The following is a 461,373-nucleotide window of genomic DNA, read 5'->3' as shown; positions in this document are numbered from 1 at the left end:
CCTAACAAACCAATTCTTTTAATCTTTTGATCTGATTTTTTCTTTTTGATTTTAAAGGTCTTCATTAAAATAATAGCGCCCAAAAAGAAGGTGTAAATGGCAACAATTGGCTTTACGTAAGCGCTATAATGTTCTAAAGATGATAAAATATAAGCACCTAAAACAGCACCAATAATTGCAGGTAGAATTAATAGTTTAAAAAGTTTCCAATTAACATTACCCATTTTTAAGTGCATCCATCCGGCAATACCATTGCTCAAAACTTCAGAGATATGTATGGCCATACTCGCGGAAGCTGGTGGTAAACCCATTGCTAACGAAAAGGATGCTGTGGTTACGCCGTACGACATTCCTATTGCACCATCAATTAGCGCAAAAAGAAATCCGGCACCTAAAAACCAATAAAATAATGGATCGATGTGGATTAAAAACGTTTGGAACTCGGGTTCAGTTTGCCACAATGTTGTACCTATAACACCTAAAAGCAAAATGGAAGTTAACCAAATTAACCACCTGATGTTCCGTTCGGCAAAACTTTTTTTAGGACTTATTAAATTTTGAGTAACCTTATTTAATCTTTTAACTTTTGCAGAAAAATCTCCTTTCAGCGTTAATCGCAATGCACTCATATTTTGCAAAGTTTCATCCAGCTCGGCTGGAATTCCTTCATTTAAAATTTCTTTTAAACGCTTTGCAATCGTGGGCGATTTTCCATTTGTAGAAATGGCGATTTTTAAATCGCCTTTTTGAACAATTGAGCCCAAATAGAAATCGCAAAGTTCAGGTTTATCGGCTACGTTTATTAGCAAACCATTTGCTTGCGTAAGCTTTCGAATTTCTTCATTTAAAATGGTGTTATTTGTTGCTGCAAAAACGATATCAACATCGTTTAAATCAGAAACATCAAAACTTTTTTGCTTAACCTTTATTTGAGGAAAATTCGCTATTAGCGCATAAACATCATCGGTAATGGTTTCAGCAACAATTGTAATTTTAGCTTTTTGACTGTTGTTTACAATTGCTGTTAGTTTTTCTAAGCCGATATTTCCTGCACCAACCAATAATGTACGCAACTTATTCAGTTTTACAAAAACCGGAAAAAGTTGATTACCCTTCTCCTCTTCAGAAAAAGCGATTTCATTATTAGATAGATTAGGCAATACTTGCATATTGTTTTACTAATTTTTTAAATGATGGATGTAAAGAAACCACTTCGCCAAAAATTAAAAGCGCAGGTGCTTTTATAAGTTCCAACTGCACCAAACTTTCAATCGTTTCTACAGTGCCTACAACTAATTTCTCATCTGCTGATGAACCATTTTGAACCACTGCAACAGGCAGATTAAGCTTACCTGCTTCTTTAAAAATTTCTACAATTTTAGCTAATTTTTTTAATCCCATCAAAATCAAAACAGTTGCGCTAGATTGTGCTGCTTGATAAATATCTTTTGATACTTCACCAGAAGTTGTTGTTCCCGTAATTACCCAAAAGCTTTCGCTCAATCCACGGTGTGTAACGGGAATTTGTTGTAAACCAGGAACGCCGATTGAACTCGAAATACCGGGAATAACATCGACAGGAATATTGTAAGAAGTTGCATAATCCAACTCTTCATATCCCCTACCAAAAACAAATGGATCGCCACCTTTTAGCCTAACCACATGCCCGTAATTTAAGGCATAATCAATCATCAGTTTATTAATGGTATCTTGTGGATAAGAATGTTCGCCAGAACGTTTGCCCACATAAACTTTTATGGCTTCTGCAGGCGCATATTCTAACAATGCTTCGTTTGTTAGCGCATCATACAAAACCACATCAGCGTTTTGTAAGGCTTTAACACCTTTTAAAGTTAATAATTCTGGATCGCCCGGACCTGCACCTAAGAGTGTAATTTTAGCGGTAATATTTTTATGCTGTGTCATTTTTTTAATCAACTAATTTTACACTTTTAAATGCTTTAACCTTATTTAGAAAATCTTTTGCTTCTGCCACGTAAGCTTCGGCAAATTGTTGTGAAGGCTCGTTTTTGTTAATTTGCAATACAATTTCGCTAAAATTAGTTGCACCCAACTTGCTTGCATATTCCTCGTTAAAAGTATCTATAATACCAATTTGCGTGCTTTTGCTTATGCCATTATCTAGCAAAATGGCTTTTGCAGCGCTAATCATAGTATTGTAGCCATGGTATATTGCATCGGCCCACATGCCTTGGTCATAAGCTTCTACCGCCCAACCATATTTCTCTTCAGTTTCGAAAATTAAAGTTGCTACCAAATCAATTACCACACCTGCGCATTCTCCAACGCCAATTGCCCTGATAAAATCATCATTCTGTCCCCAATCCACAAAATCATTTGCGGTTAAGGTTTCTTGGTCGGCAATAGGCTTTAGCATTTGATAGAAATAATCTTTACCCATTGCATCATAATAATCTAAAAAGCTATTGTAAAATTCTTCCTTAATACTATAATCGTTCAAAATGGTGCGTAACACTTCTGGTGCTCTTTTGGATGGCACTTTAATTACCTTTTCCGCAGCTCTTCCTTCGCCATTTCCAACCGCTCCACCACCTAACAGAACCTGTACAGTAGGCATTATTTTACCTTTAACGTTCATAGAACTGCCATGAAAACCAATGTGTGCAATACCATGCTGACCACAACTGTTCATACAGCCACTAATTTTAATCTTAATTTCTTTGTTGTAAACAAAATCTGCGTATTCAGCGTAAATAACAGACTCGAGCACTCTTGATAATTCCATAGAATTGGAAATTCCTAAATTGCAGGTATCCGTTCCAGGACAAGTGGTTACATCAGCAACACTATTATGGCCGGGAACCGAAAGTCCCAATTCATCTAACGCTAAAAACAATGCGGGTAAAGCTTCGCTTGTTACATATTTGAGCATTAAACCTTGGTTAATCGTTACGCGAATATCATCAGCAACTAGCGGTTTAATTGCGGTTATAAATTTACGAGCAATTGCGGTTGACATATCGCCGGTTCTTACCTTTACATATACTCCGTTGTAACCTTCTTGTTTCTGTTTAAAAACATTCGTGCCCAACCAAACTTCGTAAGCCAATTGCTTATCCGTAGGAATTTCTAATGTAGTAGAAACTGGAACCGGAATACTTGGTTCATCTACAACTGTTCTATCTATTTTATAAGTTTTAACTTTAGTAGCAATTTGCTCTTCTGCTACCATTTTCACAAATTCATCGAAACCAACTTTGTTCAGTAAAAATTTTAATCTGGCTTTATTTCTATTTGTACGCTCTCCAAACCGATCAAACACACGTAAAACAGCTTCCGAAAAAGGGATAATTAAATCCTCGTGCATAAAATCTGTCACTGGCTGACCGATATAAGGCTGTGCGCCTAAACTTCCACCCAAAACAACTTTGAAACCTCTAATTTCTTCGCCGTTTTCTATTTTTACTTTCGGGATGAAACCGATGTCGTTAATAAATGAATAAGCAGTATCTTCTTCGCTTGATGAAAACCCGAATTTGAATTTCCGGCCAAGTTCCATACTTACAGGATTGCCTAAAAAGTATTTAAAAAAGCCATGCGCATAAGAAGATACATCAAAAGGCTCAGCAGCATCGATACCAGCAGCGCAAGATGCCGTTACATTTCTTACTGTATTGCTACATGCTTCGCGAATGGTAATGTCATCTTCAGAAAGTTTAGCCCACAATTCTGGGGTTTTATCTAAACTTACGTAATGGATTTGAATATCCTGACGAGTTGTGAAATGCAGGTTAGACGAAGCATATTCATCAGAAATATCGGCTATTTTTAACATTTGCTTAAAAGTAACTTTACCAAATGGAATTTTGATACGAACCATTTGCACACCAGGCTGGCGTTGGCCGTAAATACCTCTGGCTAACCTTAAACTTCTAAATTTTTCATCGTGTATTTTACCTTCGCGAAAAGCTCGGATTTTTCTTTCAAGATCAATAATCTCTGGAGCTACAACTGGATTTTCAAGTTCTGTTCTGAAACTTTGCATATATAACGTTAAATTTTCAAAAATCCTTTTCTGTAATTAGAACGGGATTAGCCTATTTTATAATTATCAAAAACGCGGTGTAATTAAGCTGGAGACCAGTAATACAACAACATTTCGACACATGGAATTTGTAATTCTGCAAATTCGACTGCCAAATATATAAAGTATATAGGAATAGTAGTTATTTTTTTATAACTTTCTTTCGTCGTAGATGAATTTCGATGATCCGGCGGAAAAGAAAAATGAAAAGAAAGAAAGTTTAAGTCCGTTTTGAGGTTAATATAATTGTCAATGAGCATTAACTAGAAAAGCGAAAATTTACAGTGTTTAAAAGACTAAATAATCTCCAAATTGAAATTTTTTATGCATCACTCAACAAGAAATACCTTTTAAGTATCTACAAACTTTCGAGTTTGAATTTAAGATCACCTTCTCTAGCAATAACATCGGCAATGCTTGTTTCTGCTAAAACTTTTAACGTGGCATCTCTAACATCAATAAAAGCGCTCCGAATACCACAAGTTTTCTCGTCTTCGCATTCATCACATTTGTGATAAAAATTTAAGCTTGCACATGGAAGCATGGCAATCGGGCCATCGGTAACACGCATTACGTGAACCAAAAAAATCTCATCTGCTTTTTTATTCAAGCTATAACCGCCTCCTGCACCCTTTTTACTATAAAGAAAGCCTGCGTTGCGTAGATCTAAAAGAATTTGCTCTAAAAATTTTTTGGGAATATGCTCTTCCTCTGCAATTTTAGAAATTTGCATCGGTGGGTTATCCGCATTTTTACCAAGGGCAACTAAGGCTTTTATGGCATATTTGGTTTTTTTAGATAGCATATATAATTACAAAGCTAATAAAACATAGCAACATTTAAAACATCATTAATTAAGCAATATTATTTTTTACTTTAAAAATTGAACATTAAACTTTTTTAAACAAAAAATATTATCTTACCATTCGAAATAGCCAAACCCTATGTTCCTAAACACCGGCATTTTTAATATTTCTCAGAAAAAAATAAGCAGAGAGTCCAAACTTTTTGCGGTGTTTTGTCTATGCTTAATTTTCATATCCATCTTAAATATCATAGCAGATATATTTTTGGGCATAACATGGATACTAAATGCGTATGTCTTATTTGGAATTATCGTGCACGGTACCTTTTATTACTACGCTTTAAAGGATAAGGTAACTGAGGAAGGAAGTTTATGGTATTTTATAGGCAACATTCTAAGTTTAATTCCCGCATGGTTTTTAAATGGTGGCTCTTTGGGTTCTACCCCATTCTTTTTCATTTGTTACTTAGCCATTGCCATGCTGGCTTTGTCAAAAAAGAACGATTTCTATTTCATTTATACATTTTTTCTTTCTATTGGCTTGTGTGTCATTTTGGAAAATCTGTACCCCAACTTAGTCGTTGCTCATCCTTCTCAAAAAGTTAGACACCTTGATTTGGTGATTTCTTTTATGGATATTTCGGTTATCATCATCGTTATGCTTCACAAGTTTAAAAGGGTGATTAGTTATGATAGGTTGATTTTGGTAAATAGCAAAAAACGACTAGAAAAATCGGAGCAAGATTTAATTGAGGCTAAAGAAATTGCTGAAAGTGCTACGCTTGCCAAATCTAAATTCTTAACAAACATGAGTCATGAGTTGCGGACACCTTTAAATGGGATAATTGGCGCATCACAGCTTTTAAAATTAACAAAGTTAGATGATGAACAATCCGATTTACTGAACATGCTTGAGGCCAGTAACGGCATACTCATAGAGATTATTAATGATCTGTTAGATATTTCTAAAATTGAGGCAAATAAAATGGAAGTTTACAATGTTCCATTCAATTTTAGAAGTTTTATTAAAGACACCAAAAACATTGTTAAACCACTTTTTAACAACACAAACATCAAATTAATTTTTGAAATTAGTGTTGATGCGCCAGAATTTATAATTAGCGATGAAATAAAGATTAAACAGATTTTAGTTAATTTATTAAGCAACGCCGTTAAATTTACAGATGCAGGTTATGTAAAATTAACCGTAAGTTACGTAATCAACGATATGCTTGTTATAGAGGTTATCGATACTGGAATTGGTATCGATGAGACGAATCTACAAAGTCTTTTCGAACCATTTTTTCAAGTTAAGCCTCAATACAACAAATTTGGAGGTGCTGGTTTAGGCTTAGTAATATGTAAAAAATTAACAGAAACGCTTGGAGGCCAAATAACGATAGCCAGCAAAATAAATTCGGGTACGACAATTAAAGTGGTTATCCCAGTAAAAAAGTACGAGCAAGTTGTGCCTCAGTCAAACCATCTTCTCGGCAAAGAACCTCATCAGGAATATCATCAAACACGCATTTTGATTGCTGAGGATAACGATTTCAACCTCATAATCATTTCAAAAATGCTCGAAAAAATTGGCTACAGCTTTGATATTGCGAAAGATGGATTAGAAGCCTTAGCTAAAGCGAAAGCCCAGCATTATGACATCATTTTAATGGATATGCAAATGCCTGAAATGGATGGATTAACAGCTACAATCGAAATTTTAAAAAAGTACACCAGCGAAAATCGACAAGCGCCAATCATTATTGGTTGTACCGCAAATGCCATGCAACAAGATAGAAATAGTTGTTTGGTTGCTGGCATGAAAGACGTGTTACCAAAGCCATTTACGCTTAACGAACTTAAATTAATAATGGCAAAATGGAGCACTCCTCATTCGGCTTAATCAATAAAGCGTAAAATTAAATATCATTAAGGTCAATCGGCAAAATATTTACGTTTTAAACTTAATTTCACGTCAAATTTTAAACACGATTTAAATGGCCAAAAAGCTCAGTTTATTACCTTTACTTTTAGCAACCTTTATTTTTTTGGCGTTAAGCACCTATACCATTTCGGGCTTAAGTTTTATATTTCACCTCCAATATTTTAGCCTCATTATTTGGCTATTCATCCTCGCACTCTCCGCCACACTCCTATTTTCCATTCAGCAATTCCGCGCAAAGGGGATGAATAAAACATTTCAAATTGCAAGTCATGCTTTTTTAATTGTGTTTGTGGCCGAAGTTGTATTTTCCATACTCTTGTTGCTGGGCGATATTTATCGGCTGATTTTGAGCCTCGCATCTATTTTTCAATCCAACGGTTTCGTTTGGTCGCCAAGAAATCCTTATTGGGTATATTTTGCATTTTTTATGCTTATCGTTTCTGTGGCCTTGTTTGCTTATGGCATAATTAAAGGGAAATATGCGTATAGGGTAGTTAAACACATTTTGTATTTTGATGATTTACCATTAAACTTTGATGGTTTTACAATTACCCAAATTTCTGATGTGCATGCTGGGAGTTTTACCGATGCTAAAGCTGTACAAAAAGGTATTGATATGATAAAGGCACAGAAAAGTGATTTATTTGTGTTTACCGGAGATTTAGTAAATAATAAAGCATCAGAAATTGTGCCCTACCTTAATCATTTCTCACAAATAAAATCTCCGTTCGGACAGTTTTCGATACTCGGAAATCACGATTATGGAGACTATACAACATGGCCGTCGGAAAAAGCAAAAGCCGATAATTTGCAACAACTTAAAAACTACCACAAAGATTTAGGTTTTAGGTTATTGTTAGATGAACACATCGAAATAATTAAGGGTACAGATAAGATGATTCTCGCAGGGATTGAAAATTGGGGAATTGGTTTTGGGGAACGTGGCGACTTAAATAAAGCACTTTTGGGTACTTCCACCAATGATTTTAAAATCTTGCTTTCTCACGATCCATCTCACTGGGAGGCACAGGTAAAAAATAATACTAATAAAATTCAGCTTTCATTGGCTGGCCACACACATGGTATGCAGTTTGGTATTGAGGCTTTTGGTATAAAGTGGAGCCCAGTAAAACTTCGTTATAAACATTGGGCGGGAATTAAAACCGAGAACGGACGATATTTAAACATTAATCGTGGTTTTGGGTTTTTAGGTTTTTCTGGCAGGATTGGAATTTGGCCCGAAATTACAGTAATCGAGCTTAGGAAACAGCAAGCATAAAGGAGTAAAAACTGGAGAGCAAAATTTAAATGACAAATTATTTTCTGTTTTAAAACTACTGCTAAATTAATGACGATTTGTGTTTTGATTTAATTGCAAAAATCTATTCTTAAATTTTGATGGGTATGAGATTTTGATTTTATATCTTTGCAGCATTGTTCCCGTAGTTCAATGGATAGAATTATGGTTTCCGGTACCATCGATATGAGTTCGAATCTCGTCGGGAACACACAAAAGCTTTAAAAATTATAAAAGGGCAATTCTCGTTTTGAAAATTGCCCTTTTTATTTAGTTGCTAATTTGCAACCACATTTATTTACGCCGTTCTATCGCGCTGTGGCTTTTTAGGGATATACTTTTTTGCTACCGGCTTATCTTCTGATAACTTAACCGTTAGCGTATTACCTTTAAATAATTCGCCATTTAATTGTTCTACAATATTTTTTGCGTCAGCCTCTTTCGGAATTTCCAAAAAAGCATAGCCTTTGCACTTTGCAGTAACTTTATCTCTAACAATTTTTATCGAATCTACGTGGCCATGGATACTGCACAGAATCGCTAAATCCATTTCATCAATTTTTTCTGATAAACCACCTACAAAAAGTTTTGCCATACATGCCTATATTTAGAATACCACTTATTTACACAATCATCCTCCCGCAACTTACGGATACGTAAAACTAATATAAATTAAGATAAAAATCAATATCCGAAACCGCAAGAAATGTTAAAATAGCTAAAAATAGTTACTTTAACTTATTTAAAACGAAGGGAAATCAAATCACCAAAAAAAAAAATAAAAAAAACCACTTTACTATTTATTTATTCTTACATTAGATTTATGGGCGATACAATGAATTTAATACTTGGGGTTACTTCTATTTTTGCAGGCATAGTTGTTTTTTACTCGATTTTTAGAACGGTATAAAAACCTTTTTTCTAACCAATTTTTGTTTTGATCAATAAATTGAAATCTATGGTTTCAACCTACATGTTTATTGATTAAATTTTAATTCGATTTGATAAATCGATATTCATATTATTGAGCCCTTTCGTCAAGGAGCTTTCTGCTCAGCGTGCTTCACTTTGTGTAAAAACATTAGTATTTATAAAAGTCCAATTTATTTTAATGAAAAAGTATTTTTTACTCGCCATTCTAACTACATATAGTTTAATTCTTCAGGCACAAACAACAATAATTCGCGATGCGGAGATTGATAAAATGGTAAAAGCTGTGCAACCCGATTCGCTGAAATCTTACATCACAAAAATGGTGTCATTCGGTACCCGAAATACGCTAAGCGATCAAAAAAGTAAAACGAAAGGAATCGGTGCTGCCAGAAATTGGGTAGTTGGTAAATTTAGCCAATTTGCGAAGCAAAGCGATGGACGATTAACTGCGTTTTTAGATACGGTAACCATTCCTGCCGACGGAAAACGGGTAGATAAAAACATCATTTTAGGCAATGCAGTTGCAATTTTAAAAGGAACGGATGTAAACGACCACAGGGTTTTTGTAGTAAGTGGCCATTTAGATAGCCGGGTTACAGATGTTATGAACCGCGAAAGTGACGCACCGGGCGCAAATGATGATGGTAGTGGTGTTGCCGGCGTAATTGAAGCTGCACGGATTATGAGCCAATATAAGTTTTCAGCAACCATTATTTTCGTTGCCGTAAGTGGTGAAGAGCAATCTTTATTGGGATCAGGCTTTATGGCCAAAAAAGCTAAAAAAGAAAATTGGAATGTCGAAGCCATGCTTAACAACGATATGATTGGAAACAACAACAGTAGTGGCACTAATATAATAGACAATACCCGCCTTCGTGTTTTTAGCGAAGTTTTGCCCAGTTTTGAATTAGAAAAAAACGCAAAAAATATTAGGCAATTTGGTTTAGAAAATGATGGTAAAAGCAGATTACTCGCTCGGTATGTTAAAGAAATTGCAGAGCGTTATGTAGATCAGTTAGAGGTGAAACTAATTTATAGAAACGATCGCTTTTTGCGTGGCGGCGACCACTCCCCTTTTGTAGAAAACGGATTTACTGCCGTTAGAATTACCGAAATGAATGAGAATTTCGATCACCAACATCAAGATTTACGCATCGAAAACGGCATTAAATATGGCGATTTAATGGAGTTTATGGACTTTGAGTATCTACGGAAAAATACTTGCGCCAACATTGCGGTTTTGGCCAATTTAGCAAAAGCACCATCCATGCCAACTGAAGTGAAGATAGAAGTTAAAACACTTAGCAACTTTAGCTATTTATATTGGAAAGCCCCGCTGAACGGAGAAGTAAAAGGATATTTTGTTTTAATGCGCGAAACCAGTAGCCCAGTTTGGGAAAAGAAATTTTTCACTACCGACACGGAAATAAGGCTACCTTACAGCAAAGACAATTATTTATTTGCCGTGCAAAGCGTTGGCTTAGCAGGAAATGAAAGCTTAACTGTTGTGCCGGAAATTGGAAGGTAGCGTTTACAAATGGTTAAATAATATTATAAAGCGAACCACCTGGCTCACCTAATTTATTTACTTTTTCTTCAATTTTCTCATCTTTAATTAATTCTGGTGCATGATGTGGTTTTTTACGGGCATCAATAACCATAGCGCCATTACAGCCCCAATGCTTATTTTTAGTAAAATCATCAATGCCATAAATATCGGCAGCCGGGTTGCTTCTCGTAAAGGTTACCCAAACAAAATTATTGATGGTTTTCGCTGTAAAACTAGCATCATCACATAATACTATTAAAGGCAAACCCGTTAAATCTTCATTTTTGAGCGTACTATTTAAGGCTTGTATTTCTAAAGCGGTCTGCTTCTCATCCTGATAAGGAGTTATTTTTATAGCCACAACACCGGGCATAACCATTTGCGGATTGGAAAACCCTTCGGGCAGTTTTAATTTAGTTGGAATAACTGACGATAAGTTTCTTTTTTTATCTCCTGCTGCAGCAATAACCACTTTCGAGCCTGAATTTAAACCACTTCCGCTATAATCTAAAGTATCAATAGTGGTATTGGTATAGAAATGAATATCGGTAGTTAAATCAATCCGCTCTAAAATATGCGTTAAAAATGGTTCAACATCGTGCGTACTTAAGTTTACATCATCCTCTTGTGCCGCAATAAAAAGATATTTTGCTAAACTTAACTGATTTTTACCAAGAATGTGATTAGCAATTGTTAAAATTTCTTGAGGTTTTCGACCACTCAAAAATGGCGTGTATCTTTCGCTCCCGATGGCAAATAATAAGGGATGTACGCCAGCTGCATCTACGGCGTTTACTTCTTTTAGTCCGTTTATTTCCTTCGGGATGGCAGAACCTGTAATTTCGTGAATAAGTGCCCCGAAACTAGTATCTTCTTGTGGTGGCCTACCAACAACTGTGAAACTCCAAATTGCATCTTTTTTATGATAAACGTTATGAACTTTCATCAACGGAAACGGATGTGCCAAACTATAATACCCCAAATGATCGCCAAAAGGCCCTTCTGATTTATTTTCGTTTGGATAAACGGTACCGGTTATAATAAAATCGGCATCGGCAGAAATACAGAAACCCTCATCATCATAAAAATAACGAAAACGCCTATTTCCCAAAGCACCGGCAAAAGTCAATTCTGATAATCCTTCGGGCAATGGCATTACTGCAGCCAAGGGATGCGAAGGCGGACCACCCACGAAAATACTTACTTTTAAAGGCAAACCTAAGGCATTTGCTTTTGACTGATGAACACCAATACCGCGATGAATTTGATAGTGAAGACCAATTTCTTTATCCTGAATATAATCATTACCGCCAAGTTGAATGCGGTACATACCAAGATTAGAAGCCATTACACCCGGCTTATCTACATCTTCTGTATATACTTGTGGCATGGTTACAAACGGACCACCATCCATTGGCCAATTTACAATTTGCGGTAAAAGATGAATACTCGTTTTTAAAAAATTCTTTTTTGCTGATGGCGTTTTCATTGGCAAAGCTGAAAGTGCAGACATTGCCGAACCCAAAGACTTAATTGGATTTTTGATCGCTTTTATCGGATCATTGCGAAGCTCTACCAGTTGTTGAACTTTTGGCAACGTATCTCTAAATATGAATTTTGATCTTTCTAGGCTACCAAAGAGATTTGAAACCGCTGGAAACGGACTGCCCTTGATATTTTCGAAAAGCAGCGCAGGACCATTGTTTTCAAAAACGCGGAGATGGATAGCGGCCATCTCTAAATATGGATCTACTTCTTCTTTAATTCGAATAAGGTGACCATTTTTTTCCAAATCTACAATGCACGCCACTAAACTTTTGTATGCCATGGTGCAAATATATAGAAACGAGGTTAAGGTTGAGGGTAAGACCAGGCTGATTCAACCTCAATCTTAACCTCGGCCTCAGTTTTAGTCTATTTTTTACCTGCAAATGATCTTAGCATCCAAGTATTTTTCTCTTTAAACTGCATAAAACGGTTTACCATATCATTGGAACCATCATCGCCTGCTTTATCTGTCGCCTCTAAAAGCTCACGTTCCATTTCAATTAATTTAGCCATATCATCCAATAGGGCGTCAACCATGTCCATATCATGCAAACCAATGGTATTAATTTCTTTTATTGATGATTCTTTAATGTAATCGGCAAAACGGCTATGAGGTGGTTTACCCAAGGTTAAAACCCTTTCAGCAATCTCATCTATAGTAAGTTGTGCGTTTGTGTACAATTCTTCAAATTTAATGTGAAGGGTAAAAAAGTTTTGTCCTTTAACATTCCAATGGCAACCTCTTAACTTTTGATAATGTATATGATAGCTTGCTAAGTAATCATTTAATAAATCTACAACAGGTTTAACTTGTTTTTCGTTTAAGCTTATTTCTTTAGCATCCATAATTTTATTTTTTTTATATGCTTGTTTAACAAACCAGAACATGGAAAGTTTCAAGAAAAAAACATTTAAAGCAATACCATAAATATCTGTTCGTTTATAATTTATAATATTCGAAAGTTGAAGTATGTAAAACTTTAGAAAATAGAAAAATAGTATTTTCATTTATCGATTATCATACTTCAAGCGGTTGCTAAAACCGTCGTTTTATAATATTATTCGTATAATTGCTTCCTTTGATTAAAAAAATTAATAAAAAATAATGCACAAAATATTCGCAACTACAGCACTATTATTTGCCCTAAGTACAATAACAGCAACTGTAAAAGCCAATGCCCTAATAGATTCTATCGGTGTAGAAAACCACAATGGAAAGAAAACAATCCTCCACCAAGCAACAGCCAAAGAAACCTACTACTCAATAGGTAGGCGCTATAATGTTTCGCCAAAGGATATTATGGCTTTTAACGACAACAAGTTTTTACAAATTGGGGTTATTATAAAAGTACCTACCAATTTGCCTTTTAAAACCGAGGTTGCTAAAGCCATAGTTAATCCCGAAACTGAAGATTATGTTGTTAAACCAAAAGACAACTTAAATGCTATTGCTGAGAAATTCGGTGTAACACTTGCAGACCTTAAAACGTTAAACAATTTAACAGGCAGTAATTTGCGAATTGGCCAGGTATTAAAAATTCCGGCGAAGGGCACGCCAGTTATTGTTGTACCAATTCCTGTTGAGAAAGGTGTTGCTTCAGTAAAAAATAACGAGGTTGCCAACGTAACGTTTGTAGATTATACAGTAAAGCCACGAGAATATTTAAATAAGATTGCTGAGAACTTTGGTACAACTGCCGAAGAAATTAAAAAAGCAAATAATCTTTCCTCTAATAGTTTACATATTGGACAAGTGTTAAAAATCCCCGCTGTTAAAAATATCGAAGATGCGGGATTAAGCCAAAAAACGCCAGATAAAGTTGCAGTCGAAGAAAAAAGCAAAGACGTTAATGGGAAACATATCGTTAAAGCTGGCGAAAATATTTTCTCCATCGCCCAAAAGTACGGGCTCACCGCTTATCAAATTAGAAAAGCAAACAATTTAGAGGATAATGTAATTACGGCAGGGCAAACTTTAAAAATTCCATCAAATATTACTATTGAGGTTCCTGCAACAAAAGAAAAAGTAGTTGAAGAAAAGAAAGTAGTTGAAGAAAAGCCTGTTCATAAACCTGTTAAGGAAGATGTTCCAGGTCCGAAAACAGATAGTTCTATCCACACAGTTGTAAAGGGTGAAAATATTTTCGTAATCGCCCAAAAGTATAATTTAACGGCTTACCAAATTAGGGTGGCGAATAACCTAACGGATAATACGATTACTGTTGGGCAAAAATTAGCTATCCCGAAACCTCCTGAGCCAAAATCGGTTGCTGAGGTTTCTAAAATTGAGCAAGATGGAGAAGTTGATAGCACATCTGTTAAAGACCCCAAACTTCGCCGAGATCCGAGTGTTTATGGTTTAAGTCAGATTGAAGAAAAAGGAACTGCAGTATGGATTTCTGATGCAGATTTAGATTCATCGAAAATGTTGGTTTTACACCGTACTGCACCAATAGGCAGGGTAATAAAAATTACTAACCCAATGACAAACCGTACAACATTTGCAAAAGTTGTGGGAAAATTTACTGAAAATGAATCAACAAAAGATGTTATAATTGTAATGACTAAGGCAGTTGCCGATTCTTTAGGCGCTTTAGATAAAAGATTTTTCTGTAATTTAATTTATAGTGCACAATAATGAGTTCGAATAAAAAACCTTTTATAATTGGTATTGCCGGCGGTAGCGGATCGGGCAAAACGTTCTTTTTAAACTGTTTTCTTCACCATTTTGTTCAAGATGAGGTGACGTTGGTTTCGCAGGATGACTATTACATTCCGGCAGGAGAATTAACGCAGGAAGAAAATAAATTGTACAATTTCGATCTTCCATCTACCATTGATAGTCAGCAATTTTTAAAAGATATTAAGCAACTTTTAAATGGCGAGGCAGTTTATAAAAAGGAATATAACTTCAATAATCCGTTGGCAGTGGTAAAAATTTTAGAAATAAAATCGGCACCTATTATAATTGTTGAGGGCTTATTTATTCTACACTTTAAAGAAATATCATCGTTGTTAGATCATACTATTTTTGTTGATGCAGAGGAAAAGGTGGCTTTGGACAGACGAATTAGACGCGACGGTTTAGAGCGTGGCTATTCCGAAGAAGATGTTTTATACAAATGGAACAACCATGTAGTGCCTGCTTATAATGAATATTTGCTGCCTTACAAAAATGAGTGTAACTTAATTGTACTTAACAATAGTAACGAGCCGGAAGATATTATTGGCATTACCGATCAAATATCCGTAGAGCTTCGAAATACGGTATTGGCTGGGATTTAATAGCTTTAGTATTTAACCACGGATAAACACAGATTGTAAGGATAATAATTTTTATCTCTAAACACCGCTAAACAACTTTTTTATTTAAGCTGAATGTTTCATCAAAAGAAATCGAATTAAAATCCGTTTAACATCCTTTTTATCTCAATTTTAGGTTTACCGAAATTCAAGAGCAAACCACAACGCTTACCACATGCAATTAAATAATTCATCAGTTGAGCCTGATGAACTTCGTTAAGATCTTTTACTGCTTTTAACTCGACAATGATCTCGTTTTCAACAAGTAAATCAGCAAAATAATCACCTACAACTTGTTTTTCGTAATACACTTGTAACGGATATTGTTTTATAACCGAAAGACCTGTCTTTTTTATTTCTATATATAAAGCATTTTCATACACTTTCTCCAAAAACCCACAACCTAACGTATTGGATACTTTAAAGGATGCGCCAATTATTTTTTCAGTTATTTCGTTTATGTCCATTATAGCTTAAGCAATTTCAAATACAATATCACGAATCTCAATTTGATAATAATAAAACCTTCTTTGCAAGCTTAATTTTGCATTTAATAAAACACCGATAACGTGTTTGAAAATAAACTGAATAACCAAAACCCTTATCTGTGTTCATCCATTTTATCTGTGGTTAATATAAAAACTTGTGGCAAACCTAAACCAACCCAACCTCCGTTAAAATACCTTCCATTTCCTGTTGCAACTTCAAAGCCTCTTCTCTTGCCCTTTCCGCAAAATCTTCGCCATTACTTGCATAAATAATACCTCTCGATGAGTTGATTAATAACCCACATTTAGCATTTAAGCCATATTTACAAACCTCTTTTAAATCTCCACCTTGTGCGCCAACGCCTGGTACAAGCAAAAAATTATTCGGCGCGAGTTTGCGTACATCGGCGAATGATGCACCCCTAGTTGCACCTACCACATACATCATTTGCTCATCACTTGCCCAAGCAGATGAAGTTTTAATTACTTTCTCAAAAAGCCTTTCGCCACCAATTTCTTGTAATTGAAAATCTGCATGACCTTCATTTGAAGTTAAGGCCAATAAAATAACCCATTTATTTTTAAAAGTTAAAAATGGTTTTACAGAATCTATTCCCATGTATGGCGCAACAGTAACCGAATCGAAACTCATGCCAGACGATGATTCATCAAAAAAAGTTTGGGCATACATAGCCGAAGTATTTCCTATATCGCCACGTTTGGCATCAGCAATGCTAAAAATATCTTTAGGTATATAATTCCATGTATCAATTAAAGTTTCCCACCCTTTTTTGCCATAACATTCGTAAAATGCAGTATTGGGTTTGTAAGCAACACACAAATCTTTGGTGGCATCAATAATTTGCTTATTAAATTCTAAAATTGGATTTTCGTACTTTAATAGGTGTTTTGGTATTTTATCGAGAGAAGAATCGAGACCAACACAAAGAAAAGAACGTTTTTTTTGTATCTGCTCAAAAAGCTGTTGCTTAGTCATAAAAGTGGCTTAGTTTATGCAAATATGAAGATTTTTAACTTTCTTTAAGAAAATAACAACGCTATTTTTAATATTTTTTTTAAACATTCGAAACTTTCTCTTGCAGATTACGTTTCAAATACATACAATTGCATCATAATTTCTCAACCGTTTATCTGAGTATCCAGAAAAATCCATCAAAACTTGTTTAGTTACTTCAATTTTTAATCGCATTTTTTTGGTCGTATTCAGTCAATAAACATTAATGAAACCATTTAAAATTTCTTGAAACATATATATTTCGAATGTTTAGTAAAACAGAATTAAATGAAAAGCTCACAGCAGAATTACGTGAGCTTGCTAAAAGTTATGGCATTGAAAGTGCCGACTCCTTAAGAAAAATTGACCTTGTTGAAGTACTTTTACATCAGCAGGAAATAGTAAAAGCAGCTAGCTCGAATGTTGGTCCTGACCCATACGCTGAGGTAGAACCCGTTGCAACACAAGCTGAACCTGTTACAGTGGCGAAGGTAAAAGTTACTAAAGCAGTGAAAGAGCCAAAGGTTGCGCCAACAAATGATGTTGCTTTAAGCGCAGAAAAACCTGCAAAAAAGAGAGCACGTTTGCACAAAGACGAACCATCGGCGCCAATTGAAAAACGCAGAGAATCTGTAACTTTATTTGATGAGCCGCAACATCAAAACCATCAACAACAGGAAGCAAAACAGCCTGAAAAAGTTGAGGAGAATAAAGAAGCTACAAAATCAATTTCTGCTTTAATTCAAGAAAGTGCAGAGCCTGTTGCGCCAGTACAAAAAGTTCGTTTAGAGCAAAAAGAAAAGCCACAGCGCGAAGACAATCGTCCGCAGAAGCAACCCGGAGGCGGAAATCACCATAAAACAGAAAACAGTTATTCTAATTTAGATTTTGAAAATGTAATTACCAATGAGGGTGTTTTAGAAATAATGCCCGATGGTTATGGTTTTTTACGTTCTGCAGATTACAATTACCTAACTTCTCCTGATGATATTTATGTATCGCAAAGTCAGATTAAGCTTTTTGGTTTAAAAACTGGCGATACCGTTAAAGGCAGTATCCGTCCACCAAAAGAAGGCGAAAAATATTTCCCTTTGGTAAGGGTAGAAACTATAAATGCACGTACACCAGCAGATGTTCGCGATCGCGTTCCGTTTGATTATTTAACCCCACTTTTCCCGACAGAAAAATTAAATTTATTTACGGATAATAGCAACTATTCTACCCGTATTATGGATTTGTTTACGCCAATTGGAAAAGGGCAGCGTGGTTTAATTGTTGCGCAACCAAAAACTGGTAAAACTAATTTATTAAAAGAGGTTGCCAATGCTATTGCCAAAAACCATCCAGAGGTTTATTTAATTATTTTATTAATTGACGAACGCCCAGAAGAGGTTACGGATATGGCTAGAAGCGTGCGAGCTGAAGTTATTGCTTCTACTTTTGATGAGCCTGCCGAACGCCACGTTAAAATTGCCAATATTGTTTTAGAAAAATCTAAACGTTTGGTAGAAAGTGGCCACGATGTGGTTATTCTATTAGATTCGATTACACGCTTAGCCCGGGCATATAATACTACTGCACCCGCATCGGGTAAAATTCTTTCTGGTGGTGTAGATGCAAATGCTTTGCACAAGCCAAAACGTTTCTTTGGTGCAGCACGTAACATCGAAAATGGTGGTTCGTTAACTATCTTAGCAACTGCTTTAACCGATACAGGCTCTAAAATGGACGAGGTAATTTTCGAAGAATTTAAGGGTACTGGTAATATGGAATTACAGTTAGATCGTAAATTATCTAACAAACGTATATTCCCTGCTATTGATATTACTGCATCGAGTACACGTAGAGATGATTTATTATTGGATAGAGATACGCTACAACGGGTTTGGATTTTGCGTAACCACTTAGCAGATATGAATAGCCAAGAAGCTATGGAATTTGTACAAGCGCAAATTAAAGGCACAAAGAGCAATGAAGAATTTTTAATTTCGATGAACAGCTAGCAGAGTAGTAAGTTATACGTTGTAAGTTTTAAGTTGCTTGTCAATTACTTATAACGTATAACTTAACACTTAAAACTTTTAAAATGAAAAAGCACATACCTAATGCAATTACTTGCGCAAACTTATTTTCGGGTTGTATAGGCGTTGTTTTCGCCTTTAAAGGAGAATTGCAGATTGCAGCTTATTTTGTTTTACTTTCGGGTTTATTCGATTTTTTTGATGGTATGGTTGCTCGATTGCTGAACGTAAAATCAGAAATTGGCAAACAATTAGATTCTTTGGCAGACATGGTAAGCTTCGGTTTTTTACCGGGGGTGGTAATGTTTCAACTCTTAAAAACCAGCGATTATCCATCTGAATACTTGCCTTACTTAGGCTTTATTATAACGGTCTTTTCTGCGCTACGTTTGGCAAAATTTAATATTGATGAAAGACAAACAGAAGATTTTATAGGGTTAAACACACCGATGAATACGTTATTCATTGTTTCATTACCGTTTATAGCTGTCGATTATCCTTCGATTATTGGGTCAACTTTAATTTTAATCGCCACAATTTTAATAACCAGTTATTTATTGGTTAGCGAGATTAAAATATTTTCGATGAAATTTAGCGATTTAAGTTGGGGCAAAAATAAAATGAAATTTATTTTCCTAATGCTATCTGTCGTTATGATTGCATTCTTAAAATTCGCAGCAATACCTTTTGTTTTAGTGGCCTACATCGCCTTATCAATTATCCATTTTCGAGGTATTAAAATGAATAGCGACTCTTAACTTTTGGCTAACAAAAGCAACTTGGTTTCTTCCAATTGCACATAAATTCGTTCGAGCGCATGCTTAAATAATTCTACTAAAGATTTGATTTCTTCGATCGAATCTCCATTTCTCGCACCGAATTCTATTTTTTCGACAATTTCTTTCACATCAGCCCTACCCACGTAAATTAGCGTTGGTTTTATTTTATGTGCACAGTTGCCAACCTTTTCCAAATCTTCGCGCAACAATGCAGATTCCAAATCGGCCATATAAAATGGTGTTTGGTCAATAAAAGTATTAAAAACCTCAATCATAAATGTAGGATCATGTCCAACCATTTCTGAAAGATATGATAAATCTAAGGGCTGATTATCATAGTTATTCTGCATAGAAAAGCGAATTAATGTTACTAGTGAATTTTTATAACGTTTAAGTCATCCAATATATTACAATTTAGTTCAAAAATTGTCTTTTTTAATATCGGATGAATTACGTTTGGTGCAATTTCTGCTAAAGGCTTCATTACAAATTTACGGTCTTGCATATAAGGATGTGGAATATTCAATTTACTTTCAATATTTATAATTTCCTCTCCAAACAATATTAAATCAATATCAATAAGGCGCTCGCCCCATTTTTCTAGTCTAATCCTGCCTAATTTTTCTTCAATATTTAAAGCTTTCTCCAACAGTTCGAGTGCGGTAAGTTGCGTTTCAATAGCAACGGCTTGGTTTAAAAATGCAGGCTGATCTGTTTTGCCCCAAGCAGCAGTTTCATAAACAGCCGACTGCGCAATAATTTCGCCCGCATCCTGCGCTAAAAATGCAATCGCATCTTTTAAATTTTGTACTCTATTCCCTAAGTTACCACCTAGTAACAAATAAGCTGTTGTGTTATCTAAACTCATATATTATGCGTCATCAATTTTTATATCTTTACAAAATAAAATTAAAACATTTAAATGAGAGAATTTTTTAAATATGTATTTGCAACAGTTGTAGGTTTTGTGTTATCTATTGTAATTATTGGGGTTTTGTGCTTTGTAATTGTGGTAGCCGCTGTTTCATCCATGAGTTCAGAAAAAAGTGTTGCAGTAAGCAGCAACAGTGTGTTATATTTAGATTTAAACCAACCCATTACCGAGCGTACGCCAAAAAATACTTTCGGCAATTTACCTATAATTGGTAATGGTGGCAAGGAAGGTATTGGATTAAACGATTTACTAAAATCCATCAGTAGGGCAAAAAACGACGATAATATAAAGTGTATTTATATTAATGTAACGAGTCCGAATACCGGTTTAGCCACCATGCGCGAAGTTAGAAACGCCTTAATCGACTTCAAAAAATCGCACAAACAAATCATTGCTTATAGCGAAGTTTATACGCAGGGTGCTTATTATCTTGCTTCCGCAGCAGATAAGGTTTACCTCAATCCACAAGGCTCATTAGAGTTTAAAGGCTTTAAATCTGAATTAACTTTTTTTAAAGGTACTTTAGAAAAAGCTGGTGTAGAAATGCAAGTTATCCGTGTTGGCAATTATAAAAGTGCCGTAGAGCCCTACATTTTAGATAAAATGAGCGATTATAACCGTACTCAGGTTACCGCTTATGTTAACGGCTTATACAATACTTTTCTTACCGATATTGCGCAATCAAGAAATGTGCAAAAAGACAGTTTATATGCAATAGCCGATGATTATAAAATTCAAAAAGCACAAGATGCGGTAGATTTTAAGTTGGTTGATGGACTGATGTACAAAGATCAGATTTTAGATGAACTTAGAAAATTATCAGGCCGTTCTAAAAAAGAAACCATCCGCTCGGTAACTATAAACGATTATGCAACAAGCAACTCTGATAAAGAAACGGGAGAAGATAAGGTTGCAATTATTTATGCCAGTGGCGAAATTTCTGGTGGCGAAGGCAACGACAATCAAATTGGATCTGAACGCATATCAAGAGCGATTAGAAAAGCCAGATTGGATGACGATATTAAAGCAATTGTGTTGCGTGTAAATTCTCCTGGTGGCGATGCTTTAGCTTCTGATGTAATTTGGAGAGAAGTGGTTTTGGCCAAAAAGGAAAAGCCAGTTATTGCCTCTTTTGGAGATGTTGCCGCATCTGGCGGATATTACATCGCATGTGCAGCAGATAGTATTTTTGTACAGCCAAATTCTATTACAGGTTCTATTGGCATATTCGGCCTCATACCAAACTTTCAAAATTTGTTAACGAATAAACTTGGCGTTACTTTCGATGGTGTAAAAACCGGCAAGTATGCCGATATAATGTCAACTAATAGACCAATGACAGCAGGAGAAAAATTTATCATTCAAGGTGAATTAAATAGGTTTTATGATGGTTTTATCACTCGCGTAGCGGATGGCAGAAAAAAAACCAAAACTTATATCGATAGTGTTGGCGGTGGCCACGTTTGGGTAGGAACAGATGCCGTACAAATTGGTTTAGCAGATAGAGTAGGCAGTTTTAACGATGCCATTAAATCTGCAGCAAAAAAAGCGAAACTAAAAAATTATAAGGTTGTAGAATACCCAGAAGTTGTTGACCCAATTAAGTCGTTACTTACCGATGGTACCGATAAAGTAAAAACTTATTATGCTAAGCAAGAACTAGGTGATAATTATTTACTATATCAACAAATTAAAAAGGTAATGGGAAGCTCGGGTATGCAAGCAAGGATGCCTTTTGAAGCGGTGATAAAATAAATTTATTTATTTCCAAATAGCTATCAATCAAATATGTATAGTGCAATATTTACGTTGATTTAAATTTCAAAGAAGTCAAGTTTTTTAAACTTGACTTCTTTTGTTTTACACTGAACTAAAACTTAGCTAAATTTCATTTTATAAAATTCGGCTTTTATTTTATTTCCCGTTTTCCAATTTGAAAAACCACAATGGTTTCCTAATTTTACCGCTTATGGAAAACAAGGCCATCGCCCGCACATTACGTCTATTATCGCAATTGATGGAATTACATGAAGAGAATCCCTTCAAAATAAAATCGATTGCCAATGCATATTTTAAAATTGATAAGTTGCCTTTTGCCATAAAAGATAAACCCATTGATGAGATTGACAAAATTGATGGAATTGGCAAGAGCCTTGCATCTAAAATTGTTGAGCTTTTACAAACTGGCGAACTTGAAGAGCTCAAAACCATTATTGCTAAAACTCCTGAAGGTGTAGTTGAGATGCTAGATATTAAAGGTATCGGGCCAAAAAAAATAGCCATTATTTGGCGCGTGCTTGGTATAGAAAGTATTGGCGAACTTTATTATGCCTGTAATGAAAATAGATTAATTGAAGCGAAAGGCTTTGGCTTAAAAACACAAGAGGAAATTAAAAATGCCATTGAGTTTAAGTTGGCGGCCAACGGTAGGTTTTTATATGCAAAGGTAGAAGCTTATGCAAGTACGCTTTTTACTCAAATTTCTGAGTGGTTGGTAAAAGTAGATCATAATTCATCATTAGGTTTTGCTGGTCAATATCGTCGTTATTGCGAAATAATTGATGAATTAGACTTTGTTATTGGTGCTGAAAACCCTGAAACAGTTGAGCAGGAATTATTAAATTTTACACATATATCCATTATCGCAGGCGAAAATGCTTTCTTAGCAACCAACGCATCAGGATTGAAAATTAGAATTTCAGTTATACCCAAAGAGAACTTTTACCTAGAATGGTTTAAGCAAACTGGAAATGCAGAACATGTAGAAAAGGTTTTGAAATTGGCAGGCAATGGGTCTTTCTCAACCGAAAAAGATATTTACAGCAGAGCTGGATTGGCTTTTATCGAACCAGAACTTAGAGAAGATTTCGACGAAATTGAACTTGCGATAGCAAATAAACTACCTAATTTAATTACCTACGAAGATTTAAAAGGAAGTTTGCACAATCACTCTACTTATAGTGATGGAGTGCATACTTTGGAGGAAATGGCTATTTATTGCAAGGAAACATTAAATATGCAGTATTTTGGCATCTGCGACCATTCTAAAACCGCTTTTTACGCCAAAGGATTAAATGAGGAACGCGTATTTGCACAGCACAAAGAAATTGATGCGCTTAATGAAAAATTGGCTCCTTTTAAAATATTTAAAGGCATAGAAAGTGATATTTTAAACGACGGGTCGTTAGATTATTCGGACGAAGTTTTAAAAAGCTTCGATTTTGTTGTGGCATCTGTTCACAGCAATTTACGAATGGATGAAGAAAAGGCAACTACGCGACTACTAAAAGCCATAGAAAACCCGTACACAACCATTCTCGGTCATCCAACGGGAAGATTATTGCTAACTCGTGCAGGCTACCCGATTGATTATAAAAAAATTATTGATGCCTGTGCGGCTAATAAAGTTGTGATCGAAATTAATGCAAATCCGTTACGTTTAGATTTAGATTGGCGTTGGCATCGTTATGCGTTAGAAAAAGGTGTGCTACTTTCTATAAATTCCGATGCACATAGAACAGAAGGTTTTCATGATATGCGTTATGGCATTATGGTTGGTCGCAAGGGCGGATTAAGTGCCGAAAAATGTTTAAATGCATTTTCGTTGGTGGAAATTACGGCGTATTTTGAAGGGAAAAGGGTTTAGGGTTTAGGGTTTAGGGTTTAGGGTTTAGGGTTTAGGGTTTAGGGTTTAGGGTTTAGGGTTTAGGGTTTAGGGGAAATTCGTTCTCCAACTGATTGTTTTAATTATTATAAAATTTAATTTCTTAAATTGGAAAACCAAAAATTATATCAAAGGCATCCCATCGGGCGAAATCTAAGGTTCCAAACTCGCAACCAGTAACTTATAACTAGTAACTCAAAACTGATAACTACAAACTGATAACAATCTTTTAATATCTTTGCTACATGATAAGTGAAATTGCCAACCGCGTATTTAATCAAGTAATAACCGACTATCACAAGTTTGATAACATCGATCAAGCCATACAAAATCCTTATAATCAGGATAGTTTGGAGCATCTTTTTTATGTTAAAAATTGGATAGACACTGCACAATGGCACATGGAAGATGTTGTTCGCAACCCAAATATTGATCCTGTTGAAGGTTTGAGCTGGAAGAGACGCATTGATGCACAAAATCAAATTCGTACGGATATGGTTGAGTTTATTGATGGCTATTTTTTAAATTTATACAACAAAGTATCTGCTTTGCAAGATGCAAAAATTAATAGCGAAAGTCCGGCGTGGGCGTTAGATAGATTATCTATTTTAGCATTAAAAATCTACCACATGCGTGAGGAAGCGGAGCGTTCTACAGCTTCTACGGCACACCGTGAGCAATGCCAAATAAAATTAAATGTATTATTATCGCAACGCGATGATTTATCTACAAGCATTGATGAATTACTGGCCGATATAGAAGCTGGAAAAAAATACATGAAAGTGTATAAGCAAATGAAAATGTACAACGATCCTAGTTTGAATCCAGTTTTGTACAGAAAAAGCTAAAAGACTAAAGCTACTTGCGTAATAAAAGCCCCTTTGGGGTTTGGGGATAAAAGATTAAATAACAAAAGTTTAAAAAATCGTCATTGCGAGGTACGAAGCAATCTTACAACAATCGCTATTTTAACTCATAGAATTAGGATTGCTTCGTGCCTAGCAATGACGACACGTCAACACCTATGCACTTAAAAGAAAAAATCATCGTTTTACGTTTCTCGGCTATGGGCGATGTTGCGATGGTGGCTTCAGTTTTAAAAGAGTTTTCTAGTCAAAATCCCTCAGTAGAACTCATAATGGTTAGTAGAAATACGTTTAAACCATTTTTTATTGATATTCCGAATTTAACATTCCACGCCATCCAGCCTAACAACTTGCATAAAGGTGTTTTAGGGCTATATAAACTATTTCAAGCCCTTCGCAAATACAAACCTACTGCCGTTGCAGATTTACACGATAACATTCGCAGTAGAACCATTTCGACATTTTTCCGCTTTGCGGGAACGAAAATTAGGCGAATTGACAAAGGTAGAGCAGAAAAAAAAGCTTTAACCAGACTTAACAATAAAATCTTCAAACCATTACGAAAAACTGTAGAACGCTACGCTGATGTTTTTCGGCAATTGAATTTCAAAATTGAGCTCAGTCATAAATTGATTAAAAATCAAAAACCACTTCCTGCTGAAGCAAAAGGATTATTTAAAGATCATTCAATTAAAAAAATCGGAATAGCACCTTTCGCACAACACATTTATAAAGTTTATCCGCTAAATAAAATGGAGGAAGTGCTTGCCGACTTAACAAAATTAGGTTATGAAGTTTTTATTTTTGGCGGTGGAAAGTCGGAGCAAGAGGTCGCAGAAAAATGGTGCACAAAATTCCAAAATACCCATAATTTAATCGGGAATTTCACACTTACCGAAGAGTTAAACATTATATCTAATTTAGATTTAATGCTAAGTATGGATTCTTCGGGCATGCACATGGCATCATTAATGGCAATTCCTGTTGTTTCAGTTTGGGGACCAACACACCCTTATGCTGGCTTTTTGGGCTACGGACAGTTAGAGAATGATTGCATTCAAATCGATCATCCCTCAAGACCTAACTCTATTTACGGAAACAAACCCTGTATTTGTGGTGTTGAAAGTTGCATGGATTTGATCAATCCACAAACAATTGTAAATAAAATTAAAGAAAAACTAAATGGCTAAGCAATTATTATTAGTCCGTCACTCTAAATCGGATTGGGGAAATGCAGGATTAGCAGATTTCGATAGACCTTTAAATAATCGTGGTAAAGAAAATGCCCCAGAAATGGCCGAACGCTTGATAAACAAAGGCTTTAAGTTTAATTTAATGGTAAGCAGTCCGGCAAATAGAGCTTTACAAAGCGCAAAATATTTTGCCGAAATATATGGGGTAACGCAAATTACAACCATTAAAGGTATTTACGAAGCCAACACTTCTACCCTATTGCAAATTGTAAATGAGTTTAATAGTGAAGCGGATACAGTAGTTTTGTTCGGGCACAATCCTGGCTTAACTGATTTTGCAAACGAACTTTGCAATGCAAACATCTACAATATACCAACTTCGGGCATGGTTTTAATTTCGTTCGCGTTTGATAGTTGGGAAATGGTAAGCCGAGGTATTGGAGAGTTAGTTTTCTTCGATTACCCGAAAAATAGTGATGAGATGTAAGGATTAATTTAAATAAACCTTTGAAATTACGTCATCACATACTGAACATAAAAAAGATATCAACTCCCGAAATAAACAACTCGAAATATGGGTAATAGCATTTCACCTTTAATTCAAGCAGACGAATTATTAGCATTATACAAAAGTAAAAATGTAATTATTGTAGATGTAAGTAACGGTATATCTTCAAAAGCCAACTATCAACGAAAACATTTGGATACCGCAATATTTGTGGATTTAAATTCACAATTGGCAGATGTAAAGGATGACTTATCAAATGGTGGAAGACATCCGCTACCAAAAATTGAAGACTTTGCCGAAACTTTGAAAAATATTGGCATAACGGCACAAGGGCACGTTGTTATTTACGATGATAAAGATGGAGCAAATGCCGCAGCAAGATTTTGGTGGATGTTAAAATCGATTGGGCACGAAGATGTACAAGTTTTAAATGGTGGATTTCAACAAGCAGAAAAGATAGGTTTTCCTGTAAACGATAAAGTGGAAATACCGAAGATTAGTGGGACCTATAAACATCGCGGTTGGATTTTACCAATTGTTGAGATGAAAGAAGTTGAACAAAATGCCCTGAAAGAAAATTATACTGTAATTGATGTGAGGGAAAATAACCGCTATTGTGGACGCAACGAACCTTTAGATTTAATAGCTGGACATATTCCTGGATCTATAAATATTCCTTTTTCGACCAACTTAGATGAAGATGGATTATTTCTAACGCCAGAAAAATTGCACATGAAATACGAAGCGATAATTAATAAAAATAGCTTCGAAAACGTAATTATACATTGTGGATCGGGTGTAACAGCTTGTCATACACTTTTAGCAATTGATTATGCAGGCTTAGAAATTCCAAAACTATATGTTGGCTCTTGGAGCGAATGGTCTAGAAATAACAAAAATTTTGCAACTGAAATATAGAAATATCCGTAATCAGACTTGCCATTTTAACCAAAAAAAGCACTGATCTTACAACCAGTGCTTAAAACATTATATACTTTTTATTTCCTAAAGAAGCCCTCTTTTCTTTAACATTGGATTAATATCAGGATTATGACCGCGGAAATTGTAAAACATCTTCCCTAAATCTTCGGTATTTCCTTTTGATAATATCATATCACGGAAACGTTGGCCGTTGGCTCGTGATAAACCTCCATGCTCTTGAAACCAAGAAAAAGCATCGTTCTCTAACATCGATGTCCAGGTATAGGCATAATAACCTGCAGCATAGCCGTTGGCCCAAATGTGTAAAAAATAGCTCGATCTATAGCGAGGAGGTACTTCAGACAAATTTAAATTTGTTCTTTTCAAAGCGTCGGCTTCAAATTTATCAACATCTTGTAGCGGCGCACTTGCACCTAAAGTATGCCATTGCAAATCCAATTCTGATGCAGCTAAAGCTTCGGTAAATGCATAACCCTCGTTAAATGTACTTGCTTTTTTAATTTTATCTACCAAAGCTTGCGGCATTGGCGCACCAGTTTGATAGTGAACAGCATAATTTTTAAACACTAATGGATCAGAAGCCCAATGCTCATTAAACTGCGAAGGAAATTCAACATAATCTCTCGCTACATTTGTACCTGATAGGCTCTCATATTTCTGATTGGCAAAAAAGCCGTGCAAAGCATGCCCAAATTCATGAAACATCGTTGTCACATCGTCAAAACTAATTAAAGCTGGTTTGCCCTTTTCTGGCCTAGCAAAATTGCATACATTATAAATTACTGGCTTGGTACCAAAAAGCGTAGATTGATCTACCATATTACTCATCCAAGCGCCACCATCTTTATTATCGCGTTTAAAATAATCACAATAAAAAAGACCAATTTGACTTCCGTCTTTATCCATCACATCAAAAACACGCACATCTTCTTGGTAAACTGGTAAATCTTTACGCTCCTTAAAAGTAATCCCATAAAGTTGTGTAGCAGCATAAAATACGCCGTTTGTAAGCACTTTATTTAACTCAAAATAAGGCTTAATTTCATTTTCATCTAAGTCAAATTTTGCTTTTCTAACTTTCTCCGCATAAAAATCCCAATCCCACGGTTGTAATTTAAAACCACCTTTTTCTGCATCGATTACTTTTTGAATATCAGCAGCTTCGCCCTTTGCTTTAGCGGTTGCCGCCGGTACTAATTTGCTAAAGAAAGATGCTACAGCTTCGGGTGTTTTAGCCATTTGATCTTGAAGTTTCCATGCAGCATAATTTTTATAACCTAAAAGTTGCGCCTGCAAAGCGCGAATTTGCGCGATGCGAGAAATACCTTTTCTTGTATCATTGGCATCATTCATCTCTGCACGATTCCACGATTTGTTGAATAACTTTTCTCGGTCTGCACGATTTGCCATAGAAGCAAGCTCAGGTTGCTGGGTAGTATTTTTTAGTCCTTTGCCCGCAGCTTGAAGTTGCTCGGTAAACTTTGCGCTCAAACTCGCTTCCTCTTTATTAAGTTTTTTCAATTTTTCTTTATCGGCATCAGAAAGTTTTGCACCCGCTAACTCAAATCGCTGGTAATAAATTTCGACAAGTGTTTTTGATTCTGCATCCAACTTTAATTGATCGCGTTGATTATAAACAGCTTCCACTCGTTTAAACAACTTACTATTTAGAAGAACTGCATCATTATTTGCTGTTAATTTGGGTGCTTCTTCTGCTTTAACCTTTTGTAAATCCGGATTGTTGTTGGCGCCAGTTAGCAAGTAAAACACTCTACTTACACGGCCAAGTAACTGACCACTTTTTTCGAGTGCTAAAATGGTATTATCAAACGTTGGGGCATCGGTAGCATTGGCAATTTTTTCTACTTCTTCCAACTTTTGCTTCATACCTTCTTCAAGTGCGGGCTTAAAATCTCCGTTTTTTATTTTATCAAAAGCTGGCGCCTGAAAAGGCAACGTACTTTCTTTTAAAAACGGATTTGATGACGATAAAGCCTGCTGTTCTTCTTTCGGTTTTTTATTATTACAAGCAACTGCAAATAATGCTACCAAAGGCAAATAAGTTAGTTTATTCATTTTTTAGAAAATTTTTTATGATAATGATAAATGTATAAAATATTATTCGTCAACTAAGAAAATTCTGAAATTATAATGTAGATTTTAAACAAAACAAAAACATGTCAAAAAACAGCATTTACTTAACAATCAATAATATACATCAATTTTTTTATCCTTCCTTTTGCTTTTGATCGTTAATACTTTTAATCAGTTTTTCATACGCAATATCAAATTTCTCTATCCCTTCATCTTCCAAAGTCTGCGTAATTTTGTCTATGTCGATAGCTGCATTTTTCAACTCATTCATTACGTTTTCCGCATGCTCAATATTTTTAATTAACGTTTCAGAGGCGTTCCCATGATCTCGAAAGGCATCAATCGTTTCCATCGGTAGTGTATTTATGGTGTCTTTTCCAATTAAATTTTCTACATATTTTACGTCACTAAACGATGGATCTTTTGAACTTGTACTCGCCCAAAGTACACGTTGTTTCTGGGCGCCGTTTGCTTCAAGTTTTTTAAACCTTTCGCTGTTGATCATTTCCAAATACATTTGATAGGCCTTTTTTGCAGATGCAATTGCAACTTCGCCAACTAGCTTATCCTTACCTTTTTCTTTCAGCATAGGATCAACCAACACATCAATTCGGCTTAAAAAAAAGCTCGCAACCGAGGCGACTCCTTTTATAGAATTACCTTCATTCAAGCGATCTTCCAATCCGCCCAAAAATGCTTCTGTTATTTCATGGTAGCGGGGCAAACCAAAAAGTAACGTTACATTAATGTTTATTCCTTCCCTTAAACACTCCCTTATGGCAATTAATCCTTGTTTCGTACCCGGAATTTTAATCATTACATTTTTTCGGTCAACTCGCTCCCAAAGGTCGCGTGCCTGCTGTATCGTACCATCGGTATCGCGTGCCAAATACGGCGAAACTTCTAAACTTACAAACCCGTCCAAGCCATTAGTTTTATCAAATACAGGTTTAAAAATATCGGCTGCTCGCTGAATATCGGCAATGGCTAAATCGAAAAAAATATTAGCATTATCGGTTTCAGTTTCCGATAGCTTTTTTATATCTTCATCATAATCAGCACTTCCGCTAATTGCTTTTTCAAAAATTGAAGGATTTGAAGTAAGTCCTCGCAAATCATCGTTATCAATTAATTGTTGCAGTTTGCCCGAGTTCATAATTTCACGATCAAGCAAATCGAGCCAGATACTTTGATCTAATGCTCTTACATTATTTAGTGGATTCATTTTATTTATTCTTTAATTTATATCGTTTAAAAAGACAGCAATTTTAGTGGCCTAGTTATTATTATTTTCCAATTGCTGAATTTTTTTCAATCTTCTAACATGACGTTCGGCGCCAATAAAATTCGCTTTTAGAAAAGCTAAAACCAATTCTTCTGCACTTGCAAATCCCGTAACACGGCCACCAAGGCAAATTAAGTTCATATCATCATCTTCAACACCTTGGTGGGCAGAAAAATAATCTACAATTAGTGCTGCTCTTACGCCAGAAACTTTGTTGGCTGCAATACATGCGCCTACGCCGCTTCCGCAAATGGCAATACCTCGAAAAACTTCGCCATTGGCTACAGCTTTAGCTAAGGGAATTACATAATCTGGAAAGTCATCAGCACTATCCAACTGTTTTGCGCCGAAATCTATCACTTCGTAATTGTTTTTAATTAAATAGGGAATTATGGTTTCTTTGAGCTCAAAACCACCATGATCTGCGCAAATTCCAATTTTTATAGCCGATGCTGTTGACATATTTTTATACTTAACAAGGTTATTTTACTAATTCTGTTCTTTATCCGAAAGCAATTTTTTCGCCCTTTTCACAACGTTTTCAACGGTAAAACCGTATTCTTTCATTACCTCTTCTCCAGGTGCCGATTCTCCAAACTTATCGATACTAATTACATCGCCATCATCTGTTACGTATTTTAGCCAACCAATTGACGAGCCTGCTTCAACAGCTAAACGCTTGCGGATTTTCTTCGGAAAAACTTTTTCTTTATACGCAGCACTTTGATTATCGAAAAGATTCCAACTCGGCATACTTACTACTCGAGCGCTGATATTATTTTTCTTCAATATGGCTTGCGCCTCCAAAATGAGGTGAACTTCTGAACCTGTGGCAATTAAAATAATAGCTGGCTCTCCATCCGCATCAGAGAGAATGTACGCGCCATGCTCAAGATTTTTTGCTTCGGCATATTTCTTTTGATCGATAATTGGTACGCCTTGACGGGTTAGTACGATTGCTACCGGTCCCGTTGTATGTTGTATGGCCACACGCCAAGCTTGTGCCGTTTCGTTTGCATCCGCAGGGCGGATAACCGTCATGTTAGGCACCGTCCGCAAACCAATTAATTGCTCTACAGGTTGGTGAGTTGTACCGTCTTCGCCCAAAGCAATGCTATCGTGTGTAAAAACCATAATTGGTCGAATTTTCATAATCGATGCCAAACGAAGTGGCGGGCGCATATAATCTGAAAAAATTAGAAACGTTGCACCATAAGGAATTAAATATTTACTCAAAACCATTCCATTTAAAATTGCGCCCATAGCATGCTCGCGAATACCAAAATGGAAATTCCTACCATCTCTATGCTTTGCAGAAAATGAGGAATAAGCGTCAAGATTAGTATCTGTAGATGGCGCTAAATCTGCTGATCCTCCAATTAACTGAGGCAAAAACTCGGCAATTGCATTTAGTGTTTTCCCAGAAGCTTTTCTAGTTGCTAACTCAGTTCCTGCTTCGAAAACAGGCAACTTTTTCTCCCAACCTTCGGGAAGTTTGCCTGCAGTAATATCTTCATATTCTTTTGCCAAATCGGGATGACGTACTTTGTAATTCTGATATAATTCATTCCAATCGCTTTCATTTTTAGCCGATTTTTCTCCTGCTATTTTGTAAAAATCTAGCACTTCTGGTGCAACATCAAAACTTTTATCGGGATCGAATCCAAAATTTTCTTTAACTAATTTAACTTCTTCTACACCTAAAGCAGAGCCGTGTGCGGCTGAAGTATCGTGTTTATTCGGGCTACCATACCCAATATGGCTACGTACTTTAATTAAAGATGGGCGGTCGGTTTCGTTCTGCGCATTTTTTATCGCCTCAGCAAGTGCTTCCAAATCATTAATATCTGGCAGGTTTTGCACATGCCATCCGTAAGCTTCAAATCGTTTAGATACATCTTCCTCAAAAGTAATATCGGTATCGCCCTCAATCGTAATGTGGTTGTTATCGTAGAAATAAATCATATTCCCCAAACCAAGGTGACCTGCAATAGAAGCTGCTTCGGCCGAAATTCCTTCCATTAAATCGCCATCGCTACAAATTGCATATATTCTATAATCGAAAATATTAAAATCGGGCTTGTTATAACGTGCAGCCATGTACTGTTGCGTAATCGCCATACCCACGCCATTGGCAAATCCTTGTCCGAGTGGCCCAGTAGTTACCTCAATGCCAGGCGTAAGCCCATATTCTGGGTGACCAGCAGTTATGCTGTGAAGTTGGCGGAAATTTTCAATGTCTTTAAGTGTAATTTTATAGCCCGTTAAATGCAGATAACTGTACTGCAACATACATGCATGCCCGCAGGAAAGTACAAACCGATCGCGATTTGCCCATTCGGGATTATTTGGGTTGTAATGCATAACCTGCGACCATAATATATGACCTAATGGCGCGAGCGCCATGGGCGTTCCAGGATGGCCGGAGTTTGCTTTTTGTACCGCATCGGCAGATAAAACCCGAACGGTGTCAATACATTTCTGAATTAAATTTTCTGTCTTCATTTTTTCATCTTCTTAATACTTCGACGCTGTTTGTTCATACTGGCGAGGGTTGAAAACTTTGGAAGTTGTTCCAATCAAAACAAGAGCAATAAACAGTTTTTAAATAAAAATTTTGCGAATTCTAAACCACCCAACAACATAACTATAAATGATACCTAGTTTATATCTTTTTGATTTTCGAATTCTAAAAACTGTTTTGTGGCAGGTGGCTTTTTGATATCCAATTGATTAGGATAAGATCGGGTCTTTCATGTCATCCAACATTTTATCAACATACGAGATGGGATGATTGTTTAATAAATTGAACTTTATTTTTAGAGAATTAAATCTGTCAATAGCATATTTTATACGATTCTAATTTTAATGCATGGCCTCATTACCAATGTTTCCTCCATCTATTAGTGCACCAGTATTTATATTGATTGAAAAGTCAAGCCAATTTGGAATTTCAGGATCGAAACAACCACGACCAATTAAACTTTCGCCGATGATTTCGGTAAATAAAATCATATCGTCAGCAATTGAGGCAGTGCTTTCCCAAAGTATATTTCCATTCCCATCAATTTTGATCACACTGTCTATCCCAGCCACATAAAAGTAGTTATCATGGTAAAGAATATCTGAAAAGAAACCTGGCACTTCGATTATAGCTACTATCCTAAAATTAATGTAGTCATACAGGTATAGATGAAAGAAGTGGCCAATTGCAATTAAGCTATCTGTAACCTCAATTTTCTTAAATGGACAGCCACTGTAAGGATATTTTATTGCAAACAGCAAATCTCTACTTCTATCACCAAAATGAACCCATAAATATTAAAAACTAAGTGGTGCTGTTGCTAGTAAAAATGCCCGAGATTTGAATTTTTAAATTTTTAACCATCCGGTAATACTCATCCGCGGTTTTAGGGTAATTAAAACTTCGTGAGCAAGTTCTGTACTTTTAAAAAAAACAGATCTGCCGTTAATCGGTGGAATATTTTGGATTCCCTTTCGGTGATAAATACACAATTCACCACCATCCGAAATTTGCCAATCAGTATTCAAATACATAATCATTGAATAGGCTCTACTCCCATTTTCTTGAAACTGATCGATATGTTTTTTATAAAAACTACCTTCCTCATACAGCGTGTAATGAAATTCATAGCCTTTAATACCTGCAAAACACGTACGATTTAGATAAATGACAAACTCATCCATCAAATCAAAGAATTCATTTTCGTACGCATTATTATGGCTTCGATCTAACCAATAAATTACATCGCCCCGCACCAACTTGTTGTGTACAATTTCAGTTTTATTGCCCGTACCGGCATTTTGCATTAACTTACTTGAATATAAGGCGATTAGATTTTCCTTTAAATGCTTCGCCAGCGATGCACTTAAAAAATTGCTCGCTATGCCAACCTCGTTATCAATAAAACTATCAATTAACGTACTAAATATTTCTTCCACTTAAAGGGCGTAATTCGGCAGATCTACCGAACACGAAAGGTAGTTTATTTTGCAGAAAAACAATTTATTAAATACGATGATATTGAAAATATTTTATTGACTATTTGTAGTATGAAATAGCTCCAATATCTTAACATAAAATTTAATATTGCGCGCTACAAGTTAAACTTAAATAGATTTTAATTTAGCACCAGTTCATAAATAGCACCGCCATCTCCAGCCAATAAAATCCGCCTTGCCGATTTAGACTTTTGCACGACATTAAAACTCTTTTTGGATATGGATTTCCAATTTTTTCCTCCATCGCTAGATAAATCTGTGCCCGAAGTTCCGGTAGCAATAAGCGTGTCTTTATTAACGTAGATTACGCAAGACCGAAAACCAAGAACCGGCGAAATTGGCTGCTGCCACGATTTCCCACCATCTTTGGTTAGGAGAATATTATTGCGATTATCTTGGTCAGCTTTGTAATTCCCGCCGACAACAACCCCATTTTTTGCATCTAAAAAATCGATAGAAAAAGCACCAGTAGTTTCTTCTCCTTGCCAAATTGGGCATTTAAAAATTTTCCAGTTCAAACCAAAATCAGCCGAATAATAAATATTTGATGCTTTACCACCACTCGCAATCCACACTTTACCATCAGGAAGTGTTTTTATGCCTGTACCACTTGCAGCGAAACCCGCCTCTCCTTCTATTGTTTTTTCTTTTAAGTTTTCTGATATGTTCACCCAATGTTCACCGCCATCAACTGTTTTTAATAATTGCAGTTTATTATTAATTGGATCGCCAAAAGCAAGTCCATTTTTTTTATCCCAAAAACTTATACCATCATAAAAAATAGCAGAATCTAAATTTTTATACGTTTGTTTCCAGGTTTTTCCGCCATCAAAAGTATTTAAAACATAAGCAGGCGAGCCAGCATTAACCACAATTGCATGAATTCCGTCAAAAGCTTTTATCGATCTAAAATCGAGTTTCTCATAACCACTTGGTTTAAACCATTCCCACGATAAACCTCCATTTTCGGATTTGCCAATGGTTCCCGAATTACCACTTACCCAAATAATTTGATCATTTACAATGCTTAAACCACGAACGCTCGTTGAAGTTTTATCATGCAACATTTTAAGCTCAAAATTTTGAGCAACACAAAAAAAAGGTGCCAGAATTAGGCACCATAGTATTTTAATCATAAGAATTTACTTAACTCGTTTAAACGTCTCCGACCGGCCAAAAAGTGAAATACCAACGTAACCACGGATATTCAGAACATCATTCCCTTTCAAACTCATGTTACAACTGTAGGTCTTACCACTTTTTGGGTCGTAAATTGTTCCGTCAGTCCATTTTCCATCCTCAAAAATAAAGTTTTTCAGAATTTCTAAATTCAACAATTGTCTATTGCGTAAACTTGTTTCAGGGTTATTCGCATCCATTTTTGGTTTTCCATTCAAATTCGGCTCTTTTATCCAACAAAGCTTTCCGAAATAATGATCACCTTTTTTATAAACTTCAATCTGACCTTCGCCAGTTGGATTAAGCCATTTCCCAACAATAGCATCTTTGTTTTGCGCCATTAAAGTAAACGAGGCCGTAACAAACAGTAGGCACAATAAGGTGAACTTTCTCATATCTTTTATATTTAGTATTTTTAAATATAGCGATTGCTATCTAAAAGCAAAACTACAAAAAGTAAATATTGTTGTTAATTAACTCATAATTTACAAAATTTTACAATCAACAGCATTCAGGTTTAAAAAGAAAGTGTTGTTATACTATTTCATAATTTAATCAGGATAATCATAGTTCACCATCCAGTGGAGCCCGAATTGATCGGTAACCATACCAAAAAAAGCGCCCCAAAAAGTTTTTTCTAAAGGCATGGTAATTTTACCACCAACGGCTAAACCATCAAATATTAACTTAGCTTCTTCTTCGCTTTCTGCACCGATGGATAACGAAATGTTAGTGCCAAACAAAACCTTTGGCATACTCGCAGGCATATCCGTACCCATTAAAACGGTGTTTGCTATTGGCAATGAAACATGCATAATCTTGTTTTTTTCTTCTTCCGACATGCCTTCAGCTCCTTCCACCTCGCCATAACGTTGAAGGACTAAAAATTCTCCACCAAAAACAGCTTTGTAAAAATCGAATGCTTGTTCGGTATTTCCATTAAAATTTAGATAGGTGTTTAGTGTTGCCATTTTTCGATGTGGTTAGGTTTAATTTATTAAGCGGTCGATAAAATTAATCATTTTACCACAGATAATCCGTGGAAACATTTAAGATTTTTTAACAACCATATTGGTATATTTTTTACCGAAAATTGATAATTACAGGTTATAGATATTGATCAATAAATGCTTTTCTACTAATAATTTTAAGGTATGGATAATTACCAGAAATTTGCTTACGCTGGCGAAGCTCATACAGAAAATGGCCACCTAAATCGACAATTATGGGCGCTTTTGCTTCATACCAAACAGTGTGAGGTTGTTTCCAACAGAAAGAATAATAATAAGATGTTAATGGGATAGCCTTAATTTCAGGATGATAAAAGTTTAAAATTTTTGGTTTTAAAACTCCCTTTATTATATCGCTTTTTCGCACCATTGATAAGTGATCAGAATGGCAAAATTCGTAATCAGCCAATTTAGGGTCGTCAACATCTGGCAAGTGTTTTAATACTCGAAAGCCTTTAAACTTTTTACCATTCAGTACCCAAATGAGGTTTTTATAATACGCTTCCCTACTTTTAAGTTCTGTTAAAGTGATTGGCGAGTTTTGAAACTCAATAATAGTTTTGCACGGCGTACAAACATCAGCTCGATGAATTTCATTTAAAGTTTCATCTAAAAAACTGATTTCTCTGTAATGTTTTGGAAATGCAAGTTTCCAGTCCCTATGCCAGGGCGTTTCTCGCCGGTAGTATTCGGGCACACTAGGTAGCGACTGTGTTACTATGATTTCAGAAATTGGTTCATTATCGTTCTTCATCAATTTATTTCATTCTTCTCATTAACATTCAAATTTTTACCCTCGGAACACACGGAAAAAAACTTAACGCTATTCAAAATTCCGTGGAAATCTGTGTTTCCGTGGCAAAAAAACTATGGCACTACATCAGCCACGGAAACTCGGAACACACGGAAAAAAAAATTAACGCTATTCAAATTCCGTGAAAATCTGTGTTTCCGTGGCAAAAAAACTATCGCACTAAATTAGCCACGGAAGCTCGGAACACACGGAAAAAAAAATTAACCCAATTTAAATCCCGTGGAAATCTATGTTTCCGTGGCAAAAAACTATGGCACTAAATTAGCCACGGAAACTCGGAACACACGGAAAAAAAACTTAACGCTATTCATATTCCGTGGAAATCTGTGTTTCCGTGGCAAAAAAACCATGGCACTTAAATTAGCCACGGAAACTCGGAACACACGTAAAAAAAACTTAACGTTATTCAAAATTCCATGGAAATCTGTGTTTCCGTGGCAAAAAAAACTATGGCACTAAATTAGCCACGGAAACTCGGAACACACGGAAAAAAAACTTAACGCTATTCAAAATTCCTTGGAAATCTGTGTTTCCGTGGCAAAAAAATTGTTGCACTAAATTAGCCACGGAAACTCGGAACACACGGAAAAAAAAACTTAATCAATCATATTCCGTGGAAATCTGTGTTTCCGTGGCAAAAAAACTATAACACTAAATTAGCCACGGAAGCTCGGAACACACGGAAAAAAACTTAACGCTATTCAAATTCCGTGGAAATCTGCGTTTCCGCGGCAAAAAAACTATGGCACTAAATTAGCCACGGAAGCTCTGAACACACGGAAAAAAAAACTTAACGCTATTCAAATTCCGTAAAAATCTGTGTTTCCGTGGCAAAAAAATTGTTGCACTAAATCAGCCACGGAAACTCGGAACACATGGAAAAAAAACTTAACGCTATTCAAAATTCCTTGGAAATCTGTGTTTCCGTGGCAAAATAACTGTTGCACTACATCAGCCACGGAAACTCCGAACACACGAAAAAAAACTTAATCAATCATATTCCGTGAAAATCTGTGTTTCCGTGGCAAAAAAACTATGGTACTAAATCAGCCACGGAAGCTCGGAACACACGGAAAAAAAACTTAACCAATCATATTCCGTGGAAATCTGTGTTTCCGTGGCAAAAAAACTATGGCACTAAATTAGCCACGGAAGCTCGGAACACACGTCAAAAAAAACTTAACGCTATTCAAAATTCCGTGGAAATCTGTGTTCATCCTTTTTATCTGTGGTTATAAACATTTATAACTACTCGCAAATTTATACCAATATTTTTAGTAAAAAAATAAAAAATGGTTGTATTTTTAGCAAAATTTAAACTTTATCTAATTTGTCTACTGATAACCAGCTAATTCTCGATTTTTTATCACTTACCAATCAGCCTATATTTTTAACAGGCAAGGCAGGAACTGGTAAAACAACTTTACTTAGACAAATAAGAGATACCACAAAAAAGAATTTTGCAGTAGTAGCGCCAACGGCCGTAGCGGCAATAAATGCAGGCGGTGTAACTTTACATTCATTCTTTCAAATTCCATTCGGGCCTTTAATTCCGCCAACAACTGAGTTAGAAAGTAACGAAAAAATTATCAAATTCTCCGAGGAAAAAAGCAAATTACTGAGGTGTTTAGAATTACTCATTATTGATGAAGTGAGTATGGTGAGGGCTGATTTAATCGACTTTATCGATTTCACATTGCGAAAAGTAAGAGGCATAAAAACTGCATTTGGTGGCGTACAAGTGCTTATGATTGGCGACTTATACCAACTCTCTCCAGTAGCTAATGATGCATGGCACGTATTGAAGAAATATTATGCAAGCCCGTACTTCTTCGACAGCCAAGTATTAAAAAAAACCACTTTAACTACATTTTTATTAGAGAAAGTTTATCGCCAATCGGACCCACTTTTTCTTGAGATATTGAATGGAATTAGAGAGAACAACATCTCAACATTGCTTTTAGATAAATTAAATGAGCGACATGACGACGTTTTGGATGAAGTTTGGAAAGATGAATATATCACTTTAACCACGCACAATCAACTCGTAACTCAGATTAACAGCGATTGCTTAAATAATTTAACTGATGAAGTAAAAATTTTCCAGGCTGTTATTGTTGGCGATTTCCCTAAAGATGCGTACCCAACAGATGAGTTACTGCAAATAAAACTGGGCGCTCAAGTAATGTTCATTAAAAATGATTCATCGGGAAAGAAACAATATTATAATGGTAAAGCTGGCAAAATTACAGCCATACAGGAGGATACAATAAGTGTTTCTTTTATTGATGGTTCTGGAGAAATAGCGGTAAGTAGAGAAGAGTGGCAAAATATAAAATACAACCTAAATCAAGACGATAATAAAATCCGCGAGACAAATACAGGTTCTTTCTTTCAATTTCCTTTTAAGTTGGCTTGGGCAATTACCGTTCATAAAAGTCAAGGTTTAACTTTTGATAAGGCCATTGTTGATGTAAGCGCATCGTTTACGCATGGGCAAGCATACGTTGCTTTGAGCAGGTGCCGAAGTTTGGAAGGCTTGGTGCTTAAATCGCCAGTAAAACAAGAAAACATTATTACCGACCCAAGGATAATTCAATTCACAAACAATGCAATTGCAAATACACCCACTTTACAAAGTTTAAACACCTATAAAATAGCTTACGAATGGTCGTTAATTGAAGCGCTTTTTGATTTTACATCCATAGAAAAGCTGTTTAAATTTTTGGAGGAAAATAATTTCAATAACCAACGAGAGAATATTAGTTTTAAAGAATTAGTAGATAAAATTAACGTGCCCTTAAAGCAAGAAATTTTTAAAATCGCAATACTATTCAATACGAAAGAGTTATCCAATCAACCAAAAACCGAAAAATTTACTAACGCAAAAACATTCATTATCCGTTTAGAAAAAGCGGTTTCCTATTTTATACCGAAGGTTGATTTTGTCATCTCGGAAATGGAAAAAATGGCCGGCGTCAACATTTACATGGATGAAAAAGCAGAAAAAATGCTGACTGTGATTAATAATTTCTTGAGCGAATTAGAAATCAAAATAAACTTATTAAAGCTTAATTGGGCTCAATTTTCACCATCAAATTACGCTAATACAAACTATACTGCGAGCAACAAATTCGTGATTTTACAGAATAGAAAGGCGATTAAACCAAAAGAAGAACCTAAAGAGATAGAAAATATTCAGCTTTACAATACCCTGTTAAATTGGCGAGAAAGCTATGCCAAAGCGCAAAACGTACCTCCACACAGCATCATCTCTGAGCAAACCATTGTTCAAATTGCCAGTAAATTACCTAAAACAATAGATCAATTGGCCGCACTTAAAGGGATTGGCGTTGGCAATGCACGAGAAATTGGCGATAAATTATTACGACACGTGAACAGTTATTTGGGTACTTCGCAGTTGTTTTAAAAAATTTTTCTGAAAGCTTTAATTTAATCTGCCACAGGAATTAAAAAACTAAATTTACTGCCCTCTCCGATAGAACTTTCTACGTAAATACTCCCTTTTTCGGCCTCAATAAAATCTTTCGATATAGCCAAACCCAAACCTGTGCCCGATTTATTTTGTCCGTCGGTTGGCACTTGATAATACCTTTCGAAAAGTCTTTTTAAATACTGCTCTTCAATGCCCTTTCCAAAATCGCGGACTGAAAATTCTACAAATCCATTTTTTTCGGATAAACCGACAATTACAACAGATTTAGCACTACTGTAACGCATGGCGTTCGATAGCAGATTAACTAAAACCCAAGTCGTTTTTTGCACATCAGCATTTATCATCGCTACAGTACCCTCTATGTTGACATTTAGTTTAATTTCTTTTTGTTGTGCCTGAAAATTAACGGCATCAATCGCGAAATCTATGATCGTTTCTGGTTTGGTTCTAACTAAATTCAAATGGAGATTTCCTGTTTCTACCTGAGCCAAATCAAGAAGTTCACTCGTTATTTTTAGTAAGCGATCGCTATCTTCTTTAATATGAGTAACCAATTGTTTCTGTTCATCGTTCATATCGCCTATGCGCTGATCGTCGAGCAGTTTTAAACTCATTTTGATAGATGAAAGAGGCGTTTTCAATTCATGCGAAACGGTTGCTATAAAATTAGTTTTAGCTTCATCCAGCTCTTTAAATTTTGTAATATTTTTTAATACATACACCGTACCAACTGTTTTTGTACTTGTTTTAAGCACTGCTTCTAATTGGTCATCATTATTTGGGATGATAATTTCTCGATGTTCGAGCACAAAATACGATTCCTTTTCGTTGGTGTAAATTTTTAGCGCTTCTTCGGTTTGGTTGGTATTCAGTATTTTCTTTAATAACTCGTTTTTCTCGCCAAGCGAAACCGCATTACTACCGACAACTTTAAGCGGATCTAAATTCAATAAATCGGCAGCAACTTTATTAAAAAATAAAATTTCTTGCTTTTCGTTTAATCCAATAATCGCATCTTGCATCTGTTCTATAATAGTTTCGATGCGTTGCTTCTCTGACTTAATTTCTGCAACGTTGGAATTATCCCAACGGTTAAGCTCATTTGCCATTTTGTTAAATGCAGAAGCCAACTCGTTAAACTCATCGTTTCCTTCGAAATGCAGGTGCTTTTTATAGTTTTTTCTGCTAATTTCTCTAATACCAACCAATAATTCACTTAGCGGATTGGCAATAAAACTCGGGAAATTAACAATGAAAGTGAATAAAATTAAAAAGCATACAAATGCGGTAGCGCCTAAAAAAAGGGTTGCTCTTTGTGTTGCGTGTTGAGCATCATCATTTTTCCTAACGATGGCTTTCATATTTACCTCATCGATATTTCGCAACTGTAACCGCACTTCCGATTGAAGTAAATCGTTTTCGTTTTTTGATAGATTAACAACCTTTAATCTTTCAAAAGAGTTTTGAAGATTCGAAACAGCTTCTTTTTCGCCCTTTTCGGTAATGTTTTTAGATTCTGCTGCAATTATTAAACCGAAAGCTGTTCTATTTTTTTCGTTTAGTAAACCATTTTGAGCATCTAATTCTGCTCTCATTTGATTTACATATTGCAACGATTTATAATTATCCTTCAGAATAACTTTAGACCGTTTTTCGATCTGATTGATATGGTAAAGCGAAATGCTTCCGAAAGCAATCACAATAAAAAATAGAAAGCCGAAGCCTAGGCGGAGTTTAGTTTTAATTTTCATTTCAGAAATTAAATTTAAGATAAAATAACAAGGTCTGTATCTTTTTTAGCCATGGCCTTGAGGAGTTGATTAAATACGCTAGTACTCAAAATAAGCTGAAAGAGACTAAAATGTGGTTTTCCAATACAAATGGTGGTCACTTCTTTCTCTTCTGCAATTCTGATAATTGTTTTTGTTACTTCATCACTTTTAACACGAATAACTTCGGCACCTAAAGTTGTGGCTAATTTGAAATTGTTTAGCAAAAATCTTTGCTTATCAAGCTTAATTTTTTCGGCATTTTCTGAGCTGTTTTGAACGTATAAAACAATCCATGATGAATGATAATAAGAAGCCAACCGTGCTGTTTTTCTAATCACAACTTTTGCAGTCTCTTCATTTGATGAAATGCAAGCTAAAAACTTTTCCGACCGCAGCTTTATCTGCTTAGGCACTTCGCTATTAACCTTTCTTTCCACCTGATGCGCAACTTCTTTTAAAGCAAGCTCGCGAAGTTGTAAAATTGTTTCGGGTTTAAAAAAATTGTTCAGTGCCTGCTCAATTTTATGGTTTTTATAAATTTTACCTTCTTTTAAACGACTTAATAGTTCATCAGCCGTTAAATCTATGTTTACAATTTCGTCAGCAATTTCGAGTATTTTATCGGGAATACGCTCTGTTACAACCACACCTGTAATTTGCTCAATTTCTTCATTAATACTTTCAAGGTGCTGGATATTTACTGCAGAAATAACACTTATACCGGCTTCTAAAATATCATAAACATCTTGCCAGCGTTTTGCGTTTTTGCTGCCTTCCATATTGCTATGGGCAAGTTCATCAACAATAACAATTTCTGGGTGAGCATTTAAAATGGCCTGCAAATCCATTTCCGCTAATTCTTTCCCCTTATAAAAAATTTTCCGCCTCGGAATAATCGGTAAACCATCCAATAAAGCATGCGTTTCTTCGCGTAAATGGGTCTCTATGTAACCAATTCGAACATTAATGCCGTTGCGCAACAAAGAATGTGCCTCTTGCAACATGCGATAGGTTTTACCCACGCCAGCACTCATACCGATGTAAATTTTCAATTTACCTCTTCGATTTGTTTTAACTAAATCAAGAAACCCGCTAATGTCTGCCATGTTTATTTATCGTTTAATGCTTTGTTAGGGAATAGAATAAGTGTCTAGTTTGAGAATTGTGAATGGGAAATAGGGAATTGATCAGATGGCTGCCTGCATTTCGTTACTTTGCTCTTCTTTTTTTAGAAATTTACTGTTGCGATTGTTTACTGCCTCTCTATCCATTTCCTATTTCCCTCCTTCATTTTCCTATTACTTATTTCCTATTCCCCTCTCAAAATTAAAAACTAACTGCAAAGCTCGCAGTGAGCGCGGCATTATTATTTACGTTGGAAATTCCTCTCTCAAAAATTTTATCTTTACTGTCGTACACTTTTCCTTCTAATCGAATTACCGCGTTAGCTATAGGTGCATAATCTAAATTTAACGAATAACCTTTGGTTTTGAATCCGTCTGGAGTTCCTGTAGAAATAAATATTCCGTTGGTATCTTCGTAATACTCAACTCGACCAGCTAAAGACCATTTTGGATCAAATTTATATTGAAGAATTGCAACTGGAGAAAGTACTTCATTTTTACTTTTATCTGTCTTCGATTTTTGTTGTGTACCGTAATCGAAACCTACCGTTAAGCCCAATTTATCGGTTAATTGAAATATACCGTAAACATCGTTATAAAAACGAGTTACCCGAACCGAATCGGCACCTTCTGTACCTAAATAATTACTATAGTTTACCGTTATTTTATCGGTAGGCTTCCATGTTAATTGTAAACCACCGGCAGGCTTGTTGTTGCCCAATTGTCGGGTTATGCGTTGCCAGCCATTAAGATATAAAAGTGTTGCCAAAAATTTATTGTCTTCCGTAGCATAAGAAAGCTTTACGCCTGATTCATAGAAAGGCGTATTTTCCGAAGAAATATTGCGGGTTAGCACTGCACAATCTTTAGAAATTGCACTTTCGAAACCAATATGGGATGAAAAAATTCCTGCATCCAACCATAAATTGGCAGTTTTAGAAAGTTTTATACCAGCATTTGCTTCATATATATTTTTTAGCACGCCTGGCTCTGAAGCTAGATTAGCATTTGCGTAAGTACCCATCATTACCGCGAAATTTGCCCTTATCAAACCATCATCATAAGCTCCTTTTATAAAACCTAAGTTTAAATTTACCTCATTTGTTCTGTTATGAGAATAGATAAATCCTGGTCTGTTGTTATCAGCGGGTTTATTAAAATCATAACCGTAATAAGTTTCTAAATAACCCGAAAACTTTATTTTTGATTGTTCTTGAGCGTGTATGTTTGATGCTGTAAAAAAAGCAACAGCAGCTATTACTAGTTTTTTCATTTTCTATTATTATTAATTTTAAATGGAAGTTGATTGAATGGTATGGAATTGACAATACAAATAGGGAATTGACCAGATGGCTACCTGCATTTCGTTACTTTGCTTTTAAAATCGACAATTTATTTGCGCCGATTCTTATCGCATATGTGCCTATTTCCTTCTTTCTATTCCTTATTTCCTACACATTTATCTCAACACCTATTTCCCAAGTTCATCTAAAGCCACATTTAGCTTTAACACATTAATTTTTGATGGCCCAAATAAGCCTAAAAATGGCTTTTCGGTATTTTTTGCAATAAGATCTTTCAACTTAGATTCATCCAATTTTCTGATCGTTGCAATTCTCGATATTTGAATCTTTGCAGCTTGCTCAGAAATATTCGGATCCAAACCACTACCAGAAGCCGTAACTAAATCTGCAGGAATATCAGCTCTTTTAACCGTTGGGTTATATTTCAGTACGGTATCAATCCGGTCAGCTACCTGTTTTAAATACTCGGGATTGGATGGGCCTTTATTAGAACCACCAGAACCATCGGCTTTGTAATCAACTGCCGATGGCCGGCTCCAGAAATATTCTGGCTTGGTAAATGATTGACCAATGGCAGCATAACCAACTACTTTGCCGTCTTTCATTATTTTTTCTCCACCACCTTCACCTTTAGTAAACCGGCCGATTAGCATAATGAATAATGGATAGATTACGCACAACAAAACAAGTAAAACTGCTGTAAGGCGTACAGATTGTATGATGTATTTTTTCATTTTATTAAGTTTTATCATCCTGAAATTGTCTAAGGACCATTGAGGAGAATTTATTTATATTTATATTTTCGCTCCGAAAGAGCACTAAATCAATTGATATTGTTAACCTTAAACTAATGCTTACTAATTTTCGAAGGAAATAAAAAACGTTTCTACAGGATTAGAGGGAAATTGAATTACACCAAAAGTCCGACAACCAAATCAATTATTTTAATGCCTATGAAAGGTGCAATAACGCCACCCAAACCATAAATAAGCAAATTTCTACGTAACAACGCACTTGCGCCAATCGGTTTATATTCTACACCTTTCAGTGCAAGCGGTATCAATATTGGTATTATGATTGCATTAAAAATCACAGCTGAAAGAATTGCACTTTCAGGACTATGCAAACCCATAATATTTAGGCGTTGCAAAGCTGGGATTGAGGCAATAAATAGTGCAGGTACAATGGCAAAATATTTTGCTACATCATTTGCGATAGAGAAAGTAGTTAACGTACCACGTGTAATTAGTAACTGCTTTCCAATTTCCACAATCTCAATTAATTTAGTTGGGTCATTATCTAAATCAACCATGTTGCCGGCTTCTTTTGCCGCTTGTGTTCCACTATTCATGGCCACGCCAACATCTGCCTGAGCCAATGCAGGTGCATCATTTGTTCCGTCGCCCATCATTGCAACCAACTTACCTAAAGCTTGTTCATCTTTAATATAGTTCATCTTATCCTCAGGTTTTGCTTCCGCGATAAAATCATCTACACCCGCTTTTTCGGCTATATATTTTGCAGTTAAAGGATTATCACCAGTAACCATTACGGTTTTAACACCCATTTTGCGCAAACGCTCAAAACGCTCGCTGATGCCTGGTTTAATAATGTCCTGCAATTCAATTACGCCCATTGCTTTTTCATTTTCTGAAACTACCAATGGCGTTCCTCCGTTTGAAGCAACCTTTTTTACACTTTCTTGAATATCTAAAGGAAAAATATTTCCTGCTTTTTCCACTATGTTTTTGATTGAATCAGAAGCTCCTTTTCTAATTCTTCGTCCATCCAAAGTATCCAAACCACTTGAACGGGTTTCGGCAGTAAACTTGATGAACGTTGAACCTGAAGGTATGCCAGAATTTTTAAATCCTTGCTCGCTCGCTAATTCAATGATGGATTTTCCCTCTGGGGTTTCATCCGCTAATGAACTCATCACACAAGCATCAGTAAAAGCATCTACACTTACGCCTGCTGTTGGGTAAAAATTGGTTGCTTTACGGTTGCCAATGGTAATTGTTCCAGTTTTATCCAAAAGCAATACATCAATATCGCCTGCAGTTTCTACAGCTTTACCCGATTTCGTAATTACATTCGCTCTTAACGCACGGTCCATTCCAGCAATACCGATCGCCGATAATAAACCACCGATTGTAGTTGGAATTAAACAAACGAAAAGAGAAATTAATGCAGCAACTGTAATTGGCGTATTTGCGTAATCTGCAAATGGTTTTAATGTGATGCAAACAATGATAAATACCAGCGTAAAACTTGCTAATAATATGGTTAGTGCAATTTCATTAGGCGTTTTCTGGCGCGAGGCACCTTCCACCAAAGCAATCATCTTATCCAAAAAGCTTTCGCCAGGTTGGGTATTAACCATTACTTTAATCTGATCTGACAATACTTTTGTACCACCCGTTACTGAAGATTTATCACCTCCTGACTCGCGAATTACTGGTGCAGATTCTCCAGTAATTGCTGATTCATCTATGGTAGCAATACCTTCAATAATTTCTCCATCGGTTGGAATGGTATCTCCTGTTTCGCACATAAATACGTCACCTTTTCTCAGCAAAGCTGATGATCTGGTCTCGATTGTTCCATCTGGCAAAAGCACTTTTGCTGGAGTTTCTTCACGAGTTTTTCTTAAAGAATCTGCTTGCGCCTTTCCCCTCGCTTCTGCAATGGCTTCAGCAAAATTTGCAAAAAGCACAGTAAGTAGCAAAATAATAAAGATGGAGAAATTGTAAATTGGTGATCCTTGATCAGCGTGATTAATGGAGTAAACGGTAACATAAGCCATAACGGCAGTACCAACCTCTACAGTAAACATCACCGGGTTTTTAATCATCACCCGAGGATCTAACTTGATGAATGACTGTTTTAGTGCAGTTTGCACTAGCGCAGGTTCAAATAATCTATTTTGAGATTTCATTTTATTTTTTATTTAATTAGCGTAAAGTATTCTGCTATTGGCCCTAACGTTAATGCAGGGAAGTAAGAAAGTGCATTTAACACCATTATTACAGCAAAAGTCATCAAACTAAATGTTAACGTATCTGCTTTCAAAGTACCAGTTGATTCAGGAACGTATTTTTTTGCACCTAATAATCCGGCAATGGCAATAGGTCCTATGATCGGAAGAAAGCGACCTAAGAACATGATGACACCGGCAGTAACGTTCCAAAATACATTGTTATCTCCTAAGCCTTCAAAACCAGAACCGTTGTTGGCATTTGAAGATGTATATTGATATAGCATTTCTGAGAAACCATGAAAACTCGGGTTGTTTAGCCATGTTTTTGGTTGCACTGCCCACTCGGCGCTTGGATGGTTTACTAATATATAACTGGATAATGCTGTTCCAACTAGAATTAAAAATGGACTTAGCAAAGTAATTAACGCAGCTATTTTTACTTCCCTAGCTTCTACTTTATGACCAAGGAATTCGGGTGTTCTACCAACCATTAGTCCAGAAATGAAAACTGCAATAATTAAATAGATAAAATAATTCAGTATCCCTACACCACAACCACCGTAAAAGGAGTTTATCATCATACCCAACATTTGCCAAGTACCGCTCATCGGCATTGTACTATCGTGCATACTGTTAACCGATCCAGTAGAAATTATAGTAGTAACGGTGCTCCAATACGCAGAAATAGCTGGGCCAAATCTCACCTCTTTTCCTTCCATGGAACCAGTTAATTGCGAAATCCCCATTTTAGCTATTGCAGGATTTCCACCGATTTCCGACTGAACCATTGGAATCAGTAACATAAGCATACCGATTGTCATTACACCAAATATCATCCATCCTAACCGCCTGCGTCTAATAAATATGCCAAACGCAATAACCATAGCGATAGGAATAATTAATTGAGCTACAAGTTCAACGGTATTTGTGATATAGTTTGGATTCTCTAAGGGGTGCGCAGAATTCACGCCAAACCAGCCACCGCCGTTAGTTCCCAAATGTTTAATCGCTATCATTCCAGCTGCGGGTCCTCTAGATACATTTACAGTATCGCCTTGAACTGAAATAAATTTATCTTTACCTTGATAACTAGTAGGCGTTCCGTTGAATGCTAAAATTATTGCCATAACGATAGATAATGGAAGTAGCAAACGCGTAATCGATTTTACAAAGAAATTCCAAAAGTTACCTAATTTCTCTGTTGATTTATCGCGAAATGCTTTGAACAATACTACCGCTGCTGCTATACCAGTAGCTGCACTTACAAATTGTAAGAACATAATTACAAAGTGTTGTGTTAAATAAGTAAGTCCTGTTTCTCCAGAATAATCCTGTAAGTTGCAGTTTACCACAAAACTGATAATCGTGTTAAATGAAAGATCAGGACTCATACCTGGATTACCATCTGGATTCAGCGGTAACTTATTTTGGTAGATAAGCACAAAAAAGCCGTAAACCAACCACAATAAGTTTATGGTCATTAGTGCTTTTAAATGCTGTTTCCAATTCATTTCTTCCTTAACGTTAATGCCAGAAAGTTTAAAAATGCCAGTCTCAAGTGGCTTTAGGAAATCTGTCCAGACTTTTTCTCCAGCAAATACCTTTGCCAAATATATGCCTAGCGGAATTGCGATTACCAATGTGAGCAGGTAAGTCGCAATTATTCCAAGTAATTCAGTGTTCATAATGTTTAGTTAAAATTTTTCGGGTTTAATCAAGACGTAAATCATATATAGAAATACGGCGATTGAAATAATGAATAGTGCTACCATGTTTTTAAATTTTTTCGAACCAGTCAATTGATTTGTAAGCAACCCAACAAAGTAGAAGGAGTGCTAAAAGGAGGAGGATTGTAAGCATAATTTTATGTTTTTGTAATGCGTATTTACAAGTGCTGTGCCATTGGCATGGTTTTGTTAACAACTGCATGACAGTTAAATACTTACATAATATATTATAGATTATAAATTTTTGATCAAAAAAAAACCCTTCCATTATGGAAGGGTTTTTATCAAAACGGTAAGGATGTGCAAATACTTTTTTTAGCTCATTTCAATTTTATATTCTTCAATTTTCCGATATAAAGTGGTTAATCCTATGTTTAAAAGTTTAGCAGTTTCTGTTTTATTTCCTTTGGTATAAAACAGCACTTTTTGAATGTGTTTTTTTTCAATGCTCTGCAAATCCAATGCATTGCTATTTTCTTGGTTGATGAAAAATTCTATCGGCAATAAATCTGTGTCCAAAACATCTCCGTTTGATAAAATAACTAAACGTTCGAGTACATTTTTAAGTTCCCGAACATTTCCTTTCCAATATTGGAGCGTTAATGCATCAATCAACTTATCGCTCATTGATAGTTTTGCACGATTGGTTTTGTTCGCAAATTCTTTTAGGTAAAAATTTGCCAACGGAACAATATCTTCTTTTCTGTTGCGCAAAGCTGGTAATTCTACAGCGAAAACTGATAAACGGTAATACAGATCCAAACGGAAACGACCGGCATCTGCTTCTGCTTTAAGGTTGCGGTTAGTTGCTGCCAATATGCGAACATTAACATTACTTGTTACCGTTGAACCTACTTTAATAAACGATTGGCTCTCTAAAACTCGAAGTAATTTTGCCTGAAGATCTAAATTCATCTCTCCTATTTCATCTAAAAATAGTGTTCCACCGTCTGCTTCTTCTACAAGTCCTTTTTTATCTTTTAAGGCGCCTGTAAATGCGCCAGCTTTATAACCAAAAAGTTCGCTTTCTAATAGCTCGGGACTAAAACCGCTACAGTTTAAAGCAACAAAAGACTTATTTCTTCTCGTACTTTCAAAGTGAATGGCTTGTGCAAAAACTTCCTTTCCTGTTCCGGTTTCGCCGAGCAAAAGCACAGTTGTATCGGTAACAGCAACTTTTTGAGCTAAATTAATGGCCTCTTTAATGGCTTTAGATTGACCCAAAATTGATTGGAAACTATACTGATTAGAAATTTTACGCTCGAGCTTGTAGAGCCGTTCTTGAAGTTTTGCTTTTTCTTCTGCTTTGTAAACCAATGGGATAATCTTGTCGTTATCATCACCTTTGGTTAAATAATCAAACGCACCATTTTTAATCGCCAAAACGCCATCGGATATGGTTCCATAAGCAGTAAGATTAATTACTTCTACGTACGGCTTGATTAATTTAATTTGCTTAACCAGTTCAACACCATTTGCATCGGGCAATTTTACATCGCTAACCACAACCATTACATCGTAAATGGAAAGTGTTCTTAATCCTTCTTTTGCATCCTTTGCCTGAAGAACTTCAAAGCCTTCCAATTCTATAATCCTCGCCAATAAGCTGCGGATTTTAATTTCATCATCAATGATCAAAACGGTAGAAGCCATAAGAATTATTTATTCGACAATATTAGTAAAAACATTTATAGAATTTACCGCAACGATTTTTCTTTGAGCAGGAATCGGCGATTTGCAACCTTTGTTTATAAACCCGACCGAAAGCGGTATGCCGTCCCGATTTTTTATCGGGCTTTTCGGCATTTAGCAAAGGGCGGGACTGAAGTCTGCCACAGAGAACAGAACCGTTCGTTTTCAAAAAACTTAAGACACAAGCTATAATAAGATACTTATTTTCTCATTTACCATTGCGCTCAAAGTGTTTAAATTGGAATATGCATTACCCATTGTGTTGTTAAAATATAAAAATACTTGCTTGTTTTGCCCCAACCAATCTGCAATATAACCTGCATATTCACTCAACACATCGTCTTCATAACTTCCGCGGTAATTTCCACCCGGACCATGAAAACGCAGATAAACAAAATCTGTTTCAACCTGCATCACTGGCGTACTCGCAATCCCTTTATCGTGCATAACCAAGCCCAAATTAAAACTTTTGAGCAACTCGTAAACTTCATTTACGTAGAGTGATGGATGTCTAAATTCAAAGGCGATTTTCCATTGCGGTTCTTCGTTGTGATTTGTGAGCGAAAACATAAGATTTTCTAACTGCTTAAAATTGCCGATGCGAATACTTGGTGGCAATTGAACCAATAAACAACCTTTTTGATTGTTAACCTGATTGATTGCTGTAAAGAAAAGATTGGTTAAATTTTGATCAAAAATAAGGTTTTTACTGTGTGTAATTTCTTTGAACAATTTAAACGTAAACTTGAAATCGGGATGAACCTCCGTTAACCACTTTTTTACAGTTGAAGGTTGAGGAATTTTATAAAAGGAACTGTTAATTTCGATGCTATTCATTAACGAACTGTAGTAGCAAAGCCGGCTTTTATCTTTAAACTCGATTGGATAAAATTCTTTATTTGGAACCGGTAAAATTAAACCGCTGGTGCCAGAATAATAAGCGTTGGCTAGTTTATTTTCCATCATAATTGATTAATTAATTGATTTAGAACAGCTTTAGGCATGTTTTGTTCTATCAAATTATAAATAAATAAAAATCTAAAAAAGCTTGGTTCGGAGTACAATTATTTTTGACACTTGATTAAAAATTCAAAATATTTAAAACCAAATAAAAATTTCTACTGTTCTATTTATGAACCTATTTAAAATAAAAGTTATGGCAAATACAAAATCAACAGGCGCAAAAGCCTCAAGTTCTAAGACAGGAAAAATGGAAAATTCAGAATTTCATGAGTTTTTTGTAGATGAATTAAAAGATATTTATTGGGCAGAAAATCATTTGGTAAAAGCCCTACCAAAAATGGAGAAAGCAGCTACAAGTAAGGAGTTAGCCAACGCATTTAAAAAGCATACTAAAGAAACCGAGACTCATATTGCAACTTTGGAAAAAGTTTTTGAACTTTTAGGAGAAAAAGCTGTAGCGAAAAAATGTGATGCGATGGCAGGTTTACTTGCTGAAGCAACGAGTATTATAGAAGATACTGAAAAAGGAACGATGGTGCGCGATGCTGGACTTATTTTGGCAGCACAAAAAGTTGAGCATTACGAAATTGCAACTTATGGAACCTTGCGCACTTTCGCAGATAATATGGGTCATACCGATGTGTCGGATTTGTTAACGCAAACCTTAGAAAATGAGAAAGCAACAGATGTGGCTTTAACTGAAATTGCAGTTGGCCATATTAACGACGAGGCGGCGGCGGAATAACGTACAATTGCGTAAATAAAAACCCCCTAACTTTAAAAAGGCTAGGGGGTTTTTATTTTAAAACTTATACGATAAGGTTGTTAAAAATTGTCTCGGTGCAATTGGATTAACACTATAATTTTCGTGAACAAAGTAATTTAACTCATTTGAGATGTTTGAGACTTTTGCTAGAATTGAGAATTTTTTCCAAGCGTAACCTGCAGAGAAATCGAAAGTTGTAAAAGCTGTTAGCGGAATTATTCTGCCCGGCTTATTCTTTGGATCATTCCATCCCGCATTTCTTGCGCCAGTATAAAATGCCGATGTACCCAATTTTAAGCCTTTAACTGCACCGCTTTGAAAGGTATAAAACAAGGTAGCGTTGGCTGTATTTTTCGTAGTTCCTACTAAACGCACATCTTCCACCATTCCTGTAACATCGGCAGTATTGGTATATCTTATATAATTATAAGCATAGCCCATTAAGAAATCTAAACCCTTAACCAAATTCCCGGTTACATCAACTTCTAAACCATCGCTTGTAGATTCTCCATTTAACTGCTTGTAAATTAAACTACTAGTACCATCAGCCAAAATTGCAGCTTGCGCAATATTGCTGTTGATTATTTTATAGTAAGTTAAATTAGCTGTTAACTTTCCTTTAAAAAATTCATTCTTTAAACCCGCTTCATATTGATCGATAAATGAAGGGGATAATGCATTGTTATTAACATCCAAGCCAGAATTAGGCACGAAATTGTTGGCATAACTAATATATAATGAAGTTGATTTTGTTGGCTGATAAATCAAGCCCAATTTTGGAGAAAAAGCATCGTCGAATTTGTTGCTATTGATATTAAGAGAATCGTTTTTTAATGTTAATACTCTTGATCCAGCTATTTTTTGGACGGTATATCTTAATCCAGCCAATACTTTAAATTTTTCTGTTACTTCTATTAAATCTTGCACAAATGTTCCATATCTATAAACTGGTGCAAATGTTCTGCTAACAATGTACGAATCTGGTACAGCTCCATTTCCATAATAGGTTGATGGATTAAATAAATCTACATTTCCGTAATTTATCGTAGTGAGTGTTTTTCCATTTGAATCTAAACCATAACCGAAAGCATTGCTGGTTATTCTAGATTGATCTGCATCTAAACCCACCAAAAGTGTATGCTTAAAACCTCCCGCACTAAAATTTCCACTTAAATTAACCTGCTGATTATAAGTGTATTCTTGCGTAATTTGACGAGACAGATTTCGCTCTGCAATACCAGAGGCATTTGCACGTATCCTTTCGGCACCATAATAATTACGGTTATAAGACTGAAAAGCCCCTAAAACATTAACCTGCCATTGTTCGTTAAATTTATGATTTAGGTTTGCTTGCGCAGTTGCAGTATTCGTTTTATTGTAGGCCCATGGTGTATTAATAAACTTATCGCGACCGTAATCTACTATTTTACTATCTACCGAACCTACACCGAAATCTGGTGTGTAATCGCTTTTTAAGTAATCGCCTTGTACTAAAATTTCGGTTTTATCATTTACATTATACAACAATGAGGGATTAACATAAAAGCGATTCGATTGAACGAAATCTCTAAAGCTTCCTGAGTTTTCATAAGTAGAGATGGCTCTAAAAGCAACTTTTTTTGAAATTGGTCCGTAAATATCTACCATCGGCTTGTATTGGTCATAACTTCCAGTCCTCATCGAAACCTCGCCACCATCTTCAAACTTTGGTTTTTTGGTCACCATATTTACCACAGCACCACCTGTAACGCCACCATAAAGTAAGGCAGCACTTCCTTTTAAAACTTCAACCGATTCTAAAGTGCTAGCTTCTGGACTACCACCTATTGATGTTCGAGCACCATTTTTTAAAATATTATCTGACCCTAAACTGTATCCCCTAGCATAAAATCTTTCGCCAACACTTCCCCTATTTGCGCCTAAAGCTACGCCATTTACATTCTTCATCACATCCCCAAGGCTATTTACTTGTTGATCAGCAATTATCTCTTTACCAATAATTTGTACAGATTGAGGAAGATCTCGTGGCGCAATAGCCATTTTACTAAGCTTTACAGGTTTATTATTTGGAGAGCGATAGCCGTTAATTGCTACTTCATTTAACTGTGAAGCAGTTTCTGAAATTGAAAAAGAAACATCAGTCGTCTTTCCAGCTTCAACATTTATTGTTTTTTCTTGATTTGAACTGCCCACCATAGATACAACTAAAATATATTGTCCAGGTTTTACCCCCATTAATTGGTAATTGCCCTCTGTGTCTGTTGCGGTAATTTTCTTTGTATTTTTTAAACCGATGCTCACATATTCTGCGGGTTTTCCATCACTGGTTTTAATTGTGCCCTTAACCGAAACTCTATTCTGAGCATTTGCTCCACTTATAAATAAATTCGCCAAAATCAGCGTAAATATTAAACTCCTAATCATAGTTATATTTTCTTATTTAGAATTATTCTTATCAAGCGCAAAGAAAAGACTTAAATGTTAATTCACCAAAATTATTTTTAATTATTCTAAATAAAGATAATAATGTACCTTTACAGGGTGTTCAAACACTATTTATCTATCGCTAAAAAATAAATTGACTATAAATGAGAATTAAATTAATTGTTTTTATGATTTTCATCACTTCTGTCGCTCACGCACAAGTACTAAGAAAAAGAACGACGCTGCTTATGGGCGGTCGCTTTGAGATCACTATTGTGGCGAAATCTGCTACTTTGGCTGAGGAAAATATTGATACGGTAATTAAAGAAATTAGTCGCATTGAATACTTAATCTCTGACTGGAAACCGAGTTCTCAAATTTCGCAAGTAAATATAAATGCAGGTATTAAACCGATAAAAGTAGATCGAGAAGTTTTTGATTTAACAAAACGAGCGATTCATTTATCAGAAATTACAAACGGCGCTTTTGATATCAGCTTTGCTGCGATGGATAAAATCTGGAAATTTGATGGATCGATGACCGAAATGCCATCTGCGGAAGCGATAAGAAAATCAGTAGAAAAAGTAGGCTACAAAAACATTATACTGGATAGCGTAAACTCCACAATTTTTTTAAAAATTAAAGGAATGAAAATAGGTTTTGGTGCATTGGGAGAAGGTTACGCTGCGGATGTTTGCCGAGATATGATGCTGAAAAAAGGTATTAAAGCCGGAATTGTGAATGCTACTGGCGATATGAGTACTTGGGGCAGAAACCAGAATGGAGGCAAATGGAAAATAGGAATAACCAACCCATTACATAAAGATAGCTTGTTTGCAGCTGCACCAGTTTTTAACAGCGCCGTTGTTACTTCGGGCAGTTACGAAAAATTCGTGGTGTTTAATGGGAAACGTTATGCACATATAATCAACCCAAAAACCGGGTATCCTGCAACTGGTTTAACTAGCGTTACTATTTTTGGGCCAAGTGCCGAGGTTGCCAATGGTTTTAGTACTTCGATAATGGTATTGGGAAAAGAAGCCGGATTGCAGTTTATTAACAAACACCCTGAATATAAATGTTTAATGTTTGCTGATGATGGCGAAGTCTTTTTATCAGATAATTTAAGCAAAAAAACCGTTGCAAAATGGAAAAAAGGATTTTAAGTGGAAGCATTATTAATTCAATTAAGGTTTATCAACGGTAAAATGGGTAATCGCAACTAATTAAAAAAATAGCAAGAACACCACTTTTATTCATCGATTTAAAATTCAGTCAGCCAATAATTTCTCCATAATATATTAAACTTTTTTAATGGCAATTTTAAATTTTAAACCTTAAATTTGCGCCCATGATTCACTTCTTCTCAAGCCAATCCAAGGCTGTTTTTGTTGTACAAACGAAGCAATCCTTAGCAAAAACTGATGTCACAAAATTAGAATGGTTATTCGGCGGTGCCAAATTACAAACTGAAACTGCCTTGAGCGGTTTTTTTGTTGGTCCGCGTGCAGCCATGATTACCCCTTGGAGCACAAATGCTGTAGAGATTACCCAAAATATGGATGTACAGGGCTTGATCAGAATCGAAGAATTTGAAAAAGTTACGGATGATTTTTCAGGCTACGACCCCATGCTTTCGCAGAAATATGAAAATATTGGTCAAGATGTTTTTACCATTAACATTAAGCCAGAACCTATTTTAGAAATTGCCGATATTGCAGTTTATAATAAGCAAGAGGGTTTATCTTTAAGTGATGAGGAAGTTGAATATTTAAATTCGTTATCAAAAAAAATAGGAAGATTGTTAACCGATTCTGAAGTTTTTGGTTTCTCTCAGGTAAATTCAGAACATTGCAGACATAAAATATTTAATGGGAAATTCGTAATCGATGGTGTAGAACAACCTACTTCTCTTTTCAAATTAATCCGCAAAACATCAGAAGAACACCCTAACGATATTGTTTCGGCATATAAAGATAATGTGGCTTTTATTAAAGGCCCAACGGTACAACAATTTGCGCCAAAACGTGCAGATATACCTGATTACTACGCTTTAAGTGATTTCGATTCTGTCATTTCGATCAAAGCAGAAACCCATAATTTCCCAACAACGGTTGAGCCTTTTAATGGCGCAGCAACTGGTGCTGGTGGCGAAATAAGAGACCGCTTGGCGGGCGGACAGGGTTCTTTGCCCTTGGCAGGAACTGCAGTTTACATGACAGCATTATCTCGCTTAGAAGAAAATAGACCTTGGGAAGCTGGTGTTGAAGAAAGAAAATGGCTTTACCAAACACCAATGGACATTTTAATTAAAGCCAGTAATGGTGCTACTGATTTTGGAAACAAATTCGGTCAGCCGTTAATTACGGGCTCTGTATTAACATTTGAACATGAAGAGCACGACCGCAAATTAGGTTTCGATAAAGTAATTATGCTGGCTGGTGGTGTTGGCTATGGCAAAGCAAGTCAGGCACAAAAGAAAAAACCACAAGAAGGCGATAATATTGTAATTCTTGGTGGCGAAAATTATAGAATAGGAATGGGTGGCGCTGCAGTTTCATCTGCAGACACTGGCGAACATGGAAACAGCATCGAACTAAATGCCATTCAACGTTCGAACCCAGAAATGCAAAAACGTGCGGCCAATGCAGTACGTGGCATGGTAGAAAGTGAAGAAAATTTTATCGTTTCTATTCACGATCATGGTGCAGGTGGGCATTTAAATTGTTTATCGGAATTGGTAGAAGAAACCGGTGGCTTAATTAATTTAGATAAATTGCCTGTTGGCGATCCTACCCTATCGGCAAAAGAAATTATTGGCAACGAATCTCAAGAACGTATGGGATTGGTTATCGGCAACGAACATATTGAAACTTTACAAAAAATTGCCGATAGAGAACGCTCACCGATGTACACTGTTGGTAAAGTAACTGGCGATCATCGTTTTACTTTCAAATCGGAAAATACAGGCTTAAAACCAATGGATTTTGCCTTGGAAGATATGTTTGGTAGCTCGCCAAAAGTGGTGATGGATGATAAAACGATTGACAGAAAATATCAGCCTGTAATTTATGATGCTACACAATTAAATCAATACCTAGAGCAGGTTTTGCAATTAGAAGCGGTTGCTTGTAAAGATTGGTTAACCAATAAGGTAGATCGTTGTGTAGGTGGTAAAGTAGCCAAACAGCAATGCGCAGGTCCATTACAATTGCCTTTGAATAACTGCGGTGTAATGGCTTTAGATTATCAAGGCAAGGAAGGAATTGCAACTTCAATTGGTCATGCGCCAATTTCGGCGTTGATTGATCCGGCTGCCGGAAGTAGGAATGCAATTGCAGAGTCGCTTTCGAATTTGGTTTGGGCGCCTCTAAAAGATGGTTTAAAATCGGTTTCGCTTTCTGCAAACTGGATGTGGGCCTGTAAAAATGAAGGAGAAGATGCTCGTTTGTACGAAGCTGTGAAAGCCTGTTCTGCTTTTGCGATTGATTTAGGAATCAACATCCCGACCGGAAAAGATTCGCTATCGATGAAACAGAAATACAAAGATGGCGACGTTATTGCGCCTGGAACTGTAATTATTTCTGCTGGTGGTAATTGTAATGACATTACTAAAGTCGTTGAACCCGTTTTACAAAAAGATGGTGGCTCGATATATTACATCAACCTTTCTAATGATACTTATAAGTTAGGCGGATCTTCTTTCGCACAAATTTTAAATAGAATTGGCAACGAAACACCTGATGTTAAAGATGCTTTACAACTTAAAAATACATTTAACACACTTCAAACTTTAATAAAAGCGGATAAAATACAAGCCGGACACGATATTGGCAGTGGCGGTTTAATAACTACGCTATTGGAAATGTGTTTTGCCGATCGCAATTTAGGTGCAAATTTAGATTTAACATCACTTGGCGAAACGGATAGTATTAAACTATTATTCGCTGAAAATATTGGTATCGTTTTCCAAGCAGATGCGAGTGTAGAGCGTGTTTTCGAAGAAAATAATATTACTTACCACAAAATCGGTTCAGTAAGTGCTTCAGCTACGCTGGAAATTAAAAATGCAAAAGAGGATTTAAGCTTTGATATTGATCATTTGCGTGATGTTTGGTTTAAAACATCGTATTTATTAGACAGTAAACAAACTGGCAATGGTTTAGCCAAAGAGCGTTTTGCGAATTACAAAAACCACGTTTTAAGTTATAACTTTCCATCTCAATTTGATGGTAAAAAACCTGTAATTGACAACAGCAAACCAAGGCCAAAGGCTGCAATTATCCGCGAAAAAGGAAGTAACTCTGAACGCGAACTGGCCAATGCAATGTATTTGGCAGGTTTTGATGTAAAAGATGTACACATGACCGATTTAATTTCGGGCAGAGAGACATTAGAAGACATTCAATTTATTGGTGCTGTTGGTGGTTTTTCCAACTCAGATGTTTTAGGATCGGCTAAAGGTTGGGCTGGCGCATTTATGTACAACGAAAAAGCTAGAGTGGCATTGGCTAATTTCTTCGCCCGCCCAGATACACTTTCCGTTGGTGTTTGTAATGGTTGTCAACTTTTTGTTGAGTTGGGTTTAATTAATCCTAACCACCAAGAAAAACCTAAAATGTTGCACAACAAAAGTGGTAAGCACGAAAGTATATTTACCTCGTTAACCATTGCAGAGAATAATTCAATCATGCTTTCTACCCTTGCGGGAAGTACTTTAGGCGTTTGGGTTTCGCATGGCGAAGGTAGATTTAGCTTGCCTTATACTGAAGACAAATACAAGATTGTAGCAAAGTATGCTTACCAAACTTACCCTGCGTCGCCAAATGGCTCTGATTTTAACACTGCAATGTTATGCGATGATTCTGGAAGACATTTAGTGATGATGCCTCACATCGAACGTTCACTTTTCCAATGGCATTGGGCAAATTATCCAAAAGGCAGAAAAGATGAAGTTTCGCCTTGGATGGAAGCTTTCGTAAATGCGCGGAAATGGATCGAGAAAAAATAAATTTTAGATAAATAGGAAATGGGTATTGTGAATACTTGCTTATTAATTAAATAGAGAATTGGAAATAAGAAATAGACTTGGCTTACACGCGGTCATTTCTTATTTCTCACATCTCATCACTCATATCTCATATCTCATATCTCATATCTAAAAACTCATATCTAAAACTAAAAGCTCATTTGAAAATTAATCGGCAAAGTATATCTAACCCTCACTGGCTGACCATTATTTTTTCCTGGTTTCCAAAAAGGCGATTTTTTAAGTACCCTTATGGCTTCTTCATCACAGCCAGAGCCGATTCCTCTAACTAAAGTTACATTTGATACCGAACCATCCCTTTCAATTACAAAACTTATAAATACTTTTCCCATAGTGCGTGCTTCTTGAGCCATCTCTGGATAACTTAAGTTTCGTTGAATGTATTTTGCGAAAGCTTTTTCGCCCCCAATAAAAGATGGGAATTCATCAACACCAGAAGCATCAATAATCGCTTCAGGATCGCCATTTATCGATCCATCATCTGCACCTTTTATTCCGCCACCCTCACCTTTACCTAAAATACTGCTCACATTTGCGTTCGGATCCACCACCCCATCTTGAGTTATATTCGCTACCACCGCAAGTTTAGTTTGATCAATAGTTGGTGGCACCATTTTAGTATCTTCCACTACCAAAATATTCGAGGGACTGCTAATTGTTTTTAATTTTGAAGCCGCTGGAAGCGCTTTTGCCAATTTCACTTTCTTTACCTCTTCTTTTTTCTTTATTTCATGTATGGGCTCAACTTCAAATACTGTAGTTTTAGTAGTTTCTATTGCCACCTTCTGAAATAATTTTTGATAAACCATTGGCGAAGCAAATACCACCATAAATAAAGCGCTAGAAATTATGAGCGAACGCGTTAAAGTTTTAGACGATTCTGCCCTTAATACATAAGCACCGTAACTTTGGTTTCTGTTTTTGAATACAAGATCGAGCCACTCGGTTTTGTACACATTTGTTGAGGAGTTGAACATAGTTTTTGTTTTTAGTTATGATGCAACTCAATTAAAATTTCCATAACGAGCGTTAAAAAGAAAATTATTTATCAAAAACGTAAATTTGCCAGTAAAAAACAATTTCATATTATATATTCATTAAAAATTCATTTTTTTATGGCAATTTTATAAAAAAAGCAAGAAAATAAACTACTTTTGAAAAAAAAACGAACGAATTAATGACAAGTCTAAGATTTATTGCACTAAAAGAGGCTCAAAACAGAATTTCACCAGAGGTTAAAAGCCCTGGCGCAAAAATTTCTGACTATTATGGGTCAAATGTTTTTGATTTAAGAAAAATGAAAGATTTCTTATCTAAAGACATTTATCAAAAACTTATATCCACTATTGATTTGGCTGAATTGCTTAATCAAGATGATGCTAACCACATTGCAAATGCAATGAAAGCGTGGGCAATGGCAAAAGGTGCTACGCATTACACGCATTGGTTCCAACCTTTAACAGGCACAACTGCCGAAAAGCACGATGCTTTTTTTGAACCTAGTAGCGATGGTCCAATTGAGCGTTTTGCCGGAAGTGCATTAGTTCAGCAAGAACCAGATGCTTCGAGTTTCCCGAATGGAGGAATTCGTAATACTTTTGAAGCACGTGGTTATACTGCATGGGATCCATCTTCTCCAGCTTTCATTATGGAAAGCAAAGCAGGTAAAACACTTTGCATCCCAACCGTATTTGTTTCTTACACAGGAGAGGCTTTAGATTATAAAGCACCTTTACTAAAAGCTTTGGCTGCATTAGATAAAGCTGCGGTAGATGTTTGCCAATACTTTGATAAAGGCATTACTAAAGTAACAGCATCATTAGGTATTGAGCAAGAATATTTTTTAATTGACGAGTCTTTATTTAACGCCCGTCCGGATATTGCCTTAACAGGACGTGCATTATTTGGCCACATGTCTGCAAAAGGACAACAATTAGAGGATCATTATTTTGGTTCTATTCCTGAGCGTGCTTTTGCCTATATGGTCGATTTTGAAAACGAAGCCCTTAAATTAGGAATTCCTTTAAAAACACGTCATAACGAAGTTGCACCATCTCAATTTGAATGTGCGCCAGTTTACGAAGAGATAAATTTAGCCATCGATCATAACCAATTGTTGATGGATTTAATGGATAAAGTTGCTCGCCGTCATCACTTCCGTGTTCTATTGCACGAAAAACCTTATGCAGGCATTAACGGTTCTGGTAAGCACAACAACTGGAGTTTAATTACCGATACTGGTAAAAATTTATTGGCACCAGGAAAAACGCCGAAAAATAATTTAATGTTCTTAGCTTTCTTTGTTAACACAATTAAAGCAGTGAGCGAACATGCAGATTTATTACGTGCAAGTATTACTTCGGTAACCAACGATCATCGTTTAGGTGCCAACGAAGCACCACCAGCAATTATTTCAATCTTTTTAGGATCGCAGTTAAATGATGTTTTGGATGAAATTGAACATTCACGCATCAGCAAAAAAATAAAAGAAGACAATTCGCTTTGGTTAGGTATTCCTAAAATTCCACAAATTTTAATGGATAATACCGATCGTAACCGTACCTCTCCTTTTGCCTTTACCGGAAATAAATTTGAGTTACGAGCAGTTGGTTCATCAGCAAATTCATCAGCACCTATGACGGTTTTAAACACCATTATGGCTGATCAATTGATTAAATTTAAAACTGAGGTTGATAAATTAATCAAGAAAGGTGATAAAAAAGACATCGCTTTACTTACTGTAATTAAGAGATATATTAAAGAATCTAAATCCATTCGATTTGAAGGTAATGGTTACAGTCAAGAATGGGCAGACGAAGCAGCAACTCGTGGTTTAGCCAACATCAAAACTACGCCAAAGGCTTTAGATGCATACATGTCTGACAAAACTGTTGAATTATTTGCAAGCAACAACATTTTTAACAAACGCGAATTACATGCTCGCCATGAAATTATGCTCGAAAGTTTTTACAAAAAACTTCAAATCGAAGCACGTGTTATGGGCGAAATGGCGAATACCTCAATTATTCCAGCTGCAATTGCGTATCAAAATACTTTAATAGAAAATGTTAAAGGTTTAAAAGAAATCGGTCTTGAGCCAAAAACTTCTTTAGATATTATTAAAAAACTAACAGAGCATTTGGATATTGTTAAAACCAATATCGACGCCATGTTAGAAGAACGTAAAATCACCAATAAAATTGAAGATTCTCGTGAAAAAGCAATCGCTTACGATGAGAATGTGAAATCATATTTTGATACCATTCGTTATCACGCAGATAAATTGGAACAAATTGTTGATGACAGCGTTTGGCCTATACCAAAATTCAGAGAGTTGTTATTCATGAAATAGATTTTAAGCCGTAAGGTTTAAGTTTAGGGGCGTAAGGTAAAACTTTACGCCCTTTTTTTGATCAGGATTTTTAGGATTTAAAAATTTTGAAGATCAATTATGACAATTTTCAAGTCGCAAGAATCAAGTATTAAGATTTATCCAAAATACAGTCTCATTCTCTGTTCGGATAATTAACATCGAGTTTCTAATTAATTTCAGTTTTAATCGTTGCTCCTTGTTCTTTGCTCTTTAGTCCTTTACCTTTCAACTTTGGTCTTTTAGTTTTAGTCTTTTAGCTTTGCGCTTAAAAAGCTATCTTTGCGCAACATGAGTGATAACAGGTACAATCAGCGTGGCGTTTCAGCCTCAAAAGAAGATGTGCACAATGCCATCAAAAACATTGATAAGGGTATTTTCCCAAAGGCATTCTGCAAAATTATTCCCGATATTTTAGGTGGAGATGAGGCATATTGTAACATCATGCATGCAGATGGAGCCGGTACAAAATCATCGCTAGCTTATGTATATTGGAAACAAACTGGCGACTTATCAGTTTGGAAAGGTATCGCTCAAGATGCCATTATCATGAATTTAGACGATTTAATTTGTGTAGGTGCTACGGATAACATTTTACTTTCATCTACCATAGGAAGAAATAAAAACTTAATTCCAGGCGAAGTATTAGCCGAAATTATTAACGGTACTGAAGAGATACTGGCCGATTTGCGCAAGCAAGGCATTTCAATTTATTCAACTGGCGGAGAAACTGCCGACGTAGGCGATTTAGTGAGAACAATTATTGTAGATTCTACCGTAACCTGTCGCGTTAAGCGCGATGAAATTATCAGCAACGATAATATTAAGCCGGGAAATGTAATTGTTGCGTTGGCATCTTACGGACAGGCGACTTACGAAACTGAATATAACGGTGGCATGGGATCAAATGGACTAACATCTGCCCGCCATGATGTATTTAGTAAATGCGTAGCTACAAGCTTTCCCGAAAGTTTTGACCCTGCTGTTCCATTTGATTTAATTTTTTCTGGCACGAAAAACCTGACTGACGAAATTGACATTGAAGGTTTCGAAAAAATAACTGCTGGTAAATTGGTATTATCGCCAACGCGAACTTATGCGCCCGTAATTAAAAAGATTTTAGACCAACACCGTAAAGATATTTGTGGCATTGTACACTGCAGCGGTGGCGCACAAACTAAAGTGCTTCATTTCGTTAATGATGATATCCACGTAATCAAAGATAATTTATTTCCAGTTCCTCCTCTATTTAAACTAATTCAAGAAGAATCCAAAACGGATTGGAAGGAAATGTACAAGGTATTTAATATGGGGCATAGAATGGAATTATATGTTCCTCAAGAAATTGCAAATAGTATTATCGAAATTTCTAAAAGTTTTAACATTGATGCGCAAATTGTGGGGCGTGTAGAAAAAAGCGAACAAAAGCAGGTAACCATTGTAAGCGAAAAAGGGACATTTGTTTATAATTAGCTTCCATTTTTTTAGTCACGATAACGAAGATTATCCAGGTTTCCCAAAAATCTATTTTAAAACAAAAAGGCCATTTTGCATTATGCAGAATGGCCTTTTTCATTATCAAATAATACTATCTTTTTGCCGTGGCTTTCTTAACAGGTGCATCCTTACGGATGTCCAATTCCTTGATGATATTTTTAGCACCACCCAATACATCTATACACCATAAAACATAGCGTACATCAACACAAATCGTGCGTTTATATTTTTTATCGAAGGCAATATCGCCACTCATTGCTTCCCAATTACCATCGAAAGCTAAACCAATTAACTCTCCATTGCCGTTAATTACTGGCGAACCAGAATTACCACCGGTAATATCATTATTGGTTATAAAACCAACAGTTAATGTTCCATCGTTTCCATACTGCCCAAAATTTTTCTTATTGTAGTTTTCTATCAATGAAGCTGGCACATCAAATTCGCTGTCTCCGGGAATATATTTCTGCATAATCCCATCAATAGTTGTGGTAATTTTATATTCGATACCATCCTTTGGAGAATAATCTTGAACATTTCCATACGATAAACGCATTGTAGAATTTGCATCTGGATACATAATTTTACCAGCATTTTTCTCTAATACTGCCTTTAAATACAAATTATCGAGCGTTGCCTTTTTAGTTTCAAAATCTGCAACCAATGAGCCGAAGTTATTTTTGATGTACTCGCTAGGAATTAAATTAATGGAATACTTGTAAGCTGGATCATTCTTAATATCATCGGCTGATGGATTTGAAGCAATAAATGCAGTCAATTTATCAGGATTGATCATGTTGCTGTTCTCCCACATATAATCTGCAAATTTCTGAAAGGTAGTTTCAGGATTTCCCGTCCAAAACTTTTCTGCAATTTCTGCATAAAACTTAGGTTGAGATTTTACAGGTACATCGTTATAAAACGAAGCTAAAATCTCAGCAAATATTTTCTTATCTGCCGGCTCGTTATAAGTTTCTTTGTAAGAATTTAAAAGATCTTGCAAATTTCCGTTAACTTTTTGTACAAATGCAGCATCATCTTTTTTCGCTAATCTCGACATAAGCATTCTACCAGCGTTAATAGAATTCATTACAAAACCAGAAGCTAAAAAACCTTCATTAATGTAGGTACGTTGCACAGAAATTGGCGCAATGCTTTGATAAATAGCATCATATTCATCCATTAAACCAGCAAATTCAGTTTTTTGAGCTGCCCATTCCGTAAACGATTTTTCGTCTACACGCTTAGCATCGGCAATTTTCAATTTCTTCAACTGCTCTGTTTGTCCGATGTAATATTTCCAATAATTTGCAATATTTGCGTATTTTGAAGAAAGCTTTAAACGGGTATCAACACTTTTATCCATTTGCTCTTTCCAAGCCTTCAAACGGATATCGCGAAGTTTTACGATCGTTGGATTAACTTTATTTGTGGCTAAATCGACACCGTAAGAAGTTAAATAACGATCCGTACGACCTGGATAACCATAAACCATAGAAAAATCGCCATTTTTAACGCCCTTGATAGAAACTGGCAAAAACTTTTTAGGCTTGTAAGGTACATTTGCCTGAGAGTATTCTGTAGGCTTATTATCTTTATTAGCATAAACCCTAAAAACAGAAAAATCACCCGTTTGACGAGGCCATTCCCAGTTATCAGTATCACCACCAAATTTACCGATGGATTGTGGTGGCGCGCCCACTAAACGCACATCATCAAAACGTTCGTAAACAAAAAGGATAAATTGGTTCGATTTGTAAAAGTCTTTTACGTTTGCTTCGATAGTTGGTCCTGTTACGGCTGTTTTGGCAATTGCGGTAAAAGCCTCTTGCATTTTGGCTGCCTTTTCAGCACCAGATAACCCTTTTGTAGCTTCGTTAATTTTACCTGTAACATCTTCCATTCTGAGTAAGAAACGCACAAATAAGCCTGCAATTGGTTTTTCTTCGCCGTAATTTTTAGCGTAAAATCCGTTATCTAAAATATTGTTCTCAGTAGTAGAATTTGATGCAATGGCATCGTAACCACAATGGTGGTTGGTAAAAATTAACCCTTTATCAGATACAATTTCGCCAGTACAAAAACCACCAAAATGTACAATTGCATCTTTTAAACTCGATTTATTAGCACTGTACAAATCTTCTGCAGTAAGCTTAAAGCCCTGCTTTTTCATTTGTGCATAATTCTTACCGATCAACATCGGTATCCACATTCCTTCATCCGCCTTGGCCGTATTGCCTATGGTAAATACCATTACAAACAGCACCAGATATGCTAGTTTTTTCATAAATTTTATAGAATTAATAAGTTGATGTAAATGTAGCGATTACATTAGAGGTAAACAAAAAACCATAAAAAAAAGCCTTCTGAATTTTAAATCAGAAGGCTTAATATAATTTTTACTTAGGTATTAGTTAAAGTTGTAACGAACACCGAATTGCATGTAATAAGTAGAGCTAATAGTCTGAGAAGTACCGAAAGTTTCTTTTACAGCATCACCAGAAGCAGTAGCTATTTTATAAGTTGGCTTTGTAGTTGCGTTGATAGAAGCAACATTCTGAGGAACAAGAATTGCTCCATTATTAACAAAGTTTACATTACCCCAGTTGCGGTTTAACAAGTTACCTACGTTAAAAATATCAACAGTAAATTGGAAAGAGTTTTTAGTTTTTCCATAGTCTTTAAAAACCTCTTGTGTCAATCTAAAATCAAACTGGTTTCTCCAAGGTGAAGTAGCACCATTACGTTCAGCGAATTGGCCTCTATTTTTGCTCAAATATTTATCTTGTGCAATGTAAGCCTCAAACAAGTCACTTTGCTCTTGTGCAGTGTAACCTGCTGCTCTATAATTGTTCGTGTTAGGCGCAATAGCAACAAAAGAAGCTGCAGTTAACTCACCAGCCTTAGGAATGTATATCAAATCATTTCCAGATACACCATCGCGGTTGAAATCGCCACTATAAGTATATGAGAACCTTCCTTGCTGCGCACCTTCATAGAATACTGAGAATGATGTAGCTAGGTTTTTAATATATTCTTTTCTATATGAAACAGAAGCAATTACCCTATCAGGATTTAAATTACTTGAGTAACTTAAGCTTGGGATATTTGGATTACCAGATGTTTGAGGTAACGACCACAGGTTTCCTAATTGATCACCACTTTGATCTCCATAATTGCGTTGATCTGAACGCGTGTAAGCGATCATAGCTGAAACTCCGTTCGAGAATTGCTTGGTTAGTTGTGCAGTTGCCATCCAGTTGTAACCACCTTTAACATTACTCATTTGAATAGCATTAAATCCAGTAACGGTTCCATTAGCGCCACCACTAGGCGTTCCTTGCGGAACAGGTAAGCCAGCTGCATTGATTGGATTGTAGTATTTATCCGAATTACTTGTTGGATAAAATAATCTAGTATCTGAATAACCAGTAATTTGAACTATTGGATTAACCAAATTTAAGTTTTTGGCATAGGCAACATTAAGATCACGTCCATAAATACCTTCTAACGTTCCAACGATACCACCTGGTAATTTAAAATCGAACGCTAAACTTGATTTCCAAGTTTGAGGAAATTTCAAGTCTGGAGCCATTACACTGATACCTGAAGATGGGATTGAACTTCCAGGTGCAGGAGCTGCTGTTGATAATTGAGGCGCGATTGATGGATTGAAGAAAGGAGCTGCATTACCTACATAACTTTGCGTGTATTGAATCAAACCAGCATCACCAGATTGAGAAACGATCCAAACAAATGGGATACGGCCTGTAAAAATACCTGTACCGCCTCTTACTTGGAATGAACGATCGCCCATAACATCCCAATTAAAGCCTAAACGAGGAGAAAATGATATTTTATTTTCTGGTAAAAGACCAGTATTAATTTTCTGTCCGCCAAAATTCAAACCTGCAACTAAAGGATGTGTTTTCACTTCCGTCACATCAGGATAAGAAGCCTGTTCTATACGTAAACCTGCAGTTAACTTAAAACGATCATTCAAGGTAAACTCATCTTGTAAGTACGCAGAATATTGTGCAAATTTAAAACTAGGATATGCTTGTGAGCCGTCTGCAGTTAATGGATAAGTTACTGTGTACTGCGCTGGTCTTTGATTAGTTACAAAATCATTCCATGTTTTGAAGGTGTAAAAACCTGTGCCAAAACGTTGGAAACCATTTTTAGTTGTACTATATTCAGCCTGAACACCTAATGTGATGTTGTGTTTACCTAACGCTAAACTCAAGTCATCGCTGTAAGTATAACCTTTAACATCTCTTAAATTACCGTAAGAAAATGGCTCATAACCAAACGTAGTTAAAACACTACCTAAATTAGAAGGGCTTGTAGGCGTACCATCTAAAATATCCACTAAAGGAAATGGCGAACCACTTGTTGTACGCGGATCATTTTGATGAGAATATGTTACTCTTAAAACGTTTGTAAGTTTACTACCAAAGTTGGAGTTTAATTCTGCTACGCCTGAATAAAGATTTGCTGCTTGAAAATAGTTTGTATTTTGAAAAGGTAAACCTGCATTTCTTGCATTTCCCGATCTACCATTTACATAAGCATAACCCGTTAATTGCCCAATTGGCGAACCACCTGTAGAAGTACTCGCAGAAGCTGGAGACTTGCTCTCTACTTGGTTATAACGTACACTAAAACGGTTACTTTTGTTGATATTCCAATCCAAACGTGCAAACATCTTTTCGTTATCACTTATATTAGAATAACCTTGATATACGCCTGTTGTATAATTGTATTTACTTAACAAGTAAGAACTTACAGTATTTAAAAATACATCAGTTGCTTGTACAGTATTCGGATTAGCAACAGCATAAGGAAGTGCTGATGTTGCTGCTATCCGTTGTGTACCTGGCTGAACGGTGTGTTTTTTCTCATAATTAACAAAGAAAAATAATTTATCTTTCACAATTGGACCACCTAAACTAACACCATAGTTCTTTTCATCTAAAGATTGTAAAACTGGAATTCTATAAGTTTCACCTATTCTTTTACCTTGATTTTCTTCGCCACGCATTGAGTAAAAAGCATTACCTTGAAACCTGTTCGTGCCTGAGCGAGTTACAGCTGTAACTGAACCACCTGTAAAACCTGTTTGACGAGCATCATAAGGTGTAACATTAATTGAAATTTGCTCTAATGCATCGATAGAGATTGGAGAACCATTTGCTGGAATATTAGTTCCAATACCAAATTGATTGTTAAAATTCGCACCATCAACCGTAAAGTTGTTAGAACGATAGTTACCTCCACCAATTGAAGTTCCATTAGCTTGTGGCGTTAAACGAGTTAAATCATTTACGCTACGTGTAATAGTTGGTAAACTTTGAATTTGCGCTTTACTAATAACAGTAGATGTACCATTTTTATTAGAATTTAAAATGCTGTTCTTACCTTGACCAACAACTTTCACCTCAGAAAGTGTAGAGCTGTTATCGGATAATGTAACATTCAATAAAAAGGCTTCTCCTAATTTCAAATTAATGTCAGTCAATTTTTGGTTTTTGAAACCTACGAAACTCACTTCTACTGTGTAAGGTCCGCCTACTCTAGCGTTACCTATAGTAAAACGACCATCACTATTTGTCGAAACAGTATAAACAGTTCCCGTTGGAGTGTGTGTTGCTTTAACACTTGCCCCAGGCAAAGGCCCTTTGGCATCTTTGATTGTTCCTGTGATAGACGATGTGGTTACCTGTGCACCTGCACTAAATGTTAAACCTACAAAAGTCAAAACAACAAACATTAATCTTAAAAGTAAAGATCTTTTCATACTTTGTTTTTTTAGTTTTTTATGAATAAATATCTAATGATTTATTGGTGCAAAGGTAATTATTAATTTTTAACACTTTTTAACTTTTCATGTTAATTAATTGTTAACCTTTGAAAGACTTATCAACAATTTGAAAGGTTTCGGAACTCTATAAGATACAGTTTGTCAACATATTGCCATTTAGCACTTTCACTTTGTTACAAAACATGCAAAAAATTGCAACATTTAAAATTATTATAACCTTTTTGCAATGAATTTTTCATTTATCGTTTATTAACAAACATTTTTTTAGTTTTGGGGATTATTGGTGCTGATGCTTTGTTAACGGTGTACTGCTGATTTACAGATGCGAGGATAATCTTTTAATAAGAGCCTTCTTCCCGACAGGAAGTTTACACCTAAGAAACAGTTGAAAATAGAATTTCTTTAAAAGACACGGTAGTTGTTGATTGAACTTAAAGTTTAATTTATGCACACTCCATCTAACAGATAAAAAATAAAAAACAAATAGATGAATTACGATATTATTGTTTTAGGCAGTGGACCAGGTGGTTACGTAGCTGCAATCAGAGCCTCTCAATTAGGATTAAAAGTTGCAATTGTAGAACGCGAATCTTTAGGTGGCATTTGTTTAAACTGGGGCTGTATCCCAACCAAAGCGTTGCTTAAAAGTGCACAAGTTTTCGAATACATTAACCATGCAGCAGATTACGGAATAACTACATCTGGCGCTACAGCAGATTTTGCTGCCGTTGTAAAAAGAAGTCGTGGCGTTGCCGATGGCATGAGCAAGGGCGTACAGTTTTTACTGAAAAAAAATAAAATTGACGTGATAATGGGTACCGGAAAGTTAAAACCGGGAAACAAATTAGATGTTAAAGGCGCTGATGGTTCGCAACAAGAGCTTACTGCAAAAAATATTATTATTGCAACAGGTGCGCGTTCAAGAGAATTACCGAACCTTAAGCAAGATGGCAAAAAAATTATCGGCTACCGCCAAGCAATGGTTTTACCTGAGCAACCTAAAAGTATGGTTGTTGTAGGCTCGGGCGCTATTGGTGTAGAGTTTGCATATTTCTACGCTACAATGGGCACCAAGGTTACTATTGTAGAATTTATGGATAATGTTGTACCTGTAGAAGACGAAGATGTATCTAAGCAATTGTTGCGCAGTTTGAAAAAAGTTGGCATCGACGTGATGACTTCTGCGAGTGTAGAATCTGTAGATACAAGCGGTACAGGTTGCAAAGTATCGGTAAAAACAGCTTCCGGCATGCAAACCATCGAAGCAGATGTAGTACTTTCTGCGGCAGGCATTGTAGCCAACATAGAAAACATCGGGTTAGAAGAAACAGGTATAAAAACTGAAAAAGGCAAAATCGTTACCGACGAATTTTACAACACTTCGGTAAAGGGCTATTACGCCATTGGCGATGTTGTTAGCGGACAGGCTTTAGCGCACGTTGCATCAGCAGAAGGCATTATTTGTGTAGAAAAAATTGCGGGTTTGCATGTTGAACCTTTAGATTACAACAACATTCCGGGTTGCACTTATTGCACGCCAGAAATTGCATCGGTTGGTTATACAGAGAAGGCCGCAAAGGCTGCAGGTTACGAATTAAAAATTGGTAAGTTTCCTTTCTCTGCATCGGGTAAAGCAAGTGCTGCAGGTGCGAAAGATGGTTTTGTAAAATTAATTTTCGATGCAAAATACGGCGAACTTTTAGGTGCCCACATGATTGGTGCAAACGTTACGGAAATGATTGCTGAAATTGTTGTTGCTCGTAAACTTGAGACTACTGGCCATGAAATGATTAAATCTGTTCATCCACACCCAACAATGAGCGAAGCCATAATGGAAGCCGCTGCTGATGCTTATGGCGAAGTGATTCATTTGTAAAACACGATTACAGTTATAGCATATAAAAAGGCGTCCTTAAATTAATTTTTTAAGGACGTCTTTTTTTATCCATAAAAACCAATTACACCATGAAATTTAAACCTCTAGCATTAATTGTTAATCTTTTAATAACCTTAAGCATTGGCGCTTTGGCGGGTTGGGGCACGGCTAAGTCGGTTCGAACTTGGTATCCTCATTTAAACAAACCAACATTTAATCCACCTAATTGGCTATTTGGCCCAGTTTGGACGTTACTTTATATTTTCATCGGTATTTCTGCCTACCTGGTTTGGCAACAAAGAGATAAAATAGAACATTTTCCACGGACTGTAGCGATATACCTAATTCAGCTGATTTTAAATTTAGCGTGGTCGTTTATATTTTTTTACTTGCATGAAATTGGTATTGCCTTGGCCGAAATTATTCTACTGCTTATTTTTGCAATCGTTAACGAACATATATTTCGTAAGATTGATAAATGGGCGGGATTACTTTTTATTCCATATATCTTTTGGGTTGCGTTTGCCACATTTTTAAATTATAACATTTTTATTTTGAACTAATTTTAAAAGAAAACCTTAATTTAGAGAACATGCGTTTTAAAAGCTTTTTGTCCGTTTTCTTTATTTTAATTTGCTTTACCACTCAAGCCCAAAAAGTTGGCCTTGTTTTTAGCGGTGGTGGCGCAAAAGGCTTGGCCCATATTGGCACCTTAAAGGCTTTAGAAGAAAACGATATTCCGATAAATTACATTACCGGCACATCAATGGGTGGCATAGTTGGCGCCATGTATGCTGCGGGATATAGTCCTACTCAAATTGAAAAAATCGCGCTCAGTTCGGATTTTCAAAATTGGGTAAACGGGAAATACACCAGCGATTACACCTACTTTTTCGAGAAAAGTCCGCCTACGGCATCCATGCTTACCGCAAAAGTTACCTTAGATACCGGTTTCCATTTCAGCTTTAGATCTAATTTAATAAATGATATTCCGTTAAACTTTGCATTTTTAGAACTCTTTTCGCAGGCTTCGGCAGTATCAAAAGATAATTTCGACAATTTGTTTGTTCCTTTTAGATGCATGGTGGCCGATGTGTTTTCTCAAAAAAGTATAACGGTTGGGCAAGGTAGTTTGGCAGAAGCAGTAAGGGCAACCATGACGGTGCCAATCATCTATCGCCCGATAAAACTAAACGGAAAATACGTTTTTGATGGCGGTTTGTACAACAACTTTCCCGCAGATGTAATGCGAAATATTTTTCATCCTGATTACATTATTGGCGCAAATGTATCGTCGAAAACCTTCAACGAGTATCCGAAAAATCTAGATCAAAAGTTGATGAACCGATTCTATATTTTTATGTTTTTATCAAAATCAGATTCTACATCGCTTGGCAGGAATAGTGTGTATATCCAACCGGATGTGAAAGATTTTAGCGTAAGTAATTTTTCGCCCGTTAAGGATTTGATTAAACAGGGTTACGATGCTACGATGCAAGAGATGACTAAAATTAAGCTCATGACATCCCGAAGGGTAACCAAAGAAGAATTGGAGATAAAAAGAGCAAAATTTAATGCAGAAAAGCCCGATCTCGTTTTCAATAAAATTATCGTAACTGGCGTAAACAATCAACAAAAACGATACATAGAAAGGTTGTTTAAAAGTAATAAATCTACATTTAACCTAGCCGATATCAAGAGAGGTTATTACAAGTTGGTGGCCGATGAAACCTTTGAAACCATCTATCCAAAAATTTCTTACCAACCCACAACCGATAGCTATGATTTCGAAATAATTGCGCAACCAAAAAAAAGTTTTAAAGTAGATTTAGGTGGTAACATATCAACCAGACCAATAAGCAATGTTTTTTTGGGCCTGCAGTATAATTTTTTAAATAGAAAAGCCTATACATTTGGTTCGAGCTTTTATTCGGGTCGTTTTTATGAAGCTGTACAACTTAACGGACGCGTAGATTATCCTACAAAACTCCCGCTGTTTTTGGCAGCAGAGCTGACATATAACCATTGGAATTTTTACAATACTAGCCAGATTTTTATCGAAAACCCACGGCCTATTTATATAGAACAGGCCGACCGAAAAATAGATTTAATGATGGGTGTGCCCCTCAACCATAATACAAAAATAGTTCTACATACTTCTTTTATTAACAATGTTGATGAATACAGCCCCAACAATACTTTCCAAATTGGCGATGCTTTAGATCAAACCACATTTAACGGTTTTAAAACAACTTTAGGTATCGAAAAAAATTCGTTAAACAGGAAACAATATGCAACCCGAGGACAAAGTTTTAGCTTAAACTTTAATTTTAACACCGGTAGAGAGAATTACAATCCTGGCAATATTTTCCGGAACGACCCCAATCGAAGTCAAGTTACTCCCTCTTCGAACTTACGCCAATGGTTGAGCATAAAATTATCGCAAGAAAACTATTTTCTACACACAAAAAAATATACACTCGGTTATATTGTTGAAGGCGTAATCTCGAATCAACCTTTGTTTTCTACCTATTATGCTACGTTGTTGTCATCTCCCGCCTTTTATCCGCTACAGGATAGCCGTTCTTTGTTTTTAGATAAATTTAGAGCTTCTACCTACGCAGCAGGTGGTATAAAAAATATATTCAATATTAAAAAGAATTTAGATTTACGGCTAGAAGGCTATCTATTTCTCCCTCATAAGGAATTTGAGCTTGCCAACTTACAAGATGCGAGCTATGCAAAAGCAATAACGAAAATAAGATATGCTGGCACCGCAGGTTTGGTTTATCAAACGCCTGTTGGCCCTGTAAGTTTTAGTTATAATTTATATAATGATGCTATTAAAAGAAATGGTGTATTATTGCACATCGGTTATTTAATTTACAACAAACGTTCTATAGAATGAAAAAGGCAATATTGTGTATCGGTTTTTGTTTACTTGGTTTTTTGGGTTTTGCACAAAATGCAAATATCAATAACTTTTTAATTAAAGAAAATCTACTCAAAAACAAAAAACTGGCCATTATTGCTGCAGATTCTTTAAACATGCCGAACGAAAATATTAATGGAAATTATACTTTTAGTGTAAGTGGTTTTACGCAAAACCTAAAATTTAACGATGGAATTGCGGTGTTGCAACTGCCGATAGAAAAATCGACGTTTATTTACATCAAGCATCAAAATGATACCGGCACACACAGTAAATTGGTATATGTTTATAAAAAAGATAATGATCTTAACCCAATTGCCATAAACAGTTTATGGCTTTTTCTTATCCCGGTAATATTGGTTATTGTTGCTTTTGCTTTTAGGAAGATGATTATAGTTGCCGTAATTGTATTTTTAGTTTTTGTTTACTTTAACCACAGCAGTGGACTAAATCTCTCTACTTTTTTTGAAAGTATTTTTGATGGATTAAAAAATTTAGTATAGCTTAAAAAGGCATTCCTATACCAAAATTATATTGTAAAAAACGATAACTGTCTGGTCCGTGGGTACTGTTATAAGTGTTTTTGAAATCTCTACTACCAGAAAATAATTTTTTGATAACCCATTGGTCGCCACCTTCAAATTGCGGATCTTTTACTTTAACGCCAACATCAAATCTAAAAACGAAATATTGCACATCGTACCTAAAACCTAAACCCGTACCAATAGCAATCTGTTGCGCCAATTTACTAAGCTTAAACATTTTAACCTCGGCATTTGCATCATCAACGTTGTTGCCAATGTTCCAAACGTTACCCATATCTACAAAAGCAGCGCCTTTTAAAGTAGCACCAAAAAACTTACTTAAAAGCTTATAGCGGTATTCAAAATTACTTTCAATGCGCATATCACCCAATTGATCTAAACCAAATAAATTTTTACGTTGCTTATCGTTACTAAGGGTTTCCCTATTGTAATTTCCAGGTCCTAGGGTTCTAGCCTGCCACGCCCTGATACCACTAGATCCACCGCTAAAAAATAATTTTTCGAACGGAATTACCGTTGAGTTACCATAAGCAAAACCAACACCCGTATTTAATCGCGCAATAAACTGCCTATCGCCACCTAAATATTTATACCACCGCACATCTACCTCCGGCCTAACATATTGGTTAAATGGCAAGCCGAAAATCAAATTATCTTTACCACTACCCGCGCCACCAATTTTGGTAATTGCCTGCAATAAATTGCCAGCAATATCTATGTTGCCCCTTAAATAAACAAAGCTTCGTAATTGATTTAATTTTTCGGCATTTAACGAGTAGGTATATTTCATCCCAAGCGTTAAATCTTTTCTTCCTAAAAGCCGTACGTAATACTGATTATTTTGAATTACACTATCCGCGATGTTGCTGTAATCTAAATTACCAAATCGGTATTCAAAATTTAACGGCGTAAACGAGTGCAATTTCGATTTTGTTTCTACCCAATCGTAAGTAATCGAATTAATAATTATTCTCCTAACCGAAATGTCTTTTTGTAAGGCGTAGATATAACTAGACGAAAACGTAGTATGAGGCATTCCGTTTGCGCCTAACCTAGGTTTGTAAAACGGTATAATTAACCGTGGCACGGTGATACTTGCACTTATAGAAAAATCTCGTTGATAAATATCTTGAAAGGGAGATGTTCCGTTAGTTGTTCTCGATTGTAACCCACCTTTTACCTGCAACTCGAAGCGCTCTGCACCTCTAAACAGGTTATTGTTGGTGTAAGTATTACTCAAATTAAAGCCTACCGTACCACCGTTAAATGGCACTTCCCCTTCTATCCTATTGCTCATCACTTTCTGTGGCGTTAAAAGAATAATAGGGTTAATTTTATTCGACGTGCTGTCGCTGTTGAAAAAGTCTATTTTTACATTTTTGAAGATATTTAATTCGTAAAGTCGATCATAAGTTAAATTTTCATTTCTAATATCATAAAGCTCACCCTGTTTTAAAAAGTCATAACGAAGTATTGGGTTCCTTCTGTAACGTTTAGATAAATCGGTATAAGAAATGCCTTTTGTAGTATCTTTATTTACGTAGTTTTTTAACGAGTCTGGGAATCCATCCGGACTAGGCGCAATAATCAAATAAGTAGTGCCAATATTGTACTGTCTATGACCTAACTTACTAATAGGATCGGTGATATTTAAATTTAAATTGGCTTTACTGGCGCGCAAATTAGTATCCACATCGAAATTAACATAGGGTCTTAAAAAATAGAAATATCCATTTTGTTTCATAATACGGTAAATCTGCTCACGCTCGTATGATAGTGAATCTTCATCATATTGTACGCCTTTGTGCAAATGCGTTATCCCGGGTTTATTAGCGTAATAAATGCTTTTTATATTTTGATTACGGATAGAATCGGTTATGTTGTTAAGCATAAAACCAGGACCTGGTATGGCCTTAAAGTTAATTTTGGCTTTCTTATTTTCTACTTGTATATCTGCTAAAACTTCTGCTTTAAAATAGCCTTTGCTTTTTAAAAACTTCTGAATTTGAATTCTCGATATTTCTACCAAAGTACTATCTAAAATTGCTGGTGGCGTACCGAATGGCTTTATATTATTTGTTTTATAACGGCCATCTTTAGTGTTAAATAAATTGTACAACGGCACATATATACTAAAAGCCGAAGGCGGTCTAAGGTCTTTTTGCACATAATTATAAGCCTGTTCTTCAAACCTTTTATCAACGCTATCAATTGTAACCTTCTTTACGATGGCCTGATAATCGGCGATATACTTTGTTGATGAACAAGCCTGAATTAAAACAATAATAAATAGTAATATTGCAGGGGTTTTCAGTTTAATATTTTTTAGTGATAGGTATGCTTTCAAAATCTCAAATTAGTTTCATTAAATCGTTGCATCAAAAAAAATACCGGAAAGAAAATCGGCTTTTTATTGTTGAAGGTATAAAGTCGATACAAGAATTTACACAGTCAAATTTTAAGTTTCACTCCATTTATTATGTAGGACAGCAAAATTTGTTACCCAAATTGCCTGCAAATATAAACTTATTTGAAATAAACAACGCTGAATTAAGTAAGATTAGTACCTTACAAAACCCACAAGATTTTTTGGCTGTAGTTTATTTGCCCGAAACCAAAAAAATTGACCCTAAAGATTTGGCAAATGATTTTACGTTAGTTTTAGATGGCGTGCAGGATCCGGGTAATTTAGGTACCATTATTCGCACGGCAGATTGGTTTGGGTTTAAGCGAATAATCTGCGCTAACGATACCGCTGAAGCATATAACCCAAAAACAGTACAGGCAACAATGGGCTCTTTAGCAAGAGTAGAGCTATTTTACGAAGATTTACCTTCGCTCCTCAAAAATATAACAATTCCTATTTTTGGGGCGCTATTACACGGAAAATCAATATACAAAACGGCTTGGCAAAAAGAGGGACTAATTGTGCTGGGTAATGAGGGCAAAGGAATATCTGCACAAGTAATTAAACTTATCAATCAAGCGGTTACCATACCTCAGGTTGGAAAGGCAGAATCCCTAAACGTAGCCATCAGCGCCGCTATTTTTTGTTCGGAGATTGCTCGATCGAAAAATTAAATATATTATTATTGATTTATATTTGCTAAACAGGGATAAATTGCTATTTTTGCACCCTTGAATTAAAAAGGTCGAGTGGCCGAGTGGCTAGGCAGAGGTCTGCAAAACCTTCTACAGCGGTTCGAATCCGCTCTCGACCTCCATTTGTACAAATAAATTTATAAAAGGTTATTACCATGGCAGTTACCAGATTAAAAAGAAAAGACAGAAGAAATAAAAATACCGCTCATCAAGAAGTGGATTTCTTAAAAAGAGCCACTAACATTGAGTTAGGAAGTCGCTCTGCACAACCTAAAAATGACCAATTAGCTAAAAACAACGCTGTTTTAGCTACTTTGGCAAAATAGTTTAGGTTAATTCTTAAAAATTTAAAGCATCCTTCTGATCAAAGGATGCTTTTTTTATATCCAAAATTTCGCAAAAACGGTAGCAAGAGGTTACCTCGTTTTGCAGATGCAATTTTTTTTTATTTTACCCAAACTTTATTATACCGCTTCGGTTATACCTTTTAAAATCATTTTTAAAAACTTAGCCGAATAATAAAATTTGAAAAATCATAAAAACATAGCCCTAATAGGTGGTGGACCAAGCGCACTATTTATGTTTAAAAGACTGGTTGATGCACAAAGAAGCGATCTATCGGTTGATATATTTGAGAAAAATAAAATACTTGGCGCAGGTATGCCATATAGTGAAGATGGTTCTAATGATGAGCACATCACAAATGTATCAGGTAATGAAATACCAGAATTAGTTACTTCAGTTGCCGATTGGATTAACACGCTACCCCAACAATTATTAGATCGATTTAAAATAAACGTAGAAAAATTTAGCGAATATAGGGTATTGCCAAGGTTGTTGTTTGGCATGTATTTAGCGCATCAATTCGAACTTCTATTAGTCAAAGGTGAAGAAATTGGAATGTTAATATCTGTTCATACCGAGAGTAAAGTTACAGACATCATCGACCATCCAAAAAAACAAAAAATCGAAATAGAAATTAATGGCGCTAAGTTACTTGAATATGATTACGCTATAATTTGCACAGGTCATAATTGGCCGAAAAAGTACGAAGGAACAACACCACATTACTTTGATTCGCCTTATCCGCCTTCAAAATTAAAACTCAAATTAAATCATACGGTTGCGATTAAAGGTTCATCATTAACGGCAATTGACGCCATAAGGACTTTAGCAAGAAGCAATGGCGATTTTTATTTAGATAATCATGGTAAAAAAGCATACAAACTTGCCGAAGATAGCAATGATTTCAAAATGGTTATGCATTCGCGAAGCGGATTATTGCCTGCTATAAGATTTCATCTCGAAGATTCGCATTTGCTTAAAGATTCTGTATTATCTGTGCAGCAAATTGCACAAAACCGTGCTGAAAATAATGGATTTCTATCATTAGATTATGTTTTCGAGCAGAATTTTAAGTGCATGATTAAGGAGAAGGAACCAGAATTTTATTTGCAAATTAAAGATTTAAAAATAGAGGAATTTGTGGCGCTGATGATGGATTTGAGAGAAAAAGTAGCACCATTTAATTTATTTGAAGCAGAATATACAGAAGCTGAAAAATCGATCAAGCGAAAAGAATCCGTTTATTGGAAAGAGATGTTGGCTGTACTCAGCTTTGCGATGAATTATCCTGCCAAATATCTTTCGGCAGAAGATATGATTAGATTGCAGAAAGTTTTAATGCCTTTAATTTCGATCGTGATTGCTTTTGTGCCGCAAGATTCGGTAGAGGAACTGCTGGTCCTCCATAAATTAGGCGTTTTAGAAATTGTACCCGTTGGCGAAGATAGTTTTACCACACCTCACGATCATATTGGTGCCATTTATCATTATGTGGATGAAAATCAAGATCAACAGCACAAGCACTATAAAACTTTTGTAGATTGCGTGGGTCAGCCTCATTTATTGTACAACGATTTCCCGTTCAAAAGCTTGGTGGAAAGTAAAAGTATCAGCGCAGCAAAATTACAATTTAAAAGTGCATTAAAAGGACAGGCGGAAATGGAACAGGGTAATAAAACTGTAGAAATAGACAATGATGGAAACTATTTTATGAATGTGCCGGGCATCACGATTAACGATCATTTTCAGGCGGTTGATGCTTATGGCGCACTTAACGAACGAATTTACATTATGGCAGTCCCATATATCGGCGGTTACAATCCCGATTATTCTGGCTTAGATTTCTGCGAGGCCGCATCTGCAAGTATTGCAGAAAGTTTAATAAAGCACTAATTAATATGATAAATAAAGAAATAATTGCCAAAAAACCGAAATTGTATATGCTTCTATTGGGATCTAAAGCGCCAAATAGAAACGTAGAACAACACGATTACTTTTTTGGAATTGCCAATTCGTTAAAAGAACTGATTCCTGAAATTAAAGCGTTTTGGCCAGAAGCAGGAAAAAGCATCCATGTTGATGGTTGGCGAGAAGTTAAAAAAGTAGATGGATTTGAGGTAACTGTTGTTGACAAGACCGAAGATTTACCGCAAACGGATAACAAACTTTACTTTATAAATTTAGGCGGCTACCAAGCTGATAAACTTGAAGAACAGCATTATATTGTTTTAACAGTGAAAGCAGAACGTGCTTTGGCTATTCATCATGCTAAAAAAACAATCTTTTTTAAAAAGAATTTTATAGCCGGAGCCAATTCTCATATTGATGAAAAGTATGGTGTTGACGTTGATGATATTTATAAAATTGATGATATTTTAAGCCAAGAGACTAAAGAAAAATATCAAATTAAAATTACTCCAAACGCTAATTTAAGAGAGGATGAGATTCATTTAGGGTATTTTAAATTAGATAAACTTTGATAAACGTTTATTATGTCCTTTTTACCACTTTAACATGAATGACCATTTCAACTTAGACCGTTTTGTTATTGCGCAACAAACAAATTATCAAACTGCTTTAACAGAAGTTAAAAATGGCAAAAAGGAGAGCCATTGGATGTGGTATATTTTTCCGCAGATCTCCGGATTGGGTCGAAGTAACCATGCCGTTTTGTACGCAATCCGGAATTTAGATGAAGCAATTGCATACCTTAATCATCCAATTTTAGGTAAAAGATTGCTTGAAATTACAAACGCGCTACTGGCACTAAACGAAATACATCCCTCTGAGATTTTTGGAAGTCTGGATAACGAAAAGCTTAAATCTAGCATGACTTTATTTGCAAAAACACCTTATGCAGATGCTGTTTTTACCAAGGTTTTAGCAAAATTTTATAAAGGCGAAATGGATAAGAAAACCGTTGAAATTTTAAATAGAAGGAATTAAAAATCCAGTAAAAAAAGAAACGGGAATAAGGCCGAAACCAGATCCCCGTTATCTAAATTAACGCTCTCACAACAAAGATAGGTTTTACCCTTGCAATGGCAACAAGTTAACATATCTTTTACAATAGCATTAGAAATTAATGACATTAACCATTGCTTACTCCTCCAATTCTATCCAAACCGGAACATGGTCGCTTGTTTTTTCCCAACCTCTAACATGTCTATCTGTACCGGCCGCTAAAAGTTTGCTTTTTAAATCGGGGCTTAGCAAGAAGTGGTCTATTCTTAAACCTGCATCTCTGCCATACGCATTTCTAAAATAATCGTAGAAAGTATAAATCTTTTCGGTTGGATATAATTGTCTAATGGCATCAATCCATCCTAAAGAAATTAGTTTACCAAAAGCTTCTCTGGTTTCTGGTCTAAATAAAGCATCATTTACCCAGCGTTCTGGTTTGTAAACATCCAACTCTGTTGGCATCACATTAAAATCGCCAATTAAAATTGTGGGTAAGTTGTAAGATAGTAATTGACTAGAATGAACAGCCAAACGCTCAAACCAACTCAATTTATAATCGAATTTTGGCCCTGGGCAAGGATTGCCGTTTGGTAAATACAAGCAACCAATAATTACCCCATTAATTTGTGCTTCAATATATCTACTCTGAACATCCTCATCATCACCGGGAAGCCCGCGCCTTGTTTCTTTAATTTCTAAATTTCGGGCAAGAATGGCTACACCGTTCCAACTTTTCTGCCCAAGCCAAATTGCGTTATAGCCAACATCAATCAAAGCTTGCTCCGGAAATTTCTCCTGCGGTGCTTTCAATTCTTGCAAACACACTACATCTGGCTTAGTTTCTGCTAACCACTTAATTAAAACTGGCAAACGCCCGTTAACGCCATTTACGTTATAAGTTGCAATTTTCATAAAATTATGCTTTGGCGTAAAGTTAATCATAACAAAAAATTTGAGCAAAAAAAAATCCCGAAAATGTTCGGGATTTCTTATTCTCAGCATATAATGCTTATTTCATACTGTCGTGAATTGCAGTAATCGCTTTTAAATGACCATCTACAACTGGTACAGTTTTACCAGCAAACACTTTAAGTTCTGGATCCATTCCGTCTTTAGCTTCATCCTGCATTAATTTTAAAGCAGATTTGTGCCCATCAACCATAGTTTCAACGTATTCTTTATCAAAGTCCATTCCTGATTTTTTAGCCAATTCATCCATCTTTTTTTGGTGATCAGCATCTACCATTGTTGGTAAAGTGATATTTTTTGTTTTGGCAATTACCATCAGCTCTTCATTTGCTTTTCCATGGTCGGTAACCATCATTGTAGCAAACGCCTTAATTTTTGCATTGGTAGATTTTTCTAATGCCAATTTCGCCATTGCAACTTCTGCCATACCACCAACCGCAGCTGATGTTGCAAATTTTGCATCGCCCTCTGGTACCGCGATACCACCAGTTGCTTTAACATTTGTTGTTGTATCTTTAGCCAGGTTCATACTATCAGCCATACCTTTTGCATCTTTATTCTGACTGTTACATCCTTGAAAAGCAAAAGCGGCCGCTGTAATGGCCATTCCATAAATTAACTTTTTCATAATATTATTTTTTGTTGTTTGTTTAAGAACACACGATATTAATTTATGTTTTCTTTTTTAAATTGTGGTACAATTACATAAAAGTCAATTACTTAATCTTCGGCCTTTTTGTTTTATTTAGTAAATGTTTCGTCATGTTACCACTTTCGGGGTTAGCAATATACCCAAATCTAGGTCATTAATAATTTCATCACTTCGGGATTTCAATTTTATTATACCTTTTAATAGTAATTTTTCGCCCCATTTTTAAAACGGATAGAATTATTATAAATTCTGACTCAGTCTATACCTTTCTCAAGCCCGTAGGGCTAACATTATATATAAAAAACAATGCGCTCAATAATTTAATCCTGAAGGGGTGGTATTGTTCAAATTAAACGAGATCAGCTTTCGCCGTAGTATTCAATCTCAATTTTCTCTCAAAAAAGCTAAATATCAATTCTTGAGTACTGAACTTATTGATTAAAAAATAATTCACCGTTGAGAATTTGAATTTTATCATACATTTTACAATAATCAACCATTATTTTTCTAACTTCCTCGCATTAACACAAAAAACATGGAAGAAATTAGATGGGGGATTATTGGTTGTGGCGATGTAACCGAAATGAAAAGCGGCCCTGCTTTTAATAAAGTGCCACATTCTAAACTGATTGCGGTAATGCGACGAGATGGAGTAAAAGCTGAGAACTATGCTAAACGACATGGTGTGCCCAAATGGTATGACGATGCGATCGCACTAATTAATGACGCAGAAGTTAATGCAATTTATATTGCCACACCTCCTTTACAACATGAAGAATACACCAAAATGGCATTAGAAGCGGGCAAACCTGTTTATGTAGAAAAACCAATGACTTTGGATGCAAACGCGGCTAAACGGATGATTGAAGTTGCAACTCGAACGAACGTAAAATTGAGTATTGCGCATTATCGCAGAGCACAACCTGTGTTTATAAAAGTAAAAGAATTATTAGCAGAAAATATTATTGGAGATGTTCGCTTTATCGACATGAAAATGCGACAAAGCATAAACCCTGCGCTCATTGCAAAACCTGAAGACAATTGGAGGATAAATCCAGCAATTTCTGGCGGAGGATTATTTCATGACCTTGCCCCTCATCAACTAGATTTAATGGGTTATTTTTTCGGTGCGATTAAAAAGGCGAACGGTATGGCAACTAAACAGCAAAAAAATACTTTAGCTGATGATCTCGTTGTAGGCAATATTTTATTTGAAAATGGAATTGTTTTTAATGGAACTTGGTGCTTTTCTAGCTCTGAAAAAGATGAAATTGATAATTGCACTATTTATGGATCAAAAGGAAATATCAGTTTTCCAATTTTTGGTAGTAAAATTCAAACTACAATTGATGGAATCGAAAAAGAATACGTTTTTGAGTCTTTAAAACACGTACAACAACCTATGATTGAACAAGTAGTAAATTTCTTTCTAGGACATGGAGAAAATCCTTGTAGTGGAGAAGAAGCTTTAATTACCATGGAGCTGTTGGATAGGTTTACTGGGAAATAGAAGTGTTCAGAATTGCATTTGAACGATCAATTTTATGAGCTGATCGAAAATTAAATGTTGCTTCGAAAATCTGAAATCCGTTTTGGGTTTTCGTTACCGTAAAATAATTTTATTAGACGGTTTGTTTAAGTTAGAAAAATTTTTGAAATCGATCGGATAGCTTTAGAATTAGCACAACAACCAGCACAAAAACATTAACAATCAAAATTTATTGATAATTATTTGCGCCTTAAGTTGTTAGGCTATGAAGTTGAATGAAAGAGCACTGATGCTTTACAATTTAGGCTAAATCAATTTCAGCACAAATTATTAACACTCAAACCTTATCAACCAAAAAAAATTAATTACTCGAAAACTCAACAATACCTGATTGCAACTTCATACGAGTTGCCAATATATGTTCGCATGGTCCTTTTTTCATTTTATTAGCCTGAAAAAAAGCACAATCACAAAATCCATCAATTAGTCGCTGATCTTTATCAATGAGTGCTAGCGTGGTAAAAGTTTCACTTTTCCCTTTCACTTTACCCTTTATTTCTAAAACATCATTTTTTATGAGCGTAGTAATTTTTACCCGATCTTCTTGCAAATAAGCTGTGGCGATTTTTTCCTGTTCGCTACTAAAACGTAGTGTAGCAAAATCCAAAGGCTCCTGGCTTAGTTCCCTTAAACGATACACACCTTTTTTCAAATCGTATATTACTCTTCCAGCCTGTGTGTACGAAGTTAACGAAGACCCGATAACTGAGGTGCTCAGTCCTAATTTCTTTGCAAGATCGTCTGCAGATGCAAACCAAGTTTCTTTTAAACTATTAAATATTTTCTGTTTAGTTAACAAATCCACATTTCCACGAGGAGCCATTAAATCAAAATTTCCTGCCCTACTCCAGTCGTTAGTTGTCCAACCTGATAAACCAAGCGTGAAGGTCATATCTCCAAGATCTGCCATAAAAAACGATGGCAAACCAGATCCTAGAAGTGAAACTTTAAAGCTTTTAGCGATTGGGATCAATCGTTCGAGTATCATCAACCTTCGCCTGCCCCATATCCTGATGGTCTTATCTTCGTTGCCCATGTAAATGGAACGACTAAATGTTAACGTATCATACCAGGGCTCTATAACCAAACGAATCGGTTTTCCCGGCTCCAAAATGAAGCGCAAAGCACGAGGGCCGTTACTTTCTTTAAAACGCCGCAAATATTGGCAAAGGCTAAAAACATCCATTGGATGAAGTTCAAAAGTTGTAGCCGGCAATGTCATGGCGGTACTTACTTGTAAAAAACCCCTCACCCAAGAATCAGGTAGATCAATTTTTACTTCTTTATAAACCTCTTCGTTTGTTGTTTTTGTTTCAAATCCCGATGGATCTATCTTAAATACGGTGTCTTTGTAGCCTCTTATCTTTTGAAATTCTCCATACAATTCTGCAGAATAGTCGATGTTGGTTGTGCCACATTTAAAATCATCAATTTCTGTAAAAACATTGTAATTGCAACTCAATTTGCCGTACGAGGATTCATCTTGACTAAAACATTCAAAAAACAGTTCGTCGGGATGAACAGTAATTACTGGATCAAGCACAAACCATGCATCTTTGTCATTTTTATATAAATAATCAAAATATGTTAGTTTTGCTTTGTTAAAAGGACCAAGAACGCGGTCTTTTTCTTTATGAATTTGCTTTATTTCTGCACGCAGTTCTTCAATCCTTAGCCTAACTTCTTCAATTTGAAAACCGGCCATATATTCTCCTAGCCAAAGCATTTCTTGCTCGGCAGCCCATGCCTTATATTCAATCCTATCCTTCGGCTTATAACGAAGATCAGAAACAACTACATCATGTAGTGCAGATATGGCCTCTCGGAAAGCTATTTTCTTGTTAAGCTTGCCAACAAAAAATGTTGGGTCGCGAAATGTATCTGGCGCAAAATTCATTGCCGTTCCATTCAAATCATTACTGATGGAGGTATTTCCCCTGTATTTATAATTGAATAACATAGCTTTAATTTTTAATCATGAGGTGCATATCCACATTAGGATAAAGTTTTTTGATTCTCGTTAAAATATCTATGCAACTTGCCTTATCCTGTACCGTAGTTTGCGCAGATACATCATCCAAAATAGTTACTACCCAAATTGCAGTCTCCAAATTTTTCAATGATTCATTATATAAAAAACTAAATACTCTATCCTTCGCAACCCTGCCTCTATTTACACGGGTAAGTACTGAGCGAAAGTAAAATGTTAATTCCTGCAGTAAATCTGGATTTTCCTTAACATAAATTGAAAGATAATTACTTACAAATGCCTGCACATTTATACTTGGATGTTGGCTTAATTTTGTAAGATAATCTAAAGCATAATTTGAATCAAAGTATTTGGTAATCATCTCTTTTCCAAAACTTTCTACATCAGGCCTAATTGAGTCAACAATCCCAATGAGTATATCTGGATCCCAATCATCCTCCTTAAATTCGGTTCTGAAGAAGTTGAAAGCGAAAGCCCTGGTATCTTCCCATTTAGCATCTAAAAGATAAAGTGACTGATCCTTTTCGTCGTGAATACGTTCTAGATTTCCCTTAAAATAATTCCAACACCATTGTCGAATTGCCAAAATTTCATGACTACCAAAAGAAATAATCTGCCGTAATGAAAAACTTCCGGGATTATTAAATCCTTTTAAGATTTCGTAACCTGCTAAATGAGTGATCCTATATTGCGCATGTAGTAACTTGGTAATGTCTTTTGGAAACAAACCACTGTTCCAATACGGTTTTAAATCATTAAGTAAAAATTGACTAATTCGCACGTGAGCACCCTCAAACTTTTCCTTTCTCATTAAAGCATAAGCAAAGTAAGGAATAAGTTTATTGCCAATTTCTGTATTATGAATAAGTAACTTCTTAATCACTGCAAATACCTTTTCAGCTACATCATCATAATATACGTCTATCAAGTTGCATATAAAATCCAAATTCTTAGCAAGAAAACCATCTGGATATTGGTTTAATAATTCAATTCCGTTTTGCCTAACTTCTGCCAAATCATTATTTAAGAAAATCTCGGTTAAAGAAACTGGAATATCTGTAGGATCTACATTTTTAGCTTTAATCAATAAAATTTTACCCGCCAAAATTTTATTGGCATCTAATGCTGATGAAATTAATTGTTGAACAATTGTCCAGCTAATTTTTTCCATTTGACTTTCGGCAATACTATTTAGGCGAACAATGGCAGTTTTAGCTTTTAAATTATTTTCTATTGTGTTTTCAAAATGTAACATCTCGGTTATTGCTTTACCCAAAACCGCCTGTATCTTTTCTTCTGAGAAAGTATGTTTTTCTAAAGATTCATTGATCCAAAGATTGCTTTCACTTCGGGTATTGAAAATAAAGGATAAAACAAAATCAATATCATTAAAATAAAATACCGGATTATCATTTACCAAACATTGAGCCCAGTCTCTCGCCGATGCGCTATTGCTTCCATTTACTTCAGCAACAAATTGGCTAATTTGTACAAATTCGGTTTCTCTCTTTTTCAAAACCTCAAAACCGAATTGGTTTGGCAACTCGAAAATGCTATTCAAAAGCTGTAAAATTCCATGTTGATCAAATTGCTGGGCAATTTCTTCGTACTTTGGGTGCTCTTTAATCCTATTATAGGCAAAAAGATGTATGATATTCATCTGCGCCTGCATCAGCAATTGCACGTAAGCCTCAGGTCTAGCATCCCAAAGTTCAGGATATAACTCAAATCTGGTGAGCTCTACTTTTTTATGTTGTACTATTGGTTCAGGCTGGTATTCATTTTGGGGAACAAGATCTGCATCCAGATTCTTCTTGCCAAATAAGCTTTTAAAAATACTTTTAGCCGTATCAATCATGGATGAATTAGCCGTAACACTATCTGGTTGAACGGCAACGATAGGTACTTCTTCAGCCTGATTTGGCCTGTAATAATAATTATTACTGGTTACAGATCTACTACTTGTTATAAACTTTAAGTTTGGTTGCAACTTTCTATTGGGATCATTTCCAAATAATATTGTAGATAATAACAAGGATTCAGCGCATTCAGGATACTTGATCAGCAAGAAAGAATAACGTTTACTATCGTAGTCGTATCTTCCGTAATCGCTCAAAGGCTTTTCTTCGGCAATTGAGTAATCACTTTCGGTGTACTGGAGCAAAGTGTTTACCGCTAACCTCAAATATGAGCCATCATTATTAAATGCACCGGCATTTTTAAAGTGTTCTACAGCATTCTTTTGAAAGTAGTTTTTCGTAAAAGTTGAAAATGCCAACTTACTATCTTTTCTTTTAAGCTCAGAACCTACGCTAATGCTCTCATCTATAACTGTTAAATATCGCTTTGACGTAGAATCTAATGAAACTGTGCGCTTAAACATCGCTTTTTGCTTTTCAAAGCGATAAGATAGTATGGCTAATGTTTTCTCATCATTTCTTGATTGAGCAAGTTTATATATCGCCCGGATGTTTCGGAAGTACGGCGGTCTAAATTCCCAACTTTTAAGTGTATTATTTAAAATTGGTAAAAGTTGCGTATAAACCTTTGCTAAAACGTAGAGATTGGTAAAGTACTCAACATCCTTATCTATAGTGCTTTGCGAAAAATAATTACCGAGTAAGTTTAAGTCGTTCGTTTCGATGGCAAACCTAACCTCGGCTGGTAACTTTTCGAGCAAAATTTCTACTTTTTTAAGCTTTTCTTCTTCACTGCAAACACTTAAAAGACCTTCCCAAGCTAAATTTGTAATATGACTTTTTTGTTTGATGTTGTTGGCTATCGAATTAAACAGCGGTTCTGCAAGATCTGCTTTAAGTTTTATTAAAGCCCATAACGAACAATAAGTTTGCATTTCATCACCTCGCGTTGCTAGCTTAATAATAAATGGAATAGCCTCTTTAACATCTAAAACTCCAGCTTTCCATATTACACGACTGGTTTTCCATTCAGTTTTAAAACTATTTTTACCTACAACAGCATCCTGCAGGCGTTGCAAAATTGCGCCATTTACCGTACTAGGATCTACAGCCTCCAGCGAGGGAAGCTCCATAAACACCTCGGTTTCGGTTTGGTAGCCCTTTTTACGTTTTTCATTTTCCAAATCTGCAAAAAGCAAATCGGCTTTTTCTTTTGACAGCGCAACTGGAGTTTTTGTGCCCTCTTTTAATACCGCTCCTCTCCTTCCATACCTAAAATTAACTAGGAATTCATTTGGTGAAAGCTCGCAAATGTCAATTTCGTATACCTTGTCGGATTTCCCTTCCTTAAAAAATAATTTACTTTGTTGAATAAGTTTCATACTGAAAAAGGATTAAAGGATGTTCCACCAATCAAACTGTTTTGATGCAGTTTCTGGAGTTTCTAATTTCGATTTGGGAGGCTCGACTATTTCTTGCTTAGCCGTTTCAATTTTTACCTCTGCAGTTTCTTGCTCTACAATGGGGTAGCCAAATTTTGCCACAATATCTTTAAGTTGTAGCTTAAATTTAGCACCTTTCTCTGCATTTACCATGCTTATAAAATTGATGTATCCCTCAATTGCATTGATTAAATTTTTCGCTTTACCCCATTTTTGATTTTTCCATCCGTTGGTCTCAATGTTGTGCAATAAAGCTCGGAATTTTTGTAATTGAGATCGCTGAATATTCAGTTTTTCATTTACCACAATCCCTGTTACCTTTTGTAAAGCACCCTTTCTCATTATATGGGTTTTCTCGGGATGCAAGGTAAAACCCTCAGCTTCAATTAATTTTTTAACAAAAAAGAGCAGGCTAGCTATGTTTTTTTCATTTTCGTTAGAAGTTGAGAAACTTAAATCATCCGCATAGCGTGTATAAGTAAAGTTAAATTTTGATGCCAATCCTTGGATTTTTTTATCTAACCTATATGCAATGAGGTTACTAATAGCAGGACTTGCCGGCGAACCTTGAGGCAAAAATCGGTTGCCTTTTTGTACGTAATAAGATACGCCATCCATTTCTACAACCTCTGTTTCTGCATAGGTACAAATAAGTGCAAAAAGTGTGGCTAACTGTTCTGAATAGCCAAATTTATGGAATAGACCTTTTACACGTTTATAGTTTATAGTTGGAAAAAAATCTTTTAAATCCACATTAATTACGATATCAGTTGCAAGATGTGGCGTAGCATTAGTTACAATAGACCGATTTTTTATAAATCCATGCGCAACATCGTTAATTGAAATGTTATTTAAAACATGCTCTAAAACCCAAAGCTGAAGGGCTTTTAGGCGAGATTTTGGTGCGGATATTACTCGTTTTCCGCCAGATTTTTTAGGTATTTCGAAAGTATGATAATGATTTATCTTAGAAACTTTTCGTTGATAAAGCAGATAACGGAGTTCAGCTAGGCTTAAACCAATAGCAGAAGCCAAATCGGTAACCTGATCAAAAGCTGGCAAGTTTAATTTTTGAAGATTGAGCTTATCTGATTCTGTATGATTTAGTCCTGCAGATACGCCCTCACCTAAATAGATAATTTGTCTTTCTTGCGTTTCCTTCCACTTTTGGGCCTTATCTATACTTTTCTCTTTATTCCTATTTTTAGTTTCCGATCGTTTTTCCTTAGCCAATTTCATACGGGCTTTCCGCATTTCCTTAACCATCGCTTCCCGATCATTGTACTTTTTATCCTGCTCTAAAAGTTTTGTTAGTTCCTGCGTTGCAGTTGTTTCTTGTTTTATCAGCAACTCAGAAAGACTTGGTGTTTCTGAAGATTCCCAAAAACCAAGGCGCTGCATTTCTTCAAGAATATAACTTTCTTTAGACGTACTTCGAATCCGATCGTAGATTTGTTGTCGGCTAAGTTTTTCTTCCATTTGGCGCTTAATTAAGATTAAAAAGCCCTGTTTTATTACAAACAGGGCTTTAATTTAGAACCTTCGTATTTTCATAGGACTATATCAATCAACTCCAGAGAACACGTACTATACGTACGGTTAAACTCTTGGAGTACGGTACCGAAACCGTACGTATAGTACGTGTTCTCCCCATAAAGATTGCAGGTAGTGCCGTGTGTCAAATATTATTCATCGATGACGAAACATCATCATTTTCTTATTCAGAAAAGCAAGGTATTTACTAAATTAATTGCCAATATATAAATTAATTAATAAAATTAGGCAATTATTTAATGTGAAAATTTATTAAACCGTGTCTCGAATTATTTTAATAATCTCTCCTACATTTATCAATGGAAATTGAAACTAAATGGATGATTTTATTTTGCTGAAATTGATCATCAATTATAATGACTTTAGAAAAATCAATAAAAAATAAAATATAGATAGATTATTATTATTTTCCTCAACAATAATCAAAAACTGAGCATAAATTACGATGGAGCGTATAAAAAATGTGCTAATTTTTATTTAAAACAAAAAATACCGCTCTCAAATTAAATGAAAGCGGTATTTCGTACCCAAGAGGAGATTCGAACTCCCACACCCATACAGGCGCCAGCCCCTCAAGCTGGTGCGTCTACCAATTCCGCCACCTGGGTTTGTAAGCGCAAATATAATTTAATTTTGGATTTTTGATCAGATAATTACAACTCAATTTTTAAACCATCATAAGCAAGCCGAATGTTGGGTGGTAAAGTTTTTTCTACGTCTTTGTGCAAACCTAAAACATGACTAATGTGGGTTAAGTAAGTCATCTCCGCACCAACTTTTTCAGAAAATGCAATTGCTTCTTTTAATGTAAAATGAGAAATATGTGGCTCTATTTGTAAAGCATTAAGTACCAGCGTTTTTGTTCCTTTTATTTTTTCAAAAGAAGATTCTGGTACCGTTTTAGCATCGGTTATGTAAGTAAAATCACCAATTCTGTATCCAGTTATTGGCAACAAATGGTGCATAATTTCCAATGGGATAATTTCAGTTTCTCCGATATTAAATGGAGAACCATCAATGGTATGTATTTTAATTTGTGGTAAACCGTGATATTTTGTTTCCGAAAAAATATAACTAAATTCTCTCTTTAATGCACTTTGAACTCTTTCTGTAGCATAAATATCAATTACCTTATGCAATAAATAGTTAAATGGACGAATATCATCGAGGCCAGCAATATGATCTTTGTGTTCGTGCGTGTACATAACAGCATCCAAATCTTTTACCTTTTCTCGTAAAAGTTGGTAACGAAAATCAGGCCCGCTGTCAATCACAATTGTTTTATCTCCAGTTTCTATCAATACAGAAGTTCTCAATCTATTATCTTGAGGATTAGCAGATTGGCACACCTCGCACTGACAAGTAATAACTGGTACGCCCTGAGAGGTTCCGGTACCCAAAAAAGTAACCTTCATCTCCCAACCCCTCCGTTTTTAAATTTACAATAGGTTCCTTTCATTAGAAAAGTTGAATTTGCTGTAAAGAATGATAAAATTGTCGTTGTTTTTCATCCAATAGATTCTCATCTAAATTGGTTTGTTTAACAAGCATACCCAACGCGTTAATTTTTCCTTCAAGGTTCGAAAACTTATTTACAACAATAATTTTATTATGTTCAAGCAGGCAAGAACCAGTTTTGAAAGTTCCTTTTTCATAACGAACCTTAAACCCAACTGCAAAAAGCAAGGCCTCTAATTTTTCTAAAGTATGGTTTGTTAAAGGTAAAGACATTACAACAAACTTATAAAAATCTACGGAGCATTCATGTATTCAAACCGTAAAAAGTTTAAACTTAGTACCGCCAATAATAACTCAAATTATTGCAAAACTTTAGTCAGTGGATTATAAAACTACTTTTTCCTTACCTCGTTAACATAATTTGCTATTAAAGCAAAAAAAGTTCAGCTGTTTCCAACTAAACTTTTTAATATTTCATCCCGCACTGCGGAAAAATTAATTATCTTAAATCTACCACTTCAACTCCAGGATATTTCTTCGCATCAAAAGCAAATGTAGACTCTGGAATTTTAGCATTTGGCGTAAATGCTTTAACGTTATACGTGTATTTGTTTCCATTTTTATCAAACAAAACGACTTTTGCAATTTGTTTAGCCACTTTATCGATGCTTAAGCGAACCTTGAAAATAGATTTTTTGATATCCGTTGGCGTCAAATCAATCATTTGATAAACTTTACCACCTACTTTTTCTTCGCCTGTGTACATGTACTTAAAACCTTTTTCGTAAACGGTAAAAATTTTAGCTGGGTTTATGGCATCGCCTGTATTATCTACATTATTCACCGTTACTTCTTTATCTTTTTTTAGATACGTCCATGTACTTTTACCATCACTAATTAAATCTTGGTTGGTCATGGCTACCTTGTACTTATTTGAATTGGCTTTTACATATAACGTACCTTGTTGCGTTTCCTTAACCTTCGCTTTCGGATTTTCCAAGGTAAAACTAAAATCAGTTTTAATCATATTATACGATTTATACTTCTTACTCACATCTGCCAAAATTGCTTTCGCTTTCGCATCTGTTTGCGCATAAACTGAAGTTGCAAATCCAATTGTAACCAATAATATTGAGATTATTTTTTTCATCTTGTTTTTTAAATTTCTTTTAAATGTTTAGATTAATTTTTCATCCAATGGTTTAATCTATTAATCTTTTTTGTTCATGTTATTCAAGAACTGTTCCAAAGAGTATTCATCAGGATATAAAACTTCTCTTGCTTTACTGCCTTCAAACGGCCCAACAATTCCTGCAGCTTCCAATTGATCGATGATTCTACCGGCCCTGTTATAACCCAATTTTAGCTTGCGCTGAATAAGCGAAGTTGAGCCCTGTTGGTGTAAAACGATTAATCTGGCCGCATCTTCAAAAAACTTATCGCGTTCGTTAGGGTCGAAATCTGCTTTACTTCCCTCACCAGCTTCATCTACATATTCTGGTAGTTGATAGGCATCAGAATAACCACGTTGATTGCCAATATATTCTGAAATCCGATCTACCTCAGGTGTATCAACAAAAGCACACTGTAGCCTGATTAAGTCGCTACCGGTTGATAAAAGCATATCGCCTCTACCAATTAATTGATCTGCGCCACCGCTATCTAAAATTGTTCTCGAATCGATTTTCGAAAGTACTCTAAACGCTAACCTTGCTGGGAAATTGGCTTTAATAGTACCCGTAATAATATTTACTGATGGACGCTGCGTAGCCAAAACCAAGTGAATACCAATTGCCCGCGCCAATTGTGCTAAACGTGCAATAGGTGCTTCTACTTCTTTACCAGCGGTCATCATTAAATCGGCAAATTCATCTACCACTAAAACAATAAAAGGTAAAAAGCGATGGCCATTATTTGGGTTAAGCTTGCGCTTGATAAATTTATCGTTGTACTCTTTTAAGTTTCTTACTTGTGCATCTTTCAACAAATCGTACCGTTGATCCATTTCGATACATAACGAATTAAGCGTGTTTACTACTTTTTTGGTATCGGTAATAATCGCATCAGCTTCACCAGGAAGTTTTGCTAAAAAGTGGCGCTCAATTCTATTAAAAAGCGTGAGTTCTACTTTTTTAGGATCGACCAATACAAATTTCAGCTGTGCTGGATGCTTTTTAAACAATAGCGAAACTAGAATTGCATTAATACCCACCGATTTACCCTGCCCAGTTGCACCAGCAACCAATAAGTGAGGCATTTTGGCTAAATCTGCAATATATACCTCGTTACTGATGGTTTTACCTAAAGCTATTGGTAAATCCATGGTATTTTGGGTCCATTTTTCAGTATTCAAAATACTCCGCATGGGCACCATTTCTGGGTGTTGATTTGGAACCTCAATCCCAATTGTACCCTTACCCGGCATTGGTGCGATAATACGAATACCTAATGCGGCCAAAGAAAGTGCAATATCATCCTCTAAGTTTTTAATTTTCGAGATTCGAACACCTGGCGCAGGGATAATTTCGTATAATGTAACCGTTGGGCCAATAGTAGCCTTAATCTTATCAATCTCTATATTATAATGGTTAAGCGTTTCTACAATTTTATTTTTATTTGCTTCCAACTCTTCGGCATTTACCGAAATTTTATTGGTTCCGTAGTTTTCTAATAAATCAATAGTTGGATATTTATAACCCGCCAAATCCAATTTCTCATCATAGTTACCAAACTGTTCTACCAAATCATCGGATTTCTTTTCTTCTTCGGTTTTTTCAATTGTAAAGGCAGGTTCTTTTTCGGGTTCTTCAATAGGTGGTTCTACAGTTAAAGGCAAAGAACTCGCAACCGTAACAACTGGTGCAATTGGTAAATTAGCTGCCAAAGGCGATAAAACTACTGCAGCAGGGATTTGCGTTTCTTCTTCTTCGCGCTCGAAACGGTTAGGTGTTAACACAACATTTTGCGCTAGGCGCTGATTATTTGTCGGTTTTGTTAGCGTATCTGCTGAAGAAGTGTCGCTATCAGCTACTTTTTGTCTATTTGCCTGTTCTCTAATATCATTTACATAATCGGGCGTTTCGGCGTCGATGTAAACTTCTTTTTTCCTTTCGGGAATTTTGAAATCGATGTTGTAGGCGATAATTAAAATACTTAAACCGGCGAACGCGATGATGCCAGCAACACCAGCCGCACCAACTTGTGCCGTCAGTAATTTATTAGTCCAATAACCAAACTCTCCCTCTAAATAATGTGGCGATTCGCCCATAAAACCATGTGCGAAACCTAAGGTTATAGAGATAAATAACAAAAAGAAAAAACTGTAAGCCAATGTTTTCGAAATGGATAAAATTTTAACTTTGAAAAGCAAACGGTATCCTATTATGAAAAAAGCAAGTACAAATAAGAACGATGCTATTCCAAACCATTCGTATATAAATTGATGGGACAGTAAAGCCCCAAATTTACCCAACCAATTTTGTACAATTGGCGAGCTTACACCCGATTCACGCAACTCATCAGCAGTTTTAAAAAAATTGTGCCATCCACCATTTGCATCAATTACATAGCTTTGATCATCTTGCCAAGTAAATAAATATGATGTAAAAGCAATTAAAAAATACAGTGAAGTAACGATAAAAAACAAACCAACTATTTTAATTGCTCGTCCGTTTTGTAAATCAAAATTAGGCAAATATTCACTTTTCTCCTTCGGTTTACGAGTAGAAGTAGATTTTCCCGCTACATTTTCCTCACCTCTTTCTTTGAATGTATTTGATTTAAACTGGTTACCCTTTGCCGACATCTTCTGTTGTAAGTTTATTAGTAAGCAAATATAAAACATATACTCATATCTATAACCAGTTTTATGCAACACCACCAAATTAAATAGCAAAAAGCTATTACAGTAACCCAAATACCGGTATTGAACAATCTTTAAAATATTTTTTCTTAATTAAACCAAAGTTTCAAATGTAAGTCTGACTATTAAACTACATTGTAGTTGCGTTTAGAAGTTAAATAAGAGTTTTTTAAGTTTTATCCCGTTTTGTCCAGCCGACAAAACGGGATTTTTTTATTATAAATAAATTGCTAATTTGAAACGATTTTAAAAACTAGATTTTTAGCATGAACATTACGCAGCTCGAAGAACAGATTGAAGCCGGAAATATACAGGCTGTTAAAGATATCCTATTACAAAACCCATCGCTGGCCCAACAAGTTACGTCGCAAAAAATATCGCCGTTATTACTTGCCTGTTATTATCAGAAGCAAGAAATTGCGAATATAGTTGTAGAATTTATCGATCATTTAACCTTGTTTGAAGCTTGTGCAGTTGGAAAATTTGATGACGCTACGTTATTAATTTTCCAACATCCTAATCAAATTAATTCTTTTTCTGACGATGGGTTTACACCTTTAGGTTTAGCGTGTTATTTCGCTCACGAAGATTTAGCTCGTTTTTTGGTACTGAAGGGTGCTGATGTAAACGTTTCATCTAAAAACGGGTTTAATGTTTTCCCAATCCATTCGGCTGTTGCCGCCAATAACATAAATATCACTAAAATGCTTTTAGATGCTGGCGCATATCCTAATGTATGTCAAAAAGCAGGTTTAACGCCTCTGCACACTGCGGCGCAAATGGGTAATATCGAAATAATTATTTTGTTGCTAGAACATGGGGCCGATGTTAGTTTGCGCATGGAAGGCGGAAAATTGCCTGCTGATTTAGCTTCAGAAAAGGGCTTTAACGAAATAGCAGAGATTTTACAGGTGGATTAAAGCCCCTAGCCCCCTAAAGGGGGAACTAAAAGCAAGATGGAAATAGCGAGTGTTTTATGCACTTCGGATGAAAATTCACTAAGCTTATTCAGTTATTAACGCTATACAGCTCCCCTTTAGGAGTTGAGGTTAAATGGAAGATGGAAATAGCGAGTGTTTTATGCACTTCGGATGAAAATTCACTAAACTTACTCAATTATTAACGCTACACAGCTCCCCTTTAGGGGTTGGGGGTTAAAGCTCAAAAACCCTTGATCTCATTTTCTTCATATACGACCTGATATCTAGTACGATAGCAGCTAAAAAATAGAAAAGTATAGGAAACCCTACCGCCAAGAATGACGAATAAATAAAAAATAGCCGTACTTTGGATGTGCTCATATTTAGCTTGTTCGCCAAATAAGTTGAAACACCAAAACTCTGTTGCTCGAAGTAGGTTATAATCCGTTGAAACATCTTGAATAATTTTTACAATAACCTTTAAGACAAATATTTATAAGAAAAAATTTACTGGAAATAATGTTTCTAAATTTAAAAATAATATTCGACAAATTTTTGAAAGATATTTATAAACCTTCTATTTTACTGCAAAATAAATTTTTCAAAATCCTGTTTGCCTTCATGCCTTAAAAACAGCGTTATCTTTTCTTCTAAATTAAAAAACTTTTGTTTAAGGGTCTTTTTGAATTTTTCAACGTCAACTTCATTATTCAAAATTAAAGTTAATGCATCAGCATTACCCCTAACTTCAACAATTTGGTTTGGAAAAAGATCTTTTAATTCGTGCGGAAACTCCATAATTATTTAAACTATTTTTTTGCCATAAAGTTTCGCAATTCACCATAATTTAGCTGTTATTGCTTTATAATTTTAATGCCAATGCCACAAGATAAACATTTTTTATGATTACAATATTGCTTTTTTAACTGTAAAATGCCTTGTGAAGTAAAAGCATTTTCTAACACTACACCAGCTTGAACAAATTTGTTCGTAATTGCGTTTTCTTCTGCCGGTAAGCTCTCTAACAATTGAATCGCTCTATTAATAAAATCTTGCGTGCCATTGTACTTACCATAAGCAAATAGGAATAACGCGAATGTATTGAGCAAAACATTATCGATAGATGTTTTCCCGATTTGTAAACTCACATCAGCAACCACCTTTTTAAAGTGATAATGGGTTTTCCAAAATGGATTTACAGGTAAGTTTTCGAACAGATTTCTTAGCACTTTTACATCCTTTATTTCAATTATTTTAGAGAGCAAATGATTGGAATTAACGATAAGCGCAGCAAATTGCGCCAACCGTAATGTTGGAAAGTTTTGTGGCCTCATGCGCATAAACTTCCAAACGGAAACTTCTACGGGTTTTATATCATATTTCTGTTGTAAAAACTGAAACTCTTTCTTCAATTGATTTGGATAATCTTCTTTAAAATCATCTTTTAAAAAACCCGAAGCGCCAAAAACGAGGGCTTCTATTTGCAACAGGTTATTTTTATGCTTGGCGTAAATGTTTTGAGGAATTGCTTTCGCAAAAAGCTCGAAGGGCAGGGCATTTACTTTAAAGCCAAAGTTTCTTGCCAGAAACCGATAAAATGTTTCGTCCCAATTACCATTAAGCTCTTCCAAAGTTTCTAAAACCGCGAGCGTTTTTTCTTCGAAACGTTCAATTAAAGTTCTAGAGAGAAATGATTTGATTATAAATGGATCAACAGATGCGATTTGAGCGCTACAAGGAAAATCATTAAGTGTCAAAAAAAGTGTTTCATATTTTTCGACGAGATCATTAGAAATCCTATTTTTCAACTCTAAAACAGGCAATAGCGTGCCATCAATTCTGTGTACATCTACATCATTTTCGTAAACAACGTGGAGAATTACATTTTCATAAGCTTTATCGTTTTGATGATTATGCTTGATCCAATCAGACGATTTTAAATGAATTTCGATGTTTCCTGCCCAAATCGTTTCGCCAATTTTAACTTTACCGTTGTTAAAATCCGGACCCGAATTTTTATTCCATAATCCCGAATGTACAATACCTAATTCAGCGCCATCAGAAGTTCTTAAATCATTAAAGTTAAACGATTTAAATTGCCAAACGTAATGTAGAAAGTCTTCCGGAAAATTCATTATTGAAGGTAATGAAATATTTCCTTAAGTTATAAATTTAAATATTGTGCTTCTTTTTTAAAGGTAAGATTTAAAAGAGTATGATAATTTTGTGAAAGTCAAAAAAAGCACGGCTATTTCTTACAATACTATCCAGTGTAACTAGGATTTAAAGCGAAAAACACCTAACTGTTGCTTGTAGGATTCCCGCCTACGCGGGAAGGACGCGAGAGTAAAGGAATATGCGGTTTAGAGCGCTCGTCATTCCCGTGAAAACGGAAATCCTAAGGCAAACGACAAACCTGTTAATTGCTTTAAAAGTTGCTTTATATGCGCTACCAAAGGAAGAAAATCCATATTCGAAAAATGATTACACGTAACTAGAGTTAAGCAACTTAAATAACCTGTCGCTTTTTATAATTCGTAATAAAAACCCCTACAATAATTAAAACAGTAGCAATAATTAAATCAATACTTACTTCTTCGTTAAGTATTAACCAACCCAAAAATATGGCGATAACGGTATTAAAATAAGTTAAAATGGAAACATCAGAAGCTGAAGCTCTTTTCAACGCGTAGTGATAACAGAAAAAACCCAATACCGAACCAAACACAGCTAAATATACCATCGCTAACATACTATGAGCACTCCAAGATGCAACAAGTGGCACACCAGAAAAAATATAGGCGATGATAAATTGTACAACCGCTGCAAATGCAAATTGGTAAAATAGATTTAGAAAAATATACTGAGGTTTTGCGCTGTGCTTTTTAGAATAAATTGTACCAAGCGTCCACCCGGTTACGGCTATACAAAGGGATATAATGCCATTTCGGTAACCAACATCAAACAAATCACTAATCCCATTTCTAAAAATAAATACAACACCCAAGAAACCAATTACGACACCAATAATGCCTTTTAAAGTCGCTTTTTGCAAACCAACTATCACGCAACCGATAAAAATTAGCAAGGGTGTTAAAGAATTTATTAATGAGGTTAATCCGCTCGGAATGGTCTTCTCGGCCACAGTTGTCATCCCATTTGCAATTACAACCATTAGTAAAGAAAGTATCAGCTGTCTTTTTAAATTCGACCATCCAATCCATTTAAATTCATTTTGTTTAATTAAAATTACTAGAATAACTAAACAAGCAATGGTTTGCCTTATTGCGGTAACATACCACGCAGGAATAGTTTGAACGGCGATTCGAATACCCAAATAGGTTGTGCCCCAAATTAATGCAACGCCTAAAAAAGCTAAAATTAGCTTAACATCTATTTTCGATTTCATTCTTTTATGTATCGAAAATTAATCTAATTTCATCTCTGGAATTTCACCTTCAACAATTAATTTACCTAAAGTAGATTGCTGTATAAATTCTACAGTTACACCGGGTGCTCTTTCTAAAAGTTTAAATCCACCTTCGGGTAAAATATCTAAAACAGCCAACTCGGTTACAATTTTTTTAATACACTTAATTCCCGTTAAAGGTAAAGTACAGTTCGGCAAAAGCTTGCTTTCTCCATGTTTGTTGATATGTTGCATGGCCACAATAATATTTTTTGCCGATGCTACCAAATCCATTGCGCCACCCATTCCTTTAACCATTTTACCGGGGATTTTCCAGTTTGCAATATCGCCATTTTCAGAAACTTCCATTGCGCCCAAAATTGTTAAATCTACTTTTTGAGACCTAATCATTCCAAAACTCATTGCAGAATCAAATATCGAAGACCCAGGCAACGTAGTAATGGTTTGTTTGCCTGCATTAATTAAATCGGCATCTTCTTCGCCTTCAAAAGGAAAAGGCCCCATGCCAAGTAAACCATTTTCAGATTGCAAAACAACATTTATACCTTCTGGAATATAATTTGCCACCAAAGTTGGAATGCCAATACCTAAGTTTACATAGTAACCATCTTTAATTTCTTTAGCGATTCGTTTCGCGATTCCTTCTTTATCCAACATTTCTATTCTTATTAACCACAAAGGCACAAAAGACACAAAGTAGTGCTTGAATTTTTTTTACCTATTTATTGTTCTTTAATGTTATTAATCCTTTAAACTAAAAACACAAGATGTGATTTTGAACCCCATCTTTATTCTTTGGTCTTTGCTCCTTAATCCCTTTTCCTCACTGTTACCTGCTCTATTCTTTTCTCGTAATTCTCACCCTGAAAAATTCGATGAACATAAATACCTGGTGTATGAATATGATCGGGATTTAATGCTCCCGCTTCTACCAATTCTTCTACTTCGGCGATGGTTATTTTACCTGCCATAGCCATAACCGGATTAAAATTTCTGCTTGTCGAGCGGAAAATTAAATTACCCGCGGTATCGCCTTTCCAAGCTTTAACCAATGCAAAATCGGCATTAAAAGCATATTCCAACAAATAATCTTTACCATCAAAATTTCTAATTTCCTTACCTTCGGCAACCTCGGTACCAACTCCGGCAGGTGTAAAAATTGCAGGCATACCATAACCTGCGGCCATACATCGAGTGGCCAATGTACCCTGCGGAATAAGTTCTACCTCCAGCTCGCCACTTAACAACTGTCGTTCAAATTCGGCATTTTCACCAACGTAAGAGGAAATCATTTTCTTAACCTGGTGCTGTTTTAATAATAAGCCAATACCAAAATCATCTACACCAGCATTATTCGATATACAGGTTATATTTTTTATCTTCTTCTTGACTAAGGCATTAATGCAATTTTCTGGAATGCCACATAAACCAAAACCACCAAGCATTATGGTAACACCATCCACAATATCGCGAATAGCTTCTTCGGCGTTAGAAACAACTTTATTGATCATAGCATGGATAATTTAGTTAGTGCTCAAAAATACACAAAACTATAGGCTTAGTAAAACTTAAGTTTCAAAATTCTATTTGGAATAAGTCTAAATAACTATTATCTTTGTATTGCGATGTTTGATGAAAAAGAAAATAACAGTTCGAAAATAATCCCTACCGATCCGGAATTTCAGAAAGGTATTGGATTTATTTTTAGTTGCATGGCAGATCATAAGAAATGCTGTGAAAAATACAAAAAGGGCAAGCGTTGTAAAAAATGTCCGAATAGTAAGAAATAAATTGTGTCTTTTATTTACTTTAGTTGTTTTTTGTAGCTTTAATTAGTTTCATTTTAATACTTTTTTGGGCGTTCGGGCGGGCTATCCGCTGTATCCCCGAAGAAAAATCGGGGGATGCCGCTCCTATCTCTAACGCAAGGAAAAACCATCAGTTTAAAACTCCAATCAAAATTTAAATTCGCTTAATTCAGATACACATACGTTATTCCATCTCCGCCCCTATCTGCATGCTCATCTTCCATCCTATTTACCTGACTATATTTTCGTAAATATTCCCTGATCATTTTCCGTAAAATTCCGTCACCTTTACCGTGGATAAGCTTAATAGATGGAAAACCAAGCATAACGGCTTTATCTAAATATTTCTCCACTTCAAAAAGTGCATCTTCAGTACGTTTTCCCCTTAAATCCAGTTCAGGCTTAAAGTTAGAAACAGCATCATTCATCCGCCCCGCGAAAGAACTACCTTGCACTACTTTCTTCGCTTGCTTATTGCTAATCTTTTGAACCCTATTTTTCTTTACGACCGAGCGTAAATCGCCCATGGCTAAAATTAAATCATTCCTGTTAATTTCCAATACCAAACCCGTGGTTTCGCTGTCGTTAAATTTTACATAGTCGCCAACTTCTATTTCGCCACCCAACACAACAGGCTGTGGTTTAGGCTTTTCGATTGGAGTATGGTTTTTAACCAGTTCCTTTTGTAAATTCTGCCTCAACTCTTTTGTCGCCACCTTGTCGGCTTGTTTTTCTTTAATTTCGGCAATGGTATTTTCTACTAACTTATTGGCATTTTTTATAATGGCTTGCGCTTCTTGCTTGGCTTCCTTTATTAAAATCTTTCTATTTTCATCTAAAAAGAGTTTAAGCTTCTCATTTTCGGCAACCAGATTTTTAGCTTTATTTTGTTGGTTTGCCAAACTCACTTTTGTATCGTAAACGTTTTTCTTTTCGCGTTCTAAATCAACCAACATGGTATCTACACGGTTTTGATTGGAACCAGTTTTTTGCCGAGCCAATTCAATAACCTCTTTTGGCAAACCAATATTTTGGGCAATTTCAAAGGCGTAAGAACTTCCGGGTTTACCCATTTCTAAAATATAAAGAGGCTTCATTTTGGAATTATCAAAAAGCATAGATGCATTTTCTAAACCAGGCGTATTACCCGCAAAAAGTTTAAGATTGGAATAGTGGGTGGTAATTACGCCCCTAACTTTCTTATTATTTAACACCTCTAAAACCGCTTCGGCCATTGGCCCACCAAACTGCGGGTCGGTTCCTGTGCCAAATTCATCAATAAGTACCAATGTTTTTGGCGATGCATGCTCTACAAAATACCGCATTTTAGTTAAGTGAGCGCTATACGTACTTAAATCACTTTCGATCGATTGGTCATCGCCAATATCAGCAAAAATGTTTTCAAAAATTCCAACTTCGCTCCTTTCATCAACAGGAATTAACAAACCTGTTTGCAACATAATTTGCAATAAACCAACCGTTTTCATGCACACAGATTTTCCACCTGCATTCGGCCCTGACACCAATACAATACGAGTTTCGGTATCGATATAAATATTTAAAGGCGTTACACTCTTCTTCTCTACCAACAAAGAAAGCGACAAAAGTGGATGCCTCGCATTAACCAACCTCGTTTTTGGTTCTTTAAGCAAAATCGGCATTTCGGCTTCAATATCTATCGCAAATAAAGCTTTTGCACGCACAAAGTCTAGCTTTGTTAAAAAACCGTGATAAGATAATAATAAAGGAGAAAAAGGGCGAAGATCTGAAGTTAAGGCAATTAAAATTTTTATGGTTTCTCTCCTTTTGTCAAATTCTAAATCGCGCAGCTTATTGTTTAGCGTAAATACTTCTTCAGGCTCAATATAAACGGTTTGTCCGGTTGATGATTCGTCGTGAATAAATCCTTTCAGTTTACGCTTATTTTCTGCCAAAACAGGGATACACATTCTACCATCTCTAATGGTTAAACTTCCATCGGCAACCCAATTATTTGCAACCGCTTGTTTATAAATAGAATCCATCCGCTTGCGCACATCTTGCTCGGTTTTAGCAATGGCACTGGTAATTTCTTGAAGTTCTTTTGATGCATTGGGTTTCATTTTGCCCTTCGCATCGATAACGGTTTCTATTTTACGAAGAATGTTTTTCTCTATCGGTAAATGTTCAAATAAAGCTTCTAAAGTGGGGTAGGTTTCTGCGCGTTCTTCGAAAAAACGAAGGACAGAAAATACGGTTTGCAAAGAGGTATAAACCTGAAACCATTCATCCTCTAGCAAATAAGTACCTTCTACCCTAATTTTTTCCACCAGAGATTTTATATCGAAAAACGAGTTTATTTGCAGCGGTTCTTGGTTCTCGATAATGCTTTTAAACTCGTTGGTTTGGCGCAGAAATTTATCAATCTGATCAAACCGATTAATTACTTGCATTTTTTGAACCATAGTTTGCCCCATTGTACTTAAACAATGCTTACTGATCAATTGCTTAATCTCTACAAATCCTAAACGCTCTAAACAATTTTCAGGGTATAACATAACTATTTTATCTTCAAAGGCTTGGCCTGGATAGGTAACGGTAATTTTCTTGATTTAAATTTACCTTTATTCATCAATAAATGATCTGGAACGCCCAAACTATCGACAACAGGTTTAGGTTCTGGCTCTACTTTACTTACTTTTGGTTTATTTTTTTGAATGTTAAGCACGTTAAAAATTATTGCCGTTTTAGCATATATATCATTGTATCTCTCTAAGAACAACATCCTTTCTGCCCGATTAATGGTGTAGGTTTCGTTTATAGAGACCGAATCAATTGCCCGATCTTTAATTGCAAGTTGTACCTTAATTGCCTTAGCATTGATTAACGAATCGGTTTTTTGAATTGCCGACATTTCATTTTTAAGTTTTGCAGAAATAGACTTGTACATCACAGCCATTAATTCGGGATGATCATAGTAGTAATCCATGCTCCTAGCATAAACAGCAGAATCTATTTCAAATTTTTTGTAAATTCCATTGTAATACGTCGAGCCAACTTTTTTTGCAGAATCAACATTCGGAACCGTAGATATAAACCCATCCGCAATGTGAATATCATATAAAACTTTTTCCATTTTATCAGGACGGATAATAGCCGAAGGAACACCAGGTTTGCAACCAAACCATAGTCCTGCAAGTATCAAAATCCATATTATTCTCTTCATTCGTAATTAAAATATTATTTTTTGCCCCATATTACAACAAGGTTATTAATTTTACCAAAAATAGTTATAAATGAGCATAGCTGATAATCTAAAAAAATATAAAACTGAAGTTGAGCCTTTGGGGCTAAAGTTAATTACGGTTTCGAAAACTCAACCGATAGAATCTTTAATGGAAGCCTACAATGCCGGCCAGCGTATTTTTGGCGAAAACCAAGTACAGGAAATGGTAGATAAGCACGAAAAACTACCTAAGGATATTGAATGGCATTTAATTGGACACTTACAAACCAACAAGGTAAAATACATTGCGCCGTTTGTAAAGCTTATTCACAGTGTTGATAGTTTAAAACTTTTGCAAGAAATTAATAAACAAGCTTTAAAAAATGAACGGGTTATAGATTGTTTGTTACAGGTTTATATTGCAGATGAAGATACTAAGTTTGGTTTGGGTTTTGATGAAATAATCGAGCTTCTCCGTTCAGAAGAGTTTGAATTATTAAAAAACATTAAAATTGTAGGTTTAATGGGTATTGCAACGAATACGCAAAACGAAAAACAAATAAAAGTCGAATTTAATGAGCTTAAAATCTTTTTTGAGGGAATTAAACTTAGCTTTTTTAGAAAAGATGAAGCTTTTAAAGAAATATCATCGGGCATGAGTGCCGATTATAAAATTGCAATAGAAGAAGGAAGTACCATGGTTCGGATTGGAAGTAGTATTTTTGGCAAAAGAACGAAGAGCAAAGAGTAGGAACGTCAAAGAGAGATTAAGGCGCAAGGATAGTCGTCTTTCGTCCATCGTTTTTCGACAAATGAGCAACGACCAACCAAAAAACTAATAATCATTAACAAATGAATTTAAATATAAGAGTAGCTACCGCGGATGATTGCCCTAGATTATTAGTGTTAATACACGAATTGGCTGAATACGAACGTGCACCACAAGAAGTAACGGTAACTCTCGACGAATTTATTGATGCTGGTTTCGGTATTAACCCCATTTGGAAAGCCTTTGTTGCCGAATTGGACGAGAAAATTGTCGGTTTTGCGCTGTTTTATACCCGATATTCTACATGGAAAGGCAACCGACTTTATTTAGAAGATTTTATAGTAACAGAAGAATGCCGAGGAACAGGCATTGGTAAAATCCTTTTTGAAAAGGTGATAGACGAATCAAGATCAGGAAACTATAATGGCATGGTTTGGCAGGTTTTAGACTGGAACGAGCCTGCGATAAATTTTTACAACAAATATAATGCACATTTAGAAAGTGGCTGGTTAAACGCTGGTTTTTCTAAAGAACAGGTTAATCAATTTTAATAATGGATATTTTTAAGTTTGGAGGTGCATCTGTAAAAGATGCTGATGGCGTTAAAAACTTGGCCAACATCGTTCGCGATTATAAAAAAGACGAACTCTTAATCGTTATTTCTGCAATGGGCAAAATTACAAATAAGCTCGAAGAACTTACAGAAGCATATTTATCGCACAAAGAAAATACACATGAAATTTTCGACGAGATTAAAAACTTTCACTTTAATATTATAGAAAACCTTTTTGGCGAAAAAAGCCAAAAAATTTACGATGATGTTGCCAATACTTTTGTAGAGATTGATTGGTTAATTGAAGAAGTACCAGATCAAAATCCCGACTATATCTACGATCAAATTGTATCAATCGGCGAAGTTGTGTCAACAAAAATTGTTGCAGCCTGGCTTAATGAAGTTGGTAACAAAACCTTGTGGGCAGACGCTAGAAACTATATTCAAACGGATAATACTTATCGCGAGGGAAAAGTAGATTGGGAAAAAACGCAACAAATAATCGCAAGAGATTTATTGCCATTAATGCGTGAAAATATAATTGTTACACAGGGTTTTATTGGTAACACCAGCGAAAATTACACCACTACTTTAGGCAGAGAAGGATCAGATTATTCGGCTGCTATATTTGCTTCGTGCTTAAATGCAAACGCTTTAACCATTTGGAAAGATGTACCCGGGGTTTTAAATGCCGATCCGAAATGGTTTGATGAAACCGAGAAAATCGAACAATTATCTTACCATGATGCAATTGAGTTAACATACTATGGTGCAACTGTAATTCATCCAAAAACAATTAAACCACTTCAAAATAAGAATATACCTTTATATGTGCGTTCATTCTTGCAACCCGAGGGTAGCGGAACAGCAATAACAAAAGATAGTAATCCAATACCTATCCCATCGTTTATTTTTAAAGTTAACCAAGCGCTAATTTCTATTCTACCGAAAGATTATTCGTTTATTATTGAGGAAAATTTGAGTTTTATTTTCGAACTATTCCATAAACATAAAATCAAAATAAACACCATGCTAAATTCTGCAATTAGCTTTTCGGTAAGTGTTGATGATGACCCAATAAAGCTCGAAAAATTAATTGCCGATTTGGACGATGAATTTAACATTAAATACAATAAAAACTTAGAACTGGTAACCATTAGATATTATAATCAAAAAACTATAGATCGGGTAACGGTTAATAAGGATATTTTACTAGAGGTTAAAAGTCGCCATACTTGCCAAATTGTAATGAAGAATAAACCGCTAAACACCTAATCTACAGCGCACAAAATTTTGGCATGAATAAAAACATTTTAGATAAAGCGATACAAAAATACATCAACGAAAACTTAAATACTGATGTAAGCCACATTGCTTTATCTAAAAGTCCGTTCGGGGATATTACTCCAGCCGAACTGGCAAACCAAATTGGCGCAAAAAAAAAATCTGAAAAAAAGTTGCCGACTTGGTTTAATACGCCAAATATTTATTATCCTTCTACCCTATCAATTGAGCAAACTTCTTCTGAAATTACAGCAAATTACAAGTCTAAATTAGCCATAGGAAACAGTTTAATTGATATTACCGGCGGATTCGGCATTGATGCGTATTATTTTGCTAAACAAATAAACGAAGTAACACACTGCGAAATAAACACCGAATTAGCTGCAATAACCGCACATAATGCAAACATTTTAGGAAGTCAAAATATCGCTTTTTTTGCTGGAGATGGATTAGCATTTATAAAAAATAGTTCCGTTTTTTACGATACCATTTACGTAGATCCAGCCAGGAGAGCAGAAAAAGGAAAAGTTTTTATGCTTAAAGACTGTACGCCAGATGTGGTAAGCAATTTGGATTTTTTACTTACAAAATGTAAAAGAATTATTATTAAAACGGCTCCATTGCTCGATATTACGGCTGGATTATTAGCACTTGAAAATGTAAGTGAAATTCATATTGTAAGTATAAAAAATGAGTGTAAAGAATTACTTTGGATCATTGACAAAGATTATGTTGGAGAACTGAAAATAACGGCATCAACTTTAAATAACGAAGATAAAAGCTTTAGTTTTACAAAACGCGAAAGCCAAGTAAACACACAATTTGCGACTGAAATTAAGGTTAATGATTATTTGTATGAACCTGATGTAGCACTTTTAAAATCGGGCGCTTTTGATTTAATCGGCCAGCGCTATAATTTATTAAAACTTCATCCACAAACCCAGCTTTATAGCTCATCTGATTTTAACGCCTACTTTCCCGGTAGGATTTATAAAATCGAAGAAATTTTAAGCGCCCGAGATTTAAAGCGTGCAGAAAATTTAATCGGAAATGTTGTTGTCAGAAATTATCCAGCGAAAGCTGAAGACTTAGTAAAAAAGTATAAAATAAAGCCAGATAAGGAAGCATTTTTAATTTTTACTAAGGTGGCAAATGATGAAAACATTGTGATAAAAGGAAGAATTTGCCAATATTATTAGGGATGATTTCTAACTAAGATAATTTTGTTTGGAGTTTAAATTCAAAGAAGTCAAGTTTTAAAAACTTGACTTCTTTAGTAACTTTGCTGAACTTAGTGAGCTAACAAAAAATATTTGTTCATCCAATATCGTAGATTATTAATAGTCAACATCCAAAGAAGTCAAGTTTTAAAAACTTGACTTCTTTAGTTACTTTGCTAATATCTCTTCCCTGCCAATCCTTACTTCGCAAAAAAGCCCTTCAAAATTAATTTGAAAGGCCTATTAGGTGGGAAAACCTAAAAAAAATTACTTATTTGGTTGAGGGGTCATACGAAGATATGGTTTGATAATTTTATGCCCTTTAGGGAATTTTTCTGGAATATCTTCCGTTTTAATATTACCGCCAACCACTACATCTTCTCCATCTTGCCAATCTGCAGGCGTTGCCACGCTATAATCTGCTGTCAATTGCAATGAATCAATTACGCGTAAAACTTCATTAAAATTACGACCTGTAGAAGCAGGATAAGTAATAATCAGTTTCACTTTTTTATCGGGACTAATAACAAACAATGAGCGTACAGTTAACGTTGCAGAAGCATTTGGATGAATCATATCATACAAACCAGAAACAACGCGATCTGGATCAGCAATAATTGGAAACTCAACTGTTGTATTTTGTGTTTCATTAATATCATTAATCCAACCCAAATGTGATTCTGCAGAATCTACACTTAAAGCCAAAACTTTAACATTTCTTTTATCAAATTCGCCTTTTAAAGCAGCTGTTCTACCTAATTCGGTTGTGCAAACAGGGGTATAATCTGCTGGATGCGAAAAAAGAACTCCCCAACTATCGCCTAAATAATCATAAAAATCAATTTTACCGATAGAAGTATCTGCTTGAAAGTTTGGGGCATCATCGCCTAATCTTAAACTCATAATATTATGTTTTTAAATTTATGTTGTAAACAAATTTAAGCAATAGTATATAAAACACATAGATTTAATGTAAAATTAAAATCATATAATAAACAAAAAACCTCGCAGTATTTAGTTGCGAGGTTTTATTATTTTATCTGCTTTGCTAAAGTTTAATCGTGATAAACTTTTATCATAAATACATAGTTCTGCAATTTTTGAATTTGTTGCGTACGCTTTAAGCCAGCCAACATACTTTTTTTATTCGCTGTTATTTTTTTACCAAGAGAATCTTGAGGAATTGCGCGCATCGCATCTAAAATGTATTTAGATTTTATTGCGAATGCAGCACCTTCAACTTTCGTTTCTTTACCACTTATAATCCCAACCAGATTACCATTATTATCCAATAAAGGGCCCCCACTATTGCCTGGATTTACCGGTATAGATATTTGATACTGCGTTGTATCTCCGCTAAAACCATTTTTAGAACTGATATAACCATCTCCTAAAACCGCATCATCTTTTGGATAACCCAAGGTATAAACATTTTCTCCAATATCAGTTGTACTACTTTTTATCGTATATGGTAAAGAAGCTAACGATGTGAAATTTGGATCGCTTATTTTAAGTATTGCAATATCGTTCTGAGAATCGGTATAAACGGTTTTAACTTTAAACGAATCTCCTTTACTATTTTGAATATAAATAGAATCGGCTTTGTTTATAACATGCAGGTTTGTTAAAATATAACCATTCGCAGATATCGCAAATCCAGTACCGCCAAAATTAGTTGGAGAAACCTTTGTAGGTACTTTTACATTATTCGATTTAATATTTCTGATTAGATTACTTTGCGATTTTTCGATATTATCTACTTTTTTACCCAACTGCAAATAGCGATCTACTTGCTGACTAGTATGTTGAATGGAATAAATTGAAACTAGAGAAAGTACGATAAATGAAGCAGCGACTGCAATAAGCGATTTGTTTTTGCGCCATATTTGCACAATTTTAGATGAATGTGGCCTTAATGATGACGCCAAGGTTTCTACATCTATCTCGTTATGAATGTGGTTAAGCTTTTCTTTTAAATTTGATTGTGCAGCATAAGACTCAATAAATTGCATGAAAAATTTATGTGAAACCACTTTATGGTCTATCGCAGCATCATTAAGACGAAGCTTTTCAAATGCTTCGATTTCTTGTGCACTAAGTTTACCTAAAAGATAATCTTCAATAATTGCATCTAACTCTAAATCGTTCCTCATTTCAATTATTATGGTTGAAAAAATATTTTCTTTAATCTTTGCAGGCACTTATACTTTTGAGTTTTGGCGTTATCGGTATTGGTGTAGCCAAACTTTTCACAAATATCCTGCATTGATAAACTGTGAATATAAAAATCTTGAATAATCGTTTTACAAGGCTCGCCTAAGTGATCGAGTGCAGTTTGCATCTTTACAAATTGCAAATCTTTTTCTTGATGCTCTTCTACATCCTCCTCCACAACAAAAACATCCTCATAATCGGTTATATTGCCTGCTTTTTTACTGTTATGGGCTAATTTTTTAAGCCAAATACGCCTGCAAACCGAATATATATACGTCTTAAGCTTACTACTTAATTCAAAATCTCCGGCTTTAATTTTATTATATAATATAATGATACCTTCTTGATACACATCTTTTGCATCATCCTCATTACCATTATTATTGAGTATAAACTGCAACACCATTGCAAAATATGCCTTATATAATTTATTAAGTACGTCTTCTGAGTTATTTAGAATACCTAAAACAACTTCTCTATCTGTTGGAAATGAACTGTTTAAACGCTTACTCACCAATTAATACTTTTTTTTGTAAATAGTAACCCAATATTAGACAAAAAATCTTTTTTTATATAATCAATTGGTTAATACATTTAACATGTAAAGGGTAACCCATTTAATGGAAATAAATATTTTTGATTTTTTTTAAAAAGGTTGGGTTACCTTTTGCAATTGTAGGTATTAAGTGTGTAAATTAATTAATTACTTTAAAAAAATTCAAACATGAAAAATGCATTTAAATTAGGTTTCTTAGCCTTAGCTTTATCTTTAACTTTCGCAGCTTGTAATTCAGAAAAAAAAGGTACTGGTAAAGATACTATCGGAACTGATACTACTGTAAAAGCTGATACTACTATCAAAGCTGATACTACAATGAAAGATACAGTTGTTAAAACTGATACTACTGTTGTTAAAAAATAATCTGTTTTAAACAGCGTTATAAAAAGCTTCGGAATTTTTTTCGAGGCTTTTTTTTTATTTAGTGGGTTACCTTTTTAACTCTTTGGTATTAATGGTGTAAATTAATTAATTAAAAAAAATTCAAACATGAAAAATGCATTCAAATTAGGTTTCTTAGCCTTAGCTTTATCTTTAACTTTCGCAGCTTGTAATTCAGAAAAAAAAGGTACTGGTAAAGATACTATCGGAACTGACACTACTGTAAAAGCTGATACTACTATCAAAGCTGATACTACAATGAAAGATACAGTTGTTAAAACTGATACAGTTGTTAAAACAAAATAATCTGTTTTTAAACAGCATTAAAAAAGGCCTTGAATTAATTTTCAAGGCCTTTTTTTATATTGATAATTTATTCTAATATTCCTTTTTTATTGCAAAGCACCTGTTAAAGCTTTAAAAAACAGCCTCAAGATAATATCAAAACAAAACTTTGAACTTATAAACTGTTAAATCCATCAATTATAGTAAATTTGCGAGCAAATATAATTTGCAAAATGAATTTAACATCGTTACAAGCCATTTCTCCTGTTGATGGCCGTTATAGAAAAACTACTGAGCCCTTATCGAACTATTTTTCAGAGCAAGCATTAATAAAATACCGTGTTTTTGTTGAAATTGAATATTTTATCGCGCTTTGCGAGATTAATTTACCTGGCTTAGAAAATTTTGACAAAAAATTATACAGCGAGCTTCGTAAAATACACGAAAACTTTACTGAGGCAGATGCTCTTGAGATAAAAGAAACTGAGAAGATTACCAATCATGATGTTAAAGCAGTTGAATATTTTATCAAAAATAAATTCGACAGCTTAGCATTACATCATTATAAAGAATTTATTCACTTCGGATTAACTTCTCAAGACATAAATAATACGGCTATACCTTATTCCATCAAACTAGCACTTAACGAAAGTTACTATCCAGCCATATCATCTTTAATAGAAAAAATAAATACGCTTGCTACCGATTGGAAAGACATTCCGATGCTGGCGTTTACGCACGGTCAACCTGCATCTCCTACAAAACTAGGTAAAGAGTTTTTAGTTTTTGCTGAGCGATTAAGCATTCAGTTAAATGCATTGAAGCAAATACCGAACAGCGCTAAATTTGGTGGTGCCACCGGAAATTTTAATGCGCACCATATTGCGTATCCAGAAGTTAATTGGATAGATTTTTCAAACCAATTTGTGAACAGCACTTTGGGTTTAACGCGGGCTCAACATACTACGCAGATAGAACATTACGATCAATTTGCAGCACAATGTGATGCTTTGAAAAGAATCAATAATATCATTATAGATTTAGATAGAGATATTTGGACTTACATTTCTAAAAACTATTTTAAGCAGAAAATTAAAGCAGGCGAAATTGGCTCATCGGCTATGCCACATAAAGTAAACCCAATTGATTTTGAAAATGCTGAAGGAAACGCGGGCATTGCAAACGCTTTGTTCGAGTTTTTTGCTGCAAAACTTCCTATTTCTCGGTTACAACGAGATTTAACAGACTCTACGGTTTTAAGAAATGTTGGCGTGCCGTTGGCGCATACTTTAATTGCAATTAATTCTACTTTACGCGGCCTTAATAAAATTATTTTAAATGAAGATGCGTTACATGCAGATTTAGACGATAATTGGGCGGTAGTAGCTGAAGCCATTCAAACCATTTTACGCCGAGAAAATTATCCTAATCCTTATGAAGCTTTAAAGGAATTGACGAGAACTAATTCTAAAATTAACGAAGCCAGCATTGCGCAGTTTATTACAGGCTTAGCTGTTTCTGATGATATTAAGCGTCAACTTCGAAATATTTCGCCGTTTAATTATACAGGGGTTTTCTAAGATAGAGCAAAGTAGAAGGAACAAAAAGCAAAGAGTAAGTAGTAAATAACAATGATAATAATATATTACTGAATTAGTCTTTGTTCTTTAATCCTTGCCTGTCCGGCAGGCAGGCTTGCTCCTTCTTTCTAATCATCGTTCCTATAAATGACCTAAAATAGACACCGACTTATCTTATTTAGAATTAGAATTAATTATTTTTGTAGTATAATATTAAAAGACGATGACCATTAACGTATATACAGAACAAACGCCAAATCCAGCAACCATGAAATTTATGGTAAATAAGCTGCTTATAAACGGCAGTGAGGATTACGCAACTAAAGAAAGTGCAGAAACTTCTCCATTTGCAAAGGAATTGTACAAGTTTAATTTCGTAAACGGTGTGTTTTTTGCGAGCAATTTTGTTACGATTACTAAAACCGAAGATGCAGATTGGGCTGATATTGAGGCTATTTTAAAAGAGTTTGTAAAAGGTGCGGTAGAATCTGAATTAAAAATTAAAGAAGAAACGAGTGATGAAGCGCCAAGTTTTGAAGGCACAGAACTCGAGATAAAAATTCAGCAGATTTTGCACGATTACGTTCGCCCCGCGGTTGAGCAAGACGGTGGTGCAATTACCTATAAATCTTTTGATGAAGGTGTGGTTACGGTTGAACTTAGAGGTTCTTGCAGTGGTTGCCCTTCTTCTACAATTACCTTAAAATCAGGTATCCAAAATTTATTACAAAGAATGGTTCCTGAGGTTAAAGAAGTTGTTTCAGAATCTTTGTAACTTATTTTTCTTAATTGATAAAAACAAAAAAGGCTTGCTAATTTAGCAGGCCTTTTTTGTTAGTAACGTTTAACTTGGGTGTTTTTAAAAAATGAAACATCAATATTATTTTACCGAAAATGGATCGTTTTCCTTTTAGTATGATTAATTTTTGAAATGCTTGTTAATTGATTCGAACAACGCTTGTGTGAGCAAACCATTGGTTGCAACGATTTCCTTTTTAGCTAAATAATCCTTTTGACCATTAAAATCGAAAACTTCACCTCCTGCCTGTTCAACAATAAAGCAACCGGCCGCAATATCCCAAGGTTGGATGGTGTATTCGAAATAAGCATCAAACCGTCCACAAGCTAAATATGCTAAATCTACCGCAGCCGCACCAATTCTTCTTATTCCATGGCATTTTTTCATTAAATCGCTTAACAAATTCAAATATTCTGGTTGTTTGTCAAATTCATAAAATGGAAAACCGGTGGCTAATAAACTAGATTTGTAGTCGGGGTTTACCGATACATGAATTTCTTTTCTATTTAAAAATGCAGGTCCGCCTTTGTACGAATAAAACATTTCGCCCCTATTAATTTCGTAAACTACACCAATTACAGGCTTGCCCTCTTCATAAAGTGCAACGCTAATTGCGAAAGTTGGAATACCGTGAATAAAATTTGTTGTACCATCTAACGGATCAATAATCCAAGTATAAGTTTTCCCTTTTTTAGTAGATGTTTTCTCTTCTGTTAAAAACCCTGCATCTGGCAATAACTTTTCTAAGTTTAAAACCAGCTTTTCCTCGGCAGTTTTATCAACATAAGACACCATATCATTAAGTCCCTTGTATTCAATTTTATCCAAATCGAACTGCAAAGCTTCTTTTCTGATAAAATTTGCGGTGAGTCTAACAATTGATATTACTTTATTGCATAAAAGTTCGTAATCCATATTCACCTCATTTAGTAAACCAATTAGTAAAAGGTTTAGGCTAATTTATTTTTGTTTCTTAAAGCATAAGCCGAGAGTGCTATACCTCCAATAACTAAAAAGGTAGAAATCATTTCTGCTTGAGTGAAAGATAACCCGAATACATGGTATTTTGAGTTTACGCGAATCAATTCTATACAAAAGCGTTCAATACCGTTCAAAATCATGTAAATGCCAAACATTAAACCCGGAGCTTTTATTTTATCTCTTATTTTCCAAAGAAAAGCAAATAAAATTAAGCAAATAATTACTTCGTATAACGGTGTTGGATAAACGGAAGGAATGAGTTCATGGCAGAATTTACCCACACAACCAGGAATAGGCTGACCTTCATTAACCACATTATTTGGATAGCTGTAAGACCATAGCCAATCTGGCAACCAAGTAAAAGGTTTAGGGTGTAAATTTGGAATTCCCCAATCGCCATCTCCCGCCATGTGGCAACCAATACGGCCAACTGCATAAGCCAACATCATTCCTGGGCCACCAACATCAAGCATGTGGAGGATTTTTATACCATTCTTTCTGGCTATGTAAAGCACTGCTGCGCCACCACAAATCAAACCTCCGTAAAAGGTTAATCCACTAAAAGAAAGTAAACGTTCTATCGGATGTTGAACAAAATCATCCCAATATTCTAAATTGTCGAAAAATTTTGCGCCTAAAAAACCCCAAATTGCTGCCCAAACAATTAAATTACTCATTAATTGGTAAGGATGAACAGTAACTTCAATATCTTTAGGCTTAGCTAATTTGTGTTTGTCTTTCTCTTTATAATCCCAATAGGCAAATAAAGCAGCCAATATTATACCGCCAAATATATTCCCTTTAGTGGACATTAAAACCTGTTGTGCATCACTTACAAAAAGGGAGTAGTTTAGTAAAGCATATAAAATTTTATAGCCAATTATGAAACCAAATAATCCGTTTAAAATTAATTCGGTTGTAGTTGCAGGGTTGCCTATTGTTACCTTTTTCTTTATTGCATGGAGAATACCTAAAGCCTCTTTCCGCTTAAGTTCTTCAGAAAAAGCCCAATAACCCGCCACAAAAGCTAAAGCTACAAACACTCCGAATGTATTAAAAGGCAAAGGCAAATCGATGCCTAAAAGATATTTTAAAAAATGCGATACGGTAGGAAACATAAAATCTATTTGATGCGAATATAGGAAAGAAAGCGGAAAGCTCAAAGCTCAAAGCTGAAAGCGAAAAGACCAAAGCTGAAAGCTCAAAGCCGAAAGCGAAAAGCTGAAAGCTCAAAGCCAAAAGCCAAAAGCCAAAAGCTCAAAGCTGAAAGCCAAAAGACCAAAGACCAAAGCGAAAAGCCAAAAGACCAAAGCGAAAATACCAAAGCCAAAAGACCAAAGCTAAATGCTAAAAGCTGAAAGATCAAAGCGAAAAGCCAAAAGACCAAAGCGAAAATACCAAAGCCAAAAGACCAAAGCTAAATGCTAAAAGCTGAAAGATCAAAGCTGAAAGCTGAAAGCGAAAAAGACTAAAACAATCCGTATATTACAGTATAAAAAGCCCCTTCGGGGTTTGGGGATAACACACCTCACCGGCAACTCATCACTCATATCTGATATCTCATCACTCATAAAACCCTACCGCCAATCTCCGTACAAAATAAACGCGCCCCAGTAAAATGGATGAACATATTTGGGATTATGGCTCAATATTTCTTGTGCTTTTCTTAATGCTTCGGCTTTATGCATAGTTTTTAAATTCTCGTAAAACGAACTCATTAACAAACTAGTAGCTTCGTCATCAACCGACCATAAGGAGGCTACAACCGTTTTAACACCTGATACCAATAGCGAATTGGCAGGTGAAACAAACCAACCCTTGCTTACATCTTGAGCAACTGCTGTTTCGCAGGCAGAAAGCGTAACTAGATCACAATTTTCGATATCCAATCCTTTAATATCTTGAATGGTTAATCGACCATCGTTGCCAGGTGATGTAGCAAACTTTAAGAAAGTTTTAGAAAAATCGTTGTAATCCAAAATACCGTGCGTAGCAAAATGAACAATTCTACTGCTGATTAAACTTTGTTTGGCCTTATCTTCGGTAGCTACATCACCAATATAAACAGTTGCGTCAGTTATAATTTTATTTATTTCTTTAACCTCTTTTTCTGCGCTCGGCAAAGTTTTATCAGGATTACCATAGGCAGCAAAACTTAATCCCTTTATTAATGTTGGTTCTGCGTTTGAGAAAATATCAAGTCGATTGGTGTAAAAAATTGAATAATCTTCAACTAAATATCTAAATACACCTTTATCATCTCTATTACCGATAGTTTGAAAAGGAATACTACTTAATTCGCCATTGTTAATAATACAGAGTTTTGTTTTACCTAAAATTTCATCCTTAATGGGTTCTATTAAAATTTTGTAGAGTTTCGAACCTGTTTCTGATAAAGTATGGGCAGATTCCACGTAATTATTAAGCTCTACTCCTCTCAATTTTAATGGTTTAGCATTTCCATCTTTAAAAGGATATTTTAAAATTGTGCTAAAATCTTTAACATCAGCAGACAGCTCAGCCCCTGAAATATTAATAAGTTTTGCTTTTGTAGTTTCAGCGGTTAGGGTAAAAATGATCAGTTGATTCTCTCTTACTACGTAAAGTAAAACTGCTACATCGGGTGGTATTTTGCTCTTGTATCTTTTAAGCTCCTCTGGATTTACATTTTTAACAAAATTATCTTTCAAATCTGGATAAGCAGTAACCATGCTATCAACAAAATTTAGCAACTGTGCTTGAGCAAATTTTTGCACTTTTTGTAGGGTGATGATTTTTTCCGTACGCTGCTCACTTATCGGCTTAGCCTTTTCTTTATTCAGATTTTCTTGTACAGAATTAACATTTTGTGCGAGTTGCTTTTGCTGGTCTAAAGCTGTCGATTTCTGAACATTCAAGGTTCTAGTACCTACTTGCCCCATTTTTTCTTTTATGGCTTCGATGTTGCTCTTACTCGTAAACTCTAATGCTTCATCAGTTTTACCAAGCTTTATTAATGTTGAAATAAGTGTGCTATACAAGCTTACTTTTTTCTCATCGCCAGCAAAGAGCTTTTTAGCAGCTTCGCCACCATAAATATTTGTGGCACTTTTCTCTACACTAACTATTGCCTTTTTAAAATACCGCTCAGCAGAATCTAATTGATTTTTATTATAAAAAATTAAGCCACGTTGATACAATGCATCCCAAGCATATTTCACATCGCTAACCCTATCAGAATATAAAATAGCTTCATCAAAATAAGCATTAGCCTCTACTTCTTTCTTTTGAGCAATTTGCAGTTTACCTAAGTACAATGAAGACTCGATTAATTGCGTAATTTCTTGACTGGTTTTTGCGTAGTTATATGAATACAATAAATTAGTGGATGATTTTATAAAATCGCCCTTGTCGTAATAAAGTTTACCGAGGATTAAGGATGCTACGGCTTTTGAACGTACAACTTTCAAATCCTCACAATATTTCATTGATTGTAAAAGAAATTTTTCTGCCTCTAAGTAATTTTTCTTATGATAATAAACCTCCCCAATATTAGAAAGTACTAAAATTTTCTGTTCTGTAACTATTTTTTGATTTTCAATTATTTTTAAAGCTTGATTAAAATACACCAAAGCTTGAGTATAATCATTCTGGAAAAAATAAATAGTACCAATATTATTTAGGGTGGTAAAGCGTGCACTATTTTCTTTCTCAACAATTAATAAACTATCTGCTATTTTATAATTGGCAATGGCTTTAATATTTTCGGATAAATGATTATAATAGTTACCGAGGTTAATGTGCGTATTTGCGATTTGATATGAATTTCCGAGCTCAGTATAAATTTTAAAACAGCTGTCTATCACTTGTTTGGCTAAAACATATTCACCTTTTAACCTATAAAGATCTGATAGAACTAAATAAGAATCTGCTTTGCCTTTCTTGTTTCCTGCATCTACTGCAATTTTTAATGATTCTTTAATGTGTTTTTCCGAATCGTTAAGCTTACCATTCTCCACATCTACCATTGATAGCGAAAGGTTTACGTTTGAGAGTTCTGCTTTATCGTCTATCTCTTTGTAAAACTTCAAAGCCAAATCATAGTTCACTAACGCATCAGCCAAATTGAGCTTTGCGTAAGCCGCATCACCCAATCGTTTGTATGTAGTAGCAAGTTCTACCTTTCCATTAATCTCTTTACTTATACTAAGCGCTTGGTTAAAATAAATTTCAGCCTGGGCGATATTCTTATTTACAGTTTCTAAGTTTCCTAAATTTAGCAAACAGTAAAGCATTTTATCTTTAACCCCGGCTGCTTGGTATAAAGTTAAAGCCTGCAGATAATATTTTAATGATTCTTCGGGTTGAATTGTAAATGTAGCGCTACCCAAGTTGTATAATTGCTCTGCCATTTCCTGCTTTAATCCTAACCCTTTAAATGCATCGTAAGCACTTAAAAAGTAGGTTATCGCTTTTGCGTTATTCTTGTCTTCTAAGTATAAGTTCCCGATTGATCCATCGATACTAGCAAGTTTATCAATAGCTTTTGCTTTTCTGTAATAAAATTTTGCACTATCTAACGCCGATAAGCCTTTCAGTTTTTCTCCTGCCTCTGCATATAAGCTGCCAAGTTTATCGAACGAGTAACCAATTCCATTATTGTTATTTACTTTTTTTCTGTATTCGATCGATTGTTTATGAAACTTAATCGCTTCATCCAGCTTGCCCAAGTTCCACAAACATTGGCCAATTAGAGATAAGCTATAACCTGCATCATCCAAATCAGAATTTGAGACTTGAATTTTAAGAGCATCTTCAGAGGTTTTTATGCTTTTATCATATTCACCCATTTTATAATAAGCAAAACCTTTATTATTCAAAACATTCGCTGTCTTTCTTGGCTGATTAAGACTGTTGTACACAGTGGTAAGAGAATCGTAAACCACGATGGCCTCCAAATAATTATTCTGTATTGTTTCTATATCTGCAATAACCTCTTGAGATCGTGCAACTTCAATTCCGCCAGAAAAATTTTTAATAGCTGAATAATCTTGAACTGATTTTTTTAATTCTATTTTCGCCTCATTATAACTTCCATTCTTTTTTAGCGCGATACCAAATTCTTGCAAAAATCTACCTCGATAATCCAAATATTCGTCGGGTTTTATTTTTGATTTATACAGCACAAAATCGTTGGTTAGCTCGTCAGCTGTTTTTTTCACCCCAACAAAATCGAGCGTAACTCGCTCCAAATAAAGTTTCTTTATTTTAGTTGAGAAATAATAACTATAATTATTAGCCTGTTTAAATAAGGTTATTGCTTTTTCACAATAGGATATACTTTTAGCATACTGCCCTTTATCTAAAGCAATTTGCGCCATAAAATAATTGTAGAATGCGAGCCCCGAAGTATCTGCTAAACTTAAAGCTGTTTTTTGAATCAAATGCAATGTTTCGTCCGCAGCAGCATCATTTCCTAAGTCGCTAAATTCATAAGCTTTATAGCACCAACCTGTTAAATACCCATTTACCGTAATTAATTTTCTATTTTTAGTTAGAAACAATTTTAGTTTTAAAGGATTTTTATCATAAAAACGCACAGAATCTAAAACTTCTTCCTTGTTTAGCGCAACGTTTTCAGCCAAATAAACAGCGAAATATTGTGTTAGCGTTCTATCTTGAGCAATATAACTTGCAGGATAAGCCCTAACATAAGAAAGAAATCCCATCAAATCATTTTTATTAACTTTTTCAAAAATATCTACTAAGTTGCGACCAACATACCGTCCTTCGGTTAAAGTTTGTCTAAAAACTTTATGTACCGTATCTTTTTTCACTATTTCAGATGCCACTTTTAAATCCTTTAATCCTTCATTAATCAATGAATCTTCTAAGGCTTTTGAATCATTTTCGAAAAACTGATTTAAGGAATAGAAGGGTTTAGAACCTAAGTCCAAAAAACTTATATTGTAGCATGCCAGATCATAGAAGATACTATGAAAAGTAGTAACAGGTACATCTAAATTAATGTATGCGTAATCACCAACTTTTATCGAATCGGCTTTCGTGGCCGATGGATACATTTTGGCATCAGCTGCAAACGCATCTCCAACAACCTTTGTAACAGTAAAAAATCCCAGTTCCTTTTGCGATCGCTGTGCGTCTTCTTCGTTATAAACGGCATAAATTTTACCTTGATCTCCTAATTTTATACCAGATTTACCGCCATTCGAAAACATTAGTTTAATGGTATCTGCTTTCGGTTCTACCACTTGAATTTTAAAATAAAAGTCCTTATCGATGGTTTTGCTGTTTACACTTTGAACTTGTGCACAAGCAAGGGTTGCTCCAAAAATCGAAACAATTAACAAGAGTTTCTCTTTAATTTTAAAAAGAAATAAAGTTTTAAGTAAAGTTTTTGCCATAATGGAAAAGATCTTTTTTTAAATTTATAATATTAAAGCAAAGGCATAAAAGTTTTGTGATAAAAGAGCCAGGAACAAAGAGCAACGATAAAACACCTAACAGGCAACTCATCGCTCATATCTCATAACTCATCACTAATTAAGGAGCAACGATAAAACACCTAAAAGGCAACTCATATCTCATCACTAATTAAGGAGCAATTATAAAACACCTAACAGGCAACTCATCACTCATATCTCACATCTCATCACTAATTAAGGAGCAACGATAAAACACCTAACAGGCAACTCATCACTCATATCTCATAACTCAACACTAAAAACCCTACCGCCACTCTCCATACAAAATAAATGCGCCCCAATAAAATGGATGAGTATATTTAGGATTTTGGCTCAATGTTTCTTGCGCTTTCCTTAATGCTTCGGCTTTGTGCATGGTTTTTAAGTTTCCATAAAAGGAGCTCATTAGTAAACTTGTGGCTTCATCATCAACCGACCATAGCGAAGCCACAACCGTTTTAACGCCATTTACCAAAAGTGAATTTGCCGGCGAAACGAACCATCCTTTGGTTACATCTTGAGATACAGCTGTTTCACAGGCCGACAGGGTAACCAAATCACAATTTTCAATATCCAAGCCTTTAATATCTTGGATGGTTAACTTTCCATCACTTCCGGGCGAAGCTGCAAACTTTAAAAACGTTTTAGAGAAATCGCTATAATCTAAAATGCCATGTGTTGCAAAGTGAACAATTTTACTATCAACTAAACTTTTCTTCGCCTTATCTTCGGTTGCCACATCGCCTACATAAACCTTTGCCGTAGGGATGATTTTCTGAATCTCGTTTACCTCACGCTCTGCACTTGGAAGTGTTTTATCAGGATTACCATAAGCTACAAAACTTAAACCTTTAATTAAGCCCGGATCTACATTATTAAATACATCTAATCGGTTGGTATAAAAAATAGAATAATCCTCTACCAAATATCTAAAAACCCCATTATTATCTTTAGTTCCGATGGTTTGAAAAGGGATGCTACTCAATTCGCCATTATTGATGATGCAAAGCTTTGTTTTATCTGCGATTTCATCTTTAATGGGCGCTATTAAAATTTTATATAAGTCTGTGCCTGTTTCGGCTAACGAATTAGCAGACTCTACATAGTTGTTAAGATCTACACCACGCAATTTTAATGGCTTAGCATTTTTATCCTTAAAAGGATATTTTAAAACTGCCGTAAAATCTTTAACATGTGCAGATAGCTCTGCACCAGATATGTTGATTAGCTTTGCTTTGGTGGTTTCTTTAGTTAGTGTGAAAATAATCAATTGATTTTCTCTAACAACGTAAAGCAGAACCGCCACATCTGGTGGTATTTTACTTTTGTAATTTTTAAGATCCTCTGGATTTACATTCTTCACAAAATTATCCTTCAAATCTGGATAAACATTTACCATACTATCCAAAAAGTTTAACAGTTGTGCTTGCGCAAATTTTTGCACCTTTTGTAAAGTGATAATTTTTTCTTTGCTCTGTTCATTTATCGGCTTTGCCTGTTCTTTATTTAAATTATCTTCAACAGAATTTACTTTTTGCGCCAGCTGTTTCTGCTGATCGAGAACGCTTGCCTTTTTGGCATTACTTGTGCTTGTACCCACCTGTTGCAACTTCTCCTTAATTGCTTCAGTATTACTTCTGCTTGTAAATTCTAAAGCCTCATCAGTTTTGCCTAACTTTATTAATGTAGCAATTAACGTACTGTACAAATTAACTTTTTTCTCATCACTGCTAAATATTTTTTTAGCTGCCTCGCCACCGTAAATATTTAGGGCGCTTTTTTCTACCCTTTTTATGGCAAATTTAAAATACTTTTCTGCAGAGTCTAACTGTTCTTTATTGTAAAATATTAATCCGCGTTGATATAGTGCTTCCCAAGCATATTTAACATCTCCAACTCGGTCAGAATTAGTAATCGTTTCATTGAAATATTTGGTAGCATCAACCTCATTTTTTTGTGCCAAAGCCAGTTTGCCCAAGTATAGAGATGATTCTGATAACTGTGTATTTTCTTTGCTAGATTTAGCATAATTATAGGCATAAAGTAGGTTTGTTGATGATTTTGGATAATCGCCCTTATCATAATAAAGTTTACCTACAATTAGTGACGTCATAGCTATAGAACGTACAGCATTCAGTTTTTCGGCATACTCCAACGATTGCAAAAGATATTTTTCTGCTTCTGCATAGTTTTTTTGATGATAATATACCTCACCAATGTTTGATAAAATAAGCAATTTTTCTTCAGTGATTACACTCTGCTTTTCAAGTATTTTCGAAGCTTGATTAAAATATATCAGCGCTTGATTGTAATCTCCTTGATAAAAATATATTGTCCCAATATTGTTCAAGGTAGTAAAACGTGTATTAATTTCTTTTTCTGCCACAAAAATACTATCTGCAATTTTATAATTTTCGATGGCTTTTATATTATCTGATAAATGGTTATAGTAATTGCCAGCCACAATATGAGTATTTGCCACTTGATAAATATTACCCAATTTCCGGTAGATTTTGAAACAACTATCTATTGCCTTTTTTGATAAATCAAACTCACCTTTTAACTGATGAAGATCTGAAAGAGATAAAAATGCATCAGCTTTTGCTTTGGCATTATTGGTTGAAGTTGCAATATCTAAGGCGCTGTTAAATGTTTTTTCAGCATCATCAAATTTGCCTTGTGATATGTAAACGTAACCCATAGCGAGATGAACGGTCGCTTGCTCTGCTTTCTCCTCTAATTCTTTATAAATAGTTAGAGCTTGATCATATTTAACTAACGCATCTGGCAAATTCAGCTTAATAGAAGCAGCATCGGCTAATTTATTATAGACCACTGCTTGCTCTCTTTTTCCATTAATTTCTTTACTAATTACAAATGCTTGCTGGAAAAAATCTTCGGCCTTTTCAAAATTTTTACTCCGAGTTTCGATATTCCCTAGATTCAGCAAACAATAGAGCATTTGATCTTTTATACCTATTTCCTTATATAAATCGAACGCTTGCTTGTAGTATTGTGCTGATAATATTGGCTGATCTTTATAAGATGCATCTGCAACATTGTAGAGCTGAGCGGCCATTTCTTGTTTTAAGCCAAGTGATTTTAATGCTTCGTAAGCGCCTAAAAAATAGGTTATGGCTTTTGTGGGATTATTATCTGATAAGTAAATTTTACCTAATGAACCTTGAATCTGCGCAATTTCATCTTTTGCAGAAATTTTAGTGTAGAAAACCATGGCGCTATCGTAAGCAGCAATGGCTTTCAGCTTATCGCCGGTTTCTGTATATAAATCGCCCAATTTTGTGTACGAGTAACCAGCACCAGCTGGGTTATCACCATCTTTTCTATAGGTTATAGAAAGTTTATGAGATTTTATTGCTTCTTCAAATTTACCAAGAGACCAAAGATTTTGGCCTATAATAGATAAACTATAACCTGCATTGTTCCAATCTTCGTTTTTAACTTGAATTTTAAGTGCTTCTTTTGAAACTTCGATACTTTTATCGAAGCTGCCCATTTTATTTAATGCAAAAGCTTTATTGTTTAGCATATTTGCTTTTTTAACATATTGGGTAAGTTTTCCATAAGCAACGGCTAAGGAGTCATAAACAGGGAGTGCAGCGGCGTAGTTATTCTGTATCGTTTCAATATCTGCAATATTTTCTTGCGTTGCAGCAGTTTCTTCTGCCCCATTAAGATCTTTTAAAACTGCAAATTCTTGAGAGGCTTGCTGATAGGCTACTTTGGCTTCATTTAAATCGCCTTTCTTTTTTAGCGCATGGCCGTAGTAAGAAAGGTAACGACCTTTTAAAAGTTGATATAAATCTTTATCTAAATTAGATTTATAGCGTTCGAAATCACTTTTAAGCTCATTTCTGGTTTTTTCAATCGCTACAAAATTGAGCGCCATTCTTTCCAAATAAAAGCGTTTAAGCTTTGTTTCAAAATAGAATTCATAATTATTGGTCGACTGAAATAAGTTTATCGCCTTATCTGCATACGGAATTGCTTGCGTATATTGTTCTTTATCTTGGATAATTTGAGCACGTATATAATTATAAAATGCCAATCCCGAAGTATCGTTCAAAATTGTACCGGCTTTTTCCGTAAGGGCTAAAATTTGGTTGGCGAGCACATCGTTACCAACATTATTGGCTTGGTAACCTTTTTGAACCCAGTTACGCAAAAACTCATCTTTTATAATCAGTTTTCTATTTTGTTCTAAAAAGGCCTTTTGTTTTAATGGAAATTTTTCATTCAATACGAGATAATCCAACGCCTCTTCTGCATTTAAAGGCGCATCATTAATTACCCAAGTTGCAAAAACCTCAGCCATTTTCCAATCGTTACCTATATACTTACCAGGATACGAGCGCACAAATTTCAAAAACGACATAATATCGTCTTTGTTTACTTTCTCCATTACATCCAACGGACTTCTACCAGCATATCGGCCATTTACAAGTTTAACTCGCAAACTTTTGTAGCTGGTATCCTCTTTAACCATTTCATAAATATCCTTAATACCTATAATGCTCGCATTAAGTAAGGAGTCTGTCAACGTTTTAGAATCTTTCTGCAAAAGGTAATTAACATCATACATCGGCTTTTTAAATCCGTCGAGGAAATTAATTTGCAACAGCGCCAAATCATAAAATAGGCTGTAGTAGTTTTTATCCGGAACGGTGATGGATAGGGTTGCATAATCCCCAACTCTAACCATATCTGCACTAGTAGCCTGCGGATATATTTTTGCCAAAACACCAACAGTATCGCCAATAACATTAATTACGGTGCAATAACCAAGTTCTTTCTGCGATCGATTCGGTTCATTGGTGCTATGAGTTCCAAATATTTTACCTTGGTCGCCTTTTTTTACGCCCCATTTACCGCCGTTATAAAACAGCAATATAACGGTATCGGCATTGGCCTGATAAACATAATTAACCTTGAAATTAAAATCTTTCTTTACTGTTTTAACTGGCGATTTAGCGGTTTGTGCAGTGAGCGAAAAACTAAATAAAAATAAAATAAAAAAGAGAAGTTGCGTCTTAAGATTAAGCAAAAACGAAAGAAATTTGAGATCAGTTTTCATAATTTAGCTAATTAACAACCAATAATACAACTATTTAATTGTAATGGAAATACCCACAAATGGGTATTTATTCGCCAAAAAAAAAGAACTTTAACAAATAAAAGCTCCTTGAAATTAATCAAGAAGCCTTTAATATTTTTGCTAAAAAAATTTAATTATGCAGTAACAGGATGCTCTTTTGCTGCCAAATATCTTTCTGCATCAAGCGCAGCCATGCAACCAGAACCTGCTGCCGTAACCGCTTGTCTGTAATACATATCTTGTACATCTCCACAGGCAAAAACACCTTCAATGTTGGTTAATGTAGAACCTGGTTTGGTAAGCAAATACCCGGTTTCATCCATATTTAACTGACCATTAAAAATATCGGTATTTGGTTTATGTCCGATGGCCACGAAGAAACCTTCAACTGCTATATCAGTTTCTACATTAGTTACATTATTTAAAACTTTAACAGCAGTTACATTTTTTCCATTACCTAAAATTTCTTTCGTCTCGGTATTGTAATGCACGATAATATTTGGTGTAGATAAAACTCGAGCAACCATAGTTTTTGATGCTCTAAACTCATCTCTACGAACCAATAAATGAACTGTTTTACATAATTTAGCTAAGTAAGTTGCTTCTTCCGCAGCGGTATCACCGGCACCAACAATGGCAACATCTTGACCTTTAAAAAAGAAACCATCGCAAACTGCACATGCAGAAACTCCGAAACCATTATATTGTTGCTCGCTCGGTAAACCCAACCATTTCGCTGTTGCACCGGTAGCAATAATAACCGTGTCGGCGGTAATGGTTTTAACTTCATCCACTACAATTTTGTGTGGTGTGGCCGAAAAATCTACCGAACTTACATAGCCAAAACGGATATCTGTTCCGAAACGCTCCGCTTGTTTACGAAAATCTTCCATCATTTCTGGCCCCATTATTCCTTGCGGATAGCCTGGAAAATTTTCAACGTCGGTAGTGTTGGTAAGTTGACCGCCGGCTTGCATACCAGTGTACATAAGTGGCTTTAAATCAGCTCTAGCAGCGTAAATAGCAGCAGTATATCCCGCAGGGCCCGAACCTATTATAAAACACTGAACGTGTTCATTTTCTTGTGACATTATATTTGCGTGTTTGTTAATTACAATTTAAAAATTCAAATTTAATGCTTTATATAATTATTGACAAGTAAGCATTGTCAACATAGTTTACTTATTAACAAAAAAGCCCATCACAAAAAATTGCAATGGGCTTAAAAAAGATTTTTTTCCTATTTTTTCGTGATCTCGTTGTCAGATCCTGTTGTACTTACAATTGCCAATCCATTTTTATTAGAACTAGTTTTGTAAACCACATTATTATCACTTCCTAGAACTACTAAAGACATCACTTTTTCAAGTTTAATAACATTATCGTTTCCGGTAACTTTAAAACTTTTTACATAGCCGATAACTGTAATGTTATTATCGTTACCCATAATAACTACATTTTCTCCATTGCAAGTAATGGTTTGCTTAAGATCATTACCAACAATTTTTTTAATAGATGATTGAGTGGTAGTTTTGGATGTTACAGATGTTTTTGTGGTTGCCTTCGTAGTTACATTAACATTACCACTCTTTGTTTTTACAACGGTTCCGTTGGTTTTAACCTTAACATTACCACCTTCTATTTTTACTTCTTGAGCGAAGCCCAAAAATGGTAAAATTACGAGCGCAGCAAGAATTGTTGTTTTCTTTAGATTTTTATTTTTCATTAGATTAATTTTTGCACATAGTAGCAAACCACATGCCATTAATAATTAGTTACTATTGAAACTGGATCTGTTTTCACGATTAAAAACTTTCTTTATTCAAACCTACATTCAATAGCCAATCGCCCTGCGAACGCCCAGAACCATTTATAATAGATTTTGACGCAATTTTTTCTTGCGCATTTTTAATAGATTTGCTGATCATATCATGTTGGATAATTTCATCTTCTCTCATCCCCATTTTCTGCATCATTTCTGCAATTCTATCGCCACCAAACAACTTAAAAAGAGGTTCAGAAATTGAAGAAAAAACAGTGATTTCGCTCACTCCAAATTCTGTAGCTTTTCGCTCCTCTTCAGCTCTTAGCGGATGATGTTCTACAAAAATCAATTCACTATCTTGTTGTGGAATACTCAAGCGATCGGCTAAATAAATCTGATCTTCAATTCCGTTCTCTAAAAAGAAATCGTGAAGCTTGTTTTTTGTTTCTTCAAACCAGGCCACAAAAATCACTTTAGCATTATTTTTCTTATGCGCTACGCAGGCTGCAAATTTTGCTTGTTCTGTTATCCAAACATTATCAATAACCTTTAAGCTTTTTTCTTTTTTACCAAATAAACCGAACATAATAAAAGTTTCTAAATTTTTGCAATTATTTAGGTTTGTATAATTCCTACATTAAATTTCTTTGTAATGGGCGATTGGTTTGCTGCCGCTATGCCCATCGAAATTACCTTCCGCGTTTCCAGAGGATCAATTATACCATCAACCCAAAGCCGGGATGCTGCATAATACGGTGTGGTTTGACTATTGTATTTATCTGTTATTTCTTTAAGCATTTCTGCTTCTTTTTCGGGGGTAATCTCTTCGCCACTATTTTTTAAAGAAGACTGTTTTATTTGCAACAAGGTTTTAGCCGCCTGTGCACCACCCATTACTGCTATTTTTGCTGTAGGCCAAGCATAAATTAACCTTGGATCGTAAGCTTTGCCACACATGGCATAATTGCCCGCGCCGTAAGAATTGCCAATAATAATCGTAAATTTTGGAACAACAGAATTGGCTACTGCATTAACCATTTTTGCGCCATCTTTAATAATACCACCTTGCTCTGATCTGCTGCCCACCATAAAACCAGTTACATCTTGTAGAAATACTAGCGGGATTTTTTTCTGGTTGCAGTTCATAATAAATCGTGCTGCCTTATCTGCACTATCCGAATAGATAACACCTCCAAACTGCATTTCGCCTTTTTTCGATTTAACAACCTTACGCTGATTGGCAACGATACCTACTGCCCAACCATCTATCCTACCTAAACCACAAACTATACTTTGTCCATAACCTTGCTTATACTCTTCAAATTCCGATCCATCAACCAAACGATTAATAATATCCATCATTTCATAAGGCTTTTCTCTACTATCGGGCAAAATACCATATAAATCTAATTCATTTTCTTTTGGCTTAAGTGATTTTACCCGATCGAAACCAGCATTTTGTGGCGCACCGAGCATGCTCATAATATTTTTAATACTAGCTAAGCAAGCTTCATCATTTGGGTGTTTGTAATCGGTAACGCCCGATATTTCGCAATGCGTAGTTGCACCACCTAAAGTTTCGTTATCTACTTCTTCGCCAATGGCCGATTTTACTAAGTAAGATCCGGCTAAAAATACAGAACCAGTACCTTCAACAATCATGGCTTCATCGCTCATAATTGGCAAATAAGCACCACCTGCTACACAAGCACCCATTATTGCCGAAATTTGCACAATCCCTTCTGAAGACATGATTGCGTTATTGCGAAACATTCTACCAAAATGTTCCTTATCAGGGAAAATTTCGTCTTGCATGGGTAAATAAACGCCAGCACTATCAACCAAATAAATTACTGGCAAACGGTTTTCCATTGCAATTTCTTGTGCACGTAAATTTTTCTTGGCCGTCATCGGGAACCAAGCGCCAGCTTTAACTGTTGCATCGTTGGCCACAATCATACATTGTCTCTTGCTTACGTAACCGATACCACAAACTACACCTGCTGCGGGGCATCCTCCTTCTTCTGCATACATTCCATCGGCGGCAAAGGCACCAATTTCTAAAAAATTCGACCCTTCATCAATTAAATAATTTATCCGCTCCCGAGCCAATAATTTACCTTTAGCTTTTTGTTTTGCTGCGTTTTTTTCTCCCCCACCCAAATATATTTTCTTGAGTTTGTGATTAAGCTCATAAACCATTTGCTTGTTTACATCCTCATTTTTATTGAATTCGATATTCATGCTGGCAATTTAAATTTTATTTTAGAATAAATAGATTGACCAAATTGGTTTTGGGTACACCGCGCAGAGATATTTACTTACTTAGTTTTATTTTAACCAAAAGGATCAAAATAAAATACAACTTTTTGGAGGAGAAAAATGCAAATGAATAAAAAAATGGATGTTGTGATTTCTCATCCCAACATCCATTTTTTAACTTTATGTTTTAAATTTTTACAACTACGAAATAAAATGATACAAGAAAACTACTTCGCCAACAAATGCTGATTTTTTTTGATCTTCAATTTCCATCTCTATGCTCATGTTCACTTTTGTTACACCACGTAAATTTATTATCGAAGCAAGTTTAGCTTTTAACCTTACACGGCTATTTACGGTTACTGCTTGTGCAAAACGTAAATTTTCGATACCGTAGTTAATCTCCATTTTTAAATTTCGAATATCCACAATCTCTTTCCATAAAAATGGGATTAAAGAAAGTGTTAAATATCCGTGGGCTATTGTTGCTTTAAATGGACCGTCATTTTGGGCTCTTTCTTCATCAACATGAATCCATTGATGATCTAACGTAGCATCAGCAAATTTATTAATCTGTTCTTGTGTTATGGTAAGCCATGATGAAACGCCTAACTCTTTGCCAAGGTGTTGCTCAAATTCTGCGTGACTGGTAATAATTTGCATTTCGATCTTTTTTTATAGGTCTATTTACTATTTCGTTTGAGCGTTAACTATATTTTTTCTTAAACTAAATTTCTATCTCTAAACCAAACATCATCAGGTTTAGCCGAGAAGTTGTCCATTTTTTCAATTAAAACTGATGCATCTGACTCGTTAAAAACCAAATCTTTATTGGCTTGTTTTAAAAATCTATTTTGTACCATTAAATCCATTTGGGCGAATAATGGATCGTAAAAACCATCTACATTTAGTACGCCGATTGGTTTGCTATGCAAACCCAATTGTAACCAAGTTAATACTTCAAAAAATTCTTCTAAAGTACCAAAACCACCAGGTAAAATGATAAAACCGTCAGATAAATCGGCCATTTTCTGTTTCCGTTGATGCATGTTTTCCGTCACAATCATTTCGGTTATTCCAGCATGCCCAACTTCTTTATCCATTAAAAACTGAGGAATAACTCCTGTAACTTTTCCTTCAAGATTTAATATATCATTGGCTATAACGCCCATTACACCCACGCTACCACCACCGTAAACCATAGTAATGTTTTTTGTTACCAAAGTTTGCGCAAGTTGTTTTATGGCATTTCGTAGGTTTTCATCGCCGTTAAAATTAGAACCACAGTAAACGCAAACTGATTTTAGTCTATTCATTTCCAAAAAAATTTATCGAAGTTAAGATTTTATCCGTGCTATATAAAGTTTAAATGGCGAAAGCAATGTAAAATAATAGGTTGTCTCTTTTTTTTGGAAGCCGATCAAATCATAAAAACTTAATACTTATACCTAAATCAATGCAAATTTAAATTGCTAAGAAATCATTTCATTTGGCGCACCAAAGATTTCTACTCTTGAAGAGCCAATAGGAAAATAAGACATCGGCAGAAAATTCATACAATTACTTACTGTTCAAAAGCGATGCAGACCAAATATATAGCAACAAAAAAAGGAATAGCATCACGCTACTCCTTTAAATCGAAAATGCTGCAGAAAATTTAAAAGTTATAGCGAAAAGTTACGCCAAACGTTCTAGGATCGCCGAGTACGCCTGCATATAAACCCGAGTTACCTGCAGCGGCTTGCAATTGCTCAAAATATTTTGCGTTCCCTAAATTTCTGCTCCAAATAAACAGCGAAAATTTGTCTGATTTAAATCCAAACCTTGCATTTAAAAGCGAATAACCGTTAATTTTTAGCACATTAGAAGGCGTAGGGTTAGAAGAATATGTAGAGCGGTAACTCACATCGCTTGCTAAAAAATATCTACCTTCTTTTGTACTTAATTTTCCTTTAATGCTATATTCTGCGCCACCCGAAAAATTCCACTTAGAAATGCCCGGCAAAGCACCACCTGATGCATCTTTAAAAGCAATTTGAGTGGAAACGCCGTTAATAATTTCTGTGTGCCCAGTTTCTTCTAAGGGTAGCGGTGCATTGGTAAATTTCTCATATTTGCCATCAAGATAAGCAACGGCAGCATTTAGAGTAAACGATCGTTCGTATTGGTATGTACCATCAACTTCAAAACCTTTAACATTTACCTTTTCTGCATTGGCTAAATAACCTCGATTAACGCCCAATTGTGGCGATTGTACATTGGTTTGGTAATCGGTAATATCCGTATTAAAAATAGATAGATTAAAAATTGCGCCTTTTACGGGTTTGGTTTTTATGCCCACTTCATAGTGTTTCACATATTCTGGTTTTACCACGGCCAAACTTAAATCAGCTTCGCCGGTTGAGGTTGTTGGTAAGCCACCAACGTTAACGCCAACTGGCTTATATGCCGTAGAAAAAGTTCCGTAGGCATTAACTTTATCTGTTGGTTTATAAGCTACAGTTATATTGCCTGATAAATTATTGTTATTTACATTGGTATTAAATTGCTGATTGCTATATACTGCTTTTTTTAGCGCAATCAAATTAGCATCTGCAGTTTGTAAACCACCATAAGTTGTGCGGCTGTAATCAACATTTTTTTGATCATAAGTAAACCTAATACCCGGTAAAACATGAAAATGATCTAAAAACTCCCAATCTACCTGCGCAAAAACCGCTGCACTTAGTGATTTGATTGCAGAATTTGTCTTAATTCCATAACCATCTAACAAGCCCGGGGTTGAATACAAAGCCTGAGTACCCGTACTGCTGGTCTGAACAAATCGCCATTGATCTTTACCAACTTCTTCAGTCTGATCTAATCCTTTTAAATTTTGCGCCAAGGCAAACAGTCCAATTACGCCACTTAATTTATCATTAATATTTCCAGCGTACCTAACCTCCTGCGAATATTGGTCGTGGCGAGAATTTCCTTGAGATTTTGTGAGTGCAGAAAGTTCTGAAAAATCTCTGTCGTTTGTTGGGTCCCAATTCCAAAACCGCCATGCAGTAGTGGATGTTAATGTTCCGTTGCCGATTTTATAATCCACGTTTAACGAAAGTCCACCGATTGATTGATTGTGTTTCCAAGGTGTATTGGTGTTGATTTCTCTAGAAAAAGGATCAACTTTTGGTTGGCTGTAACCTAAATCAGTAAGAATTTGTGCGTATTGTCTATATGCACTTCTTTCTGTTGTGGCTACTCCTGCAATTACCAGTGGGTAGCCCGACGGATGTTGAACACTCACATCACTACTCAGCAATAGCGATATTTTATCTGATGGCGTATAATAAAGTTGCCCTTTAAAGCCTAAATTATTTTGACCGCTGTAATTGCGCTCTTCTTTTGTGTTGTAAATTGTACCATCGCGTTGCGTACCAGAAATGGATAACCTTGCTGCTAAATTCTTCGCTAGGCCACCCGTTATAGAAGTTTTTGCTTGAATAAAATTGTAATTACCAAAACCAAGTTCAACTTTACCACTAGGCACTAGACTAGGTTTTTTTGTAGTGATATTAAAAGCGCCAGCAGTGGTGTTTTTACCAAATAAAGTACCTTGCGGACCTCTAATAACTTCAATTTGATCAATATCGATGAAATCCGTTGAGGTTGCGGCGGGTCTTGCTTGATACACACCATCGACATAAAAACCGACACCAGGATCAATACCATCATTTGTTAAACCAAAAGTTGAACCCAGACCTCTGATGTTCAAAGTAGTATTTCGAGCATTTGACGCATATAATTGTACGGATGGAACCAATTCTTTTAGTCGGTTAACGTTAAAAGCACCTGCATTTTCTGCTGCCTGACCACCAATTACGGTAATTGGAATTGGTACATCTTGCAAAACCTCAGACCGTCTTCTGGAAGTTACCACAATTTGGTCCAGTTGATCATTTTCAATCAAACCAAAATCTAGAGGTGCTTCTTGAAATTTTAAAATCTGAAAATCTTGCGGTTTAAAACCAACTGAACTTATTTGGAGATAAAACGGAGGTTCTTGATTCACATTTATACTAAATTGTCCATTGTCATCGGCGCTTACAGACTTAAGCGTGCCTCTAATTTTAATCGTAGCACGCGCAACCGGTGTGCCGTCGCTACGCTTTATCGTTCCTTTTACTAAATTTTGGGTTTGTGCAAACGTAAATTTTGCAGAGATGATGATTGTTAAGATGATAAGTAATTTTTTTTTCATTTTTTTTAATTTTCTTTCTGCTTAATTGTAAACTAGTCTTGATTTTCTGTAATTTATTTTTACGATTTCAAATAGATTTTAATAATTTTTAACGCTTTATGAATGCTTTAAAACTGATTTACAAACACTTATTAAATCATTCTATAGCCTACTTTTTATTAAGTATATAATATCTATCGATTTAGTAGGCAAATATATTAAAAAAAAGTATTTACGGAATTTTATTTCGTTATTTTAAGTTAAATTGTGAAGTTGGGACGGAATAAAAAATAAAATAGAAGGGAGATTTAAGGAAAAAATATAGACTGAATTTTTTGATGTTTCTCCTCACTGAAAATTCATTCGCCGGCATAGTGTAGTTAGGAAAAAACAATTTTAGCTTGCGTTGCCGTCATAGCGAATGTCCCAAAGGGATGCGCCTAAGTTGCCGTCATATCGAGTGAGCGTAGCGACGAGATATCTCTAAGTTTTTGTGCACAGCTTTAGTTTAGCTACTGCAAATATATTAACAGACTTCTCTTCATGAATAATTCGTTCGCCTGCCTGCCGTAGTTGGGAAGTGACGACACAGTGAGAAACTTGTAGTATTTATTCATCCGATAACTTTCGAACAAAAAGGGCTATCGATGTCGACAGCCCTTAAATATATTATTGCTTAAATAGATTTCTCCTCGTGAAGACCTCGTTCGAAAGGACGACACAGTGAAAAAATTTCTCCTTATGGGAAATTCATTCGCCTGCATGGTGCAGTTTGAAAAGACCGTTTTAGCTTAGTTTGCCGTCATATCGAGTGAGCGTAGCGACGAGATATCTCTAAGTTTTTGTGCACAGCTTTAGTTTAGCTACTGCAAATAAACTAACAGACTTCTTCTCATGAATAATTCGTTCGCCTGCCTGCCGTAGTTGGGAAGTGACGACACAGTGAGAAACTTGTAGTATTTATTCATCCGATAACTTTCGAAAAAAAGGGCTATCGATGTCGACAGCCCTTAAATATATTATTGCTTAAATAGATTTCTCCTCGTGAAGAACTCGTTCGAAAGGACGACACGGTGAGAAAATTGCAGCATTTATTCATCCGATAACTTTCGAAAAAAAGGGCTATCGATATCGACAGGCCTTAAATATTTTATTGCTTCAATAGATTTCTCCTCGTGAAGAACTCGCTCGAAAGGACGACACAGTGGAAAACCCTCAGTCTCAACCTCAACCTCATCCTCAACCCCTATCTCGTATAATTCGGTGCTTCTTTAGTTATTGTAATATCATGTGGATGACTTTCGCGCATACCTGCGGTAGTAATTTGAACGAACTGTGCATTTTGTAAAGCCTCAATATTCGCTGCGCCACAATAGCCCATGCTTGCACGCAAACCACCGATATATTGATACATCACTTCTGCCAATGTACCTTTATAAGGCACACGCCCTACAATTCCTTCTGGCACTAATTTTTTAATATCATCCTCAACATCTTGGAAATAACGATCTTTAGATCCTTGCTCCATTGCTTCGATTGAACCCATTCCTCGGTAAGACTTAAATTTTCTTCCTTCGTAGATAATGGTTTCACCTGGAGATTCTTCAACACCCGCAAATAATGAACCTGCCATTACTGTGCTTGCTCCAGATGCGATTGCCTTCGCAATATCGCCAGTGTGTTTAATACCACCATCGGCAATTACCGGAACACCTGTACCTTGTAAAGCCTTTGCGCATTCGTAAACCGCATATAATTGAGGAACACCTACACCGGCAATAATTCTTGTGGTACAAATAGAACCCGGACCGATACCAACTTTAACAGCATCGGCACCAGCATCAGCTAAAAATTTCGCCGCTGCACCTGTTGCTATATTCCCTACAATAACTTGTAAATCAGGATATTTTGCTTTTACTTCCTTTAATTTATCGACAACATTTTTTGTGTGACCATGTGCCGTATCAATTGTAATTACATCAACACCTGCGTGAACCAAAGCATCCACCCGTTGCAAAGTATCGGCAGTTACGCCAACCGCAGCGCCAACACGTAAACGACCACGTTCATCTTTACAAGCTTTAGGATAGGTTTTTACATTTGAAATATCTCTAAACGTAATTAAACCACTCAAATAACCATCTTTATTTACGACTGGAAGTTTTTCTATTTTATGATTTTGAAGAATTTCTTCTGCTTGAACAAGTGTCGTGCCTTCTGGCGCCGTGATTAAATTATCTTTAGTCATGATGTCGGCAATCGGTGTAGCCATATTCTTTTGAAAGCGCAAATCGCGATTGGTGATGATACCAACTAGTTTATTATCATTGCTAACTACCGGAATACCGCCAATTTTATGCTCCTTCATAATCTTGAAAGCATCGGCAACAACGGCGGTTTCTAATAAAGTTACCGGATCTTGGATCATTCCACTTTCAGAACGTTTAACCTTTCTAACTTCTTCCGCTTGTCTGGCAATCGTCATGTTTTTATGCAACATACCAATACCACCGTTTTGGGCAATTGCAATGGCTAGTTCCGCCTCAGTAACGGTATCCATCGCTGCAGAAATTAATGGAACGTTAAGCTTTATTTTTTTCGTTAAAAAGGTAGTTGTATTTACATCACGCGGTAAAACCTCAGAATATGCGGGTACTAAAAGTACATCATCATACGTTAAACCAGTTGCGATAAATTTTTGGGGGTCGAGTTGCATACAAATAAATTATGGGGGCTTATTTGCGAGGCAAAGATAATAAATATCGTGATATAATAAAGAAATATTTGAAATTGTACTGATTAATATGCTAAACTTAATTTATTTCTATCATTTTATAACGCTATAGTTGTTGTGCGCTTTTATTATATTTTGCGCTTAAAAATTCACCATTATTAGATGTGATTATTTATCATTGTAAAACAATAAACTAAAACTAAAAATGATAACTGAAAATCAATATTTCGACGGAAACGTAAAATCTTTAGGATACGAAACAGCAGAAGGCAAATCGACCGTTGGCGTAATAAATCCAGGCGAATATGAGTTTGGAACTGCAAATAAAGAAATTATGCACGTTGTAGAAGGCGAATTAATTGCACTGTTACCAAACCAAACCGAGTGGAAATCTTTTAAATCAGGCACTTCGTTTGAAGTTGAGGCAAATTCATCTTTCAAAGTAAGAGCAGAAGTGCAGACAGCTTATTTATGTCAATATAGATAGATATATTTCGGTTTTACCACAGCGCACACAGAGAAAGATTAACCACTAGATTACCAAAGAAAAACGTAAAATATTTTCTGACACGTACGTCTAAAATCATGTTAGCCAAATCCAGTCGGGAAGTTGTCATTCCCTACTCGATAGGGAATCTTAAAGCAACAGGTTTTTCTTTCGCATTAGGATTCCCGCTTTTGCTTGCCTGCCGGACAGGCAAGCGGGAAAGACGATAAGTGATAAAAACAAAAAGAGGGCTTAAATTTTAAAAAATTTGAGCCCTCTCCTTTTCCAATGCAATCCTTTTACCTCTTCCCTACTACAACCTCTACAAAGTTTTCGGTACCCAAATATTTGTTCGCTAAATCCTTAATTGCGCCAGATGAAATATTTTTAACTGTCTTGATGTAAGTTTCATAATAATCATAACCCAAACCTGAAAAATGGATGTTTTTAAATTTATCAGCATGAGAAAATATGTTTTCTAAACTCCCTAACATAGAACCTAACATATAGTTGCGCACTAAATTAAGTTCATCTTCGCCAACTAAGTCAGTTTTTAATATATCAATTTCCTTATAAATTTCGGTCAATGCATCACCGCAAACTTCTGCGCCAACTTCAGTAGCAATAAAGAAATAACCTGCATTTTTTAAGGAAGCTATACCCGAGCCAATTCCATAAGTATAACCTTTTTCCTCACGGATATTAGCCATTAATCTCGATCCAAAATAACCACCAAAAACCGTATTCAAAACTTGAAAACCCGGAAAATCTACATGATTTCGATTGATGGATAGTTTACCTATCCTTATTGCAGATTGTAAAGCATCAGCTCTTTCAGCATAAATTTTCTCGTTAAAATGAGCCTGCAAAGCAAATTTATTCTCAACCGAATTTTGTTTTTCCCAGCCTTTACCAAACGTTTCGTTCAATAATTCAAAAGCTTCACTATCAAATTTACCTGCAATTACAAGCGTACAATTTGATGGATTATAAGCTTTCGCAAAATAATCTGCCAAATCAAGTCGGTTAACAGCGTCATAATCAGTTAAACTTGTATTAACGCCATAAATTGTATCTCCAAAAAGTGTGTGGCTAAACGTTTTACGCGCCACAAAATCGTTTTTCTTTAAATTAACCTGAAATTTTTGTTTTTGATTTTGCAAAAATATATCAAGTTCCTGCTGTGGAAATTGACTATCCGTAAGTACATTTTTTACAATAGGCAACACAAATGGCAAATGTTTATTTAAACTGTACAGCGTAACCGAAGATTGATCTTGAGCATAATCTGTTTGAAAAAACGCGCCATAAAAATCTATACGCTCGGCAATTTCTTTGGCAGTAAACTTTTTTGTGCCGTTGTTAATCATCGTGTTCGTAATAAGTGCCTGTAACGGCTTACTTTTATCCCAATTAACATTATCGAATATAAACTCGATTCGCACAATATCTTGATTATCAGAAAAAAGCGTATAAACAGGAATGCCGTTGTCTAAATTATTTTTTGTTGGATGAATAAAATCTATTTGACTTACCTGCTTAAAATCAGGTGCTTGGGTTCGATTAAGCATTTTGTTTTGTTAAGTAATATAAAGTAGATGAGCTTTCTTTAGTAAACATTTTTTCCGAAACTCTCTTGAGGTCATCGGCTGTTACCGCTAAATATTTTTGAGTTTCTTCGTTCATCAGCATGGCATCGCCCAACAATTCGTAATAAGCCAAATTCATAGCCTTATCCAATAAATTCATTTCAGAAAACACCATTACCGATTCTGCTTTATTTTGAATTTTAGCCAATTCGGATTCGTTAACGGCATCTTGCTTCAATTTTTCCAACTCAGCCCAAATCCCTTTTTCTGCGGTTTGTATGGTTACACCTTCTACTAATTTACCTTCGATGATGAATAAACCCGCATCTAAACTACTCGTAATGTAGGCATTAATTTCGCTAAACAACTTTTGCTCTTTTAATAAGCTATTGTGCAATCGCGAAGATTTTCCGCTTGATAAAACATCAGACAAAAGATCATAAACATGATAATCTACGCTTAATCTTTCTGGCATTTTAAAAGCAATATAAATTGCATTTAAAGGCACATCAGCGGTAATAGTTTCAAAACGGGCTTCGGTTTGGTGCTCTTCTTGAATTAAATTTCTATTGTATTTATTTCCTGCCGGGATAGGTTCAAACCATTTCTCAGCAAGTTTTTTTACGTCTTCTGTTTTTACATTTCCACCAACAACTAAAATTGCATTTTGTGGATTGTAGTGCTTTTTGAAAAAAGCTTTAACATCATCCATAGTTGCGTTTTCTATATGCGATAATTCCTTACCAATTGTTGCCCATTGGTACGAATGCTTTTTATAGGCCAACGGGCGAAGTTTTAACCATACATCGCCATAAGGCTGATTAAGATACCGTTGTTTAAATTCTTCGCTTACTACATTTCGCTGTGTATCTAAACTCTTTTCAGAGAAAGCCAAGTTTAACATTCGATCACTTTCTAACCAAAAAGCAGTTTCCAAATTTTCGGCTGGCAAAGTGATGTAATAATTGGTAATATCGTTACTGGTAAAAGCGTTGTTTTCCCCTCCAACTCTTTGCAAAGGCTCATCATAACTTGGAATATTTACCGATCCACCGAACATTAAGTGCTCAAATAAATGTGCAAAACCAGTTTTATCGGCCTCCTCATCTCTTGCACCAACATCATATAAAATATTTAAAACTGCCATTGGCGTTGTTGGATCTTCGTGAACCAAAACTTTTAATCCATTGACAAGCGTAAAGCGATTGAAATTTACCATTATTAATTTTTAGAAAGTGGCAAAGATATTATTTTCGTTGGTTTGTTTTTTGGTTTGTTAGTTGTTTAGCGTTGCAAATTGCCAAAAAGGCCATATTTTACATCCAACAAACCAAAACACCAAACAACCAACAAACCATTTCCATATCTTTGTAATATGAATACAGCGGATCTATTACAGCGAGCTTTAAATTTCGAATTTTTAAGTCAAGAAGAAGGTGTTTACCTATACCATAATGCCGATACGCCATCGCTTATGTTTGTGGCAAATGAGCTTCGAAAAATTCAAGTTCCGAGTGGTAAAGTAACTTGGCAAATAGACCGTAATGTAAACACTACAAACGTTTGTATTGCCAACTGTAAATTCTGTAATTTCTTTCGTCGCCCTGGCCACGAGGATAGTTATATCACTGATATTGAAACCTATAAAGTTAAAATTGAAGAAACTTTTCGTTTAGGTGGCGATCAATTATTGCTTCAAGGGGGGCATCATCCAGATTTAGGTTTATCATTTTATGCTGATTTATTTAGAAAACTTAAAGAACTATATCCCGATTTAAAACTACATGCTTTAGGTCCGCCAGAAATTGCACACGTTGCAAAACTAGAAGGCATAAGCCACACCGAAGTTTTAAGCGCTTTAAAAGACGCTGGAATGGATAGTTTACCCGGTGCTGGTGCCGAAATTTTGAATGATCGGGTTAGGCGTTTAATTAGCAAAGGCAAATGTGGCGGACAGGAATGGCTTGATGTAATGCGTGCTTGCCACCAATTGGACATTACCACTTCTGCAACGATGATGTTTGGCCACGTAGAAACCATTGAAGAGCGTTTTGAGCATTTAGTTTGGATTAGACAGGTACAGAGTGAAAAACCTGCTGATGCAAATGGATTTTTAGCATTTATTCCTTGGCCTTTTCAGGATGATGGAACTTTGTTAAAACGCTTACGTGGCATTAGCAATAATGTAACATCAGACGAATATATAAGAATGATTGCTTTGAGCCGTATCATGCTGCCTAATGTTAAAAACATACAAGCAAGTTGGTTAACGGTTGGTAAAGCGACCGCACAAATCTGTTTACATGCTGGAGCAAACGATTTTGGGTCAATTATGATTGAAGAAAATGTAGTGTCGGCTGCTGGTGCGCCACATCGTTTTACGGCAAATGGCATACAACAATCTATTAAAGATGCAGGTTTTGTACCTCAACTTCGTGGACAAAAATATAACTACCGAGATTTACCCGAGCATTTAGAAGAACAAGTGATTACTTACTAATTAGTTAGTGGGTGAATTAGTGACTTAGTGAATTTTTTCACTCATTCTTACCGAAAGTGAATAAAGTAAAAAACTTGCAATTTTCGATTACTAAAATTAGCTTAATTAAATAAATTTTACCAGCAACAGGTTCAAGTTTGATGTATTTACCTAACCTAATTAAACCCGGTTGTAGCGGTATCCCTGCCCGTACGCATTTTAGTTTTTTCTACTAAAAAAATTAAGCATAAAACGGGACTGCCAATAATTGAAAAGCTTAACCCTGGTTTTCAAAATTTGATGGACATTACACAAAAGTTACTAACGCTAAGTACTACATGCCTATCTGAGTTAGGAACTTTATAACAATAATAAAAATGATGAAAATTAGGCAAAAGTTACTAACGCTGAGTACTATTTGCCTATCAGCGTTAGGAACTTTGAAACAAAAATTATATTTGATGGAAATTAGCAAAAGTTACTAACGCTAATTAACACCTAGCTATCAGCGTTAGTAACTTTACAACCACAACTACCAGGCTGGAAATAGTCAAAAGTCACTAACTCTTAACTGCAACAAACCTACTAGTGTTAGTAATTTTTTATGAAAACGCTGATATTCAAAATACTGAAAATCTTGATCAAAAAAAGGGAGCAAAACCTAAGTTTTGCCCCCTACCTTAAACTAAACATTTACATGCTTAAATTTTTATTACGTTACTGGGAATTTTTTATTTGCTGTTTTGATGAACAAGTTTGCAATTTTCTTAACATCTGATCCCATCAAAGTTTCGTCGAAAGATTCAGCTGCAATTGTTTGGGTAACACCTGCAAAACCGTTTATACCAATAATTTCGATACCTGCTTGCTTAGTATTTTCCTCACCTTTATAAGAATCATTTACACCAGCGACACCAGTATCATTACCGTTAGGTGTGTAAGCAATCCAAGGTTTCAATCCACTTGCACCTACAACATTTGCCGATACCATTTGACGGATATGTGATGCGTGACGTGCCTCTACCGAGTGAACCTGTAAAGCAGTTGTCAAAACAGGCATACCTTTTAAAATTGTAGCTTGGCCTTTAAATGCTCTAACACCAGTATCTTCGAAAGCTAATGCTACCTTTAAGAAAGTGCTATAATTTGTATCAACATCACCGAATGCACCACCTGCAGTAAAATCGTAATCTGCATAAGTATAAGCTGGAGCGTCAGTTGTAGCTATTTTCAAAGCGCCTCTAAACAATGCAACGTGTGCTTTCTCATGATCGCGGATTGTTGTGATTGCATTTCTTGGTGCTCCTGTAGGAATATAAGTTGAGTTTGCAACTGATAATGCACGATCGTAAAAATTAAATTCCAAATACTCTAATGCTAAGGCAAAGTTTAATACATCAGTTACACTTGATGGATTTGTTTGTCCGTATGCTTTTTGAAACATTGAACCCATTGCTAAAGGTAAAGCAGCTAATGAGATTTTTTTGCCCATGTTAAAGAAATCTTTCATGGCATTGCGTCGTGGGCTCAGTCTTTCGTAGATTTCACCGTCAACTTTTTCTATTTCTTCTAATATATTTAAGATATTCATGATTTTTCGAGTTTTAAAGATTAAAGATTGATTACGTTGATTTTAGTTTTGATGTATTTACCAGCAATAGCTAAAACCTTATCAGGAGTTAATGCGCCATCAAGTGCATTTGCATTATCAGACCCTAAAGCACTTAGCGTACCTAAATCTGCAAATGATCCGTTAGATATTTGATCTCTAATATAAGCAGCGTGGCGAGCTTCTACAGATACAATTTTACCTGCAAGGGTTAAATAAGCATCAGTTTTAATTCTCACACCAGCACCATTGTAAGCAGCTACACCTAAATCTTCGAAGGCCATTGAAGCAGCTAAAACACTACTAGCACTTGTAAAATCGATTGAAGAAAAATCTACTTCTAAGCTTCCAATTGCAGCTGTTCCTAAAGCGTTTTTGAAAAACTCTCTGTGAGCAAGCTCATGAAATTGGATATCTTGAAAATATGCTTTTTGTTGAGTTGTAAATGCCGATGGCAATGCAGAAGCAACTTTAATATAAAATGCAGCTTCTAATTGCTCTAAAGCGTAAGCGTAGTTTAATACACCGAAATCATCTTTAAAATCTAAAGTAGCACCTCCCATAGTAGGCATACTTAGGTCTCCTCTATCTTTACTACAACCAGCAGCAAGTAAGGCTACACCTGCAGCGCTTGCTCCAGCAAATTGAAGAAATGACCTTCTTCCAAGAGTTTTATTAGCAAAGCTTGTTTCTTTCGGCTCGTCTAAATTTTGTAATTCATTGTTTTTCATTTTCTTAATGTTTAGAGGTTTTTTACTAAGTTTTGCTGATATATACGTGACAAATTTCAACTTGGTTTTTGAATATTTCATTTTTTTTAATAATGAGGATTTAATACTTTCAAAAACCTATATTTAAACCATGTTAAAAGCTATAATTGTTGATGATGAGGAATTTGCCCGTTCATCACTTTTTTTTCTGTTGCAACAAAACTGTCCTAACGTAGAAATTACTGGTATAGCACGCTCTGTTGCCGAAGCGAAGGAAATTCTCGATCACCATACCATTAATTTAATATTTTTAGATATCGCCATGCCAGGCGAAAATGGTTTCGAATTAATTGCACACGCACAATTAAATAAAGCAATGGTTATTTTTACCACCGCTTATGATCAGTATGCCCTAAAAGCCATTAAAGCAAATGCACTAGATTATTTATTAAAACCAATTGATATTGAAGAATTAGTTATTGCAGTTGATAAAGTGACTGCGTATTTTAATTTAAGAGAGACTAATGTTGAACATGACGACCGCATAAACAATTTAGCCACTACGTTGAACAGTCGTTTAGAAATTAAAAAAATAACGCTTCCTTTTGGCCAAGGGTTTAAAATTGTGGATATTGACGACATTATTCACATTGAAGCAGATAGCAATTACTCTATATTTCATTTAAATAACCACGATAAAATTGCAGTTTCGAAAGTACTGCGAGAATTTGAAGAAATTTTACCAACGGATCAGTTTTTTAGAATTCATAAATCGAGCATTATTAACTTAAATTATTTGAAAGAGTACAATTCGAAAAATGGATTATTAGCTTTACTTAAAAATGGCGAAAGCATAAATGTATCGAGAAGACGAGCAAGTGATTTTTTCGAAAAAATTAAAAGTTACACAAAAGCACATAGTGATAAATAAATTAACACCATCAGGTTTAAAATACAAAAACACATTATCTAGGGTATATCAGTGTGCGCTTTTACTTATGCTGATTTTTACAACCGTAAGCAGCTTTGCCCAGCGAACATATTTACAACATTTTACCACCAAAAATGGGTTACCAAGTAACAACTGCTATTATATACTACAAGATAAAAGAGGTTTCATCTGGATTGCAACAGACGGTGGCTTAAGTCGTTTTGATGGTGCAAATTTCCAAAATTTTTCTATAGAAGATGGTTTACCCGATACACAGATTTTACAGCTTAAAGAAGATAGGCAAGGGAAACTTTGGTTTTTAACCTTAAATGGACAATTGGGCTACTTAGATAATGGGAAATTCTACAATCAAAATAACGATACATTATTAAAGCAACTAAACTTTAACACCATCATCGTTTCCTTTTTACAAGATAATAAAGGAAATATTTGGTTGGGCACCAATACCAATTTAATTGTTAAGTGGGATGGTAAATCAATTAAAAAATATACTTCAAAATACCCAAACGAGAAATTTGCAAATGCCTTTTTACATGAAGACGGCGAAGGAAACATTTTTTCGTTCAGTAATAAAAGTACCCAGAAATTTGATGGTAAAAACTTTACGATTGTGCCCGAAAAAGTGGATCTTCTATCCTATCGAAGTGCAATTAACACACCTGCACATGCACTTTTTTATTTAGATGAAACAGGTTTAAAATATTTTAAAAAGAAAGTAGTAACCGAGGTTTTAAAGATTAATCAAAAGTTAATTAAAAATATTTCTGGTTATTTTTATTACGATGAAAGTGCGAAGCAGGTGTGGCTATCTAACAACAACGGTGCATTTGTTATCGATAAAAACAATAAAACAACATCGTATTTGGATAATATATCCGTTAACCAAACCATTAAAGATAACACCAACAATATGTGGTTTGCCACTAGCGATGGTGTTTATATGTTGCCAAATGTTAATGCCCGCTTATTTGTAATGGATAAAGAAAGTGGCCTAACCGCAAACGTGATAAAAAGTATTGCAAAAGATGAAAACAATAAGTTGTGGCTGGGTACAAACAATGCGAGCATCAACATTTTAAATCTAAATAACTTTACCATTAATGATATTCAAATTCCAGATGAAGAAAAATTTAAGAGCATAAGCCAATTAACTTACGATAAGAAAAATAAATCGATGTTTTTCTCGTCAGAATTTGGTTTAGGTGCCATAAGTGATACCAACTTAAAAAATCCATCATTAAAATATTTAAAGGAAGAAAATGGATTAATGTTCGTAATAAAGCATTTTAGCCTCAATCAAAAAGACAATAAATTTGCCCTAGCGTTATCTACAGGCGTAATTTATGCCAACGATCGTATTAATAATTTCAACATCAACTTGCTAAATTACAGTACCGAAAATGATTTTTTGAGGGAGCGATCGTACCACGTTTTTTACGATCGCGACGGTAGTTTATGGTTTTCTAACTTAAAAGGATTATGGCAATATGGTAACGGATCGCTAATTAGGCATTATGAAAGAAATATTTTGCTTACCAAAAGAATAAACGACATTATGCAACTGCCCGATGGCACGTTGGTTTTAGCAACTGATGGATACGGCGTTATTTTTTATAAAGACAATATAATTACAAAACAGCTCTCCAAATCGAATGGCTTATCGAGCAACATTTGCAAAAAACTTTTTGTTAAAAACAACGAAATTTGGATTTTGACAAACACTGGCGTAAACAAAATTTCCGACTACACTAAAAATCCCAAAATAATCAACTTTGATTATGGTAAAGATTTGTTAACTGATGATGTAAACAATTTATATATTGATGATTCAACAGCATATTTTGCCACCAATAAGGGTTTAGTTTATTTTAATTACAGCGATAAACAAACCTTAACTTCTACGCCTAAAATCTACATCACCTCAATAATAAAAGGTAAACAGCGTTTGCCTTTAAACAGCAGCCTTTTAAAATTTGATTATAACAACAATACCATTCTATTTACTTTTAGTGCCGTAGATTTTACCACGAGCGATATTACCTACCGCTACCGTTTAAATGATGATGCAGAATGGGTAGAAACTAAAACCCGCAGACTTGACTTTTCATCATTACAACCCGGCGATTATGCTTTTGAAGTAAGTGCAAAAAACCAAAATGGAAATTGGAGTCAAACGGCAAAAATCCCATTTACAATAGAAAAGCCTTTTTGGCAAAGTATATGGTTTTTAGGGTTATTGGTATTGCTTATTGGCTATTTATTTTATAAAACAGCGGTTTACATTACGCGCAAACAAAAAGACAAGGAACAGGAGCAGTTGCTGGTTAAAAACAAAATATTAATGTTGGAGCAACAGGCATTGCAGGCCATGATGAACCCACATTTTGTGTTTAATGTGATGAATTCTATCCAACATTATATCAATACTCAAAATACCGCCTCGGCAAATAAAGTGCTTACAGGCTTTGCTCGTTTGATAAGGAAAAACTTAGAAATTTGTACCAAAAGCTATATTTCTTTAGATGAAGAATTGGAATATTTAAACCTCTACTTAAAGTTAGAGGAAAACAGATTTGGTAACAAGCTTCAATATAATATTTACGTAGATCCGGCGATAGATAAAGACGAAACCTTAATTCCTTCCATGTTACTACAACCTTATGTAGAAAATGCAATATGGCATGGCATTATGCCCAAAGAAGCTGGCGGAAAAATCCAAATTAACATCAAAATTGCACAACCCGATCATTTGAATATCGAAATTATTGATGATGGCATTGGCATAGATAACTCGAGAAGCACAAAAAAGACCGATCATGTAAGTAAAGGCATGCAATTAACAAAAGAAAGATTAATGCTTTTAAGCCAAATTGAAGCAAAACCTATACAGTTAAATGTATTTCAGACCAGTAATTTTGGTACAACTGTGTTTATTTCTATACCATTAAAGTAACATATTACCGTTTACTCAATTATTAATACCACTCACTAAATATAAACACATACTAATGCAGTTTAGCCTTAAACTTGTTATAGAAATAAACGATAGTGTGTTTATCAAAAAACGTTCTTATAGGGTTGATATAGATATTTTAATAACCTAACTTAAAGCTATATCTTAATTCAGGTTTCATTTGTGTGTTAAAAGGCGGTCTTGTTTGTTAAAAACGAGACCGTTTTTTTATGCTTAAAAATGATAGTTTTGTAAATGCCTCAATCCGAACTAACCAAACACATCGAAGCTTTAATATTTTCATCAGTACAAAGCATAAGCGTACAAGAAATAATTTTGGCATTAACCGCGGCGCTTAGCAAAGAAGTAATCGAAAACCAAGTATTTGAAGGCATTGATTATTTACAAAAAAAATATGCCGATGATGATTTTGCCATCGAACTGGTAAATTTGAATAATGGCTATCAGTTTTTAACAAAAAAAGATTACCATGAAACGGTTAACCAGCTTCAGTTGCACCGCTCGAAGAAAAAACTAAGCCAGGCCGCGATGGAAACTTTAGCCATAATTGCCTACCGCCAACCGATTACTAAATTAGAAATAGAGCAAATTCGGGGTGTAAATTCCGATTACTCCGTTCAACGTTTGTTGGAAAAAGAACTGATCAGTATTAACGGAAAAGCAGAAACCCCAGGCAGGCCAATTCTTTACTGTACGAGCAGTTTATTTATGGATTATTTTGGATTAAACAACATTACGCAGTTGCCACAGTTGAAAGATTTGGCAAAAGATGAAAATACAGTGGGAATGCCCGAAGAATAATATTTTTATTTTTTTTGTAAATCAGTTCTTTAATAGAAAAAGATTTTTTGTATTTTTAAAGTATAAAAGCATTTTTTAATTTTGTGTATGAAAACCCCAAAGAAAGTCCCAACAAAAGCACCTATTAAAAAACAGGTAAGTGACGAAGATGAATTTGATGAAGATTCAGAAAATTCTAGTCCGGCTAAAAAACCAGTTGTAGAAGAGGATGATGATTTTGATCTACCATTGGATGATTTAGATAATTTCGAAAATTTCGATGATGACGACGATGACGATTATTAATTTTTAAATAATTATATACCTTTGAAAAAGCATCCGCCCGATGGGTAGGATGCTTTTTAATTTAAAAACGTACCGATGCAAATTATCCAAGTTACTAATTCATCATTAAAAAATGATTTTTTAAACGTCCCAAAAACGCTGTATAAAAATGATCCAAATTGGATTTGCCCGTTAGATAGCGAAATAGAAAACGTTTTTGATCCCAAAAAAAACAGCTTTTTTAGTCATGGTAAATGCATACGATGGGTTTTAAAAAGCATTGATGGTAAACTTATAGGTAGAGTTGCAGCGTTTATAAACGACAAAAAAGCCCAAGGTTATGAACAACCAACTGGCGGGATGGGCTTTTTTGAATGTATAGAGAATCAAGAGGCAGCCCACCTCCTATTTTCTACCGCACAAAAATGGCTGGCCGAGCATGGTATGAAAGCCATGGATGGGCCAATTAACTTCGGCGAGAATGATAGCTTTTGGGGTTTATTGGTAGAAGGTTTTACGCCTCCATCTTTCGGTATGAATTACAATTTCCCTTATTATCAGAAATTTTTCGATACCTACGGCTTTGTAACCGAATACGAACAAATTACCAATCACATTAACTTAACAATTCCTTTCCCTGAGCGATTTACCAAAATTGCCAATTGGGTTAGAAAAAAGCCAGGTTACACATTCGAATATTTCGATAAGAACAATGCCGATAAATATATTTCCGATCTCATGGAAATTTATAACGATGGCTGGCAAGATTTCGAAAATTTTGTACCTATAAAAAAGGAAACTCTACAACAAAGCTTTAAAAGCATGGAGCCCATAATGGACGAGCATTTGATTCAGTTTGCATATTTTAACGGCGAGCCTGCATCTTTTGTGGTGCTTATTCCCGATGCCAACCAAATGATTAAAGGTTTTAATGGCAAATTAGGATTAATACAAAAACTGCAATTTGCTTACAGGCGTTGGAAAGGCGTAAATAGAATGCGTGCTATCGTAATGGGCACAAAACCAAAATTTCAAAAGCATGGTTTAGAATCGGTACTGTTTATTCAACTGGGTGAATATGTATTGCCAAAAAATCAATATAAAGAACTGGAATTAAGCTGGGTGGGCGATTTTAACGATAAAATGTTAGCGATTCATCAAGCGACAGGTGCAACTTTTGGCAAAAAGCATTTAACGTTGAGGAAGATTTTTTAGGAAGTTTAAGAGGTAAATGTCTTTTCCGCAAAGGCAAGAATTTTAACAGGGCTTTTAAAAAAACCACCCCCGCCACTCCACAAGCCAACACACCCCCTCCTTGAAAATAAGGCGGGGAGTTGAAAAAGCCAAAAAATATGCGTCTTTCCCGCACAGGCGAGAATTTTAATAGGTCTTTTAAAAAAACCAACCCCCGCCACTCCACAATCCAGCACTCCCCCTCCTTGAAAATAAGGCGGGGAGTTTATGCGTAAAATATCTGTGTTTATCTATTCTTTATCTGTGGTTAAAAATTACCGCTTTAGCATAGCTGCTAAAGCTGGTAAATCAAACCCTGCATAGTTGCCCGAACTCATCATCAACAAGTTGGCATTTTTGTAATTTAAACTTAACAAGTATTCTTTTAGTTTAGCGGCATCATTAAAAAATTTCAGGTTTGGGTTTGCAAATGCGTGTTGCACGTCATCCTCAGAAAAAGGCGTCATCCTTTTCTGCTCGAACGATTTGATGTCTATGAAAACGATGGCGTCGTCTGCTTGATCCATCGCCCCTGCGTACTCCGTTAAAAAATCCTTATTTAAACTGCTAAACGTGTGTAACTCAATGCAGGCAATTAGCTTACGGTTTGCAAATTGTGCCTTTACCGCATTAATAGTCGCTGTTAATTTCGATGGAGAATGTGCAAAATCTTTGTAAACATTGGTTAAATCATCCGCAGCAATTACCTCAAGACGTTTCGATGCACCTGTAAAAGACGCAATTGCCAGATCGAAATCATCAGCATGAATTGAAAGTTGACTACAAACTAATTTCGCAGCATTCAAATTCATTAAATTATGATCTCCAAAAATTTGCAGTGGCGTATTGGCTGGTAATAAATAAGTAATTCCACTTTCAATACGGTGGGCTGGAATGCCGTAAGCTATTTTATGAACAGTAGCTTTTGAGGCGTCAACAATTTCCTTTAAATCTGCATCGGCTTCACAATAAATGAGCGTACCACCACTTTCAATGGTATTAATAAATTTATCAAACTGATGCGTGTAATCAGCGTAAGTAGGAAAAACATTGATGTGATCCCAAGCGATGCCACTAATTACAGCAATATTAGCTTTATAAAGATGAAATTTTGGTCGTCTATCAATCGGTGAGGCCAAATATTCGTCTCCTTCAATAATCATTATCGGCGCTTCGTCTGTTACCTTTACCATCGTTTCAAACCCTGCTAACTGGGCGCCCACCAAGTAATCAAAATCGCGTTTACAATAATTTAATACATGCAAAATCATGCTGGTAATGGTAGTTTTACCATGGCTACCACCAATTACAACACGCAATTTATCTTTGCTCTGTTCGTAAATATATTCGGGGTAGGAGTAAATTTTCACACCGAGTTCTTGTGCTTTCAATAATTCTGGATTATCAATTCTTGCATGCATCCCCAAAATAACAGCATCAAGTACAGTCGAAATTCGGCTTTCATCCCAGCCCATTGTTGCTGGCAATAACCCGTATTTATCCAATCGAGATTTCGCTGGTTCAAAAACCACATCATCCGAACCAGAAACTTCAAACCCTTTTTTATACAAAGCGATGGCTAAATTGTGCATCGCACTACCGCCAATTGCTATAAAATGTATTCTCATTATAATTAGCAAATTTATTAATTAGCTAATTAGCTAATTTGTTTAACAAACTGTGCGGCAACCCAATCGCCATTTTGTTTATGATCGAAATATTCTATTCCGTATTTAACACATTCTTCTTTAATCATACCCAAATCAGGGTTTAAATAAAAGCCACTAAAAAATATTTTTCCGCCTTTTTTTAGTACTTCCGCATAGCGATGAATTTGATCGAGCAATATATTTCGGTTAATGTTCGCAAAAATCACATCAAATTCTTCATTCGGTATCACTTCTTTACTTCCGCAAAGCGCAGTTAGATTATTTACATTATTTAATGCAGCGTTTTCTAAAGTGCTTTCATAGCAAATATCATCATAATCAATTGCCACCAAACTTTTAGCACCAAGTTTTGCTGCTAAAATGGCTAAAATACCGGTTCCGCAACCCATATCCAGAATGGCTTTGTCTTTAACATCAGCCACTAAAATATACTGCATAACCATGGTGGTGGTTTGATGATGACCCGTACCGAAAGCCATTTTCGGATCAATAATAATTTCGTAAGGATATGATGGTTGAGGCTGGTGAAAGGTAGCCCGCACATAACAAACGTCATCCACAATAAGCGGACTAAAATTCTTCTCCCACGCTGCATTCCAGTTTTCATCGGCAACGTTTTCTAACGTATATGTTGTAGAAAAATCTTCAGTGTAACCAGAAAGTAAATCTTTTAAGCCCTCTTCGTTAAAATTTGTTGCGACAACGAAGGCAGTAAAACCTTGCTCACTATCTTCAAAAGTATCAAAGCCCAAATCTGCCAAATCGCTAATAAGCAAATCCTGTTGATAGTCTTCGATACTTTTAAATGTAAATATTGCTTTTATGTACTGCATTTAGCTATTTAATGCTTTAATAATGTCTGTAAAATCGCGAGACTTTAACGATGCACCACCAATTAAACCGCCATCAATATCTTTCTGAGCGAACAACGTTGCTGCATTTGATGGATTGCAACTTCCTCCGTATAAAATTGTAGTATCATCAGCCACATTAAAGCCATAATTTGCTTCAATTTCACTGCGGATAAAAGCATGAATATCTTGCGCTTGCTCTGGCGAAGCCGTTAAACCTGTACCAATAGCCCAAACTGGCTCATAAGCAATTACTAACTTTCTAAAATCTGTTTCAGTTAAACTGAAAATACCGTGTACCAATTGTTTTTTCAACACTTCATAGTAACTTCCGTTATTGCGTTCATCTAAAGTTTCGCCGATGCAAAAAATTGGTGTTAAACCATGAGCCAACGCAATTTTAGTTTTCGAGGCTAAAAGTTCATCACTTTCTGCCTGGTATTGTCTGCGTTCTGAGTGACCTAAAATAACATATTCTGCACCAACAGATTTTACCATTTTAGCAGAAATTTCACCTGTATAGGCACCGTTTTCTTTATCATGAATATTCTGAGCACCAATTTTTACGTCGTTTCCACCCAATTTTGCTAAACTGTTTAAATGAATAAATGGAGAACAAATGATGGCAATTTGATCGCCTTTGCGCTCATCTTTAACCATGTTTACAATTTCGCTAAATAACGAAACGCCTTCGTTATAATCTAAATTCATTTTCCAGTTACCTGCTACAATTTTCTTTCTCATTATATTTTTTTATTGTTATTTCTTATTGTTATCAATGTTTGAATGTTGTAAAGTTTAAATGTTTACAAGCGCAAAAATTCCGAACTTTACCTTTCAACTTTCCGACCTTCAACCTTCCAACCCTTCAACCTTTCAACTTTCTAAAAAGGTCTATATTCACTCGTTAATTCAAAAACTTTTGTTAAAATTTCTTTTTCAATTTCGTCAAAACTCGAGTCTTTACGGGCATATACTTTTTCGGCAGTTTCGAACATTTTCTTTAGCGTGTACACTTCAAAACCATGCGCGCCGCCCCAAGCAAAATCAGGAATAAAATTTCGTGGAAAGCCAGCACCAAAAACATTTGCGCTTACACCCGCTACAGTTCCAGTGTTAAACATGGTGTTAATGCCACATTTAGCATGATCGGCCATAATTAATCCACAAAATTGCAGTCCCGTTTTACGGAAACCTTTTTTATCGTAATCCCACAACTTAACCTCAGCATAATTATTTTTAAGGTTAGAGTTATTGGTATCTGCGCCGATGTTGCACCATTGCCCTAAAACCGAGTTGCCTAAATAACCTTCGTGCCCTTTGGATGAATAACCCCAAATAACCGAATTATTTACTTCGCCACCTACACGGCTATGCGGACCAATAGTTGTGCCCGAATAAATTTTCGCCCCCATTTTTAATGAGGAGTTTTCGCAAAGCGCAAATGAACCGCGCACGATGCTTCCCTCCCACACTTCGCTGTTTTTACCCAAGTAAATTGGACCAAGCTTACTGTTAAAAATAGCACATTCTGCTTCGGCACCTTCCTCAACAAAAATATTATCTCCTAGAAAAGTATTAGTGGAGCTCAAAGATGCTGATGTTCTGCCCTTGGTAATCAATTTAAAATCTTCTCTAATTTCGTTCGGATTCCATTTAAAAATATCTTCTGCAAATTCGATCCTTACAAAATCAGCATCAAAAATCACTTTATCAAATTTTTCTATATTGGGTTGGCTCGTAAAATCTCCTTCGGTTTTAAAAGCCAAACAAAGTTGGTTGGCGTAAATCGCCTGCCCATGTTTTAGATTTTGTACAGCATCTAGCAAAGTTTCATTCGGACAAACAGAACCATTTATAAAAATGGATGCTGATTTGGGTGCATATTTTATCGAAAGATAATCTTGAGTAATGTAGCCAAAATCTGCATTTAGATGTTTGCCCCATTTCTCTGCGATTGTTAAAATGCCTATTCTTAAATCGGCTACTGGCCTGGTGAAGGTAAGTGGTCTAAGCGAGTGCCAAGACGAATCATCAAATAAATTGATTTTCATTGGTATAAAGTCGGTTTCAATGGTAATGAAGCTATCATAATTTATTTATTTTTTTAAATGCGCAAAATTATGATGGTGTCATAAGCTACAAAAATAAAAAAAGTCCCGATGCTTTTGGCAAAGGGACTTTAAAAAATGTTTTTTTATTGCTAAATTATTTCTTAGCGTAACGGTTTTTGAATTTATCGATACGTCCTGCAGTATCAACCAATTTCATTTTACCAGTATAAAAAGGGTGCGACATGTGAGAAATCTCTAATTTATATAGAGGATACTCATTACCATCTTCCCATTTAACAGTTTCCTTAGTCTCTACACAAGATTTTGTTAAGAAAGCATATTCGTTAGACATATCCTTGAAAACAACTGGTCTGTAAGTTGTTGGGTGCAAATCTTTTTTCATTGTAATATTATTTTAAGTTATTTGGGTGAAAAATCAAAAAACATTTTTGCAATTTGCTGGCAACAACGGTAATGATATTTTCTATTTATCTTTTCTATCTCTGTTTTAGAGGATGCAAATATCTTAAATTTATTTCTGATTTGCAAACTGAAAATTAAATATTTTAGAACGCTAAAATTGACGCTGAAACTTATATCATTAGTCGCATTTTAGTTAAAGCTGGAAAACCTCCAGGTTTTTTGTAAAAAAGTTAGACTGGCGAAAAATTTAAGGCAAAAAAGAAGGCGAGGATATGATCCCCACCTTAAATGTTTTCACAACGGAATAATCCTTATTGTGATTGTATTTCAAAATGTGAAAGCAAATCATCCCGAAACTTCGGGATTGCTAAATATCAGTATTTCAAAGAATGAAAGCAAATCATCCCGAAACCTCGGTATTGTAAAACACCACCAAATAAAAAAATGAAAGCAAACCTATAACAAGTCGTCGTACAAACCCTTCCCAAACTCACTTAACTACCTTAGTTTGAGCAAACATTTCGCAGAAACCAAAAACCTATTTTTTAAAAATCTTAAATTTTGTTGTATCTTGCTTGCGGAGTATTATACCCCTTATGCAATCTAACTTAATATCTTTAGCGTTCAATAAAATTGGTGGGATTTTTAATCACTTCCTAATTAAAGAACCTAACCCCATCAATCGCGCAAGAATCAGAATGCTATCTTACATTTTGGTATGCTATCTTCTGTTTACGGGCGTACTGACGATATCTTACTTCATTGCGGGCGAAAAATTGCATTTAATAAGAGTAAGTATAGTTTTTGTAATTACGATTTCACTTATCGCGATAACGTATTTTACTCATGCTTGGAAAATCGCATCACACGTAATACTTATTGTTTGCACATTAGGTGTTTACACTAATATTTCTATATATGTTCAAAATGTAAATTTAGAAACCATACAATTTGTTTGGCTAGGTATTTTGCTCAGTTTTTACATGCATGGCTTAAAATGGGGTTGGTTTTACTCCATCATAAATATCCTGCCGGTGATGATTTACACCGCTATAGACAATAAAAATTACTTCTACATTGGCACAGGTCCACATGAGGTTAGTCAGCTTACCTACATTTTTGCAACCTATTATAATTTCGTGTTTATTACATTTCTTCAATATTATTTCTTTAAAACTTTTAACAAAAACTTCGTTAGTTTAACAAACACCAAAAATGCACTGAACGAAATTAACGAGAAACTTAAAACCAGCTTGCACGATGTTGAAAATCTATCTAACGCGAGGATGGAGTTTCTATCCACAATGTCGCATGAGTTACGCACGCCATTAAACGGCGTAATTGGCATATCGAACGCACTATTACTTCAAAACCCGCGCGAAGACCAAGAGGAAAATCTCGCTGTATTAAAGTTTTCTGCAGAGAACCTTTTATTATTGGTAAACAATATTCTAGATTTCAATAAATTTTCATCAGATAAAGCAAGGTTAGAAAATTTTGCTTTTGATATTTCTGCGCTGATACAGAGTAATTTTTCGAGTATTAAATTAAAAGCCGAGGAAAAATTGCTCCATTTATCGCTGCATATAGATGAAATTCTAAAAAATAAATATGTGATAAGCGACCCAACTCGCTTAACGCAGGTTTTATCAAACTTGCTAAACAATGCCGTTAAATTTACAGGTAAAGGAAGCATCAGTTTAACCGTTAAAGTACAGCAAATTGATGCCAACATGATGGACGTAATGTTCATTGTTGAGGATACTGGAATAGGTGTAGAAACAGAAAGACAAGAAAATATATTTGAGGCTTACGTGCAAGCCACGCCCAGTATTAATAGAAATTACGGCGGCACCGGACTTGGCTTAACTATTGTAAAAAAAGTGTTAAATATGTTTGGTAGCAAAATTAGCTTATTGAGCAAGCCAAACGTAGGCACTAGAATTTCTTTTAATATAAATTTTAATTATCAGCAGGTTAGCACCCAAAACTTTAAAGAAACCGATAACGGGAAAACAGAACTTTCGCACCTTAAAATTTTGGTAGCCGAAGATAATCTGGTAAATATTTTGGTTATTAAAAAGACATTAGAACGCTGGAATGTTGTGCCGGATGTTGCTGAGAACGGTAGAATTGCCTTAACAAAGGTTGAGGAAAACAATTACGATGTTATATTAATGGATCTCTACATGCCGGAAATGGATGGCTATGAGGCGACGGTTTGCATACGTAATTTAGATGATAAAGTTAAAGCAAGTACACCAATTATCGCCATTACGGCGGATGTTAACGATGCTGTAATAGAGAAAAACCTGTTGGCAGGCATTAATGATGTTTTACCAAAACCATTTGATCCCGAGCAATTATTCGCTAAAATAAAACAACTTACTGGTGTTAGCGCAGTAGTAGAAAGTGAAATAAAATGCTAATTAAAAACCTGAGGATGAGCGTTCAAAATAGCAAAAAATCGAATTTAAATATTACCTTTTAACAACATTCTTTGTTATGAGCTGTATTTTTTCAAGTTTCTACTTTAGCTTTTTGTCTGAAGATTTAGGCATTAACAATTAGTAAACTATCTTTATAACAATAACCTAATCTCATTTTATGAACAGAAGAAACTTTCTAAAAAATACTGCAACCGTAAGTGCACTGTCAACTATTAGCTTTTCGGCAATAGCAATGCCGTTATCATTAATAAAAAACGATGAGGTAGATTTTATTGCTGATTTCGAATTAAATGAAATTACAGTAGATGAGCTTCAAGCAAAAATGCAAAACGGAAAAATTTCTTCAAAAACATTAACAGAAATGTATTTAAGGCGTATAGCCCAAATAGATAAAAATGGACCAAAATTAAACGCAATTATCGAACTTAATCCAGATGCATTGGCCATAGCAGTAAAAATGGATGAGGAACGTAAACGAGGTAACAATAGGGGGCCATTACATGGAATTCCTATTTTGATAAAAGACAACATTAACACCGGAGATAAAATGCAAACTACTGCGGGTTCTTTGGCTTTAGAAGGTAATGTTGCATCGGCTGATGCTTTTATTGTAACAAAACTTAGAGAAGCTGGCGCGGTACTTTTAGGAAAAACCAACTTAAGCGAGTGGGCGAATTTCCGTTCCAACCGGTCATGTAGTGGCTGGAGTAGCCGAGGTGGACAAACAAAAAATCCTTATATTTTAGATCGAAGTCCGAGTGGTTCGAGTTCGGGTTCGGGCGCAGCGGTTTCTGCAAATTTATGTGCAATTGCCATTGGTACCGAAACTAATGGTTCTATTATTGCTCCCGCTTCGTACTGCGGCGTTGTAGGCTTTAAGCCCACCGTTGGTTTATGGAGCCGCAGCGGGATTATTCCAATTTCTACCACACAAGATACTGCTGGCACAATGTGTCGCACTGTAACCGATACAGCAATTTTATTGGGCGCATTAACTGGCGTTGATCGTGATGACGCCATTACCAAAACTAGTGAAGGCAAAACTTATAGTGATTATACGCAGTTTTTGAAGACTGATGCTTTAAAGGGGAAAAGATTGGGCATAGAGAAATCTTTTTTAAACGGACACGAAGGCGTAGTAGCATTGTATAAATCAGCCATTGAAAAATTAAAAGAATTAGGAGCAGAGATTATTGAAATAGAGTTACTAAAAGATATGGAAGCAATTGGCAGAGCCAGTGTTTTACAACCAGAATTTAAAGCTGGTGTAAATGCTTACTTGGCCAAGGCAAACGCGAAAGTAAAAACTTTAACCGATGTTATTGCGTTTAATAAAGAGAACGAAGCTATTGCGATGCCCTATTTTAAACAAGAAATATTAGAGGCTAGCAATAAGGAAACCGATTTAAGTAGCCCAACTTATAAAGCAAATTTAGCCAAAATTAATTCTGCTAAAAACATAATTAGCAATTTGATGGAGAAAAATAAATTAGATGCAGTTGTAGGCACTAGTTACGGTATCCCTTCGCTAATTGATCTTTTTAACGGCGATTATGGTGATGATTTTTATTTTGCTTCACCAGCAGCTATGGCAGGTTACCCACACATTACGGTACCCATGGGTAGATTATTCGAACTTCCGGTGGGTTTATCAATTTTCGCAGGGGCTTACCAAGAACCAGTTGTTTTGGCATTTGGCTACGCTTTTGAGCAAGCCACTAAACACCGAAAAGCACCTAAATTTTTAAAGAACAGCAACTTTTCTTCGGGGGTTTAATAGCAATATATTAACAAGTTGTAAAAGCAGTTTTAAGCAAAAACTTTACTTTATCTATAATTTATTTTTTTAATCATGATTGTTTAATACCATTGCTTATTTAGGTACTGTATTTGTTCCATGTTTCTACTTTTGCCTTCTGTCGGGAGATGTAAGCATCAGCAATTACTTCTGCAGTACTTTTTCCTTCAACATTTTCTAGCAATTCTTTCAATTTGTATTGATCCACATCTGCCCGGTACAAAATTTGAATTAATTTCGGAAAATCCTGATCGACCAAATACCCAAATGCATCAACCATTTTTTGCCGAAGTTGCTCCTCAGAAAGTTGCTCGGGAATATCAAAATCTTTGGTAATGATTTTAATTAAAGAAGTAGTTTCTTTCATGGATTAATTAATAAATTTTTAAAATATTTTCATTTTGCTATTTTGACAAACTCAATTCATAAACCCGATTGACGGGGAAAGCCTTTGCTTTTCGCAAAGCTTGTACCAAAAAGCGGGACCGAACCAAACCTAAGAATTACTGAACACTCATTTACAAATCATATATATATAACCCCAAAGGGGCTTTTACGCTCGAAATAGAAATTCGCTAAACTAAGCGTTTTGTCTTTGTGCCTTGCTCCCTGCCTGTCCGGCAGGCAGGCTTGTTCCTTAATCTTTACCCCAAACTTCGGTCTTCCGACCTCGGACTTTCCCGACTTTCCGACCTCGGACTTTTCCGTTTTTCCGCTTTTCCTACTAAACACCTAAATCCACTTAATCTCCTGACAAATCTCTATCAACACGCCATTAGTACTTTTTGGATGAACAAAACACACCATTTTGTTATCTGCACCTTTTTTCGGTACATCATTCAAAAGCACAAAACCATTTGCTTTTAAACGTTCCATTTCTTCTAAAATATCATCTACTGCAAACGCAATGTGATGAATGCCCTCCCCTTTCTTTTCTAAAAACTTAGCAATGGCACTATCTTCTGAGGCAGCTTCTAAAAGTTCTACTTTATTATCTCCAGCTTTTAAAAATGCAGTATTTACTTGCTCGGAAACAACAGTTTCAGTTTTATAGCATGAGGTATTTAGCAATTGTTCATATATTGAAACGGCTTTGCTGAGGCTTTTTACCGCAATACCGATATGCTCTATCTTATTCATCGTTTTAAAAGGTTGGTTAAATGTAAAAATGCAGGTTTTATCTATAACCTCATAGCTATAAATGATAATTGTTAGGAAAGATTTTTTGTATCTTTGTGCTACAAATAAAAGAACTGAAATGAAACAGCCGATATATTTAGATAATAACGCTACTACTCCTCTTGATCCAAGAGTTTTAGAGGCAATGCTACCTTACTTTACTGAAAAATTTGGAAATGCTGCAAGTCGTAACCACGCTTTTGGCTGGGTTGCAGAAGAAGGTGTTGATTATGCTCGTGAGCAAGTAGCCAAACTGATCGGCTGTACTGAAAAAGAAATTATTTTTACTTCGGGCGCAACTGAAGCCGATAACTTGGGCATAAAAGGCGTTTTTGAAATGTACAAAGAAAAAGGCAATCACATTATTACAGCGATTACCGAGCACAAAGCAGTTTTAGATACTTGTAAACACCTAGAAAAAAATGGTGCCAGAGTAACTTATCTTGGTGTTAAAGAAGATGGTTTAATTGATTTAGGCGAGTTAGAAGCTGCAATGACACCAGAAACAATTTTAGTGTCGATTATGTATGGCAATAACGAAATTGGTGTAATACAACCCGTTAAAGAAATTGCTGCGATTGCGCACAAACATGGTGCTTTATTTATGACTGATGCAACGCAAGCAGTTGGTAAAATACCTGTTGATGTTATTGCTGATGGTATTGATTTAATGGCTTTTACAGCTCATAAAATGTACGGACCGAAAGGAGTTGGTGCACTTTATGTACGTAGAAAAAACCCAAGGGTTAAGGTTACTTCACAAATGGATGGTGGTGGCCACGAACGCGGTATGCGTTCTGGAACATTAAACGTACCAGGTATTGTTGGCTTAGGTAAAGCTTGCGAACTTTGTCGTTTAGAGATGGAAAGCGAATCGAAACGTTTATCCGCTTTGCGCGATCGTTTAGAAACGACTTTAAACAAAATGGAAGAGAGTTATGTTAATGGTAGTACACAACACCGTTTACCACACGTAGCAAATATCTCTTTTAAATATGTAGAGGGTGAAGGTTTAATGATGGCCATGAGCGATTTAGCAGTATCTTCAGGATCTGCTTGTACTTCGGCTTCGTTGGAACCATCGTATGTATTAAAAAGTTTAGGCTTATCGGATGAATTGGCACACTCTTCAATTCGCTACGGTTTAGGTCGTTTTACAACTGATGAAGACATAGACCAAGCGATTGCAATTACAGAGAAAGCAGTATTGCACCTTAGAGAACTTTCTCCACTTTGGGAAATGTTTAAAGAAGGAATTGACTTAAGTAAAATTGAGTGGGCGGAGCATTAATTTGCGAAGCAAATTAATGCGTTGTAAGTTAAAAGTTATGGGGCGGGATGCTTTAGGCACAACGTTGAAAATACCCGATTAGAACTTGACAATTGAAAACCTATAACACGTAACCGACAACCCGCAACTGGCAACCCGCAACCCGCAACTGATAATTAATAAATAGAATCACCTTCGCAGAAGGCTAAATAACATAAACAAATGGCATATTCAGAAAAAGTAATCGATCATTATAATAACCCACGTAACGTAGGTACATTAGATAAAGCAGATAAAAATGTTGGTACCGGTTTAGTTGGCGCACCAGAATGTGGTGATGTTATGCGTTTGCAAATTGAAGTTGGCGCAGATAATGTGATCACTGATGCTAAATTTAAAACATTTGGTTGTGGTTCTGCTATCGCTTCTTCATCATTAGCAACAGAATGGCTAAAAGGAAAAACAATTGATGAAGCTTTAACAATTGGCAACATGGATATTGTTGAAGAATTGGCTTTACCTCCAGTAAAAATCCACTGTTCTGTTTTGGCAGAAGATGCAATTAAATCGGCCATTAACGATTATCGCGTTAAAAATGGTTTAGAGGCAATTGCAATGGAGAAATCGCACCACTAAATTAGATATGAGTTATTAGATATGAGATATGAGTTTTACTCATCAAGTCTCAAATCTCAAATCTCAAATCTCAAATCTTATTAAAATGATCACTATAACAGATAAAGCAAAAACAAAAATAGATCACTTAATGCAGGACTCGGAAATGGGTTCTGACTACTTCTTACGCGTTTCGGTAAAAGGTGGTGGCTGTTCGGGCTTGTCTTATAATTTAGATTTTGATAACGAAGAACAAAAAGGCGATCAGTTTTTCGAAGATAGAGGTATTAAGATTGCTTTAGATATGAAATCATTTCTTTACCTAGCTGGTACGGAATTAGATTTTAGCGACGGATTAAATGGAAAAGGATTCAACTTTATTAACCCAAATGCCAGTCGCAGTTGTGGTTGTGGCGAAAGTTTTTCGGTCTAAGTTTAATAACTTATTTTAATTGAAGGCATCTCAATGGGATGCCTTTTTTTTGTTACCCATTTTTTTTAAAAATCCATTACTGTCAAATAAAATACTTAACCACGGAAAACCGTAATTAGGTTATTTAGTAATATCCTATCTTGCAAAATTATTTTTATATAATGCTTTTGTTATGATTTTTTTCAGCTTTCCATCTCCATTAACACCGTTAAAATTTTGAAACAAGCTAACGCGACATTTGGCAAAAGACTGGCTAATTTTATCAAATTAAATAAAATAAAGTCGGGTTTTATTGTAATTTCTATACTTTTATTCGCTTTCTTTTCGAATGCCATTAGTTTAATTTTTTATGGCTTAATTAACGTTGCTCCTCCTATTTCGAAAGTAGAAACCGTTAGAAATTTTCTATTAAAACAGCCAAATTTTGTAAAACTGTTACATCAACATCAGCAAAATACAGTTAATAATCGCAAAAAATCTGCTTTGCAAATGTACCTGCACAAAACCTCTATTTCTGTAATGATATCGCCCGTGGCGGAAGTACTTGATTTTCCGAAAACGTATGATACTTGGCAAGTTTGGGTTAAAACTGATGTAATTGACGGCAAACCTTACACATCTTTTTTAGTTAGAATTGGCACCATAAAAGATGAGAAATCTGTTAATCTTTTTTCAAATGCTCAAAAAAACACCTTTGCAAAAAGATTTGTCGGCGCATTTATTAATGGCTACAATAAACTGTATGATTGGGAAATACTTCACCCGATTAGGTATAATATCACAGAAATGAATGCAACATCAAATACCGACTTTAAAATCCTACAGAGAGAGGATTGGGAAAAATTATCTTATCAACAGCATTTAAAAGGTGTGGGAGAATCGTACTAAATTATATTTCCTAATCGGTCAATATCAATTCTGAAAGTTAAATAACGGATAAAAATTAAGCTTTGAGTACGTAAACCAACTTTTTACCAAAAAACACAATTACAAAAACCAACAATCCTGCAATAAGACTCATTACCAATTCTTTAACTATTGTATTTAAGCGTGGAAAAAGATGATGTATGAAATCTATATTATGCACAAAAATACCGCCTGCAACCAATAGTAAGGCAACCGTCCCTACCACTGCCAAAATATTAATAACAATTGGTAGTGCGTTTACCAAAAAATTACCTAAGGTTATTAAAAAGCCTTTTTCTGATTTCGATTTTTTAATAAGTTTAAAACCTACATCGTCCATTCTCACAATCACAGCTACAATTCCATAAACCCCGATAGTTGCTATGATAGAAACAATGGAAACCGTAACTATTTCTACAAAAAGGGGATTGAATTGAGATTTTAGCGTTTTGAAACCCTCTTTTGCAGAAGCAAGAGCAATAATTACAATCTCGAGAGATAAAATAAAATCGGTAGTAATTGCAGATTTTACTTTCGCTTTTTCCGTTTCTTTTTTTTCTTCGATAATTTGATCAGCTTCACCAATTACTTTTTCATCTTTTTTAACTCGATGAAACAAAAATTCTATTATTTTTTCTACGCCTTCGTATGCCAAATACAAACCACCCAAAATCAAAATAATTGTAATTGCAGGCGGATATAACCATTGAAGTACAAATATTGCAGGAACAATAATTAATTTATTAAAGAAAGAGCCTTTCATAATTTTCATTAAAACAGGTATTTCTCTGCTTGATAAAAATCCAGTTGCCTTTTCGGCATTTACTGCAAGGTCATCGCCCAAAATTCCTGCGGTTTGTTTGGTTGCTAGTTTCGCCGTCACTGCAACATCATCCATTAAAGCACCTATATCATCTAAAATCGCGAAAAACCCTGAAGCCATATATCTAATAATTGAGGGTGCAAATTAAACATTCCTTTCCATCGCCCAAAAAACTATTTACTTTATTCTAATTAATCGCCTTTACCAATGGATAGATAAGATTTAATAGCCTGCGTAAGTTGGTTGTACTTTTAAACTGTATGTTTAAACGTGGTTAGTAACTTCTATTGTATTGAGATTTTGGCGTTTTCCAACTATTTTTGTTACAACAGATTATCTATCTTTTAGTACTTTATACAGTATAATTGTGATGAAAGAATTAAATCATACTATTTCCAATCAAAAATGTATTTCTTAACTCGAAAACTACTTCTATAAAATTTAAACAAAAAGCATTATAATTGTTAATCAGTAACCAATCAGATATAAGTATGTCATTAATTAACGAATTTTCTACTGTCCCGAGCCTATTGAGGAACGTTGTAAAAAACATCCACAAACCCGAAGAAACATTCATAATCCACAAACAAGGTGCAGAATGGGTAGAGATTTCTTATCAGGATACTTTAAAAAGAGCAGATGCGGTTTCTGCTTATTTTTTAGAAAAAGGCATAAAAAAGGGAGAGCGTTTGGGTTTAATGATCGAAAACTGTCCTGAATATGTTTATTACGACCAAGGAATTCAGCAAATTGGCGCCATAAATGTTTCCATTTACCCAACGCTATCAGAACAAGAAGTTGCCTATATTATTAACGATTCGGGCATTAAAGCCATTATGATTGGCAATAATTTTCTTTATCGCAAGGTGCTAAAGGTTGCAGCCAATTGTAGAGAACTTAAATATATTATACCCACCTTTAAAGATTTTGAAAAAGTGGTAATCCCGGAGGATGTTCATATTGAAGTGATTGCTTTTTCTGATATTTTAGCTTTAAAACACCAAGTAACAGCAGCAGAAAAAGCAGCTATTGAGCAATGCCGAAATTTAATAGAACCTCATGATGTTTCTTCGTTAATTTACACTTCGGGCACTACAGGAACCCCAAAAGGCGTAATGCTTACGCACCACAACTTTGTTAAAAATGTAGAGGTTTGCTTAGAGCAAATTCCCGTAATTGATAAAACGGAGACTTTTTTATCGTTCTTACCACTCTCTCATGTTTTTGAACGTACTGCAACCTATCATGTTTGTTGTGCCCAAGGCTGTAAAATTGCTTTTGCGCAAAGTTTAGAATTATTGGCGAAAAACATGGGCGAGGTTAGGCCGACCGTAATGAGTTGTGTACCACGATTACTGGAACGAATTCATGATAAGGCAATAAAATCTGGAACCGCCGCAGGTGGAACAAAAGCAAAAATATTTTTATGGGCTTTAGATACAGGAAATAAATATCGCCTTGCCAACGAAGCTGGCGACAAACCAGGTTTAATTTTATCAGCTAAAAAAGCAATTGCCGAAAAATTAGTTTTCAGCAAAATAAAAGAAAAAACTGGCGGTAGGCTAAAATTCATGATTTCGGGCGGTGCCGCCTTGCCTAAAAATGTTGGCGAATTTTTTGGTGACTTAGGAATTAAGATTTTAGAAGGTTTTGGTTTAACAGAGACTTCTCCAGTAATGTCGGTTACAGAATACCACCGCCAAGTTTATGGCACCGTGGGGAGAATAATTCCGGGTATTGAAGTTGGCATACAAGATGTAGAGACGAAAGAGATTACTAACATTCAAACTCACCAAACTTTTAACGAAGAATTTGAATGTGAAGAAGGTGAAGTGATTGTGCGCGGCCATTGTGTAATGAAAGGATATTTTAATAAACCCGCAGAAACTGCCGAAGCCATCGATCGAGACATGTGGTTTCATACTGGCGATATTGGTCGCTTTTACAAAGGTAACCTGCAAATTACCGACCGTTTAAAAAACATGATTGTTAATGCTTATGGCAAGAATATTTACCCTACACCTGTAGAAAATATTTATTTAAAAAGCCCTAAAATTGATCAGCTTTTCTTAATCGGCGATAAACGTGAGTTTATTACGGCGATTATCATTCCAAATAGAGAAACTTTAGAAGAAACATTCAAGTTAAAATCTGCGTTTTTTGATGAACCTAACCCTTTTATTGAAGATCAAGAAATAATAGATTGGATAGAAAAGGATATTAAAAAAATATCTAACGAATTGGCGAAGTTTGAACGTATTAAAAACTTTAAGATTAAGCGTAACCCTTTTAATATTGATGAAGGAGAAATTACGCCAACGATGAAAGTTAAGCGACGTATTGTAGAAAAGAAATATATAGATGTTATTGATAGCATGTATGAAGAAGGTGTGGAGGTGGAAAGCTAGAACCAATCATATCTAGACTTCTTTGAAATATTACAAAGTAAATTAGCCAAGCAAACCCTTTATTTTTACAAATTTTTACTAACTTAAAACCCCACGTAGCATATTGATGTTTACGTATTAATAAATTTTTAAATAAACAACTCAAAATTACATGGTTATAATTAATAGTTTCGAAGAGTACAAATCATATTTAGGCAAAGAAATAGGCGCTTCTCAATGGCATACTATAGATCAAGATCAAATAAACAAATTTGCCGCAGCCACATTAGACTTTCAATGGATACATACCGAGCCTGAAAAAGCAAAAGAAAGTCCTTTTGGTTCCACCATTGCGCATGGGTATTTAACCTTATCGCTTATCCCCTATTTATGGAAGCAAATAGCCGACATCCAAAATGTGAAAATGGAAGTGAATTATGGCATCGAAGCCTTTAAATTTAAACAACCTGTTTTAGTAAATGATGAAGTACAGTTAAGAGCAAAATTAATTGCCATTTCCGATTTGAGAGGTATAACGAAAGTAGTTATTGAAGCAAATTTGGATATTAAAGGGCAAACTAAAACTGCATATACTGGTAACGTAATATTTCTTTATCATTTTAAATAATTTTTTTTGATTAGCTATTTAAGCGCATATCATAGTGTGTAAAGTTGGTTTGGAGATTGCCGAATTATAATAGGTTTTGGCTAAAGCCATTTAGAGTTTGCAAAATAACCGTCGGTTGAACCGACGGCAATGATTTGAAAAGCTACACGCCAAATTTAAGATAGGCAAAAGTAAAAGTCGATAGTATTGAGGATAAATTATTTCATAGCCCTTTGATTTAGCCATAAGATTTTATTGCATATAAACGGGGCTTTAGCCAAAAAATCAAGTTATTTTATTTAAAAAAGATCATGTTTTGGCACCCATTGCTCAATAACAACATCATACAATTATTAAACGTCTTGCAAAATCGTTACTTTTGCAGAAAATACCTAAGATGAGTATAGGATTATCAGAACAACAAATATTACGACGCGAATCGTTAAAGCAATTACGCCAGTTAGGCATCGAACCTTATCCGGCAGAATCTTATGAAATAAATGTTAGTGCAGCAGATATTTTAGCGAACTACGAAAAAGATAAAACGGCTTATAAAACCGTAAGCTTAGCAGGCCGAATTATGGGTAGAAACATTATGGGTGCTGCTTCTTTTGCCGAATTACAAGATTCAACTGGCCGTATTCAAGTTTATTTGAAAAGAGATGAACTTTGTCCGGATGAAGATAAAACCTTATATAATACCGTATTTAAAAAACTTTTAGATATTGGCGATTTTATAGGCGTTAAAGGCTATGTTTTTACTACCCAAACAGGAGAAATATCCATACACGTTACCGAATTTAAAGTCTTAGCAAAATCTTTGCGTCCGCTTCCTATCGTAAAACGCGATGATGAAGGGAACGTTTATGATGGCTTTACGAACCCCGAGTTACGTTACAGAATGCGTTATGTAGATTTAACGGTAAACCCTGATTATAAACAAATTTTCATCAAACGCAGTAAGGTAATTAACACCATGCGCAATTATTTTGATGATCAAGGATGGATGGAAGTAGAAACGCCAATTCTTCAACCTATACACGGCGGTGCAGCTGCCCGCCCTTTTGCCACACACCACAACACTTTAGACATGCCACTTTATTTGCGTATTGCGAATGAATTGTATTTAAAACGCCTAATAGTTGCTGGTTTTGATGGCGTGTACGAATTCGGCAAAATGTTCCGTAATGAGGGAATGGACCGAACCCACAATCCAGAGTTTACCTCAATGGAAATCTACGTGGCCTACAAAGATTATATATGGATGATGGCTATGGTAGAGGAATGTTTGGAAAAAGTAGCCGTTGCCACAAATGGATCTAGTTTGGTTAAAGTTGGTGAGCATGAAATCAATTTTGAAGGACCTTACGAGAAATTAACGATGTACGAGTCTATTCAGAAATATACTTCAATCGATGTATCTGCCATGACTGAAGATCAGCTTGCCAAAACCTGTGGAGATTTGGGCATTGAAATTGATTCTACAATGGGTCGTGGCAAATTAATTGATGAAATTTTTGGCGCAAAAGTAGAGGCAAACTTAATTCAACCAACTTATATTACCGATTACCCAATCGAAATGACCCCATTGGCCAAAAAGCACCGTACAGCCGAGGGTTTGGTAGAACGTTTTGAGCTGTTTGTAAACGGTAAGGAAATTGCAAACGCATATTCAGAATTAAATGATCCTATCGATCAAAAAGAACGTTTGGTAGATCAATTAAAGTTAGCCGAACGTGGTGATGATGAAGCAATGGCAATGGATGATGACTTTATACGTGCCTTAGAATATGGTATGCCTCCAACCTCCGGGCTTGGTATTGGCATTGATAGATTAGTGATGTTAATGACTAACCAAAGCACCATACAAGAAGTGTTATTTTTCCCGCAGATGCGTGCAGAAAAAAAGAAAGTTGAGTTAACAGCAGAAGAGGCAGAACTTTACACCTTAGTAAAAGAAGATGAACAAGTGCTTTTAACTGACATTAAAGCTAACTTATCCGATTGGAGCAATAAAAAATGGGATACCACTTTAAAAGCTTTAACAGGCAAAGGAATATTAAAAGTAACCAAAACAGACGATGGTTTGTTTTTATCGCATAAATAATCATTTGTAAAAACTGATGTGAAATGTGTTAACATTATCATAACAAAAACTTAAAAGGCTTGCGCATTAATTTTGCGCAAGCCTTTTTATATTTACATCAATTAGTTTTAAATATGATACGTTTTATATGAATACTTCCATTTTAGAAATTACCGAAAATGAATATTGCATTAAGCTGAACAAAAGTGTGTTCGAATTATCTCTTGTTCAACAACTTATAAAAAGAATTCAGGCTGAAAGCTACTTTTTTAAAAGTCCTTTTCAGGAAGAAGATGATATTATTAGCAGGAGAAATCAAAAAGAAGAATCGCGAGGATTTGACTGCCTTGATGATAAATAAGCTTTATTTTATCCAACAAAAAAAGTTACGGCGAAAGTAGCCGTAACCCATAAACTTTATTTAATGCACTTATGTTAGGTTGATTTAATCAATATCCAAAGTGCCTTCTACCGAATCATCCATGGTTTTACCAGATATTACCGAAGCGGCCATCTTTAAAAACGCTACAGCGTTACCATGTTTGTTGTCCCAATAATAGCCTTCAGAAGGGATAACTTTTATTAAAGTAATATTTGGATCGTCTTTACCGCCTTGAAACCATGTTTTAGCTATCGGTTTCCATAACTCATCAATTTTTGCCTGATCTCTACTAATTTCTGAAATACCGTAAATATTTACAAAGCCAGAATGGGCAGTAGCTTGAAATAATAAATGTGTAAAAGGATCAGACGAAATCTCGCCGTTCTTATGACTATCTTTCATACTCATAAACCAGATATTTCCTTCATCATCAACTTGTTGAATCGCCATTGGCCTAACCGAAAGCGGTACGCCAGTTTTTATATTGGTGCAAAAAAAACAGCTTTCGGCTTTTTCAGCAAGTTCCCTAAGTTTTTCAATAGCTTTTCCGCCAGTTAAATCTTTAATATTTTCTTCTTGTGTATTGTTTGTGCTTCCGTTTTGTGAGGTTTCCATAAGTTCCAATTTTTATATACTACAATTAAAAATTAGATATGGTTTTGAAATTTTTAAAATTGCAGATAAATCGACTCTACGATTTCCTAAATAGCTTTGCTTCACTAAGAAGTAATTTATTTTATCAAAACAATAAAAATTTGGTAGTGTTATACCAAAAAAACGATCATGGAAAACGACATCGATTATGGCTGGTTTAACAAAAAAAGGGTAAATATTTCTAAAAACTTCGAGGTTGATTTTTGGGCGATTAAATTTGGTGTTAAACCCGATCACATTAGAGATGCAGTATCAGCAACGGGTAGAAACTCAATTAAAAAAATTAAGGTTTACCTCGGTATTCAATAATCTAATCGGTAAAAATAACGATGCTGAATTCTAAAATTAAAAAATTTATAAAATTAGAATAGTCGCTCTGAGGAAGTCAACATAGAAAACGGACTTCAAAAATTTACCAAGACAAAACAGACAGCAACACACAAAAAATAAAATCGAAATTATTTTTGATAAATGCTCATTTTCTCTGCAAGATCGATAATACTTTTTATCTTCAGTTTCTGAAAAAGACGTACTTTATAAGTACTTACAGTACCCATTCGCAAATTAAGCTGATTTGAAATTTGCAAAACGCCTATTCCTTTCGTCAACAATTCTGCAACCTCCAATTCTCTTTTAGACAGTTTAGTAAAGGGATTATCTGTATCACTTCCTAAAATACTATTAAACATGTTTTTTTTGATGTTTATGCTCGAATATCTACTCCCAGCCAATATCGTTGTAATGGCAGTAATAATTTCAGCTTCTTCGGCATTTTTACTCAAATAGCCCGATGCTCCTGCCTTTAAATACGGAACCGCATATAAATTTTCATTTTGCGAAGAAAACACCAAAATTTTAGCACTTGGCAGAATCAGTTTGATTTGATCAATTACCTTTAGATTGTTTCCTCCGGGAATGTTGACATCAATGATAATTAAGTTGGGCGTTTTTTCAACTTCAATAAATGCTTCTTCAATAGTAGATGCGGTAATGATATTTACATCCTTCCAATAATCAGATATTAAACTTTTTAACCCTCTAATAACAATTTCTTGATCATCTGCAATAAGTACAGTTTGTGTATGAACCGTATTTTTAACTTTCATTCTCTAACGCTATAATGTATTCTATTAACAAAATACAACTTCTGTAAAAGTGTAGTTTATTAGTTATAAATTAAAGTGAATTTAAAACATTTTAGTAATATTAACACTACAATTTTGTGATGAGCTAATCCATTTCTATCGTTTCTGATTCAAATTTGCAAAAATGTTTAAAAAACCTTCTCCACGCCTAAACCAAATAACGCAAAATCGTATTTTACGGGGTCAGTAGCATCAAATTTCTTTAAATTGGTTGTTAATTCTACCGCTGTTAACCAATCTGTTTGTTTGCGCGTAATTAATCCGAGCGCCCTTCCCACCCGATCTACATGTACATCGCAAGGGCAAATTAAATCTTTTTGATGAAGCGTATTCCAAATACCGAAATCTACGCCATTATTATCTTTTCTTACCATCCAACGCAAAAACATATTTAACCGTTTACAAGTAGATTTTTGCATCGGCGAAGAAACATGCTTTTTTGTGCGATTAGGAAAGTCTTCTAACGAAAAAAAATAAGCTCTGAAATGATTTAGTGATTCTTCAATACTGAAGTTAAAACTATTTTGATAACACACCGGCGAAGAAAGGTTTATCGTTTCGTTAAAAGTTTCTACTTGCAAATAATCAGGGTTAATAATATCTTGAAAAGGAATAAATGCTTTTTCTAAACTATTAAAATTTTGATAGTGGTGTTTAAAAAAAGCGATAAAGTATAAAAGATCGGTATCGTTAAATGTTCGGTGCTTAAAGTTTAATAACTTTTTCAAATCCTCATCATTATGATGGAGCACAAAATCGTATGGCGCATTGTCCATTCGAATAAATAACTCTTTACATTTATTAATGATGGTTTTTCTTTGTCCCCAGGCTAAAACTGCTGCAATAAAGCCAGAGATTTCTATATCCTGCTTTAAAGTGAATAAATGTGGTATGCAAACCGGATCAGGTGCAACAAAACTAGGTTGATTGTATTGTTGCACCTTTTGATCAAGAAAATTCTTTAACCCCTTAAATCCACCTAAAGGGAGACTTTGACCATTCTTCAGCATACAGAAGCCCTTTAGAGGTTTGGGTTTAAAGCGTTTTCTAAATCCTCCAATAAATCATCAATATCTTCAACGCCTACACTTAACCGAAGTAAATTATCGGTAACGCCAACCTTTTCACGTTCTTCTTTTGGGATAGATCCGTGTGTCATCGTAGCCGGATGGTTAATTAACGACTCTACTCCACCAAGAGATTCTGCTAGCGTAAAAACTTTAAAGTTTGATGAGATTCTAAAAGTTTCTTGTAAATCTGCGTCTTTAAGCGTGATGGAAATCATGCCGCCAAACCCACGCATTTGCTTCTTTGCAACATCATGATTTGGATGATCCTCAAAGCCGGGCCAATAAATTTTATCAACTTTTGGATGTGTTTTTAAATAATGCGCAACTCGTTCTCCATTTTCGCAATGTGCTTTCATTCTTAAATGCAAGGTTTTTATACCCCTTAAAGCTAGAAATGAATCTTGTGGCCCTGGCGTAGCGCCACAAGCGTTGTAAATGAACCAAAGGTCTTTGTACAATTGCTCATCGCTTGTAATTAAAGCGCCCATTACAACATCAGAGTGACCAGCAATATACTTGGTAACCGAGTGCATCACAATATCGGCGCCCAAATCTATCGGGTTTTGCAGATAAGGAGAAGCAAATGTATTATCAACCGTAAGAATTAGGTTTTTTTCTTTGGTAATTTTAGCAACACCTTCAATATCAATAATTTGCATGGTTGGGTTAGTTGGTGTTTCTATCCAAACCAATTTAGTATTATCATTAATGTAGGGCAACATATTTTCGGGCTTAGCAAGATCTAAAAAGTGAAATTTGATGCCATATTTTGAGAAAATTTTGGTGAAAATTCTATACGATCCCCCGTACAAATCGTTTCCTGTAATCACCTCATCACCCGGTTGCAGCAACTTCAAAACAGCATCTGTCGCGCCCATTCCGCTAGAAAAAGCCAAACCGTATTTTCCATTTTCTAACGCTGCTAAACAATCTTCTAAAGCCTTACGCGTTGGGTTAGTACCTCTAGAGTATTCATATCCTTTATTATCGCCCGGCGATTTTTGCCAGTAAGTAGATGTTTGGTAAATTGGTGTCATCACCGCACCTGTAGTTGGATCTGGCGCTTGACCAGCATGTATTGCTTTTGTTGCGAATTTCATTTTAACGTAGTATCAAGTAGTGATTATCAAGTATCAAGACGGCAAAATCCCCTAAATACTATCTCATTTATATATTTTTTAATTACAACTAATTGTTTTCAGCTAATTTGCTTTTAACCTTAACCTCGGTCTCAACCTCTCAACCTCAGCTTCAACCCCTCAGCCTCGGTCTCAACCTCAGTCTCAACCTCAACCTCAGCCTCAACCTCAACCTCTCAACCTCAACCTCAGTCTCAGCCTCAACCCTAATAAGCCCTTGCAAATAACACCCTTTGTATCGATGGTTTTCCTGAGTAAATGCAAACACCATCTTCCAATTTATTATCTAACGGGATACAGCGAATAGTTGCTTTAGTTTCTTCTTTAATTTTTTGTTCGGTTTCTGGCGTACCATCCCAATGCGCAGCGATGAAGCCTGTTTTTTCATCTAAAAGTTGCTTAAATTCATCGTAACTATTGGCCTCGGTAATGTGGCTATCTCTAAAAGCCAAAGCCTTGTTAAACATACTTTTTTGAATATCTTCCAAAAGTTCGTTGATGTAAATATCCAAACCTTCTTGCACAACTGTTTGCTTCAACTTAGTATCTCTTCTAGCAACTTCAACAGTACCGTTTTCCATATCTCTGCCACCAATTGCCAAACGCACCGGAATTCCTTTTAGTTCATAATCGGCAAATTTGAAGCCTGGTCTCTGCGTATCGCGATCATCGTATTTAACAGAAATGCCTAAAGCTTTTAGTTTGATGATCAATTCATCAACATAACTGGTAATTTTTTGTAAATCTTCCTCGCCCCTATAAATTGGAATAATTACAACTTGTATAGGCGCCAATTTAGGCGGAATAATTAACCCAGAATCATCACTATGTGCCATAATTAATGCACCCATTAAACGGGTTGAAACACCCCAAGAAGTAGCCCAAACATAATCTAACTTACCATCTCTGCCTGTAAATTTAACATCGAAAGCTTTAGCAAAATTCTGACCTAAAAAGTGAGATGTTCCTGCTTGTAAAGCTTTACCATCTTGCATCAGCGCTTCAATACAGTAGGTTTCTAATGCACCTGCAAAACGTTCATTTGGCGATTTAATGCCACGAATTACCGGTAGCGCTAACCAATTTTCGGCAAAATCTGCATACACATGTAGCATACGTTCAGTTTCTTCGATGGCTTCTTGTGCAGTAGCATGTGCAGTATGGCCTTCTTGCCACAAAAACTCGGCAGTTCTCAAAAATAAACGGGTACGCATTTCCCATCGCACTACATTTGCCCATTGGTTTATCAATAAAGGCAAATCTCTATACGATTGGATCCAACCCCGGTAGGTATTCCAAATAATGGTTTCAGAAGTCGGACGAACAATTAATTCTTCCTCTAGCTTAGCTGTTTCATCTACAACGATATTTCCGTTACCATCATTTTTTAAACGATAATGTGTCACTACGGCACACTCAGTTGCAAAACCCTCAACGTGAGAGGCTTCCTTAGAAAAAAATGACTTAGGAATGAACAACGGAAAATAGGCATTACTATGGCCTGTATCTTTAAACATTTTGTCTAATACAGCCTGCATCTTTTCCCAAATAGCATACCCGTGTGGCTTAATAACCATACAACCCCTTACAGCTGAATGTTCCGCCAAATCGGCCTTTATAACAATATCATTGTACCATTGCGAATAATCTGCATCTCTGCTTGTAATTTCTTTGCTCATAAATTGTATTTGGAACGTAATTTGTGTTATAAAATGTGATATTAAGCAACAAATTTATTAAATTTATACCTACAAAACTATTTTGATTGGAATGCTTTGAGTAAATGCTTTAAATATTGCAAAGTTTTAACCAATTAAAATTGTTGATTATATATTTTTTGACACACACAACTAAATATAAACACAGATGAAACCAATTAAATTTTTACAGATTATGCTTCTAGCAACCGCCGGATTGGTTGCAGCATGTTCGGCACCAAAATTGGCTCAAAACACAGCCACCGACGATGTGTACAACACAACGGCTAAAGCAGTAGAGGTTGAAGTAATTACACCTCGCCCACAGCAAGAGCAGCCGCAACAAAGTTATGATGATTATTATGGAACTAGTAATCCTTATTTTGATATGGACTACTCTTCGCGTATAAATCGTTTTTATAATGGAAACGGTTTTAATAATTATTATGATCCATACTTTAACAATTACGGTAATGGCTATTACGGAAATGGTTATTATGGAAATAACATTTACAACAACAACTATTTAGGCTACGGTTTAAACTGGAATAACGGTTATGGCTTAGGTTATGGCAATTATTACGGAAGTATATGGAACAATCCTTTTTATTATGGCAATTACGGTTATAATAACGGATGGGGTGCGTATTCTATCTACGATCGGTACGGTTATGGTGGTTACTACGGTGGCGGTTATGGCGGTGGTTACTATGGCGGTGGCTACGGAAATAATTATTACGGTGGAGGAATTGTAAGCAATCCTGGCAGACCAAGACCCGGAAGTAATAATAATACAGGTGTACAAACAGGTAATAATGTAACCCCAAATTACGGCCGACCAAGCAGAAGCGGTGTTGATAACCGAAATAACGGAAACATTAGCAACAACGGCAGACCAGGTAACCAAAGTGTTGCGCCAGGAAATGCAGGAAACAATAACACACGACCTCAACGTCAACAACAACAGCCTCAACAACAACAACAGCAACCTCAACAACAGCGTGAGGCACCAAGTAGGCCAACACGTACTGAAACGCCTACTTATAGCCCACCACCATCAAACAACAATGGTGGATCAAATAACGGTGGCGGTAATTCTGGCGGTGGCGGTGGTGGCCGACCAAGCAGAGCAGGTAGAGGTTAATTTTAAAATTTAAATTAAAAATGAAAAAAATATATTTAGCACTTTTAGTAGCTACAGTAGCTACTACAGGAACAACCTATGCCCAAAGTTACGCGCCCGATGCCTATCGTTTCTCTCAAATGAACTACGGAAGTACATCTAGGTTTAAAGCAATGGGTAACGCACAGATTGGAGTTGGTGGCGATATTGGCTCTTTAGGTGCTAATCCAGCTGGATTGGGTTTATTTACAAAATCAGAATTTAGCTTAACCCCCGAGTTTAATAACGTACAAAACACAAGCGATTTCTTAAATCAAAATACGAATGGAACAAAGGGTCAACTTAACTTGAATAATATTGGTGCGGTTTTTTATAGTCCAAATTACAAAACAAAGGGCACCGATGTAAATACTGGCTTAGTGAGCGCAGTTTTCGGCTTAGGATACAATCGCAATAATGACTTTTTAAATAATATCGATTATCAAGGAACGAATAACTTGAATAGTATTAGAGATGCTTTTGTAGATCAAGCCAATGATAATGGCACAAGCAATAGTGTTGCTGGCGATGCTTTCAACTCTCATTTGATTAATAATAATACAACCCAGTATCCTAATCAATATTCTGCCGAACCTTACACAGGAGTAAATCCTTTTAACCAAAACTACACCGAATCAAGACTTGGTTCAACATCAGAATTTAATGTTGCGGGTGCTTTAAATTTTGGAAACAAGTTATATGTTGGTGCAACCGTTAGTTTTGTGAACGTTAGATATGTAAGTGAGGCATCTTTTCAAGAATCAGGTAAATTACAAGATCTTCAACCAGGCGAAGATGGAACTGCAACGACATTACCCGGCGGAAGCATTCTTGTGCATCCGATAGAAAATTACTCATTAAACTATACGAGAAATCAAGATACAAAAGGATCGGGTGTGAACATTAAATTAGGAATGATTTATAGACCAGTAAGTGAGTTTAGAGTTGGCGTAACATTTCAATCGCCTACTTGGATGACCGTACAAGACAATGTAGATGAAGGTGTAAATAGTATTATCACTAACGACAAATCCAACAATAATTTGCAGAACTATTATTTTTCCTATAGGTTGCGTACGCCGTTGAAAGCTTCAGCAGGCGCAAGTTATGTAATTGGTGGTAGAGCTTTAATTTCTGCAGATATAGATTATGTGGATTATGCTTCGATGCGTTTTTCGCAAGATAATGGATCGGATATTAGTACCATAAATAGTTCCAATCGTGATGTAAAAGACTTTTATAAAGAAACCATCAACTACCGTTTTGGCGCAGAAGTTAAAGTGAGTAATGAGGTTAGTTTACGAGCAGGTTACGGAATTAATGGTAGTGGTGTTAAAAATGGTAAAGATAAATTCTTCCAAACGCAAGCGATATCTGGCGGTTTAGGTTACAGAATTGATAACTATTATTTCGATTTAACGTATCAAAACTTAACATCTAATTTTTATTCGAGTGCGTATGAGCTAAACGACGGGTCTGAAACTTTGGCAAGTGTTAAAAATCAAAGAAATAATGTTTTCTTAACTTTCGGAGTAAGATTTTAAGAAAAAAAATAATTCGTTAATTGTAGAAATTGGTTAATTGTGAAATAGCAGTTAACCAATTTTTAATTTAAAAGAACATGCAATTCCAACCAATACCATGGGCATACCTTCGGAACCAACTACCCAAACAACCAAAAAACTAATCAACCAACCAATGAAATTACATACCATAGAAACAGGCTTATTTAAATTAGATGGCGGTGCAATGTTTGGCGTTGTACCCAAAATGTTGTGGCAAAAAACAAATCCAGCAGATGCTAATAATCTTTGCACTTGGGCCATGCGCTGCCTTTTAATTGAAGATGGAAATAAGCTAACTTTAATTGATACTGGCATTGGCGATAAACAAGACGAGCGGTTTTTTAGTCACTATTATTTGCATGGCGATGATTCTATGGATAAATCACTCGCAAAATTAGGTTTTAATAAAGCAGATATAACGGATGTATTTTTAACGCATTTACATTTCGATCATGTAGGTGGCGCAATAATTAGAAAGGATGATAAACTCATTCCAGCTTTTAAAAATGCTACCTATTGGAGTAATGAAAAACACTGGCAGTGGGCTGTAGAACCAAATGCAAGAGAAAAGGCATCCTTTTTAAAAGAAAATATCTTGCCGATAAAAGAAAGTGGTCAGCTTAAATTTATTAAGGAAAATGAAAATATTGAATTTCAAAAAAATGTAAATATTAGCTTTGCTTACGGCCATACGGATGCAATGATGTTGCCGAAGATAAATTATAAAGGGAAAACTTTGGTTTACATGGCCGACCTTTTACCCTCAGTTGGTCATTTGCCTTTACCTTATGTTATGGCTTACGATATGTTTCCGTTGCAAACTTTAACCGAAAAGCAAGCTTTCTTAGAAGAAGCCGTAGATAATAATTACGTTTTATATTTAGAACACGACCCAATAAACGAGTGTTGTACTTTGCAAAGAACAGAAAAAGGTATTCGTGTTGCGGAAACTTTTAAATTACGTGAAATTTAAAATATGATACGAAAGGCATTACCTACAGACGCTAAAGCAATTGCTCCACTAATTGTGCAGGCTATGGGGAAATTAGCCAATAAGTTCAGTAATACTGATGATGAATTAAAAACGCTAAATCTTTTCGAACACTTTATTGGCGAAAAAGATAATCAATACAGTTTTGAAAATACTATAATTTTTGAGGAAGACGGTGTTATTTTAGGCGCCTTAAATGCATATAATGGCGCCAATTTGCTATTGTTAAGGGATAATTTTTTAACTTATTTAAAAACGTACAAAAACTTAAAAGATTTTAATCCAGAAAGAGAAACCCAAGAAGGTGAGTTTTATTTTGACACGCTCAGTGTAAATTCAAAAGCTCAAGGACGAGGAATTGGTAAGCAACTTATAACCTCCGGAATAAAATGGGCGAAAAATCTCGGTCATCAAAAAATTGGTTTACTTGTAGCGTTTGAGAACCAAAGAGCATTATCAATTTATGAAAAAATAGGTTTCAAAATTGAGAATGATATCAAATTTGTTGGCGATGACTATCATCACATGGTTTTTAAAATTAATCCGTAATATTTGGTTTTTCAAATCAATGTTAAAAAACGAGTTAGACCTTGACATCCTAGAAAGAACTCAAATTTTTAGAATTTTGCCAAATCTCCACATTTTGTAATTAAATGAATTGTTGTTATTTTTATTTGTATTTAATCTAAATAATAGTCATTTTTGTAGCCAATGGAAAAAGCATGTGTCGATATTAACCAACTGATTAACGTTTTCTCGACCGATAATGGCTCGGTATATCAATCTGATAAATTAAACTGCTTTTATGTAGATTTTGGGGGGAAGTTCGCTCGTTATAATTGTTCATCATTAAAAAAACTAAAGACGATTATAGAGTGTGTTGATATAGAAGCACTGCTTTTAGATACGAACAGAGCAGATTTCGAATTGATTACATTTAACGGTTGCGACCATATTTATTTACTAAATGCATTAGAAATTATTGCTTTTAAAGAATTAATGCAGGGTGCGTTTACAATGTTTAAGTTAAATTTGATAATTAACGATTGTTTACGTCGCTTAGTTTATTAGGGGCATTCTAAATTTTCTATAAATAACTAATGCGTACAGGCTATTCAACCTTCGATGCGAATGTTGGAAATCTCTGTCATAATAAGTCATTTCATTGCCTATCAGTGGTATAAGAGAAAATTGGACACTAACCTTATTTAAACTCATTACAAATACTTGCTTTACAGCAATTTAGACTAATTTCATATTACAGATAAACAACACAAATCATCCCTAAAGGTGTTACATTTGTATCAAGAAAGAAAAGATATGAAAGATTTAATGCGCATAAAAAGTTTAATCTCACAAGAGATTGAAACACTTCTCAACCAGCAAATACAAAAGGAAGCCCATTCGTCTTCACTATATCTATCAATGTCATCGTGGTGCGATCAAAATGGATTTGACTTTTCAGCAGATTATTTTGCAAAACAAGCCGAAGAAGAGCGTATGCACCAATTAAAACTATTTAAATATGTTTTAGACATGGGTGGAAATGCAATTTCTCCTGAAGTTACGGGGATAAAAACAGACTTTACCAGTTTTAGAGAGGTTTTTGAAGATGCGTTAGAAGCAGAAGTTGCAATTACCCAAAGCATAAAAAATTTAACTGGCAGATGCCATAAAGAACAAGACTTCGTAACCGTTGAATTTTTAAACTGGTTTTTAAAAGAGCAACGTGAAGAAGAATATAAAGCCCGCAGAGCTTTGGAATTATTTGATGTGATAGGCGAAGAAGGCACCGGAAGATGGGAAATTGATAAGCATGTTAACAACATTGCGTACTCAGAATAATAATTTAACAATCACGAAATTAAAAGTCGCCTTATTAAAAAAGGCGACTTTTTTTTTATTTCAAACAATTTTAAAGCAAAAAAGCTCCAATAGTTTTACACTATGAAGCTTTTTTAGGCTAGTTTATTTGATTTATGTTGATTATGAATAAGTCTTTTTAATAGTTTTTTAAAAAAGCGCCGTTTCCGGCGCCTTTTTTAAAACCAAATATAAAATAATAATTAACGAGCATCACAAAAGTACAAATAAAATCAGTAAAAGCAATTATTTTCGCAATAAAAGATAAAAATTATAAACATTTCAAATAAAAAACACTAAAAAAAGAAAATACACTTAATATTTAGTTCATAATTATAATAAAAAATCAATATTAAGACAATAAATGTAAAAGAATGAAAAAAATATCACTTATAGCGGTATTTTTTCAAAATAACCTTCTATTCTAAATAAAAAACCACTAAAAAGATAGATATACACACGAAATTTCAGTATTTAACGATAAATAGAGAAATTAAATCAATAAAATAATCAATTTCTCTTTAAATAAATTTTTTATACATAACAAAAAAGAACAGCTAAACTTTTTCTTCGTTGCTATTTTTTACTTTTATAATTGCAACACCCACGCTGCGAAAATTTTTCTTTTTAATGAGGATGCAAACGCTTACTTTATTCGCTCAATTATTCTCAGATGATTGAAAAGGTAACGATGGGTTCAAACTCTGAACTGTGCTAAACGCATCCGTTTTAGGCAAATTGTTGACTGAAAACTGAATTATTTTTTCTTAAATTTGCACCTTTTACAAATATCGATATGATTAAGAGACAACAAATTAAAGATTTATTAAAATCGACTGCGTTTGATACAGAAGTAACGGTTATGGGATGGGTTAGAACTTTCCGAAATAATCAGTTTATTGCTTTAAATGATGGAAGTTGCATGAGCAACATTCAGGTGGTAATCGATTTTAATAATTTACCAGATGAGTTGTTGAAAAGAATTACAACGGGTGCTGCGATTGCTGCAACAGGTAAATTAATCGAATCTTTAGGGAAAGGACAAACTGTAGAGATTAAAGCCACATCTGTAGAGATTTTAGGCGATAGCGATCCTGAGAAATTCCCTTTACAACCTAAAAAACACAGCTTAGAATTTTTAAGAGAAATTGCGCATTTGCGTTTCCGAACCAATACCTTTAATGCGGTTTTTAAGGTTCGTCACGCATTGGCTTTTGCCATTCACCAGTTTTATAACGACCGTGGTTTTGTATATATGCACACGCCGATTATCACCGCAAGTGATGCAGAAGGCGCAGGTGAAATGTTTAAAGTGACTACGTTAAATTTTGACAATACGCCCCGTACAGAAGACGGAAAAGTGGATTTCTCTCAAGACTTTTTTGCACGCGCAACCAATTTAACGGTTTCTGGTCAGTTAGAAGGCGAATTGGCAGCAATGGCTTTCGGCCAAATTTATACTTTCGGACCAACTTTTAGAGCCGAAAACTCGAATACAACCCGTCACCTTGCAGAATTTTGGATGATTGAGCCCGAAGTTGCTTTTGCCGATTTAGAAGATAACATGCAACTTGCAGAAGACATGATGAAGTATGTAATTAAATATGCTTTAGACAACTGCAAAGAAGAATTAGAATTTTTAAACACACGTTTAGCAGAAGAAGATAAACAAAAACCACAAAATGAACGCAGTGATTTTAGTTTATTAGAGAAATTAAATTTCTGCTTGGCTAACGATTTTGAGCGCTTAACATATACAGAAGCAATTAAAATTTTAAAATTATCTAAACCAAACCAAAAGAAACAATTTAAGTATTTGATTGATGAGTGGGGAGCGGATTTACAAAGCGAACACGAACGCTTTTTAGTAGAAAAACATTTCAAAAAGCCAGTAATTTTAACGGATTATCCTGCTGATATTAAGTCGTTTTACATGCGACAAAATGAGCCAGATGCCGAAGGTAGAAAAACGGTTGCTGCGATGGATATTCTATTTCCTGGTATTGGCGAAATGATTGGCGGTTCGCAACGTGAAGAACGTTTGGAGAAATTGACCAATCGTATGGAGGAATTAAACATTCCACAGGATGAATTGTGGTGGTATTTAGACACTAGAAAATTCGGTTCTGCTCCACACGCAGGTTTCGGTTTAGGTTTCGAGCGGTTGGTTCTATTCGTAACCGGTATGACGAATATTCGTGATGTAATTGCTTTTCCAAGGTTTCCTAAAAATGCAGAGTTTTAAAACCCCTAAATCCCTGCCTGACCGGCTGGCAGGCCCTGAAGGGGACTTTTAAAAGCGCTCGTAAATATATAGCGCGCTAAGTAAGTTGGAAAAAGATCGACATCATTGCCTCTTAATTTGCTTAACTCCTTGATGGCTATTCTTTTAAGTATCAAATACCATAATTTCAAAAGTTGGGGCTTGTCCCCGACTTTTTTATTGACCAATTTCTTGGTTAACATCGATGACACTGGCAGAGTTTTTGTATCTTTGCGGGTAAGAACAAGGAATAAGGAGGTAAACACTTTTGACTTTGAACTCAATTGGGGCCGTTTTTGGATTTGACAGGGTGGCGTAGATTACGTTAGCATGCAGTGCGTTGTACGGAGAGCACTTAAAAGAGAACGTTCACAATTTTAGTTGGCGAAAATACTTACGCCTTAGCTGCATAGTTTAGAACTATCTAGCTTTTGTCCCTCTAGTTGCTGCATTGTTAGACTAGAAACCGGGGCATCGAAATAACAAAGCTGGCCGTGTTTAGGTATGACGCACGGTGAGATAAAGTACCTAAGGTTTTAAGTAAGGTCGGTTTTCAGCCCGTTTAATCCCCGAAAATTAATTGAAAAATAAGCATGTAGAAGATTTAATACTTCACACAACTGGACAAGGGTTCGACTCCCTTCGGCTCCACAGAGTAGCTTTATAATCAAGTAGCTACGAAATTAACACTCAATTTTACACCAACAAAAGTGTAGTTGGGTGTTTTTTATTCATTTCACGATTTCCTTAACTTACCATTTGGAAGCAAAAAAATACGAGAATTTTTATACCTTTATCTTGTGACTTTTAGATATAAGGTTTTAATCTCTGCGCTAGGCTCAGTAATTTTATTTACAATTTTACTCTTTTTCACCCCAGTAAATGATCGAACATTTATAAATGTATTGTCTATTATCGGTTTTCTTTTATCTTTATTAGGAATATTAATTGCATATTTTCAAATTCTTTCGATAAAAACAATTTCAGATGAGACCAATAAAAAAATTGGCCAAAGTATCGAATTAAACAATAAAATCTTTACTCTATCTGACTTATCAAGAAAAGCTGCCATGGTCGATGAAATAATGGGTTATTTGCGAGATAATAAGATTGACATGTGTATTCTTAGAATGAAAGATTTAAAAATTATAATAAACAATTTAAGAAATCAAGAGAAATATCATGCACTTGTGTCCAGAAAACAATTCAAGGGTGTTTTTGATAATTTTAACTTAGATTTATATAATTTCCAAACAGCACATTTAGGCAGTTCTATAAATAAAGCAACTGTTATAAAACATTTAGAAGATTTATCTACTCTATTCCTAAGCGTTGAAATAAAATTAAAAACCCACAATTATGATACCTGAGAAACTTGCTGAACTGATAAAATTGTTAACAGAAAAAACAAAAAACAAAAAAGCTATTTGGAATAAAGGAAGTAGTGACTCACAATTTAAAATTTCTGTGTCGGATGGTATCTCGATGACAATTTCTTCCTTCCAAAATAATTGGGACGAGCATTTTGAGGTTGTAGTTTTCAATAATAATGGAACTGCAATTCAAAAATATATAACAGACAATAGCTCTACAATTGAAGACTTTCAGCTGTTAACTGAATTTCATCAAGCAGCAAATAACGAATATTATAAAATTGATGAAACAATGGATGAACTTTTGAAGTCAATTAAAAGTGACGAAGTTATTGGAAATAAGGAGATTGAACTAAATAATGAAGAAGACAACTTGCCATTCTAATTTAACCTCAATTTTTTACATCAGTAATTAATTTGGCCTTTTTACAACAATTTATCTACTTACTAAATAAGATTATTTTACGATCAAATTGATGTGGAAACAATTCCATTCAAAATAATTATGGATTTACAGATTATTAAAACCGAAAAAGAATACAAAAAATTATTTAATTGCATTGATATCCAATTTGATTTGGCAGTTCATCCAGAAAGTAAGAAAGGTGAAAAATTACAAGTTGCACTTTCGCTCATTAAACAATTCGAAGATTTAAATTACGCTATTCTAGTTCCTAATACACTGGAAGTAGTTAAAATTAAAATGGACGAGAATGGATTAAAAAGTAAAAATTTGATAAGCTGGACTGGAAGTGAGCGATATGTGTGTGCCTTGTTAGGTGGTAAAAAGCCACTTACTTTAAAAATTGCTAAAGTGTTGCATCAAAAATTGGGAATTCCTGCAGAAGTGCTTTTGAGGTAATCATAGTTTTACTAACGATCTTATCATACCTCATTCTAAGCAAACTTATCGCATCTGGCAAATCATCTTTTTTTTCAATATAAAAACTAATCCAACCTGAATTATTAAATACGTGATGTGCTTTTGCTTTGCCCGTGGCAATAAGTTCAGCCTTCGTTTTTTTATCGAATAGAATGTCTAAAATGCCATTACTGTGCAAGTGGCCAATCTCATGTTTGCCATAATTGAATTGAGTTCCTCCAAATTTGTGCAAGCTTATGGTTACGCCATTCCAATTCAATATTTCTTCTTCAAGATCATCAAACCAATCCAACTTTTCTGATTTTGAGATAAACAGCCACAGCTTTAAACCACTATCAAAAATGAGCGCCGTTAAAGGGATAGATTTTATAAAACCCAAACGTTTAACCACAAATGAAAATATCATTTTTCGCTCAACTCTTTAATATGATCCATCACCCGTAAATGCACATTTCTAGTAATGCTTTCAGCCCAAACATCGTAATACCAGATCGGGAAAACCTTTAATTTGTACCAGCTATTGCCAGTCAGCGTTGTTGTACCATTTCCATTATCCTTTAATAAAAACTGCCCTCGCTGAATGTCAATATGTCCCATAATTTCAGGGTCTTGAGGTTGAGCAACAATATCAAACGTCAAATCTTTATTCACGTCAAAAGTCACTATTTTTTCATCAAATACGTAGCCATTACTAAAAATACACTTGCGTCCTGCCCCTAGTTTATAATCGGTAACCGTTGTAGCCATCGGACTTGGCATACCTATTTTAAATAACCAATAATTATTTGGTTGCTCTATTTTTTCAAAAGCAACCACATTTTTCCAAATTTTTGCTGGCGATGCATTGATTACAATTTCATCAGCCACCATATTTTCATAATTGTGATCAGAAATAGAATCGCTGATGAACGCAATAAGAAGTAGTGAAACAATACTCACATTTAAGGTTTGGTTTTTCTTTTTAAACATCATTTTACCAATAAATGCCCCTGTAATCACAAATACAAATATAAGTGGCGATACAATGATTAAGCAGATTACACCTTCACGTAAGAAAACATAACTTAATAAAATGGCAATAAAACTGTTAATTAGGGAGTAACCAAGTATTGTCTTCGTTTTAAGAGCTAAATCTCGCCAGAACCAAGCGCTAATAATTCCTAACAGAATAGGTAAAATTACAAATTGTGAATACACTAAAACACCACTACTATCTGAATTTAGTGCTTTATTAACACCGACAATAGCCAATACTACTATATTAGGGATTAAAAACCCTAACAATTTATTAGATTTAAATTCTTCAGAAATCATATTAATTTTGGTTTAATCAAACCTAACGATAAATTATTAAACTTTCAAAAGTTATTGAAAATAAAAATAATTTATTTAACTCACCCTTTTTCCCCTTTAACAACAACTCCAAACCTTCGCTACTAGTATTTCTCCCTTCTTGTCTTATGGACTCACTATCAATAACATTTTACTCAATTTTTTAGGTTAATATTTGCAAAGTAATACTTGCGTTAGTTCTCCCATTAACTTGCGTTGTATTTTAGTCGTTTATTAGGTTATCTATATTCGTACTAACTACCTAAATAGTGAACATAGCTTATCGAAGTAAAACACCTTGATATTTAGCCTAATTTTTTAGAAATATATCGTATTAATTAGTTGAATAATCAGTTTATAGTTAGGTTTAAACCTAACCCTTGTAAAACTTTCAAAAAGCTAGATAGTTGAATATCAGTTTCTCCCTTTTCTACTTTTGCAATGTACGGCCGTTTTACACCAATCCGCTCAGCTAGCTCCTGCTGGGTTAAATGTTGCGATTTGCGTTTTTCTTTAATAAATTCACCGTAATAAAAAGCTAATGCTTTTGCTCTAAACTCTTCACGTTTCGGCATTGTCTCTTTTCCATACTTATCATCCAAATAACTATTAGCGCTATGGCTATCTCGCTCTATCTTTTCTAAATCTATTTTTGGTCTGTCCATTGCTCAAGAATTTTAACTGCCTTTTTTACTTCTTTCTCGTAATCTTTTGTAGATTTTTTAATAAATACACTTAGAAAAATAATGTATCTTGCTTGGGTAATGTTATCGTGATCTATAGTAAAACACAATATTCGGTACTCATTATTTAGCTGTATTCTAATTTCGTATAAATAGGTGTTTACAAGCCTTTTGGCTATTTTAGAATTTATGACAGGTTGGCTAATTAGCAAATCTAAAATATATTCTATTTTAGTTTTAACATTTTCATCTGCATTATCTAAAAATAGCTTAAACTCTGTGGTAAAATCTACTCTTCTCATACCGCTACAAATGTAATCAATTAATTACTTTTTTAAAAATATTCGAGGACCACAATAACGCACGATTACCTAACTCACTCTTTTCCCCTTTAGCAACAACTCCAAAGCTTCATTTAATGTGCCTGCTTTTTGTACTTCGCCATCGTTTACAAAATAAATTTCATCGGCATTTTCAATGGTATTTAAACGGTGTGCAATAATAACCAATGTGGTTTCTTTCGATAATTTATTTAAAATACTGCTCAACAATTGCTCGGTAATCGTATCAATATTAGCTGTTGCTTCATCCAAAATTAGCAATTCTGGGTTACGTAAAACGGCTCTCATAAAAGCAATCAACTGTTTCTGACCTAAACTTATATCATCAGAAGCAGCTGTAATTTTAGTATTTAAGCCTTCATCAAAAATGGCCAATAATGCATTTAGGTTAGCATCTTCAATTATTTTTTCCAGTTCTTCATCGGTAACATTTTGATAATCGCTATTGCCATAAAGTATATTATCTTTCACCGTTCCAGTAAACAGAAACGGTTCTTGCAAAATAAAACCGATTTTCTTTGTGCGCTGCGCTGGCGTATAAGAGCGAATGTCTTTTCCATCGAGTAAAATATTTCCTTTGGTTGCGTCATACAAACGAGAAATTAACGAAGCTGTTGTTGTTTTCCCACCACCAGTCGGCCCAATTAGTGCATAAGTTTTACCTTTTTCGAATTTTAGGTTAATGTTATGGAGAATTTCTTTAGCATCATCGTAAGAAAAATGAACATTTTTAAATTCTAATAAAGCATCAGAATGAATTGTTTTATCATTTTCAACTTGTTGTAAGTCGTTATTTAGCAACAGAATTTGAGAAATCCGATCCCAACTTGCCATTGCTACCTGAAAACTTGTCCAAAGTGCAGCCAATTGTCTTAACGGATTATAAAAATTAGTAGCGTAAGCAATATAACTCACCAATAAACCTAAAGAGAAGCTACCAATTACAATTAAATGAATACCAAAGAGCAGTACAATTAATTGCGCAATGCTCGAAAGCAAGCCATAAACTGGCACGAAAATATTGTTTGCCAAACCCGCACCTATTGCAGTTTTATAATTAATATCATTTACTTCATTAAACCGTTTCCTAAAATAATCTCTCCGATTGAAAGCGATAATTACCTTAAAATTATTTAAACTTTCCTGTATTTCGGCACTCATACCGCCAACACTTTTTAAATTTTTCGCGTTTTTCCTTTTCACCCATGGCGATAAAGCGATTGTAAAAAGCACAATAAAAATGGCTGGAGAAAGTGTTGCAGCCCCGAGTTCAGTATTAATGCTCAACAAGAAAATACCGGCACCAATTATGGTAATAATACTACCAATAAATTGCATTAAAGATTGCGAGAAAAATTGATTCAGTTTATCAGTATCGTTATTTACCCTCGAAATTAAATCGCCAGCTTTGTTTTGGTTAAAGAAAGAAACGGGCAACTCTTGAAGCTTATTAAAAATAGCATTACGTAAAGTAAAAAGCATCCTTTGACCAACCCCACCCATTAAGTTGGTTTGCGTATAGCCTGTAAACATTGCAGTTATATACACCAACAATAAAATGCCCCCAAACATTAAAACGCCATGAAAATCTTTCGTTCTGATGTAGTTATCTATCGTGTAACCAATTAAAAGCGGGCCAACTAAAAGTAAACCCGAGTTTAATATAATAGCAATTAAAGCCAGCCACAAGGTTTTACGTTCAGCAGCGATTAATTTAAGTAATCTTTTAAGCGCTTGGTAAGTAGATTGCTTTTCTTGCTCGTTAGAAAGCGCGTTAAGATTGTAATTCATAATTGCTTGTGCTCTGTTGTGAATTGTAAATTTGAATGTATTCTGGGCTCGTTTTCAGCAATTCTTGATGGGTTCCTTCTGCAATAATTTCGCCTTGCATAAGCAGAATTACCTTATCGTAATGTGCAACCGATGCAATTTTTTGGGTGACAGATAAAAGCGTTAAACCAGGATAATTTTTCTGAATATTTTCTAAAATTCTTTTCTCCGTATTGGTATCAACGCGAGCTGTAAAATCATCCAATATCAAAATTTTAGGATTGATGGCCAATGCCCTAGCCAACATAATCCGCTGTTTTTGCCCGCCCGATAAGCTATTTCCTCGTTCAGAAACTATTGTGTTTAATTGATCGGGCAATGCACTTACAAAATCTTTTAATTCTGCAGTTTGTATGGCTTTTTCTAATGATTCATCGGTAATGATATCGCTAAAAGCAATATTTTCTCGAATACTCATGTTAAACATAATGCTATCTTGAAAAACAAATCCTACTTGCTGATGAAAATTTTCTTGATTGTATTGATCTATTTTTTCACCATCGAAAAGTACTTCACCTTGTGTTGGTTCGCCCAAACCTGTAAGAATGTAAAGCAACTGCGTTTTACCGGCAGCAGTTGGCCCAATGATGGCGGTTTTTGTACCCGCTTTTGCAGTGAAAGAAATATCCTTTAAAATTGGTTTTTGGTCGGCAGTTAATGAAATATGCTGCACTTCAACATCGCCAACTAATTTAGTTAATAAAGTACCTGGGTGTTGTACTCGGGGCTCATTTAAAACACTTTCAATTCTTTGGTATGATGCCGACGCCTGTGCAATCACATTACTCATAAAGCCAATTACTAATATTGGAAATAGAATGAGCGATAGGTAACTGTTAAAAGCCGCAAACTCGCCTAAAGTCATGGTATCGTTAATTACAAAATGGCCACCTAGCACCAAAATTGATAATCCGGAAAGATTGGCAACAAACACAATAATAGGAATTAGCGCAGCGAAAAGACGCAAAATAGATAGGCCCAAATTCCTCGCTTTGGCATTTGCATCTAAAAACTTATTGTACTCCAATTGTTGCGAATTAATTACTCTAATAAGCGCCGAGCCTAAAATACTTTCGCTAATTACTTTGTTTAACCAATCTATAACCGCTCTACTTTCTATAAAAAGCACTTTAACTTTTTTCAAAACGTAGAAAAATGCGCCACCAATAATGGGAACAATTACGATTACGCATAGTGCCAGTTTCCAATTAATGATTAACAATAAAATACTCGCCCCAAAAATTAAAAAGATAGAAGAAGCGATAGAAACTATGGCTTGCGAAACAAACATTTTTATCGAATCGGCATCTGAAGTGAGGTTGGTTAATAACTTTGATGGGTTTGCTTTGGTGATGTAAGCATGACTCTGTCTGGAAATTTGATCAGAAAGTTTTGTCCTTAAATCTCGTGCAACGCGCTCTGAAGCATACGTTTGTACGATACTTTGCAGGTAGGTAAAAATAAAAACCAATATAATTGCCAGTGCAAACTGAAATAAAATGGTGTTTAAATGGAACGTTTTATTGGTATATGAATCAATTCCTTCGGCTATAATTTTAGGAAGCAACAAATTTATTCCATTGCTTAAAAGTGCAAAGAAAATAAGCAGAAAAATTAAGCCTTTGTATGATGCAAGTAAACTAAAAACACTTGGTTTTTTAGCTTCTTTTGGTTTTGACATTTTATCGATGATATTTTGTAAAACTCAAATTTAATCCAATTATTTGGATTGTATGTAATATTGAATTAATTAAAAGAAATGGAATAATAATAAGCGAAAGTAGGTTCATTTAACGCAAACGCTCCAACTAAGAAATAATTGGATGCAGAAGCCGGATATAAATTAAACCAATATACGATTTGCACAGCATTATTAGGTGTTTTGCACTGCCCATTATTTATAAACGGGATGGAAGCGTTATACTTTTTGTTTTTTGAACGTTAACAACTTTAATAGCACGATAGCAAGAAAGTTGTTAACTCAAATTACAAAAAGATTTAGCGAACAGCCCGACTGCCTCTTCCGATGAAAAACTGATGTACTTTTTCGAATGATTAAAAATCTATTTGCTATTAAACAATGCTTACCTTTGTAAAAACCATTGAAGAAAATGGTTAACCCAAAATTATGATTGAAGTAGGAAAATACAACGAATTAAGAGTTTTAAACAAAACTGAAGCAGGTTTAAACTTAACGGATGGCGATAAATTGGTTATATTACCTTTCCAATATGTGCCGAGCGGTTTAGAAATTGGCGACAATGTAAAAGTGTTTGTGTACATCCAAAAAGATGGTCGCTTAACGGGAACCACGCAAAAAGCCTATGCCGAAGTTGGTGATTTTGCTTTTTTGAAAGTTGTTTCTGATGGAGAAGACGGTACATACATGGATTTAGGCATTGATAAAGATGTTTATGTGCCTGTAAGAGAGCAGAAAAGGCCAATGCAGAAGGGCTACAAATATGTAGTTTATGTGCACTTAGATGAAAGTAACGACCGGTTATTGGCATCGTCTAAATTATATGATTTTGTTGAGGAAAATACCTTCGATTTTGAAGAAGGCGATGAGGTTAGTTTATTAATTACAGAAGAGACAGATTTAGGTTTTAATGCCATTATTAACAACACTTATATTGGTTTATTATATAACAACGAGGTTTTTGACAATATCCAACCCGGCGATTTACGTAAAGGATGGATTAAGAAAATTCGTGTAGAGGGCAAAATAGATTTAACTTTACAGCCAAGTGGTTACGGACATATTCTAGATTCTAAAGAGATGATGTTGAGCGCACTTAAGAAAAGTGGTGGTGTGATAGAATTAGGCGATAAAAGTTCGCCGGAAGAGATTTACCATCGTTTTCAGATTAGCAAAAGTGCTTTTAAAAAAACGATTGGTTCGTTATATAAAGAACGCTTGATACAGTTATCTGATGATTCTATTAGGTTGATTACTGATGAGGAAGCAGAATAAGCGCTAGTTTTTAAGTTATTTTTAACCACAGATAAAAAGGATGAGCACGGATAATTAACTTTATTTTCCGTGCTTTTTTTGTGTTTACGTGGCTAAATTTTTATTGGTGAGGTACAATTTTAAAAATAATCTTCCTGTGCTGTTTTTGCAAAAAGTTGAGGTGCAAAATTAACTAAATACAATTCTTTTTTGGCGCGGGTTACCGCGGTATATAGCCACCTTAAAAAATCGAGATCTATCATTTCTTCGGTTAAATACCCTTGATCGGCGAATATTGCATCCCATTGCCCGCCTTGTGCTTTATGGCAAGTAACGGCATAAGAAAATTTAATTTGCAGAGCATTATAAAATGGATCTTGCTTAATGGCAAGCATTCTTTGGCGCTTATTTGCAATGTGCGAATAATCTTCATTTAACCCATCAAAAAGCTTTTTACTTTCTTCGTAAGGTAAGTTTGCGGTTTCCAAAGCCAAGGTATCTAACATCACTTTACAACTAATTTGGCCCGCAGCCGGAAAATCCATAAACTCCAAAGTTGCTTCAGCAAAACGGAATCCATATCGTTCCTCTTCACTCCTAACGCGAATTACTTTTGCCATATCGCCATTCGCGATGAAGGCAGTTTCTTCATTTTCGGGTAACCAAAAATAATTGTTTTTAACCACCATAATTTGGTCGCCACCTGTTAATTCTTCTTCTCTGTATAGCAACCGTGCCCTAATTTGCTCGTTGTAAATATTGGCCGATTTGTTGGAGCGACAAACCACCAGCGTATTTTCCATACCAAACTTTCTATACGCATATTCCAAACCTTCAACCAATCTGGCGCCTGCCATGTTGTAAATATCTTTATAATTTTTAGTGAGGAATTTTGGCAATGGGTTTTCTGGATTTTTTATAATCTGATTCCGCAACATGGTAGCATTCGCTAAAATACCCGATTTTTTTTCCTGCCGAACCACTTCTTTTAGCTCAATGGAAGTAACTTTTAAAGCAAATTTATCCTTTATATGTACATCGTTTAAAGCCGGACTATCCAAACTTCCAACGGGAGGTAATTGTGCTGTATCGCCCACAAAAAGCAGTAAGCAGTTTTTATCATTGTAAACAAATTCTAATAAATCTTTTAAAATTGATGATCCCGTATCGTTGTATTCATCTGAAATCATCGAAGCTTCATCGACAATAAAAACAGTGTTTTCTGATAAATTTGGAGCGAGTTGAAATTGAAGTTCGGGCGAAGTAGAAGAGCGCTTTCTATAAATTCGTTTGTGTATGGTTAAGGCTTTACGATATGAATATTGGCTCATTACCTTTGCTGCGCGTCCCGTGGGCGCTAACAATTCACTTCTAAAATTAAAGTTTGCCAATACTTTTACCAACGCCGCTACCGATGTGGTTTTTCCGGTGCCTGCGTAACCTCTTAAAATAAAGCAACGATGTTCATCTTCTTCTTGCAAAAAAACCGACATCCGCTCGCAAAAAAGTAGTTGCTCTTTAGTGGGCGTATGTTGGTAAGCGTTGGCAATGAGTGAGCTTTTATCGAGGATCATTTAAGGCGAATTACAACATAAAAAATGCTAATATAACGTTCTACTATTAAATAAACATCCTTAAAATAAGTATTTGGGCGTTTTAACACGCTTTCCGCTTTATCTTTTTGGCAGAAAAAGCCAAAAAGCCTGCCTGCCGGACAGGCAGGGATATCGCTCCAATCGTTAACGCTAGCGATTCCTAAAAAACATTGATAGAAAATCAATTTAAGGCTTTTAATTATCGAAATCAACTTTTACAATAACAAAGTTTCTATACGATGCGCCATAACCATATTTTGCCTTTTACTCCAACTAAAAATTGTGAAATGACCATCTTGAGAGGCTACCAATCCCACGGCTTGAGGTTGATCGTTTATAAACTGCGCAACCGAAAAGTGGCGTGTACCGCCGAGTTGCCCGGGATATAAAATCTTGTCTTCGCCACCAATTATGGGTTCGGAGAATGCAATTTTTTCTACAGTAGGCTTACCAATTCCACGTCCAATTTTTGCTCCAAAAGCAATTAAATCAAATCGATCGTTAATAATAGTTGCGCCATCAACGGCCGTTAATCCTGCCAAATGTTCAACCTCTTTTCTTAAAGCACCTTGAGAGAAGATTTCGCTTTGGTTGCCAACTTGCTTCGCTAAATTGGATAAACCACAAAACTCTGGCTCTACCAAATATTGTATAGGATGTATAATTGATTCTGTCCATTTCTGATCATCTTTCGGTACAATTAGCAATGCACCACCCCTACCGTGGCTCCGCATGGATACAGCAAATTGAATTAAAATATTAATGGGGTCGTTCCAACTGGCAAGTACGGTTAAATCGAGCAATGCCTTTAAAATCGGCGGACAATCTCTGTTGTTGCAACTCGTATCATCTACAATTCTAATCTGCTCGCCCTTTAAAACTGCTACGTTGGTATATTTTCCAATGCCATAAATTCTACGGTGTTTAATCACAATTAAACCCGGTGCAGATACATCCACAACAAAGCAAAAATTAGGAATATTTAAAGTTGTACCCCAAATATAAAGTTCTCCATCTATAACCCACACACCAACATGAATACCAGAACGCTCTACACCTGGTGCAATTTTTGTTAAAGTAGTGGCGTTTAAAGGCAAAGGTTTTGCAAATTTTAAAGGCTTAGAAGTTTGCGATGGTGGCAAAAATGCAATTGAAATTTTTGGCGAATGACCTTCTTCTTTTCTTAAACTACTCCAAAAAGCAACATCAATTAATACCTCAATTATTTCTTTATTGGGTTGCGTAGCCAAATCAACTTCACCCTGAGCCACGGCATTTGCATGCAATTTCACAAAATGTGTTTCAATAGTTGCCGCAATGGTATTTGCAGCCTTGTAAGTAGGCTTGTAACTCATGTGTCGAATTTAACATGAAAAACTGATTCTTTTATTAATGCTAAAGTTTGATTTTCGTAAAAAAATTAAACTCGCTCGCTTTTGACGGATCGAAAAACGATAAACGAATGAGGAGCAACGCGATTCAACTTTACACTTTTAACCTATTATCTGTGGTTTAATTATTAAAAAACGCTATTTTTGTTTTAATGAGCAACAATAGCCTTTCGTTAATCGATCCAAACTTTAAAAATGATGCTTCGAGCAATTGCCATTTATTGTTAAAAATAACGAATAATAGTTTTTCTTATGCGGTGGTTGACGAAAAAACGGGCAAAATTAATTTAATATTTGACAAGCAACATTGCGAAAATATTGAAGATGAATTAAAAATGGCTTTTAAAAATGATTTATATTTATCCAAGCCTTACAGCGCAGTAAAGGTATCTGCACATACTTCGAATTTCATTTTTATACCCAACGAATGGTTTAATGCAGATGATTTATCTGTTTATTCGCAATACCTAGCCTCATCAGGAAAAATTTATTCGAAACCAACCAAATTAGGGTTTAATACAATTTTTTGTATTGATGACTTTATTGCCGAACAATTACCTAATGAAGCAAATATTTTTACGCAAGCTTCATCATTAATTGCGGTGATTGATGCATTACCAAACCACGCACTACTAATTGATTTTACTTCATCATCGTTCAATGTTTTATATACGAAAGACGGAAAGTTAAATTTCCAAAATCACTTCTCTGCAGAAACTGGCGAAGAGTTTAATTACTTTTTACTTTTTATAATTAAGGCGCTTGATCTAAACGATTCCATCCCGGTTTATATCCAAGGTATTATTGATGAAGACGATGCCCATTATAATTGCTTGTTAAAATATTTCAACCAATTGTATTTTTTTACTCCTCAAAAAAACAGCGATAACGAATTATTGGCCGATATGCCGAAACATTATTTTAGTGATTTACTTGCAATCGGTTTATGCGAATAATAGGAGGCAAATTAAAAGGGATACGCTTGCAACCGCCAGCAAATTTACCAGTTAGGCCCACAACTGACATGGCAAAAGAAGCGTTATTTAACATTTTAAACAACCGTTACGATTTTGAAGCATGTACAGTTTTAGATTTATTCTGTGGAACGGGAAATTTAACTTTTGAGTTTGCATCCCGCAACGCGGAAACTATTTTAGCCATAGACCAAGATTATGGCTGCGTAAACTGGGTTAAAAGCATAGCCACGAAGCATTCATTTAATCAGATTGACGTGCGCAAAGGCGATGTTTTTAAGTTGCTAAAACAGCTAAGTGGCACGTACGATTTGATTTTTGCAGATCCGCCGTACAACATGGCCAACATTCCACAGCTACCAATTTTGGTTTTCGAACAAAAGCTTTTAAAAGCCGATGGATTGCTCATTGTAGAACATCAAAGTAATATGAAATTGGATAAACTAAATGGCTACACAGAAACTCGAAAATATGGTAATTCGTCTTTTAGCTTTTTCGAAAATGCCGAATAGTTTTGCGATTAACGTTTAATTTGTGCCTGCTGAAATTAAATTCTCTTCGAATTTTATTGCGATAATTTAACCACATTACTAATCATAAAAATAGTTGCTAATTCAAATTGTTATTGGTACTAAACCAATTTCTGCAGTTCATTATAAAGTTTTTCAGTAGGTAAACCCATAACATTGGTGTAAGAACCTTCAATACGTTCTACAACAGCTAAACCCCACCAATCTTGTACGCCATAACTTCCTGCTTTATCATAAGGCTGAAAATTATCGATATAAAAATCTATTTCTTGTTTAGAAACAGTTCTAAAATAAACCTCGGTTTGATCAAAAAATGAAATGATAGTTGTTCCTTTAACTAACGTTACGCCAGTATAAACTTCGTGCCTTTTGCCAGATAATGTGGCCAACATCTCTTGTGCATGCGCTTTATCTTCAGGTTTACCTAAAATTTCGTCGTTCAGAGAAACAATAGTATCGGCGGTAATCACAATTTCATTTGCCGAAGCGTTAAAGGCCTTTGCTTTTTTCTCTGCAATATATACTGCAATTGCCGAAGGACTTAAACCTTCAGGATAACTTTCATCAATATCTTTCAATTGCACACTAAAATTTAAGCCCATTAATTTTAGCAATTCTTGCCTGCGTGGAGACTTTGAAGCGAGTATAATATTCAAATTTTTAAGCATATTTTATTTACATTTCGGGCAAAAATAGCAAAAGCGACCATAAGTCGCTTTCATTATTTTTAAAAAAAAATGAATTACATATTTTCTGCAGGTTTTACGTCGCTTGTGGTTTTTTGTCGATCGCCACCCTTTTTCATTCTTTCTTTCTGCTCATCCTGCATCACTTTATATGTTGCTTTTTGATCGTTAGTTAAAAGTGCATCAATTTTATCGTTGTCATCTCTTCTTAATTTCATCACTTTTTCTCTCATTGCAACTTTATCATCTCCGGCTTCTTCCCTTATTTTTGTCATGGCTTTTGCCTGATCCATATATATTGTTGAAACCTTTTCTTTTTGATCGTCGTTCAACTTTAATTTTTCAACTAAACGATCTGTCATTTTTTGAGCTCTCTCTTCTGGTGTGCCCCAATTTTTTTGTTGTGCGTTTGCGTAAGTCATTACTGAGAATACTAGTGCGCAAATCATCATTAATTTTTTCATATTTTCTACTGTGTTTAAATTGATAAAACCTCTATTAAATTGGTTTAAGATTTTAGTTTTTGATTGAAATTTTGAATGATTTGACTGGTCATTTTTTAAATAGTTTAATTTCGAAGAAGCAACAAAACAGTTACAACCGATAAAAACTTATTTAATGCATTTAAGTCTTCCAACCCAAACATCGCCAATCTTAAAAGTGTAGTATTTACGGCCATCAGCATGAAAGTTCTCGATGAACTTATTCTTAGAGATGGTTGGCAAATTGCCGTAAATATCCAAAAAATCTTCCTCATCAAAATAATTAAAATCATCACACAGCACCCATTCTAATTCTGCTTTAATTTTACCCCCAAATATTTGCTCGGGAAAGGATTTTTGTACAGTTGATGGTGTGAATATATTTCTAGTTTGCCCAAAATGATCGACCTTTGCACAATATATTTCAGACCGAATAAACGTTTTGTTAAACAGCCAAATTTGTAAATCGTAGGGCGGAGCCGAATTAAAAAAGAATTCTTCCCACCGATCAAAAGCGTTTTTAAAATGACCAACCATCAATTTAAAGAACCAAATAGGTGGGTTTCTTTTAACCGGCCTATACCATGGATCGATAAAAAAACGATTATAGGTTTGACCGTATTTATTATACTCTTCGAAGGTGGGCAACAACATTTTTGTCGCGATCTTATTAAGCTTTTTAATTTGCCGGGGCCAACCACGAATTTTTTTCTTATTTTTCAAAATATCATCAGCGTTAATTTCCCACGTAATTATCGGAAAAAAGAATTTAAAAAAACTTTAAATTTAACGCAAAAAAACGACCCAAAGATCGTTTTACAATAACTTAAATATTCCTAAAATAAACTATTTACCCGAATCAGAAGCTATTGCTTGTTCATCACTCCATTTATATTGAACTTTCATCACCTTTTCGATGATATTTCGGGCGGCGGTTTTACCACCAGCATAATGCGAAATAAATTTAGAAACTGCTTTGATTTCTTCCACCGCATCAGCAGGGCAAGTTGGTAGCCCAACCAACTTCATCACTTCTAAATCGGGAATATCATCGCCCATATAAAGCACTTCAGTTGCCTTTATATTTTTAGAAGCTATGTATTTATTAAATATATCAACCTTGTTACCAGCACCTAAAAAAATATCCTTAATACCTAAATTTGCAAATCGTTTGGCCATTGCAACCCCATTACCGCCAGATATTATACAAACGTTATACCCTTTTTTAACAGCTAATTGTAGTGCATAACCATCTTTAATATTATAAGTGCGCAACGCCTCTCCCGATTCTGTTAATTGCACAGAACCATCAGTTAATACACCATCAACATCAAATATTAAAGTTGTAATCTCTTTGAGCTTTTGTAAAACCATAATGAGTTAAAGGTTATCAGTTGTGAGTTTTGTGTTATAGGGCTTTAACCTCGTAACCCAAAACAGGTAACAGGCAACCTGAAAGTTATTGATTATCTCTCCACTCGTAAACCCAAGCAGTTTGAATTTGCTCTAAATGACCTTCGCTACTTTCCTCGCGTGTGCCTTTAAAGTTATCTAAACTTAAAACCCATTCAATTAATTCGGTAAAGCGAATGCGATAAATCTTAGTTTCACTAAAATCATCTCCAAATTTTTCATATAAAGAAAGCGCTATATCTTCATAGTCGTTCCAGTGAATAGGTAAAGCAAAATTATTATTGTTCATTTTGTTGTTTTAATGTTTAAAATTTGAAGATTGTACTATTTGTTACCAGTATAAACTTTCTGTCTTCCGGAATTTTTAGCTTTCCGACTCTTTTAATGCCCCATAAACCCAGATTGATCTGGAATGGTAACTTCAATATCGCCATTTATAACTAAACATTGGCAACCTAAACGGGAAGTAATCCTTGGGCGAACGGCGCGATCGATAAAATCTTCTTCCTTATCAGATATTTCTTCGATGTTATCCATCCCTTTTGTTACGTAAACATGGCAAGTACTGCATCCACATACACCACCGCAGTTATGTTGCAAATCTATTCCATTATCTAAGCAAACATCAAGAACAGATTCTCCTGCTGCGATAGGCAACACAATAGATTCGTGATCTGCCTCTTCAAAATTTATTGTTAATTTAAAAATACTCATAATTACTTGCAAAAGTAATAAGCAAATCGGCAATTTTAGTATTTGTGTACCAATTTAATGCTATTGCTTAAAATTTGATAAATATTGAACAACTCTGGGTTATTCTCCAAAGCGTTTAAATGATTAATTAGTGTTAAATCGTCCTTACGAAAAGCGGGGCCGGTTTGCACATTTTCGGGTAAGTTGTGTTCAATTTTTTGTGCTGTTTCAGCTATCAACGGGCGAATGATGTCAAAATCCAACCCTTCATTTGATAAAATCTGATTTGCCAATGTGTAGAGATGATTGGTAAAGTTACCTGCAAAAACCGCCGCTAAATGCAAAACTTTTCGTTTTTCTCCATTTAATACGTAAACTTTGTTGCTCAGCTTTTTAGCTAACTTTTTTAAAACAGATAATTGGTTTTCATCATCAGCTTCAATACACAAAGGAATATTTTCAAAATTTACATCCTTTGTTTTTGAAAAAGTTTGTAATGGATAAAATATGCCTGAGTTTTTAATATGTTTTGATATCACTGCAATATCTACAGAACCAGCAGTATGTACCACTAAACCTGTAACATCTTTTAGCTGAAGAACAACATTTTCAATCGCATCATCTTTAACCGCTATAATATATAAATCAGCCTCTGCATTTACATTTTGTAAATTACTAATTGGTATTGCGTTTAGCTTTTGAGCAAGTATAATGGCATTTGTAATATCTCGACTAAAAACCTGTGTAATTTCTTCGCCAATGGCATATAGTGCCAATCCCATTTGTGTTGCTACATTTCCAGAACCAATTAGAACGATTTTCATCTACGCTGATTTGATCTCGCTTTTTCTTCTAAAGATTGAGATTAAAAACCCGAAAACCATTATAATAGTACCTATCCAATATAAATTGATGTAAGGAAATTCTATCGCTTTAAAAACAACCCAATCTTTAGCTTGTTGCGGTTTTTCATAAACTAAAAGTTCTACTTTCTTTTCATCGGGTAATACTTTAGAAAAACGAACTTTTAAATCCAGCTGATCGATTTTTCTAGCGAAATCGAAAGTATTATTTCCTTTTATTAAAAAAATTGGTTCAGCGTTGTAAACTTTTCCGCCAGCACTAATTTCTAAAGGTAAACCCGCAGCAAAATCGCCTTTTGTTAACACTAAATCTTTAGCAGTCGGCTTATTGTTTAAGGCCATTACTTTAATTACACCGCTAGAAATATGGATGGTATCGCCCGTTGCCACTTTAACAATACGTGGTGCTTTATAATTTTCATCGTCACTGTGGCCTTCATGGTCGTCGTGGTCTTTTTGCTTTATCGCAGCGCTGGTTATGTGCGTATAAATATCGTAAGTTAAATAATGCTTTGTGTCTGGCGAAGCGATTAAACCCATTTTTTCATTGTCTTGAACATGAGGATTTAATTCAAATTCCTCTTTCAATTTACCAGTTTTCTCATCAAAAACTTTGTAGTTTATGCGATAAAATGTATTAGGAGCAATAGTAGTATCGCTAATGTATGTTACCATAAACTTGCCCATTTTTTTAGGTTCGTTTTTATACAGCATAATATTTTCGCCAGGCTTTTCTACTTTCTCAAAATCTTTAACGGGAATGAAATTATTCGCGTTAACAGATAAAGGCTTGGTAGTTGCAGCAGCCACCACAGCACCAAGTAAAAGGAGCGCAAAACCAATATGTGCAATTGCCGAACCTGCCAATTTCAGTTTACCTCCAAACACCCTGTACAACACACTTGCATTTGATAAAACCGCAAATACACAACTGAAAGTAATTAAGATAAACATACTGTTAGAGTATATTTTGGTGATATACGCTACGCCTGCAGAGATTACGATAGAAAATAAAATAACTGAAATTAAACCACTATAAAACTTCCGTGGATCGGTTCGTTTGTATTTTAAATATTGAGCGAAACCAGAAATCAAAGTAATTAACACTGCAAATGGTGCTTGCCACTGGTTATAATATTTTACAGCATCAATTGGTGGCGCAAAGTTGGTTCCAAATGCTTTATTAAATACAGGCACAGAGGTTGAAAATATTACCTGAATACAAGCAACTGTTAAAACTAAGGCACCAATAAACATCCAAAATTCGCGAGAGTAAGTTTCTTCATCTTTAGTTGTTATTGGCAGTTCTTTCCATCTTGTTACCAAAAAGAAAACAGCAATTGCCAAGAAAACTACGATGTATAAAACTAGGTGTCCGAACATTCCCATATCAGTAAATGAGTGTACCGATGTTGACCCTAAAACTCCACTTCTTGTTAAAAATGAAGCATATAATACCAAAATAAAACTTACAAGTACTAAAGCAATGGCAGTAAAATAAGCGTGCCCAGTATTTTTAAAAGCGATAATTACGTGTACGCCTGCAATTAAGGTTAACCAAGGGATTAAAGATGCATTTTCTACAGGATCCCAAGCCCAAAAACCTCCGAAGTTTAATGCTTCATAAGCCCAAAATGAACCCATAATTATTCCCGTACCCAAAATCATTACGGCAAATAAAACCCAAGGCATTACAGGTTTAATCCATTCTCTATATCGTTTTTGCCATAAACCAGCAATCGCGTAAGCAAAAGGAACAATCATACTTGCAAAACCCAAAAACAGCGTTGGCGGATGAATAACCATCCAGTAGTTTTGCAATAATGGATTTAAACCTCTACCATCGGTAATAAATTTAAGGTAATTTTTGAAATTTTCTGGATTGGCAAATACAACAGGAGCCATTGATTTCAAATCAACCGCATCGCGAAGTAGAATAAATGGTGAGCTACCAATGCGTTCGCCAAAAATTTCTACGCCTAACAACATCGAGGTTAAAAAAACCTGTGAAAATGCAATTACCGTTAATACCGGCGCTTCCCAAGTTTTAGCTTTCCAAATTAAAATAGCACCCAAAAGCGACTGCCAAAACGCCCAAAGCCAAAAACTGCCCTCCTGCCCTTCCCAAAAAGCCGAAACAATATAGTAAACAGGAAGTTCTTTTGATGAATGTGAATACACATAATTGTATTCGTTAAAGTGATTTAAAATTAGATAGAAAAGCGTTGCACCAATACCAATAATACTGGCCCAATTAACTAAAAAACCCAAACGACCGATATTACGCCAGGAATTATCTTCTAAATTTTTATTCTTAGTGGCAAAGAAATAAGCCACGGTTGATAGTATTGAAGCACAAAAGGCCAAAACAATAAAAAACTGACCGATTTTACCCGGCAATAGGTTTTCGCCTACAAATTGAATATCCATTAAATTTATTTATATTTTTCTTCGCCGTATTTACCAACTGCTTCAACCTTACCATCTTTATTAACCTCTACTAGGTTATCATTATACTTCGAAGGGCATTTCATTAAAATTTTCGAAGCATAAAAAGTATCGTCATTCATCTTTCCGATCAATACCAATTTTTCTGAACGTTCAAAATCTTGTGGTTTTGTACCGCTGTAAATTACCTTGCGTATTTCGCCTTTATCATCTTTCATGTTAAAAGAAAAATGATTAGGATCTTTGGCAGCATCATAATAAGTCCCTTTCGATTTCTCCCAGTAGCCCATAACGTGCTCTTCTTTATTAGAAGCTGTTGCCTCTTTAAAATTGGAATAAGAATTTGTATCAGCATTTAAACTGATTAGAAAACCAATACAAATGGCAATGGTAATTAACCCAACTATCGCGCTTTTTTTCATAATATAGAACTTATAAAAACTGATCACAAAGATAGAAAAATACGTTTATCGCAAAGGCTTTTAGATAATGCTAGTAGTTATATTGACACTAAACTGATAGTTAACCGAAGATTGACATAAAAATGAGTTTCAACACACCAAAGTAATCGGAGCACCGCAGTAATAACGCTAAAAAAAATACCCATTTGTGGGTATATACCAATATACAGGGTTGATTTATGTTTGTAATAGATTTTAACATATCACAAAATTAAATGACTGCTCAAACAAAAAATATCGCCTTATCTGCAATCTATTTCGGTTTATCAACCGTAATAACTGGCTGGTTTATTTTCATAGGCAAAGATTTTTACAGCAGTTTTAATAATATGGCGTTATCTGGAGCAATTGCCGGTGGGAAGTGGGGCTTGCAAATTTTTATGGCGCTAATTTTTGTCGGATTTCGAAAATGGGAATTTGTTAAAGAAATTGGATTTGTATGCCTTATTGGCTCCCTATTACTTCTTACTTATTATCCCATCGGATTTTTCGGCATAACCAATGGCTGGCAATTTATATACGCTTTAGCAATTGCTGTGTTAGGAATGATCATACTTTATTATAGGGCAATAATCAATAACGGCTTTCCAATAAAATGGTTCATTCGGTGGGTGTGCTGTTTGGCTATCGCCATTATTTTACAATTAACTGTGGTTTTCCACATTATTTAAATAAACAAAAATAAATTAACATGAAAAAAATCTTAATTACCCTTTTAGTTGCCGCAAGTTCGGTAACTGTTTACGCTCAGCTTGGTGTTACCGCTGGCTTAAACATCGCTAAGTACACGTACAACAATGGTTCAGAAAAAAAATCTCTTACATCATTTAACGGAGGTTTAGTTTACAGAACTACATTATCGAAAGATTTTAAGTGGCAACCAGAACTTGTATTTACTGGTAAAGGTGCGGTATCTACGCCCCCTGCAAATAATATTTTAGGTGTAGAGAAGTATAAAAACAAATTAAACTACATTGAATTTGGAAGTCCGTTTATTTACAACACCAATTTTGGTGGAGACGATAATTTAACATTTGACATGGGACTTGGCCCCTATGCCGCATATTTAATTAGCGCTGTAAATAAGGCTGAGAAATTTGATGGCACGACAACCAAAAGAGATTTCGCAATTGGGAGTGGCACAGCCGACGAATTTAAAGCGATGGATTTTGGCTTAACTTACGTGGTGGGTGTAATTGTTCAGAAAAATATTGGCGTACATTTAAAATACGATCAAGGACTTAGAAATTTAGAACCAAATTATGCTGTAAAACTTCATACAGGTAATTTTGCTGTAAACCTCACTTATTATTTTAATAAATAGTATTTTTAATACCCGGCAGAATTGGAGCAGCTCTCGATTTTTTTTAAAAGGGCCTAAGCGAAACCGAGGAAAGGCTGCGTACTGATTTTCAAAACCAAAAAGCCTTGCAGATTAAATTCTGCAAGGCTTTTCACATTAAATAGATTGCCACATCTCGAAGAAAAATCGAGATTCGTAATGCCGATAATGCCTTAAGGCCAAACGCCTAAATTCATGTAAGAAACAGCAATTTTATCAATCGAATTAACAAACGCTGCAGTTCTTAAAGTTTGCGTTAGCGGTTTGTTCATTAACGTTTCGCGAATTTCGTGGTAAGAATGAATCATGGTATCTTCCAAACCAGAATTAACCAAATCAATTTCCGATGCACCTTTAACAATCATTTGGCGGTGCTCAGGAAGAATAGTTTTTCCGGTTAAATTTTCTAAAGTTGCAATTAAATTTGCATTTGAATTGGCTGCATAACGGTTTTCCATACGTCCAAAAGCTACGTGAGAAAGGTTTTTTAGCCATTCGAAATAAGATACGGTAACACCACCAGCGTTACAATACATATCTGGAATAATCATACCTCCCATTTCGGTAAAAATAGCCTCAGCTTCTGGCGTTGTTGGTCCGTTTGCACCTTCGGCAATAATTCTTGCTTTAATATTGCGGATGTTGTGTTCTGTAAACTGATTTTCTAAAGCCGCTGGCACAAGGATATCGCAATCTTGCTCCAAACCTTCCATTGAGTTTTTAAAATCAGTTGCACCAGGAAAGCCCAAAATTGAACCTGTATTTTTACGGTGAGCGAAAACTTCATCTACATTTAAGCCATTGGCATTGTAAATAGCACCTTCATACTCGCATAAGCCTACAATGGTTGCACCAAATTCGGTAAGGAACTTTGCCGAATGGTAGCCTACATTACCTAAACCTTGAACAATTACTCTTTTATCGCCCAAACCAGCCTTGAAACCAATTTTAGCCATATCTTCGGCAACATCTACACACTCGCGAACGGCATAAGCAACACCACGACCCGTTGCTTCTTTACGCCCACGTATTCCGTGCAACGCAATTGGTTTACCCGTTACGCAACCCAAAGCATCTAACTGACCAGGATTCATAGTCATGTAAGTATCTGCAATCCAGCTCATTTCGCGTTCACCCGAACCATAATCTGGCGCTGGAACATCAATACCGGGACCGATAAAATTTTTCTTAATTAATTCAGTTGTGTAGCGGCGGGTGATGGTTTCTAATTCGGCAACACTATACTGTTTGGTATTGATTTTTATGCCACCTTTTGCACCTCCGAAAGGAACGTTTACGATTGCACATTTGTATGTCATTAATGCTGCAAGCGCCATAACTTCATCCTCATTTACCATTTCGCTGTAACGAATACCACCTTTTGTTGGGCTCATGTGATGCGAATGTTCTACGCGCCACGCATCAATAACTTCGAAACCGTTTCCGCGACGAATAGGGAATTGGAAGCGATAAACACTATTACAAGTTTTAATCTGGTTCAATAAACCTTCTGGATGATTGGTAAATTGTGCCGCACTGTCAAAGTTTTTGCAAACATCTGCAAAAAATTTGTTCTCGTCTGCTAGATTAGCCATTATTTAATATTTTATGAATAAGTATGGTGCAAAATTGGGCAAAATAAATGCATATATCCAAATGTAAAAACACTTAGTGTAACGCAAACACTAGCCAAATTCTCGCTACAAAAGAGGTTTAAATTGTTTAAACATTGTTTTTACACATCATTTCTTTTTTCGATTTTTTTTAATCTTTTATCTAACGAGAATAGATAGACCAATAAACCGACCAAAATAACCACAATGCAAATTACAACAACATAGATTTTACCGTTACTGCGTAATGCATCTGCCATTTCAACACCGTTGTCCTGCGCAAATAATTGCATTGTTGAAATCAATAATATTAGTGAGAAAAGTATTTTTTTCATTTTTTTTATCCCCAAACCCCAAAGGGGCTTTTTTTTATGCTGTAAATAACGATGTTTCTTTATGCTTGTTCTTTATCCCCAAACCCCAAAGGGGCTTTTTTGTTACGCAGTAAATAGCGTGGGTCTTTGTTCCTTGCTCTTTGTTCCTTAATCCTTAATCTCGTATGTGTTGTTCCTTATTTTCGATGGTACGTATTCTAAATCGAATGGTGTAAACCCAATAGCCAATTAATATCCACCCTAAACACGCCGGATAAAATACCATGCGCATTCTGCTATCTAAATCGTAACTGTTAAAACCCGGGTTGCCGCCATTGCCTGGATGCAAAGAATCTTTCAAACGTGGCAATACGAAAAGCAAAACCACCATCATCGGGAAGGCGAAAATATTATATATAGCCGACAATTTTGCTCGCTTTTGTTCCTCGTCTATCGCATTGCGAAGGATTAAGTATGCAAAATATAATAAGATTGAGATGGCCGCAAAATTTTGCTTTGGATCAAAACTCCAAAACTGGCCCCAAGTAAATTTAGCCCATATTGCGCCCGTAATTAAGCCTAAAAACCCGAAAATTATCCCTGTATTTACGCTCTCTACAGCTTTTAAATCATCTATTTCACTTTTTGTACTCAATGATCTCACACTGTAAAATACGGAGATTGAAAACAATACCATCATGGCAAACCACATGGGTACGTGAAAATATAAATTCCGAATGGTTTCATTTAAAATGGCTAAATGAGGCACTCCAAGTAGTAAGCCTGCTATGGTAGCATAAACTACCAAAAATGAAGCTAAAATTTTCCACCAAGTTTTTTTCATATCCTTTTTTAATTTGCTAACTCAAAGTATTCATTTAATAAATGAATGAATATTTGCGCGCTATTTAATCTAAAATTATAAATTCACGAATTATCATTTTCACTAATTTACCTAATCCCTCCATAAGTAAGGGAACAATATTAAAGATGCAGCAACCGTCATTACGTTTACGATAACCAACATACCTATTTCATCATAACTGGTATCCCAAGGTAAACCATCAACAGCATTTTTAGCCAGTCTAATTAATAAAATTAAAACGGGAATAATAATTGGAAAGCTCAAAATCGCCATTAACATACCACCATTACCGGCTTTACTTGCAATGGCCGAAACCATTGTAAAAACTGTTGAAAAGCTAATGCTACCCAAAATTACCGCAAAGTAATACATCACTAAATCGGGAGGTGTAAAAGTATCAAATACCATTACATAAAACCCCAACGCCACGGTAGTTAGGAGAATCATTAATAAGGTATTGTAAAATGTTTTGGAGATTAAAACCGCAGCCGGACTAGCCAAAATATAGCTGTAAAGTTGCTGGCCTTTAGTTTCTTGCAAAAAACTTTTTGAAACCCCATTTATAGATGAAAACAGCATAATCACCCAAAAAAGTGCATTCCAAATGAGTTTATCGCCGAGACTAACGAAAGACAAGTAGCATGTAAATATTGTAGAAACCATGTACAACAACACACCGTTAATAGTGTATTTCGATCGCCACTCTAAAAGTATTTCCTTGTGGATTAGATATTTAACCTCTTTGGCCAATTGCATAATCGCAAAGATACTTTTATTCGTAAATTTTTCGGCTGTAAATTGTTGGATAGTTGTAATATTGCATTCGAATTTTAGATTTTAGAGTTAAGATTTCAGACTTAAATAGCCCAAATAACCACGCTATGGAAAATCATTATGCTTCGGTTGTGCCTTCCCCTATCGGCGATATATTTATCGTGGCCGATGATTTTAATGTTACCGAAATAACTTTTGCTGAAATAAACATTGATGGTTTAAAAGAAAATACCATCACCCAATTAGCAGTTAGGCAACTGCAAGCCTATTTCAAAGGAACGCTACGAGAATTCAGTATTCCTACCAACCAAAGCGGAACAGAATTTCAAAGAGAAGTTTGGGATAATTTACTTAAAATAAATTACGGTGAAACGATTTCATATGCTAAATTTTCTGCACATAAACCGTTGGCTATACGGGCAATTGCTGCAGCGAATGGAAAAAATAAATTAGCCATTGTTCTTCCTTGCCACAGGGTAATTGGCACTAACGGAAAATTAGTTGGCTATGCGTGGGGCTTGTGGCGTAAAAAATGGTTGCTTCAACATGAAATAGAGGTTTCGCAAAAAGGGCAAACGGAATTGAAGTTGTAAAAAACCCATTTTGGTTGTTAATACGAACTGGCTTTTCTTTTATACTTTTTAAGCGCTTCACAAACATCAATTTCTCTGTGTTTATCTTTTTTTATGGTAAAATTATATTTAAACAGTTATATTTTCTCCTTTTTTTGTACTGAAAAGCATAAATATAACACCAACTAAAAGCACAATCCACCCCCATTGAAAGTGAACAACTTTACCAATTAATTTATTCGCAAAGCCATACTTTGTATAATTATTGGCTGTAAAATATACAGCGGCAACTGCTAAAACAAACCAAATAGACATTACAAAGCTCATAAAACGAAAGGCACCCACTTTCCTGATAAACAAGAATAAAACCGCAATTGAAATGATGGTGTAGGTAAGAAAAAACAATCGAGCATCAGATTGATATAAATTCCAATTTCCTTTAATTGGCACTTTTAACATTGGGCAAAAACCCGAAATAAGGCACAATAAAATACCTAACCAAGCCCTAAATTTATTTAGTATTAACATACTGACTTACGATTTTAGAATTACGAATTACAATTGAGAAATTGAGCAAAATAATAGCACTCATAGCAACCAACTTACAACTTACAACTTAATACTTATAACTTACAACCTCTACTGTCCTTCAACAATACCCATTTTATCGGCAAAGTGTGCACAGTAATCGCGTAGATCTTCTACAATTAAAGTTTCGTTAGTGGCTTTTAAAAAGCTATCGCCCATGGTTTGCAAAGTTTCGTAAAAGAAGCGCTTCATTTCATCAACAGGCATATCTTTTGTCCACAAATCAATGCGCATAGAGTTTTTATAATTATGGTCCCAAAGTGCTAAAATCATTGCTTTAACGGGAACTTTATCAGTCGTTTCTGCATCAGTACTTTCCCAAAGAATATTGTCTGGGTTGTTGTTATCATCCAACTCAACGGTAATTTTTATTTCGGCTGTTTTCATTATAAAATAGGATTGCATCGATTAAAATGATTTTAGAGCAAATCATTTTAACTTTAATGCTGGTATATAAATTGTTTTTAAAGTTGCAAATATGCAGATTTTAGTAAAGAAAAATAAAATTACAACGTTTTAATTATGTAATAATAAGAACGAAATCACAGTAAAAGCGATGAAGAAAAGTTCAATTAGCCAAACTCGCTTTAGGTTTTTGAGAATAAATCTGAAAATTAAATCGATAACAACACTCACTAAAATAAGTATTGACAGCATGACTTTGTAGAAAGGCCCCATATTGATGTTTGCCAATCCTCCAGCAGGTCTGTTATGAAAAAAGCTAACGACTAAAAATGCAACACCAAGCGATGTTATAATATTTAAAGGAGTAATTCTGAATTTCATCGCGCAACTTTTTACTTTTTCTTATCGAATTTTTTACCTTTTTTAAAGAATTTCACTTCCTTACCCGCTTTCGCCTTTGCCTTTTCTCGTGCTGTTTTTTCAATCGCAGCTGCATGTTTCTTTTCGTGGAAAGCACCCTTAAAATCAGGATCGTCTTTCCTTTTTTGCATATCGATTTCCTTTGCAATGTACTGGCGCTCTTCGTAAGGTGTTTCGTCAATAAAAACCCCTTCAGGAATTTCTGCAACAGGAATATATTGGCGAATTAACTTTTCAATTTTACGGATGTAATATTTTTCGGCATCTGTGGCTAAAGTAATGGCATCGCCTTTGGCAAAAGCCCTACCTGTACGCCCAATTCTATGTACGTAATCTTCAATAATTATGGGCACATCAAAATTTATAACATGACTTACATCACTCACGTCAATACCTCTACTTGCTACATCGGTTGCTACTAAAACACGCACCTTACCTTCTTTAAAGCTATTTATAGAGTTAATTCGGGTATTTTGACCTTTATTTGCGTGGATAACCCTAACATTTTGAGCACCATATCTTCGTTCGATAAAATTAAAAATATTATCAGCTACGGTTTTGGTTTTACAAAAAATAATCAGGCGCGTAAAAGCTTCATCATCTTTTAACAAATGTTGTAGCAGATTAATTTTAGTTTTAAAATTTGGCACATAATACAAAACTTGCGTAACATTAGCAGCCGGTGTTGCCTGCGTAGAAGCTTCAATTACAAGTGGGTTATTTAAAAAATCACCAGCAATTTTTTGAACTAAATCGCTCATCGTAGCAGAAAAAAGCAAGTTTTGTCGTTTACGGGGCACAATTTCTAAAATCCTGTGGATAGAGCCAATGAAACCCATATCCATCATTTTATCAGCTTCATCCAACACCAAAAATTTTAAACTTTGGGTGTTGATTGTGCCATCTAAATAAAGATCTAAAAACCTGCCCGGTGTTGCGATTAGAATATCTATACCTTTTCCTATTTGCTCCTTTTGTGTTTTCGGCCCTATTCCACCAAAAATTACCAACGATCGCAAATCCGTGTAAGTAGAAAAAAGTTTTACTTGTTCGGCAATTTGCATCGCTAATTCTCGTGTTGGCGATAAAATCAGCGCTCTTGGGTGTTCGCCTTGAGCGTACTTTAATTGCATTAAAATTGGCAGCACAAAAGCTGCAGTTTTACCTGTTCCCGTTTCAGCAATACCAAAAATATCTTGTCCTGATAATACCGGGGCAATTGCTTTTTCCTGTATCGGCGTGGCAACGGTGTAACCTGCATCGGCAACTGCATTTAAAATTTGCCTGTTTAACTTAAATTCTTCGAACGATTTTGCCATAGCGCACAAAGATAGGTTTTTTAAGCGGGAAGCTTAAAGACCAAAGCTGAAAGCGAAAAGCCAATTGTAAATTTAAAGTTCAGTGTAGGAAATTTAGGGGTAAAGCAATTCCAGTAACTCGTCTGTTACGTAAGCCCTGCTCTCCGCTTTACTCACCCGAAAAAATCGGGTTTCGTGCTCGCTACGATCAGGTTTATTTAACCCAAAACAGCAACATTAAACTCAATCCCCTCCTTTCAACCGCTTAAACTCGATACTTGATACTCACATCTTGATACTAATTTACTACCTTTGAAACCATGAAAACTTACCTAATAAAAGGCGCTACAGTTGTAAACGAAGGACAACAAATTGTTACCGACGTACTAATTAAAGATGGGTTTATTACCAAGATTGGTCAAAATTTAGTTGCAAATGGCGCAACTGAAATTATTGCTGAAGGGCAGTATCTTTTGCCAGGCATGATTGACGATCAAGTTCATTTCCGCGAACCTGGCTTAACACATAAAGCCGATATTTTTACAGAGAGCATGGCTGCCGTTGCTGGCGGAATTACATCTTTTATGGAAATGCCAAATACAGTTCCGAATACGTTAACACAAAGTTTACTTCAAGATAAGTACAATATAGCCGCAGAAACATCGCTTGCTAATTACTCTTTTTACATGGGTGCGAGTAATGACAATATTGAAGAAATACTAAAAACCGACCCAAAAAATGTTTGCGGATTGAAAGTTTTTATGGGTTCATCAACAGGTAATATGTTGGTAGATAATGAAAAAACTTTAGAAAATATTTTTAGTAAAGCACCGCTTTTGGTTGCTACACATTGTGAAGATGAAGCAACAATCCGTAAGAACCTTGCAACATTTAAAGCAAAATACGGAGAAGATTTAACGATTGAAATGCACCCATTAATTCGTGATGTGGAAGCCTGCTACAAATCTTCATCATTGGCGGTAGAATTGGCAAAACGTTACCAAACGCGTTTACATGTGCTTCATATTTCTACGGCTAAAGAAATCGAATTGTTTGATAATTCAATTGCCTTAAAAGACAAAAAAATTACTGCCGAGGCCTGCATTCATCACCTTTGGTTTAACGATAAAGATTATGCTGCCAAGGGAAATTTTATTAAATGGAACCCAGCAGTAAAAAGCGAGGACGACCAAAAAGCGATTTTGGCAGGTGTTTTAGCGAATAGAATTGATGTTATTGCGACTGACCATGCACCACATACAATGGAAGAGAAGCAAAAACCATATTCGCAGGCACCCGCTGGCGGACCATTGGTACAGCACGCTATTCCTGCGCTTTTAGAAATGCATTTGAATGGCAAAATAACATTAGAGAAAATTGCAGAGAAAACAGCTCATGCAGTTGCGGTTTGCTTTAATATTGAAAAACGTGGTTTCATTCGCGAAGGTTATTGGGCAGATTTGGTTTTGGTAGATTTAAATGATCCTTGGAAAGTTACAAAACTTAACAATTTTTATAAGTGCGGTTGGAGTCCGTTTGATGGCAATACTTTCCAAGCAAGTGTTACACACACTTTTGTATCAGGCAATTTGGCTTATGTTAAAGGGAAATTTACTACCGATCAGATTGGAAAGCGATTAACTTTTGAGAGATAGTTTTGTTATATTTGTTTTAGGCTAACAATTTAAAGATGACAGATCTACAATTATACTCCGAAATTTCATCTCTTCCTTCAAACTTAAAGCAGGAAGTATCTGAGTTTGTTGCGTTTTTGAAACAAAAATCTAGACAGAAAAACAAAACATCTTTAGCAAATATAGGAGTTGAAGAACCTGAGGTTATATATAAGTCTAAATTATCTGAAATTTTATTAGCAGACCCTGTTTTTACTGAAGAGCAGATTAAGAAAATTGAAGAAACAAGAAAATCAATAAGTGGCGAAATCATGGAAACAATCATAGTTCATCCTAAAAATGAAGAACAACTTATTGCGTTAAAAGCTGTAATGCGAGTTTTGAACATTGATTTTCAAACTGAAAAAAGCCCTTATAATCCTGAATTTGTCAAAGAAATTTTGCAATCAAGGGAAGACTTTAAAAATGGCAAAGGCGTTAAAATTGCTATTGAAGATTTATGGAAGTAATTTTTATGCCAAAAGCACTAGAGCATTTAAATTTCTGGAGAAAGTCTGGCAATAAAATTATTCAGAAAAAAATAGAACAATTAATTTTAGCCATTCAAGAAAACCCATTCGAGGGAATAGGGAAACCTGAACCGCTCAAGTATGAATTATCAGGTTCTTGGTCTCGTCGTATAAATGAAGAACACCGAATTATTTACGAAATTCATGATGATGGAATTGTAATATTAGAAATCCAATCTTTAAAAGGGCATTACAAATAGTGAATAGTCGTTCCACACTAAAAAAAACTGCATTTTTATTTGCATTTTCTTTCCTTATCTTCCTTCTCGGATTTTCCCCTTCAGCTGTTCAAAAATATTATTCCGCGGGTTTATACCCTTATATTTCATCGTCGTTAAGGTTTATTTCTTCTATATTTCCTTTTGCCATTGGCGATTTTATTTATGCGTTGCTAATTGCATTTGTGCTTTATAAAATCATAAAGTTTTTTAAACGCAGAAAATTACTAAATAAACAACATCGAATTACGGTTCCACTACAGGTTTTAAATTTCTTTCTAATCCTATACATTATTTTCAAAATAGTTTGGGGCTTAAATTACAGTCGCCCTAGCGTAAGCAAAACATTAGGCATTGGAAATGAGAAGTATAGCGTTAAAGAATTGGTTTTGTTAGGCGATTATTTTGTTAAAAAAACGAATGATTTGAAGCTTAAACAAAGTAAAATTCCAGCTTATACAATTAATGAATTAGAAACAAAATCGGCTTTGGCATATAATTTAATGGCGCAGAAAAGCCCATTATTCAGGTATTCAAATCCATGTTTAAAATCTGTTTTAAGCCCTTATTTGGTTAGCAAGGCTGGCATTGAAGGTTATTATGCGCCGTTATCTGGCGAAGCCAACATGAATATGAACTTACCCGATTTTGTAAAACCTTATGTTTCTTGCCATGAAATTGCGCATCAATTGGGTATTGCTTACGAGGATGAAGCAAATCTTATTGGCTATTTAACGGCAAACAATAGCAATGATGTGAATTACCAATATTCTGCCAATTATGAAATGCTTAGGTATATTTTGTTCGAGGTTAGCATTAAATCGCCAGATGATTATAGAATTTTACACGATAAGCTCTCGCCACAAATTTTAGCCGATTTTAAAACCGAAAAAGAATTTTGGAAAAAATATAACGGAGAAATGTTTGGCTATTTGGATACTGCCTTTGATAGTTTCTTAAAACTTAACAATCAGCCAAAAGGGATAGATAGCTACCAAGATATTGTAGTTTGGCTATTTAATACGCATAAGATGGAATTATGAGTTACTTAAAAGTGTTATGAGTTGCGGGTTATGTGTTATCTGGCTGGATCCTTTAATTTTAGTGTTATGAGTTACGGGTTTCGGGTTGCAAGGCTGGGTTCTTTAGATGATTACCAAAAAACAATGAAATATGATTATATGGTACCAGACCCACAACTCGCAACCGATAACAGGCAACACCCTACCCATGTATCGCCTCTCTCGTTCCAAAACTTTGGATTAACTCGCCTTCAAATTCTAACCATTCTGCCCAGCGTTTATCCACGTTAACATCTGCACTATATTTACGAGCAAAGTTTAAAAAAGTGGTATAATGTCCTGCTTCAGAAACCATTAATTCATGGTAAAACTTTGCTAATTTCTCATCCTTTATGTTTAGAGAAAGTACGCGAAAACGCTCGCAACTTCTGGCTTCAATCATTGCAGCAAATAAAAGCCTGTCGATAAAAGCTTGGTTTCTGCTTCCGTCTTTTTTACTGAATTTAACCAAACGACCAACATAGTCATCTTTTCGCTCTCTGCTGAGTGTGTAACCGCGTTCTTTAATTATGTCGATAACCATCTGAAAATGTTGCATTTCTTCGATCGCAATTGCCGTTAACTCCTCAACCAAATCTTGGTATTCTGAATTTTGGGTAATTAAAGTAATGGCATTCGATGCAGCCTTTTGTTCACACCAAGCATGATCAGACAAAATTTCTTCCAAATTTGATTCTGCAATGTTTGCCCAACGAGGGTCCGTTAATAATTTTAATCCAAGCATTTTGAAGGTAAGGTTAAGGTTGCGCCTAAGGCTGAGGTTAAGGCTAAGCAACACTACAAAATTAAGATAATTTCCCATTAGATTAAGCGGAGATATCAATATAGCTTCTAAACATTAGGTTCGCGTAAAAACCAGCGTTATTCTGCGAACCTTATCATTTTAAATCTGAGGGAAAAATATTTTCCCTTTAGACCATAAAAAACCTTTATTTTGTAAAAATCATGAGCATAAATAAATTATTAATTATTGGATTTGTTTGGCCTGAACCTACCTCTTCGGCGGCGGGAACGAGGATGATTCAGTTGGTTGATTTATTTTTAAGCAGAAACTATGAAATTACTTTTGCCTGTGCAGCAACGAAAAGCGATTTTAGCTATGATTTTACGGATAAGAATGTCGCAGAACAAGTGATTAAGTTAAATGATGAAAGTTTTAACCACTTCATAAAAAATTTGAACCCAGATGCTGTACTGTTCGATCGTTTTATGGTTGAAGAACAATATGGTTGGCGTGTACAACAGGAATGCCCAAATGCACTCAGAATTTTAGATACGGAAGATTTACATTTTTTGCGTAATGCGCGACAGCAAAGCGAAAAAAAGCAAGAAGTTTTAGATTTATTTTCTGATACCACCAAGCGTGAAATTGCCTCTATTTTACGTTGTGATGTATCTTTAATTATTTCTGAAGTAGAAATGGCCATTTTAAAAGAACAATTTAAAATCGATGCCTCTTTACTTTATTACTTGCCATTTTTAGAAAAAGAAATTACCGCAGAAAACATTGACAATTGGATTTCGTTTGATGAGAGAGCAGATTTCATATTTATCGGGAATTTTTTGCACGAACCTAACTGGAACACTTTACAAGTTCTGAAAACGAAGATTTGGCCTTTGCTTAGAAAGAAATTACCAAATGCTAGCATGAACATTTATGGTGCTTACGCAACGCAAAAAGTTTTGCAATTAGAAAATAAGCATGAAAAATTCGTTATTAAAGGCAGGGCTTTGAATGCCCAAGAAACCATTGCTAAACATAGAATATTGCTTGCTCCTATTCAATTTGGCGCTGGTGTTAAAGGAAAATTTATTGATGCTATGCAAGTTGGTACGCCAACTGTTACCACTTCTATTGGTGCAGAAGCCATGAAAGGTACTTTAGAATGGAATGGTTTTATCGAAGATGATTTAGAAGTTTTTGTTGATAAGGCTGTAGAATTATATGCTAATAAAGCTTTATGGACTAATGCGCAACAAAATGGTAGTAAAATTATTAATGAGCGTTACAGTTGGGGTTTATTTGCAAATGATTTCATGCTTAGAGTTGACGAACTGTTTTCAACGTTAATTAACCATCGCCAAGCTAATTTTTTCGGCCAAATTTTAAATCATCATACCGCTCAAAGTACTAAATATATGTCGCTTTGGATTGAAGAAAAGAATAAGAAATAAGTTGGAAAGTGCAAGGTTTGAAAGTCAGAAATCTAATACGATGAACTTTAAAAAGCCGTTTGAAGATTTAGCTAACATTGACCATAGAAAAGCCAAAGCGTCCGCATATTTCGGGGAGAAAAGTGATAATAATTGCAATCTGGATTTAACCTTTAAGTTTTTAGTTGTCACAAGATTAAAAGAAGTTAGCGTTAGGTTTCGTTTTATAACTCATTAATTTAACATGCTGATAGCGAAATAAAATTACTAAACCCATAAAGGGCATCGTACAAACAATAGCCATCAAAACGATTTTCTCTACCTTATTCAGTAACTTATTCTTCCATAACCTATAGAAGGAGATTATAACAATTCCTATAAAAATTAAGACAGCTATTAATTGCAAAGTGCTCATAGATATGCAAATATATAAAGTAATCGTTTATTTATCTTGGACGAATTCAATTCAATCAACCAAAAGTATAAAAGGTTAAATTTTAGTTTTTTATTTCCTAACATCAACAGTTCCCTTTATTTATAAACCTGATGGTACGAAAAGCCCCGATTTTTTTTCGGGCTTGTAGGGACAGCAGGGCTGCAGAAGTTTAGCATTACCGAACCCTTTATTTCCAAATCTTTAATAATCAAACTTTCTTAAAAAAAATTAAAGAAGGCTTCTAATACGAGATCAAAAGCCTTCTTTTTAAGTAAATAGCTGCAATTATTAAAAATTAAGGGCCAACTTGGTGAAAAGTTTACGTCCGTTAAAACCCATTTGAACGGCATCCCAAGCACCGCCTGTTTCGCCATCATAAGCAGATAGTTTTGCGCCTTGTACGTAACCCAAATCTGGGTGCGTATTAAATACATTATCCACCCCAAAAAATATGGTTACTTTTTTAGAGATTTTATACGAACCGTAAAGATCTGTAACTACTTTTTAATAATGAAATACAAAAAACTTCTCCAATACAACGTATATTAGCTGTTTTTGTGCGATAATTGTGCATATATATGGAAGTTATCAACTTATTTTAGGACCGAATATAACAATGAGAAAACCACTTAAAATTGGACAAAAAGAGTATAAGTTCAAAAAAGACGCAATTACTCATTATCGAAAAATACTTAATTCTTATGAATTTAATCAATCGTTGAATACTACGGACTTCAAAGATTTAATGAGCTTATTAGATTACGACTACGTTTGTTATGTTATTGAAAATGAGGACGAACTTATTGATGAGACGGAAGATGAAGATATAGATGAACTTCGCGAATTTTTATATTCAAACACACCATCAAATGAGTTAATTATCCTAGACATTAAAATTGCGAAAGTTCAATTTAACACCAAATGTTTTGAACTTTTTTACAAAGATGGTTCAAGCGAATACATATCATATTTAATGATAATTAATAATGCAAAGTATACTCCCGAAAAACAGTTCAATGTTGCTTGCAGAAATGCTATTCATAAAGATATTAGAAAAGTCAAACAAAAATTTTTTGACGATAATTCTATAAAAGGACAGGTGAAGTGTCAAGAAACGGGTTTAATGTCCAAATGGATCGAACTAACAGTAGACCACAGACAACCAAATACTTTTTCTATAATTGTTGACCGATTTAAGGAAGTAAATGCAATTGATTTAGTTTTAATTGAATATACATCAAACGATCAAAATCATATTATATTTAAAGATGAAAATTTAACAGAAAAATTCAGAAAATACCATATGGACAAAGCTAGTTTACGAATTGTGCGAACCGAATGTAATTCAAGCAGAACTGGTTTAGCTAGACTGAAAAGGACATCTAAAGACTTAACAATCCAATAAAAAAAAACTCCAGCTAACAACAATTGAATTAATATAAAATATGAAAGATAAAATAGGTTTCAATATTGGTTTTGCTCTTATAGCATTTACATTAGGTTTGGCATTATTGAGAGAATTTGATTTTCAAAATTTTGTGTTTAGAAAGCAAATATTAGGTTTTCTTTACCTAATTGTATTTATTTTCAGCGTAGTCCTAACATTCAAGAAAAAACAGAAGGAAACAGAAAAATAGAAACACCCTCACACAGCAAATTTGTTCAAAAATGGTTGCCTGTGGCTTACATTAATTTATCAGTAATTTTTATTTAATTTATTGCGGTTCGAAAGTAGTTCCACAAGCAATACCATTTCTTTCCAAAACGTTACACACCATCTAAACTAACCAAACAACTATTGAAAAATATATGAAACTGAATAATTCATTAAAAACAATTCTTTTAGTGTGCTTAAGTTTTGCGTTTTACTACCTCCTTTTTTCAAATTTTACACCTATAAAAGTAAGCCTCGATAAAATAACGCAGCAAGGTTTAATTAGTTATGTTTTGACGTATCCAATAATCGGAATTCCGCATTTATAGGCACCGCATTGATCGATAGTAAAACAGTTATTTTTAAAAGTATTGGCCTTTCAGCAAATATTCATTGCAATATTATTAAGTGTATTTTTCACTTTACCAATATTCGTAGACGGTTTATTATTTTTTAAATTCAACCAATAAATTGAAAATTTAATTGCAGGCACAATCGTTGCAGGTTTTATTGAAGAATTGTATTTTAGAGGACTCCTATTTGGACTGCTTAACAAAGGATTGCTTAAATTGTAAAAACAAACAAAATGAAAACTATCATTTCCGTTATTCTACTATATTTTATTTCTTGGTACACTAAGCCCGAAACTAAAATTCTTGAGCGTAATTCAAATCCTCAACAACATAAGCAAATAATAACACAAGAAGATTTGTTTAAACTCGACTTTAACTCAAAAGGGGATTATGTAAAAATTACGCCATCGAAAAAGTCAGGATTTAAATTCCCTGATAAATCAGCAAAAACAGCACCCGTTAAATTTGGCGACTTTAATGCAGACCATAAAAAAGATGTATTGGTAAATTTGGGTGCATGCGGAACTGGAGGTTGTATGTACGGTTTATTTTTAAAGCAATACAATAATTTTTACAAGTTAGTCTTTATGGACTATTTGAAAAATATGGAATTTAAAGTAGAAAAAAACGGTTTATGGACTATTGAATCATCCGAAGAAATCGAGGCTTATAATCCTTCAAAACTTCGAATTACAGTTTTTAAATTCGACAAAAAAAAATATCGCTACAAATTAGACCGCACTTATACGTACATCGACGAAGAATGAAAAAACGATGAACGAGTTAAAAATACCGAACCGCTAAATGGGTTTTCGATATTCCTTTACGTATGCTCAATTTCTCAAGCCTTCACTTCAATCCAACCTTTTTACAACATTAAAACATTTCAACATCAAAATATCCCAACAATCTCTGTAAATTTGGCACATGGCAAAAATATCAATTAACCTTGCTACAGGTTCGTTTCAAAAGGAAGAAATTATAGTCGGTATCGATTTAGGTACAACCAATAGTTTGGTGGCTTTCATCAATCCCGATAAAAATCCACAGGTAATAAACGACATGGGCAAAGGCTTATTGGTACCATCTGTGGTGCATTTCAACAGTCAAAACGAAGCCATTGTTGGTAACGAGGCCAAAGAATTTTTAACAACCGATCCTGCAAATACCATTTTTTCGGTTAAAAGATTATTAGGGCGTTCGTATAACGATGTTGCCGACCATTCTACCATTTTTTCTTACAAAATAATTGATGATGATACCGATGCGTTGGTCAAAATTAAAGCCGGAAATCGCTTTTACACCCCGATTGAATTATCAGCAGAGATTTTAAAAGAACTTAAAACCCGGGCCGAACATGCACTTAAAACGCCAGTAAATAGAGCGGTAATTACCGTTCCGGCATACTTTAACGATAGTCAACGCCAAGCCACACGCGATGCAGGCAAACTTGCCGGTTTAGATGTAATGCGTATTGTAAACGAACCAACCGCAGCAAGTTTAGCGTACGGAATTGGCTTAGATCCATCGCAACAAAAAACCATTGCCGTTTACGATTTAGGTGGTGGTACTTTTGATGTATCTATTCTTCAAATCCAGAACGGAATTTTTGAGGTTTTGGCCACAAATGGAAATACATATTTAGGTGGCGATGATTTTGATAGGGCCATTTTAAACCATTGGATTGAAAAAAATAACTTAGATATTAAGATAATTGCCGAAGATAATATTTTGATGCAAACCTTGCGCTTACAGGCCGAATCGGCAAAGAAAGCATTGTCTTCTCAAAATCTCTACAACGAAAAAGTTGGCGAAATTTGGTGCACCTTAGATAAGCAAACGTTCGAGCAATTGATAGCTGCGCAGGTTGAAGAAACCATTACCGCTTGTAAAAACGCATTAAAAGATGCTAACTTATCTGCAAACGATATCGACGAAGTGATTCTAGTTGGCGGTTCTACACGTACGCCTTTTGTAAAACAACAGGTCGAAAAATTCTTTGGCAAAACCCCTCAAGATAACATCAATCCCGATGAAGTTGTGGCACTTGGTGCGGCCATTCAGGCTGATGTTTTGGCTGGAAACCGATCGGATATTTTGTTGTTGGATGTAACTCCACTATCTTTAGGTATCGAAACAATGGGCGGTTTAATGGATGTAATTATTGCTCGCAACAGTAAAATCCCCACAAAAGCCGGTCGCCAATATACCACTTCTATTGATGGGCAAGTGAATATGAAAATCTCCGTTTACCAAGGCGAACGCGATTTAATTAAAGAAAACCGCAAACTTGCGGAGTTCGATTTAAGAGGCATTCCGGCCATGCCCGCAGGTTTACCGAAAGTAGATATTAACTTTTTGCTAAATGCCGATGGAATTTTAACCGTTCAAGCCATCGAGTTGCGTTCGGGCGTAAAACAAGAAATTGAAATCACGCCAAGCTACGGTTTGAGCGATGACACGGTTGAAAAAATGCTTATCGACAGCATCACCTATGCCAAAAGCGATGTAGAACAACGTATGTTAATCGAAGCCAGAAGCGAAGGCGAGCAGTTGCGTTATACTGCAGAACGTTTCATCGAAAAACATGTAGAACATTTAACCGAAGAGGAGATTACCCAAACTAAAGTTTATATAAATGCTTTGAGCGATGCTTTAGCAACTGCGGATAAAGATACCATTCTTAAGAAAAATGATGAATTGAACGAATTTACGCGTCCGTTTGCCGAGCGTGTGATGGATGCAGCAATTTCTACCGCCATGAAGGGAAAGAAGATAGAATAAATTGGCAAGTTGAAGATGGCGATAATCGGTGAAAACAAGCTTTTTTCATAATATTTAGAAAACCAAGTACAGAAGCATTTTAGTTATAGCAGTCCCGCTTTTTGTTCCAACAAAAGTAGAAAAAGCTTTTGGTTTCCACTGCAATCGGGTTTATTTTACTCTGGCAAATCTTAATAAACTTGGGTTGCATTTAGGTAATTCCATTCAAAAAAATGTTATCTTCAAACAATTTGGCAATTCATATTTTTTAATTCTTTCCAATGCTTAGTAAACTAAAAGTAAAGGATAACAAAAATCTTAGTTTCATCATCGTTCCATTTTGCATATTTCCCTTAATATTTTTCGGCATAGCAGGAGTTTTTAAGGTTAGTTATTTAGTCTCTTCTATAATTATGATTTTTCTATTTGCCATTTATATGGTATTCATTTTAAAGCACATAAAATCTCAAGAAGATGTTTATGCTATAATTGCAGACGAAACTGAAATCACATTCATAAAAAAGGGCACTCATAAATGGGCTGAAATCGAAAGTGTTAAAGCTATCTCCATTTATAGTAGGTACAAGCCTAAACTCTTATTGATTACTTTGAAAAATGGAAATTATTTCAAAATCAATGTAACAAACTTTGATTATACTAATGATGATCTTGAAGTGATCTGTAAAAATTTGGGTAAATTAGAAAATTAAAGAAAAAGTATCAACAATAAGATTAAGCGAATTTAGGAAGGCAATTTCAACAACTTTTCATAATCTAATCAATTAAATTAACTAACCTTAACTGCTTTACAAAATTTCATTCCTATATTTATTACTGGGTACACTTTTTGTGTATATTAGAAAAGGATACAACAAACAACTAAAAATACTGAATGAATAATTCTGAACAATTGAACTTGCTTTTAATTAAGTTAGAGAATTTATTACTTAGGCAACAAGGTTTCGAATCTGAAATTGAAACATTAAGAAATCAAGTCCGCCAATTACAATCTGGCGGTGCGCCCATTCCGGCAGTACAAAAGCCCATAGAACAAAAGCCATTGGTTGTTTTTCCTGAGCGGAATACACCACCTAGCTTTGCAAATCAAAATACGCCTCCGCCAGTTATTGCACCTCCTACTTTCGCTCAACCTGCACAACAGCCAACTTTTACAAATCAGTTTAAGAGAGAAAACTTAGGAAAGTCTAGCTTCGAAAAGTTTATTGGCGAAAACCTAATCAACAAAATTGGTATCTTAATTTTGATTATCGGCGTAGCAATTGGCGCCAATTATGCCATTGAAAACGGAATGGTTAGTCCGCTTACTAGAATTATACTTGGTTACCTAGTTGGTGCTGGCTTAATGGGTTTTGCAATAAAACTTAAAGCAAAATACGAAAGTTTTTCTGCAGTTTTATTGAGCGGTGCAATTGCCATAATGTATTTTATTACCTATGCGGCGTTCGATTTTTACAAGTTAATTCCGCAGGCCATGGCTTTTACGCTCATGGTAATTTTTACATCATTTACAATTGTCGCCGCCATTAAATACAATAAACAGGTTATTGCACACATTGGCTTAGTTGGTGCTTACGCAGTACCCTTTCTATTAAGCAATGGGTCTGGACAGGCCGGCGTACTGTTTACGTACATAGCGATTATTAACATTGGCATTTTAATTTTAAGCTTTAAAAAATATTGGAAACCGTTATTCTATGCTTCTTTTGGTTTGACGTGGATCATTTTTTTAGCGTGGCGATTAGATTTACCATCCGATAACAATTTCTTCAGTCTCTCTTTACTTTTCTCAACACTATTTTTCTTTATTTTCTACATCACAAATTTAGCTTACAAAGTATCTAAAAAAGAGGTTTTTGGCTTAAGTGATGTTGTGTTACTACTCTTAAATTCATTCATTTATTACGGCATTGGCTATTTCATTTTAGCCGATAACAAACATAGCGTTGAACTTTTAGGATTATTTACCCTAGCCAATGCGGTGGTCCATTTTGTAGTGGCTGTAATTATTTATAAGCGCAAACTTGCAGATAGAAACCTATTTTATTTGATTTTGGCAATGGTGATTACTTTTATAACCATGGCAGTACCGGTACAATTAGATGGCGGTTGGGTAACTATTTTCTGGACAGTTGAGGCTGCCGTATTATTCTATTTGGCGCGGGTTAAAAATATCGCCATTTACGAAAAGCTTTCTTTCCCGCTCATCTTTTTAGCTTTCTTCAGTTTAGCACAAGATTGGTTAAGCTATGCCGACTATTACGGCAACGTTCCGATTGTAAAACCCATTTTAAATGTCGGTTTTTTAACCGGCTGTATATTTATTGCATCATTTATTTGGATGTTGAAAATCAGTAGTAAAGAAACAGAAAAACCTGCTGAATGGATTTGGATCAGACAAATTTTAACTTACGCAATTCCATCTATTTTAGTGTTTGTAACCTACATTACCTTTAGTATAGAAATTGCGAAACATTTTAACAACCTTTTCGAACTCACTAAAATTAATACAACGCCAAATGCGAAAGCCGAATTTGCAAACTTTGTCTATAACTACAATTATGAAAAGTTAAAAACTGCTTTGATTTTTATTTACACACTGTTTTTCGTGTCCGCTTTAACCATTTTAAACCTCAAAAAATTAAGAAATAACGAACTTGCTTTAGCAAATGTTGCATTAAACTTATTGGTTATTGTTGCGTTTTTAACATTCGGATTATGGAATTTAAGCGAATTGAGAGACGCATATAAATATGCAGATAGCTCGTTATCCTTAAATCAATCGGGTTATAAAGAAGTTGTATATTTTAAAAATGGTGCAATTAACATTTACATCAGGTATATTTCCATTGCCTTTCTTGGTCTGTTAGTTTGGAGTTTTTACAAGCTTTCCAAATCAGATTTATTAAAAAAATGGCCAAAAACAGCTTTCGATTATATTTTCTATATCACTTTATTATGGATTTTAAGCAGTGAGCTGGTAAACGTAGTTTCGCTGAGCTATTTAGAGGGAAGCTATAAATTAGGACTCAGTGTTTTATGGGGTGCATTTTCTTTATTCCTAATCTGCATTGGATTATGGAAGAACAAGAAACACTTGCGTATTGGTGCAATAATTTTGTTCGCCATAACGCTAATTAAATTATTTATTTACGATGTTTCCTATTTAGATACGATTGCTAAAACTGCGTTATTTATATTTTTAGGCGTATTGCTACTTTTCATTTCTTTCTTATACAACAAATACAAACATTTAATTATCGAAAATGCAGATGCTGAAGATTAGACTCCTCTCCCTATTAATAATCGGATTTGTGGGTGTTCAAGCGCAAACAAAATCTTATAAATTTAAACGAGAAATAACTGGCGTTCAGTCAGTTTGGCATACCATGAAACTGCCCGACGACTTGTATAAACACCAAAGTGCTGATTTTGCAGATTTAAGAATCTTCGGCATAAAAGGAAAGGATACAACCGAAGTACCTTATATTTTAAAGCAGGGAAAAGATAAAATCACCAATAAATCCATTGATTTTAAACAGATTAATCAAAGCGAAAATAGCACTGGTTATTTTTATACCTTTCAATTAAAAGAAGCGAGTATTATTAATCAGATTGATTTAGATTTTAACCAAATTAATTTCGATTGGCGGGTAATGCTAGAAGGTAGTAATGACAATACAAACTGGTTTTCCATTTTGAAAAATTACCGCATTTTAGGCATTAAAAACAACGATACGGATTATAAATTTTCTAAATTATCATTCCCCGATTCTAAATACCAATACTTTAGAATTGCCATTAAAAGCGATTTAAAACCTGAAAATTTAGAGGCTAAAATTTCTAAAATGGATACGGTGAGCGGCAATGCCGAGAAGATTAATTATACTTCTTATAATTTATTTAACGATGTTGCCGCTCAAAGAAGTTCCATTGAGATTGCATTGAAAAACGCATCTCCTATTTCCAGTTTAAAGTTAAATGTAGAAAGTGATTTCGATTTTTACCGAAATATAAAAATTAGATATGCTACTGAAAGTTTCGAATCTGAGAAAGGCACTCAATATAATTTCATGCCACTTTATGAGGGTACTTTAAGTTCTTTAGAGAAAACACAGTTTAACTTCCCGAATACGATTGTAAAGTTTCTAAGAATAGATATTCAGAACAATGACAACAAACCCTTACGCTTTAAAGGTGTTGAACTTTTTGGCAGCAGTTATGAAATAATTGCCCGTTTTGATGATTTAGATTCAAAATACGCCTTGTATTACGATAACCCAAATGCAGATAACCCCAACTATGAAATAACTAATTTCGAAAATAAAATTCCTAGTAATTTAACGCAAATAAATATAGGAAAAGAAGAAAAAAATCCGTCGTATTCTATCGTAATAGAAAAACCACTATTTGAGAATAAAAGTTGGCTTTGGGCTTTAATGGGAATAATAATCTTTGTTTTAGGATGGTTCTCTTTTAAAATGCTGAGGGATTAACAATGGGTATGCTAAATAAATTATTTGAGACAAATGATGAGCCAATCGAAACCAATCAAGATTTCTGGAGTTGGTTCGTTAAGAACGAAAAAACTTTCTTTAAAGTGGTTAAAGAACGTGGCGATTTTGAAAAAAAATTCTTTAGTAAATTATCTCCTAAATTAGCAGAATTAAGGGCTGGATATTTTTTTCTCACCGGCATGGTGAACGATAACACCGCAGAATTAGTGTTTACTGCCGATGGCGCAATAGCTAATTTTGTTTTTGTAGAGGAACTTGTTGCATCAGCGCCAAAATTAGATGGCTGGATATTTACAGCGCTAAAACCTGCGTTAGATATCGAAAACGTTAACATTATAATGGCTGGATATGAATTTAATAAAGAAAACTTAAGCTTTTATTACGCCGAAGATTCAGAATATCCAGACGAAATTAATTTATCCATTGTAAACGATAATTTTAACGAACAAAATAGAGACATAGTCACAAACGGGACTTATATTTTTCTTGATAACTATTTAGGAGAACTCAATTTTGCTTCTACAATTGATAATTTGGAAGTTATTGGTAAAGATAAAGTCCAGAAAGAACTAATACCGATTGAGAAACTAAAAGATTTTTTAATTTGGCGTGAAAAGGAATTTGTCGAAAAATATATCGGCATTAAACACCATACTGAAAATGACAGCCATAATATGTTGGAGGGAACTTTAGAAAATGGAAACCCACTTTTAGCGCTTGTAAATTCCGACTTACTAAAATGGGATTCGAAAGCATCACATCCTTGGATTTTATGCATTGAGGTTAAATATAGTGCCGACGAAAATGGCCTGCCTGATAAAAAGAATTATCAATTGTTAAATGATTTGGAAGATAAAATTTTACTGTCATTAAAAGATTCGGAAGGTTACCTTAACATTGGAAGGGAAACCGCAGAAGGAATTAGAGAAATCTTTTTCGCATGCAAAGATTTCAGAAAACCATCGAAATTAATGAGCGAAATAAAAAAGTCATCAGCTTTAGAAATAGCTTACAAAATCTACAAGGATAAATATTGGCAGTCATTTAATAGATTTATCCAAAACTAACATTTATCAAAATACATAATCATTTTAACCTGTAAAGTTCCTTTCATTAAACTAATTTAATGAAAGAAGATTGCTTCCCTACTTTGAAAACCCAATAGTTTAATTTGTAATTTTATTTTAATTTAAAGTATCCGATAGCTATCTGATTCGAGCACCCTACTATCTGGCTGTTAATAAGTTGAAAATTTTAAAAACCCATTAAATCGGATATTTTCTAAAAATAAATACCAGATTAACCAAAGCTTTCCCTATCTTCAATTATGAAAAGATTAACGATTATAACTGCGTTGATCATCCCTACCATTTTCTGTACGTCTTGGGGCTTTTTTGCGCATCAGCGGATTAATCACTTAGCCGTGTTTACCTTACCCAATGGCATGATTGGTTTCTATAAAAAGAACGTCAAGTACATAACTGAACATGCCGTTGATCCCGATAAACGAAGGTACGCCGACACATTAGAAGCACCACGACATTATTTAGATGTAGAAAATTACGAAAAAAATATAGATTCGATACCCGAAAAATGGGATAATGCTTTAAAAAAATACGGTCAAAAGAAACTAAGCGAAAACGGAATTGTACCTTGGCAAATTCAGCGCAGTTATTTTGCCTTAGTAAAAGCTTTTAAAACGCACGATTCGTTGCGTATATTGAAAATATCTGCAGAGCTTGGCCATTACATTGCAGATGCTCACGTTCCACTGCACACCACGAGTAATCACAATGGTCAACTAACCAATCAGGTTGGCATACATGCTTTCTGGGAAAGTCGTTTACCCGAATTATTCTCCAATAATTACAATTACATTGTTGGCAGAGCAACTTACATAGAAAACCCGCTAAAAGAAGCTTGGAAAATTGTAAAACATACAAACACATTGGTAGATACTGTTTTAAATTTCGAAGCCAACCTTAACGCTTCATTTCCTTCAGATCAAAAATATAGTTTCTCTGAAAGGAACAATGTGGTGCTAAAACAATACTCTTTAGCCTATTCAAAGGCATACCACGATAAAATGGATAGCATGGTAGAAAGGCAAATGCGTTCTTCAATACTCAAAATTGGCTGTTTTTGGTTCTCGGCTTGGGTAGATGCTGGTCAACCTGTTTTAAAAAACTTGGTTAAAACAGACCTTGATCCCGAAGAGCGGAAAGAAAATCTTGAGATTGAAAATAAATTTATAAAAGGAAAAGTTATCGGTAGGGAAATTTAGCGGTTCAGTTTTAGGTTGATTAGCACACTCAACTATATACTCATCCAATAAATAAGTAATGTGCGTAAAATTAATCCTTTTTTGTTTCAGCTTCAATCTGCTTTTCAATCGGTTTTTTAGTAAACATCGATTTTAAAGCTGCATAAACTACTGGAAGAAAAGTCCCTATCGCAATAACCAATACTAATATTTCAAAATTCTTCTCTACAAAAGGGATTTTGCCTAACAAATAGCCAGCAAATAATAAACTGGTAATCCATGCAATACCACCAACTACATTATAATAGGTAAACTTACCGAACGACATTCTGGCAGCGCCTGCTACAAATGGTGCAATCGTTCTCACAATAGGTAAAAAACGACTAAAAACAATCGCTTTAGCACCATGTTTTTCAAAATATTCGTGAGATTGATGGTAATATTTTAATTTCAGAATTTTATTATCCTCTTTAAAAACTTTTATTCCAAAGTACTTTCCTAAATGATAATTAAGCGAATTACCGGTAATTGCCGCTATAATCAGCAAAACCAACATTACCCAAATATTTAACCCAGTGCCTTCGCCTGCAACTAATGCACCAACAGCAAATAACATCGAATCGCCAGGCAAAAAAGGTGTAACCACAAAGCCAGTCTCGGCAAAAATGATAATAAACAAGATTAAGTAAGTCCAGGTTTTATAATCCTGCATAATCTGCTCTAAAGTAGCTTTAGTATTGGTAAGAAGTTGTAATAATAAATCGAAAAATTCCAAAGTGTATGTAGTTTGATTAATAAAAGTATAAATATAATTAGGATTATGGGTGCAAACTTCCCTTCGTGACTTAATTATTAGAAATTAAGCGTTCTTTAAGTTTGCCAATATTGGTGCCATCTATTAAAATGGTGAAAATTTTACCTTTACTAAAATTAGATGCACTAATGGAGTCAACTACACCAACAGAATCGACTAAATTTAAATACAATTTATTTTTGACGGCAAAGTTTAAAAACAGATAATCTGATTTTTCGCCATACCCCAAAGTTTTAGTAAAAGTTTTTAAGCTGTCGCGAACAACAACTCTCGATTTTAAGGTATAACCCAAGTTTACAAACAGTAGTTTGGTTTTAGCCGTATCAATCGTTAAATCCTCCTTTATAACAAATAACGAAGAATCATTTACATTCGTTTTAGTGTAAAATACAGAATAGTTTTTTCCAATTTCTACCGACAAATCGCCCGTAGTGTGTGGGTCGTTTGCGTTTACATCCTTTACAAAAACTTTAAAAGTTTGGTTACCCGGTGCAATTAAATACTGCGTATTTGCACCGTACCGTACGCCAAATTTATCTACATAAGCATTGTTGCCATCGGTAGTTAAACTGCCATTTATAGAAAATATTTGGGGTGAAGAACCAATCACGTTATTAAAAAACCTTATTTTAGCGTCTCCCTCAATTAAGTTTTTATTTTTAAAACACGAGCTAAGCAATAAAATACAGCCAATTATGAACAGTAGTTTTAAATATAGACGATTAGGTTTGCGCATAAAAAATCAAATTTCCTTTTACAAAGGTAATGGTAAAAACCTTTAATTAGGCGTTAATTAAAAAATGGATTAACCTTTAAAAAAGTAAAACACCATTTATATGGGCTCGAAGTTTGCAATCAAACGCTAATCTTTAAAATTGATTGCTATAAATATTCAAAAAAAATGGCTTAGTTAAAACCAAGCCATTTTAAATTTAAGTTATTTTTAAAAGTTATAGGCTATATGAGTAAACTCAAAACCCACAACTCGTAATTTGTAGCACTAATAGCTATTATTCAGCATTACTGGCATAACCAACATTAAAACATCTTCGTTTTCATCGTTTGTTTGAGGGATTAACAAACCCGCTCTATTTGGTGTAGAAAGTTCGAGTGTTACTTCATCGCCACTAATGTTACCAAGCATCTCTATTAAAAAACGGGCGTTAAACCCAATTTCTAAGTCCTCGCCATCATATTGACAGCTTAAACGTTCGTGTGCCTCGTTAGCAAAATCTAAATCTTCTGATGAAATATTTAGCTCGCTGCCATTAATTTTAAGTCTAACTTGGTGTGTGGTTTTATTAGCAAAAATAACCACCCTGCGCAACGTATTTAAAAACAAACTGCGATCAATAACCAATTTATTTGGATTATTTGTAGGAATAACGGCCTCATAATCAGGATAGCGCTCATCTATCAAACGACAAACTAAATTGATGTTTTCGAACTTAAAGAAAGCACTGGTAGCATTATAATCTACTGAAACATTAATATCAGTTGATGGTAAAGCGGCCTTTAAAAGCGTTAAAGCTTTTTTTGGCAAAATGAACGAAGTTGCCTTATCAGCCTTGCTATCCATACGGCGGTAACGAACCAATTTATGTGCATCTGTTGCCACAAAAGTAATGTGCTCTGGCGAAAGCTGACAGAAAACGCCAGTCATTGCTGGGCGCAACTCATCGTTACTTACTGCAAAAATTGTTTTTGTAATTGCCTCTGTTAAAACCGATGCCGGCAAATTAACCGATGAAGCATTTTCTACAACAGGTATTTTTGGAAAATCATCTCCGTTTTCGCCACTCAATTTGTATTTACCATCTCCGGCACTAATCTCAATTGCGAACGTAGTGTCATCAATATTAAAAGCAATAGGTTGATCGGGAAGTGTTTTCAAAGTATCCAATAATATTTTTGATGGTACGGCAACTTTTCCTTCTTCCTTTGATTCTACAGCCAAAGCAGTAGTCATGCTCGTTTGTAAATCCGTAGCAGAAATAGTTAGGTTTCCATCTTTTATTTCGAATAAAAAATTTTCCAATATAGGTAAAACTGTACTGCTGCTCGATGCACCATTTACAGTTAGTAAGTGTTTTAATAGCGTTGATGTGGATACTATAAATCTCATGTTATCAGTTTATCTTCAAAAATATAAAAATTATCTGGCGTACTTGTACTTACGGCGATAATGTTGAAAAATTGCAAACAATATTAACAATAGCAAAGGCGCTACTATATTTACAAATTGCCATTTTGTTTTTTCTAACTTTACTTTGGCCCTATCTAATAGCCTTATTTTAACCTCTTTATTTCGCAGTGCGATTAAATTATCGGCATCCGTAAAATAATCGGCAATATTTAACAAAAAAGCCTTATTTCCAAAAGTTTTTTGTGTGTAACGATCAAATCCCAAGGGCAATGGCGAGCCATCTTTAGCTACTACCTGGTTTTTAAAAATATCGCCATCTCCAATAACCAGCAATTTTGTAGTGTCGCTAATGCTTTTGTTGGTATATGGCTGATCAATTCCTGCTGGCAATGGCCTACCCTCAAATACAGAAACAAAGTTTCCTTCTAACAAAACTGCAGCGTTTTGTGGCTTATTTAAAAATGATTTTGGATCAGGTTGTTCGGCTACCATTTGCAAGCTAAACAATTTTGGCACATTAAATACTTTATTAAAGCTCGAAGTTTTCAAAATATATGTTTTTACAACGTTTTTAGCGCCAATTGTATCTACTGTACTGGCAAACTCGGCTTTAATACCATCTAAATTTTTAACTAATGTGCTTATCGTATCGGCCTGTAAAATAGGGTAGTACAACCAAGGTGCAAGTTGAATTTGTCCGGCTCCGCCACCCGTAGCAACCGGAATTTCGGCACAGTTTGCATCGGCAATAACATTATAATTTATCCGTGCGCCGTACATAAATAGCATATCGTCTAAATTGAGCTTATTGTTAAAAACCATTTGGTCGCTATTGCCACGCAAACTATCTAAATCGGCGCTTACTTGGTCTAAGCTAAAAACTACTCGTCCACCATTTAACACAAAATAATTAATTTTATATTTTTCAGTTTCGGTAAAAGGAATTGTAGGCTTAGCAATAATCATTAATTTCAGTTTATCTAAACCAGCTTTATCGATTGTTTTTAAGTTTATTCTACCAACCTCATAACTATTAGAAAGGGTGTGCATGGCATCATAAAGTTGTAAATCAGAAAGTTCGCCGTTTGATTCTGTAAAACCAATCCGCGGATTACTTCCATTAATTACTTTCTTTATGCTCGATGTAAAAGTATATTCTAAATTTTCGATGGAGCGATTAATGTTTTCTTCATAATTACCGCCTGCTTGTAAATTTTGAAACAGTTTTACTGGTATTTGTTTCCCATCACTCTCTATCATTGCCATAGGAAAAACCAGTTTTTGAGTTAAACCATTATCTGTTTTAACACTTAAATTTGTGGCTTCGATACCATTTTGATAAAGATTATTAACCACGGTATCTTGCTGTGCACCATTTAAATCTGCAAGTGGATCTACAAAAACTACTTTTATTTCGACACTAGAATATGCCTTATAATCTGCAAGCAAATCTTTTACACTGGCTTGCAAACGCTTAAAAGCTGGTGGCAATTCGCCATTCAAAAAAACAGTTATTAAAATTGGCTTTTTATTTTTAAGCAATAAATCTTTAGTTTTCTGCGTCAGCGTAAATCGTTTATCTTTAGTAAAATCGAAACGGTGGTAAAAATACTGACCAACTACATTCAAAACAATTAAACCAATGATCACGGCAATAGCGCCTAGCCACTTTTTACTCTTCAACATTATTTGCGTCCTCCCATGGTTAGCTTGGTTAATAATAAAAAGAATGCAGCAAAGCTGATGAAGTAGATTAAATCTCTGGTATCTAAAACGCCTCTGCTAATGGATAAGTAATGTTCGTTAATACCTAAATTTACAATGGTGCTTTCAAAACTTTGTAGTGAAATAATTTTGCTGATGGAATCAAATCCGCTGAAAGCGAAGAAACTTAAAAACACAGCTACTGCAAATGCAATAACTTGGTTTTTAGTAAGCGATGAAGCAAAAATACCGATTGCAGTAAAAGCACTTCCCAACAAAAATAATCCTAAATAAGAACCAATTACTGCACCAGAATCTATATTCCCGGTAGGATAGCCCAATTGATAAACCGAGTAAAAATACACCAAAGTGGGAATTAATGAGAAAAGTACAATGACTAAACTGGCCAAATATTTGGCGCCGATAATTTGCCAAAGTGTTACGGGTTTAGTAATTAGCAATTCAAAAGTGCCTTCTTTGCGTTCTTCGGCAAATAAACGCATGGTTATTGCAGGTATTAAAAACATAAAAAGATAAGGCGCTAAGTTGAAAAAACCGCTCAATTCGGCGTAACCGTATTCTAAAACGGAAGTATCGGGAAAAAACCACAACAGCAAACTTGAAACCAGTAAAAAAACGCCAATGGTAATGTAGGCTACCATTGAGTTTAAAAAACTAAATAATTCTCTCTTAAAAACTGCGTACATGTGCTATTAAAATATGAATAAGGTATGCGTAAAAGTTAGTTTCCAAAAACATATCCAAACCTCAATCCAATATAACCGAAACTTGAATAACTTTTATTCAGTTGAGTATTTTGCACCGTTGTAGTTTGTGCTTCGTACCTTAAACTAAAATCGAGTTTATTGCCACTCTGTGTTGTTAAAAACGTACCTAAACCAGGCGACCAAGCAAAAGCTGTTTTGGAATCGCCACTTACTGGAAATGAGGTACCAACTTGCCCTTCGAAATAAGAATTTTCGCTCGGATGATACTTTACGCCCAAACGCACGGGCAAATATGTTAAATTTTGCGATCTAATACCCAAAAATTTCTTGCCCAAAAAGTTAGTTAAACTTCCGGTAGCTGTGATGGAAAACTTTTGCGATAAGCCCAGCTCGCCCTTAACATATCCTCCAAAACCAATAATTACGATGTTTGATGCGTTACCTGATGGAATATTAATTTCTGGCCCAACGCTGATATTTTTATGTTGCGAGTAAGCTTTAAAACCAAATACTAAAAATAGGAGAATCAAAAATTTTGCTTTCATGTATTTAATCTAAAGTCAGTTTTTTAAAAATTTCTTCTAATGATAAAGGATAATGCGTTTCTTTTAAATCTTCTAACGAAGTGTTTGCAACCAACTTCCCATTGTTAATGATGATAATATCGTCGCAAATAGCCTCAACTTCTTGCATAATATGGGTAGAAAGCACCACTGTTTTTTCTTTCCCGAGCGATTTTATAAGCGCTCTAATATCAACCAATTGGTTAGGATCTAATCCAGATGTCGGTTCATCCAATATCAAAACCTGCGGATTATGGATAATGGCCTGCGCTAAACCTACTCTTTGCCGATAGCCTTTACTTAGCATGCTGATTTTTTTATGTTGCTGTGGCGTTAAACCAACGCGCTTAACCACATCATTTATGGTATTAACTAAATTTTTTAATCCGTAAGTCTCACCCACAAATTCTAAAAATTCTTTAACATACATATCTGTATATAAAGGGGTGTTTTCTGGCAAATAGCCAATTTTTTGCTTTGTCGTAACGGGATTAGAAAGTATGTTTTCATTACAGATTGAAATTTCCCCGGCAGTAGGTGCTAAAAATCCGGTAAGCATTCGCATTGTTGTAGATTTACCTGCACCATTTGGTCCTAAAAAACCTAAAATCCTGCCCGGCTTCGCCTCAAAACTTATAAGGTCAACCGCCTTCTGCTTATCGAAATGTTTAGACAAATTTTTGACCGAAATACTCATTTTTGTTGTTTGGTTGGGTTTTTAGTTGTTGGGTGGTTAGTTTGTTGGTCAACTTCTCGACTTTCTGTCTTCGGTACCTTTCCAACTTTCGGTCTTTCTGACTTACTGACTCTCAGACTTACTGACTTCCTTCAATACCAAACCCTTATTATACCTAAATTTATTTAATTGATCAGTAGTTTGTTTTAAATTATCACCCGATAAAATATCAGCGCCATCATTTACTAAATTGTAATACACTCTTTTATCAGGGTTGGCTTTTGAGCTTTTATCAATATTACCCATTGTACCTAAAATGGTGGTAATTCCTTTATCATGCAAAAACTTATAAAATTCTTTGTTTGGTGCGCTAACGCCAACAAAAGCTACAATTCTATTATTCGGGATACCCAAATCATTCAATCTTTTTAGTTCTGCTTTCTTTTGTACCGAGGCAGAAATCATTAAATCTGGTGCAAGCCTGTAAACTTCTTGCGCTTGATTGGCAGTATAGGTAATTATAATTGAGCAATTCTCTACATTATATTGCCTTACTTTTTCAATTACTTTACTATACGGAACGCCCTTTTTTAAATCGATTGTTAACAAAACCTTTCCTTTTGCCCAACTTAACACACTATCTAACGTCGGAATTTTAAAATTGGTTTCCTTCCCATCGTTATCTTTCAAATTAAATTTTTGCAACTCTTGATAAGTGTAATTTCCTATCGGACCTTTGCCAGTGGATGTGCGATCTAAATTATCATCGTGCATAATAACCATTACCGAATCCTTGCTAAATGCAATATCAAATTCTATTACAACCGGCTGAAAGGTAGTTGCATTTTGAAAAGTTTCGATACAATTTTCAGGAAAACCTGGCATTGGTCCTCCCCTGTGCGCACTAAATAATGGATAACGCTTTTCTGGCGACCAGTTTAAAAAACTTTGCAGTTGATTAACTGATTCGAAATTTATATAATGATGAACTTTTACATCGCGCTTACACGATGAGAAGAACAGCATAATAGAACAAAATAATATTACCAAAAATTTCATCTTCCAAAAATAGATTAATTTGGTTAATTGTACACGCCAAAACATTAAACTATGTTATAATTTTAAGAATGACTCGGTCGGCTACACTAATTAGCCAAAAAAATAATTTTTAAAGCTTGTTGATTACACTAACCTTTAAATAAAATGGAAAGCTAATTGTCGGTCTCCTCGCCTGCTTTAACCTATATATAAAGCTTATAAAAAATTATGTTAAAAATTGTTAACGGCTTGATGGGACTGAAATGCTTTGCATAGCTTAGCGCCCAATTGTTTTATTATTGATGTTATCGTATTATTAATTATCTTTGCAGCATGTTTAAAGTTAAACACTTAATTATTTTAGTATTTATTGCCACTTTGGGTTTAACCGCTTGTAAAAGTCGGTTCGAAAAACTTAGAGCCAGTAATGATGTTGCTAAAAAATATCAAGAAGCCCTTCGTTTGTACAACAAAAAAGATTATAGCAAGGCATTAGTGCTTTTTGAAGATCTTTCTCAAAAATACCGTGGCCGTGCAGAGGCTGAAGATTTGAACTATTATTACGCATATACCCTTTATCGTTTAGGCGATTATACCACTGCAAGATATCAATTTAAAAGCTTCGCCGATACTTATCCTGCGAGTAGAAATGCAGAGGAAGCTAGATATATGGGCGCTTATTGCTATTATTTAGATTCTCCAATTTTCTCATTAGATCAAGAAAATACCTATAAGGCGATTGATGCCTTGCAACTGTTCATCAACTTATATCCTACTAGCGAGCGCGCAACTTCGGCAAGTAAATACATTGCCGATTTAAGGGGAAAATTGGAAGATAAAGCATTTGAAAATGCAAAACTTTATTTAACCACCGGACCAAGTAATGTTGATAATTACCGATCGGCAGTTATTGCACTTAAAAATGCACAACGTGATTATCCAGATATTAAATATGCCGAGGAAATGGACTATTTAATGATTAAAGCGCAATATTTGTACGCAAAAAATAGTTATATTGTTCGTCAAGAAGATCGTTACAATGAAGCGAGTGCACTTTATGCGGAGTTTACCGAAAATCATCCTGAAAGCAAATTTATGAAAGATGCGAAACAGTTAAAGCAGGATATTGATAATGGCCTAATCATAACTAAAAAAGAGTTAGCAGATTACGCCATGCAAGAAGCTAAATACAAAGAGATGCTAAAAAGCGACTCTAAAACTAAAGATACTACAGTTCAAACACTGAAATAAAACAATTAACACATGAATACTAACAAACCTGCTGTACCTAATACAACGATTACAAGAAACGTACACGATTTAGATAGAACTACTGATAACTTATATGAATCTTTAGTGGTTATTGCAAAACGGGCAAATCAGATTTCGAATAACCTGAAAGAGGAATTGCACGGTAAACTTGCAGAATTTGCTTCGAGTAACGATAATTTAGAAGAGATTTTCGAAAATCGCGAGCAGATTGAAATAAGCAAGCACTATGAGCGCATGCCTAAGCCAGTTTTAGTAGCAATTGATGAATTTTTGAATGACAAAATTTATCACAGAAATCCAGCTAAAGAACAAAAAGCTTAAAATGAACTATTTGGCTTTGGCCAAATTTATTCTCTTGCTCAAAAAACTTTAGTAACTGAGCTATGCTTAAAAATAAAAACATTATCCTTGGCGTTTGCGGCAGTATCGCAGCTTATAAATCGGCCTTTTTGGTTAGACTTTTAGTGAAAGCTGGTGCAAACGTTAAGGTTATACTTACCCCCGATGGTGCAAATTTCATTACACCATTAACCCTTGCGACACTTTCTAAAAACCCTGTTTTTACACAATATTTTGAGGCAGAAACTGGCGTATGGAGTAATCACGTTGAATTAGGCCTATGGGCTGATTTAATTATTATTGCACCAATTAGCGCAAATACATTGGCAAAATTAGCTAGCGGTATTTGCGATAATCTTTTAACCGCAGTTTATCTTTCGGCTAAGTGTCCCGTTTATGTAGCGCCAGCGATGGATTTAGACATGTGGAAACATGAAAGCACACAAACAAACATTACAAAAATTACCAGTTTTGGTAATGCAGTAATTTCGCCGACAAGTGGCGAGCTAGCGAGTGGCCTATTTGGCGAAGGCCGTATGGCTGAACCCGAAGAAATTATTAGCTTTCTTGATGAAACCTTGAAACGGAATGCACCACTTTTTGGCAAAAAAGCATTGGTTACAGCTGGGCCAACCTACGAAGCAATTGATCCTGTACGTTTTATAGGCAACCATTCTTCTGGAAAAATGGGTTTCGCCGTTGCAGATGAGCTAGCAAATTTGGGCGCAGAAGTAACACTTGTTGCAGGTCCATCGTATCAAAAAGCACAATCGCAGTTGCAAAGAATTGATGTAACCAGCGCAGAAGAGATGTTTAATGCATGCAGTAAAGTTTTTACAGTTGCAGACATTACAGTAATGTGTGCTGCTGTTGCCGATTATAAACCCAAAATAGTTGCCACCCAAAAAATAAAAAAACAGGATGCAAACTTCAACATCGAATTAGAAAAAACAATCGATATTTTGGCTACATTGGGGCAACGCAAAAATAAAAGTCAAATTTTGGTAGGCTTTGCGTTAGAAACCAATGATGAAGCGCATTATGCCAAAAGTAAGCTACAAAAGAAGAATCTTGATTTAATAGTGCTAAATTCTTTAAATGACGAAGGTGCTGGTTTTAAATCAGACACCAACAAAATTACTATTTTTAACAAAGCATTTGAAAGCACTACTTTTGAGGTGAAAAATAAAACCGAAGTGGCAAAAGATATTTGTAATGCTATTTTAAAACTCTTAAAATGATAAAAAAAATTGCGTGTTTATTGTTGTTATGCTTTGCTTTTGTGCAGTTAAATGCCCAAGAATTAAATGCAAGGGTTCAAGTTTTGGCGCCACAGGTTTCTAACCTAAATAAATCTTCGATAGAAGCTTTGCAGAAAACGATCCGCGATTTTTTAAATAACAATAAATTCACTACAGAAAGCTATCAACCACAAGAACGTATTGATTGCAATTTCATCATTACCATAAATAATTGGGATGGTGGCTCGGGCTATGTTGCAGATGCACAAATTCAAAGTAGCAGACCCGTATTTAATAGTTCGTACAACAGTACGATGATTAATACGACCGATAAAAACTTCGATTTTAGTTATAATGATGGTTCTACGATCGATTATTCTGAACAAAATTATGTATCCAATATAAGTGCATTGCTTACCTATTATGCTTACACCATTATTGGCTTAGACAAAGATAGCTTTAGCAATTTGGGTGGAACTGCTTATTTTAAAAAAGCAAAAAACATTATAAATTTAGCGCAAACATCTTCCAATGCTGGTTGGAAAGCTGCAGACGGATTGAGAAACCGTTTTTGGTTTAACGAAAATGTTTTAAATCCATCATTTGTTGAGTTGAGAAAATTCATTTATGAATACCATAAAAACGGCTTGGATCAACTTACTGATAACAATAAAGGATTGAGCAAAATTGTAGCCGCTTTGCCCGCATTAGAACAGATGGATAAGCAAAAGTTAGGCTCAATATTTCCAAATGTATATTTCGCCTCTAAGGCAGATGAAGTGACCAATATCCTTTCGAAATTGAATCCTCAAGAAAAAATTAAAGCATACAACATGCTTACCGAAATTGATCCTGCAAATATTGGGAAATATGAAGGCTTAAAGAAAAATTAATCCTTTGTTTTCATTTTCTTTGCTATTTTCTTAAATGCTGACAATGAACAGCATCTTGATGAATTAACTTTTTAGTATTTTAGCGTCTTCTATGCTACAAAAACTTTCTATACGCAATTACGCCCTAATCGATAGTCTTGATATTGAATTTGATAAAGGTTTAAATATCATCACTGGCGAAACTGGTGCTGGAAAATCGATCATTCTGGGTGCATTATCGCTAATTTTAGGGCAACGGGCAGAAAGTAAATATTTCTTTAACCAAGATAAAAAATGTGTAATCGAAGGTTCGTTTTTGTTACTTGATGATCGTTTGAAAACTTTTTTTGAAGAAAATGATGTTGACTTTTTAAACGAAAGTACGCTTCGGCGCGAAATTTCTAGTGATGGAAAAACAAGATCGTTTATTAATGATACCCCTGTAAATTTATCAATACTAAAACAAATTGGGGAAAAATTAATTGATATTCATTCTCAACACGCCACACAGGAGATTAACGATACAGAATTTCAACTGTTAATTGTAGATTCTTTAGCCAATCATACTACACTTCTTTCTACCTACCGCAACGGTTTCAAAAAGCTTAAACAAGAGAGCAGCAAACTGAAGAAATTAATTGAGGATGCAAATGAAGCGAGAAGCAAGCAAGATTATGAACAATTTTTATTTAATGAGTTAGAGCAAGCGCATTTAACAGCGCATGAGCAGGAAGATTTGGAGCAAGAACTCGAGCGGTTAACACACGCAGAAACAATAAAACGGGCATTATTAACGGCATCAGGATTATTGTTAGATAGCGAACCTTCTGCCATACAAATGCTAAAAGAAGCACAACTACAGTTACAGGCAATTGAAAGATTCGACCCCGCAATTAATACACTTTTTGAAAGGCTACGCTCTTCAATCATCGAGATTAATGATGTTGCTGCCGAAGTTTCGACAATAGAAGCCGATACTTTACATAGCGCCGAACGTTTAGAGGCTACTAACCAACGTTTGGATCTGTTATATTCTTTACAACAAAAACATAGAGTTGCAAACAACACAGGTTTAATTGAACTGAAAGAACAATTAGAAAACAATTTAAACAAACTTCTGAGTAGCGATGAAAGTATAGAAAGGTTGCAAAAAGACATCGAAAAACTTAGGGCATCACTTACAAAGCAAGCAAATGAATTAAGCTTAAACCGTAAAAAAGCAATAAAAGTTGTAGAGGAACAAACTGCCGATACTTTAAAAAAAGTAGGGATGCCGAGTGCAAAATTAGTACTTTCTCAAAAGGTAGGGCAAGAATTAGATAAAAATGGCTTAGATGAAATTACCTTGTTGTTTACCGCCAACGCCGGGCAAACACCTGCACCAGTTAATAAGGTAGCATCAGGAGGAGAATTATCAAGATTAATGTTAGCTATTAAAACGCTACTGGCAAAACATACTTCATTACCTACAATAATTTTCGATGAAATAGACACCGGAATATCTGGCGAAACTGCACTTAAAGTTGGCGAGGTAATTGCCAAACTTGGTAAAAATATGCAAGTAATTTCTATTACGCACTTACCGCAAATTGCAGCAAAAGGAGAATCGCATTATTTTGTATATAAAAATGAAGATGGAGGCAAAACAACCACTGGTATTAAAAAACTTAAGCAAGAAGAAAGAATTGGTATTATTGCAGAAATGTTGAGTGGCAAAAACCCAGGACTATCTGCAATAGAAAATGCGAAGGAGTTGTTGGGGTAAATACTAATATAAATCTCTTAGCACCTGAAAAAAATTAAACCACAAAAAGCACCAAGAACACAGAAGTTTTGCGGTTTAAAGAATTGGATAAGCATGGAGATTGTAGCTGTTATGTGTTTTTATTCGCTCTTTTTTGTACCTTTTGTGGTTGAAAAAAGCATTCCAATTTTTGTGATGTACTAAACCAGAATCTACAAAACCCTTAAATGTTAAAAAAGCTTAAAAACACCAAAACTATAATTTAAAAGCTACGCATTTATTACATTAGCACCCATGACTAAAAACTGGCTCATTGTCCTCGTCGTCTTATTTTTAGGTGTTCAGGCGCACGCTCAAAACACTTTCTCTATTAGTGGAATAGTCCGCGATAAAAAAGGCAACTTACCCGGCGCTGCAATTTACCTCAGCGGGTACAAAATTGCAACAGTTGCCGATAATGGCGGTAAATTTATAATCAATAATTTAAGACCAGGTAATTACGATTTGCTCGTTCAAATGGTTGGCTATTTGCCTTTCTCTAAAAATGTAGTCATTTCAGATAAATCGGTCGAGGTTACTTTGGTTTTAAAAGAAAATGTTGTTCGGCTTAATGAAGTGGTAATACGCGCTGATCCAAATAGAGAAAGGTATATTAGAGTATTTAAAGCTTATTTTATTGGTTTAACTGAAAACGCTAAGGACTGTAAAATAATGAACCCTAATATTTTGAGGGTTGATTTTGATAGGGATAGTGGCATTCTTACAGTTAAAACAGATGATGACTTTCTAGTAATTAATAATAAAGCGTTAGGCTATAAAATTAAATACCTAATCAAACTATTTCAATACAATGATATAACGAAAGTGGTTTACTATGAGGGATACCCTTACTACGAAGATATGTCAGGATCAGACAATCAAAAGAGAAGATGGGCTGCAAAAAGATTAAAAGCCTTCAGAGGTTCTCCACAACATTTTTATCGATCACTTTTTAATAATACCTCAAAAGAAGAAGGATTTATTATTAACAAACTGATTTTAAACCAAACAATTGAAGATCAAATTGATAGCTTAGCAGATACTAATTTAGGTCTTTTAACTTCTCCTAAATTAATCTATCCAGGCGCAAAAAAATCCAATTTACTTGGAAATGCAACCCCACCTAACACAATATTTAAAGGTAGTGAAGGTAATGGTGTGTTAGATCTAGCTGAGGTTTTACCTGATACGTTAGTACATGTTTATAGTAATCAAGCCAAGAAAATCGATTTTACCAATATTTTATACATCATTTACACTAAAGAACTAGAAAGCAAACAGTATAAAAAAATGATAGTTAATCCGTTTCTACGGCCTCCCAGCCTTCGTAATGTGCAAATTTCATTGTTAAAGATGTTAGTAGCTCCAATTTATTTTTACGAAAATGGGGGCATATTTAATCCAAGAAGTTCGCGTCATTCGGGTTATTGGGCTTGGGAAAAAATTGCAGATAGTTTACCGCTTGATTATATGCCTTAAAAAATCATTACCTTTTTTTAAAATGTTAAAATTGGTATCAAATGCAGCTAAAAAACTTCTGTATTACACTCGCACCCATGGTTAAAAAGTTGCTCGTTTCCCTCGTTTTTTTATTTTTAGGTGTACAAGCAAATGCTCAAAATACCTTTTCGATAAGTGGAATAGTTCGCGACCAAAAAGACGGCTTACCGGGTGCTGGAGTTTACCTTAGCGGATACAAAATTGCAACAGTGGCCGATAATGATGGAAAATTTAGAATCAATAATCTAAAACCCGGCAATTACGATTTACTCGTTCAAATGGTGGGTTATTTACCTTTCTCTAAAAATGTTATCATTTCAGATAAATCTGTACAGGTTAATTTGGTTTTAAAAGAAAATGCAGTACAGTTAGATGAGGTTGTGATACGAGCAGATCCCAATCGAGCTAAGTATGTTGCTCAATTTATAGAAATGTTTATTGGTAAAACTCCGAATTCGGCACAAACAAAAATCAAAAACCCAAATGTGCTTATTGTTGATTACGACCCCACAAAAAGTTTATTAACCGTTAAAACTAACGAATTTTTAATAATCGAGAATAAGGCGCTGGGCTATCGGATTAGATACATGCTTGATTATTTTGAATTTAACAGTAGAACGAGAACCATTTATTATTCGGGCCACCCCACTTTCGAAGAACTGAAAAATGGCGCCAATAAACGAAAAAAATATATTGCCAATCGTGAAATAGCTTATTATGGTTCGTCTCAGCATTTTTTTAAATCGCTATTTCAAGGTACAACTAAAGAGGAGGGTTTTATTATTGGTAAAATTGTAAAAATACCCAATCCAAATCGATATCCAGATTACCAAATCAATCAAAATTTAACTCAACTTAAAACTTTAAGAGAGAAAACAGGTATAAGAAAAGTAGCTGGAAAAATTGACACAGGATTGGTTGCCTTTTGGACGAAACAGTTAGAGATGCCTAAGTTTATTGATAAATTTAGTCGCGCAGAAGTTATTGCAGATACGTTAGTACATTACCTAAATAAAAATTTGCGGTATTTAAGTTATACAGATGCGCTTTGCGTACAATACACAAAAGAGCATGAATCGTTGGCATACTCGAACAGTGGCTATTGGATTTTTCGACCGCTGGATATTCCAGATTATGAAATCTCCGTAGTGAATTTAATGCAACCAGGTGTTCGTTTCTACGAGAACGGTGGTATTTATGATTCTAAATCGCTTTTATATGAAGGTTTTTGGGCTTATGAAAAAGTGGCTGATATGGTGCCTATGGATTATGTGCCTTTGAAGAAATAAAAATTATGAGCGCGACGAAATAAAGCCTTAAATCCTCTATCAGTGATTCTGAATATCTCTCCTTTTGTAACGCTATTAAATACTAAAACATCATCCATTCGATTTAAAAACTCATGTGCGTACCTGAAAAATAATCATTTTCTCAACAAATGCTTATGTCTGCCTTAAAACACAGAAAAGCATACAAAAAAATCATCGGTTTATTGAAATATTCATAAATACATCCAAAAAAATGAAAATCCATTAAATTTATATTAATAAAAAATGGATTTTGACTACTTTTGACATCGATAAAAGTAACTAAATCTAAAACAACAACCAATGGAAGATAAGATAACGACCTTTATGGAGTACGTTAAGGTGCGCAATGCTAACGAACCAGAATTTTTACAAGCTGTTCGTGAAGTGGCAGAAGTTATTATTCCATTTATTGAAGAAAACCCCAAGTATCAAGGGAAAAAATTACTAGAAAGAATGATTGAGCCTGAACGCACAATCATGTTTAGAGTGCCCTGGTTTGACGACAATGGAGAAATACAAGTAAATAGAGGTTTTAGAGTGGAAATGAATTCCGCCATCGGACCATATAAAGGTGGATTACGTTTTCATCCATCTGTAAATTTGAGCGTTTTAAAGTTTTTGGGCTTCGAACAAGTTTTTAAAAATTCACTTACAACGTTGCCAATGGGTGGCGGTAAAGGTGGCGCAGATTTCGATCCAAAAGGAAAATCTGACAGAGAAGTAATGAGCTTTTGCCAGTCTTTCATGTCAGAATTGTTTCGCCATTTGGGCGAAAATACTGATATCCCTGCTGGTGATATTGGCGTGGGCAGCAGAGAAATTGGTTACATGTACGGTATGTACAAAAAACTCAAAAATGAATTTACTAGTGTCTTAACTGGCAAAGGCATGTCTTATGGCGGTTCATTAATTCGACCAGAAGCTACGGGCTATGGCAATGTATATTTTGCGCAGAACATGCTAAAAACCCGCGATGATAGCTTTAGCGGTAAAACTATTTTGATTTCTGGTTCTGGTAATGTGGCGCAATATGCAGCAGAAAAAGCTAGGCAATTGGGCGCCAAAGTTATTACAATGTCAGACTCTACTGGTTTTATATTAGATGATGAAGGTATTGACGAAGAGAAATTAGCGTACATTATGCAGCTAAAAAACGTAAAGCGTGGTAGAATTAGCGAATACGTAAAGCAATATCCAAATGCGAAGTATTTTGAAGGTATGCGCCCTTGGAATGTAAAGGGCCATATCGCATTGCCCTGCGCAACTGAAAATGAATTGAATGAGAGCGATGCCCAAGCGTTAATTGGAAATGGTTGTATCTGTGTAAGTGAGGGTGCAAATATGCCGTGTACACCTGGAGCAGTTACTGCATTCCAAAATGCAAAGATGTTATTAGGTGTTGGCAAAGCATCCAATGCTGGCGGTGTGGCAGCATCGGGTTTAGAAATGTCGCAAAATGCACAACGCTATAACTGGACAAGAGAAAAAGTAGATGAGCGGTTAAAAGTAATTGTAAATGAAATACATAAATCTTGCATCAAATATGGTACTGGTGAAGATGGCTACATTGATTATGTTAAAGGCGCAAATATTGCTGGATTTGTAAAAGTTGCCGATGCCATGCTAGAACAAGGTGTAGTTTAAAAATAAAGCAAAACTTAAAAGTCTTATCACAAAAAAACTCCCGATTTTCATCGGGAGTTTTTTTTATTTAGCCGACGAATCCTCTTCTTGCTGAGGCTCTTCTTTTTTCTTTTCGCCTTTTACATGATTAACTGAAATTAAATCTGCTTCTTTATCATAATCGATTTCCAAAACATCGCCTTCGGTTAATTCACCTTTTAAAATCTCTTCAGCAATTGGATCTTCCAAATATTTCTGAATAGCTCTTTTTAACGGACGAGCACCAAACGCAGTATCGAAACCTTTATCTGCAATATATTGCTTAGCATTTTCAGTTAAGTTAACCTGATAACCTAAACTATGAACGCGCCCAAATAATGCTTTCAATTCGATATCAATAATTTTGAAAATCTCCTCTTTACCAAGGCTATTAAATACCACAACATCATCCACACGGTTTAAAAACTCAGGTGCGAAAGCACGCTTTAAAGCACTTTCAATTACACCACGACTGTGAGAATCTACTTGCGTGGTTTTAGCTGCAGTAGAGAAGCCAACACCTTGACCGAAATCTTTAAGCTGACGCGCACCGATATTGGAAGTCATGATGATGATTGTATTTCTAAAATCAACTTTACGACCTAAACTATCCGTTAATTGTCCTTCATCTAAAACTTGTAATAATATGTTGAACACATCTGGATGCGCTTTTTCAATTTCATCTAACAAAATTACTGCATAAGGTTTTCTTCTAACTTTTTCAGTTAACTGTCCACCTTCTTCATAACCCACATAGCCCGGAGGCGCTCCTACTAAACGTGAAACTGCAAATTTCTCCATGTACTCACTCATGTCAATCTGAATCAGTGAATCATCACTATCAAACATGAAACGAGCCAACTCTTTCGCTAATTCTGTTTTACCAACACCCGTTGGGCCTAAGAAAATAAATGAACCAATTGGCTTTTTAGGGTCTTTTAAGCCTGCTCTTGTACGTTGGATGGCTTTGGTTAATTTCTTAATCGCTTCATCCTGACCGATAATTTTCTCAGCCACCTTATCGTACATATTCAAAAGCTTAACGCTATCTCCTTGTCCAACACGTTGAACAGGAATTCCAGTCATCATTGCAACTACCTCGGCAACATTATCTTCGGTAACCTCGTATCTTTTGGTCTTAGTTTCTGCTTCCCATTCTGCTTTGGCTTTATCTAATTCTTCAATTAAATTTTTCTCCGTATCGCGAAGTTTTGCTGCTTCTTCATATTTCTGACTGCGAACAACCTTATTTTTCTCTACCTTAATATCTTCAATTTTAGCTTCAATATCGATAATATTTTCTGGCACATGAATGTTGGTTAAATGCACCCTCGAACCCGCCTCGTCTAAAGCATCAATTGCTTTATCAGGCAAGAAACGATCAGAAATGTACCTCGATGTTAAAGTTACACACGCCACAATTGCTTCATCAGTATAAGTTACACCATGGTGTTCTTCATACTTATCTTTAATGCGTGTTAAAATCTCAACAGTTTCATCTGGCGTAGCTGGTTCAACCATCACTTTTTGGAAACGACGATCTAAAGCACCGTCTTTCTCAATATACTGACGGTATTCATCCAACGTAGTTGCACCAATACATTGAATTTCTCCTCTTGCCAAAGCTGGTTTAAACATATTCGAAGCATCAAGCGAACCCGATGCGCCACCTGCACCTACAATGGTATGAATTTCATCAATAAATAAAATTACATCAGTCGATTTCTCAAGCTCGTTCATTACGGCTTTCATTCTTTCTTCAAACTGACCACGGTATTTTGTACCTGCAACCAACGAAGCTAAATCTAAAGTAACTACACGTTTGCCAAAAAGCACACGCGAAACTTTACGTTGCACAATACGCAGGGCTAAACCTTCTGCAATTGCCGATTTACCAACACCTGGCTCACCAATCAAAATCGGATTGTTCTTTTTTCTACGTGATAGAATTTGCGATACACGCTCAATTTCTTTCTCACGACCAACAATTGGATCTAATTTACCTTCTTCTGCAGCCTTTGTTAAATCGCGACCGAAATTATCAAGTACTGGCGTTTTCGATTTTATATCAGAAACCTTTTTAGGCGTACTAAATGCTTCTTCTTCGCGATAATCGTCGTCTCCGGTAGATGCGCTATTCGAAATATCATCTCTAAAACCGTTTTTGTTTACTTCAACTTCTTGCTTAAAAACATCGTAAGCCACGCCATACTGCAATAATATTTGTGATGCAATATTGTCATCATCTCTTAAAACAGAAAGCAATAAATGCTCAGTGCCTATTAAATCGCTCTTAAAAATTTTGGCCTCTAAATAAGTGATTTTTAAAACTTTTTCGGCCTGTTTTGTCAAAGGGATGTTGCCCAAATTAACCGTAACGCTTGAAGTACCACGAACAGCATCTTCAATAGAACGGCGTAATTTGCTCGTATCAACCCCCAACGATCGTAAAATTTTTATCGCCATACCATCGCCTTCGCGGATGAGGCCCAATAATAAATGCTCGGTTCCAATGTAATCGTGCCCTAAACGCAACGCTTCTTCCCTACTAAATGAGATTACATCTTTAACCTGCGGTGAAAATTTTGCTTCCATAAATACCTTTCTTAACAGCTACGCCCCTAAACTATAAAATTAATTATAAAAAGAGACAGTACCAATTTCGTTAATTTATCAACAATTGCGCCATATAGGTGAATAACAGGCAATTTGAACATTCTACACCTCCAATATATTTATAAAAATGTGCAAATGCATGGTTAAATATAAACATAACTATTTACGAATTTACAGGTTTAAAGGTTTTTAATAGCGCATTAGATCTTATAAAAGTTTTAGAAAAGCTGATTGTCCTTTTTTTGTAAGTATTCGCTTACATTTAAAATACTGACATATTGCTATGGAAGTTTTAATTACAAGTAGTATTGACAGGCTTTTTGATAGTGATGAGTTTTGAGATATGAGTGATGAGTTAAAGGTTTGTGTGCAGGAACGATAAAGCTTAAAAATGAGTTTCTTCACAGCAATTTTTTTCGACAGTGGGTTATTTATTTGCCATTATGTTTGGAAGGCACAGAAACTACCATACTTAATATGGTAGGTGGAATAAAAAGAAACGCTGAAATTAAAACAGATATTGAATAACAGATTAAAAAATTTTTGCCTCTAATTGGTAGTATCACCAATCGTTTCTCTAACATTATCATGAATTTAAGGATACGATAATAACAACCAACCCCGCAGTATGTAAAGTTATCACAACTTTCAATCTTAAACTTTTAACTTACAACTTTAAAAGGCATATTTGCAGAAACACAGTTATATATTACATTATGGCAGACGAGAAGATCATTTTTTCAATGGCTGGAGTGAGTAAAATCTATCCACCACAAAAACAGGTTCTAAAAAATATTTACTTATCCTTCTTTTACGGCGCTAAAATCGGCGTTGTGGGTTTAAATGGTTCGGGTAAATCATCATTACTAAAAATTATTGCCGGGTTGGATAAATCTTTCCAAGGCGAAGTGGTTTTCTCTCCAGGTTTTTCTGTAGGCTATTTAGCGCAAGAGCCGATTTTAGACGATACCAAAACCGTTAGAGAAGTAGTAGAAGAAGGTGTTGCAGAAGTGACCGCTATTTTAAAAGAATACGAAGAGGTTAATGAAGCATTCGGGTTGGAAGAAAATTATTCTGATGCCGATAAAATGGATAAATTAATGGCCCGCCAAGGTGAGTTGCAAGATAAAATTGATGCCGTTAATGCTTGGGAATTAGATACCAAATTAGAAAGAGCGATGGATGCTTTACGTTGTCCGGAGCCCGATACTTTAATTGGTGTACTTTCTGGTGGTGAGCGCCGTAGAGTTGCTATGTGTCGTTTATTGCTGCAAGAACCCGATGTTTTATTATTGGATGAGCCTACCAACCACTTGGATGCTGAAAGTATTGACTGGCTAGAGCAATTTTTACAAAACTACAAAGGAACTGTAATTGCTGTTACCCACGATAGGTATTTCTTAGATAATGTTGCAGGCTGGATTTTGGAATTAGATCGTGGTGAAGGTATTCCGTGGAAAGGAAATTATTCTTCTTGGTTGGATCAAAAATCGAAACGTTTAGCACAAGAAGATAAAACAGAAAGTAAACGCCAAAAAGCTTTAGAGCGTGAATTGGAATGGGTGCGAATGGCACCAAAAGCGCGTCATGCAAAATCTAAAACACGTTTAGCCAATTACGATAAATTAGCTTCGGAAGATGGAAAAGAGAGAGAAGACAAGTTAGAATTGTTTATTCCTGCCGGTCCGCGTTTAGGTAATGTAGTGATTGAAGCAACAGATGTAACAAAAAGTTATGGCGATAAAATTTTATTCGAAAACTTAAACTTCTCGCTCCCTCCTGCAGGTATTGTTGGGATTATCGGTCCAAATGGTGCTGGTAAAACAACTTTATTCCGCTTAATTACAGGGCAAGAGCAACCCGACAAAGGTACTTTTAGAGTTGGTGAAACGGTAGAATTGGGTTATGTAGATCAAATGCATAACGATTTAGCACCAGATAAAACCGTTTACGAAAATATTACCGATGGTTTAGAAAACATTCAATTGGGTAATAAAGCGGTAAACGGTCGGGCTTATGTTTCTAAGTTTAACTTTAACGGTGGCGACCAGCAGAAAAAAGTGGGTATTTTATCGGGTGGAGAAAGAAACCGTGTTCACTTAGCCATTACCTTAAAAAAAGGCGCTAATGTTTTATTACTGGATGAGCCTACGAATGATATCGATGTAAATACACTACGTGCGTTAGAAGAAGGTTTAGAAAACTTTGGTGGTTGTGCCGTGGTGATTAGTCACGATAGGTGGTTTTTAGACCGTATTTGCACACACATTTTGGCTTTTGAGGGTAACTCCGAGGTTTATTCTTTTGAAGGAAATTATTCTGATTACGAGGAAAATCGTAAAAAACGCTTGGGTGATGTTGCACCGAAACGAATTAAATATAAAAAGATAGTTTAATTAAAAAAGAGGCTGTCTCAAAACAACAAATCGAGAAAGTGTAACAGAATTAAATTTGGCGTTATCGTCATGCTCAGCTTGACTGGGCATCCTAATGCTTTATTAAGATGCTATTTAGTAGTCTTTCCATAGCATTACGATTCCCGTTTTCACGGGAATGACGGTTTTGCGAAATATTATTCGGTGAATGAGATCCCAAAAATTGATTATGACACAGCCTCTTTTGTTTTTATCTAATATTTTTTTATAAAACCATCAGATCATTTATCGTTTTATCTTCACCACCTGACAGGCAGAAAATCTATAACGAGGAATGTTACAGAATAGATTCTTCGCTACGCTCTGAATGACAAATTCACAAAAAGCAACTACTTTTTCTCTTCTCTCGGTCCGCGTTTATAAATTACCAAACCGTTTAAAAAATTACGAAGAATTTGGTCGCCACATGGCTTAAAATTTTCATGGTCTTCATTCCTAAAAATATCTCCCATTTCTGCCTTAGTAACTTTAAAACCTACTAAATCACAGATAGAAATGATGTCTTCTGTTCGTAATGATAAAGCCACCCGCAGCTTTTTTAATATATCGTTATTGCTCATATTTTTTAATTAGTAAATTTTCAATTAGCGAATGGCAGATAGAATAACTAACTTGACTATCCAATTTTTCATCACTCATCACTCATCACTCATCACTCATCACGCTTAGCTCGCTACTTCCAATTTAAGTTTTTTTCCTTTTATTTTCTCACCCGCCAAAGCTTTAAAAAGCAAATCAACTTTTTCTCTTTTTACGGCGATGTAACTGGCGGTATCTTTCACTTCAATTAAGCCCAAATCATCTTTAGCCAAACCACCTTTTTGCAAAAACAAGCCAACAATATCAATTTTATTGATTTTATCCTTCCTTCCATTTGCCAAATATAAAGTTACCCATTCGCTTGCTTTAGGTTTTTTGTATGAGGCATTTAATTCTTCTTCTTGAATATTTTCTGGCAAATATTTATAATGTTCATCTTCTGTTAAAATAACATAAGCGGTTCCTTTAGCATGCATGCGTGCTGTTCGTCCATTCCGGTGGATGTACGCATCTTCTACGTAAGGCAATTGATAGTGTACAATGTGCTCCACTTCAGGGATATCCAATCCACGAGCAGCCAAATCTGTCGTAATTAATATTTTATGACTACCATTCCTGAATTTCAAAAGTGATTTTTCACGTTCAATTTGTTCCATACCACCATGAAAAACATCATGTTCTAAACCGTTTTCAAAAAGTAAATCACTAATGCGATCAACAGTTTCTCTATGATTACAAAAAACAAGCGTGTTTTTAGATCCAATTTTGTTTAACAATTTGAATAAAGTATCTGATTTATCAGGTGCTGTAGTAGTTACTTTTTTAAGTTTTAAATCAGGTTTTGCAGCTTGATTGCTCGAAAAATCTATCTCTTCAGCATTCTTCAATTTTACAAAATCGGGAATCTCTTCCATTTTTGTGGCCGAAGTTAATATTCGCTGTTTTAAGGATAACAATGATTTGATGATGTACGACATATCCTCTTTAAAACCAAATTCTAGCGACTTATCAAATTCATCTAACACCAAAGTTTCTATAAAAAATTCATCAAAGTTTTGATGTTCTAAATGATAAGCAATTCTGCCCGGCGTACCAATTAAAACTGATGGCGGATGCGCTAAATTATTCTTCTCTATACGCACAGCATGACCGCCGTAGCAGCAATTTACTTTGAAAGTAGTGCCCATTTGCTTAAAAACCTGCTCAATTTGTAGTGCAAGTTCGCGCGACGGAACTAAAACCAACGCTTGAACGCCTTTAATATCAAATTTTAAATTATTTAAAACCGGTAACAAAAAAGCCAAGGTTTTGCCAGAACCTGTTGGCGCTACCAATATTAAATCGTTGTTCTTTTTTGCCGATTTTAATGCCGCCAACTGCATCTCATTTAAAGCTTCGATGTTTAATTTGGCAAGTACTTTCTCTATCATTTAAGGCAAATGTAAACATTTATCACGCTAGGATAGTAATGTGCTAAAGCAAAATAAACCTAACCTATTGACAACAAACTAATTGTTAAAAATAAATTAAAAAAATTAGCCATTTTTTGTAATAAAGAGTTTAAATTTACATAAGCCATTCAGCTGATTAATTATTTGCTATGAGCATCACTTGGAAAAAATTTAATGGAGAAACCATTCAATCCTCCATAATCGACGAAATTGAAAATGCAATATTAAGAGAAACCGAAAAAGGGTATAAACTTAAAGTATGCATTGGTACCGATTCTCAGGTAAAAGGCACACATACTGATTTTGCCACGGTTATTGTATTGGTGCGCGAGCATCATGGCGGATTTATGTACATCCATCAAGATAAATCTATACAACAAGTCAGCATTAAAGAAAGAATGCTAATGGAAGTACAAAAATCAATAGAAACCGCTTATTCCATTTGCGATTTGCTTGATCTTTATGATGTAGCCTTAGAAGTTCACGCAGATATTAACACCAATCCATCTTTTAAATCGAACAAAGCATTAAACGATGCAATGGGGTACATTTTAAGTATGGGTTTTATTTTTAAGGCAAAGCCTGAAGCTTTCGCAAGTTCTACATGCGCCGATAAAATGGTGCATTAGTATTAATTTAGACGAAATTTATTTAAGATTAGCACAAAATGATAGATAGAAGTACGTTTGAATTTTTAAAAGATTTAAAATTAAACAACTCAAAAGATTGGTTGGATGGGCATAGAAAAATATATGAACAGGCTAAAGAAAATATTTTAACTTTCACTGGAGAATTAATTGATGCTTTTTCTAATTTAGAAAGTTCCATTTCAAGCGCTCATCTCGATCCAAAAAAGTGTATTACCAGATTAAATAGAGATTTACGTTTTGCCAAAGATAAAACACCCTATAAAACCGACTATTATATTGTGCTGAACAAAAATGGTAAAAATAGCCCTTCCGCATTTTATTATTTACATATTGAACCCAAAAACTGCTTTGTTGGCGGTGGCGTTTATAATCCTCAACCCGATCACTTAAAAAAAATAAGACAGGAAATTGATTATGCTTTCAGCGAATGGAAAGAGATAATTAATAATGAATCTTTCACGAAAGTCTTTCCAAGTGGCATTAATCATTCTGGCGTTTTAAGTAGACCGCCAAAAGATTTTGATGCTGACAATGAGGCCGTAGAATTTTTAAAAATGAAAGGCTTTTATACTTCCGAAAAATTAAGTGATGAAGAACTAACGTCAAATGATACATTTACAAAAATTATTTCCAGTTTTCAAATAGCAAAACCATTGGTTAATTTTTTAAATAGAGCCATCGAAAATGACTAAAAAATCATCGACATTATTAAACGACGAAGATTTTACAATGATAATCGAATGCGCAAACGACGGTTATTGAAGAAAAGCATTATCAAAGAATCTGCTTTAACCAGTTCAGAAGCTATGGACGTTTTACGGAAATTTGAGAAGATAATTGATAAAAATGAAGGTTAAGTGCTATGATTTTGGTTTGATCGTTATAGACCTTCGAATCGTTTTGGATTTATAAGATTGTCAACAAAATATCTTCCAAATCACTCAAAAATAAAATGACTTTTTAAACACCCTTAATACGTGTTTAACTTCTAAATTAGCCTTTAAATTACTCACTCTGGGAAATTACTTTTATAATCAAGTCTTTAAATTAACGCCAATTGAAAACATACCGTATAGAATTTACTCAAAAAGTGCCGATCGACATGAATACCGCATGGGATTTCTTTTCATCACCAAGCAATTTAACCAAAATAACGCCTGATGATATGACTTTTGAAGTGACTACTCCAAATTTAGAGCATACCAAAATGTATCCCGGAATGATTATTACCTACAAGGTTTCACCTTTATTGGGTATTAAATTAAACTGGATGACGGAAATTACGCACGTAAAAGACAACGAATATTTTATTGACGAACAGCGTTTTGGCCCTTTTGCTTTTTGGCACCACAACCATCATTTCGAAGCCATTGAAGGTGGTGTTTTGATGCACGACATTCTACACTATGGTGTGGGTTGGGGAATTTTCGGATCTATAGCGAATGCACTTGTGGTAAAAAGCAAAATTGACGGCATTTTCGATTTTAGATTTAAAAAAGTAGAAGAACTTTTCGGGAAATTTTAAGCAAGCAAACAACTTACCACTTGTCGTTTACTTTAGTTTTGTTGTTTTCGAGTGGATTAACGATCGGGTTTCTGCTCAAAAATTCTTTAAAGTCGGCACTTAGTTTTTCAACTTTGTTATAGGCTGCAGAAACGTTTGCTTTCCATTCGCCCATATTTAATTTACTCGTCGACTTCTCTAACGGCGTGCCGATTTTTGTGGTTGCCACATAATTTCCGTAACGATTGCGTTGATAGGGAATATACTCAAAATCGGTTAGCCAGAACCTATATTTTCCGTTTCGAGCTTCGAAAGTTAAATTGTAGCTTACTTCGCCACTCGGGTGGCCAGCAATCAAAACTGTTTTATCAATAACAAATTTCCCTTTGGCAAAAATTGATGTATCTGTTAAGACATGATTTTTGACTACTTCTTTATCCAATTTATTGATGAAAACTTTTGCTCTCGCCATCAAAATATCTTTAGAAATGGTTTTAACATCAACAACTTCGTAAAAAACATATTTTCCGTCTTCATTTAACGAGAATTGTTTTTGTTGGGCACAAAGCTTTAAACTAAAAAAGAATAAAAAAAGAACAGCGAAGTATTTCATATTGGCATTGAATTAAAATAAAAAACCGTCAGACTAATTTGACTGACGGTTTAAAATTATATAAATTGAATTTAAAAAGCGTACACAGCTGCAATCGAAAACTGACCAGCGTTTGGAACTGCCGAACTCCCTCTATTTAAAAATGGCTTCGTTCCGCTGTGGTCTAACCTAACCTCCGGAATTAGCGTTAATCCACCTGATTTGATATTGGCTGATAACGTTGCGGCTGTATATTTATCCCCAATAACCCCGCCAACATCTTTGTTTTTAAAATATTCTGCTCTTAAACCTAAAGAAACAACATCGTTTATTGCAACCTGCGGATATAATGCCACACCTGCATATCCTGCGTCTGATCCTTTTACATCATAATTAGCTGCATTTAATCCTAATTTAAATGCCTTTGTAATTTGGTAAGAAGTCGTCAAATCTTCAATCGTACCATAACCATAAGGATCAGCACCAGAAAGTACGTTTAAATAAGCCGTCCAGCCTTCCAAAGGAGCGACCATCAGTTGGGCGCCCACACTCGAAACACCTTTTGTTGCTTTATATAAGTTCCAATCGTTAAACAAACCCGCCATTAAACTTACTTTATCAGAGAACTTGTAAGTCGCTTTAATTCCAGCATTTTGAAAAGGCCCTGCACCAAATAAATATGAGGTAGAATAATTAAAATTAGCCACAGGCGAGATCACTTCGTAACCTACAAATGTGCCCATGTAACCTGCTGTCATTGAAAATTTATCGGAAAAATCATAATTGACATATAAATTCTGAATGTGAAAAGATGATCCTCCAGCAGCTGCATCGGGGATAGATTGCGTTTGTCCACGCGGACCGAAAGACAACTCCCCTACAAAAGATGCTTTACCTGTTTTCTTTTTCAGCAAAACATCAATCATTCCCAGTGAAACGGAATTGTGGTCAGAATCGAAATAGGTTTTAATATTATTTGGCTGATTTGCAAAATCGTATTTGAAATAAGTATCCACAGACCCGGAAATTTCTAATGGAGTAGTTTGCGTGGTGGTTTGAGCAATTACAGCTGAACCGAAAGTTAGAGAAGAAATACTGAGCAATAATTTTAATTTCATAAATAGTTTGGTTGGGAGTAAATAGTTTGTTTGGTTTTAAAGTTTACGTGCACTTTACGATTAATGTGTATTCACTAACTCTTCGCCAGTTGTGGCAAGAATTAAAGTACCTTGACTGTATTTCTCATCATGCTGACTTGCATCTAAACCTTCTTCTTCTTCTTCGGCAGTTACACGAATAGGTTGAACTAAATTGATGAGTTTGAAAATCAAAAATGACATCACAAAGCTGAAAACAATTACGATTAGGGCTCCTTTTAGCTGTGTGAAGAAAAATGCAGGATTACCGTAGAATAAACCATCTGCACCCGCAGCGTTTACTGTCTTTGTTGCAAAAACGCCTGTTAAAAGCATACCCACTATACCGCCAACGCCGTGGCAAGGGAATACATCAAGGGTATCATCAAGACTGGTAGTATGTTTCCAAGAAACAACTAAGTTGGAAATTACTGCTGCAATGGCACCAATAAAAATACTTGATGGAATACTCACGAAACCAGCACCAGGTGTAATGGCTACTAAACCAACTACCGCACCAATGCAAAAACCTAAAACAGAAGGTTTTTTGCCTCTTGCAACATCAAAAAACATCCATGCTAATCCGCCAGCACCAGCTGCTGTATTTGTAGTTAAAAAAGCAGATACAGCCAAAGAACCCGCGCTTAATGCCGAACCCGCATTGAAGCCAAACCAACCAAACCATAACAAACCTGTACCTATTAATACGTAAGGAATATTAGCCGGTGGTACTTCTCTATGTTCTAAATGGGATTTTCTACGTTTCAACACTAAGGCACCTGCAAGCGCAGCCATACCTGCAGAGATGTGTACGACTGTACCTCCCGCGAAATCAAGCACGCCCATTTTTAATAGGAAACCATTTGGATGCCATGTCCAGTGTGCCAAAGGAGAGTAGACAAATATGGCAAACAATACAATAAACAAAATGTAAGAAGTAAATCGAATCCGTTCAGCAACTGCGCCAACAACTAAACCTGGCGTAATAATCGCAAACATCAATTGAAAAGCAGCGAACAGCGAAAGTGGTATTGTTAACGGAGAGCCACCTTGCAATTGAGGTACACCTGAATTAACACCTTTGAAAAACAAGAATGTCATCGGGTTACCAATAATCCCATGAAATGAATCGCCAAAGGCTAAACTAAAACCTACGATTATCCACAACACAGTTACAACGCCGGCAGCTACCACACTTTTAATCATTGTAGAAAGGATGTTTTTACGATGAACCATTCCTCCATAAAAAAAAGCTAAACCTGGTGTCATTAAAAAAACTAAAGCAGAGGATATTAAAATGAATGCAATATCAGCTCCATTGTACTTGCCTTCATCAAAATTTGGAAGTAAGGGAACAAATAAGGCTAAGACGGCGAAAACCATCAAGATAACGAACGGTGCATACTGTTTAAAGAGAACTTTTGCCATGATTTTTTAGTTTAATTATGAATTGACTTAAAATTATCAAATACTTGATGTGTTTTTTTTATAAAAGTAATGTATTGACGGTTTTTAAGTGATAATTATTATATATTTTTTACTAAAAAGATGAATTTTTATTAAAATAATATAAAAATAAAGATGAAATTGCAATTAAAATAAAATTTAGTAGTTAAATTTTGATGTTATTACAAAATATATAAGAAATAATGAAGGTTATACATGTAAAAATATAGCCAAAACAAAATTATAGCTTAAAAACGAAGCTTAAAAAGAGATAAATCGACATAAAAAAGCGCAAAACCCTTGTTAAACAAAAAAAACTCATGAAAAGTCATGAGTTTTTAAATTGAAAAGATTTTTTTAGAGTTTAAACAGCGATATACGCAGAACCTTGAGTAACTTCTCGTCGTTCTATTTCTTTATCGATGTAGGTTTGGATGGCAGATTTATTTAAACCCCAATTCGGAGCAATTAATAAATCCCAGTCTGAAATTCCAAATAATCGCTGTATCACAATATCTGGACGAAGTAGCGGAATTAGTTCGCACAATAAATCAGTGTATTCCTCCAGAGAAAATAATGGAAAAGGGTTTTTCTTATACTTTGCACCCATAATAGATCCTTCAACAATATGAAGGTGATGAAATTTAACAAATTTTATCTGCGGAAAACGATTAATTTCATGAATGTAATTTAGCATCATTTCCTTAGTCTCCCACGGAAAGCCGAAAATAGTATGCACACATAATTCCAATTTGGTATCTTTAAGTAATTCTACAGCAGCCACAAATTCTGCATGACTGCAACCTCTATTAATCTGATTTAAGGTTTCATCATATATTGATTCCATCCCCATTTCTAAATCAACATCGAAACGATCTGCATAGCTTTCGAGCAAAGCAACTTTTTCAGCATCAATACAATCTGGCCGAGTGCCAACAGAAAAACCGACTACATCTTCGGTATTTATAGAAAGTGCTTCATCATACATCATTTTTAAATAATGCACTGGCGCATAGGTATTGGTATTCGGCTGGAAGTAAACGATATATTTATCTGCCTTATAAGAAGTTTTTGCTCTGCGCATCCCTTCTTCCAACTGCGCTTTAATAGTTGGCAACTTACGCGAGGGCTCTGGCGTAAAAGAATCTACGTTGCAATAGGTACAACCACCATAACCTTTACTTCCATCTCTATTAGGGCAGGTAAAGCCTCCATCAACAATTACTTTAAAAACCCGCTGACCTTTATATTTTTCTCGAAGATGTATTCCGTAACTTTTATAACCTTTAATCCCTAAATCTACCTGTGTTCCCATTGGTTGCAAATTTACGCATTAAGTTGTAAGTAGTTATATTTAGTAGTTAGTATTTAGATATTAGTATTTAGATAAGTACTAAATTAACAAAAAACCCCTCTTCAAAAATAATTTGAAGAGGGGTTTACATATGTTAGCCTTTACCTTTAGTCTTTCTACCTCGCTTTTAAAGTCCCCTTTAGGGGATTTAGGGGTTAGACGAGTTAAGCATCAATCTTCGCATACTTAGCATTGCGCTCAATAAATGCCCTACGTGGCGCAACTTCATCGCCCATTAACATTGAGAAAGTATGATCGCACTCTACGGCACTTTCTATAGTAGCCTGCAATAAAGTACGTGTAGCCGGATTTAAAGTTGTATCCCAAAGTTGTTCGGCGTTCATTTCACCCAAACCTTTGTAACGCTGAATGTGCACGCTATCTTCTTTACCTGCGCCCTTTAAACGTTGTACGGCAGCATCGCGCTCTACATCATTCCAGCAATATTCAAACTCTTTGCCTTTTTTAACTTGATAAAGTGGTGGCGAGGCAATATAAACGTAACCTGCTTCTATTAGCGCACGCATATAACGGTAAAAGAAAGTTAAAATAAGGGTTGTAATGTGCGAACCATCGATATCCGCATCCGTCATAATTACAATTTTATGATAACGGAGTTTTGTTAAGTTTAACGCTTTATCATCTTCTGGCGTACCAATGCTTACACCAATTGCGGTAAACATATTTTTTATCTCTTCGTTTTCGTAAATCTTGTGCTCCATTGCTTTTTCAACGTTCAAAATTTTACCTTTTAAAGGCAAAATTGCTTGAATGTTTCTATCGCGACCCTGCTTAGCTGTTCCACCAGCCGAATCTCCCTCTACCAGGTAAATTTCGCATTTAACAGGATCATTGTCAGAGCAATCGGCCAACTTTCCTGGCAAGCCAGAACCACCCATTACACTTTTACGCTGCACCATTTCGCGTGCTTTGCGAGCCGCAGCACGAGCAGTAGCAGCTAAAACTACCTTGTTCACTATCATTCTGGCTTCTTTGGGATGTTCTTCCAAATAAGCACCTAAAGCTTCGCCAACTGCAATATCAACTGCGCCCATCACTTCGGTATTACCCAATTTAGTTTTGGTTTGCCCTTCAAATTGTGGCTCTTGAACTTTAACTGAAACTACAGCGGTTAAACCTTCTCTAAAGTCATCACCGGTGATTTCCATTTTCAAGCCTTTTAACAAGCCCGATTTATCTGCATAACTTTTTAAAGTACGTGTTAAACCTCTACGGAAACCCGCAATATGCGTCCCGCCTTCGTGGGTATTAATGTTGTTTACGTAAGAGTGTACGTTTTCTGAATAGCTATCATTGTACTGGAAAGCCAACTCAACCGGAACACCATTTTTAATACCATCGATGTAAATTGGCTCGGGTAAGAAAGATGCTCTTGTGCCATCCAAAAAGGCCACAAATTCTTTCAAACCGCCTTCAGATTGAAAAACTTCTGAGAAAAATGTTCCATCCTCTAAAGTTTCGCGTTCATCCGTTAGGGTTAATTTAATGCCTTTATTTAAAAAAGCCAATTCTCGCAAGCGAGAAGCTAACGTATCGTACTTATATTCAGTAGTTTGTGTAAAAATGGTTTCATCTGGCGTAAAAGTTACAATTGTACCGCGTTTATCAGTCGTACCAACTTCTTTCACATCGTACAATGGTTTACCAATGTTGTATTCCTGCATCCAAACTTTCCCTTCGCGATGCACTTCGGCTTTTAAATGTGTAGATAGCGCATTTACACAACTTACTCCAACACCATGTAAACCGCCCGAAACTTTGTAGGTATCCTTATCAAATTTACCACCTGCGTGTAAAACCGTCATTACGATTTCTAAAGCCGATTTATTTTCTTTTGTGTTAATGCCTGTTGGAATACCACGACCATTATCTTCAACACGAATAGAGTTTCCTTCTAAAATTCTTACGTCGATGGTATCTGCATGACCCGCTAAAGCTTCATCAATAGAGTTATCTACAACTTCGTAAACTAAATGGTGCAATCCCTTGGTTCCAGTATCACCTATATACATCGAAGGGCGCTTTCGCACCGCTTCCAAACCTTCTAAAACCTGTATATTATCTGCCGAATAATTTGACTTTAAATCCTGTTCTTCGCTCATATTTTAATTAAAAACAATAAGTACCAAAAATAAGGAAATTATGCCAATTATACTAATCTTTGCAGAAGTTTAAGACCAAAGGTAGAAAGCTTAAAGCTTAAAGCAAAAAGCCACTAGTGCATCCCTAAATAAAGGTTTAAAAAACTCCGAAAGGATTGGGTTTATCAAAAAAATCTATTTCAATTGAGAGTTACCTCCCTTTAAATTGCGCCAAAGACATCACTTTTTAACAATTCGCATTTAATTAAAAAATTAAAAGCACTCGAGTTAGTTTAGCACCATACAACCTTAATTTTTTGCAGAGAAAAACTTAGCTAAACGCCTGCGGTTCGGCAGGCGATATAAACGGCATTAAAATTTTTAATTGGAATAAAGCGTTTAGCGAGAGCATACTTTAAAATGAATGAACTACTGTCTTTGCTTTTGAAAACGCTAAATAATAAAGAAATACAATACCACCAATAACCAACCATTAGAATGAAAATTTATATGAAATTGGATATAAAAACTAATTTATATAAGTTTGCCAAAATTTACTAAACAATAATGGAAAAAAGAACACTTAAAACCTTTGGACTTTTTGCAACTGCAGCACTAATTACAGCATTTTCTGCATGCCAAAATAAGGACACAAAAAAAACTGAAACGACAAAGAAAACAGATAGTTCAGCAACAGCAGTAGTTGCAAGCGAAAAGATTGTTTTTGTAAATTCAGATTCTCTTTTAAATAAGTACGGTTATTACAAAGACCTTAAAGTTAAATTTGAGAACAAATCGAAAAATGCTCAATCGGATATGCAGACTAAAGCGCAGGCTTTTCAGCGTGAAGTTGCTCAATACCAGCAAACCGCACAAACTTTAGCAGCTGATGTACGCAAAACAACTGAAGAACGTTTAGCACGAAAACAACAAGAATTGCAAACTTACCAACAAAATGCTGGTAGTGTTTTGCAAACAGAACAAGCTAAAGAAAACGAAAAACTTTATGATAAAGTTGCCGTTTACTTAAAAGGTTATGCTAAAACTAAAGGCTACAAAATGGTTTTAACCTACGCTAAAGGCAATAGTGCTATATTATATGCTGATGATAGTTTAGACGTAACTTCTGAAGTTTTAAAGGGATTGAATGAAGAATATAACAAAGAAAAAAAATAGATTTTAATTAATTGAAAAATATTATAAATGCCTCAAGCAATTGGGGCATTTTTTTGTTATAAACAATATGAGACACGAAGAATTTATGGCGATGGCAATTGAGCTATCGTTAAAAAATGTTGAAGAACACATTAATGGACCGTTTGGAGCGGTAATTGTTAAAAACGGAGAAGTTATTGCAGCATCGGCAAATAAGGTTATGTCTAGCAACGATCCTACTGCGCATGCCGAGGTTTCAGCAATTCGTCTGTCATGCGAAAAAATAAATTCCTTCGATTTAAGTGGTTGCGTTATTTACACCAGTTGCGAACCTTGCCCAATGTGCTTGGGTGCAATTTATTGGGCGCAAATTGATGCAATTTATTACGCTAACGCCAACGAGGATGCTGCCGAAGCTGGCTTTGATGACCAATTTATTTACAAAGAATTAAGTAAACCATTAACAGAAAGAGCTTTACCAATTAAACAGCTAATGAGAGATGAGGCCATGAAGGCATTTAAACTTTGGTAACGATTAAAATTAGTTGATGCATAACTTTAATTGAAACAAACAGCTTGTACCTTAGTCTAAATGCAAATAGCCTTAATATGACTTACGAACAAAAAATTTTGAGTGAGCTGGAGTTTTGGAAATTTAAAATTTTGCAGAAACAATCTTTTTTTGGGAATGTTACCGATAAAGTTCAAAAGAAAATTAACAGTTACATTCCTGATAAAGTACATAATGCGATAACCGTAACCATAAAACAGATGGTTAAAGCTGTGCTTTTTGGATCGAAATATACAACGGCGAAACCCATTTTACATTTAACTTTAATGCATAGAGAAGCATTAATAAAGCAAAAAATACAAAATTATAAAAAAACTGGCGCCGCAGAAGGTGGCATAACTGGAGCTGGTGGATTTTTAATGAGTTTGGCCGACTTTCCAATATTGCTAGGCATCAAAATGAAAATGCTTTTTGATATTGCTGCGGGTTATGGTTACGATGTAAACGACTATCGCGAACGGTTGTTCATTCTACATATTTTTCAATTGGCTTTCTCGAGCAAGCAGGAAAGTAAGAACGTGTTTTTAAAAATGCAAAATTGGGATAAAAGCGCACATTTGTTACCTACCAATATAGATGAATTTGATTGGTTGACTTTTCAACAACAATATCGAGATTATATAGATCTAGCAAAATTAGCGCAGCTGATCCCATTTGTTGGCGCTGCGGTTGGTGCTGTGGCAAATTACAAGTTAATTGAAAAACTTGGCAAAACTGCTATGATGGCTTACAGACTTCGGTTGATACAGTTTGAAACATTGAAAAATTTGCATAGCTAGTCGAATTGTCGTTGTTCTTTTTTCGTTTTCGGACTCTCCCAACTTACTAACTTTTCCGACTTCCCGACTTTCTAACTAATCTTCCTCAAACAATCCACCAATCAACTCATCAGTTTCTCTTCGATCTTTTTTAGTTGGCCTACCTGCTCCACGATCACGTTTTAACGAAGGTGCATGGAATACAGATTTAAACGCATTGGTTTCTTCCAGCGGTGTTAAATCTTTATATTTTGTTAAAGCTGTTGGCGAATCGGTTCTATTGTGAGAAAATGCGACCACTTCAATTATCTTTTTTTCAATTCCTTTAGATACAGAATAAACCTCTCCGATTTTTACAATCGCTGATGGCTTAATATTTTGTCCCTTTAGTTTTATTCGTCCCGCTTTACAAGCTTCTGTTGCCAAACTTCTGGTTTTGAACAACCTAATTGCCCACAAATACTTGTCTATTCTAAGTTTTTCAATTTCACTCATCAAAACAAAAATAAGTTATTATATGGATTATGGCTAATCATAAATGTATCGATTTCTAATATGTAAGCAATGCCTCTATTATTGTCGAATTTCCTTTATCATCATCTGTAATTAGCACAACTTTTGTAATTCCATTTGCAATTTCTTCGTCAATGGTAACTGATTCTACTTTCAAGTTCATTTCTGTATACGGAATTTCGCAATACTTAAAAACTTCGCTGAGCCCGCCATTCGAAATATCAATTACGCCAATAAAACTACCCAAAATTTCTCCATCATCGTAAGCATTGTGGGTATTTTCTACAGAAGCTGTAAAAATGATTTTTGTGTTAGTTTTTAAAGTCGTGGCGCCAGAAAAGCCAGCTTCTACACCGTTAATTTTAGGCAACAAAAATTGTGCGATTTCTGGTTTTGGGAAAGGAATTTCTCCTTTAATGAAAGCGAGTAAATCTTTGTAAAGAATTTTTATAATTAGATTCTTTTTACGGTTAAAGAGATAAATTAAACCACTTTGATAAGCGGTGGCTTCAATGTTCAATTCAGAATCGCCCATTATTGGCAAATTTCTAATGTTATCGTAAAATTCAGAGATATTATATCGTTCAATAATTAGTTCGCCCAATAAAATGCGGACAAAAATATCTCTTTGAGGAGATTTAGAGCCTGAACCAAAAATAACCAATTCATTTTCTCCAATCAGCTCCAAAGTTTCGAAGTCTGGCTTTTCAGATTTAATTATTCTTTCTCCATCAAAATGCGCTGAATCTAAAAGAGGTATTTTAGAAATGAGTTCGAATTCATTATTTAGATGATATAGAAATGGTGCATCATCGCCAATTACATAATAGCTATCGCCAACTTTCGCAATGCCTGATCCGCTAGGAAGGTTTTCTATTGGAATATATTTTCTAACGGTTATTTCCATGAGTTAATTACATCCTTCTTTTAAAACATTAATTTGCATTCGTTCCTTATCATAATTCGATCTCAAAGAAACACACATCAGCATTTTGATAATGCAAAGGAAGCTCCGAAGCATCTTTCAACTTATTTATACCCAAGAAATTAAAACCGCAATTTTCGTAGTGTTTAATTAGCCTGTCATTTTTTCCACAGGTATCCAGTCTAACAAATCTTTTATTTTGCTCTTCGGCAAAAGGTTTAGCCCAATCTACAATTGCTTTTACAAAATTATTGCCTCTAAATTCCGGGTTTGTCGCAATGCGGTGAATATAGATCGCATCATTCTGATCTTTCTCTTCCCAAATTTGCGGATCGCTATAAGTTATTGCCCAAATACAGGCTACTTTTTCCTCAATTAATAATTTAAACTGTCTGTCTTCTAAAACTTCGTTGGTTATTAATTTTCGATCAAATTTTGGCCATTGGTTTCCGGGAAATGTTAGTTTTTGGTATTCCGTAGCTAAATCGTATAGTCGAAAGATTTCGGGGACGTCGGCTACGGTGCTGTTGGTAATGAACATAATAAAGGGGTTTTACTTTCATTTTTTATCTAGTAAATCTAATAGCGTAACTATAGCTACATTACTTGCATTCCTTTGAAAACTTTTTCGTGCATTAATTTTTTTAATCTTTTCTGTTGAGCATAAGTTCAAATCTTTCGAAATTCTCTTTATTACCCCCCAAAATTGAGCTATACCTTATTAAGAAAGGCATGTTACCACAACGCTTAATGACATATCTATCAAAATATAGATTTCCGTCTGGATCGCTAAACATATAACTGTATAAAGCGCCATAAGTTTCGCTTGACTTAACAGTGGAAAGAATTTCAACACCTATGTAATTTCTATTAAGCAATGAATCAATTTTGCTGTAGTCTAAGTCCATAAGGATATGGTCAAAAGGTTCGATAATTATCCTCGAATAATTTATTGAATGAAGAGAATCAGTCTCAATTACTAGTCTTTTATGATGAAAATTTAGAGTATGAATTGGTACTCTACAATCACGCAATAAGATTTCTATTTTTTTATAACAATCTTGAGCATGCAGAGAAGAATTCATCGATAAAAAAACGAGCACAAGCCAAATTTGGAATATTTTTAACATATTATTGGTTGCAACTTTGTTTCTACTTTCTCGATAAAATACTTTGTGAGTCTCTAAATTAGCTTTAAAATGCATAGCTTGCTGTTTTTCAATAATTACAAGAAATTTTATCCCGCTAATATAAAAATTATAAGTGATCCAATAAATTTTGACGGTTCTCAATAATCGTGAATCAAATTCCTTAACAGAATTTTAAATTTTGCATCTTTTAATCCATGGATTACACCTTTAAAACCATTTCATTTAAACAAAAAGCCCTTTAATAGAAAAAAATCATTTATTTTGCGTAAAATTTAACAACATCATGTATTCAGATTTAAAGAAATTAATTGAAGCTGCTTGGGAAGATAGAACCCTTTTACAGTACAGCAACTATTGCGAAGCCATCGAAGCTGTTATTATGCGCTTAGATAAGGGAGAAATTCGCGTTGCCGAACCAGTTTTAAATTCTTGGGGAATTAATGAATGGGTAAAAAAAGCCGTAATTTTATATTTCCCAATTCGCCAAATGAAAGAAATTAAAGTTGGTCCATTTGTTTATCACGATAAAATGGAGCTAAAAACCGACTACCAAGAGACTGGTGTGCGTGTTGTGCCTATGGCAAGTGCACGTTATGGTTCATTTTTGGCAAAAGGCGTAATCATGATGCCATCGTATGTAAATATTGGTGCTTTTGTTGATGAAGGCACAATGATTGATACTTGGGCAACAGTTGGTTCATGCGCACAAATTGGAAAACGCGTGCATTTAAGTGGTGGCGTAGGTATTGGCGGGGTTTTAGAACCTGTACAAGCATCACCGGTAATTATCGAAGATGATGCGTTTTTAGGTTCGAGAGTAATTGTTGTTGAAGGTGTAAAAGTAGAAAGAGAAGCAGTTTTGGGTGCGAATGTAGTTTTAACTGCATCGACAAAAATTATTGATGTTTCTGGCCCTACTCCAATAGAATACAAAGGTGTCGTTCCTGCGCGTTCAGTTGTAATACCCGGTACATATACTAAAAAATTCCCTGCCGGAGATTATCAAGTTCCTTGTGCATTAATCATCGGGAAACGTAAAGAAAGTACAGACAAAAAAACTTCTCTAAATGATGCATTGAGAGAAAATAATGTAGCGGTTTAAGCCAAAAGCATAAAGGTGAAAGCTGAAAGCGAAAAGCAAACTCTTAAAGCCGAAAGTCCTGAACTTGATCAATCAAGCTTTGGTCTTTCGGCTTTAAGCTTTAACCTCAAAATAGGTTTCGATGGCAAGCGTGCTGCAAATAACTTAACCGGACTCGGCAATTACAGTCGGTCGTTAATTGAGCAGTTGGCAACAAAATACCCAAAAAATGATTATTTTGTTTATACGCCTACAGTAAAATCTAGTTTTCAAATTGATACCTTTTTTAATAATGAGCACGTTAAGCTTAAGCTCCCAAAAAATGGCAGTTTTTTATGGCGTTCTTTTAATATTATCAAAGATCTGATTAACGATCGAGTTGAAATTTATCATGGTTTAAGTCACGAAATTCCATTTGCGATTCAGCATACCAAAGTTAAATCAATTGTTACCATTCACGATTTAATCTTCTTGCGATTTCCTCAATATTTTAAATTTATAGATAGAAAACTATACGAATGGAAAAGTAAATCGGCTTGCAAACGCGCAGATAAAATTATCGCCATTAGCGAAAAAACGAAAAGCGACATTGTTGATTTATACGGCGTAAATCCAAATAAAATTGAAGTTATTTATCAAAGTTGCGATGAAATTTTTAAAACTCCGTTAGCTGAAATTGCATTAAATAAAATTCGATTAACATATAATCTACCTAAAAAGTACATTTTAAATGTAGGCACAATTGAGGAGCGTAAAAACCTAAAATTAATTGTTCAAGCACTTAAAAGTGTAGATAACAATTATAAATTAGTCGTAATAGGTAAACAAACCAGTTATTTTAAAACCGTTGAAAAGGAAATAGCCAAACTTGGTTTAGCAGACAGCATCATCTTTCTTAAAAACATACCATTTGCCGATTTACCAGGGATTTATCAAATGGCCACCATCTTCGCTTACCCATCTTTTTACGAGGGTTTTGGTATTCCGATAATAGAAGCGTTGTATTCTGGCATCCCAGTTATTGCCGCAACAGGTTCTTGTTTAGAAGAAGCCGGTGGCCCAGATAGTTTATACGTTTCGCCAACCGATTCAGCCGAACTCGCAAAAGCCATAAACAAAATTCTATCATCTACCGAATTACAAAAAGACATGAAAGTAAAAGGATTGGATTTCGTAAAGAAGTTTGATAGCCAATTGGTTACACAACAACTAATGGAGAGCTATATCGAACTTTTAAAAAATTCAACCCCCTAAAATTACTGCTTTGGTGGATATTGAGCCAATATTTCATTTACACCTTTTTGCATTCTTTCTTCGCGTTTATTAAAATTATCGAGATTAAAACCTTGGCCTAACCCGTGCCAAATTAGTTTTTTCTGCATTGGATCTAAAAAATCAATAATTATAGTCCCTTCTGTAAATTGATTTACTGTTGCCATATTGCCTCCCCAAAACGGATAACGCCAACCCCACATTGCTGCATTATTATAAATTTCATTCACTTCTCGCCCAACAACAACCAAATTAACCAACAAATCTGGTTTACTCGATTTTGAAAACCCTTTAGCCGCCATCTCCGTTTCGATAGCATTTACCATTCGCCGCTTATCTAAATCATTAAGCTTTAATCGGGCCATCCCTTTTTCGTAAAAATCGTAGGTTTTAAAATTAGAAAAATTGGTTTTGCTATCAAAATCTGATGCAGTTCGAAGGCTAGAACATCCGGAAAATACCATTACAACCGTAATAAGCATAATCAATTTATTTGCTGTTTTCATTTTTTTTCGCTGTTAAAAACTTCCAAATACAATAACGTTTAAAAAAGCTAAAATTTTCATCGTTTAGCTATTATTACATTTCTTTAACCATCTTCACTTATTAGATATTAAAATTACCTTTGCAATATGCTTAGAGATGAAATTAACAAAGCTTTAGAAATTTTAAAATCTGGTGGGGTAATACTCTATCCTACCGATACCATTTGGGGTTTGGGCTGTGATGCAACAAATGCCGAAGCAGTTGATAAATTACTTAAAATTAAAAACCGACCAGCTGATAAAAGTTTAATTATTTTACTGGATACAGATAGTAAATTACAGAGTTACTTTAACGAAATACCCGAAATTGCGTATGATTTGATGGAATATGCCGAAAACCCGCTAACAATTATCTTATCGGGCGCAAAAAACTTAGCAACTAATGTAATGAATACCGATGGAAGTGTTGGCGTGAGAATAGTTAAACACGATTTTTGCACGCAACTTTTGCAACGCTTTCGCAAACCCATAGTTTCTACATCGGCAAATTTAAGTGGCCAATCCTCACCAAAGCTTTTTGATGATCTAAGCGAGGAAGTTAAAGAAAATGTTGATTATGTGGTAGATTTTGAGCAAGAGAGCCGCACAGTTAAAACACCATCCACGATTATGAAATTATCTCCTGGCGGACAATTTGAATTCATTAGAAAGTAACGCTAAAATGGTTAACGGTAACTTAATTAAAGAACCTACAATTGTTTTTAGTAATTTCGCAAAACCTTTAAAAATCAATTCGCCACCCTGAATTTATTTTAGGGTCTTTTATTTTAGCAAGGTGCTGATCTCGAAAATTCAGGACAGTATGACGATAATATAAACATGCAACAATACCTACAAAACCCAATATTTAAAACCTTATCGGCAATTGCCGATAAAAACAATACCAAAGCTTATGTAATCGGTGGCTTTGTTCGCGATCTTTTTTTAAAACGCCCGTCAAAAGATATCGATGTAGTGGTAATTGGCGGTGGAATAGAATTTGCCGAAGCTGTAGGTAAAAAGCTTAACGCAAAAGTGGCAGTTTTTAAAAATTTCGGAACAGCAAACGTTAAATACCAAGATTTAGAAATAGAATTTGTTGGCGCAAGAAAAGAATCTTATCGATTAGAATCTCGCAAACCAATTGTTGAAGATGGTACTTTGGAGGATGATCAAATTAGGAGAGATTTTACCATAAATGCTTTAGCCATAAACTTAAACGCACAAGATTACGGCAAATTACTTGATCCTTTTAATGGATTAGATGATTTAGAAAATAAACTTATACGCACACCACAGGATGCGAAATTAACTTTTTCTGACGATCCCTTGCGCATGATGAGGGCAATTCGCTTTGCTTCTCAACTCAATTTTAAAATTGATAATGAAGCCATTGAGGCAATTAAACTTCAAAAAGAGCGAATACAAATCGTTTCAAAAGAAAGGATTACCGATGAGATGAACAAAATCATTTTATCGAAAAAGCCATCAGTTGGTTTTAAATTACTTTTTGATACGGGTTTACTGCATATTATTTTTCCTCAAATGGCAAACTTATTTGGTGTAGAAATTATTAAAGGAAAAGCCCATAAAGATAATTTTTACCACACCTTAGAAGTTTTAGATAATATTTGTTTAACCACGGATGATTTATGGTTGCGCTGGGCCTCAATTTTGCACGATATTGCCAAACCCGCAACCAAACGTTTCGAAGAAGGCCATGGCTGGACTTTTCACGGGCATGAAGACAAAGGCGCCAGGATGGTGCCAAAAATTTTTAACGAACTGAAATTACCTATGAACGAGAAGATGAAATTGGTGCAAAAACTTGTTCAATTACATCTTCGGCCTATTGTTTTAGCGCAAGATACCGTTACTGATTCTGCTGTTAGGCGCTTACTGTTTGATGCTGGCGAAGAAATAGAGAGCTTAATGTTGCTTTGCAATGCAGATGTAACGACCAAAAACGAATATAAAAAAACTAAATACCGCAACAACTTCGAACTCGTAAAACAAAAGTTAAAAGATGTTGAAGAACGTGACCAATTGCGCAATTGGCAACCGCCAATAACTGGCGATAATATTATGCAAACCTTTAACATACTTGCAGGCAAAGAAGTTGGCCTAATAAAAAACGCCATTCGCGAAGCAATTTTAGAAGGTGAGATTTCAAATAATTATGATGAAGCATTTAATTTTATGCTTCATTTTGCAAAACAAATGGGCTTAAATCCCGTTAATAGATAATTTAGTTTTTACCTCAAGCAAGGCGCACTATAATTTTAATACATTTTGCTTGTATTTCTTCTTTGCGTTGATGCAAATTAACTATATTTTTACGTTTCCAAATTTTAATAATGGCTATTTATAAATTTAAAATTTCTTTTGAAGATTTTGATGATGTTGTGAGAGAAATCGACATCAAATCAAATCAAACATTTGAAGATCTACATAGAGCTTTGCATAAATCTATAGGATACAATGCAGAAAAGTCTTCATCGTTTTATGTAAGCACGGATAATTGGCTTAAAGGTGATGAAATAGCCTATTTACCAAGCGATAGAAAAAAAGATCGTGTAGTTTTAATGGAAAACTCAAAATTGAGCAGCTTTATTGAAGACCCGCACCAAAAATTTTATTACATCTATAATTTTGATCGACCTTATGATTTTCATGTCGAGTTAATTAAAATTATTTTAGATGCTGATCCAAGCATTCAATATCCGTTTCTAACCAGAAGTATTGGCGACGCGCCAAAAGTGATGGATTTGAACAGTGCTAAGGCAGAAGTTAGTGCAGGTTCTGAAGCTGTCGGTGAATTTGATTTTTTAAATGAATTAAATTTTGTACCTGAAGATACTGATGAATTGGAAGCTATGGGCGAAATGGGCATTAATACTCAAAACAGAGATACTGAGGACGAAGCGGAAGATGAAGATGGTTTTGGAGATGAATTCTCAGACGATGAAGATTTTGAAGAAACTAATGGAAAAGAAGATTACTAAAGTTTAAATAAACTAAAAAAATTCAAAGGAGCTGTCAGATTTATATTTGGCAGCTTTTATTTTAATAAATTAAAATGGAAAGTGAGGAAGTTTCGGAAATCAAAAGCAAAACGCTCATCGTAATTGTTGGCCCCACGGCGATAGGAAAGACAGAATTAGCTATAAAATTAGCGAAATACTTTAATACAGAAATTGTATCTGCGGATTCTAGACAATTTTTTAAAGAAATGGAAATCGGCACGGCAAAGCCTAGTTTAAATGAACTTGCACTTGCCAAACACCATTTTATTAATTCTCATTCAATTGAAAAATTATTTAGTACCGGCGACTTTGAAGTTGAAGCACTCAAAATAATTGATCATATTTTTGAAACACACAAGATTGCCATTATGGTAGGCGGTTCGGGCTTATATATTAATGCTGTTATAAACGGATTAGACAAATTACCTGATATCGACTTATCAATCCGAGCTGAATTAAATAGAAAATTTGAAGAAGAAGGGATCATACCTATTCAAAAGCAACTTAAGGAGATAGACCCTGAATATTTTGAGAAGGTTGATCAAAATAATCCTCAAAGAATGATTCGTGGCATTGAAGTATTTTTATCGACAGGAAAAAAACTCTCTTCTATGCTGTCTGCATCGAAAAAAGAAAGATCTTTCAATATTATAAAAATTGGTTTAAATACCGACCGAGCAGTGTTGTATAGCCGAATTAACGAACGTGTGGACAGAATGATGGAAATTGGCCTATTAGATGAAGTAAAATCTCTTTCTAATTTTAAGCATTTAAATGCGCTAAACACTGTTGGATATAGTGAACTGTTCGATTATTTAGCTGACAAAATAACGTTACCAGAAGCGGTGAACAGCATTAAGCAAAATACCAGAAGATTTGCAAAAAGACAGTTGACTTGGTTTAGACGTGATGAAGAAACAACTTGGTTTGAACCAGAAGAACTGACCGAAATTGTAACTTTGATTGAGCGTAAAATTTAATAAAAAAAGGGCTTACTAAATTTAGAAAGCCCTTTTTGAGTTTAATGAAAAGTTTTAATTCGGGAATTTAACACCTCTATACTGAGAAACATCAGTAATAGAAATATTTGATCCATATTTACTATTTATCGCATTTATAAATACATTGGCGATGACTGCGTTTCCACGAGGCGTTAAGTGCACACCATCCAATGAGAAAGCACCACCAGTGATGAAACCAGAATTGATATCCACACCGTTAACTTTTACACCTAATTTAACCTGGTTTAAGTAAGCGTATGTATCTGCAATCGCCAAACCTTTGCCATTGGCTAAAGATTTTATCGCTGCATTATAACTCGTAACATAATCTTTAATTTTAATTACCTCGTCTTTATCCAAAACCCAATTATTCGCAATTGGATTTTGTGGACTTAAACCATAATATTGTCCTGATCCATTAGGCACGGCAAATAATCCTGCAGTTTGAAAAGGTAAGCGAATTAAATCAGCAGCAGTTGCTACCCTAACACTACCTGTTCCAGTTTGGATAAAAATTGCTGGAAAAGCCGGATTAATAGCTTGGGCTTTTGCCAATAGCAAGGCTGGCGTTACCGTATTAAAATATGGAATTGCAGTTACATCTGGTATAGTTGCAACCACTCCTTTTTGTCCGCCCGCTGTAAGTACGTTTACTAAATTAGAGTATAAAGTAGAAAACGTTGCTTTATCCGTTAATGAATTGGTCGGATCGGTTGTTACAGCACCATTTGTTGCATAACCAAGAACATCGTTATTGCCAAGCCACAACGAAAAGAAAGTGTGGTTTCTACCCTGAATAAACTGATAGTAACTGGTTACACCTACCTGTGCGCTCGTTAATAATCTCTCCAAAAAAGGATTTGCAGCACTAAATGTTGGGGCAAAAGCCAAATCTAAACGCATACCCGGCACACCCAAATTTTGAACTTCGGTTGTATATTTAGCTAAATGACCTGCTTGATCCACATAAGCCAAGTTATTTGTAACCGGCGTTAACGTTGGCGAACCATTAACTAAAGCAGTAAGCGATAAATAACCGGAGCCATTTGATTGTGCATCTGTAAAAAATGGAGAGGTAAAAGAACCGCCACCAACGGCGAGCATCTTTTCAGCTATTAAATTTGGATAGGCAACTTTTTGACCTTCCAAATATAAACCGCCATCAGCAAATCCTGCAGTTAACGAATTACCAATAGCAATGTATTTACTAAAATTTGCAGCTCCAGTTGTAGAACCTGCAGGTGTTTGTATTTCTGGTTTACAAGAGGCAGCAAATAGCAAGGCGACTGCAACAAAACCATTTAAAATATATTTTTTCATATTTTTATCTCCTAAAATTACCATTTATAAGTTAACGAAAGTCCTGGTGCGTAAACCAAAGTTTTAAATGTACCATCTAAACCACTTTCTATATTTTTTTGCTGACGAGATTGTAAATCTTCGAATAAGAATGATGCATTTACTTCAAATTTAGAACCAAAAGTATAGCCAGCTCCTGCACTTAAAATATAACGGTTCGCATCTGGTGCTTCAGGGGTAACATAACCACTTTGTACTGGAGTTATAGCATAACCTGCGCCAGCTCTTAGCGTAAAATTATCGGTTGCCTTATGTTGAATACCAATTTTAAAACTGGCGCCATCTCTATAATTTCTTGGAGAATGTGTATCACTTAAGGCTGGTGTATTTATCGTATAATCAAAAGCTAATTCTTTATAAATGTGCCATTGCACTAAGCTAGCATCGAACGCTAGCGTTGTTCTTGGAGAAAATGGAATACCAACACCCAATGTAATGGTTGCGGGTAAAGGTAACTCGGCATTAAAATGATTACCGGCAGGGAAACTGCTCGCCAAAGAACTAGGAACCGTAAAATTAGCGTCTCCATTGTCTAATTTAGTAATTACTTTACTGCGGTAAGTTAAACCAAATGAAATTTTGCTTAAAGTTTTTACATAAATACCTGCATTCCATCCGTAGCCTTTACCAGTACCTTTCAACTGCACTTTGCTTGGTGAACCATCAGGAAAATTTACCGGCAGATCTTTTTGCAAGTCAACCTCACCATGGTTGTAAACAAACCCTGCTCCTATTCCAATCGCATCAGTTATTTTAACACTCAACGTAGGCTGGAAATAAATTGCTTTTAAGTTTAAGGATGTTAAAGAATAACGACCAGACCAGTTATCGCCCCAATCTACCAAACCACCAAATGGGGTGTAAACCCCTAAACCTAATTTAAATTTATTGGATTTAGGCCCCCAAACTGCATAAAACTCAAAAGGTGGCGCAATTTTATCCTTCACAAATTCTGTATTACTAGAACCTGTAAGCTTAAAAGCCGATTTGAAAAGAAGTGGATTAACACCTGCTGAAATGGAGTTTTTTTCCAGCATACTCACAGCGCCCGGATTATAAAACACAGAAGCTTCATCTAATGCAAGCGCAGAACCTGCACCCGCCATTCCAATTTGTTTTTGCCCTTGTAAATTTACCTGGAAACCCTGCCCAAAAACCCATATTGGAGCAGATAGCAAAAAACTCAATAAAATTTTTTTCATATTATATTTGGTTATAGTAAATCTTAATATACTATGCAAACATAACAAAAAAACTATTGTTTTAGATTTTATTTAACATTTTATGCTTGGGCAGTCGGGCCACCAAATCCCATAGGGAAAGCTGGTTCATCTTGTGTTTTAATTCTGCCGTTAGCGCCTTCAAATTTTTCAATATTATCAGCTAAAGCTGCCAATAATCTTTTCGCGTGTTCTGGGGTAAGTATAATTCTAGATTTTACTTTAGCTTTTGGTACGCCAGGCATTACGCGGATAAAATCTAACACAAATTCTGTATTTGAGTGGGTGATAATGGCTAAGTTCGAGAAAATTCCTTCAGCTATTTCTTCTGATAATTCAATATTTAATTGATTGTCGTTCTGTTGTTCTTCCATGATATTCAAAAGTAATTAATCTAATAAGATAAGTACGGTTAAAAATGAAAAAATCTATTAAACAAAAAAGTCCTCCACTTTTGGTGGGGGACTAAATTTTAAAATATTTAAATTCTAAGCTTCTACTTCTTCTTGTTTCGAAGCCAATAATTTATCGTATTCTTCTTGAGAACCAACGATGATTCTTTCGTAACCACGAACACCTGTTCCTGAAGGAATTAAGTGACCAACAATTACGTTTTCTTTCAAGCCTAACATGTTATCACGTTTACCTGCAATTGCTGCCTCATTTAATACTTTCGTAGTTTCTTGGAACGAAGCCGCAGAAATAAACGATTTAGTACCTAATGATGCTCTTGTAATACCTTGTAAGATAGAACTAGCTGTTGCTGGTTTCGCATCGCGAACAGTGATTTGTTTTAAATCTTTACGTCTCAATTGAGAATTTTCATCTCTTAATCTACGCAACGAAATAATTTGTCCTGGTTTGATCTCGTTTGAATCACCAGCATCTTCAACAACTTTCTTGTCGTACATTGCATCGTTCTCGTCAGCAAAATCCCAACGATCTACAGCATTGTTTTCTAAGAAAATAGTATCACCTGGATCTTCAATATGAACTTTCTGCATCATTTGGTGAACAATCACCTCAAAATGCTTATCGTTAATTTTTACACCTTGCAAACGGTAAACTTCTTGAATACCGTTTACTAAGTATTCTTGAACCGCTGCTGGGCCTTTAATTGATAAGATATCTGCTGGTGAAATTGAACCATCTGATAAAGGCATACCTGCTTTTGTAAAATCATTATCCTGTACAAGGATGTGTTTAGACAATGGAACCAAGTATTTTTTAACTTCACCATCTTTCGATTCGATTGTGATTTCGCGATTACCACGTTTAACACCACCTAAAGTTACCACACCATCAATCTCAGTTACTACAGCTGGGTTAGATGGATTACGAGCTTCAAACAATTCAGTTACACGAGGCAAACCACCCGTAATATCTCGGGTTTTACCAGTTGAACGAGGAATTTTAGCAATAATTTGACCAGTTTGAATAGCTTCACCTTCATCAACTGAAACGTGAGCACCTACTGGAATGTTATAGCCTTTAATAAATTCACCTTTCTTATCAACAATTTGAACTGAAGGATTTTTAGTTTTATCACGTGTATCGATAATAACTTTTTCACGGTGACCAGTTTGCTCATCAGATTCTTCACGGAAGGTAACACCTTCTATAATTGCATCAAATTGCGCTTTACCGGCAAATTCTGAAAGAATAACCGCGTTATATGGATCCCATGAACAAATTTTATCTCCTTTAGCTAACTTATCTCCTTCTTTTACGAACAAGAAAGCACCATAAGGAATATTATTGGTTACGATAACGCGACCGCTTCCTGGCTCAACAATTTTAAATTCTCCTGAACGACCCAATACAATTTGTACAATACCTTCTTCAGTTTTTGTATCAACCGTACGGATGTTTTCGAATTCGATTACACCATCAAACTTAGCAACGATGTTAGATTCTGCAGCAATGTTTGATGCAGTACCACCCACGTGGAAAGTACGTAATGTTAACTGTGTACCCGGCTCACCGATTGACTGTGCAGCAATTACACCTACAGCCTCACCTTTTTGAACACGTTTACCAGAAGCTAAATTACGACCATAACACAATGAGCAAACACCTCTCTTGTTCTCGCAAGTTAATACCGAACGTATTTCGATACCTTCTAATGGAGATTCTTCGATTAATTTTGCAACATCTTCGTTAATGTCTTCACCAGCACCTACTAACAATGTATTTTCTAAAGGATGGTAAACATCATGTAATGAAGTACGCCCTAAAATTCTGTCGTATAATGGTTCAACAATATCTTCTTGATCTTTCAACGCAGTAGTGTACATACCTCTTAAAGTACCACAGTCTTCTGAATTAACAATCATGTCTTGCGCAACATCATGCAAACGACGAGTTAAGTAACCCGCATCAGCAGTTTTTAACGCCGTATCTGCCAAACCTTTACGTGCACCGTGAGTAGAGATAAAGTACTCTAACACCGATAAACCTTCTTTAAAGTTTGATAAGATCGGGTTTTCGATAATATCGCCACCTGAACCAGATTTTTGAGGTTTCGCCATCAAACCACGCATACCGCAAAGCTGACGAATCTGCTCTTTAGATCCACGTGCACCAGAATCAAGCATCATGTAAACTGAGTTAAAACCTTGATTATCCGAAGATAATTGATTCATAACAAAAGTAGTTAACCTGTTGTTGATACGGGTCCAGATATCGATAATTTGGTTGTAACGTTCGTTGTTCGTAATGAAACCCATGTTATAGTTGTTTCTTACTTCTTCAACTTCTGCTGCGGCTTGCTCTAATAATGTATGTTTTTCTACCGGAATATTTACATCCTGTAAGTTAAACGATAATCCACCTTGGAAAGCCATGCGGAATCCTAATTCTTTGATATCATCTAAGAACTGAGAAGCACGCGCCATACCAGTCATTTTAACTACTTCACCGATAATATCTCTTAACGATTTTTTAGTCAATAATTCGTTGATATAACCAACTTCTACCGGAACCATTTGGTTAAATAACACTCTACCAACAGTAGTTTCTGTTAATTTATTAACGATCGAACCATCAGCCTCTTTAACATTTACCCTTACTTTAATAAATGCGTGAAGATCTAATTCCTTCTCGTTATAAGCTATAATAACTTCTTCTGGAGAATAAAATGATGAATCTTGGCCTTTTACAACTCTTCCTTCATCTGTTCTACGGCCTTTAGTAATATAATAAAGACCCAAAACCATATCCTGAGATGGTACAGTAATTGGCGTACCGTTTGCAGGATTTAAAATGTTATGCGCTGCCAACATCAATACTTGGGCTTCCAAAATTGCAGCATTACCTAGTGGTAAATGCACAGCCATCTGGTCACCATCAAAATCGGCGTTAAATGCAGTACAAACTAATGGGTGTAATTGGATTGCTTTTCCTTCAATCAATTTTGGCTGGAAAGCCTGAATACCTAGTCTGTGTAAGGTTGGCGCACGGTTTAACAATACCGGGTGACCTTTTAATACATTTTCTAAAATATCCCAAACCAATGGATCTTTTCTATCTACGATTTTCTTAGCAGATTTAACTGTTTTTACCACACCACGCTCAATCATCTTGCGAATAATGAACGGTTTGTAAAGCTCAGCAGCCATATCTTTAGGAATACCGCACTCGTGTAATTTAAGGCTAGGCCCAACAACAATTACCGAACGAGCTGAATAATCCACACGTTTACCCAATAAATTCTGACGGAAACGACCTTGCTTACCTTTCAAAATATCTGAAAGTGATTTCAAAGCACGGTTACCTTCAGTTTTAACCGCGTTAACTTTACGTGAGTTATCGAACAACGAATCTACAGCTTCCTGCAACATACGTTTCTCGTTACGTAAAATTACCTCTGGTGCTTTAATCTCGATCAAACGCTTTAAACGGTTGTTACGGATAATTACACGGCGGTATAAATCATTCAAATCTGAAGTTGCGAAACGACCACCTTCTAGTGGCACTAACGGACGCAATTCTGGTGGAATAACTGGAACGATTTTGATAATCATCCATTCCGGGCGATTCTCAATACGAGTATTAGCACCACGGAAAGCTTCAACAACCTGAAGACGTTTTAGCGCCTCATTTTTACGTTGTTGAGAAGTTTCGTTAGCTGCTTGGTGACGTAAATCGTAAGATAACTGATCTAAATCAATACGCTTCAAAAGATCTTCTAATGCTTCAGCACCCATTTTGGCGATGAATTTATTAGGATCTTTATCATCCAAATATTGATTTTCTTTAGGTAATTTATCTAAAATATCTAAGTATTCTTCTTCTGTTAAGAAATCCATATACTTGATACCTTCCTCTTCCATTATACCAGCCTGAATAACTGCATAACGTTCGTAATAGATAATTAAATCTAATTTTTTAGTAGGTAAACCTAATAAATAACCGATTTTGTTTGGCAAAGAACGGAAATACCAGATATGCGCAACAGGAACCACCAAAGCGATGTGCCCCATACGCTCTCTACGTACTTTTTTCTCCGTAACCTCGACACCGCAACGATCACAAACAATACCTTTATAACGGATACGTTTGTATTTACCGCAATGACATTCGTAATCTTTTACCGGACCGAAAATACGTTCGCAAAACAAACCATCACGTTCAGGCTTGTAAGTACGATAGTTAATCGTTTCGGGTTTCAACACCTCACCGCTCGATCTTTCCAAAATAATTTCTGGAGACGATAAGCTAATCGTGATGGACGTGAAATTGCTTTTTAATTTATTATCCTTTTTGTAAGACATATCTCTTTAATAAGGTTAAAGGCTAAGGGCGGAAAGGCAGAAGGATTGGGGGTATAAACCCTCAACCTTCTACCTTCTACCTTCTACCTTAGTTAATCTAACGTAATATCTAAACCTAAACCGCGTAACTCATGCACCAATACGTTGAACGATTCTGGTACACCAGGAGTTGGTAAGTTTTCACCTTTAACAATAGCTTCGTAAGTTTTTGCTCTTCCGATCACATCATCCGATTTAACGGTTAATATCTCTTGAAGAATATTAGCTGCACCAAATGCCTCTAATGCCCAAACCTCCATCTCACCAAAACGCTGACCACCAAATTGAGCTTTACCACCCAACGGCTGTTGTGTAATTAATGAGTATGGCCCGATAGAACGTGCGTGCATCTTATCATCAACCATGTGACCTAATTTAAGCATGTACATAATACCTACTGTAGTCGTTTGATCGAAACGCTCGCCTGTTAAACCGTTGTATAAGTAAGTTTTACCTGAAGCAGGAACACCTGCTTTAGCAATCCACTCTTCTACCTCATCATGAGTAGCACCATCGAAAATAGGCGTAGCAAATTTCACACCTAATTCATCGCCAGCCCAAGCTAAAATAGTTTCATAAATTTGGCCTAAGTTCATACGTGATGGTACACCCAGTGGGTTCAACACAATATCAACCGGGGTTCCATCTTCTAAGAAAGGCATATCTTCATCACGTACAATACGTGCAACAATACCTTTATTACCATGGCGACCCGCCATTTTATCACCTACTTTTAATTTACGTTTTTTAGCAACATAAACTTTTGCCATTTGTACAATACCCGATGGAAGCTCATCACCAACACTAATCGCAAATTTCTCGCGCTTGTATGATCCAAGTTCTTCGTTAACACGGATACTGTAGTTGTGAAGCAATAATTTAATCATCTCATTTTTATCATCATCAGTAGTCCATTTGTTTGGGCTAATGTGTGTAAATTCAAGATCTGCTAAAATTTTCTGCGTAAACTTTGCACCCTTAGCAACTAATAATTCTTTGTAAATGTTAAATACACCTTGAGATGTTTTTCCGTTTACAATCGTGAATAATTTATCAACTAACGTTGCTTTTAATTTTTCAGTAATATTTGTATATCCTTTGTCTAACTTCTCAATTGCTGCTTTTTCTTCAGCTTTTGTAGTTTTCTTAGCACGGCTGAATAATTTAGTATCAATTACCACACCTTTAATTGAAGGCGGTGTTTTTAAAGAAGCATCTTTAACATCACCAGCTTTATCTCCAAAAATTGCACGTAGTAACTTCTCTTCAGGTGAAGGGTCAGACTCGCCTTTTGGTGTAATCTTACCAATTAAAATATCACCTTCTTTTACGTCAGCACCAACACGGATAATACCGTTTTCATCTAAATCTTTAGTTGCTTCTTCAGAAACGTTAGGAATATCTGGAGTTAACTCCTCTTCGCCACGTTTAGTATCACGCACTTCTAATTCAAATTCTTCAATATGCAATGAAGTGAAAACGTCATCACGAACAATACGCTCGTTAATCACAATCGCATCCTCAAAGTTAAAACCTTGCCAAGGCATAAAAGCCACTTTTAAGTTTCTACCTAAGGCCAATTCGCCATTTTGAGTTGCATAACCTTCGCAAAGTACTTGTCCTTTAGTCACTTTTTGTCCCTTTCTTACGATCGGTTTTAAGTTGATACAAGTATTCTGGTTGGTTTTTTTGAATTTTATTAAACGATAAGTTTTGCTATCACCTTCAAAAGAAACTAAACGATCATCTTCGTTACGTTCATATTTAATGGTAATTTCATTTGCATCTACATATTCTACTACACCATTACCTTCAGCATTGATCAACGTTCTTGAGTCACGTGCAACGCGACCTTCTAAACCTGTACCAACAATTGGAGCCTCAGGGCGTAATAATGGTACTGCCTGACGTTGCATGTTCGATCCCATCAACGCTCTATTCGCATCATCATGTTCTAAGAACGGAATTAACGAAGCAGCGATTGATGTAATCTGATTAGGAGCAACATCCATCAAGTCTAATTTCTCAGGCTCAATAATCGGGAAGTCACCCTCATAACGTGCTTTAACACGTGGTGTAGTAAATACGCCTTTGTCATCATACTCTGCATTTGCTTGCGCGATGGTTTTACCATCTTCATCTTCTGCAGATAAATAAATAACATCAGAATCAACAACTACTTTACCATCTTCAACACGTTTGTAAGGTGTTTCGATGAAACCTAAGCTGTTAATTTTTGCATGTACACAAAGTGATGAAATCAAACCAATGTTTGGTCCCTCTGGCGTTTCAATTGTACACAAACGACCGTAGTGCGTATAGTGAACATCACGAACCTCGAAACCTGCTCTCTCACGAGATAGACCACCTGGGCCTAAAGCTGATAAACGACGTTTGTGCGTAATCTCTGCCAATGGATTGGTTTGATCCATAAACTGAGACAATTGGTTTGTACCAAAGAATGAATTAATAACCGACGATAAAGTACGGGCATTAATTAAATCGGTTGGCGTAAACACCTCATTATCACGAATGTTCATACGCTCGCGGATTGTTCTAGCCATACGCGCTAAACCAACACCAAATTGCGCATATAATTGCTCACCAACAGTACGTACACGACGGTTTGATAAGTGATCAATATCATCCACTTCTTCTTTTGAGTTGATCAACTTGATCAAGTATTTAACAATTGCAATAATATCTGCTTTTGTTAAAACTTTAACCTCATCAGGGGTATTCATTTTTAATTTACGGTTGATGCGGTAACGACCAACATCTCCTAAATCATAACGCTTATCCGAAAAGAATAAACGATCAATAATACCTCTTGCAGTTTCCTCATCAGGTGGTTCTGCGTTACGCAAAGCACGATAGATGTTTTCTACAGCCTCTTTTTCGGAGTTTGAGGTATCTTTTTGTAATGTATTATAAATAATGGTATAATCTGCCTGACTAGCGCCATCTTCTTTTGATAAGATAATGCTTTTAACGCCAGATTCGATCACCATATCGATATGATCTTCTTCTAAAACAGTTTCCCTCTCTAGAATTACTTCATTACGTGGAATCGATACTACTTCACCTGTATCCTCATCAACAAAATCCTCGATCCATGTACGCAATACTCTTGCGGCTAATTTACGACCGATATATTTTTTCAGACCTGATTTACTAACCTTTACTTCATCAGCAAGATCAAAAAGTTCTAAAATGTCTTTATCAGAATCGTAACCAATAGCCCGTAATAGTGTAGTAACTGGGAATTTTTTCTTACGATCGATATATGCATACATCACGTTATTAACGTCTGTAGCAAATTCGATCCACGAACCTTTGAAAGGAATTACACGTGCAGAATACAATTTGGTTCCGTTTGTGTGACGGCTTTGGCCGAAGAACACTCCTGGAGAACGGTGTAATTGCGAAACGATAACACGTTCTGCGCCGTTAATAACAAATGTACCTTTTGGCGTCATATACGGGATTGTACCTAAGTACACATCCTGAATAATGGTTTCAAAATCTTCATGTTCTACATCATTACAAGAAAGCTTCAGCTTTGCTTTTAATGGAACATTGTAGGTTAACCCACGCTCAATACACTCATGTATATCATAACGTGGCGGATCAACAAAATAATCAAGAAACTCTAATACAAAGATATTTCTTGAATCTGTTATTGGAAAGTTCTCAGCAAACACTTTAAACAAACCTTCGCTCGAGCGATCGTCTGAAGTGGTATCTATCTGGAAAAACTCTCTGAATGATTGCAATTGCACATCCAGAAAATCCGGATAGTCTATAATGTGCTTACTCGTTGCAAAATTTACTCTTTGTTCGACTGTCTTTGCCAATGGACTAAAAGATTTTAGTTTAAGAATAAACTATTTGTTTGGTTTTGGTTCTAAGCATTCTCATCAACCAAGCAAAATGAGATGTTTATAAACAGGTAAAGACACCAACATTTTCAGTCGGTGTCTATACTTTTTTAGCTAAGCTAAACGTGTTGGTTACTTAATTTCAACAACCGCTCCAGCTTCTTCTAATTGTTTTTTCAAAGCTTCTGCTTCGTCTTTAGTAACACCAGCTTTTAATTCTTTTGGTGCTCCGTCAACTAAGTCTTTAGCTTCTTTCAAGCCTAAGCCAGTTAAATCTTTTACCAATTTAACTACCGCTAATTTAGCGCCACCAGCTTCTTTCAAAATAACATCAAAAGATGTTTTTTCTGCAGCAGCAGCAGGTGCATCACCACCAGCAGCAGGACCAGCAACTACAGCAGCAGCTGCAGGCTCAATACCATACTCGTCTTTCAAGATTTGAGCTAATTCGTTAACTTCTTTAACTGTTAAGTTTACTAATTGCTCAGCAAACGATTTTAAATCTGCCATTTTATTAAGATTTTAAAAATTTACGTAAAAATAATTTTGTTTAATTGCGAACTTAAGGTGTTCGTTAACCTTCTCTTTCTTGTAGCGTTTTAACAATTCCTGCAATTTTCCCTCCGCTTGATTTAAGCGCAGAGATAACGTTTTTAGCTGGTGACTGTAATAATCCAATAATTTCTCCAACAAGCTCTTCTCTCGATTTTAAGCTTACCAAAGTATTTAATTGGTCATCGCCAACATAAACTGATGAATCTATAAATGCACCTTTAAGCAATGGCTTATCAGATGTTCTTCTCAAAGCTTTAATCAACTTAGCCGGAGCATTAGCTGTTTTTGAGAATAATAATGATGATGAACCTTTAAGTGCTTCGTATATCTCTGATGCATCGCCATCTAAACCTTCAATCGCTTTGCGGATTAAAGAGTTTTTAGCAACTTTCATGATGATATCACTCTCGTAACATTTACGGCGGATGTTATTAACCTGCTCAACAGAAAGGCTAGAAGTATCAGCAATATAAAAATTGCCATACTCTTGCATTTGTCCTTGTAGTTGTAAAACTACTTCGTTTTTTTCTTCTCTGTTCATGATTAGATCCCCGCTACTGATTTTGTTTCAATTGCAATTCCAGGACTCATTGTAGAGGACACGTGAATGCTCTTAAAATAAGTTCCTTTTGCAGCAGATGGTTTTAATTTAGCAATTACTTGGATGATCTCCATCGCATTTTCATAAATTTTATCTGCCGGGAATGATACTTTCCCTATTGAAGCGTGTATAATACCCGTTTTGTCAACTTTAAAATCAATCTTACCTGCTTTTACTTCTGTAACAGCTTTACCAACATCGTTGGTTACTGTTCCAGATTTTGGATTTGGCATTAAGTTTCTTGGGCCTAAAACACGGCCTAACTTACCTACCTTAGCCATACAAGCTGGTGTAGTGATAATAATGTCTACATCGGTCCAACCACCTTCAATTTTGGCCACATATTCGTCTAAACCAACGAAGTCTGCACCAGCTGCTCTTGCTTCTTCTTCCTTATCAGGAGTTACCAAAGCTAAAACACGTACAGTTTTACCTGTTCCGTGTGGTAAAGTAGCAATACCACGTACCATTTGATTGGCTTTACGCGGATCTACACCTAAGGAAACATCAATATCAACTGATGCATCGAACTTAGTGGTAGTGATTTCTTTTACCAAAGCAGCAGCATCCTTCAAAGTATAAGCCTTACCGGCTTCTATTTTAGCATGTGCCTTTTTTTGATTTTTAGTTAATTTCGCCACTGTTGTAAACTGTTTTTAAATTAATTTGTCCAGGGTGCGTCACCAGAAACGGTGATTCCCATACTGCGTGCTGTACCGGCAACCATACTCATTGCAGATTCGATTGTAAATGCATTTAAATCAGGCATTTTATCTTCAGCAATAACTTTAATCTGGTCCCAGGTCACCGATCCAACTTTTTTACGGTTAGGCTCAGCAGAACCACTCGTTAATTTAGTAGCATCTTTTAACTGGATAGCTACAGGAGGGGTTTTGATGATGAAATCGAATGACTTATCAGCATAAACAGTAATTACAACTGGCAATACTTTACCTGCTTTATCTTGGGTACGAGCGTTGTATTGTTTGCAAAACTCCATAATGTTAACACCTTTAGCACCCAATGCTGGGCCTACTGGTGGCGATGGATTTGCAGCTCCGCCTTTGATCTGTAATTTGATCATTGCACTGACTTCTTTTGCCATTTTGTGTTTTTTGTTTATTTAAAACTCAATGTTAAATATTGGAAGCATGTAACATTTTGTATCCGATGAGATATGAGAAGTCAGATGTAAGAAATGAGACTAACGCCTCTTTGAACCACATATACCTCCTGCATAAAACTTAAAGGACTGCAAAGATACAAACTATAATGCAGAACTACAATAGTTTGCGAAAGATTTGTTTACAGTTTTAATGTTGGCTAAATCGTTCTTACATCCCCTAATCTAGCGTTAGTGTCTCGCTTGTGACTTAAAAAATCCACTTCATACTTTGACTTTATCAAATTTATTAAAAGACCGCATTAAAATTAGTTTATATCAAAAGCGGCACGCTTGCGCTAAAGAAGCCGAAAACCTGTCCTTGCGCCAGATTGGGGACAGATTGGGGCGATGCTTTTTATACTTACGAGAATAAGCAACGAGAAGAAAAAAAATATTTTCATATTAATTACAAATTTTTACACCAATATCCGCAGTACCGTTTTACAATATTACTGAAAAATAAACGCTGAAGTTCTGCTACATTCTAAAATAATGCGAAAATAGTTCTGCAATTTTTAATATTGTCTGCCTATTATAATTACCCCGGCACATCTCTTTTTGTTCGAAATAATCCGGTGCATAAAAATAAAGTGGTCTAATTTCCTTTTTGGTTATTAAATAAAGGGTAATCCCTCCCCCATCATAAATATATTGTTTATTAGATTTTTCTTTTTTTGTTATAGGGCATCCTTCTCCGTTATCCATTTTGTCATCTAACAATTGCCATGGAGACATTGAGTTGGCTTTGTTCCAAAAATCATGAATGCTATCCGTATGTAGAAATATCGAGTTAAAATAAATATTAACAGTTATAGGTGTTAAAAAAATATTCATCCTATTTTTTGAATATACTGAATCTCTGATGTTTTTTGGCATTGCACCACTTTGGTCAAATTTCCTGTTATCTTCATATCGGTAAACAGAAACCGTATCAGCTTTTTTACTTAAAATCATAATATCAGGTTTTTGTATCCAATTGTTTACATATTCAAATGCTAAAGTGCTATCTGCATTTTGTTGAAGAAATTTAAACAGGGGTACATCATTTCTTGTCTTTTGTCCGTAAACAGGTTTTACAAAAGCCAAAGAGAGAATAATCAGACTTAATAATACTTCCTTTTTCATAAATTCAGTTACAAATCTTGGTGCCTTTCGTATACCCATTATTTTGAGGATCGTTTGTCGATAAATTATACAATCCGGCAATTGTTGCTATTTCCCCGGCAGTTATATGTTCCCCATTACTCATCAAGTATTCTGTATCATTGGGTGTATTGTTATTGTACGCATTAGAATCAGAAAGGCCACTCCAAGCTAAGGCGTAAGCATCTTTTATATCCATACTAAAATAAGTTTTTAAGTAGATCGCCATCGGATTTACATATTTTTCAGAAATTATTTTATGCTGAAAACTATTTAATGTATTGTCACCTGTATAAGCTAAATAAGAGTGTAAAACTTCATGAATTAAATTTGCAATGACGCTTTCCTTCGAAGAGCCAGAAAAATAATCTAAACTAAGGGTTATGTCTGCATTAAATACCCCAATCTGGCGCAAGCGTCCCGCTTGTGACTATACATAATACAATACCACCACCTAACCTAAGCAAAATAAATAAAAAACTTCATAGTCTATATCATAAGCGTAGCGCTAAAAATAAATTAATACCACAAAAATTCATTTTAACTCAAAAAGCTCTCCCTTTTGAGGAAAGCTTTTAAAATATTCTAAAAAAATCTACAATCGTAATTTAGATTACTCCTTTTCTACTTGCATATAATTAAGTTCCAACGGTGTTTTACGACCGAAAATCTTAACCATAACTTTTAATTTTTTCTTTTCTTCGTTTACTTCTTCAATTACGCCGGTAAAGCCATTGAATGGTCCATCCATAACTTTGATGTTTTCGCCCACGAAAAATGAAACACTCATCATTTCGCCCTGCTCGCTCATTTCATCAACCTTACCTAAAATACGGTTAACTTCTGCCTGGCGCATCGGGATTGGGTTGCCAGCTTTATCGCCTAAAAATCCAATTACGCTATTGATTCCTTTTATTATATGCTCTAGTTCTCCGTCTAATTGTGCTTCTACCAAAACATAACCGGGATAAAAATTGCGTTCCTTGGCAATTTTTTTTCCATCTTTCATTTGGTAATACTTTTCCATTGGTATTAACACCTGAGGAACCAAATGAGAAAAACCTAAACGGCTAATTTCTGCATCAACGTACTGCTTAACCTTTTTTTCTTTACCGCTTACAGCTCTTACTACATACCACTTTAAAAGATCGCTCATTTTTAATTAGTTAGACAGTGATTTGTAAAAAGTATCTAAAACAAAAACGGAGCCCTTATCCATTGCAAAAATACATAATGCAATAATCAAAGAAGAAACAAGTACTAGAATTGCAGAGCTTTGCAACTCTCCCCATGTCGGCCATGTAACCTTTTGGGTCATTTCTACATACGATTCTTTTAAAAACTCAACTACTTTAGCCATATTCAAATAAATAATTGAATGAAAGAAGGAAAGAATGAGAGAACAAGAATAGCTAAATATTCTAAATTCAATAACTCAATAATCCAATCATCACTTTTCAAGCACGGGAACAAGGATTCGAACCCTGATCAAAGGTTTTGGAGACCTCTATTCTACCGTTGAACTATTCCCGTAGAATCAATTGGCTAATTAGCAAGATTTGCTAATTAGCCAATGATTTTTATTTTTCCTTAAGTCCCAATAAATTGGGATTTGAGGATCTATTTTGTAATTTCAGTTACCTGACCAGCACCTACTGTTCTACCACCCTCACGGATTGCGAAACGTAGACCTTTTTCCATTGCGATTGGCGAAATCAATTTAACAGAAATTGTAACGTTATCACCTGGCATTACCATTTCAGTTCCTTCAGCTAACGAGATTTCTCCAGTTACATCTGTGGTACGGAAATAGAATTGTGGGCGGTATTTGTTAAAGAATGGCGTGTGACGACCACCTTCAGCTTTCGATAATACATAGATTTCAGCTTTGAAATCAGCGTGAGGTGTTACCGAACCTGGCTTACAAATTACCATACCACGACGGATATCAGTTTTCTCAATACCACGTAACAATAAACCTACGTTATCACCAGCTTCACCATAATCAAGGATTTTGCGGAACATCTCAACACCAGTTACTGTAGATTTTAAGTTCTCAGCACCCATACCTAAGATTTCAACTGGATCACCAGAGTTGATTACACCACGCTCAATACGACCAGTTGCCACAGTACCACGACCAGTGATCGAGAATACATCTTCAACAGGCATTAAGAATGGAAGTTCTGTTAAACGTGGTGGAATTGGAATGTAGTTATCTACAGCTTCCATAAGTTCCATAATTTTTGGAACCCATTTTGGATCACCGTTTAAACCACCCAAAGCCGAACCTTGAATTACAGGAATGTCATCTCCAGGGAAATCGTAGAATGATAATAATTCACGAACTTCCATTTCAACTAATTCTAATAATTCTGGATCATCAACCATATCCACTTTGTTCATGAATACAACCAATGAAGGAACACCAACCTGACGAGCCAATAAGATGTGCTCGCGAGTTTGTGGCATAGGACCATCAGTAGCAGCAACAACGATAATTGCACCATCCATCTGAGCAGCACCTGTTACCATGTTTTTCACATAATCCGCGTGACCTGGACAGTCAACGTGAGCATAGTGACGATTTGCAGTTGAATATTCAACGTGCGCAGTATTAATAGTAATACCTCTTTCTTTTTCCTCAGGAGCTGAGTCAATAGATTCGAATGAACGTGCCTCAGATAAACCTGCATCAGCTAAACATTTTGTAATAGCTGCTGTTAAAGTTGTTTTACCGTGATCGACGTGACCGATTGTACCGATGTTTAAATGCGGTTTACTACGGTCAAATTTTTCTTTTGCCATTTTATTTATAACTAATTAGTAGGTTAACTTTTTATTATTTTATTTATTATTTTGATATAATACAACACAAAAAACCTTGTCCATTCTGTATAAAAACAGATTTAACAAAGCTTTATATCCTGAGCCAACTATGGGAATTGAACCCATGACCTCTTCCTTACCAAGGAAGTGCTCTACCGCTGAGCTAAGTCGGCTTTTATAATCCCCAGTTTCCAATTAAAAGTTTGCAGTTCAAACTGTCAACTGTAAACCGCTCACTTTATTAGAGCGGAAGACGAGGTTCGAACTCGCGACCTATAGCTTGGAAGGCTATCGCTCTACCAACTGAGCTACTTCCGCTTGTAAATTAGCTAATTTGCAAATTGAGCAATTAGCTAATTAATGGTGGGGGGAGAAGGATTCGAACCTTCGAAATCTTGCGATAACAGAGTTACAGTCTGTCCCATTTGGCCGCTCTGGAATCCCCCCCACTGTTTTATTTACAGACATGTAAATAAAAAGAGCCTCCTATCGGAATCGAACCAATGACCTACTGATTACAAGTCAGTTGCTCTACCAGCTGAGCTAAGGAGGCTTTTATTCTCTTTTCAATTTAACCTCTCATGTATTCCTACGAACCAATGACCTTACTGTTTATCCCGAAGTTTCGGGACTTTACCAGCTGAGCTAAGGAGGCTTTTATTTTTTTATACTTTTACAGAACAGTCCACTTGGTTATTGAAACAATGCCCTCTCTCAAATGGAATGCAAATCTACACATTTATATCTCTATTCAAAATATATTTGAAAAAAAATAAGCGTAATTTTTAAAGCTTAATCTTTTTGTAAAATAGTGGGTTAATAATCAGTTATTTAAAATTAACATCAGCTTTAATATTTATTTATATTTTTAATGTACAACACTTATAATTAATTTATCATCGACAAAAATTAGGTAATAAGGCAAAAACAACTTAAAAATTTTAATGTAGAAAAATCTTGATGATGGATGGGACTATCTAGCTATAAAAAACAAAAAAAAATTAATAAGCGTTTGGATGCAATACTTCCATTTAATTTACCAAAAAATTGATTATTAATCTAAGAAAAGAATTTGCTACCGCTACATTCACCCTTATCAATAAATATCGGTGCAACTACTAAGCAAGCTATTAAAATAAAAAGGCAGCACATTTTTTAATGCGCTGCCAATATAGTTTATCAAAATTTCTAATTCTAAAAATCTTCTGTTTCGCTTTCGCTTAATATAGCTTTATGCTCACTCGCCTTAGCTCTCGTTTTATCTTTATGTTTAGTAATTTGTTTTCTTAACGATTCAATGGCTAAATCCGTAGCTTCTTCGAAAGATTTGCACTGCTCTTTGGCGAACAAAACATCACCCGGAACGTTCAGCTTAATCTCGCTAATTTTGTTTGCTTCACTATCTACGTTTTCTAACTTTAAATACACTTCCCCACTAATAATCTGATCAAAAAATTGATCAAGTTTGTCTACCTTCTTCTGTATAAAATCTAACAACTTACTGTCTGCTGTGAAGTGGATTGATTGAACTCTAATTTTCATTTTTCCTCCTTTTTTTATGCCTTTGGATGGGCTTGTTTATAAATTGTTTTTAATCTTTCGATTGAATTGTGTGTGTAAACCTGTGTTGCTGCTAAACTCGCATGGCCTAAAAGTTCTTTAATTGCATTTAGGTCTGCACCGGCATTAAGTAAGCTTGTGGCATAACTATGGCGCAAAACGTGCGGACTCCTTTTATCATGTGTTGATATAAATTTTAAATAATTGGTTACAATTCTATAAATTAACTTCGGATAAGCAACTGATCCTACATTTGTAACGATTAAGGTAGTGAAATTGTTATTAAAGTTTTGCAACTTTTTTAGCTCAATGTAGTCATGTATCTGATTGATAAGCTGTTTATTTACAGGAATAATTCTTTCTTTATTTCTTTTCCCCAAAACCTTTATACTTCCTTCGTACAAATTAATATCAGCATCGTTAAGTTGGATCAATTCTGCAAGGCGCATACCACTACCAAAGAGCAATTCTATTACCAAATGGTCGCGAATAGAAGAAAACTCATCGCCAAAATATTCAGATTGATCTAAAAGTTGATCAATTTTTTGCGACTCGATAAAAACAGGTAATCGTTTTGCAACCTTGGGAGTTTTTATAAGTGAGGCAGGATTAATATTTGTTTTTCCTTCTCGCACTAAAAATTTATAAAAACTTCGTAGGGTAGATATTTTCCTGCCAATGGTACTTTCGTTAATCCCATCGTCCATCAACGCTACAACAAAACTTCGTATGTGAGTATGTTTAATTTCTAAAAAATCCAATTCAAATGCACTTTTGGCATAAGCCTGAAATTGAAGTAAATCTGTTCGATAAGATTTTACAGTTAAAGGAGAGTAACGTTTCTCGTGAGCTAAATAGGTTAGAAAACTGTTTATCAACATTCACAATAATTTAATCAGGAATTAAATTGAAGTTACGAATAGTTTTTGGATAAGGAAATAATAAGTTAATTAGTTTTTCTCAAAGGGATGTTTATAGATTGATTGCCTGGCTAGTGGTTTGTAGAAAAACAAAATGCCCTTAGAAAAAATTTCTAAGGGCATTTAATTTTAATAATGTATATAGTAAACAACCTATACAGTTGTATCTAAGTTCATGTTTTGAATATAAACAGCATGTTTAATTTCAGTACGACGAGCAACAGACTTTTTCTCGTATGCCTGACGGCTACGAAGCTCTCTCAATACACCAGTTTTTTCAAACTTTTTCTTGAAACGTTTTAGGGCTTTATCTAGTGATTCGCCGTCTTTAATGTTAATAATAATCATAACGCTGAAATACCTCCTCTCGTGGTTTTTAAATTTCCCTTTCTATCAGGGGATGCAAATGTAGGTAAAATATTGAAAATGAGAAACTGTTTATCATTTTTTTATTTCATAATTTTAAATACACCCAATAAAAATTAATCATATTGAATTTTCTTTTCCTACATTTAAATTTTAAACGAAAGATATGACAACTGGAAAAAAAATAATTTCAATTATAACGATAATTATCGTGGTAATTTTGGGCGCTCTATTATATTACAGATACTTTTTTGTTTTTGGCGAAGGCGTAAAAGCTGGCGAGTTAAACTATGTAGTTAAGAAGGGTTATGTATTTAAAACCTACGAAGGGAAGTTAATTCAAAGCGGTATAAAATCAAAGCAAACGGGTACTTTGCAAAATAACGAATTCGAATTCTCTATCAATAGCAAACAAATTGCAGAGAAAATGATGAGTAACGGCGGCAAATTTTACGAGTTGCATTATAAAGAGTACAAAAATACGCTTCCATGGCGTGGCTTTAGCGTTTATGTGGTAGATAGTATAATAAGCGTTAAAGAACCGCAGTTGTAAGGTAATTATATAGGTTAAGGTTGAGATTAAGGCTAAACCTGCATTCTCAACCTCAACCTTAACCTCGATCTTATTACCAACCTCGGCCCAGTCCTCAACCTCTCTACCGTAATATCTCCCTCGCAATTACAATTTTCTGAATTTCTGAAGTGCCCTCTCCTATCGTACAAAGCTTACTATCCCGATAAAATTTTTCTACCGGAAAATCTTTCGTGTAGCCATAACCTCCAAATATTTGAACCGCTTCGGTTGCAACTTTAACTGCAACTTCTGAAGCAAAATATTTCGCCATTGCCGATTCCTTAGTCATTGGTAAATGCCTATTTTTCAAATCAGCAGCCTGTCGAATCAATAATTCTGCAGCTTCGATTTCCGTAGCCATATCTGCTAGTTTAAAGCTTATGGCCTGAAAACTAGAAATTGGTTGCCCAAATTGCTGGCGTTGTTTTGAGTAGGCAACCGCAGCATCGAAAGCACCTTTTGCTATCCCTAAAGCTAAAGCAGCGATCGAAATTCTTCCACCATCTAAAACTTTCATAGCCTGCTTAAAACCTTCACCTACATTACCAAGTAAATTTGCTTTTGGTACACGGCAATTATCGAAAATCATTTCTGTGGTTTCTGATGCGCGCATACCTAATTTGTTTTCTTTCTTACCGGCAGAAAAACCAGGTGTACCACGTTCTACAACAATCGCCGAAATACCTTTTGAGCTTCCACTCTCTCCTGTACGGATCATTACCACCGCAATATCTCCACTTTTGCCGTGCGTAATCCAATTTTTCGATCCATTTATGATATAGTCATCTCCATCTTCTACTGCCGTGGTCATCATGCGTAAAGCGTCAGAACCAGTATTTGCTTCTGTTAATCCCCAAGCGCCAATCCATTCGGCTGATGCTAATTTTGGTAACCATTTTTGCTTTTGTTCTTCATTACCGAAGGCTAAAATATGACCTGTACATAGAGAATTATGTGCAGCTAGCGATAAACCAATTGAACCACACACGCTAGATATGCCCACAATTACGTCTACATATTCTTGATAACCTAAACCCGAACCGCCATAATTTTCGGGCACTAAAACGCCCATTAAACCTAAATTGCCCAACTGCTTAAACAATTCTACTGGAAATGTTTGCGCCTCATCCCACTCCATTACTTTTGAGCGAATATGCTTTTCGGCAAAATCTTTTACCATAGCGGTTACGCTTCTTTGCGTTTCTGTCTCTAAGAAATTATATGAATCTGTCATTAATTATTTTTATGAATTTTAGCAAGTATAACCAATTATTTTATAGTTGATTACCATGTAATATTCTGCAAAATATAGAATGAAATGGTATTCGGTTCAATACCTTTGGTTATACAATACTAAGCTGTAAATTTAAATTAAAAGCGATTTTTATTCATGCTACATGTTAAAGTAAAATAAATCTTGGCTTAATGCAGGTTATTAGCTAAAGAAGTTTTCTTTCATGTCACTAGCGGCGTTTTTTTTATCAATATAAAAGATAAGGAGAAATCTTCTCTATCACCTGTGGTGTAAGAATAGCTACTCGTTGTAAATCTGCAACACTGGCAAAATTACCATGTTGCTTTCTATATTGGATGATGGCATTCATTTGTTTGTAACTGAGATACGGAGAAGATTTTAAATCGTTAAAAGTTGCGGTATTGATGTTAATCTTCTTTACGGCATCAGCATTTATAGTTATCTGTGCCTTAATTTCTTCATATTTAACAGAGTCTAATCCGAAAACCTCTTTTAATTGTTCTTTTTTATAAAACCCACCAATTCTTTCTCGGTATTTTAAAATCCGCATTGCGAATGCGCCACCAATACCTTTTATTTCGTCGAGTTGGGCAGAGTCTGCTTGATTAATTTCAACAATAACCAACGCTTTTTTGGTGTATTCTTTTTTCTCGTACTGGAAGTCTTTTTTTGTATAACCATTTGTAACCTTATCATCTATCTGTACATAGGGCAAAAGCTTCTGATACATTTGCGGAGAAATGGTGTACATTTTTTGTAAATCTTCTGCTTTGTAAAATTTTCCGCCCTTGTTTCGATAATTTACGATAGATTGTGCTTGCTTAACAGAAAGCCCTAAACTTTGCCAGCCCGATGCATCAATAGTATTTGGATCGAAAGAAAAAAGTTTAGCGGGTATTTTTGATTCTGAAGCCTCAATCCGATCTCTTGTGTAGTTATCCTTTTCTATTGAAATGAGCGCTATCCTTTGGATTGTAGCCATTGTGGCGGCATCATCTCCATCATTGGTTTCAAAATGACTGTAAATTATTGGCGTTAATCTAAGTCCAATGATCAAAAAAATCAGAACCAAAAGCCCGTTAAACTCGCCTTTGCTAAAACCAAAATGCTTATTAAATCCAGCTTTCATTTTTGAGTGCGTTTATGACGTATTAATTATAAATATAAATCATATTTTTGGGATTGCAAATTGGTGTGATATTCTAAAAATTAGATCATCTTTACTAAATAACCAGATTAAAGTTTGCACTTAAAAAATAAGTGGCGCGAACGTTATATTTTAAAGCCTAGCGGTATTAAAATTCCATCTGGTATGCGCAATAACCATTAAAAGAAAATATATCGATGAAAATCATTACGACCTCAGAATTTGCCAAGGCTACTAAAATTGATAAACTTGGCGTACCTGGCTTAGCTGGCTTGATGATGGAACTTATGAAGCTTAATGAGATTAATGATGTTTTTTCTCAAAATCAACACTTTAATGGATTAGAGTTTGTGGATAAAATTTTAGAAACGGTAGGTGTTTCGATTGATTTTGATGAAGATGACTTAAAAAATATCCCTAAAACCGGTCCATTTATCGCTATTGCAAACCATCCGTATGGAGGCATTGAAGGCTTGGCACTTGTTAAGTTATTATGTACCGTAAGGCCAGATGCGAAAGTGATGGTAAACTTCATTTTAAAAAAGATACCAAATTTAGATGAATTTTTTGTTGCCGTTAACCCTTTTGAAAACGTACAGCACTCTTCCAGTATTAGTGGTTTAAAATTAACTTTCGATTTATTAAGAAGCGGTACACCTATTGGCATTTTCCCGGCGGGTGAAGTTTCTACATTCAAATTAGATGCGCAACAAGTAACCGATAGAATGTGGCATCCGGTTGTTGGGAAATTGATAGCTAAAGCTAAAGTGCCGGTAGTACCTATATATTTTCATGGCAATAATGGTGTGTTATTTAATATTTTAAGTTTTATTCACCCCACGCTTCGTACCGCAAAGCTACCGTCAGAATTTTTAAATAAACACGGCCGTATCATTAAAGTTCGTGTAGGCAAACCCATTGCTATCGATGAAATATCGAATATGAACAAAAGCAATAAGTTAATGGAATTTTTAAGGGCAAGGACTTATGCTTTAGGGATTGGTTTGGATAAAGAAAAGACGATTTTTAACCCATTAAAACTTTTTAAAATTAAAAAAACACCTACTCCAATAATAGAGGAAACACCCCGTAATTTACTTAAAACCGAAATTGAAACTTTAGAGGCGTTTAAAATCTGGACAGAAAAAAATTATGAAGTCTTTATTGCGCCGACTTTACAAATACCCAATATTTTAAGAGAAATTGGTCGGTTGCGCGAAATCACCTTTCGCGAGGTGGGCGAAGGAACCAATAAGAAGATAGATTTAGATAACTATGACATTTATTATAATCATTTATTTATTTGGGATAATGAACTAGAAAATATTGTTGGAGCTTATAGAATTGGCAAAGGCGACGAAATTTTAGAGAAAATGGGTCGGAGAGGATTTTATTTATCTGAGCTTTTCAAAATTAAAGATCAGTTTTATCCCGTTTTGAGGCAGGGAATTGAATTGGGAAGATCGTGGATTAGAAAAGAGTACCAAGGCAAACCCCTTCCTTTATTTCTATTGTGGAAAGGCATTTTAAAATACCTTATCGATAATCCTCAATACCGTTATCTTTTCGGCCCGGTAAGTATTAGTAATAATTTTTCTAAATTCAGTAAAGCTTTAATTGTTGATTATATTACAAAAAATCATTTTGATTATGAAATGGCTACGTACGTAAAGCCTAGAAATAAATTTAAGGCAGATTTACTTCCCATTTCGACAGATACGTTGGTAGATAGCAGTGAATCTTTTAAAGATTTAGATAGTATTATTGGAGACATTGAAAACTCGCACATGAAAGTTCCTGTGCTTTTAAGGCAGTACATGAATCTAAATGCTAAAATCATTTCGTTTAATATCGATCCTAAATTTTCTGATTGTTTAGATGGATTCTTGGTGGTGGATACACACAATATCCCACCAGGGATGATTGAAAAAATTGGCAAGAATTTGTAAATTACTTATTAAAAAACCCAGACATCCATCTGGGTTTTTTATTATCAACTAACTAAACTGTATAAATACTACCAATATCTACACAACAAAAATAATATCACCCTGTTACTTGTACGTTAATATTTTGTTATCTAAAATACATGCATAAAAAAAAGGAGCACAACAAAGTTGTACTCCTCAATCTAAATTAACGCTCTCAATCAATTGATTGATGTAAGGCTCTCACCCCTTACACTACAATGATACCCTTTATTTATTAAGATTTGATGAAGAAAATTTTAATTCTGAAAAAAAATGAGAAAGCCCCATATTTCTATGAGGCTAATATTTATGTTTTACAGGCATCCACCAATAAAACTAAACCAAACAAACTATATACATGACAATAAAAATTTCAAATTGTTTTGAGAAAATAAAATAATTTGAAAATAGTTTGTTAATCTATAACTAAAGGTCAATCAATTGAATTAATCTGTTACCTTTATTAACGCTTTATAAGTTGTAGTTAAGCCAAACAAACTTTCTACTTCTTTTTATCGTATTTATAAATTACACATTCATTAATTTGGGTGAAAATACAGCAATACGCTTTTTTAAACGCCAAATTATGGATCTCATATCTAAAGAAAATTTTTCGAAGGCTACCGGTCTTTCATATATACCAATTCCTGGGCTCGCTTCGGCAATAATGAAATTGATGAAGATTGACAAGTTTAATAACATCATCAACGAATCAAATGGTTTGGAAGGCGCACCTTTTGCAGATCATTTGCTTAAAACATTGGGTATCGAAGTTGAAATACATCCAGACGACCTTAAAAATATACCAAAAAACGGTGCTTTCATTGCCATTGCCAATCACCCGTATGGTGGCATAGAATCTTTGGCAATATTAAGTACACTCGGCGAGGTTAGAGCAGATACCATGTTTATGGGAAATTTCTTATTGAAAAAAATCCCCAATCTTGAGAAATGCATTATTGCCGTAAATCCATTCGAAAAAATACAAGACGCTTCAAGCATCAGCGGTTTAAAAATTACTTTAAAGGCCTTAAGTAGTGGTACACCGGTTACCATATTTCCCGCGGGCGAAGTATCTTCATATCATATTAAGAAAAAACAAATAACCGATAATGAATGGCATCCGGTAGTTGGAAAAATTATATCTAAAGCCAACGTACCCATTTTGCCTGTTTATTTTCATGGTAATAATGGTATGTTTTTTAGCATTTTAAAGATGATTCATCCTTCATTACAAACTGCTAAATTAATTTCGGAGTTATTTAATAAAAAAGGGCATAAGCTTCACATCAGAATAGGAAAACCGATATTATTGAATGAAATTCCGAATAGAGATTGTAATGTATCGCTATTAAGTTTTTTACGGAAGGGTTTATACAATTTGGGAAACAATTAATTTAGCACGAAAAAAAACTCCTCTATCTACCGACAGAGGAGTTTTTTTTTGCATTTTTAAATTATTCGGAAGTTAAAAACTATACCTTAAACCCAATTGCATTTGATAGCGAGAGCCGAAGAAATCTTTTGCATACGACGATGTATTTGCTTGATCGAATGTATAAACTGGATAGGCAGTTGGCGTTGCAGGAGTAGCTACTTTAATACCAACGCTTGCCATAGAATTGTATGTATTTGGAGAGAAATATTGTACACCCCAATTCTTATTAACTAAATTTGTAAGGTTTATAATATCGTAAGTGAAGGTAAGTACGTGTGGATTTTTGCCTTTAGACACTTGAATATCTTGAGAGAATCGAAAATCTGCTTGAGCATTCCACGGCGTGCGTGCACCATTACGTTCGGTAAAATCTCCACGTCTGGTACTTAAATATTTATCGCCATTTATGTAACTACTAAATGCTGCTGATTGTGCTGCGCCAGCCACGGTATTTGGAAAAAACTTGCTTGTTTCAGCCTCAGTTGGAATGTATAATAAACTAACCGTTTGGCCGGTGCCATTAATTCTGGTATTTACTAAACCTAAAGAATATGGTGCGCCAGATTGTGCGCTAAAAAATAACGAGAAATTAGATACATACTTACCATTTTTATTCCAATCTAACTTATAATTTATGGTAGAGATAATTCTATTTCTGATGTCGAAATTAGAATAAGCTAAACCAGGATTATTAGGACTTAGTGATTGATTTAACTGCCAGTTAGATTCCATTGAATTACGGATACCATTAGAAATGTCTTTCGATTTGCCATAAGTATAAGCCACCATTATATCTAAACCAAAAGGAAATGATTTGCTAGTTTGGCCTGTTAAGCTATATTTATACCCTTTGTCTGTATTAGATAATAAAAATGCGTTGGTGTATAATGGGTTAATTTTTGCACCAGAATAAATCGGCTGTTGCTTTTGTGTATCGTACACTTTATAAGTAGGATTATCTACATAATTAATCTGTTGAAATTGAACATCTTTAATTACCTGACTAAAAATACTTTCTAAAGTAAATTTCCATCCATCATTTGTTTTGTAATCAAACGCTAAATTACTTCTCCAAGCTTTAGGCATCTTAAAATTATTATCAACTAAATCTACCTGCGTTGCACCAGAAGCATCTTTCACATTTACACCCTGATTAGCCACAAACCCAGCTTCGCCTTTACCTGATAAAGCATCTTTTATCGGGTCAGAGCCTGGGGCAGGCGTTACCGGTGTTAAACCTGTGTAAGCGTAACTTTTATCAAATGCGCCATAGTTTACGCCATTATTGTAATATGCATAACCAATCCATGCAAATGGAATACGACTAGTAAACAAGCCTGTTCCGCCACGTATAATTAAGCTTTGATCTCCTAACGCATCAAAATTGAAACCCAAACGTGGTGAAATTTGTATTTTATTTAAAAACTTATTATTTATCGCAGATGGTTGTGTGTAAGTATAAGTTGTACCATAATTTGCATCAACTGGAGAATTTGTAGTTTTAGAACTTAAAGTAGGCATATTGGGGAGGTTAGCCATATCGAAACGCAAGCCCGGTGTTAATTTTAAACAGTCGTTAACTCGAATTTCATCTTGCCCGTAAACACTATACATATTCACCTCAAACTGTGCCGTTGGATTATTTATAATGTTATCGCGACTATTATCATCATAATTGTAACTAGCGCGTACCCTGTTTGGCCTGTTATTTAAAAAATCATTTACCGATGCGTAACCCACACGACCATTCCATGCATTTACAAAACCATAATTAATGCTATAAAATTCGTTATGTGTACCAACCGTAAAGGTATTAATGCCTTTACTAAAAGTATAGTTATCAGTAATTTCGAAAGTATTCTGTTTCATATTAAAGATACTCGCTTCACGGTCGCTACCCAAAAACAAAGTTCCTCCACCCGATGAAATTTCTATTTGTGGAACAGCGGGGTTAGAAAGTGGATTTCGAAAATCGTGTACTGTAGAATAACCTAAAATCAAATCGTTAGTGGTTGCATTATTAAAGCGAGATTTTAACTCTGCAACTGTTGATGTTTGATTGTTATTCTGTTTAAAATCTATACCGCCAAATCTAAAATTAGATTGATCGCGCTCTAAATTTGTAGCTTTAGAAATGATGGTGTTGTTACGAACTGTTAACTGGTTGTTTTCATTAATATTCCAATCTAACCGGTTAAAAAACTTGTTTGATTGGGAGTAGATATTGTAATTATCATAGCTCCCAGCATCAATACCGTAAGCAGATTTTGTATAATCACTTATTTGTTTGGCCTCTGCTAAGGTTAATAGCTTCATATCAGCAGAACCAGCACCTAAAATGATTGGGTCTTGGCGGCGTGTAATCTCTTCGTTTGTAAAAAAGAATAATTTATTTTTTATAATTGGAAAACCAACGCGAAAGCCTGTTTGATAATCGTGAAAAGCGGTTGGTTCTTTAGCATTATCTCCAATCTTATTTCTTCCGATAAGGCTAGCATTTCTACCATAACCATACACAGAGCCCACAACATCATTTGTACCACCGCGGGTTACGGCATTTATACTTCCACCTAAAAAGTTCCCAACTTTAACATCATAAGGCGCAAGTAAAACGGTAACGTCTTGTATTGCATCTAACGATACAGGGTTGGTACGTGTACTGCTTCCGGGCATGCCAGAACTTCCACTTTGGCCACCTAACGAAGGGCTAAAACCAATGGCATCATTATTTATCGCACCATCAATTGTTACGTTATTATATCTAAAATTTGTACCTCCAAAAGTGTTGTCTTTACTTCCTTGTGGGGTAACGCGGGTTACATCTTGCAAACTGCGGTTCATTGTAGGTAACGTTTTAATCTGTCCTTCGCCGATATTTGTACCTGCTCCAGATTTAGTTCCACCCTTTTTCCCTTTAATTACAACATCCGTTAACTGGTTACCTTGCTCGATTAAGCTCAAATCAATTTTTTGATCAGCACCAAGCGTTAAATAAATATTTTCTTTTACAATAGGATTGTAACCCACATAGGTTACCGTAATTTTATATGGCCCGCCGGGGTTTAAATTGCCAATGCGATAAATACCAAGTTCGTTGGATGAAGCTTTAGCGGTAGTACCGGTTGGTACGTGTAAAATTACGATAGTTGCGCCGGGAATAATTCCCTTATCATCTTTAATTTTACCGTTAACACCCGAAGTGGTAACTTGTGCATTTGCTACATTTAGCAACAGTGCTAAAAAGCCAAATAAATAGAGTAAACGTTGTTTCATTTTTAGTGATTTTATTTTTCACAAAAATGAACAAGCTGTATTAATTCAAAATTAACTTAATGTTATTGTTTGAACCAAATTTGTTAACTGAAGCAACAAAGATTTAACATCAAATTAATAACAACTAAGGTTTTAATACTTTACCCCAACTTTCTTGCAAATAAAGTGCAACAACCAAATTGGCCCAATCAACAAAAACTTCACATCATCTAAAAAAGATGGCTTTTTTCCCTCTATTTTATGCCCAATAAATTGACCGATCCACGCAACAACAAATATGGATGCATAAATTAAATATGCAGTACTGCTCCCTAAACCTACAATAAGTTCTATTTTAACAATTAGGAAACTAAATAAACCGATTACCCAAATCATTAAAAAAAACAGCACCGGCGAAAGCGTAAAATAATAATATAAGGCAAAGGCGATAAGAATAGATGCCCAATTGAAAAATCCATTGTACTTACCCATAAAATCTAAATGCGGGAAAGGAATTTGCCAAACCAAGCCCAATAAGCTGAAAACGATAAGTGGTACACAAATCCAATGGATTAATTCATTCGTTTGATTATTGTGACTTTCTTGATATTTATCAAATAAAACATCAACAGGGCGTTTGGGTTCTGATGTATTTACTTTCTTGCTCATGATATAAATTTAAAAAAAAAGCGATGATAATGATCATCGCTTTTGTATTTGTTTATTAGTAATCGGATGAATATCTACAAAGTTGCGATATTCATCCGATGACTTGATGTAGATTCGTCGTTCGGTTAAGATAAAAATCGGAACAAAAATTGAGCGATAAAGCTAATTACTTTGCAAAAGCAACCGATCTCGTTTCTCTAATTACGGTAACCTTAATCTGCCCTGGATAAGTCATTTCGGTTTGAATACGAGTTGAAATATCTGCAGCTAATAATTCTGCTTGAGCATCGGTAATGCGTTCGCTTTCCACAATTACACGTAATTCTCTACCTGCTTGAATTGCGAAAGTTTTTTCTACGCCTGGGTAAGAAAGTGCTAACTCTTCTAAATCTTTTAGGCGCTTAATGTAACTCTCTACCACTTCTCGTCTAGCACCAGGACGGGCACCAGAAATGGCATCACAAGCTTGGATAATTGGCGAGATCATCGATGTCATCTCAATTTCATCGTGGTGAGCACCAATTGCATTACAAATTTCTGGGTGTTCTTTATATTTTTCGGCCAATTGCATACCTAAAATTGCGTGTGGCAATTCCGGATTATCATCAGGCACTTTACCGATATCGTGTAGTAAACCAGCACGTTTGGCCATTTTCGCATTTAATCCTAACTCTGCAGCCATAGTTGCGCAAAAATTTGCAACCTCACGAGAGTGATGTAAAAGATTTTGCCCGTAAGATGAACGGTAACGCATACGCCCAACCATACGTATTAACTCTGGGTGCAAACCGTGAATACCCAAGTCGATCACTGTACGTTCGCCAATTTCTACAATTTCATCTTCAATTTGTTTTTTTGTTTTGGCAACAACCTCTTCAATACGCGCTGGGTGAATACGTCCGTCGGTTACCAAACGGTGTAAAGCCAACCTTGCAATTTCTCTTCTAACTGGATCAAAACCCGACAAAATAATTGCTTCTGGTGTATCATCAACAATTATTTCGATACCAGTTGCAGCTTCTAAAGCACGAATATTTCTACCTTCTCTACCAATTACTCTACCTTTAATCTCATCGCTTTCGATGTGAAAAATAGAAACCGAGTTTTCGATCGCAGCCTCAGTTGCCGTACGTTGAATGGTTTGAATAACTACTTTTTTCGCTTCTTTACTCGCCGTTAGTTTTGCTTCGTCAACAATATCTTTAATCTGAATCATTGCTTGGGTACGTGCAACATCTTTCAAATTCTCTACCAACTGTTCTTTGGCTTCATCTGCAGATAAACCTGCAATAGTTTCTAACTGCGTTAAATGCTGATTTTTCAAAACCTCAACTTCCTCCTGCTTCTTAACAGCAAGCTCGGTTTGCTTTTCTAAATTAACTTTTTGTTTATCTAGCTCGCTTTCCTTTTTATTGAAGTTCTCCATGCGCTGGTTTACCGATTGCTCTTTCTGCTTCATGGTATTTTCGCGTTGGTTTATGGTATTGTTTTTAGCATTAACCTCTTGTTCGTGCTCTGTTTTTAACTGTAAGAATTTTTCTTTTGCCTCCAAAAGTTTGTTCTTTTTTAAAATTTCTGCGTTATTTTCTGCGTCTTTTAAAATCTTTTTAACTTTAGTTTGAGCGATAACTTCTTGCTTTTTAAGCAAAGTGCGCAACAAGAACCTTCCAATTACAACGCCAATTCCTACCCCGGCAATTAAGGCAAATACATATCCTAATATTTCTACAATCTCCATTTTTTGTTTTTAAATAAAAAAACCGCAACTAAATCTTTAAGTCTCATACATTTTAAACCCCAACTAAGCATTATTAGGATTTAAGCCATTTTCAGGTGCTAAAAGCAGATGAAATACGCCCTCTTAATCCTATAGATATTGAAGTGTTAAGTTTTATAAAATTTGAAACTCAAAAACTAGCTGCGGCTATGTTTTTATACTAATTAATTTAATCATTACTCGGTTTATTTCAATGTTTACGATCTGAAATAAGTTCCTAATAACAAAAAATATAAAGAACGATCCTTATTTTGAAAAGAAATTATCTAATAAAACATCCAATTGGTCAACTTTATCGGCAACGGTTGTATCTTGGCTTTGCACCTTATTTTCCGTTCTTAATACTGCTGTGGCGTAATGTAGCACAGCCATACTAAGTAAATCTTGTTTATCTCTAACTGCATAATTTTCTTGATAGTCTTTTATGCGTTCGTTGATCATTTTCGATGCCCGTCGAACAATTTCTTCCTCTTCTGTATTTACTTTTAACGGGTAAATACGGTCGGAAATGGTTATTTTAATCGAGATTTCTCCCATTTTTAGCTTTAGTTTCTGTTTTTTGTCTTGTTATTTTTTTAACAAGGCAATACTTTTGTCAATCTCCCGCACAAAATCGTTAATTTTTTGTTTAATATCAAGCGATTTTTCACTCGTACCTTCAATACTTTTTGCCAGTTTAGTAACTTTTAATTTCTCTTCAAGATCTAAACCTTTTACTTTTGAAGCATCTAACGCAACCTTTAACGATTGATTTTCAAGCTTTAATAAATCATTTTCTTCTTGTAACGCATCAACCAGCTCGATTACTCGTGCGGTTTTTTGTAGTACCTTATCTAATTGATCTGCAACAGAAGCCATGAATTTATTTCTAAAAATACGAATTTATATTCTATTTCCTAATTTCGGCGCCAGCTTGTTGCGTTAAATTATTGATTAGCTTTTGCATGGTTTGCTCAATTTGCTTTTCGGTAAGGGTTTGTTCCTCATCTTGCAACATAAAATTTAATGCATAAGATTTTTTACCTTCTGGTAATTTGTCTCCAACATACACATCAAAAACGCCAACGTCTTTAATCAATTTCTTATCTGTTTTAAAAGCAATGCCTTTAAGCAAATCAAAAGTGATGTTTTGATCAATTAATAAAGAAAGATCTCTCCGCACCATAGGATATTTAGAAACATCTTTATGCACAATTTTATTTTTCTTGATGATATCATTCAATGCTGTCCAATCAAAATCAGCATAAAAAACTTCAGCATTCACATCAGCTATCTTTCTATCACTTTTTGTAACCGCACCAAAACTAACCAAGGTTTTATCGCCACGGAAATACTTAATGCCATAAGCAAAATTATCATCAGCAACCGTATCCGTTTGATAGCCTGCAATTCCTAACCGAGTAAAAACGGCATCAACCGCAGCTTTTAAGTTGTAGAATGTTGCAGGCTTAATAATTTGGTTCCATTGCTCGCTTTCCTTTGCGCCAGCAATAAGCAATAGTAAACGTGCACGTTCTACATATTTCTCGTTAATTAAATGGTATGTTTTTCCAAACTCGTAAAATTTCACATCGGCGTTTTTTCGGTTTTGGTTGTAAACCACACTTTCCAAAGCGGGCATCAATAACCCTTGTCGCATTACACTTAAATCGCTGCTAAGCGGATTTAAAATGTGCACAGCTTCAGCTGTATTTTTTGAGTACGCTAACTTAGTTAAAGAGTTGCACCAAATCTCTGCAAAACCGTTTGAGGTAAGCATATCAGCAATCACATTTTGCGTATTTTCTTTTTCTGGCTTTGTACTATACGAAAGTGACGCATTAACTTTCGATGGTATTGCAATGTTATTGTAGCCATAAATTCGCAACACTTCTTCAGTAATATCACATTCGCGCGTAACATCTACTTTAAAAGTAGGCACCCGCAAGGCCAAAGTATCGTCTGATGTGCTGGTTGCCGTAATACCTAAAGCTGTAATAATGTGTTTAATTTCTGCTGGAGGAATTTCAGCACCTATTAATTTATTGATATTTTTATAACTCACTTCAAATTCGAACGGACGAATGGGATTTGGGTAAATATCAGAAACTGATGAAGAAATTTCTCCTCCTGCCAATTCCTTAATCAATAAAGCAGCGTACTTTAAAGCTGTAACCGTCATTTCTGGATCCGTACCCCGTTCGAAACGGAAAGATGAGTCTGTTTTTAACGCATGTCTTTTAGCAGTTTTTCGTACCGAAACGGAATTAAAATAAGCACTTTCTAAAAAGATATTTTTGGTTTCCATTTCCACCCCAGATGTTTTACCGCCAAAAACCCCGGCAATACACATTGGTGCTTCTGTATTACAAATCATTAAATCTTCTACACTTAAATTGCGTGTAGCACCATCAAGTGTTTCAAATTTGGTGTTTTCTGCAACTTTTTTAACGATTACTTTAGCACCTAAAATTTTATCTGCGTCAAAAGCATGCAAAGGTTGCCCTAAACCATGCAATACATAATTTGTAACATCAACTATATTATTAATTGGACGAAGCCCAATAATTTTTAATTTATCTTTAAGCCAATCTGGAGATTCGCTTACCGTAACGCCAGAAATAGTTAAGCTGCTGTAACGCGGACAAGCATTTAAGTCTTCAACTACAACTGGAATTACTAAATTTTCATTGTCAATTTTAAAAGCAGAAATATCTGGCATTTCATATTCACTTCTAAAAAAAGCCGCTAAATCTCTTGCCACCCCCAAATGCGAAGCCGCATCGGCACGGTTTGGTGTTAATCCAATTTCGAAAACAAAATCATCCTCTAATTTAAAATGGTTTTTAGCCTCAATACCAATTGTAGTATCATTAGCCAAAATCAAAATCCCATCATGCGATTTGCCTAAACCAATTTCATCTTCGGCACAAATCATGCCTTGCGAAACTTCGCCTCTAATTTTTGATTCTTTAATTTTAAAAGGTTCGCCTGCTAATGGATAAACAGTTGTACCAACCGTGGCTACTACAACCTTTTGGCCCGCAGCAACGTTTGGTGCACCACAAACAATTTGTAAATTTTCGGCACCACCAACATTTACTGTAGTTACGCGTAATCGATCGGCATTTGGATGTTGTACACAAGTTAATACTTCGCCAATTACCAAACCTTCTAAGCCACCTAAAACAGGCTGTACCTTTTCTACACTTTCTACTTCTAAACCAATATCAGTTAAGATGAGCGAAATTTCTTGAGGTGTTTTACCCGCCTGTGCGGTAGGTTGGTCTATTTGTACAAATTGCTTTAACCAGTTATATGATATTTTCATGTGGGAGTATCAAGTATTGAGTATCGAGTATCAAGACGACGCTTAAATCGATACTTAAAAATTAAAACGCAAAGATATTATTTAAAGCGGAAAGCTAAAAGATAAATTAGTACACTAAAAGCATGACATTTAAGACTGATAATTAAATTTGGAGACCAATTAATGGATTCCACCTAAACCGCTTAACATGGCTGCGCATGCGCCAACGCCAATAACGATCATAATAACACCAATAACGAGCAACCGAAATGCTAGCTTTAGCGGTAAATTTTTCGACGATTTAACAAGAAGCATACAAAACCTCTTTAAAAAACCAAACCTTCATCCTTAAAGCTAAAATAGTTATTGTTGGCAAATATTAAATGGTCTGCTATAAATAGCGTCAACAATTTTCCAGCTTCAACCATATCTTTGGTCAGTTTTATATCGCTACTGCTGGGTTTTAAATTACCCGATGGATGATTGTGCATCAACACAATATTAGCTGCGTTATTCTCTAAGGCTACTTTAAAAATAATTTTAGGGTCTGCTACTGTCCCTGCTTGTCCGCCTTTACTAATTAAATGCTTACTTAAAATATGGTTGGCGCGGTTTAGCAACAGAATCCAAAATTCCTCATGGTTAAGATCAGAAAAGCTTTGTCTCATATAATTCCATACATCGGTTGATGCAGTAACTTTAACAATATCACCTTCTATCGTTTCTTTGCGCCTTAGGCCAAGCTCGAGTGCGGCAATAATCGAAATCGCTTTCGCGTCGCCAATACCTTTAAATTTTGATAGTTCTTGAATAGATGCCCGACCAAGTTTAGTTAAGCTGTTGCCATAAAAAGCCAATATCCGCTTGCTTAAATCTACTGCAGTTTCCGTTCTGTTGCCCGAACCAATTAAAATCGCAATTAGCTCGGCATCTGTTAAATGCCTTCTACCGTGCAATAAAAGTTTTTCTCTCGGTCGGTCTTCTTCAGCCCAAAGCTTAATACCTAATTTTTGTTCGTAGTTTTCCATTTTTTAAGACAAAAAAAAAGCATCCCTAACTTTTTGGTTGGGATGCCTTTTACGAATATCGTAAAAATATCGAATAAAATTTAATATCGATAAAATTTAAACAACAAAAAACGGTACCGCATATAGCAATACCGTTTTAATATTTTATAAAACTAGGCTTATTTTAAAGCGTTAACGAATTTCGTTAATTTCGATTTATTGTTAGCTGCTTTGTTTTTGTGGATGATACTTTTCTTAGCCAAACGATCCAACATAGAAATTACTTTAGGTAATAACTCAGCACCAGTTTTTCTATCTTCGGCTGCACGCAATCTCTTTATGAAAGTACGGGTAGTTTTTGCCTGATATCTGTTACGTAAACGTTTAGTAGCGTTTGCTCTAATTCTTTTTAATGAGGATTTATGATTTGCCATTTTTTATTTAGCCTTTTATTTTTCTGTTTCTTTCCCTGTAATTCGGGATGCAAATATAGGATTAATGTTTTTAAATAACAAAACACTTTTAATATTTTTATTAGATAAAAATTGTTATCGCTTTTTACGAGGTTGCGACTGCCTTCTTTTTCCTAAATCTTTTTAATTGCCCCATGTGCTGTGTCGGTACGGTATCGCCCAATAATTTGCCCCAAGGTTTCAATCCATCTATCCTATCGAATATAATTTTTAAAACCGCTATAAAAGGTATCGATAAAAACATACCCGAGATACCCCACAATGCCGCACCTAAAAGTACAATTACAATAGATATAAGCGCATTAATTTCAACTTTAGAAGAAACAATTCGTGGTACTAAAATATTGTTATCAATAAATTGAATGATTGCGTAAGCACCAATAATCAGCAATTGCGTTGTAAATCCATCCTTAGTTAGCGTAACCATTAAAATTGGTAGAGCGATTGCAACGATACCGCCAATATATGGAAGCAAATTTAAGATAGCGCCGATTACACCTATTAAAATTGCGTTTTCTACCCCTAAAATTAGCAATGCGGCCGAATTAAGCACAGCAACAATACAGGTTTCGATAAGCAGACCTACAATATAACTTTGTATAGCCGTTTTAGTTTCCCCCAAAATTTCTCCAACTTTTTTTTGGTTTTCTTCGGAGAACACTTCATATAAAAAATTTAAAATAAGTGTTTTATAAAACAACATTAAAAATACATATACAGGTATTAAAAACACCACAGATAGCACACCCATAAAACCGGTTAACGTTTGTCCAATCATACCTTTACTACTATTCGCAGCTTCGTTTACCATTTGCGCCTGCTTCTTAGTAGAGATACCGAATTGCTGCTGTAACCATCCTTGAATATGGTGCACAAGTTCTTGCAATTTAGTTTTCATACCATCTAAATTCTCGAAGAAATGGGAAATTTGAGAGGACAGAAAATAAATAAGCAATATTAAGCCACAGAGTGCGATCAACATTGATAGAAAAATTGATACTACTTTTGGTAGCTTCCGTTGAAAGAAGTTAGTAAGCGGATTTAACAAAATACCAATTAAACATGCAAATGCTAAGGGAACAAGCACATCTTGCAACACACTTAACATAAACACGAGTATCACAATACCCAACAAAATTATTGGCGCCTTTACGTAAAACGGATAGCTTTTTATCATTTTATTTTATTGATTTAGAGATTAACGTACTTATTACAAAATGGTTTTTAAAATGCTTTCCTTTTTTTCAATTTTCTAATTTTATTGCAAAATGAAAAATCATCGTCAGAAAAAACTGTTATATTTTAGGTTAGCTAGTTAAAAATGCTATTTTTGGACAAAAAGAATCTGAGTGAAAAAACGAATCGCCATATTTGCTTCTGGCTCGGGCTCTAATGCCCAAAAGCTGATGGAGCACTTTAAACGTAGTAATGACATTGAAGTTGCGCTTGTTTTAACAAACAATGCCGACGCGTATGTTTTGCAGAGAGCCGACAATTTCGAAATTCCGAGTCATGTTTTTGATAAACATGAATTTTATAAGACCGATAACATTATCGATTTATTAAAAAATTTAGACATCGATTTTATTGTACTAGCAGGTTTTTTATGGCTAATTCCGCAGAATTTACTGTTGGCTTATCCTGGTAGAATCGTAAACATTCACCCAGCTATTTTACCTAAATTTGGTGGCAAGGGCATGTACGGAGATTATGTTCATTTAGCGGTAATGGCAGCAGAGGAAGCTGAAGGAGGCATAACAATTCATTATGTGGATGAAAATTACGACGAGGGCGAATACATTTACCAAGCAAAGTACAAAATCGATAAAACGGATAATTTGGAAATGGTAAAATTTAAGGGTCAACAGTTGGAGCATCAGCATTATCCACGTATTATTGAGGGTTTATTAAAAAAGATTAAAAAGTAATTAAATAAATTCAAATTGATTTAATTTATCGCTTAAAAAATCATAATTTTGCGGCTCAAAATATTCCGCAGAATGACCCAGTCTATCAAGATCAAAAATGCTTTAATTTCAGTTTATTACAAGGATGGTTTAGCGCCATTAGTAAAATTATTGGCCGCTCAAGGCGTTCAATTATTCTCTACCGGAGGCACCGAACAGTTTATAAAAGATTTAAATATTCCAGTAACAGCCGTTGAAGATTTAACTGGCTATCCATCTATACTTGGTGGACGCGTTAAAACGTTACATCCAAAAGTTTTCGGCGGAATATTAAACCGCAGAAATTTAGCTGGAGATCAGAGTCAAATTGCAGAGTATGAAATTCCAGAAATTGATTTGGTAATTGTGGATTTGTATCCTTTTGAAGAAACTTTAAAAGCTGGAGGCACTGCAGAAGAAATTATTGAGAAGATTGACATTGGTGGAATTTCACTAATCCGCGCAGCAGCAAAAAACTTTAATGATGTGGTTATTATTGCATCAAAAAATGATTATCCAACTTTGCATGCTCAGCTAGAAGCTCAAAACGGCGAAACTACTTTATCGCAGCGTAAATCGTTTGCTAAAACTGCTTTCCATACATCTTCTCATTACGACACCGCAATTTTTAATTATTTTAATCAGGAAGAACCTCTTGATGTTTTTAAACAAAGTTTAACTGAATCTAAAACTTTACGTTATGGTGAAAACCCACATCAAGGCGGTAAATTTTACGGCGATTTAGATGGAATGTTTACCAAACTTAACGGCAAAGAACTTTCTTACAATAATTTGGTTGATGTTGATGCAGCAGTTGCATTGATGGATGAATTTGAGGAACCAACTTTCGCAATTTTAAAACACACTAATGCTTGTGGCATTGCATCTCGCAAAACCGTTAAGCAAGCTTGGTTAGATGCTTTGGCTTGCGATCCTGTATCGGCTTTCGGTGGTGTATTAATTACCAATGTTGAAGTTGATTTAGAAACCGCACAAGAAATTAACAACTTATTTTTCGAAGTTTTAATTGCGCCTTCTTATCAACCAGAAGCTGTAGAATTATTTACCAAAAAGAAAAATAGAGTTATTTTAAAACGTAATGAAGTTGAATTGAGTAAAAAACAGTTTAAAACTTTACTTAATGGTGTTATTGAGCAGGATAAAGATTTAATTATCGAAGGTCCGGAACAAATGACAACGGTAACCGACAAAGCACCAACTGAACAAGAATTAAAAGATTTATTTTTCGCTAACAAAATTGTAAAACATACCAAATCGAACACGATTGTTTTGGTTAAGGATGATGTTTTAATTGCTAGTGGTGTTGGTCAAACATCTCGAGTTGACGCATTAAAACAAGCGATTGAGAAAGCTACATCTTTTGGTTTTAGCATAAAAGGTGCTTCAATGGCATCTGATGCATTCTTCCCTTTTCCTGATTGTGTAGAAATTGCTGCTGAGGCTGGAATTACTGCTGTTTTACAACCAGGTGGCTCTATAAAAGATGCTGACTCGGTAAATAAAGCAAATGAAAAAGGCATTGCGATGGTTACAACCGGAGTTAGGCATTTTAAACATTAAACCCCTGAATCCCCTAAAGGGGACTTGAATATCAGGGAGCAAGAAGTAAAGAATAAAGCGCAAAGCTGAAAGCTAAAAGCTAAAAGCTGAAAGAGCAAAGATTGAGGGCACAAAAAAGCCAATATGGTATTCAAAGCTCTTTGGAGTTTGGGCATAAAAGACTAAAGCGCATAGCAATTCCTCTCTTGAGGGGTACCCAACGGGCGGGGTGGTTTAACAAACCCTGCAACCTTGGTTTATTGCACAGAATTTAATTTTTAAACCCGATTGTAGTGAACACGAAGTGGCCTGCCCTTGTGGCTGCCACGAAGTAAAACGAAAAGCGGGACCGAAGAACTTAAAGTTGAAACTAAATATAATAAAAACCCTAATTTTGCATTAGGAATAGTATAGATTTGTTAAAATAAAATAAAAAAACCTACATGGGATTATTTAACTGGTTTACGCAAGAAGTTGCCATTGATTTAGGCACTGCGAATACCCTAATTATACATAACGACAAGGTTGTGGTAGATGAACCATCTATCGTTGCTTTCGATCGTACCACGAACAAAGTTATCGCTATTGGCAAACAGGCCATGCAGATGGAAGGAAAAACCCACGATAACATTAAAACTGTTCGCCCTTTAAAGGATGGCGTAATTGCTGATTTTAACGCCGCAGAAGCGATGATAAAGGGCATGATTCGTATGCTGAACGGCGGTAAAGGCTGGATGTTCCCTTCGTTAAGAATGGTAATTTGTATTCCTTCGGGCATTACTGAGGTAGAAAAACGTGCTGTACGCGATTCGGCAGAGATTGCTGGAGCGAAAGAGGTTTACCTTATACACGAACCAATGGCTGCAGCGGTAGGTATTGGAATTGATGTGGAAGAACCAATGGGCAACATGATTATTGATATAGGTGGTGGCACGACAGAAATTGCGGTTATTGCATTATCGGGTATTGTTTGCGATCAATCTATCCGCGTTGCGGGAGATAACTTCGACTCGGATATTGTAAATTATATCCGTCGCCAGCATAATATTATGATTGGTGATCGTACTGCTGAAAAAATTAAAATTGAAGTGGGCGCTGCGTTACCTGAGTTACAGGATGCACCTGCAGATTTTGCAGTTCAAGGACGTGATTTAATGACTGGTGTACCAAAGCAGATTACTGTTTCTTATACAGAAATTGCTCATTGTTTGGATAAATCGATCTCAAAAATTGAAGAAGCGATTTTGAAAGCTTTGGAGATTACGCCACCAGAACTTTCGGCAGATATTTACCAAACAGGTATTTATTTAACTGGCGGTGGTGCATTGTTAAGAGGTTTGGATAAACGCGTTGCCGCAAAAACTAAACTGCCAGTTCACGTCGCCGAAGATCCACTTCGTGCCGTGGTTCGCGGAACAGGAATTGCCCTTAAAAACATTGGTAATTATAAATTTTTAATGCAATAATCTAGATTTGAGACATTAGATATGAGATTTGAGACTAAAAGCAAAACTCATATCTCATATCTCATATCTCATATCTTTTAAACAATGCGTAACCTTTGGATTTTCATAAGTAGATATAACGCATTCTTTTTGTTTATTATATTTTCTACCGTAGGCTTAATACTTACTGTTAAAAATAATGCTTATCAGCGTAGTGTTACTTTAAATTCTACCAATGAAGTAGTTGGAACGGCATATGAACGTTTGAATATTTTTAAAAGGTATTTAAATTTAGGATCTGTAAATGATAGTCTTTCTACTGAAAATGCGAAACTTAAAACCCAACTTTTACAATTAACTACGGTAGATTCTGCAAAAGATGTTAAAGTTATTGATACCGTTACCAACCAACAATATACTTATTTAGCTGCTAAGGTGGTTAAAAACTCGGTTACCTTGCGCAATAATGTAATGACGATTAATAAAGGTGCTATTGATGGTATAAAACCTGGAATGGCAGTAATTTCTCCTCAAAAAGGTGTTGTAGGTTTTATTAGAGATGTTTCTGAGCATTTGGCAACCATACAATCTCTCTTGCATAAAGACACCAAGATAAGCGTAATAGTTAAAAAAAATCATGCATTGGGATCGTTAGTTTGGGGAGATGGAAATTTCGATATTAGAAAAGCATTTATTAAAGAAGTTCCAAATCACATTAAGATAAACGTTGGCGATACCATTGTAACTTCTGGCTATGCCTCGTTTCCTGCAAATATTTTAGTAGGTAGGGTGAGCAAAACTAATGTAACCACAAATGATAATTTCTTATCGGCAGAATTGAATTTATTTAATGATTTTAGCACCTTGCAGTATGTGTATGTGGTAAAAGACAAAAAGGCCGATGAACAAAAGGCCTTAGAAAGTATTGTGAAACCAAATGAATAGTAGAACTATAATTATAAATATTGTAAGGTGGGTGTTGCTCCTTTTTGTGCAAGTGTTTTTGCTCAAAAATATGGGTTTTTATGACCTTTCTACGCCCTTTATTTATGTGCTTTTTCTGCTGCTTTTACCTTTTAACATCCCAAATATCCTCCTCTATATAATTGCTTTTGGTACAGGATTAACTTTAGATGCGTTTTACGACACAATGGGCGTACACGCTACAGCATGTGTAGTTTTGGCCTTTGTAAGAATATCTTTTATTGCAATAAGTTTAAATAAAGATGCGCACGATGATCCAGAACCATCATTAAGTTACATGGGTTTTCAGTGGTTTGCACTCTATTCATTGCTCTGCATCATTGCACATCATTTAGTATTATTCTTTTTAGAAGCCTTTAAATTATCAGAAATCGGCTATACCTTGATAAGGTGTGGTTTAAGTGTTATATTTACGGTGTTACTGATTCTACTGATAGAATTTATCTTCTATAAAAGAACATCCCGCTAATGGATCAATTGTTTAATCGAAAATATGTTGTACAAGGTTTATTTATCGTTATTGCGATAATACTTTTGGGCAAGCTTTTTTATATTCAAATTGTTAGCGATAAAGCGTTTGTTTCTGCCGAAAGTAACGTACTCCGAAAAATATACAAATATCCGGCTCGTGGTGCCATTTTAGACCGTAACATGAAAGTTATCGTTCAAAATGAACCCGTTTATGATTTAATGGTTATCCCAAATGAAGTAAAGCCGTTTGATACGTTAGCTTTAGCAGATGCGTTGGGATTATCTTTTGAAGATATTGGAAAGAAATTAAGAAAGTCGAAGATACAATCCAACTATCAATCTACATTTTTCGAGCGACAAATTTCAGTAGAAAGTTACGCCCGATTACAAGAAATCATGTATCGTTTTCCTGGTTTCAGAACACAGGACAGAACTATTAGACATTATCCCGATAGTATTGGAGGACAAATTTTTGGTTGGGTTAAAGAGGTTAGTCAAGATGATATTGATAATTCTGATGGCTATTACCGTCCCGGCGATTTTATTGGCAAAAGTGGATTGGAGCGATCTTACGAAAACTATTTACGTGGCGAGCGCGGTGTAATAAATACTTTGTACGATGCCCGCAACGTTGCACAAGGAAGTTACGCACAGGGAAAATATGATGTAAATGCTGTATCGGGCGATCGGTTAATTTCATCGTTGGATATTAGGATACAAAAACTTGGCGAAGAGTTAATGCAAAACAAGGTTGGTGCAATAGTAGCTATAGAACCTTCAACAGGAGAAATATTAGCATTTGTGAGTAGCCCTACGTTTAACCCTAACAAATTTGTTGGAAAAAATTGGGGCAACAGTTATATGGATTTAATTCGTAACCCATATCGCCCACAAATTGTACGCCCCATACAAGGTTATTATCCCCCTGGGTCATCATTTAAACCCGTTGATGCCTTGGTTGCACTGCAAAATGGCGCAATTAATCCCACAACTACATTTTTCTGTCCGGGTTATTATGTTGCCGGAAACCACAAAGTGAAGTGCGAACACGTTGATGGAACCATAAACCTGCAACGGGGAATTGCTAGAAGTTGTAATACTTATTTTTGCCATGTATTTCAAAATATCATGACGCAAAATGGCATAAAAAACCAACGCAATACCTATTCAAAGTGGCACGAACAGATTAGCAAATTTGGTTTCGGGCAGAAATTAGATATTGATATGCCTTATGAAAAGAAAGGCAAATTTTATACCGCCGATTATTATAACAAGCTATATGGAAACCGTTGGGGTTATACTACTGTAATATCTCAAGCAATTGGCCAGGGCGAAATAACATCTACACCTTTACAAATGGCAAATGTTATGGCAGCCATTGCCAATAGAGGCTATTATATTAAGCCACACCTAATCAAGGGAATTGGAGATAATCACACTGTAAAAAAAGAATATACCATTAAAAACTCAGTCGGCATTGATGCAGAATATTTCCAGCCAGTAATTGAAGGCATGAGAGATGCTGTGAATAGCCCTTGGGGTACGGCAACGCTGTCGCGTATTCCAAATATATTAATGTGCGGTAAAACAGGAACGGTACAAAATCCACATGGCAAAAACCACTCTGTTTTTATCGGTTTTGCCCCCATGGATAATCCTAAAATTGCAATAGCCGTAATTGTAGAAAATGCTGGCTATGGAAGTACTTATGCTGCACCTATTGCAAGTTACATGGTAGAGAAATATTTAACAGATTCTGTTAAAAACGGAAGAATGGCCGAAGTAGAGTGGATGAAGAATCAAAATCTTTTACCAGACCTCATTACAAAGATTAAAAAACCTAAAGTTTTTAAGGTAGATAGTTTAAATTTGAAGAAAACAGATTCTTTAAAAAAATTAAAAGACAGCGCTAAGGTTAAATCTGCCAATGCAGTTAAGTTGGATAAAACCAAGGTTTTAAGTCAAGAAAATAAAAACTCAACAAAAGTACAAGGCAACAAAAGATGATACACCAACAAGGAAATCGCTTCTTTTTTAATGTAGATTGGATTACGGTTCTTATTTACATTTTACTTTGCACAATTGGCGTAATTAATATTTTTGCTTCCATTTATAACCCTGATAAAGTAATAGGTATTGATTTTACCACAAACTATGGCAAACAGCTTATTTACGTTATTACAGGTTTAGTTTTAGGATTATCGATTCTGCTTTTCGATGGCCGCCTTTTCAACGTTTTTTCTCCGTTTATTTATGGAGCAACTTTAATTTTGCTGGTGGTGGTTTTGGTTATTGGCCGTAAAGTAGCTGGTAATCAGGCATGGATACCGCTTGGCTCTTTCCGGCTTCAACCCTCGGAGTTTGCAAAATTTGGAACAGCACTACTATTGGCTCGCTACGTGAGCACGTTTAATCCAAAATTTAGAGATTTTAAATCAATCTTCTTTGCAGGATTGATTGTTGCAGCACCCCTTTTACTTATTATGTTACAGCCTGATACAGGTTCTGCTCTAGTATTTTTAGCCTTCATGTTCCCGCTCTATCGAGAAGGTTTGTCAGGTTACTTCTTGCTCATTTTCTTGGGGATGATTGTCCTTTTCGTAGCCGATTTTTTAGTGCCCACTTATATTTTGGTCATTATTATTTCTACCCTAGGCGGCCTATTTATTTTTGCGAATAAGCGAAAACAGAAAGTAGTTTTTTCTACAATTTTAGTCACTTTAATTGCTGTAGGCTATTTATTTTTAGTTAAAGTTGCCTATACAAAAGTTTTAGAACCACATCAGCGCACCAGAATAGAATTGATGTTGGGGCTGAGAACCGATAACAAAGGCGCAGGTTACAATGTTATTCAATCGCAAATTGCCATAGGTTCTGGCCAGGGATTGGGACGAGGATTTTTACAAGGTACACAAACGAAATATGGCTATGTACCCGAACAAAGCACCGATTTTATTTTTAGTACTATTGGCGAAGAATGGGGCTTTGCAGGTTGCGCAGTTGTCATCGGCCTTTATATATTTTTACTTTTGCGGTTAATTAATTTAGCTGAGCGGCAAAGATCTACTTTTAGTAGAGTTTACGGTTATTGTGTAGCCTGTATCTTGTTTTTTCACATCTTTATCAATATCGGTATGACGATTGGAATTATTCCGGTAATTGGTATTCCACTTCCGTTAATTAGCTATGGAGGTTCATCGCTTTGGAGTTTTACCATATTAATCTTTATTTTTTTAAAACTAGATTCAAACCGAATGGGGTTTATTTAGTGATGAGTTTTGAGTGATGAGTGATGAGTGATGAGTCTGCATCCGTACAATAAAACCTAGTAGTTTTTTTAGTGATGAGTTTTGAGTGATGAGTGATGAGTCTGCATCCGTAAAATAAAACCAAATAATTTATATAGTTATGAGTTTTGAGTGATGAGAGATGAGTCTGCATCCGTAAAATAAAACCAAGTAATTTGTTTAGTGATGAGTTCTTTTTAGAGATGAGTTCCTTTTTTATAGATGAGTTTTGAGTTATGAGTGATGAGTCTGCATCCGTAAAATAAAACCTAATAGTTTGTTTAGAGATGAGTTCTTTTTTAGAGATGAGTTTTGAGTGATGGGTATGCATCCGTAAAATAAAACCTAGTAGTTTATCTAACGATGAGCGATGGGTATTTATCTAAAAACAAGCTAATAGCGATTAGAAAAAGTTTGCCACTGTGCTAACACACCTGCAAACTCATAACTCATATCTCATAACTAATTCCTAAATCTCCTATTTAACAGTTCATAAAACTGGTCTACAGTGGCCTGCTTATTTGCCCAGTTATTTTTTACAGCATAATTAGATTGCAAAAAATTATCGGCAGTTTCAAAATCTGTCATTTTGTTAATTAAATCAATCGCCTCTGAATACGCTAAATTATAGCCTCCAAATAAATCCTTAATAAACAAAAGCTTTTCGTTTAAATTAATGCCTTGTTTTAAATCACCAATTGTTGGCTTTACATCACTTGGTTGAGCATTACTTCTGGCAAGTAAATCATTAAAACTTGGCGATACTGATGCAGTATGGCTTTCTACAACTGGTTTAACGGGTACAGCATTTGGAATAAATATGGGCACTTCTTCTCGAACAGGTGGAGAAATTATATCATCATCGTATTTTGGATTGTGGCTAGCCACCACTACCGGCTCGTGGACTATTTTTTCTTCTTTAGCCAAAACCTCAGGCTCTTCGGTATGGATTAAAAAAGGCTCCGGACCAATTTCATCTTCAATAAACGGTTCAGGTTTTTCGGTAATTGCTTCAATAGCTGTAGTTTGATTTAAAGCATTTTTTTTCTTTGCCAAAATATCTTCTTCCTCGTTCGTAAATTGGCGATCGAAGATTTCCTCAACAGGTTTCTCTTCATAATCAAATTTGTCAACCTCAGTATTTAAGCTTTTCCCTAAATCAAAAGTAAAAGTATTCTCGTCATTATCGGGTTTAAAAAAATCATATTCCAAAACTTTTTCTGCAGTTTCAACATGAATTTTTTCTTCGTCAACAACCTCTTGTTCATGCACAATATCTACACGTTGCTCCGCTTCTTCAGCTTGGGCAATCTCCTCTAAATCAGCGGGTTCATCAAGCTCAAATTCAACTGTAGGTTCTAATTCCTCAATAAGCAATTTTTCTTCAGTAGGTTCAATAACAATATTTGAAAAATCATTTTTAACCTCTGGATGGAGCGCGTTTAATTTTTTCACTATTTCTACGTGATCGGTAAGAAAATGTGCATTTGCTAAAAAAAGCTCTACTTCTAAATCATTTAATTGTTGTGGGTTTTGCGCTAAATATTGATACTGTTCGTTTAGCTCAGTTAAAATGTTGCCTACCTTTTTAAAAATATCTTGTTGCTTCATCATAGATGTTAACGAATTTTTTGGTGTTTTATGTTGGTAACTATGTATCCAAAAATAACACTTAATTCTCATATTTGTTCAGTTTAAAAATTATAGAACAGACATTCAGAAATAAAAAATCGAGCATGTTATTTAGCGAGCAAAATTTTAGGAGAAGAGGCGAGTTTTCTGGGAGTATTGAAGTGGTTTGTGGCTCCATGTTTTCTGGTAAAACCGAAGAATTAATTCGACGATTAAAGCGTGCCCAAATTGCCAAGCTAAATGTAGAAATTTTTAAACCTCGTACCGACAATCGGTATCACGAAAGCGCCGTGGTATCTCACGATTTGAATTCCATTTCATCAACTCCGGTTGAAAGTGCATCAGCAATTTTATTGTTAGGTGCAAATACACAGGTAGTTGGGATAGATGAAGCGCAATTTTTTGATGATGAATTACCTGATGTTTGCAACAAATTAGCGGTAAAAGGGATTCGGGTAATTGTGGCAGGTTTAGATATGGATTTTAGCGGAAAACCATTTGGCCCGATGCCAGCTTTAATGGCCATCGCCGAACACGTAACCAAAGTTAATGCTGTTTGCGTTTGCTGTGGAAACCCTGCACTTTACAGCTATAGAACAGTTAAAAACGATGCCAAAGTATTAATTGGCGAAAAGGAAAGCTACGAACCCAGGTGTAGGGCTTGTTACCACGTTGGGTTGGTTGGTTAGTTTTTAGGGGATTAGTTGGTTAGTTGTTTGGTTGGTTAGATGGTTAGATGGTTAGTTGCTTAGATGGAAAATTTCAATAAAGAAACAATATCAATTTTAGGTTGTGGGTGGTTTGGATTTGCGTTAGCAAAAAGACTTATCGGCTTACATTATACGGTAAAAGGTTCTACAACTACGTCAGATAAATTACCGGCGCTTAACGAAAGTAAAATACAGCCCTACTTAATCAATTTTACTGCAGACGAAGTAGTTTGTGAGGATTCTTTCTTTGATGCAGATGTATTATTCATTTGTATTCCACCAAAACGCAGTTCACCTGAACTTAAAGATTATCCGAATAAAATTAAAATGATATTGGATTTGGCTAAAGGCAAAACCAAGAATATTATTTTAATAAGCTCTACAAGCGTTTATGGTGATGAAAATAAAGCTGTTACTGAATATAGCGGTACGCATCCAGAAACTGATTCTGGCAAATTGGTTTTAGAAGCGGAGCATTTATTTAAAAATTTAAATCCCGAAAATTTTACCATTATCCGCTTTGCGGGATTAATTGGACCAGAACGTAATCCAGGCAGGTTTTTTGCAGGGAAAAAAGATATTCCAAACGGGTTAACGCCAGTTAATTTGATTCACCAAACGGATGCTGTGGGTATAGCTTGCGCAATTTTAGAAAAGCAAGCATTTGGTTTTATTTATAATGCATGCAATCCAAATCATCCTACGAAGCAAGATTTTTATACTACCGCAGCAAAAGATGCTGACTTAATTGAGCCGAGTTTTATTAGTGAGAAAACAGCATGGAAAATTGTGGAAAGCATTAATGTGCCGAAGTATTTAGGGTACGAATTTGAGGTTGAGTTATAAAAAAATTGCCCGCAGATTTAAAATGAAAAAAAAGCAGATTAGCGCGGATCTTAAAAAATTCGCATACATTTCATCCCCTTAAATCTGCGATCCTTATCTGCGAAAATCTGCTGGAAAGTGTAAAGCCTAAAATTCAACTTTGCCATAAGATAGCTTTCGGATACGAGCAAAACTAAGACTCTCATAACCTCAATTCGATAATTAAATACCTGATTTAAAACGTTTAATTGGCTCTAAATTAGGGATCCATCTAGCTTATACGTGTGGAAAAGTTCTGTTACTTGCGTCATTCCCGCGTAGGCGGGAATCTTAAAGCAATAAATAGGTTTTTCTTTCGCATTAGGATTCCCGCCTACGCGGGAAGGACGATAAGCCTAAGTGTAATACCAATTAAGCATGATTTTCAATAAAACGATTCGTGCTTCGCAATGAAGGAGATGGTTTTAACTCAATAACCCAAGCAATTCTTTCTTCGTTAAATTCTTAAATATTCCACCATCAGATTGGATTAAATTATTTACTAAATCTTTTTTCGTCGCCTGCAATTTCATAATCTTTTCTTCAATCGTATCCGGGCAAATTAACCGCACCGCCATTACATTTTTATGCTGACCAATACGATAAGCCCGATCAATCGCCTGATTTTCGACTGCTGGATTCCACCATGGATCGACTAAGTACACGTAATCCGCTTCTGTTAAATTTAATCCAATTCCGCCGGCTTTTAAACTAATTAAGAAAACAGGAATAGCAGCATTGGTTTGAAAAGACTGCACCACTTCTCCCCTTTTTTTGGTTTTACCTGTTAAATATTCATATTTAATCCCACGAATTTCGAGCTGTTTTTTAATCAAATCCAGCATCGAAACGAATTGAGAAAATACCAAAATTTTATGATTTTTCGATTTACTTTCTATCTGCTCCAATAAAGCATCAATTTTTGACGATGCCTGAAGATAAGATTTGCCATCGGCCAACAATGCCGCACCGTTGCAAATTTGCCTTAAACGGGTAATACTTTTTAAAACATGCATGGCACTTTTAGGCAATTCATCTTCAGTTTTACCTAAAATATAGTCTTGAATTTCCTTTTTATTGGCTTCATAAACATCTCTCTGCTCCGCACCCATTTCGCAGTACAACACAATTTCAGTTTTATCAGGTAATTCTTTCGCCACCTCCTCTTTTGTGCGCCGTAAAATAAAAGGTTTAATCTTTCGCTGTAATTCTTCCGCCCTGCGATTATCTTTGAACTGATCAATCGGTGTAGAATAAACATCGGCAAATTGCTGTTTAGTACCAAACAAACCGGGGCAGGCAAACGAAAGCTGACCATACAAATCGAACGTGTTGTTTTCTATTGGCGTACCAGTTAGTGCGATTTTATTACGCGACTGAAGCATCCGGACAGTTTTATACCGCTGTGATTCGGGATTTTTGATATGCTGCGATTCATCCAAAAAGATATAATTAAAACGATAATCTTTTAAATATCGAATGTCGGAAAGTAATGTACCATACGAGGTTAACACAATTTCATAACCATCAAATACATCGGTAGTTTTCGTTCTATCGTTGCCATAAATGGTTTTAACTTTTATAGATGGCGCAAATTTTTGTACTTCAGCTTTCCAATTAAAAATTAACGAAGCCGGAACCACAATAAGATTGGTATTATGCTTTACTTTTTCTCGTTGAGATAGAATAAATGCCAAAACCTGAATGGTTTTCCCCAAACCCATATCATCGGCCAAACAACCACCAAAATTAAAATCATCTAAAAAATTGAGCCAATTTAAACCATCTTTTTGGTAAGGGCGCAAAGTTGCGTTTAAAGTTTTAGGAACCGCAACAGCGTGAATTTGATCCAAACCATCAAACTTTTCTTTAAAAAGCTTTATTTCATTTTTTACCTCTCCATCTAATAATGCATCTTCGTACAAATTATTTATCGATGCATATTTTATTTTATGGGTTAAGATTTTATCATCCACAATTTCGCCAGCATTAAAATAAGTTGTAAATTTTTGCAACCAATGTTCGGGCAAAATACCTTGCTTACCATCATCAAGTGTAATAAATTTACTCTTATTCCTAATGGATTTATGTAAATGTTTAAGGGAGACATTTTGTTTACCAAATTTCACTTTAACTTTTGTTTCAAACCAATCCGTTCCGCTTAACACCTCGATATTAATTTCGGGTTTAAATTCGTTTAACTTATTGTTTTTTAATTGATTGAACCCTAAAATATGAATGTCTTTTTTTCTCCAAACATCAAAAGTTTCTAAAAACCAAGCCTCTTCTAAAAACCGCTTTCTATGCAGGTAAAATGAATCATTGGTTTCTTGTTCGTAAAAGAACGGATGCTGTTTTAAGATGTTCGAAATAAATTGCAATTCTTCATTGTCATCTCTATTTACGGTAAAAACATTCCCATATTTATCTTGAGATTGAATTTGCCTTTTGGATAAAACCGGAATTTCGATACTTCCATAACGCATTACTGGCGTAATCAAAATAAAATCTTCCGATTCGGATAAGTAAATCAATTTTTCATTCTCCAAATCGAAACCTTTCTCTTCAATTTGAAGATTGGTTGCAGGTTTTAAGTATGTATAATCAACCTTAATATTACCTTCTAGCTGAATTAAAATTGATTTCTGAAATTCAGGATATTTTGATTTATGAAGAATTAAACGGTTACTTTGTTTTTTAAAAAAACCGATCACGCTCAATAAATCCATCCGAGCAATTAAATAAAAATCGTTTTTGAGTTGAATAAAATATTGGTAACACAATACCAAATTATCTAAATCGTAAGATTTTTCATCAATAATTAACCGACCTGTAATTTCATAAAAATCATCTCGTTGGTTAACCGAAAGTCTTAAATCTACCTCCAAAATATGCACCGAGATAGAAATAATAGAAGATGACTGAATACCCGGCGAAAGCTTAGCGTTGTGTTGATAAAAGCGTAAACCCAATGGATTTTTAACGATGGCTTTTAAGGCCGCTAATTCTACGTCGTTATCATCGTTATCATAATTTTGTTTAAAAGTTGTAAATCCACCATAAAATTTAAGCACATCCTCTCCTTCGGTTTTAAATAAAACTTCGGCAGCATTAATGGCTGTAAATGGGTTTTTAACTTTACCAGTTTTAGTGGTTTCAGCTTCGAATAAATCGATTGTTAAATTGCCGTAATAACGGTGTTGTGCAAATACAATAAACTGTTTCTCGGTAGTTGCTTTTACCGATTCTACTAATTTTCGCCCTTTTGTTGGTAATAATAAGCGCGCTAAATTTTGTTTTGCCTCTACATTAAACGCCTGTAAAAACTCCATTTTCGGCTTAATTTCAACGTTATCATTTTGGTAATCAACCTTAAAAAGATCCTCAATTTTTGGTTCGTTTTCTAAACCATAAGCAATGGCTACCTTTCTAAATTCGGTTTTCCTTAAATTAATATCGAAGAAAATACGGAGCGCAGGCCGTTTTAAAATATTATATAATAACTGTGCTTGGTGCGTGCAAAGTCGGTTTTTCGGCTCGTTGCATCTGCAGGAAAGCTTTACCTTATTATCGCTTTGCTGTACCTGAACAATAGGAAAGTGGATGGATGAATTTGGCAGACTAAACGCACCAAAATCAATTTCTATTTGCTCAGGAATTAAATCATAAAAGCTTTTAACGCCAGTATCAACTTGGGCGTTTAGGTGTTTTAGAATTACTAAATTAGATAATTGAGAGAGATTAAAATCTTTAAAAACGTAATCATAAGGGTTTTCATGCTCAGTGTGACTATGCGCTTTTTCGTCTCTCATTTAAACCCAATTAAGGCAATAAAAGTAAGAATTTAATGGTGGAATAGCAGTTGCTAAAAAATCAATTTTATCCACATCGTTTGATGTAAATAAAGCTGACTTAAGCAAAGAAATATATTACACATGAAGCTGTCTAAAAACAATAAGTTAAGAAATTGTAAAAGAATTAAATTTGTCGCTGTCGTCATACACATCTTGTTCCGATAGCTATCGGAAGGGCATCTTAATATTTTTGTAAGAACTAATTTCGCAGCATTTCTGTCGCATTACGATTCCCGTTTTCACGGGAATAACGGCCTTGCAAAATATAATTCTGCCTACAAAATTTCAAAATTAATTTTGAGACAGCCTCACTTAATATTTTATAAAAACGCTTTAATATCGGCAGGTGAATAATTTATCGATTTTAGGGTTTTATCATCCGCTTTGCGGAATACCAAAAACAAACCATCTATTTCTTTATAGTAAGCTTCAGTTCCGTCTTTAGCTAAATAAAACTGAATAGTCTTTTCAGCTTCTGCTACTGTTTTACATGCTTTACTCATGTTAGAGCGATGCACTTCATCAAATAAACCTTTAAACTTTTGGCCCATACCAAACTCCAAAATAGCGCCCGCAAGCACATATTGCAAATCGCAAAGTGCATCTGCAACTTCAATTAAATCATCATTATCAATCGCTTCTTGTAATTCTTTCAACTCTTCTGCCAATAAAGAAACGCGTAAATTTGCACGTTGTTTCGCCGGAATTATAGGATTTGGCTGAATTGGGTGCTGAAAAGTGCTGTGAAATTCTGCTACTTGATTTAATGAATTAGATTCTTGCATAACTTATAATGTGTTTAATCTTTGTTTCGCAAACATAAAAAATCCGAACGAATTAATTACCGAAAATTATACACACACGCAATAATACTAACCAAGAAATATTTTAAATGAAAGTCTAGCTTTAGCATTAACCTTTTTTCCCTTCTCTAATCATTTTAAAAAATTCTTCTTTATAAGTTTCTCCTACCGGGATGGATTGATCGTTGATGAAAAGCGTATTCCCATCAATCATCTTTATTTTTTCTAAAGAAACGATATATGATTTATGTACGCGGTAAAATGGAGGCTTTGGCAGTTCAACTTCAAGCTCTCGCAAAGGTTGGTAAGTGATAAGCCGTTGCGTTTCGGTATATACCGAAACATAATTTTTTAGCCCCTCAATGTATAAAATATCGTTGTAATTTACTTTAAGAAACTTGTTTTTAGTATCGCCTTTAATAAACATGAAATCATTTTCTTGCTGAACAATTGCTTGTACTGGTTTTTCATTTTGTAGAGACAACACTGGTTGCAAAATCTGCTTCGCTTTTGAAGCGGCTTTATAAAAACGTTCGTACGAAATAGGTTTCAAAAGATAATCCACCACGTCGAGATCGAAACCGGCTAAAGCAAACTCAGAATATGCAGTAGTTAAAATCACTTTGCATTTATCGCCACATATTTTTAAAAATTGAATACCTGTTAACTCGGGCATTTGAATATCCAAAAAAACCAGGTCAACTGCTCCAGCCTGCACTAAATTTAAGGCTTCAAATGGACTTGTTGTAGTGCCGATCAACTCTAAAAAAGGCGTTTTTTTAATAAAGGCAGCAACTACATCGGATGCATACGCTTCGTCATCAACAGCAAGGCAACGGATCATATTTTGTTATTCAAGGTTAAGGTTTAAAAAAATCTTTTATTTCATTTACAAATTCAAAACTAAGGTAGTTTTGTAGGTATTTCCATTGTTCGAAATTAGTAATTCATGTTTATCAGGATAAATTAAATCCAATCTGCGGTTAATATTTACCAAACCCACGCCGCTAGAAATGTCTTTTTGTGCATGGCTTATTTTGTTGCTCACTTCAAACGTTAGTCGTTTACCAACAACCTTCAGTTTTATTCTAATCGGCTGTGCCTCAAAACTAACCACACCATGCTTAAAAGCATTTTCTACGAAAGGAATTAACACCAAAGCTGCGATTTTTTGATCGGCCACGCCATCTGTTGTAAAATCGACATAAAAATTTGGTTCAAAACGCATTTTAAAAAGCTCAATATAACTCTTTAAATAATCCACTTCTTTATCCAAACTCACTTTTCCATCCACATGCTCATTTAAAGTATATCGCATTAAATCTGATAATCGAAGTACAGCATTCGCCAACTTATCCGATACGGGAATGGCCAAAGAATAAACGTAGTTAAGCGTATTGTATAAAAAGTGCGGGTTAATTTGAGATTTTAAGAAGGATAATTCTGCCTTGATTACTTCGTCCTTCAGTTTTCTGTTGTCTCGCTCAATCTCGAAGCTTTGTTGCACACCATAAACGGCAGCTGCTATTACAATATAAGATGTACCGTAATAAATGTTATCGACAATGTAAAACCAAGCCGTTGTTCCTTCAGAATAATTGTGGAAACCAAACCATTTTAGGTAAAGCACTTCTTCAATAATATATCGCAATGCGATGAAAATAGCCACACTAAATAACACGCCCAAAATAAGCTGTGGCACTTTCCCTTTTTTTAAAAAATTTGGATAAACAAATAAATAGCAGACATAAAATTCTACAAGTTTAACTACCGACATAGAAATACCCAGCGCTACTGTAACGAAATTTGCCGACTGTATAAAATATCCACTGTATTGATAAGCGAGAATAAGCGCCCAGCATAAAATATGAATTAGGAATATTTTTGTATTTTTCATAAGCTAAAACTATGCAAAACATTTTTAACTGCAGCATTTCTTATCCCAAGCCCAAAAAAAATTATCCCAACACCCGTTTTTGAAGGATTAACCATTTTTTTAGCATTAATTAGCATTGGGATAATAATTTAAAGGGTTGGGATTATTAAATTTATTAGCTTTTACAACATGTGCATCTTTGAAACATCAATTACAAACACTTATTAAGATGAACACATACCCAAAATTTTTCTTCGCAATTTTATTTGCCTTATGCTTTAACCAAGTAAATGCACAAACCCAAAAAGTAAGTGGCAACATACTTAGCAAAAGCAACCAACCTTTAGATTATGCATCGGTTGCATTAATTCACCTGCCCGATTCGGTATCGCAAGCCTTACAAGCAACTAATGAAAAAGGCATTTATGAGTTTAACGCTGTAAAACCTGGTAAATATTTAATTAAAGCCTTAATGATGGGTTATGATAGAAATCAATCGATCATTTTTGAGGTAAAAGAAGCGAGCGTTAAAGTGCCAACAATTATTTTAACCGATCGCTCTGAGAATTTACAAACCGTTAATATTATTTCGAAAATGCCATTGATCGATCAAAAAGCCGACCGCGTAATTTTAAATGTTGAACAAATGAATACCACGGGAGATAATGCGCTTGAGGTTTTGAGCAGAGCACCTGGTGTAACGTTAGATAAAGATGAAAACATCATTTTAAAGGGTAAAAAAGGCATAAATGTACTTATTGACGGCAAAATGAGTTACATGAGTGGCATGGAATTAACTACCTATTTAAAATCTTTACCCGCTTCAGTAGTGAGTAAAATAGAGTTAATCTCTAACCCACCATCCTCATTTGATGCAGCAGGTACAGCGGGCATTATCAACATTAAGTTTAAAAGAAATAAAATACAGGGCTTTAACGGCAATACAAATTTAGGCGGTGGCTATGGCAAATATGAAAAAGTTTACGGTGGCGTAAATTTGAATTATAATGTTGGTAAATTGAGCACTTATGTACGTTTAAATGCGGGTCATTACAACTCTTACAACCGTTTAACTTTAAATAGGACTATAGGCGATGACCAGTACAACCAAGTTAATTTTTGGCACCCAATAACCAACAGCCTAAGTTTTTCTACCGGGGCAGATTACTTTATTAACGATAAACATACCATTGGCGTAATGATAAAAGGTGATAATTCGCCATTTAACACAAAAGTTAACAGCAACTCGGTAAGTTATAATGGTACAGGATCGAAAACCGGAGCAACCGAAATGTACAACCCCCAAACCAACGAAAACAACAACCACGCATTTAATTTAAATTACCGACTAAAAACAGATACGCTTGGTGGCGAAATAGGTGTTGATGCAGATTATGTACGCTATAATAACAGCAAAAATGAAACCTTTACAAATACTTATTTAGATGCAAATAATGCGTTAATTGGTAACCCGATTGATTTAAGAAATGCAGGTATGGGAAGTGTTTCAATTTATTCGATCAAAGCAGATTACACAGTAAACTTTTCAAAATCGGTGAAAATGGAAACTGGATTAAAAAGTAGCTGGGTAAAATCGGCAAGTGATGTGCGTTTTGATTCGTTAAAAACTGCGGGATGGATTAACGATATCCGTAGAACAAACCAATTTAATTACAGCGAAAACATAAATGCAGGTTACTTATCGATGAGTAAAAATTTTAAAAACTTCGATTTAAAAGCAGGTGTACGCGCTGAGCAAACAATAGGTAATGGCAACTCATCGCAAACCAATACCCTAATTGCACGAAAGTATTGGAAACTTTTTCCAAGCGTTTTTGCCTCACTTAAATTAGATTCGAATAATTTGGTAACTGGAGCATATAGAAAAAGTATTAATCGCCCAGCATACAGCAGTTTAAATCCCTTTACTTTTTATACCGATCCTTATACGGCGATACAGGGAAACCCACTTTTGCAACCATCTTATTCTAACAGCTTCGAATTTAATTATTCGTTTAAAAATTATAGACTACTTACGCTAAGTTATTCTGTTGGTACCGAATCGATAAATGATGTGATTTATCAAAATAACTTAACAAAAGAGAGCATTAGCAGACCCGAAAATTTGAATAAAGACATTAGCTTTTACGTCGCTACTGGAAGTCCTTTTGACGTTACAAAATGGTGGAACAACAATTCGGAAATTGCATTGGCTTACAATAAAACACAATCTTTGGTGCAGGGAAACGGTTTTAGCGCATCATCATGGAGTTGGGCGGCAAGTTTTGGCAATACCTTCACTTTACCTAACAGTTATAGTATTTCTTTAGATGCTTACTATTCATCGCCAGCGGTAATGGGTTTGTTTAAAAGTTTAGAAAACTATCAAGTAAACATTGGTGCGAAAAAAACCTTTTGGAAAAAGAACGCTACGGTTGCGCTAAAAATGAACGACGTTTTTAATACCAGCAAATTTAGGGCGAACTTGCAGTACAACAATATAAATACCTTTTGGCAAAATGAATGGGAAAGCAGAAAAGTTTCTTTAAGTTTCAGCTACAAATTCGGTAATATGAAAATTAAAACCGCACGCAATAGAAGAACCGGAACGGGAGATGAAGAAAATAGGATTAAGAATTAATGCAACCATTTGTAATTGAACAAATGCATAGAAATTAAACTCGGTTTTAGATACTTTTTTCTTTAATGAAAAAAGTATCTATCCTTTAAACCTCAAATGTACCGAGGCAAAACTGGTGTAGCGTATAAACGAAATTGCTTAGTATGGAAATATTCAATCCTAATTAAAGCACCAACAACATCCAAACGTTACAAGCAAAATGGCCCGAATTACCCAACGGCTTTTCAAGTAATTTAAACCCAAAATTCTCATACATGCTAATCGCTTTCTCCAACTCGGGGAAAGATTCTAAATAAACCTCATTATAACCAAAATGTTGCGCCGACTCGATACTTTTTTGGAGCAAAGCTTTGCCTATTCCTTTATCTCTTGATGATTTCGATACATACAGTTTGACCAATTCCACACAACCATCTGGCAAACCATCGGTAGGAAAAATACCGCAACCGCCCAATAACATACCATCTTCTTCAGCCAACCAGTAATCTGACCCATATTGCTGAAAGAGTTCGAAGAGTTTATCAGTAGTAGGATCGGTATAAACGGTGCCTTGTTTAGGTATTGCAAACTCATCAAATACCTTACGGATTAGGGATGCTATGTCAACATTGTCTGCTTTTGTTAATTTCCTAAAAGTAACCGCCATTTATTTTTTTGTTTAAAGTTAACAATCCTTAATTGCACACGAAATAGTTTTTGTAATTTGCCGTTATGAAATACATGAAACAAATACTATCGCTGTGCATCATCATCCTTCTATTTGCAGGCTGTGATATAGCCAAACAAGCCCAACAAGTTGCCGCATTAGAAAGTTGTACTTATAGACTAACCAAGTTGCAACAAGTATCTTTAGCAGGCACGGATGTGCAAAAACTATTGAATCAACAAGATTTAAGTTTGAGCAGTTTACCAGGAATTGCCTTGGGTTTATTACGAAAAGATATTCCGTTACGGGCAAACTTAAATTTAGAAATTACCAATCCAACCGCGCAACTTGCTGCAATAAATCAATTTGAGTACAAAATACTTGTTAACAACACAGAGCTAACCGAAGGTATCATTAATCAAAACGTTAATGTTGCACAAGGTCAAACGGTTAACGTACCAGTACAAATGAGCACAAATATTTATGGCTTATTGGCTGGCGGAAATTTATTAAACGATATAATGAAAGCAACAAAAACTGGTACCGCAAATGATAAAATCGGTGTATTGACATTAAAAATCAAACCTTCGATAATGATTGGTGGCACTTTAGTGAAGTATCCAGGCTACATTACCATTAACAAAGATATTAGCAGTAAAATTTTATTTTAAAATTATCGGTTATGTGAGGGCGTCATAATCATACCTTTAAAATTGTTTTGATCCAATTTTGCGCCAATTTCCTTTACCTTTTCTAAAGAAAGTTTTGTAACAACGTTGCCCGTTTTAGCATCTAAACTTGCTATTTTTGGTTGCGTGGTTACAAAATTTCCATTTTTAGCGTAGCTCAGCGCGTAAGAAAGTAGCGTTTCTGTTTCATCGCCCCAAGCTTTAGTTAAATCTTCTGTTGCTTCTTGATCAACTGTTAAGCCAGCATAATAACCTCCTGTTCCAACCTGATTTTTCGTTTCAAATTCAGGAATATATAAATCGAATTTATCAATTCTAATTGGGAAAAACCCAACTGGCTTACCATAGGTAGTTGAGCCAATAAGCTTTACATCCACTACAGGCCTTAACGAGTTTATGGTAAGCTCACTTGCTGATGCTGTTCTATCGGTGACGATAAAATACACCCGATTTAAATTTAACGCACCAATTTTATTGAACTTTTCGATATTCTCGGCATTTGTAGGCTTATAATCTAAATCTGCATAACTATAATATTTACCATTTGCACCTGTGGTAAAGGCCTGCAGCTTTCCATCTGTATTCAATAATGGTTGATTTGCTAAAACTGATGTTTTCCGCTGGATGACGCTAAGATTTTGAAGGTAATCATTATAATAAGTGGTAAACATGGTATTGCCAGTTTGACTTGCAGGCGCCAAAACATTCGCAATTTGGGCAGAAGTTGAAACATAACCACCGCCGTTGTAACGTAAATCTACAATAACTTCAGTTACACTTTGATTTGCAAAATCGGCAAATACTGCATTTAACGATGATGAAACGTTATTTGTAAAGCTATTAAAAACAATATACCCAACCTTTTTTGTGCCAACTGTATATACCTTTGTAAATAAGATCGGATTTAAGTTATAGGTAGTGCTGTTAATCGTTACGGATTTAGTATTACCGGCCAAATCGATAAATGTTAAAGCTATATACGGATTGGTGCCAAATATGGCAGCATTTAAAAAATCGACCGCAGCAGGGTAAGCCAAATTGCTATTCCCATTTACAACGGTAACTCTACAACCTCGCGTTAAACCTTGCAAAGCAGCAGGCGAATTTGGATACACATATTTTACCCGAAGATCAGTAGTGGTATTGTACATTGCCGAAAAACCGTAATCATTTGCTGTTCCGTTCAAATCGGCCTTTAAAGACGCAGTTTTACCAGCGTTAGATAAATAATCAATATATGAATACTTTGGATGCGTAGTAGAGCTTGCTACATACTCATAAGGTTTACCTGTTGTTGGGTTGTTTGAATATTGTGTTAGCGCATAAAGTTCTGTCTCGTTGGATGTGAAACTCCGGGCACCAAATGCACTAGCAGTTGGTAAAGAACTGTACCAGTAATATAATTCTTTCGAATACAAGAAAATAGAATCTTTGGTCAGTTCATTGCGTGTACCAGATGCAACCGTTACGGGCGGTGTAGTGGTTACAATAGGAGCCTCGACTACAGGATCGCTTTTTTTACAGGAAACAACCGTAAGCCCAACAAATAATACAGCAATAGCTGTTGTAAGGGAATCTTTCAATTTAGTATAATTCATCGCTATATTTAACTAAGCAAACCTAATGTTTTAATGAGTAAATTATTCAAAAAAATTGAGTGCGTAATTAGTATTTTGATGCATCAAACATTTATCTCAAACGCATTTAGAAATAAATATACGATGTTTTAAGTAAAGTAGATTGTTAATACCTTATAATTTTAATGGGGTGGTTTATGTTAATTTTTTCATCATTATCATCGAGTATCTTAAACCCAATTATCGACTTCGGTAAAAATATTAAATTCTCTATAACTTACTTTCAGTTTTGTTAGTAATTTATTTAACGGCATCGTTATAAAAAAAAAACACTCAAAAACTCCTTTAAACCAAAAAAGCTCCAGATTTCTCTGAAGCTTTTTGAAGTGGTGCCACCTGGATTCGAACCAGGGACACAAGGATTTTCAGTCCTTTGCTCTACCGACTGAGCTATGGCACCATTCGTTTGGGAATGCAAATGTAGCTTTCTTTTTCAATATGCGAAACTTTTTTTTAAAATAATTGGTGGATTGCTGATTATCAATTAATTAATTTTTAAAACCGAAAACTACACCTTCTTAAACGTCTCAAAATAAAGAACTGAAAACAAAATTATTAATTTCTTTATGCATGCATAATAATTTATTTCAATAAAAATCATAATTTAGCCTACTTAAAATCAAAATTACATGATTGCTCAAATTTTGTTTCTGGTATTAACCATCGCAGCAGTTGCACTGTTCACAATTAACCTGCGCAAAATTATCCGTAATATCCGTTTAGGTAAAGACATCAACCGTAAAGATCAACCTAAAAAAAGATTACTAACAATGATGCGAGTTGCTTTTGGTCAATCGAAGATGGTTGTTCGCCCTATACCCGCTTTTTTGCACTTTTTTGTTTACATCGGTTTTGTTATCATCAACATCGAAGTTTTAGAAATTGTAATTGATGGTCTTTTTGGTACACACCGCATATTTAGCGGGTTGGGCGGTACATATAATTTCTTAATTGGTTCGTTCGAAATACTTGCTTTTACCGTTTGGGTTGCCTGTGCCATATTTTTGGTGCGTAGAAATATTATAAAAATTAAAAGGTTTAGTGGCGTAGAAATGACTACTTGGCCAAAATCGGATGCCAACTACATCTTAATTGTCGAAATTTTATTGATGTCGGCATTTTTACTGATGAATGCTGCCGATGCAAAGCTACAAGCTTTAGGCTCGGGCCATTATATTTCTGCAGGTACGTTTCCTGTAAGTCAATATTTACAAAACTTATTACCAAATTCAGAGGGTGCACTAATTGCGATAGAACGCGGATGTTGGTGGTTTCACATCGTTGGGATATTTGCATTTTTAAACTACCTACCATATTCAAAACACTTCCATATTATTTTCGCATTTCCGAATACCTACTTTTCAAATTTAGAACCCAAAGGCGAGTTTAACAATATGGCATCGGTTACGAATGAAGTAAAAGCGATGCTCGACCCTACTTTTATCCCTTTAGAACTTGCACCGAGTAAGTTTGGGGCGAAAGATGTAACTGATTTGAATTGGGTAAATTTGATGAATGCTTATACATGTACCGAGTGTGGAAGATGCACATCTGTTTGTCCTGCCAATATTACGGGTAAACTTTTATCACCCCGAAAAATAATGATGGATACCCGCGACAGAATTACGGAAGTGGGAAAAAATTTAGAAAAACATGGTGCAAATCATGTAGATGGTAAATCTTTATTGGACGATTACATTACACGAGAAGAAATTTGGGCCTGTACAACTTGTAATGCTTGCGTAGAAGCTTGTCCGGTAAATATAGATCCGCTACAAATTATTATGGAATTGCGCCAATATGCCGTTATGGAAGAATCGCAAGCACCGGCAAGCATTAATGCCATGTTGGGCAATATAGAAAACAATCAAGCGCCTTGGAAATACTCTCCTGCCGATCGTTTAAATTGGGCTAAGGAGGAATAGGGATTGAGGAGCAAAGAACAAGGAACAAAGCGTAAAGATATCTATCGTACAATTAAAGGCCCCTTTGGGGTTTGGGGATAAAAAACATAACACTCAAGTCTTGATACTTGATACTAAAAACTCTACACTAAATACTTTACACTACAAAAAATGGAATTTAAAGTACCAACAATGGCCGAAATGGTGGCCTCGGGCGAAGAACCAGAAATTTTATTTTGGGTTGGATGCGCTGGAAGTTATGATGAAAGGGCTCAAAAAATTACAAGAGATATTTGCAAAATCCTGCACCACGTGGGCATTAAATATGCCGTTTTAGGCACTGAAGAAAGTTGTACCGGAGATCCGGCTAAGCGTGCAGGAAATGAATTTTTGTTTCAGATGCAAGCCATGACAAATATTGAAGTGCTTAACGGCTACAATATTAAAAAAATAGTAACTGGCTGTCCGCATTGTTTCAACACCATAAAAAATGAATATCCAGGTTTGGGCGGTACTTATGAAGTTATCCACCACACCCAACTTATACAAGATTTAATTGCCGAAGGAAAACTTAAAGCCGAAGGTGGAGAAAGCTTTAAGGGCAAAAAAATAACTTATCACGACCCTTGCTATTTAGGTCGTGCAAATGGCGTTTATGAAGCGCCTAGAAAAGCCTTGGAAGTTTTGGATGCTGACTTGGTGGAAATGAAACGCTGTAAATCTAACGGACTTTGCTGTGGTGCAGGTGGTGCGCAGATGTTTAAAGAACCCGAAAAAGGCAATAAAGACATCAACATCGAACGTATAGAAGAAGCCTTAGAAACACAACCGCAAATTATTGCTGCTGGTTGTCCTTTTTGCATGACCATGCTTAGTGATGGCATTAAAATGAAAGATAAAGAACAAGAAGTTAAGGTTTTAGATATTGCAGAAATTACAGCAAGGGCAAATGGGCTGAGTTAGGAGTGATGAGCTATACTTTAGTGATGAGTTTTGAGTGATGAGTGATGAGTTTGCAGGGGAAACTTTTTACTCGGAGATAATTATTAGATATGAGTTTAAAGGGATGAGTTGTTTCAGTGAGTAATTTCATCTTAAGCCCGTCGAAGGACAACTTTTCAACTTTTCACTTTTCACTTTTCACTTTTCACTTTTCACTTTCAACTTTCGACTTTAAACTTCCCACCTTCAACTTCAAAACTTACTACTCAATTCCCTCAAGTTTTCCTTAATTAAGTTAAGGTCTTCGGGTTGGATATTTTTTATGGGGATAATAATTTGAGTAGCCATAGAGTCCACATCGCCGCCCCTATCTCTGTAAGTTTGTACAATAACGTCTTCACCTTTGGTATGCAAATAAAGCTTGCCCGTTTCTGTAGAACCAAAATAATCCAAATCCTTAAACTTAGATAGTTTAAAAGCAAAATATTCTGTTTTTCCGTTGATATAAAAACGTTTATATCTACAGAATCCATTGTTGGTAACATTAAGTTCGTAACGCTTAATTTGATCACTTTCTTGCCCCAAATCATAATGACTGGCAAACGATTTTTGCAGGTAACTCACACCTTCTTCTACAGAATTGATATTCGAAAAAGCACTTAAAATCAATATTAAAAGAGGAAAAAAGCCCAATTTCAAGATAAATGTCAACTTTTTCATAGCAGGGAAGTTTTAAGCTAACCAAGTTAATTATTTTAATAAATTTGTACATGAGTTTTTCTCCACAATCAAAAGTTTGGGTTTACCAAAGCGACAGAAAATTTACAGCTATCGAAGAAAATGAGATTCTTCAAAAGTTAAAATCCTTTACCGAACAATGGAAAGCACACGGAAATGAATTGTTGGCGAAAGCCGAAATCCGTTACGGTTTTTTCATTATTCTCACTGTGGATGAACAGCAGGCAAATGTTACAGGTTGCTCTATCGATAGTTCGGTGCGGTTAATAAAAGATATCGAACAAAAATACGGCGTAGATCTTTTTAATCGTTTTAATATTTCTTACCTATTGAATGACGAAGTTAAAGTTTGCAATAAAGAGGATTTCGAAACGCTCGTAAACATTAAACAAATTACGCCAGCAACAATCGTATTTAATAATATGGTGCAAACCTTGCACGATTTAGAAACCAAATGGGAAGTTCCGTTTAAAAACAGTTGGCATTCAACAGTATTTGCGCACTTATTATAAAGTTAAATTAGTCAAATTTTATAAAACGCATTCTTTGCAAAACAAAAATGCCATTAAAAGCTTATATTGCTGTATATAAATTTCCTATATGGCTCGTTGGCTTAAATTATCGCTCAAAATTCTTTTAGTTTTTATTGGTTTAATTATTTTAATTTGGGTTGGAGGCACACTCTACATCAATAAAAATAAAGAAAGAATTCTTGCTTCAATACTATCTCAAATAAATAAAAATATTAGTGGTAAAATTACTGCCACTAATATGGAGCCAACACTTTTGAGCGGTTTGCCTGATATTTCCGTATCCATAAAAAATGTGCTTTTGAGCGATAGTTTAGCAATCAAACATAAACACAATCTACTTCAAGCAGGCGATATAAATGTTTCGCTTGATATTGCTTCCGTAATTTCTGGAAATATCCGAATAAATAAGATCGTGATAAGTAATGCCTCGGTATATCTTTTTACCGATAGTAACGGGTATAGCAACACTAATATTTTTAAGCAAAAAATTAAAGCTAGCGATGAAAAGCAAACCTCTAGCGTTGCTTTACAAATTAAAAAAGTCGATTTAAAAAATGTTAGCTTAATTATTGATAACCAACAACGGCATAAACTTTTTAGTTTTGATATTAATGAAGTTAACGGGCGATTTAATTTCCCCGATTCTGGCTGGGTGGGAACCTTAAAGTTAAAAACTTTGGTAAAAAGTTTTGCTTTTAATACCGATAAAGGAAGTTTTTTAAAAAATAGCTTAATAGAAGGCACATTGGCTTTTAACTACAATAAGGAGCTCAATCAAATTAACGTAGCGCCAAAACAACTTAATATTGCAGGCTACCCTTTTACAGTTGGTGCAAAAATTAAATTAGCAGAAAAAGCCACCGCATTCGCCATTAGCATTGATATCAAAAACATTTTTTATAAAGATATTTCGTTGTTGCTATCACCCAATATCTCATCAAAATTATTAAAATTTAATCTTGCAAAACCAATAAATATTAGGGGAACTATTGTGGATGACGGAAGTGGCAAATATGGCGATCCGTTGGTTAAAGTTTCTATGGCGGTAAGAAATAATGTAGTTTCTATACCCGATGCAACGTTAACAGACTGCAATTTTGATGGCTATTTTACCAATAGAGATACCGTTGGAGGCATAATTGGTGATGAAAATTCGACCATCAAGTTTTATAAATTAACCGCAAAATATTTTAATGCACCTTTTAAAATAGACACGCTTTTAGTTAACAATTTATCAAGACCAATTGCCACAGGGCTGGTAACTTCTGATTTTCAAATATCCGATCTAAATAATTCATTAGGGAATGAGAATTTTACTTTTAAAGGTGGCAAAGCAATAGTAAAATTATATTGTAAAGCAGATATAGATAATTTTAAATTTACAAAGCCCGATGTATCTGGAAGGGTGCAAATAGTTAATGCAGATATTATGTATTTGCCACGTAAGTTGCAATTACTAAACAGTTCGTTGGATGTTAACTTCAATAAAAATGACTTAACAATAAGCAATGGCCACATTCAGATTGGTAAAAGCGTTTTAAATTTGAATTGTGAGATCAATAATTTTTTAAACTTGTATTACACCAATCCCGAAAAGATTTTGGTTAACCTTCAAATGCATAGTCCGCAACTATATTTGAATGAATTTTTACCGCTACTTGCACCAAGGAATCGCACTGACGTTAAAAAAACTGCAAATTCATCAAAAGCTACAATGGATCAATTAAGTAATGTATTAGCACTTTCGAAAATGAACGTTAATTTAAAGGTTGAGCGAGTAATTTACAACAAATTTGTAGCAAAAAACCTTATGGCCAACATCTCCATAAAGAATGAGGGGATTTATTTTAATAAAATAAACGTTAGAAATGCTGGCGGAACATTAAACTTAACCGGCAATATTCAACAAGAAAAAAACTATAACAAGTACGCAATTGATTCTAAAATTAGCAAAGTTAATGTGAAAGATTTCTTTTACTCATTTGATAATTTCGGACAAAAAACTATTACCAATAAAAACCTTCAGGGTAATTTATCGGCATTGGCTAAAATTAACGGCATAATTTCGCCGAGTGGAACCATTTTACCGAGATCTATAAATGGCAAAGTAATATTTAATTTAAACAATGCTGCGTTATTAAATTTCGAGCCATTAGTTAAAATCGGCCGCTTTGCATTTTCGAACAGAAATTTAGCCGATGTAAAAATTAATAATTTAGATGGTACGCTAAATATTAAGGGTGATAAAATCATCATCGACCCGGTAATGCGCGTAAATTCGAGTGTGCTTAATTTTAACATTCAAGGCACTTATGGCATTAATTCAGGAACAGATATTGCAATGGATATTCCGCTTCGCAACCCTAAAAAAGATGTAGATTTAGATAAAACCGATAGGAAATTTATCCGAATGAAGGGTATAGTTTTGCACTTAAAAGCAGTTGATGATGACAAAGGCGGTATAAAAATTAGATGGAATAAAGACCATGATTAGGAAAAAGAGTTATGAGTTATGAGTTGTAAGTTATAGGTTTTAAGTCGGAACTAATAACCGGTAACTCACAACTGTTAACTGATAACCGAGTTAAAAATCCAACGGTCCTAATCGCCTCATATTCCTCATAATTAAATTTTGGCGGTGGCGAATATAAGCCGTTGGTCTTGCAGGTGTCCAACGCAATGGATTTGGAAAGCATGCCACAATTAACGCAGCTTCGCTTTTAGTCAATGTATTGCACGATTTACCGTAATATGCTTTTGAAGCAGCTTCGGCACCGTAAATTCCATCACCCATTTCTATCACATTAAGATAAACTTCTAAAATACGCTCTTTACTCCAAAAAATCTCGATCAATAAAGTAAAATAGGCCTCAAAGCCTTTTCTAATATATGATCTTCCTGGCCATAAGAATACATTTTTTGCAGTTTGTTGAGATATGGTGCTCCCTCCTTTTATCTTTTTGCCCTTCGCATTACTCGCAATCGCTTTTTCAATTGCATTTACATCGAAGCCTACATGCTTTAAAAAAAGCTGATCTTCTGCAGATACCGCAGCACGTTTCATGTTATCGCTAATTTCATCAAAATTTACCCACTTTTTTTCAGTTTTAAAAGATTTACCAGCGCTTTTTCGTTCAATATTTCTTAAAACCATTAAAAGTGTAATCGGTGGGTTGATAAACCGCAGTGCAATTACCCACACTATAGAAACCAAAAGAAAATATACCAAAACCTTCGATGCGATATTGGTAATTTTTTTCAGAAATGGATGTCTTGATTTCTGTTGGGATCTAGTTTTAGCCATACTACAAAGGTATATAAAATGAATAATTACAAATGAATTTCTGTTTTGATTTTAAGGGATTAGAATTACTGTAATTTTGTCCAGAAATAAAGCATAAACAGAAGTTAAAAATAAGCCAGATAAAATGTCCGGTTTAGATTTAAAGAAAAATATAATAAAGAGTGAGGAAACGACCGTTCAACTCAAGTTGTTAATTAGTTGCTTAACCAATTGGAAAAATAGCAACACAGCAACGCAATTGTTAAACGAAGGTTTACAACAAATTGGAGAAAATCCAACTACAGAGGACTTACATACTATTATTATCGACCGAATAAATTTATTAGTAAATGAAGAAAAACCAAGCGGAAATGATTCTGTTTTGGTGGGATAAAAATTATTAATTTTACCATAACAAAAACCAAATACTATGGCAAAGAATAAGAAAATTACAGTTCAACAAATTGATATTGTTTTGTATGAAGACAATAAGGAGGATTATATTTCTTTGACGGATATTGCAAGATACAAAGATGCTGAACACACTGATAGTATTATCCAAAATTGGATGCGTAACCGAAACACCATAGAGCTGTTGGGTTTTTGGGAAACTATGTATAATACTGATTTTAAACCCCTCGAATTCGAGGGGTTTAGAAAACAAGCCGGACTAAACAGTTTTGTAATGACACCCAAACGATGGATTGAAACTACCAATGCCATCGGTATTGTTTCAAAAGCAGGAAGATATGGAGGGACTTTTGCTCATAAGGACATTGCTTTAGAATTTGCTTCGTGGATTTCTATAGAATTTAAGCTCTACGTAATAAAGGAATTTCAACGTTTAAAAGAAGAAGAGAACAATCAGGATAAATTAGGTTGGAATTTGCAACGAACCATTTCAAAAATCAATTACCGCATTCATACTGATGCAATAAAAGAGAATTTGATTCCAAAAGAAATTACAAACCAGCAAGCTATTTTTGTATATGCCAACGAAGCAGATTTATTAAACGTGGCACTTTTTGGCATGAGTGCTAAAGAGTGGCGAGAGAAAAATCCTAGCAACAAAGGGAATATCCGTGATGAAGCGACCATCGAACAATTGGTTGTATTAAGCAATATGGAAAGTATTAATGCACTTTTAATCCGTAAAAAAATATCGCAAAGTGAACGATTGATGGAGCTTAATAAAGTTGCCATTACGCAAATGAAGTCATTGTTGGAAAGTAAAATGCTAAAAAAAATAAAAAAATAGATGAACGTTTACAACAAACTGGAAAAAACCTAAATGTTGATGACTTACACCCACTTGTTATCGACTAAATGAACTTGTTTTCTTCAACAAGAATGTAATTTAACTTTCAGCGCAAATGAAATAATTGTGCAAATTAAATTTTAGTTTTGCATTTATGAAAAAACTGCTGCTTTCAATCCTTTCTTTCGCTTTTTTAACAGCTTCGGCACAAAATAATAACAATGCACCGTCTAGTTATGATGTTCACGATATTAAAATAACAGGCTACCTACAAACTCAATTCCAAACCGCACAATCGCCAGGAATTACCTCTTTTTCTGGGGGCGATTTCGCAGAAAATTCTGATAATAGATTCATCATCAGGCGGGGAAGATTAAAAATAGATCGAGTTGATAAATATTCGAGCATCGTTTTTCAATTAGATGGCACACAAAATGGCGTTCAGTTGGTAGATGCTTTCATTCAATTAAGAGAACCTAAATTAAAAAGCCTGAGCTTAACCGCCGGTTTATTTAATCGCCCATTCGGGTATAATATTGTGTATTCTTCTGGATATAGAGATTTCCCTGAACGCCCTAGAGTTTTCCAAACCATTATGCCAAGAGAAAGAGATATTGGCGTACTTGCTGGATATAGACCGCATAATCAACTTAAATTTTTAACTTTAGAATTTGCTGTTATAAATGGAAGTGGTTTAACATCAAAAGATTTTGATTCGAAAAAAGACTTTATAGGCAACATTGCTATCAAGTTTGATAGTTTAGCCCACAATAAATTTCACTTAAATTTTGGAGGTTCAGTTTATAAAGGAACGCTTAAAAATGATACAAAAACCTACTACTCTTCAACACCTGGTGGATTTATAGAAAATACAAATGATGATATTAAGGGGAAGTTTTTAGAACGTAACTACTATGGTGCAAACCTTCAATTAGCGTACGACAATACTTTTGGTGCAACAACTTTTAAAACTGAATATGTTGCGGGTAAACAACCCGGTGTTGCCAGTTCAAATTCGCTAAAAGGACCGTATGCAAGTCAGAGTTTTTCTGTACAACCTTTAACAAACCTTTATGCACGTAATTTTTCGGGTTATTATTTTTGGGTTACGCAACAAATTTTTAAAACCAAACTCGAAGCTTTAATCAGTTACGATGTTTACGACCCAAACACGGCCGTTAAAGGCAGTGACATTGGCAAAGCCAATACATTTACTACCGCTGGTGATGTTAAATATAGTACCTTAGGCTATGGATTAACCTACCAAGTGAACGACCGTATAAAATTTACAGTGTACAACGAAAATGTAAAAAATGAAAGTACATTGCTTAAAGAAGTGCCAAATGACATTAGAGATGATGTATTTACCGCACGTTTACAGTATAGATGGTAATTTAAAATCCCCAATTTTTATCCAATTAATATGAAAAGGAAAATAGCGAATCTTCAAGCTAAAATTGCTGAAGCGAAATTAGGAGGTGGACAAAACAGGATAGATAGTCAGCATAAAAAAGGAAAACTAACGGCTAGAGAAAGAATTCATTTTTTGGTTGATGAAGGTACTTTTGAAGAAATTGGCATGATGGTTACGCACCGGAGTACAGATTTTGGTATGGAAACCGAAAAATATTTAGGCGACGGGGTAATTACTGGTTACGGTAACGTAAACGGAAGATTAGCCTATATTTTCTCGCAAGACTTTACCGTATTTGGAGGGTCTTTATCAGAAACCCATGCCGAAAAGATATGCAAACTGATGGAAATGGCTATGAAAAACGGCGCGCCGCTAATTGGTTTAAACGATAGCGGTGGCGCACGGATTCAAGAAGGTGTAGTTTCTTTAGGTGGCTATGCCGATATTTTTTATCGCAACGTACAAGCGTCGGGTGTTATCCCACAATTATCGGCAATAATGGGTCCGTGTGCGGGCGGTGCGGTATATTCTCCTGCCATAACCGATTTTATTTTAATGGTAGAAAACACATCTTATATGTTTGTTACTGGGCCAAACGTGGTTAAAACGGTTACACATGAGGAAGTTACTTCAGAAGAATTAGGCGGTGCAAATACACATGCAACAAAATCGGGTGTTACTCATTTTGCTTGCGCCAACGAAATTGAGGCAATCAACCATGTTAAAAAGTTATTGAGCTATATGCCTCAAAATTGCGAGGAAGTGGCCGAAAATTTACCTTATCAAAAAACGGACGAAAGCAGACCATCGCTAAATACTTTTTTACCAGAAAATGTAGCACACCCTTATGATGTAAGAGAAATCATTTCAGCAATTGCTGATGGAGATAGTTTTTTAGAAGTACACAAAGATTTTGCAGAAAACATTGTAGTTGGTTTCGCCCGTTTAGCGGGAAGAAGCATTGGAATTGTAGCCAATCAACCTGCTTATCTTGCTGGGGTTTTAGATAGTAATTCGGCCATAAAAGCAGCACGTTTTGTCAGGTTTTGCGATTGTTTCAATATCCCATTGTTGGTATTGGAGGATGTACCAGGCTTTTTACCCGGAACGGATCAAGAGTGGAATGGTATTATTACCAATGGTGCTAAATTGCTTTTTGCTTTCAGCGAAGCAACCGTTCCACGTATTACCGTAATTACCCGCAAAGCTTATGGTGGTGCTTACGATGTAATGAATAGCAAGCACATTGGTGCCGATATGAACTATGCATGGCCAAGTGCCGAAATTGCCGTTATGGGTGCGAAAGGTGCTGCCGAAATTATTTTTAAACGAGAAATAGCCACAGCAGAAAACCCCCAAGAAAAATGGTTAGAAAAGGAAAAGCAGTATTCAGATATATTCGCAAATCCTTACCGCGCTGCCGAAAGAGGTTTTATTGATGAAGTGATTGAACCTGCACAAACTAGGGCTAAATTAATAAAGGCTTTTAAAATGCTCGAGAATAAAGTGGTTAATAATCCAAGAAAAAAACACGGAAACATACCTTTGTAGGGATGAAAGGTAGATGGTTATGAGGTAGAAGCTTTGGCAGAGGCTTTCCATTTAGAAAAGTGCGAGATAGAATAAAGCCCGTTAATCTTTATACGCTAACCTCTTAACACCTAAACCCTAACCAACCAAAAACGAACAAACCAAAAAACGAAATGATTTTAAAAAGAGCCGACATTTTGCTTATGGCATTTTGTACCGCCATAATTGTTGCAAATATTTATTACTGCCAACCTTTAGTTATTTTGGTGGCAAAAGAATTTCACATTAGCGAAACCTATGCAGGGCGAATAACTTACCTCACTCAAATAGGCTATGCCATTGGCCTGTTTCTTTTGGTGCCACTTGGCGATATGTTCGAGCGTAAAAAGCAGATTCTTATTATTTCTGCCTTTGCTGTTTTGTCTTTATTATTGGCTGCATTTTCCAAAAGTTTTTTGCTTTTAGAAATCGCTAGCGTGTTAATCGGTGCAACATCAATCGTACCTCAACTTATTTTACCCTTAACCGCAAATTTAAGCACCGATGAAAATCGAGGTCACAACATTGGTATTGTAATGAGTGGCTTATTGGTGGGCATTTTAGCTTCGCGGGCAATAAGTGGCAGTATTGGCTTTTGGCTTGGCTGGCGGGCAATGTATTTTATCGCCGCTGGGATGGGCATTTTGCTAATCGCTTTAATGGCTAAGCGTTTTCCAGTCAGTTTACCTTCGTTTAAAGGCACATACAAACAACTCATTAGCTCCATGTTTGGCTATATTAAAACCCAACCTGTTTTAAGAGAAGCGTCTATCGTAAATTTTTTGGCATTTGCGCTATTAAGTGGTTTCTGGACAACCATGGTGCTTTTTCTCGCAAACCCTCCTTTTAATTATCAAACTTTAGAAATTGGTTTATTCGGAATAGCGGGCGCCGCAGGTGCTTTAGCCGCACCTTTAGTGGGTAAACTTAGTGGTGGCAGCAATCCACGTCAAAATTTAATGATTGGATTTATCATGCAACTTTTAAGTTTGTTGTTATTTTATTTTACAGGTAGTCATATTTATCTATTTGTAATCGGGATTATCCTAATCGATATTGGTCAGCAGGCCATACACGTTACCAATCAAACCAGAATTTACACCTTAGTTCCCGAAGCTCGAAATCGATTAAACACGGTATTTATGTCGGTGAGTTTTATTGGTGCAAGTACGGGTTCTGCCTTGGGTTTATGGCTTTGGAGCATGGGCGGTTGGGCATTATTCTGCTACGGCATGACAGGAATTACGATGCTTAACATGCTTATTTACAAAATTTACGGCAAAAAAATATTTACGAATTAAATCAAACTCATGAAATCTAAGTACGCAATCAAAACGCTCTGCATTAGTTTAATTGTATTCGCATTTGCAATTAAAGTAAATGCACAAGACAGTACAAAAAATCATCAAACAACTACCATCAACTCGTTAACTAAAATTAAAGCATATCTTATTGGTATAGGCATCGAACGCGAGCAGAAAGTTGGCAATCAATCCATTATTTATTTCGGTGGTGCTATAGAAAGTGTTGTACCTTTTTTCCCAATGCAACCTTTTGGCGCAAGCGATGCATTGATGATAGACTACAGCATAAATTTTTCGCCTTTAGTATATTTAGGCTTTAGAAATTATTACAACCTGCTATCAAGAACAAAAAAAGGTAAAGCTACCAAAAATAACAGCGCAAGTTTTGTTGGTTTAGAGTACAGTTTAATTGCACCGATTTTAATTCATAAACGCTACACCTCAAATTTTGTAAATTCAATCTCTCCAGTTTGGGGTTTTCAAAATAATTTATCAAAAAACTTAAATTTAGAACTCGTTATTGGTCCATCGTTCCAAACAGATTTTACAAAAAGCCGTGTATCAGCCCTTGCAAAATTTGGATTCAGTTATTTGTTGTAATATGGTTCAAATAGAGCAAATTTACCCTTCATTAACTTGGCGAATTAGGCAGGAAACCATGTATCCCGATCAATCGCTCGATTTTGTAAAACTTGAAGATGATTTTGATGGCATTCATTTTGGGTTGTATGTAAATCATCATTTAACAGGCGTAGTTTCATTATTTCAAAACGAACACAACTATCAATTTAGGAAACTTGCAATTTTGCCACACCAACAAGGCAAAGGGTTTGGTACAGCATTGCTCAACTATATATTAAATTTTTGTAAAATTCAGAACGCCACAAGCATTTGGTGCAACGCAAGAGTAAATGCAAAAGAATTTTATGCTAAATTTGATTTTAGCGAGATGAATCAAACTTTTACAAAAAATGAGATTCATTATTTAATTATGGAATTGCAATTTTAAGCGTCATTGGGTCAAGTATTATAACTTACAAATGGCAAAAAATAAGAAAACAACACAAAGGGTTTATGATTTAGTTTAGCATTTGCAATTCTAACATCGTAAACCTAAAATCTAAAATACACATGGCAAAGAAAAAAGAAGACGAAAAGAAAAAACACGTTGCTGTAGTGACCAAAAAATCGCTTCAGTTTTTAGAAGAATACATCAATAATCCTGCGCCAACCGGTTACGAGTGGGAAGGGCAAAAAATATGGTTAAACTACTTAAAACCATATATTGATGAGCATTTTATAGATAATTACGGAACTGCAGTTGGTGTGATAAACCCTAAAGCGCCCTATAAAGTAGTAATTGAAGCACATGCTGATGAGATATCTTGGTATGTAAATTACATTACCAGCGATGGTTTAATTTACGTTATCCGCAATGGCGGATCAGATCATCAAATTGCGCCTTCAAAACGTGTAAATATCCACACCGAAAAAGGAATGGTTAAAGCTGTTTTTGGTTGGCCAGCAATACATACCCGCCATGGCGAAAAAGAACAAGCACCAGAATTAAAAAATATTTTTCTCGATTGCGGTTGCATCACTAAAGAAGAAGTAGAAAAATTGGGTATCCACGTAGGTTGCGTAATTACTTACGAAGATGAGTTTATGATTTTGAACGATCGCTACTACGTTGGTCGTGCTTTAGATAACCGTGTTGGTGGTTTTATGATTGCCGAAGTTGCCCGCTTATTAAAAGAAAATAAGAAAAAACTGCCTTTTGGGTTATACATTGTTAACTCGGTACAGGAAGAAATTGGTTTACGCGGTGCCGAGATGATTGCACAACGGATTAAACCTAACGTGGCTATTATAACCGATGTAACGCATGACACCACAACGCCAATGATTAACAAAAACATTCAGGGCGATTTATCGGCAGGTAAAGGTCCGGTGGTTTCTTATGCACCAGCTGTGCAAACCAATTTGAATAAATTACTAATTAAAACTGCCGAGAAGAACGACATTCCTTTCCAACGTCAGGCTTCATCCCGTTCTACCGGAACCGATACCGATGCTTTTGCATACTCAAACGGTGGCGTTCCATCGGCATTAATATCGTTGCCTCTACGCTATATGCACACCACCGTAGAAATGGTGCACAAAGAAGATGTTGATAATGTAATTACCTTAATTTACGAAAGTTTGCTAAACATTAAAGCCGATCAGGATTTTAGAGAGTTTAAGTAAGGAATAAAGCGCAAGGATTAAGGAACAAAGATTGGGTCTGAGGTTAATTTCTCAGACCTTTTTTTGTTCAATAAAATTTAATTTCGACCATCTTCATTTAACAGTTTACCTAACGCGTTCATCTCCGCAATTGGAAAATCCCTTGCCCATTTCTCGTGATAACCGCTTTCACTATATTCTATCAGCAAATTATTTATTTCCTTATAAACCAGTTTTGAAAAATCCAATAATTTATCATCTTGAAAATATACTTTTGTCGAATCTATTGCTATCGCTTCATAATCATCGTCTAGCAAAACATCATCATAAAATTCAATAGTCAGATCGTTATCCAAATTTTTAAAAAAAAGAGAAATTTCGCAAGGTTCTTGTGCAAAGTTAATCCGCTCGAAACAGCTTTCTTTTTTGAGAAACTTGTTTAGGCTGTTAAGCAGAATGGGTAACGGATCAGCTAAATATGAAAATATAAAATCCAAACTTTTATTTCGATCATTAGCTATTTCAAATTTCGCCCAACCTGTGCCCACGAGTTCATATTTAAAAAAATTGGTCATTATCTAATTTACCTTATTTTAAATTAACTTTACTCACAAAACTGGAACATTATTAATTCCCACTTGTTTAAACATTATGGACTACATAGATTATTATAAAATCTTAGATTTAAAAAAAAGCGCTTCTGCCGATGAAATTAAAAAAGCTTATCGAAAGTTCGCTCGAAAACACCATCCCGATTTAAATCCAAATAACGAAGAGGCCAACAAAAAATTCCAGCAAATTAATGAGGCCAATGAGGTTTTAAGTGATCCTGATAAGAGAAAGAAATACGATAAATACGGTAAGGATTGGCAACATGCCGATCAGCTAGATGCGCAACAGAAACAACAAAGACAATACCAATCGCAAGGTGGCAACCCATTTGGCGGTGGTGGTGGTGGATTTGAAGGTGGCGATTTTTCTGATTTCTTCTCGTCTATGTTTGGCGGCGGAGGTGGTAGAAGCAACCAACGCTCACCATTTAGAGGGCAAGATTACACATCAGATATAAAACTTAACTTACTGGATGTTTACACCACACATAAACAAACCTTAACCGTAAACGGAAAGCAGGTTAGAATTACCATTCCGGCAGGTGTAGAAAATGGACAAAAAATTAAACTGCCAGGTTATGGCGCGCCAGGGGCAAATAATGGCCCTCCGGGAGATTTGTACATCAGTTTTTCCATTGCAGATCATCCAAAATTTAAGCGTAAGGGAAATGATCTTCACATCCAAGAAGATTTAGATTTGTACACAGCCGTATTAGGTGGAGAAAAAATTATAGAAACGCCGAGTGGAAAAGTTAAATTAAATATACCGGCTCCTACCCAACCAGATTCTACATTAAGACTAAAAGGAAAAGGCTTTCCTGTATATAAAAAAGAAAATCAGTTTGGCGATTTATACATAAAATGGCAGGTTAAACTACCAACCTCACTAACAGAAGAACAAAAAGAATTATTTGAAAAACTTTCCAAACTTTAAGCATTATGGAAAATACCCTTATTCCGGTAATTGATTTCTGCATCCACCATAAAGTAGAAATTACTTTTATACAATCGTTAGCAGATTATGGCCTCGTACATACTAAAACGATAGAAAAAAATGTTTTTATAAATACCGATGACTTATCAAAGCTTGAAAAATTCTTGAGACTATCGCAAGATCTGAGCATCAATTTAGAAGGTATACACGCCGTTTCGCATCTGTTAGATCAGTTGTACAAAATGGAAGTTGAAATGCTAAGCTTAAAAAATGAGCTTAACTATTACAAACAAATTCAATAAAAAAATTGATTCGCAATTGATCAACTTGTAGCTTAAAATGATTCTATTTTTAAGATTAGTTTATTAAATTGCAAGCTTAAATTAATATAAATGAGCGATTCTTCAAGAAAATTCATCGAAAAAATTAAATCAGCATACGCACCAACAGGTTCATACATTTACTTGGGTGCAGGAATGTTAGATGGAGAAGTGTACAGTGAGGCCGAAGTAAATTTATCGTTAAAAATGATGAATAGACACGGCTTAATTGCTGGTGCCACCGGTACAGGAAAAACAAGAACATTACAGTTACTTGCCGAACAACTTTCTGATGCAGGTGTGCCGGTTTTTATGCTCGATGTAAAGGGCGATTTGTCTGGCTTAAACCAGCCCGGAAGTTCCAATCCTAAAATTGAAGATAGAGCAAAACAATTAAACAAACCATTTTCTCCAAGCGGTTTCCCAATAGAACTATATTCGCTAAGTGGCAAATCGGGGGCACAAATGCGCGCTACAGTTACAGAATTTGGACCTGTATTACTTGCAAAAATATTAGAATTAAACGATACACAAACAGGTGTTTTAGCTGTAATATTTAAATATGCAGATGATAATAAAATGCCAATTGTTGACTTGAACGACTTAAAAAAATTATTAAGTTATTTATCTGAAGGAGATGGCGCTGCCGAAATTAAAGGTAGTTACGGCTCAATTTCTACCGCAACATCTAGTACCGTACTTCGAAAAATTGTTGCCATAGAGCAACAGGGCTTAGCCGGCATGTTTGGCGAAACATCTTACGATATTGCAGATTTATTTAATAAAATTGATGGCAAAGGTGTAATTAGTTTATTAAATATTGCCGATGTACAAAACCAGCCGGTATTGTATTCTACCTTTTTATTGAGCCTATTGGCAGAAATTTATCAATCAATGCCGGAATCGGGAGATTTAGATAAACCTAAACTTGTTTTCTTTTTTGATGAAGCCCACCTCCTATTTAATGATGCACCGAAAGCCTTTTTAGATCAAGTTAACACCATCATTCGTTTAATTCGCTCTAAAGGAATTGGTGTATTTTTCTGCACGCAATCGCCAATGGATATTCCAGAAACAGTTTTGGCGCAATTGGGAAACCGTGTACAACATGCGCTTAGGGCATTTACGCCAAATGATGTTGATGCACTTAAGAAAACAGTCAACACGTATCCAAAATCAGATTTCTATCAAATAGATAAAATGTTAACCTCGTTGGGTACTGGGCAAGCACTGGTAACGGTTTTAAATGAAAAAGGAATCCCTACGGAAGTTGCAGCAACAATGCTTACTCCACCACGTGCAGTAATGGGGCCAATGGCAGCAATAGATTGCGAAAAACTAATGCAAGCAAGTCCGTTGTTTTCAAAATATCAAAAAACGATAGATCCTGTAAGTGCTTTTGAGATGCTAACCGATAGAGTTAACCAAAAATTAGCGGAAGAAAATGAGGTGAAAGCGGCAGCAGAAGCGCAGAAACAAGCCGAAGTGGCCAGTAAGCCAAAGCCCGGCGAGAAAACCATCGTAGAGCAAGTTATGGGCGCCACAATTACACGCCAAATTGGTAAAGAAATTGTACGTGGTATTTTCGGTATGTTAACTGGCAAAAAACCAAGAGGTGGTGGCTTATTCGGGTTTTAAGAACAAAAAGATATAAAACTTAATAAAACCTCATCAAATAAACACTTCCAGTGTAGAATTAAACTTTAATTTCTTTTAAAATTACTATTTTCGCAATATGAAACCTACTTTATTAATATTAGCAGCTGGGATGGCGAGCCGTTACGGCAGTATGAAACAAATTGACGGATTTGGCCCTAATGGTGAAACCATTATCGACTACTCTATTTATGACGCAATAAAAGCCGGATTTGGTAAAGTTGTATTCATTATTAAAGAAGAATTTGTAGAAAACTTTAAAGCTATTTTCGAACCTAAATTAGCAGGAAAGATAGAAACTGATTACGTTTTCCAAAACTTCGACCTAAAGCAATTTGGTATTGAAGAAGAAATATACAGAGAAAAACCTTGGGGTACTGCACACGCAATATTATCAGGTAGAAACGCCATAAAGGAACCATTTTGTGTGATTAATGCCGATGATTATTATGGCTTTGATGCATTTAAGAAAATGGTAGATTTTTTAGAAAACGAAGCTACAGATAGTCAATATTCCATTATAGGTTACGAGTTGGGCAAAACACTTTCTGAGTTTGGCGCAGTTTCTCGCGGTGTTTGTAAAGTGGATGAAAATGGAAATTTGGAAGAAATTGTTGAGCGTACAAAAATTTACCCAAAAGGTGATGCAATTGTTTACGAAGAAGATGATAAAGAATATCCATTAGCTTTTGAAACGCCAGTATCGATGAATTTTTGGGGCTTTACACCTGCGGTTTTTAAAATTACTGAAAACTTGTTTAAAGCGTTTGCAATGGCAAATAAAGATAAGCCGAAAGCAGAGTTTTTTATTCCGTTAATTGGTGAAAACTTGGTAAAATCTAAAACAGCCGATTTTAAAGTAATTCCTACTTCTAACAAATGGTTTGGCGTAACTTACAAAGAAGATAAACCTTATGTTCAAGATTGTATTAATCAATTAGTAAAAGACGGCACCTATCCAGAATCTTTATGGAATTAAATTCTAGCAATGAGGTTTTAGCTGCTTACGGATTTTCAAAGGATAACACATCAATTGCTAAAGTAGGTTCAGGATTAATTAATCACACCTACTTAATTCAACCAAAAAGTGGAGATAAAAAATTTATCCTTCAGCAAATAAATACCAATGTATTTAAAAACCCGTGGGCTATTGCAAATAATATTGAAGCGATTTCTGATTATTTAGCAAAAGAATTCCCAAGCTATTATTTCATCAAGCCAATAAAAACTTTAAGTGGTTTGGAAATGGCTGTGGTAAATGATGAATATTGGAGAATGTTGCCATTTGTAAGCGACACCGTTTCTCTTGATGTATTGAGTGAACCGGAACAAGCTTATGAAGCAGCAAAGCAATTTGGCAAACTAAGTATGTTGCTAAATAATTTTGATGCAGCTATGTTAGAGCCAACAATCCCTGGATTTCACGATTTAGGTTTACGTTTTGATCAATTTTCTAAAGCATTGCTAGATACATCGAATGATTTAAAACAGCAAGCAAAAGCGCAGATTGAGGATGCTTTAGAACACAAATATATTTTAGATTATTTTAAATCTTACGCCAAGAGAAGTGATTTTCCAAATCGCGTAATACACCACGATACGAAAATCAGTAATGTTCTTTTAGATAACAAAAGCTTTATCGGTATTTGCGTAATTGATTTAGATACCATAATGCCTGGGAAGTTTATTTCTGATTTGGGCGATATGATGAGAACCTACCTGTGTGCTTTTTCGGAAAATGAAGTAGATTTATCAAAAATTAAGATTCGAATTCCTTACTTCGAGGCGATGATTAAAGGCTATTTATCTGAAATGAAAAATAGCTTAACTGAAACTGAAAAAGAACTTATTCTATTTTCGGGTAAATACATCATTTATATGCAAGCCTTGCGTTTTTTAACAGATTTTTTAAATGGAAGCGTTTACTACCCTACGGATTATACCACACAAAACTTAGATAGAACTAAAAATCAGTTTAAGTTGCTAAGCGAAGTCTTCGAAAATGAAAAAATATTGCAAGATATTATCGAAGAAAATTTAATCAACTAACCAAATGCATCAGAGCTTATTTTAATTGATAAGCTCTTTTTTTGTGCGCAATAGTTTGCTTTGCGATGATTTAACTTGGATGAGTTTGTTAGTACTATACAGTCGCTAACCATCACCTTTAACAAGCATACGCAACAATAAAAAAGGAGAGATAATCAATACCGAACCCCACAAATTTTCGGGACTAAAGGTCTGCTCATATTTTAATACCAAGAAAAATATTAACATGCCACCCAAAACTATAGAAACATGCAACACGATCATATTTGCGGTAAATGCATCGTAGCTGGGCTCGAGGCCGCTGTTCATTCTATGGTAGATAATTCTTTCGATTACAATGAACATTAAGTTGAGGTTAAAAAAGATATTTTGAAATAAAACAACTTGAAAGTTAATTTTCATAGCAGCATCATTGCTCCAATTGGCAATCAACCCAAAAAATACAACAATAAACACCCAATAAATTCCAAGTAAAAAAAACCGAGGCGAAATACCCAATTTGGCTTCAGGTGTGGCTTCGGTTTCGGCGCTCGCCTTTTTAGAAAGTATTAAATCTATAATTGTGCGCAATACCTCTGAAAACCAAAATAAATAAATGATGTAGAAAACTGTAGTTTGTTTATAAATGATTGATGTAATCGTAAGTACGAACATCACCAATACACCGAGCGATTGGATTTTTTTAGCTGCATCGAAGAATAACTTTAAAAATTTCATTGTTTTATTGGCATATTAGTTAACTAACTTACAGTCTAATAGTCTTTTATGAATAAAAATCCTAACACACTTCGTTTTCCTAAATTATCTATTGCAAGTATAAGAATAAATTTAAATACGAGGTAGATATGTAGATGCTTACTAAATGCACAATGTATTGTTTCTAAACCCGACAGTAGCGGTAGCCCAAGCTTTTTCTGCTTGGCTATAGCAAATGGCGGGACTGAATTTGCCGAAAAGCGCCGAACCTTACGTTTTCAAAAAAAAAATTATTTACACTTCTATTAATGTGCAAAAGCTAATAACCTGTTTAACTTAAAAGCTGAAATAATAAGATTGCTTCGTGGGCTGAAAAAGCCTTCTGGCAATACCGACTAACGAACAAAAAAAAGCGTTACTGAACTTAATCAGCAACGCTTTTTCTATTAATAATCTTCAAACTTTCTGACTTTTCGGTCTTCCCGTCTTTCTGACTAAAAACTATTTTTCTTCTTTCACTTCTTCAAAATCAACATCAGTAACGTTATCAGCACCTGCTTCTGGTTGTCCATCTGCTTGTGGTTGACCATCACCTTGAGGCTGTCCGCCATCTTTGTACATTTCTTCTGAAGCTACATTCCAAGCTGCTTGTAATTCTGCTTGTGCTGCATCGATATCTGCAAAGTTACGAGAACCATGTGCTGCTTTTAATTTCTCTAAACCAGCTTCGATTGGCGCTTTCTTATCAGCTGATAATTTTTCACCAAACTCTTTCAATTGTTTCTCTGTAGAGAAAATTAAAGCATCTGCTCCGTTAATTTTGTCAGCTTCTTCTTTCTGCTTAGCATCTTCAGTTGCGTTCGCTTCAGCTTCTTCTTTCATTTTCTTAATCTCAGCATCAGTTAAACCTGAAGAAGCTTCGATACGGATTTTTTGCTCTTTACCAGTTGCTTTATCTTTCGCACTTACGTGTAAAATACCGTTAGCATCAATATCAAAAGCTACTTCTACTTGTGGTACACCACGTGGCGATGGTGGAATACCATCTAAAATGAAACGGCCAATTGTACGGTTTTGACCAGCCATTGGGCGCTCTCCTTGTAAAATGTGAATTTCTACTGATGGCTGATTATCAGCTGCAGTTGAGAAAGTTTCAGATTTTTTAGTTGGAATTGTTGTGTTAGACTCGATTAATTTAGTCATTACACCACCCATAGTTTCGATACCTAATGATAAAGGCGTAACGTCTAACAACAATACATCTTTAACATCACCTGTTAAAACACCACCTTGAATAGCAGCACCAATTGCCACAACCTCATCAGGATTTACACCTTTACTTGGCTCTTTACCGAAGAAAGCTTTTACAGCTTCTTGGATTGCTGGCATACGGGTAGAACCACCAACTAAAATAATTTCGTCAATATCGCCTACGCTTAAACCTGCGTTTTTCAAAGCCGATTTACAAGGATCAATTGTACGTTTAATTAAACTATCAGCTAATTGCTCAAATTTAGCACGACTTAATGTACGCACTAAGTGTTTCGGGCCGCTAGCATCAGCAGTAATGTATGGTAAGTTAATTTCAGTAGAAGTTGTGCTCGATAATTCAATTTTAGCTTTCTCGGCAGCTTCTTTTAAACGTTGTAAAGCCATTGGGTCTTTAGCTAAGTCCATGCTGTTTTCAGCTTTAAACTCGTCTGCCAACCAATCAATAATAACGTGGTCAAAGTCATCACCACCTAAGTGCGTATCACCATCAGTAGATTTTACTTCAAAAACACCATCACCTAATTCTAAAACAGAAACATCATGCGTACCACCACCACAATCAAAAACAACAATTTTCATGTCTTTGTGTGCCTTGTCTAAACCATAAGCTAAAGCAGCTGCAGTTGGTTCGTTAATGATACGTTTTACGGTTAAACCAGCAATTTCGCCAGCTTCTTTAGTAGCCTGACGTTGTGCATCGTTAAAATAAGCTGGTACAGTAATAACCGCTTCAGTAACTTCCTGACCCAAGAAATCTTCAGCAGTTTTTTTCATTTTCTGCAAAATCATTGCAGAAATTTCCTGTGGAGTGTATTTTCTGTCGTCGATTTCAACACGTGGTGTGTTGTTATCGCCTTTAACTACTTTGTAAGGTACGCGTCCAGCTTCTTTCGCACATTCGTCGTAGCTGTTACCCATAAAGCGTTTAATCGAATAAATCGTTTTTGTTGGGTTGGTTATAGCCTGACGTTTAGCTGAGTCACCAACTTTACGTTCGCCGTTTTCTGCAAAAGCAACAATAGATGGTGTAGTACGTTTGCCCTCACTATTTGCAATAACTACAGGCTCATTGCCTTCCATTACGCTCACACAAGAGTTTGTTGTTCCTAAATCTATTCCAATAATTTTTCCCATTGTATTTTGTATTTTCTTTCTTTTTAAAGTATTGTAATTTCTACCTATTAAACAATGCTTGTGCCAATTGGTTTTTGGCAGAAAATAGTCGCAAAAAACTGTTAAAATGTAAAAAAAATCGTTATTTGATACTGACAGCATGACAGAAGAGAGCGGCTGAGGTTGAGATTAAGGTTGAGACTGAGGCCGAGGCCGAGGTTGAGGCTGAGACTAAGGTTTAGACCGAGGTTGAGACCGAGGCCGAGGTTGAGACCGAGGCAAACTAAAAGTTACAATCAAGCCAATGTGCTATTCAAAGCCCCTTTGGGGTTTGGGGATAAAAAAAGTTTAATTTATAGAGAATGTGAAAACGAATGTCAGCAACTGTTTCGATACAACAGTCCCGCTCTTCGCTTTACTCACCCGAGAAAAACGGCTTTCGTGCTCGCTCCTATCGGGTTTAGATAACTTAAGATTGTACAAATAATTTAGGTTGCAACTCGTATCAATCATCCGATGAATAAAAGGCACATTGCTAATATTCATCGGATGACTTAAGTTTATGCTGCGATTAAGGATGAGGTTGAGACTGAGGCTAAAAGCCAAAAGCAAGCCATTATGCTCTTCAAAGCCCCTTTGGGGTTCGGGGATACAATAGAAATTTTATTTGTAAGCTATATCCACTAACTTTGGTATTATGGACTTATTCAATCAAGAGATAGATACCACCAAAAACTTGCTCCCTTACGATGGAGTTGTAAATTATTTTGGCAAAATTATCCTGCAAAATGAGGCCGACCACTATTTTGACGAATTAATGAACAACATAGCATGGAGAAACGATGAAGCCTTTATTTTAGGAAAACACATCATTACAAAACGAAAAGTAGCTTGGTACGCAAATGAAAATTACGCTTACACGTATTCTAAAACAACCAAGCACGCCATCATTTGGACGCCAGAATTATTAAAGCTTAAAAATTTAGTTGAAGCCAAAACAGGAGAAATTTTCAATTCGTGTTTGCTCAATTTATACCACAATGGCAATGAAGGCATGGCTTACCACAGCGACGATGAAAAACCATTGCAAGGAAAATCTTCTATCGCATCTTTAAGTCTTGGCGCCGAACGCCGATTTCTTTTTAAGAATAAGAAAACTAAAGAAACCATTACCACATTTTTAGAGCATGGTAGTTTATTGGTGATGAAAGACAGTACCCAAATTAATTGGCTACATCGTTTACCAACAACAACAAAAGTAAGTACCCCAAGAATTAATTTAACTTTTAGAACAATGGTAATCTAAGATGCCTTATTTTTTGAATTCTTTAATATCAACAATTCGGTTATCATCAAGGTTACCCTTTAAAAACAGCGTACCGTTAGCATTTTTAAACCAACTGTAATTTTGCTGCACCTTGTTATATAATTGACTTTCATCGTTCAGCATTTTGGAATCTAGGGGAAGATTAAAACTTTCATTACTTAAATAGTTTACTTGATAGAGCGAATTTGCTGTAAGAAATATTAGTGTTGAAGCATCTCTAGAAACCATAAATATTTTACCTTGAATACGCTCGTTAGGTTCTTGTCTTTTTATAGGAAAAACTTTCCCATTTACGGTAGTAAGCAAATAATCATTATCAATTAAAATACTTGCTCTGCTCAATTTTTCTAATCCCTTAGTTACTTTTGCATCATTCTTTCCGTTAGAAGTTTTGTTTAACGCTACAGCTTCTAGCTTATTGTTTTTATAACAAAATATGTAAAACGGCGATACTAAGCCAGTTCCATCAGCTACCTGAGCAACAATGGCCGTTTTTTGAGAGTTAAGATAAGTTGGATTTAAAAATTTGGTTACCTGTGGTTTCGGTTGTTTATCAACTATCAAAACCGTGTCTTTAAAAGTAATTTGATACTCACTTAATAGCTCATTTGCATTAGGCTTTACAACAGCAAAATTAAAAATTTCGACTTTTGATTTCGGAAACTCATTAAAGCTCTCGCCAGTTTGCAGTGCTCGAGGTATTAAAATATGCTCCATTTTACTTTCTTTACAAGCGCATAAGAAGATAGTAAGTAGAAGGACTAAATTTATATTTTTCATGTTTTTTTTAAACTTACCGCAAATGTAAAATCTTTAGCCAAATTCTCATCAAAAAATGCAAAATCAATTAATACAAACATTCTTCAGTACGCATTGTTAGTATTGAAAAAATGAGAAATTATGAAAAAATTAATCTTACTTAGCTTCTTCACAATACTATTCAGTTCATGCTTAGAAAAAATGGATACCGAAAAGATTAAAAACACCAAATGGATCCTTACCGAAATGCCGGGCAACAAATTACCAACAGGAGATGAAGCAACGCTAAATTTTAGTGATGATTTAACCATCAGCGGAAAAGCATTTTGCAATAGCTACGGTGGCAAATTTGAAGTTTTAGAAAATAAAATCTCAGTTAAAAATGTATTCTCTACCAAAATGTACTGTCAAGAAACTGCGCAGGCAGAAACAGCGTATTTAAATGCCATAAACCAAGTAAATAATGCAACAATGGAAGATGGAAAACTACAGTTGCTAAATGATAAGAAAGTTTTGTTGATTTTTTCAAAATCCAAAGCAACAGAATAAACACTTAATGGTTTCAATAAATCTATTTTTAGTAATTTTGAGGGTTAACCAAGTTGTAAAATGTTAAAATCTTTACCCGAAAAATTAAAGTTCTTCTTTTTAACGATAAAGAATGCTTTCAACATCTTCCAAAAAAATGACCCCTTACGTTTAGCAGGGGCTACAGCATTTTTCGCAAATTTTGCAATACCGCCAATCTTAATCATTTTAATTAGGCTTTTTGGTGTATTTACAGATAAAAAGCAATTTGTTGCCGATATTTTTAATCGCCTTGGAAACATATTGGATGATAAAAGTATCCAACAAATACGGATGACTTTGAAGAACATTAGAGGTAATGACCAAAAGTGGTACATTACGCTAATTAGCTTCTTTTTTTTTCTATTTGTAGCTACTACGTTATTTAATGTAATTAAAAATTCTCTTCACCAAATTTGGGGCATCGGTACAAAAGATCGTCCTGGTTTATGGTTTAATTTAAAGCTTAGAGGCCGGTCTATGGTCATCATCTTACTAGTTGGAATTTTATTTTTTATCGGTTTACTTTTAGATAGTATTCAGGCAATTATTGGGTCTTTGCTCAACAACAGTTCTCCTTCTGCCGGCCTAATCGTAACTTCAATCATCAATCAAATTGTTTTTGTTTTTATAGTAACCACTTGGTTTACGGTGTTATTTAGATATCTAACCAACGGTCGGCCCACTTGGAAAGTGGCCTTATCGGGTGGTTTACTTACGGGTTGCCTATTCACAATTGGTAAATATATTTTACGCATATTGCTTCCATTGAGCAATATTGGCAACATTTACGGCGCATCAGGCTCAATTGTGGTAATCATGTTATTTGTATTTTACTCTTCGTTAATATTTTACTTCGGCTCATCTTTTATAAAAGCATTAAGTGTAACTATCGATTCGCCAATTGTACCCAAAAATGGTTCATTTAGTTACGAACTTACAAAAGTTGACGCTGAACAACAAAACTTACAAAGCAAATGAATTTCATAAACATAACTGAGCAAAAACTTAGAACCTTTACCTATTCCATTTTCAAAAGGATGGGTTGTTCTGATGAGCATGCGACTTTAGCAACTGATGTTTTAATTAAGTCAGATTTAAGAGGTATTGATTCTCATGGCGTTGCCCGTTTAAGTGGCTACGTTCGTTTATGGGAGAAAAAAAGAATTAATCCTACGCCGAACGTTAAAATTGTACACGAGACACCAACAACTGCAACGGTTGATGGAGACGCAGGATTAGGTTTGGTTGTTGCGCCATTTGCGATGAAAATAGCAATCGAAAAAGCAGAAAAATATGGCTCCGGCTGGGTTTCTGTTAAAAACTCAAATCATTTTGGCATAGCAGGTTACCATGCCTTGATGGCGGTAGAAAAAGACATGATCGGCATAAGCATGACGAACGCTAGCCCTTTAGTTGCGCCAACATTTTCGAGTGAAAGGTTATTGGGAACAAACCCGATGTGTTATGCATTCCCGGCAGGGAAATACCCACCAGTGGTAGTAGATATGGCAACCGCAGCTGCTGCAAATGGAAAGTTAGAAATTGCACAACGCGCCAATGAAAACATACCTAGTGGATGGGTACAGAATAGAAATGGAGAAAATTCTAACAACCCCAACGAGTTGAAAAGTGGTGGCTCTTTATTACCGCTTGGTAGCGACAAAGACCACGGAAGCCACAAAGGATATGGATTAAGTGCAACTGTTGATATTTTGTCGGCAGTTTTGAGTGGGGCAAATTTTGGACCTTGGGTGCCACCTTTTGTGGCGTTTTTAGAACCACCAACCGATCCAGTTGGCGAAGGTATTGGTCATTTTTTGGGCGCGATGCGGGTAGATGGATTTCGACCAACGCAAGATTTTAAAGATAACTTAGATATTTGGATAACGCGTTTTAAAAACGCCGAAACCATTGATCCAGATAAAAAAGTTATTATTCCAGGCGAACCAGAATATGCATTTGAACGAGAAAGAAAAATTAACGGAATCCCTATTATTGATGTAGTGGTGAATGATTTAAATGTATTGGCCGAGAAATTAGGAGTTGAGAAATTGATTAACCAAAATTGAGTTAAAGCTATAATATTTGATTTATTGTACAAATATACGTACTTTTGAATGTACAAATAAATCATTCAAATGAAAGCTGTAACGATTTCATCTCTAAGAAATAATATGAAAACCTATTTTGATGAAGTAAGTTTAACTGAAGATGTTCTCATTGTTCCCCGAAATAATAATGAAGATGATGCAGTTGTTGTAATTTCTATAAAAGAATATAATTCACTCACCGAAACATCACATCTTTTATCAAGTGAAGCAAATAGATTAAGACTTGAGCGCTCGATTCAAAGTTTAAAAACTGGCAAGTCTAAGTCATTTTCTCTGGATGGAGAAAAAGTTGCGCGTTCATAAATATGAAAATAGAATTTACTCCAGAAGCGTGGGAAGATTTTGAGTACTGGATTGATAATGACGAGAACACTGAAAAGAAAATTAGAGAACTCCTAAAAGAAATTACAAGAACGCCATTTCAAGGCATTGGAAAGCCAGAAGCGCTTAAGCATAGCCTTAAAGGTTTTTGGTCGAGAAGAATTAATGGAGAACATAGGTTGGTTTATCAAATTTCTGGAACTAAAGGAACAGATCAGAAATGTTCCGTCATTCAGTGCCGATTTCATTATGGAGATAAATAAACTTAAAATTTGTTTTATGAAATTGCCTATTTTAACGGTCGAGAAGACGGTTAAGTAATTTACAACAAAGGTTCGCAAAATAAATTGCGAGCCTTTGTTAGATAAATGACGTTTAATCTCTCTAGTGTATGCCGTGAAACAATCGGCTCCAACGGATTTTATGCAAAAAAGAACCTTCGGTATTCCAGCTCATCCAAATGAATAAAGCTTTACCAACTACGTGATCTTCTGGCACAAAACCCCAGTAGCGAGAATCGGCAGAATTATGGCGGTTATCGCCCATCATCCAATAATAATTCATTTTAAATGTATATGAAGTCACTTTTTGACCATTAATCAGCCAATCTGCACCAACTTTTTCTACCTTATTACCTTCGTAAGTTCTAATTGCACGGTAATATAACGGCATGGTTACGCTATCAAGCTGAACCGTCCAGCCTTTAGCTGGGATTTTAATGGGGCCAAAATTATCTCTACTCCAAACACGTTTTGGATCATGAGGAAAAAGCCCACCATCTTGCCCATTGTTAGGATCTGGGCTCATTTCCGCCGACTTTACGAAATCTAATTTTTTAACTTCTTCGATCATTTCGGGCGACGCATTTGCAATATAAGTATCGGCAGATACTTGTTGCATCTCACCCATCGAGAAACCTAAATCTTGAAATACCTGCAAGTTAACGTCGCTAGATTTGAACTGAATTTTATAGGGCATTTGACCAGTATTTTTTAATGGCTCATCTTTACCATTTACATTCGCCACACCATTTTTCATGCTAATTACATCGCCGGCAATACCAATACATCGTTTAATGTAATTTTCTCGCTTATCAACCGGCCTGCTTGTAACTGTATATTGCGTATTAACCGCTTTCCAATCAGAACCACGTACCAAATCATAATAACTTGGACCTTGATTTTCTAAGGCAACAGTATCTCCCTCTGGAAAATTGAATACAACTACATCGTTTCTTTTAATATCAGATAATCCTGGCAAACGGTGATATTTCCACTGTACGCCGTCCCAATATGCTTTGGTTCCGGTAATTGGCATAGTGTGGTGCGCAAAAGGAAACGCAATTGGTGTCATGGGTATTCGAGCACCATAATTTACCTTACTTACAAAAAGAAAATCGCCAATTAGTAACGATTTTTCCATCGAGGCAGAAGGAATTGTATATGCTTCTATAAAAAATACGCGAATTATTGTTGCTGCAACAACAGCAAAGATAATTGCGTCAGTCCACTCGCGCGTTTTAGATTTTTTTTTGACACTGGCATTCGGGTTTTTCTGCCAAAATTTATAATTCATGTTTTTTATATCTAGGTTAATAGTTATTCCTTTAAACAGTTAAGTGGTTGTAAGTAACCATTCTTCATTTGGCTATCAATAACAATTTTTTTGCGCTAATTCTTATTCTTTTTACTCAAATATATCAGTAATATTAAAGAATCCTTTTTTATCTTTTAGCCACTCTGCAGCAACTACAGCACCAAGGGCAAAACCAGCTCTACTGTGTGCAGTGTGCTTAATTTCAATTTCATCAACTTCACTACTGTAAATTACAGTATGCGTACCAGGGATATTTTCAATCCTATGCGACTCTATCAGAAGTTGATCTGCTTTAGGAAATAATTCTACATCGGTTCCAATCACTTCGTTCAGCCATTCTTGCTTTCTATCTAAATGTTCAACAATCCCTTCTGCCAAGGTTATCGCTGTTCCGCTTGGGGCATCAAGTTTTTGTGTATGATGAATTTCTTCAACCTGAACCTCATAGGCAGGGTAATTATTCATCAGCTTTGCCAATTGTTGGTTTAATTTAAAAAATAAATTTACGCCTATACTAAAGTTAGAGCCATACAATAGCGTATTGTTACTGATGTTGCAGGCATTTTTTACTTCTTGTAATTTACCATACCAACCTGTTGTGCCTACAACAATAGGTAAGCCGGCATCGAAACAAATGTTTATATTATTCATTACCGAATCTGGCGTACTAAAATCGATGGCAACATCGGCTGATTTTAGGTTTTGTAACGTCAAATCCTCTGTATTATCAATCGATATTTTTAACACAATTTCATGACCTCTTTCTACTGCAAATTTTTCGATAATTTGCCCCATTTTGCCATAGCCTAACAGTGCTATTTTCATTTGTATATTTTTATTTTTTATTTGCTGTGAAGGTATAATAATTTATCATATTACTAATAATTTAACACCAAAAGCTTTACAAGTTTAGCGAAATTTTTAATGCCGGAACAGGATTAAACCCATACATTGCAGGTGCAGAATTTATGAGGGATGGCGTAACTTTAAAGCTTAAATTATCATCTATATTAAAGTAATGCAATCGAGCTGCTACGTAAGCATCGGCAACATTAACTAAATAAACTGCAGCTAATGAAAATATTACAACCTGTTTATTCCTCTTAAAAACATCTTTATTCGCTTTAACACCCTCATCTGAATACCTAACCAAAGTGGGATTTTCGGTCATACCGGGATTGAGCTGCCTATATTGTGCTTCTTTTAAAAACGTTTTGTAACCTTTAGAATTATCAATGTACGACATGGTAAGCAAAGTAAAACCCGTATAAATTACACCAATTTTACCCAAAGTATATGTTTTTTGCCAAAAATGACCTCCATTTTCGCCTTTAGCCTTATAATCTCTAACCAATATTTGGTTATTGTACAATTGCCCCCAACCGGGAATAATAAAAGACTTAATCATGGCTTTATGGCCAGCAATTTTACCGGGATTAATGTATTTTGGTTTTGAAGTGTCTGTTGATTTTTCAGCTTGTTTATTAGGTATTTTTACCACCTTAGCTTTCAAAGTATCGGCTGATTTTTTCACGCCAGCGTCTTTAACCTGTGCAACTGTCAGACTTACAAAAAAGAATATGAGGAAATTAAAAACGGTTAAAAACTTAAACTTTCCCATTACCAATCTAATAACTCTAATATTCTATTTAGATCGTCATCACTAACAAATGGTATTTCTATCGAGCCTTTGCCATTTTGACTAACTTTTAATTTAACTCTAGTTGCAAACTTAGATCCTAAATCATCCTGTAATTTTTTGTATTGGAAGGAAACTGCCTTTTCTTTCGGCACTTCAGTTTTAGGAGCATGTTGCAGATTGCGCACCAATTCCTCCACCTTGCGCACAGAAAGATTTTTATCCAAAATTTCTTGGTGAATGAAGAGTTGTTTATCTACACCATCTACGCTGATTAAAGCACGAGCGTGACCCATAGATATTTTATGATCGCGAATAGAAGCCTGAATTGCTGGAGGCAGTTTTAGCAACCTTAAATAATTGGTTACGGTAGTTCTATTTTTGCCAACGCGTTCGCCAAGTTGTTCCTGCTTTAGGCCAACTTCATCAATCATACGTTGAAAACTCAAAGCAACCTCAATGGCATTCAAATTTTCTCTTTGAATGTTCTCGATAAGCGCCATTTCCAGCATCTGCTGATCATTAGCACTGCGAATATATGCCGGAATTTGAGTTAAACCCGCAAGTTTAGAAGCTCTAAACCTACGTTCGCCCGAGATTAGTTGATACTTGTTGTTGGCTGTTTTCCGTACGGTAACAGGCTGGATTAAGCCTTGAATTTTTATCGAATCTGCCAACTCATTTAGTGCAACCTGATCAAATTCGGTTCTTGGTTGGAAAGGATTGGTTTCAATATCAGTTAAATTAACATGACTAATGTTGCCAATCTGCGTAGATTCTGTTACCGGATTTACACTTTGTTTTTGGGGATGTGTAGCATCGCTATCATCCAAAAGCGCACTTAATCCTCTACCTAAACCTGTTTTTCGCTGAAAAGATGTCATTTATAATTTATATTGTAGCCGTTCCTATATTCTCTACTTCTTTTGATAAACCGTTATTTTTCACAATTTCTCGTGCTAAATTTAAGTAATTAATAGCGCCTTTGCAGTTGGCATCGTGCATAATTACCGAAACCCCGTAACTTGGTGCTTCGCTCAAGCGGGTATTTCTTTGAATAATGGTATCAAAAACTAAATCATGAAAGTGCGTACGCACTTCTTCTACCACTTGATTTGATAACCGCAAGCGAACATCATACATGGTAAGCAAAATTCCTTCAATTTCGAGCTGAGGATTTAACCGGTTTTGCACAATTTTTATCGTATTTAACAACTTGCCTAAACCCTCCAAGGCAAAATATTCGCATTGAACAGGAATAATTACCGAATCGGCAGCCGTTAATGCATTTATGGTAATTAAGCCCAACGATGGAGAACAATCAATAATAATAAAATCATATTGATCTTTAATTTTCTCCAACACCGCTTTCATTTTATACTCGCGATTATTGAGGTTTATCATCTCTATCTCCGCTCCTACCAAATCGATATGGGCTGGTAATAAATCTAAATTTGGCGTATCAGTCTTTTGTATGGCTTGAGCCGGATCAATATCATTAATAATGCACTCGTAAATGCTATCTTTAATATTTCTAGGGTCGAAGCCAATTCCTGATGTAGAATTTGCCTGAGGATCGGCATCTACTAACAAGGTTTTATATTCTAAAACGGCCAAACTCGCCGCTAAATTAATAGACGAAGTTGTTTTACCAACACCACCTTTTTGATTTGCTAATGCAATAATTTTACTCATCTATTTGTTGGAAAATTACTTAACGTTTATTTAGGTATCTTATTTTGTGTTATTGGCCACAAAAAGTTCTATTTTTGTACAATTTACGACCTTTTTCACAGTTTGCTAAGATACAAACTATATGGCAGATTTAGCATTTGAAGGAATCGCGTTTTAAACATCTTATTAACATCCATAACCATGATTACTATTATAGCCGCCACAAATAGACCAAATAGCAACACCTTAAAAGTTGCAAAATATTATCAAAAACAATTTATCACTAAGGGTTTAGAATCAAACTTAATCAATTTGGAGCAGTTGCCTGCCGATATTTTAAACACCGATATGTTTGGCAAAAGAAGCAGCGAATTTCAAAAAATTCAAGATGTAATTTCTGCGACAGATAAATTTATATTTGTGATACCTGAGTACAATGGAAGTTTTCCGGGTGTTTTAAAAGTACTTATTGATGCTTGTAATTTTCCGGAGAGTTTTTACGATAAAAAGGCGGCACTAGTTGGAATTGCCTCTGGCAAATACGGAAACATCCGTGGAATTGATCATTTTACGGGTGTTTGCCATTATATTCATTTAAATGTTTTACCACTTCGCATTCACATTCCAAATATTAAAGAAGAGTTAGGTGAAGATGGAAACCTGATAAAAGAAGATACAATTAAGTTTACAAATGAACAGATAGAGAAGTTTATAAATTTTTAGATTTAATCACTCAGTTGACCGTCATTGCGAAGCACAAAACAGTCCCAATACCGAACAGATTGCTTCGTGCCTCGCAATGACTAAATGCTTACTCTAAAGCATAAACCGCAAAAGATGCCAACCAATGATCGCCACCATAATTACCAGCGAATACTAACGGCAGCGCATTGACTAAAAATTTATTAGCGGCATCGTTAAATACTTTTTTTAACTTATGGTTTTTAGGTAAATCATTCGCAATCCCCTTCATACACCATGCCCTTGTAAATGATAAACCCACCAAATGCACGCCTTGGTAGTCACTTATATCACTAATTACTGGCAAATCTGTAATGCGTTTTATGCTCCGCGCTTCATAAAATTTGTTTAACCAACGTACAAATTTATCTTTCGGCAAAACTCTTCTCATTAAATCGGCAACTTCTAAACTTGGAGAGAAAAAATCCGATCCATCGGGTTCTAAATAGGCCGGCGTGGCTACATTATCTAAATAAAAAAGTTTTGCCTTTTCGTCAATCATTTTTTCAAACGCACCGTCTTTAAAAGTCTTTGCCCAATCTAAAGCAAACACCAATCCAAAAGCAGTGTTTGGATGCACGCCACTTCTATTTGGATAAGTTTGCTTAGGTAAATATACTTTCCAAAGTTTTAAAATCTGTTGCGTAAGTGGCTGTAAAGCAAGGTGCCATTTTCGGGCATCGGGATTATCCCAAGTATAAAGTTCTTGATCTAATTTTAGCAACCACGCCCAGCCATAAGTGCGTTCATAACCATCGGCAACATAATATTTTGTAAAATATGCAGCCTCTGCAAGCATATTTTCGGTTGTGAATGTTTTATTTAACTGCGCAATAATTTCTGCTTTATTATTTAATTGAGGCATCGTTTTTAACAAACGAATAAGCATCCAATGGCCATGAACTGAGCTGTGCCAATCTAAACAACCATAAAAAGCCGGGTGCAGTTCGCTAGGCAGTAGCCGACCATCAATTGCCGAATTAGCAACATGTGAGGTTTTATTGGGAAACTCTTGGCCGATACAACTGAGTGGCATTTTAGCCAATTTCTCTGCAATATCATTTGTTAACGAAGGGATAATTTGACCTTGTGCGAGAACAGAAAGCCCGACTAAGTAAATTATTATCAAATATTTTTTCATGTTTATTCGGATTTCGAGTGTTTATCAGTTATTTTCTTAACGAAATCAATCAATCTACTGCTGTAACCATACTCATTATCATACCAACCAACAATTTTTACCATATCGCCTACAATGGAAGTAAGTTGCGCGTCGAACACACATGAATGTGGGTTATTAACAACATCGATCGATACGATTGGATCTTCGGTATATTCTAAAATTTGTGCGTATTCGTGATCTGCAGCATATTTAAAAGCTGCATTTATTTCGTTTATAGTAGTTTTTTGTTTTAGCAAACACGTAAAATCCGTTAAAGAACCGTTCAAAACTGGCACTCTAATTCCAGCACCACCTAATTTACCGTCTAACTCAGGGAAAATTCTAGTAATAGCTTTAGCGGCGCCGGTACTTGTTGGAATAATAGAAGCAGAAGCAGCCCTTGCTCTTCTCAAATCTTTATGGTTACTATCGTGAAGATTTTGATCGCCTGTCATGGAGTGGATGGTCGTGATATAACCTTCTTCAACCCCCCATTTATCATTTAAAATTTTAATCATCGGCGCAATGTTGTTCGTAGTACACGATGCATTAGATAAAATTTTGCTGTTTAAATCCACATCGCCATCGTTTACGCCCAGTACCACCATTGGGATATCATCCGCCCCTGGCGCCGAGAGCAAAACTTGCTTCGCACCCGCTTTAAGATGCTTTTCGGCATTTTTATAGGTCAAATTTTTACCCGTACATTCAATAACTAAATCAACTCGAAGCCCAGCCCAAGGCAATTCAGTTGCATCTTTAATGGCGTAAACTGGAATTCGTTTATTATTAATAATAATCTCATCCTCGGCTGCATATACAAGCCCATTAAAAACGCCATGCACAGAATCATACTTAAAAAGATGTGCCATCGTTTTGGCATCAGCCAGATCATTAATAGCTACAACATCAAATCCTTCAGCAATTGCTAAACGTAAAAATGTTCTACCTATTCTACCGAATCCATTAATTGCGAGCTTCATTTTCTATCAATTTGAAGCCAAAATTAACCTTTTTAGCATGATAGTTTAAACTATTTCTGTCTGAAATCTTTTTATCGCAGGTTTGATTCTCTTTCACCCTTAATCTCCAACTTAGATACATATTAAATATTATGCAGATGCTCATGATGATTACGATTAAGTTAAAATTACCCAATGATCTAAATAATACAGTAAAAGCGATGATACTTATGTTTAGAAAAACGGTTAACAGAACCAATTTTCTCGAAGAAAGTCCAAGTCGTTCAAGCCGATGATGGATGTGATTTCTATCACCTCGAAAAGGCGACTTTTTATTTAAAATTCGGACACAAAAAACACGAATGGAATCGAATATTGGCACAATTAGTATCGCCACGGCAATGGCTGGCGAAGATTGGAAATCAGGATTTCCTGTTGGTACAAGTTTATTAAGCTCAATAAATTTTATAGCTAAAGTTGCACATATAAGTCCAATGGTAAGCGCCCCTGTATCGCCCATAAATATTTTTGCTGGCCACCAATTGTATTTTATAAACCCCACTAAAGCACCTACCAAAGCAAAAGCAATACACGCATAAGTAGCTTCATGCATAGAAGCAAATAGAAAACCGAAGCATAAACTAGATAAAATGCCTATCGAAGCGGCTAAACCATCAACGCCATCGATCAAATTGAAGGCGTTATTTAAAAATATAATTAATATGATGGAGAATAAGCTTCCACCAATATAATTCAACTCTCCAATATTGAGTACGCCATAAAAACTGCTCAATCTAAAATCGCCAAAAAACACAAGTATTATGGCAACGGTAAGTTGTAAAATGAACTTAGTAGTGATATTCGTGCCGTACATATCATCTTTTAAGCCAAGTGCGGAGAGGATAATACAAGCAATAATCAAAAAATTAGCTTCTTTAAAATCACTCAGCGTAGAAAAAAGTAAAACACTTATAGTAAAGCTGACAAATATAGGAATTCCCCCTAACCTCGAAATATTTTTGCCATGCGTTTTCCTATCTAAATCACTGCTATCGAACAATTTATATTTTAATGCAGAATATATAACAGATGGTATGCTAAAAATAACGATCGAAAAAGCGATCATAAAAATGGCCACGTATAATATACGATCACTATGAAGTATTTCTTGAATCAAAATAATAGGGATTATTAAAAGCAACAAGATCAACTCTCAAATAAAGAATTTATCAAACTTACTTAATTCTTAATTGTGCTAATTTATCAAATTTTTTGCGAAATAAAACATATAACGGAAATTTTACATCGTTTCTTTTAAGCGCATGATAATCCTGTATTAGTGCCATCCACCTCGCTGAGATAGAATGGTTACTCGCCCCGCCAGACCTCATGTTTACCATTAAGATCGGTAGGTAAAAAGTTTTAATTTTATGAGTGAAGAAATATCGAATAATTAAATCGTAATCCGCAACTGTACCTAAATCGAGCGCATAGTAGCCAAATTGATTAAATAAACTTCTTCTTAAGTATAAGGTTGGGTGCGCGGGCATCCAACCTTTACTGATATCTAAATACGTGGCAGATTTGGATCGCCACGCTCTAATGATCTTTTTAGTCTCGGGATGGATGTAATTTAAATCACCATACACACCGTCAACTTTCGGTTCGCGAATAAAACTTTGGGCAACTTTTTCAATAACCGCACAATCTGCGAGCATATCATCGGCATTTAACAAACCTATTATCGCGCCCGTTGCTAATCTTATACCTTTATTTATCGCATCATAAAGTCCATTATCTTTTTCGGAAACCAGTTTGTGAATTTTAGACTGATATTTTTCGAGAATGGTTAAGGTACCGTCTGTCGATCCTCCATCAATAACAATGTATTCTATATCACCATAGGTTTGTGCGAGAACCGATTTAATACAATCTTCTAAATATCGCTCTGCGTTAAAAACTACCGTAATAATGGAGATTTTCATGAAATATTAAGTTTAATTACTAAACTTACTTCCATTTTTTTGCCCATTCAGTTTGTGCTTCCTCATCTTGAAAAGTCCAAGCAACAAATCTGCTTATTTTTTGTCCTTGCGACATTTGCACCGTTCTTACTTCGAAAGCATTGGCTTTTACAAGCGCGCCATAAATACTTCTTAAATTTGCACTTTTAGAAACCAATGACGTAAACCACAAACATTGATTTTTGATCTGCTCGCTTTGGATAATCATTTGTTCTACAAAAGCGCGTTCGCCTCCTGGGCACCAAAGCTCGGCTTTATTTCCACCGAAGTTTAATACATGCTTAACTTCCTTTTCATTACCGCCCAAATTACGCCATTTTTGCCTTGTACCTTGTTCTGCTTCTTTTAAAGATGAATGAAACGGTGGATTACAAACTACGGCATCGAACATTTCTTTACCACCAACTACACCTCTAAAAATACCCATTTTAGACGATTGCTGACGAATTTCTATTGCGCCTTGCAAAGGTTTATTGGCTTCGATAATGCGTTTGGCAGAATCTACCGAAAGCGGATCGATTTCCGAACCTACAAATTTCCACCCGTATTCTTGATGGCCTATGATTGGATAAATACAATTTGCACCAACGCCAATATCCAAAACATTAATATTGTTGCCTTTGGGCACTTTACCTTTGTTGCTGGCGCCTAAAAGATCGGCAATATAATGTATGTAATCGGCCCGACCAGGAATAGGCGGACATAAGTAATCTTGAGGAATATCCCATTGAGAGATGTTGTAAAAGTTTTTTAGCAGTGCTCTATTTAGTGCTTTTACAGCTTCTTGATCGCCAAAATCTATTGAATCTTCGTTATGCTCATTTTTAAAAACAAAACGTTTTAATTCTTTGGAGTTTGCAGTAAGTTGTTTGAAATTATAGCGTGAACGGTGTTTATTACGGCCGTGTAACTCGCTTTTTTCTGAGCGATTATTTTCTTTTTGAGTCAAAGTAGTAGAATTTATTTAAACAAGCTGTGTGCATGTTTCTGACGCAAAGATACGTAATTTTTTTTGAGTTATGAGATTGGAAGTTCATTCGAATAAAGGTTTAATCAATTGAAAATTTTTTCTGGATTGATGGCAAGTGTGGGGTTTGACCCATCGAGTTATTCGATGCTTCTAGGGCGTAAGAATTTAGTTGAAATGAAAACGAAAAAATTAAGAGTGAGATTGGTTCAATTTCTTTTGGAGCAAGAATATTTGAAGTTGACGGCACAGTTATTATAAGAATTTAACTGCTTTTTTAATTGAAAAGAGAAATTTTCGAGAAAATAATTTTGACAAATTCTTGCAACTAGGCAAGAATTTGTCAAGAATTACTTGTTAATTAAGGCTTAATATCAATCACATCTCCAGCGGTGAAAATACCGAATTCTAACTGACTGAATTTGATCAATCCTTTACTGGTTATTTTAATATTTTTTGGATTTGCAATTCTGATCACCTGACTATCGCCAGCAACAGTTGCTTTATTTCCATGTACGATGATTGCAGTACTTTCATCAACACCTACACCAACCAAATCAGGATGAGCTGCAATTGCAGAAATTAATCTGTTGTAACGGTTGCGTTTTAAAAAATGTTGATCGACTATGGTATTTTCCAACAAGCCCATACCTTCTGTAAATTCTACGTTTTTATCCCAAAGTTTATTAAAAGTTTCTTTGTAAACGCTATCTAAAAGTTGTTTACCTGTAATCATATACTTGCTCATCACCGCAGCACCTGCACTTGTTCCGGCAATGGTTGCGCCATTTTTAAATGCCTTATGTATTGCTGTATAAACTGGCGTGTTTAAAACAGATTTCATAAAACGATTTTGATCGCCACCTAAAATGTAAATCAACTTCGCTCCTGCTAAAGAATCAACCCAATTTTTATCATTAACATCGTGTTTGCTGAAGTTAAAATTTTTAATGGTCGCGTTGGTTTGCGTTTTAAGTTGCGCAGAAATATATTTAAAACCAGTATCAGGAATTTCACTTGCCATTGGCAAAATGATAATATAATCCTTTGCTTTTAAATTAGCGGTGCTTACCAACTGCTTAATTAAAGCGTCTGATCTATTGCCACCACCAATAATAAAGAGGTTTCCCTTAGCATAACTTTGAGCAAATGCCGATAAGGAAAAGGCAATACCTATAATGAGAAGTAGGCTGCGTTTCATTATTTATAAATTTTAACTTCAATTTTACCATCAGCAGAAACGGTTCCTCTGTACATGCCTTCGGTATTAAAAGTCATGGTTACATTCCCTTTTCTATCTAAACCAATAAGGCCACCATCACCACCCATTTTCCCTACCTTATCCAACACAATTTTAGAAGCATCGCCGATAGATAGATTTTTATATTCCATTAAATCAGAAATGGTTTTAGCCACTACATTACGGATGTAATATTCGCCCCAACCTGTACAAGAAATACCAGCGGTTTCGTTATTACAATACGTTCCAGCACCAATAATTGGCGAATCGCCAACACGACCGTATTTTTTATTGGTCATACCGCCGGTTGATGTTCCCGCAGCTAAATTGCCAGCTTTATCTAAAGCCACACAACCAACTGTCCCGAATTTATAATCGTGATTAATTGCGCCTAAAAGCGATGATTTTTTACTGCCATGATCCAAAACGGCCTTGGTAGAATCTTCTTTAATCGCGTCTTGAAGGCCATCCCAACGTTCTTGAGTATAGAAATATTTTGGATTGACTATTTCGAGACCTACTTCTTTGGCAAATTTATCTGCACCATCGCCAAACATCATCACATGTTCCGACTTTTCCATAACTGCTCTTGCTGCGTTGATGGGGTTTTTTACAGTGGTTACGCCCGCAACCGCACCAGCCATTAAGGTTTTACCATCCATAATTGAGGCATCCATTTCATTACGACCGTCATGCGTAAAAACAGCACCTTTCCCAGCATTAAAATGTGGATCGTTTTCTAAAACATTAATGGTAAACTGTACCGCATCTAAACTTGTTTTACCTGCTTTAAGCGCTGCATAGCCCGCCTCTAAAGCTTTTGTTAGCGCAGCAACATAAGCTGCTTCTTTTTCCGGCGTCATGTTCTTTTTAAGAATCGTACCCGCACCACCATGAATAACCATGATGTATTTTTTTTGTTGAACTTTCTTTTTCTGAGCTGATGCATTTAGTGCGAATATTGAAGCTAGCAGAAATGCAAATATTTTTAATGTTTTCATATTGTTTATTAAGGTTTATATATTTCTTCGGGTGATAAAACACCATTCTCGATATACCAGGTTTCAGAAGTTCCGCCAGTTGCCTCGCTCATTGCGAAGTTAGAAACATTAAAACTCCCTGCACCCTCAACCGAGGATATGATGCTATAAACGGCGACTGCACTTTTGTTATTGCTCCAGATTACTTTATTTCCTGCAGAAAACTGTTCAGGTTTTTTATTTAAATCAGTTGATAAAAAATACGCTGTGCTAAACGTTGCATTTTTTGAAAGATCTCCGTAAACCTTTGCAATGCCTGCACCATCGATACAAACCGCAGTACGCTCATCTACAGCAATGCCTTTGGCTGCCACATTAAATTCAGTAAGAATTCTTCCTAAAAAAACCATTGATCTTCCTCTACGTGCGCGAGTTAAATAATGCTGATCGGTGATCACACTTTGTAAGAAAGGCGCTTTCAAGAAATCGTTATTGTAAAGGGTAATTCTGCTATCGAATGGATTTTTTAGGGCATCTTGAGATGTGACACTGCCATTCTCACCACTATAATAAAAACCGCCCATTATGGCGCATCCGGCGCTGGTTCCACCAACTGGTGCTTTTTTCGTGTTCAAAACATAATTTAAAGCTACCTCGGTTTTTGTTCCTTTCCAATATTTCATATAATCAGATTGATCGCCACCGGCAATAAAAACCATTTCTGCATTGCGAATAATATTGGCAACGGTATCATTATTGGCCAACTCTCTAGAATTGATTAACAAAGTTTCACAGGAATTGACTATGCCTAAAGTATTAACGTATTCACTTAACTTGGCATCACCTGTTGCACGAAGAATAACTATATCGCCTCCCCCACTCTTTGCAATCATCCATTGCAAGGCCGCATCAACTTCAGCACCTCCTCCCATTAAAACCATTCCACCATTTACCGTTTTAATTACGTTGGCAGTATCACCAACAATTCCAATAGAAGCAGGACGCCTTTTGGCTGTTTGACTTGTTGGAGGAGTTGTGACGCCACTAGAAGGAGGCGTTGGGATAGGATTGGTGGATTTGCTGCAGCCTAATGCTGAAATCCAGAAGCCAATTAATAAACCAAATATTATATTTCTCATATGAAAATGTCTTTAAAATATTCTGGCGGATGAACTGTCCGCCAGAAGAGATTTTAGTAAAATGGATTTTGTACGATATTTTTATTTACAGAAATTTCTGTAGCTGGTATCGGCAAATCATATTGAGCTTGTAGTGGAGTTAAGATTAATGGGCTTCCATTACCGGCCACATCTGCAGGGGTTCTTTCAATATTCAGGTTTCTCCTTTTTAAATCGAAGAAACGATGACCTTCAAAAGCCAGTTCTTTAAATCTATCATTGTAAATGGCAGAGATCAATGCAGCCTTATCCGCAAAGGTTGCATTTACATAGCCATTTATACGAGCTGCCCTCAAGAAATTGATGTCGCCAGCTGCATCTCCTGAAGATTCTGCTCTAGCTTCAGCTCTAATCAAATACATCTCGCCTGTTCTAAACTGTTTAACATCGGTTAAGCCTGGTGCAGAAGCTGAACCGATATACTTATTTACCAAAAATTTAGAACGTATACCCGTGCGGCTATTATCAAATTTGATGTAAGCTGGGTAACGGATATCATTAACTTGATCAAAGGTTGCAATCAATTTAGATGATGGTGCATAAAGAACGTAGGTTCCTCGCTGTCTAAAAAAGAAATCTCCAGTTCTAGAATCTGCGCCAACGCGCTTTAATTTCCAAAGCACTTCACTGTCATTTGCGTCAGTCCATATTCCAGGAAACTGCGCTTTGGTTGCCAATGGAACTGCGTTTATCACCTCAGTAGAATACGTAATTGCGTCTACCCAGTTTTTTTCGTAAAGCGCAACTCTAGCCTGAATTGCAGAAATCGCAATTTTAGTAATTCTGGTTTTATCATTAAAACCAGTTGGAATCAAGCCTTTTGCCGCAACTAGGTCTGTTTTAGCCTTAGCGATTACAACTTCGAAGTTTTCTCTAGCTGGATAAATTACAGCAGATTTGACCATGTAAGTTATGCCTAATGCGCCAGTATTGTAAGATGCTGCATAAGCCCTTAGCAATTCGAAATGCAAATAGGCACGTAAGCCAAGCAATTCTCCGCGATATTGATTTGAAAGTGCAACTTCACTGCCGGTAAAAGTTAAATTATCCATGGCTTCTAAAACGCGGTTTACGCGATCAATAGCTTGATAGTTTGTGTAATACAAACCAGTAACGGAACCACTTGAGCCTGTATACAACCATCTAAATGCATCGCTATTACCAACTGAATTTTCCGCTGGATAAGTGGCTTCATCAGAAACGATGGAGCTGTAACTCAATGTAGAATAGTCGATTGGCGCATACGCACCAATTACACCTAAATTGATATCGCTGATGTTTCTAAAGGCTACTTCGGGCAAAATAGAATCAGTAGGCTTAAAATCTAATTTTGTACATGAGGCTGAAAACAACACTATTGCCACCAGCAAGGTGTATTTTTGAAATATTTTGTTAATCATAACTGTAGTTATTAAAAGTTAACGTTGAGACCTGCAGTGTAAGTTCTAGTGTTAGGATATTGGAAACGACCAAAGACATCGTTATTTTCCGGGTCTAAACCTCTCCAACTTGTCCAAGTGTATAAGTTCTGTCCTTGAACAAATATTTTAACGCCTTTTATAAATTTGGTTCTGTCTAAAACCTTTTTTGGCAGTGCATATCCAATCGTAACATTTCTCAATCTCAAGAAAGATGCATCTTGAATATCTTTCGACGTAAAGTTTCTAGGAACATCGAAACGTTGAAGAATAGCATTATCGCCAGAATCTCCCGGCTGCTTCCATCTGTTCTCTAACATCCTCACCGTTTGGTTACTGGTTGCATATCGTTGATTTTCGTTATAAAAATCCTCATTATTCCAACGCATAACATTAGATACGAAGGACAATAATGCCGATGCGGTTAAACCTTTGTAGCTTAACGATGTAGTGATACCTCCAGTAAAAGTTGGATATAGACTACCCGAATTGGTGGTTTGCTGCGCGTTTGAATTGTAACTAGTGGTAATAGAACCATCTAAATTGTAATACTGCGCATCTCCAGTTTGTGGATTAACACCTGCCCAATCTGGGGCAAGATATGTTCCGTAAGGTAAACCAACTTTAATGATCCGTGAATCACCATCGGGGAAGAAATCTGTAACATCGCTTACACTAAGTATTTTATTTTTGTTGTAACCAGCATTTGCTCCAACCGTCCAAGTGAAATCATTTGTTTTGATTACATCACCACTCACGTCAAATTCTACACCCCTATTTCTCATTTTACCAGAACTTAAAGGTAATGAGCTATAACCTGCAGTGGCAGATGGTGGTTGATCAATGTACATGTTGTTGGTTATTTTATTGTAGAAATCAACAGCCAAGCGAACTCTGCTGCTCTTAAACAACGACAAATCAAACCCTACGTTACTTTCTTTAACATATTCCCAATCGTAATCTACATTACCTGCAGCACCAGCACGTATCCCTGTATTACCGCCATAAGTCGTGTTCCCGTAGGTTGCATAATAATTAAAATCTCCCGAAAATGGCGATGCTGCAAGGCCATAACTGGCTCTTAACTTTAAGCTAGAAATTAAATCTTGTTTCATTAAGAAATCTTCTTTCTTCGCATCCCAGCTTGCACCGATGGAGTAGAAACCATGCGATCGGTTTTTTGCCACCACGGTAGATGAAGCATCATATCTATAACTCGCATTTAATGAGTATTTACCATCATAAGTATATCTACCGATGCTAATAAATGAAGACAAAGCACTTCTGGTTTTTCCGCCACCCAAACTTGGTAGAAAAGTGGTACTTACATTAATTCCTGCTGGAGTATTTGGCAATCTGCCATCGATACCAAAACCTCTATAATTAAATGACTTATAGTTGTTGTACAAATATTCATACAATGCAGTTACTTCCACATCATGTTTCTGGTTGAACGTTTTGGCATAAGTTAAGCCAGAAGTAGTAACAAGGTTAAAATTTCTTCTACTCCCTTCGTCCAACCTGCCTTTTCCGCCTGGCGTAATGGTAGATCCATAATAAGAATCAGGATTAACAAACGCTTCATCGGATGAATTTCTATAATCTACACCTAACCTGGTAGTGGCTTTCAACTCTGGCAAAATCTGGTAGCCAAAATTAACACCCATTATTGTTTTAAATTGATCTGATCTATTCGAAGAATTTTGCTGTCTCTCCAAAGCTTCAGAGCCTTCACGCTGGTCTAAAATATTAAATCTTGCTTGATTTTTAATGCCTGGATGCACCAATGTTCCATCAGATGCGTACGGATATTCGTAGGGTAAAGCATAATACACTGCTGCCATGGCTGTACCTGCAGATGTGGTACCCTCGCCATCTATAAAGCTAGATTCTGAATAACCTAGTGATAAGTTAACACCTCCGCTAAATTTATCATCCTTAAAATCTAAATTACTTCTTAGTGCATATCGATCAAGACCGGTGGTTTTTGCCACACCCTCTTGTTTGTAATAATTTAAGGAATTATAAAAACGGAATTTCTCGGTTCCGCCACTGATACTAACCTGCTGCTCTTGAAATTTTCCTTTTTGAAAGAAAATATCTCTCCAATCTGTATTAATACCTCTCAAACTGTCTAACACGAAGTCGTTACGTGCACGTAATGTTGCATTACCGGCTATATATGATGGATTTTTTGGTGAATAAACCCAACCCGGACCGATGTTCCGACCAGTTAAACCAACCTCCTCCTCAAAACGTAAGCGTTGTTCAGTATTCATCATCTGAAAATTAGGTCTGCTCAGATTCGAAAAACCAAATTGAGTATTATAATTTACTTGCACTTTACCAACCTTACCTTTCTTTGTGGTGTAAACGATTACTCCGTTAGCACCTCTAGAACCATACAAAGCAGTTGCCGAAGCATCCTTTAGAACGGTTGCAGACTCAATATCTTCTGGATTGATGGTTTGGAAATAACCAGATTCAATTGGTACACCATCTAAAACAATAAGCGGTCCTCTTGCGCCATTAATACTTCCAATTCCCCGAATTATGGTCGATGCACTCTGACCTGGTTGTCCAGAAGTAGAGATTACGCTCATTCCCGGTACACGGCCTTGCAAAATTTGATCCAAGGTTAATCCAGCCACCTCATTAATTTTTTCGGCACTTACTAAAGTAGCTGCTGCAGCAGATTGTGCCTTTGTATAATTGGTATAACCCGTAACTACAACTTCTGCAAGTTTACCTGCAGATTCTACTAAGCGAATAGTACCTAAATTTAATTTTGCGGTAACTTCTTTATCGGTATAACCTAAATAAGAAATAACCAATACTGCATTCTCAGCAACACCTTTTAAGGTAAAGTTTCCATTGGAATCGGTTACTGTTCCGCTTTTTCCCTTAACACGCACAGTTGCGCCCGGCATTGGATTGCCTTTTTCATCAACAATTTTACCTGTTACATCAATTGCCTTTGCAACATTTGTTGCTTGGCTCGCCATTGGTGTAATTAGAATTGTGTTTTCTTTAATTTCCCAACTAAAAGGCTGAGATTTTAAGGCTTGCGTTAAAACGGTAGAAATTTCAGCATTTTTTAGATTGATGGTTACTGGTTTAGATTGTTGCTGAATCAAATCTAAATCGTACAAGAAAAAATAGCCTGTTTGGCGTTTAATTTCTTTTAAAACTTGCTCTAAAGGCACGTTTTTCTGACTAATATTTACGCGTTGCGAAAATGCAGATGCGCTAACCTGCACGCATAGGACAGTCATTAGGATAACAAAAAGTTTCATAGCCCTAAATATTTGTTGGTTAAAATGATTTGCAATAAAACCCGCATCCTTTGTGGTTGGGGCGATATTACTTCGAGTGTAAAAGTTCATACATTCAGTTTGGTTTAAGTAAATAATGATTAATTGATTGGTGTTTATTATAAAATTTAGTTCCGTTGGAAACGGATTATGAGACGTTTAATTTTCGATAACTTTTAATTTTCTTCCTTCTTCAATTTGAAACTTTATATTTCCTGTAAGTTCTAGCATATTTAATACTTGCGATAGATTTGCCTTTTTTGGCACCATACCATTGTATCTTTTCTGCGGAATGGCACTGTAGTCTATTTTTACATCGTACCATCTTTCTAACTGGTTCAAAATCGTTTTCAAACTTGCGTTGTTAAAACTAAATTGGCCGTTTTTCCATGCAGTTTCATCGTCGGTATCTACATTATGAACCAATTTAATTGCAGCGTTACCATTGGCGCCAGCAATAGATTGATCGCCTGGTTTCAAGATTTGAATAAATTGATTGTTGCTTACTTTAACACTTCCTTCCAACAACGTAGTTTTTATGGTTTGCTCATCCATATAACTGTTGATATTGAAATGCGTACCTAACACCTCAACATTTTGAGATTGAGTATTTACAATAAAGGGCATATTCTTGTTCTTTGCTACTTCAAAATAAGCTTCGCCAGTTAACTTAACTTTGCGTTCTTTTCCAACAAATATTTCTGGATAGGTTAAAGAAGAGGCCGCGTTTAACCAAACTTTGGATCCATCTGGTAAAACAACTTGGTATTGGCCACCTCTTGGAGTTTGTATGGTATTAGAAGCAATAACTTTATTTTGAACTTGCTTGGCCTCGGTTATGGTATAAACCAGTTGACCATTGTTCGTTTTCGAAATTTTCAATCCATCCCTATCGCTAAGATTCGATGCTGTTTTTCCATCTAAAACAACTTTAGACCCATTGCCCAAGGTTAATACGGCTTTATTTGTTCCAGGTAAAACATCTAAAGGTTTATTTTTAGCAGATTGGATTTCGACTTTTTCTGCTGAAGGATTTAAAATTAAATACAGACTCACCCCAATTAGGGATAGCAAGACGACTGCAGCTGCCGTATAACGATAAATAAAAAGTTTTTTAGGGGCTTTGGCTGAAGAAATATTGTTTAGAATGACGTTGAAATTTTCCTCCTCAAATGCAAGTTTTTGATCATCATTTTCAATTGATTGTTGTTCAACTTTATCTAAATAATGATAATAACGTTCTATAAAAACAATTTCCTCTTCGCTTGCATTACCTGCAACGTAACGTTTAATTATTTTTTGAAGATCTTTTTTGTGGTGATCTGGGTTCATTACACACTGCCTTTTGTATATATGTACCCGAAAAATGGAAATCTCCCAAAAAAGAAATGAAGAAAATTAAAATTGATAGAAAAGTGTAATTGACCGTCTACAAAAACGATAAAAACACCACAATGAGCAATACAAACAACTGCGTTAATCTTAACCTCAACGCATGTGAGGCGGTTGTAAGCTGATTTTGTACTGTTTTTTGAGATACATTTAACTGAACAGAAATTTTTGCGGTGTTAAGTCCATCGAAATAATGAAGTAAAAATATTTCTTTGCGCTTTCGTGGTAACGCTTTTATAAAAAGATCAATCACACTCTTGGCTTCACGCGCTAACAGGTGTGCATCTGTTTGCAATGGCGAAATGAGTTCGGTATCAAACGCTTGAACAAAAAAACGACTTTTTGGTGATCTACTAATCTGCTTTAAAACTTGGAAACGCACGGCGGTATGTAAATAAGCGGTTGGATTTTTCAAGTCTAACGTTGCTCTTCTGTTCCATAAATCGGTAAAAACATTCTGAATGATGTCTTGGCATTTTTCACGCTCGGGAAGCCGTTTGTAAGCTGCATTGTAAAGCTGAGGCCAAAATAATTTGTAAATTTTAGCAAACGCACGATGATCTCCTTGCCTTAATAAGTCAAAAAGTTCATTGCCGGTCTCACTATATTCTATACGTTCCAAAGATTTGCTTATGTTCCTAAAACCAAACATAAACATTTTTTATTCTATTTACTTATCCCAACCGAAGAGAATTGCAAATCGTAAAGCTTTTTGTAATAACCGTTTAACCGTAGCAGTTCTTGATGCGTCCCTTTTTCCTTAATCTCGCCTTTATCCAAAACCACAATTTGGTCGGCTTTCTGAATGGTTGATAAACGGTGGGCAATCACGATCGAAGTTCGATCTTCCATCAAATTATCAATTGCATTTTGAATTAAGAGTTCAGTTTCGGTATCTACCGATGAAGTTGCCTCATCTAAAACCAATATTGCAGGTTTATAAACTAAAGCCCTAATAAACGAGATTAGCTGTGCTTGGCCTGCAGAAAGCGTTGCACCTCGTTCCATTACATTATATTGATAACCACCTGGTAATCGCTCTATAAAATCATGCGCACCCACTTTTTTTGATGCTTCAATAACTTCCTCAATCGTAATTGATGGGTTGTTTAATGTGATGTTGTTAAAAATAGTATCCGAAAATAGAAATACATCTTGCAAAACAGTTGCAATATTACTTCTCAGATAGTCTAAATCAAAATCTTCAATATTAATTCCATCGATGGTAACCTCACCTTTACCAATTTCGTAAAAACGGTTAAGTATATTAATGGTAGATGATTTTCCTGCACCTGTAGCACCAACCAATGCAACGGTTTCGCCAGCTTTAACTTCGAACGATAAATCTTTAAGTACATAGTTATCTTCGTTATAAGCGAACCAAACATTTTTAAAAACGATGTTACCTTCCAATTTATCGGGCTGTAATTTCCCTAAATCTAGTGTAGATTCATCAGTATCTAATACCTTAAAAACACGATCGGCGCCCACCATGCCCATTTGCAGGGTGTTAAACTTATCCGCCAGTTGGCGAATTGGCGTATAAACCATACCCAAATACATTATAAACTGCGTTATTGTACCCGGCGTAATGTTTAAAGTTAATACGCTTTTTGAGCCATACCAAATTAGTAAACCCAACGACATTGCCGAAATTAATTCTACAATGGGAAAGAAAATAGAGTAGTACCAATTAGAACGGATATTCGCATCGCGGTAACGCTTATTTATGGCATAAAATTTATTGTATTCTTGTTTTTCTCGAGCAAAATATTGGATAATGGAAATGCCCGTAATGTGTTCCTGCAAAAAAGTATTGAGGTTAGAAACTTCATTCCTAATTTCTTGAAACGATGCTTTAATTGCTTTTTGGAATTTCCGAGTTGCCATAATTAACAGCGGAATTGGCAATAAAACCACAAAACTGAGTTCTACATCGGTGTAGAACATTACGCCAATAATTACCACAACCTGCAACGTATCGCCAATCATCGAGATTAAACCTTCAGAAAAAATATCGGCAATCGTTTCTAAATCGGAAACGGTACGCGTGATTAATTGACCGATTGGCGTTTTATCGAAAAATTTAAGCTTAAGTTTTGTGATGTGGTTAAAAACGTTAATCCGCAAATCTCTAATAACCGACTGACCCAAAGTATTGGTTAAAAGCGTGTGGCTATACTGAATAAATGTTTGTAAAATCAGCATCAAAATCATGATGATGGTCATATTTACCAACCCACTATATTTACCAGTAAGAATGTAATTATCTAATGTATATTTTATTAAAAACGGACGCACTGGAGAAATGAGCGCCAGTAAAATGGTGAGGATTACCGACCAAACAAATATCGCACGGTAAGGCTTAACGTATTGAAAAATACGCCTCAGCAATCCTGTGTTATATACTTCGCCTGATACTGACATTTTTTTTAGTGATGAGTTTTTAGTGATGAGTTTAGAAGTTATTTTGAATAATGGTTTAATTGTACATGTTTTTTAGTGATGAGTTATTAGTGATGAGTGATGAGTGATGAGTTTAGAAGTTATTTTGAATAATGGTTTAATTGTACATGTTTTTTAGTTATGAGTTATTAGTGATGAGTTTAGAAGTTGTTTTGAATAATGGTTTAATTGTACATGTTTTTTATTTTCTTTTTTTGACAGTATCCCTTTAAGTGTGTAATTTCCAACCGGCAACTCATATCTCATAACTCATAACTTAACACTTAGCACTCAAAAAAGCATATTCTACTTTCACTAAATACAAACCACAAGCAGGTACCGATTGACCGGCGTTGCTTCGGTTTTTACTTTCGATAATTGCTTTAAAATCATCTAAATTAATTTCATGCTTACCAATTCTGACCAATGTTCCCATAATTGCCCGCACCATATTTCTTAAAAAACGATCGGCTTTTATGGTAAAAATCAAACTATCGTCAACCTCTTCAAAAAAAGCCTCTGTAATTTTACAATTATTGGTAAAGGTTTGGGTATTTGATTTACTGAAACACGAAAAATCAATATAGCTTAACAAAATATTCGCTGCTTTGTTCATCATTTCAATATCAAGCTTATCTTTTAGTAACCACGAACGGTTAAACTTAAACGGATCTTTTGCAAAATGGAGATAATATTTATAAGCCCGGGCGGTTGCATCAAAACGCGCATGTGCCTCATCGTGAACTGGAATAATTCTTTTAGCGCAGATTTGATAGGGCAAAAGCGCATTTACGCTGGCGAGCGAATTAAGTACTTTGTCTTCATCTAAATCCTCAATATCAAAGTGCGCATAAAAATCTTTTGCATGTACACCAGCATCGGTTCTACCGCAACCTAAAGTTTCGATAGGTTGCCTGTAAACTATTGTTAAAGCTTTATCTAACAACTCTTGCACTGTTATCGCATTGGGTTGTGTTTGCCAGCCATGGTATAAAGTGCCATCGTAAGCAATTTGTATGAAATATCTATTTTTACTCAAAGCGTTGCAAAAGTACAGTTTTTATGTAAGGAACAAAGAGCAAGGATTAAAGATCAAAGAAACACCGTTCAATATTGGTTGTTTGTTAAAGGCATCAAATAAAGAGAAACGAGATGCGCTAAACATTTTATATGCTTTTATCAAAAAAAAGTTAATTTTGCCATTTAAAATTCGACTACATGATTCAGAGAATACAAACAATTTGGTTATTATTGGCAACATTTGCTTTAGTTTTAATGTTCTTTTTACCAGTTGCAACGAAAGACATCGCAAATAATGAAACGGCAGTTTATACAAACGGGCTCTATCAAACTGAGGTTGCAAATAAAGCGACAGATATAAAAATTCAAACTTTTTTACCGCTGTTAATTACAAATGTTGTTGTGGCGATAATGTGTTTCGTTAATATTTTTAACTTCAAAAAACGAAGTGCGCAAAAGCGTGTTGTTATTTTTACAATTATTGCCATTGGAGGTTTTGCATTTTGGTGCAGTATTTTCGCTAAAAGGTTGCCTGGTGGCATGGAAGGCGCTAATTTCGGAATCGGCGCTTATTTTCCTGCAATTGCAATATTATTTTGTGTGTTAGCTATTATTGGTATTAATAAAGATGAAAATTTAATCCGCTCGGCCGAAAGGTTACGATAGTTAAAACGTTAACCACAGATTTTCACGGATCAGGAAAGTTTTTAGCTGTGTGCGTCCGTTTTTTCTGTAGCTATTCAAGAAAACCACAAACTTTTAGATAAATTGTTTTCTACGATATTGTAACTCAATACATATCTATTTTTATACTTCAATTTTATTGTACTTTAGCGTTTTACCCTTCACACGCTTTTGAATGAACATTCAACTCTACATCGAAATTTTTTATGCAATTATTCTGTTGTTTGTTTGCTTGCGCATTATTTACGAAGTAGATACCATTTCCAAAATATATTCTTATTTATTGGTCGTCATTTTTTTACCCATCATTGGCATGGTTGTTTATTTTGCCATGGGCAATAACTACCGAAAAAATAAACTGTACAGTAAAAAATTAACAAGAAATAATGATTTATTCAGTCGGGTTAGGCACCATATTAACCAATCTTCTATTGCCATAATTAAGGATGGAAAACCCTCTTATCTTAAGGATAACCCACAATTAGCATACTTATTATTACACGATAAAAGTCCTATTACCAAAAATAATGAAGTTAAACTGCTTTTAAATGGAGAAGAAACTTTCCCGGAGATAATACGTGCTTTAAAGGCTGCACAAAACCACATTCATATAGAATATTATATTTTTGAGGATGATAAAATAGGTTGTAAAATTAAAGATGTTTTAATCGAAAAAGCCAAACAAGGTATTAGCGTACGGTTTATTTATGATGATTTTGGAAGCAGATCCATCCGAAAAAGAATAGTAAAAGAACTAAAAGATAATGGTGTAGAAGTGTACCGTTTTTATAAGATCAATTTTATTTCGCTAGCCAATAGAATTAATTACAGAAACCACCGTAAAATTATTGTAATTGATGGCGAAACGGCTTTCGTTGGTGGCATAAATATAAGCGAGAGGTATAGCAACCCAAATCCGTATCAGTTATATTGGAGAGATACACACATTAAAATAAAAGGATCTGGCACGGCAAACCTTCAATACATATTTTTGTGCGATTGGAATTTTTGCACCGGCAATCAAATTGCTATAAATGAATCTTTTTTTCGAACCGATTTACCAACCGAAGCCAAAGTCCCGTTACAAATTGCAGCTAGCGGACCTGATTCTGATTCGCCCACAATTTTATACTCGATTATACAAGCCATTTCAAAAGCAAAACACGAAGTTCTTATTACCACACCCTATTTTATTCCAGATGAAAGCTTAATAAACATTATTAAAATTGCAGCATTAAGTGGTGTAAGCATAAAACTTATTGTACCAAAAAAGGGCGATTCTTTCTTAGTTAACGCAGCTGCATGTTCGTTTTATAGCGAACTCATCGACGCTGGAGTGGAAATATATTTATACACAAAAGGATTTATTCATGCTAAAACTTTGGTAATTGATGAGGCAATTGCGATGGTGGGTACCGCAAATATGGACATTAGAAGTTTTGAATTAAATTTTGAAGTGAACGCAGTAATTTACGATAACAATTTTGCAAAAGAAATGCGCAAAGCATTTGAAAATGATTTGCTCGACAGTATTAAAATCAACGAAAAAGAATGGAATGAGCGCTCGAAATGGAAAACATTTTCAGAAAAGATAGCAAGATTATTTTCGCCTTTGTTATGATATCATTCACTTAAAATTTTGATCACTAAGGCGCTATTTGTTGTATCAAATTTATTGCTCTAGTCCATTTTTTGTACACTTCAATTGGCTTTGGATAATAGGAGATGTCAAATTCCCAAGGTATTAAAACTTCCACATCGTTTTTATCCCTCAATTCGGGAATCCATTTTCTAATGTAATCCTGAGATTTATATTTATTAGATTGATGCACCGGGTTGGTGTACCAAATTTCGAATGCCTGCATGTGCCAGTTCATCCAGTTAGAGGTTACATCATAATCTATCAATTTGCTCTCAAAATAAATGGCGCCCCAAGTCCAGTTTATCTTTAAATCATGCACAAAATAACTCGCACAATTTACCCTGCCGCGGTTGCTCATATATCCAGTTTCATTTAATTGGCGCATGTGGGCATCTATAAAAGGAATACCCGTTTTACCTGCACACCATTTTTCAAATTTTACCAGATCATTTCCCCACTCTATTGCCTTATTTTTATAACCGTTAGTTTTAAAAATCGCATTGCCAAATCGCATCGCTTTAAAAGTGAAATAATCCCGCCACACGAGTTCAAAAACCAGCCACCATGTACTTTGATTCTTTTTTACTTTTTCTTCGTACTCCTTAACCTTTTCATAAATTTCGCGTGGAGAAATACAGCCTAAAGCTAAATAAGGAGAAAATTTAGAGCTGTAATCCAAACCATCCGATCGGTTTCTATTCCATCGGTAACCCGTTAAAAGTTCAGATTTAAATGTATAATAATCTAACCTTGCTAGTGCCTCGGTTTCGCCACCTTGAAGCAAAGGCTTCGCGCGGTCGTATTCAGTTTTACTAAACCCATAAACTTTGTAAGATGGAAAATCATTTGATTCAATAGGTGCAACTTCATTTAATTGTGTGGGATAATCGAAAGTTTTCCGTGGTGAAGTTTTTTGTCCTGTTGGAATTCTGTACGCTTTACTTGTAAGTGGTATTTTAGCAATCTCGAAAGGGATATCATCTTTATGATAAAGCGTTTTGCCCCAATAAAAATGAAAATTAGTTTTTGGTAGCTTTTGTTTAACCTCAGCAATTAAATTCAATTCCTCACTTGCATATTCCTCCTCTGCGTAAACATCAGTTATACCATATTGTTCAATTAACTTGGGTAGCGTTTCAATAGCCGAACTTCCTCCAATAATTAAATTACAATCCAGCTTTTTCAAGTTCATTTTCAAATCAAGAACAGCCTGTTCCAAAAACCTGAATCGAACAACATCTGCCTTTGGAAACCCAAGAGCCAGATGTTCGAAATTTGTTTTTTCGATGCAATAGCAAAAAATAAGTTCATCACATTCTTTTTTCGCGCTATTTAAAGCCTCGTTATCATGCAGGCGCAGATCATTCTTAAACCAAACTAAACCACGTTTATTCATTAGAAAATTTATTGAACCAATTTAAATACTTATCAGATAAACATCGTTTAAGTACAATATGTTCGATACTTTAAATATTAGTATTGATTTGTGCAAGTTTTAGAAAAACGGTTTAAGTACATCTGCTAAATTAAGTTAACTTAGCATCAGATTTGTAGAAAGAAAATTACTTAAGCTATTAGTGGATATTAGCGTTCTTAGCTTGAAAAGCTAAATTATTTTGAAGCAAAGCATTAAAAAATTCTTTTGGTAAAGGAGAACTAACTGTAGTTGAGCATTTCTCTGTGCTTTTTACCCCACATCACAATGCTAACAATTAAGGGCTCCAAAGATCTTCCGTGTGCAGTTAAGTGGTAAATCTGGAATGATGAAACGGCTAATGAATCCGCTTTGTGGATCAACTTATTCATCTCTAAAAATTTAAGCTCTTTTATTAAAATTTTTGGCGTAATTGTACCCAAATCTCTTTTCAATTCGTTAAAACGTTTCTCTTTATCACATAAACTGGCTAAAATAGCACTTTTCCACCTTCCTCCAATAAGATCCAAAACATCCTGAACATCTCTAACATTAACGTGTTTTTCTTTGTTTTTCATGTTTTAGCATTATAGTATCCTAAAAGATAGTGGTATTTTCTATAAAACAAAAATAGTCTTTTCTCATGATAGTATATTTACCGCTTAAGTTAAATTGATGAAAATAACAATCGTTGGTGCCTCAGCAGGCGTAGGTTTAGAAACCACAAAATGTGCAATAGCACGCAATCATATCGTAACAACACTTTCGCGATCCAATATTGCGCTTGCCGATTCTAAAAATTTAGTGCAGGTACACGGAAGTGCAACCGATAAAAAAAAATTGAAAGAGGCCATAATTGATGCAGATGCAGTTATTGTTACCTTAGGAACCGGCGCCAGCACTAAAGCAACTACGCTTTATTCTGACTTTGCAAAGTTATTGGTCGATATTCAGCAAGAAACACAGCAGAAAATACCTTTTATAATTCTTACTGGCTTTGGTGCAGGAGAAAGTGCAGATTATAATTCTTTTTTCTTAAAATTAATTTTCAAATTTATTCTAAAAAAGGTTTATGATGATAAGACTAAAATGGAAGAAATTATTGCTAACGCTAATCTAAACTGGGAAATTGTGAGACCAGGTGCTTTAAAAGATAAACCGTTTACAGGAAAATATAGAGTTGAGTCAAAACTTTTTAAAGGTATTGATATTGGAGGAATTAATAGAGCAGATGTGGCAGACTTTTTAGTAAAGCAAGCAGAACACCCGACAAAATTCGGCCAATATTATTCACTATCAAATAAATAAGATGGAAAACAATACAGGCAGATTGGAGGCTTTTAGCGATGGCATTTTCGGAGTGGCCATTACTTTATTGGCAATTGAAATTGGAATAAAGGAATATCCTAGCGCTAATAATTTAAACTTATGGCACAATATATTAGAAAGATGGCCCGAATATTTTACGTACTTCAATTCGTTTGCAACCGTTCTCTTAATTTGGATGGGCCACCATAAAATGCTGAAACATTTAAAAATTGCGAATCACTGGGTAATACTAGCAAACGGTATAGTGCTTTTGTTAGTTGTATTATTCCCTTTTCCTACAAAAACAGTAGGCACATTTATTGGTACACCTGCGGTTAATACAGCTGTTGCATTTTATGCGGCATTTACAGGCTGTATTGTTATAGCCATGCTATTGCTAAATATTACTTTAATAAAAAACCCTAAGTTTTTGGTAGATGCTAATAAGGACTTACCTTGGTTGAAAGGAATGCTTAAAGGGCAATTTATGGCAATAGCAATTTATGGCCTGGCAACATTAATCGCATTTTATTCGCCTTCAATTGCATTAGGGCTAACATTTTTTATGTGGGTATTTTGGGTATTTGCTACCGCAGATAAAGAATAATTTTAAAACATTTCAAAATAAAGATAACTTATACGTTAACATAACCTCTAGTTTAAAACCAAACTGAAAACAGGTTGCAATCAATATTATGAAAGCATATAAAATTATCAAATACCTAAAAAAAGCAGATAACTTCAAAAAATTTATAGAATAATTAAATTCAGTCTAAAAATAGATTTGAGCACACTGAATGTATTTTTTTCAACTTCCTGTCAATCAATAAATTCCGCTAATATATTTTAGACCAAACTATTTACTTAACAATCAATAAAATACGAATAATTAATTCTACCTTTGCGGCTTAATAAAAAAATGTTATAATGATAAACCCATTTAGTAAATTGGGGATAAGTGATGACGTTGTTAATGCCGTAAAAGAGCTAGGATTCGAAAATCCTACGCCTATTCAGGAGCAATCTATTCCTGTACTGTTAGAAGGCACTAATGATTTTGTTGGTTTGGCCCAAACAGGAACAGGAAAAACAGCCGCATTTGGTTTGCCGCTGTTAGAATTAATAGACTTTAAAAGCAATAAGCCGCAAGCACTAATTTTGTGCCCAACGCGTGAGCTATGTCTACAGATTACGAACGACATCAAAAATTTCTCTAAAAACACGCAAAATGCCCATGTTGTTGCCGTTTACGGTGGCGCAAGCATTATGCCTCAACTACGTGAAATACGCAATGGCGTACAAATTGTAGTGGCCACGCCCGGCCGTATGTTGGATATTATTGGCCGTAAAGCCATTGATTTTTCTAGCGTTAAATTTGTTGTGCTTGATGAAGCCGACGAAATGTTAAACATGGGTTTCCAAGAAGACATCAACGAAATTTTATCAACCACACCGGATGATAAAAAGACTTGGTTATTCTCGGCTACTATGCCATCAGAAGTTCGCCGTATTGCTAAAAAATACATGACGGACCCTGTAGAATTAACAATGGGTACAAAAAATGCAGGTAGTGTTAATGTAGAACACGAATATTACATCGTTAAAGCGCGTGATAAATATGCTGCTTTAAAGCGTATTGTAGATTTTAACCCTGAAATTTTTGCAGTTGTATTTTGTAAAACCAAATTGGATACACAAGATGTTGCTGAGCATTTAATTAAAGATGGCTACAACGCAGATTCTTTACACGGCGATTTATCGCAACAACAACGTGATAAGGTAATGCAACGTTTCCGCGAACGTAACATGCAGTTGTTAATTGCTACTGATGTTGCAGCGCGTGGTATTGATGTTAAAGACGTTACACACGTAATTAACTATGCTTTACCTGATGAGATTGAAAGTTATACCCACCGTTCTGGCCGTACTGGTCGTGCAGGTAAAAATGGTATTTCTATTTGTATCATCAATTCTAAAGAAGTTGGTAAAATCCGTCAGTTGGAGCGTATTATTGGTAAACAATTTACCAAAGCAGAATTGCCAACTGGTTTTGATGTTTGCGAAAAACAACTTTTCTCTCTAGTTCACAAAGTGAATAATGTAGAAGTGAACGATGAGCAGATTGACCAGTATATTCCTCGTATTATGGACGAATTTGCTGCGTTATCAAAAGAAGATATAATTAAACGTTTTGCTTCATTGGAGTTTAACCGTTTCTTAGAATACTATTCTAAAGCACCTGATTTGAATGCAGCTGTTGGCGATGATCGTGGCGAAAGAAGTGAGAGAGGCGAAAGAAGTGGACGCGGACGTGGTAGCGAAGGTTATACGCGTTTGTTCATCAACTTAGGTTCGGTAGATGACTTTACACGTGGCGATATGTTATCTTTTATCTGTAACAATGGTAAAATTGGTGGCAAAAGCGTTGGTAAAATCGATTTAAAAGGTGTTTTCTCTTTCTTTGAAGTAGAAGATGATGTTGCCGACAAAGTATTTGAAGGTTTCAAATCGGTTGAATTTAACGGACGTAGCGTAAGAATTGAAAAAAGCGGAGACGGCGGACGTGAAGGTGGAGATGGCGAAAGACGAGGTGGCGGTGAAAGACGTAGCGGTGGTTTTGGCGGCGGTGGCGAGAGAAGAAGTTCTGGCGGTGGCGGTGGATACCGTGGCGGAAGCGGCGGTGGTGACAGAAGAAGTTCTGGCGGTAGCGGCAGACGTGAAGGTGGAAGCAGAGAAGGTGGAAGTGGCGGTGGCGGTTTCAGAGATTTCTCTGGACGTAGCCGTGATGAAAAAGGTGGAAGCACTGGTGGCAGCGGACGTAGAGAAGGTGGAAGTAGAGAAGGTGGCGAACGCAGCAGAAAAAAATGGTAATTTAATAAAATCCAAATATTTTATAAGCCGTTCCGATTTTATCGGGACGGCTTTTTTATGAGGCTGTCTCAAAGTAACAAGTTGAGAAAATATAAGAGAATTAAATTTGGCTTTATCGTCATGCTCAGTTTATTCCGATAGCTATCGGAAGGGCATCCTATTACTTTAGTAGGGAGAGATTTCTTAATCTTTTCATAATAGTAAGATTCCCATTTTCATCTGTTTGCAGTAGGCAAGCGCGAATGACGGTTTTACAAAAATATTATTCTGCCAATGAGATCTCAAAACTGATTATGAAACAGCCTCATAATTTGATGGATTTATCCAATCACATTCATCATCCTGTAAAAGCTTTTTTCTTTAACAATTGTAAAATAGTTATTCAGCTTTATGTTTATCTTTAAAATGCACTACTTTCGCTAATTATGCAGGCAAAATATATTTCTTATCAAGAAACTGGCTCCTTTTCTAAACTGGTTTTAGATTATATTAATAATGAGGCCAAGCTTCAACCTTTTTACAGTTATCGCCCCGATATGGACGGGTTAGCCGAAGCAATAGAAAAAAGGAATTTTTTAGGGGACAGAAAAACGTTGGTTGAAGTTTTGCAAAGCCAATATAAAAATATAACACCAAATAAATCAGTTTGTAAAAATATAGAACTTTTAGGGTTGGAAAACACCTTTACCGTTACAACAGGCCACCAATTAAACCTTTTTACCGGTCCGCTTTATTTTATTTATAAAATTATAACCGCAATTAACCTAGCGCTGGAACTTAAAATGGCGCATCCTGATAAAAATTTTGTACCTGTTTACTGGATGGCGACTGAAGACCACGACTTTGAAGAAATAAACCACGTTAATGTTGATGAAAAACACATTAGTTGGATTCAAAATACCAACGGTGCAACGGGCAGGTTAAGCACAAAAACTGTAGCCGCAGCAGTCACGGCATATAAAGGTTATTTGGGGATTTCGAAAAACGGAAAACATTTAGCAAAATTGGTCGAAAAAGCATACCTCGAACACGAAAACTTAGCCGATGCCACTCGATATTTAGTTAACAATTTGTTTGAGAAATACGGATTAGTTATTGTAGATGCAGATGATGTGCAACTTAAAAAGCAATTTGCAAGCATTGTAACTGCCGATATTTTAGAGAAAAATAGCGCGAAAAATATTAACGACAGCTCGATAAATTTAGAAAACCTTGGCTTTAAAACACAAGTTAACGGTAGAGATATAAACTTTTTTTATTTAAAAGATAATCTACGAGAACGTTTAATTTTCGATAACCAAACATTTAAGGTTAATAATACCGATATCCATTTTACGGCAGATGAGTTAAAAACAGAGATTAACAACCACCCAGAACGTTTTAGTCCGAATGTGGTAATGCGCCCCATGTACCAAGAAGTAATTTTACCCAATATTGCCTACATAGGCGGTGGTGCAGAAGTGGCTTATTGGATGCAACTGAAAGCAAATTTTGATTATTATGGTGTCGATTTTCCTGTTTTATTGTTACGAAATTCTGCATTACTTATTGATAAACGCAGCGCCGAAAACCTTTATAGGTTGGGCTTCTCGATAGAAGATATTTTTTTACCAGTTGAAGATTTGAAAAAACTATGGGTAACAAACAATTCGACTGCACAACTGAGTTTAGCTGATGAAACTAGGGCAATAAACAGTATTTTCGATCAGATAAAATTAAATGCTTATAAAATAGATAAAACACTTTCTGTTTCTACAGATACAGCCAAGCAGAAAACCAATCATCTACTGGCTAATTTAGAGAAGAAGCTTTTTAGGGCAGAGAAACGCAAACATAAAACGGCTTTAGTACAAATAGAGAATGTTAAAAAGCGTTTGTTCCCGAACGGAGTATTGCAAGAACGAATTTCGAACCTTGCACCCATGTATGTAAATTATGGGGAAGACTTTCTTTCATCATGTATTGAAAACTTTGAACCATTAGGAGGTGATTTTACGGTATTATTGCCATAAAAAAAACCTCAGTTACATTTATAACTCAGGTTTCGAATATTTTAAACTACTAAATACTTTAATTTGGTAAGCTCATCTTTTCAGCACTTTGCATTTCGAAAACAGCCAGTTTACTTAATAAATTGTAGTGTAGCGTACCAAATAGACTGATGAGACCTTCATTATTTCTACCTTCGATACAAACTGATTCTTTAACGATATCATTTTTACCGCGCTCTTGACCTAAGAAAATCAAATTCTCATCCTTAATAATTAAATCTTTGGCATCAATTCTAAATTGATTTAGGAGAGCGATAAAATTTTGTCCTTTAAGCAATAATTCTTTTAGGTTCATGACAGTAGGATTTTAGGTTAGAAATTACAACTATTCCTATAAGCTATTTTCAACTACTTTTGTTTTAAACATTTGACGATTTTTTTCGATTAAAATAATTGTTGCGTTTAGTGCGTAAATGCAGACTACCTTGGCTAGTTTACATCTTAATTGAAAACAAAAAAAGGTTAGAATAAAATCCTAACCTTTTCAATATTATTTATAAACCAATAATCTTAGTGCGTTACCTGATCGATTGCATCTTGCTCTTTTAATGCATCAATATTGTTTTTGTCTGCAAATGTATCGGTTTTAGTTGCGAAATATTCCAAAATACCGGTAATCGTATCTAAATTATCGGCTACACGTTGGTGCATATCTGGTAAATCTTTTTCTAAGCGTTTATCACTTAATTCGATATTATCAACTTCTATTTTTCCTATTTTTTGAATAATAGCTTGTTGAGAGTTCTGTAAATCTTCCAATTCACGTACAATCTTTTCCATCAATTCAAATTTCTTTAAAGTATTCATAAGTTTTATGTTTTAAATAACAACTATCAATACCAACCAGAAAAAACGGATATTGTTTCAATTTTCTTCAATCAGCGTATTTATAGATTTGGAAATAGGTTACCGAAATAGTTAAAGCAAAGTTTCAAATACTGGCTTAACATCATTCCAAAATTCATCTAACAGGATTATCCTAGGTTTAAAAAAAGAGATTAAATCTGGCCAATGTTGAGCGTTTAAAATACTTTTATTCTCCAAAGTAAAATAAACCAAGCTTATTTCTTTGCCAAATTCATCAGCAAAGTTTTTCTCCCAAACCCAGTTCTCGTTCATTTCACTGCTAAACATCACCTTAAATTCTTCAAGTTGTTCAAAAATTAAATGTCTAATCCCGGCATCACTGTGTGTAAGTTGAATGGAAATTCTCGCAGATCTCGCATCAGCATCCATTTTAAAATAAATGTTTTTGACGCCCGTTTTATAGTTTATCCAATTAATCCGTAAACCCTCAACAGATGGAACTGGCTTCATATACTGCCCAAAACTAATCCAAAATTGTTGCCTCAAGCGGGCTGTTTCTTCTTTACTGAACATTTTTTTTTGATTAATTGGAGGAGCAAGGATAAGAAGCTGATAGAAAATTTAACATAGTAGTTTTAATTAACCACAGATAAAAAAGGATTAACACAGATAAAAACTGTTTTTAGGTATGTTAAGATGAAATTGGGAACCATCCAACCAACCAAAAAATTAAACAACTAAATAACTAAATAACGGAAAAACCTACTTTCCCATCAGCCTTGCTACATATTTGCCAATAATATCAAACTCTAAATTTACGGTATCACCAACATTTACCTCGTGCAAATTAGTGTGCTCGTAAGTGTATGGAATGATAAAGACAGAAAACTCATCGCTTTGCGAGTTTACAACCGTTAAGCTAATACCATTTACACAGGCCGATCCTTTTTCTACAGTTACATTTCCGGCAGTGGAATCATATTTAAAACGGTATTCCCAACTTCCGTTGAGTGCTTCGCGTTTTATGCAAGTGGCAGTTTGATCTACATGACCTTGAACAATGTGGCCGTCTAAACGACCATTCATTTGCATACAGCGCTCTAAGTTTACTTTATTACCTACTTTTAAATGGCCTAAATTGGTTTTACCCAAAGTTTCATCAATGGCTGTAACCGTATGCGTTGAATTGCCCAATGCTACCACCGTTAAACATACGCCATTATGGGCAACGCTTTGGTCTATTTTAAGTTCGTGGCTAATTGCCGATGAAATAGTAAAATGAACATTGGTATGATCGGTTTTTATGGCTGTAACTTCGCCAAGTGTTTCTATAATTCCTGTAAACATTTTTATTATTAACTTTAATTTGGCAACTCGAATTGGGATTCTCCTAAGAAGAGTCGCCGTTGACGTTATTTGTTGATATACTGATTTACAAAAGAATAAAAAACAACTCTTAAGTAAACTTTACGAATTATACAATTAAATCAACCACTTGCAAACTTATAGATTGCTCCAAAGTCGGAATGACAAAGCTTTTTTCTAGCCTTCGGCTGGCTTTTACATTGTTTCTTTTGTGGCTTTGTAATTCAAATACTCAAGCCTCATTTATTTTGATTTTGATGAAATAAATTATCCCTCAGAATTACAAATTTGTTTTAATACTTTAATCTATTCTTTTTCCAATTAGAATTATTCGCAATCGAAGGCTCTAAAACCACAGCATCGCCACCCTTTTCAAACAACCTTGCTGCAATTACCGCAGCGATTAAGGCTTCTGGTTCTTCTTCTACGACTAAACTTTCTGCATTGAAATGCAGATTTACAAAATGTGTATTAAAATTTCCAGAAATAAAAGCTTTATGTTGCATCACAAATTTACCAAAGCTTAACGTAGTTTGTATCCCGGTAATCTCATATTCATCAATTGCTCTAATCATCCTTTCAATTGCCTCGCTCCTATCTTTTCCGTAGGTGATTAATTTAGCAATCATTGGGTCGTAATAAATGGGAATTTCCATACCCTCTTCGAAACCATCATCAACCCGCACACCAATTCCCTTTGGCGTTTTGTAAGTTTGTAGTTTGCCAATATCTGGCAAAAAATTATTGTTAGGATCTTCTGCGTAAACCCTTAACTCAACAGCATGACCGTTAATTTTTAAATCCTCTTGCTTAAAACTCAATTTTTCGCCACGGGCGATTTTAATTTGTTCCTTAACCAGGTCTATACCCGTAATAAATTCGGTAACCGGATGCTCCACCTGTAAACGGGTATTCATTTCTAAAAAAAAGAAATCAAGATTTTCATCTAAGATAAATTCTACCGTTCCAGCGCCAGTATAATTAACAGATCGGGCAACATCAACGGCACATTTACCCATCTTCGCCCTAATTTCTTCAGTTAATATAAACGAAGGCGCCTCTTCAATTACTTTTTGATGGCGTCGCTGTACCGAGCAGTCTCTTTCGAAAAGATGGACAATATTACCATGTTGGTCGCCTAAAACCTGAATCTCTATATGCCGTGGAGACGTTACGTATCTTTCTATAAAAACAGCGCCATCGCCGAAAGCAGATGTGGCCTCACTTACCGCAAGTTGCATTTGCTCTTCAAAATCGGCAACATTTTCTACAATTCGCATGCCTTTACCACCGCCACCGGCTGCTGCTTTAATTAAGATGGGAAAACCAACTTCAATAGCACGTAACTTTGCTTCTTCAACATTTTCAATGGCTTCTTCCGTTCCGGGAACCATAGGTATATTGTATTTTAAAGCAGCGGCTTTTGCCGATAGTTTATTACCCATAACCTCCATCGCTTTTGGCGAAGGACCTATTAAAATTAAGCCAGCATCGGCAACTTGTTGCGCAAAAACAGCATTTTCAGATAAAAAACCATAACCGGGATGAATACCTTCGGCGCCGGTTAATTTGCAAGCATCAATAATTTTACTGCCTGCTAAATAACTTTGGCTGGATGGTGCGGGTCCGATGCAAACTGCCTCATCTGCATAGCGAACGTGCAAAGCATTCCGATCTGCTTCAGAAAAAACGGCAACCGTTTTAATGCCCATTTCTTTTGCCGAACGCATAATGCGCAAAGCAATTTCCCCACGATTGGCAATTAGAATTTTGTTCATCAACTGTAAAGTTATAGGTTTTAAGTGTTAAGTTTTAAGTTTTTTTGCTCAACCTAAATATTAGCCTCAATCTTGGTCTCGATCTCAACCTCGATCTCATCCTCAACCTCAACCTCAATCTCAACCTCAATTTCAATCTCAACCTCAATCTCAACCTCGATCTCAACCTCAACCCTGCAAATGTAATATTATTTCAATCGCTCGATCAATCATGTCAGCACTTAAGTCTAAATGCGTAACCAATCTTATCGTTTTAGCACTGGTTGTACCGCAGAGCAAACCTTTGGCTTTAAATTGGTTCACAATTTGGTTGGCTTGATCCGCTTCTACTTCAAAAATAACAATATTGGTTTCCACAGGCATAACCGATTTTACATAATGTGCTTTTGATAAAGCGTCGGCTAAAGCGGCTGCATGATTGTGGTCATCTTTCAGTCTTTTAATATGATGATCCAATGCATAAATACCTGCTGCAGCCAAAAAACCTGCTTGCCTCATACCGCCACCGAAAGCCTTTCTAATTTTCGTTGCTTTTTTAATCGTTTCTTTATCTGATAACAAAACGGAACCAACTGGTGCGCCTAAACCTTTTGATAAACAAACAGATATGCCATCGAAATGGTTTCCGTAGCTTGTTGCTTCATCGCCAGTGGCTTGCAACGCGTTAAAAATACGAGCACCATCCAAATGCAACTTTAAACCCTTTGCTTTACAAAGCTGATGGATGGGTTCAATTTGAGCAAGATGATAGCAACTTCCGCCACCTTTATTTACTGTATTTTCCAAAACAACCAAACTAGAATTTGGGTAATGAATGTTGTATTCGTTAATTTCTGGCTCGATGAGTTGGGGTGTTAAAATCCCTCTCTCGCCGTGAAGTAAACGTACCGAAGCACCAGAATGATAGGCAATGCCGCCACCCTCATAACGGTAAACATGCGAGGCTTGATCGCAAATCACTTCATCCATGGGTTGCGTAAAACATTTTATGGCAATTTGATTGGTCATGGTGCCCGATGGGCAAAACAAACCCGCTTCCATATTAAACATTTTAGCCAGTTTTTTTTCTAGCGCACTAACAGTTTCATCCTCACCAAAAACATCATCGCCCACTTTTGCATGCAGCATCGCATCGAGCATACCTGCAGTTGGCCGCGTAACGGTATCACTCCGAAAATCCAAAAAATCGTTATTCATTTTATAAAATTTAAAATATTTTTAATTCGTAAAAGAAAAGGTACAAAAGCCTTATCAACCTAAATAATGAGGCTTTTTTACCGTCCTAAACACTATATATAGTGTATTTTTTACACACTTGTTTTTTGAGTTTACCAAATTGTTAAAAATTTATTAAGAAAAAACATACATGGTATAAGAATTTTTATACTTTTATCTTTCCGAAACCAAAAATAAATAAAAAATGATAGTAATTGCAGACGGCGGATCAACCAAAACCAACTGGTGTTTGATTAACGAAGCTGGGAGAAAAATCTACTTCAACACGGAGGGTTATAATCCATATTTTTCAAAAGAAGAATACATAGTAAAATCGCTGAACGAAACTTTACCAGACCACTTGGAAAGAGAAAAACTCACTGGTGTTTACTATTACGGCGCGGGTTGCTCTACAGAGGCCAATGTGAAAATTGTTGCAGATGCAATGAAACAGGTTTTTACAAATGCTGAAATTTATGTTGGTCATGATTTACTTGCAGCATGTAGAGCACTACTTGGCGACCAGCCTGGTTTTGCTGCAATTTTGGGTACAGGAACCAATACATGTTTGTACGATGGCAAAGAAATTACGCTCAATATTGATTCGTTAGGTTATTTCTTGGGCGATGAAGGTAGTGGATCTTTTATAGGTAAGCGCATTTTGAGCGATTACATGAAAGGCTATATGCCTAAAGGTTTGCGTGAAATATTTTTTGATAATTATGCCTTAACAAATGAAGACATTTTTGAAAATATTTACAACAAACCACTTCCTAATCGTTTTTGTGCAGGTTTTAGTAAATTTCTTTATGATTATAAAGATCAGTATGAAGACTATGTTTTTAGTAACGTAGAGTATGCTTTTACTGCATTTTTTGATAATTTAGTTACACATTATCCAAACTATAAAGACCATCAATTAAATTGTATAGGTTCAGTTGGATATAGCTTTAGAGATATTTTAAGCATTGTTGCCGACCGATATGAAATGGGAGTTGGTAAAATTGTACGCTCGCCAATAGATGATCTTGTTCATTATCATTTAGAGATTGCAGGGAAATAGTTTTAAGTGATGAGTTTTGAGTGATGAATTATGAGTGATGAGTTGATAATTATATAAAGAGAAAAGACCCGTTTTTAAAAAGCGGGTCTTTTTATTTATTTTAGATTCTATAACCATCCTACTGGACTAAACTTTGGAAAATTTCAAATTTTGCCCATTTTTGTATTTCCTTATTCCCTATTTCTTATTGCCCTGCTAAACCCTAACCTCTAAACCCTAACCCCCTAACTAGACCCTAATCTTCCCAACCTAAAAAGATATTTCTTTTCCAAAAAGCTTTGCGTATTTACGCTTATCAAACTTATAAAGCGATGCAGCACGGTATGAAACGCCCTTTTGTTTTTCATCAAGTTCTTTCAAAACACCGTAACTCGTTATTTTTTTTCTAAAATTCCTTTTATCCAATTTTTTGCCCAAAATTAATTCGTACACACTTTGCAGTTGTGTTAAAGTAAATTTTTCTGATAAAAGTTCAAAAGCGATTGGCTGATGTTTAATTCTTCTTTTTATCTTCTCTAAACCTTTATCGTAAATTTTTTGGTGATCGAAAGCGAGTTTTGGCAAATCAGAAATAGGTAACCAACTGGCACCTTTTGCATAATCACTAACGGGTTTTAAATCCTTATCATCACTTAAACGAATTAAAGCATAATAGGCTAAAGTAATTACTCTACCCTGCGGGTGGCGATCTGGATCACCGAAGGCATAGTACTGCTCCATATAAATACCACGCAAACCGGTAAGCTCATATAAAATTCTAGAAGCCGACTGATCCAAACTCTCGTCAGGCCGTACTATATTACCGGGCAAAGCCCACCAATCTTTAAAAGGCTCTTCATTCCGCTCAATTAATAATATTTTTAATTCCTTTCCATCAAAGCCAAACAACACACAGTCGATGGAGAATACTGAATCTAAATGAGGTAAAATTTGTTCCAAGTTATTTAATTTATTTTGTGGTGATAAAGGTATGACTTTCAATTTTAAGTAAAAATAGTAAAAAAAATTACTTAGTGTAATAAATACACAGTATATTCGTACTTAAGAAATGAATCCAAATATTAAAAACATAGCTGTATTAACATCAGGTGGAGATGCTCCTGGCATGAATGCGTGTATTAGAGCCGTAATTAGGACAGGAATTTACCATGGCATTAACATGTTTGGTGTAATGCAAGGTTACCAAGGTTTAATCAACAACAATATAAAACCGATGGATTCTTACTCGGTATGTAATATTTTACAACTGGGCGGAACCATTTTAAAAACTGCTAGGTGTTTAGATTTTAAAACACCCGAAGGCATGCAGATTGCTTACGATAATTTACAAAAAAACGACATTAACGGTTTAGTTGTTATTGGTGGCGATGGAACTTTTACTGGCGCCAAACTATTTTCGGAGAAATATAATGTAAAAGTAATTGGCGTACCGGGCACGATAGATAACGATTTAGCAGGATCTGATTTTACGCTAGGTTATGACACAGCCATAAATACTGTAATTGAAGCTGTTGATAAGATTAGAGATACCGCCGATGCACATGATCGGCTATTTTTTGTAGAAGTGATGGGTAGAGGTTCTGGCTGTATTGCACTTAGAAGCGCCATCGCATCTGGTGCAGAAGCTGTTTTACTACCCGAAAAGGAAACAAGTATTGAAGATTTAATTCAAAAACTAAAGCTCGGTGCATCTACAAAAAAATCATCGAGCATTGTTATAGTTGCCGAAGGTCATAAACAAGGTGGTGCTTTTGATGTAGCTAAAAGAGTGAAAGAAACCTTTAATCATTACGATACCAAAGTAACTATTTTAGGTCATTTACAACGTGGCGGCAGTCCGAGTAGTTTTGATAGAATACTTGGTAGCCGTTTGGGCTTCGCTGCTGTAAATGCATTGGTTGCTGGCGAAAGCGGTAAAATGGTTGGCTTAAAAGGTAATGATATTGCATTAACCTCGCTAAATGAAGCGCTAACCAAACACTCTTATAAACTGGAAGATGATTTAATGGAGATGACTAAAGTATTATCGATATAAAATATGGTAGCAGTTGTTTACAGTGGATCGAGAACAGCATTTTGGAAGCTGACAGAAAACGGCGAAGTAGTAGCACACTGCAATACAACGGGCATTAACCCTTGCTTTGTTGATGAAAAATCGATACTGCAAATTTTAAATAAAAAAATTGTACTGATTAACAACGCCGAAAACATTAAGAAAATTTATTTTTTTGCGGCCGGTGCATCTTCAACTGAGCGTAAAGATGAATTGGCAAAAACACTCTCTTCGTTTTTTAGGTACAGCAAAGTTATTGTTGAAGATGATCTTTTTGGTGCAACTAAAGCGGCCTGCAACACAACCACCGGAATAGTTGGCGTATTGGGAAGTGGTGCAAACTGCGCTTTTTTTGATGGCAAAAAGCCTGTAAAAAATAACTTCGGCTTAGGTTATATTTTGGGCGACGAAGGCTCATCAAATTATTTAGGTAAAATTTTGTTAAAGAAATTTTTAACACATAAACTTCCGAATGATTTACGCACAAAATTTATTAATACTTACGACTTAGAACGCGCGCAAATATTAGAAAGGGTGTACAGAAAACCTCAGGCAAATATTTTTCTTTCTTCGTTTTTCGATTTTTACATTCAAAACAAAACGCACGGCTACATCCTTAATTTAATAGATGAAGGATTTGACCAGCATTTTAATACCTATATATTACCAATGGTGGCCAAACACCCAGATACCGACCTGCATTTTGTTGGCGCAGTTGCTAGCGAGTTTAAAGATAGATTACACCATACCGCAAATAAATACGATTTAGAAATCAGAACGATTACTAAAGACCCAATACTTAAATTATTAAAACATTACACTAATTAACAAAACAATGAGCAAAATTGGAATAAACGGCTTTGGCCGTATTGGTAGACTGGTTTTCAGAGCTGCCTTAAAAAGAGGTTTAGATATTGTAGCCATTAACGATTTAATTGAGCCAGATTATATGGCTTACATGTTAAAATACGATTCGACACACGGCAAATTCGATGGTACAATTGAAGTTGTAAACGGACATTTAGTTGTAAATGGCAAAACCATCCGCGTTACTGCAGAAAGAGACCCAGCAAATTTAAAATGGAATGAAGCAGGTGTTGAAGTGGTAATCGAATCGACAGGTTTATTTTTAACCCGTGCAGATGCTGAAAAGCACATTGCTGCAGGTGCTAAAAAAGTAGTTTTCTCTGCGCCAGCAAAAGATGGCGATATCCCTACTTATGTTATGGGCGTTAACCACCATAAATTAACTGCCGATCAAACTATCGTTTCAAATGCATCTTGTACTACAAACTGCTTGGCACCAATTGCTAAAGTATTAAACGATAAATTTGGTATTGTAGAAGGATTAATGAGCACAATCCACGCCGTAACTGCAACTCAAAAAACAGTTGATAGTCCATCAGCTAAAGATTGGAGAGGTGGCCGTGGTGGTTTCTCAAACATTATCCCTTCATCAACAGGCGCAGCTAAAGCTGTAGGCATGGTTTTACCAGAATTGAAAGGTAAATTAACAGGTATGTCTTTCCGCGTTCCTGTAGCTGATGTTTCTGTAGTAGATTTAACTGTACGTTTAGAAAAATCTGCAACTTACGAAGATATTAAAGCAGCCATGAAAGAAGCTTCTGAAGGCGAATTGAAAGGCGTTTTAGGTTATACAGATGAAGATGTTGTATCAACAGATTTTATTGGCGACGATCATGCTTCGATTTTTGATGCAAATGCCGGTATTTCTTTAAACGATAACTTTGTTAAAGTAGTGTCATGGTACGATAACGAATGGGGATATTCTTCTGCATTGGCAAAATTTGTAGAATATTACGCAAGTTTGAAATAGAAAACCTGAATTAATCAGATTTTCATATCAATTTGAAAAAGGAATGGGTCACAAACTCATTCCTTTTTTTGTTTTTTATATAAATAACTCTATTTTTTTATTTAATAATACCATATTATTAAATAATAAGGTAACAAAAGTGTTAAAATAAATTTAAAATGGGCATTTTAACAATTAATTAACATTAAAAACATATTAAATGCATTTTAATTTAATTTTTTGAATAAAAAATTACCATAAAATTAACTAAAAACATGATTTCACCTAAAATACTATACCATGTATCATATTTTATCATTTTTTTGACGATAATTACCCGAAAAACATACGTAAAATAAAAAATGACAAAAAAAATACGATTATTTTCATAGTGTACTATCTACACTAAGAATTTTGTTTATATTTGTAGAGTAATAAACGGAGCGATGTTTATTCGATATAAAAAGATAAATCATTTTCTACAAAAAACTTCGGTTTTTAACTAGAAAATTAAAGACAAAGCCTGGCTCATACAGGTTTATATTTGGTTAGAAAAAAAGAGACAAGTCTGGATAGATTGTCTCTTTCTTGTTTAAATGGGGGTTGGGTGAATATCGGGCGGTTTGGCAAGTTGCTAACGTATAATTGATTATAACCAAATAACGATCATTATTTGATTTCGATTATCTGTTTTTCGACTTCTTTTAATAGGTCTGCTAAATTTCCGCCTTCACTTTTAAATCCTACTGTGATGCTATCCGCTATTTCTATCATTAGTTTATTTCGTATTGCGGCTGTTTGTTCAGTTACCCTTTTTACAGCTTTTTCGAATGGCGTTATGATTAATAATCTTCCTTCATCTAATGGTTTTTGCAATACGGGTTCTAATTTTTCCTTTAAACCTCTTGCCAAGGTGATGATGATTGGTTGCTTGCCTTTAAGCAAATAATGGAAGACATCTTTTTCTATTTGGCTATGAAAGCCACTAATGACACAATTGCCTGCCTCCCGCTGTGCAATTGCCCAATCGTAACATTTAAGTACTGCACTGGCTGGAATTTTACGACTGCATAGGAATGCAATTTTCTCCCGCTTTAGCAACTCTAAGTTCCCTATGTGTTCCTTTACTTCCAGTAACATTAACTTCTTCTATTAGTTCGTTCTACTCGGACACTATGTCCAACTTATTGTCCGAGTATGGCCTTAATAGCAACTTTGACATTGCTAACTTGGACAAGTTGTCCAAGCTTTTGTCCAACTCCATTATCTTATTCATTTATAACATATTTATAATTAGGAGAATTAGCATCTTCTCCATTATCACGGATTAAATCTAATTCTTTTATCGTAGCACGATGTCTTTGTGCATTTTTAAAAGTTCGATATCTCTAAGGCATGAATTAATCATCCTTTTCTAGTTACATCAATAGAAAACTTACCGTTTTTCTTAATACTTGCTTGAAGAGTTTGAATTTCTAAAGGGTTCTTCCAAACTCTATGTATCATACGATGGCAGTTAGAACAAACAGGGACTAAATTTTTTAATGCATCATTTATAAACTTATTAATTTCATCTCCCTCGTATTTAAAAATGGGTTTAACATGATGTATCTCAATGTAACCCGAACCGATATTGCTACCATAAAAGGAAGCAAAATTAAATTTGCAACAGTCACAACTAATATGTCCCTTTAAAGTAAAAGCACTAATTGCAGCTTGTCTCAACTTTGTTGATCTTTCATACACATTAATTGAAATTGTTTTTTTAAACCCTTCGTTTATAATTACGTTCTCGTCAAATATTTCAATCTTTCTTTTTTTATTCTTCTCAACCTCATTAAATCCTTTTTTCAAATCAGTCCAATCAAAATCATTTGTAATCAAATAGCGAACAACATCATACTTCTCCTTTAAATATTTTCTTCCATTGGTTGTGACTTGAAAAACACCATCTTTGTGTATGGCATAATTGTCTCTTTCAAGTGTTTTATGTGAAACAAGATTTCTTACTTTTTGGGAGAATTTATCATCCTGTCTGCGAATAAGTAACTTTGTGTCTTCACCAGTAGGTCGAAGGAGATCTCTGAGTCTATCAATTAATAATGATGTTGAAATCCGACCTGATTTAGAGTTAGAAAGTACTAATAAAGAAGGGAGAATTAATTCGCCCTCTGCAATTCTAGTTTTCGTTTCCGCTTTCATTTTGTAATCTAAATTTAATGTCGTAATTAATAATATTATCTAATTCCTCATCCGTAAAATTGAAGTATTTTGCTAAAACCATGTCAATTTGATCAACAATTGGTTTTGAAAGCGAAGGGTAAAATGTTTGAGACTGACTATTGTTTCCGCCTTTGTGTATTCTTGTTTGCAATACACTATTAAATTTCATATCTGTCATTAATTCTTTCGAAAGTTTAATTAAGGACTCCTCAATTTCAGGTTTCATATTTTCAAATGATACAGGGAATGAAGTTAAATCAATTGGATTTACATGATGAAAGCTTGAATATGCAACATAGTATAGCCAAAATAAATTACTATTTAGTAGAGCAGTACACACATTTTTCTTTGCTTCATTTTCAATTGTTAATTTTGTCAGAGTGCTAGACAAGCTAATTTTTCCATTTAAGATAAATTTAGGTTCGAAATCAATCATTATCCTCCAGTAAAGACCACCTGTATTTCTGTAAAAAATCGTGTTATTGGTATTTCTAACGTATTGCCCAATATTTGATTTTATTGTAAGCATCTTTTTAAATATAGAATTGTATCGATTTCCTATTTTTGGAAAAACAAAGTCATGAAGTAATAATTCATTTGCTTCATTGTAATCTAAAAGGTTTGCTATATGCTCACGCTTATCTTGGTACCATTTATTAAATTCCGTTACGAATATTTTCCCTTTGGATTTTATCGTATGAGAATTTGAAATAACAATGGATAAGGGAATATTGACTCCTTCGAAAAGGGTTGCTGGCCGCCAACCAAAATGACTAACCCAAGTAAATCCATTTTTCTTTTTATATAGTTGAACAAGGGGTTTCATTCTCTGAGTGCAAAAGCCGCTTAAAGGAATAATAAAACCAATACAGCCATTTGAGTGTAGAAATTTATATGCTTGTTCTATAACATAAGGATATAAATTGCCACATTTTTCTGTTTCAAAACTTTTAATTGTATAAATATCTCTTACTTTTGAATATTCGACATATGGAGGGTTTCCAATTACAACATTGAAACCTCCTTTCCCTTGTATAATTTCATAAAACTCAGCAAACCAATGGAAAGGCTGATGTGATTTTAGCCAATCAACATATTTATAGATATTAGCTTGCTTATGTAAAAGTTCATTAAGCTCGTGATTTAATGCTTTTAAACGATTGTTGAGTTCTTCTTTCGCTTTTTTAAATTCGTTAAAGTCTTCGCCATAAGTTAGTTGTATTTCTTTGTAGCGTTTAAAAGCTTTTGCAACTATATCGCATTTTTCTTCTATAATTGGTTTTGCAATTGCACCATCAAACGTATAATCTAAACCTTTTTTTAATTCTGCTTCGGTAGCAAATCCTACTAATGTATTTCCTGCTCGTATATTAAAATCAATATCTGGTAAAGGCTCTAACCCAAGGTTAGGTTTACGGTAATCTACCTCTACACATGCTACCAATTTTAGAAACAGGCGGAGTTTGGCAATTTCAACCGCTTCTTTCATTATGTCTACGCCATATAGGTTGCGGAGAATAATGCTTTTATAAATGAAATATTGCAGGTTTGGATGCTGGTCGTTTTGTACTTCATTTAACTTATCTCTAAAGAATTTGTATTTGTGTCCAAAAGTTTTGTTATTAGTTGCATTTTCTCGGTCCTCGTCTTCTACAAAACCACGCATCCGCATTAAACAACTTTCATAAAGCGGTTCTAAAATATTCATTGCGGCAAACAGAAATGCGCCCGAACCACAAGTTGGGTCAATAATGGTTATGCTGTTAAGTGCTTTGTAAAAGTGTTTTAAAAATTCAGGGTCGTTTGTGTTCTCTATGCTATCCTGCGCAAATTGGCGGATGTTCAGATTATAGGTGATAAAGTCGTTTATGGCGGTAATTTCGCCATTGTCAATTTTTGTTTTTACCTCATTATATCGGTTTCTACGGTCAACTACTTCACGCCAAATTTCGGTTGGTAAAGCGTAATTTGTAGTAGCAGGCTTGTTCCATTCGGTTCGTTTGCTCACTTCATTTATACCTTGCGCTATTTCTTCAGGCAAAGTAAATTCTACACCTTTTTTTACAGCATCGTAAATGTAGGCGTTGCCACTAGTTTTTACCATCGTCCATAACTCAGCATCGGCGGCAAAAACCTTGGCGTATTGGCGCTTGGTTTCGTCAAATAAATAAGGAAGAATGCAATTTTTACTAATGTAATCGGTAATATCCTCCTTGGTATAATATGCCCCCATATTTGCCCGGTCGTTGATATATTTTTCAAAAATATACCCAATTACATCGGGGTTAATATCTTTACCGGTGGCAGCTGTTCGGGTATCTAAATGCCATTCGTATTGGTCAAAAAAGTCAAAAAGACGTTCAAAGGCTTTATCGTCGATTTCGATATTGGAATTGCTCTTTTCTAACTCATGTTCGTCAAACAATCCACCGTTTAAATATGGGATTTTTCCAATTTCAATTTTTACGTCTTGGTTTTGCAACGGCTCATTCAACCCTTTATGAAACAACACCAGTAAAAAATCGCGATAAAAAGAATAGAATTTTACTTTTCCTTTTTTCTCATTGCAGGCGTTTAATTTGTCACGTAGATAATTTTTGTTCTTATCTAAAAAACCTTTTTTTTGAATAAAGTAACAGAACATTAAACGATTAAGCATTAAGGAAGCATACCATTCTTGGTTGCTTTGCTCGTCAATACCTTTAATAAAGGCGAGGAAGGAAGTATGCTCTTTTTTAAACTTGTCGTAAAACTGCTTGGTAACTTTCTCGTTATTTTGATGGAAGTTGTCGGCAATGCGTTTGGTAACGTCTATAATGGTGATGTGGTCTTCTTCGTCTAATTCAAAGAATATACCTGCTGCACGTTGATAAAGGAGCTCGGGGTCTTGATTAACGTGCCAGCGTGTTTCGGTTACTTTTGTAGGTTTACCACTTTGCCTTACTACCAGTTGCCAAACTTGTTCTGATTTTTTTGTGTCGAAGAAAATGATCAAATGCTCTTGAAACAGTTTGGTTACTTTGGTTTCAATCTTTTTTCGGGTGTTGTAATCGGGAATTAATCCATCGGCTTGTGGGTTGCACAACAGAATTTTGAAACCGCTTTTTTCTCCAACAGCTTCTAAAGAGAAGGTAAGGCTATCTACCACAATTGGCTGTTTTGTTTTATCATTGTTCCAGCCCATATCATTAAACATCTCGCGAAAGTTAAACCGCTTGATGTAGTTGGAAAATTCTTGTTTGGTAAGGCTCATATTATTTCAATTTCTTTAGTTGTTGATTGGCAACAAGCGATTTCATTTGTGTAATAGTAATTTAATCTCTTTAGAGGAAGCTTGTCTTTAAATTCCATCGAATTCGATGGAATTAAAATTCGGGTTATTGAACTGCTCCCAAAGCCCAACAAACTCTATTGTACTACGGTTTCTCAGCCAATTCTGCAATATATAATCACTTCTTTCCGCATCCCAATGACGAGCAATTCCTGTTAAGGAAATAAATTCATATTTATTCCCATCTGAGAGAATAATTATTTCGGTTCCTTTTACATTAATTGTTTTGCTCTTTGCCATAAGTTTAAGAATTTTTTAAGCCCATTGAGCAAATAATCTGCGGTTCTCTGTTGGGTTGTTCATCTTCGTTTACAATTGCCAACTTATCTTCTTCACGCAATGAAATAACTAAAGCACCTAATTGATCGTCTGCAATTCCCGATTTTAATTGACGGTTTAAGGTTTCTCTTGCAAATTCTTTCAATGGATATTTGTAAATATCGTCAACTGCCTTTTTTAGTTGTTCGTTTACAAACAATGTTCCTTCGTATTCTTTGCAATAGCGGTCAAGGCGCATATATACGCGATACTTCACGCCAGTTTTTTTACCTAAAGAACCGCCAGTATTTTTTTCTTCATCACGAATAAAGTCAATTCCTTTTTTAACCAATTCGTGGTGGTTTTCTAATTTATATTTCGGTTCGGTGTCGGGTGTGCATTGTGCCACTTTTAAAATGGTATGTTGTGATTGGGTAATAATTTCACCTTTGTTGTTCATCCAAGCCAATACATCGTTTTCTTCTGATGTTCTGGTGTAAACAATTACGCCTTCTTTTTCAGGTGCATCTTCATTGTGTTTAGTCGCATAAATTACATTCGGCAAATCGGGAATTATTTTGTTTAACTCGGGATCTGCATCGGTTGCGTTTTTCCAAATCTGATAAGCTAATGAAGCTAAATCCACTTCGGTATCATCATCTTCGCCGTCTAATATTCCTGATTTTTCGTTGTAGAGGTCAGTTAGGTTAATAGGATCTCCATCAAAAAATGTTTCATCGCTTCCTACCACATTAGCATTTTCCTCAATACGTTGAGTTAATCGCCTGCGAAGATTTATAATTGCTTCAATTCCATCTTCAGGCAAAAACGAATAGCAAATAATTTTTTCTGCTTTTTGTCCGATACGGTCAACACGTCCTGCTCGCTGTATTAAACGAATAATTGCCCAAGGCAAATCGTAATTTAAAATAATGTGTGCATCTTGTAAATTTTGTCCCTCACTCAAAACATCGGTGGTAATTAACACCCTTAGTTCTTGCCCTTCCTTGATTAAGTCTGCCTTATTATTGCTAAAAGGACTAAACCGTTGAGCCAACCCTGTAGGATTTTCATCGGCGCCAGTAACACTTTCTAGTTTCTTTATTCCTCGTTTCTTTAATTGCTCAGTTAAGTAGTAAGCTGTATCGGCAAATTGTGTAAACACCAATACTTTTTCTTTGCCGTGTGTAATAGTTAGCAAGTCATATAAAGCATTTAACTGTTTATCTTGATCAGGGTTCCAGTCTTTGCCAAGGCTTAGTATTTTAATAATTTCCTTACTATCGTTAATTAAGTTAACAGATAAAGTATTTGAAAAAAATTCGCTCCTAATCCATTCAAAGCGCTTTTTGAAATTTTCGCTTGTAAATAATTTATATAATTCTTCTGCCTTTTTCAAATAAGTTTCTTCTTTCAAAATGAGGTTTAAAAGATTTGAACCTTCACCATCGTTGTCGGTATCACTATCTTCTAAATACTCGTCTAAGTTTTGCGAAATATTTTTACCAATAGGAATTGGCAAATGATTTTGTACAGCATATACAAAAAGATAGTTTCTTAGAATGTGACGACTTAATGAAAGCAAAAAAGAATAACCACTACTCTCCAAACGTTTAAAGAGATTAGTTCTGGCAAACCCCATTAATCGCCGACCTGCACGACTTAAATTTTGCATTAACATTTCTTCCTCTTTAGTTGCCTTTAAAAGAGGTTTTGAGATCAAATAAGCTTGCAAACCATATCTGGGTAACTCTAAACCATTTATTGTCTCAACCACACTTGTTGAATATAGATTTGCATAGATATCGCTTTTATTATTTGGATCGAACTCATAAAGTACCCGTTGCGGGATTCTATCAGGAAAATAAGATTTTGATCCGTCTGAAAAAGTTAAAAACTTCCTGTTATTAATTGGGTCGGTTTCTGCGTAATTGTTTTTAATAAAGCTTCTTGTTCTACGAACTAAGTACAACCTCATTAACTCACGCCAGTCATCCGCAAAAGGACTTTTTTCAAAAGCCTTTATACTTCTAATGAATGTTTCTGTATGTTGAGAACTAAACTGGACTTGACCGCCAATATGTTTTATATATTCCTCTGGACTAATTCCCAGATCTTTGTCGTCTGAAATAAACAACCGAAGTTGATTTGAAAGGTCTAAATACGTTTTGTTGTAAGGTGTAGCAGAAAGTAAAATTACTTTGCTGTCATTTTCCTCTAAGTATGATTTGATGGCTCTGTATCTGCTTCCTTGATCGTTACGCAAGTTGTGACTTTCGTCAACAATCACAAGGCGGTAACGTCTCAGGTTGGGCAGTTTTGTTTGAACTTGGCTTTGAGGAATAACTTTTGCTCTTAATTGATATTTGTGAGCATAATCTTCCCACATTTCCACTAAGTTTTTTGGACAAATGATTAGGGTTTCTACAAAGAAATCATCCTCAAATAATTTTGCTAGTGCAGTTGCGGTAATGGTTTTCCCCAAGCCAACCACGTCACCAATTAAAACACCGCCTCGCTTATGTAAGTGATGCGCAGCGACTAAAACAGCTTTTTGCTGAAACTCCAATAACTCTTTTTGAAAAATCTTGGGAAGTTTAAATTCATTAATACCTGCTCTAGCTTCTCTTGATAGATGATAGGCTATTTTTAGATAAATATGATAAGGGGAATTAAGTTTATCTGCAGCCCACGACGTGTCAATTATTTCAATTAATTCTTCCGTAATGTCTAAACACCAACGGTCTTTCCATCGGTCATCGAACCAAAGTGCTAATTTATTGGCTGCATCTTGGTCCATTACATCAATGTTCAATTCGCCTTGCTTTGCCAATCCTGCAAGCGTTAAGTTACTGCTGCCTAAAAAGCCTACGACAGGAACACGTTTGTCGTCGCTATAAGCCAGATATAATTTAGCGTGAAGTGTATAACGTAAATGAAGTTTAACGACAACTTTTCTGTCCTTCATTTGTTGGCTCAACTTGCGTAATGCTCTCTCGTCTTGATCAGTTGGTGTTCCAATAGTCAGTTGATCTTTAAATTCTTGTGCTAATCGTTTTTTTAATACCAATGCTTCTTTTTGGTCGATTATATTGTCTTCGAAATGTGAAAAATAATCACGCAAAATATCAATAGGCATCTTTTGCATACCAACTAGAAGTCTACAAATTCGATGGACATCATCTTTACCTTCCATAACCAACTTGCCTTCAAGATTGTCGATTGTTTCAGCAACCTGCTTCCAACCTCTTAAATTAAAATAACCCACACAAAAATCTGCCCTAAGGGAAGATTCAAGCGTATCATTTAACCCTTTAGTTAGGTGGTTATCGATATTGTCGTAAATTTTCGGCATTGTTTAAATGATGTTGTTAAGTTTTTCAAAATACGTAAAAATAATCTTGTTTTTATGCTGATTCAATATAATGAGCTAAAAATAGATGTATATTATTGTTTGAATGAGCATTAAGTTAAATGTGTCAATCCCGATTTTGCAACATTGAATAAAAAATGTTGCAAATAGAGAAAAAACAAAAGTGTGAGTAATGAATGTTTGTTGACCCACATACTCTTAAAATAGAAAAACATCATTAAGCATCGTGATTAATTTTCTCCACTAATGTATAAAGAAAAAAATAAAATAAATTACGGGAAACCGTAGGCTATTGAAATTAATATAGAAAAAGCCTTCTAACTGCTTGTTTGGTGGCTCAAGAACAATTAAATAATATTTTATACGTTGAAAGTAGCTGAAATTCGTTTGCTTCATTACGATTCCGGCCTATCCTGAAAAGACGATAAGTAAAAAATGTTTTGGTTAGTGTTATGAGCAAATTGCTAGGTTACGCTCCTCGTCTTTCCGTATTTAGTAGCAAATATTATGACTAAAGGTTTTACTTTATTCATCGAAAAGATTTCCGCCTACGCGGAAAAGACGATTAGTAAAAAGTGTTTTCGTTAGTGTTATGAGCAAGTTACTTGACTCCATCACGATCAATCCGATGATTCAAAATCTTCACTTTATAGAAGATTCTACCATTATACAATCAATCGATCATTCATACGACAAGCAACTTATAAAGCTCTACTACATTATAAATAAAATACTTACCGATAAGCAAACCTACTTTTTCTTTTTAGTTTCGGGTTTATCAGTAATCTGGTTTAAAGTTTCTGCTTCTTTAAGCAAGTAGCTTTTAATTAATGCTAGTAATTCTTTCATGTTATTAAATTTTATACTTCGGTTTAAATTGATAAAAAACCAATTATAATCCACCAGTGCGAATAGGATTAAAGTTTGAATGAGGTAAGCAAGTCCAAGTTACGGCGCCGAAAATGGTAATGTTGCGGCCTGTTATATTCAAGCAAGCATCCATGGTATCGTTAATGCACAGATAGGTATTTTCGCCTTTAACGCAAAGCTTCCGCGTGAGCCATTCATCATTTACACAGCAAACAATTAACATACCTGATGATGCTTTTATAGATTTATCAACGATAATAATACTGCCTTTCTTTATGCCGAAATATCGCATTTGGTCATCATCGGCTTCGAAATAAAAAGTATTTGATGGATCACTTACCATTTTATGCGCAATGTGTAGTGTGCGCTGTTTGTAATCTGCCGAAGGCGATATAAAACCAGAAACCCGCCCGGGATTATCTAATGTATCCAATAAATTATTCGTAGGTAGGGCTAATTCTCTTGTCATAAAGTTGATGCTTAATACATCAAAATTACTAAAAATATTAGCAAAAACAAGGGTTGTTGATAGATTGTAGAATACTTTCGCAATAAACTTATTTTGAAATACTTAGCTACTCAATTTGAGGCATTATGAAGGATCGTAATCCTGAAAAGTCGGGACAACGTAACGATTTTCATCAAAAAAGATAATTACAGCTTATTAACTTGAGTTCGATTATTATTTTATAGAAATGTAGTATTTATTAGCTTTATTCTACGGCTCATCATCATGCAGTTTCGAATTTTTGGGATCAGCATCTTTCCTCCAATAAAGACCCTGATCTCGATGCATCGGGACAGGGTGTCGCCCAAGCTGACCAAAAGGTTTTTTAACCCATTTAAAAATGAATATTAACAATCGAACTCAGCTTAAAATCAAGATCAATTTACTGATTTTTTAACGGAATTAAAAAAACAATGCACTGTAATTATGCTGAACTTTAGGGTGTTTTAAAAATATGCAGCAGCAGCGCTCAACTTTAAAAAACTATTAAAAACTAAGAAGTAACGTGTATGGTATTTTGTGAGATCAGCTTTCTAGCAATCTGATTCATCCAGGTAAAAAGCTTATATTTAGATTCGTCGAAAACGGAAATGGTATTCCAAACTTCGATAAATGTTTTTTCTAGAATTAATTCTGATTTCTTTTCGTCATTTACTGCTCGGCGTATAGAACCAAGTAACGGCGACGCATAAAATTTATAAAGTGATTTAAACGCATGTAAATCGTGCGACTTCAATTTTTTAAAAAAAAGCTCATCATCTGTTAACCAAGCGTTTAAAACTGGTTTTTCATTTTCTTGAAGACCTTCTATAATTGACATTTATAATTATTAACACTTAACTTAACATCAAACACAACGTATTGTTTTGAGCAAGCCACATTAATTGACAACTATTGGAAATATTTTTTATAACTTCTCAAGTAGCGCCTTTGCTTGCTCAAAATGTGCGGTTCCAGCGGGGATTTTTTGAAGCCAGATTCTACAAGCATCCTTATTATCGGCCTTTAAATAACTCATCGCAACTGCATAAGCGGCATCATACTTAAATACCGATTGTCCGTTATAAACACCATTCAGCATTACTCTACCTTCTCCAATTTGTTGGGTCTCTAATAAAGTTTTGCCGTAATAATAGTTAACCATTGCGTTTTCTGGTTGCGCAACGTGTTCTTTTTCCAATAATATTTTAGCACTTTTATAATCTTTAACATTGTAAAAGGCTGCTGCTTTATCTAAATTGGTTTCCTTTTCTGCCCCTCTTTCGGCAACGGTCATTTGGTTGTTTCCGGCAAAGCTTTCGTAAAGGCTCATCCGCCAAGGCGCCCAAATTAAAAGTCCTAAAAATAAAACCGCAGCAATACCACTTAACCACTTTACGTAAGGTTTTAATGAAATGGTTTTGGCAACCTGCTGAGGATGAAAGTATTCGCTATTAAATTTAGAAAGTGTATCTCTAAAAAGTAAATCTGCATCATCTGGTGCCAATTTCATTTTTAAACTTTCGTGTATGTAGTTATAATCGATCAAATGTTGCTGTAAATCTGCATCGTTTTCCATTTGTGTTTCATAGCCTGCACGCTCTATGGCATCCATATCGCCCTCCACATACCGGGCTGTTAGTAAAATCTTATCGTCTGTCATTACGCTATAATTTATTTTGTACCATTTTAATTAGACTAGCCATACATTCAGATTTTTTCTTTCTTAAATAACCATAAGTTACGCCTAAAGTTTCGGCAACTTTTTCTTGTGCCTCACCTTTCATACTCCAAGTAATAATCTCTTTGCAGCGGTCGCCCAATTTTTCGAATGCTTTTAAGAAAGTTTCAGTTTGTTCTTGCTGTTTTTCCAGCAATTCCGCCTGTTCAAATGTATCTTCACCGACATGTAATAAACTATCATCGGATTTTGTTACCGGTAAAATGGATCTTTTTTTTATTTCGTTTAACCATTTCCGTTTACACACCAATAATAAGAAAGGCTCGAAAGGGCAGGTTAGTTCTAATTTTTTGTATTTGGCTTGATTATATACATCCACCAGCGACTCTTGAAAAATATCTTCGGCATCATCGGCAGAACCATTATTAAACAGAATGAACGACTTAACCTTACCCGCACATTTTTTATAAATCTCATTAATTACTCCGGCATCGTTGTTTACCAGTGCAATTAAATACCGTTGATCGGGATGTGGAGATTTAGACATTATTAGTTGGTTGGTTAGTGGTTGATTGGTTAGTTGTTAATTGATAATTGATAATTGAACATTGATACTTGGTTATTGATAATTGAACATTGCTACTTGGTTATTGATACTTGGTTATTGATAATTGATATTTGGTCATTGCTAATTGTTAATTGAATATTGATAACTAAAAACTAATTTCCGCTCTAATTTAATGTTTCTTATCTATTACAGAAAAAAAATATTGTTGTGGGGGGGTAACATTTTTTTCATTTGGTTGATATACCAGCAAAACATACAATTGGCGTTTGCTGAAAAGCCTAAAGAGTAAGCATAAAAACTTAAAATTTAAAAAGATGAAAAAGCTAAACTTAACCACATTAGTATTTGCGCTGATTATATTATTATCATCGGCTTGCAGAAAAGACGACACCTTACAAAGTAACCAAGCTAAAAATGCAAAAGATTTCGCTTCAATTTTTGGCGCACAAAATCAATCGTTCAAATTTAATGGCAATGTAGAAAACACCTTCACACTAAAAGGAGGCACAAAAATTACCATCCCAGCCGGAACATTTAAAGTTGGTGGCACAGCTGTTAACGGCGAGGTTGTGGTAAGTGCTTTAGAAATGTTAACGCGAAGTGCCGTTGTATTTAGTGGCACAAATACCAATCACATTAGTGGTGCGCCTTTAAAAAGCGATGGCTTTATTTACCTAAATGCCACAGCAGGTGGTACAGCGGTTGATCAAGTTTTAACCAAAGCCATTCGCATCTCCATCCCAACAAATAGAACAGGTTCTACCCAAATTTGGGAAGGTGTAGAAAAAGTAGGCGCCGATAATCAGTTGGCATGGCAAGCGCCAGTTCCTAACGCAAATGGTGTGCAAATTAAAGCAGAAATAGATGCTGTAGCAGCTAACTTTACATTCGATATGGGTAAATTAGGCTGGATTAACTGCGATGTTTTTTATAGTTACGCCAACCCTAAAACCACCGTTCGTGTGCAATTAGTTAACAACCCAGGTAATTTGGCAAGCTTTAGAGCTTTTACTGGCGAAACTTTTGTATTCTTCTGTGCAAAGGGAAGTAACGTAGCCGCTCAACTTTACACCCTTGATGGCGCAAATAAAGTTAAAAGCTACGACAATATGATGCCAATCGGGATTCAAGGAAAATATATTTCATTCTCTATTAAGGATGGAAAATATTACTACGCAGAACTTGAAACTACAATTGTAGCCGACCAAAGCATTAGCTTAAATTTGACCGAAACAACCGAAGCGCAGGTACAAAATGCAATAAATAGTTTAGACGGATATTAATCAATTTTCCATCCCAAACATACAATCGAAGATGAAGCTATAATGGCTTCATCTTCTTTTTAGTTTTTTATTCCCGATAAATTACATAAATTTATTTATGAAAAAACTGCTACTCACTATCTTTATTACTCAGTTTTCGTTGGCTTTAATGGCTCAAATTTTACCTTCGGATACCATCCCCGCAAAAATTAATTACACTAAAGAAAATGGAGGAACTAAGTTTAGTGCAGATTTACGTCCGCTACGCCAAATTGCCGGTGCACCTGCGCCTTTTTACACCTACTTTTGGGAATTCGGCGATGGTGGTTTTAGCTTCGAAAAAGATCCTTTTCATGTTTATAAAGATACCTCAACCGTAAACGTTCGGCTTTTTGCAACGAATAACTACGATGATGGGAAAAAACCACCTACCCGACCAAGACCAATAAAAATTACTGAAAAAGGTTCTTCACAAATGATGGCTTCTAATACAAATGAGCCTGCTTTTTTTAAAATGAATGGCAGTGTCGAACTAAAAAGCAATTGTATGCCTAAACCTGGCGATGATATGATGCTGGTTTTCGGTTACCGCAACAAAGCCGAAAATGGCCTGCAAAACCTAAACGGAACCATCGCCATTTTATATAACGACACAGAATTTACAAACAATAATTTTGATTTATCAGAAACCAGAACGTACCACAACGAAAAAAAATCGAACTTAAAAACGCAGTTAAACTTTGCTTACGCACCCATTAAAACAAATAAAGAACCTGTTTTTTACGCTTCATTAAATTCAGAAATTATCCCTTTATCCGCCGAAGGCAAAATACTTTTAAAAGATAAAGTGAAAGATTTTAAAAGTGAGGAAAGTTTTAAATTTGAAAACTTAAAGCGGAATGAAGAGCGCTTTATTTTTATGCATTTTAAAACAACGCCCGAAATGCTTAAGGATACAAATGCCACCGTGAGGCTTTCGGCAGTTTTTATTCCGGATAATCCGCTAGTAGAAACTGAGTTTTTTGATATGGAACTTCAAATTGTGGCTTCGCACGATCCAAATAAAATGGGCTTGAAAAAAAGCAGAATGAATTATCGTTTTACTGGAAAAAATCGAGAACTTACTTATAAAATACGTTTTCAAAATACCGGAAAAGGCCCTGCCAAAAAAGTAGATGTTGGCGTAAATATAGCCGAGGTTTTTGATCAATCATCAATAAAAATTATTAAAACCAAACCCGAGGTTGCGAGTTGCGATTCTGCTTACACTGGCCAAAGTTGTATTAAAAAAGTTTTACAGGGAGATAGCGTACACTTTGTTTTTAGCAATATTTACTTGCCCGGCTTACAGCAAAAAGGCGTAAACGATGCCGACTCGACAATGGGCTTCGTAGAATACAAAATCAAGTTTAAAGAGAAGCCCGAAAAACTGCCTATAAGAAGTGGTGCAGCAATTGTTTTTGATAAAAATGAGCCTATTTACACTAACAGGGCAGTTGGTAAGTTTAAAATGGGTTTATCGCCCGGTATAATTTTAGGTTATGGTTTCCCGTTTGCAACCGATAACAGCAATTATTTAAACAGCAAAAACCTAGTTATTGGCGCCAGTTTAGCGCCTTACGCACCAAATAAATATTATTGGCAGGTAGAATTATATTTAAACACTTTTAAAGAAAACACTTACTTAATAAGTTCGACCGCGCCGCAACAAAAGGACACCTTAGTTAATAAGATTGGATATTTAATTAATAAAAAAGACTATTTTAAAACCACAAAAGTAGCGACCATCAATGCTGTTCCGTTGCAGTTTAGATATAACATTAACAAATACATCGGTGCGGGTGTGGGCACGTTGGTATCGTTAGATTTATATAATAGAACCAAAGATATTTTAAATTATGATTTAACAGCATTTACCGATCAATCTAAATTAAATTTAGAGGTTTTGGCCAACGAAATGAAGACACAATTTGCCGATGCCCGAGTTTCATTTTTTGCTGATGTTCAATTGGGTATGGTCAGAGTTGGCCCATCCATCGGGTTTAGATATATGTTCGATCCTAAAACCAACAACAACAGAATGGCGACGTATATAACTTGGAAGTTTTAGGAATTGACGGTTTGCCACGGAAACACAGAATACACGGAATATCGAAAAATTAATTTGAGGGTTCTTAGAGATCGAAATTTTTGCCACGGAAACACAGAATACACGGAATATTGAAAAATTAATTTGAGGGCTCTTAGAGATCGAAATTTTTGCCACGGAAACACAGAATACACGGAATATTGAAAAATTAATTTAAGGGTTCTTAGAAATCGAAATTTTTGCCACGGAAACACAGAATACACGGAATATCGAAAAATTAATTTGAGAGTTTTTAGAGATCGAAATTTTTGCCACGGAAACACAGAATACACGGAATATTGAAAAATTAATTTGAGGGTTTTTAGAGATCGAAATTTTTGCCACGGAAACACAACATACACGGAATATTGAAAAATTAATTTGAGGGTTCTTAGAGATCGAAATTTTTGCCACGGAATCACAACATACACGGAAAAATTGAAAAATTAATTTAAGGGTTCTTAGAGATCGAAATTTTTGCCACGGAAACACAACATACACGGAATATTGAAAAATTAATTTGAGGGTTTTTAGAGATCGAAATTTTTGCCACGGAAGCACAGAATACACGGAATATTGAAAAATTAATTTAAGGGTTCTTAGAGATTGAAATTTTTGCCACGGAAACACAGAATACACGGAATATCGAAAAATTAATTTAAGGGTTCTTAAAGATCGAAATTTTTGCCACGGAAACACAGAATACACGGAATATCGAAAATTTATTTGAGGGTTCTTAGTTGGTCTAGGCGCTCTTCAATAACGATGATAAAAACTTTTTCTTTACTTTAGCTGAAATGCTTTTAGTTTATGCGTCTTTCTTTAGCTTTTCGATTATTTATCACTCTAATTTGTTTTGCAAATCTTCTTTTTGCACAGGATGAAGCATTTAATCGCAAACAAGAAGCCTTAAAATCTGCCAATAATTTATCGGAATGGATTTATGAAAGATTGGATTATGTTTCTCAAAACCCGCAGCAAAGCATTTTGCTTCAATCTACGCCTAAAGATGCTTGGCGAAAGCCCTTAAGTAGTTTAGAGAAACAAGCATGGCTAGATTACTTAAATACGTGTGGTTATTACGAACTGCAAGAAGGAAATATTTTAGAAGCCATTAACAGCTACGAAGTGGCCCTTAGTTATTATGAAAAAAATATAGAAGCCTTAAAAAACTACGAAATTATTGAGTACACATTAAAGCCACTAAGCAATAGCTACACGCGCTTGGGCGATTATGAAAGTGCTTTATATTTGCAGAAAAAATCTGTTGATATTTTAACCAAAGCTGGGCGAAACCAAGAATTACCCGCTATTTTTGGCAACATGGCCATATCTTACCGCTCGATGGGAAATTTGCCAGAAGCGGAAAAAAGTATTTTAAGTGCATTAAAAATTGCTTCCGCGATTAACCCCTCCATCCTACTGCTTAATAATATTTATGCTGATGTTTTATTCGATCAAAATAAATTTGCAGAAGCAAAAAAACTGATTGACCAAAATATTTCAAAGCATAAAAACATTAATCCCGAAAATGCCTATTGGGTAATGAGCGCTTACGCAACTGCTGGAAATATCGAACTTAAATTGGGTAATTATGCAACAGCAGAAAAACAGTTTAACCTATCGCTTAGCACTTTAAATAAGTACTTTAAGGGTTTACGGATAAGAGAAAAAGCAAATATCTTCACCCAACTTGGTAAAATAAAATTCCTACAGCAAAAACCATTGTTGGCGCTTAATCACTTCCAATCGAGTTTAAAAACTTTAAAAATAATTGGCAACAACAACCAAATTGATGCGAGTAAAATATACGGCGAAAATAAAATAATGGAAGTTTTTGAACAAATAGCAACTGTTCAGCTCGCATTGCAGCAACCCGACGAAGCTTTCAAGAACATTCAATTGGCGCTAATTACGGCCGATAAAATTAGAAGTGAGTTTGATGATGATAAAACCAAACAACGCTTACAAGCCGATACAAAAAGTATTGCAGAGCGAGGCATTGAGATTTCTTACAACCAATACCTTAAAACCAAACAACAAAAGTATTTAATTGATATTCTTAATTTATCCGAACAGAGTAAAAGCAGAACGTTGCTCGATCAAATTCAACGCAACCAAAAATTATTGGCCATTACCAATAAAGATTCTCTTTTTATAAAAAAACAAGCATTAGAAAGGGCTATTATTTTTAACGAGCGACAAGAAATTGAGCGCCGAACCACCAGCAAAAAAATGGATGCTTTAAAATTCGACCTTGCCTTAATCAACAAACAAATTAAAGAAAAGTACAGGCAATTTAATACGTCTACTTATTCCAAACCTATTGCTGAAGAAATTGATAAACTCCCAAATACTAGATTTATAACGTATTTTTTTGGTAAGGAAGCGATATACATCCTCAATATTAAAAATAAAAAGATTCTTCAGGTGGAAAAGTTAGCACACGCCACTGATATAAAATTAAGCGTAGAAAATTTTAGCAATACCTATTTCCAACATGGGCCAAATGCGATGATGAACGATCCAAAGTTGTTTTTCGAAGCTTCTAACCACGTTTACAAAACACTTTTAGGAAATATCCTTTTTACGCCAAATGAAAAAATAATCATCGTGCCTGATGGTGTTTTAGCGTTTATCTCTTTTGATGGATTAATTACGAACTCGAAATACACAGCAAACATTTCTAGCTGGCCTTTTTTAATTAAAAGCAACATCATCAGCTACGCCTTCTCGTTAAAAACATTGGTATCGAATAAAGCGAGCTCAAAGAGCAATAACTTTGCAGGATTATTCATTACCCACCAAAAATTAAACAACCAACCATTGCTTGCTGTGCAGGAAGAAGCCGATAAAATAAAACAAATTGTTGGAGGCAATTTTTTATTTAACGATGAGGTAAACCACAACAGTTTTATTAATGCATTTGAAAACAGTAAGGTGCTTCACATCGGCACACACGCCTATTTATCTGGCGAAAATGCCGAACCTACACTCGATTTCGAGAAAGAAAAAATATACTTATTCGAACTTTCATCTCAAAAAACAGCACCATCTTTGGTTGTTTTAAGTGCATGTAGAACTGCCGATGGGGCATTGGCGAATGGCGAAGGCGTAATCAGTTTATCGAGGGGATTTAATGCTATTGGCACACCAGCCACAATTGCGGGTTTGTGGAATGTAAATGATCACGCCGCATCAATAATAACCGCCAACTTTTATAAGTTTTTATTAAACGATAAAAGTGGTAGCGAAGCATTAAATTTAGCTAAGAAAGATTGGTTAAACCAACCTAAAAGCACCGATGCAATGTACCTACCTTATTATTGGGACAGTTTAATTTACATGGGTTTGGATCAAAATATCAATTTAAAAGCATCAACAAATTGGAAGCTGATCAACGGTATTTTAGTTGCTATTTCAATATTAGGTTGTTCGATAATTTGGTTTTTAAATCGAAAAAGATTCAATAAGAATAAATGACTTTATAATTATCGTTATGAATGGTACTTTTGCAACACATAATGAAATTTATAAGCTTAATTTTAAGTCTGGGTATTCTGTTTTTGTCTTGCATTACATGCGAAGATTTGCCCGTGTTCGAAAAATTAAGCAATAGCGTAGATGCATCAGTAAATATTTCCAAACCTTGTACTGAGAATGCTACCGACAACTGCACACCTTTGTGTATCTGTAATTGTTGCGGTCAACCCGTTTTAAATTTGAAATCGGTAAGCTCACAACCTTTAGTAAAAGTAAATGCGATTACAAAGAAGAGTTTTGTTTACAAAAACAGCTTTACTTCTTATTACATCCAAAAAATATGGCAACCGCCGAAGTTGAATAACCTTATCGGTTAAAAACCAAAATTTCGCAAATCAGTTTAAACTGATTTTTTATTCAATTTTAATTAAAAAATACATGCAAAAATTAATTGTATTGCTGTGCACAATGTTATGCGTAACAGGTGTTTATGCACAAAATAATATCTCCATTTTAGTAAAAAATAAAGAAAATTTAACGCCGTTATCGGGCGTAACTATCCTTATTAAAAACACCAAAATTATAGCAAAAACCAACGAAAAGGGTTTAGCTGTTATTAATAATGTTCCTAATGGGAACCAAACCTTAATTGTTAGGAATGTAGGTTTTGAAGAACAAACCTTAAATTTGACTTTACCAATTGAAGGTAATCAGCCCGTAGAAATTCTCATCGAAGAAGCAGAAGAAGGATTGGATGAAGTGATTGTTTCCTCTACCAGAACGAGCAGATCGATCAAAAATACACCAACGCGTGTAGAAACCATCGAATTGGAAGAGATTGAGGAGAAAGCAAATATGCGTCCTTCAAATGTTTCGATGATTTTGCATGAAAGTACCGGTATTGCCGTGCAACAAACATCTGCAACTAGTGGAAATGCGAGTATCAGGATACAGGGTTTGGATGGTAGATATACGCAATTGCTAAAAGATGGATATGCAAGTTTTGGCAACTTTGCCAGCGGATTGAGCATTTTAGAAATCCCCCCTTTAGATTTAAGTCAGGTTGAGATTATTAAAGGCCCATCCTCTACACTTTACGGTGCCGGTGCAATTGCAGGGGTGGTAAATTTTATCTCACGTACGCCTAAAGAAAAAGCAGATTTGAATTTAATCATCAATCAATCAGACGTAGGCCAAACTAATTTAGGTATTTTTTCAATGCAAAGAAATGCCAAAATTGGTTATAGTTTACTGGCCACAGGAAATTTGCAAAAAGCTTATGATGTAGATCAAGATGATTTTACAGAACTCCCAAAATCAACAGATTTTACCATTCACCCAAAATTATTTGTTTATCCTAACGAGAAAACAACTATAATTATAGGAAATGCGTTTACAAAAGGGAAAAGAATAGGTGGCGATACTTTTGTAATAAAGAATGGAGCTGATGCAAATCATCAATATTTCGAACAAAACAAAACTGCTAGAAATACTTCTACATTAGATGTGGATTATAAAACAGGTGAGCAGGATTTATTGAAGCTGAAAACAAGTTTTAACTATTTTAAGCGAGATGTTGCCATTCCGAGTTATCAATTTAACGGCACAAATTACAACGTTTATACCGATGCGAGTTATTTAAAAACCTTAAAAAACCAGAGTTTGATTTTTGGCGCTAATTTGGTATTTGATAAATTTACCGAACAGAACCAAACCCCATCGCTAGCAAAAAACTTTATTAGCAAAACTGGTGGTTTATATGCACAGCAAACTTTAGATATTTCGGAAAAATTTAAACTGGAAACCGGTTTACGCGGAGATTTAGTAAACTATTACAATGCAAATTACAACAAAACTGAATTTTTCATCTTACCAAGAATTTCTGCACTTTACAGGTTTAACGACCATTGGAGCTCGAGAATTGGAGGCGGTTTAGGTTACAAAACACCAACCTTATTTACCGAAGAAACTGAAACATTCCAGTATCAAAATTTATTGCCTTTAAACAATGTTAAAGCAGAAAGAAGTTACGGTGGAACAGCAGATGTTAATTATAAAACAACAATTGGCGATGATTGGCTAATAAGTATTAATCAAATGTTCTTTTACACCCAAATTACCAATTCAACAATACTACTACAGAACGGTTTAGGCAATTTTTATTTTGATAATACCACAAAAGCCGTCAAGAGTAGAGGATTTGAAACCAATGCCAAATTTATTTTTAAAGAAGATTTCAAACTCTTTGCTGGCTATACCTACACCGATGCAAAAGCAGCATACCTTCCAGTTATTCAAGATATTCGGTTAATGCCAAAAAGTAAATTAAACCTTGCCTTGCTTTACGAGAAACATGACGATATTAAGCTGGGTTTGGAGGGGTATTTTACAGATAGACAATACCTATATAATTTATTCCAAACCAATTCTTATTGGGAATTTGGCTTTATGGCCGAAAAAGCATTTGGCAAATTTTCTATTTTTATAAATGCAGAAAATTTTACAGATGCTCGCCAAAGCAGGTATAAAAATGTTGTTAATGGTTCGCATTTAAACCCAACATTTGATGATATTTGGAACCATACAGAGGGCAGGACATTTAATGGAGGTGTAAAGTTTAAGCTTTAAGCTTCAAATAAAAATGGGGAGATTAAGCAACTTAACCTCCCCATTTTGTTTAATATTTTAACCAATGTAGCCTTTAAACATTCCAATGTTCATCTGCCAACTGGCAGAAAAAAGATGATTATTTACTTTTAAACACCGACATTCCCAAAGGAGGCAAGGTCACATTAATAGAAAATTTCTGATTGTTAAATCCCTCATGGTAAGTGTCTAAATTCCCTTTATTGTTAATGCCACTTCCGTAGTAAACAATATCGTCCGAATTAAAAATCTCGACCCATTTTTTATCAAAAGGAACCCCAATTTTGTAGTTTTCCCTTACCACAGGTGTAAAATTTAATGCGATAACCAAAGTGTCTTTTGCCTTGGTACCTTTACGCATATATACAAAAACCGATTCATTGGCATTGTCGGCATCTAGCCATTCAAAACCTTCGTAACTGAAATTAAAATCGTGCAAAGCAGGTTCGTTTCGGTATAAAAAGTTTAATGCCTTTACTGTTTCTTGCATCCCTTTATGTGGCGCGTATTGCAATAAATGCCAATCTAAAGACTGTTTAAAGTTCCACTCATTTGTATCGGCAAACTCATTTCCCATAAACAATAATTTTGTGCCGGGGTGAGTAAACATATAGCCGTACAGCGCTCTTAAGTTGGCAAACTTCTGCCAATCGTCGCCAGGCATTTTATATAGCATTGGCGATTTGCCATGCACCACTTCATCGTGCGAAAAAGGCAACATAAAGTTTTCGCTAAAAGCGTAGCTCATGCTAAAACTCAACGAATTGTGGTGGTGCTTCCTACCTAAGGGATCTACTTTAAAATATTTAAGCGTATCATTCATCCAGCCCATCATCCACTTCATACCAAAACCTAATCCACCATCGTAAACTGGTCTAGTTACGCCATCGAAAGTACTGCTTTCTTCTGCTATGGTTTGCACGCCTTTAAAGTTCCCGTAAAGGGTTTCGTTTAAATCTTGCAGAAATTTAATTGCACCTAAATTCTCACTCCCACCGTATTCATTTGTAGCAGCGTCTGCATCTTCTCTAGAGAAATTAAAGTATAACATAGAAGCCACGGCATCAACCCTTAAACCATCTGCATGGTATTGATCAATCCAAAAAGTAGCATTACTTATTAAAAACGAACGAACTTCTGGACGGTCGTAATTAAAAATATACGATTTCCAATCGGGATGAAACCCCTTGCGCATATCTGCATGTTCGTATAAATGCGTACCGTCAAATTCGTACAATCCATGTCTATCACCAGGAAAATGCGATGGTACCCAATCTAAAATAACCGCAATGTTGGCATTGTGCAGTTCTTCAATTAAATACATTAAATCCTGTGGAGAACCATATCTAGAACTTGCCCCGAAATAACCTGTAATTTGATAACCCCAACTCGGAAAGTATGGATATTCCATTACTGGCATCAATTCTACATGCGTAAAGCCCATTTCTACCACGTACGGAACGAGCGTTTTTGCAATTTCTCTACAATTTAACACCCTTTTAGGGTTCTCAGGATCGCGCTGCCACGACCCCAAATGAATTTCGTAAACAGAAATTGCCTGGTTCAACGGATTTAGTTTTGCTCGTTTCGCTAACCACGATTTATCTTTCCAAGTGTAATCGGTATCCCAAACAATAGAGGCCGTTTGTGGTGGATGTTCCCATCGCCTTGCATAAGGATCGCCTTTTTCGTGCTCAGACTCATCAAAACCTTTTACAAAATATTTATATACATCGCCCTTTGCAACATTAGGGATAAACCCTTCCCATATACCCGATTTATCCCACCTCTTATTTAAAGCATGCGCCTCGCGGTTCCAACCGTTAAAATCGCCAACTACACCTACATTTATGGCATTAGGTGCCCAAACTGCAAAATACACGCCATTAACTTTTTCAAGTACTGTAAGGTGAGATCCAAATTTATCGTAAAGCCGGAAATGCTTTCCAACCAAAAATAAATCTACATCATAATCAGTAAATAAACTATGCGGCCAAACCGGTTGGCTTTGGTCTATTTTTGTTGAAATTTCGTTCTTTTTACTTTTAGAAGTCGCTTTTACAGAAACTTTCTTCGTTTCGGGCATAGTTAATTAAATTAGGCAGTATTAAAAAAACCCCAAATGCAATGTAACATTTGGGGCATTGAAAACACAAATTACGAAATCTGTATTTCGAAGAAATTTTTATTGCACTTAAACCTTAGTCTTCCTCTTTCATCGATAGAGAAATCGGTTATTTCTTTACTATCAATTAACACTTTATTAACCTTAAACTTAACGCCAATTACGTTACAATCATACAATTCATAATTCGGCGTGTATAAACCTGCTACGTTTTGGTTAATTTTAAGGTGCGCTTCATCCCCTTTTACAGTAAATTTCTTTTCTAAATAAATATCCTGCTCATAGGCAAAAGTATCGCCATGATCTTCGTACATAAAAGAGTTTACTTCATAATCGCTATGGTATATATTTAAGAAAACTTCTGTAATGGCCTTTTCATCAACATATTGCATCACCGGATATTCGGGCAGTACCGATCCTGCACGTACAAAAATTGGCATACTGTCAATTTGCGCTTCTACTTCGTGCTCACTCTCCCCTACTAAAACTTCATGTGTCCAGAAATTATACCATGTGCCTTTAGGCAAATAAACTTTTCTAGAAACTGCACCTTGCTCCAAAACTGGGCAAATCAATAATTTATCGCCGTAGCAAAATTCATCCTGGCGGAAATTATTGCCAACATTTTCTTGCTCAAGCATTATTAACGGCCTCAAAATTGGGAAACCGTAACGGTGGTGTTCCCAAAAAACAGAATATAAATAAGGCATTAACCTGTAACGGAGCTCAATAAATTTTCTATTGATATCTTCATAAAAATCGCCGAAACTCCAAGGTTCGCGTTCTGCCGTATCTCCGGCCGAATGTGCCCGCATAAACGGCGAGAAAACACCAAGTTGTATCCACCTCGAAAATAATTCTCCATCTGGCTCGCCACTAAATCCACCAATATCTGTCCCGCAAAACGGTACCCCAGAAACTGATAAACGCTGACATTGAATATTACCAATTTTTAAATGTTCCCACGTTGCTACGTTATCGCCTGTCCACACACTCGCATACCGCTGCATACCCGAATAACCTGCCCTAGTAATAGTAAAAGGGCGCTTATTGCGCATAAGTTTCTTCAGTCCTTCGTAAGTTGCACGCACCATTTGCATGCCATAAACGTTGTGCGCTTTACGGTGCGAACCACGGTAGCCGTCGTAATTATGGCGAACATCGTTAGGGAAAGTACCCGAACCAAAAACTGCCGGTTCGTTCATGTCGTTCCAAAAACCGGCAACGCCCATATCTACAAGTTCCTCGTACAATTTACCCCACCATTTTCTTACTTTCGGACTTGTAAAATCGGGAAACTGGCAACGACCGGGCCAAACATGGCCTTCCATAAAATAATCGTCGCTTCGCCTACAAAAGTATTTATTGTCTTTACCTTCTTTAAAAACCCAATAATCATCATCCACTTTAATTCCCGGGTCAATCATTACAACGGTTTTAAAACCATCATCCGCCAACTCCTTAATCATCCGCCTTGGGTCTGGAAAGTACTTTTTGTTCCAAGTAAAGCAACGGTAGCCGTCCATGTAGTCGATATCCAAATAAATGGCATCGCATGGAATTTTACGATCTCTAAATTGTTTGGCTATATCTTTAACTTTTGCTTCTGGGTAATAACTCCAACGGCACTGTTGATAACCTAAAGTCCATTTTGGTGGCATTGGGTGCGTTCCCGTTAAACTTGCATAACGTTTTACCACATCCATCATGTGTGGCCCGTGGATATAGTAATATTGCAATTCGCCACCATCAGCCCAAAAGCTAGTTTTGTGCACATCTTCTTCACCAAAATCGAAGTAAGACTTAAAAGTGTTATCGAAAAATATACCGTAAGCGGCTTTGTCGTGTATGCCAATATAAAACGGAATTGTGCGGTACAATGGATCCTGGTTCCAGCCAAAAGAATATGCATCCGTATTCCAGTTTTCGAACCTTCTTCCACGCAGATTAAAGTTTCCAGATTTATCACCTAACCCGAAGAAATTCTCTTCATCCTGACATTTTTTAGTGGCATAAATGTAGTATCCACCAAAATCAACATTCTCTTCCCAGTGCATCGAGTTTGGTTCATCAACCATCACCACGCTGGTTACAATATCAATAAACGAGATGTGGAAAGTGGCTTTTTCAACTCTACAAGTTACTGTACTGGTAGATATGGTGTAGCAATCATCTAGCTCAACCATTTTAAAAACCGAAACTTTTTGATCTACTTCCGGTACTGCATAACTAAAATCATCTAAAAAAACACCGTGAGGCGCTAATCTTACCCGAATAATTTCATCGCTTACAATTCTAACCTCAACCCGCGCATCTCCGTCAGAAAAATAGAACCTATTTCCTTCTTTTTTTACCTTTTTAACTGCACCTAAATATTGCTTAATAATTGGCTTTACCGAAACATCTACCGGGTTATTCAAATGTTGTTGAACATCCTCTGTCTCGTCCATCATCTCTGCCTTATCAATTATTGGGTCTTCTTGCTCTTCCATTCTTAACATTCAAAATTTAATTCATCCTTAAAAAAAAGCCCAAAGACTTAATAAAGTACTATAATACAAATTTATTATAAAAGGTTTAGTATTAAAATGAAAAACGGTCGCTATAAAAAAATATTATGGTTTAAAAAGCGCATTTAAGTTGCTGTAAAATAAAGTTAGGTGGTAAAAATAAATCAGCACAAATTGAAATAGAAACTTAAAAATAATTGGTAAAGCTAAGGCTGTGCTACTATTAAAGTTAGTCCCGCTATCCTTCCAAAGCCGTTTGCATTGAAAAAAATGCAATCCGTGTTTTCCATTCTATCGCGTTTAAAGCAGTTATTTTTGTACAAGAAATGAGGGTAAAGGGCGAAAAGCCGATAAGCCTGAGTTCGATAATTTGTTTTATTGAAAACAATGCTTTATTGGCGTTATACTTAGGCTTCTCGTACGTAACGTGAAAACGGGAATCCTAATGCGAAAGAAAAGCCTATTTATTGTTTTAAACCTGAGTTCGATAATTTGTTTTATTGAAAACCATGCTTCATTGGCGTTATACTTAGGCTTTTCCTCATTCAAGCGTAGGCGGGAATCCTAATGCGAAAGAAAAGCCTATTTATTGTTCTAAACCTGAGTTCGATAATTTGTTTTATTGAAAACAATGCTTTATTGGCGTTATACTTAGGCTTCTCGTCCTTCCCGCGTAGGCGGGAATCCTAATGCGAAAGAAAAGCCTATTTATTGTTCTAAACCTGAGTTCGATAATTTGTTTTATTAAAAACCATATTTCATTGGCATTTTGCTTAGGCTTCTCGTCCTTCCCGCGTAGGCGGGAATCCTAATGCGAAAGAAAAGCCTATTTATTGTTCTAAACCTGAGTTCGATAATTTGTTTTATTAAAAACAATGCTTTATTGGCGTTATACTTAGGCTTCTCGTCCTTCCCGCGTAGGCGGGAATCCTAATGCGAAAGAAAAGCCTATTTATTGTTTTAAGATTCCCGCCTACGCGGGAATGACGCAAGTGGCGCAAATACCAGAACTTTCCCGCATTATTGGAGAAGCTAAATCAAGTTGACCATTTTAGACCTAATTGCCAATTAAAAAGTTTTAAATCAAGGGTTTAATTATAGAATTCAGATTGTAAAATAGAATATTAACCTTCAAACCACCACTAGGTAAAGTAGTAAACAGGGCAAAAGATTTTAAAGTTATCGCATTGCAATATGTTGTTTAATTTTTGGCTAAAGCCTGTTTTATATTGCATAAAAGGCGCATGGCTGAAGCCATGGGCTATGTTGTGCGCAAAAATCAAGCGTTAATGCCAAAACGGAGGATTATGTCAAAGCACTGCCGTTATATTACTGCCATTGGTGGATTGCTGAAATTTCAAATCAAAATAATTTGATGCCTAATAAATTTGTGTAAACAAAAAAATCCAGACTAAAAACTTTAGCCTGGATTTTTAACATCGTAAATTGATAGCTTATACTAAATCAAATCTATCTAAGTTCATTACCTTATTCCAAACGGTAACAAAATCATTTATAAATTTCTCATTTGCATCCGCACTTGCATAAACTTCTGCAATTGCCCTCAATTCTGCATTCGAACCAAAAACAAGGTCAGCACGAGTAGCAGTCCATTTTAATTCGTTAGTTGCACGGTCAAAACCTTCAAAAATCTCTTTGTGTTCAGATTTCGCCTTCCATGCAGTATTCATATCAAGTAAATTCACAAAAAAATCATTGCTTAAAACTTCAGGATTTTTGGTCAAAATGCCATGTTTAGAATTATCGAAATTTGTATTTAGTGCGCGCATACCACCAACAAGCACCGTTAACTCTGGGCTAGTTAAAGTTAACAATTGTGCTTTGTCTATCAAAAGCTCTTCTGTAGAAACACTATACTTACCCTTAGTATAATTTCGGAAACCATCAGCTGCCGGCTCCAATACTGCAAAAGATTCAACATCAGTTTGCGCTTGTGAAGCATCCGTTCTACCTCCGGTAAATGGCACTTTAACAGCATTGCCTGTCGATTTTTCTATGGCCACATTACCAGCTAACACAATTAAATCTGCAATGGAAACATTTTTGCCATCAGTATTAAAACTTTGCTGAATTTTTTCTAAAGCATTAATAACTTTATCAACTTGCGCTATGTTATTTACTTGCCAATATTTTTGAGGAGCCAACCTAATTCGAGCACCATTTGCACCACCTCTTTTATCCGAATTACGGAAAGTTGAAGCCGAAGACCAAGCTGTGCCCACTAATTGAGCGACACTTAAACCAGTGTTAAGAATTTGATTTTTTAAATTTTTAACATCTTCATCATTAATCAACGCGTGATTTGATGTAGGAATAGGATCTTGCCAAATAAATTCTTCTTTAGGTACTTCTGTACCTAAGTAACGTGCACTTGGGCCCATATCACGATGTGTTAATTTAAACCAAGCCTTACCAAAAGCATCAGCAAAATCATCTGGATTTTCTAAAAAGTGTCGAGATATTTTTTCATAAGCTGGGTCTAATCTTAAAGATAGATCTGTGGTAAGCATGGTTGGCTTATGTTTTTTAGACGCATCAAAAGCATCAGGAATAATTTCAGTTGCATCCTTAGCAACCCATTGGTGTGCACCAGCCGGACTTTTAGTTAATTCCCATTCAAAGCCAAAAAGATTTTCGAAGAAATTATTATCCCATTTGGTTGGGTCTGTAGTCCAAGTTACCTCTAAACCACTGGTAATTGTATCTCGACCTTTGCCCGTATTGTATTTATTGTTCCATCCAAAGCCTTGGTTTTCCATACCTTCAGCTTCCGGCTCTTTCCCTACATAATCTGATGATGCTGCACCATGTGCTTTGCCAAAAGTGTGGCCACCAGCAATAAGTGCGACAGTTTCTTTATCATCCATAGCCATGCGCTTAAAAGTTTCGCGAATGTCTCTTGCCGCTGCAATTGGATCTGGATTGCCATCTGGCCCTTCTGGATTAACATAGATTAAACCCATGTGCGCCGCTGCAAGTGGATTTTCTAAATCGTTTGAGTGTTTACCTCCATTTGCATTCTCATCAGCTACTAAAACACCGTGACCATCTACACCTTCAGAACCTCTAGAATAACGTTCGTCGTTACCCAACCAAGTTTTTTCTGCACCCCAATATATTTCTTCGCTCGCTTCCCAAACATCTTTTCGGCCACCAGCAAATCCAAGCGTTTTAAAACCCATAGATTCTAATGCCACATTGCCAGTTAAAATCATCAAATCTGCCCATGATATTTTGTTGCCATATTTTTGCTTGATGGGCCAAAGCAATCTACGTGCCTTATCTAAGCTAACATTATCTGGCCAACTATTTAAGGGAGCAAATCGTTGCTGTCCTTGTCCGGCTCCGCCTCTACCATCTCCAATTCTATAAGTGCCAGAACTATGCCAAGCCATACGGACAAATAAGCCACCATAATGACCGAAATCTGCTGGCCACCAATCTTGCGAATCTGTCATTAAATCATTTAAATCTTTTTTTAATGCATTATAATCTAAGCTATTAAAAGCTTTTGCATAATCGAAATTTTCTCCCAATGGATTAGATAGCGATGAATGTTGGCGAAGTATATTCAGTTTTAACTGATTTGGCCACCAGTCGCGGTTTTTTGTACCTCCATTTGCTATGTTCTCTTTTAAATCTCCATTAAGAAATGGGCATTTACTGCTGTCATTAGAATTATCTTCCATTTTATAGGTTTTATAGTTAATCGAAATAAGATTAATTTCATCTAAGTTAACAAACCAAAATTGCTTAGTCAAACTGCTTTTTTCTATAGCAGTATAGGTAAAAACTATTTAACCATAAATGGCTATTGTCCGCTAAGTAAATCCCAAAAAGAGAATAAAATCGCTAACTAAGCTACAGCCAGATTATTTATTTTGTTGGTTCATATTTACATTCTAAATTTCATCAACTCAATACATCGTGTACTTAAAGTTGCGAAAACGCTCTTCATTTAATTTTCAGTTTGCAATGATAATTTCAAAACAAATAAACAACTATTTATCAATTATTTGAATAAAATAAAAAACCCTCGCTATAAAATAACGAGGGTTTAAAAGAACATTTAAATAGTTACGGGTTAAACGTATATGATAAATAATAAATTGCACCCGAGGCAGGATTACCGTAAGATGTGATGTAATATTTATTTAAAATATTTGATCCTCCTAGTTTAATTACCGAGTTGACTGAAGGGATTTTGTAATTCACCTGCGCATCAAAAGTGCTAAAAGCGGGTACATTTCCTGCTGCGAAAGTTGAGTTCCAGTAAAACTTATCTTGCCAACGGTAAGATAGGTTGAAACCAACATTTTTAATAATTTCGCGATTACCAAAACCTAAGTTATAACGCACTTTTGGCGTGTTAAAATCGTTAATATAGTTTGCAGGCAAATCACCTATTTGGTTGTAAGAAACATTTCCACTCAAATTATATTTACCCATTACATAATCTAAACCTAAGGCGCCACCGTAAGAAGTTACTTTACCTGCTGCATTAACAGGAACGCCAAATTTTGTGTAATCGGTTGTTGCACCTACTTGTTGGTACACATTTACTGCGGTAATAAAATCTTTATACATGTTATAATACCCGTAAGCATCTACCAGTAATTTATTGCCCAATAAACCTTTGTAGCCCAATTCGTAAGCCTGCACGCTTTCTGGTCTAACGCCTCTAGCATCAAAAGTATATTTTTGTAAAATACCGGTAGTTGGCGCACCTAATGCCTGCGCAGCTTGAAAACTTCTGTAGCTACTTTCGGTGTAACCTTTAGTAGCTTCTACATTTAAACCATATTTACTTAGGCTCTCATTTAAGCCACCAATTAAACGTTGTACACCGCCACCAACTGATAAATCGATATATTGGTTTTGTGTAGTTGGGTTTCTATAACCTGTTTGGTAAGATAAACGGATGTTATTGTTTTTAGCTACGGTATAAACACCAGTAATTCTCGGTGTAAATCTACCTTCAAAATTCGAGCTTTTATCATAACGGCCAGCAACAGTTACTTTAAAAACATCGCCAAATTTTTTGCCTAATTGCGCAAAAGCACCATATTCATTAATATCTATTTTACGGTTTAAATCATCAAAAATAGTTCCTGCAGATCTTAATTGATACAAGCGTGAAGAAGCGCCAACCTGAAACTCGACTACATTATTAAAAGCATTGGTAAAATTGTACATTCCTTCATAGTGGTAAAGGTTTGTTTTATCATCAAACTTAGCACCATAAACACTTTTTGTTGGATCGGCATTGATATTTGTTGAGCTAATTGTTGTGGTTTTAATATTTTGTTTCAGCGTTTCATAACCGGCCGAGCCAGGTAAAACCCGATTAGCATCGGCTGCATTTCTTGCTACAGTCTGCGCAGCTTGGTCATTTAACCCTTGAGAAACTGCTGTTCCATAAGCCGCAGCATAGGTTGGGAACCACGAATCTTTTGATCGGCTAGTTTTTTCATTGATATAACTTCCTAAAATTGAAGAAATGTATGAATCACCCGACCGCTCTTGAGTGGTATAGCCTCGTAAAAAGAAATCGTCACCTTTTAATTCTAATTTATATTGACCTATGCTAAAATTACGCAACGAATAACGATCAGAACCTGTATAAACTGAAGTTCCTGTACCCCAGTTTGCAATTGCATTTAATTGTATAGTTTTAGTGATATTGTAGTATAAACCACCTGATGTTTTTAGTGATTTTGCACCATAATCAACCAAATCTTCTTCATTATAACCTGTACGAGAAACAGATTGATTAGAAATTAATCCTTTATTAAGGCCATACACCACACCCAAATAAGGCAAAGCAGGCTTTAAACCAGCATAAGGCGAATTAGGTGCATTTACTGCACCAACAATTTGTGCATAATTCAAATTTGCACCAATTAAACTGTTAAAGCCCCCAACTGCACCCGCTAAAGCTGGGTTTGCTTGAATGCTTCTCGATACAAACTGTAGATTAGCGTTTACTTCATCACCATAAACATTTACACCGTCGTAGTTTGGATCTGACTGTCGGTTACCCGCTTTCGGACTATTAGCAATGCGATCAAAGTTTGAATAATTATTGGCTTGCCAATCTTTAGCTTGCAAAAACGAGAAAGATGCTTTTACACCAAATTTATTATTCCATGATTTTGCCACACGAACATCTAATTGATTATATGGTTGCGGAGAACTGCTGTTATCGTTAATATGATTTAACCCTGTTTTGTATTGATAGCTTGCACCTTGATATTTAAAAGGATCTTTAGAAGTCATTAACAATGTACCATTTATACCACCTGCGCCATATAAAGCCGATGAAGCACCGGGTAAAAGCTCAACATTATCTACATCCAGCTCATTTAAACCCACAATGTTACCAACCGAGAAGTTTAAACCTGGCGCCTGATTGTCCATTCCATCAATAAATTGATTGAAACGTGTATTGCCGTTGGTGTTAAATCCACGTGCATTGATGGATTTGAAAGTTAAACTTTGATTGCTGCTCTCTACGCCTTTCATATTATTTAATGCATCGTAAAAAGATGGCGCTGGGAGTTCTTTAATGGATGATGCACTAAGGCGCTCGATAGAAACAGGCGATTCTAAAATCCGCTCTGGCGTTCTCGATGCCGAAACCACAACATCGCCACCTAGCATTATGGCGGTTTCTAATTCTAAAGAAATATTAGCACTTTTTTCGGTTATAGTTTGCTCTACCGATCCATAACCTACATAACTTGCCACCAATGTAAAGGGCAACTTTGCGGTAGTGGTAAAAGTAAACGCGCCCGAGGCATTTGTTGCAGCGCCGCCTGAATGACCTTTAACCTTAATACTTACACCAACTAATGGTTCTTTGGTCTGCTTATCTTTTACAGTGCCACTTAAAGATGTTGTTTGCGCCTGTAAATAAATAGTACTGATACACATGAGCAACAGCACACATGTAATGTGAGTAAAAATTTTTCTCATAATTCGTAATTTATCCGGTTAGTTATTTAATTACTAATATAAACTTAAACTCTTTTTTTCAATTTAACAAGTTATGTTTGCATAATAATTTTCTTTGCAAATTATAATTTTGATAAGGCTATACTTTGTTGTAATTTGCATGATTAATCTAAATTTCAGTTAATGATTTTGTATTGATTTTTACGAAATAACCAAAATGAATAAACTTAAAGCGCTTTTTTGTATTTTAATCCCGCTAGGATTGGCTTTTTTGCTAAATACCAAAATCAATACGACTCCACCATTGCTAAAATTTTTAAATCCTTTTATGGGTTTTTGGCAAAATGCAGAGAACAATCATTTCATGTTCAATCATAGTGTAAAAATTAAAGGTGCAATCGATAAAATTGAAATCGTTTTTGACGACCGCATGATTCCCCATATTTTTGCGCAAAACGACCACGATCTTTATTTAGCGCAAGGTTATGTTACAGCCATGCATCGCCTTTGGCAAATGGATTTTCAAACCCGTTTTGCTGCAGGGCGAATAAGCGAAGTGGTTACTTCTCAACCTGCAAGAGAAAGTGATCGCTACCAGCGCAGAATGGGCATGGTTTACGGCGCCGAAAATTCGCTGAAAGGAATGATGGCCGACCCAAAATCAAAAGAAATGGTATTGGCTTACACCGAAGGAATAAATGCGTATATCAAAACCCTTTCGAAAGCTAAATATCCATTAGAATATAAAATTTTAGATTTTAAGCCTGAAGAATGGACGCCTTTAAAATGTGCATTATTGCTTAAACAGATGTCGGCAGTATTGGCCATGGGTTCTGATGAATTTTACATGACCAACATTTTAAAAAAGTTCGGCCCTGAGATTACCAAAAATCTGTTTCCTGATTATCCTTACAGGGAAGATCCAATTATCCCGGTAGGTACAAAATGGGATTTTAAACCGCTTCCTATCCCCGCAACACCGAAAGCTTTTACAGATGCAGTTACTGGCGATGTTAAAACAAAACAGAAAATTGAGGGGATTGGAAGTAACAATTGGGCGTTATCCGGCTCAAAAACGGCCTCAGGTTATCCAATTTTAGCAAATGACCCACATTTGGATCTTTCACTACCTTCTATTTGGTACCAAATTCAGTTAAATGCGCCCGGTGTAAATACTTATGGTGTTTCATTGCCTGGTGCGCCTGGCGTAATAATTGGTTTCAATCAAAAAATAGCTTGGGGCGTAACCAATGTTGCTGCAGATGTGCTCGATTTTTATCAAATAAAATTTAAAGACAGCACGCACAACGAATATTGGTACAATAATAAGTGGACAAAAACCAGTAAAAGAATAGAAACAATTAAAGTTCGTGGCGATAAAGACATTATCGATACGGTTTATTATACCCATCAAGGTCCGGTGGTTTACCTGCAGAAACCAAAATTTAACAAAGCGAATAATGTGCCTGTTGGAAATGCACTGCGTTGGATTGCCCACGATCAATCTAACGAACTCCTAACTTTTTATTTCCTTAACCGAGGCAAAAATTACGACGATTACCGCAAAGCCTTAACTTTTTATACCGCACCGGCTCAAAATTTTGTGTTTGCCAGTGTTGATAATGATATTTCCATCACCCCAAATGGGAAATTTCCATTAAAATGGAAAGAGCAAGGAAAATACATTTTAGATGGTTCAGACCCTGCTAACGATTGGCAAGGGTGGATCCCAGCATCGCAAAACCCAACGGTTAAAAATCCACCGCGTGGTTTTGTTAGTTCGGCAAATCAATCTTCAACAGATCAAACTTATCCATATTATATTAATTGGGAATTTGCACCTTACGAGCGTGGAAAACATATTAATGATCGGCTTACCGCAATGACTAAAGCAACTTTAGATAGCATTAGATTAATGCAAACCGACAATTATAGCGTGATGGCGCAAAATTTAATGCCTGCAATAATGCCATTGGTTAACAAAGACCACCTGAATGCAACCCAAAAAGAGGCACTTTCTTACTTAACTAAATGGAACAAACGCTACGATGCAAATGAAATTGCAGCAAGTGTGTTCGAAATTTGGACGAAAAGGTTAAGTGATGATATTTGGAGTGATGATTTTGAAGTTGCCGGAATACCAATGCGCTACCCATCGAGAGATAGAACGGTAGAAATGATTATTAATGAACCAAAATCGAAATGGTACGACAACACTAAAACCAGTAAAATAGAAACTTTATCAGATTTGGTTAACGAAGCTTTTAAATACAGTTGCGATAGTTTAGAGCGTAGGTTCGGCCCAATTAATAGCGATTGGAACTGGGCAAATGTAAAGCAAACCCATGTACCACATTTAGCAAAGATACCAGGTTTAGGCTCAAAAGTATTGTTAATTGGTGGCGCAAAAAGCACCATTAATGCCATTAGCGAAACCAATGGCCCATCATGGCGTATGGTAATCGAATTGGGTAAAACACCCAAAGGCCATGGCGTTTACCCAGGTGGCCAATCTGGAAATCCAGGAAGTAAATTTTATGATAACATGGTTGATACTTGGGCACAAGGTAAACTGTACGATTTATTTTTTATGCAATCGCCTACCGATGCTTCGGGCAAAATTATCTCACGTTTAAAAATATCTAAATAAAATGGTTTTCATCGTTATACTAATTATTTGCTTTTTACTTCAATTGTTTCTGCCATGGTGGATTATTATTGTAATTTCTTTTGCCACTTGTGGCATTATTGGCAAAACAGGTAAAATTGCATTCTGGCAATCATTTTTTGCGGTTGGTTTGCTTTGGATTGGATATTCGCTTTTTAAAAGTTTACCAAATGATAATTTATTGGCTTCGAGAATTGCGATAATGACGGGCGTAAAATTATGGTGGGTTTTACTTTTAGTTACGGGCTTGTTAAGTGGTTTAGTAGCTGGAATTAGTGGCTACTGCGGTTACCAATTTCGTATATCCATGTTAAATAATAAAAAACTAAAAATTAGTTAGTCGCTTTTACCTTAACAACGTGAATTTTAATAAAGATTTATTTTCTATTAATACAGTTGAACAATTTAATAAGCTAGCGCTTGATGTATTTACCTTTCAAGCGTTACATTGTGAGATTTACGCGCAGTATATTCGTCATTTAGGTATAAAAATTGAATACATTACTTCGGTTGAAAAAATTCCTTTTTTACCTATAGGCTTTTTCAAAAACCACACGATATTAAGCAATAAAAACCCTACTGAAATTACTTTTAGCAGCTCTGGTACCACAGGTATGAGTCAAAGCAATCACCATGTAACCGATGTAAAGCTGTATGAAAAAAGTTATTTAAAAGCATTTGCTCAATTTTATGGCGATGTAGAAACCTATTGCTTTTTAGCGCTTCTTCCTTCGTACCAACAACGCTCGGGTTCATCTCTAATTTACATGGTTAACGATTTGATTGAGAAAAGCAAAAACCCGTTAAGTGGCTACTTTTTATATAACCATGATGAACTTTTGCAAACCTTAAATGTTTTAAAATCAAAAAATCAAAAAACGGTTTTAATTGGTGTTACCTATGCACTGTTGGATTTTATCGAGCAAAATGAAATCAATTTCCCAAATTTAATTGTAATGGAAACCGGAGGGATGAAGGGTAAGCGGAAGGAAATGATTCGCGAAGAATTGCACGCGCAGTTAACGCAAGGTTTTGGCGTAAAAAAAATCCATAGCGAATACGGCATGACGGAATTACTTTCTCAGGCGTACTCGCTCGGAGATGGAATTTTCAAATGCCCAAATTGGATGAAAGTTTTTATTCGCGATACGAATGATCCTTTAAGTTTAATTCCAGAGGGGAAAGCTGGTGGCATTAATGTTATCGATTTGGCCAATACAAATTCATGCTCGTTTATTGCTACACAAGATTTAGGGAAAATTTATACAGATGGAAGCTTCGAAGTTTTAGGCCGTTTTGATAACGCCGATATTAGAGGCTGTAATTTATTGGTGCAGTAAAAGTTTTTGTGTGTTAAATTACCAACGTGAGTTCGATAACTGTTTTATTGAAAATCATCCTTCATTGGGATTACACTTAGGTTCATCGTCATGCTGAATTTATTTCAGCATCTATCCTGCTACAAAGACCCTGAACTGAATTCAGGGTGACGATCGCGCCAACCCAAAACGGCATTTAGATTCTCGAAATTAATATTGAATTACAGACCTCAGATTATAAAACCTTATTTAGCAACAATTAAAAAATAATTCTTTTTACCTTTTTGAACTACAATAAATTGATTATTAATCAAATTCGATGAATTAAATAATTGCCCTATTTCAGCTATTTTCTCTTTATTTACAGAAACTCCGCCGCCTTGTATTAATTTTTTTGCTTCTCCTTTTGATGAAGCTACGGTTGATTTCTCGGCCAATAAAGTTGTCGCATCAATCCCATTTTCCAACTCTGTTTTAGAGATTTCAAACTGAGGTATGCCTTCAAACATTTCTAAAACCTGTGCTGCCGTCAAGCTTTTCAAAAACTCCAAAGAACCATTACCGAATAAAAACTCTGAAGTTTTTATTGCAGTTTCAAGTGCTTCTTCAGAGTGGGTTTTCACTGTAATATCTTCGGCCAATGCTTTTTGCAAAATTCGAGTATGTGGCGCGGTATCATGTTGGGCTTCTAAGGCTTCTATCTCATCTTTTGTTTTCAGTGTAAAAATTCTGATCCATTTTTTAACGTCATCATCAGATGCGTTTAACCAAAACTGATAGAATTTATAAGGGGAAGTTTTCTCCGCATCTAACCAAATGGCGCCACTTTCGGTTTTGCCAAATTTAGTTCCGTCGGCTTTTTTAATTAACTGCGTAGTTATTGCGTAAGCCGTACCCTGATCTTTTCTTCTAATTAACTCAGTACCCGTAACAATATTACCCCATTGATCGGAACCACCCATTTGCACCATGCAATTGTGATTTTTCCATAGATAGTAAAAATCATAGCCTTGTACCAGCTGGTAACAAAATTCGGTAAACGACATGCCTGTATCGCCTTCCAAACGCTTTTTTACGCTATCTTTCGCCATCATATAGTTCACAGTAATGTGTTTACCTACATCACGGATAAAGTCTAAAAAGTTCATGTTTTTAAACCAATCGGCATTGTTAACCATTACTGCGCCGTTGCCAGCGTCTTCAAAAGTTAAAAATTTAGCCAACTGTTGTTTCATTCCAGCCAAATTATGTTCAACCATTTCTGGGGTTTGAAGATTCCGTTCATCTGATTTTCCAGAAGGATCGCCAACCATACCTGTTGCTCCACCAACCAAAGCAAACGGTTTATGACCAGCACGTTGGAAGTGAATAAGCGTCATGATCTGCGTTAAGTGGCCAACATGTAACGAATCTGCAGTTGGATCAAAGCCGATATAACCCGAAGTCATACCTTCATTTAATTTTTCCTCAGTATTCGGCATAATATCGTGCAACATGCCTCTCCAACGTAACTCTTCAACAAAATTTGTCATGGTATAAATTTAATTGCGCAAAGATAGTTATTAAGCTGAAAGCGCAAAGCTGAAAGAGTAAAGCGAAGAGGATGAAAGAGCAGGGGACAAAGACCACACCGCAATGCATAAGGGTTACTTTACAACTATCTTTAGCCGTTCAAACTTCGGCCTTTCGAACTTTCCCATCTTCCCGACTTTTTCGAATACCCAGACTTCGGTCTTCGGACTTCCCGACTTTTCCGACTTACGTACTTTCGGTCTTTCCCGACTTTCTTCTTACCTTTACTCAATGAACTTCCTTTCTCATTTCTACTTCGATCGATTTAACAGCGATGCCAATGTGGTGATGGGTACGGTTTTGCCCGATTTAATTAAGAATGCATCAAAAGATGCCAACTTATACCCACAAAAAAATGAATTTCTGTTTAAGGGGAACTTAGCAGAAGAGAATTTACTTTACGGATGGAAAAGACATTTAGCAGTTGATTTATTCTTCCATTCATCTTCGTTTTTCTTTACCAAAACTGCAGAACTAAAAATACTAATTAAACCGATTGTTGAAAATACGGCAATTAGACCCTCTTTTTTAGCGCACATTGGCTTAGAACTTTTGTTAGATCATTTGTTGGTTGAGCAAAATTTAATTAATGTGAAAAATTTTTACGAAAAGTTGTCGGCAGTAAATAATGAATCTCTTAATGATTTCCTAACGCACAGCAATCTCAAAGAGAATGAAGTTTTTTTTAGCTTTTTAGAGAAATTTATTAGCAGTAAATATTTATTGAGCTATCAAAAGCTAGAAAACATCAGCTATGCCTTAAATAGAATTTGCATGCGCTTGTGGCCCGAAAGTTTAAATCAAAGTCAATTGGACGCTTTAACTAATCAGCTTGCTATTTTTAAACCCATTTTGAAGAAAGATTTTATGAATATTTTTGAAGAGATTGAGGGGAAATTAGTTTAGAAGACTAAAAAAGGAAACGCAAGTTTATTTTGCAGGATTGAGTTAATAAACCTTATTGTAGCGGTATACTTTTTTAATGCGAAGGCATTTAAAAAGATTTAGCGAAAAAAGGGCAGAATTAACCGATAAAATACTGCCTTTTGTTTTCCAAACCCTAAAATCAATTATATTTGCGTTATGTCGTTATTTGCCATAAAAAAAGAAATAGAAGCTTTAATTAAAGAACTTAATCAACATAATTATAATTATTACGTACTGGCCATGCCAACTATTGCCGATTTTGATTTCGATCAGAAACTGGCTCGATTGCATGAATTGGAACAAGCAAACCCTCAATTTGCCGATCCAAATTCGCCCACACAGCACGTGGGTGGCGAGGTAACGAAAAACTTTGTTACGGTTAAACATAAATACCCAATGCTTTCGTTGGGCAACACCTATAATGAACAAGATTTAAGAGATTTTGACGAACGCATACGCAAAGCCATAGGCGATAACTTTGAATATGTTTGTGAACTTAAATTTGATGGCTTATCGATCAGTTTAACGTACGAGAATGGCAAATTACTTCGCGCGGTTACCCGTGGAGATGGTACAAAAGGTGATGAAGTAACGAATAACGTAAAAACGATTAGAACCATTCCCCACCAATTAAAAACGACTGCTGCCCCCGATCATTTCGAAATTAGAGGTGAAATTTTCATGCATAAAGCGGCTTTTCTAAAACTTAATGCTTCGAGAGAAGAACTTGGAGAAATACCTTATGCAAACCCACGTAATTTTGCTTCGGGTACCATTAAAATGCAAGATAGCAACGAGGTTGCCAAACGACCTTTAGATGGTTTTATCTACTTTTTATATACCAATAATAACGAATTTAAAACACATTGGGAAAGCTTAAATGCAGTTAAAAATTGGGGCTTTCACGTTTGTGAACACAATAAATTGGTTGCAAATATAGATGCAGTTTTAGCTTTTATTCACCACTGGGAGGATGAACGATTTAAACTTAGTTACGACATTGATGGAATTGTGATTAAGGTAAACAGTTTTGCCCAACAGGAAGAATTAGGCTTTACAGCGAAATCGCCACGTTGGGCTATTTCTTATAAATTTAAAGCAGCAGAGGTTGAAACTATTTTAGAAAAAGTGACTTACCAAGTGGGCAGAACCGGAGCAGTTACACCTGTTGCAAACTTGAAACCTGTTTTACTTGCGGGCACAACTGTAAAACGAGCTACTTTGCACAATGCAAATGAAATGGAGCGATTGGATTTGCATGTCCACGATACTGTTTTTGTAGAAAAAGGTGGAGAAATTATCCCAAAAATTATAAAGGTAAACTTAGATAAACGAGTACCCAACTCGCCCAAAATAAATTACTTACACAACTGCCCCGAGTGCGGAACAGAACTTGTTCGAAAAGAAGGTGAAGCAGTTCATTATTGCCCTAATGATGAAGGCTGTCCGCCACAAATTGTAGGCAAAATTCAGCATTTTATTTCTCGCAAAGCGATGAATATTGATGGTTTGGGCGATGAAACGATTGAAACGTTTTACAAAAATGGCTTGGTATTGCACATTAGTGATTTATACTCTTTGTATCAAAAATCTGATGAGTTAAAAACGTTAGATCGATTTGGAGAACGGTCAATCGAAAATATGCTCGTTGGAATCGAAAAATCTAAAGAAATGCCATTCGAAAAGGTCCTTTTTGGCTTAGGCATTAGATATGTTGGCGAAACTGTTGCCAAGAAATTAGCGGCCGGTGTTAAAAATATTGAGCGTTTGGCCGTAGCTACTATCGAAGATTTAATTGCCATTGACGAAATTGGGCAAAGAATAGCGGAAAGCATTATTGAGTATTTTGGAAATAATGAGCATTTAAAGCAGTTAGAATTATTAAAATTAGCAGGATTAGCGTTCGAAATTGAAGAAAAGGCAATTGAGTTGGCAAGTGATAAACTTATTGGAAAAACATTCGTAATTTCGGGCGTTTTTGAGACTTTTAGTCGTGAGCAATTAAAAGATTTAATTGAAGCCAATGGAGGCAAAATATTAAGCAGTATTTCGAGTAAGCTAAATTACTTGGTTGCCGGTGATAATATGGGGCCATCAAAATTAGAGAAAGCAACAAAATTAAACATCGAAATGATTAGCGATGCTGAGCTTTTGAAGATGCTAGAATAAAAAATTGTTTAACCAAAAATAAAAAAGACTAAGTTCTATAATAAAAAAGAAAACCCTTGGTGCCTTCGTGGCTTCATGGTAAAAAACAACAATAAATATAATGAACAAATTTCAGGGAACTGGTGTAGCGCTAATTACACCTTTTAACACAGATGGATCAGTTGATTATACAGGTTTAAAAAACTTGATTAATCATTTGATAGATGGAGGTATAGATTACCTTGTCTCTTTAGGTACAACCGGCGAAACAGCCACAATGACTAAAGACGAGAAAAAACAGGTGTGGGCCTATACTGCTGAAATTAATAATAAACGGTTACCATTAGTAGCCGGTATTGGTGGCAACAATACTTTGGCAGTAGCTGAGGATATTAAAACTTTTGACACAGATGGATACAGTGCAATTTTATCTGTAAGTCCGTATTACAATAAGCCTACGCAAGAAGGCATTTACCAGCATTACAAATACTTAGCTGAAGTTTCTCCGCTAGATTTATTTTTATATAACGTGCCGGGGCGAACTGCCAGTAATATTTCTCCAGAAACAACATGCAGATTGGCCAATGATTTTAAAAACATCATCGGTATTAAAGATGCTTGTGGAAACTTCGATCAGTTTAATCAAATTTTACGCGATAAGCCTGAGGAGTTTTTATTAATTTCTGGCGATGATCCTGTTACGTTACCTATGATGGCAATGGGCGCTGCTGGTATCATTTCTGTAATCGGGAATGCGCTACCAAAACAATTATCTGATATGGTAAAGTTATGTGCCGATGGAGATTTTAAAGCGGCGGCGAAAATACATTTAAGTTTAATTGAATTTACACGTTTAGCTTTTGCAGAAGGTAATCCAGCTGGGGTTAAAGCAGCAGTAAAACACATAGGCATTTGTGGCGATTCGGTTAGATTGCCTCTTATTAAAGCCTCATCAAACTTAGAAACTGCAATTATTAAGGAATTGGAAATTTTGGGTTAGTTTAACTGTTGTAAATGGATTAAGTTTTTAAAAAGTTGACTCATTTACAACAGCTCTATTTTTTGGCATAACTTGTATTTTCATTAAAATTGACATAAATTACTTTATGCCTGTTAACGAAAAATATATTCAAGATTTTGCTGAGAATGAGTTTATGCATATTATTTGCAAATCAGTTACCGGTAGCCTACTTTTCCAAAACGATCATAACAAGTCATATTTCCTTAAAAAATATGCTCAATATAGTTTTGGCTACATGGATACATACTGCTATATATTGATCCAAAACCATGTTCACCTTTTAGTAAAATGTGTAAGCGAGCATTCTCTTACGCTCAACCTAAAATCAATCGGCACAGATCACCTGAAAACACACCAAAAAAAATATCTTGATAAAGAAATATCTTTTAGCGAGGCTTTGGAATTTCAAATGAAGGATTTCTTTATATCCTATGCTATGGCTTTTAATAAAGAGACTAGCCGATCCGGTTCGTTGTTTATTAATCCATTTAGAAGAATTAGAATACAAAACGATTTACACTTACAACAAACGATAATTTATATCCATGCAAATGCCATAAAACATGGATTATGCAAAAACATAGAAGATGTTGAGTGGTCGTCTTATAAACCACTATTATCTATTAAGAAAACTAAGCTGAAGAGAGAAGAGTTGATGGAATATTTCGGAGGCAGAGATAACTTTATAGCCATGCACAAAACGCAAATTGATTATTTCTATTTAAACTCTTTTGAGATTGATTAGCGTAATGGCATTTCATAACTTTTACATGCTTTTTTTTTACGAAAGTATTAAAGCTTTGGAAAGTGATTCTTAAAGAAGTCAAGTTTTAAAAACTTGACTTCTTTCTAAAAAACCTGACAACAACATTCAAGAAGCTCAACAATTTGTTTAGCGCACAATTTAGCGCGTAGCCTAAAATCATGCGTAACAAAGTTTCTTAGCTCTCTACTTTTAAAGAAGTCAAGTTTTTAAAACTTGACTTCTTTCTAAAAAACCTGATAACAACATTCAAGAAGCTAAACAATTTGTTTAGCCTACAATTTAGCGCATCACCTAAAATCATGCGTAACAAAGTTTCTTAGCTCTCTACTTTTAAAGAAGTCAAGTTTTTAAAACTTGACTTCTTTCTAAAAAACCTGATAACAACATTCAAGAAGCTAAACAATTTGTTTAGCCCACAATTTAGCGCATCACCTAAAATCATGCGTAACAAAGTTTCTTAGCTCTCTCCTTTTAAAGAAGTCAAGTTTTTAAAACTTGACTTCTTTTGAAAAAAACCTGACAACAACATTCAAGAAGCTCAACAATTTGTTTAGCGCACAATTTAGCGCGTAGCCTAAACTCAAACATAGCAGAGTTCTTTAGCTCTTCGCTATTAAAGAAGTCAAGTTTTTAAAACTTGACTTCTTTCTAAAAAACCTGACAACAACATTCAAGAAGCTAAACAATTTGCTTAGCCCACAATTTGGCGCGTATCCTAAACTCAAACATCGCAGAGTTTTTTAGCTCTTCGCTATTAAAGAAGTCAAGTTTTTAAAACTTGACTTCTTTTGGAAAAAACCTGACAACAACATTCAAGAAGCTAAACAATTTGCTTAGCCCACAATGTGGCGCGTAGCCTAAACTCAAACATAGCAGAGTTTTTTAGCTCTTCGCTATTAAAGAAGTCAAGTTTTTAAAACTTAACTTCTTTCTAAAAAACCTGATAACAACATTCAAGAAGCTAAATAATTTGTTTAGCCCACAATTTAGCGCGTAGCCTAAAATCATGCGTAACAAAGTTTCTTAGCTCTCTACTTTTAAAGAAGTCAAGTTTTTAAAACTTGACTTCTTTCTAAAAAACCTGATAACAACATTCAAGAAGCTAAACAATTTGTTTAGCCCACAATTTAAGACCGTTGCAAGGCAGATTTCTTCAAAATGTGTATAAATAATTTTATAATTATTTGATTACTAGCTGGTTAATGATTATTTTAGTGTTATGAAATTGATAAAAACACCATCATTTGCTGACGAT

384 protein-coding genes, 9 tRNA genes and 1 other RNA gene (1 of these 394 only partly in view) are annotated in these 461,373 nt (G+C 35.3%); 172 read left to right on the top strand and 222 right to left on the bottom strand.

Going from position 1 to position 461,373, the window contains the following annotated elements; translation table 11 throughout:
- The 4 genes from EZJ43_RS07050 to EZJ43_RS07035 form a co-directional block, all read right to left on the bottom strand.
- Window positions 1–1,169, bottom strand: the 5' portion of a protein-coding gene (locus tag EZJ43_RS07050; protein ID WP_133261970.1) for a TSUP family transporter. It extends 343 nt beyond the left edge of the window; 1,169 of the gene's 1,512 nt are visible here — the first part of the coding sequence; it begins with the start codon at window positions 1,167–1,169; the stop codon falls past the left edge of the window.
- Window positions 1,153–1,926 carry a uroporphyrinogen-III C-methyltransferase gene (cobA, locus tag EZJ43_RS07045; protein ID WP_133261969.1) on the bottom strand — a complete coding sequence of 258 codons (774 nt, stop codon included), beginning with the start codon at window positions 1,924–1,926 and terminating at the stop codon, window positions 1,153–1,155. Before cobA ends, EZJ43_RS07050 begins: the two co-directional genes overlap by 17 nt.
- 4 nt (window positions 1,927–1,930) lie before the next feature.
- Complete coding sequence (locus EZJ43_RS07040; protein ID WP_133261968.1) at window positions 1,931–4,027, bottom strand: nitrite reductase; 2,097 nt, start codon at window positions 4,025–4,027, stop codon at window positions 1,931–1,933.
- Between the two features lie 397 nt (window positions 4,028–4,424).
- A complete protein-coding gene (locus tag EZJ43_RS07035) occupies window positions 4,425–4,871 on the bottom strand; it encodes an RrF2 family transcriptional regulator (protein ID WP_133261967.1) in 447 nt (148 codons plus the stop codon).
- A gap of 313 nt (window positions 4,872–5,184) precedes the next feature.
- On the opposite strand from EZJ43_RS07035, the gene EZJ43_RS07030 reads away from it, so the two are divergent.
- The 3 genes from EZJ43_RS07030 to EZJ43_RS07020 all read left to right on the top strand — a co-directional run bounded on the left by EZJ43_RS07030 (window position 5,185) and on the right by EZJ43_RS07020 (window position 8,324).
- Entirely contained in the window at window positions 5,185–6,774 is a 1,590-nt protein-coding gene (locus EZJ43_RS07030) for an ATP-binding protein (RefSeq protein ID WP_165953096.1), read from the top strand.
- 94 nt (window positions 6,775–6,868) lie between these two features.
- The gene (locus tag EZJ43_RS07025; protein WP_133261965.1) at window positions 6,869–8,095 is read left to right on the top strand and encodes a metallophosphoesterase; all 1,227 of its coding nucleotides are present in this window, start codon (window positions 6,869–6,871) and stop codon (window positions 8,093–8,095) included.
- A gap of 157 nt (window positions 8,096–8,252) precedes the next feature.
- Window positions 8,253–8,324, top strand: a tRNA-Arg gene (locus EZJ43_RS07020).
- Window positions 8,325–8,411: 87 nt separating this feature from the next.
- Here EZJ43_RS07020 and EZJ43_RS07015 read toward each other — a convergent pair.
- The gene (locus EZJ43_RS07015; protein WP_133261964.1) at window positions 8,412–8,708 is read right to left on the bottom strand and encodes an RNA recognition motif domain-containing protein; all 297 of its coding nucleotides are present in this window, start codon (window positions 8,706–8,708) and stop codon (window positions 8,412–8,414) included.
- A gap of 516 nt (window positions 8,709–9,224) precedes the next feature.
- Here EZJ43_RS07015 and EZJ43_RS07010 point away from each other — a divergent pair.
- On the top strand, window positions 9,225–10,574 hold the full coding sequence (locus tag EZJ43_RS07010) for a M28 family metallopeptidase (RefSeq protein ID WP_207924580.1): 1,350 nt from the start codon (window positions 9,225–9,227) through the stop codon (window positions 10,572–10,574).
- A 13-nt stretch (window positions 10,575–10,587) separates the two neighbouring features.
- On the opposite strand, the gene EZJ43_RS07005 is transcribed toward EZJ43_RS07010, so the two are convergent.
- Entirely contained in the window at window positions 10,588–12,423 is a 1,836-nt protein-coding gene (locus tag EZJ43_RS07005) for a UbiD family decarboxylase (RefSeq protein WP_133261963.1), read from the bottom strand.
- Window positions 12,424–12,509: 86 nt separating this feature from the next.
- Entirely contained in the window at window positions 12,510–12,989 is a 480-nt protein-coding gene (locus tag EZJ43_RS07000; RefSeq protein WP_133262025.1) for a Dps family protein, read from the bottom strand.
- Between the two features lie 259 nt (window positions 12,990–13,248).
- Between EZJ43_RS07000 and EZJ43_RS06995 the strand changes: the two genes are divergently transcribed.
- Window positions 13,249–14,781 (top strand): LysM peptidoglycan-binding domain-containing protein, encoded by a 1,533-nt coding sequence (locus tag EZJ43_RS06995; RefSeq protein ID WP_133261962.1) that lies wholly within the window; start codon window positions 13,249–13,251, stop codon window positions 14,779–14,781.
- Window positions 14,781–15,428: a uridine kinase family protein gene (locus EZJ43_RS06990; RefSeq protein ID WP_133261961.1), complete on the top strand. Its 648-nt coding sequence runs from the start codon at window positions 14,781–14,783 to the stop codon at window positions 15,426–15,428. Before EZJ43_RS06995 ends, EZJ43_RS06990 begins: the two co-directional genes overlap by 1 nt.
- A 116-nt stretch (window positions 15,429–15,544) precedes the next feature.
- Here the strand turns inward: EZJ43_RS06990 and EZJ43_RS06985 are convergent, their stop codons facing one another.
- Both EZJ43_RS06985 and pyrF read right to left on the bottom strand, forming a co-directional pair.
- Window positions 15,545–15,913 (bottom strand): GxxExxY protein, encoded by a 369-nt coding sequence (locus tag EZJ43_RS06985; protein WP_133261960.1) that lies wholly within the window; start codon window positions 15,911–15,913, stop codon window positions 15,545–15,547.
- A 187-nt stretch (window positions 15,914–16,100) separates the two neighbouring features.
- Window positions 16,101–16,931 (bottom strand): orotidine-5'-phosphate decarboxylase, encoded by an 831-nt coding sequence (gene pyrF / locus EZJ43_RS06980; RefSeq protein WP_133261959.1) that lies wholly within the window; start codon window positions 16,929–16,931, stop codon window positions 16,101–16,103.
- 284 nt (window positions 16,932–17,215) lie between these two features.
- On the opposite strand from pyrF, the gene rho reads away from it, so the two are divergent.
- Together rho and pssA are read left to right on the top strand one after the other, a co-directional pair.
- Window positions 17,216–18,952 carry a transcription termination factor Rho gene (gene rho, locus EZJ43_RS06975; protein ID WP_133261958.1) on the top strand — a complete coding sequence of 579 codons (1,737 nt, stop codon included), beginning with the start codon at window positions 17,216–17,218 and terminating at the stop codon, window positions 18,950–18,952.
- 83 nt (window positions 18,953–19,035) lie between these two features.
- A complete protein-coding gene (gene pssA / locus EZJ43_RS06970; protein WP_133261957.1) occupies window positions 19,036–19,728 on the top strand; it encodes a CDP-diacylglycerol--serine O-phosphatidyltransferase in 693 nt (230 codons plus the stop codon).
- Here the strand turns inward: pssA and EZJ43_RS06965 are convergent.
- Complete coding sequence (locus EZJ43_RS06965; RefSeq protein WP_133261956.1) at window positions 19,725–20,099, bottom strand: Hpt domain-containing protein; 375 nt, start codon at window positions 20,097–20,099, stop codon at window positions 19,725–19,727. The genes pssA and EZJ43_RS06965 overlap by 4 nt on opposite strands.
- Before the next feature lie 20 nt (window positions 20,100–20,119).
- A complete protein-coding gene (gene folK / locus EZJ43_RS06960; protein WP_133261955.1) occupies window positions 20,120–20,617 on the bottom strand; it encodes a 2-amino-4-hydroxy-6-hydroxymethyldihydropteridine diphosphokinase in 498 nt (165 codons plus the stop codon).
- 54 nt (window positions 20,618–20,671) lie between these two features.
- On the opposite strand from folK, the gene sppA reads away from it, so the two are divergent.
- From sppA to EZJ43_RS06930, 6 genes are all read left to right on the top strand, one after another.
- Window positions 20,672–22,438 (top strand): signal peptide peptidase SppA, encoded by a 1,767-nt coding sequence (gene sppA, locus EZJ43_RS06955; RefSeq protein WP_133261954.1) that lies wholly within the window; start codon window positions 20,672–20,674, stop codon window positions 22,436–22,438.
- 214 nt (window positions 22,439–22,652) lie between these two features.
- Complete coding sequence (locus EZJ43_RS06950) at window positions 22,653–24,329, top strand: helix-hairpin-helix domain-containing protein (RefSeq protein WP_133261953.1); 1,677 nt, start codon at window positions 22,653–22,655, stop codon at window positions 24,327–24,329.
- Between the two features lie 263 nt (window positions 24,330–24,592).
- Window positions 24,593–25,195, top strand: coding sequence for a DUF4254 domain-containing protein (locus EZJ43_RS06945; protein ID WP_133261952.1), 603 nt, complete (start codon window positions 24,593–24,595; stop codon window positions 25,193–25,195).
- 176 nt (window positions 25,196–25,371) lie between these two features.
- Entirely contained in the window at window positions 25,372–26,403 is a 1,032-nt protein-coding gene (locus EZJ43_RS06940) for a glycosyltransferase family 9 protein (RefSeq protein ID WP_133261951.1), read from the top strand.
- Window positions 26,396–26,893 (top strand): SixA phosphatase family protein, encoded by a 498-nt coding sequence (locus EZJ43_RS06935; RefSeq protein ID WP_133261950.1) that lies wholly within the window; start codon window positions 26,396–26,398, stop codon window positions 26,891–26,893. The genes EZJ43_RS06940 and EZJ43_RS06935 overlap by 8 nt, the downstream gene beginning before the upstream one ends.
- An 87-nt stretch (window positions 26,894–26,980) precedes the next feature.
- Entirely contained in the window at window positions 26,981–27,832 is an 852-nt protein-coding gene (locus tag EZJ43_RS06930; RefSeq protein WP_207924579.1) for a sulfurtransferase, read from the top strand.
- An 87-nt stretch (window positions 27,833–27,919) separates the two neighbouring features.
- Here the strand turns inward: EZJ43_RS06930 and EZJ43_RS06925 are convergent, their stop codons facing one another.
- The 10 genes from EZJ43_RS06925 to EZJ43_RS06880 form a co-directional block, all read right to left on the bottom strand.
- The gene (locus tag EZJ43_RS06925; RefSeq protein WP_133261949.1) at window positions 27,920–29,932 is read right to left on the bottom strand and encodes a M3 family metallopeptidase; all 2,013 of its coding nucleotides are present in this window, start codon (window positions 29,930–29,932) and stop codon (window positions 27,920–27,922) included.
- 151 nt (window positions 29,933–30,083) lie between these two features.
- Entirely contained in the window at window positions 30,084–31,175 is a 1,092-nt protein-coding gene (gene tal, locus EZJ43_RS06920) for a transaldolase (protein WP_133261948.1), read from the bottom strand.
- A 51-nt stretch (window positions 31,176–31,226) separates the two neighbouring features.
- Complete coding sequence (locus tag EZJ43_RS06915; RefSeq protein WP_243718052.1) at window positions 31,227–31,697, bottom strand: RpiB/LacA/LacB family sugar-phosphate isomerase; 471 nt, start codon at window positions 31,695–31,697, stop codon at window positions 31,227–31,229.
- Between the two features lie 27 nt (window positions 31,698–31,724).
- Window positions 31,725–33,740 carry a transketolase gene (gene tkt / locus EZJ43_RS06910; RefSeq protein WP_133261947.1) on the bottom strand — a complete coding sequence of 672 codons (2,016 nt, stop codon included), beginning with the start codon at window positions 33,738–33,740 and terminating at the stop codon, window positions 31,725–31,727.
- Window positions 33,741–34,100: 360 nt separating this feature from the next.
- Window positions 34,101–34,520, bottom strand: coding sequence for a hypothetical protein (locus EZJ43_RS06905; RefSeq protein ID WP_133261946.1), 420 nt, complete (start codon window positions 34,518–34,520; stop codon window positions 34,101–34,103).
- A gap of 87 nt (window positions 34,521–34,607) precedes the next feature.
- The gene (locus EZJ43_RS06900) at window positions 34,608–35,198 is read right to left on the bottom strand and encodes a 2OG-Fe(II) oxygenase (protein WP_133261945.1); all 591 of its coding nucleotides are present in this window, start codon (window positions 35,196–35,198) and stop codon (window positions 34,608–34,610) included.
- A gap of 179 nt (window positions 35,199–35,377) precedes the next feature.
- Entirely contained in the window at window positions 35,378–36,394 is a 1,017-nt protein-coding gene (locus EZJ43_RS06895; protein ID WP_165953095.1) for a WD40/YVTN/BNR-like repeat-containing protein, read from the bottom strand.
- A 6-nt stretch (window positions 36,395–36,400) separates the two neighbouring features.
- Complete coding sequence (locus EZJ43_RS06890; RefSeq protein ID WP_133261944.1) at window positions 36,401–36,832, bottom strand: DUF2147 domain-containing protein; 432 nt, start codon at window positions 36,830–36,832, stop codon at window positions 36,401–36,403.
- 156 nt (window positions 36,833–36,988) lie between these two features.
- Window positions 36,989–37,408 (bottom strand): VOC family protein, encoded by a 420-nt coding sequence (locus EZJ43_RS06885; protein ID WP_133261943.1) that lies wholly within the window; start codon window positions 37,406–37,408, stop codon window positions 36,989–36,991.
- Window positions 37,409–37,544: 136 nt separating this feature from the next.
- Window positions 37,545–38,201: a competence protein CoiA family protein gene (locus EZJ43_RS06880; RefSeq protein WP_243718051.1), complete on the bottom strand. Its 657-nt coding sequence runs from the start codon at window positions 38,199–38,201 to the stop codon at window positions 37,545–37,547.
- Window positions 38,202–39,591: 1,390 nt separating this feature from the next.
- On the opposite strand from EZJ43_RS06880, the gene EZJ43_RS06875 reads away from it, so the two are divergent.
- Entirely contained in the window at window positions 39,592–41,691 is a 2,100-nt protein-coding gene (locus tag EZJ43_RS06875) for an HRDC domain-containing protein (protein WP_133261942.1), read from the top strand.
- 23 nt (window positions 41,692–41,714) lie between these two features.
- Here EZJ43_RS06875 and EZJ43_RS06870 read toward each other — a convergent pair whose 3' ends face one another.
- The 9 genes from EZJ43_RS06870 to EZJ43_RS06830 all read right to left on the bottom strand — a co-directional run bounded on the left by EZJ43_RS06870 (window position 41,715) and on the right by EZJ43_RS06830 (window position 53,280).
- Entirely contained in the window at window positions 41,715–43,469 is a 1,755-nt protein-coding gene (locus EZJ43_RS06870) for a HAMP domain-containing sensor histidine kinase (RefSeq protein ID WP_133261941.1), read from the bottom strand.
- A 14-nt stretch (window positions 43,470–43,483) separates the two neighbouring features.
- Window positions 43,484–44,596, bottom strand: a complete 1,113-nt coding sequence (locus EZJ43_RS06865) for a sensor protein KdpD (protein ID WP_133261940.1) — start codon at window positions 44,594–44,596, stop codon at window positions 43,484–43,486.
- 220 nt (window positions 44,597–44,816) lie between these two features.
- Complete coding sequence (locus EZJ43_RS06860; protein WP_133261939.1) at window positions 44,817–45,887, bottom strand: porin; 1,071 nt, start codon at window positions 45,885–45,887, stop codon at window positions 44,817–44,819.
- Window positions 45,888–46,085: 198 nt separating this feature from the next.
- Complete coding sequence (locus EZJ43_RS06855) at window positions 46,086–46,652, bottom strand: K(+)-transporting ATPase subunit C (protein WP_133261938.1); 567 nt, start codon at window positions 46,650–46,652, stop codon at window positions 46,086–46,088.
- Window positions 46,653–46,828: 176 nt separating this feature from the next.
- Window positions 46,829–48,856 carry a potassium-transporting ATPase subunit KdpB gene (gene kdpB, locus EZJ43_RS06850; protein WP_133261937.1) on the bottom strand — a complete coding sequence of 676 codons (2,028 nt, stop codon included), beginning with the start codon at window positions 48,854–48,856 and terminating at the stop codon, window positions 46,829–46,831.
- Window positions 48,857–48,864: 8 nt separating this feature from the next.
- Complete coding sequence (gene kdpA / locus EZJ43_RS06845) at window positions 48,865–50,583, bottom strand: potassium-transporting ATPase subunit KdpA (RefSeq protein ID WP_133261936.1); 1,719 nt, start codon at window positions 50,581–50,583, stop codon at window positions 48,865–48,867.
- Between the two features lie 9 nt (window positions 50,584–50,592).
- A complete protein-coding gene (locus tag EZJ43_RS17610; protein ID WP_133262019.1) occupies window positions 50,593–50,670 on the bottom strand; it encodes a potassium-transporting ATPase subunit F in 78 nt (25 codons plus the stop codon).
- 270 nt (window positions 50,671–50,940) lie between these two features.
- Complete coding sequence (locus EZJ43_RS06835) at window positions 50,941–52,278, bottom strand: sigma-54-dependent transcriptional regulator (protein WP_133261935.1); 1,338 nt, start codon at window positions 52,276–52,278, stop codon at window positions 50,941–50,943.
- 225 nt (window positions 52,279–52,503) lie between these two features.
- Window positions 52,504–53,280 carry a DUF72 domain-containing protein gene (locus EZJ43_RS06830; protein ID WP_133262017.1) on the bottom strand — a complete coding sequence of 259 codons (777 nt, stop codon included), beginning with the start codon at window positions 53,278–53,280 and terminating at the stop codon, window positions 52,504–52,506.
- Between the two features lie 193 nt (window positions 53,281–53,473).
- Between EZJ43_RS06830 and EZJ43_RS06825 the strand changes: the two genes are divergently transcribed.
- Window positions 53,474–54,025: a YciE/YciF ferroxidase family protein gene (locus EZJ43_RS06825; protein WP_133261934.1), complete on the top strand. Its 552-nt coding sequence runs from the start codon at window positions 53,474–53,476 to the stop codon at window positions 54,023–54,025.
- Between the two features lie 57 nt (window positions 54,026–54,082).
- On the opposite strand, the gene EZJ43_RS06820 is transcribed toward EZJ43_RS06825, so the two are convergent.
- Complete coding sequence (locus EZJ43_RS06820; RefSeq protein WP_133261933.1) at window positions 54,083–56,470, bottom strand: TonB-dependent receptor; 2,388 nt, start codon at window positions 56,468–56,470, stop codon at window positions 54,083–54,085.
- A 164-nt stretch (window positions 56,471–56,634) separates the two neighbouring features.
- Between EZJ43_RS06820 and EZJ43_RS06815 the strand changes: the two genes are divergently transcribed.
- Window positions 56,635–57,636: an FAD:protein FMN transferase gene (locus EZJ43_RS06815; protein ID WP_133261932.1), complete on the top strand. Its 1,002-nt coding sequence runs from the start codon at window positions 56,635–56,637 to the stop codon at window positions 57,634–57,636.
- Between the two features lie 185 nt (window positions 57,637–57,821).
- Window positions 57,822–61,481 carry a phosphoribosylformylglycinamidine synthase gene (purL, locus tag EZJ43_RS06810; RefSeq protein ID WP_133261931.1) on the top strand — a complete coding sequence of 1,220 codons (3,660 nt, stop codon included), beginning with the start codon at window positions 57,822–57,824 and terminating at the stop codon, window positions 61,479–61,481.
- 167 nt (window positions 61,482–61,648) lie between these two features.
- Here the strand turns inward: purL and EZJ43_RS06805 are convergent, their stop codons facing one another.
- Window positions 61,649–62,497 (bottom strand): energy transducer TonB, encoded by an 849-nt coding sequence (locus EZJ43_RS06805; RefSeq protein ID WP_133261930.1) that lies wholly within the window; start codon window positions 62,495–62,497, stop codon window positions 61,649–61,651.
- Window positions 62,498–62,697: 200 nt separating this feature from the next.
- Between EZJ43_RS06805 and EZJ43_RS06800 the strand changes: the two genes are divergently transcribed.
- Together EZJ43_RS06800 and EZJ43_RS06795 are read left to right on the top strand one after the other, a co-directional pair.
- A complete protein-coding gene (locus tag EZJ43_RS06800) occupies window positions 62,698–64,872 on the top strand; it encodes a glutamine synthetase III family protein (protein WP_133261929.1) in 2,175 nt (724 codons plus the stop codon).
- Window positions 64,873–65,181: 309 nt separating this feature from the next.
- Window positions 65,182–66,363: an AIR synthase related protein gene (locus EZJ43_RS06795; protein WP_133261928.1), complete on the top strand. Its 1,182-nt coding sequence runs from the start codon at window positions 65,182–65,184 to the stop codon at window positions 66,361–66,363.
- 115 nt (window positions 66,364–66,478) lie between these two features.
- Here EZJ43_RS06795 and EZJ43_RS06790 read toward each other — a convergent pair whose 3' ends face one another.
- Both EZJ43_RS06790 and EZJ43_RS06785 read right to left on the bottom strand, forming a co-directional pair.
- On the bottom strand, window positions 66,479–68,674 hold the full coding sequence (locus tag EZJ43_RS06790; RefSeq protein ID WP_133261927.1) for a S46 family peptidase: 2,196 nt from the start codon (window positions 68,672–68,674) through the stop codon (window positions 66,479–66,481).
- Window positions 68,675–68,797: 123 nt separating this feature from the next.
- Window positions 68,798–72,187 (bottom strand): TonB-dependent receptor, encoded by a 3,390-nt coding sequence (locus EZJ43_RS06785; RefSeq protein ID WP_133261926.1) that lies wholly within the window; start codon window positions 72,185–72,187, stop codon window positions 68,798–68,800.
- Between the two features lie 511 nt (window positions 72,188–72,698).
- Between EZJ43_RS06785 and lpdA the strand changes: the two genes are divergently transcribed.
- From lpdA to EZJ43_RS06765, 4 genes are all read left to right on the top strand, one after another.
- Complete coding sequence (lpdA, locus tag EZJ43_RS06780; RefSeq protein WP_133261925.1) at window positions 72,699–74,087, top strand: dihydrolipoyl dehydrogenase; 1,389 nt, start codon at window positions 72,699–72,701, stop codon at window positions 74,085–74,087.
- Window positions 74,088–74,176: 89 nt separating this feature from the next.
- The gene (locus tag EZJ43_RS06775) at window positions 74,177–74,650 is read left to right on the top strand and encodes a TspO/MBR family protein (RefSeq protein WP_133261924.1); all 474 of its coding nucleotides are present in this window, start codon (window positions 74,177–74,179) and stop codon (window positions 74,648–74,650) included.
- Between the two features lie 29 nt (window positions 74,651–74,679).
- Window positions 74,680–76,995, top strand: a complete 2,316-nt coding sequence (locus EZJ43_RS06770) for a patatin-like phospholipase family protein (RefSeq protein ID WP_133261923.1) — start codon at window positions 74,680–74,682, stop codon at window positions 76,993–76,995.
- Entirely contained in the window at window positions 76,992–77,522 is a 531-nt protein-coding gene (locus EZJ43_RS06765) for a hypothetical protein (RefSeq protein WP_133261922.1), read from the top strand. The genes EZJ43_RS06770 and EZJ43_RS06765 overlap by 4 nt, the downstream gene beginning before the upstream one ends.
- 1 nt (window position 77,523) lies before the next feature.
- Here the strand turns inward: EZJ43_RS06765 and tamL are convergent, their stop codons facing one another.
- On the bottom strand, window positions 77,524–79,911 hold the full coding sequence (gene tamL / locus EZJ43_RS06760; RefSeq protein WP_133261921.1) for a translocation and assembly module lipoprotein TamL: 2,388 nt from the start codon (window positions 79,909–79,911) through the stop codon (window positions 77,524–77,526).
- On the opposite strand from tamL, the gene EZJ43_RS06755 reads away from it, so the two are divergent.
- The 6 genes from EZJ43_RS06755 to EZJ43_RS06730 all read left to right on the top strand — a co-directional run bounded on the left by EZJ43_RS06755 (window position 79,902) and on the right by EZJ43_RS06730 (window position 83,957).
- A complete protein-coding gene (locus EZJ43_RS06755; RefSeq protein ID WP_133261920.1) occupies window positions 79,902–80,645 on the top strand; it encodes a TrmH family RNA methyltransferase in 744 nt (247 codons plus the stop codon). The two genes, tamL and EZJ43_RS06755, sit on opposite strands and share 10 nt — an antisense overlap.
- A gap of 69 nt (window positions 80,646–80,714) precedes the next feature.
- Window positions 80,715–80,788 (top strand) — tRNA-Cys (locus EZJ43_RS06750).
- 33 nt (window positions 80,789–80,821) lie between these two features.
- Window positions 80,822–80,992 carry a spore protein gene (locus tag EZJ43_RS06745; protein WP_133261919.1) on the top strand — a complete coding sequence of 57 codons (171 nt, stop codon included), beginning with the start codon at window positions 80,822–80,824 and terminating at the stop codon, window positions 80,990–80,992.
- Between the two features lie 199 nt (window positions 80,993–81,191).
- Entirely contained in the window at window positions 81,192–82,904 is a 1,713-nt protein-coding gene (locus tag EZJ43_RS06740; RefSeq protein WP_133261918.1) for an FAD/NAD(P)-binding protein, read from the top strand.
- A gap of 5 nt (window positions 82,905–82,909) precedes the next feature.
- The gene (locus tag EZJ43_RS06735; RefSeq protein WP_133261917.1) at window positions 82,910–83,491 is read left to right on the top strand and encodes a DUF1543 domain-containing protein; all 582 of its coding nucleotides are present in this window, start codon (window positions 82,910–82,912) and stop codon (window positions 83,489–83,491) included.
- A gap of 34 nt (window positions 83,492–83,525) precedes the next feature.
- The gene (locus tag EZJ43_RS06730; protein WP_133261916.1) at window positions 83,526–83,957 is read left to right on the top strand and encodes a DUF1810 domain-containing protein; all 432 of its coding nucleotides are present in this window, start codon (window positions 83,526–83,528) and stop codon (window positions 83,955–83,957) included.
- Window positions 83,958–84,113: 156 nt separating this feature from the next.
- On the opposite strand, the gene xth is transcribed toward EZJ43_RS06730, so the two are convergent.
- Window positions 84,114–84,887: an exodeoxyribonuclease III gene (gene xth, locus EZJ43_RS06725; RefSeq protein WP_133262015.1), complete on the bottom strand. Its 774-nt coding sequence runs from the start codon at window positions 84,885–84,887 to the stop codon at window positions 84,114–84,116.
- Window positions 84,888–84,984: 97 nt separating this feature from the next.
- A complete protein-coding gene (locus EZJ43_RS06720; protein WP_133261915.1) occupies window positions 84,985–85,572 on the bottom strand; it encodes a DUF4142 domain-containing protein in 588 nt (195 codons plus the stop codon).
- Window positions 85,573–86,131: 559 nt separating this feature from the next.
- On the opposite strand from EZJ43_RS06720, the gene EZJ43_RS06715 reads away from it, so the two are divergent.
- Window positions 86,132–87,106: a Gfo/Idh/MocA family protein gene (locus EZJ43_RS06715; RefSeq protein WP_133261914.1), complete on the top strand. Its 975-nt coding sequence runs from the start codon at window positions 86,132–86,134 to the stop codon at window positions 87,104–87,106.
- Window positions 87,107–87,446: 340 nt separating this feature from the next.
- Here EZJ43_RS06715 and EZJ43_RS06710 read toward each other — a convergent pair whose 3' ends face one another.
- The 8 genes from EZJ43_RS06710 to EZJ43_RS06675 form a co-directional block, all read right to left on the bottom strand.
- Window positions 87,447–89,105, bottom strand: coding sequence for an SWIM zinc finger family protein (locus tag EZJ43_RS06710; protein ID WP_133261913.1), 1,659 nt, complete (start codon window positions 89,103–89,105; stop codon window positions 87,447–87,449).
- A 4-nt stretch (window positions 89,106–89,109) separates the two neighbouring features.
- Window positions 89,110–92,436 (bottom strand): hypothetical protein, encoded by a 3,327-nt coding sequence (locus tag EZJ43_RS06705; RefSeq protein ID WP_133261912.1) that lies wholly within the window; start codon window positions 92,434–92,436, stop codon window positions 89,110–89,112.
- A 12-nt stretch (window positions 92,437–92,448) separates the two neighbouring features.
- Window positions 92,449–93,975: a reverse transcriptase family protein gene (locus EZJ43_RS06700; protein WP_133261911.1), complete on the bottom strand. Its 1,527-nt coding sequence runs from the start codon at window positions 93,973–93,975 to the stop codon at window positions 92,449–92,451.
- A 599-nt stretch (window positions 93,976–94,574) separates the two neighbouring features.
- Window positions 94,575–94,658: transfer RNA gene (locus EZJ43_RS06695), tRNA-Leu, on the bottom strand.
- A 45-nt stretch (window positions 94,659–94,703) separates the two neighbouring features.
- The gene (locus tag EZJ43_RS06690) at window positions 94,704–95,465 is read right to left on the bottom strand and encodes an MBL fold metallo-hydrolase (protein ID WP_133261910.1); all 762 of its coding nucleotides are present in this window, start codon (window positions 95,463–95,465) and stop codon (window positions 94,704–94,706) included.
- 43 nt (window positions 95,466–95,508) lie between these two features.
- Window positions 95,509–95,781, bottom strand: a complete 273-nt coding sequence (locus EZJ43_RS06685) for a hypothetical protein (protein ID WP_133261909.1) — start codon at window positions 95,779–95,781, stop codon at window positions 95,509–95,511.
- Between the two features lie 226 nt (window positions 95,782–96,007).
- A complete protein-coding gene (locus EZJ43_RS06680) occupies window positions 96,008–96,658 on the bottom strand; it encodes a LolA family protein (RefSeq protein ID WP_133261908.1) in 651 nt (216 codons plus the stop codon).
- 60 nt (window positions 96,659–96,718) lie between these two features.
- On the bottom strand, window positions 96,719–99,313 hold the full coding sequence (locus EZJ43_RS06675; protein ID WP_133261907.1) for an FtsK/SpoIIIE family DNA translocase: 2,595 nt from the start codon (window positions 99,311–99,313) through the stop codon (window positions 96,719–96,721).
- 323 nt (window positions 99,314–99,636) lie between these two features.
- Between EZJ43_RS06675 and EZJ43_RS06670 the strand changes: the two genes are divergently transcribed.
- On the top strand, window positions 99,637–100,290 hold the full coding sequence (locus tag EZJ43_RS06670) for an ankyrin repeat domain-containing protein (protein WP_133261906.1): 654 nt from the start codon (window positions 99,637–99,639) through the stop codon (window positions 100,288–100,290).
- Window positions 100,291–100,524: 234 nt separating this feature from the next.
- Here EZJ43_RS06670 and EZJ43_RS17465 read toward each other — a convergent pair whose 3' ends face one another.
- The 8 genes from EZJ43_RS17465 to EZJ43_RS06630 form a co-directional block, all read right to left on the bottom strand.
- Entirely contained in the window at window positions 100,525–100,746 is a 222-nt protein-coding gene (locus tag EZJ43_RS17465; protein ID WP_133261905.1) for a PspC domain-containing protein, read from the bottom strand.
- 126 nt (window positions 100,747–100,872) lie between these two features.
- Window positions 100,873–101,088, bottom strand: a complete 216-nt coding sequence (locus EZJ43_RS06660) for a hypothetical protein (protein WP_133261904.1) — start codon at window positions 101,086–101,088, stop codon at window positions 100,873–100,875.
- 56 nt (window positions 101,089–101,144) lie between these two features.
- The gene (locus tag EZJ43_RS06655; RefSeq protein WP_133261903.1) at window positions 101,145–102,425 is read right to left on the bottom strand and encodes a DUF2851 family protein; all 1,281 of its coding nucleotides are present in this window, start codon (window positions 102,423–102,425) and stop codon (window positions 101,145–101,147) included.
- 374 nt (window positions 102,426–102,799) lie between these two features.
- Entirely contained in the window at window positions 102,800–103,699 is a 900-nt protein-coding gene (locus tag EZJ43_RS06650) for a DMT family transporter (protein ID WP_133261902.1), read from the bottom strand.
- Window positions 103,700–103,717: 18 nt separating this feature from the next.
- Window positions 103,718–104,377, bottom strand: a complete 660-nt coding sequence (locus EZJ43_RS06645; protein ID WP_133261901.1) for a CoA transferase subunit B — start codon at window positions 104,375–104,377, stop codon at window positions 103,718–103,720.
- A gap of 152 nt (window positions 104,378–104,529) precedes the next feature.
- Complete coding sequence (locus tag EZJ43_RS06640) at window positions 104,530–105,231, bottom strand: CoA transferase subunit A (protein WP_133261900.1); 702 nt, start codon at window positions 105,229–105,231, stop codon at window positions 104,530–104,532.
- 461 nt (window positions 105,232–105,692) lie between these two features.
- Window positions 105,693–108,065 carry an endonuclease MutS2 gene (locus tag EZJ43_RS06635; protein ID WP_133261899.1) on the bottom strand — a complete coding sequence of 791 codons (2,373 nt, stop codon included), beginning with the start codon at window positions 108,063–108,065 and terminating at the stop codon, window positions 105,693–105,695.
- A 2-nt stretch (window positions 108,066–108,067) separates the two neighbouring features.
- Window positions 108,068–108,733, bottom strand: coding sequence for a DUF4296 domain-containing protein (locus EZJ43_RS06630; protein WP_133261898.1), 666 nt, complete (start codon window positions 108,731–108,733; stop codon window positions 108,068–108,070).
- 70 nt (window positions 108,734–108,803) lie between these two features.
- On the opposite strand from EZJ43_RS06630, the gene EZJ43_RS06625 reads away from it, so the two are divergent.
- The 4 genes from EZJ43_RS06625 to EZJ43_RS06610 all read left to right on the top strand — a co-directional run bounded on the left by EZJ43_RS06625 (window position 108,804) and on the right by EZJ43_RS06610 (window position 112,538).
- On the top strand, window positions 108,804–109,484 hold the full coding sequence (locus tag EZJ43_RS06625; RefSeq protein WP_133261897.1) for a YggS family pyridoxal phosphate-dependent enzyme: 681 nt from the start codon (window positions 108,804–108,806) through the stop codon (window positions 109,482–109,484).
- A gap of 101 nt (window positions 109,485–109,585) precedes the next feature.
- Window positions 109,586–110,053, top strand: coding sequence for a GNAT family N-acetyltransferase (locus EZJ43_RS06620; protein ID WP_133261896.1), 468 nt, complete (start codon window positions 109,586–109,588; stop codon window positions 110,051–110,053).
- A 2-nt stretch (window positions 110,054–110,055) separates the two neighbouring features.
- Window positions 110,056–111,330, top strand: a complete 1,275-nt coding sequence (locus EZJ43_RS06615) for an aspartate kinase (protein ID WP_133261895.1) — start codon at window positions 110,056–110,058, stop codon at window positions 111,328–111,330.
- Between the two features lie 23 nt (window positions 111,331–111,353).
- A complete protein-coding gene (locus tag EZJ43_RS06610) occupies window positions 111,354–112,538 on the top strand; it encodes a class I SAM-dependent methyltransferase (protein WP_133261894.1) in 1,185 nt (394 codons plus the stop codon).
- 288 nt (window positions 112,539–112,826) lie between these two features.
- Here the strand turns inward: EZJ43_RS06610 and EZJ43_RS06605 are convergent, their stop codons facing one another.
- The 3 genes from EZJ43_RS06605 to EZJ43_RS06595 all read right to left on the bottom strand — a co-directional run bounded on the left by EZJ43_RS06605 (window position 112,827) and on the right by EZJ43_RS06595 (window position 115,287).
- Entirely contained in the window at window positions 112,827–113,462 is a 636-nt protein-coding gene (locus EZJ43_RS06605; protein WP_133261893.1) for a peroxiredoxin, read from the bottom strand.
- Window positions 113,463–113,614: 152 nt separating this feature from the next.
- The gene (locus EZJ43_RS06600; protein ID WP_133261892.1) at window positions 113,615–114,712 is read right to left on the bottom strand and encodes a S1C family serine protease; all 1,098 of its coding nucleotides are present in this window, start codon (window positions 114,710–114,712) and stop codon (window positions 113,615–113,617) included.
- 8 nt (window positions 114,713–114,720) lie between these two features.
- Complete coding sequence (locus EZJ43_RS06595; protein ID WP_133261891.1) at window positions 114,721–115,287, bottom strand: RNA polymerase sigma factor; 567 nt, start codon at window positions 115,285–115,287, stop codon at window positions 114,721–114,723.
- A 210-nt stretch (window positions 115,288–115,497) separates the two neighbouring features.
- Here EZJ43_RS06595 and EZJ43_RS06590 point away from each other — a divergent pair, with 210 nt between their 5' ends.
- From EZJ43_RS06590 to EZJ43_RS06575, 4 genes are all read left to right on the top strand, one after another.
- Window positions 115,498–115,695, top strand: a complete 198-nt coding sequence (locus EZJ43_RS06590; RefSeq protein WP_133261890.1) for a hypothetical protein — start codon at window positions 115,498–115,500, stop codon at window positions 115,693–115,695.
- 126 nt (window positions 115,696–115,821) lie between these two features.
- Window positions 115,822–116,019 (top strand): hypothetical protein, encoded by a 198-nt coding sequence (locus EZJ43_RS06585; protein ID WP_133261889.1) that lies wholly within the window; start codon window positions 115,822–115,824, stop codon window positions 116,017–116,019.
- A gap of 212 nt (window positions 116,020–116,231) precedes the next feature.
- The gene (gene purB / locus EZJ43_RS06580) at window positions 116,232–117,578 is read left to right on the top strand and encodes an adenylosuccinate lyase (protein ID WP_133261888.1); all 1,347 of its coding nucleotides are present in this window, start codon (window positions 116,232–116,234) and stop codon (window positions 117,576–117,578) included.
- Between the two features lie 223 nt (window positions 117,579–117,801).
- On the top strand, window positions 117,802–118,353 hold the full coding sequence (locus EZJ43_RS06575; RefSeq protein WP_133261887.1) for a NifU family protein: 552 nt from the start codon (window positions 117,802–117,804) through the stop codon (window positions 118,351–118,353).
- 144 nt (window positions 118,354–118,497) lie between these two features.
- Here EZJ43_RS06575 and EZJ43_RS06570 read toward each other — a convergent pair whose 3' ends face one another.
- The 12 genes from EZJ43_RS06570 to guaB form a co-directional block, all read right to left on the bottom strand.
- Window positions 118,498–119,292: an inositol monophosphatase family protein gene (locus tag EZJ43_RS06570; RefSeq protein ID WP_133261886.1), complete on the bottom strand. Its 795-nt coding sequence runs from the start codon at window positions 119,290–119,292 to the stop codon at window positions 118,498–118,500.
- Between the two features lie 35 nt (window positions 119,293–119,327).
- Window positions 119,328–120,476 carry a prolipoprotein diacylglyceryl transferase gene (locus EZJ43_RS06565; protein ID WP_133261885.1) on the bottom strand — a complete coding sequence of 383 codons (1,149 nt, stop codon included), beginning with the start codon at window positions 120,474–120,476 and terminating at the stop codon, window positions 119,328–119,330.
- 459 nt (window positions 120,477–120,935) lie between these two features.
- Entirely contained in the window at window positions 120,936–125,762 is a 4,827-nt protein-coding gene (locus tag EZJ43_RS06560) for a CHAT domain-containing protein (RefSeq protein WP_133261884.1), read from the bottom strand.
- A gap of 325 nt (window positions 125,763–126,087) precedes the next feature.
- Window positions 126,088–130,917, bottom strand: coding sequence for a CHAT domain-containing protein (locus EZJ43_RS06555; RefSeq protein ID WP_133261883.1), 4,830 nt, complete (start codon window positions 130,915–130,917; stop codon window positions 126,088–126,090).
- A gap of 155 nt (window positions 130,918–131,072) precedes the next feature.
- Window positions 131,073–132,029: a thioredoxin-disulfide reductase gene (trxB, locus tag EZJ43_RS06550; protein ID WP_133261882.1), complete on the bottom strand. Its 957-nt coding sequence runs from the start codon at window positions 132,027–132,029 to the stop codon at window positions 131,073–131,075.
- A gap of 149 nt (window positions 132,030–132,178) precedes the next feature.
- Window positions 132,179–132,664 (bottom strand): DUF3060 domain-containing protein, encoded by a 486-nt coding sequence (locus EZJ43_RS06545; RefSeq protein ID WP_165953094.1) that lies wholly within the window; start codon window positions 132,662–132,664, stop codon window positions 132,179–132,181.
- A gap of 79 nt (window positions 132,665–132,743) precedes the next feature.
- Window positions 132,744–133,289: a preprotein translocase subunit SecA gene (locus EZJ43_RS06540; protein ID WP_133261880.1), complete on the bottom strand. Its 546-nt coding sequence runs from the start codon at window positions 133,287–133,289 to the stop codon at window positions 132,744–132,746.
- Between the two features lie 29 nt (window positions 133,290–133,318).
- Window positions 133,319–134,947: an acyl-CoA carboxylase subunit beta gene (locus EZJ43_RS06535; RefSeq protein ID WP_133261879.1), complete on the bottom strand. Its 1,629-nt coding sequence runs from the start codon at window positions 134,945–134,947 to the stop codon at window positions 133,319–133,321.
- A 219-nt stretch (window positions 134,948–135,166) separates the two neighbouring features.
- Window positions 135,167–135,628, bottom strand: coding sequence for a MaoC family dehydratase (locus EZJ43_RS06530; RefSeq protein WP_133261878.1), 462 nt, complete (start codon window positions 135,626–135,628; stop codon window positions 135,167–135,169).
- A gap of 59 nt (window positions 135,629–135,687) precedes the next feature.
- The gene (locus EZJ43_RS06525; protein WP_133261877.1) at window positions 135,688–136,281 is read right to left on the bottom strand and encodes an LOG family protein; all 594 of its coding nucleotides are present in this window, start codon (window positions 136,279–136,281) and stop codon (window positions 135,688–135,690) included.
- A 341-nt stretch (window positions 136,282–136,622) separates the two neighbouring features.
- Window positions 136,623–139,208, bottom strand: coding sequence for a TonB-dependent receptor (locus EZJ43_RS06520; RefSeq protein ID WP_133261876.1), 2,586 nt, complete (start codon window positions 139,206–139,208; stop codon window positions 136,623–136,625).
- A gap of 1,225 nt (window positions 139,209–140,433) precedes the next feature.
- A complete protein-coding gene (guaB, locus tag EZJ43_RS06515) occupies window positions 140,434–141,903 on the bottom strand; it encodes an IMP dehydrogenase (protein WP_133261875.1) in 1,470 nt (489 codons plus the stop codon).
- Between the two features lie 223 nt (window positions 141,904–142,126).
- On the opposite strand from guaB, the gene ppnP reads away from it, so the two are divergent.
- On the top strand, window positions 142,127–142,408 hold the full coding sequence (gene ppnP, locus EZJ43_RS06510) for a pyrimidine/purine nucleoside phosphorylase (RefSeq protein ID WP_133261874.1): 282 nt from the start codon (window positions 142,127–142,129) through the stop codon (window positions 142,406–142,408).
- A gap of 299 nt (window positions 142,409–142,707) precedes the next feature.
- Here the strand turns inward: ppnP and EZJ43_RS06505 are convergent, their stop codons facing one another.
- Both EZJ43_RS06505 and EZJ43_RS06500 read right to left on the bottom strand, forming a co-directional pair.
- Complete coding sequence (locus EZJ43_RS06505) at window positions 142,708–143,979, bottom strand: M16 family metallopeptidase (RefSeq protein WP_133261873.1); 1,272 nt, start codon at window positions 143,977–143,979, stop codon at window positions 142,708–142,710.
- Complete coding sequence (locus EZJ43_RS06500; protein WP_133261872.1) at window positions 143,972–145,216, bottom strand: M16 family metallopeptidase; 1,245 nt, start codon at window positions 145,214–145,216, stop codon at window positions 143,972–143,974. The genes EZJ43_RS06505 and EZJ43_RS06500 overlap by 8 nt, the downstream gene beginning before the upstream one ends.
- A gap of 156 nt (window positions 145,217–145,372) precedes the next feature.
- On the opposite strand from EZJ43_RS06500, the gene mqnC reads away from it, so the two are divergent.
- On the top strand, window positions 145,373–146,497 hold the full coding sequence (gene mqnC / locus EZJ43_RS06495; protein WP_133261871.1) for a cyclic dehypoxanthinyl futalosine synthase: 1,125 nt from the start codon (window positions 145,373–145,375) through the stop codon (window positions 146,495–146,497).
- A gap of 691 nt (window positions 146,498–147,188) precedes the next feature.
- Here mqnC and EZJ43_RS06490 read toward each other — a convergent pair.
- A complete protein-coding gene (locus tag EZJ43_RS06490; protein ID WP_133261870.1) occupies window positions 147,189–148,067 on the bottom strand; it encodes a ferritin-like domain-containing protein in 879 nt (292 codons plus the stop codon).
- A 20-nt stretch (window positions 148,068–148,087) separates the two neighbouring features.
- Entirely contained in the window at window positions 148,088–148,816 is a 729-nt protein-coding gene (locus tag EZJ43_RS06485) for a ferritin-like domain-containing protein (protein WP_133261869.1), read from the bottom strand.
- A 130-nt stretch (window positions 148,817–148,946) separates the two neighbouring features.
- Here EZJ43_RS06485 and EZJ43_RS06480 point away from each other — a divergent pair, with 130 nt between their 5' ends.
- The 5 genes from EZJ43_RS06480 (at window position 148,947) to EZJ43_RS06460 (ending at window position 155,001) form a co-directional block, all read left to right on the top strand.
- Window positions 148,947–149,726 (top strand): LytR/AlgR family response regulator transcription factor, encoded by a 780-nt coding sequence (locus tag EZJ43_RS06480; RefSeq protein ID WP_133261868.1) that lies wholly within the window; start codon window positions 148,947–148,949, stop codon window positions 149,724–149,726.
- Window positions 149,727–149,793: 67 nt separating this feature from the next.
- Window positions 149,794–152,700 (top strand): ligand-binding sensor domain-containing protein, encoded by a 2,907-nt coding sequence (locus EZJ43_RS06475; protein WP_133261867.1) that lies wholly within the window; start codon window positions 149,794–149,796, stop codon window positions 152,698–152,700.
- A gap of 255 nt (window positions 152,701–152,955) precedes the next feature.
- Window positions 152,956–153,522: an SMC-Scp complex subunit ScpB gene (scpB, locus tag EZJ43_RS06470; RefSeq protein ID WP_133261866.1), complete on the top strand. Its 567-nt coding sequence runs from the start codon at window positions 152,956–152,958 to the stop codon at window positions 153,520–153,522.
- 87 nt (window positions 153,523–153,609) lie between these two features.
- On the top strand, window positions 153,610–153,807 hold the full coding sequence (locus tag EZJ43_RS06465) for a hypothetical protein (RefSeq protein ID WP_133261865.1): 198 nt from the start codon (window positions 153,610–153,612) through the stop codon (window positions 153,805–153,807).
- A gap of 75 nt (window positions 153,808–153,882) precedes the next feature.
- Window positions 153,883–155,001 carry a GNAT family N-acetyltransferase gene (locus tag EZJ43_RS06460; protein WP_133261864.1) on the top strand — a complete coding sequence of 373 codons (1,119 nt, stop codon included), beginning with the start codon at window positions 153,883–153,885 and terminating at the stop codon, window positions 154,999–155,001.
- 293 nt (window positions 155,002–155,294) lie between these two features.
- Here EZJ43_RS06460 and EZJ43_RS06455 read toward each other — a convergent pair whose 3' ends face one another.
- The 5 genes from EZJ43_RS06455 to EZJ43_RS06435 form a co-directional block, all read right to left on the bottom strand.
- On the bottom strand, window positions 155,295–156,647 hold the full coding sequence (locus tag EZJ43_RS06455; protein WP_133261863.1) for a UDP-N-acetylmuramate--L-alanine ligase: 1,353 nt from the start codon (window positions 156,645–156,647) through the stop codon (window positions 155,295–155,297).
- 29 nt (window positions 156,648–156,676) lie between these two features.
- Window positions 156,677–157,522, bottom strand: coding sequence for a 50S ribosomal protein L11 methyltransferase (gene prmA / locus EZJ43_RS06450; RefSeq protein WP_133261862.1), 846 nt, complete (start codon window positions 157,520–157,522; stop codon window positions 156,677–156,679).
- Window positions 157,523–158,284 carry a triose-phosphate isomerase gene (tpiA, locus tag EZJ43_RS06445; protein WP_133261861.1) on the bottom strand — a complete coding sequence of 254 codons (762 nt, stop codon included), beginning with the start codon at window positions 158,282–158,284 and terminating at the stop codon, window positions 157,523–157,525.
- Between the two features lie 140 nt (window positions 158,285–158,424).
- The gene (locus EZJ43_RS06440) at window positions 158,425–159,594 is read right to left on the bottom strand and encodes a GlmU family protein (protein WP_133261860.1); all 1,170 of its coding nucleotides are present in this window, start codon (window positions 159,592–159,594) and stop codon (window positions 158,425–158,427) included.
- A gap of 154 nt (window positions 159,595–159,748) precedes the next feature.
- Window positions 159,749–159,997 carry a type B 50S ribosomal protein L31 gene (locus EZJ43_RS06435; protein ID WP_133261859.1) on the bottom strand — a complete coding sequence of 83 codons (249 nt, stop codon included), beginning with the start codon at window positions 159,995–159,997 and terminating at the stop codon, window positions 159,749–159,751.
- Window positions 159,998–160,613: 616 nt separating this feature from the next.
- On the opposite strand from EZJ43_RS06435, the gene EZJ43_RS06430 reads away from it, so the two are divergent.
- Both EZJ43_RS06430 and EZJ43_RS06425 read left to right on the top strand, forming a co-directional pair.
- Entirely contained in the window at window positions 160,614–162,446 is a 1,833-nt protein-coding gene (locus EZJ43_RS06430; protein ID WP_133261858.1) for an ATP-binding protein, read from the top strand.
- Window positions 162,447–162,624: 178 nt separating this feature from the next.
- The gene (locus EZJ43_RS06425; protein WP_133261857.1) at window positions 162,625–164,244 is read left to right on the top strand and encodes an amidase; all 1,620 of its coding nucleotides are present in this window, start codon (window positions 162,625–162,627) and stop codon (window positions 164,242–164,244) included.
- 100 nt (window positions 164,245–164,344) lie between these two features.
- Here the strand turns inward: EZJ43_RS06425 and EZJ43_RS06420 are convergent, their stop codons facing one another.
- Entirely contained in the window at window positions 164,345–164,632 is a 288-nt protein-coding gene (locus tag EZJ43_RS06420) for a P1/P2 acidic ribosomal protein (protein ID WP_133261856.1), read from the bottom strand.
- 365 nt (window positions 164,633–164,997) lie between these two features.
- Window positions 164,998–165,405, bottom strand: coding sequence for a methylmalonyl-CoA epimerase (gene mce / locus EZJ43_RS06415; protein ID WP_133261855.1), 408 nt, complete (start codon window positions 165,403–165,405; stop codon window positions 164,998–165,000).
- 118 nt (window positions 165,406–165,523) lie between these two features.
- On the opposite strand from mce, the gene EZJ43_RS06410 reads away from it, so the two are divergent.
- From EZJ43_RS06410 to EZJ43_RS06395, 4 genes are all read left to right on the top strand, one after another.
- Entirely contained in the window at window positions 165,524–166,735 is a 1,212-nt protein-coding gene (locus EZJ43_RS06410; protein ID WP_133261854.1) for an IscS subfamily cysteine desulfurase, read from the top strand.
- A 201-nt stretch (window positions 166,736–166,936) separates the two neighbouring features.
- Entirely contained in the window at window positions 166,937–167,350 is a 414-nt protein-coding gene (iscU, locus tag EZJ43_RS06405) for a Fe-S cluster assembly scaffold IscU (protein ID WP_133261853.1), read from the top strand.
- Between the two features lie 85 nt (window positions 167,351–167,435).
- Window positions 167,436–167,762 carry a HesB/IscA family protein gene (locus EZJ43_RS06400; protein ID WP_133261852.1) on the top strand — a complete coding sequence of 109 codons (327 nt, stop codon included), beginning with the start codon at window positions 167,436–167,438 and terminating at the stop codon, window positions 167,760–167,762.
- Window positions 167,763–167,978: 216 nt separating this feature from the next.
- On the top strand, window positions 167,979–168,650 hold the full coding sequence (locus EZJ43_RS06395; RefSeq protein WP_133261851.1) for a hypothetical protein: 672 nt from the start codon (window positions 167,979–167,981) through the stop codon (window positions 168,648–168,650).
- Between the two features lie 55 nt (window positions 168,651–168,705).
- Here EZJ43_RS06395 and EZJ43_RS06390 read toward each other — a convergent pair whose 3' ends face one another.
- Window positions 168,706–169,611, bottom strand: a complete 906-nt coding sequence (locus EZJ43_RS06390; RefSeq protein ID WP_133261850.1) for a DUF808 family protein — start codon at window positions 169,609–169,611, stop codon at window positions 168,706–168,708.
- Between the two features lie 371 nt (window positions 169,612–169,982).
- Between EZJ43_RS06390 and EZJ43_RS06385 the strand changes: the two genes are divergently transcribed.
- The 4 genes from EZJ43_RS06385 (at window position 169,983) to EZJ43_RS06370 (ending at window position 174,932) form a co-directional block, all read left to right on the top strand.
- Window positions 169,983–171,899, top strand: coding sequence for an AMP-dependent synthetase/ligase (locus EZJ43_RS06385; protein WP_133261849.1), 1,917 nt, complete (start codon window positions 169,983–169,985; stop codon window positions 171,897–171,899).
- A gap of 151 nt (window positions 171,900–172,050) precedes the next feature.
- Complete coding sequence (locus EZJ43_RS06380; protein WP_133261848.1) at window positions 172,051–172,506, top strand: MaoC family dehydratase; 456 nt, start codon at window positions 172,051–172,053, stop codon at window positions 172,504–172,506.
- A 376-nt stretch (window positions 172,507–172,882) separates the two neighbouring features.
- Window positions 172,883–174,592, top strand: a complete 1,710-nt coding sequence (lysS, locus tag EZJ43_RS06375; RefSeq protein WP_133261847.1) for a lysine--tRNA ligase — start codon at window positions 172,883–172,885, stop codon at window positions 174,590–174,592.
- Between the two features lie 127 nt (window positions 174,593–174,719).
- Entirely contained in the window at window positions 174,720–174,932 is a 213-nt protein-coding gene (locus tag EZJ43_RS06370; RefSeq protein ID WP_133261846.1) for a hypothetical protein, read from the top strand.
- 84 nt (window positions 174,933–175,016) lie between these two features.
- Here the strand turns inward: EZJ43_RS06370 and EZJ43_RS06365 are convergent, their stop codons facing one another.
- Entirely contained in the window at window positions 175,017–175,568 is a 552-nt protein-coding gene (locus EZJ43_RS06365; protein WP_133261845.1) for a pyridoxamine 5'-phosphate oxidase family protein, read from the bottom strand.
- 168 nt (window positions 175,569–175,736) lie between these two features.
- Between EZJ43_RS06365 and EZJ43_RS06360 the strand changes: the two genes are divergently transcribed.
- Window positions 175,737–175,916, top strand: coding sequence for a DUF3606 domain-containing protein (locus EZJ43_RS06360; protein ID WP_133261844.1), 180 nt, complete (start codon window positions 175,737–175,739; stop codon window positions 175,914–175,916).
- A gap of 149 nt (window positions 175,917–176,065) precedes the next feature.
- Here EZJ43_RS06360 and EZJ43_RS06355 read toward each other — a convergent pair whose 3' ends face one another.
- The 4 genes from EZJ43_RS06355 to proS form a co-directional block, all read right to left on the bottom strand.
- Window positions 176,066–176,713: a response regulator gene (locus EZJ43_RS06355; protein ID WP_133261843.1), complete on the bottom strand. Its 648-nt coding sequence runs from the start codon at window positions 176,711–176,713 to the stop codon at window positions 176,066–176,068.
- A gap of 167 nt (window positions 176,714–176,880) precedes the next feature.
- Window positions 176,881–177,762 carry a TIGR02757 family protein gene (locus tag EZJ43_RS06350; RefSeq protein WP_133261842.1) on the bottom strand — a complete coding sequence of 294 codons (882 nt, stop codon included), beginning with the start codon at window positions 177,760–177,762 and terminating at the stop codon, window positions 176,881–176,883.
- Between the two features lie 11 nt (window positions 177,763–177,773).
- A complete protein-coding gene (locus EZJ43_RS06345) occupies window positions 177,774–178,922 on the bottom strand; it encodes a cystathionine gamma-synthase (RefSeq protein ID WP_133261841.1) in 1,149 nt (382 codons plus the stop codon).
- 245 nt (window positions 178,923–179,167) lie between these two features.
- A complete protein-coding gene (proS, locus tag EZJ43_RS06340) occupies window positions 179,168–180,640 on the bottom strand; it encodes a proline--tRNA ligase (protein ID WP_133261840.1) in 1,473 nt (490 codons plus the stop codon).
- A gap of 187 nt (window positions 180,641–180,827) precedes the next feature.
- On the opposite strand from proS, the gene EZJ43_RS06335 reads away from it, so the two are divergent.
- The 11 genes from EZJ43_RS06335 to EZJ43_RS06285 all read left to right on the top strand — a co-directional run bounded on the left by EZJ43_RS06335 (window position 180,828) and on the right by EZJ43_RS06285 (window position 190,737).
- Window positions 180,828–181,802 carry a hypothetical protein gene (locus tag EZJ43_RS06335; protein ID WP_133261839.1) on the top strand — a complete coding sequence of 325 codons (975 nt, stop codon included), beginning with the start codon at window positions 180,828–180,830 and terminating at the stop codon, window positions 181,800–181,802.
- A 20-nt stretch (window positions 181,803–181,822) separates the two neighbouring features.
- A complete protein-coding gene (locus EZJ43_RS06330) occupies window positions 181,823–183,364 on the top strand; it encodes an OmpP1/FadL family transporter (protein ID WP_133261838.1) in 1,542 nt (513 codons plus the stop codon).
- Between the two features lie 154 nt (window positions 183,365–183,518).
- Window positions 183,519–184,358, top strand: a complete 840-nt coding sequence (locus tag EZJ43_RS06325) for an MBL fold metallo-hydrolase (RefSeq protein WP_133261837.1) — start codon at window positions 183,519–183,521, stop codon at window positions 184,356–184,358.
- A gap of 3 nt (window positions 184,359–184,361) precedes the next feature.
- Window positions 184,362–184,925, top strand: coding sequence for a GNAT family N-acetyltransferase (locus EZJ43_RS06320; RefSeq protein ID WP_133261836.1), 564 nt, complete (start codon window positions 184,362–184,364; stop codon window positions 184,923–184,925).
- Window positions 184,926–185,087: 162 nt separating this feature from the next.
- Window positions 185,088–185,447 carry a hypothetical protein gene (locus EZJ43_RS06315; RefSeq protein ID WP_133261835.1) on the top strand — a complete coding sequence of 120 codons (360 nt, stop codon included), beginning with the start codon at window positions 185,088–185,090 and terminating at the stop codon, window positions 185,445–185,447.
- Window positions 185,448–185,696: 249 nt separating this feature from the next.
- Window positions 185,697–186,221, top strand: a complete 525-nt coding sequence (locus tag EZJ43_RS06310) for a ferritin (RefSeq protein WP_133261834.1) — start codon at window positions 185,697–185,699, stop codon at window positions 186,219–186,221.
- 814 nt (window positions 186,222–187,035) lie between these two features.
- Window positions 187,036–188,484 carry an asparagine--tRNA ligase gene (asnS, locus tag EZJ43_RS06305; protein ID WP_133261833.1) on the top strand — a complete coding sequence of 483 codons (1,449 nt, stop codon included), beginning with the start codon at window positions 187,036–187,038 and terminating at the stop codon, window positions 188,482–188,484.
- Between the two features lie 304 nt (window positions 188,485–188,788).
- Window positions 188,789–189,156, top strand: a transfer-messenger RNA (tmRNA) gene (ssrA, locus tag EZJ43_RS06300).
- A gap of 146 nt (window positions 189,157–189,302) precedes the next feature.
- Window positions 189,303–189,872: a hypothetical protein gene (locus EZJ43_RS06295; RefSeq protein WP_133261832.1), complete on the top strand. Its 570-nt coding sequence runs from the start codon at window positions 189,303–189,305 to the stop codon at window positions 189,870–189,872.
- The gene (locus EZJ43_RS06290; RefSeq protein WP_133261831.1) at window positions 189,862–190,260 is read left to right on the top strand and encodes a hypothetical protein; all 399 of its coding nucleotides are present in this window, start codon (window positions 189,862–189,864) and stop codon (window positions 190,258–190,260) included. Before EZJ43_RS06295 ends, EZJ43_RS06290 begins: the two co-directional genes overlap by 11 nt.
- Before the next feature lie 93 nt (window positions 190,261–190,353).
- Window positions 190,354–190,737: a helix-turn-helix domain-containing protein gene (locus tag EZJ43_RS06285; RefSeq protein ID WP_207924577.1), complete on the top strand. Its 384-nt coding sequence runs from the start codon at window positions 190,354–190,356 to the stop codon at window positions 190,735–190,737.
- Here the strand turns inward: EZJ43_RS06285 and EZJ43_RS06280 are convergent.
- From EZJ43_RS06280 to EZJ43_RS06255, 6 genes are all read right to left on the bottom strand, one after another.
- Window positions 190,685–191,164, bottom strand: a complete 480-nt coding sequence (locus tag EZJ43_RS06280; RefSeq protein WP_165953092.1) for a luciferase domain-containing protein — start codon at window positions 191,162–191,164, stop codon at window positions 190,685–190,687. The genes EZJ43_RS06285 and EZJ43_RS06280 overlap by 53 nt on opposite strands.
- Entirely contained in the window at window positions 191,161–192,072 is a 912-nt protein-coding gene (locus EZJ43_RS06275; RefSeq protein ID WP_133261830.1) for an SRPBCC family protein, read from the bottom strand. The genes EZJ43_RS06280 and EZJ43_RS06275 overlap by 4 nt, the downstream gene beginning before the upstream one ends.
- Window positions 192,073–192,440: 368 nt before the next feature.
- Window positions 192,441–192,755: a helix-turn-helix domain-containing protein gene (locus tag EZJ43_RS06270; protein WP_133261829.1), complete on the bottom strand. Its 315-nt coding sequence runs from the start codon at window positions 192,753–192,755 to the stop codon at window positions 192,441–192,443.
- Window positions 192,737–193,075, bottom strand: coding sequence for a type II toxin-antitoxin system RelE/ParE family toxin (locus tag EZJ43_RS06265; RefSeq protein WP_133261828.1), 339 nt, complete (start codon window positions 193,073–193,075; stop codon window positions 192,737–192,739). Before EZJ43_RS06265 ends, EZJ43_RS06270 begins: the two co-directional genes overlap by 19 nt.
- 69 nt (window positions 193,076–193,144) lie before the next feature.
- The gene (locus EZJ43_RS06260; protein WP_133261827.1) at window positions 193,145–194,905 is read right to left on the bottom strand and encodes an ABC transporter ATP-binding protein; all 1,761 of its coding nucleotides are present in this window, start codon (window positions 194,903–194,905) and stop codon (window positions 193,145–193,147) included.
- Window positions 194,889–196,625 carry an ABC transporter ATP-binding protein gene (locus EZJ43_RS06255; protein WP_133261826.1) on the bottom strand — a complete coding sequence of 579 codons (1,737 nt, stop codon included), beginning with the start codon at window positions 196,623–196,625 and terminating at the stop codon, window positions 194,889–194,891. The genes EZJ43_RS06260 and EZJ43_RS06255 overlap by 17 nt, the downstream gene beginning before the upstream one ends.
- 447 nt (window positions 196,626–197,072) lie before the next feature.
- Between EZJ43_RS06255 and EZJ43_RS06250 the strand changes: the two genes are divergently transcribed.
- Complete coding sequence (locus EZJ43_RS06250; protein WP_133261825.1) at window positions 197,073–197,918, top strand: CvfB family protein; 846 nt, start codon at window positions 197,073–197,075, stop codon at window positions 197,916–197,918.
- Window positions 197,919–198,037: 119 nt separating this feature from the next.
- On the opposite strand, the gene EZJ43_RS06245 is transcribed toward EZJ43_RS06250, so the two are convergent.
- Both EZJ43_RS06245 and EZJ43_RS06240 read right to left on the bottom strand, forming a co-directional pair.
- Window positions 198,038–199,471, bottom strand: coding sequence for an ATP-dependent DNA helicase (locus tag EZJ43_RS06245; protein WP_133261824.1), 1,434 nt, complete (start codon window positions 199,469–199,471; stop codon window positions 198,038–198,040).
- 236 nt (window positions 199,472–199,707) lie between these two features.
- Window positions 199,708–200,847: a putative sensor domain DACNV-containing protein gene (locus EZJ43_RS06240; RefSeq protein ID WP_133261823.1), complete on the bottom strand. Its 1,140-nt coding sequence runs from the start codon at window positions 200,845–200,847 to the stop codon at window positions 199,708–199,710.
- A gap of 188 nt (window positions 200,848–201,035) precedes the next feature.
- On the opposite strand from EZJ43_RS06240, the gene EZJ43_RS06235 reads away from it, so the two are divergent.
- A complete protein-coding gene (locus tag EZJ43_RS06235) occupies window positions 201,036–201,839 on the top strand; it encodes a DUF3822 family protein (protein ID WP_133261822.1) in 804 nt (267 codons plus the stop codon).
- A complete protein-coding gene (locus tag EZJ43_RS06230; RefSeq protein ID WP_133261821.1) occupies window positions 201,830–202,369 on the top strand; it encodes an RsmD family RNA methyltransferase in 540 nt (179 codons plus the stop codon). Before EZJ43_RS06235 ends, EZJ43_RS06230 begins: the two co-directional genes overlap by 10 nt.
- Window positions 202,370–202,488: 119 nt before the next feature.
- Here the strand turns inward: EZJ43_RS06230 and EZJ43_RS06225 are convergent, their stop codons facing one another.
- The 9 genes from EZJ43_RS06225 to EZJ43_RS06185 form a co-directional block, all read right to left on the bottom strand.
- On the bottom strand, window positions 202,489–203,043 hold the full coding sequence (locus EZJ43_RS06225; protein WP_449406368.1) for a Maf family protein: 555 nt from the start codon (window positions 203,041–203,043) through the stop codon (window positions 202,489–202,491).
- A gap of 86 nt (window positions 203,044–203,129) precedes the next feature.
- A complete protein-coding gene (locus EZJ43_RS06220; RefSeq protein WP_133261819.1) occupies window positions 203,130–203,537 on the bottom strand; it encodes a hypothetical protein in 408 nt (135 codons plus the stop codon).
- Window positions 203,538–203,684: 147 nt separating this feature from the next.
- On the bottom strand, window positions 203,685–204,209 hold the full coding sequence (locus tag EZJ43_RS06215; protein WP_165953091.1) for a hypothetical protein: 525 nt from the start codon (window positions 204,207–204,209) through the stop codon (window positions 203,685–203,687).
- Window positions 204,210–204,401: 192 nt separating this feature from the next.
- The gene (locus EZJ43_RS06210; protein WP_133261817.1) at window positions 204,402–204,929 is read right to left on the bottom strand and encodes a KdsC family phosphatase; all 528 of its coding nucleotides are present in this window, start codon (window positions 204,927–204,929) and stop codon (window positions 204,402–204,404) included.
- 85 nt (window positions 204,930–205,014) lie between these two features.
- Complete coding sequence (gene iscX, locus EZJ43_RS06205) at window positions 205,015–205,257, bottom strand: Fe-S cluster assembly protein IscX (RefSeq protein WP_133261816.1); 243 nt, start codon at window positions 205,255–205,257, stop codon at window positions 205,015–205,017.
- Window positions 205,258–205,349: 92 nt separating this feature from the next.
- Entirely contained in the window at window positions 205,350–205,682 is a 333-nt protein-coding gene (locus EZJ43_RS06200; RefSeq protein ID WP_133261815.1) for a 2Fe-2S iron-sulfur cluster-binding protein, read from the bottom strand.
- 35 nt (window positions 205,683–205,717) lie between these two features.
- Entirely contained in the window at window positions 205,718–206,485 is a 768-nt protein-coding gene (locus EZJ43_RS06195) for a Rossmann-like and DUF2520 domain-containing protein (protein ID WP_133261814.1), read from the bottom strand.
- Window positions 206,486–208,954 (bottom strand): heme lyase CcmF/NrfE family subunit, encoded by a 2,469-nt coding sequence (locus EZJ43_RS06190; RefSeq protein ID WP_133261813.1) that lies wholly within the window; start codon window positions 208,952–208,954, stop codon window positions 206,486–206,488.
- Between the two features lie 5 nt (window positions 208,955–208,959).
- Window positions 208,960–209,394 (bottom strand): cytochrome c maturation protein CcmE domain-containing protein, encoded by a 435-nt coding sequence (locus EZJ43_RS06185; RefSeq protein ID WP_133261812.1) that lies wholly within the window; start codon window positions 209,392–209,394, stop codon window positions 208,960–208,962.
- A gap of 254 nt (window positions 209,395–209,648) precedes the next feature.
- Here EZJ43_RS06185 and EZJ43_RS06180 point away from each other — a divergent pair, with 254 nt between their 5' ends.
- Together EZJ43_RS06180 and EZJ43_RS06175 are read left to right on the top strand one after the other, a co-directional pair.
- A complete protein-coding gene (locus EZJ43_RS06180) occupies window positions 209,649–210,104 on the top strand; it encodes a hypothetical protein (RefSeq protein WP_133261811.1) in 456 nt (151 codons plus the stop codon).
- Between the two features lie 20 nt (window positions 210,105–210,124).
- Complete coding sequence (locus EZJ43_RS06175; RefSeq protein ID WP_133261810.1) at window positions 210,125–210,757, top strand: porin family protein; 633 nt, start codon at window positions 210,125–210,127, stop codon at window positions 210,755–210,757.
- Between the two features lie 191 nt (window positions 210,758–210,948).
- On the opposite strand, the gene EZJ43_RS06170 is transcribed toward EZJ43_RS06175, so the two are convergent.
- The 4 genes from EZJ43_RS06170 to EZJ43_RS06155 form a co-directional block, all read right to left on the bottom strand.
- The gene (locus EZJ43_RS06170) at window positions 210,949–212,370 is read right to left on the bottom strand and encodes a Glu/Leu/Phe/Val family dehydrogenase (RefSeq protein ID WP_133261809.1); all 1,422 of its coding nucleotides are present in this window, start codon (window positions 212,368–212,370) and stop codon (window positions 210,949–210,951) included.
- 140 nt (window positions 212,371–212,510) lie between these two features.
- Window positions 212,511–212,723 carry a CcmD family protein gene (locus EZJ43_RS06165; protein ID WP_133261808.1) on the bottom strand — a complete coding sequence of 71 codons (213 nt, stop codon included), beginning with the start codon at window positions 212,721–212,723 and terminating at the stop codon, window positions 212,511–212,513.
- 154 nt (window positions 212,724–212,877) lie between these two features.
- A complete protein-coding gene (locus EZJ43_RS06160; RefSeq protein WP_133261807.1) occupies window positions 212,878–213,546 on the bottom strand; it encodes a cytochrome c biogenesis protein in 669 nt (222 codons plus the stop codon).
- Between the two features lie 111 nt (window positions 213,547–213,657).
- On the bottom strand, window positions 213,658–214,323 hold the full coding sequence (locus EZJ43_RS06155) for a heme exporter protein CcmB (protein WP_133261806.1): 666 nt from the start codon (window positions 214,321–214,323) through the stop codon (window positions 213,658–213,660).
- Between the two features lie 125 nt (window positions 214,324–214,448).
- Here EZJ43_RS06155 and EZJ43_RS06150 point away from each other — a divergent pair, with 125 nt between their 5' ends.
- The gene (locus EZJ43_RS06150; RefSeq protein WP_133261805.1) at window positions 214,449–214,934 is read left to right on the top strand and encodes a methylated-DNA--[protein]-cysteine S-methyltransferase; all 486 of its coding nucleotides are present in this window, start codon (window positions 214,449–214,451) and stop codon (window positions 214,932–214,934) included.
- Between the two features lie 108 nt (window positions 214,935–215,042).
- Here EZJ43_RS06150 and EZJ43_RS06145 read toward each other — a convergent pair whose 3' ends face one another.
- From EZJ43_RS06145 to EZJ43_RS06135, 3 genes are all read right to left on the bottom strand, one after another.
- Window positions 215,043–215,441: a hypothetical protein gene (locus EZJ43_RS06145; RefSeq protein WP_133261804.1), complete on the bottom strand. Its 399-nt coding sequence runs from the start codon at window positions 215,439–215,441 to the stop codon at window positions 215,043–215,045.
- A gap of 111 nt (window positions 215,442–215,552) precedes the next feature.
- The gene (gene gldC / locus EZJ43_RS06140; RefSeq protein WP_133261803.1) at window positions 215,553–215,888 is read right to left on the bottom strand and encodes a gliding motility protein GldC; all 336 of its coding nucleotides are present in this window, start codon (window positions 215,886–215,888) and stop codon (window positions 215,553–215,555) included.
- Between the two features lie 410 nt (window positions 215,889–216,298).
- On the bottom strand, window positions 216,299–217,645 hold the full coding sequence (locus tag EZJ43_RS06135; protein ID WP_133261802.1) for a DEAD/DEAH box helicase: 1,347 nt from the start codon (window positions 217,643–217,645) through the stop codon (window positions 216,299–216,301).
- Between the two features lie 299 nt (window positions 217,646–217,944).
- Between EZJ43_RS06135 and EZJ43_RS06130 the strand changes: the two genes are divergently transcribed.
- Genes EZJ43_RS06130 through EZJ43_RS06115 form a run of 4 tightly spaced genes read left to right on the top strand, consistent with a single transcriptional unit; the run spans window position 217,945 to window position 221,088 of the window.
- Window positions 217,945–219,279, top strand: a complete 1,335-nt coding sequence (locus tag EZJ43_RS06130; RefSeq protein WP_133261801.1) for a dihydroorotase — start codon at window positions 217,945–217,947, stop codon at window positions 219,277–219,279.
- 35 nt (window positions 219,280–219,314) lie between these two features.
- Window positions 219,315–219,767 (top strand): DUF2683 family protein, encoded by a 453-nt coding sequence (locus EZJ43_RS06125; protein WP_133261800.1) that lies wholly within the window; start codon window positions 219,315–219,317, stop codon window positions 219,765–219,767.
- Window positions 219,768–219,772: 5 nt separating this feature from the next.
- Window positions 219,773–220,027 (top strand): Txe/YoeB family addiction module toxin, encoded by a 255-nt coding sequence (locus EZJ43_RS06120; protein ID WP_243718050.1) that lies wholly within the window; start codon window positions 219,773–219,775, stop codon window positions 220,025–220,027.
- Window positions 220,027–221,088, top strand: coding sequence for a DUF3810 domain-containing protein (locus EZJ43_RS06115; RefSeq protein WP_243718049.1), 1,062 nt, complete (start codon window positions 220,027–220,029; stop codon window positions 221,086–221,088). Before EZJ43_RS06120 ends, EZJ43_RS06115 begins: the two co-directional genes overlap by 1 nt.
- A 181-nt stretch (window positions 221,089–221,269) precedes the next feature.
- Here the strand turns inward: EZJ43_RS06115 and miaE are convergent, their stop codons facing one another.
- Complete coding sequence (miaE, locus tag EZJ43_RS06110; RefSeq protein WP_133261797.1) at window positions 221,270–221,851, bottom strand: tRNA-(ms[2]io[6]A)-hydroxylase; 582 nt, start codon at window positions 221,849–221,851, stop codon at window positions 221,270–221,272.
- Between the two features lie 221 nt (window positions 221,852–222,072).
- Between miaE and EZJ43_RS06105 the strand changes: the two genes are divergently transcribed.
- Window positions 222,073–223,302 (top strand): glycosyltransferase family 4 protein, encoded by a 1,230-nt coding sequence (locus tag EZJ43_RS06105; RefSeq protein WP_133261796.1) that lies wholly within the window; start codon window positions 222,073–222,075, stop codon window positions 223,300–223,302.
- 703 nt (window positions 223,303–224,005) lie between these two features.
- Here the strand turns inward: EZJ43_RS06105 and EZJ43_RS17055 are convergent.
- Entirely contained in the window at window positions 224,006–224,158 is a 153-nt protein-coding gene (locus tag EZJ43_RS17055) for a hypothetical protein (protein WP_165953090.1), read from the bottom strand.
- Window positions 224,159–224,333: 175 nt separating this feature from the next.
- Between EZJ43_RS17055 and EZJ43_RS06100 the strand changes: the two genes are divergently transcribed.
- The 10 genes from EZJ43_RS06100 (at window position 224,334) to EZJ43_RS06055 (ending at window position 235,306) form a co-directional block, all read left to right on the top strand.
- Window positions 224,334–225,122, top strand: a complete 789-nt coding sequence (locus tag EZJ43_RS06100) for a DUF3223 domain-containing protein (protein WP_133261795.1) — start codon at window positions 224,334–224,336, stop codon at window positions 225,120–225,122.
- Between the two features lie 40 nt (window positions 225,123–225,162).
- On the top strand, window positions 225,163–225,354 hold the full coding sequence (locus EZJ43_RS06095) for a hypothetical protein (RefSeq protein ID WP_133261794.1): 192 nt from the start codon (window positions 225,163–225,165) through the stop codon (window positions 225,352–225,354).
- 487 nt (window positions 225,355–225,841) lie between these two features.
- Complete coding sequence (locus EZJ43_RS17605; protein WP_133262011.1) at window positions 225,842–225,946, top strand: CPBP family glutamic-type intramembrane protease; 105 nt, start codon at window positions 225,842–225,844, stop codon at window positions 225,944–225,946.
- Window positions 225,947–225,957: 11 nt separating this feature from the next.
- Window positions 225,958–226,491 (top strand): hypothetical protein, encoded by a 534-nt coding sequence (locus tag EZJ43_RS06085; RefSeq protein WP_133261793.1) that lies wholly within the window; start codon window positions 225,958–225,960, stop codon window positions 226,489–226,491.
- Between the two features lie 160 nt (window positions 226,492–226,651).
- Window positions 226,652–228,508, top strand: coding sequence for a Fe-S protein assembly chaperone HscA (gene hscA, locus EZJ43_RS06080; RefSeq protein WP_133261792.1), 1,857 nt, complete (start codon window positions 226,652–226,654; stop codon window positions 228,506–228,508).
- 260 nt (window positions 228,509–228,768) lie between these two features.
- Complete coding sequence (locus EZJ43_RS06075) at window positions 228,769–229,197, top strand: hypothetical protein (RefSeq protein WP_133261791.1); 429 nt, start codon at window positions 228,769–228,771, stop codon at window positions 229,195–229,197.
- 182 nt (window positions 229,198–229,379) lie between these two features.
- The gene (locus tag EZJ43_RS06070) at window positions 229,380–231,791 is read left to right on the top strand and encodes a DUF2339 domain-containing protein (RefSeq protein WP_133261790.1); all 2,412 of its coding nucleotides are present in this window, start codon (window positions 229,380–229,382) and stop codon (window positions 231,789–231,791) included.
- Entirely contained in the window at window positions 231,778–233,001 is a 1,224-nt protein-coding gene (locus tag EZJ43_RS06065) for a DUF3999 domain-containing protein (RefSeq protein WP_133261789.1), read from the top strand. The genes EZJ43_RS06070 and EZJ43_RS06065 overlap by 14 nt, the downstream gene beginning before the upstream one ends.
- A gap of 8 nt (window positions 233,002–233,009) precedes the next feature.
- Window positions 233,010–234,089 (top strand): DUF695 domain-containing protein, encoded by a 1,080-nt coding sequence (locus tag EZJ43_RS06060; RefSeq protein WP_243718048.1) that lies wholly within the window; start codon window positions 233,010–233,012, stop codon window positions 234,087–234,089.
- A gap of 260 nt (window positions 234,090–234,349) precedes the next feature.
- Window positions 234,350–235,306 carry a zinc dependent phospholipase C family protein gene (locus tag EZJ43_RS06055; RefSeq protein WP_133261787.1) on the top strand — a complete coding sequence of 319 codons (957 nt, stop codon included), beginning with the start codon at window positions 234,350–234,352 and terminating at the stop codon, window positions 235,304–235,306.
- Between the two features lie 70 nt (window positions 235,307–235,376).
- Here the strand turns inward: EZJ43_RS06055 and EZJ43_RS06050 are convergent, their stop codons facing one another.
- From EZJ43_RS06050 to EZJ43_RS06015, 8 genes are all read right to left on the bottom strand, one after another.
- On the bottom strand, window positions 235,377–236,060 hold the full coding sequence (locus EZJ43_RS06050; RefSeq protein ID WP_394343219.1) for a VTT domain-containing protein: 684 nt from the start codon (window positions 236,058–236,060) through the stop codon (window positions 235,377–235,379).
- Between the two features lie 70 nt (window positions 236,061–236,130).
- Window positions 236,131–236,709, bottom strand: a complete 579-nt coding sequence (locus tag EZJ43_RS06045) for a DUF4397 domain-containing protein (RefSeq protein WP_133261786.1) — start codon at window positions 236,707–236,709, stop codon at window positions 236,131–236,133.
- A gap of 390 nt (window positions 236,710–237,099) precedes the next feature.
- Window positions 237,100–238,224: a DNA polymerase III subunit beta gene (gene dnaN, locus EZJ43_RS06040; protein WP_133261785.1), complete on the bottom strand. Its 1,125-nt coding sequence runs from the start codon at window positions 238,222–238,224 to the stop codon at window positions 237,100–237,102.
- A 30-nt stretch (window positions 238,225–238,254) separates the two neighbouring features.
- Window positions 238,255–239,931: a gliding motility-associated ABC transporter substrate-binding protein GldG gene (gldG, locus tag EZJ43_RS06035; protein ID WP_133261784.1), complete on the bottom strand. Its 1,677-nt coding sequence runs from the start codon at window positions 239,929–239,931 to the stop codon at window positions 238,255–238,257.
- Entirely contained in the window at window positions 239,931–240,656 is a 726-nt protein-coding gene (gene gldF / locus EZJ43_RS06030; protein ID WP_133261783.1) for a gliding motility-associated ABC transporter permease subunit GldF, read from the bottom strand. The genes gldG and gldF overlap by 1 nt, the downstream gene beginning before the upstream one ends.
- A 35-nt stretch (window positions 240,657–240,691) precedes the next feature.
- Window positions 240,692–241,222 carry a hypothetical protein gene (locus tag EZJ43_RS06025; RefSeq protein WP_133261782.1) on the bottom strand — a complete coding sequence of 177 codons (531 nt, stop codon included), beginning with the start codon at window positions 241,220–241,222 and terminating at the stop codon, window positions 240,692–240,694.
- 4 nt (window positions 241,223–241,226) lie between these two features.
- A complete protein-coding gene (locus tag EZJ43_RS06020; RefSeq protein WP_133261781.1) occupies window positions 241,227–241,937 on the bottom strand; it encodes an ATP-binding cassette domain-containing protein in 711 nt (236 codons plus the stop codon).
- A gap of 102 nt (window positions 241,938–242,039) precedes the next feature.
- Window positions 242,040–242,975, bottom strand: a complete 936-nt coding sequence (locus EZJ43_RS06015) for a glycerophosphodiester phosphodiesterase family protein (protein WP_133261780.1) — start codon at window positions 242,973–242,975, stop codon at window positions 242,040–242,042.
- Window positions 242,976–243,287: 312 nt separating this feature from the next.
- Here EZJ43_RS06015 and EZJ43_RS06010 point away from each other — a divergent pair, with 312 nt between their 5' ends.
- The 8 genes from EZJ43_RS06010 to gdhA all read left to right on the top strand — a co-directional run bounded on the left by EZJ43_RS06010 (window position 243,288) and on the right by gdhA (window position 252,915).
- On the top strand, window positions 243,288–244,205 hold the full coding sequence (locus EZJ43_RS06010) for an outer membrane protein assembly factor BamD (RefSeq protein ID WP_133261779.1): 918 nt from the start codon (window positions 243,288–243,290) through the stop codon (window positions 244,203–244,205).
- 12 nt (window positions 244,206–244,217) lie between these two features.
- Entirely contained in the window at window positions 244,218–244,547 is a 330-nt protein-coding gene (locus EZJ43_RS06005; RefSeq protein WP_133261778.1) for a DNA-directed RNA polymerase subunit omega, read from the top strand.
- 62 nt (window positions 244,548–244,609) lie between these two features.
- Complete coding sequence (gene coaBC, locus EZJ43_RS06000) at window positions 244,610–245,806, top strand: bifunctional phosphopantothenoylcysteine decarboxylase/phosphopantothenate--cysteine ligase CoaBC (RefSeq protein ID WP_133261777.1); 1,197 nt, start codon at window positions 244,610–244,612, stop codon at window positions 245,804–245,806.
- Window positions 245,803–246,699: a type IX secretion system protein PorD gene (porD, locus tag EZJ43_RS05995; protein WP_133261776.1), complete on the top strand. Its 897-nt coding sequence runs from the start codon at window positions 245,803–245,805 to the stop codon at window positions 246,697–246,699. Before coaBC ends, porD begins: the two co-directional genes overlap by 4 nt.
- Before the next feature lie 91 nt (window positions 246,700–246,790).
- Window positions 246,791–248,443, top strand: coding sequence for a DNA repair protein RecN (recN, locus tag EZJ43_RS05990; protein ID WP_133261775.1), 1,653 nt, complete (start codon window positions 246,791–246,793; stop codon window positions 248,441–248,443).
- A gap of 273 nt (window positions 248,444–248,716) precedes the next feature.
- Window positions 248,717–249,940 (top strand): carboxypeptidase-like regulatory domain-containing protein, encoded by a 1,224-nt coding sequence (locus EZJ43_RS05985; RefSeq protein ID WP_133261774.1) that lies wholly within the window; start codon window positions 248,717–248,719, stop codon window positions 249,938–249,940.
- Window positions 249,941–249,981: 41 nt separating this feature from the next.
- Complete coding sequence (locus EZJ43_RS05980) at window positions 249,982–251,250, top strand: carboxypeptidase-like regulatory domain-containing protein (protein ID WP_243718047.1); 1,269 nt, start codon at window positions 249,982–249,984, stop codon at window positions 251,248–251,250.
- Between the two features lie 321 nt (window positions 251,251–251,571).
- Window positions 251,572–252,915 (top strand): NADP-specific glutamate dehydrogenase, encoded by a 1,344-nt coding sequence (gdhA, locus tag EZJ43_RS05975; RefSeq protein WP_133261773.1) that lies wholly within the window; start codon window positions 251,572–251,574, stop codon window positions 252,913–252,915.
- 63 nt (window positions 252,916–252,978) lie between these two features.
- Here the strand turns inward: gdhA and EZJ43_RS05970 are convergent, their stop codons facing one another.
- Window positions 252,979–255,528 carry an ATP-dependent Clp protease ATP-binding subunit gene (locus tag EZJ43_RS05970; RefSeq protein ID WP_133261772.1) on the bottom strand — a complete coding sequence of 850 codons (2,550 nt, stop codon included), beginning with the start codon at window positions 255,526–255,528 and terminating at the stop codon, window positions 252,979–252,981.
- A gap of 737 nt (window positions 255,529–256,265) precedes the next feature.
- Here EZJ43_RS05970 and ettA point away from each other — a divergent pair.
- Entirely contained in the window at window positions 256,266–257,945 is a 1,680-nt protein-coding gene (gene ettA, locus EZJ43_RS05965; RefSeq protein WP_133261771.1) for an energy-dependent translational throttle protein EttA, read from the top strand.
- A gap of 368 nt (window positions 257,946–258,313) precedes the next feature.
- On the opposite strand, the gene EZJ43_RS05960 is transcribed toward ettA, so the two are convergent.
- Complete coding sequence (locus EZJ43_RS05960) at window positions 258,314–258,544, bottom strand: DUF1456 family protein (protein ID WP_133261770.1); 231 nt, start codon at window positions 258,542–258,544, stop codon at window positions 258,314–258,316.
- Window positions 258,545–258,649: 105 nt separating this feature from the next.
- The gene (locus EZJ43_RS05955) at window positions 258,650–259,954 is read right to left on the bottom strand and encodes a DEAD/DEAH box helicase (protein WP_133261769.1); all 1,305 of its coding nucleotides are present in this window, start codon (window positions 259,952–259,954) and stop codon (window positions 258,650–258,652) included.
- Window positions 259,955–260,130: 176 nt separating this feature from the next.
- On the opposite strand from EZJ43_RS05955, the gene EZJ43_RS05950 reads away from it, so the two are divergent.
- From EZJ43_RS05950 to EZJ43_RS05940, 3 genes are all read left to right on the top strand, one after another.
- Window positions 260,131–260,604: a ribonuclease H-like YkuK family protein gene (locus tag EZJ43_RS05950; protein ID WP_133262006.1), complete on the top strand. Its 474-nt coding sequence runs from the start codon at window positions 260,131–260,133 to the stop codon at window positions 260,602–260,604.
- Between the two features lie 38 nt (window positions 260,605–260,642).
- Window positions 260,643–261,317 (top strand): DUF2461 domain-containing protein, encoded by a 675-nt coding sequence (locus EZJ43_RS05945; protein ID WP_133261768.1) that lies wholly within the window; start codon window positions 260,643–260,645, stop codon window positions 261,315–261,317.
- Between the two features lie 365 nt (window positions 261,318–261,682).
- Window positions 261,683–262,150, top strand: a complete 468-nt coding sequence (locus tag EZJ43_RS05940) for an SRPBCC family protein (protein ID WP_243718046.1) — start codon at window positions 261,683–261,685, stop codon at window positions 262,148–262,150.
- A 13-nt stretch (window positions 262,151–262,163) separates the two neighbouring features.
- Here the strand turns inward: EZJ43_RS05940 and EZJ43_RS05935 are convergent, their stop codons facing one another.
- The 5 genes from EZJ43_RS05935 to gyrB form a co-directional block, all read right to left on the bottom strand.
- Entirely contained in the window at window positions 262,164–262,742 is a 579-nt protein-coding gene (locus EZJ43_RS05935; RefSeq protein ID WP_133261767.1) for a DUF4468 domain-containing protein, read from the bottom strand.
- A gap of 71 nt (window positions 262,743–262,813) precedes the next feature.
- The gene (locus EZJ43_RS05930) at window positions 262,814–263,839 is read right to left on the bottom strand and encodes a porin (RefSeq protein WP_133261766.1); all 1,026 of its coding nucleotides are present in this window, start codon (window positions 263,837–263,839) and stop codon (window positions 262,814–262,816) included.
- A 60-nt stretch (window positions 263,840–263,899) separates the two neighbouring features.
- Window positions 263,900–265,285 carry an ammonium transporter gene (locus tag EZJ43_RS05925; protein ID WP_133261765.1) on the bottom strand — a complete coding sequence of 462 codons (1,386 nt, stop codon included), beginning with the start codon at window positions 265,283–265,285 and terminating at the stop codon, window positions 263,900–263,902.
- 382 nt (window positions 265,286–265,667) lie between these two features.
- On the bottom strand, window positions 265,668–266,618 hold the full coding sequence (locus EZJ43_RS05920; protein WP_133261764.1) for a TIGR01212 family radical SAM protein: 951 nt from the start codon (window positions 266,616–266,618) through the stop codon (window positions 265,668–265,670).
- A 203-nt stretch (window positions 266,619–266,821) separates the two neighbouring features.
- Entirely contained in the window at window positions 266,822–268,780 is a 1,959-nt protein-coding gene (gene gyrB / locus EZJ43_RS05915) for a DNA topoisomerase (ATP-hydrolyzing) subunit B (protein ID WP_133261763.1), read from the bottom strand.
- Between the two features lie 546 nt (window positions 268,781–269,326).
- On the opposite strand from gyrB, the gene EZJ43_RS05910 reads away from it, so the two are divergent.
- From EZJ43_RS05910 to EZJ43_RS05900, 3 genes are all read left to right on the top strand, one after another.
- On the top strand, window positions 269,327–269,935 hold the full coding sequence (locus EZJ43_RS05910) for an OmpH family outer membrane protein (protein ID WP_133261762.1): 609 nt from the start codon (window positions 269,327–269,329) through the stop codon (window positions 269,933–269,935).
- Window positions 269,936–270,002: 67 nt separating this feature from the next.
- Entirely contained in the window at window positions 270,003–270,446 is a 444-nt protein-coding gene (locus tag EZJ43_RS05905; RefSeq protein WP_207924576.1) for a nucleoside deaminase, read from the top strand.
- 77 nt (window positions 270,447–270,523) lie between these two features.
- Window positions 270,524–271,264 carry an EcsC family protein gene (locus EZJ43_RS05900; protein ID WP_133261761.1) on the top strand — a complete coding sequence of 247 codons (741 nt, stop codon included), beginning with the start codon at window positions 270,524–270,526 and terminating at the stop codon, window positions 271,262–271,264.
- Between the two features lie 75 nt (window positions 271,265–271,339).
- Here the strand turns inward: EZJ43_RS05900 and EZJ43_RS05895 are convergent, their stop codons facing one another.
- The 4 genes from EZJ43_RS05895 to EZJ43_RS05880 all read right to left on the bottom strand — a co-directional run bounded on the left by EZJ43_RS05895 (window position 271,340) and on the right by EZJ43_RS05880 (window position 273,973).
- On the bottom strand, window positions 271,340–271,738 hold the full coding sequence (locus EZJ43_RS05895) for an RNA-binding S4 domain-containing protein (protein ID WP_133261760.1): 399 nt from the start codon (window positions 271,736–271,738) through the stop codon (window positions 271,340–271,342).
- A gap of 55 nt (window positions 271,739–271,793) precedes the next feature.
- Window positions 271,794–272,663, bottom strand: a complete 870-nt coding sequence (locus EZJ43_RS05890) for a DUF6929 family protein (protein WP_133261759.1) — start codon at window positions 272,661–272,663, stop codon at window positions 271,794–271,796.
- Window positions 272,664–272,712: 49 nt separating this feature from the next.
- Window positions 272,713–273,222 (bottom strand): GNAT family N-acetyltransferase, encoded by a 510-nt coding sequence (locus tag EZJ43_RS05885; RefSeq protein WP_133261758.1) that lies wholly within the window; start codon window positions 273,220–273,222, stop codon window positions 272,713–272,715.
- A gap of 103 nt (window positions 273,223–273,325) precedes the next feature.
- Window positions 273,326–273,973 carry a hypothetical protein gene (locus tag EZJ43_RS05880; protein ID WP_133261757.1) on the bottom strand — a complete coding sequence of 216 codons (648 nt, stop codon included), beginning with the start codon at window positions 273,971–273,973 and terminating at the stop codon, window positions 273,326–273,328.
- Between the two features lie 142 nt (window positions 273,974–274,115).
- On the opposite strand from EZJ43_RS05880, the gene EZJ43_RS05875 reads away from it, so the two are divergent.
- Both EZJ43_RS05875 and EZJ43_RS05870 read left to right on the top strand, forming a co-directional pair.
- The gene (locus EZJ43_RS05875) at window positions 274,116–274,934 is read left to right on the top strand and encodes a 2,3,4,5-tetrahydropyridine-2,6-dicarboxylate N-succinyltransferase (protein WP_207924575.1); all 819 of its coding nucleotides are present in this window, start codon (window positions 274,116–274,118) and stop codon (window positions 274,932–274,934) included.
- A 15-nt stretch (window positions 274,935–274,949) separates the two neighbouring features.
- A complete protein-coding gene (locus tag EZJ43_RS05870; RefSeq protein WP_133261755.1) occupies window positions 274,950–276,167 on the top strand; it encodes a glycosyltransferase family 4 protein in 1,218 nt (405 codons plus the stop codon).
- Window positions 276,168–276,169: 2 nt separating this feature from the next.
- Here EZJ43_RS05870 and EZJ43_RS05865 read toward each other — a convergent pair whose 3' ends face one another.
- Window positions 276,170–276,691 (bottom strand): DUF4136 domain-containing protein, encoded by a 522-nt coding sequence (locus EZJ43_RS05865; RefSeq protein ID WP_133261754.1) that lies wholly within the window; start codon window positions 276,689–276,691, stop codon window positions 276,170–276,172.
- Between the two features lie 126 nt (window positions 276,692–276,817).
- On the opposite strand from EZJ43_RS05865, the gene EZJ43_RS05860 reads away from it, so the two are divergent.
- From EZJ43_RS05860 to miaA, 4 genes are all read left to right on the top strand, one after another.
- Complete coding sequence (locus tag EZJ43_RS05860) at window positions 276,818–277,384, top strand: L-threonylcarbamoyladenylate synthase (protein WP_133261753.1); 567 nt, start codon at window positions 276,818–276,820, stop codon at window positions 277,382–277,384.
- 165 nt (window positions 277,385–277,549) lie between these two features.
- Window positions 277,550–278,956 carry a CCA tRNA nucleotidyltransferase gene (locus tag EZJ43_RS05855; protein WP_133261752.1) on the top strand — a complete coding sequence of 469 codons (1,407 nt, stop codon included), beginning with the start codon at window positions 277,550–277,552 and terminating at the stop codon, window positions 278,954–278,956.
- Between the two features lie 110 nt (window positions 278,957–279,066).
- Entirely contained in the window at window positions 279,067–279,714 is a 648-nt protein-coding gene (locus EZJ43_RS05850) for an IS1096 element passenger TnpR family protein (RefSeq protein WP_133261751.1), read from the top strand.
- Window positions 279,715–279,788: 74 nt separating this feature from the next.
- Window positions 279,789–280,715 carry a tRNA (adenosine(37)-N6)-dimethylallyltransferase MiaA gene (gene miaA, locus EZJ43_RS05845; protein WP_133261750.1) on the top strand — a complete coding sequence of 309 codons (927 nt, stop codon included), beginning with the start codon at window positions 279,789–279,791 and terminating at the stop codon, window positions 280,713–280,715.
- A 54-nt stretch (window positions 280,716–280,769) separates the two neighbouring features.
- On the opposite strand, the gene EZJ43_RS05840 is transcribed toward miaA, so the two are convergent.
- The 22 genes from EZJ43_RS05840 to rpsU all read right to left on the bottom strand — a co-directional run bounded on the left by EZJ43_RS05840 (window position 280,770) and on the right by rpsU (window position 301,131).
- The gene (locus EZJ43_RS05840; protein WP_133261749.1) at window positions 280,770–282,056 is read right to left on the bottom strand and encodes an SGNH/GDSL hydrolase family protein; all 1,287 of its coding nucleotides are present in this window, start codon (window positions 282,054–282,056) and stop codon (window positions 280,770–280,772) included.
- Window positions 282,057–282,073: 17 nt separating this feature from the next.
- Complete coding sequence (locus EZJ43_RS05835; protein ID WP_133261748.1) at window positions 282,074–283,297, bottom strand: OmpP1/FadL family transporter; 1,224 nt, start codon at window positions 283,295–283,297, stop codon at window positions 282,074–282,076.
- Window positions 283,298–283,377: 80 nt separating this feature from the next.
- A complete protein-coding gene (locus tag EZJ43_RS05830; RefSeq protein WP_133261747.1) occupies window positions 283,378–283,689 on the bottom strand; it encodes a DUF3467 domain-containing protein in 312 nt (103 codons plus the stop codon).
- A 114-nt stretch (window positions 283,690–283,803) separates the two neighbouring features.
- Window positions 283,804–288,090, bottom strand: a complete 4,287-nt coding sequence (gene rpoC / locus EZJ43_RS05825; RefSeq protein WP_133261746.1) for a DNA-directed RNA polymerase subunit beta' — start codon at window positions 288,088–288,090, stop codon at window positions 283,804–283,806.
- Between the two features lie 92 nt (window positions 288,091–288,182).
- Window positions 288,183–291,986: a DNA-directed RNA polymerase subunit beta gene (gene rpoB / locus EZJ43_RS05820; RefSeq protein WP_133261745.1), complete on the bottom strand. Its 3,804-nt coding sequence runs from the start codon at window positions 291,984–291,986 to the stop codon at window positions 288,183–288,185.
- A gap of 156 nt (window positions 291,987–292,142) precedes the next feature.
- Window positions 292,143–292,520: a 50S ribosomal protein L7/L12 gene (gene rplL / locus EZJ43_RS05815; RefSeq protein ID WP_029279312.1), complete on the bottom strand. Its 378-nt coding sequence runs from the start codon at window positions 292,518–292,520 to the stop codon at window positions 292,143–292,145.
- A gap of 64 nt (window positions 292,521–292,584) precedes the next feature.
- Entirely contained in the window at window positions 292,585–293,106 is a 522-nt protein-coding gene (gene rplJ / locus EZJ43_RS05810; protein ID WP_133261744.1) for a 50S ribosomal protein L10, read from the bottom strand.
- Window positions 293,107–293,108: 2 nt separating this feature from the next.
- Complete coding sequence (rplA, locus tag EZJ43_RS05805; RefSeq protein WP_133261743.1) at window positions 293,109–293,807, bottom strand: 50S ribosomal protein L1; 699 nt, start codon at window positions 293,805–293,807, stop codon at window positions 293,109–293,111.
- A gap of 20 nt (window positions 293,808–293,827) precedes the next feature.
- The gene (rplK, locus tag EZJ43_RS05800; protein ID WP_133261742.1) at window positions 293,828–294,271 is read right to left on the bottom strand and encodes a 50S ribosomal protein L11; all 444 of its coding nucleotides are present in this window, start codon (window positions 294,269–294,271) and stop codon (window positions 293,828–293,830) included.
- 537 nt (window positions 294,272–294,808) lie between these two features.
- Window positions 294,809–295,456: a hypothetical protein gene (locus tag EZJ43_RS05795; protein WP_133261741.1), complete on the bottom strand. Its 648-nt coding sequence runs from the start codon at window positions 295,454–295,456 to the stop codon at window positions 294,809–294,811.
- A gap of 4 nt (window positions 295,457–295,460) precedes the next feature.
- Complete coding sequence (locus EZJ43_RS05790) at window positions 295,461–295,889, bottom strand: hypothetical protein (RefSeq protein ID WP_133261740.1); 429 nt, start codon at window positions 295,887–295,889, stop codon at window positions 295,461–295,463.
- A 198-nt stretch (window positions 295,890–296,087) separates the two neighbouring features.
- A complete protein-coding gene (gene nusG, locus EZJ43_RS05785) occupies window positions 296,088–296,630 on the bottom strand; it encodes a transcription termination/antitermination protein NusG (RefSeq protein ID WP_133261739.1) in 543 nt (180 codons plus the stop codon).
- 6 nt (window positions 296,631–296,636) lie between these two features.
- Window positions 296,637–296,834: a preprotein translocase subunit SecE gene (secE, locus tag EZJ43_RS05780; protein ID WP_133261738.1), complete on the bottom strand. Its 198-nt coding sequence runs from the start codon at window positions 296,832–296,834 to the stop codon at window positions 296,637–296,639.
- A 102-nt stretch (window positions 296,835–296,936) separates the two neighbouring features.
- Window positions 296,937–297,007 (bottom strand) — tRNA-Trp (locus EZJ43_RS05775).
- Window positions 297,008–297,094: 87 nt separating this feature from the next.
- Window positions 297,095–298,282 (bottom strand): elongation factor Tu, encoded by a 1,188-nt coding sequence (tuf, locus tag EZJ43_RS05770; RefSeq protein ID WP_133261737.1) that lies wholly within the window; start codon window positions 298,280–298,282, stop codon window positions 297,095–297,097.
- 122 nt (window positions 298,283–298,404) lie between these two features.
- A tRNA-Thr gene (locus EZJ43_RS05765) sits at window positions 298,405–298,476 on the bottom strand.
- Between the two features lie 72 nt (window positions 298,477–298,548).
- Window positions 298,549–298,621 (bottom strand) — tRNA-Gly (locus EZJ43_RS05760).
- Window positions 298,622–298,664: 43 nt separating this feature from the next.
- Window positions 298,665–298,750: transfer RNA gene (locus tag EZJ43_RS05755), tRNA-Tyr, on the bottom strand.
- A gap of 33 nt (window positions 298,751–298,783) precedes the next feature.
- Window positions 298,784–298,856 (bottom strand) — tRNA-Thr (locus EZJ43_RS05750).
- Between the two features lie 641 nt (window positions 298,857–299,497).
- Window positions 299,498–299,845 (bottom strand): ribosome hibernation-promoting factor, HPF/YfiA family, encoded by a 348-nt coding sequence (gene hpf / locus EZJ43_RS05745; protein ID WP_133261736.1) that lies wholly within the window; start codon window positions 299,843–299,845, stop codon window positions 299,498–299,500.
- Between the two features lie 14 nt (window positions 299,846–299,859).
- Window positions 299,860–300,744, bottom strand: coding sequence for a tyrosine-type recombinase/integrase (locus EZJ43_RS05740; RefSeq protein ID WP_133261735.1), 885 nt, complete (start codon window positions 300,742–300,744; stop codon window positions 299,860–299,862).
- Between the two features lie 192 nt (window positions 300,745–300,936).
- Window positions 300,937–301,131: a 30S ribosomal protein S21 gene (gene rpsU, locus EZJ43_RS05735; protein ID WP_123205457.1), complete on the bottom strand. Its 195-nt coding sequence runs from the start codon at window positions 301,129–301,131 to the stop codon at window positions 300,937–300,939.
- Window positions 301,132–301,315: 184 nt separating this feature from the next.
- Between rpsU and EZJ43_RS05730 the strand changes: the two genes are divergently transcribed.
- Window positions 301,316–301,702, top strand: a complete 387-nt coding sequence (locus EZJ43_RS05730; RefSeq protein WP_133261734.1) for a hypothetical protein — start codon at window positions 301,316–301,318, stop codon at window positions 301,700–301,702.
- A 103-nt stretch (window positions 301,703–301,805) separates the two neighbouring features.
- On the opposite strand, the gene EZJ43_RS05725 is transcribed toward EZJ43_RS05730, so the two are convergent.
- Complete coding sequence (locus EZJ43_RS05725) at window positions 301,806–302,957, bottom strand: acyl-CoA dehydrogenase family protein (RefSeq protein ID WP_133261733.1); 1,152 nt, start codon at window positions 302,955–302,957, stop codon at window positions 301,806–301,808.
- A gap of 247 nt (window positions 302,958–303,204) precedes the next feature.
- Window positions 303,205–304,107, bottom strand: coding sequence for a ComEA family DNA-binding protein (locus tag EZJ43_RS05720; RefSeq protein ID WP_133261732.1), 903 nt, complete (start codon window positions 304,105–304,107; stop codon window positions 303,205–303,207).
- Window positions 304,108–304,322: 215 nt separating this feature from the next.
- On the opposite strand from EZJ43_RS05720, the gene EZJ43_RS05715 reads away from it, so the two are divergent.
- Both EZJ43_RS05715 and EZJ43_RS05710 read left to right on the top strand, forming a co-directional pair.
- Window positions 304,323–306,074, top strand: a complete 1,752-nt coding sequence (locus EZJ43_RS05715; protein WP_133261731.1) for a lysophospholipid acyltransferase family protein — start codon at window positions 304,323–304,325, stop codon at window positions 306,072–306,074.
- A 607-nt stretch (window positions 306,075–306,681) separates the two neighbouring features.
- Window positions 306,682–307,491 carry a lysophospholipid acyltransferase family protein gene (locus EZJ43_RS05710; RefSeq protein WP_133261730.1) on the top strand — a complete coding sequence of 270 codons (810 nt, stop codon included), beginning with the start codon at window positions 306,682–306,684 and terminating at the stop codon, window positions 307,489–307,491.
- Window positions 307,492–307,563: 72 nt separating this feature from the next.
- On the opposite strand, the gene EZJ43_RS05705 is transcribed toward EZJ43_RS05710, so the two are convergent.
- From EZJ43_RS05705 to EZJ43_RS05665, 10 genes are all read right to left on the bottom strand, one after another.
- The gene (locus EZJ43_RS05705; RefSeq protein ID WP_133261729.1) at window positions 307,564–310,806 is read right to left on the bottom strand and encodes a TonB-dependent receptor; all 3,243 of its coding nucleotides are present in this window, start codon (window positions 310,804–310,806) and stop codon (window positions 307,564–307,566) included.
- 132 nt (window positions 310,807–310,938) lie between these two features.
- A complete protein-coding gene (locus tag EZJ43_RS05700; RefSeq protein WP_133261728.1) occupies window positions 310,939–311,454 on the bottom strand; it encodes an Mpo1 family 2-hydroxy fatty acid dioxygenase in 516 nt (171 codons plus the stop codon).
- A 166-nt stretch (window positions 311,455–311,620) separates the two neighbouring features.
- Window positions 311,621–313,192 carry a ribonuclease Y gene (gene rny / locus EZJ43_RS05695; protein WP_133261727.1) on the bottom strand — a complete coding sequence of 524 codons (1,572 nt, stop codon included), beginning with the start codon at window positions 313,190–313,192 and terminating at the stop codon, window positions 311,621–311,623.
- Between the two features lie 285 nt (window positions 313,193–313,477).
- Entirely contained in the window at window positions 313,478–313,768 is a 291-nt protein-coding gene (locus tag EZJ43_RS05690; protein WP_133261726.1) for a cell division protein ZapA, read from the bottom strand.
- A 30-nt stretch (window positions 313,769–313,798) separates the two neighbouring features.
- Complete coding sequence (locus tag EZJ43_RS05685) at window positions 313,799–314,089, bottom strand: hypothetical protein (RefSeq protein ID WP_133261725.1); 291 nt, start codon at window positions 314,087–314,089, stop codon at window positions 313,799–313,801.
- Window positions 314,090–314,120: 31 nt separating this feature from the next.
- Complete coding sequence (pheT, locus tag EZJ43_RS05680) at window positions 314,121–316,541, bottom strand: phenylalanine--tRNA ligase subunit beta (RefSeq protein ID WP_133261724.1); 2,421 nt, start codon at window positions 316,539–316,541, stop codon at window positions 314,121–314,123.
- 159 nt (window positions 316,542–316,700) lie between these two features.
- Window positions 316,701–316,835, bottom strand: a complete 135-nt coding sequence (locus EZJ43_RS17535; RefSeq protein WP_262708856.1) for a hypothetical protein — start codon at window positions 316,833–316,835, stop codon at window positions 316,701–316,703.
- An 11-nt stretch (window positions 316,836–316,846) separates the two neighbouring features.
- Window positions 316,847–317,548, bottom strand: coding sequence for a RadC family protein (radC, locus tag EZJ43_RS05675; protein WP_133261723.1), 702 nt, complete (start codon window positions 317,546–317,548; stop codon window positions 316,847–316,849).
- 158 nt (window positions 317,549–317,706) lie between these two features.
- Window positions 317,707–317,961, bottom strand: a complete 255-nt coding sequence (gene rpsT, locus EZJ43_RS05670; protein ID WP_133261722.1) for a 30S ribosomal protein S20 — start codon at window positions 317,959–317,961, stop codon at window positions 317,707–317,709.
- Between the two features lie 124 nt (window positions 317,962–318,085).
- Window positions 318,086–319,177 (bottom strand): AI-2E family transporter, encoded by a 1,092-nt coding sequence (locus EZJ43_RS05665; RefSeq protein ID WP_133261721.1) that lies wholly within the window; start codon window positions 319,175–319,177, stop codon window positions 318,086–318,088.
- 172 nt (window positions 319,178–319,349) lie between these two features.
- Here EZJ43_RS05665 and purN point away from each other — a divergent pair, with 172 nt between their 5' ends.
- From purN to rodA, 7 genes are all read left to right on the top strand, one after another.
- Window positions 319,350–319,928: a phosphoribosylglycinamide formyltransferase gene (gene purN / locus EZJ43_RS05660; protein WP_133261720.1), complete on the top strand. Its 579-nt coding sequence runs from the start codon at window positions 319,350–319,352 to the stop codon at window positions 319,926–319,928.
- Between the two features lie 72 nt (window positions 319,929–320,000).
- Window positions 320,001–321,527, top strand: a complete 1,527-nt coding sequence (purH, locus tag EZJ43_RS05655) for a bifunctional phosphoribosylaminoimidazolecarboxamide formyltransferase/IMP cyclohydrolase (RefSeq protein ID WP_133261719.1) — start codon at window positions 320,001–320,003, stop codon at window positions 321,525–321,527.
- A gap of 422 nt (window positions 321,528–321,949) precedes the next feature.
- Complete coding sequence (locus EZJ43_RS05650; protein ID WP_133261718.1) at window positions 321,950–322,972, top strand: rod shape-determining protein; 1,023 nt, start codon at window positions 321,950–321,952, stop codon at window positions 322,970–322,972.
- 84 nt (window positions 322,973–323,056) lie between these two features.
- Window positions 323,057–323,896: a rod shape-determining protein MreC gene (gene mreC, locus EZJ43_RS05645; RefSeq protein WP_133261717.1), complete on the top strand. Its 840-nt coding sequence runs from the start codon at window positions 323,057–323,059 to the stop codon at window positions 323,894–323,896.
- The gene (locus tag EZJ43_RS05640; protein ID WP_133261716.1) at window positions 323,889–324,404 is read left to right on the top strand and encodes a rod shape-determining protein MreD; all 516 of its coding nucleotides are present in this window, start codon (window positions 323,889–323,891) and stop codon (window positions 324,402–324,404) included. The genes mreC and EZJ43_RS05640 overlap by 8 nt, the downstream gene beginning before the upstream one ends.
- Window positions 324,404–326,413 carry a penicillin-binding protein 2 gene (gene mrdA / locus EZJ43_RS05635; protein WP_133261715.1) on the top strand — a complete coding sequence of 670 codons (2,010 nt, stop codon included), beginning with the start codon at window positions 324,404–324,406 and terminating at the stop codon, window positions 326,411–326,413. The genes EZJ43_RS05640 and mrdA overlap by 1 nt, the downstream gene beginning before the upstream one ends.
- The gene (gene rodA, locus EZJ43_RS05630) at window positions 326,410–327,675 is read left to right on the top strand and encodes a rod shape-determining protein RodA (protein ID WP_133261714.1); all 1,266 of its coding nucleotides are present in this window, start codon (window positions 326,410–326,412) and stop codon (window positions 327,673–327,675) included. Before mrdA ends, rodA begins: the two co-directional genes overlap by 4 nt.
- Window positions 327,676–328,155: 480 nt before the next feature.
- On the opposite strand, the gene EZJ43_RS05625 is transcribed toward rodA, so the two are convergent.
- A complete protein-coding gene (locus tag EZJ43_RS05625; RefSeq protein WP_133261713.1) occupies window positions 328,156–329,376 on the bottom strand; it encodes a hypothetical protein in 1,221 nt (406 codons plus the stop codon).
- Between the two features lie 53 nt (window positions 329,377–329,429).
- Here EZJ43_RS05625 and EZJ43_RS05620 point away from each other — a divergent pair, with 53 nt between their 5' ends.
- Both EZJ43_RS05620 and EZJ43_RS05615 read left to right on the top strand, forming a co-directional pair.
- Window positions 329,430–330,014 carry a thymidine kinase gene (locus EZJ43_RS05620; protein ID WP_133261712.1) on the top strand — a complete coding sequence of 195 codons (585 nt, stop codon included), beginning with the start codon at window positions 329,430–329,432 and terminating at the stop codon, window positions 330,012–330,014.
- A gap of 63 nt (window positions 330,015–330,077) precedes the next feature.
- Window positions 330,078–330,881, top strand: coding sequence for an SDR family oxidoreductase (locus tag EZJ43_RS05615; RefSeq protein WP_133261711.1), 804 nt, complete (start codon window positions 330,078–330,080; stop codon window positions 330,879–330,881).
- 443 nt (window positions 330,882–331,324) lie between these two features.
- Here EZJ43_RS05615 and EZJ43_RS05610 read toward each other — a convergent pair whose 3' ends face one another.
- The 4 genes from EZJ43_RS05610 to EZJ43_RS05595 form a co-directional block, all read right to left on the bottom strand.
- Window positions 331,325–334,711, bottom strand: coding sequence for a DEAD/DEAH box helicase (locus EZJ43_RS05610; protein WP_133261710.1), 3,387 nt, complete (start codon window positions 334,709–334,711; stop codon window positions 331,325–331,327).
- A 362-nt stretch (window positions 334,712–335,073) separates the two neighbouring features.
- Window positions 335,074–335,538, bottom strand: coding sequence for a pyrophosphohydrolase domain-containing protein (locus EZJ43_RS05605; RefSeq protein WP_133261709.1), 465 nt, complete (start codon window positions 335,536–335,538; stop codon window positions 335,074–335,076).
- A 127-nt stretch (window positions 335,539–335,665) separates the two neighbouring features.
- Entirely contained in the window at window positions 335,666–336,400 is a 735-nt protein-coding gene (locus tag EZJ43_RS05600; RefSeq protein WP_133261708.1) for a LytR/AlgR family response regulator transcription factor, read from the bottom strand.
- Between the two features lie 45 nt (window positions 336,401–336,445).
- Window positions 336,446–337,453, bottom strand: a complete 1,008-nt coding sequence (locus EZJ43_RS05595; protein WP_133261707.1) for a sensor histidine kinase — start codon at window positions 337,451–337,453, stop codon at window positions 336,446–336,448.
- 208 nt (window positions 337,454–337,661) lie between these two features.
- Here EZJ43_RS05595 and EZJ43_RS05590 point away from each other — a divergent pair, with 208 nt between their 5' ends.
- Window positions 337,662–340,073, top strand: coding sequence for an outer membrane beta-barrel family protein (locus tag EZJ43_RS05590; protein WP_133261706.1), 2,412 nt, complete (start codon window positions 337,662–337,664; stop codon window positions 340,071–340,073).
- Window positions 340,074–340,236: 163 nt separating this feature from the next.
- On the opposite strand, the gene EZJ43_RS05585 is transcribed toward EZJ43_RS05590, so the two are convergent.
- Complete coding sequence (locus EZJ43_RS05585) at window positions 340,237–340,719, bottom strand: GNAT family N-acetyltransferase (RefSeq protein WP_133261705.1); 483 nt, start codon at window positions 340,717–340,719, stop codon at window positions 340,237–340,239.
- Window positions 340,720–340,793: 74 nt separating this feature from the next.
- Here EZJ43_RS05585 and EZJ43_RS05580 point away from each other — a divergent pair, with 74 nt between their 5' ends.
- Complete coding sequence (locus EZJ43_RS05580) at window positions 340,794–341,390, top strand: hypothetical protein (RefSeq protein WP_133261704.1); 597 nt, start codon at window positions 340,794–340,796, stop codon at window positions 341,388–341,390.
- A 2-nt stretch (window positions 341,391–341,392) separates the two neighbouring features.
- Here EZJ43_RS05580 and EZJ43_RS05575 read toward each other — a convergent pair whose 3' ends face one another.
- Complete coding sequence (locus tag EZJ43_RS05575; RefSeq protein ID WP_133261703.1) at window positions 341,393–343,006, bottom strand: S41 family peptidase; 1,614 nt, start codon at window positions 343,004–343,006, stop codon at window positions 341,393–341,395.
- A gap of 366 nt (window positions 343,007–343,372) precedes the next feature.
- Window positions 343,373–343,445, bottom strand: a tRNA-Phe gene (locus EZJ43_RS05570).
- Window positions 343,446–343,674: 229 nt separating this feature from the next.
- Between EZJ43_RS05570 and EZJ43_RS05565 the strand changes: the two genes are divergently transcribed.
- Both EZJ43_RS05565 and EZJ43_RS05560 read left to right on the top strand, forming a co-directional pair.
- The gene (locus EZJ43_RS05565; protein ID WP_133261702.1) at window positions 343,675–344,970 is read left to right on the top strand and encodes a (Fe-S)-binding protein; all 1,296 of its coding nucleotides are present in this window, start codon (window positions 343,675–343,677) and stop codon (window positions 344,968–344,970) included.
- Between the two features lie 150 nt (window positions 344,971–345,120).
- Complete coding sequence (locus EZJ43_RS05560) at window positions 345,121–345,912, top strand: (Fe-S)-binding protein (protein ID WP_133261701.1); 792 nt, start codon at window positions 345,121–345,123, stop codon at window positions 345,910–345,912.
- 231 nt (window positions 345,913–346,143) lie between these two features.
- On the opposite strand, the gene EZJ43_RS05555 is transcribed toward EZJ43_RS05560, so the two are convergent.
- Window positions 346,144–346,611 (bottom strand): hypothetical protein, encoded by a 468-nt coding sequence (locus EZJ43_RS05555; RefSeq protein ID WP_133261700.1) that lies wholly within the window; start codon window positions 346,609–346,611, stop codon window positions 346,144–346,146.
- Window positions 346,612–346,661: 50 nt separating this feature from the next.
- On the opposite strand from EZJ43_RS05555, the gene EZJ43_RS05550 reads away from it, so the two are divergent.
- Both EZJ43_RS05550 and EZJ43_RS05545 read left to right on the top strand, forming a co-directional pair.
- Complete coding sequence (locus EZJ43_RS05550) at window positions 346,662–347,141, top strand: ABC transporter ATPase (RefSeq protein ID WP_133261699.1); 480 nt, start codon at window positions 346,662–346,664, stop codon at window positions 347,139–347,141.
- 88 nt (window positions 347,142–347,229) lie between these two features.
- Window positions 347,230–349,656, top strand: coding sequence for an AsmA family protein (locus tag EZJ43_RS05545; RefSeq protein ID WP_133261698.1), 2,427 nt, complete (start codon window positions 347,230–347,232; stop codon window positions 349,654–349,656).
- Window positions 349,657–349,746: 90 nt separating this feature from the next.
- Here the strand turns inward: EZJ43_RS05545 and mtgA are convergent, their stop codons facing one another.
- Window positions 349,747–350,466, bottom strand: a complete 720-nt coding sequence (gene mtgA / locus EZJ43_RS05540) for a monofunctional biosynthetic peptidoglycan transglycosylase (protein WP_133261697.1) — start codon at window positions 350,464–350,466, stop codon at window positions 349,747–349,749.
- Window positions 350,467–350,590: 124 nt separating this feature from the next.
- Between mtgA and EZJ43_RS05535 the strand changes: the two genes are divergently transcribed.
- The 8 genes from EZJ43_RS05535 to EZJ43_RS05500 all read left to right on the top strand — a co-directional run bounded on the left by EZJ43_RS05535 (window position 350,591) and on the right by EZJ43_RS05500 (window position 358,237).
- Complete coding sequence (locus EZJ43_RS05535) at window positions 350,591–350,839, top strand: hypothetical protein (RefSeq protein WP_133261696.1); 249 nt, start codon at window positions 350,591–350,593, stop codon at window positions 350,837–350,839.
- A 36-nt stretch (window positions 350,840–350,875) separates the two neighbouring features.
- On the top strand, window positions 350,876–351,703 hold the full coding sequence (locus tag EZJ43_RS05530) for a KilA-N domain-containing protein (RefSeq protein WP_133261695.1): 828 nt from the start codon (window positions 350,876–350,878) through the stop codon (window positions 351,701–351,703).
- A 154-nt stretch (window positions 351,704–351,857) separates the two neighbouring features.
- Entirely contained in the window at window positions 351,858–353,096 is a 1,239-nt protein-coding gene (locus EZJ43_RS05525) for a porin (RefSeq protein ID WP_133261694.1), read from the top strand.
- 30 nt (window positions 353,097–353,126) lie between these two features.
- Window positions 353,127–354,668 carry an acyl-CoA carboxylase subunit beta gene (locus tag EZJ43_RS05520; protein ID WP_133261693.1) on the top strand — a complete coding sequence of 514 codons (1,542 nt, stop codon included), beginning with the start codon at window positions 353,127–353,129 and terminating at the stop codon, window positions 354,666–354,668.
- Window positions 354,669–354,820: 152 nt separating this feature from the next.
- Complete coding sequence (locus EZJ43_RS05515) at window positions 354,821–355,987, top strand: MFS transporter (RefSeq protein ID WP_133261692.1); 1,167 nt, start codon at window positions 354,821–354,823, stop codon at window positions 355,985–355,987.
- A 9-nt stretch (window positions 355,988–355,996) separates the two neighbouring features.
- The gene (locus EZJ43_RS05510) at window positions 355,997–356,590 is read left to right on the top strand and encodes a hypothetical protein (protein WP_133261691.1); all 594 of its coding nucleotides are present in this window, start codon (window positions 355,997–355,999) and stop codon (window positions 356,588–356,590) included.
- Window position 356,591: 1 nt separating this feature from the next.
- Window positions 356,592–356,999: a GNAT family N-acetyltransferase gene (locus EZJ43_RS05505; protein ID WP_133261690.1), complete on the top strand. Its 408-nt coding sequence runs from the start codon at window positions 356,592–356,594 to the stop codon at window positions 356,997–356,999.
- A 122-nt stretch (window positions 357,000–357,121) separates the two neighbouring features.
- Window positions 357,122–358,237 carry a M42 family metallopeptidase gene (locus EZJ43_RS05500; protein ID WP_133261689.1) on the top strand — a complete coding sequence of 372 codons (1,116 nt, stop codon included), beginning with the start codon at window positions 357,122–357,124 and terminating at the stop codon, window positions 358,235–358,237.
- Window positions 358,238–358,314: 77 nt separating this feature from the next.
- Here EZJ43_RS05500 and EZJ43_RS05495 read toward each other — a convergent pair whose 3' ends face one another.
- Window positions 358,315–358,791, bottom strand: coding sequence for a hypothetical protein (locus tag EZJ43_RS05495; RefSeq protein WP_133261688.1), 477 nt, complete (start codon window positions 358,789–358,791; stop codon window positions 358,315–358,317).
- Window positions 358,792–358,867: 76 nt separating this feature from the next.
- Between EZJ43_RS05495 and EZJ43_RS05490 the strand changes: the two genes are divergently transcribed.
- The 5 genes from EZJ43_RS05490 to EZJ43_RS05470 all read left to right on the top strand — a co-directional run bounded on the left by EZJ43_RS05490 (window position 358,868) and on the right by EZJ43_RS05470 (window position 363,786).
- Window positions 358,868–359,761: a DnaJ C-terminal domain-containing protein gene (locus tag EZJ43_RS05490; protein WP_133261687.1), complete on the top strand. Its 894-nt coding sequence runs from the start codon at window positions 358,868–358,870 to the stop codon at window positions 359,759–359,761.
- 5 nt (window positions 359,762–359,766) lie between these two features.
- A complete protein-coding gene (locus tag EZJ43_RS05485; RefSeq protein WP_133261686.1) occupies window positions 359,767–360,063 on the top strand; it encodes a chaperone modulator CbpM in 297 nt (98 codons plus the stop codon).
- A 90-nt stretch (window positions 360,064–360,153) separates the two neighbouring features.
- A complete protein-coding gene (locus EZJ43_RS05480; protein WP_133261685.1) occupies window positions 360,154–361,719 on the top strand; it encodes a helicase HerA-like domain-containing protein in 1,566 nt (521 codons plus the stop codon).
- Between the two features lie 97 nt (window positions 361,720–361,816).
- A complete protein-coding gene (locus EZJ43_RS05475; protein ID WP_133261684.1) occupies window positions 361,817–362,716 on the top strand; it encodes a nucleotidyltransferase family protein in 900 nt (299 codons plus the stop codon).
- Window positions 362,707–363,786 carry a phosphotransferase enzyme family protein gene (locus tag EZJ43_RS05470; protein ID WP_133261683.1) on the top strand — a complete coding sequence of 360 codons (1,080 nt, stop codon included), beginning with the start codon at window positions 362,707–362,709 and terminating at the stop codon, window positions 363,784–363,786. The genes EZJ43_RS05475 and EZJ43_RS05470 overlap by 10 nt, the downstream gene beginning before the upstream one ends.
- A 105-nt stretch (window positions 363,787–363,891) precedes the next feature.
- Here the strand turns inward: EZJ43_RS05470 and EZJ43_RS05465 are convergent, their stop codons facing one another.
- Both EZJ43_RS05465 and dnaK read right to left on the bottom strand, forming a co-directional pair.
- Complete coding sequence (locus EZJ43_RS05465) at window positions 363,892–364,503, bottom strand: hypothetical protein (protein ID WP_133261682.1); 612 nt, start codon at window positions 364,501–364,503, stop codon at window positions 363,892–363,894.
- Between the two features lie 480 nt (window positions 364,504–364,983).
- Window positions 364,984–366,888, bottom strand: coding sequence for a molecular chaperone DnaK (gene dnaK / locus EZJ43_RS05460; RefSeq protein WP_133261681.1), 1,905 nt, complete (start codon window positions 366,886–366,888; stop codon window positions 364,984–364,986).
- Window positions 366,889–367,564: 676 nt separating this feature from the next.
- Here dnaK and EZJ43_RS05455 point away from each other — a divergent pair.
- Window positions 367,565–368,173 (top strand): alpha-ketoglutarate-dependent dioxygenase AlkB family protein, encoded by a 609-nt coding sequence (locus EZJ43_RS05455; protein WP_133261680.1) that lies wholly within the window; start codon window positions 367,565–367,567, stop codon window positions 368,171–368,173.
- 6 nt (window positions 368,174–368,179) lie between these two features.
- Here EZJ43_RS05455 and EZJ43_RS05450 read toward each other — a convergent pair whose 3' ends face one another.
- Window positions 368,180–368,974, bottom strand: coding sequence for a hypothetical protein (locus EZJ43_RS05450; protein ID WP_133261679.1), 795 nt, complete (start codon window positions 368,972–368,974; stop codon window positions 368,180–368,182).
- A gap of 120 nt (window positions 368,975–369,094) precedes the next feature.
- On the opposite strand from EZJ43_RS05450, the gene EZJ43_RS05445 reads away from it, so the two are divergent.
- The 5 genes from EZJ43_RS05445 (at window position 369,095) to EZJ43_RS05425 (ending at window position 372,218) form a co-directional block, all read left to right on the top strand.
- A complete protein-coding gene (locus EZJ43_RS05445; protein WP_133261678.1) occupies window positions 369,095–369,502 on the top strand; it encodes an META domain-containing protein in 408 nt (135 codons plus the stop codon).
- A gap of 60 nt (window positions 369,503–369,562) precedes the next feature.
- Window positions 369,563–370,501 carry a YihY/virulence factor BrkB family protein gene (locus EZJ43_RS05440; RefSeq protein ID WP_133261677.1) on the top strand — a complete coding sequence of 313 codons (939 nt, stop codon included), beginning with the start codon at window positions 369,563–369,565 and terminating at the stop codon, window positions 370,499–370,501.
- On the top strand, window positions 370,498–371,592 hold the full coding sequence (locus EZJ43_RS05435) for an Ldh family oxidoreductase (RefSeq protein WP_133261676.1): 1,095 nt from the start codon (window positions 370,498–370,500) through the stop codon (window positions 371,590–371,592). Before EZJ43_RS05440 ends, EZJ43_RS05435 begins: the two co-directional genes overlap by 4 nt.
- A 69-nt stretch (window positions 371,593–371,661) precedes the next feature.
- Window positions 371,662–371,937 carry a type II toxin-antitoxin system Phd/YefM family antitoxin gene (locus EZJ43_RS05430; RefSeq protein WP_133261675.1) on the top strand — a complete coding sequence of 92 codons (276 nt, stop codon included), beginning with the start codon at window positions 371,662–371,664 and terminating at the stop codon, window positions 371,935–371,937.
- A 2-nt stretch (window positions 371,938–371,939) separates the two neighbouring features.
- Window positions 371,940–372,218: a Txe/YoeB family addiction module toxin gene (locus tag EZJ43_RS05425; protein WP_133261674.1), complete on the top strand. Its 279-nt coding sequence runs from the start codon at window positions 371,940–371,942 to the stop codon at window positions 372,216–372,218.
- A 121-nt stretch (window positions 372,219–372,339) separates the two neighbouring features.
- Here EZJ43_RS05425 and lepB read toward each other — a convergent pair whose 3' ends face one another.
- The 5 genes from lepB to EZJ43_RS05400 form a co-directional block, all read right to left on the bottom strand.
- Window positions 372,340–373,530 (bottom strand): signal peptidase I, encoded by a 1,191-nt coding sequence (gene lepB / locus EZJ43_RS05420; protein WP_133261673.1) that lies wholly within the window; start codon window positions 373,528–373,530, stop codon window positions 372,340–372,342.
- Window positions 373,531–373,641: 111 nt separating this feature from the next.
- A complete protein-coding gene (dapB, locus tag EZJ43_RS05415) occupies window positions 373,642–374,376 on the bottom strand; it encodes a 4-hydroxy-tetrahydrodipicolinate reductase (RefSeq protein WP_133261672.1) in 735 nt (244 codons plus the stop codon).
- Between the two features lie 76 nt (window positions 374,377–374,452).
- Window positions 374,453–375,172, bottom strand: a complete 720-nt coding sequence (locus EZJ43_RS05410; RefSeq protein WP_133261671.1) for a DUF5683 domain-containing protein — start codon at window positions 375,170–375,172, stop codon at window positions 374,453–374,455.
- Complete coding sequence (locus tag EZJ43_RS05405) at window positions 375,172–376,074, bottom strand: ParB/RepB/Spo0J family partition protein (protein WP_133261670.1); 903 nt, start codon at window positions 376,072–376,074, stop codon at window positions 375,172–375,174. Before EZJ43_RS05405 ends, EZJ43_RS05410 begins: the two co-directional genes overlap by 1 nt.
- 7 nt (window positions 376,075–376,081) lie before the next feature.
- Complete coding sequence (locus EZJ43_RS05400; protein ID WP_133261669.1) at window positions 376,082–376,885, bottom strand: ParA family protein; 804 nt, start codon at window positions 376,883–376,885, stop codon at window positions 376,082–376,084.
- 180 nt (window positions 376,886–377,065) lie between these two features.
- Between EZJ43_RS05400 and EZJ43_RS05395 the strand changes: the two genes are divergently transcribed.
- Window positions 377,066–377,587 (top strand): NADPH-dependent FMN reductase, encoded by a 522-nt coding sequence (locus EZJ43_RS05395; protein ID WP_133261668.1) that lies wholly within the window; start codon window positions 377,066–377,068, stop codon window positions 377,585–377,587.
- A gap of 88 nt (window positions 377,588–377,675) precedes the next feature.
- Here the strand turns inward: EZJ43_RS05395 and EZJ43_RS05390 are convergent, their stop codons facing one another.
- The 14 genes from EZJ43_RS05390 to truA form a co-directional block, all read right to left on the bottom strand.
- Entirely contained in the window at window positions 377,676–378,746 is a 1,071-nt protein-coding gene (locus EZJ43_RS05390) for a DUF2891 domain-containing protein (RefSeq protein ID WP_133261667.1), read from the bottom strand.
- Between the two features lie 2 nt (window positions 378,747–378,748).
- Window positions 378,749–379,750, bottom strand: a complete 1,002-nt coding sequence (gene gap, locus EZJ43_RS05385) for a type I glyceraldehyde-3-phosphate dehydrogenase (protein ID WP_133261666.1) — start codon at window positions 379,748–379,750, stop codon at window positions 378,749–378,751.
- On the bottom strand, window positions 379,734–380,906 hold the full coding sequence (locus tag EZJ43_RS05380; RefSeq protein ID WP_243718045.1) for an MraY family glycosyltransferase: 1,173 nt from the start codon (window positions 380,904–380,906) through the stop codon (window positions 379,734–379,736). The genes gap (EZJ43_RS05385) and EZJ43_RS05380 overlap by 17 nt, the downstream gene beginning before the upstream one ends.
- A 58-nt stretch (window positions 380,907–380,964) precedes the next feature.
- The gene (locus EZJ43_RS05375; RefSeq protein ID WP_133261664.1) at window positions 380,965–381,714 is read right to left on the bottom strand and encodes a glycosyltransferase family 2 protein; all 750 of its coding nucleotides are present in this window, start codon (window positions 381,712–381,714) and stop codon (window positions 380,965–380,967) included.
- Window positions 381,715–381,739: 25 nt separating this feature from the next.
- Complete coding sequence (gene rlmF, locus EZJ43_RS05370) at window positions 381,740–382,702, bottom strand: 23S rRNA (adenine(1618)-N(6))-methyltransferase RlmF (protein ID WP_165953089.1); 963 nt, start codon at window positions 382,700–382,702, stop codon at window positions 381,740–381,742.
- 379 nt (window positions 382,703–383,081) lie between these two features.
- Complete coding sequence (locus tag EZJ43_RS05365; protein ID WP_133261662.1) at window positions 383,082–383,921, bottom strand: cyanophycinase; 840 nt, start codon at window positions 383,919–383,921, stop codon at window positions 383,082–383,084.
- On the bottom strand, window positions 383,921–384,961 hold the full coding sequence (locus EZJ43_RS05360) for an isoaspartyl peptidase/L-asparaginase family protein (protein WP_133261661.1): 1,041 nt from the start codon (window positions 384,959–384,961) through the stop codon (window positions 383,921–383,923). Before EZJ43_RS05360 ends, EZJ43_RS05365 begins: the two co-directional genes overlap by 1 nt.
- 8 nt (window positions 384,962–384,969) lie before the next feature.
- Entirely contained in the window at window positions 384,970–386,079 is a 1,110-nt protein-coding gene (locus EZJ43_RS05355) for a cyanophycinase (RefSeq protein ID WP_133261660.1), read from the bottom strand.
- Between the two features lie 53 nt (window positions 386,080–386,132).
- Window positions 386,133–387,518: a RagB/SusD family nutrient uptake outer membrane protein gene (locus EZJ43_RS05350; protein ID WP_133261659.1), complete on the bottom strand. Its 1,386-nt coding sequence runs from the start codon at window positions 387,516–387,518 to the stop codon at window positions 386,133–386,135.
- Window positions 387,519–387,529: 11 nt separating this feature from the next.
- Complete coding sequence (locus EZJ43_RS05345) at window positions 387,530–390,922, bottom strand: SusC/RagA family TonB-linked outer membrane protein (protein WP_243718044.1); 3,393 nt, start codon at window positions 390,920–390,922, stop codon at window positions 387,530–387,532.
- An 87-nt stretch (window positions 390,923–391,009) separates the two neighbouring features.
- The gene (locus EZJ43_RS05340; protein WP_133261658.1) at window positions 391,010–392,182 is read right to left on the bottom strand and encodes a FecR family protein; all 1,173 of its coding nucleotides are present in this window, start codon (window positions 392,180–392,182) and stop codon (window positions 391,010–391,012) included.
- A 97-nt stretch (window positions 392,183–392,279) separates the two neighbouring features.
- The gene (locus EZJ43_RS05335; protein WP_243718043.1) at window positions 392,280–392,864 is read right to left on the bottom strand and encodes an RNA polymerase sigma factor; all 585 of its coding nucleotides are present in this window, start codon (window positions 392,862–392,864) and stop codon (window positions 392,280–392,282) included.
- 44 nt (window positions 392,865–392,908) lie between these two features.
- Window positions 392,909–394,669 carry an ABC transporter ATP-binding protein gene (locus tag EZJ43_RS05330; protein ID WP_133261656.1) on the bottom strand — a complete coding sequence of 587 codons (1,761 nt, stop codon included), beginning with the start codon at window positions 394,667–394,669 and terminating at the stop codon, window positions 392,909–392,911.
- A 295-nt stretch (window positions 394,670–394,964) separates the two neighbouring features.
- Window positions 394,965–395,726, bottom strand: coding sequence for a tRNA pseudouridine(38-40) synthase TruA (gene truA, locus EZJ43_RS05325; RefSeq protein ID WP_133261655.1), 762 nt, complete (start codon window positions 395,724–395,726; stop codon window positions 394,965–394,967).
- Window positions 395,727–395,905: 179 nt separating this feature from the next.
- On the opposite strand from truA, the gene EZJ43_RS05320 reads away from it, so the two are divergent.
- Window positions 395,906–396,373 carry a DUF4293 domain-containing protein gene (locus EZJ43_RS05320; protein ID WP_133261654.1) on the top strand — a complete coding sequence of 156 codons (468 nt, stop codon included), beginning with the start codon at window positions 395,906–395,908 and terminating at the stop codon, window positions 396,371–396,373.
- A 193-nt stretch (window positions 396,374–396,566) separates the two neighbouring features.
- Window positions 396,567–398,012, top strand: a complete 1,446-nt coding sequence (gene cls, locus EZJ43_RS05315) for a cardiolipin synthase (protein ID WP_133261653.1) — start codon at window positions 396,567–396,569, stop codon at window positions 398,010–398,012.
- 25 nt (window positions 398,013–398,037) lie between these two features.
- Here the strand turns inward: cls and EZJ43_RS05310 are convergent, their stop codons facing one another.
- Window positions 398,038–399,429 carry a DASH family cryptochrome gene (locus tag EZJ43_RS05310; RefSeq protein WP_133261652.1) on the bottom strand — a complete coding sequence of 464 codons (1,392 nt, stop codon included), beginning with the start codon at window positions 399,427–399,429 and terminating at the stop codon, window positions 398,038–398,040.
- A gap of 260 nt (window positions 399,430–399,689) precedes the next feature.
- Window positions 399,690–400,025 carry a winged helix-turn-helix transcriptional regulator gene (locus EZJ43_RS05305; RefSeq protein WP_133261651.1) on the bottom strand — a complete coding sequence of 112 codons (336 nt, stop codon included), beginning with the start codon at window positions 400,023–400,025 and terminating at the stop codon, window positions 399,690–399,692.
- A gap of 97 nt (window positions 400,026–400,122) precedes the next feature.
- On the opposite strand from EZJ43_RS05305, the gene EZJ43_RS05300 reads away from it, so the two are divergent.
- The 4 genes from EZJ43_RS05300 (at window position 400,123) to bshC (ending at window position 405,638) form a co-directional block, all read left to right on the top strand.
- Window positions 400,123–400,755, top strand: coding sequence for an NAD(P)-dependent oxidoreductase (locus tag EZJ43_RS05300; RefSeq protein WP_133261650.1), 633 nt, complete (start codon window positions 400,123–400,125; stop codon window positions 400,753–400,755).
- A gap of 1 nt (window position 400,756) precedes the next feature.
- Complete coding sequence (locus EZJ43_RS05295; RefSeq protein ID WP_133261649.1) at window positions 400,757–401,362, top strand: TMEM175 family protein; 606 nt, start codon at window positions 400,757–400,759, stop codon at window positions 401,360–401,362.
- A gap of 320 nt (window positions 401,363–401,682) precedes the next feature.
- Window positions 401,683–403,626 (top strand): DEAD/DEAH box helicase, encoded by a 1,944-nt coding sequence (locus tag EZJ43_RS05290; RefSeq protein WP_207924574.1) that lies wholly within the window; start codon window positions 401,683–401,685, stop codon window positions 403,624–403,626.
- Window positions 403,627–404,051: 425 nt separating this feature from the next.
- Window positions 404,052–405,638 carry a bacillithiol biosynthesis cysteine-adding enzyme BshC gene (gene bshC, locus EZJ43_RS05285; RefSeq protein ID WP_133261648.1) on the top strand — a complete coding sequence of 529 codons (1,587 nt, stop codon included), beginning with the start codon at window positions 404,052–404,054 and terminating at the stop codon, window positions 405,636–405,638.
- A 58-nt stretch (window positions 405,639–405,696) separates the two neighbouring features.
- Here bshC and EZJ43_RS05280 read toward each other — a convergent pair whose 3' ends face one another.
- The 6 genes from EZJ43_RS05280 to EZJ43_RS05255 form a co-directional block, all read right to left on the bottom strand.
- Window positions 405,697–405,972, bottom strand: a complete 276-nt coding sequence (locus EZJ43_RS05280) for a hypothetical protein (RefSeq protein ID WP_133261647.1) — start codon at window positions 405,970–405,972, stop codon at window positions 405,697–405,699.
- Between the two features lie 215 nt (window positions 405,973–406,187).
- Window positions 406,188–406,484: a hypothetical protein gene (locus EZJ43_RS05275; protein WP_133261646.1), complete on the bottom strand. Its 297-nt coding sequence runs from the start codon at window positions 406,482–406,484 to the stop codon at window positions 406,188–406,190.
- Between the two features lie 111 nt (window positions 406,485–406,595).
- Window positions 406,596–407,057, bottom strand: a complete 462-nt coding sequence (locus tag EZJ43_RS05270) for a DUF4268 domain-containing protein (protein ID WP_133261645.1) — start codon at window positions 407,055–407,057, stop codon at window positions 406,596–406,598.
- Window positions 407,058–407,246: 189 nt separating this feature from the next.
- Window positions 407,247–407,831, bottom strand: coding sequence for a riboflavin synthase (locus EZJ43_RS05265; RefSeq protein ID WP_133261644.1), 585 nt, complete (start codon window positions 407,829–407,831; stop codon window positions 407,247–407,249).
- 311 nt (window positions 407,832–408,142) lie between these two features.
- Window positions 408,143–409,627, bottom strand: coding sequence for an acetyl-CoA carboxylase biotin carboxylase subunit (gene accC, locus EZJ43_RS05260; RefSeq protein WP_133261643.1), 1,485 nt, complete (start codon window positions 409,625–409,627; stop codon window positions 408,143–408,145).
- 168 nt (window positions 409,628–409,795) lie between these two features.
- Window positions 409,796–410,824 (bottom strand): threonine aldolase family protein, encoded by a 1,029-nt coding sequence (locus EZJ43_RS05255; protein ID WP_133261642.1) that lies wholly within the window; start codon window positions 410,822–410,824, stop codon window positions 409,796–409,798.
- 223 nt (window positions 410,825–411,047) lie between these two features.
- On the opposite strand from EZJ43_RS05255, the gene EZJ43_RS05250 reads away from it, so the two are divergent.
- Window positions 411,048–411,905, top strand: coding sequence for a BadF/BadG/BcrA/BcrD ATPase family protein (locus EZJ43_RS05250; RefSeq protein ID WP_133261641.1), 858 nt, complete (start codon window positions 411,048–411,050; stop codon window positions 411,903–411,905).
- Window positions 411,906–412,154: 249 nt separating this feature from the next.
- Here the strand turns inward: EZJ43_RS05250 and EZJ43_RS05245 are convergent, their stop codons facing one another.
- Window positions 412,155–412,844, bottom strand: a complete 690-nt coding sequence (locus EZJ43_RS05245; RefSeq protein WP_133261640.1) for an NUDIX hydrolase — start codon at window positions 412,842–412,844, stop codon at window positions 412,155–412,157.
- A 109-nt stretch (window positions 412,845–412,953) separates the two neighbouring features.
- Between EZJ43_RS05245 and pfkA the strand changes: the two genes are divergently transcribed.
- Genes pfkA through gap (EZJ43_RS05230) form a run of 3 tightly spaced genes read left to right on the top strand, consistent with a single transcriptional unit; the run spans window position 412,954 to window position 415,795 of the window.
- Window positions 412,954–413,940, top strand: coding sequence for a 6-phosphofructokinase (gene pfkA / locus EZJ43_RS05240; protein WP_133261639.1), 987 nt, complete (start codon window positions 412,954–412,956; stop codon window positions 413,938–413,940).
- Between the two features lie 3 nt (window positions 413,941–413,943).
- Complete coding sequence (locus tag EZJ43_RS05235) at window positions 413,944–414,786, top strand: hypothetical protein (RefSeq protein WP_133261638.1); 843 nt, start codon at window positions 413,944–413,946, stop codon at window positions 414,784–414,786.
- Between the two features lie 7 nt (window positions 414,787–414,793).
- Window positions 414,794–415,795 carry a type I glyceraldehyde-3-phosphate dehydrogenase gene (gap, locus tag EZJ43_RS05230; protein ID WP_133261637.1) on the top strand — a complete coding sequence of 334 codons (1,002 nt, stop codon included), beginning with the start codon at window positions 414,794–414,796 and terminating at the stop codon, window positions 415,793–415,795.
- Window positions 415,796–416,443: 648 nt separating this feature from the next.
- Here the strand turns inward: gap (EZJ43_RS05230) and EZJ43_RS05225 are convergent.
- The 5 genes from EZJ43_RS05225 to EZJ43_RS05205 form a co-directional block, all read right to left on the bottom strand.
- Window positions 416,444–416,914, bottom strand: coding sequence for a DNA-binding protein (locus tag EZJ43_RS05225; RefSeq protein ID WP_133261636.1), 471 nt, complete (start codon window positions 416,912–416,914; stop codon window positions 416,444–416,446).
- 264 nt (window positions 416,915–417,178) lie between these two features.
- Window positions 417,179–417,976 carry an HNH endonuclease gene (locus EZJ43_RS05220; protein WP_133261635.1) on the bottom strand — a complete coding sequence of 266 codons (798 nt, stop codon included), beginning with the start codon at window positions 417,974–417,976 and terminating at the stop codon, window positions 417,179–417,181.
- Window positions 417,954–421,250 carry an Eco57I restriction-modification methylase domain-containing protein gene (locus EZJ43_RS05215; RefSeq protein WP_133261634.1) on the bottom strand — a complete coding sequence of 1,099 codons (3,297 nt, stop codon included), beginning with the start codon at window positions 421,248–421,250 and terminating at the stop codon, window positions 417,954–417,956. Before EZJ43_RS05215 ends, EZJ43_RS05220 begins: the two co-directional genes overlap by 23 nt.
- 87 nt (window positions 421,251–421,337) lie before the next feature.
- On the bottom strand, window positions 421,338–421,568 hold the full coding sequence (locus tag EZJ43_RS05210) for a KilA-N domain-containing protein (RefSeq protein ID WP_133261633.1): 231 nt from the start codon (window positions 421,566–421,568) through the stop codon (window positions 421,338–421,340).
- 4 nt (window positions 421,569–421,572) lie between these two features.
- A complete protein-coding gene (locus EZJ43_RS05205) occupies window positions 421,573–424,941 on the bottom strand; it encodes a helicase-related protein (protein ID WP_133261632.1) in 3,369 nt (1,122 codons plus the stop codon).
- Between the two features lie 610 nt (window positions 424,942–425,551).
- Between EZJ43_RS05205 and EZJ43_RS05200 the strand changes: the two genes are divergently transcribed.
- Window positions 425,552–425,779, top strand: a complete 228-nt coding sequence (locus tag EZJ43_RS05200) for a hypothetical protein (RefSeq protein WP_133261631.1) — start codon at window positions 425,552–425,554, stop codon at window positions 425,777–425,779.
- 72 nt (window positions 425,780–425,851) lie between these two features.
- Here EZJ43_RS05200 and EZJ43_RS05195 read toward each other — a convergent pair whose 3' ends face one another.
- The 4 genes from EZJ43_RS05195 to EZJ43_RS05180 all read right to left on the bottom strand — a co-directional run bounded on the left by EZJ43_RS05195 (window position 425,852) and on the right by EZJ43_RS05180 (window position 428,544).
- Window positions 425,852–426,298 (bottom strand): LexA family protein, encoded by a 447-nt coding sequence (locus tag EZJ43_RS05195; protein ID WP_133261630.1) that lies wholly within the window; start codon window positions 426,296–426,298, stop codon window positions 425,852–425,854.
- Window positions 426,299–426,830: 532 nt separating this feature from the next.
- Window positions 426,831–427,157, bottom strand: a complete 327-nt coding sequence (locus EZJ43_RS05190; RefSeq protein ID WP_133261629.1) for a hypothetical protein — start codon at window positions 427,155–427,157, stop codon at window positions 426,831–426,833.
- An 87-nt stretch (window positions 427,158–427,244) separates the two neighbouring features.
- Complete coding sequence (locus tag EZJ43_RS05185) at window positions 427,245–427,979, bottom strand: tetratricopeptide repeat protein (RefSeq protein ID WP_133261628.1); 735 nt, start codon at window positions 427,977–427,979, stop codon at window positions 427,245–427,247.
- Between the two features lie 4 nt (window positions 427,980–427,983).
- Window positions 427,984–428,544 carry an RNA polymerase sigma factor gene (locus tag EZJ43_RS05180; RefSeq protein ID WP_133261627.1) on the bottom strand — a complete coding sequence of 187 codons (561 nt, stop codon included), beginning with the start codon at window positions 428,542–428,544 and terminating at the stop codon, window positions 427,984–427,986.
- A 335-nt stretch (window positions 428,545–428,879) separates the two neighbouring features.
- Here EZJ43_RS05180 and EZJ43_RS05175 point away from each other — a divergent pair, with 335 nt between their 5' ends.
- The 5 genes from EZJ43_RS05175 (at window position 428,880) to EZJ43_RS05155 (ending at window position 438,066) form a co-directional block, all read left to right on the top strand.
- A complete protein-coding gene (locus EZJ43_RS05175; RefSeq protein WP_133261626.1) occupies window positions 428,880–429,848 on the top strand; it encodes a hypothetical protein in 969 nt (322 codons plus the stop codon).
- Window positions 429,849–429,945: 97 nt separating this feature from the next.
- A complete protein-coding gene (locus EZJ43_RS05170; protein ID WP_133261625.1) occupies window positions 429,946–431,937 on the top strand; it encodes a PKD domain-containing protein in 1,992 nt (663 codons plus the stop codon).
- An 828-nt stretch (window positions 431,938–432,765) separates the two neighbouring features.
- On the top strand, window positions 432,766–435,438 hold the full coding sequence (locus tag EZJ43_RS05165; RefSeq protein ID WP_133261624.1) for a CHAT domain-containing protein: 2,673 nt from the start codon (window positions 432,766–432,768) through the stop codon (window positions 435,436–435,438).
- 41 nt (window positions 435,439–435,479) lie between these two features.
- Window positions 435,480–435,815, top strand: a complete 336-nt coding sequence (locus EZJ43_RS05160; protein ID WP_133261623.1) for a DUF6660 family protein — start codon at window positions 435,480–435,482, stop codon at window positions 435,813–435,815.
- A gap of 61 nt (window positions 435,816–435,876) precedes the next feature.
- The gene (locus tag EZJ43_RS05155; protein WP_133261622.1) at window positions 435,877–438,066 is read left to right on the top strand and encodes a TonB-dependent receptor; all 2,190 of its coding nucleotides are present in this window, start codon (window positions 435,877–435,879) and stop codon (window positions 438,064–438,066) included.
- A gap of 118 nt (window positions 438,067–438,184) precedes the next feature.
- Here the strand turns inward: EZJ43_RS05155 and glgB are convergent, their stop codons facing one another.
- The 4 genes from glgB to EZJ43_RS05135 all read right to left on the bottom strand — a co-directional run bounded on the left by glgB (window position 438,185) and on the right by EZJ43_RS05135 (window position 449,718).
- Window positions 438,185–440,170 carry a 1,4-alpha-glucan branching protein GlgB gene (gene glgB, locus EZJ43_RS05150; RefSeq protein WP_133261621.1) on the bottom strand — a complete coding sequence of 662 codons (1,986 nt, stop codon included), beginning with the start codon at window positions 440,168–440,170 and terminating at the stop codon, window positions 438,185–438,187.
- A gap of 71 nt (window positions 440,171–440,241) precedes the next feature.
- On the bottom strand, window positions 440,242–442,701 hold the full coding sequence (locus EZJ43_RS05145) for a glycoside hydrolase family 31 protein (RefSeq protein ID WP_133261620.1): 2,460 nt from the start codon (window positions 442,699–442,701) through the stop codon (window positions 440,242–440,244).
- A gap of 1,472 nt (window positions 442,702–444,173) precedes the next feature.
- On the bottom strand, window positions 444,174–446,429 hold the full coding sequence (katG, locus tag EZJ43_RS05140) for a catalase/peroxidase HPI (protein ID WP_133261619.1): 2,256 nt from the start codon (window positions 446,427–446,429) through the stop codon (window positions 444,174–444,176).
- Between the two features lie 388 nt (window positions 446,430–446,817).
- Complete coding sequence (locus tag EZJ43_RS05135; RefSeq protein ID WP_133261618.1) at window positions 446,818–449,718, bottom strand: TonB-dependent receptor; 2,901 nt, start codon at window positions 449,716–449,718, stop codon at window positions 446,818–446,820.
- Window positions 449,719–449,914: 196 nt separating this feature from the next.
- On the opposite strand from EZJ43_RS05135, the gene EZJ43_RS05130 reads away from it, so the two are divergent.
- Genes EZJ43_RS05130 through EZJ43_RS05120 form a run of 3 tightly spaced genes read left to right on the top strand, consistent with a single transcriptional unit; the run spans window position 449,915 to window position 453,705 of the window.
- Window positions 449,915–452,347 carry a penicillin acylase family protein gene (locus EZJ43_RS05130; protein WP_133261617.1) on the top strand — a complete coding sequence of 811 codons (2,433 nt, stop codon included), beginning with the start codon at window positions 449,915–449,917 and terminating at the stop codon, window positions 452,345–452,347.
- Between the two features lies 1 nt (window position 452,348).
- Window positions 452,349–452,705 (top strand): hypothetical protein, encoded by a 357-nt coding sequence (locus EZJ43_RS05125; RefSeq protein ID WP_133261616.1) that lies wholly within the window; start codon window positions 452,349–452,351, stop codon window positions 452,703–452,705.
- A gap of 19 nt (window positions 452,706–452,724) precedes the next feature.
- Window positions 452,725–453,705 carry a LuxE/PaaK family acyltransferase gene (locus tag EZJ43_RS05120; RefSeq protein ID WP_133261615.1) on the top strand — a complete coding sequence of 327 codons (981 nt, stop codon included), beginning with the start codon at window positions 452,725–452,727 and terminating at the stop codon, window positions 453,703–453,705.
- A gap of 224 nt (window positions 453,706–453,929) precedes the next feature.
- Here the strand turns inward: EZJ43_RS05120 and tyrS are convergent, their stop codons facing one another.
- Window positions 453,930–455,216 (bottom strand): tyrosine--tRNA ligase, encoded by a 1,287-nt coding sequence (gene tyrS / locus EZJ43_RS05115; RefSeq protein ID WP_133261614.1) that lies wholly within the window; start codon window positions 455,214–455,216, stop codon window positions 453,930–453,932.
- 271 nt (window positions 455,217–455,487) lie between these two features.
- On the opposite strand from tyrS, the gene EZJ43_RS05110 reads away from it, so the two are divergent.
- The 4 genes from EZJ43_RS05110 (at window position 455,488) to EZJ43_RS05095 (ending at window position 460,097) form a co-directional block, all read left to right on the top strand.
- A complete protein-coding gene (locus tag EZJ43_RS05110; RefSeq protein ID WP_133261613.1) occupies window positions 455,488–456,162 on the top strand; it encodes an ACP phosphodiesterase in 675 nt (224 codons plus the stop codon).
- A gap of 177 nt (window positions 456,163–456,339) precedes the next feature.
- The gene (ligA, locus tag EZJ43_RS05105; protein WP_133261612.1) at window positions 456,340–458,352 is read left to right on the top strand and encodes an NAD-dependent DNA ligase LigA; all 2,013 of its coding nucleotides are present in this window, start codon (window positions 456,340–456,342) and stop codon (window positions 458,350–458,352) included.
- A gap of 100 nt (window positions 458,353–458,452) precedes the next feature.
- Window positions 458,453–459,331, top strand: coding sequence for a 4-hydroxy-tetrahydrodipicolinate synthase (dapA, locus tag EZJ43_RS05100; RefSeq protein WP_133261611.1), 879 nt, complete (start codon window positions 458,453–458,455; stop codon window positions 459,329–459,331).
- 106 nt (window positions 459,332–459,437) lie between these two features.
- On the top strand, window positions 459,438–460,097 hold the full coding sequence (locus EZJ43_RS05095) for a hypothetical protein (protein ID WP_133261610.1): 660 nt from the start codon (window positions 459,438–459,440) through the stop codon (window positions 460,095–460,097).
- Window positions 460,098–461,373: the final 1,276 nt, after the last annotated feature.

Origin of the sequence: Pedobacter changchengzhani (assembly GCF_004354365.1) — a bacterium.
Taxonomy (GTDB): Bacteria; Bacteroidota; Bacteroidia; order Sphingobacteriales; family Sphingobacteriaceae; genus Pedobacter; species Pedobacter changchengzhani.
Note: the sequence above shows the minus strand (reverse complement) of the source record. Positions and strands in the feature narration are given on the sequence as shown.

Bases quoted from the DNA above. Each gene is read 5' to 3' on its own strand.
- cobA (WP_133261969.1), bottom strand. From the start codon at position 1,926: ATGACACAGCATAAAAATATTACCGCTAAAATTACACTCTTAGGTGCA.
- EZJ43_RS07040 (WP_133261968.1), bottom strand. From the start codon at position 4,027: ATGCAAAGTTTCAGAACAGAACTTGAAAATCCAGTTGTAGCTCCAGAG.
- EZJ43_RS07035 (WP_133261967.1), bottom strand. From the start codon at position 4,871: ATGCTATCTAAAAAAACCAAATATGCCATAAAAGCCTTAGTTGCCCTT.
- EZJ43_RS07025 (WP_133261965.1), top strand. From the start codon at position 6,869: ATGGCCAAAAAGCTCAGTTTATTACCTTTACTTTTAGCAACCTTTATT.
- EZJ43_RS07015 (WP_133261964.1), bottom strand. From the start codon at position 8,708: ATGGCAAAACTTTTTGTAGGTGGTTTATCAGAAAAAATTGATGAAATG.
- EZJ43_RS07010 (WP_207924580.1), top strand. From the start codon at position 9,225: ATGAAAAAGTATTTTTTACTCGCCATTCTAACTACATATAGTTTAATT.
- EZJ43_RS07005 (WP_133261963.1), bottom strand. From the start codon at position 12,423: ATGGCATACAAAAGTTTAGTGGCGTGCATTGTAGATTTGGAAAAAAAT.
- EZJ43_RS07000 (WP_133262025.1), bottom strand. From the start codon at position 12,989: ATGGATGCTAAAGAAATAAGCTTAAACGAAAAACAAGTTAAACCTGTT.
- EZJ43_RS06995 (WP_133261962.1), top strand. From the start codon at position 13,249: ATGCACAAAATATTCGCAACTACAGCACTATTATTTGCCCTAAGTACA.
- EZJ43_RS06990 (WP_133261961.1), top strand. From the start codon at position 14,781: ATGAGTTCGAATAAAAAACCTTTTATAATTGGTATTGCCGGCGGTAGC.
- EZJ43_RS06985 (WP_133261960.1), bottom strand. From the start codon at position 15,913: ATGGACATAAACGAAATAACTGAAAAAATAATTGGCGCATCCTTTAAA.
- pyrF (WP_133261959.1), bottom strand. From the start codon at position 16,931: ATGACTAAGCAACAGCTTTTTGAGCAGATACAAAAAAAACGTTCTTTT.
- rho (WP_133261958.1), top strand. From the start codon at position 17,216: ATGTTTAGTAAAACAGAATTAAATGAAAAGCTCACAGCAGAATTACGT.
- pssA (WP_133261957.1), top strand. From the start codon at position 19,036: ATGAAAAAGCACATACCTAATGCAATTACTTGCGCAAACTTATTTTCG.
- EZJ43_RS06965 (WP_133261956.1), bottom strand. From the start codon at position 20,099: ATGCAGAATAACTATGATAATCAGCCCTTAGATTTATCATATCTTTCA.
- folK (WP_133261955.1), bottom strand. From the start codon at position 20,617: ATGAGTTTAGATAACACAACAGCTTATTTGTTACTAGGTGGTAACTTA.
- sppA (WP_133261954.1), top strand. From the start codon at position 20,672: ATGAGAGAATTTTTTAAATATGTATTTGCAACAGTTGTAGGTTTTGTG.
- EZJ43_RS06950 (WP_133261953.1), top strand. From the start codon at position 22,653: ATGGAAAACAAGGCCATCGCCCGCACATTACGTCTATTATCGCAATTG.
- EZJ43_RS06945 (WP_133261952.1), top strand. From the start codon at position 24,593: ATGATAAGTGAAATTGCCAACCGCGTATTTAATCAAGTAATAACCGAC.
- EZJ43_RS06940 (WP_133261951.1), top strand. From the start codon at position 25,372: ATGCACTTAAAAGAAAAAATCATCGTTTTACGTTTCTCGGCTATGGGC.
- EZJ43_RS06935 (WP_133261950.1), top strand. From the start codon at position 26,396: ATGGCTAAGCAATTATTATTAGTCCGTCACTCTAAATCGGATTGGGGA.
- EZJ43_RS06930 (WP_207924579.1), top strand. From the start codon at position 26,981: ATGGGTAATAGCATTTCACCTTTAATTCAAGCAGACGAATTATTAGCA.
- EZJ43_RS06925 (WP_133261949.1), bottom strand. From the start codon at position 29,932: ATGAATAAACTAACTTATTTGCCTTTGGTAGCATTATTTGCAGTTGCT.
- tal (WP_133261948.1), bottom strand. From the start codon at position 31,175: ATGAATCCACTAAATAATGTAAGAGCATTAGATCAAAGTATCTGGCTC.
- EZJ43_RS06915 (WP_243718052.1), bottom strand. From the start codon at position 31,697: ATGTCAACAGCATCGGCTATAAAAATTGGAATTTGCGCAGATCATGGT.
- tkt (WP_133261947.1), bottom strand. From the start codon at position 33,740: ATGAAGACAGAAAATTTAATTCAGAAATGTATTGACACCGTTCGGGTT.
- EZJ43_RS06895 (WP_165953095.1), bottom strand. From the start codon at position 36,394: ATGATTAAAATACTATGGTGCCTAATTCTGGCACCTTTTTTTTGTGTT.
- EZJ43_RS06890 (WP_133261944.1), bottom strand. From the start codon at position 36,832: ATGAGAAAGTTCACCTTATTGTGCCTACTGTTTGTTACGGCCTCGTTT.
- EZJ43_RS06885 (WP_133261943.1), bottom strand. From the start codon at position 37,408: ATGGCAACACTAAACACCTATCTAAATTTTAATGGAAATACCGAACAA.
- EZJ43_RS06880 (WP_243718051.1), bottom strand. From the start codon at position 38,201: ATGAAGAACGATAATGAACCAATTTCTGAAATCATAGTAACACAGTCG.
- EZJ43_RS06870 (WP_133261941.1), bottom strand. From the start codon at position 43,469: ATGAAAATTAAAACTAAACTCCGCCTAGGCTTCGGCTTTCTATTTTTT.
- EZJ43_RS06865 (WP_133261940.1), bottom strand. From the start codon at position 44,596: ATGGCAGACATTAGCGGGTTTCTTGATTTAGTTAAAACAAATCGAAGA.
- EZJ43_RS06860 (WP_133261939.1), bottom strand. From the start codon at position 45,887: ATGAAAAAACTAGTAATAGCTGCTGTTGCTTTTTTTACAGCATCAAAC.
- EZJ43_RS06855 (WP_133261938.1), bottom strand. From the start codon at position 46,652: ATGAAAAAATACATCATACAATCTGTACGCCTTACAGCAGTTTTACTT.
- kdpB (WP_133261937.1), bottom strand. From the start codon at position 48,856: ATGAAATCTCAAAATAGATTATTTGAACCTGCGCTAGTGCAAACTGCA.
- kdpA (WP_133261936.1), bottom strand. From the start codon at position 50,583: ATGAACACTGAATTACTTGGAATAATTGCGACTTACCTGCTCACATTG.
- EZJ43_RS17610 (WP_133262019.1), bottom strand. From the start codon at position 50,670: ATGGTAGCACTATTCATTATTTCAATCGCCGTATTTCTATATATGATT.
- EZJ43_RS06835 (WP_133261935.1), bottom strand. From the start codon at position 52,278: ATGGCTTCTACCGTTTTGATCATTGATGATGAAATTAAAATCCGCAGC.
- EZJ43_RS06830 (WP_133262017.1), bottom strand. From the start codon at position 53,280: ATGGAAAATAAACTAGCCAACGCTTATTATTCTGGCACCAGCGGTTTA.
- EZJ43_RS06825 (WP_133261934.1), top strand. From the start codon at position 53,474: ATGGCAAATACAAAATCAACAGGCGCAAAAGCCTCAAGTTCTAAGACA.
- EZJ43_RS06820 (WP_133261933.1), bottom strand. From the start codon at position 56,470: ATGATTAGGAGTTTAATATTTACGCTGATTTTGGCGAATTTATTTATA.
- EZJ43_RS06815 (WP_133261932.1), top strand. From the start codon at position 56,635: ATGAGAATTAAATTAATTGTTTTTATGATTTTCATCACTTCTGTCGCT.
- purL (WP_133261931.1), top strand. From the start codon at position 57,822: ATGATTCACTTCTTCTCAAGCCAATCCAAGGCTGTTTTTGTTGTACAA.
- EZJ43_RS06805 (WP_133261930.1), bottom strand. From the start codon at position 62,497: ATGTTCAACTCCTCAACAAATGTGTACAAAACCGAGTGGCTCGATCTT.
- EZJ43_RS06800 (WP_133261929.1), top strand. From the start codon at position 62,698: ATGACAAGTCTAAGATTTATTGCACTAAAAGAGGCTCAAAACAGAATT.
- EZJ43_RS06795 (WP_133261928.1), top strand. From the start codon at position 65,182: ATGAGTGATAACAGGTACAATCAGCGTGGCGTTTCAGCCTCAAAAGAA.
- EZJ43_RS06790 (WP_133261927.1), bottom strand. From the start codon at position 68,674: ATGAAAAAACTAGCATATCTGGTGCTGTTTGTAATGGTATTTACCATA.
- EZJ43_RS06785 (WP_133261926.1), bottom strand. From the start codon at position 72,187: ATGAAAAGATCTTTACTTTTAAGATTAATGTTTGTTGTTTTGACTTTT.
- lpdA (WP_133261925.1), top strand. From the start codon at position 72,699: ATGAATTACGATATTATTGTTTTAGGCAGTGGACCAGGTGGTTACGTA.
- EZJ43_RS06775 (WP_133261924.1), top strand. From the start codon at position 74,177: ATGAAATTTAAACCTCTAGCATTAATTGTTAATCTTTTAATAACCTTA.
- EZJ43_RS06770 (WP_133261923.1), top strand. From the start codon at position 74,680: ATGCGTTTTAAAAGCTTTTTGTCCGTTTTCTTTATTTTAATTTGCTTT.
- EZJ43_RS06765 (WP_133261922.1), top strand. From the start codon at position 76,992: ATGAAAAAGGCAATATTGTGTATCGGTTTTTGTTTACTTGGTTTTTTG.
- EZJ43_RS06755 (WP_133261920.1), top strand. From the start codon at position 79,902: ATGCTTTCAAAATCTCAAATTAGTTTCATTAAATCGTTGCATCAAAAA.
- EZJ43_RS06745 (WP_133261919.1), top strand. From the start codon at position 80,822: ATGGCAGTTACCAGATTAAAAAGAAAAGACAGAAGAAATAAAAATACC.
- EZJ43_RS06735 (WP_133261917.1), top strand. From the start codon at position 82,910: ATGATAAATAAAGAAATAATTGCCAAAAAACCGAAATTGTATATGCTT.
- EZJ43_RS06730 (WP_133261916.1), top strand. From the start codon at position 83,526: ATGAATGACCATTTCAACTTAGACCGTTTTGTTATTGCGCAACAAACA.
- xth (WP_133262015.1), bottom strand. From the start codon at position 84,887: ATGAAAATTGCAACTTATAACGTAAATGGCGTTAACGGGCGTTTGCCA.
- EZJ43_RS06720 (WP_133261915.1), bottom strand. From the start codon at position 85,572: ATGAAAAAGTTAATTTATGGAATGGCCATTACAGCGGCCGCTTTTGCT.
- EZJ43_RS06715 (WP_133261914.1), top strand. From the start codon at position 86,132: ATGGAAGAAATTAGATGGGGGATTATTGGTTGTGGCGATGTAACCGAA.
- EZJ43_RS06710 (WP_133261913.1), bottom strand. From the start codon at position 89,105: ATGTTATTCAATTATAAATACAGGGGAAATACCTCCATCAGTAATGAT.
- EZJ43_RS06705 (WP_133261912.1), bottom strand. From the start codon at position 92,436: ATGAAACTTATTCAACAAAGTAAATTATTTTTTAAGGAAGGGAAATCC.
- EZJ43_RS06700 (WP_133261911.1), bottom strand. From the start codon at position 93,975: ATGGAAGAAAAACTTAGCCGACAACAAATCTACGATCGGATTCGAAGT.
- EZJ43_RS06690 (WP_133261910.1), bottom strand. From the start codon at position 95,465: ATGAAGGTTACTTTTTTGGGTACCGGAACCTCTCAGGGCGTACCAGTT.
- EZJ43_RS06685 (WP_133261909.1), bottom strand. From the start codon at position 95,781: ATGTCTTTACCTTTAACAAACCATACTTTAGAAAAATTAGAGGCCTTG.
- EZJ43_RS06680 (WP_133261908.1), bottom strand. From the start codon at position 96,658: ATGAAAAAAATAATCTCAATATTATTGGTTACAATTGGATTTGCAACT.
- EZJ43_RS06675 (WP_133261907.1), bottom strand. From the start codon at position 99,313: ATGTCGGCAAAGGGTAACCAGTTTAAATCAAATACATTCAAAGAAAGA.
- EZJ43_RS06670 (WP_133261906.1), top strand. From the start codon at position 99,637: ATGAACATTACGCAGCTCGAAGAACAGATTGAAGCCGGAAATATACAG.
- EZJ43_RS17465 (WP_133261905.1), bottom strand. From the start codon at position 100,746: ATGTTTCAACGGATTATAACCTACTTCGAGCAACAGAGTTTTGGTGTT.
- EZJ43_RS06660 (WP_133261904.1), bottom strand. From the start codon at position 101,088: ATGGAGTTTCCGCACGAATTAAAAGATCTTTTTCCAAACCAAATTGTT.
- EZJ43_RS06655 (WP_133261903.1), bottom strand. From the start codon at position 102,425: ATGAATTTTCCGGAAGACTTTCTACATTACGTTTGGCAATTTAAATCG.
- EZJ43_RS06650 (WP_133261902.1), bottom strand. From the start codon at position 103,699: ATGAAATCGAAAATAGATGTTAAGCTAATTTTAGCTTTTTTAGGCGTT.
- EZJ43_RS06645 (WP_133261901.1), bottom strand. From the start codon at position 104,377: ATGTTGGATAAAGAAGGAATCGCGAAACGAATCGCTAAAGAAATTAAA.
- EZJ43_RS06640 (WP_133261900.1), bottom strand. From the start codon at position 105,231: ATGATCAATAAAGTTGTTTCTAACGCCGAAGAAGCTATTCGCGATATT.
- EZJ43_RS06635 (WP_133261899.1), bottom strand. From the start codon at position 108,065: ATGTTATACCCTGAAAATTGTTTAGAGCGTTTAGGATTTGTAGAGATT.
- EZJ43_RS06630 (WP_133261898.1), bottom strand. From the start codon at position 108,733: ATGAAGAGAATAATATGGATTTTGATACTTGCAGGACTATGGTTTGGT.
- EZJ43_RS06625 (WP_133261897.1), top strand. From the start codon at position 108,804: ATGAGCATAGCTGATAATCTAAAAAAATATAAAACTGAAGTTGAGCCT.
- EZJ43_RS06620 (WP_133261896.1), top strand. From the start codon at position 109,586: ATGAATTTAAATATAAGAGTAGCTACCGCGGATGATTGCCCTAGATTA.
- EZJ43_RS06615 (WP_133261895.1), top strand. From the start codon at position 110,056: ATGGATATTTTTAAGTTTGGAGGTGCATCTGTAAAAGATGCTGATGGC.
- EZJ43_RS06610 (WP_133261894.1), top strand. From the start codon at position 111,354: ATGAATAAAAACATTTTAGATAAAGCGATACAAAAATACATCAACGAA.
- EZJ43_RS06605 (WP_133261893.1), bottom strand. From the start codon at position 113,462: ATGAGTTTAAGATTAGGCGATGATGCCCCAAACTTTCAAGCAGATACT.
- EZJ43_RS06600 (WP_133261892.1), bottom strand. From the start codon at position 114,712: ATGAGGAACGATTTAGAGTTAGATGCAATTATTGAAGATTATCTTTTA.
- EZJ43_RS06590 (WP_133261890.1), top strand. From the start codon at position 115,498: ATGAAAAATGCATTTAAATTAGGTTTCTTAGCCTTAGCTTTATCTTTA.
- EZJ43_RS06585 (WP_133261889.1), top strand. From the start codon at position 115,822: ATGAAAAATGCATTCAAATTAGGTTTCTTAGCCTTAGCTTTATCTTTA.
- purB (WP_133261888.1), top strand. From the start codon at position 116,232: ATGAATTTAACATCGTTACAAGCCATTTCTCCTGTTGATGGCCGTTAT.
- EZJ43_RS06575 (WP_133261887.1), top strand. From the start codon at position 117,802: ATGACCATTAACGTATATACAGAACAAACGCCAAATCCAGCAACCATG.
- EZJ43_RS06570 (WP_133261886.1), bottom strand. From the start codon at position 119,292: ATGGATTACGAACTTTTATGCAATAAAGTAATATCAATTGTTAGACTC.
- EZJ43_RS06565 (WP_133261885.1), bottom strand. From the start codon at position 120,476: ATGTTTCCTACCGTATCGCATTTTTTAAAATATCTTTTAGGCATCGAT.
- EZJ43_RS06560 (WP_133261884.1), bottom strand. From the start codon at position 125,762: ATGGCAAAAACTTTACTTAAAACTTTATTTCTTTTTAAAATTAAAGAG.
- EZJ43_RS06555 (WP_133261883.1), bottom strand. From the start codon at position 130,917: ATGAAAACTGATCTCAAATTTCTTTCGTTTTTGCTTAATCTTAAGACG.
- trxB (WP_133261882.1), bottom strand. From the start codon at position 132,029: ATGTCACAAGAAAATGAACACGTTCAGTGTTTTATAATAGGTTCGGGC.
- EZJ43_RS06545 (WP_165953094.1), bottom strand. From the start codon at position 132,664: ATGAAAAATAAAAATCTAAAGAAAACAACAATTCTTGCTGCGCTCGTA.
- EZJ43_RS06540 (WP_133261880.1), bottom strand. From the start codon at position 133,289: ATGTTCGGTTTATTTGGTAAAAAAGAAAAAAGCTTAAAGGTTATTGAT.
- EZJ43_RS06535 (WP_133261879.1), bottom strand. From the start codon at position 134,947: ATGAATATCGAATTCAATAAAAATGAGGATGTAAACAAGCAAATGGTT.
- EZJ43_RS06530 (WP_133261878.1), bottom strand. From the start codon at position 135,628: ATGCAAATTATTACCAGTCACGCAGAATTTGAGCAACACCTTGGCAAA.
- EZJ43_RS06525 (WP_133261877.1), bottom strand. From the start codon at position 136,281: ATGAATAGACTAAAATCAGTTTGCGTTTACTGTGGTTCTAATTTTAAC.
- EZJ43_RS06520 (WP_133261876.1), bottom strand. From the start codon at position 139,208: ATGAAAAAAAAATTACTTATCATCTTAACAATCATCATCTCTGCAAAA.
- guaB (WP_133261875.1), bottom strand. From the start codon at position 141,903: ATGCAACTCGACCCCCAAAAATTTATCGCAACTGGTTTAACGTATGAT.
- ppnP (WP_133261874.1), top strand. From the start codon at position 142,127: ATGATAACTGAAAATCAATATTTCGACGGAAACGTAAAATCTTTAGGA.
- EZJ43_RS06505 (WP_133261873.1), bottom strand. From the start codon at position 143,979: ATGCTTAATCGAACCCAAGCACCTGATTTTAAGCAGGTAAGTCAAATA.
- EZJ43_RS06500 (WP_133261872.1), bottom strand. From the start codon at position 145,216: ATGGTAAATTTCAATCGCTTTACGCTTGTCAATGGATTAAAAGTTTTG.
- mqnC (WP_133261871.1), top strand. From the start codon at position 145,373: ATGAATACAGCGGATCTATTACAGCGAGCTTTAAATTTCGAATTTTTA.
- EZJ43_RS06490 (WP_133261870.1), bottom strand. From the start codon at position 148,067: ATGAATATCTTAAATATATTAGAAGAAATAGAAAAAGTTGACGGTGAA.
- EZJ43_RS06485 (WP_133261869.1), bottom strand. From the start codon at position 148,816: ATGAAAAACAATGAATTACAAAATTTAGACGAGCCGAAAGAAACAAGC.
- EZJ43_RS06480 (WP_133261868.1), top strand. From the start codon at position 148,947: ATGTTAAAAGCTATAATTGTTGATGATGAGGAATTTGCCCGTTCATCA.
- EZJ43_RS06475 (WP_133261867.1), top strand. From the start codon at position 149,794: ATGCTGATTTTTACAACCGTAAGCAGCTTTGCCCAGCGAACATATTTA.
- scpB (WP_133261866.1), top strand. From the start codon at position 152,956: ATGCCTCAATCCGAACTAACCAAACACATCGAAGCTTTAATATTTTCA.
- EZJ43_RS06465 (WP_133261865.1), top strand. From the start codon at position 153,610: ATGAAAACCCCAAAGAAAGTCCCAACAAAAGCACCTATTAAAAAACAG.
- EZJ43_RS06460 (WP_133261864.1), top strand. From the start codon at position 153,883: ATGCAAATTATCCAAGTTACTAATTCATCATTAAAAAATGATTTTTTA.
- EZJ43_RS06455 (WP_133261863.1), bottom strand. From the start codon at position 156,647: ATGAGAATACATTTTATAGCAATTGGCGGTAGTGCGATGCACAATTTA.
- prmA (WP_133261862.1), bottom strand. From the start codon at position 157,522: ATGCAGTACATAAAAGCAATATTTACATTTAAAAGTATCGAAGACTAT.
- tpiA (WP_133261861.1), bottom strand. From the start codon at position 158,284: ATGAGAAAGAAAATTGTAGCAGGTAACTGGAAAATGAATTTAGATTAT.
- EZJ43_RS06440 (WP_133261860.1), bottom strand. From the start codon at position 159,594: ATGAAAATCAATTTATTTGATGATTCGTCTTGGCACTCGCTTAGACCA.
- EZJ43_RS06435 (WP_133261859.1), bottom strand. From the start codon at position 159,997: ATGAAAAAAGATTTGCACCCAACAACTTACAGACCAGTTGTTTTCAAG.
- EZJ43_RS06430 (WP_133261858.1), top strand. From the start codon at position 160,614: ATGCAATCTAACTTAATATCTTTAGCGTTCAATAAAATTGGTGGGATT.
- EZJ43_RS06425 (WP_133261857.1), top strand. From the start codon at position 162,625: ATGAACAGAAGAAACTTTCTAAAAAATACTGCAACCGTAAGTGCACTG.
- EZJ43_RS06420 (WP_133261856.1), bottom strand. From the start codon at position 164,632: ATGAAAGAAACTACTTCTTTAATTAAAATCATTACCAAAGATTTTGAT.
- mce (WP_133261855.1), bottom strand. From the start codon at position 165,405: ATGAATAAGATAGAGCATATCGGTATTGCGGTAAAAAGCCTCAGCAAA.
- EZJ43_RS06410 (WP_133261854.1), top strand. From the start codon at position 165,524: ATGAAACAGCCGATATATTTAGATAATAACGCTACTACTCCTCTTGAT.
- iscU (WP_133261853.1), top strand. From the start codon at position 166,937: ATGGCATATTCAGAAAAAGTAATCGATCATTATAATAACCCACGTAAC.
- EZJ43_RS06400 (WP_133261852.1), top strand. From the start codon at position 167,436: ATGATCACTATAACAGATAAAGCAAAAACAAAAATAGATCACTTAATG.
- EZJ43_RS06390 (WP_133261850.1), bottom strand. From the start codon at position 169,611: ATGGCTTCAGGGTTTTTCGCGATTTTAGATGATATAGGTGCTTTAATG.
- EZJ43_RS06385 (WP_133261849.1), top strand. From the start codon at position 169,983: ATGTCATTAATTAACGAATTTTCTACTGTCCCGAGCCTATTGAGGAAC.
- EZJ43_RS06380 (WP_133261848.1), top strand. From the start codon at position 172,051: ATGGTTATAATTAATAGTTTCGAAGAGTACAAATCATATTTAGGCAAA.
- lysS (WP_133261847.1), top strand. From the start codon at position 172,883: ATGAGTATAGGATTATCAGAACAACAAATATTACGACGCGAATCGTTA.
- EZJ43_RS06370 (WP_133261846.1), top strand. From the start codon at position 174,720: ATGAATACTTCCATTTTAGAAATTACCGAAAATGAATATTGCATTAAG.
- EZJ43_RS06365 (WP_133261845.1), bottom strand. From the start codon at position 175,568: ATGGAAACCTCACAAAACGGAAGCACAAACAATACACAAGAAGAAAAT.
- EZJ43_RS06360 (WP_133261844.1), top strand. From the start codon at position 175,737: ATGGAAAACGACATCGATTATGGCTGGTTTAACAAAAAAAGGGTAAAT.
- EZJ43_RS06355 (WP_133261843.1), bottom strand. From the start codon at position 176,713: ATGAAAGTTAAAAATACGGTTCATACACAAACTGTACTTATTGCAGAT.
- EZJ43_RS06350 (WP_133261842.1), bottom strand. From the start codon at position 177,762: ATGCTGAAGAATGGTCAAAGTCTCCCTTTAGGTGGATTTAAGGGGTTA.
- EZJ43_RS06345 (WP_133261841.1), bottom strand. From the start codon at position 178,922: ATGAAATTCGCAACAAAAGCAATACATGCTGGTCAAGCGCCAGATCCA.
- proS (WP_133261840.1), bottom strand. From the start codon at position 180,640: ATGAGCAAAGAAATTACAAGCAGAGATGCAGATTATTCGCAATGGTAC.
- EZJ43_RS06335 (WP_133261839.1), top strand. From the start codon at position 180,828: ATGAAACCAATTAAATTTTTACAGATTATGCTTCTAGCAACCGCCGGA.
- EZJ43_RS06330 (WP_133261838.1), top strand. From the start codon at position 181,823: ATGAAAAAAATATATTTAGCACTTTTAGTAGCTACAGTAGCTACTACA.
- EZJ43_RS06325 (WP_133261837.1), top strand. From the start codon at position 183,519: ATGAAATTACATACCATAGAAACAGGCTTATTTAAATTAGATGGCGGT.
- EZJ43_RS06320 (WP_133261836.1), top strand. From the start codon at position 184,362: ATGATACGAAAGGCATTACCTACAGACGCTAAAGCAATTGCTCCACTA.
- EZJ43_RS06315 (WP_133261835.1), top strand. From the start codon at position 185,088: ATGGAAAAAGCATGTGTCGATATTAACCAACTGATTAACGTTTTCTCG.
- EZJ43_RS06310 (WP_133261834.1), top strand. From the start codon at position 185,697: ATGAAAGATTTAATGCGCATAAAAAGTTTAATCTCACAAGAGATTGAA.
- asnS (WP_133261833.1), top strand. From the start codon at position 187,036: ATGATTAAGAGACAACAAATTAAAGATTTATTAAAATCGACTGCGTTT.
- EZJ43_RS06290 (WP_133261831.1), top strand. From the start codon at position 189,862: ATGATACCTGAGAAACTTGCTGAACTGATAAAATTGTTAACAGAAAAA.
- EZJ43_RS06280 (WP_165953092.1), bottom strand. From the start codon at position 191,164: ATGATATTTTCATTTGTGGTTAAACGTTTGGGTTTTATAAAATCTATC.
- EZJ43_RS06275 (WP_133261830.1), bottom strand. From the start codon at position 192,072: ATGATTTCTGAAGAATTTAAATCTAATAAATTGTTAGGGTTTTTAATC.
- EZJ43_RS06270 (WP_133261829.1), bottom strand. From the start codon at position 192,755: ATGGACAGACCAAAAATAGATTTAGAAAAGATAGAGCGAGATAGCCAT.
- EZJ43_RS06265 (WP_133261828.1), bottom strand. From the start codon at position 193,075: ATGAGAAGAGTAGATTTTACCACAGAGTTTAAGCTATTTTTAGATAAT.
- EZJ43_RS06260 (WP_133261827.1), bottom strand. From the start codon at position 194,905: ATGAATTACAATCTTAACGCGCTTTCTAACGAGCAAGAAAAGCAATCT.
- EZJ43_RS06255 (WP_133261826.1), bottom strand. From the start codon at position 196,625: ATGTCAAAACCAAAAGAAGCTAAAAAACCAAGTGTTTTTAGTTTACTT.
- EZJ43_RS06250 (WP_133261825.1), top strand. From the start codon at position 197,073: ATGATTGAAGTAGGAAAATACAACGAATTAAGAGTTTTAAACAAAACT.
- EZJ43_RS06245 (WP_133261824.1), bottom strand. From the start codon at position 199,471: ATGATCCTCGATAAAAGCTCACTCATTGCCAACGCTTACCAACATACG.
- EZJ43_RS06240 (WP_133261823.1), bottom strand. From the start codon at position 200,847: ATGAGTTACAAGCCTACTTACAAGGCTGCAAATACCATTGCGGCAACT.
- EZJ43_RS06235 (WP_133261822.1), top strand. From the start codon at position 201,036: ATGAGCAACAATAGCCTTTCGTTAATCGATCCAAACTTTAAAAATGAT.
- EZJ43_RS06230 (WP_133261821.1), top strand. From the start codon at position 201,830: ATGCGAATAATAGGAGGCAAATTAAAAGGGATACGCTTGCAACCGCCA.
- EZJ43_RS06220 (WP_133261819.1), bottom strand. From the start codon at position 203,537: ATGAAAAAATTAATGATGATTTGCGCACTAGTATTCTCAGTAATGACT.
- EZJ43_RS06215 (WP_165953091.1), bottom strand. From the start codon at position 204,209: ATGTTGTTGCCCACCTTCGAAGAGTATAATAAATACGGTCAAACCTAT.
- EZJ43_RS06210 (WP_133261817.1), bottom strand. From the start codon at position 204,929: ATGGTTTTACAAAAGCTCAAAGAGATTACAACTTTAATATTTGATGTT.
- iscX (WP_133261816.1), bottom strand. From the start codon at position 205,257: ATGAACAATAATAATTTTGCTTTACCTATTCACTGGAACGACTATGAA.
- EZJ43_RS06200 (WP_133261815.1), bottom strand. From the start codon at position 205,682: ATGAGTATTTTTAAATTAACAATAAATTTTGAAGAGGCAGATCACGAA.
- EZJ43_RS06195 (WP_133261814.1), bottom strand. From the start codon at position 206,485: ATGAAAATCGTTCTAATTGGTTCTGGAAATGTAGCAACACAAATGGGA.
- EZJ43_RS06190 (WP_133261813.1), bottom strand. From the start codon at position 208,954: ATGGATATTCAATTTGTAGGCGAAAACCTATTGCCGGGTAAAATCGGT.
- EZJ43_RS06185 (WP_133261812.1), bottom strand. From the start codon at position 209,394: ATGAAAAAAAGCGCGATAGTTGGGTTAATTACCATTGCCATTTGTATT.
- EZJ43_RS06180 (WP_133261811.1), top strand. From the start codon at position 209,649: ATGACTGCTCAAACAAAAAATATCGCCTTATCTGCAATCTATTTCGGT.
- EZJ43_RS06175 (WP_133261810.1), top strand. From the start codon at position 210,125: ATGAAAAAAATCTTAATTACCCTTTTAGTTGCCGCAAGTTCGGTAACT.
- EZJ43_RS06170 (WP_133261809.1), bottom strand. From the start codon at position 212,370: ATGGCTAATCTAGCAGACGAGAACAAATTTTTTGCAGATGTTTGCAAA.
- EZJ43_RS06165 (WP_133261808.1), bottom strand. From the start codon at position 212,723: ATGAAAAAAATACTTTTCTCACTAATATTATTGATTTCAACAATGCAA.
- EZJ43_RS06160 (WP_133261807.1), bottom strand. From the start codon at position 213,546: ATGAAAAAAACTTGGTGGAAAATTTTAGCTTCATTTTTGGTAGTTTAT.
- EZJ43_RS06155 (WP_133261806.1), bottom strand. From the start codon at position 214,323: ATGCAATTGGCCAAAGAGGTTAAATATCTAATCCACAAGGAAATACTT.
- EZJ43_RS06150 (WP_133261805.1), top strand. From the start codon at position 214,449: ATGGAAAATCATTATGCTTCGGTTGTGCCTTCCCCTATCGGCGATATA.
- EZJ43_RS06145 (WP_133261804.1), bottom strand. From the start codon at position 215,441: ATGTTAATACTAAATAAATTTAGGGCTTGGTTAGGTATTTTATTGTGC.
- gldC (WP_133261803.1), bottom strand. From the start codon at position 215,888: ATGAAAACAGCCGAAATAAAAATTACCGTTGAGTTGGATGATAACAAC.
- EZJ43_RS06135 (WP_133261802.1), bottom strand. From the start codon at position 217,645: ATGGCAAAATCGTTCGAAGAATTTAAGTTAAACAGGCAAATTTTAAAT.
- EZJ43_RS06130 (WP_133261801.1), top strand. From the start codon at position 217,945: ATGAAAACTTACCTAATAAAAGGCGCTACAGTTGTAAACGAAGGACAA.
- EZJ43_RS06125 (WP_133261800.1), top strand. From the start codon at position 219,315: ATGACAGATCTACAATTATACTCCGAAATTTCATCTCTTCCTTCAAAC.
- EZJ43_RS06120 (WP_243718050.1), top strand. From the start codon at position 219,773: ATGCCAAAAGCACTAGAGCATTTAAATTTCTGGAGAAAGTCTGGCAAT.
- miaE (WP_133261797.1), bottom strand. From the start codon at position 221,851: ATGCTTGGATTAAAATTATTAACGGACCCTCGTTGGGCAAACATTGCA.
- EZJ43_RS06105 (WP_133261796.1), top strand. From the start codon at position 222,073: ATGAGCATAAATAAATTATTAATTATTGGATTTGTTTGGCCTGAACCT.
- EZJ43_RS06100 (WP_133261795.1), top strand. From the start codon at position 224,334: ATGAGAAAACCACTTAAAATTGGACAAAAAGAGTATAAGTTCAAAAAA.
- EZJ43_RS06095 (WP_133261794.1), top strand. From the start codon at position 225,163: ATGAAAGATAAAATAGGTTTCAATATTGGTTTTGCTCTTATAGCATTT.
- EZJ43_RS06085 (WP_133261793.1), top strand. From the start codon at position 225,958: ATGAAAACTATCATTTCCGTTATTCTACTATATTTTATTTCTTGGTAC.
- hscA (WP_133261792.1), top strand. From the start codon at position 226,652: ATGGCAAAAATATCAATTAACCTTGCTACAGGTTCGTTTCAAAAGGAA.
- EZJ43_RS06075 (WP_133261791.1), top strand. From the start codon at position 228,769: ATGCTTAGTAAACTAAAAGTAAAGGATAACAAAAATCTTAGTTTCATC.
- EZJ43_RS06070 (WP_133261790.1), top strand. From the start codon at position 229,380: ATGAATAATTCTGAACAATTGAACTTGCTTTTAATTAAGTTAGAGAAT.
- EZJ43_RS06065 (WP_133261789.1), top strand. From the start codon at position 231,778: ATGCTGAAGATTAGACTCCTCTCCCTATTAATAATCGGATTTGTGGGT.
- EZJ43_RS06060 (WP_243718048.1), top strand. From the start codon at position 233,010: ATGCTAAATAAATTATTTGAGACAAATGATGAGCCAATCGAAACCAAT.
- EZJ43_RS06055 (WP_133261787.1), top strand. From the start codon at position 234,350: ATGAAAAGATTAACGATTATAACTGCGTTGATCATCCCTACCATTTTC.
- dnaN (WP_133261785.1), bottom strand. From the start codon at position 238,224: ATGAGATTTATAGTATCCACATCAACGCTATTAAAACACTTACTAACT.
- gldG (WP_133261784.1), bottom strand. From the start codon at position 239,931: ATGTTGAAGAGTAAAAAGTGGCTAGGCGCTATTGCCGTGATCATTGGT.
- gldF (WP_133261783.1), bottom strand. From the start codon at position 240,656: ATGTACGCAGTTTTTAAGAGAGAATTATTTAGTTTTTTAAACTCAATG.
- EZJ43_RS06025 (WP_133261782.1), bottom strand. From the start codon at position 241,222: ATGAAAGCAAAATTTTTGATTCTCCTATTTTTAGTATTTGGTTTTAAA.
- EZJ43_RS06020 (WP_133261781.1), bottom strand. From the start codon at position 241,937: ATGAGTATTTCGGTCAAAAATTTGTCTAAACATTTCGATAAGCAGAAG.
- EZJ43_RS06015 (WP_133261780.1), bottom strand. From the start codon at position 242,975: ATGAAATTTTTGGTAATATTATTTTGTTCTATTATGCTGTTCTTCTCA.
- EZJ43_RS06010 (WP_133261779.1), top strand. From the start codon at position 243,288: ATGTTTAAAGTTAAACACTTAATTATTTTAGTATTTATTGCCACTTTG.
- EZJ43_RS06005 (WP_133261778.1), top strand. From the start codon at position 244,218: ATGAATACTAACAAACCTGCTGTACCTAATACAACGATTACAAGAAAC.
- coaBC (WP_133261777.1), top strand. From the start codon at position 244,610: ATGCTTAAAAATAAAAACATTATCCTTGGCGTTTGCGGCAGTATCGCA.
- porD (WP_133261776.1), top strand. From the start codon at position 245,803: ATGATAAAAAAAATTGCGTGTTTATTGTTGTTATGCTTTGCTTTTGTG.
- recN (WP_133261775.1), top strand. From the start codon at position 246,791: ATGCTACAAAAACTTTCTATACGCAATTACGCCCTAATCGATAGTCTT.
- EZJ43_RS05985 (WP_133261774.1), top strand. From the start codon at position 248,717: ATGACTAAAAACTGGCTCATTGTCCTCGTCGTCTTATTTTTAGGTGTT.
- EZJ43_RS05980 (WP_243718047.1), top strand. From the start codon at position 249,982: ATGCAGCTAAAAAACTTCTGTATTACACTCGCACCCATGGTTAAAAAG.
- gdhA (WP_133261773.1), top strand. From the start codon at position 251,572: ATGGAAGATAAGATAACGACCTTTATGGAGTACGTTAAGGTGCGCAAT.
- EZJ43_RS05970 (WP_133261772.1), bottom strand. From the start codon at position 255,528: ATGGAAGCAAAATTTTCACCGCAGGTTAAAGATGTAATCTCATTTAGT.
- ettA (WP_133261771.1), top strand. From the start codon at position 256,266: ATGGCAGACGAGAAGATCATTTTTTCAATGGCTGGAGTGAGTAAAATC.
- EZJ43_RS05960 (WP_133261770.1), bottom strand. From the start codon at position 258,544: ATGAGCAATAACGATATATTAAAAAAGCTGCGGGTGGCTTTATCATTA.
- EZJ43_RS05955 (WP_133261769.1), bottom strand. From the start codon at position 259,954: ATGATAGAGAAAGTACTTGCCAAATTAAACATCGAAGCTTTAAATGAG.
- EZJ43_RS05945 (WP_133261768.1), top strand. From the start codon at position 260,643: ATGATAGATAGAAGTACGTTTGAATTTTTAAAAGATTTAAAATTAAAC.
- EZJ43_RS05935 (WP_133261767.1), bottom strand. From the start codon at position 262,742: ATGAAATACTTCGCTGTTCTTTTTTTATTCTTTTTTAGTTTAAAGCTT.
- EZJ43_RS05930 (WP_133261766.1), bottom strand. From the start codon at position 263,839: ATGAAATTAAAATTATTGCTCAGTATTTCTTCTCTAACTTTCGGTTCA.
- EZJ43_RS05925 (WP_133261765.1), bottom strand. From the start codon at position 265,285: ATGGCAAAAGTTCTCTTTAAACAGTATGCACCGTTCGTTATCTTGATG.
- EZJ43_RS05920 (WP_133261764.1), bottom strand. From the start codon at position 266,618: ATGGGAACACAGGTAGATTTAGGGATTAAAGGTTATAAAAGTTACGGA.
- gyrB (WP_133261763.1), bottom strand. From the start codon at position 268,780: ATGAGCGAAGAACAGGATTTAAAGTCAAATTATTCGGCAGATAATATA.
- EZJ43_RS05910 (WP_133261762.1), top strand. From the start codon at position 269,327: ATGGAAAAAAGAACACTTAAAACCTTTGGACTTTTTGCAACTGCAGCA.
- EZJ43_RS05905 (WP_207924576.1), top strand. From the start codon at position 270,003: ATGAGACACGAAGAATTTATGGCGATGGCAATTGAGCTATCGTTAAAA.
- EZJ43_RS05900 (WP_133261761.1), top strand. From the start codon at position 270,524: ATGACTTACGAACAAAAAATTTTGAGTGAGCTGGAGTTTTGGAAATTT.
- EZJ43_RS05895 (WP_133261760.1), bottom strand. From the start codon at position 271,738: ATGAGTGAAATTGAAAAACTTAGAATAGACAAGTATTTGTGGGCAATT.
- EZJ43_RS05890 (WP_133261759.1), bottom strand. From the start codon at position 272,663: ATGGAAATAACCGTTAGAAAATATATTCCAATAGAAAACCTTCCTAGC.
- EZJ43_RS05885 (WP_133261758.1), bottom strand. From the start codon at position 273,222: ATGTTCATTACCAACAGCACCGTAGCCGACGTCCCCGAAATCTTTCGA.
- EZJ43_RS05875 (WP_207924575.1), top strand. From the start codon at position 274,116: ATGTATTCAGATTTAAAGAAATTAATTGAAGCTGCTTGGGAAGATAGA.
- EZJ43_RS05865 (WP_133261754.1), bottom strand. From the start codon at position 276,691: ATGAAAACAGCAAATAAATTGATTATGCTTATTACGGTTGTAATGGTA.
- EZJ43_RS05860 (WP_133261753.1), top strand. From the start codon at position 276,818: ATGCTTAGAGATGAAATTAACAAAGCTTTAGAAATTTTAAAATCTGGT.
- EZJ43_RS05855 (WP_133261752.1), top strand. From the start codon at position 277,550: ATGCAACAATACCTACAAAACCCAATATTTAAAACCTTATCGGCAATT.
- EZJ43_RS05850 (WP_133261751.1), top strand. From the start codon at position 279,067: ATGGCTATTTATAAATTTAAAATTTCTTTTGAAGATTTTGATGATGTT.
- miaA (WP_133261750.1), top strand. From the start codon at position 279,789: ATGGAAAGTGAGGAAGTTTCGGAAATCAAAAGCAAAACGCTCATCGTA.
- EZJ43_RS05840 (WP_133261749.1), bottom strand. From the start codon at position 282,056: ATGAAAAAATATATTTTAAATGGTTTTGTTGCAGTCGCCTTGCTATTT.
- EZJ43_RS05835 (WP_133261748.1), bottom strand. From the start codon at position 283,297: ATGAAAAAAATTTTATTGAGTTTTTTGCTATCTGCTCCAATATGGGTT.
- EZJ43_RS05830 (WP_133261747.1), bottom strand. From the start codon at position 283,689: ATGGAAGAACAACAGAACGACAATCAATTAAATATTGAATTATCAGAA.
- rpoC (WP_133261746.1), bottom strand. From the start codon at position 288,090: ATGTCTTACAAAAAGGATAATAAATTAAAAAGCAATTTCACGTCCATC.
- rplL (WP_029279312.1), bottom strand. From the start codon at position 292,520: ATGGCAGATTTAAAATCGTTTGCTGAGCAATTAGTAAACTTAACAGTT.
- rplJ (WP_133261744.1), bottom strand. From the start codon at position 293,106: ATGAACAGAGAAGAAAAAAACGAAGTAGTTTTACAACTACAAGGACAA.
- rplK (WP_133261742.1), bottom strand. From the start codon at position 294,271: ATGGCAAAAGAAGTCAGTGCAATGATCAAATTACAGATCAAAGGCGGA.
- EZJ43_RS05795 (WP_133261741.1), bottom strand. From the start codon at position 295,456: ATGAAAAAGGAAGTATTATTAAGTCTGATTATTCTCTCTTTGGCTTTT.
- nusG (WP_133261739.1), bottom strand. From the start codon at position 296,630: ATGAGCGATCTTTTAAAGTGGTATGTAGTAAGAGCTGTAAGCGGTAAA.
- secE (WP_133261738.1), bottom strand. From the start codon at position 296,834: ATGGCTAAAGTAGTTGAGTTTTTAAAAGAATCGTATGTAGAAATGACC.
- tuf (WP_133261737.1), bottom strand. From the start codon at position 298,282: ATGGCAAAAGAAAAATTTGACCGTAGTAAACCGCATTTAAACATCGGT.
- hpf (WP_133261736.1), bottom strand. From the start codon at position 299,845: ATGAAAATTAGAGTTCAATCAATCCACTTCACAGCAGACAGTAAGTTG.
- EZJ43_RS05740 (WP_133261735.1), bottom strand. From the start codon at position 300,744: ATGTTGATAAACAGTTTTCTAACCTATTTAGCTCACGAGAAACGTTAC.
- rpsU (WP_123205457.1), bottom strand. From the start codon at position 301,131: ATGATTATTATTAACATTAAAGACGGCGAATCACTAGATAAAGCCCTA.
- EZJ43_RS05730 (WP_133261734.1), top strand. From the start codon at position 301,316: ATGACAACTGGAAAAAAAATAATTTCAATTATAACGATAATTATCGTG.
- EZJ43_RS05725 (WP_133261733.1), bottom strand. From the start codon at position 302,957: ATGACAGATTCATATAATTTCTTAGAGACAGAAACGCAAAGAAGCGTA.
- EZJ43_RS05720 (WP_133261732.1), bottom strand. From the start codon at position 304,107: ATGAAAGCTGGATTTAATAAGCATTTTGGTTTTAGCAAAGGCGAGTTT.
- EZJ43_RS05715 (WP_133261731.1), top strand. From the start codon at position 304,323: ATGAAAATCATTACGACCTCAGAATTTGCCAAGGCTACTAAAATTGAT.
- EZJ43_RS05710 (WP_133261730.1), top strand. From the start codon at position 306,682: ATGGATCTCATATCTAAAGAAAATTTTTCGAAGGCTACCGGTCTTTCA.
- EZJ43_RS05705 (WP_133261729.1), bottom strand. From the start codon at position 310,806: ATGAAACAACGTTTACTCTATTTATTTGGCTTTTTAGCACTGTTGCTA.
- EZJ43_RS05700 (WP_133261728.1), bottom strand. From the start codon at position 311,454: ATGAGCAAGAAAGTAAATACATCAGAACCCAAACGCCCTGTTGATGTT.
- rny (WP_133261727.1), bottom strand. From the start codon at position 313,192: ATGGAGATTGTAGAAATATTAGGATATGTATTTGCCTTAATTGCCGGG.
- EZJ43_RS05690 (WP_133261726.1), bottom strand. From the start codon at position 313,768: ATGGGAGAAATCTCGATTAAAATAACCATTTCCGACCGTATTTACCCG.
- EZJ43_RS05685 (WP_133261725.1), bottom strand. From the start codon at position 314,089: ATGGCTTCTGTTGCAGATCAATTAGATAAGGTACTACAAAAAACCGCA.
- pheT (WP_133261724.1), bottom strand. From the start codon at position 316,541: ATGAAAATATCATATAACTGGTTAAAGCAATTTGTACAAATAGACCAA.
- EZJ43_RS17535 (WP_262708856.1), bottom strand. From the start codon at position 316,835: ATGCTTCTTGTTAAATCGTCGAAAAATTTACCGCTAAAGCTAGCATTT.
- radC (WP_133261723.1), bottom strand. From the start codon at position 317,548: ATGGAAAACTACGAACAAAAATTAGGTATTAAGCTTTGGGCTGAAGAA.
- rpsT (WP_133261722.1), bottom strand. From the start codon at position 317,961: ATGGCAAATCATAAATCCTCATTAAAAAGAATTAGAGCAAACGCTACT.
- EZJ43_RS05665 (WP_133261721.1), bottom strand. From the start codon at position 319,177: ATGATAAAAAGCTATCCGTTTTACGTAAAGGCGCCAATAATTTTGTTG.
- purH (WP_133261719.1), top strand. From the start codon at position 320,001: ATGACCCAGTCTATCAAGATCAAAAATGCTTTAATTTCAGTTTATTAC.
- EZJ43_RS05650 (WP_133261718.1), top strand. From the start codon at position 321,950: ATGGGATTATTTAACTGGTTTACGCAAGAAGTTGCCATTGATTTAGGC.
- mreC (WP_133261717.1), top strand. From the start codon at position 323,057: ATGCGTAACCTTTGGATTTTCATAAGTAGATATAACGCATTCTTTTTG.
- EZJ43_RS05640 (WP_133261716.1), top strand. From the start codon at position 323,889: ATGAATAGTAGAACTATAATTATAAATATTGTAAGGTGGGTGTTGCTC.
- mrdA (WP_133261715.1), top strand. From the start codon at position 324,404: ATGGATCAATTGTTTAATCGAAAATATGTTGTACAAGGTTTATTTATC.
- rodA (WP_133261714.1), top strand. From the start codon at position 326,410: ATGATACACCAACAAGGAAATCGCTTCTTTTTTAATGTAGATTGGATT.
- EZJ43_RS05625 (WP_133261713.1), bottom strand. From the start codon at position 329,376: ATGAGAATTAAGTGTTATTTTTGGATACATAGTTACCAACATAAAACA.
- EZJ43_RS05620 (WP_133261712.1), top strand. From the start codon at position 329,430: ATGTTATTTAGCGAGCAAAATTTTAGGAGAAGAGGCGAGTTTTCTGGG.
- EZJ43_RS05615 (WP_133261711.1), top strand. From the start codon at position 330,078: ATGGAAAATTTCAATAAAGAAACAATATCAATTTTAGGTTGTGGGTGG.
- EZJ43_RS05610 (WP_133261710.1), bottom strand. From the start codon at position 334,711: ATGAGAGACGAAAAAGCGCATAGTCACACTGAGCATGAAAACCCTTAT.
- EZJ43_RS05605 (WP_133261709.1), bottom strand. From the start codon at position 335,538: ATGCAAGAATCTAATTCATTAAATCAAGTAGCAGAATTTCACAGCACT.
- EZJ43_RS05600 (WP_133261708.1), bottom strand. From the start codon at position 336,400: ATGATCCGTTGCCTTGCTGTTGATGACGAAGCGTATGCATCCGATGTA.
- EZJ43_RS05595 (WP_133261707.1), bottom strand. From the start codon at position 337,453: ATGAAAAATACAAAAATATTCCTAATTCATATTTTATGCTGGGCGCTT.
- EZJ43_RS05590 (WP_133261706.1), top strand. From the start codon at position 337,662: ATGAACACATACCCAAAATTTTTCTTCGCAATTTTATTTGCCTTATGC.
- EZJ43_RS05585 (WP_133261705.1), bottom strand. From the start codon at position 340,719: ATGGCGGTTACTTTTAGGAAATTAACAAAAGCAGACAATGTTGACATA.
- EZJ43_RS05580 (WP_133261704.1), top strand. From the start codon at position 340,794: ATGAAACAAATACTATCGCTGTGCATCATCATCCTTCTATTTGCAGGC.
- EZJ43_RS05575 (WP_133261703.1), bottom strand. From the start codon at position 343,006: ATGAATTATACTAAATTGAAAGATTCCCTTACAACAGCTATTGCTGTA.
- EZJ43_RS05565 (WP_133261702.1), top strand. From the start codon at position 343,675: ATGATTGCTCAAATTTTGTTTCTGGTATTAACCATCGCAGCAGTTGCA.
- EZJ43_RS05560 (WP_133261701.1), top strand. From the start codon at position 345,121: ATGGAATTTAAAGTACCAACAATGGCCGAAATGGTGGCCTCGGGCGAA.
- EZJ43_RS05555 (WP_133261700.1), bottom strand. From the start codon at position 346,611: ATGAAAAAGTTGACATTTATCTTGAAATTGGGCTTTTTTCCTCTTTTA.
- EZJ43_RS05550 (WP_133261699.1), top strand. From the start codon at position 346,662: ATGAGTTTTTCTCCACAATCAAAAGTTTGGGTTTACCAAAGCGACAGA.
- EZJ43_RS05545 (WP_133261698.1), top strand. From the start codon at position 347,230: ATGGCTCGTTGGCTTAAATTATCGCTCAAAATTCTTTTAGTTTTTATT.
- mtgA (WP_133261697.1), bottom strand. From the start codon at position 350,466: ATGGCTAAAACTAGATCCCAACAGAAATCAAGACATCCATTTCTGAAA.
- EZJ43_RS05535 (WP_133261696.1), top strand. From the start codon at position 350,591: ATGTCCGGTTTAGATTTAAAGAAAAATATAATAAAGAGTGAGGAAACG.
- EZJ43_RS05530 (WP_133261695.1), top strand. From the start codon at position 350,876: ATGGCAAAGAATAAGAAAATTACAGTTCAACAAATTGATATTGTTTTG.
- EZJ43_RS05525 (WP_133261694.1), top strand. From the start codon at position 351,858: ATGAAAAAACTGCTGCTTTCAATCCTTTCTTTCGCTTTTTTAACAGCT.
- EZJ43_RS05520 (WP_133261693.1), top strand. From the start codon at position 353,127: ATGAAAAGGAAAATAGCGAATCTTCAAGCTAAAATTGCTGAAGCGAAA.
- EZJ43_RS05515 (WP_133261692.1), top strand. From the start codon at position 354,821: ATGATTTTAAAAAGAGCCGACATTTTGCTTATGGCATTTTGTACCGCC.
- EZJ43_RS05510 (WP_133261691.1), top strand. From the start codon at position 355,997: ATGAAATCTAAGTACGCAATCAAAACGCTCTGCATTAGTTTAATTGTA.
- EZJ43_RS05505 (WP_133261690.1), top strand. From the start codon at position 356,592: ATGGTTCAAATAGAGCAAATTTACCCTTCATTAACTTGGCGAATTAGG.
- EZJ43_RS05500 (WP_133261689.1), top strand. From the start codon at position 357,122: ATGGCAAAGAAAAAAGAAGACGAAAAGAAAAAACACGTTGCTGTAGTG.
- EZJ43_RS05495 (WP_133261688.1), bottom strand. From the start codon at position 358,791: ATGACCAATTTTTTTAAATATGAACTCGTGGGCACAGGTTGGGCGAAA.
- EZJ43_RS05490 (WP_133261687.1), top strand. From the start codon at position 358,868: ATGGACTACATAGATTATTATAAAATCTTAGATTTAAAAAAAAGCGCT.
- EZJ43_RS05485 (WP_133261686.1), top strand. From the start codon at position 359,767: ATGGAAAATACCCTTATTCCGGTAATTGATTTCTGCATCCACCATAAA.
- EZJ43_RS05480 (WP_133261685.1), top strand. From the start codon at position 360,154: ATGAGCGATTCTTCAAGAAAATTCATCGAAAAAATTAAATCAGCATAC.
- EZJ43_RS05475 (WP_133261684.1), top strand. From the start codon at position 361,817: ATGAAACCTACTTTATTAATATTAGCAGCTGGGATGGCGAGCCGTTAC.
- EZJ43_RS05470 (WP_133261683.1), top strand. From the start codon at position 362,707: ATGGAATTAAATTCTAGCAATGAGGTTTTAGCTGCTTACGGATTTTCA.
- EZJ43_RS05465 (WP_133261682.1), bottom strand. From the start codon at position 364,503: ATGAAATTTTTAAAGTTATTCTTCGATGCAGCTAAAAAAATCCAATCG.
- dnaK (WP_133261681.1), bottom strand. From the start codon at position 366,888: ATGGGAAAAATTATTGGAATAGATTTAGGAACAACAAACTCTTGTGTG.
- EZJ43_RS05455 (WP_133261680.1), top strand. From the start codon at position 367,565: ATGGACTTATTCAATCAAGAGATAGATACCACCAAAAACTTGCTCCCT.
- EZJ43_RS05450 (WP_133261679.1), bottom strand. From the start codon at position 368,974: ATGAAAAATATAAATTTAGTCCTTCTACTTACTATCTTCTTATGCGCT.
- EZJ43_RS05445 (WP_133261678.1), top strand. From the start codon at position 369,095: ATGAAAAAATTAATCTTACTTAGCTTCTTCACAATACTATTCAGTTCA.
- EZJ43_RS05440 (WP_133261677.1), top strand. From the start codon at position 369,563: ATGTTAAAATCTTTACCCGAAAAATTAAAGTTCTTCTTTTTAACGATA.
- EZJ43_RS05435 (WP_133261676.1), top strand. From the start codon at position 370,498: ATGAATTTCATAAACATAACTGAGCAAAAACTTAGAACCTTTACCTAT.
- EZJ43_RS05430 (WP_133261675.1), top strand. From the start codon at position 371,662: ATGAAAGCTGTAACGATTTCATCTCTAAGAAATAATATGAAAACCTAT.
- EZJ43_RS05425 (WP_133261674.1), top strand. From the start codon at position 371,940: ATGAAAATAGAATTTACTCCAGAAGCGTGGGAAGATTTTGAGTACTGG.
- lepB (WP_133261673.1), bottom strand. From the start codon at position 373,530: ATGAATTATAAATTTTGGCAGAAAAACCCGAATGCCAGTGTCAAAAAA.
- dapB (WP_133261672.1), bottom strand. From the start codon at position 374,376: ATGAAAATAGCACTGTTAGGCTATGGCAAAATGGGGCAAATTATCGAA.
- EZJ43_RS05410 (WP_133261671.1), bottom strand. From the start codon at position 375,172: ATGGGAAAGTTTAAGTTTTTAACCGTTTTTAATTTCCTCATATTCTTT.
- EZJ43_RS05405 (WP_133261670.1), bottom strand. From the start codon at position 376,074: ATGACATCTTTTCAGCGAAAAACAGGTTTAGGTAGAGGATTAAGTGCG.
- EZJ43_RS05400 (WP_133261669.1), bottom strand. From the start codon at position 376,885: ATGAGTAAAATTATTGCATTAGCAAATCAAAAAGGTGGTGTTGGTAAA.
- EZJ43_RS05395 (WP_133261668.1), top strand. From the start codon at position 377,066: ATGATTACTATTATAGCCGCCACAAATAGACCAAATAGCAACACCTTA.
- EZJ43_RS05390 (WP_133261667.1), bottom strand. From the start codon at position 378,746: ATGAAAAAATATTTGATAATAATTTACTTAGTCGGGCTTTCTGTTCTC.
- gap (WP_133261666.1), bottom strand. From the start codon at position 379,750: ATGAAGCTCGCAATTAATGGATTCGGTAGAATAGGTAGAACATTTTTA.
- EZJ43_RS05375 (WP_133261664.1), bottom strand. From the start codon at position 381,714: ATGAAAATCTCCATTATTACGGTAGTTTTTAACGCAGAGCGATATTTA.
- EZJ43_RS05365 (WP_133261662.1), bottom strand. From the start codon at position 383,921: ATGAAACGCAGCCTACTTCTCATTATAGGTATTGCCTTTTCCTTATCG.
- EZJ43_RS05360 (WP_133261661.1), bottom strand. From the start codon at position 384,961: ATGAAAACATTAAAAATATTTGCATTTCTGCTAGCTTCAATATTCGCA.
- EZJ43_RS05355 (WP_133261660.1), bottom strand. From the start codon at position 386,079: ATGAGAAATATAATATTTGGTTTATTAATTGGCTTCTGGATTTCAGCA.
- EZJ43_RS05350 (WP_133261659.1), bottom strand. From the start codon at position 387,518: ATGATTAACAAAATATTTCAAAAATACACCTTGCTGGTGGCAATAGTG.
- EZJ43_RS05345 (WP_243718044.1), bottom strand. From the start codon at position 390,922: ATGAACTTTTACACTCGAAGTAATATCGCCCCAACCACAAAGGATGCG.
- EZJ43_RS05340 (WP_133261658.1), bottom strand. From the start codon at position 392,182: ATGAACCCAGATCACCACAAAAAAGATCTTCAAAAAATAATTAAACGT.
- EZJ43_RS05330 (WP_133261656.1), bottom strand. From the start codon at position 394,669: ATGTCAGTATCAGGCGAAGTATATAACACAGGATTGCTGAGGCGTATT.
- EZJ43_RS05320 (WP_133261654.1), top strand. From the start codon at position 395,906: ATGATTCAGAGAATACAAACAATTTGGTTATTATTGGCAACATTTGCT.
- cls (WP_133261653.1), top strand. From the start codon at position 396,567: ATGAACATTCAACTCTACATCGAAATTTTTTATGCAATTATTCTGTTG.
- EZJ43_RS05310 (WP_133261652.1), bottom strand. From the start codon at position 399,429: ATGAATAAACGTGGTTTAGTTTGGTTTAAGAATGATCTGCGCCTGCAT.
- EZJ43_RS05305 (WP_133261651.1), bottom strand. From the start codon at position 400,025: ATGAAAAACAAAGAAAAACACGTTAATGTTAGAGATGTTCAGGATGTT.
- EZJ43_RS05300 (WP_133261650.1), top strand. From the start codon at position 400,123: ATGAAAATAACAATCGTTGGTGCCTCAGCAGGCGTAGGTTTAGAAACC.
- EZJ43_RS05295 (WP_133261649.1), top strand. From the start codon at position 400,757: ATGGAAAACAATACAGGCAGATTGGAGGCTTTTAGCGATGGCATTTTC.
- EZJ43_RS05290 (WP_207924574.1), top strand. From the start codon at position 401,683: ATGATAAACCCATTTAGTAAATTGGGGATAAGTGATGACGTTGTTAAT.
- bshC (WP_133261648.1), top strand. From the start codon at position 404,052: ATGCAGGCAAAATATATTTCTTATCAAGAAACTGGCTCCTTTTCTAAA.
- EZJ43_RS05280 (WP_133261647.1), bottom strand. From the start codon at position 405,972: ATGAACCTAAAAGAATTATTGCTTAAAGGACAAAATTTTATCGCTCTC.
- EZJ43_RS05275 (WP_133261646.1), bottom strand. From the start codon at position 406,484: ATGAATACTTTAAAGAAATTTGAATTGATGGAAAAGATTGTACGTGAA.
- EZJ43_RS05270 (WP_133261645.1), bottom strand. From the start codon at position 407,057: ATGTTCAGTAAAGAAGAAACAGCCCGCTTGAGGCAACAATTTTGGATT.
- EZJ43_RS05265 (WP_133261644.1), bottom strand. From the start codon at position 407,831: ATGTTTACAGGAATTATAGAAACACTTGGCGAAGTTACAGCCATAAAA.
- accC (WP_133261643.1), bottom strand. From the start codon at position 409,627: ATGAACAAAATTCTAATTGCCAATCGTGGGGAAATTGCTTTGCGCATT.
- EZJ43_RS05255 (WP_133261642.1), bottom strand. From the start codon at position 410,824: ATGAATAACGATTTTTTGGATTTTCGGAGTGATACCGTTACGCGGCCA.
- EZJ43_RS05250 (WP_133261641.1), top strand. From the start codon at position 411,048: ATGATAGTAATTGCAGACGGCGGATCAACCAAAACCAACTGGTGTTTG.
- pfkA (WP_133261639.1), top strand. From the start codon at position 412,954: ATGAATCCAAATATTAAAAACATAGCTGTATTAACATCAGGTGGAGAT.
- EZJ43_RS05235 (WP_133261638.1), top strand. From the start codon at position 413,944: ATGGTAGCAGTTGTTTACAGTGGATCGAGAACAGCATTTTGGAAGCTG.
- gap (WP_133261637.1), top strand. From the start codon at position 414,794: ATGAGCAAAATTGGAATAAACGGCTTTGGCCGTATTGGTAGACTGGTT.
- EZJ43_RS05225 (WP_133261636.1), bottom strand. From the start codon at position 416,914: ATGTTACTGGAAGTAAAGGAACACATAGGGAACTTAGAGTTGCTAAAG.
- EZJ43_RS05220 (WP_133261635.1), bottom strand. From the start codon at position 417,976: ATGAAAGCGGAAACGAAAACTAGAATTGCAGAGGGCGAATTAATTCTC.
- EZJ43_RS05215 (WP_133261634.1), bottom strand. From the start codon at position 421,250: ATGAGCCTTACCAAACAAGAATTTTCCAACTACATCAAGCGGTTTAAC.
- EZJ43_RS05210 (WP_133261633.1), bottom strand. From the start codon at position 421,568: ATGGCAAAGAGCAAAACAATTAATGTAAAAGGAACCGAAATAATTATT.
- EZJ43_RS05205 (WP_133261632.1), bottom strand. From the start codon at position 424,941: ATGCCGAAAATTTACGACAATATCGATAACCACCTAACTAAAGGGTTA.
- EZJ43_RS05200 (WP_133261631.1), top strand. From the start codon at position 425,552: ATGAGCAAGTTACTTGACTCCATCACGATCAATCCGATGATTCAAAAT.
- EZJ43_RS05195 (WP_133261630.1), bottom strand. From the start codon at position 426,298: ATGACAAGAGAATTAGCCCTACCTACGAATAATTTATTGGATACATTA.
- EZJ43_RS05190 (WP_133261629.1), bottom strand. From the start codon at position 427,157: ATGTCAATTATAGAAGGTCTTCAAGAAAATGAAAAACCAGTTTTAAAC.
- EZJ43_RS05185 (WP_133261628.1), bottom strand. From the start codon at position 427,979: ATGACAGACGATAAGATTTTACTAACAGCCCGGTATGTGGAGGGCGAT.
- EZJ43_RS05180 (WP_133261627.1), bottom strand. From the start codon at position 428,544: ATGTCTAAATCTCCACATCCCGATCAACGGTATTTAATTGCACTGGTA.
- EZJ43_RS05175 (WP_133261626.1), top strand. From the start codon at position 428,880: ATGAAAAAGCTAAACTTAACCACATTAGTATTTGCGCTGATTATATTA.
- EZJ43_RS05170 (WP_133261625.1), top strand. From the start codon at position 429,946: ATGAAAAAACTGCTACTCACTATCTTTATTACTCAGTTTTCGTTGGCT.
- EZJ43_RS05165 (WP_133261624.1), top strand. From the start codon at position 432,766: ATGCGTCTTTCTTTAGCTTTTCGATTATTTATCACTCTAATTTGTTTT.
- EZJ43_RS05160 (WP_133261623.1), top strand. From the start codon at position 435,480: ATGAAATTTATAAGCTTAATTTTAAGTCTGGGTATTCTGTTTTTGTCT.
- EZJ43_RS05155 (WP_133261622.1), top strand. From the start codon at position 435,877: ATGCAAAAATTAATTGTATTGCTGTGCACAATGTTATGCGTAACAGGT.
- glgB (WP_133261621.1), bottom strand. From the start codon at position 440,170: ATGCCCGAAACGAAGAAAGTTTCTGTAAAAGCGACTTCTAAAAGTAAA.
- EZJ43_RS05145 (WP_133261620.1), bottom strand. From the start codon at position 442,701: ATGGAAGAGCAAGAAGACCCAATAATTGATAAGGCAGAGATGATGGAC.
- katG (WP_133261619.1), bottom strand. From the start codon at position 446,429: ATGGAAGATAATTCTAATGACAGCAGTAAATGCCCATTTCTTAATGGA.
- EZJ43_RS05135 (WP_133261618.1), bottom strand. From the start codon at position 449,718: ATGAGAAAAATTTTTACTCACATTACATGTGTGCTGTTGCTCATGTGT.
- EZJ43_RS05130 (WP_133261617.1), top strand. From the start codon at position 449,915: ATGAATAAACTTAAAGCGCTTTTTTGTATTTTAATCCCGCTAGGATTG.
- EZJ43_RS05125 (WP_133261616.1), top strand. From the start codon at position 452,349: ATGGTTTTCATCGTTATACTAATTATTTGCTTTTTACTTCAATTGTTT.
- tyrS (WP_133261614.1), bottom strand. From the start codon at position 455,216: ATGACAAATTTTGTTGAAGAGTTACGTTGGAGAGGCATGTTGCACGAT.
- EZJ43_RS05110 (WP_133261613.1), top strand. From the start codon at position 455,488: ATGAACTTCCTTTCTCATTTCTACTTCGATCGATTTAACAGCGATGCC.
- ligA (WP_133261612.1), top strand. From the start codon at position 456,340: ATGTCGTTATTTGCCATAAAAAAAGAAATAGAAGCTTTAATTAAAGAA.
- dapA (WP_133261611.1), top strand. From the start codon at position 458,453: ATGAACAAATTTCAGGGAACTGGTGTAGCGCTAATTACACCTTTTAAC.
- EZJ43_RS05095 (WP_133261610.1), top strand. From the start codon at position 459,438: ATGCCTGTTAACGAAAAATATATTCAAGATTTTGCTGAGAATGAGTTT.